We start from the raw sequence: 361688 nt of genomic DNA on the forward strand, positions 1-361688 counted from the left end.
TCGACAAAGCCATCGAAGGATTCGTCATGTTCGCCCTCAACCAAGGCGAAGTCTGCACCTGCCCCTCCCGCGCCCTCATCCACTCCACCATCTACGACGAATTCATGACCCGCTGCATCGAACGCACGAGGGCCATCAAGGGCGGCAACCCACTCGACGACACCACCATGATCGGAGCACAAGCGAGCAACGACCAATACGAGAAGATCCTGTCCTACATCGATATCGGCAGGCAGGAAGGCGCCCGCGTACTCACCGGAGGGGAAGTACGCAAGGTGGACGGACTGCCCGGCGGATATTACGTCCAGCCGACGATCCTCGAAGGCGCCAACACGATGCGTGTGTTCCAAGAAGAGATCTTCGGGCCGGTGGTCTCGGTGACGCGCTTCGACACCGTCGAGGAAGCGGTCCGAATCGCCAACGACACCCTCTACGGACTCGGCGCAGGCGTCTGGACCCGCGATATGAACACCGCCTATCGCCTGGGCAGGGCGATCAAGGCGGGCCGGGTGTGGACCAACTGCTACCACACCTACCCGGCGCACGCGGCCTTCGGCGGGTACAAGAAGTCCGGCATGGGCCGCGAGAACCACAAGATGATGCTCGACCACTACCAGCAGACCAAGAACCTGCTGGTCAGCTACTCGCCGACCAAACTCGGATTCTTCTGATGGCGGACCGGACCCCGCCGATGCGCCACCGGGTCCGCCGCGTCGACATGACCGACGCGGCGCGAGTCGTCCTGCGCCGCCTGATCGAACAGCACGGACCGGTGCTGTTCCACCTCTCCGGCGGCTGCTGCGACGGCAGCTCCCCGATGTGCTTGTCCACCAACGAGTTCCGGGTCGGCGGCTCGGATGTCCTACTCGGACACCTGGCCTGGCACACCGAGTTCTGGATGCTCGGCGACCAGTACGAACGTTGGAAGAACACCCACCTGACAGTGGACGCGGTCGAGGGGCGCGGCAGCGGATTCTCGCTGGAAGCGCCCGACGGTGTCCGTTTCGTCATCCGGTCGCGATTGCTCACCGAGGCGGAGAGCGCGGTGCTCGAGGCGGGTCCACCGCTTCGCACCGGCGCCGATCCTCTCGCCTGAGGCCCGGCGATGCGTCGAATCAGCTGCGTTGTTCGACCGCATCGTCTCCCCGCGCCGGCCGGCTCGCCGCAGACCGAGTCGGCCGGCCGCAGGGGTTTCAGCGACCGGGCAGGAACCGGATCGCGCGCGCCAAGGTCATCAGGGACCGCTGCCACAGCGCCCGCGAGATCATCGGCGGCGGATCCAGATTCATGAACCGGGTCACGACGACCGTCTGCGGTTCGGTGAACTTCAGCAGCCCGTCCGGGCCGTGGCGGCGGCCGACGCCGGAGCTGCCCATGCCGCCCATCGGCGCGGCGGTGGTCCCCCAGGCGGGCGCGTAGCCCTCGTCGACGCACACGGTGCCCGCGCGCAGTCGACGCGCGATGCGCTCGCCCTCGGACTTGCTCGCCGCCCACACGCTGGCGTTGAGCCCGTATTCGGTGTCGTTGGCCGCGCGGATCGCCTCCTCGACCGAGTCCACCGGATAGATCGAGACCAGCGGGCCGAAGGTCTCCTCGCGCGCGCACTCCATGCCGTCGGTGACCTCCGACAGCACGGTCGGCTCGTAGAACAGCGGACCGATATCGGGGCGCGCCTTGCCGCCGACGAGCACCTTCGCGCCCTTGGATGTGGCGTCGGCGACGTGTTTGGCGACGGTCTCGAGCTGCGCATCGGAGATGAGACTGCCGATGTCGGCGGAGAAGTCGTAGCCGGAGCCGAGCACGGCGGACCCGATGGCGGCGACGAACTTGTCGGTGAACTCGGCGGCGACCGCCCGGTCCACGTAGATGCGCTCGATGGAGATGCAGAGTTGGCCCGCGTTGGAGAAGCAGGCCCGCACCGCCGCTCTCGCCGCCTTGTCCAGGTGCGCGCCCGCGGTGACGATCATCGGGTTCTTGCCGCCGAGTTCGGCAGAGAATCCGATCAGTCGGCGTCCGCACCGCTCGGCGAGGTCGCGTCCGGTGGCCGAGGAGCCGGTGAACATCAGGTAGTCGCAGGAATCGACGATGGCGGTGCCGACCACGGTGCCCTGACCTGGCACCACGGCGAGCACCGCGCGCGGCACGCCCGCCCGATACAGCAGCTCGGCGGCGGCCAGTGCGGAGTAAGGGGTTCGGCTGTCCGGTTTGACGACCACGGCATTACCGGCGAGCAGGGCCGGAATGGCGTCGCCGATGGACAACAACATCGGATAGTTCCAGGGGGCTATCACCCCGACCACGCCCTTGGGCACCGGCGCCACCGACGCGCGGTTCAGAACGGGAAATGCGCCGCGAACTCCGCGCGGCCGCAGTAATCTCGGCGCGGTTCTCGCGAAATAGCGCGCCGCGAAGATCATCCCCATGATCTCTTCCTGCGCGGCCCACCGTGCTTTACCGGTTTCGGCCTGCAGGACGTCCATGAGGTCCTCGCGGTGTTCGACCACCAGCGCGCGGAATCGCTCGAACACCGCGGCGCGGTCGCCGACCGAGCGCGCGGCCCAATGCGGCTGGGCCGCTCGGGCTTCGGCGAAGGCGGCGTCGACATCGGCGACCGTGCCGACCGGCGTATCGCCGAGCGGTCGGCCGGTGAAGGTCTCGGCGATCTCGCGCCGCGCACCCGCCGCGGGATCGGCGACGGCGGCTACCGCGCGCAGCCGTTCGAAGACTTCTACTCGAGGAGCAGGCATTCTTTACTTCCTCTCGTCGCTGACGGCGCACACCGAGCTGAGGCTACTCGCCGGTAACAGAGTCATGCACAAAGCCTACTGCGCCATTCGGATTTCGATGCAACCGACTGCATATCCTTCAGCGCGTTGTCAATTCAGAACAATTCCCCGAAAGAGTGCCTCAAACAGCGACCGGGTAGGCTATTTTGGTCCGATGTTCATAGCGAGGCCCGGTGTCCGTGCCCGAATACTCGCGATCGCGCTGGTCCCGAGCCTGGTGCTGCTCGTCGGCGGCGTCGGCGCGTCCGGCTATCTGGTCGCCCAGGGCAAGCACGCCGAGGAATGGGCGACCGCGATGCAGCAGGTCATCGACCCGACCGTGGAGATGGTGCGCGCGGTCCAGGCCGAACGCCAGCTCACCCTGGCCCGCTTCGCGGGCGACGAGTCCGCCGCCGCGCAACTCGCGGCGGCACGCACCCGACTCGACTCGGCGTTGCGCTCCATCACGGCCGCCTCGCAGCCCCTGATGCGACTCGGACTCGATAAAGTCGACCCCTCTTACGACGCCAACCTGGACGCGATCGGCGAAATCGCCAAAGCGCGCGGCGCCATCGACGCCGGTTTCCTCGGTCCGCGCGAAACCTACGCGCTCTTCAACCAGTTGGGGGGCCTTGTCGCCAACGGCGGACGCATCACCCAGGTCACCTCCCCCGACGCCGAGGCGTCCGCGGAGCTGGCCGACGCGCGGTCGCTGACCTATGTCAGCGAGGCCTTGTCCCGCAGCAACGCCATCGCACGCGCCACACTGGTGTCCGCGACGCCGTTCGCCATCCCGCTGGAAGAATTCCAGTACCAGTCGGGCCTCTACCACGGGCAGATCGCCAGCATGATCGGCGACCCCGAATTCGGTCAGCGCGCCCGACTGGAAACGCTGGTCGCCAGTCCGGCCTGGCAGCGGGTCAGCGCAATGGAGAGCGCATTCGTCCAGCGCGCCCTTGCCACCGAGAGTGGAGTCAGGTCGAGCAACCTGCCAGCGCTGCCGATGACCAACGCGGAGTGGCAGGAAGCGGCGAACCAGATCAACGACGTGATCCTGGAAACCCTGAAGGTGCAGCACCTCAGCGCCCACAACCTCGCGGAGGCGGTCAGCAAACGCAACACCGAGAACTCGACGTGGGCGGGCGCGGGCGTGCTGTTGGTCAGCATCGGCGCGTTCGTCATCGCGATCCTGCTGGCCAACCGCGTGATCCGCAGGCTACGCAGGCTGCGCGCGGAAACCATGGCGCTGGCCGACGAGCGACTGCCCGACACCCTGCAACGACTGCGCGATGGCCAACCCATCGATCCCAGCGCCGAAGCCCCACCGCTGGACTTCGGTCACGACGAGATCGGTGAAGTCGCCAGGGCGTTCCAGCACGCGCACGCCGCGGCCGTCGAAGGCGCCGTCCGCGAGGCCCGCACCCGCGAAGGCGTGCGCGCGGTGTTCCTCAACATCGCGCACCGCAGCCAGATCGTGGTGCACCGCCAGCTCGAGATCCTCGACGAGGCCGAGAGCACCCAGGAGGATCCGGCCCTGCTGGATACCCTGTTCCGTCTCGACCACCTCGCCACCCGCGAACGCCGCAACGCCGAGAACCTCATCATCCTCGGCGGCGGCCGACCCGGCAGGCAGTGGCGCTACCCGGTGCCGCTGTTGGATCTGGTGCGCTCCTCGGTCGGTGAGACCCTCGACTACGCGCGGGTTCGAGTCGGCCGCGTCCCCGAGGCGCATGTCATCGGTACCGTCGTCGCCGACCTCGTACACCTGCTCGCGGAACTGGTCGACAACGCCACATCCTTCTCTCCGCCCCAGTCGAAGGTCGAAGTCACCGGCAATGTGGTAGGCAAGGGTGTGGTCATCGAAATAACCGACCAGGGCATGGGCATGCCCGCCGACGAACTCGTGCGCACCAACCAGATGCTGGGCAACCCGCCCGATTTCGGTGTCGCCACCCTGTCGGAGGACTCCCGCCTCGGCCTGTTCGTGGTCGCCCAGCTCGCCCAGCGCAACAACGTCTCGGTGCGGCTGAGCGAATCCGACTACGGCGGCGTCCGCGCCATCGTCCTCATCCCGACCGCGCTGCTCGCGGGTGACGCGCGCCCCGGTCGCCAAGCCGACCCCGTACCGTCGGAACCGGTCCGGCGCAATGGCAGGCACGCCGCGCCCGCCATCGAGACCGCGCCGCCGCAGGCCGAGATCGAGGCGCCCGCGGCCGTGCTCACCGCCGCGCCGCCCGCACCGCCCGTGTTCGCCCCCGAACCGCCGCCGGTGTTCGCGCCGGAACCACCACCCGCCCCCGCGCCGACGCAGGCCGCGCCGCGTACCGACCAGATCGGCCCGGACGGCAGGCCGCTGCTGCCGCGGCGCAGGCGGCAGGCCAATCTCGCACCCGAGTTGGCGAGGGACACCAAGACCACCGAGCCGGTCGCCGAACGCGAGCGTTCCGCCGAACAGGCCCGAGATCTGATGTCCGCCATCGAGAATGGAACCCGGCAGGGCCGCCGCATGCAGCTCGCCGACGAACAGGAACAGGAAGGCGACGGTGACCGCTCCCAAAACCGGTGATCTCAACTGGCTATTGGACGACCTGGTGGACCGGCTTGCCGGGGTTCGCCACGCCGTCGTGTTGTCCACCGACGGCCTGCTACTCGGCCGCTCCACCGCCATGAGCCGCGAGGACGCCGAACATTTCGCGGCCATGTCGTCGACGTTGTACGGTCTCGCGCGCAGCGCGGGCGTCCGCTTCGACGGCGGTGGCGTACGGCAGACGGTGATCGAACTCGATCGCGCCGTCCTGTTCGTCACCGCGGCGGGCGACAACGCCTGCCTGGCCCTGCAGGCGTCGGAGACGGCCAACCTCGGCATGGTCGCCTACGAGATGAACGTGACCGTGCAGCGTGTCGGCACCTACCTCTCGACGCCTGCGCGCCTGCCATGACGCGTCGGGGTGAGCCATGGTTCGATGACGCGGCCGGACCGCTGGTCCGGCCGTACGCACTGACTCGTGGTCGCACCATGGGCGCCGGTCAGGATCTGGACATCCTGACGGTGGTCATCGTTACGGAGGTTTCGCCGCCGTTACGGCGCACCGAACCCGAGTACGCACAGATCGTGCGGCTGTGTACCGTACCTCAGACGGTGGCCGAGGTGGCCGCCAACCTGAAACTCCCCTTGGCAGTGACCAAGATCCTCGTCGGTGACCTGATCGGCGAGGGCCATTTGATCTTCCGATCACCGGTGCAGGCGGAAACCGGACCCGGTGATCTCAACGTATTGCGAGCGGTACTGGATGGCATCAGAAAACTTTGACCCGGCTAACGATCCGAACAGCGGCCCGCATCTCGCGGCGTCGGTGAAGATCCTCATCGCGGGCGGTTTCGGCGTCGGTAAGACCACCATGGTCTCCGCGATCAGCGAAATCGCGCCGCTGCGCACCGAAGAACTCATCACCGAGGTCAGCACCGGCGTGGACGACCTGTCCGGCGTCGAGCAGAAGCACACCACAACGGTGGCGCTGGATTTCGGTCGCATCACCATCGACCGTGACCTGGTGCTCTACCTGTTCGGCACGCCGGGCCAGGACCGCTTCTGGTTCCTGTGGGACGAGCTGTCGAGGGGCGCGCTGGGTGCGGTGGTGCTCGCCGACACCCGACGCCTGAGCAATTCCTTCGCCGCGGTCGATTTCTTCGAACGCCGCGGACTGCCGTTCATGGTGGGCGTGAACTGCTTCGACGGCGCACCCCGCTACACCATCGACGAGGTCCGCGACGCCCTCGACCTCGACCCGATCACCCCCGTCCTGCTCTGCGACGCCCGCAGTCGCGAGTCCTGCAAGAACGTGCTCCTGATCCTGGTGCAACACCTGATCGAGCGCGCGGGCCGCGAACCGGTCACCACGTAGGTCCGAGCAGTCTCGACCACGTCCACAGTGGAATTCGGACGTGGTCGGGGCTGTTCGGACCTGCCGCTCAGTCGCCCACGGCGTCGAGGGTGCGCGCCGAGGACAGCAGGCCGTCTTTCACGAGGTCGTCGAACAGGAGTTGGTCGACGGGTGGCACGGTGTCGCGGTCGGCGTAGGTGAACCAGGCGAGTTCGTCGATTTCGCCGCTGGCGGTGATGGCGCCCGTGTAGTCGGCGGTGTAGCAGCTCATTCTCACGGTGTACGGGCCGTCGTCGGTTTCGTAGGTGCCGACGTGGGCGATGGTGTCCGGTCGGAGGGTGACGGCGAGTTCTTCCTCGATCTCGCGGACGAGGGTCTGCGGATCGGTTTCGCCGCCTTCGCGTTTGCCGCCGGGGATGTAGAAGACGTCCTTGCCGCGCGGGCGGGCGCACAGGATGCGGCCGTGCACGATGTGCACCCACGCGACCGTATCGATCAACACTCGCTGCTGCGTCACCGGCGCAGCCTATCGCGCGGGTCCGGCGGCGTTCCGTTCGGGAATCAGCGCCATGTCCTTGGCGCCCGGACCGAGGACCGGGCGTAGTTCGCGGGCCCTGACCCGTTCCCCGCATTCCGAGCACACGGGTTCGATGGTGGCGATATGACCGCATCGGATGTGCACGGTTTCCACCGGCGCGCCGTCCGGGGCGGCCCAGCGATCACCCCACTGGCGCATGGCGGCCACCACGGTCCACAGTGATCTGCCCTTGTCGGTGAGCAGGTAGTCGTAGCGGACCGGGTTCCGCTGGTATGCCTGCTTGGTGAGGATGCCGTGGTCGACGAGGCGGTCGAGGCGCTGGGTGAGGACATTGCGCGCGATGCCGAGGCGGTCGCGGAAGTCGTCGAATCGGGTCACGCCGAACAGCGCGTCGCGCACGATCAGCAGCGTCCACCACTCCCCGACCGCCTCGAGGCATTGGGCAAGCGAGCAGTTCATGTCCTCGAAGCTCGTCCGTCGCATACCCCCACAGTAGTCGGTTGCTTGAAAGAACTCACTCACCTACAGTGCGTTGCATGATGCAACTCACTTCACCGTTCGGGGCGGTCTTCGACCTCACCGAGATCGACCGGCACCGCTGGCGAGCCCGAGTCGACGACACCTGGCGGGGCTGGACCGGCCCGCACGGCGGCGTCATCGCGGGACTCGCGGTCGCGGCGGCCGAATCCGCCGTGGGCGACGAGGTCGCGGTGCGCGCGCTCGACCTGCGCTTCCTCGGCCGCCCCCGCGACGGTGAACTCACCCTGCGCGCCGAGCGCCACCCGGTCGGGCGCACCACACACGTGGTCGACATCGCCGTCCTACAGGACGAGGACACGGTCGCCGCGGCCTCGGTCACCCTCGGTCGCACCCGCGCGGGCACGATCGACGACCGATTCGACCGAACGGCCCCGCAGGTCCCCGCGCCCGACGCCTGCGCACTGTTCCGATTGCCCACCGATATCGTCCCGGCGGCCGCCCATTTCGAGATCCGCCCCGCCGCGGGCCCGCTGCCGCTCACCGGCTCCGATGAGACCTGCATGACGGTGTGGACCGCGCTCATCCCCGAGTTGCCCCTCGACGCGCCGTCGCTCGCCGTCCTTGCCGACGCGCTGCCGCCCGCGATCTTCCCCGCGCTCACCGCACCCGTCGCGGTGCCGACGGTGACCATGTCACTGCACGTGCACACCGACGACTTCGACCCGCTCGCCCGCCGGGCCCTGGTACGCGCGGCCAATGTCAGCACCGGCGGCGGATGGTCGGTGGACGACATCGATATCTGGGACGAGCGCGGCCGTCTGCTCGCCACCGCCCGCCAGAGCCGCCGAGTACTCGGCTGAACGGGGAAACGACCGTGAATACCGTTGTCACCGAACGCGCGAAGGCCGTCGACCACCGGGTGGTACTGGCCATCGTCTCGATCGGGGTGCTGCTGTCGAGTCTCGACCTGTTCATCGTCAATGTCGCGCTGCCGCAGATGGCGCTCGACTTCGAGGCCGACCTGTCCGGGCTGTCGTGGGTGCTCAACGCCTACGCCATCGTCTTCGCCGCGCTGCTGGTGCCCGCCGGGCGACTCGGCGACCGCGGCAGCAATCGCACCGTGTTCCTGCTCGGGCTCGTGGTGTTCGTCGCGGGCTCGGCGCTGTGCGCGGCCGCGTGGGATGTGCTGTCGCTGACCGGGTTCCGCGTGCTCCAAGCCGTGGGCGCGGCCATGCTGACCCCGGCCTCGCTCGGATTGGTGCTGGCCGCGACGCCGCCCGAACGCCGCGCGACGGCGGTGCGGCTGTGGGTCGCCTTCGGCGGACTCGGCGCCGCGCTCGGCCCGGTGATCGGCGGGCTGCTGGTGGAACTGGACTGGCGTTGGGTGTTCCTGGTCAATGTGCCGATCGGATTGGCGGCGGCCGCGTTCGGCCTGCGCAGGCTGCCCGATCCGCGCGGGGACGGCGGCCCGCTGCCCGACCTGGTCGGCACGCTGCTGTTCATCGGCGCGGTCGCCACCCTCGTCCTCGGCGTTGTGAAGGGCGAGGACTGGGGGTGGACCTCGGCGGGTGTGCTGCTGTCCTTCGCGGCCGCCGCGGTCTGCGCGATCGGCTTCGCGATCTCCTCGGCCCGCCATCACAGCCCGATCCTCGACCCGACGCTGCTCCGCGCGCCGAATTTCGGCCTGATGGCGGCCAATTCGGTGTTCTTCCAGATCGCCTTCGCCGGCATGCTGCTCACCGCGGTGCTCTGGACACAGAACGTGTGGGGCTGGTCGGCGCTGCGCACCGGACTCGCCATCGCGCCGGGACCGCTGGTCGTTCCGGTCGTGGCGATCCTCGCCGGACGGCTGATCGCCAGACTCGGCGCCGGACCGGTGATCGCCGCGGGCGGCATCGCGTTCGCGGCGGGACTGGTCTGGTGGGCGCGCGCGATCACCGTGCAGCCCGACTACGTCGGCGGCGTGCTCGGCGGCATGCTGATCACCGGACTCGGCGTCGGCCTGACCTTGCCGACCGCGTTCGCCGCGGGCACCGGCGGTCTGCCGCCGCAGCGCTTCGCCACCGGATCGGCGGTGCTGAGCATGGCCCGCCAGATCGGCCTCGCGATCGGCGTCGCGGTGGTGGTGGCGACGCTCGGTTCGCCCGTCGGCCCGAACGAGACCCTCGACGCGTTCCAGCGCACGTGGTACCTCACCGCGGCAATCGCGGTACTCGCCGCGGTGATCGGGCTCGGCGCGACGACCTCCGGTCGGGTCGCGCGCGCCGTCGACTGAGGGATCGGCGCACCGGTTCCAGAGCCGAATCGCCGGAACCGGGGCGTTCGACGGCGGAGGGGGACACCACCTTTTCGAAATCTTCTCTCGAAAATGCTAGATGCACTTACTGTCGCTGATACGGTAAGCCCGTACAGCAGATGCGTGGGATCGCCGCGCGACAACCTCCCGGCGTGCCGCGACGACACTTCGATCCGGGATCGCCGACGAGAGCCGCCGAGCTCATCGAACACATCGAGACAGGTGAAGACAGTGCGCAGAGTAGTCCAGTTCTCCACGGGCAACGTCGGGCGTCATTCGCTCCGGGCCATCATCGGCCGCCCCGACCTCGAACTGGTCGGAGTGCACGCCGCGAGCCCGGCCAAGATCGGGCGCGACGCCGCCGAACTGTGCGACTGGCCCGAACCCACCGGCGTGCTCGCCACCGACGACGTCGACGCGCTGCTCGCCCTGCGACCCGACTGCGTCGTCTACACCGCGCTCGCCGAGACCCGGCCGGTGGAAGCGCTCGAGGAACTCACCAAGATCCTCGCGGCGGGCATCGACGTGGTCGGCACCTCCTTCGTCTGGATGGCCGCGCCACGCCACGCCCAGGAATGGATCCGCGAACCGCTCGAGCAGGCCTGCGCGGCGGGCGGCTCCTCGCTCTACATCAACGGCATCGACCCCGGCTACTCCGGCGACACCCTCGTGCACACCGCGCTGAGCCTCGCGACCAGGGTCAGCTCGGTCACCGTGCAGGAGATCTTCGACTACGCGAACTACGACGACTACGAGTACACCGGCGCGTCCATGGGCTTCGGCTCCACCGAGGACGGCGAACTGCCGCCGCTGTTCCTGCCCGGCGTCGTGGAATCGATGTGGGGCGGGCCGGTGCGCAGCCTCGCCGACGGCCTCGGCATCACCCTCGACGAGGTCCGCCAGCGCACCGAACGCTGGTACACCCCCGAACGCATCGAATGCACCATGATGACCGTGGAGCCGGGGCAGATGGCCGCGGTGCGCTTCGCGACCGAGGGCGTGGTCGACGGCGAACCGGTGATCACCCTCGAACACGTCAACCGGCTCACCCCCGCCGCCGCCCCCGACTGGGACTTCCCGCCGGAGAACCACATCGGCGTGCACCGCGTCGTGGTGGACGGCGACCCGCGCGTCGAGATCAACACCCACGTCTCGCACCCGCTGTTCGACCCGACCGACGCGGGCTGCATCTCCACCGCCGCGCGCGCCCTGAACGCCCTGGACTGGGTGTGCGACGCCCCCGCGGGCCTCATCGCCGTCGAGGACGTTCCGCAGCCCGCCATCATCAAGGGCCTGATGTGGGGCCGGAAGTAGGCATCGCCCCGCCCGTAACGTGCGGTCGTCGACGGGTCCGCGTCGGATCGCGGACCCGGTCCGGTCAGGCGCGCCGCAATGCCAGTACGGGAATCGTGCGGACGCCCTCGGTCTTGCGCGCGTAGTCGGCGAATCCCGGATACCGCTTCGCCTGCTCGGAATAGATCCGGTCGCGGTTGTCCCCGGTGACCTCGTCCACCGTGACCGGATATGTCTCGGTACCGCGCTCGACCGCGCCCGCGCCCCCGCTGGTCAGGTTGTAGTACCAGGCCGGATTGCTCGGCGCGCCCGCCTTGGAGGCGAACAGGTAGATGAGGTCGGCGTCGCCGTCGTCGGCCATGTACATCAGCGGAGTCACCACCTCCCGGCCGCTCTTGCGCCCCCGATGGTGCAGCAGAACCATCGGCGCGCCCTCGAACGGGCCGCCCACCCGCCCCTCGTTCTCCCGGAACTCGGCGATTATCTTGGCATTCCAATCGTCTGCTTCGCTCATGGCCCCGATTCTCCCGGGGCGAGCGGATGGACGCGACTACCCCGCCTCGGCGCGGCGGCCGTGCCGCACGCGAGATCGCGTCAGTCGACGAGCATCCCCGCGAACAGGACGCCGAGGCTGATCTCGGACAGTCCGATCACGGTCGCGAGGATCACTCCGATCAGGGCGGTGCGATTGGTCGCGCGACGCATCGGGCCGACGGGTTCAACGAGCCGTTCCGCACGGGCCAGCACCGCCGTGCCCGCGGCGCCGAGCGCACCGGAAGGCGCGGGTGTCGCGGCGCCGAGCAGGGCGAGCAGGCCGCCGAGCAGCGGCGCTGGTCCGTGGTCGCGGGCGGCGCGGTCGTCGGCGCACATCTCGAGCAGGCGTCCGACCTCCACCGCGCCTTCGGTGAGCAGTCGCACGCCGGGCAGCGCCGCCGCCGTGCTGCGCAGGATGCCGGTCAGCATCGCGTGCCTGCCGCGCAGGTGGGCCCGTTCGTGGGCGAGCACGGCGGCGAGCTGCGCGTCGGTCAGCGCGTCGACGGCCGCGCTGGTGACCACGATCGTGCTCGGCCGCCCCGAGACGCAGTAGGCCTGCGGTTCCGGTGAGTCGAGCACGACCGCGTCGAGACCCGGCGCGCGCCGCCCCACCATGCGGACCGCACGGCCGTGTTCGTGGGTCTGCGCACGCAAGCGCGCCGCGACGCGCAGCACGTGCGCGACGACCGCGATCACGGCCACGGTGACCAGCGCCGAGATCACGAAGGTGACCAGTTTGGTGACCGTGCCGCTGTGCGGGTGCGCAGGCGTGGACAGCACCGCGTAGCACGCCTGCAAGGCGTCGCCGGGATGTCGCCAGATGGTCGCGAACTCCCGCACGAGCAGTCCGGCCGCGAGCGCCCAGCCACCGAGCGCACCGCCGATCGCGACGAGCCAGGCCGTCACCCCGAGCCGGGGCGCGACGCCGCGACGGGTGAGGCGGCGCAGCACCGGCGGACCGATCACGGCCACCACGGTCGCGTGCAGCATCAGCCCGAGCGCGACGTTCACTGCGCCTCGGGGGTCTTGCGCGCGGTGAGCCGCCGCAGCGCGGCGCGCAGGCCCGCCGATTCCTCCGCGCTGATCCGGTCGACGAAGTGGCTCAGCACCAGGTCCGAGCGCCCGCCTGCGCCGAGCGCCTCGAGCATGAGGCGCGCGCTGTGTTCCTCGCGGGTCAGCGTCGGCCAGTATCGGTAGGCCTTGCCCGCGCGTTCGCGCGCCAGCCAGCCCTTGCGGTGCAGGTTGTCCATGGTGGACATGACGGTCGTGTAGGCGATGTCGCGTTCGCTCGACAGCTCTTCGAAGATCTCGCGGACCGACGTGGTCTCCGCGTCCCGATCCCAGATGCGGTCCATGATGACCGCTTCCAGGTCCCCGAATCCACGCACCGTCCCGACTCCCTCACCACTGGTTCGAACACTGGCGTACCAGGGTACCCGGTCGGCCGGGATTGCTACGGAGTCGCGTCGTAGATTTTTCGAGGACGCGACACTTGTCGGCGGCTCATGCGAACATATGTTCGTGTCCGATTACCGCCGCCAACCCACCGGGTCGCGCGCGGACTCGTCCGAGCGGTCCGGAGCAGACGCGAATCGCCAGCCGTCCCGCCCCGAGCGCGCCGGAGGATCCGAACGACCCTCGATCACCGCCCGCGCCGAAGCCTCGATCCTGCACGCCGACCTCGACTCCTTCTACGCCTCGGTGGAGCAGCGCGACGATCCGCGGCTACGCGGCAGGCCCGTAATCGTCGGCGGCGGGGTCGTGCTCGCCGCCAGCTACGAGGCCAAGGCGTACGGCATCCGCACGCCGATGAACGGATCGCGCGCGCTGCGGATGTGTCCGCACGCGATCGTCGTCCCGCCGCGCATGTCGGCCTACTCCGAGGCGAGCAAGGCGGTTTTCGAGGTCTTCCGCGACACCACACCGGTCGTGGAGGGCATCTCCATCGACGAGGCGTTCCTCGATGTCGGCGGCCTGCGTCGACTCGCGGGCGAACCGATCGATATCGCCCGGCGGTTGCGGGCCCGCGTGCGCGACGAGGTCGGCCTGCCGATCTCGGTGGGGATCGCGCGTACCAAGTTCCTGGCGAAGGTCGCGAGCGCGGTCGCCAAACCGGACGGGCTGCGCCTCGTGCCGCCCGACGGTGAGCTCGACTTCCTGCATCCGCTGCCGGTCGAACGGCTCTGGGGCGTCGGCGAGGTGACGGCCGCGGCACTGCGCGAACGCGGCATCACCCGTATCGGCCAGCTCGCCCAGCACGGCGAGGCCGGACTGCGCGCGATCCTCGGCCCGGCAGCCGGGCGGCACCTCGCGGCGCTGTCGATGGCCCGCGATCCGCGCCGGGTCGACACCGGACGCAGGCGGCGCTCCCTCGGCGCGCAGCGTGCGCTCGGGCGCCGCGGGCGCGACCCCGAGGAGATCGAGGCATATCTGCACGGCCTGGTCGACCGGCTCGGCCGCCGCCTGCGCGCGGCCGACCGGGTATGTCGCACGGTGGTCCTGCGCTTGCGCTTCGATGATTTCAGCCGCGCCACCCGCTCGCACACCCTCGCCGAGGCCACCGACCGCACCGACACCGTCCTGTCCGCCGCGCGCGCCCTGCTCGCCGCCGCGATGCCGATGATCCGCGAACGCGGTCTCACCCTCATCGGAATCGCGCTCACCAACCTCGACGACGCCGATGCCGTCCAGTTGACGCTGCCGTTCGAAGCCCGCGCCGCCAACACGCTCGACGCCACCCTGGACGAGCTGCGCCGACGCTTCGGATCCGCCGCGGTCACCCGCGCCGCGCTGATCAATCGCGGTGAAGGACTCTCGGTTCCGATCCTGCCGGATTGACCGGGCGCACCGTCGATGTCACTCCGCTACTTTGTCCCGGCACGACCAGGAATTGATCTCCTGCTCCTTCGGGCGGAAGTCGTTCCACCGGTCTTTCAGGCCCTCGAATGTCTCGGCGAAGTCCCGGTGCCAGTCGTCGCTGGTCACATAGTCGAAAATGGCGCGCACCAGTTTTCGGCAATCGTCGCGATGTTTCTTGCCGATGCCGACTCCGTAGAAATTCGGCGAGCCGATGGTCAGGCCGGTCACCGTGAGCCATTCCTTCTGTTGCGCGAACCCGTACAAGATCAGCTGATCGGTCGACACCGCGTCCACACGGCGGTTCTCGAGGTCGCGAATACAGGTCTGCGCGTCGCCCTGCACTCGCGTGCGGACCTGGTAGCGCTCCAGCGCGGCGATCGAGGTGGTGCCCGTCCACGTGCACACGGTCTTGCCGTTCAGATCCTCGACGGTGTTCACCGGCGGACTGTCCTTGCGGATCAGGAAACCCTGATGGGTGACCGCGTACGGTCCGGCGAAGTCGATCTTCTGCATCCGTTCCGGCGTGATCGAGAAGGTCGCTATCACCAGGTCGACGCGCCCGTCCTCGAGCGCCTGCACGCGATCGTCGGAGGCGAGGTCGTTGAAGACGACATGCCTGTCGTCGGCGACGCCGACCTCCTTGGCGAGGTGATACGCCACCCGGATGTCGAATCCCGTGCGCTTGTAGGAATCCCACTCGCTGGTCCCCGGCTGATCGTTCTTGACCCCGATCACCACTCGACTCTGCTCGAACAAACTCGGGTGGCCGCATCCGACCGGCAGGAATGCCAACGCCACGAGCAGCGGCGCGATCAGACGTGCGCGCGCGGTGGTGAACATGTCTTTCCTTTCACAAGTCCTTCAGGATCGCCTTGTCGACATGGAGATCGACTTCGCAGCCCTTGTCGGTGGCCACGGCGAGGCGCAAGGTGACCGTCGCCTCGGTGCGGTCGAGCACAACGGTCGCCACCTCGTTGCGTCGCACTTGCACCGCACCGTCGACCAGCGGCCCGAGCACCTGCGAGCCGCCGGTCGCGGTCAGACGAATCATGGTGCGCGGCACGCACATCTGGTCACGGTGAGATTCGGACAGCCGGAAGTCGATCACCAGATGCGAGCGTTCCAATGGCCCGTCCAGGGTGAGGGTGTGTGCGCTGTCCGGCCCGAGGGGTTCATCCGAGGACTGCCGAACTCGTCCGGTGGCGTCGATATCGCCGTGGTCGGATGCCCAGTCCAAGCGCAGTGCGCCGACCATGATCGAGACGATGACGGCCGACATCACGAACCAGCGCGGGCGGCCCCGCACGAGCGGAAGGGACAGGCCGGCGATGAGCGCCAGAACAACGGGGACAAGGTAATCCGCCATCTGCCTGCCACTGCCCGGCAGGTCGTCCACGAACGCCGCGCCCAGCACCACCAGCGCCAGAGCGGGCAGAATCAGATACCGCGCATCCTCGATGCTCACCGTCACATTCACGAGGCTGCCGACCGTGACATTGATCTCCCCGGCGCGGTTTCTGCCGAGGTGAATGAGACCTACTCGCCTAGGTCCGCGCCGTGTGGAGGCGGCGGGCCTGGCTACGGGCGCTCGCCGCGGATCGCCCGGTGGATCCTTGGTCCCGGCCCGGACGTCCTCGATTTCGATCGCGCCCTCGACGACACCGTCGGTTATCCGAACACCCGATCCGGTCGAGTCGACGTCCGTGACCGAGATGCCCGCGGCACGGGGCCTTTCCAGAATCACTCCGACCACTTCGGCATTCGCGGATGCCACCCTGGCATGCGCGACCACGATCAAACTCTGCGCCGCATAGAGCAATTCGCGATTCCGACCGACACCCGCCCCCGCCAGCGCGGCAGACAGCGCGCGGCGCCCCGAATCCGACCCCGGATTCCGTTCGACCGCGGCCAGATCGATCGCCGGATACCGTTCGGCGATCATCGCCTTCACGGCCTGATAGGCGACAGACACCTGCGCGTCTCCCATGCCCGCCGCCCCGACCGCTATCGCGCGGGCCACGATCCCGTGCACCGTCTCCGACACGCTCCCCCTCCAGTTCCGGTGTCTCGCACCACGAATACCTCCCCCGACGCGGATACTACGGCACCTACGCGAATATCACGCGGCGATGCGCGGGCGCGGACCTCGGCCCGCGCCGCGATTCGAACCCGCCTGCCCCACGGCCGATCCGGTCGATATCCGCAGCCAGGTCGGAACAGTGTTCGCGTTCCCCATTGTTCAGGTTATCGGCGAGACCGAGGAATCCCACGTCTGTGAACTGTTTCGTAATGTTGTCGGCCACTCCGCCGAGTCGATGCGCGGAACCGAATGCACATTCTCCGGCGGCATGTTGCCGGTCCGTGCGTGACCCGAGAATCCGAGATATCCGGAATTCGCCGTCGAACCGCCCCGGAAAAAGGGGCCTTGCACCCCGGCCGAACCTCAGCAGTTCGGCTGGAAGGGGTAGCAGCCTTGCCGAGTGGTCGTGGTCGGAGCGGGTGGCGGGACCGGCGCCGGGGGGATCGACGCGGATGGTGCGGGCGGGGACGGCGCTTGGCTGGTTCGCGGCGCGGGTGGAGGTATGACCGGCGCCTCGACGGTCGTAGCGGTGACGGTCTGGTTGCCGGGCGGCTCCTGGGAGACGCCGTCGCGCGCGAGCAGCCAGATCACGCCGCCGATCACCGCGAGCACGACGACCGCCGCGACGATGACGATCAGCGGCGCGATTCGCCTACGCGCGGGCGCAGGCGCGGCCGCGGCTTCGGCCTGCGTGTCGGAGATGCCGCCGGGCAGACCCTCGGGAGCCTCGATCGTTTCGGAGGCCGACGCGGGCGGACCGGGAGGCGGGGCGATCGTCGCACCCGAGGGCGGTGCGGCGGGCGAGTCGACCGGCGGCGGCGCGGACACCGGGTCATCCACGGGCGTAGCCGCCAGTGGATTGCCGGGTGCGACGAGCGGGCGCGAAGGCAGCGGCGCGGCAGGGGTGTCGGGGCGCGCGGGAATGAGCGGCGGATCCGCGGGGGGCGGCGCGTTTTCGGCGGGGTCGGTGTCCGCCGCGGGCTCGCCCGACGATTTCGCGGGACGACTGGACTCGGGACCGACCGGTGGCTGTGCGGACAATGACCTCTCCGGAGCGCGCGAAAACAGGGGCGACACCGGACATTACGCAGGTTCGGGCACAAGCGTACCGGCAGGGGGCGCGGAACCGGCCGAAAGCCGCTCGGAATACAGGATTTTCCGAGGTAGCGGGAACAGGTTCGAACCCGCGCCGAGTCGTCGCGGCGACTCAGGGCGCGATCGGCTGGAACGGACGCAATTCGTCGTGCCCCGAACGGACCACGCCCGCCGAGGATTCCCGCACCTCGTGCCACGCTCCAGGCAGGTCACGCAGCGGCTCGGACACCACGAAACGCGCTTCGGCGCCCAGTTCACGCAGCGCCTTCACCTCGGGATGCAGTGCGCGCACCTTGTCGACGTCGTTGGAGTAGAACAGCGAACGCGACTGCCGCAGCGTGGAGTAGCGGAAGAACCACATGGATTCGCCGTCGGTGGTCGCGACGGTCATCTGCACGGAGTCCTCGACGCGGTGTTCCCGTGCGACCTGTTCGACGAGTCCGACGGCGCGGGCGACGGCGGTGAACGGATCGTCGGTGAGCCCGAAGGTGAGCGCGAGGTAGAACAGCACCTCGGAGTCGGTGGAGCCTTCGATGTCGGCGAACATCTCGGGGGCGACGGCGGTCACGAGGTCGCGTTTGTAGCCGTGGAAGCCGTGCAGCGCGCCGTTGTGCATCCACAGCCAGTTCCCGTACCGGAACGGGTGGCAGTTGCTGCGCTGCACCGGGGTGCCGGTGGAGGAGCGCACGTGCGCGAAGAACAGCGAGGTGCGCACCTGGGCCGCGATCTCGCGCAGGTTGCGGTCGTTCCACGCGGGTTCGATGTTCTTGAACACCGCGGGGCGTGCGCTTTCGCCGTACCAGCCGATGCCGAATCCGTCGCCGTTGGTCGTCGTCGCCCCGAGTTCGGAGTGCAGGCTCTGATCGATCAGCGAGTGCACCGGCCGGAACAGCAGGTCCTCGGCCAGCAGGGGCTCACCGGAATAAGCCATCCACCTGCACATACATCGATTGAACCACTTCCGGGGGCATCGGGGCCAGCATCGAAGGGGACCCCACCCGGTCCACGTTCCCGCTCGACGGTTGACGCTACCCCCGCCCCATGGAAACCTGTATTCTCCAAATGAGAATATGATTCTCTAACTGAGATAACGGATGAACATCGTCAGGGTCCCAGTGCCCGCCTCCCGTGCGGAGCGGGCACGGATCGCGGATGTCCGTTCGTCGGTGCTCACCGAACCGACAGCAGAACAGCGACACAGGAGGACGAAGTGGCGATAGCGTTGGCGCCGGACGTTTCGACGTGGCCCGAAGAGAACCCGCAGCTGATAGGAAGCCGCTGCAACCAGTGCAGCGCCACCACCTGGCCCCGCCAACAGCGATGCCCGCAATGCAGCGGCGACGACCTGGCCGAGATCAAACTGCCCCGCACCGGAACCCTGATCGCCTGGACCACCCAGGGATTCGTGCCCAAACTGCCGTACGCGGGCAAGGAGAACGCCGACAACTTCCAGCCGTTCGGCATCGGCCTGGTCCAGCTCGGCGACGTGGTCCGCGTGGAGACCCGCCTCACCGAGAGCGATCCCGCCGTCCTGAAGACAGGGATGGACGTCGAGCTGACCTTCGTCCCCCTGTACGTCGACGACTCCGGCGAAGAGGTCATGACCGTCGCCTTCAAGCCGGTCTGACGGCCCGGACACCACAGCAGAGGAGAGATCTATGAACGACGTTGCCATCATCGGCGTCGGTCTGCACCCGTTCGGCCGCTTCTCGAAGACGGCCATCGAGATGGGCGCCGAAGCCATTCAGCTCGCGCTCGAGGACGCGGGCGTGCAGTGGAAGGACATCCAGTTCGGATTCGGCGGCAGCTACGAGGTGAGCAACCCCGACGCCGTCACCCGCCTGGTCGGTCTCACCGGCATCCCGTTCACCAACGTGTTCAACGCGTGCGCCACCGCCGCCAGCTCCATCGAACAGACCGCGGAGGCGATCCGCTCCGGCCGCTACGACATGGGCATCGCGGTCGGCATGGACAAGCATCCGCGCGGCGCGTTCACCGACGACCCGGCCAAACTCGGCCTGCCGTCCTGGTACGCGGAGAACGGCCAGTTCGTCACCACCAAGTTCTTCGGCATCAAGACCAACCGCTACCTCGAACAGCACGGCATCTCGCAGCGCACCCTCGCCAAGATCGCCGCCAAGAACTTCCGCAACGGCGCGCTCAACCCGAACGCGTTCCGGCGCAAGCCGATCTCCGAGGACGAGATCCTCAACTCGACGATGCTGAACTACCCGCTCACCCAGTTCATGTTCTGCGCGCCCGACGAAGGCGCGGCCGCCGTCGTCATGTGCCGCGGCGACCTGGCGGCCCGCTACACCACCAAACCCATCTACCTGCGCTCCAGCGCGATCCGCACCCGCCGCTACGGCGCCTACGAGGTGCACAGCACCTGGGCCGCGGTCGACGAGGACGTCTCGCCCACCGTCTACGCCTCCCGCGCCGCCTACGAGACCGCGGGCATCGACCCCTCCGACGTCGACGTGATCCAACTCCAGGACACCGACGCGGGCTCGGAGCTGGTCCACATGGCCGAGAACGGTTTCTGCAAGGACGGCGAACAGGAGAAACTCCTCGCCGAAGGCGCCACCGAAATCGGCGGCCGCCTGCCCGTCAACACCGACGGCGGCCTCATCGCCAACGGCGAACCCATCGGCGCCTCCGGCATCCGCCAGGTCTACGAACTGGTTCAGCAGCTGCGCGGCCAAGCGGGCGACCGCCAGGTCCCCGGCAACCCCAAGGTCGGCTACGCCCAGGTCTACGGCGCCCCCGGCACCGCCGCCGCCTCCATCCTCACCACCTGATTCATCCCGGCGACCCGGCCTCCGCCACGGCATTCACCACAGGCCGTGGCGGAGGCCGGTCACCGGACTTCATCGCGTTGCCTTCCGAACGATCGCCGCGCAGGTCCCCGCCCGCACCGAGGCCGTCATCGGATCGCCGAATGTCCGTGCCCGATCACCACCGGTATGTGCCCGCATCACACGGCGATACCGGCTCAGTAGCGGCCGAAGGCGAGGGCGACGTTGTGGCCGCCGAAGCCGAAGGAGTTGTTGATCGCGTAGTCGAGGCGGGCGGGGCGAGGAGCGCCGGTGACTATGTCGAGGTCCACCTCGGGGTCCTTGTCGTCGAGGTTCAGGGTCGGTGGGATGACCTGGTCGCGCAGGCTCAGCACGGTGAGCACGGATTCGAGGGCGCCTGCGGCGCCGATGGAATGGCCGAGCGCGGATTTGGGGGCGTAGACCGCGGCGTGGGCGCCGATGGCGCGGGTGATGGCGTTGGCTTCGGCGATATCGCCGATCGGGGTGCCGGTCGCGTGCGCGTCGACGTGCGCGATGTCCTTGTCGGCCAGGCCCGCGACCCGCAGTGCTCGGGTGATCGCGCGTGCGGCGCCCGCGCCTTCGGGGTCGGGCGCGACGAGGTGGTAGCCGTCGGAGGTGATGCCGCAGCCGAGCAGTCTTGCGTGGATGGTGGCGCCGCGGGCTCTGGCGTGCTGTTCGGTCTCGACGACCATGAGCGCTCCGGCTTCGCCGAAGACGAATCCGTCGCGAGCGGTGTCGAACGGGCGCGACGCGGCCTTCGGGTCGTCGTTGCGCGTGCTCAAAGCGCGCATCATCGCGAACGCGGCCATCGGGACCGGGCCGAGGCAGCCTTCGACGCCGCCGGTGACGACCATGTCGGCCTCACCCATCACGATCATCTGCCAGGCGCGGGCGATGGCCTCGGATCCCGACGAGCACGCCGAAACCGGCGTCACCACACCGGCGCCCGCCTTCAGTTCGAGTCCGATCACGGCCGCGGGCCCGTTCGGCATCATCATCTGCACGGCCAGCGGCGAGACTCGCCGGTAGCCGTCGGCGCCGAGGGTGTGGTGGGCGTCGACTATCGCGTCGCTGCCGCCCTGGCCGGTTCCGACCGCAACCCCGAGCCGGTTCCGGTCGATGTCAGGGCTGCCCGCATCCGACCAGATCCGGCGACCGAGCACGGTCGCCAGTTGTTCCACATCGGCCAGGCGACGCATCTCCACGCGAGTCAGCAAGGTCTCCGGTCGGACCTTCAACGATCCGCCGATCCGCACCGGAAGCTCGTGCTCGGCCACCCACGGCTGCTCGAGCCGCTCGATGCCGGACTCCCCCGCCAACAACCCCGCCCAGGTGCCCTCGACATCACCGGCGATCGATGTCGACGCCGCCAACGCGGTCACCACCACATCGGGGAACCGGCCGTCGACGGCGAACGGATTGCGAACCTGCGCCACGCGCCCTCCTTCTCTCAGATCTCTCGAACTGCGGGGCCGTATCAGCCACGCCGCGATCTTCTACCATGTCGGCGCGCCCGAGGCGCGGCTCACCGGTCCGCAGCCGTAGACCCCGCGATCCGACGCGCGGGAATCCTTCTCCGTCAACATGCCACGGGCGGCGCGGTCGCGGACGTACCATCCGATCGTGGCCGATTCGAATCGTTCCACCCCACTGCGGGTGCTGGTCTACAGCAACGACGCCGACACTCGGCGCCAGGTGATCCTGGCGCTGGGCAAACACCCGCATCCCGAGCTACCGGCGCTCGAGTACGTCGAAATCGCTACCGCGCCGGTGGTGATCGAGCACATGGACGCGGGTGGTATCGACCTGGCCATTCTGGACGGCGAGTCGACTCCGGCGGGCGGGCTCGGTATCGCCAAGCAGCTCAAGGACGAGATCGCCGAGTGCCCACCGGTGCTCGTGTTGACGGGTCGTCCGGACGACGCGTGGTTGGCGAATTGGTCGCGGGCCGAGGCCGCGGTGGCTCATCCGATCGATCCGATGCGCCTCACCGCGGCGGTGGTCGACCTCCTGCGCTCCCACATCGCCGCCTGATCAATAGCCGATAGGCATCGGATGGTTCGTGGCGCGCCCACACCGCGCGTGCGCGACCGATGAGAACTCGTCACCAATGGCGAATCCTCCCGGCGCGAATTCGAACACGGCTCCACAGCGCCAACCCTCTTCGATAGGCGTTGGATATCAACACCCCAGAATGACCATGGCGGCATCATCGCTGACCAACCCCCATGAACGTCACGTGACGCGATTCCTCGATTACCTCCGTTTCAGTCATGAATCCCGGTCGCGAATTCGATCAAACACCCCAGGCGAAAGAAGTCGCCCGTTCGAGACCCGGCGGTAATCTGTGCTGTAGCTCACACGAGTGCGAGTCCGGTATGAATTCGCATGCCCGGATTCCGCTGACTCACGCCGCGCGGAGCGAGGCCATGGGGCGAGTCCGGAACCCGCACCAAGCCGTCACCCGTCCCGGCGTCGAGGCGGGGCCGCTCGTAAGGAGGGCAAGCGCAGTCGTGAACATGGAGTTCCCCACTCTCGTCCTCGGCGGGATCGCCGCCGCGTTCGCCGTATTCTCGGTGATCGCGGCGTCGCTGATCGGCCCGAAGCGCTACAACCGGGCCAAACTCGAGGCCTACGAATGCGGTATCGAACCGACCCCGCACGCCGTCGCGGGCGGGCCGGGAAACGTTACCGGACAACGCTTCCCGGTGAAGTACTACCTGACCGCCATGCTGTTCATCATCTTCGACATCGAGATCGTGTTCCTCTACCCGTGGGCCGTCCACTTCGACGCGCTCGGTGTCTTCGGATTCGCCGCGATGGCGTTGTTCATCTTCAACGTCTCGGTGGCCTACGCCTACGAATGGCGCCGCGGCGGTCTCAGCTGGGACTGACGAGCACGCCGAATCCGTCCCCAAGCCCCACCTTTCGAGAGTGAGAAGTAGTCCGATGGGTCTCGAAGAGAAACTGCCGAGCGGGTTCCTGCTGAGCACGGTCGAGGATTTCGCCGGATATCTGCGCAAGGGCTCGCTGTGGCCCGCGACATTCGGCCTCGCCTGCTGCGCCATCGAGATGATGGCCACCGGCGCGGGCCGCTTCGACCTCGCCCGCTTCGGCATGGAGGCGTTCCGCGCCTCGCCGCGGCAGGCGGATCTGATGATCGTGGCCGGACGGGTGAGCCAGAAGATGGCGCCGGTGCTGCGGCAGGTCTACGACCAGATGACCGAGCCGAAATGGGTGCTCGCCATGGGCGTATGCGCGTCCTCGGGCGGCATGTTCAACAATTACGCCATCGTGCAGGGCGTCGACCACGTCGTCCCGGTCGACATCTACCTGCCCGGCTGCCCGCCGCGCCCGGAGATGCTGCTCAACGCGATTCTGGCACTGCACGCCAAGATTCAGCAGATGCCACTCGGCGTCAACCGCGAGGAAGCGGTGCGTGCCGCCGAACGAGCCGCCCTCGACACGACGCCGACCATCCGCATGGAGGGTCTGCTGCGATGACCTTCGACGCTCCCGACAACACCGACACCCGCACCCCGCAGGCCGATATCGACGCCGCGGCCACGGCCGGACCGGAAGCCACACCGCCCGAACAACCCGCCGAACGCACCGAGATCGTCGGCGTGCGCCGCGGCATGTTCGGCATCTCCGGCACCGGCGACACCTCCGGCTACGGCCGACTCGTCCGCACGGTCACCATGCCCGGCGGCACCCCAGCCCCCTACGGCGGGTACTTCGACGAGGTCGCCGAAGCCCTGCGCGCGGCACTGGCCGAACAGGACATCGCACTCACCGACGCGGTCGAGAAAGTGGTGGTCTTCCGCGGTGAACTGACCATGCACGTGCGGCGCGAGCACCTGGTCGCGGTCGCGCGGGCCCTGCGCGACGACGCCGCGCTGCGTTTCGAACTGTGCCTCGGCGTGAGCGGCGTGCACTATCCCGACGACGCCGGACGCGAACTGCACGCGGTGTACCCGCTGATGTCGATCACCCACAACCGCAGGATCCGCCTCGAAGTCGGCGTGCCCGACGACGATCCGCACATCCCGTCGCTCTACGCGGTGTATCCGACCACCGACTGGCACGAACGCGAGACCTACGACTTCTTCGGCATCCTCTTCGACGGGCATCCCTCGCTGACCCGCATCACGATGCCCGACGACTGGCGAGGCCACCCCCAGCGCAAGGACTACCCGCTCGGCGGGATCCCGGTCGAATACAAGGGCGCGCGCATCCCGCCGCCCGACGAGCGGAGGGCGTACAGCTAGTGAACGACATCGACACCAGGCCCGGCGCGCGCGATTCCGGGTCGCAACCCACCGTCGTCACCGTCGCGGGACAGGACTGGGACCAGGTCACCGACTCACTCGGCGGCTCCGGCGAGGAACGCATCGTCGTCAACATGGGCCCGCAGCATCCCTCGACGCACGGCGTGCTGCGGCTCATCCTCGAGATCGAGGGCGAGACCGTCACCGAGGCGCGCTGCGGCATCGGCTACCTGCACACCGGCATCGAGAAGAACCTCGAATTCCGGACCTGGACCCAGGGCGTCACCTTCGTGACCCGCATGGACTACCTTTCCCCGTTCTTCAACGAGACCGCGTACTGCCTCGGCGTGGAGCGACTGCTCGACATCACCGAGCAGATTCCGGAGCGCGCCACCGTGATCCGGGTGCTGCTGATGGAACTCAACCGCATCTCCTCGCATCTGGTGGCGCTGGCCACCGGCGGCATGGAGATGGGCGCGCTGACCCCGATGCTGTTCGGATTCCGCGAGCGCGAACTGATCCTCGACGTCTTCGAGACCATCACCGGCCTGCGCATGAACCACGCGTTCGTGCGCCCCGGCGGACTCGCGCAGGACCTGCCCGACGACGGTGTGAGCAAGGTGCGCGACCTGCTCGAGCTCATGCCGAAGCGACTGCGCGACATGGAACACCTGCTCACCAGCAACCCGATCTGGAAGGCGCGCACCCAGGACGTCGGCTACCTCGACCTCACCGGATGCATGGCGCTCGGCATCACCGGCCCGGTGCTCCGCGCGACCGGCCTGCCCCACGACCTGCGCAAGTCGCAGCCGTACTGCGGCTACGAGAACTACGAATTCGACATCCCCACCACCGCGGGCTGCGACTGCTACGGCCGCTACCTGATCCGCGTGGAGGAGATGAAGGAATCGCTGAAGATCGTCGAACAGTGCCTGGACAAGCTGCGTCCCGGCCCGGTCGTGGTGGACGACAAGAAGATTGCATGGCCGGCCGACCTGCAACTCGGCCCGGACGGACTCGGCAATTCCCCTCGGCACATCGGAAAGATCATGGGCACCTCCATGGAGGGGTTGATCCACCACTTCAAACTGGTCACCGAGGGCATCAGGGTGCCCGCGGGGCAGGTGTACACGGCGGTGGAGTCCCCGCGCGGCGAACTCGGCGTGCACATGGTCAGCGACGGCGGCACCCGCCCGTTCCGGGTGCACTACCGCGATCCTTCGTTCACGAATCTGCAAGCGGTGGCGGCGATGTGCGAGGGCGGCATGGTCGCCGACGTGATCGCTTCCGTCGCCAGCATCGACCCGGTGATGGGTGGTGTCGACCGATGACCGAGATCCTGCTCAAACTGACCACGCGCCCCGAACCGTATCCCCCGTACGTGCGGGAACGGCTCGAAGAGGACGCCGACGAGATCGTGGCCCGCTACCCGCACCCGCGTTCGGCGCTGCTGCCGCTGCTGCACCTGGTGCAGGCCGAGGAGGGCTACGTCACCGGCACCGGCATCGAATTCTGCGCCGACACACTCGGATTGACCGGCGCGGAGGTGACCGCCGTCGCCACCTTCTACTCCATGTACCGGCGCACCCCGACCGGCGACTACCACGTCGGGGTGTGCACCAACACACTGTGCGCGGTCATGGGCGGCGACGCCATCCTCGCCGCGCTCGAGGAACATCTCGGCATCCGACACGGGGAGACCACCGAGGACGGCGCGGTCACCCTCGAACACGTGGAATGCAACGCGGCCTGCGATTTCGCGCCGGTCGTGATGATCAACTGGGAGTTCTTCGACAATCAGACCCCCGAGTCGATGCGGGCGATCGTGGACGCGCTGCGCGCCGGTCAGCGCGTCACCCCGAGCCGGGGCGCGCCGCTGTGCACCTTCAAGCAGACCGCGCGCATCCTCGCGGGCTTCCCCGACGAGCGCCCCGGCGTGCTCGACGGCGCGGCGGGCGAGGCGTCACTGGCCGGACTCAGGGTCGCGCGCGAATTGAACATGACCGCGCCGCAACCCAATTCGGAGGGTACGCGATGACGCTGACACCGGTGCTCACCGAACACTGGGACGATCCGCAGTCCTGGACCATCGACACCTACCGCCGCCACAGCGGCTACCTCGCGGTGCGCACCGCCCTGCGCACGGAACCCGATCAGGTCATCCAGACCATCAAGGACGCGGGCTTGCGCGGCCGCGGCGGCGCGGGCTTCCCGACCGGTCTGAAATGGGGTTTCATCCCGCAGGGACCCGGCAAGGACGGCGTGCGGACACCGCACTACCTCGTGGTCAACGCCGACGAGTCCGAACCGGGCACGTGCAAGGACATCCCGCTCATGCTGGCCAGTCCGCACACCCTCATCGAGGGCGTCATCATCGCGTCCTACGCCATCCGTGCCGACACCGCCTTCATCTACCTGCGCGGCGAGGTCGTGCCGGTACTGCGCAGGCTGCAGGCCGCGGTCGCGCAGGCATACGACGCCGGACTGCTCGGCCGCGACATCCTCGGCTCCGGCTTCGACCTGGAACTGATCGTGCACGCGGGCGCGGGCGCCTACATCTGCGGCGAGGAGACGGCGCTGCTGGACTCCCTCGAGGGCAGGCGTGGCCAGCCTCGGCTGCGGCCGCCGTTCCCGGCCGTCGCGGGTCTCTACGCCTGCCCGACCGTGGTCAACAATGTCGAATCCATCGCCAGCGTCGCGCCGATCATCCGTAACGGGATCGATTGGTTCCGGAGCATGGGCAGCGAGAAATCGCCCGGTTTCACGCTGTATTCGCTGTCCGGGCACGTGACAAGACCGGGCCAGTACGAGGCTCCGCTCGGCGTCACGTTACGGGAGCTGCTCGGGTACGCGGGCGGGGTGCGCGCTGGTCACCGGGTGAAATTCTGGACCCCCGGCGGCTCATCCACGCCGCTGTTCACCGACGAACATCTCGACGTGCCGCTGGACTACGAAGGCGTCGCGGGCGCGGGATCCATGTTGGGCACCAAGGCTTTGCAGATCTTCGACGAGACCACCTGCGTGGTGCGCGCCGTACTGCGCTGGACCGAGTTCTACGCCCACGAATCCTGCGGGAAATGCACACCGTGTCGCGAGGGCACCTATTGGCTGGTGCAGTTGCTGAAGCGGGTCGAGGCGGGGCGAGGCACCGAATCGGACCTGGCCAAACTCCTCGACATCAGCGACAGCATCAACGGCAAGTCGTTCTGCGCGCTCGGCGACGGCGCCGCGAGTCCGATCCTGTCCTCGCTGAAGTACTTCCGCGAGGAATATCTCGACCATCTGCGGCTCGGACGCTGTCCGTTCGATCCGGCGAAGTCGACCGCATGGGCGCAGCGGCATCCGGCCGACCACGCAGGAGGGCAACGATGAATCCCGTGCCACGCACCGACACCCGCGCCGCGGTGAAACCGGAAGCACCCGAGCAGGTTCCGGTCGACCTGGTCACCCTCACCATCGACGGCGCGCAGGTGCGGGTTCCTGCGGGAACCCTGGTGATCCGCGCCGCCGAACTCGTCGGCATCCAGGTCCCGCGCTTCTGCGACCATCCGCTGCTCGACCCGGTCGGCGCCTGCCGCCAATGCCTGGTCGAAGTGGAGGGCCAACGCAAACCGGTGGCCTCGTGCACCCAGACCGTGGCCGAAGGCATGGTCGTGCGCACCCAGCTCAGCTCCCCCGCCGCCGCACGCGCCCAACAGGGTGTGATGGAACTGCTGCTCATCAACCATCCGCTGGACTGCCCGGTCTGCGACAAGGGCGGGGAATGCCCGCTGCAGAACCAGGCCATGTCATCGGGCAGGCCCGAAACCCGTTTCGACGGCGTGAAACGCACCTACCCCAAACCGATTCCGCTGTCCTCGGCGGTACTGCTCGACCGCGAACGCTGCGTACTGTGCGCGCGCTGCACCCGCTTCTCCCAGCAGGTCGCGGGCGACCCGTTCATCGAGTTGATGGACCGCGGCGCGCTGGAACAGGTCGGCACCGCCCAGGCCGAACCGTTCGACTCCTACTTCTCCGGCAACACCGTGCAGATCTGCCCGGTGGGCGCGCTCACCGGCACCAGTTACCGTTTCCGCGCCCGGCCCTTCGACCTGGTGTCGAGCCCGAGCGTGTGCGAACACTGCGCGTCGGGCTGCGCGCAGCGCACCGATCATCGGCGCGGAAAAGTGCTGCGCCGCTTGGCCGGCGACGATCCGCAGGTCAACGAGGAATGGAACTGCGACAAGGGCCGCTGGGCCTTCGCCTACGCCACCGAACCCGACCGGATCACCTCGCCGATGGTGCGCGGCTGGGACGGCGCCCTGCACCCGGCATCCTGGTCCGAAGCGCTTGCCGCGGCGGCCGGTGGCCTGGCCGCCGCGTTCGGCAACGCGGGCGTGCTGGTCGGCGGGCGGGTCACCGAGGAAGACGCCTACGCCTACGCGAAGTTCGCGCGGGTCGCGCTCGGCACCAACGATGTCGACTTCCGCGCCCGCATCCACTCCGCCGAGGAAGCCGAATTCCTGGCGGCGCACGTCGCCGGACGCGGCGTCACCGTCGACTACGACTCCTTCGACCGCGCGCCGGTGGTACTGCTCGCCGGGTTCGAGCCCGAGGAGGAGTCGCCGATCGTCTATCTGCGGCTGCGCAAGGCCGCCCGCAAGCACGCGCTGCCGGTGTATTCGATCGCGCCCTTCGCCACCCGAGGACTCGAACGGATGTCGGGCACGCTGCTGCCCGCGGTCCCCGGCGGCGAACCGTTCGTCCTCGAAGCGCTCAACACCGATGTGCCCCACGCCGAAACCGCGCTCACCGCCGCCGCCGGACTGCTGCGGCAGCCCGGCGCGATCATCATGGTCGGCGAACGGCTGGCCGGTGTGCCCGGGGCGCTCGCGGCCGCCGCCCGCCTTGCCGACGCGACCGGGGCGGAACTGGTGTGGGTGCCGCGCCGCGCCGGTGAGCGCGGCGCGGTCGAAGCGGGGGCGCTGCCGGGTCTGCTGCCCGGCGGTCGACCGGCCGAGGACCCGTCGGCGCGCCAAGAGGTGCGCGTCATCTGGAACATCCCCGAACTGCCCGTCGAACCGGGACGCGACACCGGAGCCATCCTCGACGCCGCGCCCGCGCTGGGCGCGCTGGTCATCGGCGGCGTCGATCTCGCCGACCTGCCCGATCCGGCCGCGGCGCTGGCGGCCGTCGACGCCGCACGATTTGTCGTATCCCTCGAACTGCGCCACAGTCCGGTCACCGAACGCGCCGACGTCGTGTTCCCGGTCGCCTCGGCGATGGAGAAGGAAGGCACCTTCCGCACCTGGGAGGGCAGGCCGCGCCGATTCAAGGCGACGCTCGGCGAGTCAACGGTGCGCCGCGAGGCCGCCAAACTCGCCGATCACCGCGTCCTGCACGCCATCGCGCAGGAGATGAAGATCGCCCTCGGCCTGCCCGACGCCGCTTCCGCCCGCGCCGAACTCGCCGAACTCGGGGCCTGGAAGGGCAGGCGCGTCGACGCGCCCGACCACCGCGCGCAGCCGGTGGCGCGTCCCGAACAGGGCACCGCACTTCTCGCCTCCTGGCGCATGCTGCTCGACAGCGGGCGCATGCAGGACGGCGAACCGAATCTGGCCGGGGTGGCGCGCCCGCCGGTGGTGCGGCTCTCCTCGTCCACGGCCACCGAGATCGGCGCCGAGGACAACGCCGCGATCACTGTCACCACCGGCCACGGCTCGATCACCGCGCCGCTGCTGATCACCGAGATGCCCGATCGGGTGGTGTGGCTGCCGATGAACTCCCCCGACTGCGCGGTCCTGGACCGGCTCGCCGTCCGGCCCGGCGCCATCGTGCAGATCCGGCGCGCCGACGAGAGGATGAAGGAACACCGCCATGAGTGATCCCACCGAATTCGCGGCAGGCGCCTACCAGCTCGACCTGTTCGGCCACGACCCCGTGTGGCTGGTTGTCGTCAAAGCGCTGGCGGTCTTCGTCTTCCTGCTGCTGACCCCGATGATGGCCGTCGTCATCGAACGCAAGATCGTCGCGCGCATGCAGATGCGCATCGGCCCCAACCGGGTCGGCCCGCGCGGCTATCTACAGGCGGTGGCCGACGGGGTGAAGATGGCGCTCAAGGAGGACATCGTCCCCGCGATCGTCGACAAACCGATCTACATCCTGGCTCCGATCCTGTCCATCGTGCCCGCCTACATGGCCTTCGCGGTGATCCCGTTCGGCGGCGAGGTCTCCATCGCGGGCCACACCACCGCGCTGCAATTGACCGACCTGCCGGTCGCGGTGCTCTACATCCTGGCCATCACCTCCATCGGCGTCTACGGAATCGTGCTGGCCGGCTGGGCTTCCGGGTCCACCTATCCGCTGCTCGGCGGTCTGCGCTCCACCGCGCAGGTGATCTCCTACGAGATCGCGATGGCGCTGTGCTTCGCCGCGGTGTTCCTGCACGCGGGAACCATGGCCACCTCCGGCATCGTCGAAGCGCAGTACGGCACCTGGTTCGTGTTCCTGCTGCTGCCCTCGTTCGTGATCTACTGCGTGTCCATGGTCGGCGAGACCAACCGCGCGCCGTTCGACCTGCCCGAGGCCGAGGGCGAACTCGTCGGCGGCTTCCACACCGAGTACTCCTCGCTCAAGTTCGCCATGTTCATGCTCGCCGAATACATCAACATGGTCACCGTTTCCGCGCTCGCCACCACCCTGTTCCTCGGCGGCTGGCACGCGCCGTGGCCGATCAACATGTGGTCGGGCGCGAACAGCGGCTGGTGGGGCCTGCTGTGGTTCACCGCCAAGGTGTGGACGTTCCTCTTCGTGTTCATCTGGCTGCGCGGCACCCTGCCGCGACTGCGCTACGACCAGTTCATGGCGTTGGGCTGGAAACTGCTGATCCCGGTGTCGCTGCTGTGGGTGATGCTGGTGGCGGGCGCGCGGGTGCTCGAGGCCGAGGGCGTGCACATCGAGACGCCCGCGCTGGTCGTCGGCGGACTGCTCATCTCCGGGCTGATGGTGTGGCGGTTCCTGCGCGCCGGTCGTGCGGGCGGCGCGCCGCCGCCGGTCGAGGAGCCGAAACCGGCGGGCTCGGGCGTCTTCCTCGGTTTCCCGACGCCGCCGCTGCCCGCGCACCCGCCGCGCGCTGTCGCGGAACCCGCTCTGCTGGAGCCGCTCTCGGGTTTCGCGGTGACCGCGCTGACCATGTTCAAGAAGCCCAACACCGAGTCCTATCCGGAGCAGAAGGTGCCGACCGCCGCGCGCTATCACGGCCGTCACCAGCTCAACCGGTATCCGGACGGACTCGAGAAGTGCATCGGCTGCGAGCTGTGCGCGTGGGCGTGCCCGGCCGACGCGATCTTCGTGGAGGGCGCCGACAACACCGAGGACGAAAGGTTCTCCCCCGGTGAGCGGTACGGCCGGGTCTACCAGATCAACTACCTGCGCTGCATCGGCTGCGGCCTGTGCATCGAAGCCTGCCCGACCCGCGCGCTCACCATGACCAACGACTACGAACTCACCGACGACAACCGCGCCGACCTCATCTACGAGAAGGACCGCCTGCTGGCCCCGCTGGAGTCCGGTATGGCCGCACCGCCGCACGCCATGGTTCCCGGCGCCACCGAAGGCGACTACTACCGAGGCACGGTCGGCTCGGACACCCGTGAACCGGCCGCCGCCGGAATCGAAGGAGGCGCCCGATGAGCGCGCTGCTCGCCGCCGAACCGCTCGCGGTGACCTCAACCGCCGAGTCCGTGCTGTTCTGGATTCTGGCCCCCGTCGCGGTGCTCGGCGCCCTCGGCATGGTGTTCGCGCCCAAGGCCGTGCATTCGGCGCTGTGCCTGGCCGCAAGCATGATCACCCTCGCCGCGTTCTACATCGCCCAGGACGCGCTGTTCCTGGGCGTGGTGCAGATCGTCGTCTACACCGGCGCGGTCATGATGCTGTTCCTGTTCGTCCTCATGCTGGTCGGCGTCGACTCCGCCGAGTCGCTGAAGGAGACCTTGCGCGGCCAGCGCCTCGCCGCGTTCGCGGTCGGCATCGGCTTCGGCATCCTGCTCATCACCGGCATCTCCCACGGCGTGCGCGAATCCTCGATCACCTTCCCCGCCACCGGATTCCCGGGGCGCGACGTGATCGGCGAACTCGCCGAGCTGATCTTCGTCCGCTACGTGTGGGCCTTCGAACTGACCGGCGCGCTGCTCATCACCGCCACCCTCGGCGCCATGGTGCTCGCGCACCGGGAACGGTTCGGGCCGCTGCTCGACCAGCGGGAGATGTCGCGGCGACGGTTCCGCGACGGCGGCGCCCGCGCCACCCCGCTGCCGACCCCTGGCGTGTACGCGCGCCACAACGCCGTCGACGTCCCCGCCCGCCTGCCCGACGGTTCCTTCGAGGAACTGTCGGTGAGCACCATCCTGCGCCACCGCAGAAATCGGGCGCTGACCGAAGCCGCCGTCATCTCGGTCGGATCGACGAGCCCTGCCCCCGAACCCGCCGACGAGGAAGGCAACCGGTGAATCCCGAGAACTACCTGTTCCTGTCCGCCCTGCTCTTCACCATCGGGGCGGCGGGTGTGCTGTTGCGGCGCAACGCGATCGTGGTGTTCATGTGCATCGAGTTGATGCTCAACGCGGTGAACCTGGCCTTCGTCACCTTCGCCAGGATGCACGCGAATCTGGACGGCCAGGTGTTCGCGTTCTTCACGATGGTGGTCGCGGCGGCCGAGGTCGTGGTCGGGCTCGCCATCATCATGACCATCTTCCGCGCCCGTCGCTCGACCTCGGTCGACGACGCCAACCTGCTGAAGTTCTGACGTGGATACCGCAACGCTCTGGCTGCTGCCCGCCCTGCCGCTCGCGGGCGCTGTCGTCCTGCTGCTGATCGGCCGCCACGGCGACCGGTGGGGTCACTTGGCGGGCACCGTGCTGGCGCTGTCCTCCTTCGGTGTCGCGGTGTTGGCGTTCTTCGCCATGCTCGGCCGCGCCGACGCCGACCGCGCGATCCATCTCGACCTGTTCCGCTGGGTGCCCACGGGCGGACTCCAGGTCGACTTCGGACTTCAACTCGACCAGCTTTCGGTCTGTTTCGCGCTGCTGATCACCGGCGTCGGTTCGCTGATCCACATCTACTCGATCGGCTACATGGATCACGATCCCGGCCGCAGACGCTTCTTCGCCTATCTGAACCTGTTCCTCGCAGCCATGCTGCTGCTGGTGCTCGCCAACAACTACCTGGTGCTGTACCTGGGTTGGGAAGGCGTCGGCCTCGCCTCGTATCTGCTGATCGGCTTCTGGTACCAGAAGCCGTCGGCGGCGACCGCGGCCAAGAAGGCGTTCATCGTCAACCGCGTCGGCGACATGGGTCTGGCGCTGGCCATGATGGTCATGTTCGCCACCTTCGGCTCCATCGGCTTCGGCCCGGTCTTCGACGCAGCGCCGCGCGCGGGCGAAGGCACACTCACCGCGATCGGCCTGCTGCTGCTCCTGGCCGCCTGCGGCAAATCCGCGCAGGTGCCGCTGCAGTCCTGGCTCGGCGACGCGATGGAAGGTCCGACCCCGGTCTCGGCGCTCATCCACGCCGCCACCATGGTCACCGCGGGCGTGTACCTGATCGCGCGCTCCAACCCCATCTTCGACCTCGCGCCGAACGCGCGTTTCGCGGTGGTGCTGGTCGGCGCGGTGACCCTGTTGTTCGGCGCGATCATCGGCTGCGCCAAGGACGACATCAAGAAGGCGCTGGCCGCCTCGACCATGAGTCAGATCGGCTACATGGTGCTGGCCGCCGGACTCGGCCCCGCCGGATACGCCTTCGCCATCATGCACCTGCTCACCCACGGCTTCTTCAAGGCCGGACTGTTCCTCGGCGCGGGCTCGGTCATGCACGCCATGGACGACGAAACCGATATGCGCCGCTACGGCGGACTGCGCACGGTACTGCCGATCACCTACGTCACCTTCGGACTCGGCTACCTCGCCATCATCGGCATCCCGCCGTTCGCGGGCTTCTTCTCCAAGGACAAGATCATCGAATCCGCGTTCAACGAAGGCGGCGGCGCGGGCGTCGCCCTCGGCGCGGTGACCCTGTTCGGCGCGGGACTCACCGCCTTCTACATGACGCGGGTCATGCTCATGACCTTCTTCGGCCGCAAGCGCTGGAAGCCCGACACCCACCCGCACGAGGCGCCCGCGGTGATGACGGGGCCGATGATCCTGCTCGCGATCGGCTCGGTGGCCTCGGGCCTGTTGTTCGTGCTCGGGTCCTCGCTGGTGAACTGGCTCGAGCCGGTCGTCGGCGCGCACCACGGCGAGGAAGTGCTGCCCGCGAGCGTGGTCACCGCGCTGGCGCTGCTCGTGGTCGCGGTCGGTGTCGCGTTCGCCTACTACCAGTACGCGCAGCGTGAGATCCCCGAGACCGCACCGGAACCGGTGAACCCGCTCACCGTGGCCGCGCGCCGCGACCTCTACGGCGACGCGGTCAACGAGACGGTGTTCATGCGGCCGGGCAGGCACCTGACCAGGTCGCTGGTATTCCTCGACACCCGTGGCATCGACGGCGTCGTCAACGGCACCGCCGCGCTGATCGGCGGGGTCTCGGCCCGAATCCGGCGGGTCCAGACCGGATTCGTGCGGTCCTACGCCCTGTCCATGTTGACCGGCGCGGCCCTGGTGGTCGCCGCCCTGCTGGCAGTGAGGATCTGGTGAACGACTATCCCTGGTTGACGACGCTGTGGGTGCTGCCGCTGGTCGGCGCGGTGGTCGTCATGGCCGTGCCCGCTCGCGCCCGCACGCTGGCGCGCGGTGTGGCGCTGGTCTTCGCGGTGGCGGCGCTGGTCGTCGGCGTGGTGATCGCGGCCCGGTTCGAGCCCGGCGCCGAGCAGTTCCAGTTCGTCGAATCCCGGGAGTGGATACCGGCTTTCGGCGCGGGCTACACCCTCGGCATCGACGGCATCGCGCTGGTGCTCGTGTTGCTCACCGCCGCGCTGGTGCCGCTGCTGCTGCTGGCGGGCTGGAACGACGAACGCCAGTCGGACGCGGAGGAACGCCCGACCCGGCGCGCGCACCTGTATGTCGCGCTGACGCTGGTGGTCGAGTCGGTGGTGCTGATCTCCTTCGTCTCCCTCGACATCCTGCTGTTCTACGTGTTCTTCGAAGCGATGCTCATCCCGATGTACTTCCTCATCGGCGGCTTCGGCCCGCGCACCGCCGACGCCGCGCTGCGGGCGCAACGCTCGCGCGCGGCGGTGAAGTTCCTGCTCTACAACCTGTTCGGCGGACTCGTCATGCTGGCGGCGGTGATCGGTCTGTACGTGGTCACCGCGCGCGACGAGATCGGCCAGGGCGGCGGCGGAACCTTCGACCTGCGCGCGGTGATGACGGCGGCCAACTCCGGCCAGCTCGGCGCGGCGCCCGCGGTGCTCAACGCGCTGTTCCTCGGTTTCCTGTTCGCCTTCGCCGTCAAGGCCCCGCTGTGGCCGCTGCACACCTGGCTGCCCGACGCCGCGGTCTCCGCGACCCCGGCGAGCGCGGTGCTGATGATGGCGGTGGTCGACAAGGTCGGCACGTTCGGCATGCTGCGCTACTGCCTGCTGCTCTTCCCCGCCGCGTCCGACACCTATGCGCCACTGGTGATCACGCTCGCGGTGATCGGCATCGTCTACGGCGCGCTGCTCGCCATCGGGCAGACCGACGTGATGCGGCTCATCGCCTACACCTCGATCTCGCACTTCGGATTCATCATCCTCGGCATCTTCGCGATGACCAGCCAGGGCCAGACCGGCGCCACCCTCTACATGGTCAATCACGGCATCTCCACCGCCGCGCTGTTCCTGATCGCCGGATTCCTGGTCTCGCGCAGGGGAACTCGGGTCATCGCCGAATACGGCGGCGTGCAGAAGGTGGCGCCGGTGCTCGCGGGCGCCTTCTTCGTCGCCGGACTCGCCACCCTTTCACTGCCCGGTCTCGCGCCGTTCGTCAGCGAATTCCTGGTCCTGGTCGGCACTTTCACCCGCTACCGAGCCGCCGCCGTAGTGGCGACGGTGGCGCTGGTGCTCGCCGCGCTCTACATCCTGTGGCTCTACCAGCGGATGATGACCGGTCCGGTGCGCGAGGGCAACGAGAAGCTCTACGACCTGGTCCCTCGCGAACTCGCGGTGGTCGTGCCGCTCATCGCCGCGCTGATCTTCCTCGGCGTCTACCCGAAACCGGTGCTGGACTTCATCGATCCGGCCGTGCACCAGACCCTGACCACCATCGGCAAGACCGATCCGAAACCGTCCGCGCCCACCCTCCCCGAAGCGCGGTCCGGAGGTGGTCACCGGTGACACCGACCCGATCGCTCACCGACCGCGCGCCCCGACAAGGACGGCACCAGTGACTTCCTTCGACCACGCGACCGTGCTCGCCGCCGCCGTGCCCGCGCCCAGCATCGAATACGGCGCACTCTCGCCCATGCTCATCGTCTTCGGCGTCGCCGTGGTCGGTGTGCTGGTGGAGGCGTTCGCGCCGCGGCGACGGCGTTTCGGCATCCAGGTGCTGCTGGGTCTCGCGGGTTCGGCGGCGGCGCTGGCCGCGGTGATCGCGCTGGCCGGGACCGCCGAGACGGCGGTGTCCGGTGCGGTCGCCGTCGACGGGGTGACGCTGTTCCTGCAAGGCGCGATTCTGGTGGTCACGATCCTCGCGCTGCTGTTCATCGCCGAACGCGGTGTGGAACGGCCCGCGCGGGTCCGGTCGGGTCCGGGGACGTGGAGTCTGGCCGCGGCCACGGTCGGGCGCGGGGTCGACGCGTTCACCCCGCAGGCCGCCGCCGTGCCCGGCAGCGCCGACGAGATCGCCGCCACCCGCGCGGGCGTCGCGACCACCGAGGTCTTCCCGCTGACCATGCTCGCCGTCGGCGGCCTGCTGCTCTTCCCCGCCGCCAACGACCTGCTCACCATGTTCGTGGCGCTCGAGGTGCTGTCGCTGCCGCTGTACCTGCTGTGTGGACTCGCACGCCGCCAACGCCTGCTCTCCCAGGAAGCGGCGCTGAAATACTTCCTGCTCGGCGCGTTCTCGTCGGCGTTCTTCCTCTACGGCGTCGCCCTGCTCTACGGGCAGGCGGGCACCGTCGGACTCGCGGGCATCGCCGACGCCATCAGCCGCGACACCTCCGACTCCACTCTCGGATTGCTCGGCATCGCGATGCTCGCGGTCGGGCTGCTGTTCAAGATCGGCGCGGTGCCGTTCCAGTCCTGGGTGCCCGACGTCTACCAGGGCGCGCCCACGTCGATCACCGCGTTCATGGCGGCGGCGACCAAGATCGCGGCGGTCGGTGCGTTGTTGCGCGTGCTGCATGTCGCGGTGCCCGGACTCAGCGGGGACTGGCGGCCGATCCTGGCCGCGGTCGCGATCGCCACCATGGTCGCCGGCGCGGTCATGGCGATCACCCAGACCGACGTGAAACGGATGCTCGCCTACTCCTCGGTCGCGCACGCCGGATTCATGCTCACCGGACTCGCCGCGGGCAACGCCGCGAGCGTCGGCGCGGTGCTGTTCTACCTCGTCGCCTACGGCCTCGGTACCCTCGGCGCGTTCGCCGCGGTGTCGCTGGTGCGCGACGCCGACGGCGCCGAAGCCACCGCCCTGTCCCGCTGGGCCGGTCTCGGACGCGCCAACCCCCTGCTGGCCGCCCTGTTCGCCATGTTCCTGCTCTCCTTCGCCGGACTCCCCCTGACCAGCGGATTCGTCGCCAAATTCGCGGTATTCGAAGCCGCGGCCGACGCCGACGCGATCTACCTGGTCATCGTCGGCGTCCTGTGCAGTGCCATCGCCGCCTTCTTCTACATCCGCGTGATCGTCCTGATGTTCTTCACCGACCCACCCGCCGACGCCCCGGTCGTCCGCACTCCCGTTCTCACCTCGATCGTCGTCGCGGGCACCGCCGCCGCCACCGTGGTCCTCGGCATCCTGCCCCAACCCCTGCTCGACCTCGCCGACCGCGCCGACACCTTCACCCGCTGACGCGCGCCCCGAGGCCGTTCGACTCTCCGTGCTCGCGCCGTGTCGATCTGGGGAACGGTCGCGCCGGGGGGCTAGCGTTTGGACCACGTCCCCGTCCGGGGACGGTTCGCACAGGTGGATTCACTCGACAGAGGAGACACTATGAGCGGCTCCCGTAGTACCACGCCGTCCGACCTTCGCGGCGAAGGCGCGTTCCGCGACGACGGCAAGCACACCATGTACGGCATCGACCTGCGCTGGCAGATCGGCCGGAACGCGCCCGATCAGGGTGCGTGGCCGCCGCCGGAGGACTGGAACGAGGGGAACGCGCCGTACCCGCACATCTACGAGGTCTGGATCGACGACGAGGTGCGCCAGACGGTGTTCCTCTACTGGCCCGCGTGGGACTGGACGCCGTCCAACTCCCACTGGGTGGATCTGGGCGAGGATCCCGACGCGGTGCACAGCGTGAAGATCCGCGCGAAGGTCGACGGTCAGTACACCGCGTTCTCCAACGAGGTGACCGTGGACCTGAAGCGCGCCGCCGAGTGGTCGGGGCCCGAGCGGCCCCGCGACGGCCTCGGGCGCCTGGATGCCGCGCCGCGGCACGGCACGATGAACCACCCGCGCAGCCGGGCGGCCGCCGCGATCCGGGATCAGGACCCCGCCTCGATCTGCGCCGAGGCGCGCCGTCAGAACACCAGCACGACCTGGCAGGAGGTGCTGCCGGGAGCCGAGCGGATGCTGGCCGACTACCCGTGGAACTACGCGAACAAGTACCTCGAGTACCGCAAGTTCTTCGAGAACGGCACCGTCGCGTCGACGGGCAATCCGGCGTTCCGCGGTCTGGATCTGGCGCCGAACGCCTCGCTCGGGGAATGGCCACTGACCGAACTGGACACCTCGGCCGCCACCCAGACCTTCACCTACGACTACACCGCGTACCACACGAACGAGACCTGGTCGCACCGCTGGTTCATCACCCGGCCGGGCTGGGATCCCGCCAACGGCCTCGGCTGGCACGATCTCGAGCCGATCCCGTTCCTGGTCGAGATCCAGGGCTCGCACCACGAGGCGGAGTCCAGCGCGTGGGAGTTCGCGTCCTTCCCGCGCCGGACCGGGCGGGCGGCGATCGTGCACATCTGGGGCGGCCACGGCGGACCGGACACCCCCGACGGCGGCAACGGCGGCAAGACGGGCGAGTTCTTCGCCTCCACGTGTGACGTGATGCTGCGGTAATCGGGTAATCGGTCTGCCGCCGCGTCGGTCGGCAGCATCGTGAGACGACAGAAGCGGGCGCTACCGAGACCTCTCGGCGGCGCCCGCTTCCGAGTGCGGACTCGCCCGACGATATGGATGGGCTCGCCCGGAGTGCGCCGCCGAAACGCGGCCCGGCGAAGACGCCGCTCCCGTGATCGCCGCTCGGTGTGCGCCCGCATTCGAGTCGGCCCGACACACGGCGCCGCGCCGAAACCGGTCGTCGTTCAGTCGAGGCAGAACTCGTTGCCCTCGGGGTCGGTCATGACGATGTGGCCGAATTGCAGTGGCGGCGCGGGTTCGTAGCGCTCGAGCCGTTTCGCGCCGAGGGCGACGAGTCGGGTGCACGCCTGCTCCAGTGCGGCCATCCGCTCGGTGCCGGACAGGCCGACGGCCGCGCGGAGGTCCAGGTGAACGCGATTCTTGGCGGATTTCCCCTCCGGCACTCGCTGAAAGAACAGCCTCGGGCCGACGCCGTCGGGGTCGATGACGGCCGAGGCGTCGTTGCGCCGTTCCGGCGGGATGTTCATCGCTTCCAGGGCAGCGTCCCAGCTGTCGAATCCGGGCGGCGGATCCTGGAGTCGGTAGCCGAGGGCCGCGGCCCAGAACTCCGAAAGCGCCGCCGGGTCACCGCAATCGAAGGTCACCTGGAATTCGAGAGCCATCTGCGCCTGTCCTTTCCGTTCGGGGTGCCGCCGCAGGTCGGACGGTCACGGACCCAACCCTGCCACGCGGTCAGGACAGATTCCGCCCTCTTTCGCGCGACCTTCGGCCGGTGTGTCGTCCCGGCTCGCGCTATGCCTCGGGACCGTCCGGGAAGTCGCACAACTCGACCACGATCCCGTCCGGCCCCTGCACCAGCAGCGCGCGCTCCCCCCATTCCTGTGTGGTCAGTGGCAGCAGGAAGCGCACGCCTTCCGCACGCAAGCGCCGCTCCTCGGCGTCGAGATCCTCCACGCGGAACGCGACGATCACCCCGGAACTCGGCTGATCCCGGAACGATTCCGGAAAGATCTCCAGCCCTCGACGGTGCAATGCCAAAGTCATCGCCGTATCGGAGCGCCCCAGTGCGGCGAACCCGTCCGCCGCGAACAGTTCCTCGAAGCCGAAATGCTCCGCGAAGAAAGCGGACACGGCGCCGACATCATCGACGTTCAGTCCGACCACCGCTTCTTTGACCTTCATGCTCACCCTCTCCGACGATTATCTCCGTACATCGTACTGAATTAATCGGAACGCGGCCACGAGCGGCATCACCGACCGGCGCGCACTGCCCGTTCACCGAGAGCGGTGGACGCGCCTTCGCCTACGGAGGCGCGCCCACCGCGGGGACCCGGCGGCCGCTGTAGGGCCGATCTCAGTCGGAGATCGACGCACGGCCACCGGGTCGGCGCTCATCTCGCGCGCAGCAGCCGCACCGGGAGAAAATCGACCGGAACGGCGAGGGCGACATTGATGTAGTTCGTGAACAGGTTGAGCGCGACCTGCCCGATGACCTCGACGATCTGCGCATCGCCGTATCCCTGCGCGCGCAACGCCTCGACATCGGTCGGCGTCACATGCCCGCGCTGGTCGACCAGCTTCAGCGCGAAGCCGAGCAGCGCCTCCGTGCGCGGGTCTTCGGACCGCCCTTCCTGCGCGGCAAGCATCGCCGCGCCGCTCACTCCCGCCTTGCGCCCCAGCGCGGTATGCGCGGCCAGGCAGTATTCGCAGGAGTTGCGGTCGGCCACGGCAACGGCGATCTGTTCGCTGAGCGCAGGCCCGAGCTCGCCGCCGCCGAAGGCGCTGAACGATGCCCACATACTCGCCAGGGCGGCAGGCGAATTCGCGACCGCGCGAAACATCGCGGGAACGGTGCCGAACGCGGCATGGATGGTTTCGAACAGGTCGGCGACGGCCGCGGGCGCGGTCTCGCGTTCGACGAGAGGGACGAGTGACATGGCATGCTCCTTCGGTCGTGATTCGAACGACGCCCGACCCGATTGCTCGTCAGGCGACGTGATCTCAGACTGCCGGGAACAGGTGGACATATTGATACATATCGTCCGCATTTTCTATCAGATCGTCTGACATCATCGTTCCATGGCGACTCTCGACCGGCTCTCACCCCTACTCGAACGATTCCGAGTACGAACCCGGCTGTTCCACACCGGACCGCTGTGCGGCGTGACGACCTTCGACGCCAGACCGGGACGAGGGTTTCTGCACGTGCTACGGCACGGCGCCATGGACATGACGCACCGAGGCGCCGACGGCAGGCCGCGAACTCGACGGATCGATGAACCCACCCTGCTGTTCTACCCGCGACCGCTCGAGCACTCCTTTCACAACGCGCCCACGGCGGACTCCGATTTCGCCTGTGCCACCATCGATTTCGATGGAGGGGCCACCCACCCCCTGGTTCGCACGCTCCCCGCGGTCGTCACGGTCCCGCTCGCCGCCGTCGACACCCTGGCGCCTGCGCTCGCTCTGCTCTTCGCCGAAATCGACACCGTGCGATGCGGCAGGGACGTACTGGTCGACCGGCTCTTCGAAGTCGTTCTCATCCAGCTCTTCCGCTGGATACTCGACCACGCCGACCAACTGGCCCTACCCCACGGACTGCTGACCGGGTTGGCCGACGAACGCCTCGCACGCACCCTCGTGGCCCTGCACGAACAACCGGGCCGGGCCTGGACTCTCACCACGATGGCGCAGGAGGCGCGCATGTCCCGCAGTTCCTTCGCCGCCCACTTCAAACAGGTCGTCGGACAACCTCCCGCCGACTACCTCACCGGATGGCGTATGACCCTCGCTCAGGCCCGACTCCGCGCGGGCGCCTCGGTCGCCCACACCGCCGCCGAACTCGGCTACGCGAACCCGCCGGCGTTCTCACGAGCATTCACCCAGAAGATCGGCCACTCCCCGCGCGCATGGATCGCGACCGCGCACCGAGACGACACCGAAGATTCGCTGGGATTTCCCGACCCGACAACCTGAGCGCCGGTGGGTGAACCAGCTCGAAAACGATCAAGGGCTCGAAAACGATCAAGGCAGGGGGTTCTCGACCCCTTCCACCTTCAACATATATCGCAACCGGGGCCTTGCGGCAAGACCCCGGTGGTGCAGCACAATCTCCAGCCGGAACCGGAACGCACGGGACAGCACAAGACAAGGCCCGCCGCGGTTACGGGCGGCGGACCCGAGATCGACCGCGCGCCGCGGTCGACAACTTCTCTCGATTGGGGACATATGTTCGATGTGATCGTGGCGGGCGGCGGGCCGACCGGACTCATGCTGGCGGCGGAGTTGCGGCTGCACGGTGTGCGCACCCTCGTGGTGGAGAAGGAGGCCGAACCGACCGGCCATGTCCGCGCCCTCGGATTGCATATGCGCAGTATCGAGATCATGGATCAGCGCGGCCTGTTGGAACGTTTTCTCGCGCTGGGGAAGCAATACACGGCGGGCGGATTCTTCGCGGGTATCGACATGCCGTGGCCCACGGATCTGGACACCGCGCACGCGTACGTCCTCGGCATTCCGCAGCCGGTCACCGATCGTCTGCTCGCCGAGCGCGCCACCGAACTCGGCGCGGAGATACGGCGCGGCAGTGAACTGGTCGGGCTGCGTCAGGACGAGGACGGAGTGACGGTCGAGTTGGGCGACGGCGCCGAGTTGCGGGCGCGCTACCTCGTCGGCTGTGACGGTGGTCGCAGCACGGTGCGCAAGGCGTGCGGCATCGACTTCCCCGGCGAGCCGACCAGGGTGCAGACCCTGCTGGGTGAACTGCGCGTGACGGCCTCGCCCGATGAGGTCGCCGCGGTGGTGGCCGAGGTCCGCGAAACCCACAAGCGGTTCGGCCTCGGACCCCTCGGTGACGGCTTCTACCGCGTGGTGGTCCCCGCCGCGGGGGTGACCGAGGATCGCCTCGCGCCGACCCTCGAGGAGTTCTCCCGTCAGCTGAAGGCGCACGCGGGCACCGACTTCGGCGCGCACGCACCCCGATGGCTTTCGCGTTTCGGCGACGCGACCCGCCTCGCCGACCGCTACCGCGCGGGCCGGGTGCTGTTGGCGGGCGACGCCGCGCACATCCATCCCCCGACCGGCGGGCAGGGACTGAACCTCGGCATCCAGGACGCGTTCAACCTCGGCTGGAAACTCGCCGCCGAGATCGCCGGATGGGCCCCGGACGGTTTGCTCGACACCTATCACGCCGAACGCCACCCGGTGGCCGCCGACGTCCTGGACAACACCCGCGCCCAGATGCAACTGCTGTCCACCGAACCGGGGCCACTGGCGGTGCGGAAGCTGCTGACGGAGCTGATGGACTTCGAGGAGGTCCGGCGGCATCTGATCGAGAAGATCACCGCCATCGGCATCCGCTACGACTTCGGGGCGGGTCACGCCCTGCTCGGCCGTCGCATGCGGGATGTGGAGTTGAAGCAGGCTCGACTGTACGAGCTGACGCACGGCGGGCGCGGACTGCTGCTCGACGGCACCGGCGCGCTCTCGGTGGCGGATCATGCCGACCGTGTCGATTACGTGGTGGATACCGGTGCGAGCCTTCCGGTTCCCGCGATGCTGTTGCGCCCGGACGGCCACATCGCCTGGGTCGGGGACGATCAACTCGATCTGGTCAGCGCACTGTCCCGATGGTTCGGCGCGCCGACTCCGGGGCGGTAATCTCGATCGGTGACCGACACGGGGGCGGATTCGAAATCACTGGCAACGGCGCGCCATTTCCTCGGCCGACCGGTACTGCTCCGCTTCGACCGCCCCGCGGGCAGTCACCACCCGACCCACGGATACCGCTATCCGATCAACTACGGATTCGTGCCGTGCACACTCGCACCCGATGGCGCGGAACTCGACGGCTACTACCTCGGCTCGACCACACCCATGTCCTGGGCGAGCGGCATCTGCGTCGCGATCGTGCACCGACTGCACGACGATGACGACAAACTCGTCGTCGTGCGGTCGGGCCACCCCGACCCGGACGACGCGGCCATCGCCGCCGCGGTGGAATTCCAGGAAGATCGGGAGCGCTACGTCATCGTGCGCCCCGGGCCCCCGACCGACAGGACCGCCATGCCGGACACCACGAACCTCACCTTCCGCACCCCCACCGAGGACGACCACGCCCGCGTGCTGGCCGTGGTCGGCGACTGGTGGGGCGGCCTCGGCGGCGACGCGGGCGCCCGCCAACGCGCCGCCCTGCTGCCCCGGCTGTTCTTCCAGCACTTCACCGACACCAGCATCGTGGTCGAAGAGCGCGGCGAGCTGGTCGGATTCCTCATCGGGTTCCTGTCCCAGTCCCGCCCCGACGAGGCCTACATCCATTTCGTCGGCGTCAGCCCCGACCTGCACGGCCGCGGTCTCGGCCGCGAGCTCTACCGCCGCTTCTTCGACACCGCCCGCCGGCACGGCCGAAAAGTCGTGCGCGCCATCACCTCCGACACCAATACCGGCTCGCAGGCATTCCACGCGCGCATGGGATTCACCGTCAGTTCCGCGACCTATCCCGACTACGACGGCGCCGGTATGACCCGTGTGACCTTCGAACGCGTTCTCGACTGAACGCCGCCGCGCCGTCCCTTCGAACGGAACCTCGGTGCAGCCGAATCGGTAGAGCTGGTACTTTTCAACACTGATCCGTACCGGAAGTACCAAGGAGTGGCTGTGTACGCACCCGCCGGCCGTCGCCGACAAAGAACCATCGGCACCGCACCGACGCTGTTCTGCCGCGTCCTCGGGCCGATCGACGTCGAAATCGACGGTGTCCCAGCCGATCTGGGCGGACCGCGAACCCGCAGGGCGCTCGCGACCCTGTCCGCCGCGGGCGGCGCGACCGTCTCCGACGAGGACCTGATCGACCGGATATGGGACAGCCGCCGACCGGGCAATGTGGCCCAAGCCCTGCGCGAGATCATCTGGCGGCTGCGCGGCGCGCTCGGCCAGCAGTTCGGCCCCCGCTACCTGCGCCGCGACCGCGGCGGCTACGCCCTCACCATCCCCTCCACGTCGACCGACCGCCACCGCCTCCTCGCGCTGGTCACGAGTGCCCTGAACGAGCTGGCAACAGGCGACCCGGTGCGCGCGATCGACGATTTCGAGTCCGCGATCGCCCTGTGGCGCGGCGAGCCGTGGGAAGATCTCGGCCCCGCACCGGAACTGGCCGGGGTCCGCTCCAATCTCGCCGAACTGCACGACGTCGCCATCGAAGAACTCCAAGCGGCACGCCTGGCCGTCACCGACCCCGCACGCGCCGCCATCGAAAACGTCCGCGCCCTCGCCGACCTCAGCGAATCCGTGATCCACACCCCGTACCGTGAACGCCGCTGGGAACTGCTGGCCCTCGCCCTCTACCGCAACGGCCGCCAAGCCGAAGCCCTGTCCTCCCTACGCCGCGTCCGAACCATGCTGAACGACGACATCGGCATAGAACCCGGCCCCGCCCTCCGCGGCCTCGAACAACGCATCCTCCGCCAGGACCCTGACCTGTTCCCCCTCGGCAGAGCCGCCGGATAGGAGCGCCGATTCAGGCCCCGAGCAGGTCGGAGCAGCACGCCGAGCCCGACACGAGTGGATACCGGAAGCCGTCGCATCGAAAAGACTTCCGGTATCCCTGGACGATTCAGAGCGTGTAGAACGGCGCAGGCACGCCAGGCTGTTGACGGTTGGCCAGCGTGAGGGATTCGACCTCGAATACTTCGTGTTCGCCGGCGAGGACCGAAACGACTTCGGCAACTCCCTTCTGAGTGAAATTCTCACCGTCGGCGACCAAGCCCAGGATATCGATCGGGAAGACGACCACCTGCGCGTAGCTCGGCGAAACGTAAGGTGCTTTCAGACTTCGGTTCTGAGCTTGGGTTCGGGTGACGCCGTTCATCGCGGGTAATGCTCCGTAGCCGCCTATGTCGGGAATCCTGGTGAAGTCCACCGGTTCGGGGTAGTAGAGGGCGACGTAGCCGTTGAACACCACTGGAATGGTGTAGTCGAATCTCCGGACCTGGCGTCTCTGGGTGGCGCGGACCACGACTCGGCATCCGTTGGGAGTGATGACCACCTGATGCGACGCTTTCCATGATGTGGTCAACTCGCCACTGGCCGTCGCCGTGATCCCCAGCATCAACTGGGCCGAGAGCTCCCCGGTACCCGTGGCCGTGCCGGTGGCCGCGGTAGCCGCCGTGGTGGTACCCGTCGTAGTGCTCTCGGCTGTCGTCGTATTCGTCGTGGTTTGTTCGTTCTGCTGCTGATCCTCGGTGCCGATATTGTCTTTGTGATTGTGGTCGATATGAGTGTTCGAACTCTTCGCCTCTTGGCTCAGCGCCTGGCTCGTCGCCAGACTGTTGGCCAAACTCTGGGTAATGCTCTGCTGGAGTTGGGCTTGCAGGGAGGCGGTGCCCTTGGCGCCGAATGTCAACTGCACCTGTCCCGCGAGCGACCACCTGACCGTGTTCGAAATCGAGAAATCGATGGTATCGACAATTTCTTTCAACACGGGGTCGGTGCGGTCGATATAGGCATGTTCGGAAATGACGTCCGGCGGTGGTTGGACGATATCGTGTCGCTCGTCGATCAGCGGCACACCCAAGTTCATGTACCCGTACCATCCGCGATCGTGAGCCGACTGCTCGGTCGCGGGAAAGTCGCCGTATCGCCGCTTGTTTATCGAGAATCCGATGGGGGTGACGATACGGTCGGTTCCGTTGCTGTTCTTCTTCTGTGCGGGCGCACTCACATACGTCTTCACCTGATACCCGCCCCGCCAGGTTCTCTTGTCCCAGGCCAGAATATCTCCGACCTTCTCAGGGATTTCGAGTTCCTCCTGGTTCCGCTTGGTCAGCGGATGCCTGACGAACCTCGAGGGCTTGAACGTGGGGCCGACCTCGTTTTGACTGGGCACGACGATCAACTCCCCTGCTCGACGGGCGGAACGTTCGGCTGCGCGGGCATGGAAGCTGTCGCGGGGATGTCCGGTACGGCCGGTCGGTCTACCGCGGGCAGGTCGGGCATCGCGGGCTCGACGTCGGCCGGGATGGTCGACTGCTCCGTTATCCCCTGCGAGGACGTGCCACGAGCGGTCTCGTCCATGACCGACGACGCCATCCCGGACGTCGAGGCGGGGTCTTCGGATACCACGCGCTGGTCGTCGGAGAGCACTTGCATGCGCCCGAACAACGGCTCGAGAACCTCCCCACGATGTCGAGAGCCTCCGGCGAACGCTCTTTGACGATCTTCGGGTCACGCACCGGGTCCTTGGTGAGACCGTCGTAGAGCTCGTCGTCGACCCCTTCCGATTCCGCCCAGTAACCGGGAACCAGTTTGTTCAGCGTCTGAGCGGAGTCCTGAGCGGACTTCGCTTCCGCCTTGTCACCGTTGAAGATATTGAAGAAAGACATGGACTTTCCTTCCGAACCACTCGGCGCACGGACGATTCAGAGCGTGTAGAAGGGCGTGGGTACGCCGGTCTGCTGGCGGTTGGCCAGGGTGAGGGATTCGACCTCGAATACTTCGTGTTCGCCGGCGACGACCGAAACGACTTCGGCCACGCCCTTTTGAGTGAAGTTGTCTCCGTCGGCGACCAGGCCGAGGATATCGATCGGGAAGACGACCACCTGCGCGTAACTCGGCGAAACATATTTCGCTTTCAGGTTCCGGTTCTGAGCTTGGGTTCGAGTGACGCCGTTCATCGCGGGCAGCGCTCCGTAGCCACCTATGTCGGGAATCCTGGTGAAGTCCACCGGTTCGGGATAGTAGAGAGCGACGTAGCCGTTGAACACGACCGGAATGGTGTAGTCGAATCTCCTGACCTGACGTCTCTGGGTGGCGCGGACCACGACTCGGCATCCGTTGGGAGTGATGACGACCTGATGCGAGGCCGTCCACGCGGTCGTCAACGAACCGCCCGCGGACGCGGTGATCCCGAGCATCAGTTGCGCCGAGAGCTCCCCGGTACCCGTGGCCGTGCCGGTGGCCGCGGTAGCCGCTGTGGTGGTCCCTGTCGTGGTGCTCGACACTTCGGTCGTATCGGTCGCGGTCTGTTCGTTCTGCTGCTGATCCTCGGTGCCGATGTCGTCTTTGTGGTTGTGATCCTTGTGCGTGCGAGAGCTTTTCGCCGCCTGGCTCCGCTCCTGGCTCACTTCCATGCTGTTCGCCAAGCTCTGTTCCAAACTCTGCTGCAGTTGCGCCTGCAACTCCGCGGCGCCTCGGGCGCCGAAGGTCAACTGCACCTCCCCGTCCAGCGACCAGCTGATGGTGTTCGAAATCGAGAATTCGATCGTGTCCCTGATCTCTTTGAGGACGGGGTCGGTGCGATCGATGTAGGCGTGTTCGGAGATGACGTCCGGAGGTGGTTGGACGATGTCGTGTCGCTCGTCGATCAGCGGCACACCCATGTTCATGTACCCGTACCATCCGCGATCGTGAGCCGACTGCTCGTTCGCGGGGAAGTCGCCGTATCGCCTTTTGTTTATCGAGAATCCGATCGGGGTGATGAATCGATCGGTTCCGTTGCTGTTCTTCTGCTGAGCCGGCGCACTCGCATAAGTTTTCACCTGATACCCCCCTCGCCAAGTTCTCTTGTCCCATGCCAGAATATCTCCGACTTTTCCAGGGATTTCGAGCTCCTCTTGGTTCCGCTTGGTCAGCGGATATCTGACGAACCTCGAGGGTTTATAGGTGGGGCCGACCTCATTTTGACTGGGCACGATCGAACCTCCAGTGTTCCGAACACATGACCGACAGCACTCGAATGCGAACCCAGGGTCCGTATCGGTGCTGTCAAATCACAAGAGATACTTCGGCTTTCGTGGTCGAATTCAGTATCGGGTCGACGCCGAAGAACTGTCAAGCGCGACGACCCATCGCTGGAGGTAAATACCGCGCACCCGGTATTTAACGGCCTCGCACAGCAGGTCAACGGCCGATGCGATCGATTTCGCCGAGAATCGAATAGTCGTTCCCTTCCTGACATCCGGGAACCGCCATCTATAACCGAGAGTCACGGGCACGCGGGAAGCGGCCCCTCAGACCAGGTTCGCCTCGATGAGCAGTGTCCAGATTTCGCCCTGGTCGACCACTTCGACTCCGAGTTTCTCGGCTTTGGCGAGTTTGCTGTCGCCGACGCCCGCGCCGGTGATGAGCATGTCGGTGTTGGCCGAGACCGAGGAGGCGGCTGTGGCGCCCGCTCGTTCGCAGAGGCGTTGGAAGGTGGGGCGTGGGACTTTCTCGCCGGAGCGCGGGTCGCTGATGGCGCCGGTGATGACGACCGTTTTGCCTTGCAGTGGTGCGCCCGCGGCGACGACCGGGGGGAGGTCTTCTTCGCGCACGTCCAGGGATACCCCTGCCGCGCGCAGGCGTTGGAGTTCGGGGCGCAGGCGGGTGAGGTGTTCGGTGAGGGACGCGGCGACTTTCGGGCCGATGTCCTCGACGGCGACGAGGCGCTCCTGTCCTGCGTCGGCGACTTCCTCGAGGGAGCCGAATCCCGAGCGGGCCAGGCGGGCGGCGGTGCCGTCGGAGGCCATGGGGATGGCGAGGCCGATGAGGGCGCGGCGTAGGCCGACCTGGCGGCTGCCGTGGATGGAGTCGATCATGCGTGCGGCGGAGACCTCGCCGATGCGTTCGAATTCCAGGAGTCGGTCAGCGGTCAGGGTGTAGAAGTCCGAGGGGCGTTCGAGGATGCCCGCTTCGGCGAGGCGTTCGATCCATACCGGGCCGATGGCCTCGATGTCGGCGGCGGCGCGTGAGGCCCAGTGGATGAGTCGGCGGACGGTCTGGGCGGGGCAGGAGACGTTGGTGCAGAACAGTTCTCGGCTGTTGCCCTGTTCGGTGACCGGCTGCTCGCAGGAAGGGCACGCGGTGGGCGGGGTGATCTCGATTTCCTCGCCGGTGCGTTTGGATGCGTCGAGTACGCCTGCGACGAAGGGGATCACGTCGCCTGCGCGGCGCACGAGTACGGTGTCGCCGACCTTGATGTCACGGGCGCGGATCACTTCCTGGTTGGCCAGGGTGGCTTTGGTGACGGTGGTGCCGCCGACGAAGACGGGTTCGAGCCAGGCGACCGGGACGATCTTGCCGGTCTTGCCGACGTCCCAGATCACTTCGCGCAGCAGGGTGGTCTTCTCCTCGGCGGCGAATTTGAAGGCCAGCGCGCCGCGCGGGGAGTTCGAGCGGGTGCCCGCGGCGGCATAGGCTTCGCGGTCGGCGAGGCGTAGTACGGCGCCGTCGAGGTCGTAGTCCAGGTCGTTGCGGCCTTGTTCGATCGCGGTGATCGCGGCTTGGGCCTGCTCGGCGTCGGTGCACAGTCGCATCTGCGCGCCTGCGACGCCTACCGCTTTCAAGCCTTCGCCGAGATCGAGGGCGGCGCCGCCGTCGGAGGTGTCGAGGTCGAATCCGAAGAACTGCAAGCGCCGCTCGGACACGGTGGCGGGGTCTTTGGCGCGTAGTGTGCCCGCGGCGGCGTTGCGTGGGTTGATGAGTGGTTTGTCGGGGTGGGCGGTGTTGTAGGCGAGGAAGGTCGAGCGCAGCATCACCGCTTCGCCGCGCACTTCGACGCGGCCGGGGACGTCGATGCGTTCGGGTACGCCGTCGACCAGGGCGCGTACCAGCGTGGTCACGTCGTCGCCGGTGGTGCCGTCGCCGCGGGTGATCGCGCGGGCCAGGCGTCGGTCCTGGTAGACCAGGGCCAATGACAGTCCGTCGAGTTTGGGCATCACCGCGACCGGCTGGCCGGGGAAGCGTTCGAAGAACGCGGCGACCTGTTCGGGTTTGGTGGCCTTCTCCAGTGACAGCATCGGGCGCGAATGCCGGATCGGTGCGTGCAGCACCGCGGGCGCGCCGACCTGCTCGAGGGGATTCGGGTCGGGCGCCAGATCGGGATCGGCCGCGATGAGCTCGCGCAGTTCGTCCTCGATCACGTCGTATTCGGCGTCGGCGACCAACGGCGAGCCCTGATAGTAGGCCTCGCGCAACGCCACGATGCGGTCGGCGAGCTCTCGGATGCGTTCCCCAGTGTCCACGGGATCAGACGCTACCCAGCCCCACCGACAGGTCGCGCGGCCGCCACGCCCGACGGCCGCCGAGGCTGGAAACGGCGAGGTCACCGCCGGTTCGCGCGGTGTAGCGAACTTCGCACCGACTCCGAGGATCTCGTCGCTGCTACGTTGGGCGACGAGCTGTCCGGCACCGTGGATTGGAACAGGAATGAACGTACTCACGCTCGGCCCGACCGCCTCGCGACGAACCGTGCTCTTCGCCGCGGGCGGCGGTGGCGACCCGGAACGCCACCTGCCACTACTGGAGTCCCTGGCCGCAGACGGCTGCCGGGTCGTCGCCCCCTACTTCGAACGCCTGACCGCACCGGAGCCCTCGACCACCGAACTGCTCGCCCGCCCGCTCGGACTCGTCGAGGCGCTCGACCGAGAATCCGCACCGGATGCCGAGGTCACCGCCATCGGCCACTCGATCGGCGGCTGGGCCGTACTCTGCTTGGCGGGCGCCGTCCCGCGCGGCCGCGACGGCCGACCGTTCGAGGTGCCACGAGAGCCACGCATCGGCGGCCTCGTGCTCTACACCCCCGCCGCGGGCTGGTTCGCCGCTCCCGACGCCCTGGAGGCGATAACCGTCCCGATGCTCGTCTTCGCCGGCGAACTCGACACCGTCACCCCGGTGGAGCAAGCAATACACCTGACGAGCGCCCCGGCTCCCGTCGACCTACGCGTAGTGCCGAAGGCAGGCCATTTCAGCTTCATGCACACACCACCTCCCGGCATCCCCGAAAACGTCGCCTTGGACCGCGACCACCTGCTCACCGAACTCACGCGCGCCACCGTCGCTTTCACGGCGACGTCGCGGCGCCTTCCCGATTCACAGAACAGTTGAGCCGGCCTCTATTCCGACGGGCTTCCGCTCGGCAACGGCACGGGGTCCCAGTTCGCGCGTCAGACAGTCGATTTGACGGTGGATGTAGTAGAGAGTCGGCACCGGGAAGACCATGAACGCCAGGTTCATGAAGAGGAATTTGAAGCCGACACCGTAGAACCAGCCCTGACCGATATCGACGAATCCCGCGCGGATTTCGGATACGAAGTAGACACAGGTGGTCGCGGCGATCATGGCGATGTGCAGGAACGCCCACCACAGAGCGCGCACCCGCTGTTCGTCGGTGGTCTCCGGACGCAACAGTTTCAACCACAGCACCAGCACCGTCGCGCCGCTGGACACCGCGACGAGTTCGAGGGCGAACATGACCGGATCGGTGCCCCACCAGCGCGTGTCGGCCTGCGCGTACTGCCACCAGATCCATTGCCAGCCGGGATCTTCGGTAGGTCGCCAGGTGCCGAGGACATTGCCGACCAGGAACGGCAGTTCGTAGGTCAGTTGACTGAACGCGGTGAACGGCAGCCAGACCAGTATCAGTTCGGCGCCACGCTCCATCGGCGTTCGATGCTCTCCGGGGGCGTCCCACAGCACGATCGCGGGAAGGAAGACGAAGGGGACGGTCAGGATGATGTTGGCGACCACGTCCAGCGCCATCGTCGGCCGGAGCAGCCCGGAGGCGACCGCGACGGTCGGGACCAGGATGAACAGCGACTCGACAACGGTGCCGCCGATGTAGATCCTTCGGCGGTGCGGCGCGAACGGTTGCGACAGGTACTGCGGGCGTAGTGATTCCGGCATGGCGCCTCGGGTTGCTCGATCGAACGCGAAAGCCCTGTACTCGAGAGATCTTCGTGATGCGCCTCGGAAGAGGCGCACCGCGGTGGGCCAGTCCTAATATTGCATCAGACTGCAATATTGCAGTCAAGTGCAAATCTATTCGGTCCACGCCTCGGCGCGGGCGCGTTCGATCACCGCGTCGAGCAGTTCGGTGGCCGAGTTCAGCGCCGCACCGAGGTCGATGCCCGCGACGCCCATGTCGAGCAGCGCGGAGACGATGCCGATCACCGCACCGGTGGCGAGTGCCGCGACGGGATCGTCAGGCCGCCGACCGAGATCCGCGGCGAATTCTTCGGTGACGGCACGGCGGTAGGTGCTGATGTCCGCGGTCTCCGTGCCGCGAAGGGTCGGGTTGGTGGCGAGCGCGGCCGCGTGCAGAGCGAGCAGGTCACGGTGATCGCCCACTTCGTCGGCGAGCCAGGCGCGCAGCACCTCGGGCACCGAGGTGCCGGGCGCGCGCCCGAGGCAGGCATCGTGGAGCCGCCGCGAGGAGGCCACGCTGTACGACATGGCCATGTCGAGTTTGGAGGGAAAGTACAGCGTAACGGTGCGGGCCGACACCTCGGCGGCCTCGGCGATCTGCGCGACGGTCGTGGCGTCGTAGCCCTTCTCGGCGAACAGCCGCAGTGCCGCCGCCTCGATGGCCCGGCGTCTTCGGGCCCGTGATCGTTCGCGCAACCCGTCACCCATGGGGCATACGGTACCTCGCCGGGAGCGTCGGGAATCCTGTCGACCGGGTGGGTGGGGATGTGCTGCAATGGCGTCGTGATCATGTTCGCGTTCCGCTGGTGGCCGCTGTCGTAGCGGCTCATCGACGTGCGCGTTGTGTGGCCGCCGCCGAGCGGCCCCGGGTTCACGAGCCCGTTCCGGTCGTCACGAGGCGGCCGTCAGGAACGGAAGGACCCGTAGTGCTCGAATCTACCGAAAGCTCCTCGCGTGGTGCAGATTTCGGACGGATACTCGTCAGTTCGCGATCGCTGGACGAGTACCGAGCGATGTTCGCTCTCACCGCTGCCGACCTCGGTCTGCGCGTCCTGGACTGTCCGTCCGGTGCGGCCGCCTTCACCGCCGAGGTCTGTGCGCGCGGCGGTGCCGCCACGGCATGCGATATCAGCTATTTCGACGGCGGAATCGAACGTGTCGCCGCCGACGCGACCGCCGAAGCCGTGCGCGGGAACGACTACGTGCGCGCTCACCGGGAACAGTACCGGTGGAGTTTCTTCACCGATCCGGATCACCATCTGCGGGTGCGGCGTGCGGCGAGTGAACAGTTCGCGGCGCACACCCGGACCGACCCGCACCGCTACGTGCCCGCCCGCTTGCCGACGCTGCCGTTCGCCGACGACAGCTTCGACCTGGTGTTGAGCTCGCATCTGCTGTTCAGTTACGCCGATCGGCTCGACTACCGCTTCCACCTCGACGCGGTCACCGAGATGATCCGCGTCACCACCGGTGAGCTGCGTATCTTCCCGCTCACACCGATCGGATCGACCGCGCCGTACGCTCGCATCGCCGAGTTGCGCGCCGACTTGGATACCCGCGGTATCGCCACGCGGATCACCGATGTCGACTACGAGTTCCAGACGGGCGGGAATCAGATGCTGGTCTGCGGACGCGCTGCCCGAGAATGATCGGCCGAACAGATCGCAGGTCGGAGGCTGCTCGCGTCGGGAGTTTCGCCGGACACCGGTCGAAGGCGTGTTCAGGGTACGAGCACGGCCGCGCCGTCGAACCTACCGTGTGCGAGGTCACGCAACGCACGATCGGCGTGTTCGAGCCGGTACGGATGGGTCGACACGTGCAGCGGATGGTGACCGGCGAAGTCCAGGAATTCTCGCGCCTGAGCGCGAGTGTTGGCGGTGACACTGCGAATCTGTTTCTCGCGGAACAGGTGTCGCTGATAGTTCAGCGCCGGGATGTCGGTGAGATGGATGCCCGCCACCGCCAGCGTGCCGCCCGCGTCCAGCGCTTGCAGCGCGGGCGGCACGAGTTCACCGACAGGGGCGAACATGATCGCGGAATCGAGCGGTTCCGGTGGCGGGTCCGACGGGCCGTGCACCGAGTGCGCGCCCAGAGCGAGCGCCAGCTCACGCGCCGCCGCGCCGCGCGTCATCACGTGAACCGTGGCGTGTCGCGCCAGTGCCACCTGGGCGGTGAGGTGAGCGCTCCCGCCGAATCCGTAGATGCCGAGCACGCCGCCCTCGGGCAGTTCGGCGCGCTGGAGCGCGTGATACCCGATGATGCCGGCGCACAGCAGCGGCGCGACCTGTTCGTCGCTGTATCCCGGCGGCAGGGGCAAGGCGAAATCAGCGGGCACGGTGGTGAATTCGGCGTATCCGCCGTCGGCGTCCCACCCGGTGTAGCGGGAGTTCGGGCACAGGTTCTCCGCTCCGCGAAGGCAATAGCGGCACGTGCCGCAGGTGTGGCGCAGCCAAGGAATACCCACTCGATCCCCCACCGCGAATTCCGAAGAGCTGTCCTGAGGCACCGCGATCACCTCGCCTACGATCTCGTGCCCCGGCACCACCGACTTCCGGTGTACGGGTAGGTCGCCTTCCACCACGTGCAGATCGGTCCGGCACACACCGCACGCCAGGACACGCACCAGCAACTCGGCGCGCCCCGGCTCGGGCATCGGCGCCGTATCGGCCTCGATCGGGGAGGTGTCGACCGGACCGGGTTCGCGCACTCGCCATGCCAGCATGCGAACCACTGTGCCGGCATCGCCTCGGAAACTCATCGAACGACTCCGCCCGGCCGAGTCGGACGCCGCGGTATCGGCCTGCCGTACTGCGATCGGGCGAGATAGACATCTCCCCCGATCGCAGTACGGCCTCCGTGGCTGTGTCGCGGTGAGCGGTGTGTCATCAGGATCGCCTGACCGCACAGCGAGATGCACTGCCCGATCTGTGGCGAGCTCGCGTCAGGTGTCGGAATCTTCGGTCGGCGCGGGGCCGAGCGCCGGCCCGCCGCCGTATCTCACCGGCCTGAACCCGTCCGAGGCATCGGGGTTCAGCGGCGATCGTGGGCGACGCTGTCGAGGGCAAGCCACTCCCGTTCCCAACGTCGCGCGTCACGTCGCCTGCACCACTGTCGCGTGCCCTCGACCGCGAGGAATCCGCTCCCGACGGTCATGGCGATCACGATGACCGCGACCGCGATCCCCGTCATGGGCGCGGCTTCGGGCCCGCGCGGAGCGTCGGTCGGCACGCCGTCGGCGTCCAACCACACGTCGAGGCGGTCCCCCTTCGCGCGCACCCGGCCGACCGGAACCACGGCGGTCCGAGTCGGATCGCCGTCACCCCATCGCACCGTCGCCCTGCGCTCGTCACCGGCGACCCGGCGCGGCTCGTCGACGATCAGTCCATCGACCACCGACACCGACGCGCGTTCGGCTCGAATCGCCGACGCCTCGGCCGAGTACGCGGCGGTCCCGAGCGCGGCCGCGACCGGCACCGAAAGCAGGCAGGCGAGGACCGCGAGAATCAGCGCCGCGCTCTCCCACCGCCGCGATCCGCGCATGAGCGGATTCGGGTTCCACGGACGCGCCCGCCACCGTGTCGACCACCACTGTCGGAACGGAATCGTCGTCACCCCGGTCATGTCCGGCCTCCCACTTCTGCCTGCGAATGTCGGTGATTGCGAGCATCACCTCGACGCGACGGTCGCGGCAGAGAACAAGGTCATCACCGTCGAGGGCGCCCGACACCGATGCCGAGCCCATCCGGCTGGGCACAACGACCCACCGTTCGGGGACCAACGCCCGCATTCCGCGGCGCGAAACCGACCTAACGTTCGATTCGACGCGATTCTCCTCGGATTCGAAGGGCCCCGGTCATGACCTCGAAGCAAGATGATCCGCACCGGCTCGCGACAGCCCCGATCGTCCTCGGCGTGGACGGCACCCCGGCCTGCGCCCAAGCGATCCGCTGGGCCGCGCGCACTGCCGCCCGGCGCGGACGGCTGCTGCACATCGTGCACGCGCTCGACCTCGCCGCCACCCGCGCGCTGCTCGGCTCCTACGACGTGCTGGTCCCCTCGGTCGTCACAGCTATGCACGACTACGCCGAACAGGTCCTGGTAGCGGCCGCGAGCCTGGCGCGCGAAGCCGCGCCCGAAGTCACCATCGCCACCGAACTGACCGAAGCCGGTCCCGCACGGTTGCTCATCGAGATGTCGAAGAGCGCGCACCTGGTCGTGCTGGGGGCGCGATCGGATGTCGGAACATCGCGCCACCTCGGGTCAACGCTGCTGAAGGTCACCGCGCACGGCCACGGCGCGATCGTGGTGGTGCACGACACCGATGTCGACGTGCGCGACGGCGCACCCGTGGTGGTCGGCGTCGACGGCAGCCCGGTCGGCGAACCCGCCATCGCCGCCGCCTTCGCCGAGGCTTCCGAACGCGCCGCGGAACTGGTCGCCGTGCACGCGTGGAGCGATATCGACGAAGGCGCGTTCGCCGGGGCCGACTACCTGCGGCTACCCATCGCCGCCCTCGAGCCCGCCGAGCGAACCCTGTTGGCCGAACGGCTGGCGGGCTGGCAGGAGAAGTATCCGGACGTGCGGGTCACCCGTGAAGTCGTCACCAGCGGACCACGACGGATACTCGCCGACCACTCGGCCACCGCCCAACTGCTCGTCGTCGGCAGCCGCGGCCGCGGCGGTTTCCGGGGCCTGCTGCTCGGCTCGACCAGCGCCTGGATCCTGCAGCGCGCCACCTGCCCCGTCATGATCGTGCATCCCGCCTGAGCGGTCCCCGGGGATCCCGAGGCGCCCGCCGGGCCCATGATCAGCTGTGACGGATCCGACCGCGGCACAGACGATCCTCGAGCGGCGCCCGTCGCCCGAGTCTCGGCGAGCGGATCAGGCCGGTGCGACTCGGGCTCACCGCGCGAGCGCGGGCAGCACTTCCGAACCGAGGATGCGCAGGCTCTCCCACCCCGCTTCCAGCGGCAGTCCGCCCATGAGCGGATTGATCGCGATCTCGCCGCGTCCCGCGCGGCACTGCGCGAGAAGTTCCGCCGCGGTGAGGATTTCGACGGTGCCGAGACGGCGCAGATCCTCGTTCGTCGCCGCGTACTGCTCGTGCGGCCGCGGCACACCCGCCCGACGCCACGAACTGTATTCGTTGGCCTCGGTGCGGAAATACTGTCCGTAGCGGCGCCAGTCGCCGTCGGGGTCGACGCTCAGATGGGTGATGGTGTTGCCCGCGCTCGGACGCATCACGAATCCCTGGCGCCCGTTCTCGGCGAGCGATTCGGTGTAGATGGCTTCGATTTCGGGCATCGGCATCGGTGGCGAGAACGGCAGGCCGAAGCGGGCGGCGCGCCGGGCGGCCGCGGCGCTCATGCCGCCGACGAACATCAGCGGATGGGGTTTGGTGGTCGGTTTGGGCGTGACCTCGATCATTCGGCCGCGATAGCGGAACGGCCCGTCCGACCAGGCGGCGAGCAACACTTCGAGGCATTCGTCCATCTGTCGGGCGCGGGTTCCCCAGTCCCGGCCCAGCGCCTCGTATTCCTCGGGGCGGTAACCCATTCCGGCGACGAAGCTGAACCGCCCGTCGGCCAGGTTGTCGAGTACGGCGATGTCCTCGGCCAGCTTCACCGGATCGTAGAGCGGGATCAGCAAGGCGTTGACGCTGATTCGGATCCGGGAGGTGCGTGCCGCGACGGCGGCGGCCATGACCAGCGGCGAGGGCAGCCAACCGGTGGCGGCCAAGTGGTGTTCTTCGCAGCTGACGGCGGTCATGCCGTGGCTGTCGGCGTAGGCGGCCATGTCGAGGGCGGCGCGGTAGCGGGCACCGTGGTCGGCGGCGGGGTCGGCGGTGTTGGTCATGTTCAGGCGCAGGGCGCTGATCGGTGGCACGTCGGGTCGCCGATCACCACACGCCGCGGGCGGCGCGGGCCCGCCACAGGTCGACGACGGCGGGATCGAAGGGGTTGTGTCCGCGCGGGTCCGGTGTCCCTCGGTGTCCGTGGTCGTCGGCGAGTTCGGCCAGCCGCGCCGCACCCACCGCGCGCCAGCCGTTGGCCAGCGCCCAGGCGTAGAGGCTTTCGGCGGTGAACGGCTGGTGGGCGGCGCGCAGGATGTCCAGGATGGCGGTGGCGTCGCGGCAGTCCGGCGCCGAGGTGAGGGTGACCGGGTGGCAGACCAGTCGGGACAGGGTGCGCAGCGCTTGGTCGGTGACGGGGGTGACCGCGGTCGGCGGCCGCGGTGTCATGGATTGTCCGAGCAGTTCGGGTCGGGTGAGCGTCGCCCAGGCGCCCACGTCGACGAGTTCGAGTGGCACGACGCACAATCCGGCGGTGCGCGGGTCGTCGGCGAGGTCGATGAGGTCGTCGCGCTCGGGCCACACGGCCAGCACGACCCCGTGCCATCCGTCGGGCACGGGGTCGGCGGCGGTGGTGGTGAGTACGGCTCGGTGGTCCGCGACGAACGCGCGCACCGTCGAGTCGCTCGACACGGTGGTGGGCAATCGCAGCAGCGGTGTGCCGCCGACACGGCGGGAGGTGCCGCGCACCCAGTCGAGCGCGTCCCGCAGTCCCTGGTTTCCCCGCACGGTCGCCATCGCGGTCGGATAGCACCATCTGCGCTCGCAGACGGCTGCGTCGAGTCCGTGAACGACATCGTTCATCGAATTGCCTCACTGCGGACGTGCCGTTCGGGACGGGCACCGACCGATGCGATCCCGCACCGCCACGTCCGCGGGGACGGTGCGGGGTGCAGGCCGGGGTGACCGGGCGAGGATCCGACTGCAACGAACCACACGACCGGACAGATGTCCGACAATAGTGTCTGGACACTTATCTGGTCAGCGATTCGACAAAACTCCCGCGAGAGCGGCGCCCGCTCACGGCGGACCGTCAGTTTCCACTTCCGTCGGCGGCATCGCCGCGCCCGTCCCGGCGGGTGCGTCCCCCGCGATCCGAGCGATCAGCGCCGAGTGTAGATAGATGAGCCCGTCGAGTCGGGTCGGATCGCAGTCGGTGAGCTGGCCGATGCGTTTGAGTCGGTAGTCGACGGTATTGGGGTGCACGTCCAACGCACGGGCGGTGGAGCGGCGATTGAGGTTGTTGGCCAGGTGACAGGTGAGGGTCTGCATGAGCTCGGGATGCTCGGCCACCGGATCCAACACCTCGCGCAGATGGTCGAGCGCACGGCCGGGGCGGGTCATCTGATGGTGGATGGCGATATCGGACAGCCGATACAGGCCGCGCCGGAACTGCATGGTGCGCGCGGTGTCGAGCATGTCGTGCACCTCGCGCGCGGTGTCCGGGATCGACTCCGGCGGCGCGCTCATCGTGGCGGCCGTGACGGGCGCCCCGGCCGCCGTCGACAAGGACTCGATCAGGTCGTCGAGATCGTCGTCGCCGAACGCGCGCGTCGGCACGAGCACGGTTCCGCCGGTGACGCCGAGCAATGCCAGCGCCGCACCGCCGCAGCGCGCCGCGAGTTCGGACTGCACGCGACGCAGTTTGCGCCGCGCCGCGATATCGGCCGCGAGTCCGGGGGTCCGCTCCTCGTCGTGCGGCGCGATGGCCACGGCCACAACGTGATAGCGCTCGGCGATGTCGATCCCACAGCGCCGCGCCACACCCGAATCGGTGTGTCCGCTCAGCAGTGCCGTGGTGAGCGTGTGCGCGGCGGTGTGGTGTTCGCCGACGACCGAACGCAGTTCGCGGATGTAGGCGCGGGTGATGGTGGTGGTGATGAGTTCGAGGATGTCCAGTTGCCGTCGGGCGCTGTCGCGCACCGACTCGAAATCCGCGGGCGTTGCGCCGGAATGCAGCAGGTCCGCGCCGATTCGGAACGTCTCGTACACCGACCGCTGGATGACGTCGAGTGCGATGCCCTGCCGCGCCCACTGTTCCACCACGCCCTCGAGCCGGGTGATCGTCTCGGGGACGTCCTCACCGTCGAGCATGCGCACCGCCACGTCCAGGCACAGCCGAGTGACGGTGGCGACCTCGCCGTTCAGCCGCTGGCCGGGTGCGGGCCGACACGGCAGGACATTGTCGGCCAGGTGCCCCACCATCTTCCGCGAGACGGTCCGCACATCCCGCAACGGAGAGGTGAACGGTTGCCCCGATGCCATGCGGCCGATCCGCGGCGCGTCGCGTATGGCCATGATCGGCTCCTTCCGGTCACTGCGAATGCTCCGCGAGACAACCCACGGTAGCCAGGTGGCGGTCCCGCGCCGAAGGTGTTCGCGCGAGCGTTCTACATCCTCCCGACTCGGACCGGACGGTTTCGTGACCGCTCACAGCCGGTGCGGTGCCGCGAATGTCACCGCACCGGCGCGACAGCGGCGGCGCGACCTGTCCGCCGCGCCGCCGCCATCGGAGATGTCCGAGGTCAGAGCCTGCCGCCGCCCCCGATCAACCACGGGTTGAATGTGCACTTCAGGTTCGGATTGGCAGCCGGATCAAGCGCCCGCAGCACAATCGACAGCGCACGCGGGGAGTACATCATGGTCAGGTGGTCGGAGCCGTCGTCACCGCAGCCGTCCTGCAGGGTGATGTTGTGGACAGTCGCTCCCGGGCCCGCCTTCAGGAATGTCGAGTCCCACGGAGTGGTGATCTCGTCGTTCCGGGTTCCGATGACGGTGTACTCGATTCCGGAAACGGTGTCCCCGTTGGCATTGAGTTTCTTGATGAAATCGGATCCGATGGTCTGCTGGATTCCGCTCTGCCCCACGAGGAGTTGAGCGATGCCGAGAACATCGATGCCGATATTATTGATCGCCCGGCCGAGACCGGCGATACCGTCGAGATCGGTTCCGTGAAAGGTCGCCCCGAGCGCGATCAGATTCTGAACCTTGGACGCCCCGTTCTCGTATTTGGTGTAATAGCTGGACATCGAGCCACCCTGGGAATGGCCGATGAGATCGACTTTGCTCGCCCCGGTCGCCGCGAGCACACGGTCGACGAAGATTCCGAGCTGCTTGGCCGATGTGGGGATGTCGCCGGTGCCGTAGGTACCGGGCAGCAGCGCGCCGATCCCGCCACCCTGCAGCAGATCCGACTTGCCGTAGTTGAAGGTGAAGACGCAGAACCCGGCGTCCTTGATCGGCTTGCTCATGTACGCATAGGTGTTGTAAGCGCTCAGGAAGGTGCCGTGCACCGCGATCACCGGGCGCGGATGCGCCGCGGTCGGCTTACATTTCCAGTCGTTGGTGCCGGGCGGCGCGACATTGGGATTGCTGAGACCGTGCACGTATGCCGCGGTCCACGCGGTCATTTCGGGACCGTACCCCACGGTGTCGCTCGCCGAACTGCTCGCCGAACCGGAACTGCTTCCCGACGCGGACCCGGACTCCGCGACCGCTTTGGCCTTGCCGTCCGCGTTGATGGTGTCGACGAGGTCCTGTTCGGTCAGCGCCTGGCCCGCGGGTTTCGCCGCAGGCGGCGCCGCACTCGTCGACGGGGCGGTGGTCGACGGTGTCGTCGTCACCGGCGCGGCCTGAACGGTGCCCGCGACCACGCCCGAGACGAGCGCGACGGCGCCGACCACCGCGGCCAATCGTGAACGGCGTAGGCCTGATCGGCCCGTTGCCCTAATCTTCATCAGTTGCCTTTCCGAGCAATACAGCAGTCCGTACGCGAATTCCGCGACTTGTCCACGGCGAGATCGGACTGTGATCAGCGTGGGTCACGCCAGGATCGGAAACCTATGTGCGAGCGGGATAATCGGGCAGATCATCATTTCGACCATGGGCGTTTAGGACCGGACACAGAGGCAACGCCGCGGCTGCACAGCCGTATTGTGAGAAGACCCCAGGGGATCCGGAGAAATTTGTCGAGGCTGTCGCGCTCGGAGAACCACCGGGTGGAAGACGGGTCGGCGCCACGAGAAAGGTCACCGCGAGCGACGGCGAGGCGAACCGAGCGCGCCGCACCGATCGGCGGTGCTCGGTCGGACGAGTGCTCGCGGTGGTAGCGGGGCGGGCGCCGAGCGCGGCTCGTGCTCAGGCGATGCGCAGTACCTCGCGCAGGCGGGTGACGAATTCGGGGGTCTTGTCGACGAATCCGGTGTGGTCGCCGGGGAATACGTAGGGGTCGAGGCCGAGGTGGTGGGCGAGAGCTCGGGAGGTGCGGTCGCAGATCTGGCCCGCGGATTCCGCGCCGATGCCGACGATGACGCGGGTCGGGGCCGCGGTGAGAGCGGCGATGTCGGGTTCCCAGGTGGTGGTGGCGCGCATTTCGTGTTCGAACCAGTACTTCTCGCTCGCGACCTGGGCGGGATCGCGGTCGCCGCCGAACATTTGGGCGAGGACCGGTTCGGGGATGTCGATGCAGGCCTGCGCGAAGAATCCGCGCCAGCCGCCGAGGACATCGCCCGACAGGTAGGTGGCGATCAGGTTATCGGTGCCCGCGCGGAGGTGTTCGCGATCCTCGAGCAGGGCGATCGAGGGCGGTTCGTGCGTGACGACCGTGGTCACCAGATCGGGCTGTTCCTGCGCCAGCGCCAGTGCGCTCACCGCGCCGCCGCTGGATCCGAAGACGATCGCGGGGCCCACGTCGAGGTGGGTGATGAGGGCAGCGAGGTCGGCGGCGCGCAGTGGCGGGGTGGAGTCGCGCGACGGGTCGTGCAGCGGGCTGCGTCCGTGCCCGCGTGGATCGGTGGTCAGCACGGTGCGGCCGGAGGCGAGCATCTCGGCCATGGGGGCGAAGGCGTCGGCGGTCATGGGCGCGCCGACCAGCACGATGAGGGGGCCGTCTCCGCGCACTTCGTAGTGCAGCGTCCCGTCGGGCACGGTCAAGGTGTGTTCGGTGACCGGGGTGGTCGGGGTTCGGGTCATGGGCGCTCCTTCGGGCGTGCGGAACCGAGTTCGTCAGTGCTGACGGCCCGCGTCCGCCGAACTCATCGCCGCCCCGTGAACTTTTTCCGCGCCCCGGGACACGTTCAAGCCGGCCGGGGCGCGTACATGATCACGGCGACCCCGATCAGGCAGATCGCCGCGCCGGTAACGTCCCAGCGGTCGGGTCGGAAACCGTCGAATGCCATGCCCCACAGCAGGGATCCGGCGACGAACACGCCACCGTAGGCGGCGAGGATGCGCCCGAAGTTCGCGTCGGGTTGCAGGGTGGCGACGAATCCGTAGAGGCCGAGGGCGATGATGCCCGCGCCGATCCAGGCCGCTCCTCGGTGTTCGCGCACGCCCTGCCAGACCAGCCACGCTCCGCCGATCTCGGCGAGCGCGGCGAGGAGGAACAACAGGATCGAGCGCGCCACGGTCATGGTCGGAGCCTAGATCCGCGGGGGTATCGCGGCGCGTCCGGCGTTCGCGACACCTCCGAGTCCCTCCTGCGCGGTCAGGCCTCAGACGCCGTGGAGCATGGACCTCACCCCGGCCCGACCGACGTCAGCGCGTACGAAGGCCGTCGAACACCACGTCGAAGACGCGGGGTCGGTGGGTCGGCGGGGTCGCGGTGGCGTAGGCGGCGGTGAAGGCGCCTTTGAGGACCTGCATCAGGTCCGCGACGTCGATGTCCGAACGCACCGCGCCCGCATCCTGGGCGCGCTCGAGCAGAACCGCGAGCGCGGCGTGTAGTTCGCGTGCCGGTTCCAGGAAACGCACGGAGTCGTGGCCGCCCACGGCATCGGCGAGGTCGCGTTTGACGGCTCCGTCTTCGACCATGCGGTCCAGGAATTCGAAGAAGGCGACGCCGGGATCCTCGGCGTCGGCGAGGGACCGAGCCGCGGCGGTCATGCGCTCGACACGGTCCACGATTGCGGCTTCGAAGAGAGCCTCCTTGGTGGGGAAATGGCGGTAGACCGTCCCCGCGCCGACGCCGGCTCGCCGGGCGATCTCGTCCAGCGGGACCGCGATGCCTTCGGCCGCGAAAGCCGCTCTGGCGGCGGCGAGTACGCGGTCCCTGTTGCGCCGCGCGTCGGCCCGCAACGCCTTCGGTTCCGCGCGCGAATCGGTCACGAAGGAGAAGTGTAGTCGAGCCGTTGACAAACGGGGCGCACGTTCCGGATCATAAACGGGGCGTACGTTCCGAATAGTCAGGAGTCGATGATGCAGAGCCCACGCGAAGTGGTCGAGCGTTTGTTCCAGGAATTGCCCGCCCGTGATGCCGACAGGTTCGTCGCGCTACTCGCCCCGGACGCGGTCTTCGAAATCCCGTTCGCCGTCCCCGGCATGCCGACCCGCCTGCGGGGCCGCGACGAGATTCGACGGCACCTCGAGCAACGCTGGTCGGGGTTGACCGATATCCAGGTGCACGGCATCCATCCCGTGGTGTACGAGACGACCGATCCCGAAGTGGTGCTCGTGGAGAACGAGGTCGACATGAGTCGCCCGAACGCGCCGAGAGAGCGAGTTCGCACGTCCGTCAACGTGATACGAGTACGCGACGGTGAGGTCGTACTCTTTCGCGACTACATGGACACCGCACGAACGGCACGGCTGTCCACGCACCAGACCTCCTGAGCCCACCCGAAGGGTTGTGGAAGCTAGGATCCCTAGGGTAAAAACTAGGAGTCCTAGCTTTCGAGGGGTGGATCATGATGGCACGAGCCGGGTTGACGGCCGACCGCATCACCGAGGTCGCGGCCGCACTCGCCGACGAGATCGGCTTCGACGCGGTCACCATGTCCGAGGTGGCACGGGTGTTCGGCGTCAAGGACGCGAGTCTGTATTCCCATGTCCGGAATCTGCGGGAGTTGCGGGCCAGAATCGCGGCGGCCGCGGCGGCCGAGAAGTCCGAACTCATCGCCGACGCGGTGGCGGGACGTTCCGGAAAGGCGGCGTTGCGCGCGTTCGCCGACACCTATCGCGAGTACGCGCTGGCTCATCCCGGCCGCTACGCCGCGACGCAGACGCCCTTCGACCCCGACATCGGCGTCGACTTCCCCGGCGCGGTGCGCGCCGTCGAGTTGACCTACGGAATGCTGCGCGGCTACCACCTGAGCGAGCCGGATCTCACCGACGCGGTTCGCCTGCTGCGCAGCACCTTCCATGGTTTCACCGCGCTCGAGGCCGCGGGTGGATTCGGGCACGCGCGACCGACGGCGAGTTCGTGGGACCGTGTCGTCGACGCGCTGCACCAGACCCTCACCCGGTGGCCCGCCGCACAGGTGAACCCGTGACCGCCCCCGACGTCGGCTCCCTGCCCGTGCCCGGCGCCACGCTGCACTACGAGATACGCGGCCACGGTCCGCTGCTCCTACTGCTGCCGGGCAGCGGTGGCGATGCCGTGATCTTCGACCCGATCGCCGATCGGCTCGCCACCCTGTTCACCGTGGTCGCCCTCGATCCGCGCGGGTATTCCCACAGCGTCCTGGATCACGACACCTCCCCCGAACAGCACGTCGAGATCCAATCCGACGACGCCTACCGACTGCTCACCCACCTGTTGCCCGACGGCGAATCCGCCTACGTGTTCGGTGGCAGCGGCGGCGCCATCGTGGCCATGGACCTGCTGGCCCGCCACCCGCGGATCCTGCATCGCGTCCTCGCCCACGAGCCGCCCTGTTTCGCGGTGCTGCCCGACGCGGCCGATCATCACGCCTTCGTCGACGAGGTGTACCGACGGTTCCGCATCGACGGAATGGCCGCGGCTTCCGCTTGTTTCGTGGCGGGAATCGGCGGAACGCTGCGTCCTCTCCCCGATCCCGCCGACCTGCCGCCGCGCGCCGCGGACATGGTCACGCGCCTGGCGGCGAACGCCCCGCTGATGATGGAATACGAGCTGCGCCGATTCACCGCGCACCGACCGGATATCGACGCGCTCGCCCCGCACGCCGACCGTCTCACGTTGGGCGCGGGGCGCGAGACCCGAGGCCATCTCCCCTACCGTCCCGCCGCGCACCTGGCCGCGCGACTCGGCCTCGAGGTGGCCGAATTCCCCGGTGGGCACAGCGGTTTCACCGACGCGCCCGCCGAATTCGCCGAGCGGCTGATCGCCGAACTGCTCGCCTCCCCGGGTCAGTTGTAGGTTCTGGAGACGCCGTCGAGGAGGTGTTCGAGGGTGTCGTAGGTGGGGGTTTCGACGACGTCGATCAAGTCGGCGGCCACCGGCATTCCCTTGGTGGCGGTGGCGAATTCGGCGGCGTCGCCGGTGCGGAAGCCGTGTTCGGCGGCCAGGCGACGCAGGGCGGGGTCGCCGGTGAGCAGTCGTCCGAGTTGGTCACCGCCCGCGCGCAGCGGAACGAGGGTGTGCTTGGACAGCACGGTCGGTGACGGATAGGTCAGCACCATACCGGGTTTCACCTGGCCGCGGGCGATCGCCTCCACGAACTGGGCCTCGTAGATCAGCACCAAGGGCGTGGCGCCCATGCCGGAGGTCAGGTATTCCTGGAACGGGCCTTCGGTGGTGCTCTCGGTGTATCCCTGGCCGACGAACAGTTTCGAAACCGTCGGCAGCACGGACTGTTCGGCGGCGCCGCCCTGCACGATCGCGTTGTCGTTGGCGACGAAACTCGCGATCGACAGGTACATCGCCGCCGAGTTCGAGGTGCGCGGATCGGTGGTGGAGACCAGGATGTTCTTGCGCACCGGGTAGGCGGTGTTGTCGGGCAACTGCGCCCATTCGGTGTTGACGCGCACCAGTTCCAGGTAGCGTCCGATGTCGAAAGTCGGCGCCGGGCCTGGCTTCACGACGTTCGCGCGGGTCAGCAGGTCGGCGATCGGCTGGAAGGTCGCGATCGCCATCGGCGAGGAGAACGGCGTGTACTTGGCGGTGATGTTGCGGGCGCGCAGAATTCGTTCGGCGGCGGGCGCGCTGGAGGGGAAGGCGAAGTCGAAGGCGTTCAGGTCGAGCGAGGTCGCGATCTGGCGTGATCCGGCCGCTTCGACCTCGACCCGCAGCCCGTGCGCGGCCAATGCCGCACCGACCCTCGGGTCGCTGAAGAACGGGATCTTCTCCGATCCGACCGCGCCGCGCACCACATTCGACGCGGGCGCCTCGGATGCGGCGGCGGGCGCGGGCGCACCACCGCGGCGCACCCCGACACCGACGGCAACGGCGCCGACCACGACGGCGGCGCCACCGAGTATCAGCGCGTCGCGCCTGCTCGGCAGTGGTGGCCGACGGGCGGAGGTCTCGGCGGGCGCCGGGGCGGCGGTGCCGGAAACCGTTGTCTCATCATCCGATTCGCCGACGGAGTCCAGCTCGAGCCGCACGATACGCTCGATGAGGATGGGCACGAACTCACGCACCGGATGCCCGGCGAACCGGCTGCGCGCGGCGGCGATGGCGGCTTCCACGTGTTGGACGGAATGCATCTCGCCGTAGGTATCGAGCAGACCGTCGGTCACCCGGCGAATCGCCTGTTCCTCACGCGCCGTATCGACAGCCACCACATCTCCCTCGACCGAGAACACCCACGGACCCGCGCGGGAACACTTCGGAGAAGGACCGCGCGCCGAAACCCTACGGCATCACACCGCGTCCGACCGGCCGAACATTCCACCCCGGAGACCCGGATGAACTGCGGCACTTGATATCTCAACGACCACGTCACCGCAGGTGGGAACCGGTGCCGACATGCCCGTACGACACACCGAACCACGAACCCGTGTCCGACAGAGTTCTCGAGGGTATCCACCGCCGGCCATCGACCGTTGCGCTGACGTTCACGGCACACGCTCCGCACGAGCGACAGACCGGTCGTTGCGGCCGGATCGGACAGCGCCCTGGCGGCGGGTTCAGAAGTCGTAGGAGGCGACGCCGACGGGCCCGACTCCGACACACAGGTCGAGCCCCGGCGTGACCGGTCCGACGCGCAGCGCCGATCCGCTGCCGATCACCCGCACGAAGACCGTGTTCAGACCGGGCCGCACCGGAACCGTGACCACCCGCCCGTACTCGAGCGACACGGTCATGCGGCCTTCGCCACTGGCGAGATAGTTGATCTGCGCGGTCCATTCGTGTTCGAGCATCGGGCCGTCCAGCGGCAGCGACGCGGGTTGCGGGCCGGGCACGCGGTAGCCGCAGTCGGGGTCGGGACCGGGCAGGACGCTGCGGTTCCACCAGACCACGGCGTCCACGAAGCGACCGCTGTCGGCGATCATGCGCAGGCGCGTCGTCGATTCGGCGAACAGACCGGGCGGCGCCACCGGCGCGAGCACCCGTGCGGCCAGGTTGTCCGGGTAGGCCGTGGGGTTGAGCACGTTCCACGGCACCTCCTGATCCAACAGCGGCACCCCGTCCCAGTGCTCGAGTTCGGCGCGCACGGTGTTGAGGTAGCCCTCGGTGGGCGTCACCCGCCACGACCGCACGAAGGTGACCGTCGAGATCAGGCAGCTCACCAGGAACAGGGCCGTGAGCGCGACGGCCACGCGCGCGCCGGGCGTCACGGTGCGCGGTCGCGGTCGGGCGCGGGCGAGGATCGCCATCGCGGCGGCCACGACCACCGCGGCGTCGGCGAAGTAGCGCAGCGACTGCATCAACTCCCCCGCCGTGTTCGGCCCGGAACGCGCCAACGCCACCGGCAATTGCGCCAGCAGCACGTAACCGACGGCCAGGATCAGCACGGGGACCACGCGTCGCCGCGCGCGCACCGCCCACGCGGCCGCGGCGATCACCACCGCCCACGACAGCACCATCGCCCACCGGGGCGGATCGGCCCACGGGGTGGACGGCAGCCAGCGCTCCCACACCCACGGCCCGCCGAGCAACGCGGGCACCAGACCGTAGGAGGTCGCGCCAGGCAGCAGACCGCGCACGTCACCGACGCTGTGGTGCGCGCCCGAGATCTCGACCGCCGTCAGATAGGCGCCCGCCCAGCAGGCCACCGCGATCCCGGAGCCGATCCACAGCGGCGCGCCGCGGCGGGCGACCGTGCGCACCGGCCGTTCGCGACGGCCGACATGGAACACCAACACCGCCACCGCGAACGCGACGACCGGCACGAGCACGGCCTTCTCGAAGAACAGCAGCGCGAATACGAGCACCGCGACGCCGGAGATCGCGTGCCGCACGCGCCGGGTACGCACCAGCAGGACCGCGTCGCCGATCACCCACGCGAGCGCGAATTGCAGGGGCAGCGCGTTGAGCGCCGCCGACCACCATGCGAACGCGGTGAGGCTCAGCGGCGCGAACAGGTAGAACACCAACGGGATCAGTGCCGTTCGACGCACCCCGACCAGGACGAACACCATGCGCAGCACCGCCAGCGACGCCGCCGCCTGCATGGCGAGCAGCACGGCGACCGGCAGCGCCCACCGCAGTGGCGCGACCTCGGTGACCACCTTCGTCAGGCCGAAGGCCATCGGCATGAGGTGGCCGTCGTGGTCGAACAGCAGCAGATCCTCCGACAGCAGCGGATAGCGCGCGGCGCGACTGAACAGGATCAGGTCGTCCCAGTAGAAGTAGCCGCTGCCCGCCACCCACCAGCGCACCAGCAGTTGCGCGACGATCGCGGCGAAGGCGGCCACCAGGACGCCGTCGCGGCCGCGGAGCCGATCGCGCCATCGGCGGGGGTCCGGTGCGTGCTCATCCGTTTCGGACGACAGCCGCGAACGAGGGGCGAGCGCGATATCCATCGCGTACCACCCTAGCCGGCGACTTGTCGGCGAGCCACGCCCGGGACACGCCGACGCGGTTCATCGCAGCGCGGTGATGTCGGCGTAGACGCGGTAGCCGACGATCGCGCCGTCGCGGATGTCGAGGAAGGTCGCGAATCGCGCGCCGGTGGTGGTCGCGTCGAGCCGCTCGTAGTGCACGGTGCCCTCGCATACCGACAGGGGCCCGTCGGCGGCGATGGAGTCGAACTCGTGGCGCATGCTCGCGATGCTCGCGAAGAACGCGCGGTTGGCCTCGATCACGGCCGCGCGGCCGCGCACGGGTTCGGCGTTGCCGAAGCGGAACACCACGTCTTCGTGGAGGAACCGCCCGAGCGCGTCGGCGTCGCGGCGATCGACCTCGGTGTAGAGGGCCCTGACGAAATCATCGGTGGTCATCTCGTTCTTCCATTCGCCGGATATCTTCGACAAGCGTTATACGGCAGCGTTTTCCGGCAACTCGCGCGCACGAGACGGTCGTGTTCGACCGGTGAGTTGGGTCGCCAGCACGGCCGCCAGCACCACGGTGAATCCGGCGAGTTGCAGCGGCCCGAACGACTGTCCGAGCACGACCACACCGAGTACGGCGGCCACCATCGGGGACAGCAGGCCCAGGATCGCGACCGAGGTCACCGGCAGCACCGCCAGCCCACGGAACCACAGGATGTAGGCGAGCGCGCCGCCGACGAGTCCGAGCCACAGGTAGCCGAGCAGCGCGGCGGAATCGACCGGCGGGGGCGTCCCCTCGACCAGCAGCGTCACCGGCAGCAGGATCACCCCGCCCGCGGTGAGTTGCCAGCCCGCGAACGTGGCGGGCCCGCAGTAGTCGGGTCGGCCCCAGAGTTTGGTGAGCGTCACCCCGAAGGCCATCACCACCGCCGCGCCGAGTCCGGCGAGTATCCCGAGCGCGTCGAAGCGGGCGGCGGGTCCGAGCACCACCATGGCGACGCCGACCGCGCCCGCGGCCGCCCATCCCAGCCGCGCGATCGACGGCCGTTCCCGCAGCACCAGCACCGCGAGCACGGCGACGACGGTGGGCGCGAGGGCCGCGACCGTCGCGGCGACTCCACCGGGCAGGCGCTGCGCGGCCACGAACAGCAGCGGGAAGAACAGTCCGATATTGAGCGCGCCGAGCACCGCCGACCGCCACCACCATTCGCCGCGCGGGGCGGTGCGCGAGAAGGCGAGTACGAGCAGTCCGGCGGGCAGCGCCCGCGCCAGCGCGGCGAACAGCGGGTGACCGGGTGGCAGCAGTTCGGTGGTGACGACGTAGGTGGTGCCCCAGACCATCGGCGCGAGCGCGGTTTTCGCGATGCGCGCCGCAGGCCCGGCGCTCGGGATCGAATTCACGGTCTCAGTCTCGATCCGCACCCGTCGATGAGTCCAACACATGATTGCGATCGGATTGATCGTGATTCACGATTGATCCATGGAATTGCAGCACCTTCGGTACGTCCTGGCCGTGGCCGAGACGCGGAACTTCACCCGCGCGGCCGAGCGGTGCTTCGTCGCCCAGTCCGCGCTGAGTCATCAGATCGCGCGACTGGAGAAGGAACTCGGCGCCCGGCTGTTCGACCGCACCAGCCGCAGGGTCCGCCTCACCCCGGCGGGCGAGGCGCTGTTGCCCGCGGCGCGGCGTTGCGTCGAGGCCGCCGAACGCGCCGCCGCCGATGTGGCCGCAGCCGTCGGTGAGATACGCGGACGGTTGACGATCGGGGTGATTCCCACCGTCGCCGCCGTCGACATCCCGGACCTGTTGCGCGAGTTCCACCGTCGATATCCGCAGGTCAAGGTCGGGTTGCGGGACGGGCCGAGCGGCCGGTTGACCGAACTCGTCCGTGACGGAGCGATCGATCTCGCCTTTCTCGGACTTCCCGCGTCGCAACAACCTTCGGGAGTGCACAGCCACGCGTTCGCCGAAGACCGGCTCGTCGCGGTGGTCGCCCCCGGTCATCCCCTCACCGAGCACGCCGAAGTCGACATGGTGACGCTGGCCGCCGAGGTCTTCGTCGACTTTCCGCCCGGAAGCGGCGGCCGTGCCCAATCCGATCAGGCGTTCGCGGCCGCGGACCTGAGCCGCGATGTCGCCTTCGAGGTCACGACAGCCGAACTCATGGCGGGTCTCATTCGCGCCGAACTCTGCATCGGCCTGTTGTCGGCCACCTTCACGTCCCGACTCACCGGAATCGCGACCATACCCGTGCGCGAAGGTCCGACGCGCGTGGAACATCTGGTGTGGAGCACGGCGGGACCGACGCCTGCCGCCACGGCCTTTCTCGACCTCGTCGGTGTCGCGTTCACCTGACGAGCGGCCTCGCCCCGCCGGTGTGTCAGCGGTCCTGACCCTCGCGCCGCGCGGGTTGTCCGGCGGCGCGGAACACCGGGGGACGGTCCGCGTCCGGCGACGGGGGCGCGTGGTCGGTCCGAGCCGGTTCTATCCGGCGACTGAACAGCTTCGAGTGATCTTCGTGCACGTGGTGTGTTCCTTGGTCTGTCGAGAGGTCATCGTGACGGCTCGGGCGCCGCGGCGCCGCCGACGACGACTCGGCGCATCGCCGCGTTCGCCACGTCGGCGGGGGTGTCGTGCGAGAGAACCAGCAGGCTCATTCGTTGGCCGTTGGTGCCTGCCAGTTCCATGACATCGGCGGGTTGGTCGGACGCCGGACCGGTGACGTGAACGTCGTCGGAAGCGTCCACCCGACGTTGATCCAGACTCAGCTGATTCCAGTCGAATCGGATCCACGCGGTGGGGCCGAGCCGGTAGGTCAGCGCGGCGATGAGATCGTGCACCTCGGCGGTGAGGTTGCCGGTCCACGGCCACCACACCCCGTCGACTTCGCGCGGGTCGGATTCCGCGGGTGAGCTCAGCGTCAATCGAGGGGTTCGTGTCGGATCCCCGAACGGTTGCCGCTTTCGCCGGGCATCATCGCCGGTGGCCATGTCGTAGTGGTTGGTGATCGGGCGTCGCGCGCCGGAAACGTTCATCGGATTCTCCCTGCTGTCTCGTGATCAGCCGATCACGGTGGGGCCGATCGGCCCCGGCACGCCGCCGACTCGTCGGACGGGGTCGAGATCGCGATTCCCGCCCGCGCCACGGACGGACGACCACGGATTCGGCCTGTGAGCGCCGCGCCTGTTCTCGTTCACACGCGAAATCGCGGAACACGACCGGCATGAGAGGACGCCGACCCGAACTGTCGCAGGAGTAGAACCGTCGACACGGCGGGCGCACCTCGCTCCATCGAGTAGACACCTCACGCCCTCATATGTCAACATCGTAGACCTACAGGAGGTGGATGTGCCGACGGAAACATCCGATCCGCGCGGCGGTTCTCGCCGCCGCTCGCCCAACGCGCCGCGCGGTCCGATCACACGGGAGACGGTGCTGCACGCGGCACTGGATCTCATCGACCGAGACGGCGTCGACGCCCTGTCCATGCGACGTCTCGCCGAGGCGGTCGACCGTGATCCGATGGTCATCTACCGACACCTGCCCAACAAAGCCGCGGTTCTGGACGGAATAGCCGAACTGGTGCTCGCCGAACTGGACGTCGACGCGAGCGATCCGGATTGGGCGAATCGCCTGCGCGTGGTCGCCAGGGATTTCCGCCGCCTGGCCCTGCGGCATCCGCGCGCGATTCCGCTGCTGGTCACCCGCCCGATCGGGATTCCGCTCGGATCACAGCCGCTGTCGGTGACCAAGCCGCTCGAGGGCGTGCTCGCTCTGCTGACACGTGCGGGATTCTCCGATACCGACGCGTTGCACGTGTATCGCGCGCTGTTCGCCTACCTCTACGGGCATGTGCTCAACGAATTGCAGGAGGTCGTGGAGCGCCCCGACGAGACCGACGACGTGCTGCGCCTCGGGCTGTACCGGCTACCGCTGGCGGACTTTCCCACGGTGCGCCGACTCGCGCCGGTGCTCGCCGCCTACGACGGAGCCGCCGAACTGGAGCGCGGCATGGACATCCTGCTGACCGGTTTGACCACGGCGATGCATACACCGGGACGGGGCTCAGCGACGCTCGCGCCCCCACCTCGCAACCGTCGCTGAGTCGCTTCTGTCAACACTGACGAACTACACTGTAGACTTCAGGTAACCGCCCTCGACGACGATGTTCCACGACGGTCGATCGTTCCCGTTCGTGACCGCGACCATCGTCCGCATCCGGCGCCGCCGAGGTGTTCGAGCAAATCCACAGATCCGAGGACACCGCCCATGGCGATCACCGACGTACCCGCCTACGCACACCTGAGTCCAGCCGATATCGAAGCGCTCGGACGAGAGCTCGACGCGATCGAACTCGAGGTCCGCGAGAGCCTCGGCGCGAACGACGCGAGATATATCCGCCGAACCATCGCGTTCCAGCGCCTGCTGGATCTCGGCGCCAGACTGTCGATCGCACGCGGCCGATCGCGAACCGGGTGGATGCTGGGAGTCCTGGCGCTCGCGACCGCCAAGAGCATCGAGAACATGGAGATCGGGCACAACGTGTGCCATGGCCAATGGGATTGGCTGAACGATCCCGAAATCCATTCCAGCACATGGGAATGGGACATGCTCGGAGTCTCCGCACACTGGCGCTACTCGCACAATTACCGGCACCACGTGTTCACCAACGTCGTCGGCATGGACGACGACATCGGATTCGGTGTCATGCGAGTCACCCGTGACCAGCCGTGGCGTCCCACGCTACTTCTGCAACCGATCCAGAACCTGTTGCTCGCGCTCACCTTCGAGTGGGGTATCGCGGCGCACAGCTACTACGCCGAACGTGATCGCGCCGCCGGGACCGACCGCGCGCGCGAACCGCTGCGCGCGCTGGTCACCAAGATCGCTCGTCAGACGGCCAAGGACTACCTGCTGTTCCCGCTGCTCACCGGACGGCGTTGGAAGCGCACGCTCCTCGCGGATCTCACCGCCAACATCTTGCGAAACATGTGGGCCTACCTGGTGATCTTCTGTGGCCATTTCCCCGACGGCGCCGAGAAGTTCACCACCGGCGTCGTGGATGCCGAGACGAAGCCGGAGTGGTATCTGCGTCAGATGCTCGGCACCGCCAACTTCGACGCGGGCCCCGCCATGAGCTTCCTCAGCGGTCATCTGTGTCACCAGATCGAACATCACCTGTTTCCCGATCTGCCGAGCAACCGCTACCCCGAGATCGCCGTGCGCGTGCGCGAACTGTGCCGGAAATACGACCTCCCCTACACCACAGGACCACTGCTGCGCCAATACCTGCTGACCATGCGGACCATCCACAAGCTTGCCCTGCCCGACCGGTTCCTCACCGCCACTTCCGACGACGCTCCGGAAACCGCCTCGGAGCACAAGTTCGTCCACCAACGCGCCGACCGCTCCGCCGCCGCGAACCGGCCGCGCCGAGGTCTGGTCACGGCACTGCGCGCCGCGTCTTCCGCGAGGTAACCCGCCCACCGAGCGGATGTGCTCGCACGGCAGGTCGTTCCTACTCGCCCGCCAACGCCCTGATATCGGGCAGGTTCCCGATACGCCTGCCCGCCGGACTTCCCGGCGCCGAGACCTGCGGCGACCCGGTGGCGCGCAGCAGTGCGCGCACCTCGGCGGGCGTGCGCGGTCCGGCACCGTGTGCGGCGATGCCTTGACCGCACACGATGGCGCCGACGACGATCGGGGCCGCGCCGGAGGTGCCACTGAACACGTCGGTGTACCAGTAGTCCTCGTCACCGCCGCCTTGGAGGTCGCCGTATCCGGTGGTGGTGACCTCGAGTCCCCAGCCCTGTGCGTCCAGGCGGGCGCCGTGGTTGGAGAAGGCGAGGCGCGAGAGCGCGGGTCCGTGGTCGCGGTCGTGCACGCCCGGCGGCGGTGCGCCCGCGCCGACGAGGATCGCGCCGGAATCGTGGTCGCCGCCGCGCAGCGGGTTGCGCCAGGTGGACGGGAAGTCGGCGGGGGCCAGATCGTAGAGCGCGGCGTCGAGATCCTCGCCGCCGTTACCCGCGGCCTCCACCACCACGACGCCGCGCGCCACCGCGTAGCCGATCGCGGCCAGGTCGTCGGGCCACCATTCGACGGGGAGATATCCGGCCTGATCGGCGCGGTTGCGGAAGTCGTGACGCGGACCGGGCCGGTGCAGTTCGAGCAGGATCACATCGCCGGGGCCGAGCGCGTCGGCGGCCGAGCGGATCGCGAGAGCCGACCCGCCGCCGAAGATCGACATCGCGCTCACGGTCGCGTCGGGCGCGATGCCGGTGATGCCGAATCCGCCGACGCCGCCGCCGATCACGCCAGCCACGGCGGTGCCGTGATTGCGCCAGTCCTCGTCGCCGCGCGGCTCACCGCCCAGTATCCCGCCGCGCTTGCCGGTGAGCCCTTCGTGGGTGAACCGCCACGCGCCTTCGATATCGATCACCCGCACGCCCGCGCCGCGCCCGCCGGGCTGTGTCCAGGCCCGTCGCGCGTCGATACCGTGCGGGGCGGGGTCGAGGTAGCTCTGGCGCGCGCGGAAATCCGGGGTGACCGACGGCACCGGCGCCAGGGACCGGCGCGGCATCGGCAGCGGCGCGATCGGCAGTTCGGTCGCGGGTTTGACGTAGGCGCCGTCGACGAGGTCGTCCTCGCGTAGCCGGTGCGCGAGAGTTTCGAGGTCGAAACCCGCGTCGCGCACGGTGAAATAGTTCAGGAACCGCCCCGCCACGGACTCCTGCGCGGTGGCGGCCAGTTTGTCCGAGAGTCGGTCGGCGGGCCCGAAGATTCGCGTCAACCGGGCTCCCGGCGGCAGCAGTCCGGTGAGTCGCGCTTCGGCCGCGACACTCTCGCGCAGGGTGCTCGCCGCGAGCGGAACGGCCGCCCCGTGGGTGACCACGATCAGTTCCGCGGGCGCGGGCCGCGTTCCCGAAACCGCGGAAAGCGAACTGCGGCGCTGATCGGTGGGTCCCATCTACCCAGTGAACCCGTTGTCGGCACGGCGTGCCAGTCGAATCGCGGATCGTCCGGTCACCGAAATCGCCTGCGCGATCTCGCGGTCACCGGCCGGTGTCGGGTTCGGCTCACACGCCGGGTTCGCTCGACACGGTTCCGGTGAGAATCGAGCGCAGCCCGGCGGTGAAGCGCAGGTCGCGGTCGCCGGTCATGATGGCGATGATGTCGCCGGATTCGTCGACGCGCGCGAATCCGTTGCCCGCCAGGTCTTCGAGCAGTCCTTCCCACTCGCCGTCGTGCGCGAGTTCCAGATACGCCTGTTCCTCGATCACGAATCCGGTGGTGTAGGAACGCAGAACCGAGGCGAGATCGCCGGGGGTGTGCGGCGGTTCGACGACTTCGCGCAGCAAGGTCCGCAGCACGGTCGACAGTGCGGAGGTGGCGGCGAACGGCGAATAGGAGCCCGCGACGATGCGCCCGCCGTCGCGGAATCCGAGCATGGCGGCGCGCATGCGTTCGCAGCACGCCACGACCTGTTCGACAGTGGGGTGGTCGAGGTCGAGATCGGTGAGGTCGATGGTGCGGTAGATCGCGTCGGCCATCGCCCGCCGCAGATCCTTGCGGTCGCGCAGGTGTTTGTAGAGCGCTCCCGGCGTCACCTGCGCGGCGCTCGCGAGGCGGCGCATGGTGAGGGCGTCGAGCCCGTGCGCGCCGACGTAGTCGTGGGCGATATCGACCAGCCGGTCCCTACTCAATCCGCGTTTGACCATCGCCGCGAGCCTATCGGTGTCGGTATGAGGCGAAGCGCCCGGTTCGTACTCGATGGTAAACAATGCTCACCATTGACATCGGACGCGCGCGGCCCCTACCGTCCGCCAGGTGAACATTGCTTACCAACCCGGCGCCGAGGTCCGGCGAACCGAGGTGATCGTCGCGGGCGCGGGCCCGACCGGCTCGATCCTCGCCCACGAACTGCGCGCGGCGGGCATCGATGTGGTCCTGCTCGACGCGCTCACCGGCCGCGCCGGACAGTCACGGGCGGGCGGCATCGGACCGCGCACGATCGAGATCTTCGATCAGCGCGGCCTGCTCGAACTCCTGCTGCCGCGCACCCGCGAAGTGCGGGTCGGCCACTTCGCCGGAATACGCATGGACACCGATGATTTCGCCACTCGCTACCCCCACGGACTGGCCATCACCCAGAACGACCTGGAAGACCTCCTCGAGCGCCGCGTCACCGCGCTCGGCGCCCCCGTTCGGTGGGACTCTCCCGTGACCGGCCTGCGTCAGGACACCGACGGTGTCGAGGTCGAGGTCGGTGGATCCGAACCGCGCCGTATCCGCGCCGCCTATCTGGTCGGCTGCGACGGCGGCCGCGGCGTCGTGCGCGCGGCGGCGGGTATCGGATGCACCGGCACCGAGGCCACCATGCTCGGCATGCTCTCCGACGTCGAAATGTCCTATCCGCCCGAGGAATTCGTGTTGACCCGCCGCTGCCCACTCGGCGACTTCTCGGTCTTCGAACTCGAACCGGGCCGCTTCCGCGCGATGGTGCAACGACACGACCGCACCCCGGAGCGCGACACGGCCCCGACCTTCGACGAATTCCGCGCCCGCTTCCGCGATGTCGCCGGCATCGACTACGGAATGCACAGTCCCCGTTGGATTTCCCGCTTCAGCGACGCCACCCGGCTGGCCGACCACTACCGCGCGGGCCGAGTCCTGCTCGCGGGCGACGCCGCGCACATCCACTACCCCGCGGGCGGACAGGGCTTGAACACCGGCGTCCAGGACGCCGCCAACCTCGGCTGGAAACTCGCCGCGGTGCTGCGCGGAAACGCCCCCGACACCCTGCTCGACACCTACGAGTCCGAGCGTCGACCCGTGGGCGCGCAGGTCCTGCACAACACCCGCGCCCAGACCGCACTGCTGCGTCCCGGCCCGCACACCGACGCGCTGCGCGAGATCTTCGCCGACCTACTGGCCACCGACGAGGTCCGACATCGCCTCGGCTACCGGCTCACCGCCCTCGACCTGCGCTACGACACCACCTGCGACCACCCGCTCGCGGGTCACCGCGCCCCCGACATCGACCTCACCGGCGCCGCCCCGGCCACCCGCGTGCACGAACTCCTGCGCGCCGCCCGCCCGGTGCTGCTGTCGCTGGACCGTAACCCGCCGCCTGCCGACGGGTGGACAGACCGCCTCGATGTGGTCGAAGCCCGCTGCGCCTCCGCCGTCTGGGCGATCCCGGGCGCGGGCGACATACCCGCCCCCGCCGCGCTGCTGATCCGGCCGGACGGCCACATCGCCTGGGCCACCGACGAATCCGGTGACGATCGCGGCTTGACGGAGGCGCTCACGATGTGGTTCGGTCCCCGTTCCCGACGACACCGACCCCGCTAGATTGCCCTAGATTTGCCGATTGTGCGGGCGCCTCGTCGACGCGGCGAGTCTGCTTCGCCAGGTGGTCGTCGAGTTGACGTTCGGCGCGTTCGGCGCGGGCGAGGGTCTGGAGGCGGGAGTCGTCCAGGGCCGCGATCCGGTCGGCGGATTCGCGGTGCGCGCGTTCGAGAGCGGCCGCGGACTCCGCGCGCAGAGTGGCGATCTCGGCGGCGGTGTCGGTGCGCACCGACCCCAGTTCGGCGCGGGTGCGGTCCAGTTCGTCGCGGACCCGACGCAGTTCCTCGCGCGCCTCGGCGACGGTGCGGTCCCGGTCGGCGACCGCGCGTTCGGCGCGGTCGATGGCGCGTTCCGCGTCGGCGGCGCGTTGCACGGCCAGATCCCGTTCGGCCGCGGCGGCGGTGATCTGCTGGGCGGATTCGCGGCGCACCTGCTCGATGTCGACACCCGCCTTGCGCCGCGCGGCCTCCACGTCTTCCGTGGCCTGCGCGCGGGCGCGGTCGACGTCGGCGGTGGCTTCCCGGCGAACGGCGCGGACCTCGGCCTCGGCCTCGCTGCGCGCCGCGAACACGTCCTCGGCGGCGCGCGCGCTCACCCGTTCGACCTCGCCCAACGCTTCGTCGCGCGCCGCCTGCGCCTCGGCGACCCGGATCTCGGCCTGTTCGGCGGCGACGACAGCGTCCTCGACCACCGATTCCGCGTTCCGGCGCGCTGTTTCGGCGTCACGCCGCGCCTGTTCGGCCGCGACGGCCGCGACCTCGGCTTCGGCGATCCGGCGCGCGGCGTCGGCCTGGACCGTCTGGACCTGGGCTTCGGCGATCGAAGGGTCGGCCAGTGTCGAGAGTTCGGCGACCGCGGCGGTGAGGTTGGTCCCCAATTGGTCGGCCAGTGTGCGGAACTGCGCGAGCAGTTCGTCGGCGCGCAACCTGGCGACCGTCACCGGCCCCTGCGGCGTCACGGTGACGGGTTCGGCGGCCCGCTGGGATTCCTCTTGCAGGCGTTGCCGTTCCCGCCAGGCCCGCCATCGGGTGTGTTCGGGGTTGTCGCAGTATTCCGGGGGACGCCCCGGCCCGCCCGCACGCACGATGGGACGGACACAGCCCGGAAAGTTGCATACGCTCGACACCGGCGAATCCTAGCGTCGGGCGCTCACATTCCGGGGAATCGACCTGGTGGGGGATCCGGTGCGTATGGTCGGCTCGGGCGCATGCGACGCCCTCGTGAAGGTGCGCGGCTACCCCGAAGTCCGTACTCGATCACAATTCGTCGACAAGCGACGCGATACCTGACAATTGTCGGAACAATATCGCCGGGACGCCGTGTCCGACAATCGACAACCGACCGAGTCCGACCCCGAATATCTCGAATGTGCTTATACCGATGAATCGAATCGCCGAGAACGTCGCCTCGTCGAGACGTAACGTTCACCTGCGAAACAGGAAATCGAGGATCGATGGTCCGCCGAGACCGAACCTTCCGATTCTCTCGGCATCCGACAGGCGGTTCCACGAATTCCGATAATTCGCAACACCGCTCGTCGAGGCCCGCTCCGGGGTCACCCACGCGGCCGACCAACGGGCTCCCGCCCGCCGAATCGGCACCGCGGCGCGGCCACTCTCGAAACTTTCTCCATCCGTTGATATTTCAAGCACAAACCCGGCACCTCGCCAGCCGACCCGACCGCTGGAGACCGGTCGGAACAATCCGATTTATCGCGACTCCCGGACCGCGATCCGCGACCCCGACGTGACGTGAAGTCACGAAACTCCCACGGGAAACAGGTCTTGACGCCACGCACCCGAAGTGCAAGCGTGTGAAGGTGGGCAGGCCCGAAAAGGTGTGTCCCAGCAGAAGGATGGGCTCCGTAGGTGAGTGCGCGAAGATTCGTCACCCACAGCTGAATACCTTGCCCCGAGTTCGGTAGTTCGTTCGAATTTCCTTGAACCGTCCATATATTTCGTCCACGAAGAGGAGAAATACGATGAGTGCCATAATCAGCCTCGGTTCCGCCGCCGTGGGAGCCGCCGCCAGCCTGCTGTGGGCACTGCTCGCGATCGTCATCTAGGACATCGCAAAGGCCGTGCGAACACTGACGGTTCGACCGGCCGACGTGTTCACACGCTGGATACCGGCGCGGGACCGGTATCCGGCGTACCGACCTTTTCGAGAGAGAATTCCAACAGACACCGTTGATCGGTCGGTTCGATCACCCGGTCCAGGATCAGTCCGTGCGGTGCGGCGAGCGCCCGGAATTCCTCGACCCGGCGCTCCCGTCCCCCGAACATCACCAGCATCGCGAGATCGAATTCGCTCGCGGCGCGCAGTCCGCCGACCGGTTCCACGACCAACACCCGCCCCGCCGGGTCGACGGCTTCCACGCAGCGACCGAGTATGCGCCCGGCGTGCTCGTCGTCCCAGTCGTGGAGGATGTCGACCAGCAGATACGCCTGCGCGCCCGCCGGGAGCGGATCGAAGAAGCTCGCGGCCGTGACCTCGGTCCGCGCCGCGACCCCGTGTGCGGCGAAGGTGTGTCGAGCCTCGGCGGCGGTCGGTTCCAGGTCGACGAGATGACCGCGCAGACCGGGATGCGCGGCCATCACCGCGGCGAGCAGATCGCCTCGACCGCCGCCGACGTCCACGATCGAGGCGAAGCGCGACCAGTCGAACCCGGTGACGATGCGCGGAATCTGGTCACGGAGTCGGTGCCGCATCTGTCGGTCGAATGTGGCGCGCAGGTGCGGGGATTCGGCGAGGTCGGCCCAGAAGTCACGCCCGTATCGACGTGCGTAGCCCGCCTGTCCGGTGCTGACGCTGTGGCTGAGTTCCACGAACGCCGACTCCGCGCGCCCGCCCGCGGCCTCGAGATGCAGCAGGTTCAGTCGCCAGTCCCGCCATGCGGCGCAGGGTTCGCGTGTGGTTGTCGTCCCCCATGGGATTCCACTGTGCCCTGCCCACGGGTCAGGGTGCGCGGTTCAGCGTTTGGCGTAGTCGGCCACGCCTTGCCAGTCGATCATGACGCACGGTTCGTCGCCGACGGTCCAGGCGTCGTGGCCGGGCGGCGCGATCATGAAATCACCCGGGCCGTATACCTGCTTCTCGCCGTCGTCCATGACGACGGCCAGGTGGCCCGAGACGCAGTAGCCCATGTGCGGCGCTTGGCAGCTGTCGGTGTGCGCGATCGGTTTGACGTGTTCGGACCAACGCCAGCCGGGTTCGAAAACCGCTCGGCCGACCGGGCCGCTTTCGAGGTTGACGAGTTCGAGTCGGCCTTTACCTTCCTCGAAGGTGCGCGTCTCCTCCGGGGCGTCGAAATTCTTCTTCACCAGACCAGACATATGCGTTCTCCCGTGTGACCCACCCCTACGGCTATGTGATGCGCATCACATTATACGGAGGGTCGCGAGCCCGCGACAAGGAGACGGCGAACAGCGGCGCCGCCACGACGAACGACCCGCAGATCGTCGCCCGACGGCACCGCCGCAACCGGTCGCGCTCAGCTCGCCTGGGCGGGAACCCGGGACCCGATCAGCTCGAGTGCGTTGTCACGCATCACCTTTCGGGTGTCCTCGTAGGAGAACTCCGGGAACTGCGGGATGTCGGCGGTGAAGGTGGTCGGGTCGGCGAGACCCTCGCCGTGCGGCCAGTCGGACCCGAACAGGATCTTGTCCACGCCGATGGTCTCGGCGAGCAGTTTGACGTCGTCCTCGTAGTAGGGCGCGATCCAGACGTTGTTCTTCAGCTGCTCGACCGGGTCCTCCTTGAAGTGGTACGGCGCGTTGTTCGCCACCTTCTTCAGGCGCTTGATCAGCCGGTAGACGAAGTAGGAGCCGTTCTCGATGCTGGCCACCTTGAGTTTCGGGTGGCGGGTGAAGACCTGGTGCACGATCAGCGAGGCCATGGTGTCGTGGATGGCGCGGTCGTCGAGCAGCACGTTGTCGAGGGGGTCCTTCTTGCCGAATCCCTCGAAGGTCGCCTTGCCGCCCCACAGCGCGGCGATGGCGAGGTATCCGCTGTCGGAGAGGTGGAAGCCCACCGGGACACCGGCTTCGGCCAGTCGCGCCCACACCGGATCGTGCAGCGGGTCGCCGAGCGAGCGCGGACGGGTCACGCCGGGGACGGGCGCGGGGCGAACCAGCACCATCTTGGCGCCGCGAGCGAGCACGTACTCGACCTCTTCGACGGCCGCGACCGGGTCGGCGAGGGAGATGATCGGCGCGGCGACGATCCGGTGGTCGGGGCGGTCGAAGCCCCAGTCGTCGTCGAGCCACTGGTTGAACGCGTGCACCGAGGCCATGGTCGCGGGGATGTCGTGCTTGAGCGCTTCCTCGACGCCGCAGCCGAAGGTCGGCAGCATGAACACCGTCTCCAGGCTCTGCCGGTCCATGACGGTGACGCGCGCGTCACGGTTCTGATACTCGGGGTGTTCGGAGAGCCGGTCGACCTTCATCAGCGAGGCCGGGTCGACGCCCTCGGGGATCTCGCCGCGGAAGAGCAGGTCGAGGCAGCCGGGTTCGATGATCGGGTCGAAGGTGGGGTTCGGAATGAAGTGGTTGACCGTTCCGCCCATCACCGCCAGCGTGCGCTTGCCCGCGCTGACCATCTGCACGCCGCGGGTCTTGAACTCCTTGGGCAGGTGGCGGGTGAACGCGTCCAGCGTCTCGTAGTAGTGGTTGTCGACATCAACTGCCAGATAGTCCAGCTTCGTCATTACCTGTCCTTTTCGCTCCGGACCGTCGAGGTTCGGTCCGCACGGTGTCCTCGGGACGGCACGGCCGAGTCCTCGCCCGCGCCGCGGCTCGGTGGTTCCCGCTTCCTCGCCGTCGAGACCTCACGGCAGACCATTCGCAAGTCTTATACGTATGTCTTACTGTATATCTTTCAGTATAGCTCCGCGCAAGTCCCCCGCCAGTGCGCCCCTCCCCCGCTCACGCGCCCGCGGCGCGCGAGATCACTTCGCCGTGAACCTGGTCGCGTCGAGAATCAGCACGACCCGGTCGAGCACGTCGTCGGGCAGCCCGTTCTCGGCCTCGCCGTAGCGCTCGTTCAGCTCGCGATAGAACTTGCCCTCCTCGTCGGCGAGCACCGTGATCAGCCAGCCCTGCGTCTGCAGGCACCGCGATGGCTTGTCCGGATCGGTGAGCAGGAACGAGTAGTTCGGGTTCGCCTGCAAACTTGTGAACTTGCGGCGCGGAATCGTGTGACTCATCCGCAGTCGCGCGCCATCCCATTTGAAGCGCATCGGAGTCTGATCCGGCGCGCCGTGCGGTGTCACCGTCGCGAGCACCCCGACGATCGGGCGCTCGAGCAGATCCTCGTATCCGGCAGGCACTTTCGAGATCATGGCTGACTCCACCATCGGTTCGCAGTGAGATGTATCGAGGTCGTACGCGTGGTGATCACCGAGCGGCCGACGACACCAACACCATTACAGTATGAACCACGGTAACACTCGCGCAGCGGAGATCGGAGCGCACCGATCCGACACCCGGGCCGCGGCTCGATCCGGGTGCGCGGGCGCCCGGTAGGCCGATGATCCGCGCCGCTCGGGCAACCCGAATCACACCGGTCCGGCGGCGGCCATGATGGCATGCCAGGGCGTTGCGTCGAAGATGATGGTGATCGCGACTATGCAGCCGCCCTCGAGTCGGAAGTGCTCGGCTGTGCGTTGGATGCCGACCGGCGAGTCGGTGTGGATGTCGTAGATCAGGGTCGCCTCGGTGTCGGCGTACAACTCACTGATGAGATCCACGCGGGTGACGATGCCGAGCAGGCCTTCCAGTCCGGCCAGATGACCGGTGGGGCTGTCGGAGGTGACGAACGGGCTGGAGAAGGTGAAGACTTCGCCGATATGGGCGGCCGCGGCGGGGACGTCACCACGGAACTTGGCGTCGTGATACGCCCGAACCGTCGGTCGCGTCGAGGAATCGATGGTCATGGTCGGCTTTCCTGTCGCAGTTTTCAGGGTTGGCGTGGCTCGGTGGCGTTCAGGTGCCGCTCGATCCGTTGTTGGTTGTCGACCACCCGTAAGCACAGGTGCCGAAATCTCGCGAGCTCTTCGGGCGTGAATCCGAGGAAGACGGCCGCCATCGCTCGTTGCGTCGGCTCACGGAAGGATTCGAGCCAGGCGCGGCCGGTCTGGGTGATGTGGACCCGAACCGATCGACGGTCTCGTCGGTCCTGTCGCCGTTCCACCAGTTCGTCGCCTTCGAGCGTGTCGACCAGCCCGGTGATGTTGCGAGAACTCACCGCACAGGCACGAGCGAGCTCGCCCACGCTGAGGCCGTCCTCGGCGATGCCGAGTCGAGCGAGCACATCGAGAGCGCCCGCGCTGAGCCCGCGACCCTGCGCTCCCCGTGCACGCATCCTGTCGATGGCCTGCCAGGCCGAGCGAACCGCTGCCGCCGCCTCCAGCGTGGAAGTCTCCCCGTCTGCGGTGAAGGCGGCCATCGACGCCCGGACGTGCGGGTCGTAGAGGCCACCGTCCGCATCCTCGACCAAATTATGTACGTCCTTCACAATGAAGGAACACTACACTCCGATCGCCTATCCGGCACCTACCTCCGATCCCACTCCGGGCAGTCCGCGGGCCAAGGCTCACAAGGAGCGCGCGGATCGTCTCGATGCAGCGAGGCGATCCACCCGTCGTGCGCGCTCCCGGGTTGGACGAGGAGTTTACGAACCGTGCCTTCGAGCCGAAAACCCATATGCCACACCGTCCTACGGCTCGCCCAGTTACCCACCACCGCCTGCCAGTGCACGACCTCGATCCCGTGCGCGAACGCGTGGTCGAGCACCAAACCCACCGCCCGCCTCATGAGTCCCGCCCCGCGAGCGGCCGGATGCAGCCCGAACCCGATCGACGCGGTCCCCACACCGGTGGGCCGATAGTCGACGGTGCCGCAGAACCGCGCCCCGCCTCCCGACACCGACGCGGTGATCGCCCACGCCCGGCTCGAAGTCGGCCCGCCCTTCTCCCATTCGCGGGCCACATGCCTCAGATAATCCACCGCGTCTTGCGGTTCGTACGGACGCGGCACCGTCGTGTAACGCACCATCTCCACATCGCGGCACTGCTCGACCATCGCGTCCAGGTCACCCTCGCGATGAGCGCGAAGAACGACTGTGCCGTCGGTCAGGACAGGGACATCGTCGGGATATCGGAAGGCCATGGCCTCAGAACAACAGGAACCGTCCTTCGAGGCAATCGAATTCCGCGGGCAGCAACCAATCGCGAACCCACTCGTGAGTCGTCGTTCGGCACCGTGGGCGGTCCCGATGGCGACACCGGAGATCTCTCCCGCGGTCGCCGACGGCCGTATCGATGCCGGGATCACCCGCGGTGAACAGCCGGGCATGGCGTGCGCCGATTCCTGCTGCTGCGGCAGCGCGTCGGGGTCCAGCCGGCGCAACATCATCGGCCGGCCGAGCACCCGGAGATCGAGATCGCCGATGCGGCCGCGTATCCGCTGCGACTGCCCGACCGCGCGGCCAACCCCGTGATCCACGATCAGCTGTCCGCACTGTTCCGCGACATCCGGACGATTCCCCGATTCCGCTCGCCCGCAGTCTCTTTCGACCTGTCTCAGCGCGACCTCCGCGATGGGCTCACCCTCGCCCCGGCCGGTGAAGCCGCAGTCACCACACAACCGGCCAGTCTCACCTGGCACCCGCTACGGGGCGCGCCCACCTTGACAATCCACCTGGTCCTCCCGCGCGTGCAGCCACCGCGACACCGCAGAATCCGTACCCTCGCCAGAACCCTGGCACACGAGTCGCACTGGCTGCCCCGGACCGACGCACCTGAAGTCGAGCGAGCCGGACGCCCGCGGTGGCGACGCCGAAGAGCTCACGCCCCGGCGAACTTCGCGGTGATGACGACGGAGGTCTGGCTGAATATCCGACACGACCTCGCCACACCGGCGGATCGTCGGAGCGCGATCCAGCGGATCAGTCCGGCCATTGAGCCACATAGATCCAGTCGTCGCCGTCGTAGCCGGGTCCGTCCAGATGCGCCGCTCGGGCCAGGCCTACCCGGGTGACCAACCGTTGGGATGCGAGGTTGTCCGGGCGGATTCTGGCTGTCAACGGCATGTGTGGAAGGTGTCGGGATACCCAGGAGACGACAGCGGTGGTGGCTTCGGTGGCGTACCCGTGCCCCCACGCCGAAGGGGCGAAACGGCAGAACAGGTTGAGCACCGATTTTTCGGCGAGGTCCATGGGTTTGATGCCGCAGAATCCCAGCGCGCGGTTCTGTCCGTGCAGGCGCACGACCCAATACCCGTATCCGTGGCGCTGCCATTGATCGTTCCAGCGGGCGTAGAGCCGTTGTGCTTGCGCTCGCTCGGTGAGCGCGTCGGAAGGATTGTGAACGCAGGTCAGCGGATCGTTGTGGATGGTGAAGATGGCGTCGACATCATCGACGGTCGGTCGGTGCAACGACAATCGCGCGGTCGGCAAGTGCTCTGTCGGCGTCCGCGGCGCACCCATGCCGAAATCGTAACCCCGCGACCGTGAACCGCTTCAGCTGCGGTGGTTGCCCTGGTCGAGAAGGCATGGATCGGTAGGCTGACACCCGAGTAGTCGCCCGCCTTCGTCACCAGGGCACGACCCCCGCGTCGTCGAAGAACCCGCCGCTCGGACCGTCGTCGGGGAGGGTGGCGAGGTGGATCGCGATCGCCGCGCCTTGCGCGGGAGTGCGGAAACCGCGGAAGCCGTTGAGGTCGGTCGCGCAGTATCCGGGGCAGCCCGCGTTGATCAGGATGTTCGTGTCGTGGAGTTCCTTCGCGTACTGGATGGTGACGGCGTTGAGGAACGATTTCGACGGCGAGTACGCGGCGGAGATCGGGCCGGTTTCGTGGCCGGGCGTGGACTGCCGAGTGAGTGAGCCGACGGTGCTGGACATGTTCACGATCCGCGGCGAGGCCGAGCGGTGCAGCAGCGGGAGCATCGCGTTGGTCACTCGGATGACGCCGATCACGTTGGTTTCCACGGCATTTCGCACCGTCGCCGGGTCGACCTCGGTCGGCGCCTGCGGTGCGCTGCCGGTGATTCCGGCGTTGTTGACCAGTACGTCGAGGCGTCCCGCACGGTCGTCGATCATGCGGGCGGCGGCGGTCACGCTCGCGTCGTCGGTGACGTCGAGCGGCACCCCGAATGCGTTTACCCCGGCGGCACACAGCTTCCCCACCGCTTCCTCGCGACGCTTCTCGTCTCGGGCGCCGACCCCGATCGTCCAGCCGAGGGCTCCCAGACCGGCCGCGATCTCGTACCCGATACCTTTGTTCGCGCCGGTCACCAGCGCGATCGTGTTTTCGCTCATGCGATCCATCCTGTTCCCGGATACCGGGCAAGCTCCAACACCGATCGGGTGGGCGGCGATACCCCACGAGTATCGACCCTGGGTAGAGTGGTGGCGTGGAGACGCGAGAGCTTCGGTACTTCGTCGCGGTGGCCGAGGAATTGCATTTCGGGCGAGCCGCGCGGCGACTCGGCATCGCGCAACCCCCGCTGTCACGGGCCATCAGCAGGCTCGAACGACGCCTCGGGACAACCCTTCTCGAACGCACCAGCCGCGGGGTGACCCTCACCGCCCCCGGATCCGTGCTGCTGCGGGAAGGTTCGGCCGCGCTGGCCGCGGTCGAGGCCGCCGAACACCGCACCCGCCGCGCCGCCACCGGTCACCCCGGCGTGGTCCTTGCCACGAAAGCGGGCGCGACCGGCGAGCTCCTGGCGAAACTGCTCGACGCCTACGCCGCCGAACCCGATGCGGTCACCGTCGATGTCCTGCTCTGCGGGCCAGGTGAACAGGAACGGCTGTTGCGCGAAGGGCGAGCCGACGTCGCGCTGCTGCACCGGCCGTTCGACTCGACGACCGGGTTCGACACCGAGGAACTCCGCACCGAGAGACAGGTCGCGGTCCTGCCAGCGGGCCATCCCTTCGCGGGCCGAGACAGTGTGCGGATGGCCGATGTCGCCGCGCTGCCGAACCTGCCGATGCCGCGCTGGCCCCACCCCGACGGCGGATACCCCGACGGCCCCGGCCCGCAGGTCCGCGACCACACCCAGCTACTCCAGATGATCGCCTTGGGCCGAGCGTGCGCGGTCATGCCCGAGTCGTGCCGAATCCACCTGCGCGACGAACACGCCACCGTGCCCGTACTCGACGCACCGACGGTCACGACGGTCATCGCCTGGCCCGCCCACAGCCGATCCCGAGCCGTCGCCGACCTCATCGGGACCGCGACACGCCTCTAACCGCAACGGCACCGGCCGCAGGTCCTCTTGGCTGCCCGAGGTGTTCGGGTCGTCAGCTCGGCTCGATCGTGAGGACGCTGCGCCGGTGGCTGCTCAGCGCCGCTACGTGATCGGCCAGATTGGACATCTCGATCAGCGAGCGACCGTGGTTCATGCGGTCACGTAGGACGGCCTCGGTTCGCTCGAGGTTCTGCGCTTGTTCGACGCAAGCCTCGAGTCGTGCCCGCGGCGCGCAGATGATGCCGTCGTCATCGGCCATGACGATATCGCCCGGCGCGACCGGCACGCCGCCGAGACAGATCTGTCGGCCGACGTCGGGCGCGACGTCGGATCGTCCGGCGTTGGGTACCGTTCCGCGTGCCCACAGTGCGAACTCCGGCGGCAGACCACGGCGGTCCCGGATGAATCCGTCGACGACGATTCCGGCGAGACCTCGACGGTGTGCCTCGGCCGCGAACAACTCACCCAGCACCGCGAGTCGAGAACCGTTGGTTTGCACGACTATCACCGCACCGGGGGCGGCCCGAGCGATAGCCCACAGGGTGGAGAGAACCTCGCCGTCGGCGATCACCGTGTATGCCGGGCCGCAGATTCGCGCGTTGGCGGTCATCGGTCGAATCGCCGGGTCGGCGACGGGCAGCGACTCGTCGATATCGCACAGGGCGCTTACCGGCAATCGTGAGAACGCGTATGTCATGTGGTGAACCTGCTTCCTACCTGATACTCCGCTACATGGGACCGACCGCGCCGCGGCCTCTTCCGGAAGTATGTCGACGAGCGCCGTGCCCGGAATCGATGCCCGATGTGAGGCCGAGCACGACACCGGAACTCACTCCAGGGTGGCGGCGAAGTGATGCGCCGCGATCTGGAAGTGGTGGCGCATGTAGAGGCGATGCGCCGCGGCACGTTCGGTTCCGACTCCCGAATCCAAGTGGATCGCTTCGCAGTCGAGTACGCGGGCTTGCGCGTCGACCCAATCCATGAGTGCCTCGCCGTATCCTCTGCCACGCTGATGGGCCACGGTGGCGAGATCGTCGATATAGAGATGATGGCCCCACGCCGTGGACCATCCCTCGCGGAAACCGAGCACCGCGACGGCGGAGTCGACATCGTCGGCGAACGCCCCGACGATGCGGTACCCCAGCGGACGCAGCGATGTATCGACGAAGTCCGCGAGAGCGTCGACCGTAGCCCACCGCGGCCGCAGCTCGAGCAACGCCGAGGCAGCCAGTTTCGTTTCGTGTGCGGCGATTTCGCGTATCTTGCTCATCGCCGTGACTGTAGCGACGGTGGTGACGGCGCTGAATAGCCATTCGCCGCCGATTTCAGCAGACCACCCGACGCACCGGCGACATGAAGCCGAGGGCCCGTGGTGCCCGGCCACGAACCGCTGATGTAGCTCCACAGTGTCGCCTACCGACCGCTCTTCGGCGGCCGGAGACCGATCCCGACAAGTCAGTGCGGGGGACGCCGAGTGAGGTGAGCGTGGCAAAGGCGGCAAAGATGCCGAGGACGAGCGCGGCCACCGCCGCATTGTTGGATCCGCAGGTCGGCGGTGGCGTGCGGTGACGTAGCCACTGCTCGGGTGGCGAGGAATCGGACATCCGTCGATGGGACCACGCCCCTGGTCGAGAAGAAGGTGACGTAGGGCGGCCAGGGCAGGATGAGCCGCCGGCTTCGCTGGAGAGGGCCGATTCCCTCTCCGCCGCAATGAAACCGAGTAATATCAGCGTTTGAACTGGAGATCCCGGACGGATGCCATCGGAGCCGGATTGAAACCCGAGCGGGGTCGCACGCGATCGAGTCTGCGACTCGAACGGATGTTCTGCCGATCGCTGGTCGTCCTTATCGGTGTGAGTGTGATCGTGTCCGCACTCACCGTCGCCGCCGCTCCCTACCGTCAGACGCGGCAGTTCCACCAAGCTCTGCGTTGCGAGCAAGCCGGTGGCGCCTGCTTCACCGAGGAGATCGTCTCCATCACTGAGCGGAAGACCTTCGAGTACAGCGACGACAGCACCGCTTACGCGCTCACCTGGCAACGCAGTGATGGTTCAAGCCAATCCCATGATGTGCGCGCGGGTATCCATGCCAAGGCCCGAGTGGGCCTGCACGCGCGGATCGAACGGTGGCACGATCAGACAGTCGGTATCACGGTGGAAGACCAGTCGGAGACGTTCTTGCCCGGTCAAGCCGGACTTCTCGGTCTCTGGTTGTGGCTGGCCTACTTCGGTCTCGGAATCACACTGTGGGGTCTTTTCGGTTGGTGGGACGGGTTGTTGTCTCTCTACGGTCGGGCGTTCCTATGGTGTCTCATCGGCGCCCTACCCTTCTGCTTCCTGGCACCCAGAGTGTTGGCCCACGGGGTACAGTTCGATCCCGGATTCATTCTCATGGTCGTCTTCGCCTGCTTCTTCGCCCTGGTCGGTGCCACAGGGCTGGTCTCGTTACTGGACCGGGAGCAATGGTAACGCTGAATCGTGGAGCCTTTCGGCCATCCCGCAGCGACAGGGCTCATTGCCAGGTAAGGCCGGTACAGACCGACAGCGCGAGGCTGCAACCGGCGTCTGCGATCCGTTCCCCATCCGGCCCAGCACAGCCCGACATCGTCGAGAATCCAACGAAACCATCCCAACCCGACGCGATCCCATCTGTTCACGACTGTCGAGGTGCCGGTAAGGGTCGTGTCACCAGGTACATGAAGACCTTGTACTGAGGCTCCGATTCCGCCTGCTCCGCCGCCTTGGGGCGGGCGTCGGAGTGGGACCGCACGAAGAGGTGGTGGACCGGATATCGCGTTCAGGGCCTCGGATGCCACGGCCCCGGGACACGATCGCTGTTCGGCTCATGACCAGGTAGAGGTGGAGAAGATCGTCACGCAACCGCTCCCACTCGTCCTGATACCGCGCGATCTGTCGTCGTCTCAGGCCGAACGAGTAGGTCGAGGAGGGCTTCGCGCCGATCGGGGCCCACCGCGACGGAGCCCCCCAGCGCGGACGGTAGAGATACTCCGCGACCTCGACCAGTTGCCGTTCGATGTCGGCGCGGCCTCGCAGGAGTCCGGCTGTGGCCTCGCACCAGCGTTCGGCGTCGGAAGCCGCCGCCCTGATCACATCGGCCTCACCGATGTAGAACAGCAGCAGATCGCGCCGGCTGTCATCGACGGCGCAGTCACGATCCGCGTGGTACCGGGAGAATGCGGCGACCTCCGCCCCCACGGCCCAACAGGAGATCGAGGGAGCCGGGCCGGGCAGGCGCAGCCAGGAAACAGACACGTATCGGATGTTCTTCATGGCGTTTTCACTCATTAGCCCACCCCGACCGGCAGAAGAGATACTTCTTCCTTTGTACCCGGGCGGATCGTAGGCGCGCTGCCATGTCAACGGGATGCGACATGAACACTGTTCGGGGCGAACTCCGCCGCGCGAAGTCGACCGCGGACACACCACGGATCGACAGCACCCGGACCGATCATCGTGGTCCTCACGCGCTCCGGCTCGTTGTCCACCAGCGTCCAGCAGTCGACGTTTTCACGATCGCATCCGCGATCAGAGTGGACCTCTGCCCGATTTCCACCAGTGCGAAGGTGTCCGAGCTCAGTACCTCACCCGGGGTGGGTGTCCTGACTCGATGAATCTGGCCAAGTCGCTGTCTCCTGACGTTGGGATTGGCCAGATGCTTTGAGTCGCGAGAAGCTTCGTCGCTCAATGAATCTGGCCAATGTGGAAGTCATTGGTTGGAGTGTCGGAAGCTGTGGCCGCTATTGTTTGGTGGCCGTCAGCACTTCCAGGGTGACGGGTTCGGTGAACTGTCCGGCCGGGTCGATCGCGAGCAATGTGTCGGTGACTTCTTGTTCGAAGGCTGAGCGGCTGTCGCCGAGCAGTCTGCGAAGCGGCATCGAGGTCGAGTAGAGGTAGCCGATGGCCTGCTCGATCGTCCAGGTCCGGGTGAATTGGTAGGCCCGCTGCTGCACCTGCCGGAACGCAGAGCGCGCCAGTATCGCCTGGTGCGACTCGCCGCCGTCGGGCAGGTCCGGGACGCTGGCCTGCCAGTCGGGCGGCAGGAACCGCTGCTGAACGTCCTCGATGGCTTGCTGCCATGTCGTCGCCGACCGGACCAGGCAACTATCGTTGGCGATCACGAGGCCGCCGTGATCGTCGACCATGCCGTCCAGAGCGGTCAGGACGTGCTCGCGGTCCATCCAATGGAACGAGCGGCCCATGGTCACCAGATCGAAGCGTCCGAGCTCGCCGGGCAGGTCCGCCGAACTGCCCCGTGCCCAAGTGACGTTGGTGATGTGGGCCGCCTGTGCTCGCCCAGCCGCTTCGGTCAGCATCTCGGGTTCGGGGTCGATGCCGATGGCTGCGGCGACGTGGGCTGCGAGCCGCAGTGTCAGCTGGCCGGTTCCGCAGCCCAAATCGAGCAATCGTCCGGTGCCGTCGAGGTGGAACCGAGCAACGAGGTCGGTGAAGAACACATCCGGATAGCCGGGCCGGTAGCGCGCATAGTGCCAGGCAGTTCCTGCGAAAGGGGTGCGGCTGGATTCGTCGAGCGAATGGGTCACGGTATCTCCTGCTATTCAGCCGAGGCGCCATACTCTCATGCCGCGCAACAGATCTGACCAACTGTCACCGTCTGTGCGATGCTCGGCGGTGAGGTCTTCAACCCACTGGTGCAGCGTGTCGTTGCGCATAGGTCGATATCGGCGGTCTCGCCGTGTGCGCCATCCGGCCTCGGCGTAGAACCGGTGGCGGGTGTCGGGGTCGGCTGCGAGTTGGCGCCAGTAGGGCGAGACGAGCAACACGGTGAGCGAGACGACGTCGGGGGTAGGTGGCGGCGAGGAACGCCGGGTCGTCGCCGAATATCCGTGTCGACGGTTTTCGTCAGCTGTCGGACGTATTGCCAGCTGTCGCGCGCGGTCGTGTATGCGTGCTCGGTCGGTAGCGGTCCGAAGCGGCGGGCAAGGCGGCGGTGGCGTGCCTGGGCGGTGAGGATCGCCGGGACGGGGCCGATGTCATCGATTCGTGTGTGCAAGATCGGGGCGATCATGCCACATCGGCCAGATTTATTGAGTCAATGGCCAGATAGACCGCCACTGTGGCCAGATCCACTGAGCCAGGACAGCACGATCTTCGCTGCGGCGAGCCTTCCAATTCTGACCGCCGATAAGTGAACATTATCGGCGGTCAGGATTTCGAAACTCACCGGAATCCTCGGTGTTTATTTTCGTTTCGTAGCGTTGCTGCTACCAAACTAATCCTCAACGTAAATGGCCGAAAACTGGGATCGGTGGTACGGGAGTGCAATTCGGCCAGGCGCGCTGGGATCCTCACACCCAGCCCCACCCGAAGGGGTCGAGAGGGGACCGGGGGCATCAACGAGAAACGTCACGGTATGGCGACCACCGAAGTCGGTCGCGTCAAGCCATCACCGGTGCGATCAGGCAGCTCCCCAGAGCTTGACCGACCGGTCGGTCACACCTATCGTCGTGGACGTGCTCCTACCGCCGTTCGTCGACGAACCTCTCTTCAGATCCCTGTATTTCGGAAACGAATCCGCCGATGCCGCTCCCGTCCGGCGCCGACGGCGCCGATGGAGTCGCACGATCGCCGCGGTGGCATTCGTGGTCGCGGTGGCGAGCTCGGCGACGGCACAGGCGGTACCGCCGGGCGACAGCTACGCTCCCGGCTCCTTCTCGGAGCTGATGGTCCCCTCCGCCATGGGACCGGTGAAGGTCCAGGTGCGCTGGGCCGCTCGCGGTGGCGGCGCGGCGCTGTATCTACTCGACGGGATGCGCGCCCGCGACGACCGCAACGCGTGGTCCTTCGAGACGAACGCGACACAATTGTTCGACGCTGACGACGTCACCCTGGTCATGCCGGTCGGCGGCCAGTCCAGCTTCTACACCGATTGGCGTTCACCCAGCAACACCAACGGCCAGAAGATCACCTACAAATGGGAAACCTTCCTCACCAGAGAACTTCCCGCTTTCCTCGCCGCGCACGGCGTGTCCACCACCAACAACGCGGTCGTCGGGCTGTCCATGGGCGGCAGTGCCGCGCTGACGCTGGCGGCCTACCATCGCGATCAATTCCGGTTCGCCGGATCGTTCTCCGGCGCACTGGATCTGACGGCGCCGGGTATGCGGGAAGCCATCCGTGTCGCGATGCTCGACGCCGGTGGCTACAACGTCGACGCGATGGCGCCGCCGTGGAGTCCGCAGTGGCTGCGCATGGATCCGTACGTGTTCGCGCCGCAGTTGCGCGGTCTTTCGATGTATATCTCGGCGGCCAGCGGCCTACCGGGCCGATTCGACCATCCCAGTTCCCCGATCGGCGTCTTCGACACGGCGACCGCGATGGGTTTGGAAGCGTTGTGCCTGGTGACCACGCGTGCTTTCCAGATCCGGCTGAATTCGCTCGGAATCCCCGCTCACTACGATTTCCCCGGCACCGGCACCCACGGCTGGAAGTATTGGGAGGCGCAACTGGCCAATGCGCGACCGCAGATACTCGGCGCGCTGAACGCAGGATGATCGGCCGACTCCATCTCGGACACACGGGTATCGGTTCCCGGCCGATACCCATCGGAGAGCGCAGCGCTCCTCGATCGGGCACGGTGCACTGAGGAAGGTCCCCTATCGCCCGTTCGAGTCGGGCAGGGCGCAGGAGATGTCGGAGATGTCGGTCACGCCCTGCGCGCCTTCGATCGTGATGACCAGGCGGGGCGAATCGATCCCGCGCGGGAGTTGTCCGGGACCGACGATCAGGCGATTCGCGGGGAGATCGGTGACCGGTACCCGTTGCGTGCCGGTGATCTCGCGGGCGGTATCGGCCAGCAGGAATCCGCTGCCGTCGAATACGGCGTGCTCCAGGAACCACCATTTCGCGGCATACGACTCGCATTTGCGCGTGGAGTCGACAGGTGCGGCGAACGCGTGCGTGCCGCCGAACAGGTGCGCCACCGCGAGGATGGTCATCACCGCGACTCCGGTCCTCAACTCTCCTCCCTTCGTCACCTGCGGTCGATATCGCGCACGGTCGGGACTGTAGGAGGGTCCGAGCCCGCCGTTCGTGACCCGCGCATACGGCGGCGATTCGTCCGCGGGCCCGGTGACGGCGCGCCGAAAATTCGCCGCGCGGCGGCGATATCGTGGAATACGTGGACACCGCCGACCAGAGCCTTCGTATCGACCTCACCACCGACGAGTTGCGCGAGGTGACGGCTTACGCGGTGGCGTGCGCCGGGCCCGCGCTCACGATCTTCGAGAACGCCTACCCCGATGACCCGCGTCCGCGGACCGCGATCGACACCGCGCGGTCGTTCGCGGAGGGCGGCGTGCGGACCAAGGCGATCCGCGACGGAGCGTGGGCGGCACAGCGCGCCTTCCAGCAGGCGCGTGACGCGGGTGATTCGGCAGCGGGTGAGGCCGCGCGCGCCGCCGTCGCCGCGGCCGGTGCGGCGTTCCTGCATCCGCTGGCGAAGGCGACGCAGGTCTGGCACATTCTCGGGTCGGCCGCGCACACCGCCTACGCGTGCGAACTCGACGTCCCCGACGACGAGGGCATCGGCCCCGCGAGTCTGGTGAGCGCGCGGACACTGGCCGGGCCGACCGTGGTCGACGTGCTGCGGCGGTACCCGTGCGCGCCGGGCGGTCGAGGACGGGCCGGGGAACTGTTGCGCAGTCTCGACGCGGAGTTGCGGGGGTCCGCGATCGAGGGCTGACGGGCCCGCGCGTGGCGGTACTCGAAAACCCCGAATGCGTCGCACCGCGTTCGCCGACCGCGCGAAGGCGGTCCGCATCGAACCCTCGCGGTCCTCCGTCAGCCACCGTCGTCATCGCGCTACGCGTGTGAAAGGCTGGGAGACCGTGACCGAACTCCGCGTTGGTGTCCTTGTCTCGCACAACGGTTCGAATCTGCGCGCATTGCACGAGGCTTCGCTCGCCCACGACGCGCGGTTCACGATCGCGGCCGTGGTCGGCAACAACGAGGGCGCACTCGGACTGGCGTACGCGCGGGAACACCGGATCCCGGTCCGGCACATATCGGGCACCACCCATCCCGACTCGGATCGGCGAGACGAGGCGATTCGCGTCGCGCTTGTCGAACATCGCGTCGACTGGGTCGTCACGGCAGGCTACATGAAGAAACTCGGACCCCGGACCATCCGGGAATTCGCTCCCAGGATTCTCAACATCCATCCGGCGCTGCTGCCGAAGTTCGGTGGGACCGGATTCTTCGGAGATCGCGTCCACCGAGCGGTTCTCGACTCCGGCGACACCGTGAGCGGCCCCACGATCCACCTCGTCGACGAGGAATACGACTCCGGGAGGATCATCGCCCGACTCGAGGTGCCGGTCCACGCCGACGACACCGTCGATACCCTCGCCGCCCGGGTCCGGGCCGCCGAGCACACCCTCCTGCCTGCCGTCGTGCGACAGATCGCGAGCGGACAACGCCTCTACCTCGATATCGGTCGGTGTCTCTAAGCTGTCGGTGCGCGACATCGTGAGGAGGTTTTCGGGGTGAGTGAGGTGGCGGCGGTGGTCGCGGTTCCGGATGTGGTGCGCACCGAATTGCGGCGTGGGGTGCGCAGTGTGCTGGTGGACGCGGCGGCGTTGCGGTTGGTTCGGGAGCGGTTCGACGACGAGCAGGCGGGGTCGTTGCGTCGGTATCTCGAGGCGTCGCAGTCGCCGAACACGTTGCGCGCGTATCGCACCGACTGGATCGCCTGGGCCGGGTGGTGCGCGAGCGAGGGTCGCACCGCGCTGCCCGCCGATGCCCTCGATGTGGCGGTCTATCTTGCCGCGGCGGCCGACGCGCATCGCGCGAACGGCGGGTGGGCGTTCGGGGCGGCCACGCTGGAACGTAAGTCCGCCGCCATCGCGGCCGTGCACGCCGCCAACGGTGTTCCGTCGCCGACCCGCAGCGATGTCGTGCGTTTGACGTTGCGCGGTATCCGCAGGACCCGGCGGACGCCACCGACGCGGAAACGTCCGGTCCTGCTGCACACCCTCGACCAACTGCTGGCCGGTCTGCCCGATGCCGAGTGGCCGACCGAAACCGCGCGCCGCCGTGACGCTTTCGCACTGTTGGCCGGTTTCGCGGGTGCGCTGCGCCGCAGTGAACTGGCGGGGCTTCGGGTGCGCGACGCGGTGGCGAGCACCGAATACGCCACCGGGGAACCGATTCTGCTGCTGCATTTGCCGACCACCAAAACCGACCCGACCGGTGTCGGCGAGCAACGTGTCGTCCTGCCGCGCGGACGCAATCCGCGCACCTGCCCGATCTGCGCGTTCGCGGACTGGGTGCGCCTGCTCGAGGTCCACGTCGCGGGCGGACCGCGAGCGGTGCGCGAATGGCTCACCACCACAACGGAACCCGCTCCCGGACTGCATCGCTGCCACGGTTTCACCGGCACCGCGTTGGCCGATTTCCCGTTGCTGCCCACGGTGAATCGGCACGGCGGAGTCGGTGATCGCGCCATGTCCGGGCGCGCGATCGCCGAACTCGTCAAACGCTACGCCGCCCGCGCCGGACTCGACCCGACCCTGTTCTCCGGACATTCGCTGCGCGCGGGTTTCGCCACCCAGGCCGCACTCGGCGGCGCCGCCGACCGCGAGATCATGCGCCAGGGCCGCTGGTCCAACCCGCGCACCGTGCACGGCTACATCCGCACCGCGAACCCCCTCGAGGACAATGCCGTCACCAAATTGGGGTTGTGACACACCATGACAGTCTTTCTCGGAGAACAGTTTCGCATGCGGGGTCAGCTACGGCTGAACGTCCGACGGTAGTCACGGGGAGCGGTGCCACGGCGCGTGGCGAACTGTTCGCGGAATACGGCGGCGGTGCGGTACCCGACACGGTGCGCGATCTCCTCCACCGACAGATCGGTGGATTCGAGCAAGTCCGCCGCGTAGTCGAGCCTGCGAGTCAACAGCCATGCTTTCGGAGTCGTGCCGGTCGCGGCGGCGAAACGGCGCGCGAAAGTCCGACGGGACATGAGCGCACGCGCCGCGAGATCGTCCACGGTCGAGATCACGTGGAGATTCTGCTGTGCCCACGCGGTCACCGCCTCGATCCGGGCGTCGTCACCCGATCGGGCGATCGGCGCGGTGATGTACTGGGCTTGGTCGCCGCTGCGATGCGGCGGGGTGACCAGTCCGCGCGCGATCTCGTTCGCGACGATCCCCCCGTGCTCGCGGCGCACCAGGTGCAGGTACAGGTCGAGCCCGGCGGCGGCGCCCGCCCCGGTGACCACACGTCCGTGGTCCAGGTACAGCGCGTCGGGCCGCACGCGAACACCAGGGTGGGTCGCGGCGAGTTCATCGGCGAACTGCCAGTGCGTGGTGACCTCGCGGCCATCGAGCAGTCCCGTCGCCGCGAGGACGAACACGCCGGTGCAGTTGGCCGCCAGAATCGCCCCACGCCCGTACGCGTCGTTCAGTGCCCGGCACACCACGGGGTCCGTGTCCCGGAACTGCGTCCCCGGCAGGACCAGTACGAGTTCGGCCGTCGCCAACGCGTCGACGCCACGATCTATCCGCACCGGCATGCCGAGATCGGTGCTCACCCAGCCCGGCTTGGCCGTGCACACCACGACATCGAAGTTCGGCAGGCCCGGACGGCGGCCGAACACCGCGGCCACCGTCCCCAACGCCAGCGCGGTCACCCCCTGCGGCGCATACGCGGCGACCCGAAGAAATCTCACCGGATCAGATTGGCACAAAACCCGCGATAGATGTCATGACGGCCACTGTCTGTGGAGTCGGGGATGGGCCAGGCTCGATCTCGTGCAGTCGATCCCGCGAAGGAGCAGTACATGACGGCCAGAACAATTCTCGTGACGGGAGCAACGGGACATCAGGGTGGCGCGGTAGCGCGCCGCCTCCTCGCCGAGGGCTGGGCGGTCCGCGCTCTGACGCGAGACCCGATCTCCGCCCAGGCGCTCGCCGACCTCGGTGCTCGAATCGTCGTGGGCGATCAGAGTTCCCGCACCGCGCTCGCCGCGGCGATGCGTGGCGCGGACGCGGTGTTCAGTGTGCAGCCCGGCGCGCTCGCGCCGATCCCGGTGCCCTTCGACGACGAGATCGCCTGGGGCCGCGCGGTTGCCGACGCCGCGGCCGACGCCGATGTCGGGCATCTGGTGTACGCGTCGGTCGCGAGCGCCGAGGACAGCGCCGGTGTCGCGGCTTTCGAGCCGAAACTCCGCATCGAGCAACATATTCAGCGGCTCGGCGGGCCCGCCACCGTCGTGCGACCGACCTCCTTCATGGAGAACTACGCCGACCCCGCATTCGGGCTCGGTACCGGCGTATCGGCGACCCCGCTGGCCCCCGACATACCCGTACAGCACATCGCGGTCGATGACATCGCCGCGGTTGTGTCCCATGTGCTCGACCACCCCGCCGCCTACCGCGGTCGCGCGCTGCCACTCGCGGGCGACGCGCTGACCCCACCGGCTGCCACCCGCGCTATCGGATCCGCGCTCGGACGTGAGATTCCGCATGTCACGGTGCCGATCGACGCGGTGCGCGCACAGCACGAGATCCTCGCCGATGTCGCCGATTTCCTGAACCGTCGCGGCGGCTACCGCGTCGACATCGCACGATGCCGCGCCACCTTCCCGGCATTGGCGACCTTCGATCACTGGCTCGCCGAGGGTGGTGCGACCGCGATCGGGTCACTGTTCACCGAACCGGCCCGGGTCGACCTACGATCCGACACGGCCCGATCGGTCGAATAGCGCACCGCCGCGACGTCATCGGTCCGCGGGCTCAGTAGCCGATGGTGAAGCGGCGCTGGATGAATCGCGGGATCTCGATTTCGTCGAGGAGTGCGACCGCGGCGTCGTCGTAGGAGATTCGACTGAGGCCGTCGGCGTCGAGGACGGGCTGGTCGGTGCCGATGCGGTAGCGGCCGGTGCGTTCGCCGGGGCCGATCCGCTCGGCGGGGCTGAGGTAGGTCCAGAGCCGGTTCGAGGTGCGCAACACGTCGAGCCCGTCGCGGGCGCCGCGCACAGCGGCCGCGTATTCCTTGGGCAGGCCGATGCTTTCGAGCAGCGGGTGCAGGCGGTCGTCGTGGTCGGCGAGGACTCGGCCCGGTTCGAATTCCAGGCTGCCCGCGCCGCCGATCACGATCAGCCGGGTGCGCGGGTGGGTATGCAGGGCCCGCAGCAGCGAACGTCCGGCGGTGACGTGCGTGGCGGGGTCCGCGATCGACTCGGCGACCGTGTCCGCGAAATCTACCGCCGCGCTGCCGGGTTGATAGCCGCTGACCAGAACATCCAGCGCGGGGAGTCGGTCCGCGACGGCCGCGCTGTCGAAGATGTCGAGTTCGGCCCAGGTGAGGCGGGGATGGGTGGTGGTGGCGCGGGCGAGGTCGCGGGTGAACGCCGTGACGTGGTGGCCGCGCGACAGCGCCTCGGTGACGACCTTGCGCCCGATGTTGCCGGTCGCGCCGATGATGCCGATGAACATGGTTGTCCTCGTTGGTTCGGTGGCTGAGTCGGGCCGGGCGGCGCCGACCCCTCTCCTACCTTCTGCCTCGGCCGATTCGTGCGATAGTGGCCCGAATGCCAGATATCCGGAGGTTCAGGCCATGCATCGAGTGACCGTCATCGCCGTTCCGCCCGCCACGACCTTCGATCTGTCGATTCCGGAGTTGGTGCTCGGCGCCACGTCGATCGACGGTCGCGACGGTTACGACGTGCGTGTCTGCACGCCGCGTCCCGGACCGGTGGCCGTGAGCGCGGGCCTCGAGGTCTTCGTCTCGCGGGGACTGGCGGCCGCCGAGGATGCCGACACGATCGTGGTCACCGGAACGGGCGCGCGCGACGACATCGATCCGAGGGTGCTCGAAATGTTGCGCCGACGTGCGGCGGCGGGCGCCCGGATCGCGTCGATCTGCACCGGCGCGTTCGTGCTGGCCGCGGCCGGTCTGCTCGACGGACGTCGTGCGACCACCTACTGGGCGCGGTCCGAGGAGTTCGCCCGCAGGTTTCCCGAGGTGGAGTTGCGGCCGGGGGTGCTGTTCGTCGAGGACGGAAATGTGCTGACCTCCGCCGGGCTGTCCGCGGGCATCGATCTGTGCCTGCATCTGGTGCGCAGCGATTACGGTGCCGCGGTGGCCAATTCGGTGGCTCGGTTGATGGTGGCGGCGCCCGTGCGGCTCGGTGGGCAAGCACAGTTCATCGAGGCGCCGTTACCGCCCGAAACCGGCACTTCGCTGGCGGCGACTCGCGTTTGGGCGCTGGACCGATTGCACGAGCCGCTCACCCGCGCTTCCCTCGCCGACCATGCTCGGACCAGCGTCCGGACGCTGACTCGCCGGTTCCACGCCGAGACCGGGCTCAGCCCGCTGCAATGGTTGCTACATCAGCGCGTCATCCGAGCGCGTGAGCTGCTCGAGACCACCGACCTGCCGATGGACCGTGTGGCCCGCCTCAGTGGCTTGGCCACCACGGACTCACTGCGCCAACACATTTCGCGGCGAACCGGACTCACTCCCACCGCGTACCGGGCGGCATTCACCCAGAACGGGACCCGACGGTAGCCCGCGACGGCTTCGTGTCGGTCGCGGGCGTGGCCGTACCGCCGCGGATCGCTTGTTCGAGTCCGCTGACTATTCCGCGTGGGCGGGGTCGTGCAGGGTCGACATCACGAGTTCCATGATCTCAGGGCCCGCTTTGGCCGGGGAGCCCGCGTCGAACGGGGGTTGCGGATCGTATTCGATGGCGAGCTGGATGGCCTTGGCCACGTCTGCACCGGCCAGTCGGGCGGCGAGCGTGAGGCCGAGATCGATGCCCGCGGACACGCCCGCGGCGGTGGCGATCCTGCCGCGGATCACGACCCGCTCGGCGGAGGGAACGGCGCCGAGCGAGGCGAGCTGTTCGAGTGATCCCCAATGGGAGGTGGCTTCGATGCCGTCGAGGACACCGGCGCGAGCCAGGTAGATCGATCCGGTGCACACACTCGCGGTCCATGTGGTGGTGGGGTGCACGGCGCGGATCCAGCGCACCACGGGGTCGTCGGCGCCGTTCGGGTCGACGAGTCCGCCGGGGACGACGATCATCCGCGGTGCGGTGGTCTCGTCGAAGCTCGCGGTGGCGACGAGCGACAACGCGCCGGTGTGGTCGCGGACCGGGCCGGGTTTCTCCGCGACGAATGTGGCTGTGACGCCGGGGATTTCGGCCAGCACTTGGAACGGGCCGATGATGTCGAGTGCGGTGAACCGGTCGTAGAGAGCGAAAGCGATCTGCATGTCCCGAGTGTGCGATGCTGGGGTGCATGTCTGCCAGGACACTTTTGTGACGATATCGGACCAGCGCGTGCGGACCGTCGTCCTGCTCGCCTACGACGACGCGGAGATCCTCGACGTGACCGGGCCCGCCTCGGTGTTCGCCGCGGCCAACTCGACGACCGGCATCGAGCACTACGACGTCAGGGTCGTCGCTGCCCGCGATCGGGTGGTGTTCACCGGCGGTCTGGTCATGCACGCGGAGCCCGCGGCGGGGATGCGGCGCCCGGTCGACACGCTGATGATCGCGGGCGGTATCGGCTGCCTCGCCGCCCGGGCCGATCACGACCTCGTCGAGCGCCTGCGGGCGATGGCGCGGCGGAGTCGACGGGTGGCGTCGGTGTGTTCGGGCACCTTCGTCCTGGCCGAAGCCGGATTGGCCGACGGCGCGACGGTGACCACGCATTGGGCCGCGGCCGATTTCCTGGCCGAGTGCTACCCCGCGGTCACCGTCGAGCCCGACCGCATCTACGTGCGCGACGGAAGGGTGTGGAGTTCGGCGGGAGTGACGGCGGGCATCGACCTCACTCTGGCGTTGGTGGCCGAGGATCTGGGCGAGGCACTGGCCAACGACATCGCCCGCGGGCTCGTGCTTCCGGTCCGGCGATCGGGTGGCCAATCCCAGTACAGCGCACAACTGGCGGCGCGCGTCGGCTCGTCCCCCCAGCTCGCCGCCCTGCTGTCGTGGATGACGCTCAACCTCGACGCCGACCTGTCGGTGGCGGCTCTCGCCGAGCGCGTCGGCTGGGGCGAGCGGCACTTCGCTCGCAGATTCCGCGCCGAGACCGGAAGCACTCCGGCCCGCCACGTGGAGGACCTGCGCATCGACGCGGCACGCCATCTGCTCGAGTCGACCGACCTGACCACCGACGCGGTCGCCGCCGGGTGCGGTTTCGGCAGCCGCGAAGTCATGCACCGCACCTTCCGGCGCCGCCTGGCGACCACACCGACGCAGTACCGCCGATCGTTCTCCCCCACCGGCTGATTCGTCCCGTCCCGCCGCCGGAGACCGTCCATCGGAGCCGTGGCGATCGATGCGCGCCGATCGCGGACTTCCGACCGAGGACGTGACTTCCCGAGCAGTACGACGACATCGCCGATGGCCACGACGGCGCCCGGGTCTCGGAATTCGACCGGTGCTCGTTCCGGATGCCGGGAACGAGCACCGGTCGCGAGGTGCGGGTCGGCGCCGCACCGGATTCCGCGGCGTTCACCCGGTCAGGAGGTCGTCGTAGACGGTGGCCATGGTGCGTAGCGCGGTCGGGCAGTCGCCGTTGTAGCTGGAGCCGTGCATGATCGCCAAGGTGGTCGGGTTCAGGTCGGCCAGGCGGCGCAGGGTCGCGGGGACGGCGGGGCCGAGGGAGGTGGCGTGGAAGATGTCCTCGGCGACGGAGGCGGGTTCGACGAGGTCGGTGTCGGTGAGGGCGGGGCCCTTTCCGACCTGGGTCATGAGGTCGCCGCAGAACAGGACGCCGGTGTTCTGTTCGTAGAGGACGCGGGCTTCCCAGTTGTGCGGGGCGTGCGGGGTGTCGAGGTGTTGGACGCGGCGGTCGCCCAGATCGATCGTCTCGCCGTCGGCCAGTGGTCGCGGCGGGCGGTCGGCCATGTCGTCGATGGAGACGGCGCATCCGAGTGCGCCGTGGGCCACCTGTGCGCGCGGGGCGGCGGCGAGGAAGGAGTTCATCGCGCCGCATTCGTCGGCTTCGACGTGGCCGAAGGTGATCCAGCGCAGTTGCTCGACGGGGCGGATCCGCTCGATGGCGGCCGAGACGAGCGGGAACAGCGCTCGCATGCCGGTGTGGAAGAGCAGGGGTTCCTCGGCGTCGACGAAGAACTGGTTGAAGGTGAAGCCGGTGGGGCCGACGTCGGGGACGTAGGTGGAGATGCGGTAGATCCGGTCGGCGATCTCGTCGGTGCTGGTCTGCATGGTTGAGTCCCGTGCTGGTGGCGACCCCCGCCGCACGAACGGTGCGCGAATCGTGAGTCTACTCCGCAAAACCGACCGGTCGCTCCTTATTTGCTCGGGCCGTATCCCCGAATTTGCCCACGGGGGTGGGGTACCCGCTACACTTCTCGGCGGGAGCGGGTCGCACCCCGCGGCCACGAGCAAGACGACCGGGTGTCGAGTCTTTTCCGGGACCTGGGATGCACTGGCGATTCGTGGCGCACAGGGTTGGGCGCGGCCGCACGGACCGTACCCCTTCGGGGTTCCCGCCCCCGCCAAACCACCGGGTCCGCGCCATGAGCGCGGGCCCGCTCACTTCGCTATCGACGCTCGGGCTGCCAGGTCGCCGACGCGGCCCACATGATGACGACGTCGATCGCGATGATCAGCGCCGACCACAGCGGGTAGTACGGCAGGGACAGGAAGTTCGCGAGGATGGACAGCGCCGCGACCAGCACGGCGATCACTTTCGCCACCGTCGACCCGAACAACAGCGCGATCCCGGTCGGCACCATGAGCACTCCGACGACGATGTGCACCCAGCCCCACGCGACGAGGTCGAAGTCGTAGCTGTAATCGGCGGCGGCGAACACGTCGTCGCGGGCGATGGCCGAGATGCCCTGCAACAGTTGCAGTGCGCCCGCCACGATCAACACGACCGCGGCCAGGAGCACGGTTCCGGTGGCGATCCGGCCGCGGATATGCTCGTTCCCGCGATGGACACCTGTGTGCGCCGACATGGCGGCTCCCCTGTTCGGAGGCGGAACGTGCATCGGAAGATGCCGGGATTCCCGGCGTCACGCGGTGCTGTCCGGGTGTTCGTGACGAGGCTAACACCGGCGGTGAGCGGCGGATATCACCCGGAACAGGTGAGGGTGGACGATGTCGGCGCGGACAGACTCGGCGTACTCGTGTCCGCTGTCGGGGTGAGGAGTTCGGCCGTGACGATTCGACCCGGTCCACCGCCGACCGCGGCCCGCTGAGGCCGACCGTGGCGTGGACGCACAGCCTCACCCGATTGCCCGGTATCGCGACCGCGATGGGATACCGGCGCGAATGGTTGCGCACCGACATCACCGCGGGCCTGGTGTTGACCGCGCTGCTGATCCCGGCGGGCATGGGTTACGCCGAGGCCGCGGGCCTGCCCGCCTACGCCGGTCTCTACGCCACCATCGTCCCGCTGCTCGCCTACGCGGTGGTCGGCCCGTCCCGGATCCTGGTGCTCGGACCGGATTCCTCGCTGGCCCCGCTGATCGCCGCCGCCGTCGCGCCGCTGGCGGTGACCGACGATCCCGAGGAGGCGCTCGCCCTCGCGGGTGTGCTCGCGGTGCTGGTCGGGGCGATTTTGCTGGTCGGCGGGTTCCTGCGGCTCGGGTTCGTCACCGAACTGCTGTCCAAACCGATCCGGCTCGGCTACCTGAACGCGATCGCGCTCATCGTCGTCATCGGGCAACTGCCCAAACTGCTCGGGTTCTCCGTGGACGCTTCGGGGGTGCTCGGCGAGGTCGGCGAGACCGTGCGCGCGGTCATCGACGGGAAGGTCGACGTGGTGGCGGCCGCGATCGGGGTGGCGGCGATCGCGGTCATCGTCGCGTTCAAGAGGTGGTTGCCCGTGGTTCCCGGCGTGCTGGTCGCGGTGGCGGCGGCGATCGCGTTGTGCGCGGCGGCCGGGCTGACCGACGACATCGGCATGGTGGGCGCGCTGCCGGACGGGCTGCCGCTGCCTTCGGTCGGCGGTGTCGGATGGTCGGATGTGACGGCGATGATCGGGCCCGCGGCCGGTATCGCGTTGATCGCGTTCGCCGACACCGGCGTGCTCTCGCGCACCTTCGCCTCCCGGCACGGCCACGACGTGAACGGCAGCACCGAGATGAAGGCGATCGGGGTGGCGAATATCGCGGGCGGGCTGTTCGGCGGGTTCCCGGTGTCGGCGAGCGGTTCGCGCACGCCGGTGGCCGAGCAGAGCGGCGCGCACACCCAGTTGGCGGGCGCCGTCGGGGCGCTGGCGGTGTTGGTCTTCGTGCTGGTGGCTCCCGGTCTGACCGCCTATCTCCCGGACGCGGCGCTGGCCGCGGTGGTGATCGTCGCCGCGACCGCGCTGGTCGATATCGGCGGCATGCGCAGGCTGTGGCGGATGAGTCGGGTCGAGTTCGGGCTCGCGGTCGCGGCGTTCCTCGGTGTGGTGTTCGCCGGGGTGCTGCAGGGCATTCTGGTCGCGATCGGGCTGTCGTTCGCGGCGGTCGTCGCGCGCGCCTGGCAGCCGCACCGCACCGAACTGGTCGCGACCGAGACCGGGTATCACGACGTCAACCGCCATCCCGACGGCCGTCGCGTGCCCGGTCTGGTCCTGTTGCGTTTCGACGCGCCGCTGTTCTTCGCCAACGGCGAGATCTTCGACGACTATGTGCGCGGCCAGGTCGCCCGCGCGCCCGATCCGGTGCGGTGGGTGGTGATCGCCGCGGAGCCCATCACCGGGCTGGACACCACCGCCGTGGACGAACTCGTCGACCTGGACCGGTATCTGGAGGGCAAGGGCATCCGGCTGGCGTTCGCGGAGTTGAAGGGCCCGATCAAGGATCGGCTCATCCGGTTCGGTGTCGGTGACCGTTTCGACCCCTCCCATTTCTATCCGACCGTCGACAGCGCCGTCGCCGCCTTCCGCGCCGAGAATCCGGGGGGCACCGACGAGCCCGAGGGAACTTAGACGCACGAACGAACGCTGACTTCGCGCTGGGTCGGGCGGATCATCGAAAATACGAACCGGTCTCCTTCGTTGCGGCCGAACAAGTTCCCACACGTCGAGAACTCCCCGACAACGGCGCCCCGATCGCATCGGCGCCGGACGCGAACTCACCCTGTCGACCCTGCGAGGTGACCACGATGACGCGGACTTCTCCCGAGCGACGGGACCCGGTCGAACTCGGGGGCTACCGACCGGAATTGAAGCGGACCCTGGGATCGTTCCAGGTGTTCGCCATCTCCTTCGCCTTCATCTCGGTGGCGGTCGGCGTGTTCACCACCTACGACGACGTGCTGCGCAACGCCGGACCGGTCGGGATCTGGCTGTGGGTCGGCGCCGCCGTCGGCCAGGCGCTGGTGGCCCTGGTGGTGGCGCAGTTCGCGGCGCGCATCCCGTTGAGCGGATCCTCCTACCAGTGGGCCTCGCGACTGGCATCGCCCAAGATCGGGTGGGGTTTCGGCTGGCTGACCTTCTGCTACCTGGCGACCGGGGTGGTGGCGGTGGACAACGCGCTGGCCAGTCAGGCGTTCATGCCGTTGGCGGGCATGGAACCCGACGAGGACACCGCGCGCCTGATCACCCTGGCCGTGCTGCTGATCCAGGCGGTGCTGGCCATCGTCTCCACGCGGATCGTGAGCGCGATCAACGCGAGCGCGGTGGTCGTGGAACTGGTGCTGGTCGTGGTGGTCGCGGTCGCGCTGGTGATCGCGGTGCTGGTCACCGGCGACGGCGCGGCCGACAACCTCACCTCCCGCGGCGTCGCCGCGCACACGCCGGACTACTTCGCCGTCGGCGGCGGGTTGATGTTGGCGATGATCATGGGTCTGGCCACGCTCGTCGGATTCGACGCGGCGGCGAATCTGGCCGAGGAGGCCAAGGATCCGTTCCGCAGCGTGCCGCGCGCGATCGTGGGGTCGGTGGTGGCGGCGGGCGTGCTCGGCCTGGTGTTCCTGGTCGCGCTGACCGTCGCGATCGAGGACATCCCTCGGATCAGCGCCGACGAGTCGCCGGTCGCGGCGATCATGCGCGACCAGCTCGGTCCGGTGACCGAACGGTTACTGCTGGTCGCGATCACCTTCGCGTTCTTCGGCGGCGGCATGGTGGTGATGGCGGCCTGTTCGCGGCTGGTGTTCGCGATGTCGCGCGACGGCCGTTTCCCCGCGCACCGGCTGATGCGGCGGGTGGATCCGCGCACCCACACCCCCGTCCCGGCCACGATCCTGATCTTCGCGCTCGGCGTGATCCTGATGGTCGCGCTGCCGGGCGCCGCGCTGCTGGAACTGATCACCGCCTCCACGATCCTGCCCGCGCTCATCTACGGCGCGACCATCGTGCTGTATCTGGCGGTGCGCACCCGCCTCGACCGCCGCAAGGGCGCCTTCGACCTCGGGCGTTTCGAACTGCCGGTGACGATCTGCGCGCTGGTGTGGACGGTGTTCGCGCTGTTCGTGCTGGTGACGCCGTCGGCGGCGCGGGTGCCGGTGGTGATCGTGGCCGGACTGCTCGGGGTCGGCGCGCTGTTCTTCCTGTCTCTGCTGCGCTTCGACCGTGCGGCACTCGAGACCGAACCGGGCGAGACGAACGTCTTCGAACACTGAACCCGACGGCGCTCATTCCCCCGCCGCGATGGCTTCCAGCGCGGCGCGCACGCGATCACGGACCGCCTCGGCGCGCCCGCGCAGGATGAGCGCGGACTCCTCGTCGCCGAGCAGGTCGGCCAGTTCCGCCAGCACCTCGTCGGCCGGGCCGAAAACCGCTAGGCCCGTGTCGAATCCGAGGATGGTGCCCGAATGCGGAAGCAGCGACTCGTAGAGGAGCGCGGCGGACTCGACCTCGCCGAGCGCGATCGCGGTGTGCGCGCGGAAAGCGGCCATGACGGTCCAGAAATACTGTCGGGGCGCCACGGGGTGGCGGTGGAACAGTTTCCTGGCCTCGTCGAGATCGCCCGCCAGCGCCAGCGCCAGCGCGTAGGGCTGGGCGGCCCGATCGGGTTCGGCGGCGTACGCGTAGGCGAGCCGGTCGCGCATGCTCGCGAACTCGCCCTTGGCCCAGGCCAGCGCGCACGCGCCGATCAGAGCGGTCGACGGGCCGTGCGCGACACCGGAATCGCTCATGCGGGTGGTGAATTCGCGGTAGTCGCGGGCGGCGGCGTCGAGGTCGCCGCGCAACAGTTCCACGGTGGCGGCGAAGGCGACCAGGGTGTCGAGTTGGGTGCGCAGCGGCCCGCCGCGCGCCAGCTCCAGCGCGTGCTTGGCGTGGTGGAAGGCGGCGAGCAGGTCGGTGTCGCGGCAGGCGGCGCGGAACCGCAGGTACTGGGCCAGCGCGCGGTAGTGGCGCGCGCCGCAGGCCGCGGCGACGCGGGTGAGTTCGTCGGCGATGGGCCGCCAGCCGGTGAGCAGAGCCGGTCCGGTGAGCGTCAGCGCCACGGCATCCAGTGCGGCGCAGATCAATTCGGGGTCGCCGAGGGTGTAGGCGAGGTCGAGGGCCTCGCAGGCGCGGCGGTAGCGGGGCGCGACCGCCTCCTCGGCGCCCGAAGCCAGGACCGCGGCGATCAGCAGGCGGGCGCGCGGTTCGGCGGGATAGGTGCGCGCGAGTGCCGCTTCGATGCCGCGACGCAGGTGCGCGTTGTCCAGGCGCGGGGTCAGGTCGGTCCAGATCATGGGTGCGCGCAGGCAGGTCAGGGCGCGCACGCGCAGGTCGGGGTCGGCGCCCGCCAGTGCGAGGGCGCGGTGGCGCACCGCGCGCCCGCTCGCGTCGTGGGCCGAGACCGCCGCGAGTTCGCACAGCGCGTCGAACATGGCGGTGCGGTCCTCGGTGGTGGCGGCGGCCTCGGAATGTCCTGCGATGTCGTGCAATTCGACCGCGGTGAACCACAGTTGCGCGCGGCGTTCGGGGACGGTGGAGTCGCGGGCGGCGGTGACCACGGGGGCGAGTGCGCGGGCCGCGGTGCGGCGCTGGGCGATCCGGCTCGGCGGCTGCGCGAGGACCTGGGTCGCGCTCGCGGAGTACGACGCGCCCGGTCGATCGTGGGATCCCAATTGTGCTCCTGTGTCTTCAATTGTGTGCGGAAATTCGATGCTGCGAATCCGGCACATGATGACACGGCGGGCATCGACTTCCACATACTCTGCGCGGTGTATGTTCCGCCGCGGGCGAGAAATACGTCGGGACGACTCGATTTTCCCAGGTCGAATATCTAACGGAAGTACGGCGGAAGTGCGACCATAGCGGACCGGAAGTATTCCGGAAGCGTCGGAAACCAGACTCATCGGGAGCGTCTTCCACGGAGAGGCGAGTCATGAATTTCTCGGATTACCTCTGGATCGTTCTCACGATCTTCTCGGTCGCCGCCTATTCGGTGGGTCTCGTCTCGATAATCCTGCGGCTGCTCGCCGACGGCGCGACCCCGCTGTGGTCGAAATTCTGCTGGACGGTCTTCATGATCGCGGTGCCGCTGGTCGGGGTGTCGATTTTCGTGATCGCCCGCCGGGCGGCCCAGCGGCCGCGCTCGACGCGCACCGGATACGACCTTCCCTCGACATCCCCATTGCGGCAACCGATCCGCTACCACCAGCGGGCCGGAGACGGGGACTTCCGCCCGATCACGACCACACCGATCGGCCCGCGCCGCGTACCGCCCGAACATCATCGTGGAGCCACCAACGGCCACGCCTTCACCCCGCCGAATCCCTTCGACGGCGACAGGTCGCAGTAGTCGCGTCGAACACCGATCCGACGACACGCCCGGCTGCTCTCCGCGCCGCTGGCTATCCTCGGTGAACGGACGCTCGACCAGTTCGGAAGGAGGTCGAGCGCGAGCGCGAGCCGTCCCCGAGCGGGACCGTCGCTCGCCCGCGCCGACCCGAGGGCACGACCCGGGAATTCCGGTCACCGACACACCGACCCACCGTGACATTTCGATAACAACGCGCCCATAAACCCCGGACCGGTTCGCGGCCCAGCAAATTCTGGGACCGTTCGTATGGTTTCGAGTGTTCATTTGGAGGTACGTTTTCCCAGGCCCCCCTGTTCGCGTCAGCGGCGAACAGGCCAACCAAGCCCTATGGACGGCGGTGCAGGCTCGGACTTCACCTCCGCCGCGGCGGCCACCACGTTCGGCGCCCAGCGCACCGAGTGCTGGGTGGATGTGTAACGGTTGGAAGGATGGTCATGAGCGCTGGTTTATCCACGCCGATTTCGGCGAATATCACCTCGTCGGACCTGTTGTCCATTGATCATGTCGGCGAACGATTCCGTATCGCGATGGTCGTTCCCCCGTATTTCGACGTGCCGCCCAAGGCGTACGGCGGCGTCGAGGCCGTCGTCGCCGACCTGGTCGACTCCCTGGTCGCGCGCGGACACGACGTCACCCTGATCGGCGCGGGCGAACCCGGCACCTCCGCGAACTTCGTACCCGTCTGGGATCGCGCGCTGCCCGAACGACTCGGCGAACCGTTCCCGGAAGTGGTGCACGCGTTGAAGACACGCAAAGCCGTGGAACACCTCGCCGCGACCTCGGGCATCGACCTGGTGCACGAACACACCTTCGCCGGACCGCTCAACGCACCCGCCTACCACGGCATCGGACTGCCGACCGTGCTCACCGTGCACGGCCCGGTCCAGGACGAGTGCTACACCTACTACCGGGCATTGGGCGCCGAGGTGTCGCTGGTCGCCATCAGCGACCGCCAGCGCGAACTCGCCCCCGACCTGAATTGGGTTGGGCGCGTGCACAACGCGCTGCGCGTCGACACCTGGCCGTATCAGGTCGACAAGGGCGACTACGCGCTGTTCCTCGGCCGCTTCAACGAGGACAAAGGCGTACATCTGGCCCTGGAAGCCGCGCACGCCGCTAGAATTCCTCTCGTGCTGGCGGGCAAGTGCAGCGAGGCACCGGAGAAGGCGTACTTCGAAGAGAAGGTGCGTCCGCTGCTCACCTCGGACGATTACGTGTTCGGGCTCGCCGACGCGGCGGCCAAGCGTAAGTTGTTGGCCGGTGCACGGTGTCTGCTGTTCCCGATCCGGTGGGAGGAACCGTTCGGCATGGTGATGATCGAAGCTATGGTCTGCGGCACACCCGTGGTGGCGCTGCGCGGCGGCGCGGTCACCGAGGTGGTCGTCGACGGCGTCACCGGACGCGTCTGCGACGACCCGGCCGAACTCCCGGCCGCCATCGAACAGGTCCGAGGCATCGACCCGGCCGCGTGCCGCGCGCACGTGGAAGCCAACTTCGGCGCCGACACCCTCGGCCGCGGCTACGAGCACATCTACTCGCGTCTGCTGCGCGGCCGCGACCGGGCCCGCACCGACAAGACGGCGCCGATCCGCACCGTGGCCGGCGAGCGCGTATGAACTCCGACGCCGGGAACTCACCCGACCCCGCGGCCACGAATTCGCCTCCGGCTCCGTTGAACTCGGGCGAGCCGATCGCACTCGGCGGCAACGGCGGTTCGGTGACTCTCGTCGACGGCGGCACCTTCTGCCTGTCGAACCGGCTCGGCGACGTCGAGCCGGGGCGTCCACACGGATTGTTCTTCCGCGACGCGCGCGTGCTCTCCCGCTGGGAACTGCTCGTGGACGGCAAACCCGCCGAATCACTGTCGGTACTCAGCCCCGAAGCGTTCGCCGCGCGTTTCGTACTGCGCAGGCCACCGCAGTCCGGATACGCCGACTCCACCCTGCTCGTGCTGCGCGAACGCCTCATCGCCGACGGCATGCACGAGCGACTCACCTTGGAGAACATGGGTTCCGAACCGACCGCGGTCGCCATGGAACTGCATGTCGAAGCCGACTTCGTCGACCTGTTCGCGGTCAAGGAAGGCCGCGCCGGACACGTGCGCGCCGACATCACCGTCACCGACAGCGAACTGGTGTTGCACGACCGCTCCGACCGGATGCGCGGCATCTCGATCTCGGCCACCGCCGAACCCGCGGTGCTGCCGGGATCACTGCACTGGCGGGTGGTCGTGCCGCCCGGCGGGCGCTGGCACACCGAGATCATCGCCCACCCGACCGTCGGCAACCAGCACGTCCAGAACACCCACACACCCGGCGAACCCCACCACCGCCACAGCGCCCCCTGCCGCAAGATCGCGGCATGGCGCGACACCGCGACCAAGATCACCGCGGGCGACTCGATCCTCACCCACGTCCTGCGGCGCTCCGAAAGCGACCTCGGCGCCCTGCAGATCCACGACGAATCCGGCGAAGGCCGACCCTTCGTCGCCGCGGGCGCACCATGGTTCATGACCCTGTTCGGCCGCGACAGCCTGCTCACCGCGTGGATGACGCTGCCGCTCGAGGTCGACCTGTCCCTGGGCACCCTGCAACAACTCGCCGAACTCCAAGGCGAGGACGACGACCCGCTCACCGAGGAACAACCCGGCCGCATCATGCACGAGATGCGCCGCGGCCCCGCATCCGGACAGGTACTCGGCGGCGACACCTACTACGGAACCGTCGACGCCACACCGCTTTTCGTGATGCTGCTCGCCGAAGCCCACCGCTGGGGCGCCGACCCCGACGCCATCGCCGACCTGCTGCCCGCCGCCGACGCCGCCATCTACTGGATGACCGAATTCGGCGACCGCGACGGCGACGGATTCATCGAATACAAGCGCGCCACCGACCGCGGCCTGATCAACCAGGGCTGGAAGGACAGCTTCGACGGCATCAACGACGCGGGCGGGCATCTCGCCGAAGCGCCGATCGCGCTGTGCGAAGTGCAGGGCTACGCGTACGCGGCGTTCCTGGCCCGCGCGCAGCTGGCCGACGCCTTCGACGACCCGCGCACCGCAAGGCTGATGCGCGAACGCGCCGCCGAACTCCGCGTCAAATTCGCCGAACAGTTCTGGCTGCCCGACCGCGGCTGGATCGCCGTCGCCCTCGACGGCCGCAAACGCCCCGTCGACGCGCTGACCAGCAACGCCGCGCAATGCCTGTGGACCGGCATCGTCTCCGACGAGCACGCCGCCGAACTCATCGACCGCCTCGCGGGTGAGAACATGGACACCGGATTCGGCATGCGCACCCTCGCCTCCTCCATGGGCGCCTACAACCCGATGAGCTACCACTGCGGATCGGTGTGGCCGCACGACACCGCCATCGCCGTCGCCGGACTACTGCGCTACCGACACCTGCCGCGCGCCCTCGCCGTCGCCACCCGCCTCTCCCAAGGCCTGCTCGACGCCGCCGCCGCCTTCGGCGGGCGACTGCCCGAACTGTTCTGCGGATTCCCCCGCGACCAGTTCGCGACACCGGTGCCCTACCCCACCTCCTGCTCACCGCAGGCGTGGGCCAGCGCGGCGCCGCTGCTGCTCGTGCGATCCTTCCTCGGCCTCGACCCCGACGTCCCCGCCCGCACCCTCACCGTGCGCCCCGCGGTCCCGCGGAACTGGGGCCGCATCCACCTGGCCGACCTGCGCCTCGGCGAAATCACCGTCGACCTCGAAGTCGAAGGCGACCAGGTCACCACCGCGCACGTACCCGACGACTGGACCCTGCTCACCCGCTGACGTGCTCGGCGACACATCGCGCGACACCCATCGCCAATCCGTTCCACCCACACGGACGGGAGAATCCACGATGCAGACCTCACACGACAGCAGGGACCTGTGGAGCGCACGGCACCGCGACTGCCACGCCGACCCCACCGACCTCGACCTCGACCTCGCGCGCTTCCTGTGCAGCACACACGCCGGTCACGGGCCCGAATGCCGCCAATACCTGGCCGCGGCCGCCTACTGCTACGGCAGCACCGCGCGCACCTGAGGCCGCCCGACGGGCGCGGTGTCGAGGCGGGTGCGCGCGGATAGTAGAAATAGAGGCGGCCGCCCCGTTCACGCGGTCACACACCCGTCGACGAAGGAAGCTGATTGATGGCGAACTCCGCAGCGCGCGCACAGATCGGGGTCACCGGCCTCGCGGTCATGGGCAGCAACATCGCCCGAAACTTCGCCAAGCACGGCTACACCGTCGCCCTGCACAACCGCAGCATCGCCAAAACCGACGCCTTGCTGGCCGAACACGGCGGCGACGGCGAATTCGTGCGCACCGAGACCGTCGAGGAGTTCGTGGCGGCGCTGGAGAAACCGCGCCGGGTACTGATCATGGTCAAGGCAGGCGATGCCACCGACGCCGTCATCGAGGAACTGGCCGCGGCCATGGAACCCGGCGACATCATCATCGACGGCGGCAACGCCCTCTACACCGACACCATCCGCCGCGAAGCCGCCATGAAAGCGCGCGGACTCAACTTCGTCGGCGCCGGCATCTCCGGCGGCGAAGAAGGCGCGCTCAACGGGCCATCGATCATGCCGGGTGGACCCGCCGAATCCTACGAATCCCTCGGCCCGCTGCTCGAATCCATCGCCGCCCAGGTCGACGGCACCCCCTGCTGCACCCACATCGGCCCCGACGGGTCGGGTCACTTCGTCAAGATGGTGCACAACGGCATCGAATACGCCGACATGCAGCTCATCGGCGAGGCCTACAACCTGTTCCGCGACGCGCTCGGCTTCGACGCCGCACGCATCGCCGACGTGTTCACCGAATGGAACACCGGCGACCTGGAAAGCTACCTCGTCGAGATCACCGCCGAAGTGCTGCGCCAGGTCGACGCCAAAACCGGCAAACCACTCGTCGACGTCATCGTCGACGCCGCCGAACAGAAAGGCACCGGGCGCTGGACCGTGAAAGCCGCGCTCGACCTCGGCATTCCGGTCACCGGCATCGCCGAAGCCGTCTTCGCGCGCGCCCTGTCCGGCGCACGCGCGCAACGGGCCGCCGCACGCGGACTCGCCTCCGGCGCGCTCGCCGACAAGCCCACCGACGTCGAACAGTTCACCGAAGACATCCGCCAGGCCCTCTACGCCTCCAAAGTCGTCGCCTACGCGCAGGGATTCGACCAGATCGCCGCGGGCAGCGCCGAATACGACTGGAACCTGCACCCCGGCGACCTCGCCACCATCTGGCGCGGCGGCTGCATCATCCGCGCCCGGTTCCTCAACCGGATCAAGGACGCCTACGAACAGAACCCCGAACTGCCAAGCCTGATCCTCGCGCCCTACTTCCGCGAAGCGATCGAGACCGCCATCGACAGCTGGCGGCGCGTGGTGATCACCGCCACCGCCCTCGGCATCCCCGTGCCCGCGTTCGCGTCCTCGCTGTCCTACTACGACGCGCTGCGCGCCGAACGCCTGCCCGCCGCACTCACCCAGGGCCAGCGCGACTTCTTCGGCGCCCACACCTACGAGCGCATCGACGCCGACGGCAAATATCACACGCTGTGGAGCGGCGACCGCAGCGAAGTCTCCGCGAGCTGACACCGGTGGCGGCGGGCTCTGTCCCGCCGCCTCCCGGTCTCGTCGCGGGCGCAGTCCCGCCGCTCTCGGCCACCCACCCGCGAAACCGACTCGCGATACGCACGAGATCGACACCACTGTCGATTCGGAGTTGCGGACCACATCGAACAGCACAGCGGCGCAACCTAATGCACGGACGACCCGAAACGAACGGCTCCGACAGCGGCACAACCGATCCCGATCCGCCCGGTACCGGCACACGTCACGAACGCGCGCTCAATCAGCGGCCAGACCCGTGGTGACCACCGTCGTCGAACTCGACCGCTCCCGACGCACCGGCGGCCACTGCCGTCCCGACTCCCAGGTGATCGACTCCACCGCCTTCACCAACTCCACCGCCGCACCCCCACCGGCATACGGTTCGGCCTGCACCAGATACAGCGCGACCTCGCGTTCGATCGCGTACTGCACGCGACTGTCGCGCATCCAGCTCTCGTGCAACCCGAACGCCGTGCGCACCCCGGTCGCCACCAGCACCGCCGCACCGAGCAACGCGACGACCAGATCGGGCAGATCCGTCACCGCGACCACCGGAATGGCGGCCGCGCCCACGATCGCCGCCAACTCCGTCAACGCGTAGGAGCGACGATGGCGTCTACCGCCGCGGCGATAGGACTCCCATTTGGCGACCACCGGGACCGGCAGCTCCTGATCGTCACGTCGCGCTGTGCGCATCCAATGCCCCGAACCCCAAGGGGCGCGAATCCTCATGCCACCATCATCGCCAAGACCGCGCGGTCCGCATCACGAATCCGGCGCGCCGCAGGCCGACAACGCGGGCGGACGGTCGACCGACACCTCCGGCAACACCCCCGCATACCGCTCGACCTGCACCAACGCCAACTGCCCCGAGCAGCCTTGGCTCAAAGAGGACGCCGCGCGATCCGCGGTCAACACATTCGGATTACCGTGCCTGCACAGCGACGGATCCGCCGGATCCGGGTCGTACCAACTCCCCGTCGACAACTGCGCCACACCCGGACGCACCGCCTCGTCCACCAGCACACCCGCCAGACACGCGCCGCGATCGTTGAACACCCGCACCACATCCCCCGTGCTCACCCCGCGCGCCGCCGCCTCGCTCGGATGCAGACGCAACGCCTCACGCCCGGCCACCTTCGCCGCCCGACTGTGCGCACCCACGTCCAACTGACTGTGCAGCTTCGCGCGGGGCTGATTGGCCACCAACTGCAACGGCAACCGCTGCGCGGCGGGTGCGCCCAACCACTCCTCCGGCGCCAACCACACCGGATGACCCGGACAGTCCGCGTACCCGAAACCGGCCACCACTTCGGAGAAGATCTCGATCCGGCCGCTGGGCGTCGACAACGGCGCGGCATCGGGGTCGGCACGGAAATCCGCGCACAGCACCTGCTCGCGATCCGGCACCGCGATCTCGAGCGACCCGCGCCGCCAGAACTCGTCGAAACCGGGAACACCGGCCGGACGCCACTGCTCGTACAGGTGCCGCAACCACTGCCCCGTGTCCCGGCCCTCCGTGAAATCCTTGCCAACACCCAACCTTTCGGCCAGCTCCGCGAAGATCACATAGTCGTCGCGCGCGCCGCCGTGCGGACGGGTCAACGCGGGCATCGCCAACAACAACGGATCGGCCTGGCCCGCACCGAAATCCTCGCGCTCCACACTCATCGTCGCGGGCAGCACGATATCGGCGTGCCGGGCGGTCGCGGTCCAGAACGCGTCGTGTACCACCACCGTCGCCGGACGCGTGAACGCCGACCGCAACCGCGCCAGATCCTGATGGTGATGAAACGGGTTCCCGCCGCACCAATACACCAACTCGACATCCGGATAGCGCAGCCGCCTGCCGTCGTAGTCGAACGACTCCCCGGGACACAGCAGCATGTCCGCGATCCGCGCCACCGGGATGAACCGGTCGATACCGTTGCGGCCCTGCGGGAATCGCGGCACCGAATGCGCACGCGCGGGCTCACCCACCGCCGCCGTCGAACCGTAGCCGTGCCCGAAACCGCCACCGGGCAAACCGATCTGACCCAACATCGCCGCCAACACCACCCCCAGCCACAACGGCTGCTCACCGTGCCGGGCGCGCTGCAACGACCAGCTCACCGTGATCAACGTCCGCCCCGCGGCCATCTCCCGTGCCAACTCCCGAATCCGCGCGGCGGGGACCTCGGTGATCGCCTCCGCCCACTCCGGACTCTTCACCACCCCGTCCGAGTCGCCGCGCACATAGGCGATGAAGCGCTCGTAACCGACGGTGTAGCGGTCGAGGAACGCACGATCGGCCAACCCCTCGGCATCCAACACCTGCGCCAACGCCGCCATCAGCGCCGCATCCGTCCCCGGCCGCGGCGCGATCCACTCCGCCTGCGCCTGCTCGGGTATATCGTCGCGCAACGGCGAGATCGACACGAACCGGCAACCCCGCGCCCGCGCCCGCCCGACCCACGACACCGTGTCGTGGCGAGCCGCGCCACCGACCCCGACCACCGAATTCTTCGGCGAGATCCCGCCGAAGGCCACCACCAGGTCGGTGTGCTCGGCGATCACCGACTTCGCCGTCGACGCGCGCTCCAACCAGCCCATACCGCCGATCACATGCGGCAACAACACCTCCGCCGCGCCGAGACTGTAACTGTTGACACTGCGCACATACCCGCCGAGACAATTCAGGAAGCGATGCAACTGTCCCTGCGCGTGATGGAACCGCCCCGCGCTCGCCCACCCGTACGAGCCGCCGAACACCCCCTCCGGACCCCGTTCCCGATACACCCGCCCCAACTCCGCCGCCAACAGATCCAGCGCGCGTTCCCACGACACCGCGACGAACTCCTCGTCGCCGCGCCCCGCGCCGCCGGGACCGCGCTCGAGCCAGCCGCGCCGCACATACGGGCGATCCACTCGCGTGCGGTGGTGCTGGGCCGACACCACATTCTCGATCAGCGGCGTCGGCTCCGGATCGCCCGCCCACGGCCGCACCGCCGTCAGGCGATACCCGTCACTCTCGGCCTCGAACGCACCCCAATGGGCCAGATGTAGGGTCATCGCTCCACGGTATCGGCAGATTCCGGGCGCCGCGATCGCGCCAGGTCAGCACTTCTCGACCGTCGCCCGCGTCAATTCCTCGACCACGTCGCCGATCTCGCTGCGCGCGCGCATCGTCGCCACCTGCCTGCGCGCACCATTGCCGCGCACGTGCAGCGACGCGATCGCATCGAGCACGAAGTCGAGATCGCCCGCCTCGCGCAGCGCAGGCGACACCGTCTCCACCAGCCGGGACAGGATCTCGCGATGCGGGACGATCCGGCCGTGCACAGGATCAAGTCCCGGCCCGTCGAGTCCGGCGTGCGCGGCGTTCCAGTAGGCGGCGCGCAACACCTCGGCGGGCACGGCGGGCGCGGGGACGCCCTCGGCCATCCACCGCAACCCCGTCGTCACCGCCGCCCTGATCAACGCCGCGAGCAGCGCCGCCTCCTCGGCGGTGGCGGGCACGTCGCTGACCCGGATCTCCACGGTCGGGAAACTCTCCGAAGGGCGGATATCCCAATACACCATCTTGTTGTCCAGAATGCTGCCGCCGACCCGCATCATCGCCACCATCGCCTCGTACTCGTCCAGGCTGGTGAAATACGGCGGCGGGCCCGCGCTCGGCCAGCGCCGCCACAGAATGCTGCGCCAACTCGCGTAGCCGGTCTCCTCGCCGCGATAGATCGCGGAATTCGCGGTCATCGCCAGCAACACCGGCAGCCACGGGCGCACATAGTTGCCGACCAGCACCGCGGTCTCGCGATCGGGCACTCCCACGTGCACGTGACAGCCGCACAAGCCCTGTTCATCGGCGAGCAGGCCGAAGGTGCGCGCGATCCGCTGATAGCGCGGGATCGCGGTGATCGGCAGCCGGTGCGACACCGTCGGCGGGATGGCGACCGCGAGCAGTCGCGCGCCGTTGTCCACGGCGCAGTCCGCGACCGTGCGGCGCAGCGTGCGCAACTCCTCGTGCAACGCGGCGGTCTCGGTGTGCACGCGGGTACTGGTCTCGACCTGCGCGCAGGTCATCTCCAATTGCAGTGAAACTCCCGCACGCCGCGCCGCCGCGGCCACCTCGAGGTTCTTCGCGGCAGGCGCGCCGGAACACGGGTCGACCAGGAGGAATTCCTCCTCGACACCGACGGTGATGACGGCCGCGCCCATGAGAGCAGAGTACGCCGAGACAGTGAATGCCAAGCTATCAACCGGCGAACGAGCGGGAAGGACCGACGCCTTGCTCGGTCAGTGACGTGCGGTCGGCCCATCGGGGATCTCGTGATCACGCCATCGCACCCGCGGCCCGCCCGCGCCGATCACCGGCAGCACCGACGTCAGCTCACGCGGGTCCGAATGCAGGCAGGCCAAGAAACCGTCGACACTGCCGTAGCGCGCGAGAACCTGTTCCAGCAACCGTTCCGCGGGCGCGTTCCATTCGCTCGCCACGCCGTCAGCAATCCCCGAGCACAACGCTGCCGAACAGCGCGTATACGGATTCCGACGATTCCTGCCCTACAGCCGAAGGTGGATGCATTCCCGAATTCCAGCACATCGGCGGCACACCACCGGCACCGACCTCCGCCGCCGGCTTGCAGGGGTTCGTCATGATCGCCGACGGCGGGGCCCAACCAACCCGGATGCCCAGGGCTCGGGCGCGAGACCGCGGCCATGTCGGGGCACGCCACGGTCCCCTGGATGCGACTGCCGGGACACCTCGCGATGAGCGAGGGCAGTCGATCACCGCAGGTCACCGATCGACGCATCCTATCGATCGAATACCCGTCTCGGACGTGACGAATCACGATCTATGACCCGCGAACGACATTCGGCAAATAATTGGCACACCGGTGTTCTCGGATCGGAGCAGGCCGAGTTCGCCCTACGCTCGACTCTCGAACGGCATACCCCGAACACGCCGACGCCGGGCGGTCCATGACCGCCCGGCGTCACAGCGAAATCGGGTCAATTGTTCTGATGGGCACTCTGTCGCGCTTCGTCCACGTCGGCTTCGGCGCGAGCCTTCTCGGCCTCGGCTTCCTTGCCCGCGGCCTTGCGCTGGGATTCAGCCTTGTCCTGTTGCGCGCGACCTTCCTGCTCGAGGTCCTCGTGCCCGCTCAACGCGCCCGCAGCCTGCTTGATCTTGCCCTTGGCGTCTTCGACGACGCCCTCGACCCCTTCACGTACACCACCGGTGTGCTCGGGCATAACTACCTCCTGATGTCGGTATCGACAACTGACACAGGACGCCTACCCGCGCATCACGCACCCAATCCGAGCCGTCGACGTCATCACGAAACGGCACGAATGCGAGCCGGGTCACGTCCCGAACCGCCGCGGGTCGGTTATAGCGATTCCCTACAGATCACCGCGCGAAAGCACTCGAACGCGACATCCGGCGCGGTACGCTCACCGCCGGACCAGCACCACGCGATCGCCGACGACCGGAAGTCACCGCGGCCACAGGACCGAAGGACGACCACCGATGAGCACCCGACTCGACGCCGAATACCTCGATCCCACCCCCCTGCGCGTGCGGATCGACACCCACCGGCGGTATTCGGAGAACGACCACCACCCCACCGAGGACGTCCTCGACGCCCTCGCGCTCACCGGCGCGGAAGCTCTGGCCGACATCGGCTGCGGTGACGCCCGATTCCTCGCCGACCTCGTCGCCGCGGGCCACCGAGGACCCCTCGTCGGCGTCGATACCTCACCCGCCATGGTCGCGGCCGCGCGCACCGTGCCCGGCGTAGCGGGCGTGCTCGCCGACGCCGAACGAATGCCATTCGAGGACGGCACCTTCGACGCGCTCACCGCCCGCCACATGCTCTACCACGTGCCCGACCCGCAGGCCGCGCTCGGCGAATTCCGGCGCACCACCAAACCCGGCGGCGCCGTCGCGATCGTCGTCAACCACCCGCACACCTGCCCCCGCACCGCCGAACTCGTCGCCGCGCACGCGAGCTCCTACGGCGTGCGGCCCGATCATTCCTTCCGCGCTTCGGTCGATTCCGACACCCTGCCCGCGCTCATGGCCGAGGTCTTCGACTCCGTCGAAGTGCACCGCAGCGACAACGCCCTCGTCTTCGAAAGCGCCGCACCGCTCATCCGCTTCGCCGAATCGCTGCTCGGTTTCCACGGGGTGCCCGCCGATCATCCGGACCGTGCGGCGGTTCTGGAGGATCTGCGGACGGATGTGACCGAGTGGTTCGATGCGCATCCCGGCGCGGTGTGGCGGGATCCGAAGGGATACATCGTCGCCGTCGCGCGAACGGACAACGTCTAACGCCTCGCCCCGAGTGGGTTGCCGCTCGGCCTCCACACCGAGGCCGACGAAGAACGCTGTCCGAACCCGCGGGCGTCGGATCGGCGTAACCGACACCGGCGCTGTGGAACTCGGCGAAGACCGGGGCGGTCCTCGGCCGGCTCCGATGTCATCGGACCGACTTGAAGTCGGGGTGGATCCCGGGCGCCAGTTCCTGGTCCTCGGCTATCCGCCTGAGCAAGGCGGTGAGCTGGCGTCGTTCGTCGGCGCTCAGCGCGCGGCAGAGTTCGTCTTCGTTCCCACGGGCGGCGGCACTCAGGTCGCCGAGTAGGGCGCGACCGGCGGGGGTCAGGTGAAGTGCGTGCAGTCGGCGGTCGTCGGGGTTGCGGCGGCGTTCGATGAGTCCGCGCTGTTCGAGGGTGTCGGCGAAAGGAACGAATCGGCTGGGGGGCATGCCGAGGGCGTCGGCGAGTTCGCGCTGACTGCGTCCCGGTCGCGCGGCCAACATGCGGAGCAGACCCGCTTGCGGGGGTGTGAGATCCAACGCGGCTATGCCCCGGGCGAAGTGCGCGGCGGCGTGCGCGCCGACTTGGGCCAGAAGGAATCCGGCGCCGTCGGGCCTGCTATGCGCGTCGGGTTCGGGGTGGTCGTCGTCGGTGCCGTTCATCTCCACGTGGACATCGTACCCACAAGATAATCGTATACAGTTGACAATCATTATGGATCGGATTCATTATTTGCGGGTAATCATCTCATCTTCGAAGGAATTCGCATGAGCGAGCACGCGATCACCGCCCGCACCGCCGTACCACTGCTGGCCTCGACCCTGGCCTTCACCGTCTTCTCCATCGCCTACGTGGCGCTCAATGCCGGGATGCCGCATCCCGACGCCGCACCCGCCGAGGTACTCGCCTACGGCCTCGCGCATCCGGGCCTGCTCGAGGCCGGTTCGGCCCTGATGCTGCTGGCTGCTGCGCCACTGGCCGTGACCGGAGCGCTGGCCTACATTCCGTTGCGCGAGCGACTCGGACGCGTGCCCGCGATCGCGCCCGCGGGTGGCCTGCTCGCCGCGGGCGCGCTGACATCGAGTGCCGTATTCGGCTGGGTGAGTGCGCAATTCGATACCGATACCGCCCCGTCGGTCGCCCGCGTCATCGCCGACCTCGGATTCGCCTTCGGAGGACCGGCCTACGCGACGGCCTTCGGGTTGTTGGTCGCGGGCATCGCGATTCCGGCGTTGCTCGGTCGACTGCTGCCGCGCTGGCTGGCCGCGCTCGGCCTGGTCATCGCGGTAGCGGGCGCGGTGGCCGCGATCGGGCTCGCGGTGCCGGGGGCACAGGTGCTGATCCCGGTGGTCCGGTTCGGTGGACTGCTGTGGCTCGTCGGCTCGGTCATCGTTCTGACTCGACGAACCTCGACAACGACCCGCTGAAATCCGAACCCGGAAAGAGGACCCTCGTGTTCGGAACGTATTCGGATCTTCCCGGCAAGGTCGCTGTCGTCACCGGCGGTTCGCGGGGCATCGGCGCCCGGACCGCGCAAGGGCTCGCGGCACAGGGCGTGCGGGTGTGCGTGGTCGGGCGCGATGAGAACGCACTCGACGCTGTGGTCACCGAAATCGGGGAGGCGGGCGGTAGCGCGTTCGCGGCGGTCGCCGACACCACCTCGGCCGAAGATCTCGCCGCGGTCGCGGCCGTCGTCGACGACCGGTACGGCCCGGTGGATGTGCTCGCGGCGTTCGCGGGTGGGCAGGGCGCGCCGATATCGTCCACCGCGCTGAGCGAACAGCGCTGGCGGGAAGTGCTCGACTCCGACTTGACCTCGGCCTTCCTGACGATCCGCACCTTCCTGCCCGGCATGGTCGAGCGCGGGTCCGGCAGCATCATCACCATGTCCTCGGCCGCCGGACGGCAACCCAGCCGCGCCAACCTCGCCTACGGTGTCGCCAAGGCCGGAGTGGTCATGCTGACCCGGCACCTGGCCACCGAGATCGGCCCGCACGGTGTCCGGGTCAACGCCATCGCGCCCAGTTCGACCAGTACCGAAAAGGTCGTGGCGAACATGCCCGCCGAGGTCAGAACCCAGATCGAGGCGTCACATCCGCTGCGGCGTCTCGGCACCACCACCGACGTCGCCGAGACCGCCGTGTTCCTGGCCTCGGCGGCCTCGTCCTATCTGACCGGCCTGGTCATCGACGTCGCGGGTGGACGCGTGACGAATTGACGGTCCACAGCGGACGGTGTCGGCGGGAAAATACCCAGCGAAAGACCATGTGGTCACTCCCGCCGACACCCGCTGACCTCATGCGCGGCCCGAACGTCGTCGCCCCGCGGCCGGATAGCCTCCGGTCGTCGAAGCTTGTTTTTGCTTTGATTTGTTGGAGGTAGAGTATATAGCTAGATGCGCATATCTACGTATCGACATTTTTAGAACCACTCAGCTGTGCGTCACCCGACGCGCTGGGTGGTTACCGCCCGAAGGTCACCACTCGATCAGGCGGCGATCCGACCAGGGCGTGCTGCGCTCCCACTGCCGTATCCATTTGCGAACGGTCCCCACTCCCCCACCGTCACCTGCCAACGAATCTCGCACCGGCAGGCGGCTCCCCCGCGGTCAGGTCCAGAGCACCGCGACGAGTACGTTCACGATCGCGGCCCCGCCCGCCGCATGCGTCATCCACGGAATATCCTTGCCCCGCTTGGCATCCGCGCGCCCCATCTCCGCGAAAGCCGCCACGAGCACCGCGATGACCAACTTCACCGCCAGCTTCGCGTTGTCGGGATCCTTCCCGAGGGAATCGATGGCCGAGGCCATACCCGCCAACACCAACCCACTGATGATCTGGGCCCGCGCACCCCACACCATCAACTCCGATACCTTCGGCTGCCCGGCCACGTATCCACCGACCACCGCCGCCATACCGAGTAGATGGGTGACGACAACCAGGTTGTAGAGAAACTCGGACACACTCATGTTGCTTGCTCCCTGCGATAGCGGTGACAGTAGGCGGTCCCGGTCTTCCGAAATTATCGTGGTCGACAGGAATCGACGCACCGTGCAGCATCCCCCATGGCAGGCCGATATCGGGAACCGGACTCGGACCGGATCCGATCGAGCGTCCGCCGCGCCGTCGCACGCTCGTTCGCTCCGGTATCGGGATGATCGATCAGCGTCCGGACCCGGGCGGGACGCATTCCTACGCCGCTTCCCATATGGACATCCCCTTCCGAGTTCGGACCGCCGCACCGACCGTTCGCCGCGCCGAGACTACTACCGCTCGGTAATCGCCCACTCACGTGGTCACGACCGTGCCGACGTGAAACCCCATCCGGGCCAGTGGAATCCGGTGACCTCCCGCTGACCGGCGCGTGATCGCCGGAACATTCCGAGCGAGGCGAACACGGGAGCGTGTTTCCGATCGGGAGTCGGGCCAATCGAGGTCCGTGTGCCAGGAATGCATCGATGGGCCGGAGTGGCCTCGAATGGGGTGGTCGAGTCGAATGGTGTTACCACTCGAGTGCCGAGAATATGAACTACCGGACAGAATGAACCGGACAGGTTGTTAGCCTGGGGAATTGGGTGCTAGCCTGCGCGCATGGCCAAGACTACCGTGGTCGTCACCAAAGACGACTGGACGGGCGAGATTGTCGATACCACCGATATCGCCCCGAAACAAATCACCAGCTTCACATTCAACGGGCGCGAATACTGTCTGGATCTCTCGGCAGCCAGCGCCGAGGAACTCCAGGCCACACTGGCGCCCTGGATCGAAAAAGCGTCACAGGTCAACGTCGTCGGTCGTCGCACCCGGCAGACCAAGCCCGCCGCCGAAACGGCGACGGTCGAGACCACCGCCGAGGACCGCGCCGCGATTCGGGAATGGGCGCGGGACAACGGATTCGACGTCGGCCCCCGCGGCCGGATTCCGGACGCCGTCATCCGGGCATATCACGAGAGCCCCGACGAGGACGAGGACGAGGCGTTCGAGGACGAGGTGGCGACGAGCGAGGCGGACGTCGAGGTGTCCGGCGTCGACGATGCCAAGCCCACCGCCGCCGAGCGCGCCGCCATTCGCCAGTGGGCGCAGGAGCAAGGGCTGGAAGTGAAGAGCCGCGGACCGCTGTCGCCGGATCTCATCCGCGACTACCGCGAAACGCACGCCGCCTGAATCCCGAAGGGTGGGCGGGCGGGGTCGAAAGAAATCTCCGCCACCGTGTCTGTGAATTCACGGTGGCGGAGACGTAGTCGAGCGCCGTGCGGCGGGCGAGGTCGATCGGAATGCGGTGATCGACCTCGCCGCTCGAGCGAGTATTCGCTGCACGCGGCGAGGTCGGCGGTGCGAATCAGCTCACTTCGCGCACATGGATTGAATGACGCCCTTCACAATCGGCATGCCGTAGGTGACGGGCGCGAACATCAGGGTCTGCGCGATCGAGAGCGGGGCGTCCACACCGACGAATTCGGCGACACCCGCACCGGCGGAGAGCAACATATTCGCCGCGTCGAGGGTGAAGGTCGCCAGTTCCATGGCGTCGGCGACCGGCATCTCGGCCAGCGGCACGGTGCCCGCGCCCGCGGTCTGGTGAATTCCGAATCCGAGGCTGCTCGCGAAGGCGAGCGGGCCGTAGCCGATCAGATCGGCCGGGCCGCCCGAATCCTGGGTGCGACGGGCCATCACCCGATTCTCCCGCAGGAAGCTCTGCATGGAATCGGCGCTCGCCCGCAGGGCGACACGATTGATCGGCAATTCGGGGCGATCGAGGAAATCGGTGGTGCGTTGCAGCAGGTTGCCGGTGGTCAAATTCGCGACCGGCGTGCACGAGCCGTACCCGCGCACCACATTCGACGCCAGCTGACGAATCGCGGCGGGCACCTCGACCGGTTCCACGGTGACCTGATCCACCTCGAGCGGGCGGTAGGCGTTCGGTGACGCGCACCGGTCGACGAGGTTGCCCTGCACGGTGCGCGCGAGCGCTTTGACGCCGGTGAACAATTCGCTCACCACCGGTTTCAGCACGAATCCGACCATCGGCACCATACTGGCCGCGAGTTGGGCCGGAATCTTCACGACGCCGGTGGCGAGGACGAGAACCTCGATGACGTCGTTGACCGTCAGGCGGGAGATCGACATCGTCTGGTCGATGCGGCCGGTGTGCACGGCGTCGAGTCCGTTCACCAGGTATGTGACGATCGGGTCGTCCAGGGACGCGGTGTTCTCGTTGACGGTGCCCGGGTCGACCGGCAATGCGTCTCGATGCACGCGCATCGTCGACATCGAGACCCGGAATCGGTCGACCTGGCCGTCGTAATCTGTGACGCGGTCGGCGGGGACGATGGCGCGGATCGCGGTGGCGGCGGCCGTCGCGACGTCGTCGAAGGTGGGGGCGGCGCCGACGCACAGACCCGCGGCGTCGGTGATCGGCGCGTCGGCCAGCGGCACCTCCTCGGTCGGCGCCGCGCCCGCCGGAGCGACCCCGTCCTCGATCGGCGCCGCGCCCGCGGGAGCGATCCCGGTCACGGTGAGGACACCGGACAGGGTGATCGCGCTCACGAGCGCGGCGAGGGCGTGCGGGATCCGCATGACGGGCCTCCGAATTCGGGTCACGGAGCGATCCGCGACGTCAGTGCCACCGGATCGTCTTCGAGTCGGCCACCGCGGGCTCGTCGGATACCGGCGTTGGCGCGAGCGATCCATCGGGTCGACTGGTTCAGCTGTGCTGCAACACTTGTCACAGCCACGAGCGCAGAATACCCACGGCGGACACCGGTGCGGTATCGCGCGGCGTGATCTTTGCACAGAGCACACTCGGGCCGCCGATCCATTGTCGAGCAGCACAATTCGGCACGCCGACGCCACCGGTCGTGACGACCGGATCGGGCGTGATCCACCATCCGTGACATCGCCACGACCGACAAAGGGCGCAGAGACGGCTCTTCGACGGACATCGCGATCCGGCGCGGGTGTGTTACGTCTCACCGAACGCGCAGATCACACGGGAGCGCGCTCCTCATTCCGTGCGATTCGCGCCGCGGAACAAGGCCCGGTGCGCGGCGGGACTGGTGCCGAGTTGACGCTGGAAGTGGTGACGCAGGCTCACCGCGGTGTGGAAACCCGCGTCGACGGCGATCCGCTCGACGGTGTCGTCGGTGGATTCGAGCAACAGGCGGGCGCGGTCGGTGCGTTGCCGCAGCAGCCAGCGCTGTGGGCTGTCGCCGGTGCGCTCGCGGAAGCGCCGGGTGAAGGTCCGTCGTGACATCGATGCGATCCTCGACCAGCTGTCCAGGTCGATGGCGGCGCCGAGATCGGTTCTGGCCCATACCATCGCGCGTTCGATCGGGTCCTGATCGGCGATCTCGGGCACGGCGACGGGGATGTACTGGGCCTGGGAGCCGCTGCGGTGCGGCGCGGTCACCAGTTCGCGGGCCAGCTCGGTGGCCTCTCGACTGCCGAGGTCGACCCGGACCAGATGCAGACAGCAGTCGAGCGCGGCGGCGACCCCCGCCGAGGTGATCACATCGCCCAGATCCGACCACAGGGTGTCGGCGCGCACCCGCACATCGGGATAGGCCGAGGCCAAAGCCTCGGCGCAGCGCCAGTGCGTGGTGATCTCACGTCCGTCGACCAATCCGGTGGCGGCGATCGCCCACGCGCCCAGGCAGAGTCCGACGATTCTGGCCCCGCGCGCGTGTGCCGCGATCAGGGCCGCGCACAGCTCGGGCGAAGGGTCGTGACCGGGCAGCCAGCTCGGGATCACCACGGTCTCGGCCGTCTCGAACGCTTCGAGACCGTGCTCGACCGCGATGTCGAACCCCGCCGAGGTGGTCAGGGTGGCGGGCCGCTCGGCGCACACCGTCACCCGATACGGCGACGCGGTTCCCGTTCCGGTGCGGCCGAACACCAGGGTCGGCACCGACAGGTGGAACGGACTCACTCCGTCGTAGGCCAGAACCGCCACCGTGCGCATGGCCCGATCTTAGCGATAAGCGACCCTCGGGCCGCTGTCGCCCGCGGTGACCGGCGAGCACGATCGCAGACATGACCGAAACGACAACCCGCACCGCCGTGGAAGTACTGCATATCGGCGGCCCAACCCTGCGGCTGCGCTATGCCGACTCGACCTGGCTGACCGATCCCACCTTCGACGAGCCGGGCGAATATCCGGGACCGGTGACCCTGCGCAAACTCACCGGTCCCGCGCTGGGCCCCGACGAGGTGGGGCCGGTGGACGTGGTGCTGCTCTCCCACGACGAGCACGCCGACAATCTCGACCACTCCGGGCGCGCGTTCCTCGCGAACGTGCCGACGGTGCTGTCCACTCCGGGCGCGGCCGAACGCATCGACGGGGTTCGGGGACTGGAGAATTGGGAGGCGGTGACGATCGGCGCCGCTCGGGTGACGGCGGCGCCCGCGCTGCACGGCCCGCCGGGGTGCGAGCCGTTCACCGGAATCGTCACCGGATTCGTGCTGACGGCGCCCGACCATCCGACGGTGTACGTCTCCGGGGACAATGCCTCGGTGCCCGTGGTCGCGCGGATCGCCGAACGCGTCGGTCGCATCGATATCGCGGTCTTGCATGTCGGAGCCGCCAATGTCGAGCGATTCCCGGAGGACGTGACGCTCAACGCCCGTGCCGCACTCGAGGTGGCGCGGTTGCTCGACGACGCGGTCATCGTCCCCGTCCACGCCGAGGGGTGGGCGCATTTCAGCGAGACCCTCGACGACCTCGCCCGGGTATTCGACGAAGGCGGCCGCGGGAAGCAACTGCGCATTCCGCCCGTCGGTCGCCCGATGACGGTGTGAGTTCGGTTGTCGTCGAGGTGGATCGCGGATACCGCGAGTTCACGACGGCGATGCGGGCGCGACGGTGATTCGGACGGCGCGAAGTCGGGTCCCCGCCTCGGTGTGTGCCGAGGCGGGGAGCCGGTGCGTTCAGAAGCGTTCGCGCAGTGGGCGGTCGGCGGGGGTCGCGCGGTAGATGCCGTGGTCGACCAGGCGGGGGACGACTTCATCGATGAATTCCCGGATGTCGGCCGCGCCCGCCGAGAACATCAGGTTGAAGCCGCCGACATTGCCGTCCTCGTGCCAGGCCGCGAAGTCGGCGACGAGGTCGTCGTAGCTGCCGACGAACTTGCGGTGCGTGGCGCCGCCGCGGCCGACGGCTTGGGCGACCACCTCGCGCACGGTGACTCCTGGGCGCTCCCTGATCCAGTTGTAGAGGCCGACGTAGTTGCCGAAGGTGCTCTTGATCGTCTTCTCGACGTCCTCCGGGCGCGGCAGCAGGTGGGTGGGGAACGGTTCGTCGAGGTCGCCGAGTGGGACTTCGAGGCCGAACTGCCCCATCGCGTACGGTGCGAGGGGCGCCCAGTCGACATGACTGTCCAGTTCCCGCAGTTTCTCCTCGGCCTCCTTCGCGGTCCGGCCGAGGAAGGGGATGAGGCCGGGGATGGGCGGGACGGAGCCGGGGGCTCGGCCTTGTTCGAGCAGGGCCTTGTCCAGCGTCTCGCGGTAGGCGGCGGCGCTTTCGCGGGTGGAGGAGTTGGTGAACACCATCTCGGCGTATTTGGCGGCGACCGCGATGCCGGGTCCCGAACCGCCCGCCTGCGCGATGAGGGGTCGGCCCTGCCTGCTCGGCGCGATATTGAGCGCGCCCGCGACCTGGAACCGCTCGCCACGGTGTTCGATCGGTTCGGCGTAGAACCGGGTGTGGCCGTCGGGATCGCGGCGCAGTTCCCGGTTGTCCCACAGCGCCCGCAGGACCTGGAGGAATTCGTCGGCCCGCTGATAGCGCGCCTCGCGATCCAGATGGTGTTCCAGGCTGTAGTTCAGCGCGAACCGGTCGACCACGGAGGTGACCGCGTTGTACCCGGCGCGACCGTCGGATGCCTGGTCGAGCGAGGCGAGCAGGCGGGCCAGGTTGTACGGGTCGTAGAAGGTTGTCGACGCCGTCGCGATCAGGCCGACGTATTTCGTGTGCTGGGAGATCGCGGTCAGCGCGGTGATGGGCTCGGCGGGGCCGCCGTCGAAGGCCGGGGATCCCTGCAAGCCCGGGATGTCGCCGACGAACAGCGCGGTGAACAGGCCCTCGTCGCCGAACTTGCCGTACTCGAGCAGGCGTTCGAATGTGCTGCGTTCGGGAATCCCCTGCGCGCGTTCGTATTTATAGGCGCCCTGGTGCAGGTTGAGGTCGTTGGCCACCAGGTTCAGATGTAGGTAACGGCGCTCCGCCATCGGGGGCTCCTGTCGTGAATCGTTCCGGTGTAGAGGCGTGTTCAGCGTGGCGCGCGGGTAGCGGCTGGTCGAGATCGGAGATTCCGACCGAATGAGAGCATAGTTCTCATTCGTAGAGAATGGCGATATCGCGTTGGTCGATTTCCGCAGCGGCCCGGAGGGAACTCGAAGGTTTCAGGCGGCAGGCGGCGCGGCGGACCGTGGCGATCGGGGGCGCAGTTCGCGAGCGATCGGGAACCAGAGCAGTGCGAGGAAGGCGAGCGCGATGGCGTGCCACGGAAGCCGCCACCACCATCCGACCACCGGGGCGAACGCCGTTTCCGCATCGGGTCTGGGTTCGGCGAAGGACCAGGCGAGGAACGCGTCGCCGATGGGGAGCGCGCCGAGGGCGTACCGTTTGGAGTCGCCGAGCGTGATCGGCACGCCGAGACTTTCTCCCAGGCCGGTGAGCGAGTTCGCGAGGGGTTCGTCGCCGTGCGCGCGGGCCGCGCCGAGGGTGACCACCGTCGCCGATACGCTGATGCCGAGGACGAGCGGGCCGGAATCCACGTCACCCGCGCCGTCTCGGCCGCGCGGATACTCTCGCACGCCGGGCAGACCGAGTGGGGTATCGATGAATTCTCGGCGGAACGTGTCGTATTGCTGATTCGCCCAAGCGGTGTCGATCTCGGGCAGGAATCGTTGGATGATCGCCTGCGAGGAACCGCGCGCGCCCTCGCGAACGGGGGTGACGGAGTGCGGCATGAGTCCGGTGTCGGGGTCGAGGGAAGCCTTCGCGGCGGTGAGCCATCGGGCGACCACCGATTCGAATCGCGACCCGATCACCCGATCGTGTATTCGCAACGCCGCCACCGCCACGACATTGTCGACCGGCCAAGCCTGCCCCGGATAGGCCGCGAGGAACGGGCCGTCGGCGTCGAACGCCGCCGCGAGCGCTTCGCAGTCGGCGGTGAACCTTTCTGTCTCCGGCGCGCCCGCGCCCGCGAGTTCGATCACCGCTCCGCGCAGTCGGCTGGACCATCCCACATAGAAGACTCCGTACGCCGGACGTGACCGCGCATCGAAAACCGCACGCCCCGAAGGAGAATCCAGACGCTGCAAAGCCCAGCGCGCCTCCCGCACCGCTTGGTCGCGGTAGTTCGCTTGTTCGCGCGCCACATCCGTCCACGCCAATCCGTAGAGGACATGCGAGAAGACGTACCCCTCGGGGAACATGCTCTGCATTTCGCCCCCGAGTCCGGAATCCAAACGTTCACGGAGAAAACGCAATTGGGCGACGATCTCGGTGTGTGACTGCTCCTGCCGATACATCCGGACCTGCGGGACGAACAGCGCCACCGCGAGCAGGACCGCGACGACGACATACATCGCCCGGAAGAAGTGCCGAAGAGAGCTCACGGCCCCACCGTAATCTCGCCTCGATCCCGGCCGCGTCGTATCGACGGCCTGCCCGCCGCGGCCGGGTGGCCCGGAGCGGCGACCCTGGGCCCGAACGGCAGGGGGTAGGCCAACGCAAGTAGACGCGGAGTTCGTCGGGGGTTCGCCCTGGTCGGACAGGCGGACCGCACCGCAGACAACAACCCTGTTCGACCGATCAGTAGAAGACATCCGAGGCGGTGTGCACCCAGTTTCTGACAGTCGGCATTTATTTTACAGTTGTCAGTTAGATGCCGAGTGTCTATATTCGGTGCATGTCCACTGCTTCCCAGCCGAAGCCGGTCCGTCAGGATCGGCGGGTGCGCCGGTCGCGTGCGGCGTTGTTCGCGGCGGCCGTGCGTCTGGTGTCGGAGCGGGGCAGTACTTCGGTGTCGATCACCGAACTCGCCGAAGCGGCGGATATGAGTCGTCAAGCGGTGTATTCCCAGTTCGAGGACCGGGATTCGCTGTTCGTGGCCGCCGGGGTCGACCTCATGGAACGGGAGCTGTTCCCGGAACTGTCGCGGTGCGCGGACGGCGGTCCGCATGCCATGGCCTTGGTCGGCGCCGAACATCTGGCCCGGCACCGTGCGTACTACCGCGCCTTGGCCACCGGCTCCTGCGCCTATGCCGTCAAACAGGCGGTGATCAATACCGTGGCGGCGTGGCAGGCGGGTCTCGACCGTCCGCTCGCGCCGGGACTCGACCTGAGTGGCGCGGACGTCATGACCACATTCCTGGTCGGCGGCATGTTCGCCGTGTTCAGCCAGTGGCTGATCGACGGCGATGAGCCGCCCGACCCGCACCGGGTCACCGATCAGGTGCTCGGCGTTGCCGCCGCGCTGCGCCGCTTCGGAGCGGAGTAGCCGACCGGCGAAATCGCGGAACCGACGGCACGTGAACGGTATTCGCGCGTCGGGACCGCCAGTGCTGTCTCCGTCGCCACCGATGACGACGGGACCTATCGGAGAAGGTGTTCCATGCACAGACACGATGACCCCACCGCCGCGCCAGGCGCCTCGGACAACGTGCCCGCGCCGCCGCGCAACGCCCGCCGCCGAGCGCGGACGATCGCCATGCTTGCCGCCGCTGTCGCCGCCGCGGCTGTGCTGTCCCCCACCGCGGTTCTGTCCCCCACCGCCGCGGCCGAACCCGCCTCGGCGACCGAACCGGTGCCCTCGCGCGGCTGCGGCACGTCGACCACCGGGCCCGGCCAGTCGATCAACCTCTTCGAGGCCGCGGGGCGCACCGGCAGTTTCATCCTCGACGTGCCGCCGTCGGCTCCCGGTACCCCGCTGCCGGTCGTATTCGACGTGCACGGCTACCTGCAACCCGCGCTCATGCAGCGGCAATGGAGCGGGGTCGGCGACTTCGGCATGCGCAACGGATTCGTGACCGTCACCCCCGAGGTGTACGACGGATTGCCGAGGTGGGACTTCAGCGACGGCGGGCGCGATATCGCCTACCTGTCGGCCCTGTTGACCCATGTCGAGCAGACCCTGTGCGTCGACCGGCGGCGCGTCTACATGACCGGGCTGTCCATGGGCGCGTTCACGACCTCGTCGGTGGCCTGCCAACTCTCGGATCGCTTCGCCGCCGTCGCGCCGGTCGCGGGCCTTCAGGACTTCTCGTGGTGCAGGCCGACCAGGCCGGTTCCCGTCGTCGCGTTCCACGGCACCGCGGACACCTTCCTCGCCTATACCGGCGGCATGGGACCGGTCGGAGAGGCGCTGCCCGCCACCGACGGCTCCGCCCGCACCGCCGCGCAGCAGCATGCCGCCGACCCCGACACCGACCTGCTGCCCAAGCCCGTCGGCATCCCGGAGCAGGCCGCGATGTGGGCCGCCCGCAACGGATGCGGCGGCGCACCGGCGACCGGACCGGTCACCGGTGACGTGACCCGCACGGTCTTCGCGTGCGGCGCCGACGCCTCGGTCGAGCTGTACACCATCGACGGCGGCGGCCACACCTGGCCGGGCGGGGACACGAGCACGGTGCCGACACCGCTGGTCGGCAAGGTCGCGAGCTCGATCAGCGCGACCCAAATCATCTGGGACTTCTTCCGCGCCCATCCGCTACGCGGACCGATCGCCTGATCCCTCCACACCCGAAAGCGCGGGCCCGCCGGGTCCGCGCTTTCCGCGCGGGCAGATCCCGGGCCCGCGCCGGTCCTGCCTGGTGACAACGTCTTTCGAGCGATCGACACCGGGTGGCGCACCCGGCTGCGTCGTCCGTCCGAGCCACACCACCCCGCCGCGCGTTCCCGTGAACTGTCACAGGCACAATGAGACGTGTTACAGCGGACAGAAGTGTCCGGAAGGGTTCGACCCGAGCACACAACGGTCGACACACGGACTCACGGAGGACGAGGAATGAGCGAATCTCCGCACGGCGTATTCGTGGCGGACGGCGACACGTATGTGCCGACCCAGCTCGCCCGCGGCCCCTGGGGCGATTTCATGAGCGGTCAGTACGTGGGCGGCCTGCTGGCCTCGGTGATCGAGCGCGGCGTCAACGACGACGACCTGCATCCGACGCGGGTGACCGTCGACCTGTCGGGCCGCGCCGCGCTCGAGCCGGTCACGGTGCGCACCACCGTGCTGCGCGACGGTTCGCGCATCCGGCTCGTCGACGCCGAGATGGTCCAGGGTGACAAGGTCGTCGCCCATGCCCGCGCGGTCTACCTGCGGCGCGGCGAGCAATCCGCCAACGAGATCTGGACCGCGCCGGTGACGATGCCGCCGCTGCCGGAGGTGCCGTCAACTCCGCCGCCAGGCTCGGCAAGTCACGGCTTCATCTACAGCGCCGACAACCTCGACGATCCCGGCGCCGACCTGCGGGTCTGGGAGAACGCGAGCCAGAAGTTCATCTGGTTGACCTATCTGACCCCGCTGATCAGCGGCGAGAAACTGACGCCGCTCACCCGCGCGATCATGGTCGCCGACTCCGCGAGCGCCGTGGCGAACTACGGCTCCACCGGACTGCATTTCATCAACGCCGACTACACGGTGACCCTCGCCCGCCTGCCCGAAGGGCCGTCGCTCGGCATGGCGGGCCTGACCCAGCACAGCGAGGCGGGCGTCGCCACGGGTTCGGTCGCGCTGTTCGACAAGCACGGGTCGATCGGCACCGTCGTGACCGTCGGCATCGCCAATCGCGGTTTCCGGCCAGGAACGTCGAAACGCGACTGAGCGCTCAGTCGCCGACGTGCACCGGCAGCATGTCGTCCCACGGCTGCCGGGTCACCATGTCGGCGACCTCGACGTATCCGTGTTCGAACTCGCCGGTGGCGGCGTCGACGAGACGATACCGCTGACGCCCGCGATGGATCGGTTGCGCGTCGAGCACGACGACGCGCACCTCTCCCGGTTCGAAACCGCAACGCTGCTGCAGCGCGGCGACCAGCTGTTCGTCGCTCATGTGACCGTCGCCGAAATTCCATCCGAGGGCGGTGCTCACGATGCGTTCGCCGTCGGTGAGCGTGTACTGGTCCTCGTCGTGTCCGGCCATGGCGCGGTGCGCGAGGGTGAACAGCGCGCGGCCGTGGGTGTTGAAGGCGCGGAACGCGTATCCCATGAACATCGGGATCTGCGCGGCTTCCTTACTTCCGTAGAACCGTTCCAACTGCGCGGCGGGCATGCTCGCGATGGCGACGATCCCGTTCGCGATCTTCTCGTTCGCCGACTCCGTCAGGCACCACAGCGAGGTGTCCCAGTTCCCGGCGTAGTAGCGCATACCAGGCAGGAACGACACCTTGCGCGGAAACAGGTTGCCTGCCACCACGACTCCCGCCGACACCGCGAACAACAGGATCGGCAGCGGCGTGTCGAGATCGGTCGGCCCGACCCGCGGGTGGCCGAGGAACAGCGACACCACCGCGAAGATCATGAACACGTTCCATTCCAGCGGCACGCCCATCGGGATCGAGGACAGGATCGCGAAGTGGAAGCAGATCATCGCCGCGGCCGCGATCGCCGTCGGCAGGCCGCCGTGGGTGCAGAGCAGGACCAACGGCACCAGCCCCTCGACGGCGGTGGACAGGTGCGCGATCACCCGTGATCGCCTGCCGGGGCGCAGATCGTCGGGGAAGCGCTCGAAGAATTTCCGTTTCACCGACCGCGATCGCAGGACCGGGTTGTTGCTCATCATGGTCGAGATGACGAACGGGAAGTGCTTGGTGAGTTTGGAGGTCGCCGCGCCCATCCAGATCACCACGCACACCAGTTTCGCGGCGATGATCATGTCCACGCCGTATCCGGCGAACAGGAACGCGACGGTGAGCGCGCCGTAGACTTCGCCGCGCGCGGCCAGGAACACGACCTTGTCGCGCAGGCCGAGCACCGCGAGCAGGCCGAGCACACCCCAGATCTGCCAGGTCGGCAGGACGCCCGCCGCGGTGCCGAGCGCGGGCATCGGCCCGGTGCCGTCGGAGCAGATCGCGACGGCGAGCACGATCAGCAGCGCGGCGTAGAGCAGCGCGTCGACCGGTGTGCGCGCGGTGCCCGCGGTGAGCGGAACGCGGTTCGGCCACGGTGGCAGTCGGATGGTGCCGGGGCGCAGCCAGTACAGGATCGAGCCCATGGGCGGGAGGAAGCGATTGTTGAGCGGGCCGAATCCGCAGCCGAGGCCGATCACCTCGAACAGCATCGTGTACAGCACGATCTTCTCGAAGACGATGGGCTCGTCGTACCATCCCGCGATATCGGTGAATCCGCCGATATCGGCGGTGGTCGCGGCGACCAGCCAGGCGCCGAGGACATAGAGCCCGATCTTCACGACGTAGAACAGGTGCAGCGCGACGGGCGCGCCGAACCCGACCTCGGCCCAGTGCCGCGCCATCGGCTCGATCTTCTCGGCCCTGGTGCCCTTGTTCCATTCCTCGAAGTCGATGGCGGGCACGTCCTGCTTCCAGAATCCCATCGACTCTCCATTGCCTCTCGATGAGCCCCCGACGGGCCGAGCATCCCACAGTGACCCACGCCACTGCGACGAACTTCTCGAGGTTGACAGATGAGACATGTAGTGTCAATCATGTCCATACCGAGGGAACGGGGCAGGCATGGACGCCGACAACGCGCACCGCGACATACGCATCGCCGTCATCGGCGCCGGATTCGGGGGCTTGTGCGCCGCCATGAAACTGGACGAGCGCGGATACCGGAACCTGACCGTCTACGACCGCGCTCCCGATGTCGGCGGCACCTGGCAGGCCAACACCTATCCCGGCGCGGCCTGCGACGCGCCGTCGCACCTCTACAGCTACTCCTTCGACCAGGACGTCGACTGGTCGTACCGGTTCGCGCACGGACCGGAGATCCAGCGATACCTCGGACGCTGCGCGGACCGCGCGGGCCTGCGACACCGCATTCGCACCGATACCGAAGTGACGCGGGCGGATTGGGACGGCGGCGAGTGGGCGCTCACCCTCGGCGACGGCAGCGTGGAACGCGCCGACGTGCTGATCCCGGCGCTCGGACACCTGTGCGTGCCGGTCTATCCCCCGCTGCCGGGGCGGGCGGACTTCGCGGGCGATGTCTTCCACACCGCCCGGTGGAATCACGACGTCGACCTGCGCGGCAAGTCGGTGGCGGTGATCGGCACCGGGTCGAGCGCGATCCAGACGATACCCGCCATCGCCGACACCGTCGGCAAGCTGACCGTATTCCAGCGCACCGCACCGTATGTCATGTACAAACTCGATGCCCCTTACACCGAGCGCACGCACCGGTTCTACCGGCGGTTCGGGTTCGCGAGAAAGTTCGCGCGAGGTGCGATCTGGGGATACTTCGAATTCTTCAACTACGCGTTCTGGCGATTCCCCGGCGCCATGGCGCTGTTGCGGCGGGTGCACGGCAGGCAGTTGCGGAAACGGGTTTCCGATCCGGCGCTGCGGGCGGCGCTGACCCCCGACTACGCCATCGGCTGCAAACGAATACTGCTGTCCAGCGACTATTACGCGACGCTGAACCGTCCCGACGTGGATCTGGTCACCGAGCCGATCACCGCGATCACTCCGAAGGGTGTCGCCACCGCGACCGGGACACACGAAGTGGACGTCATCGTCTTCGCGACGGGCTTCGAGACCAGCGAGTTCCTGAGCAGTATCGAAATCGGCGGGCGCGACGGAAAGACCCTGCGCGAGCAGTGGTCCGAGCGCGCGGCCGCCTACCTCGGGCTCGCGGTGCCGAACTTTCCGAATATGTTCCTGATCTGGGGACCGAACACCAATCTCGGTGCTGGCTCGATCGTTTCGATGATCGAGACGCAGGCCGAGCACATCGTGCGCGCCGTCGAGCGGATCGCCGAAAGCCCGGGAACCACCGTCGAGGTCACCACCGAGGCATACGACGCCTTCCTCGGCGAGATCCGCGCCAGGGAGCCGAAAACCATCTGGGCGGGGTGCGACAACTGGTACCGCGACGAGCACGGCAACGACATCCACAACTGGCCGGGTTCCATGCGCGACTACCGCAACCGGACGCGCCGTGCGCTCACCCCGCACTACCGGGTGACGGCGCCCACCGCGACCGAGTCGCATTCGGCGTCGGGCTCGGACGTGGGCTAGTTTCGGTTGACGCCGGTCCGCGACAGCCGACCGCGCCGCGGACATGTCGAGGGAGGCGAAGGGTGGTGCAGCGACCGATCCGTACCCGCGCGGTACCGTGGCACGGCACCCGCGCCCCCGAACATCCGCGCTCGGAGATCATCGACGCCGCCTCCCGCTGCCTGGTTCGACTCGGCCTCGAGCGGACGTCCATCGCGGCGATCTCCCGTGAGGCGGGCGTCTCGCGCCAGACCGTCTACAACCATTTCGCGAGCCGGGAGGAGATCGTCGACGCGGCGATCGAACGCGCGGCCACCGAGGCGAGCACGCGTATCCTCGCCCGAGCGCGCGGCAACGAGACCGCCGCCGGATTCGTGGTCGACCTGTGTATGGGAGCCGTCGAGGAGTTCCGGCGCAATCCGGCCATCTCCCCCATGCTTTCGGTGCTCGGCGATCCCGGCACCCGCAGCCGGGTGCTCACCCCGCCGGTGATCGCGCAGGCGCGGGAATTCCTGCGGCCGCTCATCGACTACCTGCCCGAACGCGCGCCCTACCTGGACGAGATGACCGAGACCTACCTGCGTTTCGAGCTGTCGCTGCTGACCCTCGACAGCGACATCACCCGCTCCCCCGAAGCGCTGCGCGGGTACCTGCACCGCGTGCTGGTACCCGCGCTCGGCCTGCCGACCGACCGATGAGCCCAGCACCACCTACCGGAGCCCGCACTCGGCCTGCCGACTCGACGAGCGCGGGCGGACGACGGCACCCCGGCGGGCGTCGTGCGGGAACCCGCACCGCGTGCTGGTACCCGCGCTCGGGCTTCGGGTCGACCGATGAGCGCGGATCAGGCGGCGCCTTCCTCGGAATGTCCACCCAGATAGGCGTTCTCGATCCGGCTCGGGTCGGCGCGCAGTTCCTCGGCGGGGCTGCTGAGGGCGATGCGTCCGTGTACGAGGACCATCGCGCGGTCCGCGGCCGACAGGGCCAGTTCGATGTGTTGCTCCACCAGCAGCACGGCGATCTCCTCCTGGACCGCGACCTGCTTGATGGTCGGCAGGATGGCGCGGGCGACGGCGGGGGCCAAACCCATCGAGAGTTCGTCGATGAGCAGTGCCCGAGGTCGGGTGACCAGGGCGCGTCCGATGGCGAGCATCTGCTGTTCGCCGCCGGAGAGTTGCCCGGCCTTCACGGTCAGGCGGGTGCGTAGCGCGGGGAAGTAATCGAGTATCCGCGCGATGTCGGCCTTGCGGCGGGCGACCAGGGTGAGGTTCTGTTCGGTGGTGAGCCCGCAGAACAGGGCGCGGTCGTCGGGGACGAGCACGAGTCCGCGTTTGGCGGCGCGGCGGGCGCGGGCGGCGGGCAGCGGGTCGCCGCCGAGGTGGACCTGTCCCGTTCGGTGCGGCAGCAGGCCCGCGAGCGCGGTGAGCAGGGTGGTCTTGCCCGCGCCGTTGGGTCCGAGCAGCGCCACCACCTCCCCCGCCGCGATATCGATGTCGACATCACGGACACAGGGGCGGCCGGGAGTGTGGCCCGCGGACACGCCGCGGCAGGTCAGGGTGCTCACGAGATCGCCTCCGTGGTCGGTCGTCCCAGATATGCCTCGATGACGCGCGGGTCGGCGCGGACCTCGACGGGGGTGCCCTCGGCCACGACCTTGCCGAGGTCCAGGACGACGACGCGGTCGCAGATGTTCCACACCAGTTCCATGTCGTGGTCGACCAGCACCAGCGCGGTGCCCGCGTCTCGCACCGCACGCAATTGCGTACCGAGCCAACGGCTTTCCTCGGTGTCGAGGCCGGCCGCGGGTTCGTCGAGCAGCGCGACCATCGGCACGCCCGCCAGCACCCGCGCCACGCCGACCAGCTGCCGCTGTCCCTGCGACAGGGTCTGCACGGGCCGGTCCGCGACCGCCGTCAGGTCGAGCAGGTCGAACACTCCCGACAGCACGGTGTCCTCGTCGCGGTCGCCCGCCGCGGCGAGACCGACCGCGACGTTCTCGCGCACGGTGAGGTCGTCGTAGAGCTCGATGCCCTGGAACGAGCGCCCGAGACCGCTACGGCTGCGGCGGTCCGGGGGGAGATGGCCGAGCCTGGCGCCGTCCAACGCGACCGAGCCGGTGGCCGTGGCGAATCCGGACAGCGCGTCGATCAGGGTGGTCTTGCCCGCGCCGTTCGGACCGATCAGGCCGAGGATCTCGCCGGGACGCACCGACAGTGACACCTCGTCCACAGCGACGACGCCGCCGTAGCGCACGCTCACCCGGTCCGCGGTCAGCACGTGCTCGGTGGCGGGAGTCCGCGCGTGCGCGACATGCGGCGAGACCACCGCGTGGCCCGCTACATGGGGCGAACCCGCCGCTGGGCCCGCGACATCGGGCGACACCGCAGCCGCGCCCGACACGCCGACGCCATGAGGCGATGCGGCCTCGCCCGCGACATCGGGCGAACCTACCGCCGCACCGGGCGACACTGCCACCGCACCCGCGACACCGTGCGAACCCGCCACCGCACCAGCGGCACCAGACGACACCACAGCCGCGCCCGCGGCACCCGCGACATCGGGCGATGCCGCCGCGCGCGCGGGCCGCTTCGGTCCGGTCCACTCGCGCACCGGGATACGCGCGGCGAGGTCGTGGAAGCGGCCCGCGAGGCCGTCGGGGTACCAGATCAGTGTCGCGATGAGCAGCAACCCGCTGATCGAGGCGTAGTAGGCGCCCATGTCGAAGGTGTCGTTCAGGACGGTGAACACGAATCCACCCGCGCCGAGCAGCCCGGCCAGGACCGCGCCGGTCACCGAGGTGATGCCCGCGACGTAGACCACGGCGAACAGGCCGAGGCCCGCGAACACCGAATAGGTCGGCGCGGACGCCAAGGTCTGCTGGTAGCCGAGCAGGGCGCCGCCGAGTCCGGCGACGAAGGCCCCGATCCCGAACGCCACCAACTTGGTTCGCTGCACGTTCACGCCTGCCGCCGCAGCGGCCCGCTCGTTGGCGCGCACCGCGAGCATCGCCGCGCCGAGCCTGCCGCGCCGCAGTAATGCGACGCCCACCGCCACCGCGACCAGCACCACCAGGCAGACCAGCGCGAAGGCGACACGCGGATAGGTCTGTCCAACACCGATTCCCAGATCCACGCCGAACAACGTCGGCGACTCGATCGGCGACCCGGTGAGTCCGCCGTTGTACTTGCTGTTCTGGAACCAGAACGCGTCCAAGAACACCGCGAGAGTGAGGGTGGCGACCATCAGCGGCAGACTGCGCGTGCGCAACGCGGGCAGACCGAACACCACACCGATCACCGCCGTCACCGCCGCCGCCGCGAACGGGGCGAGCGGGAACGGCAACCCCAGATCGGCGCCGAATCTGCTGAGCAGGAACGCCGACACCCCGGCCAAGGTCAACTGCGCCAACGACACCTGTCCCGCGAAGCCGGTGACCACCACCTGCGACAACGCGATCACCGCGAGAATGAAACTGACGATCAGCGCCGCGCGCACATTCCCGGAGGTCACCAGGATCGCGACCACCCCGACCACACCCCACGCCAAGGCCGCGACACCGATCATGCGCGGACGCGGCGAACGGCCCAGCGACCGATACACCACCGCGCCGCGGGTGGGCAGCGTGGTGCCGCGCAACAGCAGCACCCCGAGCACCAACACCAGCGGAATCAGTTCGCTCATCCCGGTTTTCGGGAACCAGTCGACACTCACCTGCAGATTGGTGACCTCACCCTGCAACGCGCCGACCGCCAACCCGGCCAGCACGGTGACCGTCAGCGAGCTGAAGTTGCCGGCGAAGGCCACCGCGAGCGCGGGCACGATGAACAACGTGTAGGCCAGCGGCACCAACGGCACGATGGGCGCGATCAGGATGCCGCTCACGCCCGCGACCATGGTCGCGATCGCCCAGTTGCCCAGCGCGATCCGGTCCGGCGACAATCCGCTCAACACCGCGCCGCGCTCGGTCTCGGCCGCCGCGCGGGTCGCCAACCCGAAACGAGTGAAGCGATAGACCGCGCCGAGCGCCAGCGCGATCGCCACGATCACCCCGGCCAGGATGAGCCGGTCGACCGGGATGTTCGCATCGCCGAGGGAGACGGTGCCGCTCGCGAATATCGGCTTGAGCGACACCGGCTTCGTCCCGACCCGCTGCGCGAGCACATCCTGCACGACCAGCATCACACCGAGCGAGGCAACGGCTTTGGCCACCGCCGAGGCGTGCCGCAGCGGACGGAACACCACCGCGTACAGCAGCGCGCCGAATACCGCGGCGATCACCAGCGAGATCGCCATGGCGGGCCCGACACCGAGCGGCCCGCCAAGCGACACCGTCTTCGGCAGTCCGGGAATCGGTACCAGCAGTTCACCTTTGCGCAGGTAGGCGAAGGTGTAGGCGATGTAGAGCGCGATCGCGCCGGTGCCGAAGTTCACGACTCCCGAGGAACGGAAGGTCATCACGAGGGCGATGCCGAGTGCCGCGTAGACCGCGCCGTTACCGAGGCCGAGGGCCAGAAATGCGATGTGGTCGTCCATATGCCGTTTTCTCGATCGTCGCTACTGGATGACCTGCGGATCGGTCGACTTGCCCTCACGCACCGTGGTGACGATGGCTCCGCGTCCGCACACCGAGGTCAGCACGAAGACCTGCTTCCCGTCGCAGGTGTAGGTGAGGCCCATGCTGAGCGGCACCGGAACATCGCGCGCCGATTTCACCGCCTCGAGCACCGACGCGGCCGTGTACTCGCCCTGCACGTTCTGGATGGCCCGCACCAGGCCCAGCAGCGGCTGGTAGCCGGAGAAGGCGAATCCGTAGATGTCGGTCTGCGGCGCGTACTTGGCCATCACGGTGCGGAACAGCACGGTGTCGGGATGCTCGGAGACCATCTCGGCCGAGGAGAACACGTGGGTGCCCTCCACCGCGGCGGGACCGGTCGCCTCCGCGACATCCTGGCCGACGCAGGTCGAGACCGAGAGCTTGTCCACCTTCGCGTTCAGGGTCTCGAGCGCGCGCAGCACCGAGGTGCACAGTCCGCCCTCACCGACCATGAACACCGCGTCCGGGTTCTGCGCCAGCGCGGCGCTGACCTGCGGGGTCATATCGGGCGTTCCCACCGGGATACCGACCAGGTCGAGCGCGACGCCCGCGCCCCGGAACGACGGGTCGGCGAGCATCTTGATGGCCGACACCACCGATCCCGCGTCGTTGACCAGCATCACCACCCGCTTGTAGCCCTTCGTACCCGAGTATTTGGCCGCGGCGGCGAAGGTGGCGGGCAGCCCGCCGGACAGCACGAACGAGTTCGGCGAGGTCATCTCGGCGCCGCTTGGGCCGACCGTGGTCACGTACGGGACGCCGGCGCCGGACACCACCGGCACGATCGCGTCGCCTTGGCTGTTCGCGGGCGCGACGACCGCGACCACGCCCGCGGCCACGAGCTGGTTGCCGCATTCGCGCGCGCTGGCCGGCTCTTCCTTCTGCTTACAGACGACCAGATCGATGGGTCTGCCCGCGATGCCGCCGAGGTTCTCGTTCACGTACTTCGTCGCGGCTTCGGCGGCCACGCGCGCGTCGGGTAACTGGCCGAGCGCGCCGCCCTCGGAACTCACGAATCCGATCTTGATCGGAGTGCCGGAGGCGGGCTTGGACGGCAATTCGGTGGTGGTCCCGTATTGAATGCTCGACGTCTCGCCGTCATCGGATCCGGCGCAGCCGCTCACGGCCAAGGCGGCCGCGAGTACGGGCAGGAATAGGCGCAGGCCGACTCCGGAAAGCGCTGTTCGCGCACTGCGATGAGTAGTCACGAGATATTCCTCGCATTCGATATATACATACGTTCAGACAGGTGTCTGGACGTTAGCACGGTCACAAGTGCGGAGCAATAGAGATGATTGACAACCTGCGCAATCTGCCCGGATCAGCCCATACGCGGCGAGCACGATGCTACCGATTGATAGCTAATAGACATCGAGCGAGAATAGCTTTTGGTTTTCCGAGTCCACATTAGACAAATGGATGTACGAGTGTATGTTGTCGTTCCCGAGCCTGCCCGTACTTTCGCGAACGCCGAATATCGGCACGCCATTTACCGAACAAGCGACGAGAACCGCTACCGGTCGACGGAAAGGTCCGTGCCGAAAGGCCGAACGCGCACCGAATTCACGAGGAAGACGAAAGCGCGCCGTCATCAGGTCGGCCACCGCGGCGCACGCCCACGTTTCCAGGCGCCGCGGATCCACTCCGATCGCGCTGCCGCTACGTATCGCCCGCAGGGCTTTCCGCGCGCCGACGGCGGGAGGTGAAGAATATCGCCGCCTCGGTGATCGCGTCCTCGATCGGGCGCGGCGTCCAGCCGAGTTCGCGGACCGCCTTGGCGTTGTCCAGCGGTGTCATGATGTGCATCAGGCGCATCGTGGTCCGGGTGACGCGGACGTCCTTGCGGGTCAGGCGGGCGACGAGTTCGCCGATCGCGCCCGCCACCGGCAGCGCCGCGCGCGGAACGCCGTACCGCGGGGGCGGCGCTCCGGTGACCGATGCGGCGAAATCGAGCAGTTCACGAGTCCGACGGAAACCGGCGGAGACGATGTAGCGCTGCCCGACCTCGCCGCGCTCGCCCGCGAGGATCAGCGCCTCGGCGGCGTCGCGGATGCCGACCACCTCGGCGCCGACGCCACCGATGTAGAAGGGCATCTTGCCGCGCGCGGCCGCCGCCACGAATCCGCCGTGCGGCGTCGGCAGGAAGTCGCCCGAACCGTAGGTGTTGGCGACGCACATCGCCACCGCGGGCAGCCCGCGCTCGCGCGCGTACTCCAGCACCAGGTCCTCGGCCGCCACCCGCGAGCGCACGTACGCGCCGCCGCGGCGCAGCCAGTTGTGCGCGCCGGATTCCTCGTCGACCAGGTCCGCGCCGATCGGCAGCGTCGCGATCGAACTGGTGAACACGAAACGCCGGAGTCCGGCCGCCACCGCCACGTCGAGCACCGTGCGCAGGCCGGTGACGTTCGTGCGGAACAGCGGGGCCGGGTCGCGCAGCCACGGGCGGGCGTCGACCACGCAGTAGTACACGGTGTCGATATCGCGCATCGCCGCGCGCAACGAGTCCGGGTCATCGATGTCGCCGACCACGATCTCGGCGTCGAGGTCGGCGAGCGCGCGGCGCGAACTCGTCGCGCGGACCAGCGCGCGCACGGGTTCGCCGCGCGCGGCCAGCGTGCGGGTGACGTGCGAGCCGAGGAACCCGCTCGCGCCGATCACCAGGTTGCGCGCACTCATCGATCACTGCCTCCGGATCGCCGTCGAAACCGTCACCGCAAAAATAGACACATGTCCGGCCAGGCGTCAATGCGCGCGGCCGTCTCGCGACATGTCATCGACCGCCGGATTCATGCTGGTAGATGCTCGCTTTCGCGCGTGATCGCAGTGCGAATCCGATGTTTGGACATTTGTCTAGACATGTGACCATAGAGAGGTAGGCTGCGGAGAAGATCACCTACGACTTCGAGGAGTTGGACAATGTCGTCGCCCGAATCGAATCCCTCGGATCAGCCGACCGAACTGCCGGCCGATCAGCGCGAGCGCGGACTGGCGATGATGGACCGGGTCTACGGTCCCGGCTACCACGAACTCGTGCCGCCGGAAGAACACTCGTTCCCGTCCGCCGAAGAGACCGTGCGGCACCTGTTCGGCGACATCTGGAGCCGCCCCGGACTCGGCATGCGCGAACGGCGGCTGATCACCATCGGCGCCACCGCCATGCTCGGCCGCGCCGACCTGCTCGAGACCCAGGCCCGCGGCGCGCTGCTCGCGGGCGACCTCACCGCCGAGGAACTGCGCGAGATCGTCCTGCACCTGCATTTCTACGTCGGGTGGCCCAACGCGACCAGCATTATGGCCGCAGTGGAGAAGGTCATCCGCGGCAGCTGACGACAACCATTCTCGAGATAAGGAATCGCCGAATATGGGACTGCGAGGCGAAGCGGCCGTCGCCGGTTATGTGGAATGGGCGCCGGAGCGGGCGAACAAGGCGGGCCCTTCGCTGTTCACCCTCGAACAGTGGGCCGAACTCGCGGCGGCGGCGCTGGCCGACGCCGGACTGTCGCCCGAATCGGTGAACGGCATCGTCACCGCGCACATCGGCGAATCGGAGATCTTCGTCCCGTCCACCGTCGCCGAATATCTGGGCATCGACGCGAATTTCGCGGAATTGGTCGATCTCGGCGGCGCGGGCGCGGCGGGCATGGTGTGGCGCGCGGCCGCCGCGATCGAACTCGGCCTCTGCGACGCGGTGCTGTGCGTGGTGCCCGCCCGCTACCACACCCCGCGATCGGAGCGGAAGCCCGCGCCGCTGACCGACGCGATGTTCTTCGGCGCGTCCAGTAATCGATACGGTTCTCCGCAAGCCGAATTCGAGATCCCCTACGGCAATATCGGCCAGAACGGCCCCTACGGTCAGGTAGCGCAGCGCTACGCCGCCGTGTACGGCTACGACGAACACGCCATGGCCAAGATCGTCGTCGACCAGCGCGTCAACGCCAACCACACCGAGGGCGCCATCTGGAAGGACACGCCGCTCAGCGTCGAGGACGTCCTCGCCAGTCCCGTGATCGCCGACCCGCTGCACATGCTGGAGATCGTCATGCCGTGCGTCGGCGGCGCCGCCGTCGTGGTCACGAACGCCGACCTGGCCCGACGCGGGCGCAATCGCCCGGTGTGGATCAAGGGATTCGGCGAACACGTGCCGTTCAAGACGCCGACCTACGCCGCCGACCTGCTGTCGACGCCGATCCGCAAGGCCGCCGACACCGCCTTCGGCATGACCGGGCTGACCCGCGCCGACATGGACATGGTCTCGATCTACGACTGCTACACCATCACCGTCCTGCTCAGCCTCGAGGACGCCGGATTCTGCGAGAAGGGCAAAGGCATGGCGTTCGTCGCCGACCACGACCTGACCTTCCGCGGCGACTTCCCGCTCAACACCGCGGGCGGCCAACTCGGTTTCGGCCAAGCCGGACTCGCGGGCGGCATGCACCACGTCTGCGACGCCGCACGCCAGATCATGGGCCGGGCGGGCGCCGCGCAGGTGCCGGACTGCCACCGCGCCTTCGTCTCCGGCAACGGCGGCATCCTCTCCGAACAAACCGCTCTCGTCCTCGAAGGAGACTGACCGTGACCGCCTTCGAACGGCCGATGCCGGTCAAGACCCCAACCAGCGCGCCGTTCTGGGATGCGTTGGCCGAACACCGGATTCGCATCCAGTACTCGCCGTCCACCGACGCGTGGGTCTTCTACCCGCGCATCCGCGCGCCACGCACCCTCGCCGACGATCTGGAATGGCGCGAGATCTCCGGGCGCGGCGCCCTCTACTCCTTCACCGTCGCCCGCCGCCCCGTCGGCCCGCACTTCGCCGACGCGGTCCCGCAACTGCTCGCCATCGTCGAATGGGACGAAGGACCCCGATTCTCCACCGAGATAGTCGAGGCCGAACCGGAGGAACTCGCGATCGGCATGCGGGTGCGCCCGGTCTTCCACGACTACCCCGACCACGACGTCACCCTGCTGCGTTACCGCCCCGACCGCTGAGACGAGTTCCCAGACGGCGCCGGTTCAGGACAGAACCTGTCCTGAACCGCTCCTACCGTGACCCCATGACCACTTTCGCCCCGTTCCGCATCGACATCCCCGACGCCGACCTCGAGGACCTGCACCGGCGACTTGCCGCCACCCGCTGGCCCGAGGAGCTGCCGGAAGTCGGCTGGACCTACGGCATCCCCACCGGATACGTGCGGGAGTTGGCCGAGTACTGGCGTCGCGGCTTCGACTGGCGGGCGCGCGAGGCGGCGTGGAATCGACGCCCGCAGTTCGTCACCGAGATCGACGGGCAGCGCCTGCATTTCCTGCACGTGCGTTCGGCGCACTCCGACGCGTTGCCGCTGGTCCTCGTGCACGGCTGGCCCTTCGCGGATTTCACCTCCGTGATCGACGCGCTCACCGATCCGCTCGCCCACGGCGGCGCCGCCGAAGATGCCTTCCACCTGGTGATTCCGACGCTGCCCGGCTTCGGCTTCTCCGGTCCGACGCGGACGCCCGGCGCGGCGGCGACCGAGCGGAGCGCGGAACTCGTGGCCACGCTCATGGCGGAACTGGGGTACGAGCGGTACGGGGCGCAAGGCGGCGACGCGGGCTCGTTCATCGCACCGCGATTGGGGCGCATCGATACCGCCCACGTGGTCGGCATCCACCTCAACGATCCGATCACCATCCCCGCGTGGGACGACGACGGATCCGGGTACAGCGTCGCCGATCAGGAGCAACTGGCGGCGTTGCGGGACTGGAGCAGCAACGAGACCTCGGGGTACGCGGGCATGCACTCGACCCGCCCGCAAACCCTCGCCCCCGCCGTCACCGATTCGCCCGCGGGCATGCTGGCCTGGGTGCTCGACGTGGTGAACACCTACGTCGACCCCGCCGCGGCCACACCGTGCGCGGCGATCGACCGCGACATGCTGCTCGCCAATATTTCCGTGCTGTGGTTCACCGCCACCGCGGGTTCCTCCATGCGCCTGTACAAGGAGTCCGAGCAGTGGGGCGCGCCGCTGCCCGACTCCGGCGTGCCGACCGGGGTCGCGATCTTCCCCGGCGGCAACACCGTTCGCGGCATCGCGCTGAAGCAGAACACCGTGGTGCGCTGGTCGAAATTCGATCGCGGCGGGCATTTCGCGGCGATGGAGGCGCCCGACCTACTGGTCGCGGATCTGCGCGAATTAATCCGCGCGCTGCGCTGATTCGCGTCGAGGCCGATCCGCGTCGGAGTCGATACCCGACGCGGTTCGATACGCGATGGGCATGCTCGCGACTCGGCGGTCATCTGATCCGCGACTCCCATCGCACGTCGCGAAGGCCGCGGAGCTCGCCGAATCGAGCTCCGCCGCTCGACCGCGTCAGGCCGGAGTTGGCAGCGCCTCGAGTGCCTGGTCCGCGTGGATGTTCATATTGAGTTCGCTGTGCACCGCGGCGAGAATGCGCTGGTCGGTGCCGATGACGAAGGTGGCGCGCTTGGCGGGCAGGCCGGGCAGGCGGCGCTTGAGACCGAAGGAGCGGGCGACGCCGCTGTCGGTGTCGGCGAGCAGCGGGTAGCCGAGGCGGTGGGTGTCGTCGAACTTCTTCTGCTTGGCGACGTCGTCGGCGCTGAGGCCGAGGATGGTCGCGCCGCGCGCGGCGAACTCGGCCACGATGTCGCGGAAGTGGCATGCCTCCCTGGTGCATCCGGGGCTCAGCGCCGCCGGGTAGAAGAACAGCACGACGGGGCCCTTGGTCAGCAGCGCGCTGAGGCTCACGGGTTCGCCGTGCTGGTCGAGTAGTTCGAAGTCGGGTGCGGGATCGCCCACTTGCAGCATGTGTGTCCTCCTGGATGATTCGATCGCCGGTGATGTTTCCGCGGGTGGCACGACTACCAGGCAGCCGGCGGTATAATTAATGCACCATCATGGTGCATTAATTACGTGAGGTTGGCAATGGGTTCAGCGACACATCTGCGGGGACGCCGCCGCGACCCGTCGATCGACGCGCGCGTACTCCAGGCCGCCGTCGAGGAACTGGCCGAACGCGGCATCGCGGGCTTCGCCACCAACAGCGTCGCCACCCGCGCGGGCGTCGACAAGCGCGGTATCTACGCGCGCTGGCCCGATCGCGACCGCCTGGTCCTCGACGCCCTCGGCAGTCTCACCGCGGGCCTCACCGTCCCCGCGACCGGCGAACTGCGCTCGGACCTGCTGGCCATCGTCCCCGCGGTCGCGGCCGTGTTCACCAGCCCCCGGATCGACATCCTGCAGCGGTGCGTGCAGGAGGCGCAGGAGTACCCGGCGATCTACGCCGCGTTCCGCCGCGACTCCATCGATCGATGCATGGCGGTGGTGGAGGACGTGTTCCGGTCCGCGGCGGGGCGCGGCGAGATCGACGGCGAACTCGATCCGGTGCTCGCAGGCGAGGCGTTCATCGGAATCCTGCTGACCCGAGCCAATTTCATCGGCCAGGCGGCGATCTCGGAACCGGGTCAACAGCGCGCGATCGTCGAATTCGTGGTCAGGGCGGTCGGATCCAGCAAGACCGAGCGGTCCTGATCTCGCGGACGCGCCATCGCGCTGCGACACAGGCCGATTCGCCGCAAAGGATACCGGCTAGTACGGTCCAGTTGGGCGACACGCCGAGATACGGTATATCTCCGACGAAAGACCGCAACGCCCATCGAGAAGGAGACCGCGCCGTGTCCGACGGCCCCATCGACCTGCGTTCCGACGTCGCGCATCCGGCCAGGATGTACGACTACTTCCTCGACGGAAAGGACTACTACGAGGCCGATCGGCTGGCCGCCGAACAAGCGCTACAGAATTTTCCCTCGGTGCGCCTCACCGCGCGCACCAACCGCGAATTCATGCGGCACGCCACGAAATTCCTCAGCGAACAGGGCGTCCGCCAATACCTCGACATCGGAACCGGAATCCCCACCGCGCCGAATCTGCACCAGGTCGCCCAGCAGCACGCGCCCGATTCCAGGGTCGTGTACGTCGACAACGACCCGATCGTGCTCGCGCACGCCCGCGCGCTGCTGACCAGCACGCCCGAAGGCCGCACCACCTACATCCAGGCCGATGCCGCCAATCCCGAGGACATCCTCGCCGCACCGGAACTGGCCGCGACCCTTGACCTCTCGCAACCGGTGGCCGTGTCGTTGATGGCACTGCTGCACTTCGTCCCCGGTGACGTCTACGAGATCGTCGACACCCTCATGGCGCCGCTGGCGCCGGGGTCCTACCTGGCGATGTCGCATGTCACCACGGAATTCGACGAGGGCGACACCGACCCGGAGGGTATGGCGCGGCTGCTGCAGGTCTACCGCGACCGCGGCATCCCCGTGCAGCCGCGCACCCGCGCCGAGGTCGAGCGGTTCTTCATCGGACTCGAACTCGTCGAGCCCGGCGTCGAAGTGATCCACCGCTGGCGCAGGCAGGGCGTCGAGCACCCGCGCAGCTACGACAAGCGGGTCTCCCTCTACGGCGCCGTCGGCCGCAAACCCTGACGATCACCGGGCCCGCTTCAGGCGATGTCGACCACCAGAGCGGTCGCGTTGTCCTCGGTCCCGGCGCGCACCGCGTGCCGCACCAGCGCCTCGGCCGCCGCGCGCGGCGTCGATTCGGAGCGCAGGGTCGCGGTGAGGTCGGCGGCCGAGAGCGGTTCGAAGGCGCCGTCGGTGCAGAGCAGCATTCTGTCGCCGGGGCGGCACAGCACGCCCGCGTAGTCGACCTCGACCGAAGGGCCGACGCCGAAGGCGCGGGTCAGCACCCGGCGGTGCGGATGCGTCGCGGCGAGGTCCGCGCGCAGCGCGCCGGTCTCCACCAGCTCCGCGGTGACCGTGTGGTCACGCGTGAGCCGCACCACCAGTCCGTCGCGCATCCGGTAGAGGCGGGAGTCGCCCGCGTGCACGAATACCGGTCCTCGGTCGCTGGTGATCGCGAACGCGGTGAGCGTCGTGCCGGTCTGCTCCGCCCCGGTGCGCTGCCAGACCATTCGGTTGGCTTCGCGGCACGCCGAGATGAGCCCGTCGAGGGTGGCATCGGCGGCGAAGGCGGCGGCCAGCGTCTCGGTGGCGGTCCTGGCCGCGAGCGCGCCCTCGCTGAGCCCGCCGAGCCCGTCGGCGACCGCGAAAAGGCCGTCGCCGACCAGCGCGATGTCCTCGTTGTCGGCGCGCCCGCCGGCGTCGGTGGCGGCGCCCGCCGAAAGATGCTCTGCCATGGGGGTTTTCCTTTCCGTCGTGGCCGAGGAACCGGGCGCCTCGGCCTGTTCTCGCAGCAGTTCGCGCGCCAGCGCGAGCGCCTCGCGATGTGTCACGGCCGACTGCCGTATCCGCTCATCCCATTCCGCGAACCGTCGCGGGTCCGGCGCGTCGAGGAATCCGGCGATCTCCTCCACCCCGATGCCCGCGCGGCGCAGCGCGGCGACCACGCGGGCGCGGTGCACCTGTGCGGGCGAGTAGTAGCGGTAGCCGGACCAGGCGTCGACGGCGATCGGGACCAGCAGCCCGGCCGCGGCGTAGGAGCGCAGCATCTTCGGCGACAGACCGCAGCTCACGGAGAATTCGCCGATGGTCAACAGATCGTCCATGCGCCAACGATGCGCCTTGTCCGCGGGACAGAGTCAACCGTCGAAGGCGACACCACCTTAGTTGACGGGCGTCAAATATAATTCGAGCCGTGAGTGAGATCCGAGAGAAGCCACGGGGACGTGCGGCCCAACGCCTGGAGACTCGCCAACGCGTATTCGACGCCGCGGTCGCCGAATTCAGGCGGACCGGCATGGCCGACGCCGACATCGGCGCGATCGTGAAGGCCGCGGGCGTGGCGCGCGGCACCTTCTACTTCCATTTCCCGACCAAGGAGCACGTCCTGCTCGAGGTCGAGGACCAGGAGGAGGTCAGGATCGCCCGCGCGCTGACCCGCTTCCTTTCCACTCCGCACAGCCTGCCCGCCGCGCTGGCCGAGACCATCCGGCTGGTGGCCGCCCTCGAACAGCGACTCGGCACCCTGCTGTTCAAAGATCTACTGGCCGTGCACTTCTCGCCGACCAGACCGCTCACCGAGGAATGGCGCGAGCACTCGGTCATCATTCTGGTGGCGGGCATCATCGAACGCGCGCACGCCGACGGCGAAGCGCAGATCGAGGTCGACCCGTTCCACAGCGCGGTCTTCTTCCTGCTCGGCCTCTACGGCCTGTTGAGCACGACCACCGCCGCCGAGCACCTGCGCCGCCAGGTGCTCGACAGCTACCTCACCACGGTGCTGCGCAGCCTCGAGCCCCGCTGATCCGCGACGCCGTAGGCACTGGGCCGACGGCGCTCTCCTTGCTACAGTCGCCCTGGATTGACGAGCGTCAATTTTCGTTGATACGCGTAGAAAGTAGGACGAAATGGTCGAACGTGTCGCAGTGGTCATCGGAGGCGCGTCCGGTATCGGCGCGGCGACGGCGCGCGCACTGGCCGCCGAAGGCTATCGGGTCACGGTCGCCGATCTCGACGGCGAAGGCGCCGCGCGGATCGCGGCCGAGTTCGGCGGCGTCGGCACGTCGGTCGACGTCACCGACGAAGGCCAGGTCGAGGCGCTGTTCACCGAGGTCACCGAGCGGGACGGCGCCCCGCACGCGGTGGTCAACACCGTCGGCATGAGCACGGTCTCGCCGGTGGTCGACCACGATGTCGCGCAGTGGCGCCAGGTCATCGACATCAACCTGGTCGGCGCGTTCATCGTGCTCAAACACGCCGGACGCCGGGTCGTCGACGGCGGCGCGCTGGTCTCGCTCACCTCGCTCAACGCCCGACAGGCCGGTGCGTGGCTGTCGGCGTACTGCTCGGCCAAGGCCGGACTGTCGATGCTCACCCAGGTGACCGCCCTCGAACTCGCCGCGCGCAAGGTCAGGGTGAACGCCATCGCGCCGGGTCTGGTGATCACGCCGCTCACCGAGGGCATCCAGACCATCCCCGGCATCGCCGAGGACTACATCGCGAACACCCCCCTCGGCCGCTCCGGCGAACCCGAGGAGATCGCCGCGGCGGCGGTGTTCCTGTGCTCGGACAAGGCCGCCTGGATCACCGGCGAGATCCTCGACATCAACGGCGGCGCGCACCTGCTGCGCTACCCAACGCTGGACAAGCACCTGAGCGCCCTGATGTGAGCACGCCGTGACGCGCCGCTTGACCTTCACACGGTGACAAGGTCTTCACTGGGTGCAGGAGGTGATCGTCATGGACTCGACACACACGAACACACAGCACACCCGACTGCTCGACGCGCTCGGCGCACCGAACTCGTCGACCCGATTGCGCGCCGCGCTGGCGGCGGGCACGAACCCGGATCCCGACCTCGCCGACGCACTGGTGGCGCGGTGCGCGGTCGAACCGGACTTCTTCGTGCGCGACATGCTCACCTGGGCGCTGACCCGGCTCCCGACCGAGGTGACGCTGCCGCGACTGCGGGCCGAACTCCGCGGCGAACGCCCGCAGGCCCGCGGTCAGGCCCTGCACACGCTGTCCAAGATCGCGGACGCCGACACCTGGCCCGCCATCACCCGGTCGCTGCTGCACGACCCCGACGACGAGGTCGCGCGCAGCGCCTGGCGTGCGGCGGTCGTGCTGGTCCCGGCGACGCGGCGGCGCGAACTCGCCGAGGACCTGGCCGCTCAGCTCGGCCGCGGCGACCGGGAGACCCGGCGCAGCCTGAGCCGCGCCATGCTCGCCCTCGCCGACGTGGCCGAGCAGGCGCTGCGGACCGGACTCGACAGCCGCGACCCGGCCATCCGCGCGCACGCCGCGGCGACCCGGCGCCTGCTGCACGACCCCGACGCCGATTTCGACGGCGCGGTGCTCGAGGCGAAGCGGATCGACGCGCTCGGGCCGCAGCGAACGGAGTCGAGCGCGTGCTGATCGGCGAGGTGGCGCGGCGATCCGGGGTGAGCACCCGGATGCTGCGCCACTACGACACCCTCGGTCTGGTCAGCCCGACCGGCCGCACCGTCGGCGGCTACCGCGAATACGCCGCGGGTGACATCCGCCGGATCTTCCACGTGGAGAGCCTGCGGTCCCTCGGCCTGTCGCTGCGCCAGATCGCCCGCGCGCTCGAGGATCCGGGATTCGCGCCGTCCGCCCTGGTCGGCGACCTGATCCGGCGGACCGAGGAGCGGATCGAGCGGGAGCGCGAACTGCTCGAGCGACTGCGCACCGTCGACGCCTCGGCGCCGTCGGACTGGTCCGGCGTCCTGCGCATCGTCGAACTCCTGCACGGACTCGGTTCGCCGCACGCGGCGCGGCGCCAGCAGGCCGCGCTGTCGCCCGCCGAGGACATGCCGGTCCGCACCGACCTGCTGGCGGGCGCGGTGCTCGCCGAATCCGATCCCTTCGTCGCGGGGGCGTTGCGCTGGGCGCTCGCGCGGGCGGGCGGCGATGGCGTCGCCGGGCTGGCTCCCGGATTGCGTGCCGCCGATGTCCAGACCCGCAGGCGCGCGGTGACGGCGCTCGCCGAGATCCCCGAGCAGGAGGCGACCGACCTGCTCACCGCCGCGCTCGACGATCCCGATCCGACCGTGCGCGGTCCGGCCGCACTTGCGACGGGCGCTCGCGGTGTCGGCGCGGCCGTTCCGATGCTGCTCGCCATGGTGGTCGAGGGCGCCAACGACATCGAGGCCGCCGAAGTGCTCGGCGCGCTGGCCTCGGATCGGGACCGCGCCGAGATGATCATGAGCGCGCTGGTCGATGAGCTGACCTCGCCCACCGCCGTCGCAGCGGCACGGATTCGGCTCACTCAGGCCCTGCTCGAGATGCCGGGCCCCGAGGCCATCGACGTGCTGCGCCGTTTGACGCGCGACGACGACCGCGATGTCGCGCGGATCGCCGCCGCCTTCGTCGACATGCTCGAAAAACGTTCCGACACGGATTCTTCGATCGGGCGAGAAAGGTGAGCACGGCCGCGGCGGCCACCTGATCCCGGTCGGTCGCCGCACGCCGACGCGCTCGCCGCGATTCCGGCGCGCCGAATCGGAGAGTGATCTACAGTATGTCTTACTGTTACATCTTCGAGCAGTCGCGCCGCCCGAGTGCACGACGCTGCGGCGCTCGCGCACCCGTCCGCGTCACCCATCCCGGAGTAGGTCCATGACCATCAGCCACCCGCCCACATCCGCTCGCCCGTATCACCGACTCGACATCTCGTCGCAGGAATTCTGGGGGCAGGATTTCCTGACACGGGAGCACAGTTTCGCGCAACTGCGGGCCGAACCGGGACTGACCTGGCACGACCCGGCGCCCTCGATGTTCCCGCACGAGGAAGCCGGATACTGGGCCGTCACGCGGCACGCGGACATCCGCCATATCAGCCGCAACAGCGAGCTGTTCTGTTCGAGCCAAGGCATCAGCATGGCTCCGCTGGCCGCAGAATTCCAGCGGGTGACGACCTTCTTCCTCACCATGGACCCGCCCGAGCACACCCGCTACCGCAAACTCATCAGCATGGCGTTCACGCCGCGCCAGATCCGGCTCATCGAATCCCAGATCCGCGACACGGCGGCGCAGGTGGTCGACGAGGTGATCGCCGAACTCGAGGCGAACGGCGAGGCCGATTTCGCGGCGAGCGTGTCGAAGAAGCTTCCGATGCGCACGATCTCGCGGATGATCGGACTCGATCCCGCCGATTACGAGGCCGTCGCCGACGCCGCCGAAGCCGTGTTCGGCACCAGCGACGGGGAGTACGCGAGCATCGAGGAGCAGGCGACCCACCTGATGACCCAGCTCGGCGTCCTGCAGAACGCGGGCATCGATCTCGCCCGCCGCCGCCGCGAGGAGCCCGCCGACGACCTCATGACCAATATGGTGAACGCCGAGGTGGACGGGCACGGACTCACCGACGCCGACATCGGCGCGTTCATGGTGCTGCTCGCCGCCGCGGGCAACGACACCACCAAGCAGACCATCTCCCACGTGTTCAAAGCGCTGGCCGAGCATCCGGAACAGGCAGCGTGGCTGGCCGAGGACTTCGACGGGCGCATCGGCGCCGCGATCGACGAGTTCGTCCGCTGGGCCACCCCCGTCATGACCTTCGCGCGCCACGCCACCGCCGACACCGAGGTGGCGGGCACGCCCATCAAGGCGGGCGAGAAGCTCGTGCTGTTCTACTGTTCGGGCAATCGCGACGACGCCGCGTTCGAACGGCCACACGAATTCGACATCACCCGAGGGCCCACCGAGCACGTCGCCTTCGGCGGCGGCGGCACGCACTTCTGCCTGGGGGCGCAGCTGGCGCGGATGGAGTTGCGGCACATGTTCCATCAGCTGTCGACCCGGCTGCCCGCGGTCGACGTCGGCCGTCCGGAGTATGTGAACAGCAACATCATCCACGGCATGAAGCGCATGCCGATTCGACTGAGGTCAGCGTAGGGCGCAGGCGTTCGTCGCAGCCACACCCACTGACCTCTGTCACCGACTGGCATAGCGAATTCCGCTAACAACCCATTCCACTGCCGGCCAGACGTGATTGACTCAAGTCAATCACGTCTGCGATGCTTCGTACCTGGAACAGCGCCGTTCGACGGGCAGCGCCGTTCGACGGGCAGCGCCGTTCGACGGGCAGCGCCGTTCGACGGGCAGCGCCGTCGGACAGGGCAGCGCCGTCGGACAGGGAAGTGGGATGAGGCATGCAAGTCGACACCGAACAAGCCGAGCGCACCGACGACACGAATCTGCGTGCGCAGCAAACGATCCTGTGGTCGACCCCGGTGGTCGCCGCCGCGCTGCTCGCGCTGTTCGTCGCCTTCCCCGGCTTCTTCCCGCCGATGTCGCCGAACGCGACCGCCGCGGAGGTCGCGCGGTTCTACGGGGAGAACACCGCGATGATCCGCTTCAGCATGGTCGGATTCAACCTGTGCGGCGTGCTGATCGTGCCGTTCTTCGTGTTGATCGTGGGGCAGATGATGCGCATGCGCGGCCAGAGCCACATCTTCGCGTTCTCCTACCTCACCTCCGTGGTCGCCGGGGTCACGCTGTTCGCGCTGTCGAACATCTTCTTCGGCGTCGCGGCCTTCCGTACCGACCGCGACCCCGAAATCCTGCGCGCCCTCAACGATCTCGCGTGGATCACCTTCATCGCGCCCATCGGCATGCTGGTCGCGCAATTCGTCCTGCTCGCGCTCGCGGTGCTCTTCGACGATCCCGAGCGGCCGGTGTTCCCGCGCTGGGTGGCGCCCTACTCGATCCTGACGGCGCTGGCCATGGCGCCGTCGGCGGGGGCGGCGGTGTTCCGGGACGGTCCGCTGGCCTGGGACGGATTCGTGTCGTTCTGGCTGCGCAATATCGCCTTCGCGTTGTTCGTCGCGGTCATGTTCGTACAGGTCCGCGCGGCGCTGCGGCGTCAGGCCGACGAAGCGGGCGCGGTTTCATGACCGCCGTCGCCACCGCCGAATCCGCCGCGTCCGACGATTCCGCACCGAAAAGCCGTGCGGGACTCGACGTCTGGATCGCCTACTTCGCCTTCGCGGGCTTCTACGCCTTACTGTCGATCGGCGTGGTCTTCTTCGGCAGGGCCACGCCGCCGCCGCGCCCCGATGTCACCGACGTGCAGGTAGCGCAGTGGTTCCAGGACCATCGCTTCGGCATCCAAGCGGGATTCGCGGTGCTGCTCGTGCTCGCGGGCGGCGCGGCCGTATCCAACGGCATCATCGGCTATTTCATGAAACGGATGTCCTCGGGATCGCTGCTCGCCTACGCCTACATCGCGGCCATGGGCGTCGGCGCGATACCGGGATTCACACTGCTGCTGGTCTGTTGGCTCACCGCGACCTTACGGCCCGACCGCGACCCGTCCATCCAATATCTGTTCTACGACCTCGGCATGTTGTCCTACAACGGATCTCTCGGCTGCTTCACCGCCGCGTACCTGGTGCTGGCGATCGCGATCCTCTACGACCGCCGTCGCGTCTTCCCGAAGTGGTTTGCCTACGTGTCGGTGTGGCAGATCCTCACCGAGGTCGTGGCCACCCAGATGTGGAATTTCCACTCGGGGGCGTTCGCGTGGAACGGGATGATCACCTTCTACATCGCCGTGGTCATCTTCGGGCTGTGGGTCGCGTGCCTGCTCCCGATCCTGCGCGCCGCCGCCAAGGCCGAGAACGACCGGACCGCGCCCCTCTATCGCACGGAGGCGAGCCGGTGACCGTCTCGGAGCGCGACCGCCCCACCCGAAGGACACCGCACCTGCCCGGCGATGCCGACATGTGGGTCATGATCCTGGGCGACCTGTTCTTCTTCGGCTGCTACTTCGTCACCTACATGGTCTTCCGCGCCAGATCACCCGAGCGGTTCTCCGCCGCGCAGCAACACCTGCACATCGGCATCGGCGTCACCAACACCGTTGTCCTGCTGACGAGTTCGATGTTCGTCGCACTCGCGGTGATCGCCGTCCGCGAGTCCGAGATCCGCCGGGCACGGCGGCTGATCCTGGCCGGGGCCGCCTGCGGCGTGCTGTTCACCGCGCTCAAAGCCTACGAATGGCACCGCGAGATCAGCGCCGGATTCACCGTCTCCGACGAATTCTTCGGCTTCTACTACGTGCTCACCGGCGTGCACCTCGCCCACGTCCTACTCGGCCTGCTCATCCTCGGCATCGCACTGCGCGACCTGCGCGACACCCGTCGACAGCGCATCGGCCTGATGGAACAGGCCGCCTCGTTCTGGCACATGGTCGACCTGCTGTGGGTCGTCATCTTCGCCATCGTCTACCTGATGAGGTGACAACCGTGACCACCGCCACCGACCGCGACGCTCGCGACAAGCGACTCGTCGTCTACACCTGGATCGCACTCACCGCGACCACCCTGCTGGCCTGGCGCCTGAGCCCGGGCCACGGCGACGCCGCCACCGCACTCGGCAAGGAACTCATAGCGGGCATCGTCGTGTTGGGCGCCGTCAAATGCCGACTGATCATCGGCAACTTCATGGAAATCCGCCACGCCCCACGCGCATTGCGAATCGCCCTCGACATCTGGCTGGTCGTCCTCTGGGCCGCCCTGTTCGGCATCTACCTCTACTCCACCTGAGCCCTCGCGCCCGTCCCGTCGATCGATCGGCCGATACCGCACCCACTCGGCGTGCACCTACCGTGTCCTGGTCACGGTAGGTGCACTCGATTCGGGATGGGGTTGCTGATGGCCGAGAATCCGGCGGTCACGGAAACGACGGCGGGACGGCGGGTCGCCGCGTGGGCGGTGGATTTCGCGCTCGTCCTCGGATGCGCCGCGCTACTCGGGTCGCTGACCCACTACCGGATCGCCGACTACCTCTCGGGCTGGGTCGAACTCGGCGGAACCGGCGCGTGGGAGGTCATCCGGTCCAACGGCGACTGGGGCGGCGCGGGCAAGACATTCGGCATGGACGTCGTGAATTCGGTGCTCATGCTGATCATCCAGGCGTTCGTGGCGCTGATCGTCGCGACCTTCCTCTATCAATTCGTCGGATTCGCCTGGAAAGGAGCGACTTTCGGCCGCTTCCTGCTCGACCTCGAGGTGCGGGCGGTCGCGGGCGACGACGGCCGACTCGGGCGGGCGAGGGCGGCGCGGCGCGCGCTGGCGGGCACGATGACCGATGTCGGACTGTATTCGTTCGCGTGCATCGCCCTGCTGGCGGGCCGATTCGCGCTGTCGGTCGCGCTGTGGGTGCTCGCGGTCGCCGTGCTCGCGACCAACGCGCTGTTCGCGGCCGGTGCGAGCAGGCGCTCGCTGGTCGACCGCCTCGCGGGCACGGCAGTGGCGCGCTCGGGACTGCTGCGCGAATCGTGGCATGCCGCCCGCGACCACGCGGCGGTGGAGCGCGGAATCCGCGGCGCCCGAGCGGGATTCGAACGCGTCCAGGCGACCACCGGTCAGATCCGGGAATCCGAGCGGGTCGCACAGTTGCGCGATCTCGGCCAGGACGCCGGGCGGCGCGGGCGCGACACCGCTCGACAGGCGCTGTCCTCCGAGCGCGGACAGCAGGCGCGGCGGGCGGCCGAGTGGGCGGGCGCGAGTCTGAAAGGCGCCTACGACAAGCGCCGCGATTCCGGACGGCCGCCGGGTCGGTGACATGAGGCAGGCATATCGACCACCGAGACATCTCCCCGACCGACCCGCCGACTTCCGATCCGTGGCGACGGTCTCGAACTTCGTCGGGATATTCGGTGACGAAGCGGTGTCCCGCGCAAATGGCTGTCCACCTCCGAAATGCCACGAGAGAGCCTGCGGTGCTCAGGGTTCGGAGTCGGCGCGGAGGTGTTCGGCGAGCCAGGTGTCGAAGGTGGTGTGGGAGAGGTCGGCGCCTTCGTCGGGGAGCAGCTCGGGACCGGACAGGACGGCACCGAAGTACGGTGCTTCGGGGTCGGCGGATACGGTGCCCGGGTCGCCGTTGGCTCGGAGCCCGTCGGCGACGAAGTCGGCGAGGCGGAAGACCTCGGGACCGCCGATTTCGAGTGTTCCGTTCAATGGGGCGCCGAGGGCGACCCGGGCGACGGCGGCGGAGACGTCGGCGGCGGCCATCGGTTGAATGGCCGCGGAGGTGAGGCGGATTCGATCGCCGCCGGTGGCCGACCGCGCGATGCCCTCGAAGAATTCGAAGAACTGGGTCGCGCGGACGATCGAGTACGGGATCGTCGAGGACTCGATGAGCTGCTCCTGCGCTACCTTGGCGCGCATGTATCCGCTGTCGGTCAGGCGTTCGGCGCCGACCACCGACAGGGCGACGTGATGGGTCACGCCCGCCGCCGACTCGGCCGTCAGAAGGTTGGTCGTCGCGCCGGTGAAGAAGTCGAGGACGGCGGCGTCTTCGAAGGACGGCGAGTTGGAGACGTCGACGACTACCCGCGCGCCGCGCAGCGCCTCCTCGAGACCCGCGCCGGTGCGAGTGTTCACGCCCGTCCCTGGCGAGGCGGCGAGGGCGTCGTGGCCCTCGTCCCGCAGTCGTGCGACCACTTTCGCGCCGATGAGCCCGGTACCGCCGATGACGACGACCTTCATGTGTGCACCCTCTCGTCAGCCGGGCGGCACACGGTGAGCCGTCCGGTCTTCAACAAGGACCGCGCAGCCTATCGATCCGTGACATTCCAGAGGTCGAACCCGAACCATTCTCCCACCGGCGCACACCGCCGAACATGCGGCCGGGTGCCACGGTCCGGTGTCGGTTCCGCGGCGACTCGTCAGTGCGGCGCGCTCGGGGCGGGATCACGGGTGAAATCCCGGATCAGCTCGGCGAGTTCGAGCGGCCGGTCGCCCTGCACCGAATGGCCCGCGCCCTCGACCGTCTCGACCCGCGCGCCCGGCAGGCGACGCAGCAGTTCGGCGCTGTCGGCGTCGTCCACGACCGGTGAGCGCCCGCCGCGCACCAGCAGCAGCGGGACGCGCAGGGCGGTGACATCGTCCCAGTGCGGGGTCAGGTCGAGGGAACCGTCGGCGGTCGGGCGGATCCGGTCGTAGCGCCACACCCAGCGGCCGTCGGGTCGGGGGCGCGCGTTGTGCAGCACGCCGCGCCGCAGCGACCGGACCGAGCGCGTCGGATTGTGCGTGACGGTGTGTTCGAGGATGTCGTCGAAGCCGGCGAAGTCCGCGGGTCCGCCGACGAAGGCGACGATGGCCGCGGTCTTGCCGGGATGGCTGCCGACGCCGGGGGTGACATCGACCAGGATCAGGCGGCGCACCAGGTCGGGGCGCAGGGTGGCCAGGCTGAGCGCGGTGAATCCGCCCAGTGACATGCCGACGACCGCGGACGCGCGCGGGGCGAGCGCGTCGATCGCGGTAGCGACGGCGGCGGCCATCCGCGGCGGGGTGTAGAGATGGTCGGGCCACCAGTCCGAATGACCGTGCCCCGGCAGGTCGAGCGCGAGCAGCGGGCGGTCCAAGGCCAGCGCGACCGTGTCCCAGGTGTGCGCGTTCTGCGCGCCGCCGTGCAGCAGCACCAGTTCCGGTTCGCCGTCACCCCAGCGCAGGCCGCTCACCGCGAGTCCGGCGCCGGTGTCGACGGCGACTCGGCGCACCGGCGGCGGCCCGTGCCAGTCCAATCCGGCGTCGTCCGCGTTCTCCGGGAGCAGGGCGAATTCGTCCGGCAGATGCGTGTCCGTCATGTCGATCAGTATGCGCGGAGAGAGCCTTGTCACAGCAGGCGAACTGACCTACTGTGTGTTCACTAGGTTTTGGTCGGTCGGCGATCGAGGTGGTGTGGTGACGGTTCCGCGTCCGTATGCGTCATTGTTGGCCAAGGGTGAGGACCGTCGGCAACTGATCATCACCGTCGCGCAGCGACTGCTCACCTCGAACGGCTGGCGGTCGACCAGTCTGGCGGCGATCGCGCGCGAAGCCGGAGTGTCTCCGGCGGGTTTGCTGCACCATTTCGCGTCGAAGGAAGCGCTGTTGCACGCGGTGCTCGATGCCCGCGACGCCGACGACGCGGTGAACGCCGATCTGACCGGCGACCTGATCGCGGAGATCGGCAAGGTGGCGGATCGGATCGGGCGCGCGCCGGAACTGGTCGGCACGTTCGTCGTGATGCTCGTGGAGAATTTGCAGCCCGACGCGCCGCTGCACGACCGGTTGCTCGACCGGTGGCGGATCGCGGTGGGAATCGTGGCGGACATGTTGCGCCAAGGACAGCAGGACGGCCGCTACCGCGCGGACTTCGACGCCGAAGTGCGCGCGGTGGAAATCGTGGCGTTCATCAACGGAATGGAGATCTCATGGCTACTCGATCACTCGATTCCATTGGCGGAGGTGTTCGCGGAGTACGCGAAAGCGTTGGAGCGGGACCTGAACCGAGGGACGGCGCGGTGAGGTACCGCCTCGACGTGGTCGCGCACGAGGTCGCCGATGTCGTGGAGTCCGCGGGCGGGTGGATCTTCGACCGCGCGGTCGCAGGCTGGGAGGTGACGGTCCTGGTACCCGGCGTCGGGACCGACTGTCGGGCGTTACGGATTCTCGGTGCGCAGGTGGTGGATCTGGAATCGGTGATGGCCGCGCGGGGTCAGGGCCGCCGCCCCGACACCGTCGCCATTTCGGCCGCGGTGTGCGACAAGGACGCCAGGGCCAACCGCGGCCTGCTCAAGGCGCTGCACGACGGCGGTGTGGAGGTGGTGGTCTGGGGTGACAGCTGGATCTCCCCGCCGCAGCACCGGGTCGAACCCGTCGCGCACCACTTGAGCGTGGCCGCACAGGCTTTCAAGGTTCAGGCGCTCACGGCCATCTCCGCGGCGCCGTCGCCGAGCGCCCCGATCGAGGTGTTCCGCACCGGCCAGTCGCTGTTCCCGCCGATGGGCGCGGATCTCGTTCCCGCCGGCTGAGTTTCCCCTCGGCCGAGTTGCCCGCGGAGTCCTTTCCGCGGCGGCCGCCGCGAAGCGAGCCGGAAGAGTAGGGAGGCAGTCCGCGATGACCGAGTCGTTCGCCGAACCGGCACGGGTGGCATACACCTTCTGCCGATACTGCCCGGCCGCGTGCGGGCTGAAGGTGACCGTGCAGGGCAACCGGGTCACCAAAATCGTTCCCGACAAACGCAATCCGCACAGTTGGCGGGATTTCTGCGGCAAGGGCCGCACCGCCAACCGCCTCGTCGAACACCCGCGCCGCATCACCGCGCCCATGCGGCGGGTCGGCGACCGCTACGTGGAAGCGAGCTGGGACGAGGCCATCGCCGATATCGCGGCGCGGATGAACGCCGCCATCGCCCGCGGCGGCCCCGACGCCGTCGGCGTCTACTACGGCAATCCGGCCGGATTCTCCTCCTCGAACCTGGTTTTCATGAACGGCTGGCTCGACGGCATCGGCACCAACAACCGGTACGCGGTCGGTTCGGTGGACCAGAACTCGGTGCACGTGGTCGCCGAGGCGATGTACGGGTCGACGCTGATGGTGCTGACCTCCGATATCGACCGGTGCGACTACTTCCTGCTCGTCGGCGCCAATCCCGCGGTGAGCGCCTGGAATTGGCTGGAATCGGCGCCGGGCGGCTGGGGTCGGGCGCAGCGGCGGCGCCGCGACGGCGCCACCGTCGTCGTGGTCGACCCGGTGCGCACGGTCAGCGCCGACGACGCCGACATCCACCTCGCGGTGCGGCCGGGACAGGACTGGGCGCTGCTGCTCGCGATGGTCGCGATCATTCTCGACGAGGGACTCGACGACCGCTCCGCGCACGCCGACCTGGTCACCGGATTCCCGCAGCTGCGCGAACTCGTCGCCGAAGCCGACCTCGCCGATCTCGCCGCCCGCTGCGACATCCCGCTCGACCGGATCCGCGAGGTGGCGCGCGGATTCGCCGCCGCGCCGCGCGCCATGGTGGTGACCCGCACCGGGCTGTCCCTGCACGCCGCGGGCACGATCGCCGAATGGCTCGGCCACGTGCTCAACGTGATCACCGGTCGGATCGACCAGCCGGGCGGCCGCCGGTTCGAACCCGGATACATCGACACGCTGCGCTTGGCCGACCTCGCGGGCGGCGCACCGCATCTCAGCAGGGTCGCCGGTCGCGGCATGGTCGCGGGCGCGCACGCGCTGGCCGAACTGCCCGCTGAGATCACCACTCCCGGTCGAGGCCAGATCCGCGCGATGCTGATCAACAGCGGCAACCCGGTGGTGTCCGGTCCCGACGGCGCGGCGCTCGACGCGGCGCTGGCCGAACTCGACCTGCTGGTGGTCGTCGATTTCGTGCAGCGCGAAAGTCACCGGCACGCGCACTGGCTGCTGCCCGCCGTGCACTGGCTCGAACGCGACGACCTGCTCGCCCTGACCAGCGGCCTGCACGACCAGCCCTACGTGCAGTTCGGCGCGCAGGTGGTTCGCCCGCCCGAGCAGGCCCGCGAGGAGTGGCGGATCTTCCTCGATCTCGCCCTCGCGATGCGGGCTCCGCTGTTCGGAGCGCGCGGCGTCAACACCTTCATGCGCGCCACCCGCGCGGCGGCCCGACTGCTGCGCAAACCGGGAATCGCCTTCGGCCCGCACTGGATTCACCGCCTGATGATCGCCACCTCGCGCAAATACGACGGCAAGCGCGTAACCTGGCGAAAGGTCACCGAGAATCCGCACGGCCTGATCCTCGGCCCGCGCGAATACGGACACTTCCGCGCCGCGCTGCGCACCCCGGACAAGCGAATCGCCCTCGCCCCACCGCAATTCCTCGCCCGCACCCGCGAACTACTCGCGCGACGCCCGAGTGCGCCGTCGCCCGAATTCCCGTTCCTGCTCGGCAATCAGCGCAGACGGCACTCCATGAACTCCTGGCTCAACGAGCTACCCGGACTGCACAATTCCGGCAAGTCCAACGACATAGCCATCCACCCCGACGACGCCGCCGCACTCGGCATCGCCACGGGCGACACCGTACGCGTCTACTCCCCCACCGCCTCGATCGAACTGCGCGCCCGACTCGACGACCGCCCGCGCCGCGGCGTCGTCATCATCGATCACGGCTGGGGCTCACGGATATTCGACCCGCACGGACAGCAACCCCCGCTGTCCTACGGCGCCAACCGCAACCTGCTGGTCGACGCCACCGACCTCGACCCGCTCTCCCAGACCTCGGCGCTCAACGCGGTCCACGTGAACGTCGAACCGCTGCCGAGTCGAGCACCGACCGTCGGCACGCGCTAGTCGGGATCAGCGGCAGCCCGCGCCCTTGCAGGCGACGAGTTCGTTCAGGCGGCGGTCGAGTTCGTCCACCACGTCGGCGTGCGCGGCGCGGCCTTCGGGGGTCTTGATCAGGTTGGTCAGCTGGTAGGGGTCGGTGCGCAGGTCGTAGAGTTCGTATTCGCGCTCGGCCGAGGGGCGTTCGCGTTCGTACCAGCGGACGTACAGGTGGTCGCGGGTGCGGACGCCGCTCCATGACGGTACGTCGAGTGCGTACATGATCGGAGTGTCGGTGCCGGGTACCTGTTCCTGCGCGATGCCGTCGCGGCCGCTCATGCCCGCGCCGCCGTATTCCGCGACGAAATCGGTTCGCCACGAGGCGGTGTCGCCGCGCAGCACCGGCGCCAGCGACATGCCGTCGACGCGCGCCGGGATCGGTAGGCCCGCCCAGTCCAGGATGGTCGGCATGAAGTCGATCGACAGCGCCATCGCGTCGGTGCGGCCGCGGGCGATGCCCGGCCCCGCGACGGCGAGCGGCACGCGCATGGATTCCTCGTAGGGCGCCATCTTCTGGGTAAGGCGGTGCGCGCCGAGGTTGTAGCCGTTGTCGGAGGTGAAGATCAGGTAGGTGTTGTCGAGTTCGCCGGTGCGGGAGAGGGTTTCGACGATGCTCGCGACCATCTCGTCCAGCGATCTCAGCGCGCCGAGTCGCAGCGTGTAGTCGGGGTCGTTGGTCACGTCGATGGTGGCCGAGCGGACGCCCGCGGTGTCGATGAGCCAGCTCGGTTTGTCGGAGACGTCGGGTTCCTGGTAGTTCGGCGAGCGCGGTGCGGCGGTGGGCCGGGTCTCGGGTACGTGCCGCGGCGCGGGCGGGATCGGGAAATGCGGTGCGGTGGAGGCCGCGTACCAGAAGAACGGCCGTCCCGATGCCGCGGCGTCGGCGATGAAGCGCTCGGATTTGCGCGCCACCACGTCGGTCTCGTAATCCTGCGGCGCCACACCGTATTTGACCAGCGTGCCGTTCTCGTTGAGCGTGTAGTTGTAGCCGGAGTAGAGGAAGTTGTCGACGCCCGCGTGCCATTCGTCCCAGCCGGGCGGGATGTGGCCGGGATCGTGTTCGAGACCGTTGAGGTATTTGCCCGCCATCCCGGTCCGGTAGCCCGCGTCGTGCAACGCCACCGCGATCGTGTCGGCTTCGTTGCCGTTGCGGACGAAGGATTCGAACCCGCCCACCTCGCCCGAGTTGGTGAGCACCCCGGTGTTGTGACCGTATTCGCCGGTCAGGATCGCCGAGCGAGCCGCGCAGCAGATCGGCAGCGGCGCGAACCCGTCGGTGAACTCCATGCCGCGATCGCGGATGAGCCGCGCGGTGTGCGGCATCGCCGCCCACACCGGAGTGGTGGCGGCATCGAGGTCGTCGGCGAGGATCACGACCACATTGGGGCGGTGATCGTCCTGGGCCGACACGGTGGGAACCGCGACGCAGGCCGCTACCGCGAGGACCACGACCGAGGCTCGGCACAACACGGCGAACATATCGACTCCTCGATATCGACGGTCCGGCACGGCGGTGTGCGCGGAGGCGGGCTCGACCCGCACCGCGCATCCTAGAGCCGGGTCGCGCCCGGCGGCCTGAACGGCGCGCCGGGCGCCTGGCCTGCGATGATTCGGAACCGAGGCGGCGATATCACGACACCATCCACTGCTTGCGCGGCGGCGCCGCTGTCCGGGGCCCGGTGTTCGCCGGGCGCGCGCCCGGGCGACGAACCGCAGGAGCGCGCGTAGCGCCCGGCCGCCGGTCGGCGCCACACGCTCAGTGGCGATCCGACATGTCGGGATCGTGCCGTGGCGCCGAAGACATGGGGTGACTCCAGGCCGGTTCGGACCGGCGGGCCACGCGGAGACGGAGCGCCGACCCGGCGGTTCAGCTGATTCTGCGGGTCTGCGCTTCGGCGTTACGCAGTCGCAACCGTTGCTGCGCCAGTCTGCGCGGACGCGGCGTCGGCGGTGTGGACTCGGTGGCGGCAGCGTCCCGTTCGGCGGGGGTCCGCTCGGAACGGGTCGGCCAGTACTGATTGGCGTTCGGGTCGGCGGTCGGGCGCGACTCCTCGCGCTTGTCCTCCCACCACGGGTTGAGTTCCAACTGCGCCGCGCGACTGCTCGCGCGCAGCGAAACGCCCGATCTGTCGGTGCCGGCGGCCCGTGCGCGTTCCCGCGTGTTCGCGCGGTCGCTCGAGGTCAGCCCGACGCTGATGAGCAGCAGCATGGTGATGATGCTGATGCCCGCGATCAGCGGTCCGAGCAGTTGCAGCGCGTCCGCGCCGGGCGGGGTGCCGTGATGGCCGCTGTGTTCGGCGTGCATGGATGCCATCCCGGTGTAGTGCATTCCGGAGACGGCGACGCCCATGAGCAGCGCGGCGCCGATGGTGGCGAACGCCCCCGCGACGTGCAGCGTGAACCACAGCGCCGCGGTTGCCGCGACCACGGCGATCGCGATGGACAGTGTCACCAGGCCCGCGTCGTAGCTGATATTCGCGTCGGATTTCATCGCGTACATGCCCGTGTAGTGCATGCTCGCGACGCCGAGTCCGGTCACGGCGCCGCCTGCGAGCAGCGCGGGCAGGCGGGGTTCGGGCCGGACGACGAGCAGCAGGCCGATCCAGACCACGCCGACCGCGGTGACGGCGCTGAGCAATGTCAGCGGCACGTTGTAGCGGATCTGCGCGCCTTGGATCGAGAATCCGAGCATCGCGATGAAATGCATGACCCAGATTCCGCTGCCGCCGATCGCGAGGGCCGACAATGCCAGCCAACCGAGACGTCCGTTGCCTTGTCTCGCGCGTTCGGCGCATTGCAATCCGAGTAGGCAGCCGATGAACGACATCACATAGGACAGCAGGGGCGTGAACCACCCGTGACTGAAGTGGTAAATCTCTAGCACAGCACCAAACCCCCACTGTCAGCAGTGGACACGCTCTGAACGAAAACTGATGGTCGAACCGACTTTACGACAATTGACGAGTGTCAAACTAGGCGAAATATATGATTTGCGCCACTCTTTGTTTAGAATTCGGACACACTGTTCGATAGCTATTCGCTGTTGCAGCAATAAGTTAGCTATCTATTTCGGCCCTTGTGGCATTCGAGTTCGACCGTGCTCTCACTTCCTCCAGCGATCGAATTCGGCGACTGTTCGACTCGATGGAAATCGAGAAGCATTGCCGCCCAGCGCCGATCGGACGGCCGACACACCGAGGGCCCGCGCTCCGGTGACACTCGCGGGGCGAGATGTATTCGGCCGGACTCGGCGTGGCGTCCCGGCGACACGCGGACGCCGCGCCTACCATGAGCACGCTGTGTGACGTGGCGGCGCCACACAGTTCCCGGGGAAGCGCCCCGCCCGGCGGCACCGCATGCCGGGCGGGGCGTACTTCGCTCACTTCGGCCGACGAACCTGTGGCGACCAACCTGTTGCGCCGACGGACGCACTCATCGATGATCGAACGGGTGACCAAGGTTACCCTTACCACCGAGCTGCCGATCGGCGCGGAGGTCGCGTGCGCGCTGGCCCGCACGCCGGAACTGTTCCTTCACCTGGTCGCCCCGATCCTCACGGCGCCCCACCTGCGATTCCCACAGCCGGTCGTACCGGGCGTCGAGGCCTCGGCGCGACTGTGGTGGTTCGGCGCGCTGCCCACTTGGCGCCACCACCTGCGACTCGTGCGCCTCGAACCGCACAGCATCTACACCAACGAGTGGGGCGGACCGGTGCGCACCTGGAACCACCTGCTGACCTTCGAACCCATCGGCGAGTCCCGCTGCCGCTACACCGACGAGATCGAACTCGGGGACGGACCGCGCGGGATCCCGGTCGCCCTGTTCGCGCGGCTCATGTTCCGGCACCGGCACCGTCGCTGGCGAAAGCTGGCCACCTTGCTCGCCAACAGCGGACTCGACCTGCGCCCCTCCCCTACCGACCGCCCCTGAGCGCGCACGCCGTTCAGCCGGATTCGCCGTACATACGAATGGCCGCCCACCGGGATCTGTTACCCGTGCCGCGTCGAACGCACAGTTCCGGGACCGGTGACGACGCTCCGCTCAGTCGACACGGACGGCACGGTAGAAGGTGATCCGTCCGAGGATGCGGTGCGGACGGAAAGCGGTTTCCGCGCAGTCGAATCCGGCCGCGCGCAGAATGTTCGGAATACGGTCGCCGAGGTTTCCCTCGAGGTGGCGGCCGCGCAGTTGGATCCGCGCGCCGATTCCGTCGTCGGGAGTCATCCGGCCGCCGATATCGGCGAGGTGCAGGCTGCCGCCGGGACGGAGCACGCGCCGGACCTCTTGCGCCACAGCGGCCTTCACCTCGGCGTCCAGGTGGTGGAACATCATCGAGGACAGCACCCGGTCGAAGGTCGCGTCGGCGTAGGGCAGGTCCTGTCCGTAGCCGCGTTCGAATCGTATCCCGCTCGCGCCGTGCACCTTTCGCTGGGCACGGGCCAGCGCCTTCGGATCGGGATCGGAGCCGACGACCTCGGCGGACGGCCGGGCGCGCGCTGCGGCGATGGCCAGTTCACCGGTACCGCAGCCGATTTCGAGTACGCGGTGGTCGGCGGCGATATCGGCCTGGTCGAGCAGGGCGGCGTGCACGCCGGGCGTGCCGAGCAGGCGGGTGATCAGATCGTAGGCGGGCAGCAGCGCGTCACGCCCGGCGGCGGGCAGGTAGTCGTGGCGGTTGCCGAGCGAGTGGGTCACGGAGTCTGTCGTCTTTTCGGTCATGACCCCATGGTGGGCGTTCCGCCCGCCGGAAAGTGGGCTGATATTCGGGAGAACTTGGACTATCTTCGGTACATGTCGGACGGGCGATGGCAGGCAACGAGGATGGTGCGACAGCATCGCGGCGTGCCGGTCTACGAGTACCGCACCGACCCGGCCACACCGCCGGTGTCGGTGCTCCGCTTGGGGCCGCTCACCCCATCCGACCTGGAATATCAGCACATTCACGACTTCCCGCTGCTCATCTACGTGCGGACCGAGGCCGTCGTCTACGTGGTGGCGCCTGGCCAGGTGATCGACACCGACGGCATCGCGCTACCGGACAGCAGTACGACGATCTTCTTCGATCCCGACGCGCTCGGCGGCCGGGCGCGCGGGGCGTGGCCGACCTGGCGGCGACACCCGCTGCTCTCGCCGTTCCTGCACGCGCGGCGCGGCGGCCTGCTGCGGGTCGAGTTACCCGCCGAGCACGACCTGTGGGAACACGAGATGACCGCCATCGAGACCGAACTCGAGCACCGACGCGCCGGGTACCGCGAGGCCGTGCTGGCGCGGCTGACCCTGCTGCTGATCGAACTCGCGCGCCTGACCTCCGATATCGTCGGCGGGCTCCGCGACATCGGTGAACCGTTGCTGGCCAGGGTGTTCGAGGTGATCGACGAGCGGTACGCCGATGTGCTGTCGCTGCGGGACGTGGCCGCGGCGGTCGGTGTGACGCCCGGCCATCTGACCACCGTGGTGCGCCGCCGCACCGGGCGCACGGTCCAGGACTGGATCATCGAACGCCGGATGGCCGCGGCGCGAGAACTGTTGGCGGACAGCGATATGCCGATAAGCGAGGTGGCACACCGCGTCGGACTGCCCGATCCGGCCTATTTCGCCCGTGTGTTCCGCCGTGCGCACGACCTCTCGCCCCGCGACTGGCGCAATCGACTTCCCCGGACCGACGCGTGAAGGTCAGAGATAGACGAGTTCGCACTCCAGCAGCCGGTCGCCGCCGAGGTACTGCGCCAACTGCTCCGGGGTGAACTGCCCGGCCAACTTCTCGTGCCGTCGCGCGATCTCCGCGCCGTCCTCGGCGTTGATCTCGGCGAAGCCCTCGTCGCTGTAGTACTCGATGTAGGTGTAGACGCCGCGTTCGAGGTTCTCGTAGGTGTAGACGACCGGGAATCTCCCAATGGACGGATCGAGGGTGTACTCGGTGCCGTCGATCTCGACGGCGGTCCGGACAGTGTTGATGATGTTCATGCGGGCTCCGTCGCGCTCGAGTCGTCCTCTCGACTGAACCGCACCGCGTGAGCCCGAGTCAACGTTAGGTCCGCTACACCTGATTCGCGACGAGGACGAGCCGATCGACCCGCGCCACGACGGACGCACACGCCCGGACACGATGCCGTCACGAGCGGCTCGCCGCGACGAACGGCGGACGCACCGCTTCGAAGTGCGGGCGCATCCACACCGCGTTTGATTCAGCACACAACGGGCAAACTTCCACTACCCGGCGTTCGAAGGGAGAACCGATGAACATCCACGTTGTACCGCGCCGCGTTCTGGTTCGAGCCGCTCGGCGCGGGTAGCCGAGCGGCGGCGGTGTGCCATCGACACCGCCGGTTCGGCTTCGTCAGGAGGACTGCCCGATGACCGTCTTGTCGGCACCGGTTTCGACCCTGCCCACCCCGCGCGGCCCCGCCTCGGCCGCCCTGTGCGACGCGCTGCGCGGCGAGCCCGGCACCGCCGTCACGATGCCTGCCGTCACCGACCCGTTCGGCGAGGATCTGCATCTGGCCCTGCACACCTGCTACGAGCTGCACTACCAGGGCTTTCCCGAGGTCGACGGCGAGTGGGAGTGGGATGCCGGGCTGCTCGCCGTGCGCGCCGAATGGGAGCGGCTCTACCTGGACGCGCTCCGCGATTCGGTGCCGGGCGGCGACGACCTCGACGCGGCGCTCGGCACGCTGCTGCGCACCCCCGCGGAATCGTCGGGACCGAGTGCGTACCTGCGCGACGAGGGCGACTGGTCGCATATGCGCGAATACTTCGTGCACCGCTCGATCTACCACCACAAGGAAGCCGACCCGTACGCGTGGGTGATCCCGCGACTACGCGGTCAGGCCAAGGCATCGCTGGTCGCGGTCGAATTCGACGAATTCGGCGGCGGGCGCGGCGACCGCGTGCACGCGCGCCTCTACGCCGACCTGCTGGACGGCGCCGGGCTCGACTCCGAATACCTGCACTACCTCGACGTGGTTCCCGAGCCGATGCTGGCCCTGGTGAACATGATGTCGCTGTTCGGTCTGCATCGGCGCCTGCGCGGCGCCTCGGTGGGGCATTTCGCGACCGTCGAGATCACCTCGCCGCCCGGTGCGGCCCGCATGGTGGCGGCGCTGACCCGGCTCGACGCAGACCCGGCGTGCACGCGCTTCTACCGCGAGCACGTCGAAGCCGACGCCGTGCACGAGCAGGTCATGCGACGTGAGGTGATCGGCGATCTCCTCGACCGTGAACCCGATCAGCGCGCCGCCGTGGTGTTCGGCATCCAGGTCACCGAATTCCTCGAGGACCGTTTCGCCGACCATGTCCTCGGCGCGTGGCATGCCGACCGCAGTTCGCTGCGCGACGGGTCGTGGTGAGTCGTGACGACCGAGCGTGTGCCGCGCCGCGTCACCTACACCGAGGACGGCCCGGTCCTGGTCGAGGGGCCGATCGAGATCCACACCGCCGATGGGCGCACCATTCGCTGCGATCGGTTCGCGGTGGCGCTGTGCCTGTGTCACCGGTCCAAGACCTATCCGCTCTGCGATACCAGTCACCGCAAGCACACGCGTGCTCCCGACACCGTTTGACCGGCGGTTGTGCGGGTATCGCGAAAGACACATGCTTTCCGAGACACCCGCACCACGAGACCCTGATGACCGATTCGATCCGGCGCCACACCGTGGGCCGCGACGCGAACGAGCGCGGCGCGCTCGACCCAGGCGAACCGCAAGCCCACCGCGAAGGCGCGGCGGACGATGCGGACAATCGCGATGTGCGCGGCGAGAACCGAATTCAGCAACTCGACCGCAATCTCGCGAGTCTGCTCCAGGAGTTGCGCGTGGTGCAGACCGGTGTCCAGTTGCTGACCGGCTTCCTGCTGACCCTGCCGTTCCAGAACCGCTTCGCCGACCTGTCCGCACCCATGCGCTACCTGTACCTGGGTGTGGTCACGGCGTCGATCGCCGCGACCGTCTTCCTCACCGCCCCGGTAGTCGCGCACCGCGTGCTGTTCCGGCGCGGGCGCATGGCGCAGGTGGTGGTTTCCGCGCACCGGTGCGCGCTGCTCGGTCTGGGCTTGCTCGGGCTCGCGGTCGCAGGTGTCGCGGTACTCATCTTCGACGTCGTGGCGGGCGCCCCGGCCGCCATCGCCGCGGGCGTCGGCGCGGCCGTGCTGTTCGGGCTCGTCTGGATGGCGTATCCGTGGTGGCAGCGCACCCACCGGGAATTCCAAGACGGCGATTGACCGGCTACGGCTGGTTCGACCGACCCTCTGCGGGTATCGCCGGGAAGAGAGCCTATGTGGCTCCGTTCGGACCAGGGAGGGTTTCATGACCACCGCACGCGACATCATGACAGCGGACGTGCAATGCGTGCGCTCGACCGACCCCGTCATCGCCGCGGCCGAGCTGATGACGGATCTGAACATCGGCGCGCTGCCGATCTGCGGCGCCGACGACAGCCTCGAAGGCATGCTCACCGACCGGGACATCGTGGTCAGGGTGGTGGCCGAGCGCAAGGATCCGCTCGTGCTGCCGGTGGGCGAACTCGCCGAGGGCACGCCGGTCACCGTCGACGCCGACGACGATGTGCGCAAGGTCGTCTCGGTCATGTCCCAGCACCAGATCCGACGGCTGCCGGTGCTCGAGGCGGGCAAGCTCGTCGGCATCATCGCGCAGGCCGATATCGCGGTCGAGCTGGGTCACGCGGAGACCGGCAACACCGTCGAGGCCGTGTCCATCGACTACTGAGCGGCCGCCGAATCATTCGACGGCGCAGCATATACCGAACCCGGCACGGTGAATGACCTTGGCCGGGTTCGCTTTCCGTTTCCGCTACCGGTTGGCTGCGGCGCGCAGATCGCGCAGGATGCGGGTCAGCGTGCGCGAGATGTGCATCTGTGACACACCCAGTTTCGCCGCGATCTGCGACTGCGATTCGTCACGGAAGAAACGCAGGTAGAGCACGCGCTTGTCGGAGTCGGCAAGATCGTCGAGCAATGGTGAGGCGACCATGGTCTGCACGGTCAGCTCGTATTCCGGGTCGTCCTCGCCGTAGATCTCGGAGACCGGTGCGGCGCCCGACGCGTCGTCGTCGTCGGCGCGGGCGTCCATCGAATCGGTGCGATAGGCGTTGCCCGCCAACAGCGCCTGCGTGACCTCGGACAGGTCGAGGTTCAGTTCGAGGGCGATCTCGATGGCCGTCGGCATCCGCCCGAGCCGCTGCGCCAGATCCTCGACGGCGGGCCCGATGGTCAGTTGAATTTCCTTGACGCGCCTTGGTACTCGCACCGACCAGGTGTGGTCGCGGAAATGGCGGCGGACCTCGCCCATGATGGTGGGGACCGCGTAGGCGAGGAACGAATCGCCCCGCTGCGGATCGAACCGGTCGATGGCGAGCACCAAACCCAGGCTCGCGACCTGGTGCAGGTCGTCGTAATTCTCGCCGCGTCCGGTGAAACGACGTGCGATATGGTCCGCCAGCGGAAGGCAGCGACGCACCATCCGCTCCCGCGCGGCACGCCACTCGGCGGTGCCGGGCGGCATCAGCGCGAATTCGCGCAATTCCGTTTCTATGCCTTCGTAGGAATCCCGCCCTCGGCGGCGCGTGTCCGCTTTCCCTCGCACCGACGCCGCCCCGATCGTCGCAGGCTGGTTCATGACTGACCTCCCGCAGCCCCGGTTGCCCGAGCAAACGGCTTGGTCTCAACCGCTCACTTCGATGGGCCGCACGTCCAGTCTTCCACCGTGCGCCCAAGCGGTCAGTACAACGAACGAAGAATCGGGCCGCGGGCGTACGCTGAGCGAAATCGTTATCCCGAATATCGTCATGACCGGCGGCGCGCCACCACGCGCATTTCACGGAACCAATTCGTTATGCGGATCGATCATGCTGCCGGAGCAGCCCGCGAATATTCCCGTCCTGGTCGCGGCCCGGTGCATCCGACATCGGGGTGTCAGCGTAGAGACCCGGATACCCGCCGACCGTTGCGACCAGCGCCTCGGGCGAACTCCATGGCTCCGTACTCCAGCTCTCCTGATTCCAATGTCGCTCGGGCCAAACGGATTTCATTGGCAATCGCCGCCTTCTCATCGAGGTCGACGGCGTCGACGAGTGCCCGCCGGTCGTTGCGCATCGCTGTTTGCGGAACCGAGGCCAGCTCCGCGGCGATTTCCGATGCCGTCGCGAGTGCCGCGCCGTCGTCGACGACCCGGGTGAGCAGTCCGATGGCCAACGCCTCGGGCGCGGTGACGGTGCGGCCGGTGAGCATCAGGTCCATGGCCCGCCCGTAGCCGATCAGTCGAGGCAGCCGCACGGAGGCCAGATCGCAGGAGGGCACACCGAACCGTCGATTGAACATGCCGAAATATGCCGATCTGCCCGCGACGCGGAGGTCACACCACGCGGCCAGTTCCAGACCCCCGGCGACGGCGGGGCCTTCGATCGCGGCGATCACCGGCTTCGACAGCGACAGTCGGACCGGACCCATCGGGGCGAATGTCCCCTCCTCTTCCAGTGGTTTGCGTTCGCCCTCGGCGATCGCCATGAGGTCCGCGCCCGCGCAGAATGCCGCGCCCGCACCGGTCAGGATCGCGACGCGGCTGGAGTCGTCGCGATCGAAGCGTTCGAACGCTTCGATCAGGGCGGTCGCGGTGGGCAGGTCGACGGCGTTCTTTCGGTCCGACCGGTCGATGGTCACCACGGTGACGCCGGAATGCTTTGTGACAGTGACGGTTCTACTCATCGCTGAACTCTCCTCGCGCGAGGGTGGGCGAGATCCGGGTGCGGCCATCGACCCGGACGCCGCTTCTAGGTCGATCGACTTAGAAAGTAGAGCGAGTATGTTCTAAGTCGATCGACTTAGTCAAGAACGTCAGGAGGTGCACCGGTGCCGCGACAAACCCGCAACCGGATGATTCAGCAGGCGGCTCTGCTGTTCCGCAGCCGCGGCTACGGCGCGACCGGTATCCGGGAGATCGCCAACCAGGCGGGGGCGCACCGCGGCGTGATCTACCACCACTTCCCGCGCGGCAAGACCGAGGTGGCCGAGGAGGTGCTGGCCGCCACCGACGCCACCGTGGGCGGGTTCATCGACTCGTGGTGCGCCAACCAGGACCCGGCGACAGCGGTACGGGCGATCGTCGCGGGTATCAAGATGATGTCGACCGGCGGTGAGCATCCCCCCGGCAGCCCGGTGGCGGCCATCACCGTTGGCGCCTGCCCCGATGACGACCATCTGCGCGAGACAGCCCTCGGCATCTACCAGCGGTGGCAGGGTGCGTTTCGAGACTGCCTGCGCCGCGACGGAGTGCCCGAGCCGCAAGCATCGAACCTGGCGACGGTGCTGATCGCAGGCATCGAAGGCGCCCTCGTACTGTGCCGCGCCGAGGGCGGCAATGCCGCGTTGGACCGCCTGGAGGCCGCCATGTTGTCCATGGTGGCGACACGTGAGCGCTGATCTGTCGTTTGCACCGCAGCTTGCCGGGTAGCACGAGCGTGGCTCACCGATCTGGTCGCAGGCCGGAGTCGATGAGGCGCCCGCCTCGGTCGGGCGGTTCCTGAACCCCACAGCGGCCTACCCGCCGATGGCGGACCTGCTCCAGAGCCGGTGTCGGGAAGATCATCGAAGCGGTGCCACGGTGGCGGCGAGCGGGTAGCGTCGGCGGCGGTCGACCGGTGCGCGGGGGGATGGATGCGATCGGCAAGACTTTAATCGAGAGTTCTCTTGACTCATTCCAGAAAAGGGACAAGACTTCCGTTCGTGCCCATGGTCTCGGAGTTCCAGCAGATGTTGCGGGAAGCTTCGTTGCGCGTGACCCGTCCTCGGGTCGCGGTACTCAACGCGGTGCACGACCACCCGCACGCCGACACGGACTCCATCATCCGCGCCGTGCGTTCCGCGCTGCCCGAGGTGTCCCACCAAACGGTGTACGACTCGTTGAACGCCCTCACCGCCGTCGGCCTGGTCCGTCGGATCCAGCCCTCCGGGTCGGTCGCGCGGTACGAGACGCGGGTCGACGACAACCATCACCACGTCGTCTGTCGGCAGTGCGGGCAGATCGCCGACGTCGACTGCACGGTCGGCGACGCCCCATGCCTCGATGCCTCCGATGACCGCGGCTTCTCGATCGACGAGGCCGAGGTCATCTACTGGGGTCTGTGTCCCGACTGTTCGGAAACACGGATTTCCCGATCACATCCGTGATCACAGCCCACACCCCTCACGGAAGGAATGTTGTGTCCGAAAGCGAGAACCCGGCGATCGCGTCGCCCACTCCGAAGACCGAACACCGCCCGCGCACCAACAAGGACTGGTGGCCCGAGCAGATCGACGTGTCGGTTCTGCACGCCCACTCCGCCAAGTCGAACCCGCTGGGCGAGGACTTCGACTACGCCAAGGAATTCGCGAAGCTCGACGTCGACGCGCTCAAGGCCGACGTCGCCGCGGTGCTCACCGACTCGCAGGACTGGTGGCCCGCCGACTACGGCAACTACGGCGGTCTGTTCATCCGGCTGTCCTGGCACGCGGCGGGCACCTACCGCATCGCCGACGGCCGCGGCGGCGGCGGTCAGGGCGCGCAGCGCTTCGCCCCGCTCAACAGCTGGCCCGACAACGGCAACCTGGACAAGGCGCGCCGCCTGCTGTGGCCGGTCAAGCAGAAGTACGGCAACTCCATCTCCTGGGCCGACCTGCTGGTCTTCGCGGGCAATGTGGCTCTCGACTCGATGGGATTCCAGACCTTCGGCTTCGGCTTCGGCCGCGCCGACGTGTGGGAGCCCGAAGAGATCTTTTGGGGTCCCGAGGACACCTGGCTCGGCGACGAGCGCTACAGCGGTGACCGGGAACTGTCGGGTCCGCTCGGCGCCGTCCAGATGGGTCTGATCTACGTCAACCCGGAAGGCCCCAACGGTCAGCCCGACCCGGTGGCCGCCGCGCGCGACATCCGCGAGACCTTCGCCCGCATGGCGATGAACGACGAGGAGACCGCCGCCCTCATCATCGGCGGTCACAGCTTCGGCAAGACCCACGGCGCGGGCGACGCGAGCCTGGTCGGCGTCGAGCCGGAAGGCGCGCCGATCGAGCAGCAGGGCTGCGGCTGGAAGAGCGCGTTCGGCTCGGGCAAGGGCAAGGACGCCATCACCAGCGGCCTCGAGGTCGTATGGACCTCGACTCCGACCCAGTGGGGCAACGGCTTCCTGGAGAACCTCTACGGCTACGAGTGGGAGCTGACCAAGAGCCCGGCGGGCGCGTGGCAGTGGACCGCCAAGGACGGCGCGGGCGCGGGCACCATCCCCGACCCGTTCGACGGTCCGGCGCGCAACCCCACGATGCTCACCACCGACCTGGCGCTGCGCGAGGACCCGACCTACGCGAAGATCACCCGTCGCTGGCTCGACCACCCCGAGGAGCTGGCCGACGCCTTCGCCAAGGCGTGGTACAAGTTGCTGCACCGCGACCTCGGCCCGGTCAGCCGCTACCTCGGCCCCTGGGTGCCCGAGGCGCAGCTGTGGCAGGACCCGGTCCCGGCCGTCGACCACGCGCTGGTCGACGACCAGGACGTGGCGGCGCTCAAGGCCAAGGTCCTCGACTCGGACCTCTCGGTCGCGCAGCTGGTCAAGACGGCGTGGTCGGCGGCGAGCAGCTTCCGCAGCACCGACAAGCGCGGTGGTGCGAACGGCGCCCGACTGCGGCTGGCCCCGCAGAAGGACTGGGAACTCAACGAGCCCGCCGAACTGGCGAAGGTGCTGCCCGTCCTGGAAGGCATCCAGCAGGAGTTCAACGCCTCGGCCGCGGGCGGCAAGAAGATCTCGCTGGCCGACCTGATCGTGCTGGCCGGTTCCGCGGCGGTCGAGAAGGCTGCGTCCGACGCGGGCATCGAGGTCACCGTGCCGTTCCACCCCGGACGCACCGACGCGAGCCAGGAAGACACCGACGTGGAGTCGTTCGCGGTGCTCGAGCCGCGTGCCGACGGTTTCCGCAACTACGTGCGGACGGGCGAGAAGGCTCCGCTGGAGCGTCTGCTGCTCGAGCGCGCGTACCTGCTCGATGTGACCGCGCCCGAGCTGACCGTGCTGATCGGCGGTCTGCGTGTGCTCGGCGCCAACTACGGCGGCGCCGAGCACGGCGTGTTCACCGACCGTCCCGGTGTGCTGAGCAACGACTTCTTCGTCAACCTGCTCGACCAGAACACCGAGTGGAAGTCCTCGGAGTCGACGGAGAACGTGTACGAGGGCTTCGACCGGGCCACCGGTAAGGCCAAGTACACCGCCACCGCGAACGACCTCGTGTTCGGTTCGCATTCGGTGCTGCGCGCGATCGCCGAGATCTACGCCCAGCAGGACAGCCCGGCGAAGTTCGTGAACGACTTCGTCGCCGCCTGGGTCAAGGTCGTCGACAGCGATCGCTTCGATCTGGCCTGAGTTCTCCCCCGCGAATTCCGGGTCGATCCTTCGGGATCGGCCCGGAATTCCGCTTTTCGGACGCCCGCCGAATCACTTGGGCGCGAAGCGCATTCCGGCGTCCAGGCGCAGGCACTGACCGTTGAGCATGGCGTTGTCGACGATCGCGGCGACCAGTTTCGCGTATTCGTCGGGGCGGCCCATCCGCTTCGGGAAGGCGTTGCCCGCGACCAGCGGGGTGACGAACTCGGCGGGGACGCCCGCGAGGATTCCGGTGTCGAACAGCGACGGCGCGATGGCAAGCACCCGCACGCCGACCGAGCCGAGGTCACGGGCCATGGTGAGCGCCATGCCCGCGATGCCCGCCTTCGCCGCGGTGTAGGCGACCTGACCGATCTGGCCTTCGAAGGCCGCGATGGACGCGGTGTTGATGATGACGCCGCGTTCGCCGTCGGCATTGGGCTCGCCCTGGCTCATGTGCCAGGCCTGTAGCCGGTTGAGGTTGAAGGTCGAGATCAGGTTCAGGTTGATGATCTGGGTGAACGATTCCAGGTCGTGCGGCCCGGTCTTGGTCAGCGTGCGCTTGGCCGCGCCGCCGCCCGCGGTGTTGACGGCGATGTCGAGACCGCCCAGCTCGGCGACGATGTCCTCGAGGGTCTTCTCGACGCCCGCGTGGTCGGTGATGTCACCGCTGAAGAAGGTGCCGCCCAGGTCGGCGGCCACTTTCTGCCCGTCGCTCTCGGCGCGGTCGACGACAACGACCTTCGCGCCCCGCGCGGCGAGCAGTTCGGCGCTGGCGCGCCCCATTCCGGACGCACCGCCGACGACGACGGCGCGGGCTCCCTGAATCTCCATCTCTGACCACTTTCGTAGAGGATTCGATCATCCCGAGTGTTACATACATCGCATCGCATGCGGATTCGGCATGGGGTCGACCGCACGCCCGCGACCAGGGGTGGCCCTGGTCTCGACGCGTGAGTGAGCGACGCGTCGACGTGACCGTGGTGCGCTGGTACGAACGCCGCGGTGCGCGCCCGATCGTGCCGCGCCGGCCCGAGGCCGCGCACGCGCACCTGCCCGCCGCCATCACGCGGACCCCCGTCTCGGCCACACGGAAACCCCGCCTGCGGCGAGCGGCGCGAATTCCGTTCGGGCTGAGCTGAGTTCGCCCGATCAGCGCACGCCGGGCCGCGCCGCGCGTCTTTCGGACCTCCGTGCGACCTCGCGTCCACGAGTACACACCGCGTGACGCTCTTCCGTGCGACCGGGGCCTGCTCGTGCGGCGAACCCTCGGCGACACCGACCCCCGGACGGACAGTCGGCGGCTGCGCTGCGGTTACCGTGCCCGACCCACTCCGCGCGGACGAACTGAAACGTTGATGGCTCATTTTCGGCAGCGCGGGACGCTCTCGAGTTCTGCCGGAATTTGATTGCAAACTCTTGAGAATTGTCTTTTCGTGACTGAGAATAGTCCTCTCAACAGGCCGTCGACCACATCGAAGCCGCCCGACGGGACAGACGAAGGACAACATCTGGCAATCCCCCTTGCCACCGCCGTAAACCTAGGTCGACCTGCCTGTCGGCCGACACCGGTCGCCTCATGGCAGGCACAGCGGAACCCGAGTAGCCGAATCATCGGATACTCACCTGATCGAAAGCAGTACGAAGACAAATGCTCTACCGACGACACCCGAATATTCGCGAGGACAGCGGCGGCTCGCACCCGCGCGAAAACACCGACCGACCCGAGGTCGACCCGATGCGGGCATCGCGGTGACCAACTCGCTCGTTCGCCCATCGACCCGACCGCTTCCGAACACACCCGATCCGCACGGCGCCGAGCGCACGCGATCGGTCTGCGCGAACCCCGGCCGCGACGCCGCGGGGCCGTGGACGGCGGCCTGCGGCGGCCTGCCCGAATTACGGTTCTCCCCTCGACTCACACCCGGCGGCCTCGAACTGTTCCTGGCCGCGCTGCGCCTGACCGTGCGGCGGCGCGGCTACGTCCTGATCCGCGAGGCGAATTTCGGCCGAACGGCCTTGCGCGCCTTACTCCAAGCCATCGCCGACCCCGGCCTCCCGGTCGACGCGGAACTGCGGCGGCGACTGTGCGTCCACGGCACGCCGCCGTCGCTGCCGGTGCCCGCCCGGGTCCCCGCGCTGCCGCTGCACCGCGACGCGGTGCTCGTTGAGGCGCCCGGCGAACTCCTCGGCTTCAGCGCACTGGCCACCGACCCCGCGTTCGACGCGGGCGCGCTGGAACTGGTGGATTCGGTGACTGCGCTCACCGAATTCCCCACCGATCTGCTGCGCGTGCTGGCATCGCGTGCCTTCGAATACCGGTTACGTGATTGCAGTCCGTTCCCGAATGTGCCGCCGGAATGGTTCGTCCGCCCCACCTTCGTCCGTGCCGCGGCAGGCCGCGCCCTCAATATCGTCCTGCCGCCCACACCACGACCCGGCATCGCGGCGCCGTGGGAGACCCGGCTGCGTGGACTCGGGCCGCGCGCGTCGGCCGACCAGATCGCCCGCGTCGACGATCACCTGCGCGCCTCGTCCACCTTCCGATCCCACACCTGGTCGACCGCCGACGCGGTGGTCGTCGACAACAGTCGTGTCCTGCACGGCATCGCCGCCGTGCCCGCCGCGGCCCGCCACCACGTGATCCGCGAATCCCTGTGACCCGCACCGACACCGGCGGCTTCATGGCCGCGCACGTGCTCGCACACGCGAGCCGCGAGCGCGCGTCCGGTCAGCGCAGCCGCGGTGAGGTGCACACCGCGCTGCGGCGTTGCGTCGCACTCGTCGGTCCCGTATTCGACGGTGCGGGCGATACGGCCGTCGAACACCTCCGACAGGCCGCCGTCGAATGGGCACGCGACGGAATACCGCTCGACGCCCTCCTGCATTCGGTGCACCTCGGATTCACGCGCGTCCTCGACCGGGCCACCGCGGCGACCCTGCGCCGACCCGCCGACCGGCGCGACGGCTCGCCGATATCGTCGAGCCTGGATCTGCTCACCGTCGCGACGACGACGATCACCACCGCCTACCTCCCCGTGGTCGAGGGACCACACCGCCCGTCCCGCCGCACCGTGCTCGCCGTCCACATTCCGCACACCACCAACGACACCGACACCAGTGCGTGCACCGGCACCGCCGACACCGCCACGGGCACCGCCGCTGACACCGCCACAGGCGCTGACACCGCCACAGGCGCTGACACCGCCACGGGCACGAACGTCGGCACCAACACCGCTCGCACCGCCACAAGCACGGGCACCGGTGCTCGTGCCGGCACGGGCACGGGCACCGCCGCTGACAGCGCCACGGGCACGAACGTCGGGGCCAACACCGCTGGCACCGCCACAGGCAAGTCCGATACCTCTTGCAGCGAACCACCGAGAGAACGCCCGGACCACTTGCGCAATGACGCCACGCAACGCCGCACGAACATCGGCACCAACACCGCTGGCACCGCCACAAGCACGGGCACCGGTGCTCGTGCTGGCGCTGGCGCTGGCGCTGGCACAGGCACAGGCACAAGCACAAGCACGGGCACGGGCACGGGCACGGGCACGGGCACGGGCACGGGCACGGGCACGGGCACGGGCACGGGCACGGGCACGGTACGCCGTCTCGACGCGGAGATCACCGCGAGATTCGGCGATTCGGCGCACACCCGGCTCAGTCTCGCGGGCGGCACCGTCCTGCTCCCCGAGCACGCCGCGCACGATATCGAAAACCTCACCGCGACACTGGCACACCGCGTCGGCGCGGCCCTCACCGTGACCTGCGCGGTGGCCGCGCCCGCCGACCTCGCCGAGGTCACCGAGATCGCGCACCGCCTCCTGGACGTACTGACCCGACTCGACTACCCACCCGGCGCGTACCGGGTCGACCGCATGACGATGGAAGTGCAACTGTCACGCCCCGGCCCGGCGCGCGACCGTCTGGCCGCGATCCTCGACCCCCTCGACGACCGCCCCGAACTCCTCGACCTCCTGCGCGTCCACCTGTCCAACAACCTCAACCGCCAACTCACCGCGGAAGTCTTCGCCATCCACCCCAACACCGTCGACCACCGCCTGGAACGCATCTCCCGCCTCACCGGCCGCAACCCCTCCTCCGCCGACGACGCCTTCGCCCTCCGCTCCGCCCTGATAGCCCGCACCGCAACCACCCCCGATCGAGGTCCCGAATCCCCGGAACCACCAACCGAATCCGCGCGGCTCACCGGCAACCGGCAGGCAGGCCCGCCCGAGGACACAGGCACACACGCGCGGTAACAGCGGCGCTCGCAGGGCTCACACCGGTATCGCATCACCGCGGTCGACGCCGAGTTCGTGTCGTCCGGCCACCGCGCCGCCGCACGGTGTCTACGGCTGGGGTCGGGTCAACAGTTGCGCGGCTGCTCGGGACAGGTCGCCGATGATTTGTGCTGCGGGCTCCACCGCTGTGACGGCGCCGACGCCTTGTCCGGCGTCGACCGGTACCGCCGTCGGGTCGCCCGCGCGAACGCGGTCCGCTATACGAGTGCGGGACTCCGGGTCGGTGCGCAGGTAGGCCGCGCGGTCGGACCAGTCGCGGGTGACCTCGTTGCGCAGGACGCGGGACGGGAACCGTTCGGGCCATGGCAATTCCAGTGCGGTGTCGAATATCGTGGTCGCGACGGTATCGGCGCCGGTCGCGGCGATCAGTGCCCGGCGGGCCGCTTCGGGGAGCAGGGATTCGGCGGAGGCGGCCAGGCGGGTGCCGAGCCAGACGCCGCTCGCACCTGCGGCGAGGACCGCCGCCATGCTCGCGGGCGTGCCGATTCCGCCCGCGGCGAGCACCGGGACGGACACCGCGTCCAGGACGGCGTCAAGCAGTGGAAGCATCGCCATTGCCGTCGATCCGTGACCGCCGCCTTCCGCGCCGCGCGCCACCACGATATCGATGCCGGAGTCCTCGGCTCGGCGTGCGTCGTCGCGAGTGTATACCTGTGCGGCGGTGCGGATTCCGGCGCTCGCCGCGCGTCGAGCCCAGGTGAGGTCCGTGCCGAAGCCGACGGTGAGGAGTGCTGGGGCGGCCGCGAGCGCGACCTCGAACATCTCCGGGTCGGCGGCGGCGACCCAGTCGACCATGCCGATGCCGAACCGGCCTTCGGTCGCCGCGGTGAACCGCAGTTCGCGGCGCAGTGCCATCGCCGAACCGGCGCTGCCCATCCCGATCATCCCGAAGCCGCCGCCCGCGGTCACGGCGGCGGCCAGGCGACCACCGGCCACCCCGCCCATCGGCGCGTTGACCACGGGAAGTCGCACGTCCCACTGCTCGGCGAACGTAGCTGCGGCGGCCGTCGCGGTGAACCGTTCCGGGGTCTGTGCTGGTGACGGCATAGCTCCCATGTCATCACATCGGACATCCGGTGGGCCCGCAGGCTGTCGTCGCGGTGTTCCGGCAGCCGGTGGCCGAGGTCCCTCGCCGCCTCGAGGAGGAGACCGCGAGCACGGCGATGATCCCCTCGAGATCCGCCGTTCCCGCGCGCGGCCGATCCGCCCGTTCCGCACCGGTCGGCGCTAGTCGGGGATCTCGTGGGCGAGCAGGCAGGAACCGGTGACGCCGCGGAATTCCTTGATCAGCATGTCGGCGCTGCGCCAACGCTTTCCGCCGCGGTCGATGAGGGGGGCGCGGCGGATCTCGACGGTGCCGTCGAAATCACCGGCGCTGGGCCGGATCGGACCGTCGGCGACGAATTCGAGTTTGCGCATCCACAAGGTGTTGCTGCGAGTGCGGTCGAGTTCGTCGAGTTGGTAGAGCAGGATCTGGGACAGTTGCGCCGCGCCGACGACGGCGTCGACCGGGGAGACCGAATCCCAGTACGCCGATTCCGCGCCGACGTAGCCGCCTCCGCCTCCGGTGTGCACGTGCTGGCGGCCGGTGATCCGGCCGCAGGCTAGGTCGACCCGCAGATCGGTCGCGGTGAGGGTGTGGTCCTTGACGCCGTTGGAGTAGTAGTGCGGCGCGGGACCGTAGATCGCGCCGAGATCTTCGTATTCGGTGACGCCGTCGGCCGATACAGACGCCGCACCTGCCGGGTGGGCGATCGTGAGGTTGCCCGCGAGATTGCCCACCTTGAACGCGAAGGTGGTTTCCGAGTCGTTGCCCTCGTCCTCGGTGGCGGCGGTGACGGTGGCCGTGACCGGGATTCGTTCGAGATCCTCGTGCGGCCTGGACCCGGCGCGCACCGAGGCGTGCCGAACCCACATGCGGGCGGACTGTTCGGGCGTGAGGGCGCGCGTCGCGGTGACGGCGGCCTCGCAGAGGGAGATGGCGAGCATGATCGTGTCGACGCTGCTCACATGCGGCACCAATTCGCGGTGCTGTTTGCGCGACCATTCGGTGGGATAGGTGAGGCGGGCCGTGCCCTCGTGCCGTGTACCGGCCGCGCTCGAGTTGCCGATTCGAAGCCGGGACAGCTCTTGACGCACTTTCTGGTATCCGTCGCCGAAATAGCGATCCGATCGCGGGCCGAGGGGTTCGTCATAGCTCGAGAAGGCAGTATTCATGACATGACTCTTTCGAAAGTAGTACGGAATCGATCGGGAATATCGGAGCAGGCGGAAACCTGACCTGCTCCGCAAAACCGACGCCGAGGAAAATTACTCGGCGAGCAGCCCGGTTTCGGCGGACCGGATATCAGCGGTGGCGAACGGCCACGCCGCGGCGGCAATCTCCGGAACGACGCACGTTGCCGTCCGCCACCACCGACCGATCGCGCCACTCCGCCAACGCGCACATCCGCCGCCCGGCGAAAACCTGCCGAGATGCCGGACGGCCTTCGCCTCCGAGCGCAGCCTCGACCACCCTGGTCACGGGGCCGATCCGGGCGCGCTGGGTCGCGGTCGGGATCGTCGCGAGAGCGGATCTACGCGAAAACACACGGGTGAACGGCGATGCTCCCCGCACGACCTCGATCGTCCTCGAAATCACCGGTTCCCATTCCCCTGAAAATCTTTTGCCGGTAATTGCGGTCCGCGCCAGAACTGACCGTTCGCCACCCTCGGGCACGGTTGCGAGTTTCGAATCGAGAAAGACTCGATCCGAACGATGCACTTCGATCGACGCCATCCCCGCCGATTGCACTGCCGATTGCACTGCCGATTGGGCCACCGATAGCTCTGGATACAGCTCCGCCATATATCCACCCCTTGTCGAATAGGCGGCGCCGCCGTTGCGCCACATTCTCGACCATCGAACCAGATCACATAGCCATAACGCCTGAATAGACATCGATTGTGGGCAAGGTCACGATCTCTGGCATATGCCACCACTATCGACTACGGACTCGATGCTCGGGCGAATACGATCCCCGATATCCGCCGGGACTCCCCCGCCCGGTCCACCGAAAACCATCCGTCCGCCGCCGATCGCGACACCGACCCGGACGCAGCGCGCGGCGTCCTGTCCTGACAGAGGCTTCTTGCCGGATCCGGCTGGTGCGACGAGCGCAACGACATGGGCTTCCGACACGCGACCGCGGCGGTCGCATCCAAGGAGCCAGCAGCGAGGATGCGTGCCTTCCCGGTATTGCCCGTGCGACGGCGGCGTACACGGGCAACCGCCCGGCAATGCACGCGAGGCGCGCCGAACCGATTTCGACTTCAGGAAGCGCTGCGGGCGCGGCGATTTCGGCCGAGAAACAACTTCACGGGGCCACCGCGCAGATGAATGGACCCGTGACACACGCGAGCGGACATATTCACGCGCCGCACGGCATTATCGCCGTGGTGACGGGAATATGTCCGCTCGCGCCGACCGGTGCGTCAGCTCTCCGGATCGCTCTCCGAGACCTCGCCGGCCTCGTCGTCGGACTCCTCGTCCGCTTCTTCTTCGGTGTCGGTATCGGTGTCTTCGGTATCGTCCTCGGTCTCGGAGGCGACGCTGTCGAGATCGTCGTCACTCGCCTCGTCGTCTGCGTCGTAGCCGGGATCGTCTGCGGGAATCGGGTTGACCATGGACCAATGGTCCACCCGAATTCCGCTGTCCGCCATCGAACTACGGAACTCCCAGGACGAAACAGCGCGTGTCGGAATTTCCGGCGTGTCCGCATGCCGTTTCGAATCCTGCTCGGCCCCAATCGGTTCCGAAATGGAACGGCTTCCGTACCTATACCCAGGTAATCGACGAGCGGGTCTGCCATTCGCTCCGGCGCTGAATCACCGTCACCTCGACAAGAATTCATCCGCCGTTTCGAATCGTACGTTCGCACTATTTCCAGGGGATACGCGAGTCACCGATGAATACCGCGCGGTGTGTTCCCCGAGCACTTTTCGCGAATCATGAGTGGCCTTCGCGTCAGCGCGGCGCGATACCAGAATTTCGACAGCAAACGACAGAACTTCGCGCGGATACGAGAAACGCGGCGGCCCCGCACGAACGGAGCCGCCGCGTACGCGTCGCGGTCAGTCGCGTCGGATCAGGCGTCGCAGACGTGCGCGCCCCGCCGCGAATCTGCCCGGCCGCTCCGCGCCCGCGTCGACGACCTCCTCGGCCGTCGCCACCTCCGCGAACCGCGCCTGCAATTGTTCCCGGACCTGATCCGGGGTGTACGCGCGGCGTCGTCGCTCGGCACGCACCACGACGACACCGGTGGCGACCACACCGGCCGCGCCCGCCAATCCCACTGCCTTCCACCACCTCATACCGCATAGGCTACGGCCATGACGGGTATGGGCATCAGTCTCGACCGAGCTCTCGAGCTCACCAGAACCGGCGACATCTGGCTGTTCCGCGGACATTCGACCGCCGACCGGGTGATCCGCATGACCACGAACAGTCCGGTGAACCACGTCGGCATGGCCGTCGTGCTCGATGACCTACCCGCGTTGATCTGGCACGCCGAACTCGGACGCTCACTGCCCGACATGTGGTCCGGCGCCGCCCATCGCGGCGCCCAGCTGCACAATCTGCGCGACGCGGTGCTGGTCTGGGCGCACCGCTACGACCAGCAGGCCTGGCTGCGCCAGCTGAACCACCCGGTGACCCGCGAGATGGAGGACGGCATGCTGCGCAGCATCGCCCGCCTCGACGGCACGCCGTTCCCGTCCACCGCCGCACTCGCCGGACGCTGGCTGCGCGGCCGGGCGCGTCTTCCGCGCCTGCCGCGCCGCCGACCGAGCCGCGCCGACGTGCGCGAGCTGGAAAACGCCTACTGCGCGGAGATCGTCGCCTCCACCTACCAGGCCATGGGCCTGCTGCCCGCCGACCGCAGCCCCAACTGGTACGACCCGGGCCGCTTCTGGAGCGGCGACAAGCTGCGCCTGTCCGAGGGCTATGAACTCGGCGGCGAGATCGCCGTGGCGACACCGCCGCCGACCGACACCTGATCCCGACGACTACGGGCGGGCGTCCACCGACAGGTGGATGCCGACCCGCTGCACGGTCCGGCTCATCTCGTAGGCGACCGTGCCCATATTGGCGGTCTCCACCGACAGCACGGCCAGGCAGGCGTTCTCGCCCGCCGCGGTGACGAACAGGATGCCGCGATCGAGTTCGACCACCGTCTGGCAGACCCCTCCGCTGTCGAAATGCGAGCCCGCGCTGCGCGCCACGCCGTGCAGGGTCGAGGCCATCGCGCCGAATCGTTCGGCGTCGGACCGGCTCATCGACGCGCAGTGCCCGAGCAGCAGCCCGTCGGTGGACAGCACGATCGCGAATCGGATGTCGGGCAGGCGCTCGATCAGATCGTCGAGCAGCCAGTCGAGGCTACGGGGTGTGGCGGTGGTCACCGGTACCTTCCTGTTCATCGAAATAGTCGCGGTGTCCGGATTCGGCGTGATCGCGTCGTCCCTGGCGGGTTCCGCCCTCGATCGCGGACATCAGATCGCGCGCCTGATCGGCGGTGCGCGGGCGCGGCGGCGGCACCGCCCTGGTCTCCATGGTCGGATAGTCGCCGACCGCGTCCTCCCCGCGCCGCCGCCTCGGCAGCGCGGGCTTGCTCGGATCGATCGGGGGCGCGGGCCACGGCGCGGGGATCGCGGGCGGCGGCGCCTGCTCGAACACCGGCGGCCGCGGGCGCGGTTCGTGCACCGGCAGGCGATCCCGGACCGGAACCTCCGCTCCGTCCTCGACGACCAGCGTCGTCGGAACCACGACAACGGCCTTGACGCCGCCGTAGTCGGAATCGACCAGCCGCACGGAGATACCGTGCCGGACAGCGAGTGTCGCGACCACGAAGAGGCCGAGGCGGGCATCGGAGGACAGCGCGGCGACACTGAAGTCCGGCGGCTCGGCGAGCAGCGCGTTGCGTTCGGTCAGTTCGTCGGCCGCCATCCCGAGGCCCTGATCGATGATCTCGATGGCCACGCCCCTGCCGATCTGATTGCCCGTGACCTCGACCCGCGTCTGCGGCGGCGAGAAGGCGGTCGCGTTGTCGGTGAGTTCGGCCAGCAGGTGGATGAGGTCGGCCACCGCGCCGCCGGTGATCCGCAGACTCGGCAGCTTGGCGATCTGGATCCGGGTGTAGTCGGTGCTCTCGGCCACCGCGCCGCGCACCACGTCGATGAGCGGAACCGGATTGCGCCAGCGCCGTCCCGGCTTCTCACCGCCGAGGATGATCAGGTTCTCCGCGTTGCGGCGCGAACGGGTGGCCAGGTGGTCGAGCTGGAACAGCACGTCGAGCGTGCCCGGGTTCTCCTCACCGCGCTCGGCGGTGTCGAGCAGTGCGAGCTGGCGGTGCACGATGACCTGATTGCGGTGCGCGATATTGAGGAACACGGCGTTCACACCGGCGCGGGTCTTGGATTCCGCGACCGCCGCCGCCACCGCGGAACTGTGCGCGCGATTGAACGCGTCGGCGACCTGGCCGATCTCGTCACGGCCGAAATCCAGCGGCGTCATCTCGATACTCGCGTTCGACGGCGCGCCGTCGCTGAGCGCCCTGATGGTGCTCGGCAGGCGCTCGTCGGCCACTTCGAGGGTCTGCGCGCGCAGCCGGCGCATGCGCCGGATCAGCCGGTTGGTCAACCACAGTGCCGCGAGGAAGGCGAGCAGCGTCAACCCGGCGATCGCGATCGCGCCGTGGAGGGAATCCTGTTCCCGTTTCTCACCCGCCGCCATGGCGCGGTCGTGCGCGTCGCCGTTCTGGTCCTTCCACAGCTTCAACAGCGCGGCATTGACCTCGACGGCGGCGTTGGTCCACTCCGTGATGGTCAGCGGAAGCGCCGCGGATCCGGTCGCGGTGGCGCGGCGGGTCGTTGTGGTCGGATTCCGACCGCTCGCGGAATCCTCAGAGGTCGGCGCGGCGGCATCGGCGCCCGTGATCACACCGCGCCGCATGAAGGCATCACCCATCGCGACGAGCTGCTGCCAGGCCTGCCCCTCGGTGATCGCACGCAACTGGGCCTGCCGCTGCCCCGTGAGCATTCCGTCGGCGTAACCGAGTTGGGCGCGCGCGTCACCGACATTGCGCATGAAGTCGGTGAAGTGCTCGGGGGAGATCTGGTTCGTGATCAGCGCGGTGCTGCCGATGCTCAGGGCTTTCGAGACCGCCTCGGTGGCACGCAGCATCGGGATTCCGCCGATCATGTCCACCGCGATCGTGGACGCGGGCGACACCGTGGCGGCGATCAGATTTCCCGTCACGATGGTGTCGATGATCGCGCTGAAGGCGCCGAAGACCTGATCCGGCGGCATCGCGCGGGCGTCGATACCGCCGCGCAGCATCGGCATGGACGCGTAGAGCTGGTCGAATCCGGACATGTCGTCGACCAGTTCGGGCCGCACCTCCCGAGAGGTCTGGCTGTAGGTCAGCAGATAGGCCAGCGCGCTGTCGGAGTTGCCGCGCGCGGCCGCCAGTTTGTCCGGCGCGGTCGGGTCACCCGCCAGGACCAGCATCGATGCCGCGCGCTCGGCCTGGAATGCTTCGATCATGGTGATCGCGGGCGTTGTGGTCTCCGCGGCGAATTCCGCCCAGTCCTTCGACTTGCGGCCGTCTTTGATCAGATAGACCGCGGCACCGATACTCACCCCCATCAGCGCCAGGCTCGGTATGAGCACGATGATGACCAGCCGCGCCCGCACCCCGAGCGGTTTGCGCGTGAACCCCCGCCTGCGCGCTGATGCCGAAATTTCCCGTATGGACTTACTACCGAACACCGATGATCGAGCCTACTTCTGGGCGAACCCGCCCGCTGTGACCGGCTCCCTCGGAGCCGGAGTGTCACGTCGCTGTGTCGCGTGTCACCCTAGCCGCGAGTTACCCGGTCACGCAATGCTACCGGGTAGCTACCGATCGGGACCGACATGCGCGCACACCGACCGGCAGCTCGGGTCGCGCGGCCTGCGATGATGGCGGCATGAGCGCTCCGGACGAGCAGCAGGTTCTGCACGTGACCGCCGAAGAGTTCGCCGACGGCGCCACGGCCGATCTCGGCGATCTCGAGATCGTCGATGGGCGCGTGATCCGGTTGATGGCGCAAAGTCCGCTACACAGTCGAGTGGTACGACGACTGGCCGGGATGTTGGAAGCCGCGCGGCGCGACGGTGGGCCGTGCATGATCATCGATTCCGATGTCGCGGCGCGATTCGCCGACACGGAGTCGAACACCGCCGACCGCCGCCTCAATGTGCGCTACCCCGACATCTGGATTCGCGACTGCGAGCCGTACGACGTGAACTCGGTGCGCGACCACATACTGCTGGTCGTCGAAGTCACCTCGGAATCGACCATCGATACCGATATCTCCGATAAGCGCATCCAATACGCGGCCGCCGGTATTCCCCGCTATCTGATCGTTCGACTGGATCAGAAGGAAGAGCGCATCGAGGAGATCGAGGAATACCGTCTCGACTGGTCCGGTCGCCGGTATCGGGCGCATGCGGTCCACCGCAGGGTGCTTTTGTTGGATGAACCGGTGGAGGCCACTGTTCCGTTCGGCGTGCTCGAACAACCGTAGGAATCAGGTTCGGGCGGGGGTGAGGACGGCGACGAGGAAGTCGGAGGTTTCGGTGAAGGGGCGGAGGTCCCAGGTGGCGAGGAGGTGGTCGGGGGTGAGGCCCGCCGCGGCGGCGTCGGCGAGGAATTCGTCGAACGGGTAGCCGCGGTCGGCGCCGAAGCCGATCACGGCGCGGCCGTTGGGGGCGAGGTGGCGGGCCAGGTTCGCGAGGACGCGGCCGCGGCTGTCCGGGGCGAGGAAGGGCATGACGTTGCCCGCGCTGACCACGGCGCCGAAGTCGGCGGCGATGCCGAGGGCGGGCAGGTCGAGTTCGGCCAGGTCGCCGACCAGCCAGCGCGGGCCAGGATAGTCCTCGGCGGCGGCCGCGACGAGCACCGGGTCGACGTCGACCCCGACCACGGTGTGACCGGCGCGATGCAGGTAGCCGCCGGTCCGCCCGGCGCCGCAGCCCGCGTCCAGAACACGGGATCCGCGGCCGAGCATGGCGTCGATCAGACGTGCCTCGCCTGCGATATCCATGCCGTCAGCGGCCAGATCGCGGAATCTTGCCACGAATCGGGTGGAATGCGCGGGATCCGCCGCGACGAGCTCTTCCCATTTGCTGGGTGTGCGCTGCCCGGTCATGCCCTACCTCTCGCGGTTGTCGCCTTCCGCGCCGACGATAGACCCGTGACGACGCGACGACGGCAGCGCCCCGATCCGGACGACTGATCAGTACGCTGTCTGCGACGGTCCCGACTCGACAGGCGCGCGCCACCGAGTCCGCACTCGGAAACAGGAGTTCGATGCGATCACAGTCCCGCCGCCGCACCCTCGCCCTGCTCGCGGCCGCGGTCGCGGTATTCCTCGTCGCGGGCGGCGCGCCCGCCCAGGCGCGCCCCGCACCGCCCGACCGGGTGGCGCCGCTGGGAGCCGAATTCCTGTGGGGTGTCGCGGCATCGGGATACCAGGCCGAAGGGCATGCGCCCGACAGCAATTGGTCGCGGTACGTGGCACAGGGCAAGACCGACGACCCGTACTTCGACTCCATCGACTTCTACACCCGCTTCCGCTCCGACATCGCACTTGCCGCAGGCCTCGGGGTGAAGGTGTACCGGATCGGCATCGAATGGGCGCGCGTGCAGCCCGCGCCCGGCGTGTGGGACGAGCAGGGGTTCCGCTTCTACGACGAGCTCATCGCGGCCATCCGCGCGGCGGGCATGCGGCCCATGCTGACCCTCGACCACTGGGTCTACCCAGGCTGGGAGGTCGACCGCGGCGGGTGGGCCGGGCCGGGCATCGTCGAGGACTGGCTCGCCAACGCGCGCAAGGTGGTCGATCGCTACGCCGCCGCGGACCCGCTGTGGGTGACCTTCAACGAACCCGCGGTCTACGTCCTCAACGAGACCCGCCACGGCGGCATCTCCCCCGCCGCCGCGCCCGCGATGTTCGACCGGATAGCGCAGGCGCACAACGGCATCTACGATCACATCCACGCGGTGCAGCCCGGCGCGATGGTCACGAGCAATGTCGCCTACATTCCCGCCGCCGAGGACGCCGTCAACGGCGCGACGCTGGTGCACCGCATCGCCGACCGGCTCGACTTCATCGGCATCGACTACTACTACGGACTCTCGCCCGACTCCCTCACCTCGTTCAGTCTCGCCGAACTGTGGAAGAATCCGCTGCAACCCGAGGGCATCTACTACGCGCTGCGACACTACGCGCGGCTGTTCCCCGACAAGCCGCTCTACATCGTGGAGAACGGCATCCCCACCGAGAACGGCATGCCGCGCGCCGACGGCTACACCCGCGCCGACAACCTGCGCGACACCGTCTACTGGCTGCAACGCGCCGTGGCCGACGGCATCGACCTCATCGGCTACAACTACTGGAGCCTCACCGACAACTACGAATGGGGTTCCTACGCACCGCGTTTCGGCCTCTATACGGTGGACGTGCGCACCGATCCGACGCTCACCCGCCGCCCCACCGACGCCGTCGCCGCATACACCCGCATCACCCGCGAGGGCGGGGTCGCCCCCGACTACCGTCCGACGCGGGCGCCCGCCGCCTGCTCCCTCGTCGACGCGGCGGCCAGTTGCGCCGATCCGGTCGCCGAGCCCCGCTGAACGCCCGCCTCAGCCGCGCGGCGGATTCCGGCGCTCGGCGGCCTTCGCGCGATTGATCTCCTCGATCCTGCGAGCCAGCGCGGCCTGCCTCGCGGCGGAATGCGAACCGTCGAGCTGTCCGGCGAAGGTGGTGCGGGCGGCCTCGACCAGACTGTCGGGCACCTCCGGATAGGCGCGGGCGATGGCCCACAGCGACTCTTCGGTCTCCATGTCGAGACCGCTCTCCGAATAGATGCCGCCGCCGCCGCGGACCGAGGCCAACAGTTCGTCGAAGTTCGCCCGCAGCTCGTCGTCGGTCGGATGGTCGAAACGCACGATTCCTCCTTGATCGGTGTCCATTGTCCGTATTCGTTCAGCGGGTGAAGATCCAGGTGCGCCGGTCCGGGTCGACGAGGACGTCTCGGATCAGCAGACCGAGATCGAAGTCGGCGGAGGTGGCCGGGTAGTAGATGTCGCAGAGCACGGTGTCGACGGCCATGACCAGGAACCGGCACGTCCGGCCGTCGAGGTGCCACAGCACGCTCGAGCCCGGATCCTCCAGGTCGATCACCCGGTCACCCAACCACAGCGCCAAGCCGTCACCGCCCCGATAGAACACGACCGGGGTGGCGCCGAGTTCACCGTAGAGGCCGCCGACCGGGCCGACCGCGAGCACCACCGCGCGCAGCAGGCCCGACGCCGGATCGAATTCGGCCACCTCGCCGTAGCCCGAATGCGACCGGACCAGAATCGCCGAACCGTTCGCGGTGCTCTCTTCGCGCCTACCGTGGTGTCCGTAACCGGAACCCCTACCGTTGCGCGCCGATCCCCCGGCCGCACCTTGCGCGGGCATCGGTGGCATGGCCGGGAATCCGGACGCTCCGTTCCGGTTCGGATACGCGGAGTCGACGTCCGCGCCGTTCGCTGTCCGGTCCGCGTACGGCGCGACGTTCTCCGGGGCTCGTCCGCCCGTGTCCGATGAGTACCCGCCGTTCACTCCTCCGGATTCGGGTCCGGCCCGGTGATCGCCGTTCGTCGGGGACGCGAACTCCGACGGTTGTCGGGGCGAGAAGTGTCCCTGCCCGCGATCGGACATCGTCAGGCCGTCAGGGGTGGCGCCTGATCCCGAGTTCGGGAGGTCGAAACCGCTGAAGAAGTCCGGCGAGTCGGTGGGGTCCTGGTCGCGAGACGCATCCGATGCGGGCTGATCCGATTCCCACTCGGTCGACGAGTCCGGTGCGCTCCGATCAGTCGACGGAACCGGGAACTCCGGTCCACCGGGACCACCCGGCAACTCCGAGCCACCCGGCGGCAGCGGGAAGTCGGGGCCACCCGGCACACCAAGACCACCCCACGGCACCGGCACATCCGAACCACCCGGCAGACCCGGCACTCCCGGCGGCAGCGGGAAGTCAGGAACACCCGGCACACCAAGACCACCCCACGGCACCGGCACATCCGAACCACCCGGCAGACCCGGCACTCCCGGCGGCAGCGGGAAGTCGGGAACACCCGGCACACCAGGACCGCCCGGTGGCAGCGGGGGCTCCAGCCATTGCGGAGCCTCGGGTAGACCCGGAATCTCGGGTTGTGCTGGGGGACGGGGGAATTGCCGCCATTGGGGCGGATCCGGGAGGTCCGGGCCGGGCAGGTCGGGAGGGGTCGGGAAATCCGGCCACCGCGGGGGCTCGGGCAGCGGAAGTTCGGGGAGGTCCGGGAAGTTCGGCAGTTCCGGAAGCTGCGGCGGTTGCGGAAGCTGCGGCGGTTGGGGGAATTGCGGGGGCTGCTGCGGGGTCCCCGGAGGCTGGGGGGATGCAGGAGGCTGCGGCAGGTTCGGGGGTTCCGGTCGGGGTGGGGTTCGTGGGGGTTCGGGCTGTCGCGGCGACTGCTGTGGGTGGTCGGGAGTGCTTGGGCGGTGGGGGGGATCTGTGGGGTTCGGGGGGTTCGGCTGCTGTGGGGGGCGGGGGTCCTCGGGTGGATGCGGCGGGATCCAGGGGTGCGGATTCAGGGCTTCGATATCCGGAACGTCCGGCATGTCGAAGTCGTAGCGCTTCGGTGGATGCGGGATGTGCGAGCGCAGGTCGGAACCCGGTAGGTACGAGCGGCGTGCTCCGTTCCCGATGGGGTCACCGTCGTTGTCGCCGGGTGGTGGGTTCCCGCCGCCGGGTGATGGATTGCCGTCGGCGGATCGCGCGTCGCCGTCGCCAGATCGCGCATCGCTGTCGCCGGGTTGCGGGTTCCCGTCGGCGGGTGATGGGTTCCCGTCGCCAGATCGCGCGTCGCCGTCGCCGGGTTGCGGGTTCCCGTCGGCGGGTGATGGGTTCCCGTCGCCAGATCGCGCGTCGCCGTCGCCGGGTTGCGGGTTCCCGTCGGCGGGTGATGGATTGCCGTCGGCGGATCGCGCGTCACCGTCGCCAAACCGCGCGTCGCCGTCGCCGGGCAGCGGGTTCCCGCCAGCGAATCGCGCGTCGCCGTCGCCGAATCGCGCGTTGCTGTCGCCGGGTGGTGGGTTCTCTTCAGCGGATGCGGGGTTCTCGTCGTCCGGATCGGCGGGGGCATCGGCACGAGGGGTGTTCGTTTCGGTCGCCGGCCCTTCCTCACGTCCGATCGAGCCGGTGGCGACTTCGCGTTCGACCGTCTCGTTCGGCGCGCTGTCGGGCGCGGTGCGGGACTCGTCGTTCGCCGCCGTTGCCCGCGAACGCGACTCGGCACCGTCGGCGGCGGTCGAGTCCGTCGGCAGGACCGGCATGCTCGATCCGTCGCCCGGACGGCCGGAACGGGCGGCTGCGGCCGAACCGTTGTCGGGCGTGCCCGCGTTGCGCGGTCGATTCCGGCTGCCCTGCTCGCCCGGCTCGGACTCCACCCGCGGACGCGCGCCGGACCTGGAGCTCGTGTCACCGGGCGCTTCCCGCACCGGCGCCCCAGGTCGATCGTCTCCGCCCGAATCCGCTGTCGGCAAGTTCGATTCGCCGGCGGGACGAGGTGGGGTCTGTTCGGCGCGCGGCGCCCGCGACTCGGTCGTCGACTCACTCGAATCCGCCGTCGACCCGACCGACTCCGATGTCAGGCCACTCGAATCCCCTGTCGGATCGACCGAATCGACCATTCGCGCACCCGAGTCGGTGGACCGGGGGTTCGAATCGACAGTGCGGTCGGGGTCTTCGCGGGCAGCGTTGTCGTGCCCGCCGGTTTCAACGTCGGGCTCGGCAGTGTCGTCGCTCGAGTCGCCTGCGTGAGGCTCGGATCCAGCACTCGGCGCGGTGTCTTCCGTCGGCGAAGGCAGCTCGCCCGAGGTGGGGCGCGCCAGGGCATCCGGGGGCGGGGGATCGTCCGGCGTCGGGCCCGGCGGGAGTCGCGGGGGTGTGTCGGGGCCGGGAGGGAGCAGGTGGTCGCGGGTGACGGGGGCGGGGGCGTAAGGGATGTCCGCGCGCCAATCGGTGCGGGGTGGGCGGTTGACGTTCCAGTCCAGGCCGATCATGACGACGTGCTGGTTGGCGTCGCGCCAAGTGGCGGTGGGGTTGGCGCGCAGGTAGTTCGATTCCGCGAGGGCGTCGCGGAGCATGAGGATGTCCGGTGGCAGTGGGTCGCCCGCGACGAGTCGGTTCCAGGCTTCGGCCACGTCGGCGACCGCGTCGAGGGGGCGGCGGACGAGCACGCCGTCGCGCGGGTCGCGCAGCAGGTGCGGGTCGCGCATGAGATGGTTCTTGATCTGTTCGATCTCGGTGCGCGTGAATTCCGGTGTGGTGTCCGCAAGTTGGTCGGCGACGGCGCGGGCGAGGTCGGCGTGGTCGACGATGCCCGCGCGGTCGAGCACGTCGCGCAGGTCGGTCACCAATTGTCGGGCGTCGCCGGGCTGTTCGTCGCGCAACCGCCCGGTGCGGATATCGGCAAGACCGTCGACGTCGACGGCGCCGTTGTCGTTGAGCTGCAACGCGATCCGGTCGACGAGGTCGCGGGCGCGTGCGGTGCGGTCGGCGGCACGGTATTCCGCGAGTGTGTCGAGGACGGTGTCGATATCGGCGTCGTCCGCGCGGTAGCGCCGGTACTCGCCTTCGGCCCATTCCTGCACGCGGGCCCAGTTCGCCTCGGCCGCACGTTGATTCCGCAGCCACCCGGCGCCGAGTTCGCCGCGGTCGGGAACGCTGTCGCGCACGTCCCATTCCCTGGCCATGGGCTGTATTTCCGGTCGCCGCGCGCGGAAGTAGGGGTGTCCCTTGAAACCCGGTCTGATGCGGCTCGGATTGTCCTTGTCGCTGAACCAGGTGAAGCCGGACAGTTTCGCGGACTCCAGGATGATCCGCATGGTGTGGTAGAAGGCGCCCGCGAACGGACCGTCGTAGGTCGGGATGCCGGTGTCGATCGGGTCGCCGCCGGGGATGCGCGGCAGCAGATCCTTGTCGATGGCGCCAGGCGGATGGTCGATGAAGGGGCCGACGACCGAGGCTTGGAACGGTTCCACCGCCCAACCGCTCACGCCCTCGGGCAGATCGCGGGGCGAGAACTTCTTGGGCACGGTCACGGTGGGGTCGCCGTGGGTTTCCCAGTCCGGCCGCGTCGGGTCGACCGGATGCCAATCGCCGTTGCCGTCACGCCACCGCACCAGGTGGATGCCCGGATCTCCGTCACGCCATCCGGCGCTGAGGATCTCGCGCCGTGGCGGCGCCAGATCCTCGGTGTGCCAACCGCCTTCGCGATCGGCGACGATCTGCCGGTATTCGACGACGGTCTCCGGCCGGGTGATCGCCTGGGCCACTGCCGCACTGCGCCGCAGCGCGTCGTGCAGGGCGGCGTCGTGACCGGCGCGCGGAGCGCCGAGTTCGCCGCGCGGGGCGAGCACGATGATCCGCGGCCGATCGCCTTCCACGACGCCGACCCGCTCGGTGACCCGACGCGCCCCCGACTCCGCGAGCGCGTCCCGCACCGCGCCGCCCAGTTCGGCGATCCGATCCTGGAGTCGACCGATCTCGTTCTCGGCGCGATTGACGTGTTCGGCCGCTTCGCGCAGCAGTTCGAGCCTGCGGATGCGGTCGGGCACTTCCTCGGCGCGAACGGTGCGGCCCGCGGCTTCCTCGAGCGTCGCGGCCAGATCGTCGGGCCCGAGACGGTTCGAGTCGACGCGCAGGCGCAGGGCCAGGTCCGCGCGCATGACCCGCCACGGTTTGTTGCCGAGTACCTTGTCGGCGCGCTCGCGCGCGAGTCGATCGAGTTCGGCAGCGATCTCCGCGCTCGGCGCCGCCCGTCGCGCGCCGAGTTCGGCACGCAACGCGTCGATGCGCTGATCGAGCTCGGCCAGCGCGGCATCGGGATCGGCGAACTTGCTCCGCGCACCCGCGATCTCGGCGCGCTCGCGCACCAGCCGTTCGAGTTCGGCGAGGACCGCCGGATCCGGCGGGCGATGCGGGCCGACGCCCGCCGCGTCCAATTCGGCTATGCGCTGGTCGATGTCGGACAGGACCTGCTCGGCCTCGTTGAATCGCTCCGCGGCGGCCTGCAGGTCGAACACCCGCCGCATGCGTTCGGCGATCTCGACGTCTCCGACGAGTTCCGGTGTCTGCGTGCCGGTTTCGTCACCGAATCCCGCGATCTCGCGTGTCCCGACGACACCCGCGCTCAGCTGTTCGATCGTGGCGGTGAGGTTGTCGTGGTTCAGCGCCTCGGCCGGATCGCGCACCGGCAGCGCACGGGTGTCGAAGCGGGAGAAACGATCGTCGCGTTTGGCGCGCCAGAACTCGGTCTCCGAGGCCAGTGCCGCGCGGCGGCGGACCAGCGCGTCGTAGACGCCTTCGGGAGTCGCGGATCCGCTTTCGTCCGCCGCCCGGACCTCCGGCGCAGTCCGGTCGGTCTCTCGGATCTCGGGCGGATTCCGATCCTCCGGCCGAGCGGCTCCCCGGTCGGCTTCTTCGGCCGACGCACGCGCCTGCCGGGCGGGCCCGTCGGATGCCTCGGGTCGGCGCGGAGCCAGGGGGGTCGTCTCCGCACGGGGCGGACGCGCGCCTGCCGGATCGGAATCGGGCGTGTGCGGGGCACGGGGTGCGGCGGCGGGGCCGTCTTCGTCGGGCGGGCGCAGCGTGGTGACTTCCACGCCGTGCTCGTCGACCGTAACCATGCGGTAGTCGACCCGGACGCCTTGCTCGGCGAGCTGCGTCCGATTCTGCTCCGGCAGTATGGGATCGAGATCCGACAAGGGTGCGGCGACCACGACTCGCCGCTCCCCCGGCACGACGCCGACCCCTTCGGCGACCATGTCGGCGCCCTCGGAGGCCAGCACGTCGCGGGCGGCGGCCACGCCCGCGTCCGCGCGGGCGGCGTTCTCCTCGGCGCGAGCGGCGTGGTAGCGGCCCAGGTCGGTGCGCAATTCCCTGGTCGCGGCGTACAGATCCGCGACTCGCCGTTCGGCGGCACGGAGTTCGTCGAAGTACCGGACCATCTCCGCACCGGTGACATTGTCGCGGGCGTGCAGCGCCTCGACACGCGCGACCTCGGTGCCGGTCAGGTCATCGACCGCGCGCGAGATCTCCTGCGGCGTCCGGCCTTCGGTCGGGATTCCGAGTGCCGCCGCGCGATCGGCGATGCTCCGCTCGAGTTCAGCGCGCAGCGCGGTCGCGTCGGCGATGCGCTGCCGCAGTGCGGGCAGCGCGTTCCGGAATTCGTCGGTGAACGGCTCGTGCCGACGCGGCGGTCCGTCCTGACGCCAGCCCTCCGGATCCGGAAGACCGGTACGTGGCGGATCGCTCGGCGGATTCTGTGCGCCACCATCGGTTTCGGGCACGGTGGTCGCTTCCGACACCGGGCCACCACGTTCAGCGTTCGGCACGGCGCGCCCGTGATCCGGCGCCGTCACCCGCTCACGACCGGCGTCCGACTCCGCCCACGCCCCCTCGGACCGCGTGTGCTCGACGGGATCGGCTACCTCGGACGACGTCGGTTCGGAGGCGTCGCGTTCGGATGTCGCACCCTCGAAAATCGCTTCGGGCACCGCGCTTTCGGGGTCCTCGGGTCGGACGGGTGCATCGTCGGTGGAGTCCGCCGCAGGACGCGCCGGACCGTCACCCGAATCCGTTGACGCTACGGCGGATTCCTCCGCTTCGATATCCGGGCGTCGCGCCCCGCCATCGGAGAAATCGTCCGGCGGACGAGAACTCGGGCCCGGCCCGCTCGGCGACGCGTCCTCGGTCGAATCCGCTTCCGGTCGCACCGGACCATCACCCGAATCCGTTGACGCTACGGCGGATTCCTCCGCTTCGACATCCGGGCGCCGTACCCCGCTATCGGAGAAATCGTCCGGCGGACGAGAACTCGGGCCCGGCCCGCTCGGCGACGCGTCCTCGGTCGAATCCGCTTCCGGTCGCACCGGACCATCACCCGAATCCGTTGACGCCACAGCGGATTCCTCCGCATCGACATCCGGGCGTCGCGCCCCGCCATCGGAGGAATCGTCCAGCGGACGGGACGGCGGGCCCGGCCTGCTCGGCGGCGCATCGCCGTCGTCGCCGTCGGGTGGTGGGGTATCGGGGTCGGGTGTTTCCAGCGCACGCGCGTACCGGTCGGCGAGTTCGGCCAGCTCGGCGAGTTCTTCGGCGCGGCGTCGGGTCTGTTCGCGCAGTTCGGCCTGCACTTCGGCGAGTTGCGCGGGGGTCAGGCGTTCGTGCTGGTCGATCTTGCCGTCGCGGTAGACCTCGTAGATCTTGGCCCAGCGTTCGGCTTGTTCCGGGGTGGGTGCGGCCGAGGCGTCGGGCAGGTCGACGCCGACGATTCGGGCCCAGTCGTCGCCGGCTCCCTCCGGTCGCGGTGCGCCGTCATCTGGCTCGAGGGGATCAACGCGGTCGATGGCGTCGGCGAGTTCGCGCACGTCGCCGATCACGTCGCGCAGGTGCTCGACGGCCCGATCGTGTACGGGCAGTTCGGCATCGGCGACGCGCGGGTCGGCGGGATCGGTCGGGTCCGAGCCCGCGAAGGGATCTACGCGCCGAAGTGCCGCCGCGTATTCCGCGAGCGCGTCGGCGACTCGCTGCCGCTGGGTCGGGTCGGCGATCGACCGCGCGATCAGCCCACGCAGCCGCTTGGCGTCGAGGCCCTTCGGGTCGGGAAGATACCGGCTCAGGTCCTTCGAATGCTTCATCGGGAACAGGTCGGAAGGATCGACCCCGAGGGCGCGCGCGAGTCGGTCCCGTGCCGCGTCGACGGCGTCCGCGGCGCCCTCAACAGTCGGCGCTTCCAGGCCGCGCAGCAGTTTCGCGTACTTGACCAGAGCTTCGACCTGCTGCAGCCGCCGCGAGTTCGGCGTCGTCGGATCGGCGACGACCTCGCCGATCCGTTCCGGCGTCATTCGATCCAGGTCGACGCCGAGACGAGTGGCGAGCGCGTTGCGCGCGTCGGCGAGCGCGTTGTAGTTGTCGATGTCCCACGCGGTGCGCGCGTAGTCGATGATCGCCTCGATCTGACTGGCCCGCAACGCGTTCAGGCGGCGCAGTTCCGCGATGCGCTCCGCGAGACGTTCCGGCGAGCGCAGCGTCGATTCGCCGACACCGAGGCGGCGCGCCACATCGTCGCGCGCCTCCCGCAATTCGTCGCGGGTGCGGGGATCCGGCGCCGATTCGGGGCGGGTCGCGGCGTCGGTCTCGGAGGGCACCGGACGCCACAGACCGTCCTTGTCGCGCACCATCGTCACATCGACAGGCTTGCCGTCGACCGTCGCACGCAGTTGCCTGACCTCGGGCGCACCCGCGTCCACGAGCCGCACCGCCGCACCGCCGTCCGGGTGCACCTCGACGTCGACGAGTCGGTACTCGACGCGCACCGTGCCCGCGTTGACCGCGTCCGTCAGGCGCGGATTCGCCGCGAGCACGTCGGCGAGCACTCGATCGTGTCCGCCCGCGCCGTCCACCACCAGCAGCCGGTGCGGTCCGCCGTCCTCGCCCGCGAGCAGACCGAGTCGCGGGGTGAGCATCACGCCGCCCTGCGAGAGCACCCAGTCGTGGACGGCCAGATCGGACAGCACGTCCGCGAGTCGGCGCACCCGCCCGTCGGCGCGCAGGAATCCGTCCGCGTCGGCGGCGAACGCGGCGAGTTCGGCTGCCTGCCTGCGGATCTGGTCGAGCTGGTCGGCGACGGTGGCGCGCAGGGCATCCGGGCCGAGCGCGTCGAGGTCGAGTCCGAGCAGTTGCGCCCAGACCGCGCGCTCGTCCTTGATCTGGTCGCGGCGCAGCGCGTTCTCGAAGTATTCGCGCGGACCCTGATCGCGGCCGGGCTGATCGGAGTAGCTCAGATCGCCCCACTCGCGCGAGGGTTCACCGCCGTTGTTCACCCCCTGCCAGTCGAACAGCACCGGTCTGCCGTCCTCGGCGCGCACCACCTCGGAAAGGAAGCGGGTCATCGGGTCGGTGTCGAAGAAATTGACCTCGTCGGCGTAAGGGAAGCGCGCGTCCTCGGCGTTGTAGCGGGCGGCGGCATCGGCGAGCCCGAACAGCGCGCCCATGCGTCGCGCCAACCGGTACTCGAGCACCGCGACCGCGCGGCGCACCTGCTCGGGGGTGAGGTCGCCGACGTCGACTCCGAGTGTGCGCGCGAGTGCCCGCAACGCCTCTCCCACCCGGGCGCGCTCGGCGTGCGCGTCCGTGAATTCCCCTACCAACCAATCCAATACGGAATCGGTGCGCGCCACTTCGCCCGCGCGCGGCGGCTCGGCGCTCGGTTCCTCGTCCGTCGGGCGCGGGGTCTCCGTCTCGTCGCGCAGCCGTCGCTGTTCGAGTTCGTGTGCGCGCCGCAGGTCCGCGAGGTCGACGCCGAGTTCCCGACGCACCAGATCCGGGTCGGCCTCGTCCAGCCAGTAGGTGTATTCCGCACCCTCGCGGTCGCGCGGAACCGGATACTCACCCGCCTGGTCCGCCACCCGGCCCGTCAAATGCCGCAGAAACGGGATCAACTCGCGACGCTTCCACATCGTCGCGCTTTCCTTGGCGATCCGCGCCGGATTCGCGTTGACATCAGTCAGCGAGTCCGCGCCTGTGACGTGCCCGGCGAGATGGATGACCTCGGATTGTCCTTGACCGTCGAGACCGGAACCGGACGGGTATTTCGGTGTGTGCCACTCGAATCCGCCCTTCAGCGCCTCCCACAGACGACGCGGCCACGACTTGCGCGGCTCGATGGAGGTCGGTGGCGGCGCGTCCGGCGCGTGCGCGGGCGGTCCGAGCCGCTCCGGCAGTTCGACGCGCCAACCGCCCGCACCGTCGGCGACCAGACGCACCGGGACCAGATCACCGTCGACCTCGACGAGGAAATCGAGGACCGCACCGGCACGCGGCGCGCGGCGCGAGATCTGCACCGCCTCGGCGAGCGCGGCGATGTCGACGGCCTCGCCGAGCACGGACCGGCGCAGCGCGGCAAGCCTTTCCGGGCTCAGATCCGCGGGATCGATGCCGAGACGGCGCGCCCACGCGTCACGGACGTCCGCCCATCCGGCGCGCTCGGGATCGGCGGCCGCGTCGTGTCGCGCCATCGCCTCGGCCAGCGCTTCGACGGCGCCCGCGCGCACCATGTTCCGGTAGCGCAGCGCCGCGATCGTGCGCGCGAGATTCTCCGGACGCAGATCCGCCTCGGTGACGCCGAGGCGTCGCGCGAGTTCGGCCACCGCCTCGTCCACGCCGTGCAGGCGCGGGACCGGGCTGTCCGTATCGCCCCGACGAGCCACCTCGGCATCCGGTGGGCGCGCGGGGCCGAGTTCGGGTGTGGTGTCCGTTCGACCGGTCGCCTCGAGATAGGGAGCGATCTCGTCGAGTTCGGCGCGCGAAGCCTCGGCGCGCCAGTACGGTTCGTCGCCGTAGGCGCGATCGACTTCGTCCAGTGGACCGAAATCGGTCGGGTACCGCATCGGACGGGGCGGGTCGCCGGTCGAGAAGTCACCGAGGAAGCCTCTTGCCCTGGCCATTTCGGCGAGCTCGCGTAGTACGCCGAGCGGGTCGGGGTGATCGCCGAGCCTGCGCCCGAGCCCCAACGCCTCGGCCAGTCGCCGCACGTAGTCCTGTTCGGCTTCGGTCCTTGGCACCGGCTCCGCGTGCTCGGCATGTCCGGCGATGAACCGTTCGACCTCGGCGACCGGATCGAACGAATCGGTGCGGTCGCGGGGTGCGATGTCCGTGGCGGGATCGCCCGGGTCGGAATCCGCGCGATCGACCTCATCGGACCGGGTCTCGGCATCCGAAAGGTCGCGCTCAGCGCGCTCACTCGGATCGGAATCGACGCGATCGACCTCATCGGGCCTGGTCGGATCGGCCTCGGGAAGGGTGCGGTCCCGCTCAGCGCGCTCACTCGAGTCGGAATCGACACGATCGACCTCATCGGGCCTGGTCGAATCCGCTTCCGGACGGGTGCGATCCCGACCGGTGCGCTCACTCGGATCGGAGCCCGCACGCCCGACCTCATCCGAACGGGTGGTATCGGCGTCCGGAAGGGGGTCGTCCCGCTCGGTGGGAGTGCTTGCCTCCGGTCGTGAGTCGTGCGACGACCGCGCGGAATCTCCGCTGTCGCGACTGGATTCCGTTGTTGTGGAATCGGTTTCGTGGACACCGGCGACCTGCCGCATCCATTCCAGCCTGCCCGCGCTCATTCGAGCGTTCCACTGCGCGACCTCGGCGCGCAACCGCAGCGCCTCGTTGTCGGGGTCCGCGTCGGCCGCCCTCCGCAGTTGCTCCGCGCGCTCCGCGTCGGCCCTGGCCGCACGCTCCGCGTCTGCCCACTGACCGCGGTCGAATCGCCCGTCCCCCAGACGATCCGCTCGCGTGTCCGCCTCGGGCCGCGAGGCACCCTCCGTCGGACGACCGGCGGCGGGTGGGGGCTCCGGAATCCCGGCTCCCAATCGCATCCAGGCCAGCCGCGCCGCGCTCAACCGCGCGTCCCATGCCGCTACCTCGGCGCGGGCACGGGCGGCGCGATCCTCGGGATGACGTTCCGAGACGCGCCGCAGATCCTCGGCCTGCGCGGCGTCGAGTCGAGCCGTGCGCTCGGCGTCCGCGAGCGGGGTTCGTCCGTCCTCGCCCGATCCGCGTGGCGCACCGTCCGGTACCCCGGCTCCCTGACGCATCCACTCGAGTCGGGACGCGCTGAGGCGGGCTCGCAGCTGCGCCGTCTCGGCGCGGGCGAGCGCGGCCATGTCGTCGGGGTCACGATCGGACGCCCTGCGCAGGATCTCGGCCTGTTCGGCATCGAACCGCGCCGCTCGCTCGGCCGCGTCCAAGTGGGCGCGGTCGATGGGTTCACCCGTACTTTCGCGTGGGGTGGTCGCGTCCTCCGGTCGGACAGTCGCTTCCGCACCCTCCACACGACCCGCACCCTCGCCATCGCCGGGCCGCGCCGACGCCTCGGCGCGCATGCGTTGCACGCGTTCCGCGGCGGCCCGCGCCACGGCCTCTGCGTTCTCGGCGCGGACGCGTGCTTCGGCGCGGCGCATCTCGTCACCGGGTAGTGGGTCGTGTGACGGCGCCCGGTCGGCGGCCTCCCGGCGCCGGCGGGCTTCCTCCGCCGCGACCCGTGCTTCCCATTCGGCCTGTTCGATTCGCATGCGCCGCAACCATTCCGAACCGCCTTCCGGGGGCGGGTCGGCCTCGGCGGGTGGGGCGGGCGGGTCGACGGGTGGTTTGCGCGGGCCACCGCCTTCGGCGGTGCGCGGCTCGGGGGGTTCCGGATCGGGGCGGGTGTTGTCGGCGGAGGTCTCCCGCGTGTCCTCGGGGCGAGCCGGCTCCGGCGGGGTCTCCTCGGCAACGGGTGGACGCGAGTCGGACACACCGAGGCGCGCGGGATCGGCAAGTCCGGGCTGCGAGGGCTCCCCGAGGCGGGGTCGTCCGGACGAGGTCTCCTCGGCAACGAGTGGGCGCGAGTCGGACACACTCAGACGCGCGGGATCGGCGGGGCCGAACTCCGGAGAGTCCTCGGAGCGAGCCGGCTCAGGCGGAGACTCCTCGGCGACGACCGGACGCGGGTCGGATGCGTCGGGGCGGGTGCGGTCGGCGGGTCCGGGTTCCGGAGAGTTCTCCGGCGGACGGACGCGCACGTCACCGATGTCGTCGGCGTGCGAATCCGGCTGCGGTACAGCGGATTCCTCGACCTCGTCTTCGGGGCGCCGGGCTCCGCCGTCCGAGGAGTCGTCCGGCGGACGCGAGGGCGGGCCGGAGCGGCTCGGTGCGCCGCCGTCGTCGTCGGGATCATCGGAGCGTGGCGGCGCGGCGTCGGGATCACCGTCGGGTGGCGGGATGGCGTCGGGGGCGGTGGGCAATTCGGGGGTCGTGCGGGCGAGCCGCTCGGCCAGTTCGGCGAGTTCGGCCAGTTCTTCGGCTCGGCGTCGGGTCTGTTCCCGGAGTTCGGCCTGCACCTCGGCCAGTTGGGCGGGGGTCAGGCGTTCGTGCTGATCGATCTTGCCGTCGCGGTAGACCTCGTAGATCGTGCGCCAGCGTTCGGCCTGTTCGGGGGTGAGCGGGACGCCGTCCTCGGGCAGGGGCAGGTCGACGCCGACGATCCTGGCCCAGTCCTGGTTCGCGCCGCGATCGCGACCCGGCGGCGTGTCTTCGCCGTCGAGCAGTCCCATGCCCTCGATGGTGTCGGCGAGTTCGCCCACCTCGCCGACCACACCGCGCAGATGCTCGACCGCCCGGTCGTGCACGGGGAGTTCCGGGTCGGCGACCCGAGGATCGGCGGGATGGGTGCGGTCGGCGCCCGCGAAGGGATCGATCCGTTCGAGGGTGGCCGCGTATTCGGCGAGCGCGTCGACCACTCGCGCCCGTTGCGTGGGATCGGCGACCAGGCGGGCGATCACCGCGCGCAGTCTCGACGCGTCGAGTCCGTTCGGGTCGGGGCGGTAGGCGGTCAGATCCTTGGAGTGCTTCATCGGGAACAGCTCCGACGGGTCGACGCCGAGACGGCGCGCCAGCCGGTCGCGTGCGGCGTCCACCGCCTCCCTGGCGCCGTGCACCGTCGGCGCGTCGAGTCCGCGCAGCAGTTTCGCGTATTTGACCAGGGATTCGACCTGTTGCAGTCGGCGCGCGTTCCTGGTTCCCGGGTCGGCGATCACCTCGCCGACCCGGCGCGGCGTCATCTCGTTCGCGTCGATGCCGAGTCGGTGGGCGAGCGCGTTCCTGGCGTCGGCGAGGTTGTGGTAGTTGTCGATATCCCATGCGGTGCGCGCGTAGTCGATGATCGCTTCGATCTGGCTCGCGCGAATCGCGTTCGCGCGGCGCAGCTCCGCGATGCGCTCGGCGAGACGCTCCGGCGAGCGAAGGTCGTCCTCGCCGATGCCGAGGCGGGCCGCCAGTTCGTCGCGGTCCCGGCGCAGTTCCTCGGGTGTGCGGGTGTCATCGGGACGTGTTGCGGCAGTGTCGGTTTCCGGGATCTCGGTGGGGACGACGCGCCACGGACCGTCCTGGTCGCGCACCATCGTGACCTCGACCGTTCGACCGTCGACCTCTTGCCGCAGGTGCCGCACCTCGGGTGACCCGCCCTCGACGAGGTAGACCACACCGCGCCCATCGGCCCCCGCCCCGCGCACGTCGAGGGCGGCGAGCCGGTATTCGACGCGGACCGTGCCCGCGTTGATCGCCTCGGCCAGGCGGGGATTCGCGGCGAGCGCCGCGTCGAGGACCCGGTCGTGCTCACCGCCGCCGTCGATCACCAGCAGCCGGTGCGGTCCGCCGTTCTCCCCCGCGAGCAGACCGAGTTGCGGGGTGAGCATCGCGCCGCCGCGCGAGAGCACCCAGTCGTGCAGGGCGAGACTGGACAAAACGTCGGCGAGATCGCGTGTTTCGCCGTCGACGCGCAGGAATCCGTCGGCGTCGGCCGCGAAGGCCGCGAGTTCGGCTGCCTGCCTGCGGATCTGCGCGAGTTGGTCGGCGACGGTGGCGTGGATGGCGTCGGGGCCGAGTGCGCTCAGGTCGAGTCCGAGCAGTTGCGCCCAGACCGCCCGCTCGTCCTTGATCTGGTCGCGGCGCAGCGCGTTCTCGAAGTATTCGCGCGGACCCTGATCGCGGCCGGGTTGATCGGAGTAGCCGAGATCACCCCAGTCCCGCAACGGTTCTCCGCCGTTGTTCACGCCCTCCCAGTCCAGCAGCACCGGTGAGCCGTCGTTGGCGCGCACGGTCTCGTTGAGGAAGCGACCCATCGGGTCGGAGTCGAAGAAGCTGACCTCGTCGCTGTAGGGGATGCGCGCGTTCTCGGCGTTGTAGCGTGCGGCGGCTTCGGCGAGCCCGAACAGCGCGCCCATGCGCCGCGCCAACCGGTATTCCAGTATGGCGACCGCGCGGCGCACCTGTTCCGGCGACAGATCGGCGAGGTCGACGCCGAGTTCGCGCGCGAGATCGGCCAGCGCCCGCCCCGACTCGGCGCGGCGGTCCAGCAGTTCGACGAATTCTCGCACCATCCGCGTCATTTCGGCGTCGGTGCGTGCGACCTCGCCCGTCGGTGCGGGCAGTTCTTCGGGCGCGGAGTCACCGTCCGGGCGCGGCGAGGTCGGCTCCCGCCGCTCCTGTTCCCGCCGCTCCTGTTCCCGCTGCTGTTGTTGCGCTTCGTATTCGCGCTTCAAGTCCTCGAGGTCGACGCCGAGTTCGCGACGCACCAGCTCCGGATCGGCCTCGTCCAGCCAGTACGTGTACTCCTCGCCCTCGCGGTCGCGCGGAATCGGGTACTCCCCAGCCTCGTCGGCGACCCGTCCCGTCAGATGCCGCAGGAACGGGATCAATTCGCGACGCTTCCACATCGTCGCGCTCTCTTTGGCGAGCCTGGCCGGATTGCCGTCGAAGTTCGACAACACGTCGACATGGGTGATGTGCCCGGCGAGATGGATGATCTCGCGCTGTCCCTGACCGTCGATACCCGAACCCGACGGGTATTTCGGTGTGTGGCCTTCGAATCCGGACTTCAACGCCTGCCAGAGGCGGCGCAGCAACGACTTCGGCCGCTCGGGCTCGGCGGTCCGCGGCGGTGTGTCGGGGCGCACCGCGGGCGGGTTCCGACGCTGCGGGATCTCCACCCGCCACCCGCCTTCGCCGTCGGCGACGAGCCGCACGCGCACCCGTTCCCCGTCGACATCGACCACGTACTGCCGGGTCTCCCCCGTTTCGGGCCGGTGCCGAGCCTGCGCGATATCGGCCAGGTCCGCGATATCGCCCGCTTCGCGCAGCACCGAGCGACGCAGCCGCTCGACGAGTTCCGGTGTCAGGTCGGCCGGGTCGACACCGAGTCTGCGCGCCCACGCGTCGCGCACCTCGGCAAGTGGCCGACGCTCGGATTCCCGCGCCCGGTCATGTCCGGCCATCGCGTCGGCCAATGCCTCGACCGCGCCCGCCCGCAACATGTTCCGGTATCGCAGGTCCGCGATGGTGCGCGCCAGATTCTCTGGTGACACGTCGGATTCGGTGAGCCCGAACCCGCGGGTGAGATCGGTCGCGACCTCGTCGAGCGGACGCAGCCTCGGCCCCGGATCGGCGCTGTCCAGTTCGCCCGCACGCGGCGTGCCGGGATCGGGGGCGTGCGCGGGACCGATCGCGGGCGGTTCGGATTGCCCGGTCGCTTCCAGGTACGGGGCGATCTCGTCGAGTTGTCGCTGGGACGCCTCTTCGCGCCAGTAGGGTTCGTCGCCGTAGATCCGGTCGATCTCGTCCAGCGGCCCGAAATCGTCCGGGTGCCGCATGGGGCGTGGGCGCTCACCGTCCGCGAAGTCTCCGAGGAAGCCTCTCGCCCTTGCCATTTCGGCGAGTTCGCGCAGCGCACCGAGCGGGTCGGGGTGATCGGCGAGGCGGCGGCCGAGCCCGAGCGCCTCGGCCAATCGGCGCGCGTATTCGCGTTCGGCGTCGGTGCGCGGGACCGGGGTGGCGGTCTCGGCGTGGCGGTCGAGGAACTTCTCGATCTCGGCGACCGGGTCGAGGGGCGGGGAGTCCTCCGCACGCGGGGCTCGGGGCTCGGTGTGTGGGTCGGCGTCCTCGCGTTGCCCGGCATCGGAGTCGGTGCGGTCGGGCTCGGGTCGCGGACCGACGTCCGGTCTCTCCGCGCGAACAGGTTCGGCGTCGGTTCGGGTCGACTCGTCAACGGGGCGAACCGGTTCCGAATCCTCCCCGCCGCGCGGAAGCACACCCTCGGAACCGGCGGGTCGCGGCGTCGATTCCGTTGTGCTCGCGGCGGATTCCGGAAGACCCGCCATGCGGCGCAACCACTCCACGCGATCCGCGCCCATGTGCGCATCCCATTCGGCGGCCTCGGCGCGCATGCGAGCGGTGAAATCGTCGGGGTCACGATCGGACAGCCCGCGCAGCCATTCGGCGCGCTCGGCGTCCATCCTGGCTTCCCATTCGGCCTGTTCGAGACGCATCCGCTCGAACCAGTCGTCGGGTCCGTCCGGGCGCACGTCCGCATCGGGTCGGGACGCGGTCGGCGGCGCCTCGGCCTGCGGCGTTCCCGCGGCGGGCGGCTCCGCGGCCGGCGGCGCCTCGGGCAGTCGCCCCGCGGCCAGGTCACGCAGCCATCGCACCCGGTCGGCGGCCACTCGGGCCGCCATCTCGGCGTTGTCGGCGCGCACGCGGGCCGCGAACCGGCGCATCTCGTCGCCGGGTAGCGGCTCGTGCGGCAGCGGACGGTCCGCGGCCTCGCGCAACCACTGCGCGTGCTCGGCCGCCATCCTGGCTTCCCATTCGGCCTGGTCGATCTGCATGCGCAGATACCATTCCGAGCGGTCGCCCGGCGGCGGTTCCTCGCCGGGCATCGGGGTCGGCGGCTCGCCGGGCGGCGGCCGGTTCCCGCCGCCCGCGTCGGAGGGTTCGGGCGGGTCGAGGGACATGTCGTCGTGTCCGGTGTCGCGCGGCGGTCCCTGCGCGTCCGTTCGCGGGGTGCCGTAGCGCTCGGAGGCCGCGCGCAGTGCCGCGTCGAGCACCTTCGCGGGTTCCGAGGCGTGCTCGCCGCTGCGCTCGACCTCGGCGTATCCCTCGGGCAGCGCCTCGACGGCGTTGAGCGCGCCGCGGGAATCGAAAGCCAGGCCAGGCAACTGCCGCAGCCAGCGGTGGTAGCCCTCGACCGTCGGATCGTCGTGTGTCCGCGTGTAGTAGCGGAGCAGATCGGCTTCCACGCGGAACCGGGTCAGCGGCGAACCCGAAGTGTCGAGTACGTGCCCGAATTCGTGGACGATCAGGCTGTACACCGACCGGTCCGCGTAGTGCGGCGCGAAATGCCCGTCCTCGATATTGAGCGCGATCGAGCGCCGCAGCAGGTCGCCGTCGGTCGCGAGCCGCTCGTTGAGGGTGATGGATTCGGTGAACGCGGGGCGGCCGTCGGCGGGCCGATGATAGGAGGTGGCGCGCGCGAACTGACCGTCGGCCAGCGGCCCGATCCGCACGCTGTCGAGATGGACATTCGGGTGCCGCGTCAGGCGTTCGTCGATCGCACGCGCGAACTCGCGCAACACCTCCGGGTCCACCCGAGGGTTGTCGAAGCCGATGACCTCGAGTCCGTGCTGCTCTTCGAGCGCGCGCTGGATCTGCTCCGCGTCCATCCGCGACCAGCGGTCGTCGGGGACCTCGGGATGCGTCGGCGCGTCACCGGAGACCGGATCGGCGCCATCGTTCGGCGGGCCGCCGATGAGGTCGTCGTCGACGATGCTGTCCGGGTCGGTGCGCGCCTCCCGCACCAGCAGGTCGTGCAGCACCCGCGCCGGTTCGCTCGCCCGGTCGCCGTTGATCTCCACGTCGCGGAACGCTTCCGCGAGCGCTTCGGGCGAGAACAGGTCGTTGCGCCGGAAACTGTAGCCGGACAGTTGATTACGCCACACCTCGTATTCGTCGTGATCCACGTGGTCGCGGGTCGCGGCGTAATGTGCGAGCAACGCGTCCTCGGCTCGGCCGCGGGCGCGCATTCCGCCCGCGTAGTCCATGGCGTGACCGAGTTCGTGCACGATGGTGCTGTACACGGGCCGATCACCCATCCCGCGGGCGAAGAAGAACGTCCGCTCACCGTCGAGCTCGGAGCGGCGGAACGCCTCGGCGTCACCGGCGACCGCTTCGTTCAGTGTGATCGTCTCGGTGTGATACCGGTAGATGTCGTTCGGGTGCACGGCCCATTCGGCGTGCGCCGCGATGCGCCCGCCGTGGTGGGCGGTTCCGTCGATCGGACCGATTCGCACCCGCCGCAGATCGATCTCCGGGTACTTGGTCGACATCTCGTCGACCGCGCGCGCGAACTCCCGCTTGGACTCCAGATCCACGGTGTCCCGGTCGAATCCGACCACATCGAGCCCGTGCCGCTCCGCCAAGGTGCGGCGGATCTCATCGACGTCCATGCGCGACCACTCGTCGTCGAGCGGGGGGTGATCGCGATCGGTGGGGTCCAAGTCATCGTGGCGGACCGGATCGTCACGCCGAGTCATATTGTCGCCCTTTGCATCCGGATCGCGCGGCGGGACGGCGTCGGATGCGGGGCCGGAATCGCTCTCCGGAACGCGCGGGGGCGCAACGTCGTTCACACGCGGCGGCGCGACAGCAGGCGCGTGTGTGCGGGCGGCGTCGAGTAGCAGGTCGTTGAGTACGCGGGCCGGTTCGCTCGCGCCATCCCTGTCCATGTACACGTCGCGGAACGCCTCGGCGACCGCCTCGTGGGCGCGCAGTTGACCGTTCGCGTCGAAGCTGTAGCCGCTGAGGTCGCGCAGCCATCGCTGATAGCCGTCGATCGTGGCGGGGTCGTGGGCCGTGCGGTAGTGCGCGAACAGGGCGTCGTCGGCGTCGAGGCGGGCGTTGTGCCGGCCGGTCGAGTCGATGGCGTGGCCGTATTCGTGCACGAAGAGGCTGAAGATCGGCCGGTCGAGCGCGACCCGGTGGAAGTTCCCGCCTTCGACGTGCTCGGTGAGACGCCGGACGAAGTCGGCGGGATCGGACAGGTCGCGTCTGCTCAGCACGATCCGGTCGGCGAAGCGGCGGCCCGTCGCGGGATCGATCTCGGTGTAGTTGCGACCGGCGACGGTGCCGTTCAGGTCGCCGATACCCACCCGGCGCAGATCCACGTCGGGGAACGCACGCCGCATCTCGACGACCGCGCGCGCGTACTCGCGGACTGCCTCCGGGTGCAGGCCGGGCAGATCGAATCCGAAGGTGTCCAAGCCGGTTCGCGCGGCCAGTTCCCGACCGACCTCGGCGGGATCCAGATCCGACCACTCGTCCCGAACGGGGGTCACGTCGACCGGGTCGGCCGCGCGCGGGGGCTCCACCGACCGCGACGGATCCTCCGGGGGCACCGACTGCTCGTCACGGACCGGTCCCGCTTCCGGTGCGACGAAACGGGTCGCGCGGGCATCGCTCAGCGTGCCCTGGACGAGCACCTGCGACAGGTCGCCGTCGATGTCGAAGATGGGTTTGAACCGCCAGGTGGCGTCCTCGGGCGGCAGTCCGGTGCGCCACTCCAGGATGATGCCGTCACCGTGGGCGAAGGTTTCGGCGACACCGCGCGACCGGGTCCACGAGGTGGTGTCGCTGTCCTGCGGATTCACCTGCAGGATGTGCTCGTCGGGCGACATGTCCGCCGACCCGCGCGGCTCGGCCGTACCTTCCATCGCCCGCAGGTAGGCCGGATTGACGGTCCCGTCCGTCAGCAGACGTGGCACGCCCCGGTAGAGCGGCTGCCCTTCCGGCGGCAGGTTCCCCTCGTGCAGGATCTCGCCGTTCCGCCTGAAATCGGGATCGCCGGGCAGGTCGACCTCGTCGCGCGGAAGCGCGCCGTCCTGGGGCGTACCATCCCGCCTGCGATCCGCCGACTCGTCGGCCGAATCACGCCGCGTCCCAGTGGGTTCCGCTTCGTCCCCGCGGTGTGTCCGCGATACCTCATCGTGAAGTCCGGTCCCCGCCGCGTGGTCAGGAAGCGTCTCGGCATCGCGAGGTCGAGCTTCCGCGTCGCCGGAGCGCACATCGGTATCACGGGAACGCGTGTCGGAATCGGCCGGACGCACATCGGAGTCACCGGAACGCGTGTCGATATGGCCGGGGCGCACATCGGAATCGCCGGGCCGCACGTAGATGTCGTCGGGACGCGGGTCGGTCGAGTGTTCGGGGGGCGTCCCGAAGTCCGCGTCCGGGAGGGGGTCGGGGCGGGTGGTCTCCGGATCGTCGAGGTTCCGGCGATCGCCGCGGGGGTGATCGAATTCGCCGACGCGGTGTTCGGCGCGATCGAGGTGCGGCACGTCGGTGTCGTCGCGGTGCAGCGGAGTTCCGGCCGCGTCGTAGACCACGGCCGAGATGCGGTTCAGTTCTCTCGGCACCGTCGGCGGGAAGCCCTCGCGCAGACCGACACTCGGATCGGAGACCTCGACGAACAGTTCGCCGGTCGCGGGATGGCTGCGCACCGTCAACACATAGGCGTGCGCGCCGACGCCGTATTCGCCGGTGGGACCGACGTATTCGTCCACGACCAGCGCGCTCGCGCCCTCCTCGCGCAGCGCGAGCAGTTCGTCGGCGATCGGCTGGTGGCGCGGTTCCCCCCGACCCGTCTCCGGCACGTCACGCAGCGGCGCGCCCGCCGCCGCCTCGACCTCGGGCCGCGACATGCCTGCCGGGCCGACCGGTTCGGGGGGCACCCGAATGTAGGGACTGCCGGTCTCGGCCTGGATCTCGGCCAGCGCGAGACGGCCGCACTCTCCTCTGTTCGGTGCGTCCTCGCGCGGTACGGAGGTTTCCGCGACATCGCCGCGGTCCGGCCGGGAGGTGTCGGAGTCGGAACTCTGGTCGGAACGCGTGGGGCGCGGAGTTCGTTCGGGTCCGCCGTCCACCGGGTGCGGCGGCGGAACGAGCAAGGCGGCCTCGGGCGGGATGCCGCCGTCGTCGGATTCGCGGGGCTGGATTCCGTCGTGATCCCGCGCCGCCGTGGCGGTTTCGCCGTTCTCCGTGGCGCGCGCCCTGGTCTGCGAACTCTCGGCGCCCTTACGCGGTGCGGTGGAGTCCGAGGTGCCCGCCTGCGTCGCGCCCTCCCTCCCGACCGGACCGGTGCGGTCCGCGGCCCCCGCACGAGACTCGCTCTGCGACATCGGCATTCGACGGCTGCCGTCACCCGCGCCCGTTTGTGCGCGACCGTCACCGGAGGCGCTCGACGTGACCGCGCGCGGGTCACCGCCCTGCGACGGGCCGGACGCGTGCGAGGTCGACGCGCCCGCGCTCACCGGCGCGGCGCCGGTGGATGCCGCACCGGCGGCGGTACCCGCCATCGGAGTGGCGGTCGGCGCGGGCGCGGAGGGTGGCGCACCCACCGGCGTGTCGCTCTTCGGCGTGGCACCGTTCGTGCCGTGGTCGGCGCCGTCGACGGGACGGGAGTGGCCGGCCGCAGAAGGTTCGGAGGCGCGCGGCGCCGTCGAATCCTGATGTCCAGCGGCCAGCGGGTCGCGGGAGGTCGAAGGGTCGGTGTGGGTGGCGTCCGGCGCGGGCCGGGCACGGCTGTCGGCTTCGGAGGTCTTCGGCTGCTCGGAGGTAGATCCGTCGTGTTCGGCGCGCGTGGTCTGCTGACCATCGCTGGCGTTGCCCGCCCGTGTCGAATCCCCCTGTGTGCCCGCATCGTTCGCCGCGCTCTGTTCGGACCGTGGCGCGGCGGCCGAATCCCCGTTCGGCCGGTGGTCACCCGCGCCGTCGTCGTGCGGGTTCGCGCCGTCGTCGCGCGGCGCGGTATCCGTCGTACTCGTGTCGCCCGCGGACGCGGGGTCCACCCGTGGCGAATCACCGTCGCCCGCACCGAGGGGCGCGCCGTCGCCGTGCACGCCGACGGGTGCGCCGTTCCCGTTCGTGTCACCGACGCCGTCCCGGGCGCCGGTTCCGTCCCCGAGCCCGTTCCGATCACGATTCCCGTCGCCGTTCCCGAGACCATCGGCGTTCCCGGTACTGTCGCCGTTCCTTGGCCCGTTCCCGTCGCCGACACGGTCGCCGTTCCCCGGTCCGTCACCGCTGCGGGAACCGTTGCCATCGCCCCGACCATCGCCGTTCCCCGCACCATCGCCGTTCCCCGCACCATCGCCGTCCCCGCGACCGTCCCGGCCCCCGAGACCATCCCCCCGACCCTCGCCCCGCCCGTTGCCGTCGCCGGGACCGTCACCGTTGCCCCCCGGCCGATTACCCGCGGGATCGCCGCCGCCGGTATTGTCGCCCGACCCGCCTGCCCCGGGCGGCCGCCCCCCGATCCGAGGATCATCCTCCGACCTGGGCGGCGGATACCATTCGGGATGTCTGCCGTGGTAGAACGCGTCGGCCATCGCCCGGCTGCCACCGGACAACGCGCCGTTGGAAACACCCGCGGTCAACATGCGCGGATCGAATTCGGTGTTCTTCGCGTTCTGGACCGCGGCGTCCCAGCCGTCGTCGGCCCAGTCGAATCCGAACTGCGCGCCCACGCTCGCGCCGAATCCGGCGACCGCGCCGACCGCGCCCGCACCGGCGCCGGTGACCGCGCCGCGCAACCACGGACTCATCTCCCTGCTGAGCCGGTCGCCGAGCCAGTCGCCGAAGGGGCTCGCCGCGCCCGCGCCCGCCGCGGAACTGACGGCGGTGACGGCGACCTGCTCCCAGTTGATCGAATCCCGGTGTCCCGCGGTCACCTGGTACTGCTGGATACCCCAGTCCTGGACGGTGCCGATGATGGTGTCTATGGCGAGGTGGCGGACGAGGAAGGTCGCGATCTTCTCTCCCAGGAATCGCCCGACCCACTGGATGATCTTGTTCATCAGGCGCTGGCCGAGGATCCTGATGCCGACACGGGTGAATCCGATGGCCGCGGCCTCGGCGGCGGGCGCGGTGGGCGGGAAGATCCAGGCCGCCGCGATCTCGGCGGCCAGTAGGGCCAGTGACGAGATCATCATGATCTGGGCGTATTCGATCTCGGTGCCGACACTGTGGGCGCCATCGCCGACGTCGTCGAAGACTTCGGCTAGTTTGGCCAATGATTGGTCGCCGGAACGCAACTCGTCGAACAGTCTCGCGGTTTCCTCCGAGCCGCGACCGTCGGGGTAGGCGCCGAGCGACGCGCTCTTGGCGGCGTCGATATCGCTCAGGATGTCGCGCAGACCCGCCGCTGCGGTATGCCAGTCGTCCGCGATGCCCCACATGCCGTCGGGGTCACCGGCGGGCCAGTCCGAACCCGCTACCCATTCCAGCCAGCGTAGGTACCCGGGTAGCTCAGGCATGCCCGCTTACCTCGGATCACCGATGGGCGTCGACGAACGCGCGGCGCGCCGAACACACCGAACTCCGCACCGCTCCCGGCGATTGCGCTCCTCATCTCCCACCACGGCCGGTTCAGGCGAACCCTTCTCCGTTGTGCTGGTCCTGGGTCTCCAGATAGCCGGCGGTGGTCGCCTGGTTGTCGGAGAAGTTGCCGAAAGTGCTGGAGATATTCGACGTACTGGTGTCGAGATTCGTGTACGACGCGTTGTATCCGCCGTTTCCGCCGGCGCCGTTGACGAACTGGTCACCGATCTTGTCGTCGCCCCATGGTTGTCCCCGTCCGGCGAGCGAGGTCCGCAGGGTACCCATCACCGTGTCGATCCGGTCACGCACATGCGCTGTCTTCCGCGCCGCTTGGCGCAGCCGATCGGGATCGAGTTCTACCCCTTCCGACATGCCGACACTCCTCACCGCGCTCACCGAACCGCCGAGTACTTCGAAACAGCACACTCGAACGAGATGTCGCCCCGACCAATCCGGCTCGGCGTAGTGATGGAGCCGGAATGAACGGAAGGTGTCACCGTGTTCCGACAACCCGCGCTTCGCCGTGGCGACCGGCGGCGCTGTTTCGGATGCGTCGTCGAGCCAACCGATTTCGCCCACGAACTCCCGCGCCCACGATATAGCAGGTCGCGCAAGAGAATTGACGCCGATCTCACTGCTGCGGGTGCGCCGGAAGGTTACCCTTCGATCTCTCCAGTGTGAAAACGGACTAAAACAGATCAGCTGATGTGTTGCCCAACAACGGCTCCCGGGTTGCTAATGGAGGGGCGGGCCGCTCAGAAGAATCGGGACATCTCCCGAACGGAATCGATCGACCAGGAGCTGCGTCATGCCTATCTCTCCCAATCAGGGTTCCACCGGTGGCGGGACCGTCGTCACCATCACCGGCACCAACCTCGGTGGCGCCACCGCCGTGCGCTTCGGCACGAAAACGGCTGCCATCACCGCGAATACGCCCACCTCGGTCACCGTAGTCGCGCCCTCGGGTTCCGGTGTCGTCCCGGTGACGGTCACCACACCCGGCGGGACCAGCAACCCGCTGTCGTTCTTCTACGTCGGCGCGCCGTTCAAGTCCGCGCTGTCCGCGGTCACGGGGGCCACCGCGGGCGGCAACACCATCACCCTCACCGGCACCGGGCTCTCGACCGCCACCTCGGTGAGCTTCGGCGCCGAGTCCGCGGTGCCGACCGTGGTGAGCGACAGCCAATTGACGGTGGTCGTGCCCGCGGGCGCGGCGGCCGGTCCGGTGGGTGTCACCGTCACCACCGCGGGCGGCACCAACAACGGCCTGTCCTACACCTATGTGGACGTGCCGACCATCGGCACCCTGTCGCCGTCGGCCGGTCCGGCCTCGGGCGGTACGTCGGTGACCATCGCGGGTACCGGGCTGACCACCACACAGTCCGTCACCTTCGACGGCGTCCCCGCGCCGTTCTCGGTCACCTCCGACACCTCGGTCACCGCGGTCACCCCGCCGGGAACCGCGGGTGCGGTCGATGTCGTGGTCACCACCAGCGGCGGCGGCGCCACCGCGGCCGACGCCTTCACCTACGTGGCCGGACCCGGCATCTGACGGCTCCGGGTCGTCGCCCGCCGACCATCGGATGCCACGCGCGACCCCGGCCGGGCAAGCCGCCGAGCTTGCCCGGCCGGGCACGGGTATCCGTCGCCACCGCGCACCGCCCCGCACATCCCCGACCTCACAGGCGGATCGCACTGTGGGGCGATCTCGAAGGAGGTCTCATGCCACCCACCATCACCGCCCTCAACCCGTCCTCGGGTCCGCCCGCGGGCAACAACACCGTGGTCATCACCGGCACCGGCTTCACCGGACCGGCGTCGGTCTTCTTCGGCGGCACCGCGACGACGTTCACCATCAACTCGACGACGCAGATCACCGCCATCGCCCCGGCGGGCACCGGCACCGTGCAGGTCACCGTCGTCACCCCCGACGGCGTCAGCGCGGGCTTCCCCTATTTCTACGCCGGGCCGCCCACACTGTCCGGCGCGAATCCCACGCAGGGACCGAGCACGGGCGGCACCGCCGTCACGCTCACCGGCACGAATCTCGGTGGCGCCACCGCCGTCCGCTTCGGCACCACCCCGGCCACCTCGTTCACCGTCGTCTCGGCCACCCAGATCACCGCCGTCGCGCCATCGGGCACCGGGTCGGTGCAGATCACCGTCGTCACCGGCGGCGGGACCAGCAACGGGGTCGCCTTCTCCTATGTCGTCGGGCCGCAGTTGACCGGCGTGAATCCCAATTCGGGTCCGCTCGCGGGCGGCACCGCGGTGACGCTGACCGGCACCAACTTCACCGGAGCCACCGCCGTCCGCTTCGGCACCACGCCCGCCACCTCGTTCACCGTCGTGTCGGCCACCCAGATCACCGCCGTCGCCCCGGCGGGGAGCGCGGGAGCCGTCGATGTCACGGTAGTCACTCCCGGCGGCGCGGCCACCCTCGCGAAATCCTTCTTCTACCTCGATATCCCCGCCTTGTCCGGGATCTCCCCCAGTGCGGGGCCGCTCGCGGGCGGCACCACGGTGACGCTCACCGGGACCGGTCTGAGTGGCGTGACGGCCGTTCGCTTCGGAACCACACCGGCCACCTCGTTCACCGCCGTGTCGACCACCCAGGTCACCGCCGTCGCCCCGGCGGGGAGCGCGGGCACCGTCGGAGTCTCCGTGGTGACCCCCGGCGGGACGACCAACACCGTCGCCTACACCTACATGCCGGTCGCGACGATCACCGTCCTGACCCCGGACGTGGGCCCGGTCACCGGCGGCACGATCGTGACGATCACCGGCGCCAACCTCGCCCAGACGGCCTCGGTGCTGTTCGGCGCGACATCCGCCGGGTTCACGGTCTTCTCCGACAACCAGATCGTCACCAACGTGCCCGCGGGATCCGCCGGACCCGTCGCGGTCACCGTGGTCACCCCCGGCGGCACCAGCGCGGCGGCGACCTACACCCGAATCGCTCCACCTGCCATCTGAATACGGTTCGACGCCGATCGAGACCGGCAGCTCCCTGTCCATCGCCTCGGCGCCGCGATCCGCCGACAGCACCGACGCGACGGACTCCGGGAACACGCTCTCCCCGGCGATCGGTCCCGGTTCGCCACGCCATCAACAGTTCTCGACAAGGAGGCAGCATCGTGCCCATCTCGCCCACTCAGGGGCCGACCGGTGGCGGAACCGTCGTCACCATCACCGGCACCAACCTCGGTGGCGCCACCGCCGTGCGCTTCGGCACGAAAACGGCTGCCATCACCGCGAATACGCCCACCTCGGTCACCGTCGTCGCGCCGTCGGGTTCCGGCGCCGTCCCGGTGACGGTCACCACCTCCGGGGGCACCAGCAATCCCGTCTCGTTCTTCTATGTCGGGTTGCCGGTCAAGTCCACCCTGTCCGCCGTCGCAGGCGCGGTCGCCGGCGGCAACACCGTCACCCTGACCGGCGTCGGCCTGTCCACGGCCACCGCCGTCCACTTCGGCGCGGCCTCGGCGGTACCGACCGTCGTGAACGACCGGCAGCTGACGGTGGTCGTGCCCGCGGGCGCGGCGGCCGGTGCGGTTGGCGTGAGCGTCACCAGCGCGGGCGGTACCAACAACGGGCTGACCTACACCTACGTCGCGGCCCCGACCCTCGCGACGATCGTCCCGAGCGCCGGGCCCACGGCAGGCGGCACCTCGGTCGTACTGACCGGCACCGGATTCACCGGCGCCACGTCCGTCCGATTCGGCGCCACCGCCGTGCCTTTCGCCGTGAACTCCGCGACCCAGATCACCGCGACCGCGCCCGCAGGCACGGGGACGGCATCGGTCACGGTCACCACGGTCGGCGGCACCAGCAACGGACTCACCTATACCTTCGGCGCCGCTCCCACACTGTCGTCCGCCGTCCCGAATTCCGGGCCGACCGCAGGAGCGAACTCTGTCGTGCTGACCGGCACCGGATTCACCGGCGCGACCGCCGTCACCTTCGGCGCCACACCCGCGACCTCGTTCACGGTCGATTCCGCCACCCAGATCACGGCCACCGCTCCGGCGGGCACGGGGACATCGTCGGTGACGGTCACCACCGTCGGCGGCCCGAGCAACGGACTCACCTACACCTACGCCGCGGTCCCGACCCTGACCACGATCGTCCCGAGCACCGGACCTACAGCGGGCGGAACCTCGGTCGTCCTGACCGGCACCGGATTCACCACCGCCACCGCCGTCCGATTCGGCGCCACCGCAGTGCCTTTCGTCGTCGGCTCCGCCACCCAGATCACCGCGACCGCGCCCGCAGGAACGGGGACAGCGTCGGTCACCGTCACCAGCCCCGGCGGCACCAGCAACGGACTCACCTACACCTACGCCGCCGCTCCCACGCTGACGTCGGCCGTCCCGAACGCCGGACCTACAGCGGGCGGCACCTCGGTCGTCCTGACCGGCACCGGATTCAGCGGCGCCACCGCAGTGGCCTTCGGCGCCATACCCGCGACCTCGTTCACGGTTGATTCCGCCACCCAGATCACCGCGACCGCGCCTGCGGGCACGGGGACAGCGTCGGTCACCGTCACCAGCCCTGGCGGCACCAGCAACGGACTGACCTACACTTACGCCGCAGTCCCGACCCTGACCACGATCGTCCCGAGCGCCGGGCCTACAGCGGGCGGAACCTCGGTCGTGTTGACCGGCACCGGATTCACCACCGCCACCGCCGTCCGATTCGGCGCCACCGCGGTGCCTTTCGTCGTCAATTCCGCCACCCAGATCACCGCCACCGCACCCGCCGGAACCGGGACGGCATCGGTCACCGTCACCACCCCCGGCGGCACCAGCAACGGACTCACCTACACCTTCGCCGCCGCTCCCACGCTGACGTCGGCCGTCCCGAACTCCGGGCCGACCGCAGGAGCGAACTCTGTCGTGCTGACCGGCACCGGATTCACCGGCGCGACCGCCGTCACCTTCGGCGCCACGCCCGCGACCTCGTTCACGGTCAACTCCGCCACCCAGATCACCGCCACCGCGCCCGCGGGCACAGGGACGGTCTCGATAACGGTCACCACGGTCGGCGGCGCGAGCAACGGATTCACCTACACCTACGTCGCGGCGCCGACGCTGAGCACGGTGGTTCCGAGTACCGGACCGGTCGCGGGCAACACCTCGGTCGTGTTGACCGGCACCGGATTCACCACCGCCACCGCCGTCCGATTCGGCGCCACCGCGGTGCCTTTCGTCGTCAACTCCGCCACCCAGATCACCGCGACCGCCGCGGCGGGCACGGGGACGGCGGCGGTCACGGTCGTCAACCCCGGCGGCACCAGTAACGCGGTCACCTACACCTATGCCCCGGCCCCGGTGTTGAGCTCACTGACCCCGACCGTCGGACTGCTCATCGGAGGAACGGTGGTCACCTTGACCGGCTCCAATTTCACCGGCGCCACCGCCGTCCGTTTCGGCGCCAACCCGGCGATCTCGTTCACGGTCAACTCCAACACCCAGATCACGGCGACCACACCCGCCGGACCGCTACTCGGCGCGGTGTCCGTCACTGTCACCACTCCCGGCGGCACCAGCAACGGACTCACCTTCACCTATATCTGAGATGTCCGCACGCCCGCGCCGATCCGCGGGCCGCATCGCTTGCGACACCGCCGCCTCGACAGGTACGCGCCGCGACTTCGGAACGTGCCCCCATCCGAAGTTCGAGTCACACAGGATGATTCGCACAACGGTCGGAGCCCGCGACGGTGCTCGGCGGCGGCCGGTCGACCGGCGGCGGTGTCGGAATGTCCGCAGGCTCGGTTCTACCACCCACCGAGCTAAACCGGCGAGTAAAGTAGCCCGCATGCCGTCGAACTCGCCCGCTTCAGCGCCGCGCCGCAGCCCCGGCAATCGGCCGAGCGACGACGCGCTGCTGGACGCCGCGTGCGCGATCTTCCACGCGGTCGGCTTCCGAGCGGCGGTGATGGAGTCGATAGCCGAACGGGCGAACACCACCAAACCCACTCTCTACGCGCACTTCGGCAGCAAGGACCAGCTCTACCGGGCCTGCTTGCTCCGAGAGGCGGACAAGTTCAGGGCGGCGCTGTTCGCGACCTACGATTCGGCCTCGGCGCTCGACGTGGCGGGCGAGGTGCGCGCCGACATGGTCGTCTTCTACGAGTACGCCGCCGCGCACCCGACCGGTTTCGCCCTGCTGTTCGACGACGCGAAATCCGAGCCGAACACCGATATCCGCGGCGCGCTCGTGGACAGCGTCACCGACCGGATCGCCGACCGGATCCGCGCCTACTCGGTCGACCACCGGCCCACTTCGGGGCACAGCGCCGACCTGCTCGGCGCCATGCTGGTCGGCATCGCCGTGCACGGCGCACGCCAGGCGCTGCGCCTGCGCTCGGATATGACCGCCGCGGGCGAACTCGCCGCGGCCATGGCGAACGCCGCGCTGCGCCACCTCGATCCACGCGTACTGGCGGCCGTCGATGCGCGGTGATCCCGAGGTGCGCATTCGACATCCGCGATCCCGCGATGTGCCCGACAGGCAGGTGGCGCAGGAGGATCCGCCGTGATCTCGATACGGTCGGCGGCGCTGCGCGGTTTCCGGGCCACCGTCGCCGAACTCGGCGGCGACGCCGATCGGTTCGCGCACCGGGCGGGCCTGCCGCCGGGGGCATTGGACCGCGACGAGGTGCTCGTCGACGAGCACGCCGTCGGACTCGCGCTGTATCACGCGGCACGCGTACTCGACTGCCCGGAGATCGGGCTGCGCCTCGCGGATCGCCAGGAGCTCTCCATCCTGGGCCCCCTCGCGCTCGCCATGCGCAATGCCGCCGACGTCGGAGGCGCGCTGAACTACGCGGCCCGCTATCTCTTCGTCCATTCACCCGCGACGAGCGTGTCGCTCGGCGACGACACCGAGGGCGATCCGGCCGTGGTCAGCCTGCGCTACGACATCGCGGTGGACACCTCGGTATCGGCCCAGGCGATCGATCTCGGGATCGGATTCGTGCACCGCGCCGTCGAATCGCTCATCGGTGGTCGATACGGATTGCTCTCGGTCGACCTGCCGCACCGTCCCGCCGCGATCGGGGTGTACGAGCGGTTCTTCGGCGCGCCCGTCCGCGTCGAATGCGACGCCGCCCTGCTGCGATTTCCGCGGGAGATGCTGGCCAGGCCGGTGGTGGGCGCCGTCGAGGGCCTGCGCGTGCGCGCGATGACATTCCTCGCCGAGCAGGCGGGTTCGGGCCGCGACGCCGACCACGCCAGTCAGGTGCGCGCCGCGCTGCGACGCTCGCTCGGCACGACGTCGGTGGAGATCACCGCGATCGCCGCGCAGTTGGGCGTGCCGCCGCGGACCCTGCAGCGGCGCCTCGCGGGCGAGGGCACGTCGTTCGCGACGATCCTGGACGAGGTGCGCCGCGAGTACGTGCACCACTACCTGACCAGGACCAGGATGTCGATGAGCCGGATCGCCGACGCGGTCGGGTTGGCCCGGCAGTCGGCGCTCACCCGCTGCTGTCGCCGGTGGTGGGACTCCAGTCCGCGCGAGATCCGCGAGCGGGCGAATCCGGCGCACCGCGACGAGTAGCTCTCGTGCGGCGGAAGTTTCGGTGAGCGAGTCGCCACCTGGATCCGTCGGCCGCGGAACCCGAGGCGCTCGCGGTTGCGGTTGCGTGATGCAACGGTACTCTCGAGTACATGCTCAACAACGACTACACGGGGCAGAACTGTTCGATCTCCCGCGCCCTGGAGGCGGTGGGTGAGCGGTGGACCCTGCTGATCGTGCGGGAGTTGATGCGGCGGCCGCACCGGTTCGCGGAGTTGGAGCGAAAGTTGCGGATCGCCAAGAACATCCTGACGGTCCGCCTGGAAAAGCTGGTGGCGCTCGGGATCGCCGAGAAGGTTCCCTACTCGGACTCCCGCGACCGCAACGAGTACCGATTGACTCGCAAAGGCAGGGATCTGTTTCCCGTGCTCAGCGCGTTGATGGCCTGGGGCGATCGATATTCGGCGCCGGACGGCCCGCCGGTGATCTTCGAGCACGAATGCGGCCACGCGGCGGGGCACAAGCTGGTGTGCGCGTACTGCGGCGACGATGTCGGCTTGCGTTCGATTCGGGCGATCGCCGGTCCGGGAGCCACCGAGGAGACGGTTCTCGCCTGAGGTCATCACGGCGTGGGGAGGTGCCGGATGAACCAGTCGCGGGCGGGCGGACCGGTGTGTTCGAAGTATGTGGTGTATGCCTCGAAGTGGCCGCCGGGGTAGCTCGACAGCTTCTTGGTACCGCCAACGAGTTCGTAGCAGTCGCGTTGGATGTCGGTGAACGTGCACCTGTCGTCTTCGGCGATGATCATCAGCAGCGGTGTCGAGTTCAGGTGAGTGAGCCATCCGCAGGGTTCGAACTCGACGAGGTGCTCCATCGAGCGGAGCGTCGCGGTGTTGGTCCAGGTTCCGGCGGCGATGGCCGCGGCGATGGCCGGGGTCGGGATGGGGCCGGGGAACACGCACAGTTCGGCGGGGTCGGTGGAGAAGATCGGCACCGTCGCAGGCGCGGCTCCGCTGCGGCGAGCGGCGCGGTCGATCGCGGCGCGCCGGTGGATTCGTTCGATCTGCTCCGGAGTGTAGAGCCGTCGGGCGTTGCGGTGGCCGCTGAGGTTGGGGATCTGGGCCACCACGCAGCGCACCCTCGGGTCGTTGGCGGCCAGCACGACGGCCAGCCCGCCCGCGAAGCTGGATCCCCAGATCCCGACGCCGTAGCGGTCGTCGAACTCGGGTTGCGCGGTGGCGAAGGTGATGGCATCGCGCCAGTCGGCGAGTTGTCGGTGCGGGTCGACCTCCTGGCGGGGGTAGCCGTCGGAGGCGCCGAAACCGCGGTGGTCGTAGACGAGGACGGCGAATCCGGCATCGGCGAACAGGGCGGCGTAGTGGTCGATATGGGAGGCGACGCCGCCGAACCCGTGACACATGACGATGCCCGCGCGCCCACCCGGGCCGCGCGTATGCAGGCGCCCGCGCAGAACGGTCGCGTCCTCGACGCGGAACTCGACCTCGCGGACAGTGGTCGAATCGGCGTCGTGCCGAAGTTGTGGCTCGGTCATATCGGCTTGATGTCCGTTCCTCAGTGAGCTCGGCCGAACGACGGCCGAGATCGAGTTTCGTGATACCACCGCACCCGGGTGCGACTCCGATGCCAGGCCGACCCTCCGACGTTCCGGACACGACCGCGGCGCGGGCCGACGTGTCGATTCCGGTCACGCCTCGACGAACCCGAAACAGATTGCCTACCGGGATGAGCGGCAACCCCCAACGGTGAGTTGCTTGATGAAACCGAATCTAACTCGACCGGCGCGGGTTACACAAGTGCGTCCGACGATCAATGCGGCAACATCGAAGGCTCGACAAGATTTGGTTGCATGATGAAACCTATGGTGTTAGGTTCGTTGCCCGTGAGGCCCGGGTGGTCCGGCCGATACGAGACGGGAGATTCCCCATGCCGATGTGCGATGCCTACATTCCGAAAGACGCGCTGCCCGCCGAGGTGGAACGCGACATGCTCGCCCGCATCAGCGAGATCCTGATTCGCCACGAACTGCGCCGCACCGCGGATCTCGTCGAAGACTTCGACATCGAGGCCAGTGTCGCCAACGCCCGCTCGCTGGCTTGGATCTCGGTGCTGCGCCACGAGATCTACGTGGCGAGCGCACCCGCGCCCGCACCGTTCTACAAGTTCGTGGTCCGTGTCCCCGAAGGCCAGGCCGACGAGAAACTGCGCGTCGATGTCACCCGCGATGTCACGCGGGCGGTGATCGACGCCGAAGCGGGCAAGTGGCCGGTGCCCGAGAAGCGGGTGTGGGTGTTCACCTGGGAGGTGCCCGACGGCACCTGGGGCGGGCGCGGCCAGATCAGCGACCTCGGCGACATCCTCGAATTCCTCGCCCCCGGTCTCGGCGAACCCGCCCGCGCCCGACTGGCCGAACGGCGCCGCGACCAAGCCGCCGCCCTGCTCGCCGCCGTAGCCGAAGCACCGGTAGCGAGCAGCGCCGGATGACCCGTTTACGCACCCACGTCTTCGTCGCCCTGGCCCGCGAAGTACGCGGCGGGCCTGCGACATTCGCCCCGACCACCGCCACCCTGGTGACCGGAGAGCACGAGGCGGTGCTCATCGACACCCAGTTCATCGACACCGAAGTCGCGGCGCTCGGCGAGTTCATCGAGAACACCGGCAAACGGTTGACCACCATCTACATCACCCACGCCCACGCCGACCACTACCTCGGTCTCGACGCGCTGACCCGGCGCTTCCCCGACGCGCGCGCCGCCACCACCGCCGCGGTCGCCGCCGCGATCGAGGCGACCCTCGACGACCAGATACGCCAGTGGCGCGACTGGTTCGGCCCCGACATCACCGCACCCGCCGTACTGCCCACCGCGCTCGACGGGGACGTGATCGACCTGGAAGGACACCCGCTGCGGGTGATCGAGATCGGCCAGGGCGACATCGCGCCGAGCACCGTCGTCCACATCCCCTCGATCGACACCGTGATCGCGGGCGACATCGCCTACAACCGGATCCACCCCATGCTCGCCTTCACCGGCCCCGACGAATGGAAGTCCTGGATCGACAGCATCGACACCATCCGACAACTGGCGCCGCGCACTGTCATCGCGGGCCACAAAGCTCCGGGCGCCGACGACAACGACGTCGACGCGATCCTGGACGGCACCCGCGACTACATCCGCGACTTCCACGACGTCGTGACGAAGAGTACGAACGCCGACCAGGTCGTCGCCGCCCTCACCGCGAAGTATCCCGACTACGGAAACGTGACGACACTCGTGGTATCCGCGCGGGCGGCCTTCGCGTCCACCGGTTGATCCAGCGGGCCGGGTCTTCGGAAGACCCGGCCCGCTGCCCGCGGCGGGCCATCTCGTCGGCCGGGTGAGCAAGCCTGCCTCGCGCGCGACGCCGGTTGTACCGCACGGACTCCCAGGGCTCATGACATTCGCCATCGTCGGTCGCACACATCTGTATCTACTGCGCGGGCGGTGCGGGCTGGGACAGTCGGCAGTGTCATCGATCAGCGGGCGCTCGCGTGGGATCCCGACAGCATTCGGGTGGGAAGGACGCCGGATCACCGTCCCACGGACCGGGGTAGCGCTCATTCACGAGAGATTGGAACGACATGCAGATGCACGTCCGACTCCGCACCGTCGCGACGGGTCTCGCCGCGATCGCCGTGCTGGCAACGGCAGGATGCGGCGACAGCGACACCGACGACGCAGGCGCCACTTCGGAACCGGCCAAGCCCGCCAAGCCCGCGATCGTGCTGGTACACGGCTCGTTCTCGGACACCTCGAGCTGGAACACCGTCGCGGACAACCTGCGCGGACAGGGCTACCAGGTGGTGCAACCCGAGAATCCGCTGCGCGGCCCCGCCGCCGACGCGGCCGCCGTCACCACGGCGATCGCGTCGATATCCGGCCCCGTCGTGCTCGTCGGGCACTCCTACGGCGGCGCGGTGATCAGCAATATCCATCGCCCCGACGTCAAGGCCGAGGTGTTCGTCGCGGCCTTCGCGCCGCAGCAGGGCGAGACCGTGCAGGCGCTCAGCGATCCCGGGCGCTATCCGGGCAGCAAGATCGGGCCCGCGATCCAGGTACAACCCACCGAAACGGGTGCGGAGGTGACGATTACGCCGGATCAGTACGGCGTGGTCTTCGCCCAGGACGTCAGCGGTGATGTCGCGGCGCGGCTCGCGGCCAAGCAGCGTCCCACCTCCGCCGCGGCCAATGCCGAGCCGAGCGGGGCGCCGTCCTGGGCGTCGGTGCCGTCCTGGTACCTGATCTCGACCGACGATCAGGTCCTGCCGCCCGCGGCGCAGCGCTTCCAGGCCGACCGCATGCACGCGAAGACCAGCGAAGTGAAGTCTTCGCACGCGTCGCCGGTGTCACATCCCGACGCGGTGGTCGCGACGATCGTCGCCGCGGCGGGCGCCTCCTGATCCGAGTACGACCTCCGACGAACCGCCGGGATCGAGCGGCGCAGGGTCTCATCGACCGCGCCGCTCGGGCCCGGCTTTCGTGATCTCCGCCTTCGTGATCTCTACAGCCAGCCCGAGTGACGGGCGATGCGGATCGCGTCGATGCGATTACGGCCGCCGATCTTGGCGATCGCGTTCGACAGGTAGTTGCGCACGGTCGCCGACGACAGGAACAGCGACCGGCCGATCTCGTCGGTGCTGATACCGGTCTCGGCGGCCCGCAGCACATCGGCCTCGCGGACGGTGAGCGGACTCGCGCCCGTCTCGAGCGCCGCCGCCACCAGGTCGGCGTCGATCACCCGTTCGCCCGCGACGACCCTGCGGATGCTGTCGGCGAGGGTCTGCGCGGGCGCGTCCTTGACGACGAAGCCGCGCACGTGCGCCTGCAACGCGCGCAGCAGATAGCCCGGTCTGCTGAGTCCGGTCAGGATGAGCACCCGGCATTCGGGCGCCTCTTCGTGGCTGCGCGCGGCGGCGCTGATGCCGTCCAGACCCGGCATATCGATATCGAGCAGCGCGACATCGGGCCGGGTGCTGATGATCTCGTCGACGACGCGGTCGCCGCGATCGAGTTCGGCCACCACGTCCATATCGTCCTCGCGCGACAGCAACGCCACCAGCGCGCCGCGCAGCATGTGCATGTCCTCGGCGATGAGCACCCGAATCATGAACCGACCTCCGGTATCTCGATGCGCAGCCGGAATCCGCCGTCCTTGCTCCGCCGCGCCGACAACGTGCCCGACAGTGCGGCCGTGCGCTCCGCGAGACCGGAAAGACCGTTGCCCGCACCGGTTCTCCGGTGGGCGCCGTCGTTGACGATCTCCAGGAACACCTTGCCGTCCAGGCGGCCCGCGACGATCGAACAGGTGCGCGCGGCGCTGTGCCGCAGCACGTTGGTGGCGCCCTCGCGGGTTCCCCAGGCCAGCGCGTCGTCGATCTCGGGGGTGAGCCGAGGCAGGTCGATGTGGTGGTTGGTGTCGATGCCGGCGGCGGACAGGAGCGCGGTGGCGCCTTCGGCCTCGGCCCGCAGGGAGACGGTGTGCTCGCCGTGGGTGACCCGGCGCATGGAATGCAGCGTGTCGCGGGCGAGCGTGGCCACCGCTTGGATCTCCGATCGTGCGGCGCCGGGGTCGCTGGCGAGCAAGGCCGCGGCCAGGTCGCCCTTCAACGACACCGCCGACAGGCTCTGCCCGAGTAGATCGTGCAGATCCCTCGACAGCCGCAGCCGCTCGCGGCCCGCGGCCTGTTCGGCGAGGTCGGTGCGGGTGCGGTCGAGCTGGTGCACGGCACGCACCAGTACCGCCACGCTGACCAGGCACGCGGAGATCACCGTGAACACGACCAACACCTCGACGGTGTCGGCGATCACCAAGTGCGGGTCGGTGCGATCGGAACCGGCCGCGGTGGCTGCCGCGGTGACGATGATCGGCGCCGTCACCAGGGCGAGCCGGGCCGCGCCGCGCAGCAAGACGGCCGCCGAGGCGACGACGAACACCTGACCGATGCCCCACGTCTGCGGGAACCAGAGGATCGGGAGATAGACGAGCATGCCGAGCAGCACGAAGGTCGCGGGCCACCAGGGCGGGCGACGGCCGCGGATCGCGCCGAACGCGTGGCGCAGATGGATCAGGACCACGGCGGCCGCGACCACCCACAGCAGTACCGCGACGCCGACCTGGTCGAGTCCTTCGGTTGGCGCGCGCACCGGCGCGAGAGCGCCCGTCGCGCAGGTGGTTCCGATCAGCAGCACGCGCGCGTGCCGCGCCGTCGACAGCCAGGGGCCGCTCAGCGGCCGCAGCAGACCGTTCATGCCCGCACCGCGCTGCGGATCGGCGCGGACGATCGCCCGGCGTCGGTGGTGCGCCGCCCGGTCACGGCCGTCCACCGGCACTCGGTGCGAGCGTGTCCAGGTGACACTCGAGCACCCACGCACCGTCGACCCGCTCGACGGCGAGCACCACCGGCCCGTCCGCGCCGTCGCGCAGCAGCCGCGCCAGTTCGGCGCGCAGGGCGGTGCGCAGCGACTCCGCTCCTCGCGCGGGCAGCCCGGCGGGTGGCAGGTCCGCTCTCGCTTCGATTCCCGCCGCGGTGAGCAGCGCCAGCGCCGAGGCGATCTCCCGGTGGAAGACCGGTTGCTGGAAACCGCGGATCAGCTGGCGGGCCTCGGCGAGCCCGTGCCGTGAGACGTCGGCCAGCGCCTCTAGTTCCCGGCGCGCCGACGCGCGGTCGCCGCGGGCGGTGAACTCCTCCGCACGCTGCGCGAACGCGCTGATCTCCGCCAGCGCCGCCTGCACCGTGCTCGCCAGTTCGCGATCGATGCGCAGTCGTTCCCGCGCGATCGCCCACTCGGTGAGGGTGGCGCCGGAACGCAGCAATCTGCGCAACGCGACCACCATCCAGACCAGCGCGTACACCGCGATGACCCGCATGCCGGTGGTCACCGACATCCACAGCGCCTGCTGTTCGGTGGCGCCGAGCAGGAGCGCGGCGGGAGCCGTCGCGGCGACGAGAACCAGCGTGATCGGCCACGCGAGGGCGGGCCGCACGGTGAGGACCACGGCCACCGCGACGATGTGCACGGTGTGCAGCCACGCGACGCCGAGCAGGGGCGCCGCGCCGAGCACCAACGCGGCGAGCACCGCCGACGTGGCGGCCGCGCCGTGCGGTATCGCGCCGCGCACCGCGAAGGCGATGTGGCGCAGGTAGATCGGCAGGCAGACCGACAGCATCACGACCGTCGCCCCGAGATCGGCCCGCGGATCGGCGCCGCCGGTGACGGTGGCGAGCAGGGTGAGCAGTGCGAGTGCGAGTGCGGCCACGACCGTACCGGCCGCCGCGACATCCACGATATCGCGCGACATTCGTGTGGACAGGCGCCGTAGTGCCGTCGGCTCGGCCCCGACCTGCTCCGGTCGGGCCGTGCTCGGCGCGAGCGCGCGCTCCAGTGTGACCGTAACCACCCCCTCGAGTGTTCCCCAACCACGCGGAGTCCACGAGTGTGGAATGTGGACTCGCACCCATGATATTCGTCATCGAAATCTTTCGACATCCGCTTCTGGTCGCGCACCGATGCCGGATGCGAATCTCGAACTCGCGAGTCCCGTGGTGCGGTTCGGGTCGCCCACCGGAAACAGGGGCTCGCGCGATCGAACGATCAGACACTAGCTTGAAGAGTTGTTCGGGTTTCGCGTACCGACGTTCGCGACGCGAAAACCCTCGGGGATATCAAGGCGACAACAGTCATTCGAGGCGGGGACGGCCGTGTGCCGTTCCACGCCGGTTCTTGGGAGGGAACAGACGTGTTGCGAGAACTCTGTGCCGCGGCAGGCCGCGCCGTACCGATCCGCACCTCGCGGCGCGCGCGGCGCCCAGTGCACCAGAGCCGATAGCGATAGATCGGACTTCACCGAGATGACCACCATCGAAAGAGCCGGAGTCGCACTACCGCACGGGGTGGGCTCCGAATCCATTGCCGCACAACAACAACCGACCTTACTCGGGGTGGCGACAGCCAACCCGCCGACCGTGTACAGCCAGCGCGAACTGGTCGACATGCTGGCGATCGATGACCCGAAGATCCGCGGTGTATTCCTCAACGGCGGCATCGAGCACCGTCATCTCACGCTGCCGCCCGTCGACGCGCAGGGCAACTTCCGGTCCGAGACGCAGGGCGAACTGCTGCGCAAGCACCGGCACTACGGCGTGCGCACCGGAGCGTCGGCGATTCGCCGGTGCCTCGACGGAATCGGGAAAGAGCCGCACGAGGTCGACTACCTCGTCGCGGTGACCACGACGGGTTTCCTCACCCCCGGTTTCAGCGCGCTGCTGATCAACGAACTCGGCCTGTCGCCGCAGACCGCGCGACTGGACGTGGTCGGGATGGGCTGCAACGCCGGACTCAACGGTCTCACGGCCGCCGCCGCGTGGTCGACCGCGAATCCGGGCAGGCTCGCCATCCTGGTGTGCTCCGAAGCATGTTCCGCCGCATACGTTTACGACGGAACGATGCGCACGGCCGTGGTCAACAGCCTGTTCGGCGACGGCGCCGCCGCGGTGGCGATCAGCGCGGGCGGGTCGCACACCACCGCGGGCAGGCCCGCGGGCTTCCCGACGCCGCGACTGCTCGACATGCGCAGTTACATGATCACCCACGCCGTGCAGGCGATGCGCTACGACTGGGACGACGACGCCGGAAAGTTCAGCTTCTACCTCGACAAAGAGGTGCCCTACGAAGTCGGCGCGCACGTCGAGCGGGTGGTCGACCGACTGCTGGACGGGGCGGGACTGCGCCGCCGCGAGATCGCGCACTGGATCGTGCACTCCGGCGGCAAGAAGGTGATCGACGCCGTGAAGATCAACCTCGGCCTGACCAGCCACGATCTGCGGCACACCGTGAGCGTCATGCGCGACTACGGAAATCTGTCGAGCGGGTCGTTCCTGTTCTCGTATCGCCGACTGCTTCTCGAAGGTCGTGTGGCACAGGGAGATCACGCCGTATTCATGACGATGGGGCCGGGTTCGCAGATCGAGACCGCGTTACTGCGATTTTGAGCGTCGACCGCGAAATCGTCCACGATGAAAGGCAATTCGTGACTGCAAACCCGCTGGAAGACGACCTGGACGTCGAAGAGACCCCGACCATCGTCACCGATGTGGCGGCGAATACCGCACTGTCGCCGGAACTCACGAGCTCGGTGCTCGCGGCCGCGACGGCGGCCGAGGACACCGCGGCGCGACCGGGGACCTGCGTCGTGCTGCGCATCGCCGGGGCGCGCGGCGGACGCCGGTTCGACTGGCCGGGGCCGGTCGGCGTCGGCGACGTGACCAAATGGGAAGCGGCGCTGCGCAGGCTCGAGCAGGCGCCCGCGCCGATCGTCGCCCTCGTCGACGGCGACGCCTACGGGCCCGCCGCCGAGCTGCTGCTCGTCGCGGACTACCGAATCATGGGCGCGGGGGCGAGCTTCTCGTTCGCCGCGTCCGAGGCGGGCGTGTGGCCCGCGATGGCGTTGCACCGGCTCGCGGCCCAGGTCGGCATCGGCCGGGTGCGCGAACTCGCGGTGCAGGGCAGACCGCTGTCGGCGGAGGCGGCGCGGGCCTGCGCCGTCATCGACGCGGTGGCCGAACACGGCGCCGAGGCGGCGGCGATCGCCGCGGGCCGCGCGCTGTTCCGGTCCTGCGTCGGATCCGAGATCGCGATCCGCAGGCGGCTGGTGCTCGACGCGGTCACCACCCGCTTCGAGGATGCGCTCGGCGCCCACCTGGCCGCCTCCGACCGAACCCTGCGGCGCGTGCGGGCCGTCTCGTGACCGCCGCCACCGCTTCCGACGCCCGCGTCGGCGACTTCGACACCGAACGGGTCGCCCTGCGGACGGCAGCCGAACAGCATGCCGCCGAACTGCGCGAGCTCGGCCCGGCGCCCGCTCGCGACGACGGCGCCGCCGCGCGCGCCGCCGAGGTGCATCGCGAACTCCGCCTGCTGCGGCGCGGCTTCCTGAGCAGGCATCTGCGCACCGTGTACCGCGCGGTCACCGACGACCTCGGCCGCGGCCTGCGGCTGTCGGAACTCACCGAGGCCGTCACCGAGCGGTTTCCGGGCCTGCTCCCGGATCCGACGCAGCTCGCGGCCGACGCGCCGTTGCCGCAGGCCGACAAGGAAGGCTGGGAGATCGATCACGGCATCTTCTTCCACGCCGTCTTCGCCGATCCGGTCGCGGGCAACCACCTGCTCGACGCGATGCGCGCCCCGACCGCACGCGCCGTCGAACTGCTCCCGGAGTTCCAGGCGACCGGCGAGGTCGTGCTGCCGGTCGCGCACCTGGAGCGCACCGGCGCGACCGCGACGATCACGATCACCAATACGACCTGCCTCAATGCCGAGGACAACCGGCATGTCGCCGATATGGAGACCGCCGTCGACCTGGTGCTGCTCGATCCGTTGTCGCGGGTCGGGGTCGTGCGCGGCGGTGTGATGGAGCATCCGCGCTATCGCGGCAAACGGGTGTTCAGCGCGGGCATCAACCTCGCGCACCTGCACCGCGGGGAGATCTCCTACCTCGACTTCCTGCTGTGCCGCGAGGTCGGCTACATCGCGAAGATCCTGCGGGGACTCACCGGAGACGACGCGCGATGGCCGGTCCACCCTGCCGTGAAACCCTGGATCGCGGCCGTCGACTCGTTCGCGATCGGCGGCGGAGCACAACTGCTCATGGTCTTCGACCGGGTCATCGCCTGTACCGACAGCTATATCAGCCTTCCCGCCGCCCAGGAGGGCATCGTTCCCGGTGCGGCGAATCTACGGCTCGGGCGATCCTCGCATTTCCGGTTGTCCCGCGATGTCATCCTGTGGGGCCGCAAGCTGTGGGCGACCGATCCCGACGCCCGTTTCGTCCTCGACACGGTGGTCGACGCCGCCGCCATGGACCACGAAATCGCCACGGCCGCCGAAAGACTCGCTTCCCCGGCGGTGGTCGCGAACAAGCACATGCTTGTCGTCGCCGAGGAGCCGCAGGACGTGTTCCGCCGCTACATGTCGGAGTTCGCGCTGCATCAGGCCCTGCGCCTGAACTCGGCCGATGTGATGGCCAAGGCCGGGCGCTTCCAGCGAAAGACGAACCGGTGACCGGCGATTCGGCGTCGAGCGGTGCCGCGCCGGGATTCGGGACCGTCGACTACCGCAAGGACGGACGCGTGGCGTCGGTCCGGCTGAACCGACCGCATGTGCTCAACGCGATGAATCTGCGCATGCACGCCGAACTGGCCCGCATCTGGGACGATATCGAAGCCGACGACGACATCTGGCTCGTGGTCCTGAGCGGTGCGGGCGGGAAGGCGTTCTCGGTCGGTCAGGACCTCACCGAACTGGCCGGGCGGATCGAGAACGGTTCGGCCCGGTCGTCGTTCGGCAGCGCGGGCAAGCCGGGCTATCCGCGCCTCACCGAACGGTTCTCCTTCGCCAAGCCGATCATCGCCTCGGTGTCCGGGTACGCGCTCGGCGGCGGCTTCGAACTCGCCCTCGCCTGCGATATCGTCATCGCCTCGGCGGACGCCCAATTCGGCCTTCCCGAAGCGAAATTGGGACTCCTGCCCGGCGCGGGCGGCGTGTTCCGACTACCGAGGCAGGCGCCGTACCGGATCGCGATGGGGCATCTGCTCACCGGGCGCCCCATGTCCGCAGCGCGCGCCGACGAACTCGGTCTGGTCAACGAAGTGGTCGCCGCGGCCGACCTCGACGCGTGCGTGCGGCGCTGGACCGAGGATGTGCTGCGTTGCGCGCCGCTGTCGGTGCGCGCGATCAAGGAGGCCGCCGCGGCGGCGATCACCATGCCGCTGGCCGACGCCTTCGCCGCCGACTACCGGTGGGAGCGCCGCAGGGCCGAATCCGCCGACTCGGAAGAAGGCCCGAAAGCCTTCGCCGCCAAGAGAACCCCCGAATGGACAGGACGATAGAACAGAATGAACTCACCCCGACTCGGCCGCGACGTCGTCTTCGACTACCTCCGCGACGCAGGCGTCGAATACGTCTTCGGCGTACCCGGCACCCAGGAGATCCCGCTGATCGACGCGACCACGATCCCGGAGAACGGGGTCGACTACGTGCCGTGCCTGCACGAGAACATCGCCATGGGCGCCGCGCTCGGATACGCGCGCGCCTCGGGGCGCCCCGGCGTGGCCCTTGTGCACGTCACCCCCGGCGCGGCCAACATCATCGGAAACCTGTTCAACGCCTACACATCGAATATTCCGGTGCTCGTCCTGTGCGGGCAGCAGCACAGCGACCTGCTGATCCAGGAACCGCTGCTCGGTTCGGACCTGGTGCGGACCGCGGGCCAGTACGCGAAGTGGGCCCACGAGGTGCGCGACGTCGACGAGATCGCGCTGGTGATGCAACGCGCCTTCAAGGAATTGCTCACCCCGCCGTTCCGGCCCGTCTTCCTCTCCATCCCGTGGGACTTCCTGATCGAAGAGCCCACCCTGTGGGAGCCCGCGCGCACCACTCGGGTCGCGCACGCCGTCACCGCCGATCCGGCGGGCGTCGCGGCGGCGGTCGACACCCTCGCGAAGGCCGCGAATCCGGTGCTGCTGGTCGGCGACGGCGTCGGCGAGGCCGGGGCGTGGCCGGAGATCGAGAAACTCGCGAATCTGCTCGGCGCCGCTGTGTATTCCGAATTCCAGGCGAGCCGGATGAACTATCCGAACGATCTGCCGCACTGGCAGGGCGAACTGCTGCCGATCCAGGACGGCATCCACATGCAGTTGCAGGGGTTCGACACCATATTCCTCATCGGCGTCAACTCGCACGCGCAGATCTCGATCTTCCGGTGGGACAAGGGCCCGATCATTCCGGCGGAGCTGATCCAGGTGGCGCTGCACAACGATCCGTGGCAGATCGGCAAGAACTACTTCGCCGAAGTCGGCGTGCTCGGCGACATCAAGAAGACGCTGCCGCTGATCATTTCCGGTATCGCCGCGAGCAAATCCTTCGACAAGACCTCCTCGGCGGCCAGGAACGACAAGATCCTGCGGCTCGGCGCCCGCCGCGACGAATCGTTCTCGGCCGAATCCGAGAAATTGCAGAAGGCGGCCGCCCCCGACGCGTCGATACCCGGTCATCAGATTCCGCTGGTGCTCGCCGAGATACAGAAGACCCTCGACAAGCCGATCACGGTGCTGAACGAGGCGTTCTCGATCGGCAGCGTCATCCAGAAGTCGATCCACTGGGATGCACCGGACGCCTACTTCTGCACCTCGGGCGGTTCCCTGGGATTCTCCCTGCCCGCCTCGATCGGAATTTCGCTCGCGGTGCGCGAACAGCGCTACATCGTGAACATCGTCGGCGACGGCTCGGCCCTGTTCCACCCCAACTCCTGGTGGACCGTCAGCAATCTGCACCTGCCGGTGCTCTACCTCGTCGTGAACGACGCCCAGTACAAGTCCCTGATGATCGGCCTCGGGCTGATCGAGCGGACCTACGGATGGAAACCGACGAACCCGCCGTGGTACCTGAGCCTCGGCGAACCCGCGCAGGATTTCGCGGCCATCGCCAAGACCTACGCCATCGACAGCGATGTCGTCAGCGATCCGAACAAACTGCGCAAAGCCATCGAACGCGGATTCAAGGTGATCGCGAAGGGCAAACCCTTCGTCCTCGACATCCGCACCGATTCCGGCACTCCGGCCGCCAAGGCTCCCACGGTGGATGTGCTGCTGGCCGAGAAGCCGGGCGTAGATCTCGACCTGATCGAGAAGCTGCGCGAAATCGGCCCGCCGTGAACCCGAATCCGAGGAACCACTGATGCGTACACCCGACACGTATATCGCCGCGCTCGGCTCATTCCTGCCCGCGACGGTCACCACCGAACAGGCGGTGGCGCAAGGACTGTATCCGGCCGAGACCGCCGAGATACACGAACTCGGCGGCGCCGCCGTCGCCGGTCCGATCCCGGCTCCGGAAATGGCGCTGCGGGCCGCCGAGGTCGCGGTCAAACGATCGAGCCTGCCCGCCGACGAATTCGACCTGCTGCTCTACGCGAGTACATGGTTGCAGGGGCCGGAAGGCTGGCTGCCGCACCCGTATCTGCAGAAACATCTGGTCGGCCCGATTCCGGCCCTGGAAATCCGACAGGGCTGCAACGGCATGTTCTCCGGGCTGTCGATGGCGGTGGAATACCTGCGCGCCGATCCCGACCGCCGCAGTGCCCTGCTGGTCGCCGCCGACAATTTCGGCACGCCGCTGATGGACCGATGGCGGATGTCGGCGCTGTTCGTCGCGGGCGATGCCGCCTCGGCGGTGGTGCTCAGCAAGACCGACGGGTTCGCCCGGCTGTTGTCGGTGTGCCACACCTCGATTCCCGAGGCCGAGGAGATACACCGGGCCAGCGAACCGCTTTTCCCGCCCGGTGTCTCGCTCGGGCACTCCCCCGATTTCTTCGCGCGACTGCAGGAGATCACCGCCAAGGTGGCGGCCGCCCCCGATTCGCCGCTCGGCGCGGCCATGGCCAGAGTGCGCGACGAGATCCCGGTCGTGGTCGGCCGGGCGCTCGAGGAGGCGGGCATCGGCCTCGCCGATATCGCGCGGGTGGCGTTCCTCAACTGCTCGCGCGAAGCCACCGAGCAGCGCTGCATGGTGCCGCTCGGCTTGCCCATGGAGAAGTCGACCTGGGATTTCGGGCGGATGATCGGCCACTGCTCGGCCAGTGACCAGATCTTGTCCTTCGAGCACCTGGTGACGACCGGACAACTCGGCGCGGGCCAGTACCTGCTGCTGTTCGGTTCGGCGCCGGGAGTGCTGTTGTCGGCGGCCGTCGTCGAGATGCTGCGCGATCCGGGGTGGACCGAATGACCAGGAGTGAGAACGCCATGTCACATCAACCGAATTCCGATGCCGGAAACACCGCCGCCGAACCCGTCGCGGTGATCGGCATCGGTTGCCGCTTCCCCGGTGATGTCGCCTCCCCTGAGGACTTCTGGCGGCTGCTCGCCGCCGGCGGTGACACCTACGGCGAGATACCGAGCGAACGCTGGGAGCACTACCGCCGACGCGCCCCCGAGTTCGCCACCGCGCTGCGCGACACCGTCACTCGCGGTAGCTTCCTGCGCGAGATCGCCCGGTTCGACGCGGAGTTCTTCGGCATCTCCCCGCGCGAGGGCGCGCTGATGGATCCGCAGCAGCGGCTGTTGCTCGAGGTCACCTGGGAGGCGCTGGAACACGCCGGGCTGCCGCCGCGCGAGTTGGCGGGCAGTGACACCGGAGTGTTCGTCGGCGTCTGCACCGGCGACTACGGCGCCGCGATCCTGGAGGATCTCGCCGGTATCGAAGCGTGGACCGGGATCGGCGCGGCGACCTGCGCGGTGGCCAACCGCATCTCGCACTCCTTCGATCTGCGCGGCCCGAGCGTCGCGGTCGACACCGCGTGCTCGGCCTCGCTGGTCGCGCTGCACCTGGCGTCGCAGAGTCTGCGCAACGGCGAATGCGAGGTGGCCGTCGTCGGCGGCGTCAACCTGGTCGTCACGCCGGGGCAGACGCTCACGCTGGACGCGGCGGGCGCGCTCGCGCCGGACGGACGCAGCAAGGCGTTCGACGCCGCCGCCGACGGCTACGGACGCGGCGAGGGCTGCGGTGTCGTGGTGTTGCGCAGGCTCGCCGACGCGCGCCGCGACGGCGACCGGGTGCTCGCGGTCGTCCGGGGCAGTTCGGTCAACCAGGACGGCAGGACCAACGGGATCATGGCGCCGTCCGGCGCCGCTCAGGCGCATGTCATGCGACGGGCCTGCGCGCACGCGGGCATCGATCCGGTGGACGTGGATTTCGTCGAGGCGCACGGCACCGGCACGCGGCTCGGCGACCCGATGGAGGCGGAGGCGCTCGCGGCGGTGTACGGGTCGGGTCGCCCCGATCGAACTCCGTGCCTCATCGGTTCGGTCAAGTCGAATATCGGTCATCTCGAAGGCGCCGCGGGCGTGGCCAGCATCATCAAGACGGTGCTCGCCCTCGAGCACGCGGAGATTCCGCGCTCCCCGCTGGTGACCGAGCTGAACCCGGAAATCCCTTGGGACAGAGGAGAGATCCGGCTCGTCACCGAGCACACCCCGTGGCCTGCGCGCAGCGGTCCGCGTCGGGCCGGGGTGTCCGGGTTCGGCTACGGCGGCACCGTCGCGCACGTGGTGCTCGAGCAGGCTCCCGAAACCGACGGCGAACCCGCCGCCGCGCCCGACCCCGGAACCGAAAGACTGTTCCCGCTCTCCGCCGCATCCGACGCCGCCCTGCGCGCGAGCGCCGGTCGGCTCGCGGACCGGCTGGCCGAACACAAGGGCCGGGTGTCGCTCGAGTCGGTCGGGCACACGCTGGCGACGCGCCGGTCCCGCCTGGCCCGCGGCGCGGCCGTCGTGGCGGGCGACGACACCGAGTTGATCGAGCGATTGCGCGAACTGGCCGCCGAGCGACCGCATCCGGGCGTGGCGACCGGGGTCGCGGGCGCATCGGACAAGGGTCCGGTCTGGGTGTTCTCCGGACACGGCTCGCAGTGGCGCGGCATGGGCCGAGACCTGTTGGCGGTCCCGGAATTCGCGGCCGTCGTCGACGAGATCGAGCCCATCTTCGAGGCGGAGATCGGGTTCTCGCCGCGCCGGGTTCTCGCCGACGACGAGGTCGACGGCGTCGACCGGATCCAGACGATGATCTTCGTGATGCAGGTCGGCCTCGCGCGGATGTGGCGCTCCTACGGCGTGACGCCGGGCGCGGTGATCGGCCATTCGGTCGGTGAGATCGCCGCGGCGGTCGCCACCGGGGCGCTGAGCCTCGCCGACGGCGCCCGGCTCATCTGCCGCCGTTCGATCCTGCTGCGTCGCGTCGCGGGCAAGGGCGCCATGGCGATGGCGACGATCCCGCTGCACGAGGCGGCCGAAAGGCTCTCGGGCCGAACGGATCTGGTCGCGGCGATCGCGTCGTCGCCGTTGCAGTGCGTGCTGTCGGGAGATCCGGAGGCGATCGCGGAAGTGCTCGAGAAGTGGCCCGACGAAGGGATCGGAGTCCGGCAGGTCTCCTCCGATGTCGCCTTCCACAGCCCGCACATGGATCCGCTGCTCGACGACCTCGGCAAGGCGGGCGCGAGGTTGGACTACCGGCCGCATTCGGTGCGGATGTATGCCACGGCGCTGCCCGACGCCCGGTCCGAGCCCGCGACCGACGGACAGTACTGGGTCGCGAACCTGCGCAACCCGGTGCGGCTCGCCGGGGCGGTCGAGGCCGCGCTCGCGGACGGCTTCCGCGAGTTCGTGGAGATCTCGCCCCATCCGGTCGTCGCGCACTCCATCCGCGAGACGCTCGGCGAGAGCGAAGTCGAGGACGGTTTCGTCGGCACGACGCTGCGCCGCGAACAGCCCGAGCGGCAGACCTTCCTCGCCGCGCTCGGCGCACTGCACTGCCGGGGGATCGCGATCGACTGGTCCCGGTTGCAGCCGTCCGGGGAGTTGGTCGACCTGCCCGGTTACCCCTGGCAAGGACGCGAGCTGTGGCACGCCCCCTCCGCGGCGGGGCGGGTGCCCGGTCCCGGCCACGACGTCGACCGGCACGTGCTGCTCGGCGTCGCGACCGGTATCGCGGGCACCGACCTGCGGGTCTGGCGTTCGGTGCTGGAGGACGCCAACCGTCCCTATCCGGGCAGTCACGCGCTCGACGGCGCCGAGATCGTCCCCGCGGCGGTGCTCGTGGAGACCTTCCGCCAGGCGGGCCGCTCGGATGGCGAACCGGTCGAACTCGCCGATGTCCGCATGCGCAACCCGCTGCTCACCGACGGCAGGCGCGAGATCCAGGTCGTCGACGACCCCGATCGGGGTGAACTGCGGATCGCTTCGCGCACACCGGCCGAGGACCCCGCCGACGATCCCGCCTGGCTGACCCACGCCAGTGCCACGCCAGTGCCCGAGGACGAGCGCACCGCGCTGCCGGGGAGTCTGCGTGACGCCGCGGCGCAGCGCCTGCTACCGGTCGACCCGAATCTCGTGCACCAGCGGCTGGCCGCCGTCGGAGTGCCCGAAACCGGATTCGACTGGACGGTCGAGGAACTGTGGTACGGGGTCGACGTGGTGCGGGCCAGGGTGGCCGTCGCACCCGGCGGCGCCGTGACCTGGGCGCCACTGCTGGACGCCGTCATGTCCATCGCGCCCGCCGCGTTCGCCGGTGATCCGGTCCTGCGCATGGTCGTCGGAATCGACACCGTGGCGGCCGTCGGCACACCGCCGGATCGGGCGCTCATCGAAGTCGGGTTGGACAAGGATCGCGTCGACACCGTCGACGGGCTCGTCGCCGACGCCGACGGCACGGTGGTGGCGCGGCTGGCCGGCATGGCGTATCCGGCCATCGACCGCCCGGTCGAGGACGATCCGGCGGCGGGCGCCGCCGCCGGTCCCGGACTCACGCTCACCGGCCTGACACCCGAGCGACTGCGCGAGGTCGTCTCGGCGGAGGTCACGGGCACGATCGCGGGCGAAATGCGGCTGCCCGCCGCCAGTGACCTGCATCCGCGCAGGCCGCTACTGGAACAGGGCCTCGACTCGGTCATGACCGTGACGATCCGCAAGAAACTGGAGAAACGGTTCGGCCACAAACTCCAGGCCACCGTCTTCTGGCAGCAGCCGACCGTCGTCGCGATCACCGATCACCTGACGGAACTGCTGTCGGCGGTCCACTGACGGTGGATCGTCCCCCGCGTTCGCCGAGCGGAAGGTCCGCCCTCCGCTCGGCGAAATCCTCGCCCGCCGTGCTGATCTCGCGCGGCGGAGCCTGGGGCCGTCAGGGTTGCGCGCGATAGCGGTCGGCGATAGCGGCGGCGCGGTCGCGTAGCGATGTGCGCAGCGAGTCCGGGGCGAGGGCTTGCGCGTCGATGCCGAGTTGCCACAGTGCCCATTCGGCGTGTCGGGTGTCCTGGAAGGTCACGTCCATGCGGAGCCTACCGTCCGCTTCGGGTTCTTCGGCACGGACGGCGAGTGCGGTGGCCACCAGTTCTTCGCGACGCCGCGGGTTCACCAGGACCGACACCGTGATGTTGTCGCCGCCGGTTCGGAACCGGGTGCCGCGCTCCCGCCAGGCCGTGGCCAGGTCGACGCGGTCCGGGCGCTCGGCCAGTTCGGGGAGTTGCCGCGCGTCCGACACCCGCGACAGGCGGTAGGTGCGGTCCGCGCCGGATCTGGTGGCCAGCAGGTAGCCGCGGCCTCGGACGACGACCAGGCCGATCGGATCCACCGTGCGCCATCGCGGGGTCTCGTCGACGGGCGCGTATCGGATGCGCAGTTTGGTCCCGGCGAATACCGCGCGGCGGATCTCGGCCGTCACGGAAGCGGGCACTTCCTCCTCGGCCAGCGGCCGCGACAGCAGATCGGTGTCCGGGTCGATGAGCAGGCGTTCGGCCACTTCGGCCGCGGTGCCGCGATGGCCTTCCCCGAGCGCGTCCACCACCTTGAGCATCGCCGAAGCCAGCGCCGAGTCCAGACCGAATGCCTGTGTGCCACGGCGTGATCCGGCGACAAGCAGGGCGAACGCCTCGTCGTCGGTCAGCCCGGTGAGTTCGGTCCGGAATCCGGGGAGCAGGGCGAAACCGCCGTGGCGCCCGCGTTCGGCGAAGACCGGGACACCGGCCGTCGACAGCGCGTCGATATCGCGCAGCACGGTCCGAGTGGATACCTCCAGCTCGTCGGCCAACTCGGCGGCGGTCAGTCGACCACGCTGGCGCAGGAGCAACACCAGCGACACCAGCCGGTCGGCGCGCACGGAAAGACTCTACCGAATACACGACACAGGATGTCGTGATTACTTGGCAGGCTCACCACCGCGGCGTCCCCGAACAAGCGGTGGACGCGGTTGTTGGACGAATCGAATGGAGCCGATGTGGTGATGCGACGAATGGCGGTCAATCCGGTGACGTGGTCGCTGGCAATGGGATTCAACCAGGGCGAGCTCGTATCCGGGCACACCCGAACCCTGTACTGCTCCGGCCAGACCGCGACGAGCGGCGACGGCCACCCCGTGCACGCGGGCGACATGGCCGCCCAGTTGGCGTTGAGCCTCGACAACGTGGAGGCCGTACTCGCCGGGGCGGACATGTCGCTGGCGAACCTCGTCCGGCTCGACGTCTACACCACCGACGTCGATCTGCTGCTCGAGCACTACGGCGTGCTCGCGTCCCGATTGGGCGCGGCCGAAGTGGCGCCCGCGACGACGATGCTCGGGGTCACCCGACTCGCGATACCCGGGCAGATGGTCGAACTCGAGGCGACCGCTGTCGAGTGAGGACGAACGCCCATACCTGGCGGTGTCTTTCGTGCAGACCAGCACTGCGGATTTCCCGTGACGGGTAGTGGAACGACCTCGGCCTGCGGGACCGCCACCGTCGGACAGCCAATCGAATTCGGCCTCGGTGGACCGGCTTCGGGTGGCGGATCACGACGGGCGTCGCCCGCGCCGGTCAGGCTAAGCCGGAGCCGCTACGCGGCAACCATCCCAGCAACTGGTTGAACGGCACGCAGAACGACGCGCTGCCCGAGGGCAGCTGCGAACAGTTCAACGCCACCGGGCGCGGTTCGTCGGCGGTGGATGCGTCGGCGCCCGCGCTCGGGGCGAAGGCGAGGGGCACGGCGGCCACACAGGCTGCGGTGAACAAGGCGCGCTTCATCGAAGGAACTCTCCATCCGCTGGTTCGGCGCCCGGCGGGCGCCCGGTACGAACGGTATCGGGTGGGAACCGTGGCGGCAGCCCCCTGTTGTACCGCCCCGAATTCCTCGGGGTCAGAGAATTCCGCCCTCGCCAACCACGGCGAAATCGGACCCGCGATCGGGTGCGACCGACCGGCACGGGCGCGGAAGTGACGATAAGGCGCGCAATCCCAGCGGGGTTTCGCGTCAGCCCGGGTATCGGCCGAGGTAGGCGAGCAAGCGTTCATCGGCGGGCGCGGAGTCGGGCATGGCGACCGGTGGGTGGAACTGCGGGGGGCGGCCCGTTTCGGGCACGATCAGCTCGATGAAAGTCAATATAGCGCGCGCTAATTCGTCAGGGATGGGCCGGTTCGCGGCGCAGGCGCGGGCGACGTCCCAACCGTGCACGGCGATCTCGACCGCCGCGACATGGGCGAGGACGTCGGCGCGCCGCGTTCGGCCACCCAGCCGGACCGGGGAGTCGTGGTCGATTTCCGGCCACAGCGCACGCACGCGTGCCGCGCGGGCGCCGAAGGCCAGAACGGGGTCGGCCGCGGGCGGTTCGGTTCCGGTGCTCGGGCGCGCGGCGGCGCAGAGGGCGTCGAGTGAATCGTTGAGGTGGTCGAGCAAGGTTCGCAGGTTCCAGTGCGCGCACGGTGTCGCGGAGTCGAGGTCGGCACGGCGCACGGCCGCTACGTTGACCAGCGTGTAGTCGATGGCCCGCACAAGCAGTTCGGCGGAATCGATGTCGGTGATCGGTGATCGGGTCACGACCGCACCGCCTCGGCGGGGATCGGCGCGGGCGCGCGCATGGGCAGTCGACGCGGCCGATAGCAGTGGGCAGACGATTCTCCACGGAACGTGTCGGTCTCGTGCGGGCACTCGTCGTCGATGCCCAGCTCTTCGCGGTCGGACACCGCAACCTCCTACCACTTGTCGCAGCCGCCATCACCCGGCCACCGGGCTGCACAGCACGCGTCCGCGGCGACCTCGCGCGTCGCCTACCGATACAGACCGGGCGAGACACGAAAAGAGATCGCTCCGGGCGCACCGTTTTCGACGCGCCCGAGGTCTGCCTCCTGGGAGGGGCGCTGACCACCACGTTTCCCGAGCTCGATCGCCCCGGCACGCGAGCTGTCGTGCTCGAGCTCACCGCGACCACGACACTGGTCGCAGGCGCGGGCTCGGCCTCGGCAAGGCCGCAGGCCCGCACCGCCGAGCGGGGCGAAGCCTCTACCGGCTCGACCGCGCGGCGTCGATCGGAACAATCGCGACCAGGGTGTCACCGCGCACCACGTGGTAGCTGTCATACCGGTCGACGGTGGGATCGCAGTGCGGGGTCAGGAGTTCGACGCGCAGGCCGAGCCGCACATCGATGTCGGGCGGGCGGGTGAGCGCGCCGTGTTCGTCGCCGTAGAAGGCGTAGGTCGAATCGGCGAAGGGTGCGGTGGACGGGCGCGGCGCGGGGCCTTCGGTGGCGAACGCCTTCAGGCCCGCGTCGACGGTGACGATCGGCGTGGCGTTGACGCTCACCACCTGGCTCGCGACCCACAGGCTGGTGCGGAACTGCCCGTCGGGGTCGTCGCCGAGCGCGTCGGCGTACTGGGCGTCCATGAAAACGTAGGAGCCGGGCTGCAATTCATCGAGGACGCCGAGTTCGAGGTCGGCCGCCACGGTGCCCGTCCCGCCGCCGGTGACGAGGTCGACGCGATGACCGCCCGCGCGCAGCGCGGCCACGACCGCGCTCAGCCTGTCCATGCCGAGGCGGACCGCGTCGCGGCGGGCGTGATATCCCGGAATGTGTTGCCAGTGACCGCCGTAGCCCTGCACGCCCGCCAACTCCAGCGACGGGAACCGAGCGATGTGCGCGGCCAGCTCGAGCGCCTCGGCCGGACCGGCGACGCCGGTGCGCATGAGTCCGACATCGACGTCGATCGCCACCGCGATCCGCAGGTCGCGGCGATGCGCCTCGGCCGCGAGCGCGGTGACCGGATCCGGATGGTCCACGACGCAGACGAAGGACGGATCGACCTTCGCCACCTCGCACAACCGTGCGGGCGCGGTGGCGTCGGCGATCGGTGATGTGAGCAGGATCGCGCGCACACCCGCGGCGGAAAGCGCCTCGGCTTCACCGAGTTTCGCGCAGCAGACACCCACCGCGCCGTGCGCGATCTGTTTGCGGGCTATCCAGGCACTCTTGTGGGTCTTGGCATGGGGTCGCAAGCGGACCTTGCCGCGCACGCGGGCGGCCATCGCGGCGATATTGGCGTCGAGTGCCGCCTCGTCCAGGACGAGCGCGGGCGTCGGCAGGCGGTGGCGCGATCCCGGCTCGCCGACCATGGCCCTGGCCAGCGCGGCGGCGGGGCTCTCGCTCATCCGAGTGTGGTCAGGTGTTCGAAGCCTGCCAGCGTGGCGATCTCCGGCAGTCTGCGGATCGCGCCGTTCTGCGCCCACTGCCCCTCGGGGACCTCGTGGATGACGCAGGACGTGATCACCATCCGGCCGTCCTCACCGTCCCTGGCCTCGACGGCCGCGTCCTGGAGTTCGCGGGCGAATCGGGCTTTGCGCGCCCCGTCGAGCACGCCGGTGCTGACCTGCCAGTCGATGAACACGCCCGCGACCAGCGCGTCGGCCTGCTGTCCCGCCGAGTGGAAACTGCCCGGCGCGAGTTCTTCGAAGAGCACAAGCGCGCGCATCCGGCTGCCCGGGTCGTCGGGCACCGATTCGGCGCGGCAGGCTGCCTCGGTGAGCGCGGTCGCGAGCCGCGCCTTCTGCGCGTCGTCGAACGCGCCCGGGGTCAGCGTCACTCGCAGCAATGGCATGTCGTGCCTTCCGTGGGTTCGGATCGTTCGCCGTAACTCTGCACCGCGCGCGAGCGTGCGACCAGTGGCGAGAACGACAGATTTCATGCCGAACTCGCCAACCGTACGGGGGCGATATCGCGCCGAGGTCAGTCCCGACGGAGGTCGTCGGACAGGTCGATGGGCTCGTCGAGCTCGATGAACACCTCGACGCCGCTCTCGGTCAGCGCACGCTGATCGGCGACGACTTCGTCGGCGAGCGTGGCATCGACGGCGACTCCCGCGCTGACGACGCCGACGAGCAGGGGCCGTCCCGGTTCGAGCACGGTGCCCAGTGCGCTGTTCAGCGCGGCCGCGCCCTCGGCGGTGAGTTCGACCCGCTCGTCGTCGCCGAATCCGATGTCGACGAACAGGAATCCGGCGCCGGGTTCCTTGCGCAGGCGCAGGGTGTCGGTATTCAGGGTGCCGAGCGTCAACGGGCGACCGCCGAGGGTGGCGTTCACGGTGCCGGTGCCGATATCGATGACCAGACCGGTCAGATCCGCCGCCTTCGCACCGGACCGCACGGTGATCTCGCCGCCGAAACGCATCGTGCCGCCGCTGAGGCGGTGGCCGAAGAAGGCGAGGCGACCGCCGTCGAACCACACGGTGGCGAGGCCGTCGACACCGGAGGCCGGATCCACCTTCAGAGTCTGGGAGCTGCGCTGGATCGGGAGGATATTGCCCTTCAGCGCGGTCGGCTCCGCGGCGGCGGGCGCGGTGACAGCGTGGACGAACTCGGCCGAACACATCACGACCGCCGCCGACAGAACTGCGAGCTTCCTCCTCGAACGCACGGGACAACCTCCACGGGGCCGGGGACGATCATCGGGTTCCCTAGAGCTTCGTCGCCGCTCCCCTGTCCGGATTGCCGGATCGGCGAAAACGTTAGGAGGCAATTCGTTCGGGTACTCCCGCGACGAGCCAGGGAGGTAACCATGCCCATCAAGTACCGTCAGCGCAAATCCTTCGGTCCGCTGAAATTCAACTTCACCCAATCGGGTCTGTCCTCGTGGGGCATCAAAATCGGTCCGTGGTCGTGGAATTCCCGGACCAAGAAGAACAGCGTCGACCTGCCGGGGCCGCTCAGCTGGCGTCAGCGCTGAGACGATCGGTCGCGCCCTGCGGCATTTGCGGGCGCGACCGATCCGGCGGGGCCGACATCCTCGGGTCCGAATGTCACCGCCCCGAGCCGACGGTGAACGGGACCGGTCCCGGCGCGTCCGGCGGTCGCCGGACGGTCATGGCTCGGTGCGGCGCCCGGCGGGGTGGGCGGACGCGAGCGCCACGGCGATGCCAGTTCCAGACCGGGACGAGATCGGCGTCCTCGTCGAGGACCCGCGCGAGCAGGCGGATCTGTTCGACATCGATGCCCTTCGGGACGAGGCAGGCGAACGCCCGCAGCGGAGCCTCCGTCGGTGTGCGCGGGTCGATCTGAGCGGGCGGAAAGGCGACGAGCAGATCGGTTGCCGTTCGAATTCCCAGTTGGCGCAGTTCGATACGGGTTCTGGTGCCCGCGCGTACCGTCTTGCCGACGCTGCCGCCGACCCGATCGACCGACTCGGCGGGGGCCTTGGCCCCGGACTCGGGAGCCTTGGCCGCGGCGGGAGCGACCTGAAGCCGCGCCCGCTCCAGTTGTTCCAGGGTGACGCCGCGGCACTCGGGCCGTCGCCGACGGGGCAGGACCCCGCGGGACCACGCCCGGCGTTCCTGTCCTCGGGTGATCTCGCTGTGGTCCAAGTGCAGGTAGAGCGTCGCCTGATCGATCCAGTCCACCAGCCTGGCCAGCGGCACTCGTGTGTGCAGCATGACATCGACGAGATTCGCCGTCACCAGGCTCTGCATATCCTCGATTCCCTCTTCGACGAGCCGGGATTCGTACCAGACGTTCAGTCCGTCGATCTGGTTGAGCGGATACTTCGGGGTGAGTTGGGGAACGGCGGCGCGCAGGGTGACCGCCGCGGTCCGGTGCAGCGCGTAGATGCCGACGATCGGGAAGGAGCCGACCACGAACGCGACAGCCGCGCCGCCGCCACCGCGCTCGACCGGGTCCAGTATCTGGAACAGGGTCGCCACGGTGGTGAAGACCACGACGAGTCGCAGAACCGCCGAAGCGTAGGCGCTGGGTCGCAGGTCGCTCTGGAAATAGCGGCGGATGAGGCTTTGGAAGGTGAAGGCGTAGGCGCCGAAGAAGCCGAATTTGAGGGCGTCCCATACCGTGTGCGGGTCTTTCAGGAAATTCGTATCCGCCAGCGTCGCGGTCCAGCAGGTCGAGAAGATCACCGCGGTGAGCATGACCGGGAACAAGGTCTCGGTCTTGACCACGAAATCTCGTCCGCGCGCGGAGGAGACGGCGCGTCCATAATAGGCGTTGAACTTCTGCCGATAGATATTGCCCTCTTCGTCCTGGAGATAGCCGCGGTCGGCGATCCATTCCTGGTAGAACTCCGAGGATCGCGGTGGGCGCGGCAGATATCTCGGCTCGTCCACCGCCAGACGATGCAGATGGATGACATATTCGTTCCACAACGCGCCTGCGCGCTGGCCGAGGAATCGAATGTAGAGCCAGCTCGGCACGAACGACAGCACCCATACGAGGAAGACTTTCAGGAGTGCGATGCCGACCGGCTCCTCGCCGGTGTGCCGGGTCTCGTCGTTCCACACGGCGAAGTACGCGATGACCAACGGCGTCAAGATCAGAATCTGAAGCATTCCCAGCGCGACATTCCGGCGCAACCATTCTGCGAAGCTGCGCGATTCCGCCACGTTCCCGTCGCCCTCTCGGCCGTCGTCGAGTGCGCTCTGGGTCAGCGCCAGCAGTGCCGCGCACGTGTGCGGACGGTCGCGCAGACTGCGGTCGACGCACTCGAGGAGCTTTCGGCGGCCGCACCGGCTGACCGCCGTGTTCACGGATTGGTGGAGCGCCGTGTTGTTCTGGAAGAGTTCGCCGAATTCGACCTCGATAGCGCGCGCCACCCGATCGTTCTCGGTGAGCAACCGCGCCGCCCGAAGCCGGTAGACCTCGTCGTGGCGACTGTCGGATTCGGGGTACAGCTTGGCCCGCAGGAACGACAGAGACAGCTGTTTCGCCAGATCCTGAGTTGGCGCCGTGGCATCCATATCTCCTCCGATACGTCCATCGCGACGGCTCGGCTCGCCATCGGGATGCCCCCGCGGTGGCTGTTTCGATCGCTCCAACGGTAGGCGCGGCGGCCCGGCGGGTAACGAGTAATTCACTACTCGGTTTCGACATCGGCGCGGGCGATCGCGGTTCCCCGAAACGCCGCGCTCCGAATTCGCTCGAGCGGTCGCACCGGCCCCGAATTCCCGCTCGGCGACGGAAAGTTGCTGCAACTGTCAATTGATGTTCCGGCAGCTGTTGAACAGCAGAATAATTCGAGTCGGGTAGTGCACTACGCGAATTCTGATCGATCGGCGCGAGCGCTTCGAACCGGAGTTCGCCGATTGTAAGCTGAGGGCTGTCAAATTCGGAGAGTCGAAATATGCGATCTCCGACCGTCTCTCAGGAGTGATCCGATGTTGAAGACATACACGGTCGTCGAAGGCGACACGCTCACCGCGATCTCGAAGAAATTCTACGGACAGACGGGGTTCTTCGAACTCATCGCCGCGGCCAGCGCCATCGAGGATCCCGACCGGATATTCCCCCGCCAGGTGCTCATCCTGCCCGAGGTGAACCGCAAGCACACGGTCGCGAACGGCGACACCCTGTGGGCGCTGGCCGGGAAATACTACGGACCGCACAACGCCCGCCTGTTCCCCTTGATCGCGGCGGCCAACAGCCTCCCGGATCCCGACGATATCCACCCCGGTCAGGTCCTCATCATTCCCGGCATCACCTACGTCGTCGAGCCACACGACACCCTGTCCGGAATCGCCCAGCGGTTCTACGGCGACGCGTCGAAGTTTCCGGTGATCGCGGAGGCGAACCAGCTGCCGGACCCCAACCACATCGAGGTCGGGCAGAAACTCGTCATTCCCCCGAAGAACTACTAGTCAGGAGCAGAACAATGGTCGAGATCCACACCGTCGTCGCGGGCGATACCCTGTCCGAAATCGTCATGAAGAAGTACGGCGACCTCAAATTCCTCCGGAAGATCGCCGAGCTCAACAACATCGCGAATCCGGACCTGATCCGGGTCGGACAGAAGATCTCACTTCCGTCCAGGTCCGACCTCACCGCGGGGTCGAGCGCATAGCCGGATTCAGCACGCCGCTCACCCGATCTCGCGGTCGCTTTCGTTCAGATCCGGTCGCGGGCGACGAGTTGGGCGGCGGTGGCACTCGTTGGCGCCCTGCAGGCAGGGTTGCGGTCAGGCGACGGTCATCGGCAAGGTCTCCCAGCCGCGCACCGTCGAGGTCGACGACAGCGCGAGGGCGTCCCAGTCCACGTCCCAAGTCGGGAACCGCTTCAGGAATTCCTCGATCGCGACCCGCGCTTCCAGGCGCGCCAGCGAGGCGCCGAGGCAGAAGTGGGTGCCGAGACCGAAGGTCCGCAGGGTTCCGGTCTTGCGGTGGATGTCGTAGATGTCGGGATCGGTCCAGTGGTCGGAGTCCCGGTTCGCCGACGCGACCAGCAGCATCATCGCGCTGCCCGCGGGGACGACCGTGCCGTGGTACTCGACGTCGGTGGTGACGTAGCGGGCGATGGCGTGCCCCGTCGGCTCGAAGCGCAGGGTCTCCTCGATGGCCTTGGGAATCAACTGCGGGTTCGCGACGAGTTCGGCGCGACGGTCGGGATAGCGGGCCAACAGCGAACCGAGCCAGCCGAGCAGGCGGGCGGTGGTCTCGTTGCCCGCGCCCGCGACGACGGTGATGTAGGTGAGGATCTCCTGGCGCGTGAGGGTGCGGGTGACGCCTTCGGTGTCCTCGAATTCGGCGCGCAGCAATTCGGTCATCAGGTCGTCGGACGGGTGTTCGGTGCGCCAGTCGATGTATTCGGCGAAGTGGTCCGCGTGCGGAATCGCCTTGTCGGACACCGCCATCTGCTCTCCGGGCACGGTGCGCAGGTTCTCGTCCGCGCGATCGCGGACCGACTGCTGATCGGCTTCCGGGATGCCGAGCAGCATGCCGATGACCCGCATCGGCACCTCGTTGGCGAAGGCGGTCATGAAGTCGAAGCTGCCGACGCCGGCGAGGCGGTCCAGCGAGCGCGTGCACATCTCCCGGATCTGCGGTTCCAGCGACAGCACCCGCCGCGGCGTGAAGACGCGCGCGAGCAGGCCGCGGTGGATGTCGTGGGCGGGCGGGTCCTCCATGAGCAGGGTGCCCGGCGGAATCTCGATGCCCGCCTTGATGATTTCCAGGATCGGCCCGCGCGAGGAGGAGAAGGTCCGCCAGTCGAGCAGGGCGCGGTCGATGTCGTCGTAGCGGCTCAGGGCGTAGAAGTCGTGCTCGGCGTTGTAGTAGAGCGGCGCCTCCGCGCGCAGCCGCCGATAGACCGGGTAGGGGTCACGCGCGATGTCGCGGTCCCATGGATCCCAGCGGACGCTCTCGGGCGAAGACGCTTCGGCCGCGGCGACTTGTGTTTCCGGCATGTTCTCTCTCGCACTTCCTGCGCAAGGTCCCGCGACTCGAATCGCGTACCGATTTCCAGCCATGCGGATCCATGTTCTCGTAATCGGAAATGACATTACCGTTCGCCGCGACCCGCTGTCTCCGAAATGCCACACCGCGGCCTCGGCGGAACTACCCCGCCTGCCGGTCACGTTCGGCCCGGCTCGCCGCGATCCGCCGCGCGGCCAGCTCGGCCGCGCGTTCGGGATCGCGGCCGGTGAGGCGGCGCAGGATGCGCCGCAGCGGCACGATCTCGCCGTATCCGCCCCACCGCCCCTCCGGCACCTCGGTGGGGAACACCCAGATGCGGGCGGGATCGCGCGGCCACCGACCGCCCTCGGCGTCGAGGATCGCGTCGGTGATCTCGCGGACGACGCCCGCTCGCGCGTCGGGGTCCAACTGCCCTTCCGGCACGGTGGCGACCACCTTGTAGCGCGGCGCGTGCGCAGGCGCGCCGCCGACGTACACGGCGGCTGGACGATGCACGAATACCCAGGAGACCGACCGCGTTTCCGGGTCGGCGGGATCGAATCCCTCGTGGCGAATGAGGATTTCGGTGATCCGATCGATCAGCGCCGCCTCGCGGTCGGGCGCGCACGAGCCGTCGGGGAGATAGAGATCGAGCATCGGCATGGCGTTCGACTCCTCAGTTCAGTTTTTAAACTCAGATGCCGCGAACGGTACGGGTGCTGGGTAGCAAAAGTCAACCCAGATGGTAGGGTGACCGCATGGACGTGCCCGCGCGAATCGATCCGAGCAACTGTTCGGTGGCCCGCGCGCTCGCGGTCGTCGGGGAACGCTGGTCGCTGCTCATCGTCCGCGAGGCCATCGACGGGGCCCGGCGCTTCAGCGACTTCCGCGACCGGCTCGGCATCGCGAGCAACCTGCTCACCACCCGACTCGACGGTCTCGTCGACGCGGGCGTGTTGCAACGAATCCCCTATCGGGAGCCGGGCAGCAGGCAGCGGTTCGAATACCTGCTCACCGAACGGGGAATGGATCTTCGACCGACCCTGGTCGCCCTGCTCGAATGGGGCGATCGGCATCTCGCCGACCCGCTGGGGCCATCCGTCGTGGTCCGCCATCGCCCCGCGGACGAGGACGACGCCTGCGACCAGCCCGTCCGACTGGTGCTCGAATGCGCAGCGGGCCACACCGACCTGTCACCCACCGACATCCACCGCACCCCCGGTCCCGCCGCCCGATTCACGGAACCGAGCTGACCGCGCCGAACCGTCAGCGTGCGGTCCTCGTGCGGTTGCCCGTCGAACGGCTCGACGCCGGGTCGCCCGCTTGGACTATCGGCAGCGGTCCCGTCCGTCTCGAGGACACGGCGAGACGCTGTAGAGCAAGATCGAGAATGCCATTTCCGGCGGCGCTCCCGTTTGGTACGTTCGTTCGAAGAGTCGACCCGGCTCGCCAACGTGAAGGGTGATATCAGGTGTCCAAGGCCTACATCGTCGTCAAAGAACTGATCAAGGACCCGGCCGGGATGGCCGAGTACGGCAAGGTCGCCGCGAAATCCATGGCCAAGGGCGTCACTGTGCTCGCGATCGACACCAAGACCGAAGTGCTCGAGGGCGAATGGGCCGCCACCCAGACCGTTGTACTCGAATTCGAGTCGGCCGAGGCCGCGCACGGCTGGTACGACTCCGAGGAATACCAGGCCGCGATCCCGCTGCGACAGGCGGCGGCGGATTGCACCGCGATTCTCATCAACGGCCTGTAGTTCGACCGCTCGCACCGCCGATCAGCGGCGTGCCGCCGATCAGCGCCCGGGCGCTGATGCCGATCAGCGCCCGGGCGCGACGGCGCGCGCGGCCTCGTCCAGCACCCGATCGAAGGCGTAGCGCAGCAGCGGGCGCATGACGCGCCGGGTGAGGTACGCGCCCGCAAGTGGCAGGCGCAATTCCGCGGTCGTGGTCCAGCGCACCCGGGTGCCGCCGTCCTCGGCCGCCGCGAAATCGACGCGGCCGCCCTCGTGCCGTGACGGCGGAATGCTGCGGTAGACGTGATATTCGAAGGAGTGCGGCGGGTCGTAGGCGGTGATGCGCTCCCAGAAGCAGCCGACCGCCCAGATCAGCACGCGCACCGCGCCGCGGCCGTACGGCGCGGTATCGCCGCGCACCGCGAGCCGCTCGTGCAGCACCATGCCGATGCGAGTGTAGTTGTGCGCGTTGCTGATCCAATCGAAGACCGCGCTCGGCGGCGCGGCGATCGTCCGTTCCACGGTGACCGTCTCCATGGTCCGCCCCTCTCGACTCGTCGGGCCGATCCGACCCGAGGTGACTACCGGGAAATGCTCTACTACAAACGATAGTAGACACTCGTGGTGCGGTTGTCAGCCGCACCGTCCGACCCGCGTCCGCGAGGGCACCGTCCGTTCATCTCGCCGTAGCCGGGACGTGGGATTCTGGGGCGGTGCCGGGCCGCCGTGCGCTCGGGTCGGAGTAGGTCCGCGACACGGGTAGGCTCGCGCTCCGGCGGACGAGAGGATATGGGGCGACTGGTGACAATCGACAGTGCGATCGGTCGGGTGGTCCCGACCACCGACGCGGACCTCGCGGCGCGACGCGAAGCCTCGCGCGCGGAGATCGGCGCGCCGGTCACCGGGCACCTGCCCGCGCGCGGCAGCGACTACGCGGTGCTCGCGCGTGAGGTCCGCCGCGCCGGGCTGCTGCACCGGCGGCGGCGCTACTACCTGTACAAGACCACCGCCGTCACGCTGGCCTACCTCGGCGGCTGGGTGGCGTTCGTACTCCTCGGCGAATCCTGGTGGCAACTCGGCGTCGCGGCCTTCCTCGCCGCGGTGTTCGCGCAGTTCGCCTTCCTCGGCCACGACGCGGGCCACCGCCAGATCTTCGCGAGCCGCCGCGCCAACTACCTCTACGGCCTGTTCGCGGGCAATCTCGGCATCGGGCTGAGCATCGGTTGGTGGGTGAGCAACCACAACCGGCACCACGCGCATCCCAACACCGAGGGCGCCGACCCCGACGCCACGGGTATCCTCGCCTACTCCGGCGAGCGGGCCGCGGCGGGAAAGGGCATGCGGCGGTTCATCTTCCGATACCAGGGCGTGCTGTTCTTCCCGATGCTGCTGCTGGAGGCGGGCAGCCTGCACTACGCCAGCGCGCGCGCCGTGTCACGGTGGCCGATCGCGCACCGCGGCTGGGAGGGCGCGCTACTCGCCGCGCACCTGCTCGGCATGGTCGGTGTGGTCTTCGCCGTGCTGCCCGCGGGCGCGGCGATCGCATTCCTCGCCGTACAGCAGGGCCTGTTCGGCTTCTACATGGGCTGCACGTTCGCGCCCAACCACAAGGGCATGGCGGTGCTGACCGACGACCGGTCGACCGACTTCCTGCGCCGCCAGGTCCTCACCTCACGCAACGTGCGCGGCGGCTGGGCCGTCGACACCGCCATGGGCGGCCTGAACTACCAGATCGAGCACCACCTGTTCCCGTCCATGCCCCGCCCGAACCTGCGCCACGCCCGACCGATGGTCCAGGACTTCTGCACCCGGATCGGCGTGCCCTACCACGAAACCGGCCTGTTCGAGTCTTACCGCGAAGCATTGAGCCACCTGCACGACGCGGGCAAGCACGCCGATTCCACCGCGAGCTCGCTGGGCTAGCGATTCACCGGTGACGTGGAGTCGTTCAGCCGTTCGTCGCCGAATCCCGTTGCCAGGCACGCTCGATCAACTTCATCAGCGCCGGGTAGACGAACAGGTATCGGAACGGCAGGATCGCGGCCATGTAGAGGCGACCGAGCAGGCCGTTCGGCTTGACCAGGACGGCCATCTGCCCGTGATATCCGCCCGACGCGTCGGGCACCCAGCCGATGTGCATGGCCGCGTGCACCGTCGCGTTCGCGATCTCGGCCAGCCATTCGGACTCGGTCCGGTACACCGGGGTGAACGGCAGGGTGCGGAACTCGGGCCCGCGCGGCCCATCCCGCAGGTCCTCGGGTAGTCGATCGCGCAACGTGCGCACGCGTGCGCCGATACCGGCGTCCTCGTCGTCCCAGCCGAACAGCGCGCCGAGCCGCCAGCGGATCGCGAACAACGCGCGGTAGGCGAAGGAGACTTCGTCGTCGCCGTTGTCGGAGGTGAACACCTCGACCAAGCGATCCAGATCCCTCGGACCGCCCGAGGCGGGCAACAACCAGACGTCCGCGACGTCGAAATCGGGGGCAACGGCGTGCACACGCCACGGCTGGTCGGTGAACACCGAGATCGGAATCCTCATGGGCTGGCTCCTTCGAAACGGACGGCGGCGAGTCCGCGGTGCGAACATGGGGGAATGATCGAGGAGCCGCGGTCCTGGCGTCTTGAACGAAACGGCAGCACCACCTACGTGGGGGTGCGCGCGGAATTCGCGTGCATCGCGCAGGACGCCGCGGCGAATCCACGGCCGTACCGGCATCCCGCGTGGCAGCTTGTGCTCGGCTCGGACGCACCGGTGGCGGCGCGCGAGCCGCGCGGTACGGTCACCGCGCCCGGCGTGCTCGTGCCCGCGGGCCTGCCGCGCGAGATCCGCTATCCCGCCGGATATGTCTCACTGTGGATCGATCCGCACGTGTTCGCGGCGGCCGATCGGACCCGTATTCGCACACTCGACCGCGACCGGGTCCGCACCCTGCTGGCCGCCGTTGGCTCCGACCTCGACCCCGCACCGGTCCGCGCCGCACTGCACGCGACGCTGGGGGCGGACGCGGCGGTGGACCCGCGACTGCGGCGGGCGCTGCTGCTACTCGACGAGCAACGGCCACTCGACGACCTGGCGACCGAGGTCGGGCTCTCGCCCCGGCGGCTGCGCCAACTCTGCGCGGGAACGCTCGGCGGTTCGCTGACCGCGGTGCGCCGCTGGCATCGCCTGCGCGAGGCGGTGCTGCGATTCCCGTTCCAGTCCACGGCGGAGATCGCCGCGCGCACCGGATTCGCCGACCAGTCCCATCTGGTGCGAACGACGGTCGCGATGGGCGGCGTCACGCCGGGGCGGATCTTCGCGGGCGCACGGGTGACGCGGTCGCGCGACGGTGTCGTGGTATTCGGCGCGGTTCCGAATGCACCGCTCGCGTGATCGGCTGATGCCGGTGCGCGGTGGTTCGCACACGGTTCGCTCGCGCGGCGCGGCGCTCGAGTGGCGGGTGCGGTCGAGTTCGGGGCGGTGCTCGGTCTCAGGGGCGGTGATCGGACCTGTCCGCGCCCGGCGGCGACGTCTACCGCGATGTCGGCGTACACCGGCCGCGCTCAGTACCGGTGACGCTCACCGACGGGGACGACGAGCAACCGCGCCGCGCGGCCTGCCCCCGAAGGGTCACGAAAAGCGGCACGTCCGCGGGACGAGAAATGAGATACGATTCGAAACATGAGTCCAGACACATGTCCATACAGGGCGAGTGTCGGTGTCATGGCGCCGGGTTCGGTGAATCGGAACGGCGAGGGACCGTGCGCCGGATAGCGGCGCCGCGAGCAGGAGGAACATCGCTGTGCAGATCACCGCGGCCGTGTCACGCGGGGCCGAGACCCCCCTCACCGTCGAAACGCTGACCCTGCGCGCACCGCACGCCGACGAGGTGCTGGTGCGCGTGGTCGCCTCCGGAATCTGCCACACCGACGCGACCACGCGCGCCGCCTTCCCGCCCGGACTGCCGATCGTCCTCGGCCACGAGGGCGCGGGCGTGGTCGAAGCGGTCGGCGAGCAGGTCACCGATGTCGCCGTCGGCGATCACGTGCTGCTGACCTACCAGAGCTGCGGCCTGTGCGCGGAATGTTCGAACGCGCTGCCCGGCTACTGCGCGGACTGGGCGATGCTCAACGCGGGCAAATTCGGCCCCGACTCCCCGCTGCGCGCCGACGCCGAACCGGTCACCGGCTCGTTCTTCGGCCAGTCGAGTTTCGCCTCCCACGTCCTCGCCACCCGCCGCAACCTCGTCGTGGTCGATCCCGAGGTCGACCTGGTCGAGGTCGCCGCCTTCGGATGCGCGGTGCAGACCGGCGCGGGCGCGGTCACCGAAGTCCTCGCCCCGGACGCCTCCTCGGTGCTCGCCGTCTTCGGCGTCGGCGGCGTCGGCATGTCGGCGGTCATGGCGGCGCGGGCCGTCGGCGTCGGCACCGTCGTCGCGGTCGACCTCTCCCCCGCCCGGCTCGAACTCGCCGCCACCCTCGGCGCCGACGTGGTGATCGAGGGCGCCGAGGACGTGGCCGCGCGCATCCGCGCCATCGGCAAGGGCGGCGCCACCCACGCCCTCGACACCACCGGAGCCGCGCCGGTGATCGCGACGGCCATCAACGCGCTCTCCGCGCGCGGCGTGCTCGCCCTGGTCGGACTCGGCGCATCGCCGCTGCCGATCGAGGTGTCCGCCCTCATCGGGCGCGGCAAGACGCTGCGCGGCAGCATCGAAGGCGATGTCGATCCGCACACCTTCCTGCCGCGGCTGGTCGACTGGTACCGGGAAGGCAAACTCCCCATGCGGCATCTGGTGCGCGCCTACCCCGTGGCGCGGATCAACGAGGCGATGGCCGACGCCGCGTCCGGCGCTGTGGTCAAGCCGGTCATCACCTTCCCATGACCGCGCGGGCGCACGCGGTGCACGATCGCCCGCACGAGTTCGATGTTCCGGGTCTCGCGGTGGCGAAATCGCTGTATTCCGCCGAGCACCTGCGGTTCTGCGCCGTCCTGCGCAGACTGCGCGTCGAAAGCGGGCTGACCCAACTCGATCTGGCCGAACGACTGCGCAAACCGCAGTCGTTCGTCAGCAGGTACGAGACGGGCGAGCGTCGTCTCGACGTGGCCGAGGCGCGATCGGTCGCTGCGGCGCTCGGAGTGCGCCTACAGGATGTCGTGGCCGAACTGAACTGGTGAGCCCGCCTGATCGCCCGAGGTGAGCCGTTGACCTCCCGCGGTAAGTGGTCGCCCGCCCGAGGTACGCGGCGATCGCCCGAGATGCGCGGCGATCGCCCGAGATGCGCGGCGATCGCCCGAGATGCGCGGCGATCGCCCGAGGTACACGGCTATCGCCCGAGATGCGCGGTTAATGCTCGAGGTACGCGACGATGGCGCCGATGAGCCCTTCGAGCGCGTCGTCGAGATCCCCATAGGTGCCGAGGGTGCGCTCGGAGGTGATGCCGCGCATGGCCGCCGGGATCAGCGCCGCGACCCGGCGCACCTTCGCCGGGTCCAACTCCAGATCGGCGAAGGCGCGTTCACACGCCTTGTCCCAGTTGGGTTTCCACGACGCCAGTTCGGCGGCGGTGAGCGGGTAGTCGCGTTCGAGTTCGGCGTGGTCGCGAGGCAGCGCGGCGCGCAGGGTCTCGATGGCCAGCGATTCCGGCCTGCGCAGTCCGACGGCCATGGTGGTGATGAGCGCGGCCACCCGTTCGTGCAGCGACCCGTCGGGTTTGACGCCCGCGGGCAGGTCGCCGCGCTTGTCGGCGGTGTGGCGCAGCACCGCGGCCCACAGGCCGTCGATATCGCCGAACTGGTACTTCACCACGCCCCAGGTGGCGCCGATGTCGCGGGCGATCCGGTTGCCCGACACCGCGGCGGGATCGCCCGTCGCCAGCGAGGCGATGGCCGCCTCGAGCATGGCCTCCCGCGATTGCATTCCGCGCCTGTTCGCGCGTCTCCCGCTCACCGCCACATCCGTCACGAGGGCGATAGTACCGGCCCTGAACTGGGGAATCCAGTTTCACCCAACCCTCTTGCATTCTTTCATAGACACTTCTACGATCGGATCGCCGCGCGTGCACCGGCGTCGATGGTCCACGCCGGGACGAGACGGCCCCTGGAAAGACCTGGAGGATCGAGATGGCAAAGCCACCACTGTCCATGGAGCCGACGGGCTGGTTCCAAGTGGCCTGGTGCACCGAGATCGGCATCGGCGACGTCCACAAGATGAAGTACTTCGGCCGTGAGATGGTCGCCTGGCGATCGGCCTCCGGCGCGCTCTCGGTCTTCGACGCCTACTGCGAACATCTGGGCGCGCACCTCGGCTACGGCGGCCAGGTCTCCGGCGAGAACCTGGTGTGCCCGTTCCACGGCTGGGAATGGAATCGCGAGGGGCGCAACGTGTGCATCCCCTACGAGAGCCACCCGAACAAGGGCAGGCGCATTCGCAGCTACCCGACCGTCGAACGCAACGAGGCGGTCTGGATCTGGTACGACCGCGACGGCCGCGACCCCTATTTCGACGTGCCCGACATGTTCGAGGCGTTCGACGACGGCAAGACCGCCGCCGACTACTACCCGCCGGTGCCCGCCGCCACCCTCTTCCGGCAGGGCCTGGAACTGCATCCGCAGTACATCATGGAGAACGGCGTCGACTTCGCGCATTTCAAGGTCGTGCACAAGACCCCGTTCGTGCCGGAATTCACCCGCCACGATTTCGCGGGCCCGGTGTCCTACGTCGATTTCACCATCGCCTTCGACGAGAACGTCTCCGAATCCGAGGTCAACAGCGGCGTCCGGTCGGTGAACGCCGGACTCGGCTGCTCGATCACCCAGAGCTGGGGCATGGTCGACAACCGCACGATGCCCGCGGTGACACCGGTCGACGACCGCACCTGCGACGTGCGCTTCACCGTGTGGATCGGCCGCAAACCCGGCGACGACAGTCCCGAGATCGGCCGCTACGGCAAGACCATGGCCGGTTTCGTCATCGAACAGTTCGAAGCCGACGTGCACATCTGGGCGCATCAGCGCTACTCCGACCCGCCCGCCTTGTCGCGCAAGGAATTCCAGGGATTCCGGGCGCTGCGCGAGTGGGCGAGACAGTTCTATCCCGACGACGGCGCAGCGAGCGGCGACCCGGCCCAGCGTCGGGCCATCGACGCCACCACCGCCTGAACCCGTTCCCTCCCCTACGATTCCGAGCCACAGAAAGGCCCAGCGATGAGCGCCTCCGACAAGATCCGGGTATTCCAGGTCGCCACAGGCAATCTCGGCACCGAGATGATCGGCCGCATCCGCAACCATCCCGACCTCGAACTGGTCGGGCTGCACTGCTACTCCCCCGACAAGATCGGACGCGACGCGGGCGAGATCGTCGGCATCGAGCCGGTCGGCGTGACGGCCACCGGCACCGTCGAGGAGATCATCGCCGCCCGGCCCGACGTGCTCACCTTCCACGGCGTGTTCCCCGACGAAGACCTCTACGTGCGGGTCCTCGAGGCGGGCATCGACATCGTGACCACCGCGGACTGGATCACCGGCTACCACCGCGACGCCAACCACCCGCATCCCTCGGGCCGCAAGGTCAGCGAGGTCATCCAAGCCGCCTGCGAGCGTGGCGGTTCCACGTTCTACGGCACCGGGATGAATCCCGGCCTTTGCCAGATCCTCGGCATCGTGCACACCGCCGACGTCGCCGATATCGAGAACATCACCGTCACCGAATCGGTGGACGTGTCATGTCACCATTCCGTCGACACCTGGAAGGCCGTCGGCTACGGCCGCCCGATCGACGATCCGAGCATCCCGGATTCGCTCTACAAGTACACCGCGGTGTTCGCCGACTCGGTGTACCTGATGGCCGACGCCTTCGGCCTCGAACTCGACGAGGTGAAGTTCAGCTACGAACTCGGCGCGTGCACCAAGGACGTCGACCTCGGCTGGTATTTCATGCCGAAGGGCTCGCTCGGCGCGAACTACCTCAAGTACCAGGGCATGGTCGACGGCGTGCCGCGCGTGGAGACCCACCTCGAATGGCAGATGACACCGCACACCGATCCGGCGTGGGACATCCAGAGTTGCTACATCACCCAGGTCACCGGCGACCCGAACATCTACAGCAAGCACATGATCTTCCCGCGCAAGGGATTCGACCTGTCCAAGCCGGAGAACTTCGCCTCCATCGGCATGACCGTCACGGGTCTGCCCGCACTCAATTCGATCAGGTCGGTGGTCGCGGCCCGGCCCGGCATCATCACCAGCGCCGACCTGCCGCTGCGTTCCTTCGCGGGACGCTTCGCGCTCTGAGAAGAGTTCCGCCGGAACGGATTCAGCCGCTCATGCTCGGCAGCATGCCCGCCAGGCCCGCCGCTCCCGGAGCCATCATGCCGTCCTGATTGTTCAGGTCGGCCGGATTGTCGAGGTTCTCGGGACTTTCCGGATTCAGCGGACTTTCGGGATTCATGGGGCTCTCCGGATTCGCCGGATTGTCCATGTTCAACGGGCTCTCGGGATTCGCCGGGTTGTCCGGATTCAGCGGACTCTCCGGATCGGCCGGATTCTCCGGGTTCAACGGGCTCTCGGGATCCATCGGGTTGCCCGGATCGAAGGGCATCGCGTACGAATCCGACGAGGCGGCGATCCCGGCGCCGAGGTCGGAGGCGGCGGTATCGGCGTAGGCGACCGCCGAGGGCGCGACGAGCGCGGCGGCGGACGCGGCCGCCGCGATCAGGCGGCGGGTCGTGGACGAGACGACTGGCGACACGATGTTTCTCCTGCAACGTAGGGCTACCGTCCACCGTGACCCGTCGGGGTAGGTCGGCCGCGTGCGACTCGGCGGGAACGTCCCGCCGTCGCCGCCCGCACCCGCCGACGAGCCCGGTGCCGGGTCGGGATCCCCTGGGACGGGCATCCCGACGACGCCGGGGTCAGGTACACCAACCGTTGGTAGCTGAAAGTTTACTACCGCCCGAGTGGCGCGTCACGGGAAACCTTGCCGCCCGCGCCGGGCTCGACCCGATTCGAAACCCGCCGCCGTATGGGGAACAATCGGGTCACCATGTCCGACGACGACACCCCCGCGACCGGCCGATGGCAGCACGCCGCCCGGCTCGCGGCGTGCGTCGCCGTCCTGCTGGGGATGTTCTACCTGGTCGCCGTCGCGCGGGTGATCGACATCGAGAGCGTGCGGTCGATGGTGGCCGCGACGGGTCCGGCCGCCCCACTCGTCTACGTCGCGGTATCGGCCGCGCTCGGGGCCGCCCTGGTGCCCGGCCCGATCCTCGCCGCGGGCAGCGGGCTGATGTTCGGGCCACTGGTCGGCACATTCGTCACATTGGGCGCCACCGTCGGAACCGCGGTCGTCGCGGCCTTCCTCGGCGCTCGGGCGGGACGCGACAGCACCCGCGGGCTGCTCGGGACCGAGCGAACCCAACGCATCGACGCCGGGATCGAACGGTACGGCCTGTGGGCCGTGGTCGGCCAGCGGTTCGTTCCCGGAATACCCGACACGATGGCCTCGTACGTGTTCGGGGCCTGCGGGGTGCCGTTGTGGCAGATGGCGGTCGGCTCCTTCATCGGGTCCGCGCCGCGCGCCTTCGTCTACACCGCACTCGGCGCGTCCATCGGCGAGATGTCCGCACCGCTGGCATACACGGCGATCACCGTCTGGTGCGTCACCGCCGTCGCGGGCGCTTTCGCCGCACACCGCGGCTACCGGGGCCTGCGACGCGAAACGCGAGACACGGATTCCACGCGGCCGACCTCGCCCACCGACGACCCCTCCGCACCGTCGACGGCCTGAGCAAGGCTCGCCGCCGGGTCCGGGTCGACGGCGGCGGCACCCGAGCGCGGGTACGGGAACGGGGCTCATCGGCCCTCCGTGCCGTTCGGCGGCGGAGCCGGGAACGCGGCGGCTGATTCCGGCCGGCGGCCTCCGGTCACCGAGACCAGTCTCTACGGCATGAGCACACGTGAGGACCTGACCTTCGTCTCCGGTGGCGAGCGGTGCGCCGCCTGGTGGTACCCCGCCGAGGGCGCGGGCGCGCCCGCACCCGTTGTCGTGCCGGCGCACGGCCTGTCCGGCACGCGCCGCGACCGGCTCGGTGCGTTCGCCGAACGGTTCGCCGCCGCCGGATTCGCCGCATTCGTCTTCGACCACCGCGGATTCGGCGACAGCGAGGGTGAGCCGGATCTGTTCCGGCCCGCGCGCCAACTAGAGGACTGGCGGGCGGCCATCGCGTTCGTCCGCGCGCGTCCCGACGTCGACGCGGGCCGGGTCGTCACGTTCGGTTCCTCGATGGGCGGGGGCAACGCGTTGGCGGCCGGGCGCCGAGGACACGCGGGTCGCCGCCGTGATCAGTCAGGTGCCATTCCTCGACATCGTCACCCAAGCGCGTCGCGGCTCGCCGATCGTCACGCTGCGGATGCTGTACGCGGCCGTGCGCGGCGGCCATCTGCCCGCCGTGGGGCAACCGCACGAGGCGGCCTTCATCAACGCGCCACACAGCGAACGGGGGTGGCGGCACGTGGTCGCGATCGGCGAGGACTCACGATGGCGGGATCGGGTCAGCGCGCGGTGGCTGCTCGGACGCCCTTTCCGACCGGTACGCGCCGCGAGGACCCTGCACTGTCCATGGCTGGTGTGCGTCGGCGGCGCGGACCGGGTCGCCGCGCCGGGACCCGCGATCCGGGCCGCGCGCCGCGCACCGCACGGTGAACTGCGCGTGTATCCCGGGGTGGACCACTTCCACATCTACGACGGCCCCGAACACGAAGCGGTGATCACCGACGAGATCGAATTCCTCCGTCGGCACGTGGGTGACCCCGCGACGCGGGAATCGCGCGCGGCGGCGCGATGAGTGCCGAACCTTCACTCCGCCGCGCGCGCGGTGCCCGCGCCCGCGGGTGCGCCGAAGCGGGCGAGGATGTGCCACACCTTCTTCAGGTCCTGCGGGTCGTGGTCGCCTGCGCGGGCGGCGGTGCCGATGACGGCGGCGTCGAGAACGGTGGGGTCGAGGCGGTTCGTCCGAGCGATGCGGGCGCCGAGGTCGGTGTATTCGCGGCCGCGGTAGGCGGCGTAGCGGTGCAGTGTCGACGCGTTCAGCCGGTAGCCGGGGTGCCATTCGAGGGGGCATGGCAGCGTGCGGGCGGCGGCCTCTATCTCGGTGTCGCGGTAGCAGGGGTCGAGGACGATGGCCTCGGCGTCGCGGGCGAGAGCGACGCCGCCGTGGACGTGAGCCTCGATGTAGTCGTCGAGGGCGTCGCGGTGGTCGGCTTCGGCGAGTCCGAGTAGTGACATTCCCGTGTGGACGCCGAAATCGCTCGGCTCACTCCAACTGTCGGGGTAGCAGAAGGTGGTGCGGCGTAAGGCTTCCGAGCCGAGCCGCAGATGCGCGGACCCGAATCGCGGTGCCGCGCCGACGTTCTGGTCGCGGAAGTTCAACGCGCCGTACACCGGTCGCTCGGCGGGGTCGGCGTCGTCGTAGGCGCCCGCGAATATGCGGCTCTCCCAACGCCATCGGTCACCGCCGAGGTGCGCGGTGAGCCCGCCGTTGCCCACACCGGTGACGAACTGAGAATGGTAGGCGCCGTCGCGGGCCAGCGCGTGCAGAACGGTGACGCCGCCGACGAGTCGGTCGGGATGGAAGTTCAAGGTGATGCGCAGATCCGGCGAGAGGGCAGGTCCGGACGAGTGCCGCGCGACATGGGAGAGCGCCGACCGCACCCGGACCGATGCCGCACCCTCGATCGCCATCGCCGCTCGTTTCCCGTTCGCCACCGTCGTAGCACAGCAGACGAAAGCACCGATCACCACCGAATTCTCGGCGACACCACGGATACGGGATCGACACGGCGCGTTGCTCGTGACACCCGATTGGGTGCGGTCGTCTCCTCGGCGAGCCGGAGTCCATCGCCGCGGTGGCGGTGGCGGTGGCGGTGGCGGTGGCGGTGGCGGTGGCGCCGAGTGTGCGAGGAGCGTCCCGAATCGGCGGGCCCGAAGCGTGATCGGACGGGAGGTGATATCCCCCACTCGGAAGCAGTTGGACTCATAGCCTCCCGACATGACGCCGAGAGGGCTCGGCGGTCGCGATCAGGCATTTGCGCGGATCTCGGTGCGATCTTGTCGGCCAGGGCGAAATGCCGTGTCGCGCTTGGGAAAACGGCCGAAGCGCGGCGGCCGGGTCATGGTGTTCTCTGTCGGCACCGATGGTTTATCGTTGGCCACGGTCCGACCTCGTGAGGTGCACGGTCATCGTGTGAGACCGGGCCGTCGGCGGCAGTTCGTTCTGCTTGATCCATCAATGGCGTTGGTTTCGAGGTTACTTTGTGCGGCACAACACAGCTGGTCGTCTGCGGTCCCATCCCCCGGCGTGCGACGCATTGGTCGTCCCGCCGACAATCCTGACCGCGGTTGTCGAAATCGGTCGGCGACACGCGATACCGGTCGCGCCGTGGTTCGAGGGGCTCGACATCGACCCTCTCGTGCTCCACGATCCTTCCAGCGCCCGACTGACGGTCAGGCAGACCGTGACAGTGCTCGAGCGGGCGCTCACGGCGTTGCCCGCGGAGCCGTGGGGCATGCGCATCGGCACTCGGGATATCGTGAATTCCCTGGGCGTGCTGGGGGTCGCGCTCACCGCGTGCGGTTCGGTGACCGAGGCCATCGCACTCGGCTCGGAGCTGAATCCCGCCACGGGGAGTCTGCTCGATCCCACGTTGGAAGTCTCCGAACACCATCTCACGCTGCACTTCGAGGAGTTGGAACCGGAACCCGCGCTCGCGGCGTTCTTGTACGAACAAACGCTCTGCACAGCCCTGGTCTTCCTCCGCACCGTGTTGGGCGCCGACCTGAATCCGATATCGGTCGATCTTCCTTATCCGGCGCCGTGCCACGTCGAGGAATATCACCGGCTGTTCCGTTGCCCGATCGATTTCGAGGCCGACCGCGGCCGCATTCGGTTTCCGATCTCGATCCTCGAGCGCCGGTTCCCCTTCGCCGACCTTTCCATTCGTGCGGCGGCCGTCGACGCGTACCACCGGCTGCTGCGCGCGCCGGACCCTCGAACCGACCTGATTCGCACTGTCGAAACCCTGCTCGACGGCAGACATCCGGCGCCGACCGCCGCCGACATCGCCCGGCGCCTGCACATGAGCGAACGCACTCTGCGCCGCCGACTCCAGTCCGCCGGTGAGAGTTTCGGCACCGTGCGGGACCGCGTACGCGAGCGCCGAACCACGCGGATGCTGCGCGAGTCGACGCTCACCGTGGACGCGATCGCCAGGGAGATCGGATTCTGCGACGCACGCGAACTGCGCCGCGCCTACCAGCGCTGGACGGGCTGCGCGCTCAGCACCGTGCGTCGCGGTCCGTGCGACACCACCGCGTGATCACCAACGGTGTGCTGACCACGAACCCCGGATCATGGTCAACACACCGCGCCTCACACGGCGAGCAGGTCGGTCCAGCGGCTCGGTCGTCGATCCGAGCACACCGGCGGCGCTACGGTGTCGGCAGCAGAGCGCCGACGACCGCACCGAGACCGGCCCCGAGCAAACCGCCCACGGTCCCCGCGTTCGGGGCGGTCGCCACCGCACCGGCCAGGCATCCGTTCAGGCCGCCGGGAGCGGGCGCGGCGCTCGTGGTCGGAGCCGCGCTCGTGGTGGCCTCACCCGCCGCGGCGCCGCCACCGTTCGCACCGGCCAGGCAACCGGCGAGGACCCCGATCACGCCGCCCAGCGCCGTCCCGAGCGCTGTCCCGACGCTGATCGCACCGGGTATCGCCGCCACGCTGATCTCGCCGACCCGACCGTTGATCGTCCGCACCGAGGGGACGAGCGGTCCTTTGACAGGGGGCAGCGACTGCGCGACCGGAGTGAGACGAGCCGTCCGCTCGCCGAGTGTCACCGCGATCGGGACCGTCCGGTCACCGACGGTCAGATCCAGCGGCACCTGGAGCACGACGGTGCCCGCGTCATCGATCAATTCGAGCGCGTTGTCCGCGACGCGGAACTTGCCGGAATCGACGTCGGCCACCACGGCGGAGTTGTCGCCGCGAATATCCCAATCGATGTCGCGCGCGACCGGATCGGCCGAGGCATGTCCGGCCATAGCGGCGATGGTCGCCACCGTGACCGCGCCCACAACGACCGATCGCCGGATTCGACGTATAGCGTGCATGTTCTCAGAAACTCCATCTCCGTGAGAAGCCGATCCCGGCTCACGGACTAGTCGGAATGCCGATGGTCGCGCGCCCCCTGTCGCTCCGGCCGTTTCGACCGAAGTCTGCTGTCCCGAAGCGATCCGAACGGCTCGCCACCGTCGATGAATCTAGAAATTTCGGGACGACCGCACCAGACGGCGCGGCGACATCGGCCGACTCGCCCCCGACACCTGTCCGACACGCACACACGATGGAGTCCGATTCCGCCCACCGGACCGATTCATCCCGCGGGCGGTGTTCGATGCGGTCAGGATTCGGGGCGGTGGATGTTCCAGTCGCCGGTGAAGGCGGTGGGGCGTTTCTGGGAGAAGGCGGCGTAGGCCTCCGGGACGTCGGTGGTGGCGAAATTGACGGCCTGGGCGCGGGATTCGTTCGCGAGGGCCTCGCGCATGGTGCGGTCGGAGTTCTCGTTGAGCAGCGCTTTGGTTTGCGCCGTGGCGATCGGCGGGCCCGCGGCGAGGCGGGCGGCGATACTGTCGACGCGGTCGTCGATGACGTCGGCGGATTCGATCCAGGTGACCAGACCGAGTTCGCGGGCTTCGGCGGCGTCGATGGTATCGGCGAGCAGGGCGAGGCGTTTGGCCTGCTGCATGCCGACGAGTTTGGGGAGCAGCCAGGAGCCGCCGCAGTCGAGGGAAAGGCCGCGGCGGGCGAAGACCTGCGAGAACGTCGCGTCGGGTGTCGCGACCACCATGTCGCAGCCGAGCGCCAGATTCCAGCCTGCGCCCACCGCGACGCCGCGCACCTTGGCGACGGTCGGCACGGGCAGGTCGTGGAGTTGTTGCGCGACATCGGAGATCGCGCGCAGTTTGGTGAACGGCGCGGCGTATGGGTCGCTGTCGACCACGTCGGCGCCGGAGCAGAAGGCGTTGCCCGCGCCGGTGAGCACCACCGCGCGCACGCCGGGGTCGTGCGCGATATCGGTGAGCGCGTCGCGCAGGGCGCCCCACAGGGCGAGGGTCACCGCGTTCTTGCGGTGCGGGCGATTCAGGGTCAGCGTGCACACGCCGCCGTCGCGGACCTGTAGCAGGATGGGCTCTTCGGTCATCTCGGCTCCTACAGGAACAAGTCGAGGGTCAGCGGCGCGTCACCGGGGACCGCGCGGTACCGGTCGAGGTCGGTGATGCCGTGCGCGGCGAGCACTTCGTCGTCGAGGTAGAAGTTACCGCTCGCCTTCTCCGACGGCGTGGTCAGCACCAGGTAGGCGGCGTCGGCGCAGATGTCGGGGGTGCGCGAGGTGGTGATCCGCTGTTCGCCGTTGGGCCGGTTCCTGATGGCGGCGGTGGCGATCGTGGTGCGCGGCCACAGCGAGTTCACCGCGATGCCGTGCGGACGCAGTTCCTCGGCCAGTCCGAGGGTCGTGAGCGACATGCCGTATTTGGCGATCGTGTAGCCGAGGAATTTGCCCGCCCAGGCCGGGTCGAGGTTCAGCGGCGGCGACAGCGTGAGGATGTGGGGGTCGCGGGCGGCCGCTGCCGAGGCCCGCAGAAAGGGCACGGCGAGTTTGGACAGCAGGAAGCTGCCACGGCAGTTGATGTCCTGCATGAGGTCGTACATCTTCATCGACAGTGTCTCGGTCTGCGAGAGGTCGATCGCGGAGGCGTTGTTGACCACGATGTCGATGCCGCCGAACGCTTCGACGGTGCGTTCGACCGCGTCCGCGACGGTCGCGTCGTCGCGAATGTCGCCGACGACCTTGAGCACCGTGCCGCCCGCGCGCTCGAGTTCCTCGGCGGCGGAGTGGATGGTGCCGGGCAGCTTGGGGTGCGGCTGATCGGTCTTGGCGATGAGCGTGATGTTGCCGCCGTCGGCGGCGGCCCGCTTGGCGATCTCGAGCCCGATGCCGCGGCTGCCGCCCGACATGATCATGGTCTTGCCCGCGAGTGGCTTGCCGGATTCCGACATCGACCGGTTCTCCCTTCACCTACCGCGCCCGTACCGGGGCCGAGGCCGTATCGGAACTCGGCGCGGATGCCGACGCGACCGATGTCATCGGCGCTCCAGTGGATATTACAGTATGCATTCCAGTCGATAGCGTCACAGCGATCGGCGCCACGGGCCGGAAATCACAGGTGCGGCATGTTGACCAGCAACGATGCCTCCGGCGGACCGACGGCATCCCCGGTGGACGTCGCGGCCGATCGACCACCGAAGCGGCCCGATCGAGACCACAGGCGGCCGAGTGCGGGGAATCAGACCGAAAGTTCAGGATTCAATACTGGCGGTCTACTTACGGTATCCATTACAGTAAGTTTACTGAGCAAGGATGGGACGTCCGTCACACCGGCCCCCTCGTCCGCACGACACCGAAGGAGTGGCGATGATTCCGGACACCGCGACGGATTTCGCCACCGCGACAACCGCATACGCCCCCGCGCCGTCCTACGACCTGACCTCGCGCGACGAGCACGGCGCCGAGCATTCACCCCACCCGCACGAACCCGACCTGCACATCCGCTTCCGCTACGGATCGGTCGCCTTCGACTATCTCGCCTGCCGCACCGCCGCGGAGAACCTGCTGCGCCACTGGAGCCAGAGTCACCACCCCGGCGTCTCGCTGAGCGTGGTGACCGACGGTTTCGCGGGTCCCATGCGCCTGCCGTGCGAAACGGTGTGGCTGACTCGCTGACTCGACGCGAAAGCGGGCGGATCCGAAAGGAACCGCCCGCTTTCTCGTACCGGAGACCGCGGGAACGCGCGGCGGCCGTCCTTACCCGACCACCGCGCGTCCGAGCGACTACTTCGGCTGGAAACGCTGCCCGCCGTCGAGACGAATGATCTCGCCGTTGATGTAGGGGTTCTCCAGCAGATGCTGAGCCAGGAACGCGAACTCCGATGGCGCGCCGAGCCGCTTGGGGAACGGCACCGCCTTGGCGAACTGGCCGAGCTTCTCCTCGCCGAGGAAGTCCATGATCGGGGTGTGCATGGTTCCGGGCGCGATGGTGTTCAACCGGATGCCGACGGCGCTGAGGTCACGCGCGCCCGCCAGGGTCAGGCCGATCACACCGCCCTTGGCGGCCGCGTAGGCGGACTGGCCGATCTGGCCCTCGTAACCCGCGATCGAGCTGGTCATCACGACCGCGCCGCGCTCGCCGCCCTCCTTGGGCTCCTGCTTGGCGATGCGGGCCGCCGTCAGGCGGAGCACGTTGTAGGTGCCGGTGAGGTACAGGCCGATGGTGTCGGTGAAACCCTTGAGCGTGTGCGGGCTGCCGTCGCGGTTGACGACCTTCTCGAGCACGCCGAAACCGCCGTGCGCGATCACCGCGTAGCGCAGCGTGCCGAGCTCGCCCGCCTGGTCGAGCGCGTTCTCGATGGTCGCGTCGTCCAGCACATCGGTGCGCACGTAGACGGCGCGCTCACCGAGTTCGTCGGCGAGCGCCTTGCCCTTGTCGTCGTTGAGATCGGCGATGACGACGGAGGCGCCCGCGGCGTGCAACTTGCGCGCCGACGCGTCACCGAGTCCGCCCGCACCACCGGTTACCAGAACTACTTCACCTTCGAACGACACAGCGTCTCCTTCTTCTATTCAATGACCGGGCCTGTTCGACGACCGGGAGGTGGGCGCGCTGCCTCACTTCCCGGTCCAGTTCGGAGCGCGCTTCTCGGCGAACGCCTGCGCGCCTTCCTTGGCATCGTCGGTCCCGAAGACCGGGCCGATGAGTTCCATCTGCTTCTGCCACATCTCCTCGGCGCTCCACTCGCTCGCCTTGACGATGACCTCCTTGGTCACCGCGACGGCGATGGGCCCGTTGGCCGTGATCCGGTCGGCGAGCGCGAGCGCCTGCTCGAGCGCCTGGCCGGGTTCGGCGAGGACGTTGACGAAGCCCCAGTTGGCGGCTTCCTCGGCGGTGAAGCTGTCACCGGTGAGCGACAGTTCGAGAGCCTTCTGGTACGGGATGCGCCGCCACAGCCGCAGCAGCGCGCCACCACCGGCGACCAGGCCGCGCTTGACCTCGGGCACACCGAAGGTGGCGTCCTTGGCGGCGACGACGAGGTCGGTGGCGAGCACGAGTTCGGTGCCACCCGCGAGCGCGAATCCCTCGACGGCCGCGATGAGCGGCTTGACCGGCGGCTTCTCGGTGAAGCCGAGACCGCGACCGGGGATGTAGGGGAATTCGCCCTTCGAGAAGGCTTTCAGGTCCATGCCCGCGCTGAAGTTGCCGCCGCTTCCGGTGAGTACCGCGACGGACAGTTCGGGGCTCGCGTCGAGTTCGTCGAGCGCGTCCGCGAGGCCCTGTGCCACCGCGAGATTGACCGCGTTGCGCGCGTCGGGCCGGTTGATCGTGATCACCAGCGTGCGTCCGCGACGTTCCACCAGCACTTCGTCCGACACGGTACTACCTCCGAGTTCTTATGTCGAAAACGTTACTATAATAGTTACAGTACAAAAAGAGGGTGCGCGAAGTCGGGATACGCCGACCTCGCGCACCCTCGAGTCGAGATCAGACCTCGATGACGAGCGCGCCGCCCTGACCGCCGCCCGCGCACATCGCCGAAACGCCGATGCCGCCGCCGCGCCGCCGCAGCTCGTAGACCAGGGTGGTGATCTGGCGCGCACCCGAAGCCGAGATCGGGTGGCCGAGGCTGCATCCGCTGCCGGAAAAGTTCACCTTCTCCTCATCGATGCCGTGCGCGCGCACCGCGGCGATCGGCACCGAGGCGAACGCCTCGTTGATCTCCCACAGCGCCACGTCCTCGACCTTCAGACCGGTGCGGTCGAGGATCTTGCCGATCACGTTCACCGCGGCGATGCCGTTGTCGGCCGGGGTCACCGCGGTGCTCGCCCACGAACGCACCGTCGCCAACGTCTCGAGCCCGTTGGCGATCGCGTAGTCGTCGGCGGTCAACGCGACCGCCGACGCGGCGTCGTTGATGCCGCTGCTGTTACCCGCGGTGATCGAGAAGCCCTCGATCTCGGGGTGCAGCACCGGCAGCGCGGCCATGCGCTCGAGAGAGGAATCGCGACGCGGGTGCTCGTCCACCGCGAAGTCGACCACGGAACCGTCGGCCGCGGCGACCTTCAACGGCAGGATCTCGTCGACGAACTTGCCCGCGTCGATCGCGGCGACCGCGCGCTGATGCGAACGCAGCGCCCACTCGTCCATCGCCTCGCGGCTGATGCCGACCTTCTTCGCGGTGTTCCAGCCGACCGTGATCGCCATGTCGATGGTCGGCGCGTCCGGGGTCTCGGGATGCGAGGGCGGCATCCACGGCTCCACGAACTCCATCGGATCCGAACCGGGAACCCGCCACTTCATCAGCGGCGCCGTCGACAGCGACTGCACGCCGCCCGCCACGATCACCCGCTCCATCCCCGAGGCGATATGCGCCGACGCGTTCGCGATCGAGGTCAGGCTGCCCGCGCAGTGCCGGTTCACGGCCTGTCCCGGAACGCTGTGCCAGCCCGCGGCGACCGCGGCGTGCCGCGCCAGATCGCCGCCGCCGTAGTTCAATTCGGCGAGGATGACGTCGTCCACCTCGGACGGGGCGATGCCGGAACGGCGCACCGCCTCCACGATGATCTCGGTCGCGAGGGTTTCCGAGGCGACGTTGACGAGCGAACCCTTGAAGGAGCGCGCGATCGCGGTCCTGACCGCGCTGACGATGACGGGTTTTGGCATGGTTATCGACCTCTGAGTTGTCCGGCCGCACCCGCTGGCGCGGCACCTATGGGGGATATGAACTGACACTTCCGGTTCGGACGCACGGAATCGCCGCCCACCGTCACTTCGACACCTCGATCATGTCGAAATCGGCCTTCTCGGCGCCGCAGTCGGGGCAGGTCCAGTCGTCGGGAATATCCTCCCAGCGGGTGCCGGGGGCGAGCCCTTCCTCTGCCGAGCCGAGTTTCTCGTCGTATTCCCACCCGCAGATGATGCACCGATAGACCTTGTAGGCAGTCGTGGTTTCCGTCACAGTCATTTACCCCACAGCACGGACTTGACGTACCCGCCCGCGTCGACCCGCAGCTGGCTGCCGGTGATGTAGCGGGACTGGTCCGAGGCGAGGAAGACGACGAGGTCGGAGACGTCCTGCGGCTCTATGTAGGGAATCGGCATGCCCTGCATGGCGTAGAACGACTTCTCCGCGTCCTCGCGGGTCGGGGCGTCCAGGTCGGGACGGAAGACCTTGTACATGCCCTCGTTGTGCAGCATGTCGGTGTTCACGTTGGTCGGGTGCACCGCGTTGATGCGGATCGACTTCTTCGACAGCTGCACGGCCAGGTCGTTGACGTAGTGCGCGACCACCTGCTTGGCCAGGCTGTAGGCCGAGCCGCCCGGTCCCTGCTTGGTGGAGCTGCCCAACTGCGCGGCCAGCGACCCGGTCGCGATGATCGACGCGCCCGCCTTCAGGTGCGGCAACGACGCCTGGATGACGTTGAAGACGCCCGCGAGGTCGGTGTCGATGGTGTCCGACCACGATTGCAGCGTCTGTCCCTTGCCCAACGGCGCGATGCCCGCGTTGGCGACCACGATGTCGAGGCGGCCCAGCGCCTCGACGCCCTCGGCGACCGCGGCCCACACCGCGCCGCGCTCGCGCACGTCGACGATCACCGGGTGCGCGCGCACCCCGTGCTTCTCGATCAGCGCGACGGTCTCGTCCAGATCCTCGGGACGAGACAGCGGATAGGTGTTGCCCTCGAGATCGGCGCAGATGTCGAGGACGATGACGCTCGCGCCCTCGGCGGCGAGATTGACCGCGTGCGAACGTCCCTGGCCACGCGCGGCGCCCGAGATCACCGCGACCTTGTCATCCAATTTTCCCACTGGTGGCAACCTTTCAGTTCTGTCGCGGCAGGCGGAAGCCGACGGTCTTGGTCTCCAGGTACTGCTGGAAGCCCTCGATGCCGCACTGGCGGCCCACCCCGCTGTTCTTGTAACCCCCGAACGGCGCGTCCGCGCCGTAGAACATGCCGCCGTTGACCCCGATGGCCCCGGTCCGTATGCGGCGAGCGATGCTCCAGCCCCGTTCGGCCGAGGCCGAGAGCACGGCGCCCGCGAGGCCGAAGGCGCTGTTGTTGGCGATGCGCACGGCCTCCTCGTCGTCGGAGAAGGGCAGCATCACCAGCACCGGTCCGAAGATCTCCTCCTGGGCGATCGCCAAATCCGGGTTTTCGGTGGCGAAGACCGTCGGCTGCACGAAATGCCCGTCGGCCAGATGCTCGGGCAGGTCGGTTGGCACGCCCCCGCCGGTGACCAGCCGCGCGCCGTCGCGCACCGCGCGGTCGCAGGCGTCGAGCACCCGTGCGCGCTGGGCGGCGCTGATGACCGGACCGACCAGGGTGCCCGGCAGGGCGGGATCACCCACCGGCACCATGCCGAACGCACCGGCGACGGCGCCGACCATATCGTCGAACATCGAGCGGTGCACCAGCATTCGGCTCGTGGCCGCGCATGCCTGACCCGCGTGCACGCACACCCCGATGGCGCTGCGCAGCGCGGCTTCGGGTTTGGCGTCGTCGAGCACGACCAGCGCCGACTTGCCGCCGAGTTCGAGGAAGGTGCGCTTCATGGTGTCGGCGCCCGCGCGCATCAGCGTCCGTCCGACCGCGGTCGAACCGGTGAACGAGATCAGGTCGACCCTCGGGTCGGTGGCGAGCAATCCGGCGACCTCGTTGGACGGCGTGGTCACGACATTCACGACGCCGGGCGGGAAGTCGGTGCGCTCGGCGATCAGGCGACCGAGTCGGGTGGCGTTCCACGGCGTGTTCGGATCGGGCTTGAGCACAACGGTGTTGCCCGCGGCCAGGGCCGGTCCGAGTTTGTTGAGGATGACCTCGACCGGGAAGTTGGACGGGCAGATCGCCGCGACCACGCCGACCGGCTCCTGAACCACGGTGCGCTGGTTGCGATCACCGAACAGGCCGCCGCCCTCGAGCACCCGCTCCCAGGCGAAATCGTCGATGAGTCCGGCCGGATAGCGCAGGGCCTCGGCCAGCGGCCAGTCCAGTTGCGCGTTCCGAGTGGTCATCGCGGGGCAACCGACCTCGGCGATCAGTTCGGTGCGCAGATCCTCTTTCTCGCTCTCCAGTGCCGCCTGGAGTTGTTCGAGACAGCGGCGGCGCAGCGCCTTGTCGGTCGCCCACCCCGACTCGTCGAAGGCGCGGCGCGCGGCGGCGATGGCGCGCAGCATATCTTCCTCGCCCGCCGCAGCGGTGGTCCCGAGCAGTAGCCCGGTCGCGGGGCTGTGGTTGTCGAAAGCGGCTCCCGAAGCGGCCTTCGTCAGCTCGCCGTCGATGAGCATGCGGAATTCGGCACGCTCCGCCGCCATGCGGCCCACCTCAGGACTCAGGGCCACAGACTCCCCGACGACGTCGCTCACATTGCCTCCCGATCACCATCCTGGATGATTAACTGTAATGATTACCGTATAGTACTTCAAGACACGTATCAATCGCGGGAAAGGGAGCGCCGATGTCGGGTCTGCTCAATGGCGTGAAAGTGGTCGAACTCGCATCGTGGACCTATGTTCCGAGCGCGGGAGCCGCACTGGCGGACTGGGGCGCCGACGTCATCAAGGTCGAGGACACCAGGGGCGGCGACCCGTGCCGCAATCTGGTCGTCGGCGGCCTCGACGGGACGGGCACACCGGTGCAGGCCAACTTCATGATGGAGATCGGCAACCACGGCAAGCGCAGCGTCGGCATCGACATCAAATCCGAGCAGGGCCGCGCGATCTTCGGCAAGCTGATCGCCGACGCCGATGTGTTCCTCACCAACTGGCTGCCCGCGGTCCTCGAACGAGCCGGGCTGACCGTCGAGACCATCCGCGAGTTCAATCCGAGGATCATCATCGCCAGGGGCAGCGGCCACGGCAGCCGTGGACCGCACAAGGACCGCGGCGGCTTCGACGGCGCCAGCTACACCGCGCGCGCGGGCGTCGCCTACGCGCTCACCCCCACCAACGCCGAGTTCCCGATGGCGCAGGGTCCGGCCTTCGGCGACCTGCAGGGCGGCATCACCCTGGCGGGCGGCATCTCCGCGGCCCTGTTCGCGCGCGAGCGCACCGGGCACGCGGCGATCGTGGACAGTTCGCTGCTCGCCCAGGGCATGTGGGCGGTGGCCCCGGATATCGCGGCCGCCGACTATTACGACATCGACCGTATCCCGGCGGGCGAGGCAGGCACCGCGCTCAATCCCGCCGTGAACCGCTACCGGACCCGCGACAACCGGTGGGTGCAGATGATGCTGTTGCAGGCCGACCGCTACTGGGCGGGCTTCTGCGAGCGCATCGGCCGCGCCGACCTAGCGACCGACGAACGCTTCGTGCCGCTGGCCAATCTGGTGGCCAACACCGAGGCCGCCACCATCGAACTGCGCAAGACCTTCGCCGAACACGATCTGGAGCACTGGCAGAAGGCGCTGGTCGACGAGCCGGGTGTATGGGCAACGATCGCGAGCCCGCAGGAGGTGCTCGACGATCCGCAGGTCACCGCCAACGGCTACCTGATGACGGTCACCGACAGCGCGGGCAACGACTACCGCACCGTCACCGCGCCCGTGCAATTCGACGAGACCCCGGCGCCGCCGACCCGCGCGCCCGAATACGGCGAGCACACCGAGACCGTTCTGCTCGAACTCGGCATGGAATGGGACGACATCATCGCGGCGAAGGAATCGGGCGCGATTCTCTGAGCCGGCGGTATATTGTAATGCATACTGTAGACCAATAAGGAGTGTGGTCGTGGATAAGAACGACATGATCCTGATCAGCGTCGATGATCACATCATCGAGCCGCCGGACATGTTCAAGAACCACCTGCCCGCCAAATACGCAGCCGACGCCCCCCGTTTGGTGCATCTCGACGACGGCGCCGATGTCTGGAAATTCCGCGACACGGTGATTCCGAATGTCGCGCTGAACGCGGTCGCCGGGCGCCCCAAAGAGGAGTACGGCCTCGAACCCGACGGCCTCGACGAGATCCGCCCCGGTTGTTACGACGTCGACGAGCGCATCAAGGATATGAACGCGGGCGGAATTCTGGCCTCGCTGAACTTCCCGTCGTTCCCCGGATTCGCCGGACGGCTTTTCGCCACCGAGGATCAGGACTTCTCGCTGGCGCTGGTGCGCGCCTACAACGACTGGCACGTCGACGAATGGTGCGGCGCCTATCCCGGCCGTTTCATTCCGATGGCGCTGCCGGTGATCTGGGACGCCGAACTGTGCGCGGCCGAGGTGCGCCGCAACGCCGAGAAAGGCGTACACGCACTCACCTTCACCGAGAATCCCGCGGCACTGGGCTACCCGAGCTTCCACGACCCGTTCTGGAATCCGCTCTGGAAAGCGCTGGTGGACACCGACACCGTGCTGTGCGTGCACATCGGCTCCTCGGGCAGGCTCTCCATTCCGGCCGTCGACTCCCCGCCCGACGTCATGATCACCCTGCAGCCGCTCAATATCGTGCAGGCGGCGGCCGACCTGCTGTGGTCGCGCCCGGTCAAGGACTACCCCGACCTCAAGATCGCGCTGTCCGAGGGCGGCACCGGCTGGATCCCGTACTTCCTCGAGCGCGTCGACCGCACCTTCGAGATGCACTCCACCTGGACGCTGCAGGACTTCGGCGGCAAGAAGCCCTCCGATATCTTCCGCGAGCACTTCCTGACCTGCTTCATCAGCGATCCGGTCGGCGTGCGGCTGCGCCACGACATCGGCGTCGACAACATCTCCTGGGAAATGGACTACCCGCACAGCGACTCCATGTGGCCCGACGCCCCCGAGGTGCTGCACGACCTGCTCACCCGCGAGAACGTGCCGGACGACGAGATCGACAAGATCACGCACCTGAACTCGATGCGCTGGTACTCCTTCGACCCGTTCCAGCATGTGCCGAAGGAGAAGGCGACCGTCGGCGCGCTGCGCGCGGCCTCCGCGGGCCACGATGTCAGCATCAAGGCGCGCAGTCACAAGCACACCGCGGCCGAGGACAAGCTCGCGGCCTTCTCGGCTCAGATCAAGGCGGCCACCGCGCACACCGCGAGCTGACCGACACCGCCGCAACGCGGCATACCGGGCGAACAACGCCGCGACGCGGCACGACGCGGCCATCCACGCACCCGCGCGGGTGGTCGCGTCCCCATGAAGAAGCCGTGTTCCATGCGGAAGCGGCGTTTCCATGAACGAATCGAGGTGAGGCGTTGAGCATTTCGGTGATGCTCGAGATGGTGGCGGCTACCGACCCGGACCGGGTCGCGGTCGTCTCCGACGGGACCAGGGTCACCGGCGCGGAGTTGGGCGCCATGGCCGACCGGGCGGCCGGACTGATCGGCTCCTCCGGCGCCGACCACGTGGCCTACGTCGGCACCGGCGGAATCATGTTGCCGCTGCTGCTCTTCGGGTCGGCGCGCGCCGGAAAGGCGTTCACGCCGTTGAACTATCGGCTCGGCGCGGGCGCGCTGCGCGAACTCGTCGACCGGCTGCCCGCGCCGCTGGTCGTGGTCGACGCCGAATACTCCGACGCGGTAGCCGGTTCCGGCAAACAGATCATCGATTCCGCACAATTCCTCGCGGACGCGCGCACCGACGCCGGGGAAACCGAGACCGTCGAGGCCGCGCCCGAGGACCTCGCGGTGCTGCTGTTCACCTCGGGAACCACCTCGCGCCCCAAAGCGGTGGAGTTGAGCCACGCCAACCTCACCAGCTACGTGATGGGCACCGTCGACTTCGCCTCCGCCGATCCCGACGACGCCGCGCTGATCTGCGTACCGCCCTACCACATCGCAGGCGTCGGCGCGGCGCTGTCGAACCTGTACGCCGGGCGAAAGATGGTGTACCTGAGGCAGTTCGACGCCTCGGACTGGCTCGACCTGGTGCGCCGCGAAGCCGTGACCAACGCCACCGTCGTACCGACCATGCTCGACCGCATCGTCACCGCCCTGCGCGCCAGGACCGATGCCGACCTGTCGAGCCTGCGCACCCTGGCCTACGGCGGGTCCAAGGCGCCGCTGCCGCTGGTGCGCGCCGCGCTGGAACTGCTGCCGGGAGTCGGCCTGGTCAACGCCTACGGACTCACCGAAACCAGTTCCACCATCGCGGTTTCCACCCCCGAGGACCACCGCGACGCCTACGGCTCCGACGACCCCGCGATCGCGCGACGGCTCGCCTCGGTGGGACGCGCGGTCCCCGGCGTCGAACTCGAGGTCCGCGGCCCCGACGGCACGGTCTTGCCCCCCGGCGAAGTCGGCGAACTGTTCGTGCGCGGACCGCAGGTCTCCGGCAGCTACGCCGAGATCGGCTCGGTACTCGACGCCGACGGCTGGTTCCCCACCAAGGATCTCGCCGAACTCGACGCCGACGGCTACCTGTTCCTCGGCGGACGCTCCGACGACACCATCATCCGCGGCGGCGAGAACATCGCACCCGCGGAACTCGAAGACGTCCTCATCGAGCACCCCGAGGTGCGCGAGGTCGCGGTCATCGGCATCCCCGACCCGCAATGGGGCCAGATCATCGTGGCCGCCGTCGTCCCCGTCCCCGGCGCCACCCCCGACCCCGAAGCCCTGCGCGCCCACGTGCGCACCACCCTGCGCGGTTCCCGCACCCCGGACCGCGTCGTCTTCCGCGACGAGCTGCCCGTCAACGCCACCGGCAAAGTCCTGCGCCGGGTCCTCGTCGAAGAACTGACGCCCGCCCCCACCCCCGAGGAGTCATCGTGATCAAGAGCGGCACCCGACTCGAGAGCCAGGTCTGCGACACCCAGGTGATCGTCATCAAATCCACCGAAGCCGTCGACGGGCTGCGCTGCGGCGGCGCCCCGATGATCCCCATCGGCGGCGAGAAGAACGCGACCGCCGTCCTGGACCCCGCCTTCTCCGGCGGCAACGCCGTCGGCAAACGCTACGTCCACGACACCGGCGCCGAGATCCTCGTAACCCGTTCCGGCACCGGCACTCTCGATGTGGACACCACCCCGCTGCAACTCAAGGAAGCCAAACAGCTCCCCTCCAGCGACTGAATACGCGACAGCGCCCCCGTCCGATGCGCCACCTCCAGGCGGCAGGACGGGGGCCGTAGGGTTCCATCGTGTCGATTCCTCGGGCCTGTCACTGTCATCGACGTGGCTTCCGACGCGAGGACGCGCCGACGCCGAGTCGCTGAACTCCGGGTCGCTGAACTCCGGCGACGAATGGCCTCGGGCAACACCGAAAGCCGCCGCGGAGTTTGCTCGATGATCCGTTCCGGGGCGGCGGAGTCGGCGTTCAGCGCCAGGCGGCCAGCAGTTTCTCCGTGGTGGTGACGGTGGTGATGAGGGCGAGGGTGTTGTCTATGAGGGCGTCGCCGTACTCGCGGGGGATGCCCGCCACCGCGTCGCGGGGCAGGACCACGTCGTAGGCGGCGTTGACGGCGTCCATCACCAGGTTGGGGATGGCGATGTTGAGGGAGACGCCGACGGGGACGATGGTGCGGATGCCGAGGTTGCGCAGGACCGAGTCCAGGTCGGTGCCACCCATCGGGCCGAGGCCGTGTTGGCGGTTGAGCACGAGATCGGTTGGCTCGGGGCCGAATTCGGGGAGCAGGGTGGCGCCTTCGCTGCCCGGTGTGACCGCGACGCTGCGGCGGCCGAGGGCGAAAAGGGCGGCGTTGTGGTTGGAGCCGAGGCCGTCCTCGCGTCGCCACACCAGGCAGTGCACGATCCGAACTCCCGCGGCGCGGGCGACGGGGAGCAGCGCGCCGATGTTCGGCAGTGCCGTTCGGCGCGCCTCCTGCGCGAGCGCGGGCAGCCCGGCGGCCGCGCCGACGACCGCGCCCTGGAGCTCCTGGGTGACGATCGCGGTGTGCGCGGGCGCCACCAGGTCGGCGAGATCGCGAGCGCTCACTCGGACACCGCCGGGCGCGGGCGGGCGGGCGCCGGGCTCACGCGGACACCGTGTCGCCGACCGGCGGCACGTCGTAGAACTGGGTAGCCCATTCACGCAGCGACATATACGGTTTCGCGTCCTTGGGTGAGAGCGGCGGCTTCTCCACGTACTTCTGGTAACGCCAGATGTCGAGGTCTTCCCATACCGTGACCAGGAACTTGCGTTCGACCCGCGCTCGCACGTCCTCGGGCGGCACATCGGAGTCCGCGTCCGGGTTCTTGGGCCACCAGATCGAATAGAACAGATCGGAGACCTCGTCGTCCACCGGCGTGGTGGCGAAGATCAGGCGGTGCTTGGACGCGCCTTCGAAGGCGCTGATGGAGCCGCCGAGGCCGAACATCTGCGCGTGGATCTTCATCGCCATCTTGTTCGGGTCGTCGCTGTGCGCGTCCGGCCAGCCGGTGAGGAAGTTCCAGGTGTGGTCGACGGCGCTGTAGTCGAGCATCTGCGGGGTGACCGTCGCGCCGTGCACGTATTCGAAATGCAGGCTGTCGGGGCCGTTCTCGAGCACCACCTGCGGATGCACCGGCTCCTTCTCGGTTTTGCGCGAGAACTCCGGGTACGGGCGGTAGTAGTCGTCCGGATTCGAGCCCAGCTCCGGGAACATCCTCAGAATATCCGGCATCTCCCACTGCGGCTCTTTGCCTTCGGGGTGGTGCCACATGAACACGCAGCCGTTCTGCTCGTTCACCGGGTACACCCGCAACCGCAGACCACGGTTGACGCGGTTCTCGCCGGGGATGTTCTTGTTCCTGCCGTCCGGGCCCCAGCGCCAGCCGTGGAAGGGACATTCCACGCAGTCGCCGACGACCTTGCCGCCGTAGCCGATGTGCGCGCCGAGGTGTTTGCAGTGTCCGGTGAGGATGTGCAGTTCACCCGCCTCGTCGCGATAGGCGACCAGGTCTTCGCCGAAGTACTTCAGCGGGCGCGTCTCACCTTTAGGGAACTCCGCGGACCAGCCGACCATGAACCAACCGGTGACCTTCCAGGTGAAGGGAACCTTCACGAGACACCTCCGAGCTCGAAATCATTTACCGTTATGCTTACAGTAAAGCACTTCGAAAGCACTGCGGCCAAGAGTTCGCGGTCAGTGCGATCACCCTTCACTCGCTGATCACGGCCGCACCGAAGGCGGTGACAGAGGCCACCGCGGCGCTCGGACTCGACCCGTCGACGTGCACTACCGCGTGGGTCGCGCCGCGCCGCTCCAGATCCTCGACGTAAGCCTGCGCCGACCGCAGCGCCTCGGCGTCACCGATATCGAAGTACGGGAACACGACCTGGATATCCACCGAATCCGGATCACGGCCCGCGAGTTCGAGATCCCCGCGCAGCCGGTCCACCCGTTCGCCGAACTGCTCGGCGTTCTCGATCGCCGCGGTCCGCATGGCGGCGGCCATGGACGCGTCGGCGATGATCGGCATCCACCCGTCGCCGTGCGCGACCACCCGCGCCCGCGCCGCCGCGCCGTTGCCGCCGATCCAGATCGGCGGGGTCGGGCGCTGCACGGGACTCTGCAACCACAGTCGACCCGTGGCCGCGAAATCCTTGCCGGACACCGGTTCCTCGGGATCGGTCCAGATCCGGCGCAGCGCGTCGAGCGACTCGTCGAGCAGCTCGGCGCGGCGATCGTGATCGATGCCGACCGCCGCGAACTCCGAGCGCAGATATCCCGCGCCGACACCCGCGATCAACCGGCCGCCGGACACGATGTCCAGACTGCCGAGCGCCTTCGCCGACAGGTACGGATTGCGGAACGGCAGCACGTACAGGTTCGTCATCACCTTGATCCGCGAGGTGACGCCCGCGATGAAACTCAACGCCGCGATCGGGTCGAGGGTGTTGTGCCCCCCGTTGTCGCGCCACTTGCGCGACGGCGCGGGATGCTCGCTCAGCGCGACCGCCGTGAATCCGGCGTTCTCGGCGCTGTTCGCGATCTCCCGGATCACCTCCGGCAGCAGGAATTCGTCACCCGCGCCGGGCAATTCACTCGGATACTCGAGCACGTACTTCACGGAACCGACCTCCTCGAACGGTGCAGGACACACTCCTCGACGAACGAAAGCAGGCCGAGATGGTACGCGGCGGCGCCGAATCCGACGCTCACGTTGTGTCCGCTCCCCGCCTGTTGATGCAAGACGAAACGCGGTGCGGCGGTGAAGAATCCCTGGATCTCCGCGAGAGATTCGGCATCGCAGCGCCAGACCCGCTCGAATTCCGCGTAACTGAATCGCGTCGGGATGCGCACCCGCGCGGCGAGCGTCGGGAAATCGGTCGGCCAGTCGCGCACCACCGCCGACTCGTAGCCAGGCGATCCGCCGGTGAGCCCACGCCCGCCGTACACCTCGGGCGGATACGCGTATTCGGGATACCACAGCAGATCCTTGATGCCGCCCGTTCTGCGGGTGTAGCGCATCTCCTCGATGATGCGAGCCGCCTCGGGATGCTTGTGCACCCCCGTACCGGCCAATTCGAGGCCGATCAACTCCGCGCCGCGATCGTCGGCGGCCATGTACGCCGCGAGATCACACCCCGCGGAATGCGCCGCGAGGAAGACGCCCGCCCCGCGCGCATCGGAGGCGAGCAATGCGTCGATCGCGCGGTAGGTGATGTCGACGCGCTGCGCGGGCGACTCGAATCGCGCCTCCCACGGCGCGGATTCGCCGTAACCGGGCCGGTCGAGGGCGTAGACGCTGAAGCCGAGGCGCGCGCCGGTGCGCAACAGCGACAGCGACGGCCTGCCCGGCAGGTCGAAGTAACGAGCCGAGGTCGCTCCCCCGTGCACCGCGACCAACACCGCGCGCGGATCCGGCACCTCGGCGCACAGCGCCGACATGGTGACCCCGTCCACCTCGACGGTGCGCGCCACCACGGTGTCGGCGGCGAGCAGATCGGTGTCCGGCGCGCTCATCGGTCGGCCCGCAGCAGCATCACGCCGCTCGGTGTGAGACCGCCGCTGCTGACCACCGCGACGCGGGCGTCGGCGATCTGCCGCTCCCCCGCCGTCCCGCGCAGCTGTTCGACGGCCTCGTGCACCAAGCCCATGCCGTGGGTGCGCCCGTGCGAGAGCTGGCCGCCGTGGGTGTTCAACGGCAGTACGCCGTCACGCGCGATGTTCTTGCCGCCCTGCAGGAAATCCCCGGCCTCCCCGATGCCGCAGAAGCCGAGCGCTTCGATCCAGGACAGGCAGTTGAAAGTGAACCCGTCGTAGAGCTGCGCCACGTCCACGTCGTCGGGACGCAGCGTGGTGCGCGTCCACAGGTGCGCGGCCGGGCCGAGTACCTGCGGTTCGTGGGTCAGCGTGCTCTGATCCCATTCCGGCCGTTCCACGATCTGGGTACCGACCGCCTCGACGAACACCGGCGGCTTCGCCAGGTCGGCGGCCGCCTCGCGCGCGGAGATCACCACCGCCACCGACCCGTCGCACGGCACGTCGCAGTCGTAGAGCCCGAACGGGGTGGTGACCAGACGCGCGGAGAGATAGTCCTCCATGGTCATCGGATCCCGGTAGATCGCCGACGGGTCGAGCGCGGCGTTGGCGCGTTGATTCAGCGCGATCCAGCCCAGCGTCTCGCGCGTGGTCCCGTAGCGGTGGAAATGGCGCTGCGCGGTCTGAGCGAGCACGTGCGCGGCCGAGGTCACGCCGAAGGGGGCGAGCCACGGATCGGGGATGCCGCCGCCGATCGGGGTGATCCGACCCGCCTTCGCCAACTCGGTGTAGGTCGACTCCCACACGGTGCGGAAACACAGCACGTGCCTGGCCAGTCCGGCGGCCACCGCGATCATCGCCGCGATCACCGATCCGCCGGGGCCGAAGGTCTCCGCGCCGCCGTTGTACCAGGTCGGCCGGATGCCGAGGGCCGACTCCACGGCGGTGACGCCGCCCTCGGTGAAGGGTCCGAGATCGCCCGCCCCCGGATAGGTCGACAGCCCGTCGATGTCGTCGAGTTCCAGTCCGGCGTCCTCGACGGCGGCACGGCAGGCCCGCACGGTCAGCGACAGCGGATCGGCCATCAGCCTGCGGCCGATCGGCGAGCGACCGATACCGGTGATCGCGACCTTGTCCTCGAACTTCTCCCGCGACGCCGGTGGGCGGATGTACCGGCCGATCGCGGCGGGTTCGACGGGGTCGGCCGGTAGCTCGGCGACAGGTCCGGCGTCGGCCGCAGGCCGGAACAGCGGCAGCCACACCGGTTCCTGGTGCTCGAACACCACTTCCATGCGCTGCCCGAGTTCGAGATCGGCCGGATCGCATTCGACGGTGTTGGTGGTCAGCCTGACCCGCGTGTCCTCCTCGAGGGCGACCTGGGCCACCACGTACGGCGACGGCAGCCCCGGCGCCGAGAAACGGTGGCTGACCGTGAACCCGATGAGGGTCGCGAAACCGGACACCGCGCGCACGCCCATCCGTTCACCCCGGCAGTACCGGCAGACCGGACGCGGCGGATGGATGAGCGCCGAGCAGCTCAGGCATTCCTGGATACGCAAGCGGCCGTCGGCGCCGGAAGTCCAGTAGAACTCGGTCTCCGGTGTGACTGACGGCAGCCGACGCTGTGTGGGGGCGGCCACGTGCTCTCCTTACGCGCCGCGAAGGCGCGATCCGATGGTCGCGGCCAGCCGCGGTGTGATGCTCCCGGCTCGCCGCGCGGTGCCGTACCGGCGGTTCGCCGCGGTGTCATGCCCGCAACTCGCCACAAGTGCCACGCCCGCGGTTCGCCACAGGCGTCGTGCCCGCAACTCACCACAGGCGTCATGCCCGCGGTTCGTTGCAAGCGTCATGCCCGCAACTCACCACAGGCGTCATACCCGCAACTCGCCGCAATTGTCATGCCCGCAACTCGCCGCAAGCGACATACTCACAGCTCGCTACAGGCGTCATGCCTGCGGTTCGTTGCAAATGTCATGCTCACGGCTCGCCGCAAGTGTCATGCTCGCGACTCGCCACGGGCGTCATACTCAATGCTCGCCGCAGGTGTCGTGCCCGCGACCGGCACGGCTCGCACACCCGGGACATCATCGGCCGGTGGGCGCGCGAGCCGCACGGCTGCTAACCCGTCTTGGCCTTCGGCGGCGAGTAGTTCGGCCGGCCGAGACCGAGGATGTGCTGGGCGATCATGTTGCGGAACACCTCGAGCGTGCCGCCGTAGATGCCGCACAGCGGCGCCCAGCGGTAGATGTACTCGATGCCGCCGTCGTCGGCCGCGCCCTCGGTGTCGATCGGCAGCGCCGACGCGGGGCCGAGGATGTCCATCAGCTCGGGCGAGATGTCGCGCATGGCCTGCGCGATGGCGACCCGGCCGAACATGTGCGGCGCCGAGAGCGCCGCTTCGACGCGGGCGATATTGCGACCGAGGCGGTAGGCGACCGAGGTGTCGTCGAGCGGCCTGCGCCCGTCGGGCCCGGGGCGCGCGGCGATGGCGGCAAGCTTGTCCACCGATGTCGCCATCATGGTGCCCTGGTGCACGAGGATCGAGACGTCCTGCAGGCCGTCGCCCTCGGCGTCGACCACGCCGTGCTCCTCGTTGAGCGGACCCATCAGGACCGCCCAGCCGCCGTTCACGTCGCCGAGGCGGTATTTGTCGTCGACCCGTACGTCGCTGTAGTAGACGATGTTGGTGCGGTCGCCGTCGACGGTGCGGATGCCCTGGATCTCGATGCCGGGGGTGTCGAGCGGCACCAGGAACATGGTGAGGCTCTTGTGCTTTCGCGCCTCCGGGTCGGTGTTGGTGATGAGGAAGGCGTACTGGCAGTTGTGCGCGCCGGTGGTGAACATCTTCGACCCGTTGATCACCCACTGGTCGCCGTCGCGGACCGCGCGGGTCTTGCACATGGCAACGTCGGAGCCGCCCTCGGGCTCGGTGTAGCCCAGGCACAGCCGGACCGTGCCGTTCTCGACGCCGGGCAGCACCTCGGCCTGGAGTTCGGGCGACCCGTGTTTGCGCACGGACCCGGCGACGATGGTTGTGGTGCCCCAGGTGACCCACGGCGTGTGCACGCGGCGGCGCTCCAGATCCCAGATCCGCTGCCGCAGCCGGTTGAAGCCGCCGTCCTCCTCCTTGGCCATGTCCGCGGTCAGGTAGCCCTTCGCGCCGAAGGCCAGGTGCACGCCCTCGTCGAAGTTGTCCCCGGTCTCGCGGTCGCGGCGCCGGACGTCGTCGGTGACGGTCTCGGCCAGGAATCCGCGCACCTCGTCGAGGAATCGCTGATCATCGGGTGCGAGTTCGACTTTCGAGAAATCCATGGTGTGCTCCCAGTCCTATGCCGAAGTGACGGCGAAGTGTTCGGCGATCTCGACCGCGCTGGCACCGAGGTCACCGGCGGCCAGCGGCCAGCCGCGCGCCCGCACCAGGTACGCCGCGGCGGCGGCTTCGGTGGCCACGCCGAGACCGCCTTGGACCTGCACGGCCACGGTCGCGGCCTTCGGGGCCTCCTCGGCGATGTAGACGAAGGCCGCCGCGGACAGTCCCGGCTGGTAGTCGGGTTCGTGTTCGAGGAACCACGCGGCACGGCGGGCCAGGTTGCGCGCGGCGTTCACCGTGACCGCGACATTCGCCAGCGGATGGGAGATGCCCTGCAGCGTGGAGATCGGGACGCCCATGGTGTAGCGGGTGGTCGCGAATTCCGCCGCGATGCGCAAGGTCTCGTCGACCAGTCCGACCAGGGCGGCGGCGGTCAGCACACGCCATTCGTCGAGCGCCCTGCGGTATTCCGCGCGCGCCTGCTCGCCACTGGCGAGCACGGTGCGACGGTCGGCGGCCGCCGGGTCGACCCAGGCCATCGGCAGACGGCCGATGTTGTCGACCTTCGCGGGCCCGGTGTCGAAGCCGAGGCGCACGATGTCTCCGCCGTCGCGCACGATGATCTCGTCGGCGATCGATCCGGACGCGATCAGCCGCACGCCGTCGGCGGCGTCGACGCGGGTGTCGAGCGCGATGATCCGCCTGCCTTCGACGATGTCGGCGCTATCGCCGTCACCGGCGGACAGCGCGCCCAGGCGGGCCAGCAACCGGGCGGCGACCACGTGGTCGATCCAGGGCACCGGCGCGATGACGCGGCCGAGTTCCTCGGCGACCAGGACGAGTTCCACCAGGGTCGCGCCGTCGCCGCCCACCGATTCCGGCAGCGCCATCGAGGTCGCGCCGGTGCCGCACAGCTGTTCCCACAGATTCTTGTCGAATCCGGCCGCCTCGGCCGCGTGCACGGCTTCCAGCGAGCACCGCGATTTGAAGAATTTCGCGTACACGGCCTGGAGTTCGGCCTGATCGGCCGACAGGCTGTAATCCTGTCGGCGCAATTCGTAACGGTCCACCATTTCCTGCTCCTTGTTCCGGCGGGTCAGTCGCCGACGGATCGTTCGCCGAAGAAGAATTCCTGCGCGTTGTTGTAGAGGTAGTTGTCCAGGACATCCTCGGGCAGGTCGAGGGCCACCGCCTCTGGCACCAGCCTGCGCATGGAGAGCACCGGCCAGTCCGAACCGAAGATCACCTTGGTCTTGCCGCGCGTCCGCATGAAGTGGATGAGGCTCTCCGGCAGTCGTTTCGGCGACCACGCCGAGGTCATGAGCCGCAGGTTCTCGTATTTGATGAGCAGCCGGATCGCGACGTCCCACCACGGATCCGCGCCGTGGATCATGCACAGCTTCAGTTCCGGGAACGTGTAGCACACCCGGTCCAGGTAGATGGGATTCTGCACTTCGCCGGGAATCGGCGGCCCCGGAATTCCGGTGTTCATGCACAGCGGCAGGCCGATTTCGGCGCATTTGTAGTAGAGCGGGTAGTAGACCGCGTCGGTGGGCGGATACCGGCCGTCGCCCCAGAAACTCGCACCGATGGTGGTGTAGGTGACGGGCAGATCCTTCGTCAACGCGACCAGTTCGCGCAGCGAGGACACCGGATGCAGCAGATCGACACCGTTGAGCGCCAGCGAAAAGCGGTCGGGACGCGCTTCCACGAATTTCAGCGCGGTGGTCGACGGCTTGGCCATCGAATACATCAGGACGGCCTTCTCGACGCCCTGTTCGTCCATTTCGTCGAGCAGTTCGGTGAGATCGACCTGCGCGTACATCGATTTCGCGCCCTTGAAGTAGTCGTCGCGCACCTTGAGCATCCAGTTCGGTTGCTCGCGTTCACCGAAGTGCACGTTGACCAGACAGTCGTTGACCTTGGGCATGCTCACGCTCCGATTCCGTGCGCGGCGTCCTGCGCCGCGCGCGCCATGGCCCACCGGTAGTCCGGCTTACCGTTGCCGAGGCGGCGGATCTCCTCGACGAGGATCACCGCCTTCGGCGCCTTGAATCCGGCGAGCCGTTCCTTGCACAGCTCACGCAGCTGCGACTCGATATCGTCGGTGGCGTCGGCGCACACCAGCGCCACCACCTCGTTGCCCCATTTCTCGCTCGGCCGCCCGACCACGAGCGCGTCGCTGATGCCGGGATGCGCGCGCAGCACTTCCTCGACCTCTTCGACGAAGACCTTCTCCCCGCCGGTGTTGACCACGAGCGCGTCGCGGCCGAGCAACCGCAGCGCGCCATCGGCGTCGACCGTGGCGCGGTCGCCGGGAATCGCCATGCGGACGCCGTCGATCACCGGGAAGGTGCGTTCGGTGGCGGCGCGGTCGTCGAGGTAGCCCAGCGGCACGCGGCCGGTGCGCGCCGCCCAGCCGACCTCGGACTCACCAGGGATCAGGAAGCGGGTGCGGTCGTCGGACACGGCGGTGCCGCCGGGCATCGGGGCGAAGGCGTCCACCTCGTTGCCCTTGGTGCTGCGGCCGAAGCCCATGCCGCCGGTCTCCGAGGAGCCGTAGCCCTCGATGATGTAGGCGTGCGGGAGCAGGTCGAGCAGGTCGCGGCGGTGCACCGGGTTGGTCGCCGCGCCGCCGGTTCCAATGGCGAGCAGCGAGCTCAGGTCGTAGGAGCGTTCGCGCATGGCGCGCACCAGCGGACCCGCGTAGGCGTCGCCGACGATGGTGAGCAGCGCGGCCTTCTCGGTCTCGGCGATGCCGAGCGCGGTGTGCGCGTCGAAGCGATTGCGATCGTCGTAGAGCGCGATGGTCTGACCCGAGAGCAGCCCGGCGAAGGAGGTCCAGATGCCCGCGGCGTGCGAGAGCGGTGAGACGGCGAACCACACGTGTCCGGTCATCTCCGCGAGTTGGCGCAGTCCGTCGCCGGATTCGTGGTCCGCGCCGTTCATCGACGACACGTACACATCGCCCTGACGCCACAACACGCCCTTGGGCCTGCCGGTGGTCCCGCCGGTGCACAGCATCATCAGGTCGTCGGGCGAGGTCTCGATGACCGGTTCGTCCGCGCCCGCGGCCACCGCGTCCTCGTAGGCGATGGCGCCCGCGAGATCGGGACCGTCGGAGCCGTCGTCCACCGAGATCAGCAGTTCGACGCCTTCGGGCGCGGCCTGCTCGACCACCGACGCGAAGGACCGGTGGTAGACGATGCCGCGCGGGCGGACATAGGCCAACAGGTCGCGGATCTCGTGCGCGGTGTAGTGGTGGTTGATGTTGACCGGCACGACGCGCGCCTTCATACAGCCGATCATCACGTCGAGGTACTGGTCGTTGCGCATGACGAGCGCGATGCGGTCCTGTCCGCATTCCCAGCGTTCGAGTTCCGCGCGCGGGGTCTGTTCGCCGAAGCCGCGTTCGGCCAGGAAATTCGCGAATTTCCGGGTGCGCAGCGCGGTCTCGCCGAAGCTGCGGCGGCGCTCGCCGCAGATGGTGAGGGTACGGTCGGGCACCGCGGCGGCGACCTCGTCGAAGACCCCGCTCAAAGTCCACTCGGTCAACAGAGTCCTCCGATGCGCGAGGCCGGTGCTACGTGTCCTGTGTCCATGGTGGTCTCTCTCATTCCGCCGGGTGGTCGCTTCGCCAAGTGCGGGCGGCCGTCGGACAACGCGTCCACGCGCCACCTCCTGCGGTCGAACCAGCTGTGCCGCAAACCGAATAGATACGTCTACTGTATACGTATCAGTACGGCTCGGCGCAAGAGTTCGCGATACCCGCCCACGGGCGAGGACCGGTGGCACTCGGGTCACGCGGGCCGCGCGCGCACCGATTCCCACCGCAGGAACGGTGTCTTTTACTGTATATGTGACAGTATGAATCGTGACGGCGGTAGAGACCAGGAAGAATCGGGGACGACGGTGACCGAGAACAGCTCTTCCGACGACGGCGCGGGCGACGTGCGGGTCCGGCGCGACGGATCCATCCTGCGGATCGCCATCGACCGGCCTGCACGCCGCAACGCGCTGTCGCCCCCCATGGTCGACACCCTCGTCACCGCGCTCACCGCGGCCGCCACCGACGACGAACTGCGCGCGGTCCACCTGACCGGCGCGGGCACGGACTTCTGCTCCGGCGTCGACTGGGTCGCGACCAACACCAACGGCAAGCGCCCGAGAACCGGCGACCTGGTCCGACGCATACCGCACACCGCCCACCGCGTCGTCGAACTCGTGCACACCCTGCATCTGCCCGTGGTCTGCACGGTGCGGGGCTGGGCGGCGGGCATGGGCTGCAATCTGGCACTGGCCGCCGATTTCACCCTCGCCGACACCGGGGCCCTGTTCTGGGAGCCGTTCCTGCCGAGAGGGTTCAGCCCCGACAGCGGTTCGACCTGGCTGCTGCCGCGCCTGATCGGCCTGGCCCGCGCCAAGCGGATGCTGCTGCTCGGCGAGAAAGTGTCCGGGTCGCGCGCCGCCGACTGGGGGCTGATCCACGACGCCGTTCCCGCCGCCGACCTCGACGCCGCGACCGAGGACCTGCTGGCCCGACTCGCGGGCGGGCCGACGGTCGCCTTCGGCTTGGCCAAGCAGGCCGTGCACCGCAATCTCGCCGCCGGACTCACCGAGGCCATGGACCGCGAGTTGCACGCCGTCGAACTCGCCTGCCGTACGGCGGATTTCAAGGAGGGACTGGCCGCTTTCCGACAGCGCCGCACGCCGGACTTCCAAGGCCGGTAGAGCCGAGGTCGGTAGAGCGCTGTCCCGACGACAGTTCGAGCAAGTGAAGAGGTCGCTATGAGAACCAAGGGTGCGCTGCTGTGGGGCCGCGACCAGCCGTGGTCGGTCGAGGAGATCGAGATCGGTGAGCCGAGACCGGGCGAGGTCAAGGTCAGGATGGAGACCGCCGGGCTGTGCGACGCCGACCATCACCTCGTCACCGGCGATATCGCCATGGCGGATTTCCCGGTGCTCGGCGGGCACGAGGGCGCCGGCGTCGTGGTCGAGGTAGGGGCGGGCGTCTTCGACATCGCGCCCGGCGACCACGTGGTCATGTCCTTCGTCCCGAGTTGCGGCACCTGCCCGCCGTGCCGGGCGGGCCTGTGCAACCTGTGCGATCTCGGCGCGGGCCTGCTCGGCGGCGCCGCGGTCGCCGACGGGACCTTCCGCGTCACCGCGAACGGGCGCGACGTGCACCCCATGGCCCTGGTCGGCGCGTTCGCGCCCTACGCGGTGGTGCATCGCGCGTCGGTGGTCAAGATCGACCCGTCGATCCCGTTCGAGATCGCCTGTCTCGCCGGCTGTGACATCACCACCGGCTACGGCTCGGCCGTGCACACCGCGCGCATCCAGCCCGGCGAGGACGTCGCGATCATCGGCCTCGGCGGTGTCGGCGCGTCGACGCTGCAGGGCGCGGTGCTCTCCGGCGCGCGGCGCATCTTCGTGGTCGATCCGGTCGAGTGGAAGCGCAAGCAGGCCGAGAAACTGGGCGCCTCGGAGGTCTATCCCGACCTCGCCGCCGCCACCGCGGGCATCGCGGAGCTGACCGGCGGACGCATGTGCCACAAGGTGATCGCCCCGATGAGCCGCCGCGACGGCCACGATATCGAGGCGCTGCTCGACCTGACCGCCAAGGCGGGGACCTGCGTGCTGACCGCCGTCGGCTCCGCGCTCGCCGCCGAGGTTCCGCTCACCCTGCCGATGCGGACCCTGTTGCAGAAGAACTTGCAGGGCAGTCTGTTCGGCGGCGGCAACCCGCACGAGGACATCCTCGAGGTGCTCGCCCTGCACAAGCTCGGCGACCTCGATCTCGGCGGCACGGTCACCCGCGAGTACCGGCTCGAGCAGATCAACGAGGGCTACGAGGAGATTCGCGAGGGGCAGAACCTGCGCGGGATCATCCGCTTCACCGACGCCGACCGCTGAGCCCGGATACGCGGAGCACCCGGACGAGAAAGGTGCGCCGGATCCGAATGATCCGGCGCACCTTGCTATTTCGTCGAACCGAACTCAGGGCATGATGGCCGTGCGCAGCACCGGCTCGGGTGATTGCTGCCTGGCGTAGAGGCCGCGCTGCAACGACAGCAGCAGTGCGTTGCGGGTCTCGTCGGGCCGGATGAGTTCGTCGAAGCCCATGTGTTCGGCCGACAGGTAGGACGCCTGCAACTCCATCTCCGCCAGTTCGGCGGCCACATCGTCGCGCGCGTTCGAGGCGCTGCTCAGCGCGGCGGCGCTCATGGCGCCCATGGTGGCGCCGGGATAGGCGAAAACGCCCGCCTGCGAGTCGTATCCGATCAGCGACATGACCATGGAACCGAATCCGTACGCCTTGCGCAGTGTCACATGCAGTTTCAAGGTCGTCGCGGTGGTCTGCGCGACGAACATCTTGGCGCCCGCGCGCAAGACGCCCTCGCGCTCGGACTCACCGCCGGGCAGCATGCCTGGATTGTCGGCGAGGAAGACGATCGGCAGGTGGAAGGCGTCGGCCACCGAGATGAAATGCGCGGCCTTGTCGGCGGCGTCGGTGTCGATCGAACCCGCGATCACCTGGGGTTGATTGGCCACCACCGCCACCGGGTGACCGCCGAGATGGGCCAGCGCGCAGATGATCGCCGTGCCGAACTCGGGCTGCACCTCGAACCAGTCCGTGCCGTCGAAGACGACATCGAGCACCTTACGCATGTCGTAGGTGTTGCGGTTCTCGCGGGAGATGATGTTCAACAGCTCCGGCGTCGCCCTCGGGCCGGTCGACTCGTCCGGAAGGTACACCGGCGGGTAGGACCACGCGCTCGGCGGGAAGTAGGACAGGTAGCGCCGGATCTCGTCGAGGACGTCCTCGTCGGTCTCGGCGACATTGTGCACGACGCCGCTGGGCAGCGCCACACCGGGTCCGCCCAGATCCTCCTTCGAAATGTCCTCGCCCGTGGACATCTTCACCACCGGCGGGCCCGCCGTGAAGATCGAACCCTGCCTGCTCATGATCGCGAAATCCGAGACCGGAGCGATCAGCGCGCCGTGGCCCGCCGACGGCCCGAGCACGCCGGTCACCATCGGCACCTTGCCCGAACACTGCGCCTGGGCCAGCAGATCGGTGGGCGTGCGGCCGTAGTGCGCGCCGGTCGGGCGGAAACCCGCGCCCTCGAGCAACATGATCAACGGCACCTTGTTGCGCACCGCCATCTCGGCGAGGCGGTAGCGCTTGGAATTGCTGCCGGGGGCGATGGTGCCCGCCAGCGTGGTGAAGTCCTCCGCGCCGACCATCACCGGCGTGCCGTTGATCAGCCCGGAACCGGCAACCAGCGCGTCCGCGGCGGCCTCGGCGCCACCGACCAGCGTGCCGAATTCCTGGAAGGTGCCCTCGTCGAGCAGGTGCGCGATCCGCGCCCGCGCGTCGAGTTTGCCCTTGGCGTGATGTTTGGCGACCCGCTCGGACCCGCCCATCTCCAACACCCGAGCGCGACGCTGCTCGAGATCGTCGAGCGTCTTCTCCCATGCCTCGGCATTTGTCATATCGGGGACCTGCTCCTGTGGTTCGGTGGACCGGTGACGGCGGACGGTGCTGACCCGCGCGCCGCCCGAGTCGATCGGGCGGCGCGCGCGGACCGCTCAGTCCAGGGAAAAACGAATCGGAAGATGTTTCAACCCTCCGACGAAGGTAGTCGCGGTCAATTCGGGTTCGCCCGCCAGTTCGATCGACTTCAGCCTCGGCAGCAGTTCGGAGAAGAACTTGCCGATCTCCATGCGCGCCAGCCCCGCGCCGAGGCAGAAGTGCACGCCGAAACCGAAGGCGACATGCTTGTTGGGTTCGCGTTCGATGTCGAAGCGGAACGGCTCGTCGAACGCCTCCTCGTCGCGGTTGGCCGAGACGTAGGACAGCAGCAGCGAGTCGCCCGCCGGAATGGTGATCCCGTTGACCTCGGCGTCCTGGGCCGCGGTGCGCATGAACGCCTTGACCGGGGTCACCCAGCGGATGATCTCCTCGGTGGCGCGCGGCATCAGCCCGAGGTTGCCGCGCAGCAGGTCGAGTTGGTCGGGATGCTCGACCAGCGCCCGCAGGCCACCGGAGATGCTGCTGCTCGTGGTGTCGTGGCCCGCGGTGGCGATGATCGCGTAGTAGGACATGATGTCGACGTCGTTGAGCGGTTCGCCGTCGATGGTCGCGTTGGCGATGGTGGAGGCGAGATCGTCGGTCGGGTTCGCGCGCCGCGAGTCGGTGAGGGTCTTGAAGTAGGCGAACATCTCGAGCAGCGCGTTCATCGTCTCGTCCGACGGCGTGGAGCGCTTGAGTTCGTCGTCGTCGCTGCCGACGAGTTCCTGGGTGAGTTTGAGCATGAGCGGGAAGTCGGCCTCGGGCACGCCGAGCAGCGACATGATCACATACAGCGGGAAGTTCACCGCGACCTCTTGGACGAAGTCGCATTCGCCGCCGGTGTCGCGCATCCGGTCCACGTAGCGCTTGGCGAGCTCCTCGATCCGTTCCCCCATCGCCTTCATCGCCTTGGGGCTGAACCAGTCGGCGGCGATGGCGCGCACGACGCGGTGCTGCGGGTCGTCCATGTGGATCAGGGTCCTGATGCCGACCGCGGCCTGCATGTCGTCGGACTCCGAGGTCATGAGCACCGGCCTCGGCCAGTTGGTGAAGACCCGGTTGGCACGTTCGACGGCCATCACGTCGGCGTGCTTGGTGATCGCCCAGAACGGCTTGTACAGGGGCACCTCGACCCGCGCGACCGGCTTGCTCGCGCGCAACGCGGCCAGCGCGGCGTGCAGCCGCGGCTCGTCGGTGTACGCGGTCGGCTCCGCGAGGACGTTCGCGGCCTCGTCGACGATCGGCATGCTCATCAGCACCCTTCCCGGTCCTGGAGAATTCGGTGGTCGTTGTCAGCGCAGGCGAGAGCCCGCAGCGTTGTCAACGATCTCAAGAGTGATTTATAGTTGGCCTTACTGTCAAGCATTCTGTAACGGATCCGCCCGGCGTTGCGGACGAGCCGCCGAGCGAGTCGGAAATGGTGGAATCCATGGTTTCTGAGCAACGCCGGATCGTCGTCGTCGGCGCCGGATCGGGCATCGGCGCGGCCACCGCGGCCCACTTCCACGAGCGCGGCGACCACGTGCTCGCGGTGGACCTGCGACCCAACGACACCCCCGCCGCGCAGCACGAGACGGTCGATCTGCGCGAGGCGGACTCCATCGCCGAGTTGCTCGGTCGCATCGGCCCGGACTGGGACGCGCTGGCCTACGTCGCGGGCGTGCCGGGCACCGCGCCCGCCGCCGACGTGCTGCGGGTGAACTACCTCGGCATGCGCCTGTTCACCACCGGCATGCTGCCGCTGCTGCGCCACGGCGGATCCATCGTCACGGTGGCCTCGGTCGCCGCGCTCGGCTGGGAGCAGCGCATCGCGGACCTGACCGGACTGCTCGACGCGACCGACGCCGCGACCGTCGAACAGTGGCAGGCGGGCCAGGATCCGAACTATCCCGTGTACAGCACCTCCAAGCAGGCCGCGATCATCTTCGCCAAGCGCCTCGCCCCCAGCGCGTGGCAGAAGTTCGGCGTGCGGGTCAACACCGTGAGCCCAGGCCCGACCGAGACCCCGATCCTCACCGATTTCGAGGATTCCATGGGCAAGGAGGTGCTCGACGCGGTGAAGGCCACCATCGGCCGCCACGCCACGGTGGCCGACATCGTGCCGGTGATCGCCTTCCTGGCCGGGCCGGAGTCGCGCTGGGTCAACGCCCAGGACATCCACGTGGACGGCGGATTCGTGGCCCCGATGATGGTTGGCGCGCCGATCGAACTCTGATCGGGACGCCGCGTGAGCGCGGCTCGCCGTGGACGGCGGGCCGCGCTCGGTCGTCTTGTCCCGACTCCCGGGAAGACCGCCGCGACAACGCGGTATCACCGGGGTGAACCTTGTTGCCGTTGGCAATGATGTTGTCTACTGTATGCGTTACAGTATGAATAACTCCGAACAGCCGTGCGGTGTGACGAAGCCAGAGGTGAGCTGTGAACAGCCCAGTTGAGGACAAACCGGCGACGATCGTGGAAGTCCCCGATCCCCACGATCCCTACCCCTTCTTCGCCGCACGCAGACGCGAAGGCGGCGTGTTCCACGGATCGGTGATGGACTACTCGCGGACACCGAAGGAACTGCGCCCCGCCGACAGCTACGCCGCCATGTCGTGGGCGGCGGTGAACAAGGCCCTGCGCGACAGCACGACCTTCAGCACCCAGCTCTACGACAGCACGATCGGCATATTCATGGGGCCGACCATCCTCGCGATGAGCGGGCTCACCCACAAGCAGCACCGGAACCTGGTGTCGAACGCGTTCAAACCGCAGTCGCTACAGGTGTGGGAACCGGAGATCGTCCGCCCCGTCGTCGACGAACTCATCGACAAGTTCATCGACGAGGGCCGCGCGGATCTGGTGCGCGACTTCACCTTCGAATTCCCCACCCGCGTCATCGCCCGCCTGCTCGGCCTGCCGGAACAGGATCTGCCGTTCTTCCGCGAAGCGGCCGTGTCGATCATCAGCTACGCGAGCAACGTGCCCAAGGCGCTGCAGGCGTCCAAGGACCTGAAGCAGTACTTCCTCGGCCACATCGAACAGCGTCGCGCCACGCCGAGTGACGACATCATCAGCGATCTGGTCAACGCCGAGATCGACGGCGAGAAATTGTCCGAGCGCGCGATCTATTCCTTCCTGCGCCTGCTGTTGCCCGCGGGTCTGGAAACTACGTACCGCTCGACCGGAAATCTCATCTTCCAACTGCTGCGGCATCCGGAACAATTCGCGGCGGTGCAGGAGAATCGCGATCTGCTGCCGCAGGCGATCGAAGAGGGACTGCGTTACGAGACGCCGCTCACCATCGTCCAGCGAAATGTGACCCGGGACACCGAACTGGAGGGCGTCGCCATTCCGGAAGGCGCGGTCCTGGATATCGTGCTCGGTTCGGCCAACCGCGACGAGAATCGCTACGAGCGCGCGGAGGAATTCGATATCTTCCGCACCTACTCTCCGCACATCAGTTTCACGGCGGGCACCCACACCTGCCTCGGCCTGCACCTGGCGCGCATGGAGACCCGGGTGGCGATGGACGCGCTGCTGAGCAGGCTGACCAACATCACCCTGCTGCCCGAAGGCAACCCGCACATCTTCGGCCAGCCCTTCCGCTCGCCGACCGCGCTGCCGGTGACCTTCGATGTCGTCTGACCCGTCGCGCACCGACCGAATCCGAGGAGAGCTGTGACCACTCGCGACCTTTTCGACCTCTCCGGCCGTTCCGCGCTGGTCACCGGCGCGGGCGGCGGCATCGGCGCGGCCGTCGCCGCCGCGCTGGCTGCCAGGGGCGCGGCGGTGCTCGTCACCGATCTCGACCCGGCGGCCGCGGCGGCCACGGCCGAGAAGATCGGCGCCGACGGCGGCCGTGCCGCGAGCGCCGCGCTCGACGTCGGCGACCGCGCCGCCGCCGATGCCGCCGCCGCGGCGGCCGCCGACCTGACCGGGGGCACCCTGAACATCGTGGTCAACAACGCGGGCATCACCGAACCCGCGATGTTCCGCGACACCACCGAGGAATCGGTGCTGCGGATGCTCGACATCCACGTGCTCGGCGCGTTCCGCTGCGCGCAGGCCGCGCTGCCGTATCTGCCGACCGACGGCACCGGCCGCATCATCAACGTCACCTCCTCGGCGGGCCTGATCGGCACGCTGGGACAGGTGAACTATTCGGCCGCCAAATCCGCCATCGTCGGCATGACGAAATCGCTGGCGAAGGAATTGGCGCGCAAGCAGATCACCGTGAACGCGCTCGCGCCCGCCGCCGCCACCCCGATGACCGCGACCATCCGCACCGATCCGAAATTCGCGGAACAGATGCTCAACCGCATTCCGATGCGGCGCTGGGCCGAACCGGAGGAGGTCGCGGGCGCGTTCGTCTTCCTCGCCTCCGACGCCGCCTCCTTCGTCACCGGGCAGGTGCTGCCGGTGGACGGCGGTCTGGTGATGTGATGGGCGCCCCGAGCGCGGCGCCGCTGGCAGGCGTCACCGTGGTGTCGATCGAACAGGCCGTCTCCGCGCCGATGTGCACGCGCACCCTCGCCGATCTCGGCGCGCGGGTGATCAAGGTGGAGCATCCGCGCGGCGGCGATTTCGCCCGGCACTACGACGACGTGGTGCACGGCCTCGCCGCGCATTTCGTCTGGGCCAACCGCGGCAAGGAATCGGTGACCCTCGACCTGAAATCCGCGGACGGCATCGCGATCCTGCACCGACTGCTCGACGAGGCCGACGTCTTCGTCTCCAATCTCGCCCCGGGCGCCACGGCCGCGCTCGGCTTCGGCCCCGACCAGATGGCCGCGCGCCATCCCGGGGTCGTGGTCATGGAGATCGACGGCTACGGCGCCGGCGGTCCGCTGTCGCACAAGCGCGCCTACGACCTGCTGATCCAGGCCGAGTCGGGGGTCTGCGCGGTCACCGGGACGCCGGGCGCGCCCGCCAAACCGGGGCCGCCCATCGCCGATGTCTGTTCGGGGCTGTACGCGGCGCTGGCCGTGCTGGCGATGCTGGTGCGCGAGCGCGGCGCCGACACGCCGTCGGCCGGGTCGGTGAGCCTGTTCGACACCGCCGCGGAGCTGATGGGCTATCAGCTCACCTACACCCGCCACACCGGCGTCGACCAGCAGCCGCTCGGCATGAGCTCACCCGCCGTCGCGCCCTACGGCGCCTACCCCACCGCCGACGGGCGCACCGTCGTGCTCGGCACCACCAACGACCGCGAGTGGCAGCGGCTGGCCCGCGAACTCATCGGCCGCCCTGATCTGGCCGACGACCCGGCCTACGCGGGCAACGCCGACCGGGTCCGCCGCCGCGCCGACCTGGACGCGGCCCTGTCGCAGTGGTGCGCCCGCCACGACCTGTCCGAGATCCAGAAGCGCGCCGACGCCGCAGGAATCGGCAACTCCCGCTACAACACCCCGAGCGAGGTCATCGACCATCCGCATCTGGCCGCGCGGGAACGCTGGGGCAGCGTCGACACCCCGGCGGGTCCGGTGCCCTCGCTGCTGCCGCCGCCGATAATCGCGGGGTACACCCCGCCCATGGGCGCGATCCCCGACCTCGGCGAGCACACCGACGCCGTACTCGCGGAGTTCGGATTCGCGGACGCCGATATCGCCCGATTCCGCGAGTCGGGCGCCATCGGGCCCACCGCCACGCGGGCACACCGACGTGCCGCACCGGCGCAGACGAAAGGACGATCCACGTGACCGACGAATCCCCTTTGCTGATCGAGGACGTCGGCAACGTCCGCACCCTGACGCTGAACCGCCCGCACCGCAAGAACGCCATCACCATGGGCATGTGGTCGGTATTGCGCGACACCCTGCACGACGCCACCTACAACCGCGACATCCGCGCGCTGGTGCTGACCGGCGCGGGTGACGCGTTCTGTTCCGGCGCCGACATCTCCGACGCCGCGGGCGTGGACGAATTCCCGGATCCGAGCCGCGACATGCGCGCGATCAACGAGGCGATCCTGCGCCTGCACGATCTGCAGGTGCCGACCATCGCGAAGGTGCGCGGGGTCGCGGCGGGCGCGGGCTGGAATCTGGCGCTCGGCTGCGATCTGGTGGTGGCCTCGGATTCCGCGCGCTTCTGTCAGATCTTCAGTCGCCGGGCGCTGTCGCTGGACTGCGGCGGCTCGTGGCTGCTGCCCAAACTGGTCGGGCTCCAGCAGGCCAAGCGGCTGGCGTTGCTGGCCGAAATGATCGGCGCCAAGGAGGCGCACGATCTGAACCTGGTCACCTATATCAAGGCCGAGGACGAGATCGACGGCTTCGTCGACGAACTCGCGACGCGCCTGGCCTCCGGTCCGCCGACGGCGCTTGCCCAGACCAAGGCGCTGCTCAACGACGGCACCGATCACACCATGCGCGAGGCGCTGGCCAACGAGGCGCGCGCGCAGACCATCAACCTGTCCGGGCGCGACGTGCTCGAGGCGTTCGCCGCGTTCTCGGAGAAACGCGATCCGGTATTCACCGGCGGTTGGGGAGCATCGGGATAGGGGCGGCGGGACAGGCGGAAGTCGGGCGATAATTCGTTATCGCCGGACGCCGTCGAGAATTGCGGATCGGCCGAAGAATGTGACCCAGCCAACTTCGGCCGCCGAATGCGGCGCGATGTGCGCCGAAACACGCGCGCGGCGAGGTGAACGCACCGCTTCGAAACGCCCGACAGTAAAGGTCGTGGTATGATTTACCGTGCTACTTTCAGTCCGGCTGGTGCGTGCCCGAAACCGGGTGTCGGAAACACCTTTCGCGGACCGGAAAAGAGCGCAGGCTCATCGGCTTGGACCTGAAGTGACGTGTTCGTGTTCAGGTAAGTAGACCTATCACGGAAGTGGGATCGAGAATGACGAAACGAAGCGCCGCAGCCAAGCGGCCGAGGCGCGAGCGTGGCTCTCTCAATCCGGACGACATCATCGAGGGCGCGTTCGAACTCGCCGAACAGGTCTCGATCGACGGACTGAGTATGCCGCTGCTCGGCAAGCACCTGGACGTTGGCGTCACCAGCATCTACTGGTACTTCCGGAAAAAGGACGACCTACTCAACGCGATGACCGACCGCGCGCTGAGCCAGTACGTGTTCGCCACCCCGTTCGTGGAATCGCGCGACTGGCGCGAATCGCTGCTCAACCACGCGCGCACCATGCGCAGCGTATTCCTCGGCAATCCCATCCTGTGCGATCTGATCCTGATCAGGTCGGCGCTGAGCCCGCACGCCGCGCAACTCGGCGCGCGCGGCATGGAGCACGCCGTGGAGAGCCTGGTCGAGGCGGGCCTCTCGGTGGACGAGGCCTTCGACACCTATTCCGCGCTGAATCTGCATATCCGCGGATCCGTTGTGCTGCAACGGCTCTACGACAAGAACAAGGAGCAGGACGCGGAGGCGGGCGCGTACTACGACGACATCGCCATCGACCCCGACACCACTCCCCTGCTCGCCGAGGCGATGGCCAAGGGACGCAAGACCGGCGCACCCGACGACCGCAACTTCGAGTACGGATTGAAGTGCATCCTCGATCACGCGAGCGCGCTGCTCGAAGCGAGCAAGAACGCGGCGGACGCGGCGTCGCGAGGCGTGAGCGAAGCGGCGGCAGCCGGATAGCGCGCGAGCGGGCAGCTCCTCCCACGGGGTGACAGCTGGTTCCGAGCCGAAACGAACGTCACGAAAGGGCCGACGCGTCGAACGCGTCGGCCCTTTCGGTGTTCGGACCTATCCGATCTCGGGCTCGGGAACGTGGAAGTGCGCGTCGCGCAACCGGAACGCTTCCTTGGTGCCGTGTTCGGCGCGGGTCTTCACGAAATTGAACTCACCGGGCGAGAACTGCAGATTCGTGCCGTAGGCGTGGAACAGATAACTGGCAACCTCCTCGCCCTGATACGCCTGGCTCTGCTCGACCCACCGGAACGCCTCCTTGGCGATGACGACGCCGTCGGCGGGCATCTTCGCGGCCTTCTCCGCCCAGTAGCGGGCCCGCGCGGTCACCGCGGCCGGATCGCAGGTCTCGGTGAAGACGCCGAGATGTTCCACCGCGGCGGCTTCGATGATGTCGCCGGTCAACAGCATTCGACGCGCCAGCACCGGGCCGAGGCGATGGAAGAACATGTGCAGGCTGCCCAGCGCAGGCCCGAGGAAACGGGTGGCGGGCATGCCGACGCGGGTGTCGCGAGCGATCACCGAGATATCGGTCATCAACGCCATCTCGAAACCCCCGCCGAGCGCGTAACCGCTGATCTCGCCGACGGTGACCTTCGGGAAGCCCAGGAAATTGTGGTAGAAGTCGAAGGATTTCCGGTCGACGGTGAGCCTGCGGCGCTGACTCGGCCTGCTCTTGGCGGGCCGGTCGCCGTTGGCTCCCTTTTCCCCGTTCGCCGACTTCCCGCCGTACCAGCCGTAGGCGTTGTTCATATCGGCGCCGGTGCTGAACACGCCTTCCGCGCCGCGCAGCAGCACCACCGTGATGTCGTCGTCCTCGGCGACCTCGTCCAGGAAACGCGCGATGCCGTCCCGCATGACGGCGTCGTAGGAATTGCGCTGCGCGGGATTGTTCAGTGTCACCGTCGCGATCCTGCGATCCGGGTCGACCTCGTAGAGCACGCGGCCGTCGGCGGCGCTGGAACTGGTCATCTGTCTCTTCCTTTACGTTCGCGGAGGGTGGTCGTTCCGGCGTTCAGCCGCGGACCGCGCGCTTGCCGTAGTGCACGGTGGCGAGCCGGTCCACCGGGCTGGCGACCGTGCGCACCAGCGCCGAACACAGCACCTCGCCCGCGCGCAGCAGGCGCGCGGTCGATTCGATGCCGCGCTCGACGAGCGTGCGTGTGATGTCGAAGTCCAACTCGACCAGGATCGGGGTCGGGCGGCGGTAGGTGATGTCCATCGACCGGGTCTTGCCCGACAGGCCGACCGCGCAGCTCTGATGCTGCACCACGGCGTCGAAGAAGACCCCGAGGAATCCGCCGTGCACGAGTCCGGGCGGGCCCTCGTGATTGAGCGGGAAGGTGATGCGCCCGCGCGCGGACTCCTCGTCGAGGTGGTCGAAGACGTATTCGGGGAAGCACGGGTTGAACGCGCCGATGTCGAAGGCGTGGTCGAGATAGACGCGCTGGTCGGGCGTGGCGTTCGCGCCGAATCTCGGGGCGGGGTCGGGTGCGACGGCGGCGGCGAGTTCCTGTTCGGTCTCGGCCACCCGTGCCAGCAGTTCGTCGACCGCCGGATGCGGATGTTCCAGCGAAAGCAGCAGCGCGCCGAGCCTGCGCAGTGCGGCGGCCGCGGCGACGGTCTGCGGCAGCGGCGTCTCCCCGAACGGCGGCACCCGCCTGGCCTCGGCCACCGCGCCCGACGTGGGCGCACTCCCGTTCTCGACCATCGGACCTCTTTCCACGATACTTCCGCAACCTTGGCAGACGGGCGGACGGTATTGTCTACTGTATCAGTAACAGTATGGGCGGTGATCGTCCCCGGACGATCTCCCGACGACCACGCTGTGATCAGGTTACGACCATCCCGCGCAGGAGGACTGAGCATGCCGTTCGACACCATCGGCTACGAGGTGACCGGGCATACGGCCACCATCACGCTGAACCGCCCGGACGCCCTCAACGCGCTGAGCCCGCACATGATCACCGAACTGCGCGCCGCCTACGCCGAGGCCGAGGCCGACGACAAGGTGTGGCTGCTGATCGTCACCGCGAACGGCCGGGCCTTCTGCACCGGCGCCGACGTCAAGGAGATTCCCGGCGACGGCAAGGTGATCAACGAGAAGCCCTACCTGTCGACCTACGAGCAGTGGGAGGCCCCGCAGGAGGGCACGCCGCCGTTCCGCACCATGACCAAGCCGATCCTGGTCGCGATCAACGGCATCTGCTGCGGCGCGGGCCTGGACTGGGTGACCACCGGCGATATCGTCATCGCCTCGGACAAGGCCACCTTCTTCGACCCGCACGTCAGCATCGGCCTGGTCGCGGGCCGCGAGGTGGTGCGGCTGGCGCGCGTGCTGCCGCGCACGGTGGCCCTGCGCATGGCGCTGATGGGCAAGCACGAGCGGATGAGCGCCCAGCGCGCCTACGAACTGGGCATGATCACCGAGGTCGTCGAACACGAGCGGCTGCTCGAACGCGCCAACGAGATCGGCGACATCCTCAACTCGAACGCGCCGCTGGCGGTGCGCGGGACCCGGCTGGCCATCGTCAAGGGCTTGGACCTGCCGATGCACGAGGCCGAGATGATGGCCGAATCCTTCCGCGAGCGGGTGGTCCGCACCGAGGACGCGTTCGAGGGACCGAGGGCGTTCGTCGAGAAGCGGACCCCGGATTGGCAGTGCCGATGACCGAATCGCCGGAGAGCGCGGCGCACAGCGCCTATCCCGACTACACGACGATCCTGATCGAGGTCGACGCCGCCGACAAGGTCGTCACCCTCACGCTGAACCGTCCCGAACGGCTCAACGCCTTCGACCGCACCATGTGCGAGGAGGTGCGCGACGCCTGGCACCGGATCAAACTCGACGACTCGGTCAACGCCGTGGTGCTGCGCGCGGCGGGAGAGCGCGCGTTCAGCGCCGGACTCGACATCAAGAAACCCTACGGACAGCCCGAAGGCATCTGGCACCACGAGGATCCGGGCGAGGCGCTCAGCCCCAAATGGCAGAAGATGTGGAAGCCGGTGGTGTGCGCGGTGCAAGGCATGTGCACGGCGGGCGCGTTCTACTTCGTCAACGAAGCCGACGTGGTGATCTGTTCGGAGGAGGCCACCTTCTTCGACTCGCACGTCTCGGCGGGCCTGGTGTGCGCGCTGGAGCCGATCGGGCTCATGCGCCGCGTCGGACTCGGTGAGACGCTGCGCATCGCGCTCATGGGCAACGACGAACGCGTCGGCGCGCCGACCGCGCTTCGCATCGGACTGGTCTCCGAGATCGTCACCCGCGAACAACTCTGGCCGCGCGCGCACGCCATCGCCGCCGCCATCGCGGCCAAACCGCCCACCGCGACCCAGGGCACGGTCAAGGCGATCTGGGAGTCGCTGGACAAGCCCTACCGCGCCGCACTCGACCAGGGCCTCATCTACACCCGGCTCGGCAATCCGATCGCCAAGGCCGAACTCGCCGCCGACGAGCGCCGGGCCGCTCCGACCGAACCGAGGATCCGCTGATGACCGCCGTGCACGACCATCCGCTGAGCAGGCGCGTCGCCGACGTGCTCGCCCTTTCCCCCGATTCGCCCGCCCTCGAATTCGAAGGGAACTGGCACACCATCGGCGCGTTGTCCGAGGCCGCGCACCGGATCCACGCGCGGATCGCGACGCCGGGGCCGGTGGGCATCCTGCTGCGCAACCGGCCCGAACACGTGGCCGCCTTCCTCGGCGTGCTGCTCGCGGGCGGCACCGTTGTGGTCATCAATCCCGCGCGCGGCGACGACCGTATCCGCGAGGACATCGCGGCGCTCGATCTGCCGCTGATCGTCGGCGGGCCCGAGGATCTGGCCGCGCTCGTCGCGCCCGGTCCGGCCACCCTCGCGATCACCGGACTCGCCGACGAACCGGTCTCGCATCCGTCGTCGAACGAGAAGCACTCGGCGACAACCAGTTCCGGTGTCGCCGTGCGCATGTTGACCAGCGGCACCACCGGTCCGCCGAAACGCGTCGACATCACCTACGACATGTTGGCGCGCAGCGTCATGGGTCGCGATCCCGACAGCGCGCCCGCCCCGACCGCGCCGCGCAAGGGCGTCGCGATCGTGAACGCGCCGCTCGTGCACATCGGCGGAGTCTTCCGGGTCCTGCAATGCGTCACCGAGGCAAGGCCTTTCGTCTTCCTGCCGAAATTCGACCTCGATCGGTGGGCCGAGGCCGTTCGCAAGCACCGCCCCGGCGCGGTGTCGCTGGTACCCGCCGCGCTGCGCATGGTGCTGCACTCGGACCTGCGCAAAGAAGACCTCGATGGCATCCGCGTCGTCACCTCGGGCACCGCGCCGCTCTCGGCCGCCGACACCGACGCCTTCCAGGACAAGTTCGGCATTCCGGTGCTGACTTCCTACGCCGCCACCGAATTCGGCGGCGGGGTCGCGGGATGGACCCTGCCCGATCACCAGAAGTTCTGGGATACCAAACGCGGCAGCGTCGGTCGCGCCAGCGGCGGTGCGCGGCTGCGCGTGGTCGGTGACGACGGCGCCGAACTCGGCGCGGACGAATCCGGGCTGCTCGAGGTCAAACCCGGTCAGCTCGGGTCGAATACCGACTGGATACGCACCACCGACATTGCCCGCATCGACGCCGACGGATTCCTCTGGATACTCGGGCGCGCCGATCAGGCGATCATCCGCGGCGGATTCAAGATCATGCCCGACGATGTGCGCACCGCCATCGAAACCCATCCCGCCGTGCGCGGCGCGTCCGTGGTCGCGCGGCCCGACGAGCGTCTCGGCGACACTCCCGTCGCCATGGTCGAACTGCGCGACGGGCGCGGCGCCGACGCCGCGGAGTTGACCGACTACCTGCGCACCCGCCTGGCCCGCTACGAGATCCCGACCGAGATCGCGATCGTCGAGGCCATTCCGCGCACCCCGTCGGGCAAGGCGGATTTGACGGCGGTCAAACGGCATTTCGGCGTGACCTCGGGGCGAGCATGACCGCCGGACCACGCACCCTCGGCCGGGTGCTGCGCGAGCGAGCCTCCGCCCATCCCGACCGAGCGCTGCTGATCTGCGACGAGGAACGGCTCGATTACGCCGCGGCGCGGAGTCGTTCGGCGCGGCTGGCTCGCGGACTGCTCGCCCTCGGTGCGGGCAAGGGCACCCACGTCGGGCTGTTGTATCCCAACGGGGCGGATTTCGTCGTGGCCGCGCTGGCGGCGGCGCGGATCGGCGCGGTCGTTGTGCCGTTCTCCACGCTCGCCACCGGGCCCGAGTTGCGTCGCCAACTGGTCGACGCCGATATCCGAATCCTGCTGGCGGTCGATGGCTTCCGTGGCCACGACTACGTCGAGCGGCTGAGCGCAATAGTCGGCGAGTCCCGATTCGAGGCCGGTGGGCGACTGCTCTGCCCCGAGGTCCCCCTCCTACGCCACCTCGTGATCAGCTACCGCGACAAGTCGGGCGGTGCACGCGATATCTCGCAACTCGACCGCGCGGCGGATTCGATCGAGGAGGCGCTGCTCACCGCCGTGGAGGACGACGTCGATGCCTCGGACGCACTGGCCATCGTCTACACCTCGGGCTCTACCGGGGACCCCAAAGGCGCCGTCCACACCCACGGCGCGCTCCTCGAGCAGCAACGCGAACTGAACACCGTGCGCGGACTCACCGACTCCGATGTGCTGTATTGCACGTCCCCGTTCTTCTGGATCGGCGGATTCGGTTTCGGCCTGCTGGCGACCCTCGTCGCTGGAGCGACGCTGGTGTGCTCGAACGCCACCGACGCCGGAGCCACCCTCGACCTGCTCGAGGCGACCCGCCCCACCGTCACCAACGGATTCGCCGCCGCCGTAACCCATCTCACCCGACACCCGAGTTTCGGCGAACGCGACCTGTCGAGCATGCGCCGCGGCAATCTGTACCCGATCATGGCCGCCGAGACCAGGCCGCGCGATCCGGAACTGCGCCACAACATGCTCGGTCTCACCGAGACCGGCGGCACGATGCTGCTCGACGCCGACGACCGCGATCAGCCCGAACATCGGCGCGGCTCCTTCGGAAAACCGGCTCCCGGCTTCGAGATCCGAGTGGTCGATCCCGAGACCGGCACGGCGACCCCCGGCGGTCAGGCAGGCGAATTGTGCGTGCGCGGACGGTATCTCACGCAGGGCTACTACGGACGCGGCCGCGAGGAGTGCTTCGACCCCGACGGCTGGTTCCACACCGGCGACCTGGTGCGCGTGGACGACGAAGGTTTCGTCTACTACCTCGGCAGGCGCGGGTCGATGATCAAGACCGCGGGGGCGAACGTCTCCCCCGTCGAGGTGGAGCGAGCCATTTCCCGCATCACCGACGCGGCGGCGCACGTCATCGGTCTCCCCGACCCCGAGCGCGGTGAACTGGTCGCGGCGGTGCTGGTGTCGACCGATGGAAGCGCCGTGGACACCGCCGAGCTGGGCGAGCGGCTGCGAGCCGAACTGTCGGCATACAAGATCCCCCGACGTTTCGTCTCGGTCCCCGCCGCCGAGGTGCCGCTGCTCGCGGGCGGCAAGATCGATATCCGACGACTCCGAAAGTTGTTCGATGCCTGAGCCCCTCGCACGCACCGTGGACGAACTGGTGCGCGCACGCGCCGTGACCGACGGCTCGTCCACCGCGATCATCGACCCGACCGACCGCCTGACCTACGCCGAACTCGACTCGACCACAGCGGAATTGGCGGCAGCCTTCCTCGACGCGGGCATCGGCAAAGGCACCCGGGTCGGCCTGATCATGCCCAACGGCATCGACTGGGTCCGCATCGCCATCGCCCTGACCCGCCTCGGCGCGGTCCTGGTGCCGCTGAGCACCTTGTTGAAGACTCCGGAGTTGTTGGCGCAGTTGCGAGTAGCGGCCGTCGAACACCTGATCGTGGTCGAGGAGTTCCGCGGCCACCGCTACCGCGACGGCCTGCACGACGCACTCGGCCTGCCCGAGGCGAACGCGCCCATCCGACACCCAGAACTCCCCGCGCTGCGTTCCCTGCGCACCGTCGAACAAGCGCTCGCGCTGCCCGCGTCACCGGAGGCCATCGCGGTCACTCTCGCCGCGACCGCCAGAGTCACCGCCGCCGACGCACTGGTGATCATGTTCACCTCCGGCAGCCGCGGCCTGCCCAAGGGTGTGATCCATTCGCACGGAAACGCTTTCGGCGCCGTGCGGTCCGGACTGCACGACCGCTGCATCGGCCGGGGCACCCGACTGTACCTGCCCATGCCCTTCTTCTGGGTCGGCGGTTTCGGCGGCGGCGTACTCTCTGCGTTATTGGCAGGCGCGACCCTGGTCACCGAGGAAATCCCCCGCCCGGAAACCACATTGCGCCTACTGGAACGAGAACAGGTCACCCTCTTCCGAGGCTGGCCCGACCAGGCCGAAGCACTGGCACGCCAAGCCGAAACCATCGGCGCCGACCTCTCCGCCCTCCGCCCCGGCAGCCTGGAAGCCCTGCTCCCACCCGCCCGACGCGCCCGTCCCGGCGCCCGCGCGAACCTGTTCGGCATGACCGAATCCTTCGGCCCCTACAGCGGTTACCCCGCCGACACCGACATGCCGGAATCCGCCTTCGGCAGCTGCGGCCGCCCCTTCGACGGCATGCAACTCCGCATCGCCGATCCCGACACCGCCGAACCACTACCCACCGGCGACATCGGCGAAATCCACCTACGCGGCCCCCACACCCTGCGCGGTATGTGCGGCCGCCCCCGCGAGGACCTCTTCACCCCCGACGGCTGGTACCGCACCGGCGACCTCGGCCGTCTCGACGACCACGGATTCCTCTTCTACCACGGCCGTTCCGACGACATGGTCAAGGTCAGCGGCGCGACGGTATACCCGAGCGAGGTCGAGAAGGCACTGCGCGGCATCGACGGCGTGCGCGGCGCGTTCGTCACCGACATCGACCTCGGCCGCGGAACGCAAGTGGCGGCCGCCGTGGTCCGCACCGGGTCCTCGACCGCCGCCGAACTTCGGGCTCGCGCACGAGAAGTACTCAGCGCTTTCAAGATTCCCACGATCTGGCTGCTGCTCGACTCCGACGACACGATTCCGCGCGGCACCACCGGCAAGGTCGACGTCGTCGGTCTACGCGCGCTGCTCACCCGCGAGGGCCGCACCGCCGAGACGGTGTCCGGCACCCGCGCGGTGTGAGTGGCGATACCCGGGCGAGTCCACCACCGCACCTTTCGCGACAGCGACGGTCGGAGCTCGTACTCAACGGTGACGGCTCGGGTCGATGACCGCTCCGGCGCTCTGCCCGAGTAACGAGCCACGCAATTTGGCCATGTAATTGTTCCAGTGGGTTTGAGCGGCGTCGCCGTCCCCGGCGGCGATGAGTTCGATGAGTCGCTCATGTGAGCGGATGGTGCGTCTGCGCGCGGTCGGGGGTTCGTCGCCGCCCCGAGTGAGCACGTCGGTGATCGCCCGAGCGATCACCTCGTTGAGCATCTCGCAGACGAGGATCAGTGTCTGGTTTCCCGCGAGGAGGATGATTTCGCTGTGGAAGCGGATCATCGCGTCGGTGCAGGCCAAAGGATCGTCGATGGTTCGTTTCTGCTCGAGAACGATGTCGCGTAGCCGATTCGCCGCACCCCGGTGGCCGCGTCCGATGGCGACCATGCGCACCGCCGCGGGTTCGATGACCGCGCTGGCGTCGAAGACGTCGGCCAGGGCGACGCTGCGCGATTGCAGCACCAGCGCCGCCGCCCGTGCGGTCATGCGCTGATCGGGCCTGCGAACGATCACTCCGCCGAGGGCGCCGCGCACGATGGAGATCAGGCCGTCGGCCTCGAGGATGCGAAGGGCCTCGCGCAAGGACGGCCGCGACACGTCGAAGCGTGCACGCAACCCGGCTTCGGTACCCAGCGATTCGCCTTCGTTCAGGTCGCCGCCGACGATGAGTGTCCGCAACTGCGCCGCCACCTGCATCGGCTTGTTCGTCGAGGGGCCTGCGGCGGTGACCGGGTCGTCGGCCGACGTTCGCTTGTCCACGTTCCTCCCTCTGCCTGACCTGAGCGAATCCCCTCGAAGCCGGGGCCCGCGCCGGATACGATCGGGGCCGGACGCGCGTCGAGTGCGTCCGCCGAAACAATCGTCCGATATTTGTAGCAGTCCCGGTCGCTCTGCTGTTCTCGACGGGCATTCTTCGATGACACGTCGCCGCGGCGGCGGTCTCGTGGATCGACGCGGGTATTCGCCCCCGCGAGCTCCCGATCTCGGTCCGGCATGCTCGGGATCGGCGTCGACCGACCGCGAACAGTCGTGGATATTCGCCGCCCGCGCGCCTCGTCGGCGACCGATCGGGCAGGGCGACACAGAGCCGGGAAAGCGACGACATCGGGCCTGATACCCACTCTCGTTTCTGAAATATCTAGAGGTATACGTGCGGTTTTCGGTCGGGCGAGACAAGGCATCGCAACGATCAGGCGATAGCCCAGATCTCCGGCCACCGAGCGCGGCAGGAGTGTTCAGCGTACCGACTACAACTCTTCCGGAGGGGTTTGTCCTTTGAAATATGTTGGGTTACAAGTTTATTCAGATGAAACTTAAGACACCTTGTTGCCGGTTGACATGCGGACCCACCTCCCTTCGGACACGTCGATGCCAGTCCGTTGGGCGCTGCGGACAAGTTCGAAGCCAGGGGATGCGAACCGCCACGGGTTCATCAAACATCTACATGAATCCATGGACGGTTGCATATCCCTTACGGTATGTTCCTCGACAGATCCCAATTGTCAGACAATTTTCGGCCCGGGTTCGGCCCGGTCTACGGCATCCCGCAAGGAGTCCCGACGACCGGCCTCGACTCGGACGTCGGTGGCGGCGGCCACACGTCTGCCGCCCCCTTCGGCGATGCCGACCTCGGCGGCACGGCCCTCGTGCTCGTATCCGACAAGTCCGTCGTGACCATCGCACGGACTCCTCGAACAAGGAGGTTCGATGTCGACGATTGAACTCCGCGGCACCGCGATCGACCAGCTATCGGTGGCCGGTGTGCTGCGTCGCAACGGCGCGGAGACCGTCCTGTCGAGTATCGCGACATCGGGCCGTTTCCTGCGAATGGCGGTGCGCGCTGTCGAACTGGGCGCGCTCGACGCGCTACACCTGCGGTTCCGTGTCGGTGAGACGCTCACCCAGGCGTGGTTCCTGTTGAAGGTCACCGTCGTACCCAGCGTGCTGATGGCGATTCCCTTCGGTGTCATCGTTTCCGCTCAGGTCGGGAATATCGTGTCCCAGCTGGGAGCCGATTCGATGATCGGCGCCGCGGGCGGACTGGGGGTGGTCAAGCAGGGGGCGCCCATGGCGACCGCGCTGCTGCTCGGCGGCGCGGGCGCCGCGGCGATCGCCGCGGACCTCGGCGCGCGCACGATTCGTGAGGAAGTCGACGCCATGCGGGTGATGGGCGTCGATCCGATTCGGCACCTGGTGGTTCCGCGCGTGGTTGCCATGCTGCTCGTGGCGCCGATGCTCAATGCCTTGATCCTCGCCGTCGGCATCGCGTCCGGCTATCTGGTCGCGGTCACCACCCTCGACGTGACGCCGGGCAGCTACTGGGAATCGTTCGGAGCTTTCACCACCGTCACCGATGTCTGGGTCTCGCTGGTCAAATCCATGATCTTCGGGATGCTGGTCGTACTGGTCGCCTGCCAGCGCGGCCTCGAAGCCAAGGGCGGGCCGCGCGGAGTCGCCGACGGCGTGAACGCCGCGGTCGTGCTGTCGGTGGCCGCGGTCGTTGTCCTGAATACGGCCATCACCCAGGTCGTGACGATGTTCTTCCCGGCGAGGCTGGGCTGATGACCGCGTCGGTGTATCGGCCGCCCGGATTACGCGGACTCGCGGCGCTGCGCCGTCGGATGCGCCCCCTCGTGGCCTTCGAGTCGGTCGGGTTCGTCGTCGGATTCTGTTGGCAGGTCGTGGCATCGCTGCCGTACACGTTCGTGCGCTACCGGCGCCAGACGCTGAGCGCGGTCACCGACATGACTTGGGGACGAGGTTCGGTGGTCGTCGGCGGTGGTGTCGTGCCCCTGATGCTGCTCCTCGGTGTGTCTATCGGCGCGTCGATCGGCATCGAGGCGTTCGGCACCCTCGACCTGCTGGCACTCGGGCAGCTCAGCGGTCTCATCTCGGCCGTCGGCGTCACCCGGGAACTCGCGCCCATCGCCGCCGGAGTCGGTTTCGCGGCGCAGGCCGGATGCCGCATGACCGCCGAGATCGGTTCCATGCGTATCTCCGAGGAGATCGATGCCTTGGAATCTCTGGCCGTGCGGTCGGTGCCGTTCGTGGTGACCACCCGGGTGATAGCGGGCCTCGTCGCGGTGACCCCCGCGTTCGTGGTGGCGCTGATTCTGAGCTATCTGTCCTGCGAACTCGTCGTCACCACGATCCACGGCACGCCCGAGGGGACCTACGAGCACTACTTCGACCAGTTCGTCGCGACCTGGGATGTGATCGCGGCGACCATCAAGGTGATGGTCTTCGCGGTCGCCGTGGTGCTGATCCACTGCTATCAAGGCTTTTTCGCGCGCGGCGGGCCCGAAGGAGTCGGCATCGCCTCCGGGCGGGCGATCCGCGCCAGCTTCGTGTCGATCATCGCACTCGACATGATCCTGACCATTCTGCTGTGGGGATTCCGGTCCCCGATCACATTCGGCGGGTGACACTGTGCCTGAATACGGATTTCCCGGGGCCGAGGTCGGCCCACGTCGCGCTCGCGTGCTCGGTTTCGGCACCGTCCTGCTCGTCGCCGTGGTCTGGAGCGGGCTGCGCGCGGTCCCCGACAGCGGCCCCGAGGACGCCGTGCACCTCACCTTGGTCACCGAACGAATCGGAGCGGGGGTCGAGACAGGCACGGACGTCCGGGTCGACGGAGTGCGGGTGGGGGCGGTCGCCGCGATCACGGTGGACGCGCGGGGGCATCAGCGTATCGAGCTCGGCTTGGACGGATCCGAAGTCGCCGATCTCACCGACGCGCTCGGCGTCGACTACGCGCCGTCGAATCTGTTCGGCATCACCGCGTTGCAACTGCGCTCGGGTGCGGGTGGCGCACCACTGCGCCGGGACACGGTCATCGATCTGACGAGTGACTCGACGCGGGTGCGTGACGCGACTCTTTCCACCTTGTTGCACTCGACCGGTCAGCTCACCGATGAAGTCCTCACTCCGGCCCTCACCGACCTGCTGGACCGGACGGCGCGTGATCTCGATGCGTTCATGCCGCTCCTCGAAGCGATCGCGGTGACGGCTCGCGCGGTATCGGAGACTCGTCAGGCGCCGACTTCGGTGCTGCTGGATCGATTCGGCGCCGCGCTCGCAGGCATGCCGCCGATGCTGACCGGCGGCATGGGGGTGCTCTATTCGGTCTACACCAACGACTATTTCGAGGATCCAGAGCAGTTGATCCGCTACCGTGACACGTTCTCCGCCGTCCAGACCCAGTTGCTGCCGAGTGTTACTCGGCTGCTCGGCACCGCAGGCAGCCAATTCGCCACATCGTTACCTGTCCTGACGGTCCTGTTCGATGCGATCGCCTCTTCGGTCGGTACACCCGAGCGTTCATTCCAGGAACTCGGTGAGCTCCTCGACCGCCTGGATGCGGCATTCCGCGACACACCGACCGGCCCGGCCTTGGCGGTCCGGGCGGAACTGGATTTGGCGCCGGGGTTGGCGATTCCGCTGCGAGCACTGGTCGAGGGCGGCCACGGCACACCGGGGGGCAGGTGATGTCGAAACGTTCGCTGCTCCTACGGCTCGTTGTCGCCGCCGTGCTCACCGTCGTCATCGTGACGGGGATCCTGCGCGTCATCGATGCACCGGTGACCGGGGACGTCGACACCTACACCGCCGAATTCACCGATGTCAACGGGCTGCGCTCGGGTGACGACGTGCGCGTCTACGGATTCAGGGTCGGCAAGGTGGTGACGGTCGAACTCGACGGATCGCTCGCGCGGGTCCGCTTCACGGTCGCGCGGGATCGTCCGGTGTTCGACGAGTCCAGGATCGCGGTCCGATTCCAGGATCTCACCGGCTTCCGCTATCTCGCCGTCCAGCAGCCCGAACAACCCGGCTCGCGCCGAGACCCCGGCGCTGTGATCGGTATCGACCGCACGGTTCCCGCCTTCGACGTCACCACGCTGTTCAACGGCCTACAGCCCGTTCTCGCGCAACTCTCGCCGGAACAGATCAATCGGTTCGCCTCGAACATGCTCGCGGTGCTGGAAGGCGACGGAACCGGACTCGGTCCTGCACTGGACGCGATCGGTGAACTGAGCAAACATGTTTCGGACCGACAAGCGCTGATCACGCTGCTGGTGAGCAACCTCGGGCAGGTGTCCGAGCACCTCGGCGGCAAATCCGCGAACGCGATGGCGTTGCTGGCCAACCTGACCGCGCTGTTCGCCACCCTGACCGAGAAGCTCAGCGGATTGGTCGATTTCGCGAACATCATCCCGGCGGTGCTGACACCACTGCGCGACATCCTGAAGGTGCTCGGCATCACCGGCCTACCCGACCGAGATCTGGACAGGCTGCTGCGCAACGCGTTTCCCGCGCCGCAGCAGGCCGCCGAGGTGCTCGGCAGGTTGCCCGGTGTGCTCCAGACGCTGGCCTCGACCGTGCCGGTGACCGGACCCGAAGCCGCAGTGTCCAGTTCCCACGGTGTCGCCGTGGCCCCCGCACCGCTGCAAGTATTCATCGCCGGACAAGGGGTAAGACTGTGCAACTCGTGAGTCGGTCCCGGCCGCGGCGTCGTCGTGCCGGTGACCCGCGGCGCTCCGACACCGTCGCCGCGGATCTGCGTTGGGGATTGGCGGGATTCGGCTGTGTCATCGCTCTCGTCGTCGCGATCGGCGGGGTTCGCGTCCTCGGCGGCGCGAGCGAGCACCTCTACACCGCCGACATGAGTGAAGCGGGATTCATCCGAGTCGGGGACGACGTCCGGGTCGCTGGCATCCCCGTCGGCGAGGTGCGCTCGCTGAGCTTGCGCTCGGATCGGGTCCGTGTCGAATTCAGCGTCGCCGACACGGTTTTCGTCGGCAGCCGGACCACGCTCGCGGTCCGCATGCTGACCGTCGTCGGCGGCTACTACCTGGCCGTGCTGCCCGACGGCGCCGAACCACTCGGGTCCGATGTCATCGCCCCCGAACAAGTGCGACTGCCCTACAACCTCACCCAGGTGTTCCAGGACGCGATCGAGCCGGTACGTCGGATCGATTCCGGTGAGCTACGCCGCAGTCTCGACGCCGTGGCCACCTCCCTCGACGCGGGCCCCGGCTCCCTCGCGGCTGTCCTCGACGCGACACAAGTACTGGCCACCACCCTGGATCGGCAGAACGCCGATATCTCCCGCACGCTGACGGTCGCCGACGAGTACCTCACGGCGATGGACGCGAACACCGAGACCATGGGCAGGCTGCTCAGCACCTTCGCCACCTTGGAGACGATCATCGCCGACAACCATGTCCAGGTCGGTCGGGTACTCGACGATCTGGCCGCGGTGCTGCACGGCCTGACCCCGCTCGGACGCGCGTGGGACGCGTCCTTGCGTGAGCGAGCACAGCCGTTGGCCGCGGCGGTTCCGCGGCTCGAGGAATTGGCCGCCCGTTTGGGCGCTCTACTGGAGTCGCTGCGATCGTTCGAGCAGCGCCTACTCACGGTGGCGTCTCCGCAAGGCGGCCTGGCGATCGACCAGTCGGCGGCAACGCTGCGGGTGGGCGGCATCTGTGTGCCGATCCCGGGAGGGAACTGCTGATGCTGAAACGCCTGCTGGGAGCCAGGGGATTCATGTCCGCGGCAGTGGTGCTCACGGTCGTCGTGATCGCCGTGGTCGGGTTCCGCCTCGCGCGGCCGACTCCCGAGATGCGCGGGTACTGCGCGGAAATGCCGGACAGCATCGGGCTGTATGTCGGAAGCGCCGTCACCGTGCTCGGGGTGCCGATCGGGCGCGTCACCTCGATCAGACCCAACGGCGGCACCGCGCACGTCGAGTTCTCGATTCCGGCCCAGCGTCGACTTCCGACGGACGTGGGAGCGGTGACCGTCAGCGACAGTATCGTCGCCGACCGCAAATTGGCTCTCATCGGACCGGAACCCTCAGGCCCCGAATGGGATTCCGGCCGGTGTATCACCAACACGCTGACACCGCGGAGTCTGTCGCAGACCTTCGACGCCCTCAGCGAACTCGTCGCGCAACTCGACGGCGGCGACGCGACCACCCGACCCGGAGCCCTGAACGCGCTGGCCGAGGCCACCGCCGGATCCGCCGAGTCGATCAATACCCTGATCCTGCGACTGGGCAGCGCGCTGGACGCCCCGGACGCGGCGATCGGACATCTCGGCGCCCTCCTCGACAGAATGGCCGAACTGGCGCGCAAGGCCAACCTGCGCTGGCCCGAGATCGAGACCTCGGTCTCCGGACTGCCCCGGGCGTTCATCGATATCAACGAGCACATCATCGCGCCGATCGAATTGCTGGTCGACAGCATCGCCGAAGTGTTGCCGCAGGGCAACGACCTGATCAGGATGCTCGGATCGCCGGGCCTGCGGGCCATCGATGGCTTCTCGAATCTGCCGCGACTGTTGTCGGTCGGCATCGGCTCATTGACGGAGATCGTCCGGATGACACCCGCGATCACGACCGCCTTCGCGACCGCAGTCGATCCCGCCACCGGCCAAGTGGTCACCGGATACACCCCCGCCCACCTCGAGTTGCCGCAACACGAGGCGAGCGCCGTCTGCGCGGCGCTGCGTTCGATCACCGAACAGCAGTGCCGAGTCTCCGCGACCGGAGCCACCGAAATCCCCGCCCTACCCCTGCTGTTGGAAGCGGTGAGCGCCCGATGAGAACGTTCACGACCCACCGCGCCCGGCCGGGAACGCGGGTCGCCCTGATCGCCGTGTTGATGTCGATCGCCACCGGCTGCGGCTTCCAACCGGCGCAGGTGCCGATACCCGGCAGCGGACCCGGTGGCCCCACCTATCGTCTGCACGTCGAGTTCGCCGACATCTTGAATCTGCCGCAAGGAGCCCCGGTCATCGCCGACGGGGTGGAAATCGGACAGTTGACGGGATTGCGAATCGTCGATCCGGCCGCCGGAGTCGACGGTCGTCCCGGTCGACCCGGACACGTCGTGGCCGACCTCGCCATCCGCGACTCCGTGCGACTGGCATCCGGTACGACGGCGGGTTTGCGGCAGGCTACGCCACTGGGTGCGGTGTACATCGCACTCACCACACCGACGAACGCCACATCGAACCGTCTGGAATCCGACGCGACCATCCCGCTCGCCGACACCGATCCGGCCCCGCCCATCGAAGACATCCTCGCCGGGCTTGCGGCATTCGTGAACGGCGGGGCGATCACCGACCTCCAGCACATCGTCGGACGATTCAACGCGATCCTGCCCGACGACACCACCGAGACCGCGCGCGTCGCCTCGGATCTCGGCGCCGATCTGACCGACCTGGCCGACCATCTCGACTCCGTCGACACCGTGCTGAACGGGATGCGGGCGACCATCGACGAGGGAATCCTGCGCAACGCGACCACCATCGACGAACTGCTGACCCCCTGGGGAGTGCAACACACCACCGACGGCGTCAACGCCTCCATCCAGGTGCTCTACATGTTGACCGCCCTCGGCCCGATCGGCGACAACGCGGTCTGGGCGGCGCCACTGGTGAACTCACTCGACGGGGCGGCCCGCGCGGTCGTGCCGATGCTCTTCGGCGCCCATCCCCTCGACGCGGGCACGCCGTCGAATCTGGGGAAACTGACCGATCTGATCCAGAACAAGGTCATCCCCTTCACCGAGCACGGCCCGAAGATCGACGTCCTCGATGTCACGGTCGCCGACGATTCGACATCCTCGCGTTCCGCGCAGACCGATCGCATCCTCGACACCCTTCGCATGATCGGAGTACTGCGATGACCGCCCGATCACTGTTCTCGCTGGCCTCGGTCGGCCTCGTGCTGGTCCTCGGCGTCACCTACATGACCACGAACGTGCTCGGCATCGATCCGAGGCGGCACTACATCAGCGTGGAATTGCGACTCGACAATTCCGGCGGCCTCGGCGCCGACGCACCTGTCCTGCTCAAAGGCACCCGGGTCGGTCACGTCGACGCGGTCCGCCGACACGATCGAAAGGTACAGGTGGGCCTGCGTATCGACAGCCGCTACCGCATTCCGGTCTCGAGCCTGGTTCGGATCGAACAACTGTCCGCCCTCGGCGAGCCCTACGTCGAATTCGATCCCGCCGACGACCGCGGCCCCTATCTCGAGGACGGCCGAACGGTGTCCGCCGACCGAACACGAGCCCCCGCGACCATCACCACCCTGTCGGTGCGGATGGTCGAGCTACTCGACGGGATCGACCCGGACGCGATGGCGCAGCTGGTCGGCACCTTTCAGCGTGCGCTCGCCGGCACCGACGCCGCCATGGCGACACTGCGCCGTTCGGCGGCGCTGCTGGCGGCGACCATCCTCAGCCGCAAGGACTCCGTTCGCCGAATGCTGGCCGACATCCAGTCCATGGGAACCGACATCGCCTGGCTCGGACCGTCATTGGCCGAAGCGGGTCCGCAATTCGGACGCTTCGGCGAAGCGTTGAGCACCGTCATCCAATCGGCGTCGGAATTCATCGAAGCCCGCCCGACCTCCGACTACTTCACCGGCGACGGAATGGTGCCGTTTCTCGACGAATTGACCGCACTCGTCGAAGAACTCGGGCCGGAGGTCGCGCGCACCGTCCCCGCGCTGCTTCCGACACTCACCGAGGCGGTCGCCCATACCCCCGCCATCGATATCAGCGACCTGATCCGCCAAGCCCTGCTCGGGGTGAGCGACGACGGCGCGCTGCGATTCCGCATCGCCATCAAATGACCCCGCCGCCTCGGAAGGAACATCGACCATGAACACGGCTGCCACCGTACCGACCGAAACCACGAAGACCAGTGACGACGAACCGGCCCCGAAGTCCACGCCACCCGCCGCGCGCACCCTGTCGCTGCGGTGGTCCACCATCGTGATCTCGGCCGCGCTCGTCGTTCTGCTGGCGGCGGTGGTGACCCTCGGCTCGTTGTACTGGTCGGCGCGCTCCACGATCGCCGATCGCGACGCACACGCCGCCGCCGAACAACGCGCCGAGAAGATCGCCACCGACTATGCCGTGGGGGCGTCGACCATCGAATATCGTGATCTCCCAGCCTGGTTCGTCCGACTCAAATCCGGCACGAGCCCCCAACTCGGCGCGAAGTTCGACGCCACCTCACCCCAGCTCGAACAGATCCTGCTGCCACTGCGATGGACGTCGAAGGCGACACCGCTCTCGGCCACCGTCCTCTCCGAGTCCGGCGGGATCTACACCGTGAACGCCTATCTCGACGTGACATCGACCAGCGCGCAGACGCCCGACGGAACCCACGCCACCGTCACCTACTCCGTCGTCGTCGACAGCAACGCCGACTGGAAGATCACCGACGTCGGCGGTCTGCAAGCGGCGTTGCCCGCCAAGTGATCACCCATCTCGACAGTGGTGTGCTCCTGCGTCGGCGACGGATCGTTCAGCCGGGCGCTTCGGTCCGGCGCATCGGATCGGGAACCGACGGCTCCGGTTCGCCACCGAGTTTGCGCAGCGTGGCGATACAGGCGTGCAACTCCTCCAGCGATACCCCCGATGCCTTGGCCCGGAAGAACGATTGCAGACCACGCAACGATTCCTGTTGCGCGGCAAGACCTCGCGGGGTCACCTCCAGTCTGATGACCCGACGATCGGCGGGCGAGGCCGTGCGCCGCAACAATCCGGCGACCACGAGTTTCTCCACATCGGAGGTGATCGTGCTCGGCAGCACGGCCAGATATTCGGCCAACAGTTTCGGGCGGTCCAGACCCGCGAAGACGAGAAAGAGGATGCCGAGCGCGCGTTCGGAGATCCCGTTCCTCCGCGCCACCGGCAGGGTCATGTTCGCGATCACCCGCCGGATATCGGTCACGGCGCCGAGCAGCTCGATGATGTCGTTCTCGCCCGCGGCGCCCATGGAGTCGGTCACGGACGGGCAGCCTACTCCATAATTCGAACTGTTCATTATCTGAACTATTCATGTTAGTCTTCTTTTCGAAGCCAGAGTCGACTCTCGCGTGGACCACCGTGGAGCATCATGAAATCTTCTGAAACACAACGAGTTCCGGCGATCGACAAGGCCGCCGCCACCCCGGGCGCCACCCGATGGTCGTGGAAAGCCTTCGCCGGGTGGATATTCGGCGCGGTCGCGGTCGTCACCGTGCTGGTGACCTCCGAGAAGCACGGACCGGCCTCCCCGGACAACCTCGACCCGGACGGAGCGGGGAAGCCGCTGCCCGTCGAGCCGCTGTTGTCCGGGTTCGACTGGGTGAACGCGGGTCAGATCGCGGCCCTGGTCCTGTTCCTGGCCACCATCGTCGCCGTGGTCTGGGGTTGGCGGCGCCATCCCGGGCATCCGGTTCTCCTGATGGTGATCGCCTCGAGCACGCTGTTCGTGCTCGACCCGTACAACAACTGGGCGATCGGCCTGGTCTACAACCCGCGCCTGTGGCACTTCCCCCGGGACTGGCCGTGGCTCAATATATCTCCGATCATCGAGCCGCTCACCTCGTTCGTCTACGCGCCCTACATCCTGCTCCCGTACTTCGTGACGATGCCGATCCTGCGGGCCGTCCAACGACGCCGCGCTCCGGAGTCCTTCGTCTGGCGGCACCCGTTGATCTCGCTGGCGGCGCTGACCTTCGTCTGCGGGGTGATCTGGGACGCCGCCCAGGAGATCCTCCTGGTGCGCACCCAGTTCCTGACCTACACCCATGTCATCGACTTCGGCACCCTCGACGCGGGCAAAAACAGCCAGTTCCCGTTCCTGATGGCCAGTCTGCTGATCACCGTGGTGATGATTCCCGCGTCACTGCTGCTCTACCGCGACGACAGCGGGCGGTCACAGGCCGAGAAGATCGCCCGACGCTTCAACCTCCACACCCGCCACCCCAGGTTGGCCACCTTCCTGGTGATGGCGGTGGCGCTGAACATCGCAATGTTCAGCTTCAGCACCTCGTTCTGGGTGGTCCGCGCGACCGGCGCGGCATCCACCGTGGCCTGCCCATGGCCCTACCCGACAGCGAAGACCTGGGATCCGCACGGACTCTACGAATCCCAGGGCGCCCCCGGGCCGTTCACCGCGGGCGCCGCGAGCACCTGGCAGGTCGGACAGCCCGACGGACGCCCGTCGCCGGTCGCCGTCGAGTCCGATCGGTGCGACCCCGACCGCTGACATGACGGCCCGATCCTCGTCCGTGGCCCCGGCCTCGGACCCTCGAATCGCCGCACCCGAATCCCGAAGCTGCCGAAAGCCGTTCCGCTCGAAGAGGACTGATGACACTGACCGACGACCACACTGTGCTCGCGAGCTCGAAGACGCCGTTCTACCAGGCGGTCGGCGACGAGAGGGAGGTCTTCCGCGCCGCGGCGGGCCGAGGTCTGCCGGTGCTGCTGAAGGGTCCGACGGGTTGCGGGAAGACGCGATTCGTGGAGGCGATGGCGGCCGAGCTCGGTCGCGAACTGATCACCGTGGCCGGGCACGAGGACATGACATCCGCGGATCTGGTGGGCCGTTTCCTGCTGAAGGGCGGCGAAACGGTATGGGTGGACGGGCCTTTGACGCGGGCCGTGCGCGCGGGCGCCGTCTTCTACCTGGACGAGGTGGTCGAGGCCCGCCAGGACACCACCGTGGTGATCCATCCGCTCGCCGATCACCGTCGTGAGCTTCCGGTCGACCGGCTCGGCACGACGGTGCCCGCCGCGCCCGGGTTCCACCTGGTGATCTCCTACAACCCCGGCTATCAGAGTGTGCTCAAGAGCCTCAAGGAATCGACGCGACAGCGGTTCGTCGCCATCGAACTCGGGTTCCCGCCGCAGGCGATCGAGGTCGAGGTGATCGCCCACGAGGCCGGGATCGATGAACAGACCGCCCGTGTCCTGGTGACCCTCGGCAACGCCATCCGCGGTCTGGACGGGATCTCGCTGCGCGAGGTGGCCTCGACCCGGATGCTGATCCTCGCGGGCGGCCTGATCGCGGAAGGGCTGAGTCCACGCAGCGCTGTTCGGTCGGCCGTCGTACAAGCGCTGTCCGACGATCAAGACGTCAATCGCGCGCTCGGCGAACTCGTCGACGCGATCCTGCCCCGATCATGACCACCGCGGACCCGGACAGCCCGGCCAGGTTCCGGTTGCTGGCAACCTTCGTGGCGGGCCGACCGGTCGAGGTAGCGCCCGCACCGAAGGCAAAGGCCGCTTACACCACCGGCCGGACCATCTTCCTCACGCCCGGACTGCCCGTGACCGAACAACGACGCGAATTACTGGTCCAAGCCGCGCTGCTCGGCGCGGGAAGCCTGCATCCGCGTCTGGTACGACCACTGCGGCGACGTCCCGCACTGGCCCGTCGCTACCTGGCCCTGGAAGGGCGCCGCGCGCTCGCCGGCTTGGCGGGCACGATTCCGCTCGCCGCCGAGCTGAGCCTCGGCACGCGAGCGTGGACAGCGACCTGCGACGAATCGTTGGCGATGGCCCGTGGACGGCGCTCGGTCCCGGACCCGCCGCACTGGTTCGGCGTGATCCGCCCCGCCCGCCTGCTCGCCACCACCGCAGGGCCCGGTACCCGGCCCAACGGCGCGCCCGGCTTGGGCTTCGAACCACCGCCCGAGGACGACGCGGACGAGGGCGAAGGGCCCGACCGGCGCGAGATCGCGAATCAGGACACGAGTCCGCTGTTCATGCCACGGACTCTGATGGACCTGATCCGCGGACGACGCGGCGGCCGAATGGCCGGGCGTGGGCCCGCGGGCGCCGGTGCGGTGCACGCGGTACGCCGGGCCCGGCTCACCGGGACCCAGGTGCGCCCCGCGCCGACGCGGCGGCGGCGCGCCGAAGGCAAGCCCGTCGCCGGTGCGAGCGGCGCTCTGTATCCGGAATGGGACGTCCACCGGGACCGATACCGCATCGACTGGTGCCGGGTCGTCGACCACCCGTTGGAGATCGAGCCCGCGCCCGCCACCGAGATCGCCTTCGATGATGTACTGCTTCGCCGCCTGGCCCGGATCGGTCAGGGTCTCGAGGTGGTGCGCGGTCGCCCCGACGGAGACGAACTCGACCTCGACGCCATGACCGATCTGCTCATCGATCTGCGTTCGGGCCACTCGCCCCACGAACACGTCTACAGCGAACGTCGCAAACGGCATCGTGATCTCGGCGTCTTGATCCTGCTCGACGCGTCCGGCTCGGCCACCGACTCCGACTCCGAAGGGCGCACCGTGCACGACCACCAGCGCCGCGCAGCGGCCACACTCGCCCACACCCTGGAGGAGCTCGGCGACCGTGTCGCCGTCTACGCCTTCCGCTCACACGGCCGCCACACCGTGCACCTCCCGGCCGTGAAGACATTCGGACAACGGTTCGGCGCCACCCAGCGCGCACGACTGGACCAACTCCGACCGTCCGGCTACACCCGCCTCGGAGCCGGACTCCGCGCGGCGGGCGAGATTCTCCGGAGTCGAGCGGAAACGAACAATCGCCTGCTGGTCCTGCTGTCCGACGGGCTGCCCTACGAGGACGGCTACGAAGGCATCTACGCCGAGGCCGACGTCGGCACGGCACTCGAGGAACTGCGCGCCGAGGGCGTCGGTTGCCTGTGCCTGTCCCTGGGCGGCGGCGCCGACCTCGAAGCGCTCCAACGCGTCTTCGGCTCAGCGAGTTACGCCACTGCCCGCACTCTCGCCGAACTGAGTCCGCGCATGGACGAAATATTCCTGTCCTGCCTGCGGGCGGCGAGCGCGCGCGGAAGAGACGGGACGTGATCGGCGGGACCGGCCGACCGAGGACATCGGGCCATCGATCGGTGTCGGCGCGACCGAACGGCCCCGCTCGAAGTTCTGCCGCAAAAGCTCGACAGTGGAGGTACCAATGAAGCGGACGCACAAGCTCGAGGATCTGAAACCCGCGGACTACGTCGTGGTGGGTGCGGGCAGCGCGGGCGCGATCGTCGCACGGCGTCTGGCCGACGCCGGTGCGACCGTCACCCTCGTCGAATCGGGTAAGCGGCTGCGCGGACCACTCGTCACGGTGCCCGGGATGTGCGGCGCGATCCACGCGGTGACATCGCTGCAACGTCGCATGACCTGGCCCGCGTACACCGTCGCGCAGCGTCACATGAACGGCCGCGCGCTGCCCCAGTCACATGGTCGCGCGCTCGGCGGAGGCAGCGTCGTCAACGGAATGGCGTTCGTCAGGGGCAACCGCCACAACTACGACGACTGGGCGGCCGAGGGCGCCGAAGGCTGGGCGTTCTCCGATGTCCTGCCGTCCTTCCGACGGCTGGAGAATTTCGAGGACGGCCCGAGCGAGCTGCGCGGCGGATCCGGCCCGATCACCGTCGAACGAGCGACAGGCCTGGCGCCCATCACCGAAAGCTTCATGGCCGCACTGTCGGCGACCACCGGCACCGCGGCCAACGAGGACTACAACGGCGCAAACCAGACCGGAGTGGCCGCATTGCAGCAGAGTGTCGGCGCGGGTCGGCGCGTAGGCACCGATCGCGGATATCTGTGGGACGCACCGCCCGGTCTCCAGGTGGTCAGTGGTGTCACCGCGACCCGATTGATCATCGAGCACGGCCGCGCGGTCGGCGTGGAACTGGCGGCACAGCGCAAGGGCCGTCATCCGATCGCGTCGGCGCGGGCCGAACGTGAAATCATCCTCAGCGCCGGATCACTCGGGTCGCCGCGCCTGTTGATGCTGTCGGGCATCGGCCACGCGACACACCTGCGCGAGCACGGGATCGACGTGCTCGCCGACCTGCCGGTGGGCGACAACCTGCACGATCATCTGTTCGTCCCGATGTCCTACCTCGCGCCCGGCGGACGCCGCGCGTCCCCGACGAGTTTCGCCGCGACCGTAGCTCGGGAATGTGTGCGCCCGCGTTCGACCTACATGGCGCACACACTGTTCGAAGCCGTCGGATTCGTCGACAGCGGAACACGAACCCGCGCCGACGTCCCCGATCTGGAGATGTTCATCCTCCCCATGAGCTACCCGGAGAATCAAGACGAGCCCGGACTACACCTGGCCGCCGACCCCTCCCCCTCGCTGACCCTGCTGCCGACGATGCTCTACCCGCAGAGCCGAGGGACCGTCCGGCTGGCATCGACCGATCCGTTCACCGCACCGCTGATCGACCCGAATTACCTGGCCGAACCACAAGACCTCGCGACGCTGCTCGCCGGAATGGAACTGGTCGGGGAAACGGTCGGACATCCGGCGGTCGCCGCACAACTCGGACGTCAGGTGCTACCCGAATCCGGCCTGACGAGTACGGAACTGGCGGACTTCGTTCGACGCAACGCATCGGGGGTCTACCACCCCGTCGGAACCTGCCGAATGGGTACCGACGAGCGCGCCGTGGTCGACCCCGAACTGCGCGTACGCGGCGTGGACGGACTTCGAGTGGCCGACGCCTCGATCATGCCCTCCATCGTCGGCGGCAACACCAACGCCGCGGCCATGATGATCGGCGAGCGCGCGGCCGAGCGGATCATCGGCAGCTGAACGAAGTGTCGGCTACCGCCGCACGCATCGGCGGGCCGCGTGCCCGCCGGTGCTCACGGGGTGGATTCGGTCGGCGGCCACAGCGGCGCGGGCGTCTCCCCCAGCGGGTACCAACCGGGGAGCCTGCCCGCACCCGCGCTCTTCTCCATCCGCGCGGAGAACTCACGAGAAACCTTGCCGGACTTGAGCAACCGGACGTAGAGATCGACGACGTGACCGAAGTCGAAGAAGTCACGCTGCCACGCCCACTTCCCGTGGCCCGCGTAGCGGAACCACGAACCGCCGAGCCCGTACACCTCGTGCTCGACGCCGTCGGTGTCGGTGGCGGTCTGTTTCCAGAACCCGAGCACTTCGCCGAGCTTCTCATCGATCAACACGCGCTGATACGGGTAGCGCCACCCGAGCAGCCCCTCCATCTCCTGGCCGAACGCGATGTCGCGGATCTCCTCGATTCCGACGCACATGACGTCGTCGTTCGGACCGATGTTCCAGCCGTAAGTGCCGTCGGTGACGAAGAAGTCCGCCAGCGGCCGCCAGTCACCGCTACGTTCGGCTTCGATATTGGCCGCCAGCCATTGCTGGACGACCTCCTCCAGTTCCGCGCGAGGAAACTCGGTCACGATGTGGTCCTTTCCGATGTCGACTGTGCGGCCCCCAGCGCACGACGCGCAGCTCCGGTGTCAACCGCGACCTTACAGTAGGCTATACACGTGTAAAAGGCCATTGCGTCGCCGCGCGGCAAGCGGGTCAGTCCAGTCGGGAGTTCAGGATCCTCGCTATCTGGGCGATGGCGGCCGGTTCGGTCATCGCCAGGTGGGTGGCGTCTATGTGGAAGTTGGTGACTCGGCCCTGGACGAAGGGGATCCAGCCGCGGTGGCCGGTGGCATCGGAGCGGCGGTCGCGGGCGGCGGTGAAGTAGAGCATGTCGGTGTCGACGGTGGGGGGCTCCCATTCGGCGGCGGCGAGGATGGACAGGTTGTAGGCGTCGGTCAGGCGTTCGAGGGTGGCGGCGTCTATGTCGAGGCCGCCGTCGAGGTATTCCGCGATCTGTTCGGCGGCTTGGGCCGCGGTCGCGTCGGCGCGGACGAAATCGATGCCGAGTACGGGGCCGAGGTTGCTGACGAGTTCGCCCGCGGTGATGGTGGTGACCGAGTCGGCGTCGATGCCGCTGGACTCCGCGTCCAGTAGGCCGAGTAGCGCTACCTCTTCACCCGCGGCGCGGATCGCGGCGGCGACGGCGTGTGCGATCAGGCCGCCCATCGACCAGCCCATCAGGTGATACGGGCCGTGTGGCTGGACCGTGCGGATTTCGGCGAAATACCGGTCGGCGATGTCGGCGATGGTTCGGGGACCGGGGGTTTCGCCGCTGATCTGGGGCGCCTGGATACCGTAGATCGGTCGGTCTTCGGTGATGTAGCGGTCCAGTGCTTGATAGCACCAGGCCAGGCCCGAGGCGGGGTGGACGCAGAACAGCGGCGGGCGGTCGCCTTCGGTGCGGATGGGCAGGAGTACGTCGAGGCCGAAGGCGGGGACTTCCTCGAGGTCGGCGCCGGAACGCATCCCGGACTCGATGCGCTTGGCCAACTCGGCCGGGCTCGGGTCCGAGAGCATCCAGCGGACCGGGATCTCGACGTCGAGTTCCTTCTTCAATTCGCTCACCACCTGCACCGAGCGCAGCGAGTTCCCGCCGAGGGCGTAGAAGTCGTCGTCAGCGCCGACCTTCGGCACTCCGAGCACCTGCTCGAAGGCGCGGGCGACCTCCTCTTCCAGCGGGGAGGACGGCTCGCGGAACTCACCGACGGCGAGGACCGGCTTCGGCAGGCGGGCGCGGTCGAGTTTGCCGGAGGGGGTGAGCGGCACCGTGTCGAGCACCATCACCGTGGTCGGCATCATGTAGCCGGGTAGTTCGCCTGCCGCGCGGGCGACGACGGCGTCGGTGTCGACTGTCGCGCCCGCGGCGGGGATCAAGTAGCAGACGAGATAGTCCACGGTCTCGGTGGTGATCACGGAGACGATCGCCCTCGCCACGGACTCGTGTTCGGCGAATACCGCTTCGATCTCCCCGAGTTCGATGCGCAGACCGCGCAGCTTCACCTGGAAGTCGGTGCGGCCCAGGTATTCCAGCTCCCCGGTGTGTTGCCATCGCACGGAATCGCCCGTGCGGTACATGCATTCGCCGATCGAGTGCGGATCGGGCACGAAACGTTCGGCGGTCAGGCCGGGGCGCGCGTGGTAGCCGCGGGCGATCTGGTCGCCCGCCAGGTACAGGTCGCCCGCGACGCCGGGCGGCACCGGGCGCAGTCGGGCGTCGAGCACGTAGGCTCGCGCGTTCCATACCGGCGCGCCCATCGGCATACTCCCGGTATCGGATTCGCGCACCTGGTGTGCGGTGGCGTGCAGGGTGAATTCGGTCGGGCCGTAGAGGTTGTGCAGTGCGGTCTCGGGCAGCACCGACCGCACGGCTCGCACGACATCCTGACCGAATGCCTCGCCGCCGATGAGCACCGCGCGCAAGGAGTCCATCGGCGCCGACGGCGCGGCGTCGGCGAACACCGCGAGCATGGACGGCACGAAGGAGGTCACCGTGACCCGGTGCGCGGCAATGGTTTCGGCGAGGTAGGCCGGATCGGTGTGGCCGTCGGACATGGCGATCACCGTCCGCGCGCCGACCATGGGCGGCGCGAAGATCTCCCACACCGATACGTCGAAGGTCGCAGGCGTCTTCTGGAGCACCACGTCCGCGCAGGTCAGCTCGTAGGAGCCGACGATCCAGCGCAGTTGATTCAGGACCGAACGGTGCTGGACGGCAACGCCTTTGGGCCTGCCTGTGGATCCGGAGGTGAACAGCAGGTAGGCGATGTTGTCCGGGCGCAGCGGGGCGAGCCGATCGCGGTCGGTCACCGGTGCGTCGTCGAATCCCGAGAGGTCGACCCCGTCCAGCGAGGTGAGCACGATCTCGGCGCCCGCGGTTTCGAGCATGTACTCGACGCGTTCGGCGGGATGGTCGGGATCGACGGGCACGTAGCCGCCGCCTGCCGCGTGCACCGCGTACATCGCGGTCACCTGGTCGAGGGAACGCCGCATCCGCAGCGCCACCAACGAATCCGGGCCGACACCGCGCGCGATCAGCCACCGCGCGAGCCGGAACACCCGCGCCGCGAACTCCGCGTAGGTCACGGTGCGGTCGCCGGAGATCAGCGCGGGACGGTCCGCGTGTTCGCGTGCCGCGCGGACGAAGGCGGAGGCGAGCGTCTCGTGCGCGGGCAGGTCGCGGTCGGTCGAATTCCACCGCGTCAGTACGGCTTCGCGTTCGTCCGCGTCGAGCAGGTCCACCTCGTACACCGGCCGCGACGGGTCGGACACCAGTGCGTCGAGCATGCGCCGCAGGCGGTCGACGAAGGTGGTGACGGTGCTCGCGTCGAACAGGTCGGTGGCGTAGGTCAGCACGCCGGTGATCCCGGCGGGCGCGCCGGTCTCGTCGTAGGTGTCCGACACCGTGACCTGCAGGTCGAACAGCGACGTGCCGGTCTCGGCGTCCACGCCCGACAGTGCGAGACCCGGCAGTTCGAGCTCGGTCCTCGCCAGGTTCTGGAACGCCAGCATCACCTGGAACAGCGGGTGGTGCGCGCGCGAGCGCACCGGGTTCAGTTCCTGCACCAGCCGCTCGAACGGCACGTCGGCGTGGCCGAAGGCGGCGAGGTCGGTTTCGCGGACCTGTTCGAGCAGTTCGGTGAACGACATGTCCGCGCGCAACCGCGTCCGCAGCGCGAGGGTGTTGACGAACATGCCGACCAGGTCGTCGAGTTCGGGCTCGCCGCGACCCGCGTACGGGGTGCCGATGGTGATGTCGGCGGCGTTCGCGAGGCGGGCCAGGGTGGCGGCCAGCGCGGCGTGCAGGACCATGAACAGGGTCGTGTTGTGCGCACGCGCGATCCGTTGCAGTTCGGCGTGCAGGTCGGCGTCGACGCGCATCGGCACCGTCGCGCCCGCGTAGGACTGCGCGGGCGGGCGCGGGCGATCGGCGGGCAGTTCGAGCAGTGCGGGCGGGTCGGCCAATTGCTCTGTCCAGTAGTCGATCTGGGCGCGAAGCACCGAGTCCGGATCATCCTCGGCGCCGAGGACCGCGCGCTGCCAGATGGCGTAGTCCGCGTACTGCACCGGCAGCGGCGTCCAGGCGGGCGCCTCGTCGCCCATTCGGGCCTGGTAGGCGGTCATCATGTCGCGCGCGAGCGGGCCGAGCGAGGAGCCGTCGCCGCAGATGTGGTGCATCACCACGGCCAGCACCCAGTCGTCGCCGCCGAGGTCGAACAGGTTGGCGCGGAACGGCATCTCGACGGTCACGTCGAAGGGGGTCGCCAGCAGCGCCGTGATCGCCTCCGGCAGTTCGGATTCGGCGATCGGGAGCACGGTCAGCGCCGACGTGGCTTCGGCGGCGGGCAGGACGAGTTGCACGGGTTCGCCCTCGACCTGCGGGTACACCGTCCGCAGCACTTCGTGCCTGGCGAGCACGTCGTCGACCGCCGAGCGCAGTGCGGCCACATCCAGCCCGCCCGAGAGGCGGAGCACGATCGGGATGCCGTAGGCGGGCGAATCCGGTTCGAACCGGTTCAGGAACCACATCCGCTGCTGGGCGTAGGAGAGCGGGAGTCGCTGCGGGCGCGGGCCAGCGGTCAGTGGCGCCCGTGCGGCGTCGGTGTGGGTTTCGGCGCGGGCGGCCAGCTTCTCGACCGTCGACGCCTCGAAGATCATCGACACCGGGACGGTGGTGTCGAGAGCGGCGCCGATCCGCGCGGCGACGCGGGTGGCCACCAGGCTGTTGCCGCCCAGGTCGAAGAAGTCGTCGTCGGCGCCGATCGCGCCGTCGACGCCGAGCGCCTCGGCGAATACGCCCGCCACGATCTCCTCCACCGGCGAGGCGGGCGCGCGGAACTGCCGGGTGGCCACCACTGGCGCGGGCAGCGCCTTGCGATCGACCTTGCCGCTGGGCGAGAGCGGGATCTCGTCGAGCACCATGACCGCGGCGGGCACCATGTAGGCGGGCAGTTCCTCGGCCAGCGCCGCGCGCAGACGCTCGGCCGACGGGCTCGCCTCGACCGCCGCCACCACGTAGGACACCAGGCGCAGCGGGGCCGCGCCGTCGCGACGCGGGACGGTCACCGCGAACGCCACGTCCTCGCGCGCGCCGAGCAGCGCGTCGATCTCACCGAGTTCGACGCGGAAGCCGCGGATCTTGACCTGGAAGTCATTGCGGCCAACGAACTCCAGGGCGCCATCGGCGGTCCAGCGCACCACGTCGCCGGTGCGGTACACGCGCTGTCCCGGCTCCCCGAACGGGTCGGCGACGAACCGCGACGCCGAGGTTCCGGGCCGGTTCAGGTAGCCGCGCGCCAGCGCCGGACCCGCCAGATACAGTTCGCCGCCGACCCCGATCGGCACCGGCCGCAGGCGGGGGTCGAGCACCATGGCCCGCATACCCGGCAGCGGCCCGCCGATGGTCGGCGATTCGCCGGGGCGCAGTTCGCCGGTCGCGGTGGCGACCACCGTGGTCTCGGTGGGGCCGTACAGCACCCGGAACCGCCGCAGGCCCGCGCGGTCGGTGCGGGACCAGCGCCGCACCAGATCGGCGGGCACCTCGTCGCCGCCCGACATCACCGTGCGCAGGTCGTCGAGTCCTTCCGGTTCCACCGAGGCCAGCGCGGCGGGGGTGACGAACGCGTGGGTCACCCGTTCGGCGCGCAGGAGTTCGGCCAGTTCGTCGCCGCCGTGCAGATCCGAGCGCGCCACCACCAGCGCCGCGCCCGCGCTCACCGCGAGCAGGATCTCCAGCAGCGACGCGTCGAAGGACGGCGAGGCGAAATGCAGGACGCGAGAGTCGGATTCGAGTGCGGTGTCGGCGCGCTGGGCGGCGAGGTAGTCGGCGACGCCCGCGTGGGAGACGGCGACGCCCTTGGGCACACCGGTGGAACCGGAGGTGAAGACCACCCAGGCGACGTTCGACACGCGCAGCGGACGTAGTCGTTCGTCCTGTGCTATCGGGTGGCCGTCGAGTGCGGCGATCCGCTCGACCACGGCGGCGTCGTCGACACCGATCCACGCCACCGAGTCGGGCAGCGCGGCGCGCGCGCCGGAGGTCGTGAGACCGAGCGCCGCACCGGAATCCGAGATCATCTGCGCGATCCTGGCGGTCGGATAGCGCGGGTCGACCGGTACGTAGGCCGCGCCCGATTTCACCACCGCCCACCAGGCGACCACCGATTCCACCGACCGCTCGATCGCGACCACGACTCGCTGTTCGGGTGCGGCGCCGGAACGGATCAGCAACCGCGCCAAGCGGTTCGACCGTTCGTCGAGTTCGGCGTAGGTGAGCTCGCCTGCTTCGGACACCACCGCGGCCCCGTCGCCGTTCGCACCGACCGCGGCGGCGAACACCTCGGGCAGCAGCATCGGCGCGGGCGCGGCATCCTGGCCGACTCGCGACAGCAACCACGACCGGTCATCGGCGTCGAGCCATTCGATATCGCCCACCGCCACCGCGGGATTCTCGGCGATCGCGGTCAGTATCCGCAGAAAACGCCGCACGAAGCCGGTGACCGTCGCCTCGTCGAACAGGTCGCGCGCGAACATCATCATGCCCGAGACACCCTGCGCGTGACCATCTTTCGCGTAGGTGTCGGAAATGACCAGTTGCAGGTCGAACTGGCAGATCCCGGTGTCGAGATCGGACTGCGACACCGCGACCTCGGGCAGCACCACCTCGACCGTCGACAGGTTCTGGAACGCCAGCGCGACCTGGAACAGCGGGTGCTGTCCCGCCGACCGCGCCGGATTCAGTTCCTCCACGACCCGCTCGAACGGCACGTCGGCGTGTTCGAACGCCTCCAGGTCGGTCTCCCTGACCCGGTCGAGCATGCGCGCGAACGGCTGCGCGCCGTCAACGGCGGTCCGCAGCACCAGCGTGTTGACGAACATGCCGACCAGCGCGTCGAGGCCGGGTTCGCCGCGGCCCGCGACGGGTGTGCCGACCACCACGTCGTCGCTGCCGCTGAGCCGTCCGAGCAGGACAGCGAGCGCGGCGTGCACGACCATGAACAGCGACGAACCGCGCGCGCGGGCGAGGTCGAGCAGTCGGCCGTGCAGGTGCGCGTCGATCTCCACCGGCACCCGGCCGCCCGCGAGCGACGCCACGGCGGGACGCGGCCGGTCGGCGGGCAGTTCCAGGTGATCCGGCGATCCGGCGAGCGTGGAACGCCAGTACGCCAACTGCGCGTGCATCAGCGCGTCGGGATCGTCGGCCGATCCGAGCACCTGCCGCTGCCACAGCGCGAAATCGGCGTACTGCACCTCCAACGGCTCCCAGACCGGCCCGTGACCGGACAGCCGCGCCGCGTAGGCGGTCATGACGTCGCGCGCCAGCGGTCCCATGGACTGGCCGTCACCGGCGATGTGGTGGACGACGAGGACGAGCAGGAACTGTCCGATGGCGCCGTCGGCGGCGTCGTCGACCTCGAACAGGCCGACTCGCATCGGCACGTCGGCGGTCACGTCGAAACCCCGGTGGACGAAGGTCGCGGCGGCCGCGCGCACATCGCCTGCATGTACCCGGCCGACTTCGATCGCCACGGTCGGTTCGTCCAGGATCAGCTGGCGGGCCTCGCCCTCGGTCTCCGGATAGATCGTGCGCAGCACTTCGTGGCGGGCGATCACATCGCGCAGGGCCGCCGCGAGCGCCTCGGTGTCCAGCTTGCCGGACAGCCGCAGCATCACGGGGATGTTGTAGGCCGCGGACTCGGGTTCCAACCGGTTGAGGAACCACATGCGCTGCTGCGCCAGCGACAGCGGCACCGGCTCGGGACGCGCCGCAGCCGTCAGCGGCACTCGACCTGCGCCGCCGAGCGCGTCCGCGGCCTCGGCCAGCGCGCGGACCGTCGGCGCTTCGAACAGCGCGCGCACCGGCACCCGCGCGTCCAGCGCCGCGCCGACCCGCGCCACCACGAGGGAGGCGCGCAGCGAATCGCCGCCGAGGGCGAAGAAGTCGTCGTCTACGCCGACCCGGTCCAGGTCGAGGACCTGTTCGAAGGCGCGCGCCACGACCGCCTCCAGCCACGAGGTCGGCGGTGCGAACGCGCGCACCGGGAAGTCCGGTTCCGGCAGCCTGCGCCGGTCGAGTTTCCCGTTGGCGGTGAGCGGGATGTCGTCGAGCACGAGCACCGCGGACGGCATCATGTACGGCGGCAGTACTTCGGTCAGCGACGCGCGCAATTCGGGTCCGGAGACCGTCGCGCCCGGCGCGGGCACCACGTAGGACACCAGCGTCACCGCGCGTCGCTCGTCCCCGCGCGGCACGGTGACCACGAACGTCAGGTCCGCGCGCGCCGCCAGCGCGGCGTCGATCTCGCCGAGCTCGACGCGGGTGCCGCGCACCTTCACCTGGGAATCGTCGCGGCCCAGGAATTCCAGCCGATCCTCGGCGTCGCGCCGCACGATGTCGCCGGTGCGGTACATCCGCTCGCCGGGCGCGCCGAACGGCGCGGCCACGAAGCAGGCCGAGGTCAGATCGGGCCTGCCGACATAGCCGTCGGCGAGGGCCGGACCGAGCAGATACAGTTCGCCCGCGACCCCGCTCGGCACCGGACGCAGCCAGGTGTCGAGAACCACCGCGGTGACCGAGCCGACGGCGCCGCCGATCGTGACGGGTGCGCCGGGGGCGAGCGGCGCGCTCGCGGTGGCCCAGATGGTGGCCTCGGTCGGCCCGTAGAGGTTGATCACCGACCGCCCCGGCGCCCACTGGTCGACCAGTTCCGATCCCAGTTGCTCACCGGCTGTAGCCAGCACCCGCAACCCGTCGAGTCCATCGCGCGGGACCGTCGCCAGCGCCGACGGCGTCACCACGGCGTGCGAAACATGTTCGCGGCCCAGCAGATCCGCGAGGTCGGGACCTCCGTACACATCCGGCGGGGCGATGACGAGCCGCCCGCCCGATCCGTGCGCCATCAACAGTTCGAACAGCGAGGCGTCGAAACTCGGCGCCGCCACCTGCAACACCGACGCGCGGTGGTCGACGCCGAGCACGCGCCGCTGGGCCGCGACCAGATCGGCCAGACCGCGATGACTGACCAGCACACCTTTCGGGGTGCCCGTCGAGCCGGAGGTGTAGATCACGTAGGCGGTGCGGTCGGGGTGGATCGGGCCGCCCCGTTCGGCATCGGAGATCGGCGCGGGCGAGGCCGCGTCGACGAGACCCGCGGTGTGCTCGTCGTCGAGGACGAGCCACTCGACGCTCTCGGGCAGCTGCCCCACCGACGCGGTATCGGTCAGTCCGAGTACGGCTTTCGAGTCGGAGAGCAGGTATTCGATGCGCTCCGGCGGTAGCTTCGGATCGACCGGGACGAATGCCGTGCCCGCTTTCGCGGCCGCCCAGATGGCGACGAGCGCCGTTGTCGAGCGCGGGAAAGCGCAGGCCAGCACCGACTGTCCCGCGATCGTGCGCTGGGACAGGACTCGCGCCAAGCGGTTCGAACGCTCGTCGAGTTCCCGGTAGGTCATGGTGGTGGTCCCGAAGGTCGCGGCGGGCGCGTCGGGGTCGCGGGCCACCGACGCGGCGAGGATCTCGGGCAGCGAGACACCGGGGATGTGGACGTGCCGCGGGGTCGGCGGCAGCGCGGTCGATGGGGTGATCGCGGCGAGTCGAGTCGTCGGGTTCGCGGCGATCCGGGACAGCAGATCCACGAAGCGATCGAGGATCTCGCGCGCGCGTTCGGGGGCGAATTCGTGTTCCAGATAGCGCAGGCTGATCTGAAGTTCCTGCGCGCCGTCGTCTTCGGCCGCTATCGGCGCGACGACCAGGCTCAGCGGATAGGGGGTGGCGTCCACGCCGCCGACGCTGTCCACGCGCAGTCCCGCCGAGGCGACGAGCTGCTGCAGGGTTCGCCGGTCCAGCGGGAAGGACTGGAAGGTCAGCGCGGTGTCGAACAGCGCGGGCACGCCCGCGGCGCGGTGGATGTCGGGCAGCCCGACGAAGTGGTGGTCGAGCATGCGCGCGTGCTGCGCCTGGATGTCGGCCAACAACTCGCGCGGCGTCACCGACGGCGCGAGTCGCACGCGGACCGGGACGGTGTTGAGGAACATGCCGAGCGTCTGATCCACCATCGACAGCTGCGGCGGCCTGCCCGAGACCGCGGAACCGAAGATCACCTCGGTCGCACCGGTCAGCACGCGCAGGTTCATGGCCCACGCGGCGGCGACGGCGGTATTGACGGTGACGGCGGATTCGGCCACCACCGTGCGCAATTGCTCGAAACGCGACGCGGACAGGCGCGCGAGTACCTCGCCCGCCGCCGTCGAACCGCCCGCGGGCGCGCGGGCCACCAGGGTCGGTCCGTCGATATCCGAATATTCCCGCGCCCACGCGGCGGTGGAGGCCGCGACGTCCTGGCGAGCCAACCAGGTCAGGTAGTCGCGATAGGTGGGCGCGGGCTCACCAACACCGATCCGCGATGGTGATCCGTAGTACTCCAACAGGTCTCGCAGCAGCAGCGGCATCGACCAGCCGTCGAGGATCACATGGTGATTGGTGATGTTCAGGGCGAAAGCGCCTTGGCCGGTGCGGATCAGGGTGAAGCGCAGCAGCGGCGGCGCGGACAGGTCGAAGCCATCGGCGGCGTCGGCCTCGGCCACCGCCGCCAGATCGGTTCCCGTTTCCGCGGTCAGGTCGACCTCGCGGAACCGGACCTCGGCGTGCCGCGACACGATCTGGCACGGTCCCGATGTGGTCTCGGCGAAGGCGACGCGCAGGATGTCGTGCCGGTCCACCACGGCTTGCGCAGCACGGCGCAGGCGGGCGGCGTCGATCTCGCCGGAGAACTCGATCATCGTCCGGACGGTGTAGTTGTCGGCGCCTTCGGAGTCGAATGTCGAGTGGAAGTGGATACCGGACTGCATCGGCGACAGCGGCCACACATCGGCGGGCGCGTCGTAGCGCTGCTCGAGGTGTTCGACGTCGGCGCCGGTGAGCGCGACCAGCGGGAAGTCCGACGGCCGCGGCGCGCGACCCGCGACCCGGCCCACCGGCCCGTCCGGTTCCCGGTCGTCGACCGCGTCCGGGTTGCCGCGCGCGATCGCGGCCAGCGCGGCGACCGTCTTGGCCTCGAACACGTTGCGCGGGGTGATGATCAGGCCCGCCGAGCGCGCCAGCGCCACCAATCGCATCGACACGATGCTGTCGCCGCCGAGGGTGAAGAAGTTGCTCTCCGCCGAAACCTCGTCCAGGTGCAGGACATCGGCGAACAGCTGCGCCATGATCCGTTCGGCGGGCGTCGACGGCGCCCTGCCGTCCACCGCCTCCGATTCGAAGGCGCGCCGCCGCAACGTGTTCCGGTCGATCTTGCCCGCGGCGGTGAGCGGCATCGCGTCGAGTTCCACGATCGCGGTCGGATTCATGTAGTAGGTCAGCGTATTCGCGAGATCCTCGTGCAGCGCCCGCACATCGAGGGCGGCGCCGGGCGCGGCGACCACGTAGGACACCAGCACCGGTTCGCCCGCCGGGCCGTCCTGCACCACGGTGGCGGCGACGGCGACGGCGGCGTTCCGGTCCAGGTGCGCGTCGATGTCGCCCGTCTCGATTCGCAGTCCGTGGATCTTGACCTGCTGGTCGTTGCGCCCGAGGTAGTCCAGTTCCAGGCCCGCGCGACCGCGCACCCAGCGCACGGCGTCGCCGGTGCGGTAGATCCGTTGCCCGGAGTTCGGGTCGGCGACGAAACGCGACGCGGTGACGTCGGGGCGGTCGAAATAGCCGCGCGCGAGTCCTGGGCCGCCGATGTAGAGTTCGCCCGTCATGCCGACCGGCACCGGGCGCAGCCACATGTCGAGCACGGTCACCGAGACGCCGCGGATCGGTCCGCCGATCGAGACGGGTTCGCCGGGGCGCAGATCGTCGGAGCCGGTCGCCCAGATCGTGGTTTCGGTGGGGCCGTAGTGATTCATCAGCCGATGGTTGGTCCCCCACCGCCGCACGGTGTCCGAACCGGTCGCCTCGCCGACCACGGCGACCGCCTCTAGCGCCGGAAGTCCGCTGGGGTCCATGGTGTTCAGCGCGGACGGTGTGATGATCGCGTGCGAAACCCGTTCCGCGCGCAGCAGTTCCGCGAGATCGCTGCCCGCGTACACGTGCGGGGGCGCCACCACGAGGCAGGCGCCGCTGCTGTGTGCGAGCAGCAGTTCCGACAGGCAGGCGTCGAATCCCGGCGACGCGACCTGCAACACCACCGAATCCGGTCCGGCGCCGAAGGATTCGGCCTGCGCCCGAACCACGTCGGCCAGCCCGCGATGGCTGAGCTCGACGGCCTTCGGCTTGCCGGTCGACCCGGAGGTGTAGATCACGTAGGCGGCGTTGTCTGGCCGCAGCGGTTCGACAGCGGTCGGGATGCCGATGGGCTGCGGCGGATCCTCGCCCGCGTCGAGCACAAGCCAGTCGACGGTCTCCGGAAGCCGCGGCGCCACCGAGCTGTCGGTCACCCCGAGTTTGGTCCGCGAATCCGACAGCAGCTCGGCGAGGCGGTGGGCGGGATTGTCGGAATCCAGGGCGACGAAGGCGGCGCCGGTCTTGGCCACCGCCCAGATCGCCTCGACGAGCTCGATCGAACGGGGCAGGGCGAGGGCAACGAAGGATTCCGGGCGCGCACCGCGATTCATGAGCCGCACGGCGAGGGCATCGGCGCGCCGGTCGAGTTCGCGATAGGTCAGCGCGGTGTCGCCGAAGCGGACGGCCGTGGCGTCGGGATGCTCTCGCGCGGTGTCGGAGAGGATCCTGCGGAGTGTGAGTTCGGTGTTCTCCGGCGTAGATCCGACCGAAAGTAGTTCGGCGCGTTCGGATTCCCGGCACGAGGAGATCGCGGCGACCTTGCGGTCCGTGCCGGTCACGATCTGGCGCAGCATCGAGGCGAAGCGCTCCAACAGGATCGCGGCCTCCTCGACACCGAATCGGTCGGTGGCGAACTTCAGCGCCACCGCGTACGCGCCCGGTTCGCGGGTGTCGGAACGCCCGTCGGGACGCGGCCGCGGCGGGGTCACCTGCAGGCTCAGCGGATACGGCGTGGCGTCCTGCGCCTCGACGTCGACGACCTCGAGGCCCGCGTCGTCGAGCGTGCCCGCCAGCCCTTCCCGGTCGATCGGATAGGACTCGAGCACGGTCACGGTGTCGAACATCTCGGCGACGCCGGTCGCGCGCTGCAACTCCGCGAGTCCGACATGCCGGTAGTCGAGCATCGCGGCCTGTTCGGCCTGCACCCGCACCAGCAGCTCGCCCACCGACTCGTTCGGGTCCAGCCGCACCCGCACGGGCAGCGTGTTGATGAAAAGCCCTACCATGCGCTCGATCTCGGGGATCTGCGGCGGGCGATGAGAGACCGTGTTGCCGAACACCACATCCGAGCGGCCGGTCAGCACGGTGAGCAGCAGCGCCCACGCCACCTGCAGCGCGGTATTGGCGGTGACGCCGTGGGTGCGGCCGAGTTCGAGGACCGCCGCGGTGGTCGCGCCGTCGAGGTCGAGGGCGACCTCCGCGTCGCGCGCGGCGACCGAGAGGTCCGGTTCGCCCGCGACCCGGGTCGGGCTCTCGATGCCGTCGAGGGCGGCGCGCCACGCGGCGATCGCGGCCTCGCGGTCTTGGCCGTGCAGCCACTGCACGTAGTCGCGGTAGGACCGCGGCGGCGCGAGTTCGGACTGGTCGCCGTCGGTGCGGTAGAGCGAGACCAGGTCGTGCAGCAGCAGCGGCATCGACCAGCCGTCCAACGCGATGTGATGGTTGGCCAGCAGCAGGTGGTACTCCCGCGCGGCGACGCGCACCAGATGGAACCGCAGCAGCGGCGCGCGCGCCGGATCGAACGGCGCGCCGGACGCCTCGATCAGCCTCCGCAGTTCGCGCTCGCGGTCGCCCGCGTCGTGGATGTCGGTGAGATCGGACTGACGCCACTCGATGCGGCATTCGCGCGACACGATCTGCCTGGGTCCTTCGGCGCTCTCCACGAACGCCGCGCGCAGACTGTCGTGTCGATCGACGACCAGTTGCGCCGCGCGCCGCATCCGGTCGGCGTGCACCGTGCCCGCCAGGGTCAGCACGGCGCGCACCACGTAGCCGTCGGCGCTGCCCTCGTCGTCGTAGACGGCGTGGAACAGCAGGCCGGATTGGAGGGCGGTCAGCGGCCACACCTCGGTCATGGTCGGGTAGTCGAGGCGCCAGCGGTCGACGTCGGCCTGGGAGACCGACACGAACGGGAAGTCCGACGGCGTGAAACCGCCCGCGGTCGCCGAGCGCACGTGTTCGGCGAGTCCGCGCAGCGCCAGCACCCACAGGTCGGCGAGTTCCTCGACCTCGGCGGAGGTCAGGATCTGTGCGGCGAATTCCCAGGTGGCGTCGAGTTCGAGGCCGTCGGGTCCGGGCACGGCGATCGCCTCGAGGCCGAGTACCGACGGCAGCGCCATCGCGGCGTCGGTGGTTGCGGTCAATGCGGTGAACTCAGTGGTCGGCGTCCACGCGCCGGACTGTTCGGCCGCGCCGACCCGTCCCAGATAGTTCACGCTGATCTGCGGCGCGGGCGTGTCGCCGAGTTCGGCCGCGCCGCGCGGATCGAGGTGGCGCAGCAGGCCGAAGCCGATGCCGTTGTCGGGCACCGCCCGCAGTCGCTCCTTCACCTGTTTGACCGCCGCGCCCGCCGCCGCGCCGCCCGCGAAGGCGTCGTCGAGATCGATGTCGCTCAGGTCGACGCGGACCGGGAACCGGGTGGTGAACCAGCCGACGGTGGCGCTCAGATCGGCGCCGGGCACCGCCTGCTCCTCGCGGCCGTGCCCTTCCAGCCACACCAGCCCGCCCTCGTTCGAGGTGTCGCGTCCGCCACGCAGCCGGGCGAGCGCGAGCGCGAGCGCGGTCAGGATCGCGTCGTTGGCGCTGCCGTTGAACCGCGCGGGGACCGTGGTGAGCACCGCCTCGGTGACCTCGGCGGGTATGCGCGTCCTGATCCGTCCCGCGGTGGCCGTCATATCGCGTTCCGGGTCGAGATCGCGGGCGCCGAGCAACCGATCACCCCGCGCCAGTACGCCTTTCCAGAATTCCAGCTCCTCGGTGTGCCCGGCTCGCGCCCATTCCGCCAGTCCGTGCGCCCACCGCCGGTAGGTGGTGGTGCTCGGCGCGAAACTCGGCACGCCGCCGTCGCGCACCTGCTGCCAGGCGTGCGCGAGGTCGGTGAGCAGGATGCGCCACGAGACGGCGTCCACGGCGAGATGGTGCACGACCAGCCACAGCAGGTCCGGGCGCGTGCCGTCGGCGTCGCGCAGCCACGCCAGCCGCACCAGCGCGCCTGCGGCGGGATCGAGGCGGTCCGCTGCCGCGTGCAGATACCCGTCGATCTCCGCGGCGTCGCGGCGCTCGAGCCGGGCGCCGTCGATCACGTCGGCGGCGTCGACCGCGCCCGGTTCGCGCACGTCGAGTTCGCTCGCGCCGTCGCGCAGGACCGCGCGCAGCATGTCGTGGTGGTCGAGCAGCGCTTGCAGCGCGCGCACCAGTTCGGCCCGGTCGGCGCCGTCGGGCAGTTCCACGAGCGCCGCCTGCGCGAACCGATCGATATGACCGCGTCCGAGCATGGCGTGCATGATCGGCGACAGCGGCAGCGAGCCGACTCCGCCGCCCGGCAGTTCGCGCAACCGGGGTTCGTCGGCGACCTCGGTGGCCGCGGCGGCCAGACCCGCGACGGTCTTGTGCTCGAACACGTGCTGTGTGGTGAACGCCAATCCGGCGGCCTTGGCCCGCGCCACCAGTTGGATCGACAGGATGCTGTCGCCGCCGAGGGCGAAGAAACTGTCGTCAGCGCCGACCTGCGGCACGCCGAGCACCTCCGCGAAAAGGCCCGCGATCGCGATCTCACGCCGCGTCGACGGCGCGCGGCCCGCCCGCGCCGCCGCGAACACCGGCTCGGGCAGCGCATCGCGATCGAGTTTGCCGAACGCGTTCATCGGCAGGCTGTCCATCGGCAGGATCACCGCAGGAACCATGTGCGGCGGTAGCGTTTCGCGCGCGAAACGCTCGATGTCGACCGGGTCGATCCGGTGATCGCGCACCGGCACCACGTAGGAGGCGAGTACGGTCGCGCCCGCGTTGTTGCGCACCGCGACCGTGGCCGACAGGTCCACATCCGCGTGCGCGGTGAGCGCGGCGTCGATCTCGCCCGGTTCGATCCGGTAGCCGCGGATCTTGACCTGGAAGTCGGTGCGGCCCAACAACTCCAGTGACATCGCCGACTCCGGTCCGACCCAGCGCGCGAGATCGCCGGTGCGGTACATGCGCTCGCCGGGATCGCCGTAGGGGTCGGCCACGAACCGGGCCGCGGTCTGGCCGAAGAGGTGACTGTAGCCGCGCGCCAAACCCGGTCCGGCCAGATACAACTCGCCCGCGGTGCCCTTCGGAGCCGGTTGCATCGCGGCGTCGAGGATCATGGCCGACACGCCGCGCACGGGTCCGCCGACGGTGTGTTCGCCCTCGTCCGTCACGACCGCGCCCGCCGCGGTCACGGTGGCCTCGGTCGGCCCGTATTCGTTGTGCACGACCACGTTCCGGGTCCACCGCTCGAGGACGTGCGGCGGGCAGGCGTCACCGCCGACGGCCACCGCGCGCAACGAGGTCAGCGGGGCCGGGTCGACGGTGGCGAGCATGGTCGGGGTCAGGGTCAGATGGGTGACGCGCTCGTCGGCGAGCAGACGGGTCAGACGTTCGCCGCCGATCACCTCCGGCGCCACGACCACCAAGGCGGCGCCGGTGGCGAAGCAGGTGAGGAACTGTTCCATGGACGCGTCGAAGCTCGGTGAAAGCGCATACGACACCCGGGATGTCGCGTCGATGCCGTAGGCGGCGGCGCGGTCGGCGACGAGGTTGGCGAGACCGGCGTGGGTGACCTGGACGCCCTTGGGTGTGCCGGTCGAACCCGAGGTGTAGGTCACGTAGGCGAGATCGGTGGGGTGCGGCGGGCGAGTCCGTTCGTCGTCGCGAATCGGATCCGACGCCGCCCGCTCGCGAATTCGCGCGGCCTCGGGATCGTCGAGCACCACGGCGCGCACACCGTCGGACAGTCGGTCGGCGAAGGCCGCGGCCGTGATCGCCACGCGCACTTCGCTGTCGGCGCACATGTGCTCGATCCGCTTGGGCGGATAGTCCGGGTCGATCTGCACGATCGCCGCACCGGACTTCGCGACCGCCCACGCCGCGACGATCGACTCGACCGAGCGCCGCAGCACGATACCGACAGCGGTGTCGGGGCCGCATCCCCGCGAAATCAGCTCGCGCGCCAATGTCGAAGAGAGCACGTCCAATTCGCCGTAGGTGACCGTCTCGCCCGCGGCGACGATCGCGGTGGCGTCGCGGTCGCGGGCCACGCCGTCGGCCAGCAGGTCGGGCAGCAGCCGGGTCCGGTCGCCGCGCGGGCCGCGCACGGGCAGTAGCGCGTCTCGTTCCTCGTCGGTCAGCAGCGACAGCTCGCCGATCGGGCGATCGGCGCCCGCGAGGAATTCGTGCAGGAACATCAGGAAACGCCGGTGGTGCGCCGCGAGGTCATCGGGGCTGTAGACGTTCGGATTGCCCTGGAAATCGATGTGGGTGCTGTTCTTGCCCGCGCCGGGGTAGATGTTGACGAACAGGTCGGCGGTGGGTCCCGAGGTCAGGACGTGCAGGCGCCCCGCCGTCTCGCCGAAGAGCATCTCGTTCTCCAGCATCATCAGGTTCACGGCCGGACCGAAGGAGGCCGCCTCGTCGCGCGCGATCCCCATATCGCGGAAGATGTCCTCTTGGCGGTAGCGCTGGCGGCGCAGCGCGCTCGTCAATTCGCCTTGGGCGGCGGCGATCACGTCGCCGACATCGCTGCCTGCGACCCGCACCCGCAGCGGGACCACATTCGCGACCATGCCGCCCGAGCGGCGCAGCACCGCGGAGTGGCGACCCGACACCGGAAGGCTCAGCAGCACTTCCTCGCTGCCGGTCATCCTGGCCAGATAGGTGGCGAAGGCGGCCACGATCACCGGCGCCACGCTGGTGCCGCGCGCGGCGACGGTCTCGTCGAGCAGCCGCGCGGTGTCCTCCGGCAGCGGCGTGCTCACCAGCGCCGGGTGGATGGTCGGCTTGCTCACGCGACCGGCCAGGCTCACCACCGCGGGCGCGCCCGCCAGATGTTCGGTCCAGTACTTGCGATCGTTGCCGAAACGCTCGGAACCGCGGTACGCGAGGTCCTGTTCGATGAGGTCGCCCAGGTCGTTCGCCTTGGACGGCGGCGGTTGCTCGCCGCGCCACCACGCGTTGTAGAGCTCGCGGATGCGGTGCAGCATGGTGACCGCGGCATACCCGTCGAGCGCGATGTGATGGGCGCGCTGATACCACAGGTATTGATCCGAATCGACCTGGAAGACGATGCTTTTCATGAGGTCGTCGCGCAGCAGGTCCAGCGGCGCCGAGTAGTCGCGCGCCATCAGCCGGTGCGCGGTCGCCATCGGATCGGCATAGCCGCGCAGGTCGAGGATCGACACCGGGGAGCCCACCTCGTGGTCGACATACTGGCGCGGTTCGCCGTCGACCTCGAGCAGATGCAGATGCCCCGAACCGAATTCGCGACTGGCCGTACGGCACGCCTCGACGAGCAGTTCCGTGCGCAGCTCACCGACGATCTCGACGTACTGGGCCACCGAGATCGGTGAGGAGCCCGCGAGGTGCTGGGCGAACCAGATGCCGCGCTGCGCGGCGGACAGTTGGAGTATCTCGGGCGTCGCCGGACCGGTGAATCCCTTTCCGTCGCCGTGTGTTCCGGCCTCGCCACCGGATGCCGGGTGACCGGGAAGGTCATCCGAACCTGGCTGCGATACCGAACCGGGCTGCGATGAAATCGATCGCGATGTGGTCATCCGACCCCCACCTCCACGCATTCGTCGTTCCAGAAGTCCGCCCGCCGCCGCGGCCACCGAGGGCCCGGCCGTACGGGGTCGACAGGCTTGGTGTGCCGTCGGGCGAGTCGCCCCGCCAGGCGACGAAGCCGCCCGCGGCGAGATGCTCGCGAGAGAAGCGCTCAAGGGATCGAGCGAATCCGCGGCTACGCGCACCGTTGATTCGATCGCCCGCTAGCTCGACCGCGCTGGGAGCTAGTGAGAGCGCGCCGGACGCGCCGGTTTGAGGCGGATCCGTCGATTGCGGAGTCGGCGGCCCATCGGCAGCGCCATGACCCGAGATTTCGAATAACCGAAAGGACTCGAAAGGGAGTAGTTTTCGGTCAGCAAATACTTGCTATCGTTATTTTCCATTGCTTGCACCAGACAGACCCTGGACGTACAGTCCGGGGTCGATTCGTTTCCTCATCGAACGACCGCACTGTCGTCGATTCTCGCTATGGATTCATCGCACCTTCCCACGGCGAACGTTACGCCCGCTGTAGCGCGGTGCGGTCGAAGACAATCCGACCGGCGGTCGCCGATGCACTTCTTCTTGTGTCGACAACCAGCTTGAACCTGCGATCATAACCACGGGTACTTCAGTCCGCAACGGCTTTCGCGAGCACCGACCGAAGGCCCGCCCATATCGACCGATCACTTATGGCAGACTCTTCGACCGCAATATCGGAAGATATCGAAATGCTAGCGATAGACGAATTCATTCGACCTTCACCAACGGCCTGAGTACTATGCTCCGACACCGTCAGACAGGGAAAATTCTTGTGCGGAATTCGATTTCTTCACCCGATCGGGCAAACATTTGGCTGTGATGATCGCCGCAGCCCCGACACGCACACTTCGCCCCATCCCCGGCGGCGTCGAACCCGCCTCCGAGCCGTGCGAACACCGGCGGGGGCACCCCTTCGGACAGACACGCCGATCTCCGCCCATCCGCGCGCGCCGCAGCTCCGAATGAGAACAGTAGGGCCTTATCCGGAAATGAGGTAACCCATGGGCACACTCGGCAGATCCACCGCCGCACACCGCCGCTCCCCCGCCTTGCGCCCGGCCATCGTGCTGCTCGGCGGCGCGGTCTGCGCGGCCGTGGCCGGGACATCCCCGGCCATCGCCGACGACGGCCCCTCGGGCCCGCCACCCCTCGCCCTACCCTTCGCGCCCCCGCCGGGCCCGCTCACGGCCCTGCCGCTCGGCCTGCCGACGGCCGATCTCGGACAGCCGAGCCCAGCCGCCACGCCGTTCGGGATTCCGGACCTCCCGTTCCGGATTCCGAACCTGGCGCCGCCGGTCACACCCGCGCCGGTCGCCGACTCCGATCCGAACCCGACACCGATAGCCGACTCCGATCCGGCCGCGCCACCGCAGGCCGAGGAGATCCGCATCGGCAGCGTCGAATTCAGCCGCCCGAGCATCGTCACCCCCGAACAGGCGGCCCAGTTCAACTCGGGCACCGCCGAGGTCGAGGACACCGTCTCCGACGTGCTCGACAGCTCGGGCATGGACCCGGTCCGCTCCGACGAGGTCGCCGCACAGATGATCGGCGACGCCGCCGTCGGCGCGGTGGTCGGGGGCGTGGTGGCCGCCCCGGTCGCCGCCGCCGTGGGCGCGGTGGTCGGCGGTGTCGGCGGATTCGTTCTCGGTATCCCTTTCCTGCCCACCGGCCTGGTGGTCGGCCCGGTGATCGGCGCCACCATGGTCGCCGCCTTCATCGCCGCCCCCGCCGTCATAGCGGGCGCGGTCATCGGGGCAGGCGTAGGCGCGGTCCAGGGCTACAACGCACCATTGGACCCGCCACCCGCACCCTGAATCCGCCGCTCGTGAGGTGGCCCGGCCGACCGCGGATCACGTCGACCGTACGTGGCGCGGATCGTTCTTCCGGACAGCGCGCAGGACGCCGGAACCGGTCGGCACCCACCGGCTGGGTTCGAAGACCAGATGTCAGCGCGGGCGGTACAGCGCAGCCACCGCGTCGGTTCTGGCCTTCAATGCCGCGTTGCGGGGTAGTTCGTCGACTATGACAATGCTCACGGGCACGTGGTGGCCCGGCAGCCAGTCGCGGACGAGTTCGAGTAGTTCGGTTTCGGTCGGGGCCGGGGCGCCCTGGCGGGGCTGCACGGCGGCGAAGGGGACCTGACCGAGGCGGTGGTCGGCGACTCCGACCACGCAGGCGTCGCGCACCGCCGGATGGGTCAGCAGGACATTGCGCACGGTCTCCGGGAGGATCTTGAAGCCGCCGCGGTTGATGGCGCCGTCGGCGCGGCCGTGGATGGTGACGAAGCCGTCGGCGTCCACGGTGGCCAGGTCGGTGGTGCGCACCCACGTCGCGCCGAGCGCGGCCACCTGCGCTTCGAGCAGGCCCGACGCGCCCGCCTCCACTTCGGTCCCGGAGTCGGGGTCGACCACGCGCACCAGGACGCCGGGCAGCGGCCGACCGACGCTGCCCGCCTTCGCACGGCCGAACTTCTCGTGCAGGTCGGGTGTCCACGCACATACCGACCCGGCGAATTCGGTGGCGCCGTAGGCCCACAGCAGCGGTATGCCGTAGCGGCGCTCGAATTCCTCGCGCAGTTCCGGCTCCAGCGGACCCGAGCCGCCGGGCAGGTAGTCCAGGCTCGCCAGGTCCTCGGGCGGGACCTCGGCTTCGAGGATCATGCGCACGATCGTCGGCTGCACGCCGGTGCGCCGCACGCGGTAGGTCCTCACCGCGCGCACCCAGTCGGGCACGGTGAACTTCTCCAGCAGCACCATGCGCTTGCCGAGGAAGGGCGCGGCAAGCAGCTGGCAGATGCCGATGCTGCCGAACGGCCAGTACACCAGTTCCGGTGGATCGTCGGGCGCGGCCGCCGTGGCGCCGCCGGTCATGCTGCGCACCGTGTGTCCCAGCGCGGACAGCGGGATCGGCACCCGTTTGGGCGGGCCGGTGGTGCCACTGGTGAGTATGTGCAGGCCGGGGGCGCTGCGTTCGACCGCCGCGTGATCGATCCGTGACCGATCCCCCGCTGTGACGGCCGCCACGGCGGGTTCCTCGATCGAGATCGCGACGCCCGCGACACCGCCCGCTTCGCATGCCGCGACAACCGGCTCCGTCCAGTCCTGCCGGTCCGCGACGACCGCGACCAGCGCCGACTGCTCGATGTCGCGCGCGATAGCCGCTGCGGACTGATAGGAGTTGATCATCACCACGGGCCTGAGTTCGGTGAGGAAACCGAGCACCGCCGCGGCGTGCGGCAGACGGTTGCGCACGACGACGCCGACCCGCTCGTGTGGGCGCACGCCAACGGCATCGAGGGCCGCCGCGATCCGGGTGATGTAGTCGCCGACCTGCGCGCCCGAGTACCAGCGACGCTCGAATTCGATACAGGGCCGATCGCCGTATTCGGCAAGCCGACGAGCCAACGTCCGCGCGAATTCGACGGCGGCGGTATCGCTCTCGTCACGATGCTGAGTGGACATCCGATACTCTCTCCGGCTCGATGGTCAGGCTTCGGCGCGGGCCGGTGGTCGGTAGAACAGGGCGAGTTGCCCGACGCCCGCGACCGCGCCGAGGCCGAGCGCGATCGCGAAGCCGATCACGCCGTCCACCCGGTCGGCGCCGAACAGCAGGTGGTCGACACTGATCCGGCCCGGCCCGATGGTGGCGACGCCGACCGCGCCCACAGCGAGTACCAGGTTGTATTCCCAGCCTTCGCCGACGATGAAGAACCCTTTGGACCGATGCACGGTCCATGCGGCGACCAGCATTAGCGCCACGAATCCCGCTCCAGCCAGCGGCGTCAGCAGCCCGAGGGCGAGCGCGAGGCCGACACCGACCTCACTGCCCGCGGCGAGGCGCGCGTGCACGATGCCGGGCCGCATCCCGATACTGTCGAACCATGCGGCAGTTCCCGGTATCCGCCCGCCCCCGAAGAATTTGTTGTAGCCGTGGGCGGCCAAGGTCAGGCCGAGACACACGCGCAGGATCAGCACGCCCGCATCGAGCGCCGTCATCGCCGCACCCCGTGATCAGCGCCGCGCGACACCGCGCCCGAAACATATCCCGTATCCCATACCGCTAGCATTACAGTAATGTTAGACACTCCGGGCGGGCGGTCAAGCGACGCCCGGTGCCGCCCGCGAACGAGAGGCCATGCCCATGACGAACGCGTCCAGTGCCGACGACACGGTCACCGCCGAGGATTTCCGCGAGATACTCGCCCAGACAAGGGTTTTCGTGCGCGATATCGTCATGAAGCGGGAACGTGAGATCGCCGAACAGAACCGGATGCCCGACGAGATCGTCGACCAGGCGAAGGCCATGGGCCTGTTCGGCTACGCCATCCCCCAGCAATGGGGCGGCCTCGGCCTGAACCTCGCCCAGGACGTGGAACTGGCGATGGAACTCGGCTACACCACCCTCGCGCTGCGTTCCCTCTTCGGCACCAACAACGGCATCGCGGGCCAGGTACTGGTCGGCTTCGGCACCGACGACCAGAAGACCCGCTGGCTGGAACGCATCGCCTCGGGCGAGGTCGTAGCGTCCTTCGCCCTCACCGAGTCCGGCGCGGGCTCCGACCCCGCCGCGCTGCGCACCACCGCCGCCCGCGCGGGCGAGCAGTGGGTGATCAACGGCGAGAAGCGCTTCATCACCAATGCCCCCGTAGCCGACCTGTTCGTCGTCTTCGCCCGCACCCGCCCCGCCGACGAGAACGGCGCGGGCATCTCGGTATTCCTGGTCCCCGCCGACTCCCCCGGCGTCGAAGTAGGCCCCAAGGACCGCAAGATGGGCCAAGAGGGCGCCTGGACCGCCGAGGTCTACTTCCGCGACGTACGCGTCGGCGACGAAGCCCTGGTAGGAGGAAACGAAGACATCGGCTACCGCGCCGCCATGACCTCCCTGGCCCGAGGCCGCGTCCACATCGCCGCCCTGGCGGTAGGCACCGCACAACGCGCCCTCGACGAATCGGTGACCTACGCCGCCACAGCCACCCAAGGCGGCACCCCCATAGGCCGTTTCCAGCTGGTACAGGCCCACCTGGCCGACATGCAAACCGGCGTAATGGCAGGCCGCGCCCTGGTCCGCGACACCGCCCGAGCCTGGGTGGCAGGCGAAGACCGCAGAATCGCCCCCTCGGTAGCCAAACTCTACTGCACCGAAATGGCAGGCCGCGTAGCCGATTCCGCCGTCCAGGTCCACGGCGGCACCGGCTACATGCGCGACGTCGCGGTAGAACGCATCTACCGCGACGTCCGCCTACTCCGCCTCTACGAAGGCACCAGCGAAATCCAACGCCTCATAATCGGCGGCGGCCTGGTCCGCAACGCCGAACGCACCACCAAGTAGCACACCGCCCGCGGCCTTCCTCATACGGCGGAACCCCGGTCGGCATCGCCCACCGGAGTTCCATCGCGTCCACGCGCCGACATTTGTTCCGCGGCCCGGCGACGTTGAACCGCCGGCCGTAACCGTCAGGCATCAATCGCACGCCGTGAGGCGCTATGGAAGTCGAACACTCAGCCGCCCCACCCAACCCGTCGGGCTGAGTTCGCCGGGCACCGCACGACCCGGAAGTACAGTTACCCAAAGGCCTTGTCGGGCCGAGCTCGCCAGGCACGGCACCACCCGGAAGCACACCTACCCAATGGTTGAACGCGGCTGTGTTTATTTTGCGGCGCCTTCGGCGCCGCGGGTTCGCGGCCCCTCAGTCTCGCGTCCCAGCGTTCGATACTTGCTCCTGCGTCGCCATGTCTCCGACGCAGGGACGCGAGACGGCCGCGACC

Annotated in this window: 306 protein-coding genes and 3 pseudogenes; 168 read left to right on the forward strand and 141 right to left on the reverse strand. The window is 68.8% G+C overall.

Features of this window, described 5'->3' with window-relative positions; genetic code table 11:
• The coding region (locus IT779_RS15700) for an aldehyde dehydrogenase family protein (protein WP_196150063.1) at positions 1 to 671 on the forward strand (671 nt) is incomplete at its 5' end.
• The gene (locus IT779_RS15705) at positions 671 to 1096 is read left to right on the forward strand and encodes a DUF779 domain-containing protein (protein WP_232541805.1); all 426 of its coding nucleotides are present in this window, start codon (positions 671 to 673) and stop codon (positions 1094 to 1096) included. The genes IT779_RS15700 and IT779_RS15705, both read left to right, overlap by 1 nt.
• A 97-nt stretch (positions 1097 to 1193) precedes the next feature.
• Here IT779_RS15705 and IT779_RS15710 read toward each other — a convergent pair whose 3' ends face one another.
• Positions 1194 to 2747, reverse strand: coding sequence for a succinic semialdehyde dehydrogenase (locus IT779_RS15710; protein WP_196150064.1), 1554 nt, complete (start codon positions 2745 to 2747; stop codon positions 1194 to 1196).
• A gap of 193 nt (positions 2748 to 2940) precedes the next feature.
• Here IT779_RS15710 and IT779_RS15715 point away from each other — a divergent pair, with 193 nt between their 5' ends.
• Genes IT779_RS15715 through IT779_RS15730 form a run of 4 tightly spaced genes read left to right on the forward strand, consistent with a single transcriptional unit; the run spans position 2941 to position 6667 of the window.
• Entirely contained in the window at positions 2941 to 5331 is a 2391-nt protein-coding gene (locus tag IT779_RS15715) for a sensor histidine kinase (RefSeq protein WP_196150065.1), read from the forward strand.
• On the forward strand, positions 5309 to 5704 hold the full coding sequence (locus IT779_RS15720) for a roadblock/LC7 domain-containing protein (RefSeq protein ID WP_196150066.1): 396 nt from the start codon (positions 5309 to 5311) through the stop codon (positions 5702 to 5704). Before IT779_RS15715 ends, IT779_RS15720 begins: the two co-directional genes overlap by 23 nt.
• Positions 5701 to 6075, forward strand: coding sequence for a DUF742 domain-containing protein (locus IT779_RS15725; protein WP_196150067.1), 375 nt, complete (start codon positions 5701 to 5703; stop codon positions 6073 to 6075). Before IT779_RS15720 ends, IT779_RS15725 begins: the two co-directional genes overlap by 4 nt.
• The gene (locus IT779_RS15730) at positions 6056 to 6667 is read left to right on the forward strand and encodes a GTP-binding protein (RefSeq protein ID WP_196150068.1); all 612 of its coding nucleotides are present in this window, start codon (positions 6056 to 6058) and stop codon (positions 6665 to 6667) included. The genes IT779_RS15725 and IT779_RS15730 overlap by 20 nt, the downstream gene beginning before the upstream one ends.
• A gap of 67 nt (positions 6668 to 6734) precedes the next feature.
• On the opposite strand, the gene IT779_RS15735 is transcribed toward IT779_RS15730, so the two are convergent.
• Positions 6735 to 7163 (reverse strand): NUDIX hydrolase, encoded by a 429-nt coding sequence (locus IT779_RS15735; protein WP_332838820.1) that lies wholly within the window; start codon positions 7161 to 7163, stop codon positions 6735 to 6737.
• Between the two features lie 9 nt (positions 7164 to 7172).
• Entirely contained in the window at positions 7173 to 7667 is a 495-nt protein-coding gene (locus IT779_RS15740; RefSeq protein WP_196150069.1) for a winged helix-turn-helix transcriptional regulator, read from the reverse strand.
• Positions 7668 to 7720: 53 nt separating this feature from the next.
• Here IT779_RS15740 and IT779_RS15745 point away from each other — a divergent pair, with 53 nt between their 5' ends.
• The 3 genes from IT779_RS15745 to IT779_RS15755 all read left to right on the forward strand — a co-directional run bounded on the left by IT779_RS15745 (position 7721) and on the right by IT779_RS15755 (position 11274).
• Positions 7721 to 8524 carry an acyl-CoA thioesterase gene (locus IT779_RS15745; RefSeq protein ID WP_232541806.1) on the forward strand — a complete coding sequence of 268 codons (804 nt, stop codon included), beginning with the start codon at positions 7721 to 7723 and terminating at the stop codon, positions 8522 to 8524.
• Positions 8525 to 8538: 14 nt separating this feature from the next.
• Complete coding sequence (locus tag IT779_RS15750; protein ID WP_332838821.1) at positions 8539 to 9939, forward strand: MFS transporter; 1401 nt, start codon at positions 8539 to 8541, stop codon at positions 9937 to 9939.
• A gap of 252 nt (positions 9940 to 10191) precedes the next feature.
• Positions 10192 to 11274, forward strand: a complete 1083-nt coding sequence (locus IT779_RS15755) for an NAD(P)H-dependent amine dehydrogenase family protein (protein ID WP_196150071.1) — start codon at positions 10192 to 10194, stop codon at positions 11272 to 11274.
• 64 nt (positions 11275 to 11338) lie between these two features.
• Here IT779_RS15755 and IT779_RS15760 read toward each other — a convergent pair whose 3' ends face one another.
• The 3 genes from IT779_RS15760 to IT779_RS15770 form a co-directional block, all read right to left on the reverse strand.
• On the reverse strand, positions 11339 to 11767 hold the full coding sequence (locus IT779_RS15760) for a nitroreductase/quinone reductase family protein (protein ID WP_196150072.1): 429 nt from the start codon (positions 11765 to 11767) through the stop codon (positions 11339 to 11341).
• Positions 11768 to 11847: 80 nt separating this feature from the next.
• Positions 11848 to 12798: a M56 family metallopeptidase gene (locus tag IT779_RS38800; protein WP_196150073.1), complete on the reverse strand. Its 951-nt coding sequence runs from the start codon at positions 12796 to 12798 to the stop codon at positions 11848 to 11850.
• The gene (locus IT779_RS15770) at positions 12795 to 13175 is read right to left on the reverse strand and encodes a BlaI/MecI/CopY family transcriptional regulator (RefSeq protein WP_332838822.1); all 381 of its coding nucleotides are present in this window, start codon (positions 13173 to 13175) and stop codon (positions 12795 to 12797) included. Before IT779_RS15770 ends, IT779_RS38800 begins: the two co-directional genes overlap by 4 nt.
• 127 nt (positions 13176 to 13302) lie before the next feature.
• Here IT779_RS15770 and dinB point away from each other — a divergent pair, with 127 nt between their 5' ends.
• Positions 13303 to 14625: a DNA polymerase IV gene (gene dinB / locus IT779_RS15775; RefSeq protein WP_196150074.1), complete on the forward strand. Its 1323-nt coding sequence runs from the start codon at positions 13303 to 13305 to the stop codon at positions 14623 to 14625.
• Positions 14626 to 14643: 18 nt separating this feature from the next.
• On the opposite strand, the gene IT779_RS15780 is transcribed toward dinB, so the two are convergent.
• The 4 genes from IT779_RS15780 to IT779_RS15795 form a co-directional block, all read right to left on the reverse strand.
• Positions 14644 to 15486, reverse strand: a complete 843-nt coding sequence (locus tag IT779_RS15780) for a glutamate ABC transporter substrate-binding protein (protein ID WP_196150075.1) — start codon at positions 15484 to 15486, stop codon at positions 14644 to 14646.
• Between the two features lie 10 nt (positions 15487 to 15496).
• Positions 15497 to 16690 carry a hypothetical protein gene (locus IT779_RS15785; RefSeq protein ID WP_196150076.1) on the reverse strand — a complete coding sequence of 398 codons (1194 nt, stop codon included), beginning with the start codon at positions 16688 to 16690 and terminating at the stop codon, positions 15497 to 15499.
• A 399-nt stretch (positions 16691 to 17089) separates the two neighbouring features.
• Positions 17090 to 17767, reverse strand: a complete 678-nt coding sequence (locus tag IT779_RS15790) for a hypothetical protein (RefSeq protein ID WP_196150077.1) — start codon at positions 17765 to 17767, stop codon at positions 17090 to 17092.
• A 166-nt stretch (positions 17768 to 17933) separates the two neighbouring features.
• Positions 17934 to 18752: a class II glutamine amidotransferase gene (locus IT779_RS15795; RefSeq protein ID WP_196150078.1), complete on the reverse strand. Its 819-nt coding sequence runs from the start codon at positions 18750 to 18752 to the stop codon at positions 17934 to 17936.
• A gap of 279 nt (positions 18753 to 19031) precedes the next feature.
• On the opposite strand from IT779_RS15795, the gene IT779_RS15800 reads away from it, so the two are divergent.
• Both IT779_RS15800 and IT779_RS15805 read left to right on the forward strand, forming a co-directional pair.
• Positions 19032 to 19448: a Zn-ribbon domain-containing OB-fold protein gene (locus IT779_RS15800; RefSeq protein WP_196150079.1), complete on the forward strand. Its 417-nt coding sequence runs from the start codon at positions 19032 to 19034 to the stop codon at positions 19446 to 19448.
• Positions 19449 to 19479: 31 nt separating this feature from the next.
• Entirely contained in the window at positions 19480 to 20622 is a 1143-nt protein-coding gene (locus IT779_RS15805; protein ID WP_196150080.1) for a thiolase family protein, read from the forward strand.
• A 194-nt stretch (positions 20623 to 20816) separates the two neighbouring features.
• Here the strand turns inward: IT779_RS15805 and IT779_RS15810 are convergent, their stop codons facing one another.
• Positions 20817 to 22076, reverse strand: coding sequence for a KasA/KasB family beta-ketoacyl-ACP synthase (locus tag IT779_RS15810; RefSeq protein WP_196150081.1), 1260 nt, complete (start codon positions 22074 to 22076; stop codon positions 20817 to 20819).
• A gap of 148 nt (positions 22077 to 22224) precedes the next feature.
• Between IT779_RS15810 and IT779_RS15815 the strand changes: the two genes are divergently transcribed.
• The 16 genes and pseudogenes from IT779_RS15815 (at position 22225) to IT779_RS15885 (ending at position 40093) form a co-directional block, all read left to right on the forward strand.
• Complete coding sequence (locus IT779_RS15815) at positions 22225 to 22674, forward strand: Rv3143 family two-component system response regulator (RefSeq protein WP_232541807.1); 450 nt, start codon at positions 22225 to 22227, stop codon at positions 22672 to 22674.
• 485 nt (positions 22675 to 23159) lie between these two features.
• On the forward strand, positions 23160 to 23534 hold the full coding sequence (locus tag IT779_RS15820; protein WP_198428597.1) for an NADH-quinone oxidoreductase subunit A: 375 nt from the start codon (positions 23160 to 23162) through the stop codon (positions 23532 to 23534).
• 55 nt (positions 23535 to 23589) lie between these two features.
• Positions 23590 to 24144 (forward strand): NuoB/complex I 20 kDa subunit family protein, encoded by a 555-nt coding sequence (locus IT779_RS15825; protein WP_196150084.1) that lies wholly within the window; start codon positions 23590 to 23592, stop codon positions 24142 to 24144.
• Entirely contained in the window at positions 24141 to 24911 is a 771-nt protein-coding gene (locus IT779_RS15830; protein ID WP_196150085.1) for an NADH-quinone oxidoreductase subunit C, read from the forward strand. The genes IT779_RS15825 and IT779_RS15830 overlap by 4 nt, the downstream gene beginning before the upstream one ends.
• On the forward strand, positions 24911 to 26242 hold the full coding sequence (nuoD, locus tag IT779_RS15835) for an NADH dehydrogenase (quinone) subunit D (protein ID WP_408637762.1): 1332 nt from the start codon (positions 24911 to 24913) through the stop codon (positions 26240 to 26242). Before IT779_RS15830 ends, nuoD begins: the two co-directional genes overlap by 1 nt.
• Positions 26239 to 26949 (forward strand): NADH-quinone oxidoreductase subunit NuoE, encoded by a 711-nt coding sequence (nuoE, locus tag IT779_RS15840; RefSeq protein WP_196150086.1) that lies wholly within the window; start codon positions 26239 to 26241, stop codon positions 26947 to 26949. The genes nuoD and nuoE overlap by 4 nt, the downstream gene beginning before the upstream one ends.
• Positions 26946 to 28283, forward strand: coding sequence for an NADH-quinone oxidoreductase subunit NuoF (gene nuoF / locus IT779_RS15845; protein ID WP_196150087.1), 1338 nt, complete (start codon positions 26946 to 26948; stop codon positions 28281 to 28283). The genes nuoE and nuoF overlap by 4 nt, the downstream gene beginning before the upstream one ends.
• Complete coding sequence (locus tag IT779_RS15850) at positions 28280 to 30775, forward strand: NADH-quinone oxidoreductase subunit G (protein ID WP_196150088.1); 2496 nt, start codon at positions 28280 to 28282, stop codon at positions 30773 to 30775. The genes nuoF and IT779_RS15850 overlap by 4 nt, the downstream gene beginning before the upstream one ends.
• Positions 30768 to 32006 (forward strand): annotated as a pseudogene (gene nuoH, locus IT779_RS15855) (NADH-quinone oxidoreductase subunit NuoH); the annotation flags it as partial. The gene IT779_RS15850 and the pseudogene nuoH, both read left to right, overlap by 8 nt.
• Positions 32001 to 32582 (forward strand): NADH-quinone oxidoreductase subunit NuoI, encoded by a 582-nt coding sequence (gene nuoI / locus IT779_RS39070; RefSeq protein ID WP_408637765.1) that lies wholly within the window; start codon positions 32001 to 32003, stop codon positions 32580 to 32582. The pseudogene nuoH and the gene nuoI, both read left to right, overlap by 6 nt.
• Entirely contained in the window at positions 32579 to 33397 is an 819-nt protein-coding gene (locus IT779_RS15860) for an NADH-quinone oxidoreductase subunit J (protein WP_196150090.1), read from the forward strand. Before nuoI ends, IT779_RS15860 begins: the two co-directional genes overlap by 4 nt.
• Positions 33394 to 33693 (forward strand): NADH-quinone oxidoreductase subunit NuoK, encoded by a 300-nt coding sequence (nuoK, locus tag IT779_RS15865; protein ID WP_036536861.1) that lies wholly within the window; start codon positions 33394 to 33396, stop codon positions 33691 to 33693. The genes IT779_RS15860 and nuoK overlap by 4 nt, the downstream gene beginning before the upstream one ends.
• A gap of 1 nt (position 33694) precedes the next feature.
• The gene (gene nuoL / locus IT779_RS15870; RefSeq protein WP_196150091.1) at positions 33695 to 35581 is read left to right on the forward strand and encodes an NADH-quinone oxidoreductase subunit L; all 1887 of its coding nucleotides are present in this window, start codon (positions 33695 to 33697) and stop codon (positions 35579 to 35581) included.
• Positions 35578 to 37200: an NADH-quinone oxidoreductase subunit M gene (locus IT779_RS15875; protein ID WP_196150092.1), complete on the forward strand. Its 1623-nt coding sequence runs from the start codon at positions 35578 to 35580 to the stop codon at positions 37198 to 37200. Before nuoL ends, IT779_RS15875 begins: the two co-directional genes overlap by 4 nt.
• Before the next feature lie 49 nt (positions 37201 to 37249).
• Positions 37250 to 38875, forward strand: coding sequence for an NADH-quinone oxidoreductase subunit NuoN (gene nuoN / locus IT779_RS15880; RefSeq protein WP_196150093.1), 1626 nt, complete (start codon positions 37250 to 37252; stop codon positions 38873 to 38875).
• A 141-nt stretch (positions 38876 to 39016) separates the two neighbouring features.
• The gene (locus IT779_RS15885) at positions 39017 to 40093 is read left to right on the forward strand and encodes a lytic polysaccharide monooxygenase auxiliary activity family 9 protein (RefSeq protein ID WP_196150094.1); all 1077 of its coding nucleotides are present in this window, start codon (positions 39017 to 39019) and stop codon (positions 40091 to 40093) included.
• Between the two features lie 245 nt (positions 40094 to 40338).
• Here IT779_RS15885 and IT779_RS15890 read toward each other — a convergent pair whose 3' ends face one another.
• From IT779_RS15890 to IT779_RS15900, 3 genes are all read right to left on the reverse strand, one after another.
• Positions 40339 to 40776: a VOC family protein gene (locus tag IT779_RS15890; RefSeq protein ID WP_196150095.1), complete on the reverse strand. Its 438-nt coding sequence runs from the start codon at positions 40774 to 40776 to the stop codon at positions 40339 to 40341.
• 130 nt (positions 40777 to 40906) lie between these two features.
• A complete protein-coding gene (locus IT779_RS15895; RefSeq protein WP_196150096.1) occupies positions 40907 to 41296 on the reverse strand; it encodes a VOC family protein in 390 nt (129 codons plus the stop codon).
• 209 nt (positions 41297 to 41505) lie between these two features.
• The gene (locus IT779_RS15900; RefSeq protein ID WP_196150097.1) at positions 41506 to 42051 is read right to left on the reverse strand and encodes a carboxymuconolactone decarboxylase family protein; all 546 of its coding nucleotides are present in this window, start codon (positions 42049 to 42051) and stop codon (positions 41506 to 41508) included.
• A 142-nt stretch (positions 42052 to 42193) separates the two neighbouring features.
• Between IT779_RS15900 and IT779_RS15905 the strand changes: the two genes are divergently transcribed.
• The 4 genes from IT779_RS15905 to IT779_RS37845 all read left to right on the forward strand — a co-directional run bounded on the left by IT779_RS15905 (position 42194) and on the right by IT779_RS37845 (position 46618).
• Complete coding sequence (locus tag IT779_RS15905; RefSeq protein ID WP_196150098.1) at positions 42194 to 43090, forward strand: helix-turn-helix transcriptional regulator; 897 nt, start codon at positions 42194 to 42196, stop codon at positions 43088 to 43090.
• A 252-nt stretch (positions 43091 to 43342) separates the two neighbouring features.
• The gene (gene rox / locus IT779_RS15910) at positions 43343 to 44773 is read left to right on the forward strand and encodes a rifampin monooxygenase (RefSeq protein WP_196150099.1); all 1431 of its coding nucleotides are present in this window, start codon (positions 43343 to 43345) and stop codon (positions 44771 to 44773) included.
• A 9-nt stretch (positions 44774 to 44782) separates the two neighbouring features.
• Positions 44783 to 45667, forward strand: coding sequence for a GNAT family N-acetyltransferase (locus tag IT779_RS38805; RefSeq protein ID WP_332838823.1), 885 nt, complete (start codon positions 44783 to 44785; stop codon positions 45665 to 45667).
• A 102-nt stretch (positions 45668 to 45769) separates the two neighbouring features.
• Positions 45770 to 46618 carry an AfsR/SARP family transcriptional regulator gene (locus tag IT779_RS37845; protein WP_196150100.1) on the forward strand — a complete coding sequence of 283 codons (849 nt, stop codon included), beginning with the start codon at positions 45770 to 45772 and terminating at the stop codon, positions 46616 to 46618.
• 106 nt (positions 46619 to 46724) lie between these two features.
• Here IT779_RS37845 and IT779_RS15925 read toward each other — a convergent pair whose 3' ends face one another.
• The 4 genes from IT779_RS15925 to ligA form a co-directional block, all read right to left on the reverse strand.
• Positions 46725 to 48005, reverse strand: a complete 1281-nt coding sequence (locus IT779_RS15925; protein ID WP_196150101.1) for a gluconolaconase — start codon at positions 48003 to 48005, stop codon at positions 46725 to 46727.
• Positions 48002 to 48259: a hypothetical protein gene (locus IT779_RS15930; RefSeq protein WP_196150102.1), complete on the reverse strand. Its 258-nt coding sequence runs from the start codon at positions 48257 to 48259 to the stop codon at positions 48002 to 48004. Before IT779_RS15930 ends, IT779_RS15925 begins: the two co-directional genes overlap by 4 nt.
• Before the next feature lie 269 nt (positions 48260 to 48528).
• A complete protein-coding gene (locus tag IT779_RS15935; protein ID WP_196150103.1) occupies positions 48529 to 49494 on the reverse strand; it encodes a hypothetical protein in 966 nt (321 codons plus the stop codon).
• 624 nt (positions 49495 to 50118) lie between these two features.
• Positions 50119 to 52110: an NAD-dependent DNA ligase LigA gene (gene ligA, locus IT779_RS15940; protein ID WP_196150104.1), complete on the reverse strand. Its 1992-nt coding sequence runs from the start codon at positions 52108 to 52110 to the stop codon at positions 50119 to 50121.
• A gap of 184 nt (positions 52111 to 52294) precedes the next feature.
• Between ligA and IT779_RS15945 the strand changes: the two genes are divergently transcribed.
• Entirely contained in the window at positions 52295 to 52972 is a 678-nt protein-coding gene (locus IT779_RS15945; RefSeq protein ID WP_196150105.1) for an alpha/beta hydrolase family protein, read from the forward strand.
• On the opposite strand, the gene IT779_RS15950 is transcribed toward IT779_RS15945, so the two are convergent.
• Both IT779_RS15950 and IT779_RS15955 read right to left on the reverse strand, forming a co-directional pair.
• A complete protein-coding gene (locus IT779_RS15950; protein ID WP_196150106.1) occupies positions 52958 to 53770 on the reverse strand; it encodes an emopamil-binding protein in 813 nt (270 codons plus the stop codon). The two genes, IT779_RS15945 and IT779_RS15950, sit on opposite strands and share 15 nt — an antisense overlap.
• A gap of 135 nt (positions 53771 to 53905) precedes the next feature.
• Positions 53906 to 54499: a TetR/AcrR family transcriptional regulator gene (locus IT779_RS15955; protein ID WP_196150107.1), complete on the reverse strand. Its 594-nt coding sequence runs from the start codon at positions 54497 to 54499 to the stop codon at positions 53906 to 53908.
• Between the two features lie 305 nt (positions 54500 to 54804).
• Between IT779_RS15955 and IT779_RS15960 the strand changes: the two genes are divergently transcribed.
• Positions 54805 to 55440, forward strand: coding sequence for a methyltransferase domain-containing protein (locus tag IT779_RS15960; protein WP_196150108.1), 636 nt, complete (start codon positions 54805 to 54807; stop codon positions 55438 to 55440).
• A gap of 71 nt (positions 55441 to 55511) precedes the next feature.
• Here the strand turns inward: IT779_RS15960 and IT779_RS15965 are convergent, their stop codons facing one another.
• Positions 55512 to 56513, reverse strand: coding sequence for a zinc-binding alcohol dehydrogenase family protein (locus IT779_RS15965; protein ID WP_196150109.1), 1002 nt, complete (start codon positions 56511 to 56513; stop codon positions 55512 to 55514).
• Positions 56514 to 56821: 308 nt separating this feature from the next.
• Positions 56822 to 57412 carry an Rv1733c family protein gene (locus IT779_RS15970; protein WP_196150110.1) on the reverse strand — a complete coding sequence of 197 codons (591 nt, stop codon included), beginning with the start codon at positions 57410 to 57412 and terminating at the stop codon, positions 56822 to 56824.
• A gap of 234 nt (positions 57413 to 57646) precedes the next feature.
• On the opposite strand from IT779_RS15970, the gene IT779_RS15975 reads away from it, so the two are divergent.
• Entirely contained in the window at positions 57647 to 58558 is a 912-nt protein-coding gene (locus IT779_RS15975; RefSeq protein ID WP_196150111.1) for a universal stress protein, read from the forward strand.
• A 135-nt stretch (positions 58559 to 58693) separates the two neighbouring features.
• Here the strand turns inward: IT779_RS15975 and IT779_RS15980 are convergent, their stop codons facing one another.
• From IT779_RS15980 to IT779_RS16010, 7 genes are all read right to left on the reverse strand, one after another.
• On the reverse strand, positions 58694 to 59677 hold the full coding sequence (locus IT779_RS15980) for an LLM class flavin-dependent oxidoreductase (RefSeq protein ID WP_196150112.1): 984 nt from the start codon (positions 59675 to 59677) through the stop codon (positions 58694 to 58696).
• 13 nt (positions 59678 to 59690) lie between these two features.
• On the reverse strand, positions 59691 to 60446 hold the full coding sequence (locus IT779_RS15985; protein ID WP_196150113.1) for a hypothetical protein: 756 nt from the start codon (positions 60444 to 60446) through the stop codon (positions 59691 to 59693).
• Positions 60447 to 60662: 216 nt separating this feature from the next.
• The gene (locus IT779_RS15990) at positions 60663 to 61940 is read right to left on the reverse strand and encodes a PucR family transcriptional regulator (RefSeq protein WP_196150114.1); all 1278 of its coding nucleotides are present in this window, start codon (positions 61938 to 61940) and stop codon (positions 60663 to 60665) included.
• A 227-nt stretch (positions 61941 to 62167) separates the two neighbouring features.
• On the reverse strand, positions 62168 to 63379 hold the full coding sequence (locus IT779_RS15995) for an esterase/lipase family protein (RefSeq protein ID WP_196150115.1): 1212 nt from the start codon (positions 63377 to 63379) through the stop codon (positions 62168 to 62170).
• Between the two features lie 400 nt (positions 63380 to 63779).
• Positions 63780 to 64613: an alpha/beta fold hydrolase gene (locus tag IT779_RS16000; RefSeq protein WP_196150116.1), complete on the reverse strand. Its 834-nt coding sequence runs from the start codon at positions 64611 to 64613 to the stop codon at positions 63780 to 63782.
• A gap of 104 nt (positions 64614 to 64717) precedes the next feature.
• A complete protein-coding gene (locus IT779_RS16005) occupies positions 64718 to 65053 on the reverse strand; it encodes a YnfA family protein (RefSeq protein WP_196150117.1) in 336 nt (111 codons plus the stop codon).
• Between the two features lie 124 nt (positions 65054 to 65177).
• On the reverse strand, positions 65178 to 65747 hold the full coding sequence (locus IT779_RS16010) for a TetR/AcrR family transcriptional regulator (RefSeq protein WP_332838824.1): 570 nt from the start codon (positions 65745 to 65747) through the stop codon (positions 65178 to 65180).
• A gap of 90 nt (positions 65748 to 65837) precedes the next feature.
• Here IT779_RS16010 and IT779_RS16015 point away from each other — a divergent pair, with 90 nt between their 5' ends.
• From IT779_RS16015 to IT779_RS16025, 3 genes are all read left to right on the forward strand, one after another.
• On the forward strand, positions 65838 to 66251 hold the full coding sequence (locus tag IT779_RS16015) for a nuclear transport factor 2 family protein (RefSeq protein ID WP_196150118.1): 414 nt from the start codon (positions 65838 to 65840) through the stop codon (positions 66249 to 66251).
• A 74-nt stretch (positions 66252 to 66325) separates the two neighbouring features.
• The gene (locus IT779_RS16020) at positions 66326 to 66910 is read left to right on the forward strand and encodes a TetR/AcrR family transcriptional regulator (protein ID WP_332838825.1); all 585 of its coding nucleotides are present in this window, start codon (positions 66326 to 66328) and stop codon (positions 66908 to 66910) included.
• Positions 66907 to 67758, forward strand: a complete 852-nt coding sequence (locus IT779_RS16025) for an alpha/beta fold hydrolase (protein ID WP_196150119.1) — start codon at positions 66907 to 66909, stop codon at positions 67756 to 67758. The genes IT779_RS16020 and IT779_RS16025 overlap by 4 nt, the downstream gene beginning before the upstream one ends.
• On the opposite strand, the gene IT779_RS16030 is transcribed toward IT779_RS16025, so the two are convergent.
• The 4 genes from IT779_RS16030 to IT779_RS16045 form a co-directional block, all read right to left on the reverse strand.
• Entirely contained in the window at positions 67749 to 69122 is a 1374-nt protein-coding gene (locus IT779_RS16030; protein WP_332838826.1) for a three-helix bundle dimerization domain-containing protein, read from the reverse strand. The two genes, IT779_RS16025 and IT779_RS16030, sit on opposite strands and share 10 nt — an antisense overlap.
• A gap of 348 nt (positions 69123 to 69470) precedes the next feature.
• A complete protein-coding gene (locus IT779_RS16035; protein ID WP_232541808.1) occupies positions 69471 to 71309 on the reverse strand; it encodes a hypothetical protein in 1839 nt (612 codons plus the stop codon).
• Positions 71310 to 71369: 60 nt separating this feature from the next.
• The gene (locus tag IT779_RS16040) at positions 71370 to 71726 is read right to left on the reverse strand and encodes a nuclear transport factor 2 family protein (protein ID WP_196150121.1); all 357 of its coding nucleotides are present in this window, start codon (positions 71724 to 71726) and stop codon (positions 71370 to 71372) included.
• 36 nt (positions 71727 to 71762) lie between these two features.
• Entirely contained in the window at positions 71763 to 72677 is a 915-nt protein-coding gene (locus tag IT779_RS16045; protein WP_332838827.1) for an EamA family transporter, read from the reverse strand.
• 79 nt (positions 72678 to 72756) lie between these two features.
• Here IT779_RS16045 and IT779_RS16050 point away from each other — a divergent pair, with 79 nt between their 5' ends.
• Positions 72757 to 73632, forward strand: a complete 876-nt coding sequence (locus IT779_RS16050; protein ID WP_196150123.1) for a LysR substrate-binding domain-containing protein — start codon at positions 72757 to 72759, stop codon at positions 73630 to 73632.
• Between the two features lie 197 nt (positions 73633 to 73829).
• Here the strand turns inward: IT779_RS16050 and IT779_RS16055 are convergent, their stop codons facing one another.
• The gene (locus IT779_RS16055) at positions 73830 to 74312 is read right to left on the reverse strand and encodes a DUF5994 family protein (RefSeq protein WP_196150124.1); all 483 of its coding nucleotides are present in this window, start codon (positions 74310 to 74312) and stop codon (positions 73830 to 73832) included.
• Between the two features lie 313 nt (positions 74313 to 74625).
• Between IT779_RS16055 and IT779_RS16060 the strand changes: the two genes are divergently transcribed.
• Together IT779_RS16060 and IT779_RS16065 are read left to right on the forward strand one after the other, a co-directional pair.
• Entirely contained in the window at positions 74626 to 75381 is a 756-nt protein-coding gene (locus tag IT779_RS16060) for a TetR/AcrR family transcriptional regulator C-terminal domain-containing protein (RefSeq protein WP_196150125.1), read from the forward strand.
• Positions 75382 to 75546: 165 nt separating this feature from the next.
• Positions 75547 to 76755: a fatty acid desaturase family protein gene (locus IT779_RS16065; protein WP_196150126.1), complete on the forward strand. Its 1209-nt coding sequence runs from the start codon at positions 75547 to 75549 to the stop codon at positions 76753 to 76755.
• Between the two features lie 40 nt (positions 76756 to 76795).
• Here IT779_RS16065 and IT779_RS16070 read toward each other — a convergent pair whose 3' ends face one another.
• Both IT779_RS16070 and IT779_RS16075 read right to left on the reverse strand, forming a co-directional pair.
• Positions 76796 to 78244 (reverse strand): S8 family serine peptidase, encoded by a 1449-nt coding sequence (locus IT779_RS16070; RefSeq protein WP_196150127.1) that lies wholly within the window; start codon positions 78242 to 78244, stop codon positions 76796 to 76798.
• A gap of 109 nt (positions 78245 to 78353) precedes the next feature.
• Positions 78354 to 78995, reverse strand: coding sequence for a TetR/AcrR family transcriptional regulator (locus IT779_RS16075; protein ID WP_196150128.1), 642 nt, complete (start codon positions 78993 to 78995; stop codon positions 78354 to 78356).
• 109 nt (positions 78996 to 79104) lie between these two features.
• Here IT779_RS16075 and IT779_RS16080 point away from each other — a divergent pair, with 109 nt between their 5' ends.
• A complete protein-coding gene (locus IT779_RS16080) occupies positions 79105 to 80631 on the forward strand; it encodes an FAD-dependent monooxygenase (RefSeq protein WP_332838828.1) in 1527 nt (508 codons plus the stop codon).
• Here IT779_RS16080 and IT779_RS16085 read toward each other — a convergent pair.
• The 10 genes from IT779_RS16085 to IT779_RS16130 all read right to left on the reverse strand — a co-directional run bounded on the left by IT779_RS16085 (position 80585) and on the right by IT779_RS16130 (position 89947).
• Positions 80585 to 81754, reverse strand: coding sequence for a coiled-coil domain-containing protein (locus IT779_RS16085; RefSeq protein WP_332838829.1), 1170 nt, complete (start codon positions 81752 to 81754; stop codon positions 80585 to 80587). The genes IT779_RS16080 and IT779_RS16085 overlap by 47 nt on opposite strands.
• Positions 81755 to 82742: 988 nt before the next feature.
• Positions 82743 to 83456 (reverse strand): methyltransferase, encoded by a 714-nt coding sequence (locus IT779_RS16090; protein ID WP_198428572.1) that lies wholly within the window; start codon positions 83454 to 83456, stop codon positions 82743 to 82745.
• Between the two features lie 144 nt (positions 83457 to 83600).
• The gene (locus IT779_RS16095) at positions 83601 to 83963 is read right to left on the reverse strand and encodes a cupin domain-containing protein (protein WP_196150129.1); all 363 of its coding nucleotides are present in this window, start codon (positions 83961 to 83963) and stop codon (positions 83601 to 83603) included.
• 158 nt (positions 83964 to 84121) lie between these two features.
• Complete coding sequence (locus IT779_RS16100; protein WP_196150130.1) at positions 84122 to 85336, reverse strand: amidohydrolase family protein; 1215 nt, start codon at positions 85334 to 85336, stop codon at positions 84122 to 84124.
• Positions 85337 to 85576: 240 nt separating this feature from the next.
• The gene (locus IT779_RS16105) at positions 85577 to 85969 is read right to left on the reverse strand and encodes a pyridoxamine 5'-phosphate oxidase family protein (protein WP_196150131.1); all 393 of its coding nucleotides are present in this window, start codon (positions 85967 to 85969) and stop codon (positions 85577 to 85579) included.
• A gap of 216 nt (positions 85970 to 86185) precedes the next feature.
• Positions 86186 to 86563, reverse strand: coding sequence for a nuclear transport factor 2-like protein (locus IT779_RS16110; protein ID WP_198428573.1), 378 nt, complete (start codon positions 86561 to 86563; stop codon positions 86186 to 86188).
• 23 nt (positions 86564 to 86586) lie between these two features.
• On the reverse strand, positions 86587 to 87126 hold the full coding sequence (locus tag IT779_RS16115) for a MarR family winged helix-turn-helix transcriptional regulator (protein WP_198428574.1): 540 nt from the start codon (positions 87124 to 87126) through the stop codon (positions 86587 to 86589).
• A gap of 56 nt (positions 87127 to 87182) precedes the next feature.
• Entirely contained in the window at positions 87183 to 88058 is an 876-nt protein-coding gene (locus IT779_RS37850) for a GNAT family N-acetyltransferase (RefSeq protein ID WP_196150132.1), read from the reverse strand.
• A 517-nt stretch (positions 88059 to 88575) separates the two neighbouring features.
• On the reverse strand, positions 88576 to 89115 hold the full coding sequence (locus tag IT779_RS16125; RefSeq protein WP_196150133.1) for a GNAT family N-acetyltransferase: 540 nt from the start codon (positions 89113 to 89115) through the stop codon (positions 88576 to 88578).
• A gap of 106 nt (positions 89116 to 89221) precedes the next feature.
• On the reverse strand, positions 89222 to 89947 hold the full coding sequence (locus IT779_RS16130) for an SDR family oxidoreductase (RefSeq protein WP_196150134.1): 726 nt from the start codon (positions 89945 to 89947) through the stop codon (positions 89222 to 89224).
• A 95-nt stretch (positions 89948 to 90042) separates the two neighbouring features.
• On the opposite strand from IT779_RS16130, the gene IT779_RS16135 reads away from it, so the two are divergent.
• Positions 90043 to 90882: a LysR family transcriptional regulator gene (locus IT779_RS16135; RefSeq protein WP_196150135.1), complete on the forward strand. Its 840-nt coding sequence runs from the start codon at positions 90043 to 90045 to the stop codon at positions 90880 to 90882.
• A 52-nt stretch (positions 90883 to 90934) separates the two neighbouring features.
• On the opposite strand, the gene IT779_RS16140 is transcribed toward IT779_RS16135, so the two are convergent.
• Positions 90935 to 91579 carry an RraA family protein gene (locus IT779_RS16140; protein WP_196150136.1) on the reverse strand — a complete coding sequence of 215 codons (645 nt, stop codon included), beginning with the start codon at positions 91577 to 91579 and terminating at the stop codon, positions 90935 to 90937.
• A 132-nt stretch (positions 91580 to 91711) separates the two neighbouring features.
• Entirely contained in the window at positions 91712 to 92152 is a 441-nt protein-coding gene (locus tag IT779_RS16145) for a GNAT family N-acetyltransferase (protein WP_196150137.1), read from the reverse strand.
• A 583-nt stretch (positions 92153 to 92735) separates the two neighbouring features.
• Between IT779_RS16145 and IT779_RS16150 the strand changes: the two genes are divergently transcribed.
• Positions 92736 to 93350 carry a hypothetical protein gene (locus IT779_RS16150; protein WP_196150138.1) on the forward strand — a complete coding sequence of 205 codons (615 nt, stop codon included), beginning with the start codon at positions 92736 to 92738 and terminating at the stop codon, positions 93348 to 93350.
• Positions 93351 to 94639: 1289 nt separating this feature from the next.
• Here the strand turns inward: IT779_RS16150 and IT779_RS16155 are convergent.
• On the reverse strand, positions 94640 to 95443 hold the full coding sequence (locus tag IT779_RS16155; protein ID WP_196150139.1) for a class I SAM-dependent methyltransferase: 804 nt from the start codon (positions 95441 to 95443) through the stop codon (positions 94640 to 94642).
• Positions 95444 to 96484: 1041 nt separating this feature from the next.
• Between IT779_RS16155 and IT779_RS16160 the strand changes: the two genes are divergently transcribed.
• Positions 96485 to 97414 (forward strand): alpha/beta hydrolase, encoded by a 930-nt coding sequence (locus IT779_RS16160; protein WP_408637766.1) that lies wholly within the window; start codon positions 96485 to 96487, stop codon positions 97412 to 97414.
• 102 nt (positions 97415 to 97516) lie between these two features.
• Here IT779_RS16160 and IT779_RS16165 read toward each other — a convergent pair whose 3' ends face one another.
• Positions 97517 to 97879, reverse strand: coding sequence for a hypothetical protein (locus IT779_RS16165; RefSeq protein ID WP_196150141.1), 363 nt, complete (start codon positions 97877 to 97879; stop codon positions 97517 to 97519).
• Between the two features lie 161 nt (positions 97880 to 98040).
• Between IT779_RS16165 and IT779_RS16170 the strand changes: the two genes are divergently transcribed.
• From IT779_RS16170 to IT779_RS16180, 3 genes are all read left to right on the forward strand, one after another.
• Positions 98041 to 98604 carry a putative immunity protein gene (locus tag IT779_RS16170; protein ID WP_196150142.1) on the forward strand — a complete coding sequence of 188 codons (564 nt, stop codon included), beginning with the start codon at positions 98041 to 98043 and terminating at the stop codon, positions 98602 to 98604.
• A gap of 145 nt (positions 98605 to 98749) precedes the next feature.
• A complete protein-coding gene (purN, locus tag IT779_RS16175) occupies positions 98750 to 99370 on the forward strand; it encodes a phosphoribosylglycinamide formyltransferase (protein ID WP_198428576.1) in 621 nt (206 codons plus the stop codon).
• Between the two features lie 36 nt (positions 99371 to 99406).
• A complete protein-coding gene (locus IT779_RS16180; RefSeq protein ID WP_196150144.1) occupies positions 99407 to 100606 on the forward strand; it encodes a site-specific integrase in 1200 nt (399 codons plus the stop codon).
• 44 nt (positions 100607 to 100650) lie between these two features.
• Here the strand turns inward: IT779_RS16180 and IT779_RS16185 are convergent, their stop codons facing one another.
• The gene (locus IT779_RS16185; RefSeq protein WP_196150145.1) at positions 100651 to 101595 is read right to left on the reverse strand and encodes a GlxA family transcriptional regulator; all 945 of its coding nucleotides are present in this window, start codon (positions 101593 to 101595) and stop codon (positions 100651 to 100653) included.
• A 111-nt stretch (positions 101596 to 101706) separates the two neighbouring features.
• Between IT779_RS16185 and IT779_RS16190 the strand changes: the two genes are divergently transcribed.
• Entirely contained in the window at positions 101707 to 102630 is a 924-nt protein-coding gene (locus IT779_RS16190; protein ID WP_196150146.1) for an NmrA/HSCARG family protein, read from the forward strand.
• Between the two features lie 31 nt (positions 102631 to 102661).
• Here the strand turns inward: IT779_RS16190 and IT779_RS16195 are convergent, their stop codons facing one another.
• Positions 102662 to 103363, reverse strand: a complete 702-nt coding sequence (locus tag IT779_RS16195; protein ID WP_196150147.1) for an NAD(P)-dependent oxidoreductase — start codon at positions 103361 to 103363, stop codon at positions 102662 to 102664.
• A 121-nt stretch (positions 103364 to 103484) separates the two neighbouring features.
• On the opposite strand from IT779_RS16195, the gene IT779_RS16200 reads away from it, so the two are divergent.
• Positions 103485 to 104438 carry a GlxA family transcriptional regulator gene (locus IT779_RS16200; protein WP_196150148.1) on the forward strand — a complete coding sequence of 318 codons (954 nt, stop codon included), beginning with the start codon at positions 103485 to 103487 and terminating at the stop codon, positions 104436 to 104438.
• A 69-nt stretch (positions 104439 to 104507) separates the two neighbouring features.
• On the opposite strand, the gene IT779_RS16205 is transcribed toward IT779_RS16200, so the two are convergent.
• Positions 104508 to 105146 carry a DJ-1/PfpI family protein gene (locus IT779_RS16205; RefSeq protein WP_196150149.1) on the reverse strand — a complete coding sequence of 213 codons (639 nt, stop codon included), beginning with the start codon at positions 105144 to 105146 and terminating at the stop codon, positions 104508 to 104510.
• Positions 105147 to 105192: 46 nt separating this feature from the next.
• Here IT779_RS16205 and IT779_RS16210 point away from each other — a divergent pair, with 46 nt between their 5' ends.
• Positions 105193 to 106167: a GlxA family transcriptional regulator gene (locus IT779_RS16210; RefSeq protein WP_332838831.1), complete on the forward strand. Its 975-nt coding sequence runs from the start codon at positions 105193 to 105195 to the stop codon at positions 106165 to 106167.
• Positions 106168 to 106392: 225 nt separating this feature from the next.
• On the opposite strand, the gene IT779_RS16215 is transcribed toward IT779_RS16210, so the two are convergent.
• Positions 106393 to 107109 carry an oxygen-binding di-iron domain-containing protein gene (locus IT779_RS16215; RefSeq protein WP_196150151.1) on the reverse strand — a complete coding sequence of 239 codons (717 nt, stop codon included), beginning with the start codon at positions 107107 to 107109 and terminating at the stop codon, positions 106393 to 106395.
• A gap of 338 nt (positions 107110 to 107447) precedes the next feature.
• Positions 107448 to 107867 (reverse strand): DUF7144 family membrane protein, encoded by a 420-nt coding sequence (locus IT779_RS16220; protein WP_196150152.1) that lies wholly within the window; start codon positions 107865 to 107867, stop codon positions 107448 to 107450.
• Between the two features lie 251 nt (positions 107868 to 108118).
• Here IT779_RS16220 and IT779_RS16225 point away from each other — a divergent pair, with 251 nt between their 5' ends.
• Both IT779_RS16225 and IT779_RS16230 read left to right on the forward strand, forming a co-directional pair.
• A complete protein-coding gene (locus IT779_RS16225) occupies positions 108119 to 109831 on the forward strand; it encodes a SulP family inorganic anion transporter (protein WP_196150153.1) in 1713 nt (570 codons plus the stop codon).
• Between the two features lie 176 nt (positions 109832 to 110007).
• Positions 110008 to 111465, forward strand: coding sequence for an APC family permease (locus tag IT779_RS16230; protein WP_196150154.1), 1458 nt, complete (start codon positions 110008 to 110010; stop codon positions 111463 to 111465).
• Positions 111466 to 111477: 12 nt separating this feature from the next.
• Here IT779_RS16230 and IT779_RS16235 read toward each other — a convergent pair whose 3' ends face one another.
• Entirely contained in the window at positions 111478 to 112905 is a 1428-nt protein-coding gene (locus tag IT779_RS16235) for a hypothetical protein (RefSeq protein ID WP_196150155.1), read from the reverse strand.
• 260 nt (positions 112906 to 113165) lie between these two features.
• Here IT779_RS16235 and IT779_RS16240 point away from each other — a divergent pair, with 260 nt between their 5' ends.
• The 5 genes from IT779_RS16240 to gndA all read left to right on the forward strand — a co-directional run bounded on the left by IT779_RS16240 (position 113166) and on the right by gndA (position 119190).
• Complete coding sequence (locus IT779_RS16240) at positions 113166 to 113582, forward strand: hypothetical protein (protein WP_196150156.1); 417 nt, start codon at positions 113166 to 113168, stop codon at positions 113580 to 113582.
• Between the two features lie 548 nt (positions 113583 to 114130).
• A complete protein-coding gene (locus IT779_RS16245) occupies positions 114131 to 115219 on the forward strand; it encodes a glycosyltransferase family 4 protein (protein WP_196150401.1) in 1089 nt (362 codons plus the stop codon).
• Complete coding sequence (locus IT779_RS16250; RefSeq protein ID WP_196150157.1) at positions 115216 to 117381, forward strand: amylo-alpha-1,6-glucosidase; 2166 nt, start codon at positions 115216 to 115218, stop codon at positions 117379 to 117381. The genes IT779_RS16245 and IT779_RS16250 overlap by 4 nt, the downstream gene beginning before the upstream one ends.
• A gap of 70 nt (positions 117382 to 117451) precedes the next feature.
• Positions 117452 to 117637 (forward strand): hypothetical protein, encoded by a 186-nt coding sequence (locus IT779_RS16255; RefSeq protein ID WP_196150158.1) that lies wholly within the window; start codon positions 117452 to 117454, stop codon positions 117635 to 117637.
• Positions 117638 to 117744: 107 nt separating this feature from the next.
• Positions 117745 to 119190, forward strand: a complete 1446-nt coding sequence (gene gndA / locus IT779_RS16260; protein ID WP_196150159.1) for an NADP-dependent phosphogluconate dehydrogenase — start codon at positions 117745 to 117747, stop codon at positions 119188 to 119190.
• A 255-nt stretch (positions 119191 to 119445) separates the two neighbouring features.
• On the opposite strand, the gene IT779_RS16265 is transcribed toward gndA, so the two are convergent.
• From IT779_RS16265 to mbp1, 5 genes are all read right to left on the reverse strand, one after another.
• Complete coding sequence (locus IT779_RS16265) at positions 119446 to 119940, reverse strand: DUF4231 domain-containing protein (RefSeq protein ID WP_196150160.1); 495 nt, start codon at positions 119938 to 119940, stop codon at positions 119446 to 119448.
• A 33-nt stretch (positions 119941 to 119973) separates the two neighbouring features.
• Positions 119974 to 122259, reverse strand: a complete 2286-nt coding sequence (locus tag IT779_RS16270) for a molybdopterin guanine dinucleotide-containing S/N-oxide reductase (protein ID WP_196150161.1) — start codon at positions 122257 to 122259, stop codon at positions 119974 to 119976.
• A gap of 45 nt (positions 122260 to 122304) precedes the next feature.
• Positions 122305 to 123405: a glutamate--cysteine ligase gene (locus IT779_RS16275; protein ID WP_196150162.1), complete on the reverse strand. Its 1101-nt coding sequence runs from the start codon at positions 123403 to 123405 to the stop codon at positions 122305 to 122307.
• A 78-nt stretch (positions 123406 to 123483) separates the two neighbouring features.
• Positions 123484 to 123684 carry a hypothetical protein gene (locus IT779_RS16280; protein WP_196150163.1) on the reverse strand — a complete coding sequence of 67 codons (201 nt, stop codon included), beginning with the start codon at positions 123682 to 123684 and terminating at the stop codon, positions 123484 to 123486.
• A 516-nt stretch (positions 123685 to 124200) separates the two neighbouring features.
• On the reverse strand, positions 124201 to 124443 hold the full coding sequence (gene mbp1 / locus IT779_RS16285) for a microaggregate-binding protein 1 (RefSeq protein WP_196150164.1): 243 nt from the start codon (positions 124441 to 124443) through the stop codon (positions 124201 to 124203).
• 277 nt (positions 124444 to 124720) lie between these two features.
• Here mbp1 and IT779_RS16290 point away from each other — a divergent pair, with 277 nt between their 5' ends.
• Positions 124721 to 125524 carry a class I SAM-dependent methyltransferase gene (locus tag IT779_RS16290; protein ID WP_196150165.1) on the forward strand — a complete coding sequence of 268 codons (804 nt, stop codon included), beginning with the start codon at positions 124721 to 124723 and terminating at the stop codon, positions 125522 to 125524.
• Positions 125525 to 125672: 148 nt separating this feature from the next.
• On the opposite strand, the gene IT779_RS16295 is transcribed toward IT779_RS16290, so the two are convergent.
• The gene (locus tag IT779_RS16295) at positions 125673 to 126170 is read right to left on the reverse strand and encodes a MarR family winged helix-turn-helix transcriptional regulator (RefSeq protein ID WP_196150402.1); all 498 of its coding nucleotides are present in this window, start codon (positions 126168 to 126170) and stop codon (positions 125673 to 125675) included.
• Between the two features lie 105 nt (positions 126171 to 126275).
• On the opposite strand from IT779_RS16295, the gene IT779_RS16300 reads away from it, so the two are divergent.
• Both IT779_RS16300 and IT779_RS16305 read left to right on the forward strand, forming a co-directional pair.
• Entirely contained in the window at positions 126276 to 126935 is a 660-nt protein-coding gene (locus IT779_RS16300; RefSeq protein ID WP_196150166.1) for a DUF4386 domain-containing protein, read from the forward strand.
• A gap of 26 nt (positions 126936 to 126961) precedes the next feature.
• A complete protein-coding gene (locus tag IT779_RS16305) occupies positions 126962 to 127726 on the forward strand; it encodes an SDR family NAD(P)-dependent oxidoreductase (RefSeq protein ID WP_196150167.1) in 765 nt (254 codons plus the stop codon).
• 390 nt (positions 127727 to 128116) lie between these two features.
• Here the strand turns inward: IT779_RS16305 and IT779_RS16310 are convergent, their stop codons facing one another.
• Positions 128117 to 128476 (reverse strand): hypothetical protein, encoded by a 360-nt coding sequence (locus tag IT779_RS16310; RefSeq protein ID WP_196150168.1) that lies wholly within the window; start codon positions 128474 to 128476, stop codon positions 128117 to 128119.
• Positions 128477 to 129098: 622 nt separating this feature from the next.
• Between IT779_RS16310 and IT779_RS16315 the strand changes: the two genes are divergently transcribed.
• Positions 129099 to 129671: a histone-like nucleoid-structuring protein Lsr2 gene (locus IT779_RS16315; RefSeq protein ID WP_196150169.1), complete on the forward strand. Its 573-nt coding sequence runs from the start codon at positions 129099 to 129101 to the stop codon at positions 129669 to 129671.
• A gap of 180 nt (positions 129672 to 129851) precedes the next feature.
• Here IT779_RS16315 and IT779_RS16320 read toward each other — a convergent pair whose 3' ends face one another.
• Positions 129852 to 131084 (reverse strand): hypothetical protein, encoded by a 1233-nt coding sequence (locus IT779_RS16320; protein ID WP_196150170.1) that lies wholly within the window; start codon positions 131082 to 131084, stop codon positions 129852 to 129854.
• Between the two features lie 427 nt (positions 131085 to 131511).
• Positions 131512 to 132468, reverse strand: coding sequence for a GlxA family transcriptional regulator (locus tag IT779_RS16325; protein WP_196150171.1), 957 nt, complete (start codon positions 132466 to 132468; stop codon positions 131512 to 131514).
• Between the two features lie 71 nt (positions 132469 to 132539).
• Here IT779_RS16325 and IT779_RS16330 point away from each other — a divergent pair, with 71 nt between their 5' ends.
• A complete protein-coding gene (locus IT779_RS16330; protein ID WP_196150172.1) occupies positions 132540 to 133304 on the forward strand; it encodes an MBL fold metallo-hydrolase in 765 nt (254 codons plus the stop codon).
• A 129-nt stretch (positions 133305 to 133433) separates the two neighbouring features.
• Here IT779_RS16330 and IT779_RS16335 read toward each other — a convergent pair whose 3' ends face one another.
• Together IT779_RS16335 and IT779_RS16340 are read right to left on the reverse strand one after the other, a co-directional pair.
• Complete coding sequence (locus tag IT779_RS16335) at positions 133434 to 134732, reverse strand: NtaA/DmoA family FMN-dependent monooxygenase (protein ID WP_196150173.1); 1299 nt, start codon at positions 134730 to 134732, stop codon at positions 133434 to 133436.
• A 174-nt stretch (positions 134733 to 134906) separates the two neighbouring features.
• Positions 134907 to 136130: a hypothetical protein gene (locus IT779_RS16340; RefSeq protein WP_196150174.1), complete on the reverse strand. Its 1224-nt coding sequence runs from the start codon at positions 136128 to 136130 to the stop codon at positions 134907 to 134909.
• 293 nt (positions 136131 to 136423) lie between these two features.
• On the opposite strand from IT779_RS16340, the gene IT779_RS16345 reads away from it, so the two are divergent.
• The 3 genes from IT779_RS16345 (at position 136424) to IT779_RS16355 (ending at position 139339) form a co-directional block, all read left to right on the forward strand.
• Complete coding sequence (locus tag IT779_RS16345; RefSeq protein WP_196150175.1) at positions 136424 to 137014, forward strand: TetR/AcrR family transcriptional regulator; 591 nt, start codon at positions 136424 to 136426, stop codon at positions 137012 to 137014.
• A gap of 114 nt (positions 137015 to 137128) precedes the next feature.
• Positions 137129 to 138244, forward strand: a complete 1116-nt coding sequence (locus IT779_RS16350) for an alpha/beta hydrolase family esterase (RefSeq protein ID WP_196150176.1) — start codon at positions 137129 to 137131, stop codon at positions 138242 to 138244.
• A 276-nt stretch (positions 138245 to 138520) separates the two neighbouring features.
• Positions 138521 to 139339 carry an acyl-CoA thioesterase domain-containing protein gene (locus IT779_RS16355; protein WP_196150177.1) on the forward strand — a complete coding sequence of 273 codons (819 nt, stop codon included), beginning with the start codon at positions 138521 to 138523 and terminating at the stop codon, positions 139337 to 139339.
• 4 nt (positions 139340 to 139343) lie between these two features.
• Here the strand turns inward: IT779_RS16355 and IT779_RS16360 are convergent, their stop codons facing one another.
• Positions 139344 to 141068 (reverse strand): DUF3556 domain-containing protein, encoded by a 1725-nt coding sequence (locus IT779_RS16360; RefSeq protein ID WP_196150178.1) that lies wholly within the window; start codon positions 141066 to 141068, stop codon positions 139344 to 139346.
• A gap of 139 nt (positions 141069 to 141207) precedes the next feature.
• Between IT779_RS16360 and IT779_RS16365 the strand changes: the two genes are divergently transcribed.
• Entirely contained in the window at positions 141208 to 142713 is a 1506-nt protein-coding gene (locus tag IT779_RS16365; protein WP_196150179.1) for a flavin-containing monooxygenase, read from the forward strand.
• Between the two features lie 62 nt (positions 142714 to 142775).
• Complete coding sequence (locus IT779_RS16370) at positions 142776 to 143390, forward strand: TetR/AcrR family transcriptional regulator (protein ID WP_196150180.1); 615 nt, start codon at positions 142776 to 142778, stop codon at positions 143388 to 143390.
• A gap of 146 nt (positions 143391 to 143536) precedes the next feature.
• Here IT779_RS16370 and IT779_RS16375 read toward each other — a convergent pair whose 3' ends face one another.
• The 4 genes from IT779_RS16375 to IT779_RS16390 all read right to left on the reverse strand — a co-directional run bounded on the left by IT779_RS16375 (position 143537) and on the right by IT779_RS16390 (position 149962).
• Complete coding sequence (locus IT779_RS16375; protein ID WP_196150181.1) at positions 143537 to 144256, reverse strand: ABC transporter ATP-binding protein; 720 nt, start codon at positions 144254 to 144256, stop codon at positions 143537 to 143539.
• Positions 144253 to 147225: a branched-chain amino acid ABC transporter permease/ATP-binding protein gene (locus IT779_RS16380; protein ID WP_232541809.1), complete on the reverse strand. Its 2973-nt coding sequence runs from the start codon at positions 147223 to 147225 to the stop codon at positions 144253 to 144255. The genes IT779_RS16375 and IT779_RS16380 overlap by 4 nt, the downstream gene beginning before the upstream one ends.
• 21 nt (positions 147226 to 147246) lie before the next feature.
• Positions 147247 to 148494: an ABC transporter substrate-binding protein gene (locus IT779_RS16385; protein WP_196150182.1), complete on the reverse strand. Its 1248-nt coding sequence runs from the start codon at positions 148492 to 148494 to the stop codon at positions 147247 to 147249.
• A gap of 451 nt (positions 148495 to 148945) precedes the next feature.
• On the reverse strand, positions 148946 to 149962 hold the full coding sequence (locus tag IT779_RS16390) for an NAD-dependent epimerase/dehydratase family protein (RefSeq protein ID WP_196150183.1): 1017 nt from the start codon (positions 149960 to 149962) through the stop codon (positions 148946 to 148948).
• Positions 149963 to 150202: 240 nt separating this feature from the next.
• On the opposite strand from IT779_RS16390, the gene IT779_RS16395 reads away from it, so the two are divergent.
• The 4 genes from IT779_RS16395 to IT779_RS16410 all read left to right on the forward strand — a co-directional run bounded on the left by IT779_RS16395 (position 150203) and on the right by IT779_RS16410 (position 153474).
• Positions 150203 to 150613 (forward strand): carboxymuconolactone decarboxylase family protein, encoded by a 411-nt coding sequence (locus IT779_RS16395; RefSeq protein ID WP_232541810.1) that lies wholly within the window; start codon positions 150203 to 150205, stop codon positions 150611 to 150613.
• Between the two features lie 34 nt (positions 150614 to 150647).
• On the forward strand, positions 150648 to 151856 hold the full coding sequence (locus IT779_RS16400) for a thiolase family protein (RefSeq protein WP_196150184.1): 1209 nt from the start codon (positions 150648 to 150650) through the stop codon (positions 151854 to 151856).
• Positions 151857 to 151858: 2 nt separating this feature from the next.
• Positions 151859 to 152272 (forward strand): Zn-ribbon domain-containing OB-fold protein, encoded by a 414-nt coding sequence (locus tag IT779_RS16405; protein WP_196150185.1) that lies wholly within the window; start codon positions 151859 to 151861, stop codon positions 152270 to 152272.
• Between the two features lie 65 nt (positions 152273 to 152337).
• The gene (locus IT779_RS16410) at positions 152338 to 153474 is read left to right on the forward strand and encodes an epoxide hydrolase family protein (RefSeq protein ID WP_196150186.1); all 1137 of its coding nucleotides are present in this window, start codon (positions 152338 to 152340) and stop codon (positions 153472 to 153474) included.
• 156 nt (positions 153475 to 153630) lie between these two features.
• Here IT779_RS16410 and IT779_RS16415 read toward each other — a convergent pair whose 3' ends face one another.
• Positions 153631 to 154086 (reverse strand): peroxiredoxin, encoded by a 456-nt coding sequence (locus IT779_RS16415; protein ID WP_269781604.1) that lies wholly within the window; start codon positions 154084 to 154086, stop codon positions 153631 to 153633.
• A gap of 117 nt (positions 154087 to 154203) precedes the next feature.
• Between IT779_RS16415 and IT779_RS16420 the strand changes: the two genes are divergently transcribed.
• On the forward strand, positions 154204 to 154809 hold the full coding sequence (locus IT779_RS16420) for a TetR/AcrR family transcriptional regulator (protein ID WP_196150187.1): 606 nt from the start codon (positions 154204 to 154206) through the stop codon (positions 154807 to 154809).
• Positions 154810 to 154952: 143 nt separating this feature from the next.
• Positions 154953 to 155765, forward strand: a complete 813-nt coding sequence (locus IT779_RS16425) for an SAM-dependent methyltransferase (protein ID WP_332838832.1) — start codon at positions 154953 to 154955, stop codon at positions 155763 to 155765.
• A 17-nt stretch (positions 155766 to 155782) separates the two neighbouring features.
• Here the strand turns inward: IT779_RS16425 and IT779_RS16430 are convergent, their stop codons facing one another.
• Entirely contained in the window at positions 155783 to 156847 is a 1065-nt protein-coding gene (locus IT779_RS16430; protein ID WP_196150188.1) for a MerR family transcriptional regulator, read from the reverse strand.
• A gap of 89 nt (positions 156848 to 156936) precedes the next feature.
• Between IT779_RS16430 and IT779_RS16435 the strand changes: the two genes are divergently transcribed.
• The 10 genes from IT779_RS16435 (at position 156937) to IT779_RS16480 (ending at position 165334) form a co-directional block, all read left to right on the forward strand.
• On the forward strand, positions 156937 to 157545 hold the full coding sequence (locus IT779_RS16435) for a TetR family transcriptional regulator (RefSeq protein WP_408637763.1): 609 nt from the start codon (positions 156937 to 156939) through the stop codon (positions 157543 to 157545).
• Between the two features lie 103 nt (positions 157546 to 157648).
• Entirely contained in the window at positions 157649 to 158410 is a 762-nt protein-coding gene (locus IT779_RS16440) for an SDR family NAD(P)-dependent oxidoreductase (protein ID WP_196150189.1), read from the forward strand.
• Between the two features lie 70 nt (positions 158411 to 158480).
• Positions 158481 to 159158 carry a HEAT repeat domain-containing protein gene (locus IT779_RS16445; protein WP_196150190.1) on the forward strand — a complete coding sequence of 226 codons (678 nt, stop codon included), beginning with the start codon at positions 158481 to 158483 and terminating at the stop codon, positions 159156 to 159158.
• On the forward strand, positions 159152 to 160189 hold the full coding sequence (locus IT779_RS16450; RefSeq protein ID WP_196150191.1) for a HEAT repeat domain-containing protein: 1038 nt from the start codon (positions 159152 to 159154) through the stop codon (positions 160187 to 160189). Before IT779_RS16445 ends, IT779_RS16450 begins: the two co-directional genes overlap by 7 nt.
• A gap of 193 nt (positions 160190 to 160382) precedes the next feature.
• Positions 160383 to 161660: a cytochrome P450 gene (locus IT779_RS16455; RefSeq protein WP_196150192.1), complete on the forward strand. Its 1278-nt coding sequence runs from the start codon at positions 160383 to 160385 to the stop codon at positions 161658 to 161660.
• Positions 161661 to 161917: 257 nt separating this feature from the next.
• On the forward strand, positions 161918 to 162661 hold the full coding sequence (locus IT779_RS16460) for a hypothetical protein (protein WP_196150193.1): 744 nt from the start codon (positions 161918 to 161920) through the stop codon (positions 162659 to 162661).
• Positions 162658 to 163431, forward strand: a complete 774-nt coding sequence (locus IT779_RS16465) for a hypothetical protein (protein WP_196150194.1) — start codon at positions 162658 to 162660, stop codon at positions 163429 to 163431. Before IT779_RS16460 ends, IT779_RS16465 begins: the two co-directional genes overlap by 4 nt.
• Positions 163428 to 164009 carry a cytochrome c oxidase subunit 3 gene (locus IT779_RS16470; RefSeq protein WP_332838833.1) on the forward strand — a complete coding sequence of 194 codons (582 nt, stop codon included), beginning with the start codon at positions 163428 to 163430 and terminating at the stop codon, positions 164007 to 164009. The genes IT779_RS16465 and IT779_RS16470 overlap by 4 nt, the downstream gene beginning before the upstream one ends.
• Positions 164010 to 164014: 5 nt before the next feature.
• Positions 164015 to 164314 (forward strand): cytochrome C oxidase subunit IV family protein, encoded by a 300-nt coding sequence (locus IT779_RS38535; protein ID WP_196150195.1) that lies wholly within the window; start codon positions 164015 to 164017, stop codon positions 164312 to 164314.
• Between the two features lie 108 nt (positions 164315 to 164422).
• A complete protein-coding gene (locus IT779_RS16480) occupies positions 164423 to 165334 on the forward strand; it encodes an RDD family protein (protein WP_196150196.1) in 912 nt (303 codons plus the stop codon).
• 162 nt (positions 165335 to 165496) lie between these two features.
• Here IT779_RS16480 and IT779_RS16485 read toward each other — a convergent pair whose 3' ends face one another.
• Together IT779_RS16485 and IT779_RS16490 are read right to left on the reverse strand one after the other, a co-directional pair.
• The gene (locus tag IT779_RS16485) at positions 165497 to 166261 is read right to left on the reverse strand and encodes an SDR family oxidoreductase (RefSeq protein ID WP_196150197.1); all 765 of its coding nucleotides are present in this window, start codon (positions 166259 to 166261) and stop codon (positions 165497 to 165499) included.
• Positions 166262 to 166440: 179 nt separating this feature from the next.
• A complete protein-coding gene (locus IT779_RS16490; protein WP_196150198.1) occupies positions 166441 to 167361 on the reverse strand; it encodes an alpha/beta fold hydrolase in 921 nt (306 codons plus the stop codon).
• A gap of 97 nt (positions 167362 to 167458) precedes the next feature.
• On the opposite strand from IT779_RS16490, the gene IT779_RS16495 reads away from it, so the two are divergent.
• The 3 genes from IT779_RS16495 to IT779_RS16505 all read left to right on the forward strand — a co-directional run bounded on the left by IT779_RS16495 (position 167459) and on the right by IT779_RS16505 (position 170869).
• Entirely contained in the window at positions 167459 to 168064 is a 606-nt protein-coding gene (locus IT779_RS16495; protein ID WP_196150199.1) for a TetR/AcrR family transcriptional regulator, read from the forward strand.
• Positions 168061 to 168570: a hypothetical protein gene (locus IT779_RS16500; RefSeq protein WP_196150200.1), complete on the forward strand. Its 510-nt coding sequence runs from the start codon at positions 168061 to 168063 to the stop codon at positions 168568 to 168570. The genes IT779_RS16495 and IT779_RS16500 overlap by 4 nt, the downstream gene beginning before the upstream one ends.
• Before the next feature lie 85 nt (positions 168571 to 168655).
• Positions 168656 to 170869 carry a molybdopterin-containing oxidoreductase family protein gene (locus tag IT779_RS16505; RefSeq protein WP_196150201.1) on the forward strand — a complete coding sequence of 738 codons (2214 nt, stop codon included), beginning with the start codon at positions 168656 to 168658 and terminating at the stop codon, positions 170867 to 170869.
• A 6-nt stretch (positions 170870 to 170875) separates the two neighbouring features.
• Here IT779_RS16505 and IT779_RS16510 read toward each other — a convergent pair whose 3' ends face one another.
• Both IT779_RS16510 and IT779_RS16515 read right to left on the reverse strand, forming a co-directional pair.
• Positions 170876 to 172381, reverse strand: coding sequence for a sulfatase-like hydrolase/transferase (locus IT779_RS16510; RefSeq protein WP_196150202.1), 1506 nt, complete (start codon positions 172379 to 172381; stop codon positions 170876 to 170878).
• 388 nt (positions 172382 to 172769) lie between these two features.
• Positions 172770 to 173786: an MHYT domain-containing protein gene (locus tag IT779_RS16515; RefSeq protein ID WP_196150203.1), complete on the reverse strand. Its 1017-nt coding sequence runs from the start codon at positions 173784 to 173786 to the stop codon at positions 172770 to 172772.
• A gap of 557 nt (positions 173787 to 174343) precedes the next feature.
• On the opposite strand from IT779_RS16515, the gene IT779_RS16520 reads away from it, so the two are divergent.
• Complete coding sequence (locus tag IT779_RS16520) at positions 174344 to 174832, forward strand: hypothetical protein (protein ID WP_408637767.1); 489 nt, start codon at positions 174344 to 174346, stop codon at positions 174830 to 174832.
• A gap of 111 nt (positions 174833 to 174943) precedes the next feature.
• Here IT779_RS16520 and IT779_RS16525 read toward each other — a convergent pair whose 3' ends face one another.
• Positions 174944 to 175621: a methyltransferase domain-containing protein gene (locus IT779_RS16525; RefSeq protein ID WP_196150205.1), complete on the reverse strand. Its 678-nt coding sequence runs from the start codon at positions 175619 to 175621 to the stop codon at positions 174944 to 174946.
• Between the two features lie 72 nt (positions 175622 to 175693).
• Here IT779_RS16525 and IT779_RS16530 point away from each other — a divergent pair, with 72 nt between their 5' ends.
• Positions 175694 to 176572, forward strand: a complete 879-nt coding sequence (locus tag IT779_RS16530; RefSeq protein ID WP_196150206.1) for a helix-turn-helix transcriptional regulator — start codon at positions 175694 to 175696, stop codon at positions 176570 to 176572.
• Between the two features lie 3 nt (positions 176573 to 176575).
• Here the strand turns inward: IT779_RS16530 and IT779_RS16535 are convergent, their stop codons facing one another.
• Positions 176576 to 176866 carry a hypothetical protein gene (locus IT779_RS16535; protein WP_196150207.1) on the reverse strand — a complete coding sequence of 97 codons (291 nt, stop codon included), beginning with the start codon at positions 176864 to 176866 and terminating at the stop codon, positions 176576 to 176578.
• Between the two features lie 389 nt (positions 176867 to 177255).
• Here IT779_RS16535 and IT779_RS16540 point away from each other — a divergent pair, with 389 nt between their 5' ends.
• The 4 genes from IT779_RS16540 to IT779_RS16555 all read left to right on the forward strand — a co-directional run bounded on the left by IT779_RS16540 (position 177256) and on the right by IT779_RS16555 (position 179622).
• Complete coding sequence (locus tag IT779_RS16540; protein WP_196150208.1) at positions 177256 to 178248, forward strand: iron-containing redox enzyme family protein; 993 nt, start codon at positions 177256 to 177258, stop codon at positions 178246 to 178248.
• Between the two features lie 3 nt (positions 178249 to 178251).
• The gene (locus IT779_RS16545; RefSeq protein ID WP_196150209.1) at positions 178252 to 178461 is read left to right on the forward strand and encodes a CDGSH iron-sulfur domain-containing protein; all 210 of its coding nucleotides are present in this window, start codon (positions 178252 to 178254) and stop codon (positions 178459 to 178461) included.
• Positions 178462 to 178526: 65 nt separating this feature from the next.
• Positions 178527 to 179117 (forward strand): DUF6328 family protein, encoded by a 591-nt coding sequence (locus tag IT779_RS16550; RefSeq protein ID WP_232541811.1) that lies wholly within the window; start codon positions 178527 to 178529, stop codon positions 179115 to 179117.
• 85 nt (positions 179118 to 179202) lie between these two features.
• A complete protein-coding gene (locus IT779_RS16555) occupies positions 179203 to 179622 on the forward strand; it encodes a CBS domain-containing protein (RefSeq protein WP_196150210.1) in 420 nt (139 codons plus the stop codon).
• 84 nt (positions 179623 to 179706) lie between these two features.
• Here the strand turns inward: IT779_RS16555 and IT779_RS16560 are convergent, their stop codons facing one another.
• Both IT779_RS16560 and IT779_RS16565 read right to left on the reverse strand, forming a co-directional pair.
• A complete protein-coding gene (locus IT779_RS16560; protein ID WP_196150211.1) occupies positions 179707 to 180531 on the reverse strand; it encodes a SigB/SigF/SigG family RNA polymerase sigma factor in 825 nt (274 codons plus the stop codon).
• A 296-nt stretch (positions 180532 to 180827) separates the two neighbouring features.
• Positions 180828 to 181616 (reverse strand): crotonase/enoyl-CoA hydratase family protein, encoded by a 789-nt coding sequence (locus IT779_RS16565; RefSeq protein WP_196150212.1) that lies wholly within the window; start codon positions 181614 to 181616, stop codon positions 180828 to 180830.
• Between the two features lie 144 nt (positions 181617 to 181760).
• Between IT779_RS16565 and IT779_RS16570 the strand changes: the two genes are divergently transcribed.
• The 3 genes from IT779_RS16570 to katG all read left to right on the forward strand — a co-directional run bounded on the left by IT779_RS16570 (position 181761) and on the right by katG (position 185293).
• The gene (locus IT779_RS16570) at positions 181761 to 182330 is read left to right on the forward strand and encodes a TetR/AcrR family transcriptional regulator (protein ID WP_196150213.1); all 570 of its coding nucleotides are present in this window, start codon (positions 181761 to 181763) and stop codon (positions 182328 to 182330) included.
• Between the two features lie 309 nt (positions 182331 to 182639).
• Entirely contained in the window at positions 182640 to 183077 is a 438-nt protein-coding gene (locus tag IT779_RS16575) for a Fur family transcriptional regulator (RefSeq protein WP_198428619.1), read from the forward strand.
• Positions 183065 to 185293: a catalase/peroxidase HPI gene (gene katG / locus IT779_RS16580; RefSeq protein WP_196150409.1), complete on the forward strand. Its 2229-nt coding sequence runs from the start codon at positions 183065 to 183067 to the stop codon at positions 185291 to 185293. The genes IT779_RS16575 and katG overlap by 13 nt, the downstream gene beginning before the upstream one ends.
• Positions 185294 to 185365: 72 nt before the next feature.
• Here katG and IT779_RS16585 read toward each other — a convergent pair whose 3' ends face one another.
• On the reverse strand, positions 185366 to 186127 hold the full coding sequence (locus tag IT779_RS16585) for an SDR family NAD(P)-dependent oxidoreductase (protein WP_196150215.1): 762 nt from the start codon (positions 186125 to 186127) through the stop codon (positions 185366 to 185368).
• A 119-nt stretch (positions 186128 to 186246) separates the two neighbouring features.
• Here IT779_RS16585 and IT779_RS16590 point away from each other — a divergent pair, with 119 nt between their 5' ends.
• The 3 genes from IT779_RS16590 (at position 186247) to IT779_RS38810 (ending at position 189561) form a co-directional block, all read left to right on the forward strand.
• Positions 186247 to 186435, forward strand: coding sequence for a hypothetical protein (locus tag IT779_RS16590; protein WP_196150216.1), 189 nt, complete (start codon positions 186247 to 186249; stop codon positions 186433 to 186435).
• A 610-nt stretch (positions 186436 to 187045) separates the two neighbouring features.
• Positions 187046 to 187954: a TauD/TfdA family dioxygenase gene (locus IT779_RS16595; RefSeq protein ID WP_196150217.1), complete on the forward strand. Its 909-nt coding sequence runs from the start codon at positions 187046 to 187048 to the stop codon at positions 187952 to 187954.
• Positions 187951 to 189561 (forward strand): PucR family transcriptional regulator, encoded by a 1611-nt coding sequence (locus IT779_RS38810; RefSeq protein ID WP_196150218.1) that lies wholly within the window; start codon positions 187951 to 187953, stop codon positions 189559 to 189561. The genes IT779_RS16595 and IT779_RS38810 overlap by 4 nt, the downstream gene beginning before the upstream one ends.
• A 90-nt stretch (positions 189562 to 189651) precedes the next feature.
• Here the strand turns inward: IT779_RS38810 and IT779_RS16605 are convergent, their stop codons facing one another.
• The 5 genes from IT779_RS16605 to IT779_RS16625 form a co-directional block, all read right to left on the reverse strand.
• Complete coding sequence (locus IT779_RS16605; RefSeq protein ID WP_196150219.1) at positions 189652 to 190650, reverse strand: NAD(P)H-dependent flavin oxidoreductase; 999 nt, start codon at positions 190648 to 190650, stop codon at positions 189652 to 189654.
• 180 nt (positions 190651 to 190830) lie between these two features.
• Positions 190831 to 191820, reverse strand: coding sequence for an AvrD family protein (locus tag IT779_RS16610; protein WP_196150220.1), 990 nt, complete (start codon positions 191818 to 191820; stop codon positions 190831 to 190833).
• 130 nt (positions 191821 to 191950) lie between these two features.
• Positions 191951 to 192451: a hypothetical protein gene (locus IT779_RS16615; protein ID WP_196150221.1), complete on the reverse strand. Its 501-nt coding sequence runs from the start codon at positions 192449 to 192451 to the stop codon at positions 191951 to 191953.
• A gap of 626 nt (positions 192452 to 193077) precedes the next feature.
• Positions 193078 to 193269: a hypothetical protein gene (locus IT779_RS16620; protein ID WP_196150222.1), complete on the reverse strand. Its 192-nt coding sequence runs from the start codon at positions 193267 to 193269 to the stop codon at positions 193078 to 193080.
• A 447-nt stretch (positions 193270 to 193716) separates the two neighbouring features.
• Positions 193717 to 193956: a hypothetical protein gene (locus IT779_RS16625; protein WP_196150223.1), complete on the reverse strand. Its 240-nt coding sequence runs from the start codon at positions 193954 to 193956 to the stop codon at positions 193717 to 193719.
• An 18-nt stretch (positions 193957 to 193974) separates the two neighbouring features.
• Between IT779_RS16625 and IT779_RS16630 the strand changes: the two genes are divergently transcribed.
• Entirely contained in the window at positions 193975 to 194640 is a 666-nt protein-coding gene (locus IT779_RS16630; protein ID WP_198428577.1) for a hypothetical protein, read from the forward strand.
• Positions 194641 to 194649: 9 nt separating this feature from the next.
• On the opposite strand, the gene IT779_RS16635 is transcribed toward IT779_RS16630, so the two are convergent.
• Both IT779_RS16635 and IT779_RS16640 read right to left on the reverse strand, forming a co-directional pair.
• Positions 194650 to 195042 carry a roadblock/LC7 domain-containing protein gene (locus IT779_RS16635; protein WP_332838834.1) on the reverse strand — a complete coding sequence of 131 codons (393 nt, stop codon included), beginning with the start codon at positions 195040 to 195042 and terminating at the stop codon, positions 194650 to 194652.
• A complete protein-coding gene (locus tag IT779_RS16640; RefSeq protein ID WP_196150225.1) occupies positions 195020 to 197287 on the reverse strand; it encodes a sensor histidine kinase in 2268 nt (755 codons plus the stop codon). The genes IT779_RS16635 and IT779_RS16640 overlap by 23 nt, the downstream gene beginning before the upstream one ends.
• 323 nt (positions 197288 to 197610) lie before the next feature.
• Here IT779_RS16640 and IT779_RS16645 point away from each other — a divergent pair, with 323 nt between their 5' ends.
• The gene (locus IT779_RS16645; protein WP_196150226.1) at positions 197611 to 198210 is read left to right on the forward strand and encodes a Uma2 family endonuclease; all 600 of its coding nucleotides are present in this window, start codon (positions 197611 to 197613) and stop codon (positions 198208 to 198210) included.
• Between the two features lie 3 nt (positions 198211 to 198213).
• On the opposite strand, the gene IT779_RS16650 is transcribed toward IT779_RS16645, so the two are convergent.
• Positions 198214 to 198834, reverse strand: a complete 621-nt coding sequence (locus IT779_RS16650; protein ID WP_196150227.1) for a class I SAM-dependent methyltransferase — start codon at positions 198832 to 198834, stop codon at positions 198214 to 198216.
• 161 nt (positions 198835 to 198995) lie between these two features.
• Here IT779_RS16650 and IT779_RS16655 point away from each other — a divergent pair, with 161 nt between their 5' ends.
• A complete protein-coding gene (locus IT779_RS16655) occupies positions 198996 to 200321 on the forward strand; it encodes a family 1 glycosylhydrolase (RefSeq protein WP_196150228.1) in 1326 nt (441 codons plus the stop codon).
• A 9-nt stretch (positions 200322 to 200330) separates the two neighbouring features.
• Here the strand turns inward: IT779_RS16655 and IT779_RS16660 are convergent, their stop codons facing one another.
• The 3 genes from IT779_RS16660 to IT779_RS16670 form a co-directional block, all read right to left on the reverse strand.
• Positions 200331 to 200636, reverse strand: a complete 306-nt coding sequence (locus IT779_RS16660) for a hypothetical protein (RefSeq protein ID WP_196150229.1) — start codon at positions 200634 to 200636, stop codon at positions 200331 to 200333.
• A 37-nt stretch (positions 200637 to 200673) separates the two neighbouring features.
• Complete coding sequence (locus IT779_RS16665) at positions 200674 to 224463, reverse strand: WXG100-like domain-containing protein (RefSeq protein WP_196150230.1); 23790 nt, start codon at positions 224461 to 224463, stop codon at positions 200674 to 200676.
• Positions 224464 to 224575: 112 nt separating this feature from the next.
• The gene (locus IT779_RS16670; protein WP_196150231.1) at positions 224576 to 224899 is read right to left on the reverse strand and encodes a hypothetical protein; all 324 of its coding nucleotides are present in this window, start codon (positions 224897 to 224899) and stop codon (positions 224576 to 224578) included.
• Between the two features lie 436 nt (positions 224900 to 225335).
• Here IT779_RS16670 and IT779_RS16675 point away from each other — a divergent pair, with 436 nt between their 5' ends.
• From IT779_RS16675 to IT779_RS16700, 6 genes are all read left to right on the forward strand, one after another.
• Complete coding sequence (locus IT779_RS16675; protein ID WP_196150232.1) at positions 225336 to 226079, forward strand: IPT/TIG domain-containing protein; 744 nt, start codon at positions 225336 to 225338, stop codon at positions 226077 to 226079.
• 170 nt (positions 226080 to 226249) lie between these two features.
• Positions 226250 to 227503: an IPT/TIG domain-containing protein gene (locus tag IT779_RS16680; RefSeq protein WP_196150233.1), complete on the forward strand. Its 1254-nt coding sequence runs from the start codon at positions 226250 to 226252 to the stop codon at positions 227501 to 227503.
• Between the two features lie 161 nt (positions 227504 to 227664).
• Complete coding sequence (locus IT779_RS16685) at positions 227665 to 230106, forward strand: beta strand repeat-containing protein (RefSeq protein WP_198428579.1); 2442 nt, start codon at positions 227665 to 227667, stop codon at positions 230104 to 230106.
• 244 nt (positions 230107 to 230350) lie between these two features.
• Positions 230351 to 230998: a TetR/AcrR family transcriptional regulator gene (locus IT779_RS16690; protein ID WP_196150234.1), complete on the forward strand. Its 648-nt coding sequence runs from the start codon at positions 230351 to 230353 to the stop codon at positions 230996 to 230998.
• A 72-nt stretch (positions 230999 to 231070) separates the two neighbouring features.
• Positions 231071 to 232093, forward strand: coding sequence for an AraC family transcriptional regulator (locus IT779_RS16695; protein ID WP_196150235.1), 1023 nt, complete (start codon positions 231071 to 231073; stop codon positions 232091 to 232093).
• A gap of 110 nt (positions 232094 to 232203) precedes the next feature.
• Complete coding sequence (locus IT779_RS16700) at positions 232204 to 232668, forward strand: winged helix-turn-helix transcriptional regulator (RefSeq protein WP_196150236.1); 465 nt, start codon at positions 232204 to 232206, stop codon at positions 232666 to 232668.
• Between the two features lie 5 nt (positions 232669 to 232673).
• Here IT779_RS16700 and IT779_RS16705 read toward each other — a convergent pair whose 3' ends face one another.
• A complete protein-coding gene (locus IT779_RS16705) occupies positions 232674 to 233603 on the reverse strand; it encodes an alpha/beta hydrolase (RefSeq protein ID WP_196150237.1) in 930 nt (309 codons plus the stop codon).
• A 392-nt stretch (positions 233604 to 233995) separates the two neighbouring features.
• Here IT779_RS16705 and IT779_RS16710 point away from each other — a divergent pair, with 392 nt between their 5' ends.
• The 3 genes from IT779_RS16710 to IT779_RS16720 all read left to right on the forward strand — a co-directional run bounded on the left by IT779_RS16710 (position 233996) and on the right by IT779_RS16720 (position 236507).
• Complete coding sequence (locus tag IT779_RS16710) at positions 233996 to 234553, forward strand: Tautomerase enzyme (protein WP_196150238.1); 558 nt, start codon at positions 233996 to 233998, stop codon at positions 234551 to 234553.
• Entirely contained in the window at positions 234550 to 235380 is an 831-nt protein-coding gene (locus tag IT779_RS16715; RefSeq protein WP_196150239.1) for an MBL fold metallo-hydrolase, read from the forward strand. Before IT779_RS16710 ends, IT779_RS16715 begins: the two co-directional genes overlap by 4 nt.
• Positions 235381 to 235688: 308 nt before the next feature.
• Complete coding sequence (locus IT779_RS16720; protein ID WP_196150240.1) at positions 235689 to 236507, forward strand: alpha/beta hydrolase; 819 nt, start codon at positions 235689 to 235691, stop codon at positions 236505 to 236507.
• 101 nt (positions 236508 to 236608) lie between these two features.
• On the opposite strand, the gene IT779_RS16725 is transcribed toward IT779_RS16720, so the two are convergent.
• From IT779_RS16725 to IT779_RS16735, 3 genes are read right to left on the reverse strand one after another with little or no spacing between them, the layout of a single operon-like run.
• Positions 236609 to 237214, reverse strand: a complete 606-nt coding sequence (locus tag IT779_RS16725) for a response regulator transcription factor (protein ID WP_196150241.1) — start codon at positions 237212 to 237214, stop codon at positions 236609 to 236611.
• Positions 237211 to 238437 (reverse strand): sensor histidine kinase, encoded by a 1227-nt coding sequence (locus tag IT779_RS16730; protein WP_332838835.1) that lies wholly within the window; start codon positions 238435 to 238437, stop codon positions 237211 to 237213. The genes IT779_RS16725 and IT779_RS16730 overlap by 4 nt, the downstream gene beginning before the upstream one ends.
• On the reverse strand, positions 238418 to 239506 hold the full coding sequence (locus IT779_RS16735) for a sensor histidine kinase (RefSeq protein WP_196150243.1): 1089 nt from the start codon (positions 239504 to 239506) through the stop codon (positions 238418 to 238420). Before IT779_RS16735 ends, IT779_RS16730 begins: the two co-directional genes overlap by 20 nt.
• A 541-nt stretch (positions 239507 to 240047) precedes the next feature.
• Here IT779_RS16735 and dpgA point away from each other — a divergent pair.
• The 7 genes from dpgA to IT779_RS16770 are packed head-to-tail and all read left to right on the forward strand — an operon-like array spanning position 240048 to position 250733.
• A complete protein-coding gene (gene dpgA / locus IT779_RS16740; RefSeq protein WP_332838836.1) occupies positions 240048 to 241097 on the forward strand; it encodes a 3,5-dihydroxyphenylacetyl-CoA synthase DpgA in 1050 nt (349 codons plus the stop codon).
• A gap of 38 nt (positions 241098 to 241135) precedes the next feature.
• Positions 241136 to 241852 (forward strand): enoyl-CoA-hydratase DpgB, encoded by a 717-nt coding sequence (dpgB, locus tag IT779_RS16745; protein WP_332838837.1) that lies wholly within the window; start codon positions 241136 to 241138, stop codon positions 241850 to 241852.
• Complete coding sequence (dpgC, locus tag IT779_RS16750; RefSeq protein ID WP_196150245.1) at positions 241849 to 243165, forward strand: (3,5-dihydroxyphenyl)acetyl-CoA 1,2-dioxygenase DpgC; 1317 nt, start codon at positions 241849 to 241851, stop codon at positions 243163 to 243165. Before dpgB ends, dpgC begins: the two co-directional genes overlap by 4 nt.
• Complete coding sequence (dpgD, locus tag IT779_RS16755; RefSeq protein ID WP_196150246.1) at positions 243162 to 243992, forward strand: enoyl-CoA-hydratase DpgD; 831 nt, start codon at positions 243162 to 243164, stop codon at positions 243990 to 243992. The genes dpgC and dpgD overlap by 4 nt, the downstream gene beginning before the upstream one ends.
• 6 nt (positions 243993 to 243998) lie before the next feature.
• The gene (locus tag IT779_RS16760) at positions 243999 to 245816 is read left to right on the forward strand and encodes a thiamine pyrophosphate-binding protein (protein WP_196150247.1); all 1818 of its coding nucleotides are present in this window, start codon (positions 243999 to 244001) and stop codon (positions 245814 to 245816) included.
• Positions 245817 to 245838: 22 nt separating this feature from the next.
• Positions 245839 to 246885, forward strand: a complete 1047-nt coding sequence (locus IT779_RS16765) for a ketoacyl-ACP synthase III family protein (RefSeq protein WP_196150248.1) — start codon at positions 245839 to 245841, stop codon at positions 246883 to 246885.
• Positions 246882 to 250733, forward strand: coding sequence for a type I polyketide synthase (locus IT779_RS16770; protein ID WP_232541812.1), 3852 nt, complete (start codon positions 246882 to 246884; stop codon positions 250731 to 250733). The genes IT779_RS16765 and IT779_RS16770 overlap by 4 nt, the downstream gene beginning before the upstream one ends.
• A 100-nt stretch (positions 250734 to 250833) precedes the next feature.
• On the opposite strand, the gene IT779_RS16775 is transcribed toward IT779_RS16770, so the two are convergent.
• The gene (locus IT779_RS16775; protein ID WP_196150249.1) at positions 250834 to 251808 is read right to left on the reverse strand and encodes a helix-turn-helix transcriptional regulator; all 975 of its coding nucleotides are present in this window, start codon (positions 251806 to 251808) and stop codon (positions 250834 to 250836) included.
• Positions 251809 to 251931: 123 nt separating this feature from the next.
• On the opposite strand from IT779_RS16775, the gene IT779_RS16780 reads away from it, so the two are divergent.
• Positions 251932 to 252327, forward strand: a complete 396-nt coding sequence (locus IT779_RS16780) for a RidA family protein (RefSeq protein WP_196150414.1) — start codon at positions 251932 to 251934, stop codon at positions 252325 to 252327.
• A 175-nt stretch (positions 252328 to 252502) separates the two neighbouring features.
• Here IT779_RS16780 and IT779_RS16785 read toward each other — a convergent pair whose 3' ends face one another.
• From IT779_RS16785 to IT779_RS16810, 6 genes are all read right to left on the reverse strand, one after another.
• Positions 252503 to 252709, reverse strand: coding sequence for a hypothetical protein (locus IT779_RS16785; protein ID WP_196150250.1), 207 nt, complete (start codon positions 252707 to 252709; stop codon positions 252503 to 252505).
• Between the two features lie 226 nt (positions 252710 to 252935).
• Entirely contained in the window at positions 252936 to 253499 is a 564-nt protein-coding gene (locus IT779_RS16790) for a TIGR03086 family metal-binding protein (RefSeq protein WP_196150251.1), read from the reverse strand.
• Positions 253496 to 253645, reverse strand: coding sequence for a hypothetical protein (locus tag IT779_RS16795; protein ID WP_196150252.1), 150 nt, complete (start codon positions 253643 to 253645; stop codon positions 253496 to 253498). The genes IT779_RS16790 and IT779_RS16795 overlap by 4 nt, the downstream gene beginning before the upstream one ends.
• Before the next feature lie 316 nt (positions 253646 to 253961).
• Entirely contained in the window at positions 253962 to 255104 is a 1143-nt protein-coding gene (locus tag IT779_RS16800; RefSeq protein ID WP_198428580.1) for a DSD1 family PLP-dependent enzyme, read from the reverse strand.
• The gene (locus IT779_RS16805) at positions 255101 to 255550 is read right to left on the reverse strand and encodes a tautomerase family protein (RefSeq protein ID WP_196150253.1); all 450 of its coding nucleotides are present in this window, start codon (positions 255548 to 255550) and stop codon (positions 255101 to 255103) included. The genes IT779_RS16800 and IT779_RS16805 overlap by 4 nt, the downstream gene beginning before the upstream one ends.
• A gap of 128 nt (positions 255551 to 255678) precedes the next feature.
• Positions 255679 to 256365, reverse strand: coding sequence for a hypothetical protein (locus IT779_RS16810; RefSeq protein ID WP_196150254.1), 687 nt, complete (start codon positions 256363 to 256365; stop codon positions 255679 to 255681).
• A gap of 141 nt (positions 256366 to 256506) precedes the next feature.
• On the opposite strand from IT779_RS16810, the gene IT779_RS16815 reads away from it, so the two are divergent.
• Positions 256507 to 256674 carry a DUF4236 domain-containing protein gene (locus IT779_RS16815; protein WP_196150255.1) on the forward strand — a complete coding sequence of 56 codons (168 nt, stop codon included), beginning with the start codon at positions 256507 to 256509 and terminating at the stop codon, positions 256672 to 256674.
• A gap of 73 nt (positions 256675 to 256747) precedes the next feature.
• Here the strand turns inward: IT779_RS16815 and IT779_RS16820 are convergent, their stop codons facing one another.
• The gene (locus tag IT779_RS16820) at positions 256748 to 258688 is read right to left on the reverse strand and encodes a hypothetical protein (RefSeq protein ID WP_196150256.1); all 1941 of its coding nucleotides are present in this window, start codon (positions 258686 to 258688) and stop codon (positions 256748 to 256750) included.
• Between the two features lie 417 nt (positions 258689 to 259105).
• On the opposite strand from IT779_RS16820, the gene IT779_RS16825 reads away from it, so the two are divergent.
• Positions 259106 to 259585 carry a LysM peptidoglycan-binding domain-containing protein gene (locus tag IT779_RS16825; protein ID WP_196150257.1) on the forward strand — a complete coding sequence of 160 codons (480 nt, stop codon included), beginning with the start codon at positions 259106 to 259108 and terminating at the stop codon, positions 259583 to 259585.
• Between the two features lie 14 nt (positions 259586 to 259599).
• Positions 259600 to 259788, forward strand: coding sequence for a LysM peptidoglycan-binding domain-containing protein (locus tag IT779_RS16830; protein WP_196150258.1), 189 nt, complete (start codon positions 259600 to 259602; stop codon positions 259786 to 259788).
• Positions 259789 to 259902: 114 nt separating this feature from the next.
• On the opposite strand, the gene IT779_RS16835 is transcribed toward IT779_RS16830, so the two are convergent.
• Both IT779_RS16835 and IT779_RS16840 read right to left on the reverse strand, forming a co-directional pair.
• Positions 259903 to 261126 (reverse strand): cytochrome P450, encoded by a 1224-nt coding sequence (locus tag IT779_RS16835; RefSeq protein ID WP_196150259.1) that lies wholly within the window; start codon positions 261124 to 261126, stop codon positions 259903 to 259905.
• Between the two features lie 151 nt (positions 261127 to 261277).
• Entirely contained in the window at positions 261278 to 261778 is a 501-nt protein-coding gene (locus tag IT779_RS16840; RefSeq protein WP_196150260.1) for a tautomerase family protein, read from the reverse strand.
• 95 nt (positions 261779 to 261873) lie between these two features.
• Here IT779_RS16840 and IT779_RS16845 point away from each other — a divergent pair, with 95 nt between their 5' ends.
• Both IT779_RS16845 and IT779_RS16850 read left to right on the forward strand, forming a co-directional pair.
• Positions 261874 to 262368: a winged helix-turn-helix transcriptional regulator gene (locus tag IT779_RS16845; protein WP_196150261.1), complete on the forward strand. Its 495-nt coding sequence runs from the start codon at positions 261874 to 261876 to the stop codon at positions 262366 to 262368.
• Positions 262369 to 262586: 218 nt separating this feature from the next.
• The gene (locus IT779_RS16850) at positions 262587 to 262874 is read left to right on the forward strand and encodes a DUF1330 domain-containing protein (RefSeq protein ID WP_196150262.1); all 288 of its coding nucleotides are present in this window, start codon (positions 262587 to 262589) and stop codon (positions 262872 to 262874) included.
• Positions 262875 to 262937: 63 nt separating this feature from the next.
• On the opposite strand, the gene IT779_RS16855 is transcribed toward IT779_RS16850, so the two are convergent.
• A complete protein-coding gene (locus IT779_RS16855; RefSeq protein ID WP_196150263.1) occupies positions 262938 to 263390 on the reverse strand; it encodes an SRPBCC family protein in 453 nt (150 codons plus the stop codon).
• A 264-nt stretch (positions 263391 to 263654) separates the two neighbouring features.
• Between IT779_RS16855 and IT779_RS16860 the strand changes: the two genes are divergently transcribed.
• Positions 263655 to 264776: a fatty acid desaturase family protein gene (locus IT779_RS16860; protein ID WP_408637764.1), complete on the forward strand. Its 1122-nt coding sequence runs from the start codon at positions 263655 to 263657 to the stop codon at positions 264774 to 264776.
• A gap of 25 nt (positions 264777 to 264801) precedes the next feature.
• Here the strand turns inward: IT779_RS16860 and IT779_RS16865 are convergent, their stop codons facing one another.
• Positions 264802 to 265392: a DUF2867 domain-containing protein gene (locus IT779_RS16865; protein WP_196150265.1), complete on the reverse strand. Its 591-nt coding sequence runs from the start codon at positions 265390 to 265392 to the stop codon at positions 264802 to 264804.
• A 54-nt stretch (positions 265393 to 265446) separates the two neighbouring features.
• Here IT779_RS16865 and IT779_RS16870 point away from each other — a divergent pair, with 54 nt between their 5' ends.
• The 3 genes from IT779_RS16870 to IT779_RS16880 all read left to right on the forward strand — a co-directional run bounded on the left by IT779_RS16870 (position 265447) and on the right by IT779_RS16880 (position 268011).
• Positions 265447 to 266226 (forward strand): helix-turn-helix domain-containing protein, encoded by a 780-nt coding sequence (locus tag IT779_RS16870; protein ID WP_196150266.1) that lies wholly within the window; start codon positions 265447 to 265449, stop codon positions 266224 to 266226.
• Between the two features lie 409 nt (positions 266227 to 266635).
• Positions 266636 to 267718, forward strand: coding sequence for an NAD(P)-dependent alcohol dehydrogenase (locus tag IT779_RS16875; RefSeq protein ID WP_196150267.1), 1083 nt, complete (start codon positions 266636 to 266638; stop codon positions 267716 to 267718).
• On the forward strand, positions 267715 to 268011 hold the full coding sequence (locus IT779_RS16880; RefSeq protein ID WP_198428581.1) for a helix-turn-helix domain-containing protein: 297 nt from the start codon (positions 267715 to 267717) through the stop codon (positions 268009 to 268011). Before IT779_RS16875 ends, IT779_RS16880 begins: the two co-directional genes overlap by 4 nt.
• A 169-nt stretch (positions 268012 to 268180) precedes the next feature.
• On the opposite strand, the gene IT779_RS16885 is transcribed toward IT779_RS16880, so the two are convergent.
• Positions 268181 to 268753, reverse strand: a complete 573-nt coding sequence (locus IT779_RS16885) for a TetR/AcrR family transcriptional regulator (protein WP_198428582.1) — start codon at positions 268751 to 268753, stop codon at positions 268181 to 268183.
• A gap of 203 nt (positions 268754 to 268956) precedes the next feature.
• Between IT779_RS16885 and IT779_RS16890 the strand changes: the two genes are divergently transcribed.
• Positions 268957 to 269994 (forward strand): Rieske 2Fe-2S domain-containing protein, encoded by a 1038-nt coding sequence (locus tag IT779_RS16890; RefSeq protein WP_196150269.1) that lies wholly within the window; start codon positions 268957 to 268959, stop codon positions 269992 to 269994.
• 45 nt (positions 269995 to 270039) lie between these two features.
• Entirely contained in the window at positions 270040 to 271125 is a 1086-nt protein-coding gene (locus tag IT779_RS16895; RefSeq protein WP_196150270.1) for an NAD(P)H-dependent amine dehydrogenase family protein, read from the forward strand.
• A 148-nt stretch (positions 271126 to 271273) separates the two neighbouring features.
• Here IT779_RS16895 and IT779_RS39075 read toward each other — a convergent pair.
• Positions 271274 to 271549: pseudogene (locus IT779_RS39075) on the reverse strand (hypothetical protein); the annotation flags it as partial.
• A 327-nt stretch (positions 271550 to 271876) separates the two neighbouring features.
• Here IT779_RS39075 and IT779_RS16905 point away from each other — a divergent pair.
• The 3 genes and pseudogenes from IT779_RS16905 (at position 271877) to IT779_RS37865 (ending at position 273677) form a co-directional block, all read left to right on the forward strand.
• A complete protein-coding gene (locus tag IT779_RS16905) occupies positions 271877 to 272620 on the forward strand; it encodes a TVP38/TMEM64 family protein (protein WP_196150271.1) in 744 nt (247 codons plus the stop codon).
• A gap of 159 nt (positions 272621 to 272779) precedes the next feature.
• Positions 272780 to 273100 (forward strand): annotated as a pseudogene (locus IT779_RS39080) (serine aminopeptidase domain-containing protein); the annotation flags it as partial.
• Positions 273101 to 273170: 70 nt separating this feature from the next.
• Positions 273171 to 273677, forward strand: coding sequence for an alpha/beta hydrolase (locus IT779_RS37865; RefSeq protein ID WP_232541813.1), 507 nt, complete (start codon positions 273171 to 273173; stop codon positions 273675 to 273677).
• Between the two features lie 11 nt (positions 273678 to 273688).
• On the opposite strand, the gene IT779_RS16915 is transcribed toward IT779_RS37865, so the two are convergent.
• Entirely contained in the window at positions 273689 to 274573 is an 885-nt protein-coding gene (locus tag IT779_RS16915) for a DUF3626 domain-containing protein (protein ID WP_196150273.1), read from the reverse strand.
• Between the two features lie 572 nt (positions 274574 to 275145).
• Here IT779_RS16915 and IT779_RS16920 point away from each other — a divergent pair.
• A complete protein-coding gene (locus IT779_RS16920) occupies positions 275146 to 276207 on the forward strand; it encodes an AraC family transcriptional regulator (protein WP_196150274.1) in 1062 nt (353 codons plus the stop codon).
• 112 nt (positions 276208 to 276319) lie between these two features.
• Here IT779_RS16920 and IT779_RS16925 read toward each other — a convergent pair whose 3' ends face one another.
• The 3 genes from IT779_RS16925 to IT779_RS16935 form a co-directional block, all read right to left on the reverse strand.
• Positions 276320 to 276997, reverse strand: coding sequence for a hypothetical protein (locus IT779_RS16925; RefSeq protein ID WP_232541814.1), 678 nt, complete (start codon positions 276995 to 276997; stop codon positions 276320 to 276322).
• A gap of 290 nt (positions 276998 to 277287) precedes the next feature.
• Positions 277288 to 278088 (reverse strand): enoyl-CoA hydratase/isomerase family protein, encoded by an 801-nt coding sequence (locus IT779_RS16930; RefSeq protein WP_196150276.1) that lies wholly within the window; start codon positions 278086 to 278088, stop codon positions 277288 to 277290.
• An 8-nt stretch (positions 278089 to 278096) separates the two neighbouring features.
• Positions 278097 to 278945, reverse strand: coding sequence for an SDR family oxidoreductase (locus tag IT779_RS16935; RefSeq protein ID WP_196150277.1), 849 nt, complete (start codon positions 278943 to 278945; stop codon positions 278097 to 278099).
• Positions 278946 to 279360: 415 nt separating this feature from the next.
• Here IT779_RS16935 and IT779_RS16940 point away from each other — a divergent pair, with 415 nt between their 5' ends.
• Positions 279361 to 279669, forward strand: coding sequence for a hypothetical protein (locus tag IT779_RS16940; RefSeq protein WP_196150278.1), 309 nt, complete (start codon positions 279361 to 279363; stop codon positions 279667 to 279669).
• A gap of 108 nt (positions 279670 to 279777) precedes the next feature.
• Here IT779_RS16940 and IT779_RS16945 read toward each other — a convergent pair whose 3' ends face one another.
• From IT779_RS16945 to IT779_RS16970, 6 genes are all read right to left on the reverse strand, one after another.
• On the reverse strand, positions 279778 to 280548 hold the full coding sequence (locus tag IT779_RS16945; RefSeq protein WP_196150279.1) for an SDR family oxidoreductase: 771 nt from the start codon (positions 280546 to 280548) through the stop codon (positions 279778 to 279780).
• A 63-nt stretch (positions 280549 to 280611) separates the two neighbouring features.
• Positions 280612 to 281373: a crotonase/enoyl-CoA hydratase family protein gene (locus tag IT779_RS16950; RefSeq protein ID WP_196150280.1), complete on the reverse strand. Its 762-nt coding sequence runs from the start codon at positions 281371 to 281373 to the stop codon at positions 280612 to 280614.
• 109 nt (positions 281374 to 281482) lie between these two features.
• Entirely contained in the window at positions 281483 to 282661 is a 1179-nt protein-coding gene (locus tag IT779_RS16955) for a thiolase family protein (RefSeq protein WP_196150281.1), read from the reverse strand.
• A gap of 103 nt (positions 282662 to 282764) precedes the next feature.
• Positions 282765 to 282962: a rubredoxin gene (locus tag IT779_RS16960; protein WP_196150282.1), complete on the reverse strand. Its 198-nt coding sequence runs from the start codon at positions 282960 to 282962 to the stop codon at positions 282765 to 282767.
• Positions 282959 to 283807 carry a mycofactocin-coupled SDR family oxidoreductase gene (locus IT779_RS16965; RefSeq protein WP_196150283.1) on the reverse strand — a complete coding sequence of 283 codons (849 nt, stop codon included), beginning with the start codon at positions 283805 to 283807 and terminating at the stop codon, positions 282959 to 282961. Before IT779_RS16965 ends, IT779_RS16960 begins: the two co-directional genes overlap by 4 nt.
• 13 nt (positions 283808 to 283820) lie before the next feature.
• Positions 283821 to 285311, reverse strand: a complete 1491-nt coding sequence (locus tag IT779_RS16970; RefSeq protein WP_198428584.1) for an aldehyde dehydrogenase family protein — start codon at positions 285309 to 285311, stop codon at positions 283821 to 283823.
• Positions 285312 to 285454: 143 nt separating this feature from the next.
• Here IT779_RS16970 and IT779_RS16975 point away from each other — a divergent pair, with 143 nt between their 5' ends.
• The 4 genes from IT779_RS16975 (at position 285455) to IT779_RS16990 (ending at position 289992) form a co-directional block, all read left to right on the forward strand.
• Complete coding sequence (locus IT779_RS16975; RefSeq protein WP_196150285.1) at positions 285455 to 286675, forward strand: CaiB/BaiF CoA transferase family protein; 1221 nt, start codon at positions 285455 to 285457, stop codon at positions 286673 to 286675.
• 49 nt (positions 286676 to 286724) lie between these two features.
• The gene (locus tag IT779_RS16980) at positions 286725 to 288023 is read left to right on the forward strand and encodes an amidohydrolase family protein (protein WP_196150286.1); all 1299 of its coding nucleotides are present in this window, start codon (positions 286725 to 286727) and stop codon (positions 288021 to 288023) included.
• A 152-nt stretch (positions 288024 to 288175) separates the two neighbouring features.
• A complete protein-coding gene (locus IT779_RS16985) occupies positions 288176 to 289693 on the forward strand; it encodes a class I adenylate-forming enzyme family protein (RefSeq protein WP_196150287.1) in 1518 nt (505 codons plus the stop codon).
• On the forward strand, positions 289690 to 289992 hold the full coding sequence (locus tag IT779_RS16990; RefSeq protein WP_196150288.1) for a hypothetical protein: 303 nt from the start codon (positions 289690 to 289692) through the stop codon (positions 289990 to 289992). Before IT779_RS16985 ends, IT779_RS16990 begins: the two co-directional genes overlap by 4 nt.
• Positions 289993 to 290236: 244 nt before the next feature.
• Here the strand turns inward: IT779_RS16990 and IT779_RS16995 are convergent, their stop codons facing one another.
• From IT779_RS16995 to IT779_RS17035, 9 genes are all read right to left on the reverse strand, one after another.
• Positions 290237 to 290854, reverse strand: a complete 618-nt coding sequence (locus tag IT779_RS16995) for a cysteine hydrolase (protein WP_196150289.1) — start codon at positions 290852 to 290854, stop codon at positions 290237 to 290239.
• Between the two features lie 37 nt (positions 290855 to 290891).
• Positions 290892 to 291902, reverse strand: a complete 1011-nt coding sequence (locus IT779_RS17000; protein WP_196150290.1) for an aromatic ring-hydroxylating oxygenase subunit alpha — start codon at positions 291900 to 291902, stop codon at positions 290892 to 290894.
• Positions 291903 to 291999: 97 nt separating this feature from the next.
• The gene (locus IT779_RS17005; RefSeq protein ID WP_196150291.1) at positions 292000 to 292911 is read right to left on the reverse strand and encodes a TIGR03619 family F420-dependent LLM class oxidoreductase; all 912 of its coding nucleotides are present in this window, start codon (positions 292909 to 292911) and stop codon (positions 292000 to 292002) included.
• Positions 292908 to 293807 (reverse strand): alpha/beta hydrolase, encoded by a 900-nt coding sequence (locus IT779_RS17010; RefSeq protein ID WP_196150292.1) that lies wholly within the window; start codon positions 293805 to 293807, stop codon positions 292908 to 292910. The genes IT779_RS17005 and IT779_RS17010 overlap by 4 nt, the downstream gene beginning before the upstream one ends.
• Complete coding sequence (locus tag IT779_RS17015) at positions 293804 to 295465, reverse strand: thiolase C-terminal domain-containing protein (RefSeq protein ID WP_196150293.1); 1662 nt, start codon at positions 295463 to 295465, stop codon at positions 293804 to 293806. The genes IT779_RS17010 and IT779_RS17015 overlap by 4 nt, the downstream gene beginning before the upstream one ends.
• A 478-nt stretch (positions 295466 to 295943) precedes the next feature.
• On the reverse strand, positions 295944 to 297137 hold the full coding sequence (locus IT779_RS17020; protein ID WP_196150294.1) for an acyl-CoA dehydrogenase family protein: 1194 nt from the start codon (positions 297135 to 297137) through the stop codon (positions 295944 to 295946).
• Positions 297138 to 297152: 15 nt separating this feature from the next.
• Positions 297153 to 298205: an acyl-CoA dehydrogenase family protein gene (locus IT779_RS17025; protein WP_196150418.1), complete on the reverse strand. Its 1053-nt coding sequence runs from the start codon at positions 298203 to 298205 to the stop codon at positions 297153 to 297155.
• Positions 298206 to 298231: 26 nt separating this feature from the next.
• Positions 298232 to 299065, reverse strand: a complete 834-nt coding sequence (locus IT779_RS17030) for an amidohydrolase family protein (protein WP_196150419.1) — start codon at positions 299063 to 299065, stop codon at positions 298232 to 298234.
• A 2-nt stretch (positions 299066 to 299067) separates the two neighbouring features.
• Positions 299068 to 300690 (reverse strand): AMP-binding protein, encoded by a 1623-nt coding sequence (locus IT779_RS17035; protein ID WP_196150295.1) that lies wholly within the window; start codon positions 300688 to 300690, stop codon positions 299068 to 299070.
• Positions 300691 to 301047: 357 nt separating this feature from the next.
• On the opposite strand from IT779_RS17035, the gene IT779_RS17040 reads away from it, so the two are divergent.
• Positions 301048 to 301866 carry an enoyl-CoA hydratase/isomerase family protein gene (locus IT779_RS17040; protein ID WP_332838838.1) on the forward strand — a complete coding sequence of 273 codons (819 nt, stop codon included), beginning with the start codon at positions 301048 to 301050 and terminating at the stop codon, positions 301864 to 301866.
• A gap of 57 nt (positions 301867 to 301923) precedes the next feature.
• Positions 301924 to 303051 carry an NDMA-dependent alcohol dehydrogenase gene (locus IT779_RS17045; protein ID WP_196150297.1) on the forward strand — a complete coding sequence of 376 codons (1128 nt, stop codon included), beginning with the start codon at positions 301924 to 301926 and terminating at the stop codon, positions 303049 to 303051.
• A gap of 84 nt (positions 303052 to 303135) precedes the next feature.
• Here IT779_RS17045 and IT779_RS17050 read toward each other — a convergent pair whose 3' ends face one another.
• On the reverse strand, positions 303136 to 304635 hold the full coding sequence (locus IT779_RS17050) for an acyl-CoA carboxylase subunit beta (RefSeq protein ID WP_196150298.1): 1500 nt from the start codon (positions 304633 to 304635) through the stop codon (positions 303136 to 303138).
• 96 nt (positions 304636 to 304731) lie between these two features.
• Positions 304732 to 305967 carry a cytochrome P450 gene (locus tag IT779_RS17055; protein ID WP_196150299.1) on the reverse strand — a complete coding sequence of 412 codons (1236 nt, stop codon included), beginning with the start codon at positions 305965 to 305967 and terminating at the stop codon, positions 304732 to 304734.
• A 176-nt stretch (positions 305968 to 306143) separates the two neighbouring features.
• Between IT779_RS17055 and IT779_RS17060 the strand changes: the two genes are divergently transcribed.
• The 6 genes from IT779_RS17060 (at position 306144) to IT779_RS17085 (ending at position 312295) form a co-directional block, all read left to right on the forward strand.
• The gene (locus IT779_RS17060; protein WP_196150300.1) at positions 306144 to 306929 is read left to right on the forward strand and encodes an SDR family oxidoreductase; all 786 of its coding nucleotides are present in this window, start codon (positions 306144 to 306146) and stop codon (positions 306927 to 306929) included.
• Positions 306930 to 307132: 203 nt separating this feature from the next.
• Positions 307133 to 308341, forward strand: coding sequence for a cytochrome P450 (locus IT779_RS17065; protein ID WP_332838839.1), 1209 nt, complete (start codon positions 307133 to 307135; stop codon positions 308339 to 308341).
• Positions 308342 to 308374: 33 nt separating this feature from the next.
• A complete protein-coding gene (locus IT779_RS17070) occupies positions 308375 to 309139 on the forward strand; it encodes an SDR family NAD(P)-dependent oxidoreductase (protein WP_196150301.1) in 765 nt (254 codons plus the stop codon).
• Positions 309139 to 310395 carry a CaiB/BaiF CoA transferase family protein gene (locus tag IT779_RS17075; RefSeq protein WP_196150302.1) on the forward strand — a complete coding sequence of 419 codons (1257 nt, stop codon included), beginning with the start codon at positions 309139 to 309141 and terminating at the stop codon, positions 310393 to 310395. Before IT779_RS17070 ends, IT779_RS17075 begins: the two co-directional genes overlap by 1 nt.
• Complete coding sequence (locus IT779_RS17080; RefSeq protein WP_196150303.1) at positions 310392 to 311192, forward strand: enoyl-CoA hydratase/isomerase family protein; 801 nt, start codon at positions 310392 to 310394, stop codon at positions 311190 to 311192. Before IT779_RS17075 ends, IT779_RS17080 begins: the two co-directional genes overlap by 4 nt.
• Before the next feature lie 347 nt (positions 311193 to 311539).
• Positions 311540 to 312295, forward strand: a complete 756-nt coding sequence (locus tag IT779_RS17085; RefSeq protein ID WP_196150304.1) for a TetR/AcrR family transcriptional regulator — start codon at positions 311540 to 311542, stop codon at positions 312293 to 312295.
• 108 nt (positions 312296 to 312403) lie between these two features.
• On the opposite strand, the gene IT779_RS17090 is transcribed toward IT779_RS17085, so the two are convergent.
• Together IT779_RS17090 and IT779_RS17095 are read right to left on the reverse strand one after the other, a co-directional pair.
• On the reverse strand, positions 312404 to 313318 hold the full coding sequence (locus IT779_RS17090) for an enoyl-CoA hydratase/isomerase family protein (protein ID WP_196150305.1): 915 nt from the start codon (positions 313316 to 313318) through the stop codon (positions 312404 to 312406).
• Between the two features lie 43 nt (positions 313319 to 313361).
• Positions 313362 to 314057 carry a hotdog family protein gene (locus tag IT779_RS17095; RefSeq protein WP_232541815.1) on the reverse strand — a complete coding sequence of 232 codons (696 nt, stop codon included), beginning with the start codon at positions 314055 to 314057 and terminating at the stop codon, positions 313362 to 313364.
• A 156-nt stretch (positions 314058 to 314213) separates the two neighbouring features.
• On the opposite strand from IT779_RS17095, the gene IT779_RS17100 reads away from it, so the two are divergent.
• The 5 genes from IT779_RS17100 to IT779_RS17120 are packed head-to-tail and all read left to right on the forward strand — an operon-like array spanning position 314214 to position 320502.
• Positions 314214 to 315017 carry an enoyl-CoA hydratase/isomerase family protein gene (locus tag IT779_RS17100; protein ID WP_196150306.1) on the forward strand — a complete coding sequence of 268 codons (804 nt, stop codon included), beginning with the start codon at positions 314214 to 314216 and terminating at the stop codon, positions 315015 to 315017.
• Entirely contained in the window at positions 315014 to 315838 is an 825-nt protein-coding gene (locus tag IT779_RS17105) for an enoyl-CoA hydratase/isomerase family protein (protein ID WP_196150307.1), read from the forward strand. The genes IT779_RS17100 and IT779_RS17105 overlap by 4 nt, the downstream gene beginning before the upstream one ends.
• Positions 315838 to 317313 carry a class I adenylate-forming enzyme family protein gene (locus IT779_RS17110; RefSeq protein WP_198428586.1) on the forward strand — a complete coding sequence of 492 codons (1476 nt, stop codon included), beginning with the start codon at positions 315838 to 315840 and terminating at the stop codon, positions 317311 to 317313. The genes IT779_RS17105 and IT779_RS17110 overlap by 1 nt, the downstream gene beginning before the upstream one ends.
• Positions 317310 to 318908 carry a class I adenylate-forming enzyme family protein gene (locus IT779_RS17115; RefSeq protein WP_196150308.1) on the forward strand — a complete coding sequence of 533 codons (1599 nt, stop codon included), beginning with the start codon at positions 317310 to 317312 and terminating at the stop codon, positions 318906 to 318908. The genes IT779_RS17110 and IT779_RS17115 overlap by 4 nt, the downstream gene beginning before the upstream one ends.
• On the forward strand, positions 318901 to 320502 hold the full coding sequence (locus IT779_RS17120; RefSeq protein WP_196150309.1) for a class I adenylate-forming enzyme family protein: 1602 nt from the start codon (positions 318901 to 318903) through the stop codon (positions 320500 to 320502). The genes IT779_RS17115 and IT779_RS17120 overlap by 8 nt, the downstream gene beginning before the upstream one ends.
• Before the next feature lie 63 nt (positions 320503 to 320565).
• On the opposite strand, the gene IT779_RS17125 is transcribed toward IT779_RS17120, so the two are convergent.
• The gene (locus IT779_RS17125; RefSeq protein WP_332838840.1) at positions 320566 to 321342 is read right to left on the reverse strand and encodes a FadR/GntR family transcriptional regulator; all 777 of its coding nucleotides are present in this window, start codon (positions 321340 to 321342) and stop codon (positions 320566 to 320568) included.
• 719 nt (positions 321343 to 322061) lie between these two features.
• Here IT779_RS17125 and IT779_RS17130 point away from each other — a divergent pair.
• Genes IT779_RS17130 through IT779_RS17175 form a run of 10 tightly spaced genes read left to right on the forward strand, consistent with a single transcriptional unit; the run spans position 322062 to position 330863 of the window.
• Entirely contained in the window at positions 322062 to 322304 is a 243-nt protein-coding gene (locus IT779_RS17130; protein ID WP_196150310.1) for a hypothetical protein, read from the forward strand.
• The gene (locus IT779_RS17135) at positions 322291 to 323145 is read left to right on the forward strand and encodes an MlaE family ABC transporter permease (RefSeq protein WP_196150311.1); all 855 of its coding nucleotides are present in this window, start codon (positions 322291 to 322293) and stop codon (positions 323143 to 323145) included. The genes IT779_RS17130 and IT779_RS17135 overlap by 14 nt, the downstream gene beginning before the upstream one ends.
• Complete coding sequence (locus IT779_RS17140; protein WP_196150312.1) at positions 323145 to 324008, forward strand: ABC transporter permease; 864 nt, start codon at positions 323145 to 323147, stop codon at positions 324006 to 324008. The genes IT779_RS17135 and IT779_RS17140 overlap by 1 nt, the downstream gene beginning before the upstream one ends.
• A 4-nt stretch (positions 324009 to 324012) precedes the next feature.
• The gene (locus IT779_RS17145; protein ID WP_196150313.1) at positions 324013 to 325071 is read left to right on the forward strand and encodes an MlaD family protein; all 1059 of its coding nucleotides are present in this window, start codon (positions 324013 to 324015) and stop codon (positions 325069 to 325071) included.
• Positions 325071 to 326075 (forward strand): MlaD family protein, encoded by a 1005-nt coding sequence (locus IT779_RS17150; protein ID WP_196150314.1) that lies wholly within the window; start codon positions 325071 to 325073, stop codon positions 326073 to 326075. Before IT779_RS17145 ends, IT779_RS17150 begins: the two co-directional genes overlap by 1 nt.
• The gene (locus tag IT779_RS17155) at positions 326072 to 327097 is read left to right on the forward strand and encodes an MlaD family protein (protein ID WP_196150315.1); all 1026 of its coding nucleotides are present in this window, start codon (positions 326072 to 326074) and stop codon (positions 327095 to 327097) included. Before IT779_RS17150 ends, IT779_RS17155 begins: the two co-directional genes overlap by 4 nt.
• Positions 327097 to 328188, forward strand: a complete 1092-nt coding sequence (locus IT779_RS17160; RefSeq protein ID WP_196150316.1) for an MlaD family protein — start codon at positions 327097 to 327099, stop codon at positions 328186 to 328188. The genes IT779_RS17155 and IT779_RS17160 overlap by 1 nt, the downstream gene beginning before the upstream one ends.
• Positions 328185 to 329276 carry an MlaD family protein gene (locus IT779_RS17165; RefSeq protein ID WP_232541816.1) on the forward strand — a complete coding sequence of 364 codons (1092 nt, stop codon included), beginning with the start codon at positions 328185 to 328187 and terminating at the stop codon, positions 329274 to 329276. Before IT779_RS17160 ends, IT779_RS17165 begins: the two co-directional genes overlap by 4 nt.
• Entirely contained in the window at positions 329273 to 330229 is a 957-nt protein-coding gene (locus IT779_RS17170; protein ID WP_196150317.1) for an MlaD family protein, read from the forward strand. Before IT779_RS17165 ends, IT779_RS17170 begins: the two co-directional genes overlap by 4 nt.
• A 28-nt stretch (positions 330230 to 330257) precedes the next feature.
• Complete coding sequence (locus IT779_RS17175; RefSeq protein WP_198428587.1) at positions 330258 to 330863, forward strand: hypothetical protein; 606 nt, start codon at positions 330258 to 330260, stop codon at positions 330861 to 330863.
• Positions 330864 to 330909: 46 nt separating this feature from the next.
• Here IT779_RS17175 and IT779_RS17180 read toward each other — a convergent pair whose 3' ends face one another.
• A complete protein-coding gene (locus tag IT779_RS17180) occupies positions 330910 to 331395 on the reverse strand; it encodes a MarR family winged helix-turn-helix transcriptional regulator (RefSeq protein ID WP_196150318.1) in 486 nt (161 codons plus the stop codon).
• Between the two features lie 108 nt (positions 331396 to 331503).
• Between IT779_RS17180 and IT779_RS17185 the strand changes: the two genes are divergently transcribed.
• The 4 genes from IT779_RS17185 to IT779_RS17200 all read left to right on the forward strand — a co-directional run bounded on the left by IT779_RS17185 (position 331504) and on the right by IT779_RS17200 (position 336968).
• Positions 331504 to 332640, forward strand: coding sequence for a spirocyclase AveC family protein (locus IT779_RS17185; RefSeq protein WP_196150319.1), 1137 nt, complete (start codon positions 331504 to 331506; stop codon positions 332638 to 332640).
• Between the two features lie 101 nt (positions 332641 to 332741).
• On the forward strand, positions 332742 to 333560 hold the full coding sequence (locus tag IT779_RS17190) for a CbbQ/NirQ/NorQ/GpvN family protein (RefSeq protein ID WP_196150320.1): 819 nt from the start codon (positions 332742 to 332744) through the stop codon (positions 333558 to 333560).
• Positions 333557 to 335221: a nitric oxide reductase activation protein NorD gene (locus IT779_RS17195; RefSeq protein WP_196150321.1), complete on the forward strand. Its 1665-nt coding sequence runs from the start codon at positions 333557 to 333559 to the stop codon at positions 335219 to 335221. Before IT779_RS17190 ends, IT779_RS17195 begins: the two co-directional genes overlap by 4 nt.
• Positions 335222 to 335327: 106 nt before the next feature.
• Positions 335328 to 336968 (forward strand): GMC family oxidoreductase, encoded by a 1641-nt coding sequence (locus IT779_RS17200; RefSeq protein WP_196150322.1) that lies wholly within the window; start codon positions 335328 to 335330, stop codon positions 336966 to 336968.
• 53 nt (positions 336969 to 337021) lie between these two features.
• On the opposite strand, the gene IT779_RS17205 is transcribed toward IT779_RS17200, so the two are convergent.
• The gene (locus IT779_RS17205) at positions 337022 to 337588 is read right to left on the reverse strand and encodes a nuclear transport factor 2 family protein (protein ID WP_196150323.1); all 567 of its coding nucleotides are present in this window, start codon (positions 337586 to 337588) and stop codon (positions 337022 to 337024) included.
• A 127-nt stretch (positions 337589 to 337715) separates the two neighbouring features.
• Positions 337716 to 355892 carry an amino acid adenylation domain-containing protein gene (locus IT779_RS17210; RefSeq protein ID WP_196150324.1) on the reverse strand — a complete coding sequence of 6059 codons (18177 nt, stop codon included), beginning with the start codon at positions 355890 to 355892 and terminating at the stop codon, positions 337716 to 337718.
• Between the two features lie 1032 nt (positions 355893 to 356924).
• Here IT779_RS17210 and IT779_RS17215 point away from each other — a divergent pair.
• Positions 356925 to 357737 (forward strand): hypothetical protein, encoded by an 813-nt coding sequence (locus IT779_RS17215; RefSeq protein WP_196150325.1) that lies wholly within the window; start codon positions 356925 to 356927, stop codon positions 357735 to 357737.
• 132 nt (positions 357738 to 357869) lie between these two features.
• Here the strand turns inward: IT779_RS17215 and IT779_RS17220 are convergent, their stop codons facing one another.
• Positions 357870 to 359384, reverse strand: a complete 1515-nt coding sequence (locus IT779_RS17220; RefSeq protein ID WP_196150326.1) for a class I adenylate-forming enzyme family protein — start codon at positions 359382 to 359384, stop codon at positions 357870 to 357872.
• Positions 359385 to 359408: 24 nt separating this feature from the next.
• Complete coding sequence (locus tag IT779_RS17225; RefSeq protein WP_196150327.1) at positions 359409 to 359918, reverse strand: DoxX family protein; 510 nt, start codon at positions 359916 to 359918, stop codon at positions 359409 to 359411.
• 139 nt (positions 359919 to 360057) lie between these two features.
• On the opposite strand from IT779_RS17225, the gene IT779_RS17230 reads away from it, so the two are divergent.
• Positions 360058 to 361251, forward strand: a complete 1194-nt coding sequence (locus IT779_RS17230) for an acyl-CoA dehydrogenase family protein (RefSeq protein ID WP_232541817.1) — start codon at positions 360058 to 360060, stop codon at positions 361249 to 361251.
• The last annotated feature ends 437 nt before the right edge of the window (positions 361252 to 361688 follow it).

The organism is Nocardia bovistercoris, from assembly GCF_015674855.1.
Lineage (GTDB): Bacteria > Actinomycetota > Actinomycetes > Mycobacteriales > Mycobacteriaceae > Nocardia > Nocardia bovistercoris.

Excerpts from the sequence above, each read along its gene's own strand:
- IT779_RS15705 (WP_232541805.1), top strand. The coding sequence starts at position 671 with ATGGCGGACCGGACCCCGCCGATGCGCCACCGGGTCCGCCGCGTCGAC.
- IT779_RS15710 (WP_196150064.1), bottom strand. The coding sequence starts at position 2,747 with ATGCCTGCTCCTCGAGTAGAAGTCTTCGAACGGCTGCGCGCGGTAGCC.
- IT779_RS15715 (WP_196150065.1), top strand. The coding sequence starts at position 2,941 with ATGTTCATAGCGAGGCCCGGTGTCCGTGCCCGAATACTCGCGATCGCG.
- IT779_RS15725 (WP_196150067.1), top strand. The coding sequence starts at position 5,701 with ATGACGCGTCGGGGTGAGCCATGGTTCGATGACGCGGCCGGACCGCTG.
- IT779_RS15730 (WP_196150068.1), top strand. The coding sequence starts at position 6,056 with ATGGCATCAGAAAACTTTGACCCGGCTAACGATCCGAACAGCGGCCCG.
- IT779_RS15740 (WP_196150069.1), bottom strand. The coding sequence starts at position 7,667 with ATGCGACGGACGAGCTTCGAGGACATGAACTGCTCGCTTGCCCAATGC.
- IT779_RS15745 (WP_232541806.1), top strand. The coding sequence starts at position 7,721 with ATGATGCAACTCACTTCACCGTTCGGGGCGGTCTTCGACCTCACCGAG.
- IT779_RS15760 (WP_196150072.1), bottom strand. The coding sequence starts at position 11,767 with ATGAGCGAAGCAGACGATTGGAATGCCAAGATAATCGCCGAGTTCCGG.
- dinB (WP_196150074.1), top strand. The coding sequence starts at position 13,303 with ATGTTCGTGTCCGATTACCGCCGCCAACCCACCGGGTCGCGCGCGGAC.
- IT779_RS15780 (WP_196150075.1), bottom strand. The coding sequence starts at position 15,486 with ATGTTCACCACCGCGCGCGCACGTCTGATCGCGCCGCTGCTCGTGGCG.
- IT779_RS15795 (WP_196150078.1), bottom strand. The coding sequence starts at position 18,752 with ATGGCTTATTCCGGTGAGCCCCTGCTGGCCGAGGACCTGCTGTTCCGG.
- IT779_RS15805 (WP_196150080.1), top strand. The coding sequence starts at position 19,480 with ATGAACGACGTTGCCATCATCGGCGTCGGTCTGCACCCGTTCGGCCGC.
- IT779_RS15815 (WP_232541807.1), top strand. The coding sequence starts at position 22,225 with ATGCCACGGGCGGCGCGGTCGCGGACGTACCATCCGATCGTGGCCGAT.
- IT779_RS15820 (WP_198428597.1), top strand. The coding sequence starts at position 23,160 with ATGGAGTTCCCCACTCTCGTCCTCGGCGGGATCGCCGCCGCGTTCGCC.
- IT779_RS15825 (WP_196150084.1), top strand. The coding sequence starts at position 23,590 with ATGGGTCTCGAAGAGAAACTGCCGAGCGGGTTCCTGCTGAGCACGGTC.
- IT779_RS15830 (WP_196150085.1), top strand. The coding sequence starts at position 24,141 with ATGACCTTCGACGCTCCCGACAACACCGACACCCGCACCCCGCAGGCC.
- nuoE (WP_196150086.1), top strand. The coding sequence starts at position 26,239 with ATGACCGAGATCCTGCTCAAACTGACCACGCGCCCCGAACCGTATCCC.
- nuoF (WP_196150087.1), top strand. The coding sequence starts at position 26,946 with ATGACGCTGACACCGGTGCTCACCGAACACTGGGACGATCCGCAGTCC.
- IT779_RS15850 (WP_196150088.1), top strand. The coding sequence starts at position 28,280 with ATGAATCCCGTGCCACGCACCGACACCCGCGCCGCGGTGAAACCGGAA.
- IT779_RS15860 (WP_196150090.1), top strand. The coding sequence starts at position 32,579 with ATGAGCGCGCTGCTCGCCGCCGAACCGCTCGCGGTGACCTCAACCGCC.
- IT779_RS15885 (WP_196150094.1), top strand. The coding sequence starts at position 39,017 with ATGAGCGGCTCCCGTAGTACCACGCCGTCCGACCTTCGCGGCGAAGGC.
- IT779_RS15890 (WP_196150095.1), bottom strand. The coding sequence starts at position 40,776 with ATGGCTCTCGAATTCCAGGTGACCTTCGATTGCGGTGACCCGGCGGCG.
- IT779_RS15895 (WP_196150096.1), bottom strand. The coding sequence starts at position 41,296 with ATGAAGGTCAAAGAAGCGGTGGTCGGACTGAACGTCGATGATGTCGGC.
- IT779_RS15900 (WP_196150097.1), bottom strand. The coding sequence starts at position 42,051 with ATGTCACTCGTCCCTCTCGTCGAACGCGAGACCGCGCCCGCGGCCGTC.
- IT779_RS15905 (WP_196150098.1), top strand. The coding sequence starts at position 42,194 with ATGGCGACTCTCGACCGGCTCTCACCCCTACTCGAACGATTCCGAGTA.
- rox (WP_196150099.1), top strand. The coding sequence starts at position 43,343 with ATGTTCGATGTGATCGTGGCGGGCGGCGGGCCGACCGGACTCATGCTG.
- IT779_RS15930 (WP_196150102.1), bottom strand. The coding sequence starts at position 48,259 with ATGCAAGTGCTCTCCGACGACCAGCGCGTGGTATCCGAAGACCCCGCC.
- IT779_RS15935 (WP_196150103.1), bottom strand. The coding sequence starts at position 49,494 with ATGAACATGGGTGTGCCGCTGATCGACGAGCGACACGACATCGTCCAA.
- IT779_RS15945 (WP_196150105.1), top strand. The coding sequence starts at position 52,295 with ATGAACGTACTCACGCTCGGCCCGACCGCCTCGCGACGAACCGTGCTC.
- IT779_RS15950 (WP_196150106.1), bottom strand. The coding sequence starts at position 53,770 with ATGCCGGAATCACTACGCCCGCAGTACCTGTCGCAACCGTTCGCGCCG.
- IT779_RS15955 (WP_196150107.1), bottom strand. The coding sequence starts at position 54,499 with ATGGGTGACGGGTTGCGCGAACGATCACGGGCCCGAAGACGCCGGGCC.
- IT779_RS15960 (WP_196150108.1), top strand. The coding sequence starts at position 54,805 with ATGTTCGCTCTCACCGCTGCCGACCTCGGTCTGCGCGTCCTGGACTGT.
- IT779_RS15965 (WP_196150109.1), bottom strand. The coding sequence starts at position 56,513 with ATGCTGGCATGGCGAGTGCGCGAACCCGGTCCGGTCGACACCTCCCCG.
- IT779_RS15970 (WP_196150110.1), bottom strand. The coding sequence starts at position 57,412 with ATGACCGGGGTGACGACGATTCCGTTCCGACAGTGGTGGTCGACACGG.
- IT779_RS15975 (WP_196150111.1), top strand. The coding sequence starts at position 57,647 with ATGACCTCGAAGCAAGATGATCCGCACCGGCTCGCGACAGCCCCGATC.
- IT779_RS15985 (WP_196150113.1), bottom strand. The coding sequence starts at position 60,446 with ATGAACGATGTCGTTCACGGACTCGACGCAGCCGTCTGCGAGCGCAGA.
- IT779_RS15990 (WP_196150114.1), bottom strand. The coding sequence starts at position 61,940 with ATGGCCATACGCGACGCGCCGCGGATCGGCCGCATGGCATCGGGGCAA.
- IT779_RS15995 (WP_196150115.1), bottom strand. The coding sequence starts at position 63,379 with ATGAAGATTAGGGCAACGGGCCGATCAGGCCTACGCCGTTCACGATTG.
- IT779_RS16000 (WP_196150116.1), bottom strand. The coding sequence starts at position 64,613 with ATGACCCGAACCCCGACCACCCCGGTCACCGAACACACCTTGACCGTG.
- IT779_RS16005 (WP_196150117.1), bottom strand. The coding sequence starts at position 65,053 with ATGACCGTGGCGCGCTCGATCCTGTTGTTCCTCCTCGCCGCGCTCGCC.
- IT779_RS16015 (WP_196150118.1), top strand. The coding sequence starts at position 65,838 with ATGCAGAGCCCACGCGAAGTGGTCGAGCGTTTGTTCCAGGAATTGCCC.
- IT779_RS16020 (WP_332838825.1), top strand. The coding sequence starts at position 66,326 with ATGATGGCACGAGCCGGGTTGACGGCCGACCGCATCACCGAGGTCGCG.
- IT779_RS16035 (WP_232541808.1), bottom strand. The coding sequence starts at position 71,309 with ATGGATATCGCGCTCGCCCCTCGTTCGCGGCTGTCGTCCGAAACGGAT.
- IT779_RS16040 (WP_196150121.1), bottom strand. The coding sequence starts at position 71,726 with ATGACCACCGATGATTTCGTCAGGGCCCTCTACACCGAGGTCGATCGC.
- IT779_RS16050 (WP_196150123.1), top strand. The coding sequence starts at position 72,757 with ATGGAATTGCAGCACCTTCGGTACGTCCTGGCCGTGGCCGAGACGCGG.
- IT779_RS16055 (WP_196150124.1), bottom strand. The coding sequence starts at position 74,312 with ATGAACGTTTCCGGCGCGCGACGCCCGATCACCAACCACTACGACATG.
- IT779_RS16065 (WP_196150126.1), top strand. The coding sequence starts at position 75,547 with ATGGCGATCACCGACGTACCCGCCTACGCACACCTGAGTCCAGCCGAT.
- IT779_RS16070 (WP_196150127.1), bottom strand. The coding sequence starts at position 78,244 with ATGGGACCCACCGATCAGCGCCGCAGTTCGCTTTCCGCGGTTTCGGGA.
- IT779_RS16075 (WP_196150128.1), bottom strand. The coding sequence starts at position 78,995 with ATGGTCAAACGCGGATTGAGTAGGGACCGGCTGGTCGATATCGCCCAC.
- IT779_RS16095 (WP_196150129.1), bottom strand. The coding sequence starts at position 83,963 with ATGTCTGGTCTGGTGAAGAAGAATTTCGACGCCCCGGAGGAGACGCGC.
- IT779_RS16100 (WP_196150130.1), bottom strand. The coding sequence starts at position 85,336 with ATGACGAAGCTGGACTATCTGGCAGTTGATGTCGACAACCACTACTAC.
- IT779_RS16105 (WP_196150131.1), bottom strand. The coding sequence starts at position 85,969 with ATGATCTCGAAAGTGCCTGCCGGATACGAGGATCTGCTCGAGCGCCCG.
- IT779_RS16110 (WP_198428573.1), bottom strand. The coding sequence starts at position 86,563 with ATGACCATCGATTCCTCGACGCGACCGACGGTTCGGGCGTATCACGAC.
- IT779_RS16125 (WP_196150133.1), bottom strand. The coding sequence starts at position 89,115 with ATGGGTGCGCCGCGGACGCCGACAGAGCACTTGCCGACCGCGCGATTG.
- IT779_RS16130 (WP_196150134.1), bottom strand. The coding sequence starts at position 89,947 with ATGAGCGAAAACACGATCGCGCTGGTGACCGGCGCGAACAAAGGTATC.
- IT779_RS16140 (WP_196150136.1), bottom strand. The coding sequence starts at position 91,579 with ATGACATACGCGTTCTCACGATTGCCGGTAAGCGCCCTGTGCGATATC.
- IT779_RS16145 (WP_196150137.1), bottom strand. The coding sequence starts at position 92,152 with ATGAGCAAGATACGCGAAATCGCCGCACACGAAACGAAACTGGCTGCC.
- IT779_RS16190 (WP_196150146.1), top strand. The coding sequence starts at position 101,707 with ATGACGGCCAGAACAATTCTCGTGACGGGAGCAACGGGACATCAGGGT.
- IT779_RS16195 (WP_196150147.1), bottom strand. The coding sequence starts at position 103,363 with ATGTTCATCGGCATCATCGGCGCGACCGGCAACATCGGGCGCAAGGTC.
- IT779_RS16200 (WP_196150148.1), top strand. The coding sequence starts at position 103,485 with ATGCATCGAGTGACCGTCATCGCCGTTCCGCCCGCCACGACCTTCGAT.
- IT779_RS16205 (WP_196150149.1), bottom strand. The coding sequence starts at position 105,146 with ATGCAGATCGCTTTCGCTCTCTACGACCGGTTCACCGCACTCGACATC.
- IT779_RS16215 (WP_196150151.1), bottom strand. The coding sequence starts at position 107,109 with ATGCAGACCAGCACCGACGAGATCGCCGACCGGATCTACCGCATCTCC.
- IT779_RS16220 (WP_196150152.1), bottom strand. The coding sequence starts at position 107,867 with ATGTCGGCGCACACAGGTGTCCATCGCGGGAACGAGCATATCCGCGGC.
- IT779_RS16230 (WP_196150154.1), top strand. The coding sequence starts at position 110,008 with ATGACGCGGACTTCTCCCGAGCGACGGGACCCGGTCGAACTCGGGGGC.
- IT779_RS16240 (WP_196150156.1), top strand. The coding sequence starts at position 113,166 with ATGAATTTCTCGGATTACCTCTGGATCGTTCTCACGATCTTCTCGGTC.
- IT779_RS16245 (WP_196150401.1), top strand. The coding sequence starts at position 114,131 with ATGGTCGTTCCCCCGTATTTCGACGTGCCGCCCAAGGCGTACGGCGGC.
- IT779_RS16250 (WP_196150157.1), top strand. The coding sequence starts at position 115,216 with ATGAACTCCGACGCCGGGAACTCACCCGACCCCGCGGCCACGAATTCG.
- IT779_RS16255 (WP_196150158.1), top strand. The coding sequence starts at position 117,452 with ATGCAGACCTCACACGACAGCAGGGACCTGTGGAGCGCACGGCACCGC.
- gndA (WP_196150159.1), top strand. The coding sequence starts at position 117,745 with ATGGCGAACTCCGCAGCGCGCGCACAGATCGGGGTCACCGGCCTCGCG.
- IT779_RS16265 (WP_196150160.1), bottom strand. The coding sequence starts at position 119,940 with ATGAGGATTCGCGCCCCTTGGGGTTCGGGGCATTGGATGCGCACAGCG.
- IT779_RS16270 (WP_196150161.1), bottom strand. The coding sequence starts at position 122,259 with ATGACCCTACATCTGGCCCATTGGGGTGCGTTCGAGGCCGAGAGTGAC.
- IT779_RS16275 (WP_196150162.1), bottom strand. The coding sequence starts at position 123,405 with ATGGGCGCGGCCGTCATCACCGTCGGTGTCGAGGAGGAATTCCTCCTG.
- mbp1 (WP_196150164.1), bottom strand. The coding sequence starts at position 124,443 with ATGCCCGAGCACACCGGTGGTGTACGTGAAGGGGTCGAGGGCGTCGTC.
- IT779_RS16290 (WP_196150165.1), top strand. The coding sequence starts at position 124,721 with ATGAGCACCCGACTCGACGCCGAATACCTCGATCCCACCCCCCTGCGC.
- IT779_RS16295 (WP_196150402.1), bottom strand. The coding sequence starts at position 126,170 with ATGAACGGCACCGACGACGACCACCCCGAACCCGACGCGCATAGCAGG.
- IT779_RS16300 (WP_196150166.1), top strand. The coding sequence starts at position 126,276 with ATGAGCGAGCACGCGATCACCGCCCGCACCGCCGTACCACTGCTGGCC.
- IT779_RS16310 (WP_196150168.1), bottom strand. The coding sequence starts at position 128,476 with ATGAGTGTGTCCGAGTTTCTCTACAACCTGGTTGTCGTCACCCATCTA.
- IT779_RS16315 (WP_196150169.1), top strand. The coding sequence starts at position 129,099 with ATGGCCAAGACTACCGTGGTCGTCACCAAAGACGACTGGACGGGCGAG.
- IT779_RS16320 (WP_196150170.1), bottom strand. The coding sequence starts at position 131,084 with ATGCGGATCCCGCACGCCCTCGCCGCGCTCGTGAGCGCGATCACCCTG.
- IT779_RS16325 (WP_196150171.1), bottom strand. The coding sequence starts at position 132,468 with ATGCGCACGGTGGCGGTTCTGGCCTACGACGGAGTGAGTCCGTTCCAC.
- IT779_RS16330 (WP_196150172.1), top strand. The coding sequence starts at position 132,540 with ATGACCGAAACGACAACCCGCACCGCCGTGGAAGTACTGCATATCGGC.
- IT779_RS16335 (WP_196150173.1), bottom strand. The coding sequence starts at position 134,732 with ATGGCGGAGCGCCGTTACCTACATCTGAACCTGGTGGCCAACGACCTC.
- IT779_RS16345 (WP_196150175.1), top strand. The coding sequence starts at position 136,424 with ATGTCCACTGCTTCCCAGCCGAAGCCGGTCCGTCAGGATCGGCGGGTG.
- IT779_RS16350 (WP_196150176.1), top strand. The coding sequence starts at position 137,129 with ATGCACAGACACGATGACCCCACCGCCGCGCCAGGCGCCTCGGACAAC.
- IT779_RS16355 (WP_196150177.1), top strand. The coding sequence starts at position 138,521 with ATGAGCGAATCTCCGCACGGCGTATTCGTGGCGGACGGCGACACGTAT.
- IT779_RS16360 (WP_196150178.1), bottom strand. The coding sequence starts at position 141,068 with ATGGGATTCTGGAAGCAGGACGTGCCCGCCATCGACTTCGAGGAATGG.
- IT779_RS16365 (WP_196150179.1), top strand. The coding sequence starts at position 141,208 with ATGGACGCCGACAACGCGCACCGCGACATACGCATCGCCGTCATCGGC.
- IT779_RS16380 (WP_232541809.1), bottom strand. The coding sequence starts at position 147,225 with ATGGACGACCACATCGCATTTCTGGCCCTCGGCCTCGGTAACGGCGCG.
- IT779_RS16390 (WP_196150183.1), bottom strand. The coding sequence starts at position 149,962 with ATGAGTGCGCGCAACCTGGTGATCGGCGCGAGCGGGTTCCTCGGCTCG.
- IT779_RS16395 (WP_232541810.1), top strand. The coding sequence starts at position 150,203 with ATGTCGTCGCCCGAATCGAATCCCTCGGATCAGCCGACCGAACTGCCG.
- IT779_RS16400 (WP_196150184.1), top strand. The coding sequence starts at position 150,648 with ATGGGACTGCGAGGCGAAGCGGCCGTCGCCGGTTATGTGGAATGGGCG.
- IT779_RS16410 (WP_196150186.1), top strand. The coding sequence starts at position 152,338 with ATGACCACTTTCGCCCCGTTCCGCATCGACATCCCCGACGCCGACCTC.
- IT779_RS16415 (WP_269781604.1), bottom strand. The coding sequence starts at position 154,086 with ATGCTGCAAGTGGGCGATCCCGCACCCGACTTCGAACTACTCGACCAG.
- IT779_RS16420 (WP_196150187.1), top strand. The coding sequence starts at position 154,204 with ATGGGTTCAGCGACACATCTGCGGGGACGCCGCCGCGACCCGTCGATC.
- IT779_RS16430 (WP_196150188.1), bottom strand. The coding sequence starts at position 156,847 with ATGGACGATCTGTTGACCATCGGCGAATTCTCCGTGAGCTGCGGTCTG.
- IT779_RS16440 (WP_196150189.1), top strand. The coding sequence starts at position 157,649 with ATGGTCGAACGTGTCGCAGTGGTCATCGGAGGCGCGTCCGGTATCGGC.
- IT779_RS16445 (WP_196150190.1), top strand. The coding sequence starts at position 158,481 with ATGGACTCGACACACACGAACACACAGCACACCCGACTGCTCGACGCG.
- IT779_RS16455 (WP_196150192.1), top strand. The coding sequence starts at position 160,383 with ATGACCATCAGCCACCCGCCCACATCCGCTCGCCCGTATCACCGACTC.
- IT779_RS16460 (WP_196150193.1), top strand. The coding sequence starts at position 161,918 with ATGCAAGTCGACACCGAACAAGCCGAGCGCACCGACGACACGAATCTG.
- IT779_RS16465 (WP_196150194.1), top strand. The coding sequence starts at position 162,658 with ATGACCGCCGTCGCCACCGCCGAATCCGCCGCGTCCGACGATTCCGCA.
- IT779_RS16480 (WP_196150196.1), top strand. The coding sequence starts at position 164,423 with ATGGCCGAGAATCCGGCGGTCACGGAAACGACGGCGGGACGGCGGGTC.
- IT779_RS16485 (WP_196150197.1), bottom strand. The coding sequence starts at position 166,261 with ATGAAGGTCGTCGTCATCGGCGGTACCGGGCTCATCGGCGCGAAAGTG.
- IT779_RS16490 (WP_196150198.1), bottom strand. The coding sequence starts at position 167,361 with ATGACGGACACGCATCTGCCGGACGAATTCGCCCTGCTCCCGGAGAAC.
- IT779_RS16505 (WP_196150201.1), top strand. The coding sequence starts at position 168,656 with ATGACCGAGTCGTTCGCCGAACCGGCACGGGTGGCATACACCTTCTGC.
- IT779_RS16510 (WP_196150202.1), bottom strand. The coding sequence starts at position 172,381 with ATGTTCGCCGTGTTGTGCCGAGCCTCGGTCGTGGTCCTCGCGGTAGCG.
- IT779_RS16525 (WP_196150205.1), bottom strand. The coding sequence starts at position 175,621 with ATGACCGAAAAGACGACAGACTCCGTGACCCACTCGCTCGGCAACCGC.
- IT779_RS16530 (WP_196150206.1), top strand. The coding sequence starts at position 175,694 with ATGTCGGACGGGCGATGGCAGGCAACGAGGATGGTGCGACAGCATCGC.
- IT779_RS16535 (WP_196150207.1), bottom strand. The coding sequence starts at position 176,866 with ATGAACATCATCAACACTGTCCGGACCGCCGTCGAGATCGACGGCACC.
- IT779_RS16540 (WP_196150208.1), top strand. The coding sequence starts at position 177,256 with ATGACCGTCTTGTCGGCACCGGTTTCGACCCTGCCCACCCCGCGCGGC.
- IT779_RS16550 (WP_232541811.1), top strand. The coding sequence starts at position 178,527 with ATGACCGATTCGATCCGGCGCCACACCGTGGGCCGCGACGCGAACGAG.
- IT779_RS16555 (WP_196150210.1), top strand. The coding sequence starts at position 179,203 with ATGACCACCGCACGCGACATCATGACAGCGGACGTGCAATGCGTGCGC.
- IT779_RS16560 (WP_196150211.1), bottom strand. The coding sequence starts at position 180,531 with ATGAACCAGCCTGCGACGATCGGGGCGGCGTCGGTGCGAGGGAAAGCG.
- IT779_RS16565 (WP_196150212.1), bottom strand. The coding sequence starts at position 181,616 with ATGAGTAGAACCGTCACTGTCACAAAGCATTCCGGCGTCACCGTGGTG.
- IT779_RS16575 (WP_198428619.1), top strand. The coding sequence starts at position 182,640 with ATGGTCTCGGAGTTCCAGCAGATGTTGCGGGAAGCTTCGTTGCGCGTG.
- IT779_RS16585 (WP_196150215.1), bottom strand. The coding sequence starts at position 186,127 with ATGGAGATTCAGGGAGCCCGCGCCGTCGTCGTCGGCGGTGCGTCCGGA.
- IT779_RS16605 (WP_196150219.1), bottom strand. The coding sequence starts at position 190,650 with ATGCCGTCACCAGCACAGACCCCGGAACGGTTCACCGCGACGGCCGCC.
- IT779_RS16610 (WP_196150220.1), bottom strand. The coding sequence starts at position 191,820 with ATGAATACTGCCTTCTCGAGCTATGACGAACCCCTCGGCCCGCGATCG.
- IT779_RS16615 (WP_196150221.1), bottom strand. The coding sequence starts at position 192,451 with ATGGCGGAGCTGTATCCAGAGCTATCGGTGGCCCAATCGGCAGTGCAA.
- IT779_RS16620 (WP_196150222.1), bottom strand. The coding sequence starts at position 193,269 with ATGGTCAACCCGATTCCCGCAGACGATCCCGGCTACGACGCAGACGAC.
- IT779_RS16625 (WP_196150223.1), bottom strand. The coding sequence starts at position 193,956 with ATGAGGTGGTGGAAGGCAGTGGGATTGGCGGGCGCGGCCGGTGTGGTC.
- IT779_RS16630 (WP_198428577.1), top strand. The coding sequence starts at position 193,975 with ATGACGGGTATGGGCATCAGTCTCGACCGAGCTCTCGAGCTCACCAGA.
- IT779_RS16640 (WP_196150225.1), bottom strand. The coding sequence starts at position 197,287 with ATGGGGGTGAGTATCGGTGCCGCGGTCTATCTGATCAAAGACGGCCGC.
- IT779_RS16645 (WP_196150226.1), top strand. The coding sequence starts at position 197,611 with ATGAGCGCTCCGGACGAGCAGCAGGTTCTGCACGTGACCGCCGAAGAG.
- IT779_RS16650 (WP_196150227.1), bottom strand. The coding sequence starts at position 198,834 with ATGACCGGGCAGCGCACACCCAGCAAATGGGAAGAGCTCGTCGCGGCG.
- IT779_RS16655 (WP_196150228.1), top strand. The coding sequence starts at position 198,996 with ATGCGATCACAGTCCCGCCGCCGCACCCTCGCCCTGCTCGCGGCCGCG.
- IT779_RS16665 (WP_196150230.1), bottom strand. The coding sequence starts at position 224,463 with ATGCCTGAGCTACCCGGGTACCTACGCTGGCTGGAATGGGTAGCGGGT.
- IT779_RS16670 (WP_196150231.1), bottom strand. The coding sequence starts at position 224,899 with ATGTCGGAAGGGGTAGAACTCGATCCCGATCGGCTGCGCCAAGCGGCG.
- IT779_RS16675 (WP_196150232.1), top strand. The coding sequence starts at position 225,336 with ATGCCTATCTCTCCCAATCAGGGTTCCACCGGTGGCGGGACCGTCGTC.
- IT779_RS16680 (WP_196150233.1), top strand. The coding sequence starts at position 226,250 with ATGCCACCCACCATCACCGCCCTCAACCCGTCCTCGGGTCCGCCCGCG.
- IT779_RS16690 (WP_196150234.1), top strand. The coding sequence starts at position 230,351 with ATGCCGTCGAACTCGCCCGCTTCAGCGCCGCGCCGCAGCCCCGGCAAT.
- IT779_RS16700 (WP_196150236.1), top strand. The coding sequence starts at position 232,204 with ATGCTCAACAACGACTACACGGGGCAGAACTGTTCGATCTCCCGCGCC.
- IT779_RS16705 (WP_196150237.1), bottom strand. The coding sequence starts at position 233,603 with ATGACCGAGCCACAACTTCGGCACGACGCCGATTCGACCACTGTCCGC.
- IT779_RS16710 (WP_196150238.1), top strand. The coding sequence starts at position 233,996 with ATGCCGATGTGCGATGCCTACATTCCGAAAGACGCGCTGCCCGCCGAG.
- IT779_RS16715 (WP_196150239.1), top strand. The coding sequence starts at position 234,550 with ATGACCCGTTTACGCACCCACGTCTTCGTCGCCCTGGCCCGCGAAGTA.
- IT779_RS16720 (WP_196150240.1), top strand. The coding sequence starts at position 235,689 with ATGCAGATGCACGTCCGACTCCGCACCGTCGCGACGGGTCTCGCCGCG.
- IT779_RS16725 (WP_196150241.1), bottom strand. The coding sequence starts at position 237,214 with ATGATTCGGGTGCTCATCGCCGAGGACATGCACATGCTGCGCGGCGCG.
- IT779_RS16760 (WP_196150247.1), top strand. The coding sequence starts at position 243,999 with ATGAACTCACCCCGACTCGGCCGCGACGTCGTCTTCGACTACCTCCGC.
- IT779_RS16765 (WP_196150248.1), top strand. The coding sequence starts at position 245,839 with ATGCGTACACCCGACACGTATATCGCCGCGCTCGGCTCATTCCTGCCC.
- IT779_RS16770 (WP_232541812.1), top strand. The coding sequence starts at position 246,882 with ATGACCAGGAGTGAGAACGCCATGTCACATCAACCGAATTCCGATGCC.
- IT779_RS16780 (WP_196150414.1), top strand. The coding sequence starts at position 251,932 with ATGCGACGAATGGCGGTCAATCCGGTGACGTGGTCGCTGGCAATGGGA.
- IT779_RS16785 (WP_196150250.1), bottom strand. The coding sequence starts at position 252,709 with ATGAAGCGCGCCTTGTTCACCGCAGCCTGTGTGGCCGCCGTGCCCCTC.
- IT779_RS16800 (WP_198428580.1), bottom strand. The coding sequence starts at position 255,104 with ATGAGCGAGAGCCCCGCCGCCGCGCTGGCCAGGGCCATGGTCGGCGAG.
- IT779_RS16805 (WP_196150253.1), bottom strand. The coding sequence starts at position 255,550 with ATGCCATTGCTGCGAGTGACGCTGACCCCGGGCGCGTTCGACGACGCG.
- IT779_RS16815 (WP_196150255.1), top strand. The coding sequence starts at position 256,507 with ATGCCCATCAAGTACCGTCAGCGCAAATCCTTCGGTCCGCTGAAATTC.
- IT779_RS16820 (WP_196150256.1), bottom strand. The coding sequence starts at position 258,688 with ATGGATGCCACGGCGCCAACTCAGGATCTGGCGAAACAGCTGTCTCTG.
- IT779_RS16825 (WP_196150257.1), top strand. The coding sequence starts at position 259,106 with ATGTTGAAGACATACACGGTCGTCGAAGGCGACACGCTCACCGCGATC.
- IT779_RS16830 (WP_196150258.1), top strand. The coding sequence starts at position 259,600 with ATGGTCGAGATCCACACCGTCGTCGCGGGCGATACCCTGTCCGAAATC.
- IT779_RS16835 (WP_196150259.1), bottom strand. The coding sequence starts at position 261,126 with ATGCCGGAAACACAAGTCGCCGCGGCCGAAGCGTCTTCGCCCGAGAGC.
- IT779_RS16840 (WP_196150260.1), bottom strand. The coding sequence starts at position 261,778 with ATGCCGATGCTCGATCTCTATCTCCCCGACGGCTCGTGCGCGCCCGAC.
- IT779_RS16845 (WP_196150261.1), top strand. The coding sequence starts at position 261,874 with ATGGACGTGCCCGCGCGAATCGATCCGAGCAACTGTTCGGTGGCCCGC.
- IT779_RS16855 (WP_196150263.1), bottom strand. The coding sequence starts at position 263,390 with ATGGAGACGGTCACCGTGGAACGGACGATCGCCGCGCCGCCGAGCGCG.
- IT779_RS16865 (WP_196150265.1), bottom strand. The coding sequence starts at position 265,392 with ATGAGGATTCCGATCTCGGTGTTCACCGACCAGCCGTGGCGTGTGCAC.
- IT779_RS16870 (WP_196150266.1), top strand. The coding sequence starts at position 265,447 with ATGATCGAGGAGCCGCGGTCCTGGCGTCTTGAACGAAACGGCAGCACC.
- IT779_RS16880 (WP_198428581.1), top strand. The coding sequence starts at position 267,715 with ATGACCGCGCGGGCGCACGCGGTGCACGATCGCCCGCACGAGTTCGAT.
- IT779_RS16885 (WP_198428582.1), bottom strand. The coding sequence starts at position 268,753 with ATGCAATCGCGGGAGGCCATGCTCGAGGCGGCCATCGCCTCGCTGGCG.
- IT779_RS16890 (WP_196150269.1), top strand. The coding sequence starts at position 268,957 with ATGGCAAAGCCACCACTGTCCATGGAGCCGACGGGCTGGTTCCAAGTG.
- IT779_RS16895 (WP_196150270.1), top strand. The coding sequence starts at position 270,040 with ATGAGCGCCTCCGACAAGATCCGGGTATTCCAGGTCGCCACAGGCAAT.
- IT779_RS16905 (WP_196150271.1), top strand. The coding sequence starts at position 271,877 with ATGTCCGACGACGACACCCCCGCGACCGGCCGATGGCAGCACGCCGCC.
- IT779_RS16915 (WP_196150273.1), bottom strand. The coding sequence starts at position 274,573 with ATGGCGATCGAGGGTGCGGCATCGGTCCGGGTGCGGTCGGCGCTCTCC.
- IT779_RS16925 (WP_232541814.1), bottom strand. The coding sequence starts at position 276,997 with ATGCACGCTATACGTCGAATCCGGCGATCGGTCGTTGTGGGCGCGGTC.
- IT779_RS16930 (WP_196150276.1), bottom strand. The coding sequence starts at position 278,088 with ATGACCGAAGAGCCCATCCTGCTACAGGTCCGCGACGGCGGCGTGTGC.
- IT779_RS16935 (WP_196150277.1), bottom strand. The coding sequence starts at position 278,945 with ATGTCGGAATCCGGCAAGCCACTCGCGGGCAAGACCATGATCATGTCG.
- IT779_RS16940 (WP_196150278.1), top strand. The coding sequence starts at position 279,361 with ATGATTCCGGACACCGCGACGGATTTCGCCACCGCGACAACCGCATAC.
- IT779_RS16955 (WP_196150281.1), bottom strand. The coding sequence starts at position 282,661 with ATGCCAAAACCCGTCATCGTCAGCGCGGTCAGGACCGCGATCGCGCGC.
- IT779_RS16960 (WP_196150282.1), bottom strand. The coding sequence starts at position 282,962 with ATGACTGTGACGGAAACCACGACTGCCTACAAGGTCTATCGGTGCATC.
- IT779_RS16970 (WP_198428584.1), bottom strand. The coding sequence starts at position 285,311 with ATGGCGGCGGAGCGTGCCGAATTCCGCATGCTCATCGACGGCGAGCTG.
- IT779_RS16975 (WP_196150285.1), top strand. The coding sequence starts at position 285,455 with ATGTCGGGTCTGCTCAATGGCGTGAAAGTGGTCGAACTCGCATCGTGG.
- IT779_RS17010 (WP_196150292.1), bottom strand. The coding sequence starts at position 293,807 with ATGAGCGCGCCGGACACCGATCTGCTCGCCGCCGACACCGTGGTGGCG.
- IT779_RS17020 (WP_196150294.1), bottom strand. The coding sequence starts at position 297,137 with ATGGATTTCTCGAAAGTCGAACTCGCACCCGATGATCAGCGATTCCTC.
- IT779_RS17030 (WP_196150419.1), bottom strand. The coding sequence starts at position 299,065 with ATGCCCAAGGTCAACGACTGTCTGGTCAACGTGCACTTCGGTGAACGC.
- IT779_RS17045 (WP_196150297.1), top strand. The coding sequence starts at position 301,924 with ATGAGAACCAAGGGTGCGCTGCTGTGGGGCCGCGACCAGCCGTGGTCG.
- IT779_RS17050 (WP_196150298.1), bottom strand. The coding sequence starts at position 304,635 with ATGACAAATGCCGAGGCATGGGAGAAGACGCTCGACGATCTCGAGCAG.
- IT779_RS17055 (WP_196150299.1), bottom strand. The coding sequence starts at position 305,967 with ATGAGCATGCCGATCGTCGACGAGGCCGCGAACGTCCTCGCGGAGCCG.
- IT779_RS17060 (WP_196150300.1), top strand. The coding sequence starts at position 306,144 with ATGGTTTCTGAGCAACGCCGGATCGTCGTCGTCGGCGCCGGATCGGGC.
- IT779_RS17075 (WP_196150302.1), top strand. The coding sequence starts at position 309,139 with ATGGGCGCCCCGAGCGCGGCGCCGCTGGCAGGCGTCACCGTGGTGTCG.
- IT779_RS17085 (WP_196150304.1), top strand. The coding sequence starts at position 311,540 with ATGACGAAACGAAGCGCCGCAGCCAAGCGGCCGAGGCGCGAGCGTGGC.
- IT779_RS17090 (WP_196150305.1), bottom strand. The coding sequence starts at position 313,318 with ATGACCAGTTCCAGCGCCGCCGACGGCCGCGTGCTCTACGAGGTCGAC.
- IT779_RS17095 (WP_232541815.1), bottom strand. The coding sequence starts at position 314,057 with ATGGTCGAGAACGGGAGTGCGCCCACGTCGGGCGCGGTGGCCGAGGCC.
- IT779_RS17100 (WP_196150306.1), top strand. The coding sequence starts at position 314,214 with ATGCCGTTCGACACCATCGGCTACGAGGTGACCGGGCATACGGCCACC.
- IT779_RS17105 (WP_196150307.1), top strand. The coding sequence starts at position 315,014 with ATGACCGAATCGCCGGAGAGCGCGGCGCACAGCGCCTATCCCGACTAC.
- IT779_RS17110 (WP_198428586.1), top strand. The coding sequence starts at position 315,838 with ATGACCGCCGTGCACGACCATCCGCTGAGCAGGCGCGTCGCCGACGTG.
- IT779_RS17115 (WP_196150308.1), top strand. The coding sequence starts at position 317,310 with ATGACCGCCGGACCACGCACCCTCGGCCGGGTGCTGCGCGAGCGAGCC.
- IT779_RS17120 (WP_196150309.1), top strand. The coding sequence starts at position 318,901 with ATGCCTGAGCCCCTCGCACGCACCGTGGACGAACTGGTGCGCGCACGC.
- IT779_RS17130 (WP_196150310.1), top strand. The coding sequence starts at position 322,062 with ATGTTCCTCGACAGATCCCAATTGTCAGACAATTTTCGGCCCGGGTTC.
- IT779_RS17135 (WP_196150311.1), top strand. The coding sequence starts at position 322,291 with ATGTCGACGATTGAACTCCGCGGCACCGCGATCGACCAGCTATCGGTG.
- IT779_RS17140 (WP_196150312.1), top strand. The coding sequence starts at position 323,145 with ATGACCGCGTCGGTGTATCGGCCGCCCGGATTACGCGGACTCGCGGCG.
- IT779_RS17150 (WP_196150314.1), top strand. The coding sequence starts at position 325,071 with ATGTCGAAACGTTCGCTGCTCCTACGGCTCGTTGTCGCCGCCGTGCTC.
- IT779_RS17160 (WP_196150316.1), top strand. The coding sequence starts at position 327,097 with ATGCTGAAACGCCTGCTGGGAGCCAGGGGATTCATGTCCGCGGCAGTG.
- IT779_RS17165 (WP_232541816.1), top strand. The coding sequence starts at position 328,185 with ATGAGAACGTTCACGACCCACCGCGCCCGGCCGGGAACGCGGGTCGCC.
- IT779_RS17170 (WP_196150317.1), top strand. The coding sequence starts at position 329,273 with ATGACCGCCCGATCACTGTTCTCGCTGGCCTCGGTCGGCCTCGTGCTG.
- IT779_RS17175 (WP_198428587.1), top strand. The coding sequence starts at position 330,258 with ATGAACACGGCTGCCACCGTACCGACCGAAACCACGAAGACCAGTGAC.
- IT779_RS17185 (WP_196150319.1), top strand. The coding sequence starts at position 331,504 with ATGAAATCTTCTGAAACACAACGAGTTCCGGCGATCGACAAGGCCGCC.
- IT779_RS17190 (WP_196150320.1), top strand. The coding sequence starts at position 332,742 with ATGACACTGACCGACGACCACACTGTGCTCGCGAGCTCGAAGACGCCG.
- IT779_RS17195 (WP_196150321.1), top strand. The coding sequence starts at position 333,557 with ATGACCACCGCGGACCCGGACAGCCCGGCCAGGTTCCGGTTGCTGGCA.
- IT779_RS17200 (WP_196150322.1), top strand. The coding sequence starts at position 335,328 with ATGAAGCGGACGCACAAGCTCGAGGATCTGAAACCCGCGGACTACGTC.
- IT779_RS17210 (WP_196150324.1), bottom strand. The coding sequence starts at position 355,892 with ATGACCACATCGCGATCGATTTCATCGCAGCCCGGTTCGGTATCGCAG.
- IT779_RS17215 (WP_196150325.1), top strand. The coding sequence starts at position 356,925 with ATGGGCACACTCGGCAGATCCACCGCCGCACACCGCCGCTCCCCCGCC.
- IT779_RS17220 (WP_196150326.1), bottom strand. The coding sequence starts at position 359,384 with ATGTCCACTCAGCATCGTGACGAGAGCGATACCGCCGCCGTCGAATTC.
- IT779_RS17225 (WP_196150327.1), bottom strand. The coding sequence starts at position 359,918 with ATGACGGCGCTCGATGCGGGCGTGCTGATCCTGCGCGTGTGTCTCGGC.
- IT779_RS17230 (WP_232541817.1), top strand. The coding sequence starts at position 360,058 with ATGCCCATGACGAACGCGTCCAGTGCCGACGACACGGTCACCGCCGAG.